The 461,373-nt window shown below is 33.2% G+C and carries 445 protein-coding genes, 34 tRNA genes, 3 rRNA genes, 2 other RNA genes and 2 pseudogenes (1 of these 486 only partly in view); 302 read left to right on the forward strand and 184 right to left on the reverse strand.

Annotated features, from left to right (window positions below; all coding sequences use genetic code 11):
• Positions 1 to 55: 55 nt before the first annotated feature.
• The 14 genes from IB617_00005 to IB617_00070 form a co-directional block, all read right to left on the reverse strand.
• On the reverse strand, positions 56 to 529 hold the full coding sequence (locus IB617_00005) for a hypothetical protein (protein UZE93225.1): 474 nt from the start codon (positions 527 to 529) through the stop codon (positions 56 to 58).
• A 54-nt stretch (positions 530 to 583) separates the two neighbouring features.
• A complete protein-coding gene (locus IB617_00010) occupies positions 584 to 1,132 on the reverse strand; it encodes a hypothetical protein (GenBank protein ID UZE93226.1) in 549 nt (182 codons plus the stop codon).
• 331 nt (positions 1,133 to 1,463) lie between these two features.
• A complete protein-coding gene (locus IB617_00015; protein ID UZE93227.1) occupies positions 1,464 to 1,712 on the reverse strand; it encodes a hypothetical protein in 249 nt (82 codons plus the stop codon).
• Positions 1,713 to 1,953: 241 nt separating this feature from the next.
• Positions 1,954 to 2,673 carry a hypothetical protein gene (locus IB617_00020; protein ID UZE93228.1) on the reverse strand — a complete coding sequence of 240 codons (720 nt, stop codon included), beginning with the start codon at positions 2,671 to 2,673 and terminating at the stop codon, positions 1,954 to 1,956.
• Between the two features lie 271 nt (positions 2,674 to 2,944).
• Positions 2,945 to 3,667, reverse strand: a complete 723-nt coding sequence (locus tag IB617_00025) for a VIT1/CCC1 transporter family protein (protein ID UZE93229.1) — start codon at positions 3,665 to 3,667, stop codon at positions 2,945 to 2,947.
• 256 nt (positions 3,668 to 3,923) lie between these two features.
• Positions 3,924 to 4,391, reverse strand: a complete 468-nt coding sequence (locus tag IB617_00030; protein ID UZE93230.1) for a hypothetical protein — start codon at positions 4,389 to 4,391, stop codon at positions 3,924 to 3,926.
• Positions 4,392 to 4,394: 3 nt separating this feature from the next.
• The gene (locus tag IB617_00035; protein UZE93231.1) at positions 4,395 to 4,736 is read right to left on the reverse strand and encodes a hypothetical protein; all 342 of its coding nucleotides are present in this window, start codon (positions 4,734 to 4,736) and stop codon (positions 4,395 to 4,397) included.
• 172 nt (positions 4,737 to 4,908) lie between these two features.
• Positions 4,909 to 5,523 carry a DUF333 domain-containing protein gene (locus IB617_00040; protein UZE93232.1) on the reverse strand — a complete coding sequence of 205 codons (615 nt, stop codon included), beginning with the start codon at positions 5,521 to 5,523 and terminating at the stop codon, positions 4,909 to 4,911.
• Positions 5,516 to 6,058 (reverse strand): RNA polymerase sigma factor, encoded by a 543-nt coding sequence (locus IB617_00045; protein UZE93233.1) that lies wholly within the window; start codon positions 6,056 to 6,058, stop codon positions 5,516 to 5,518. The genes IB617_00040 and IB617_00045 overlap by 8 nt, the downstream gene beginning before the upstream one ends.
• Positions 6,059 to 6,119: 61 nt before the next feature.
• Positions 6,120 to 6,701 carry a protease inhibitor I42 family protein gene (locus IB617_00050; protein ID UZE93234.1) on the reverse strand — a complete coding sequence of 194 codons (582 nt, stop codon included), beginning with the start codon at positions 6,699 to 6,701 and terminating at the stop codon, positions 6,120 to 6,122.
• Positions 6,702 to 7,293: 592 nt separating this feature from the next.
• Entirely contained in the window at positions 7,294 to 7,929 is a 636-nt protein-coding gene (locus tag IB617_00055) for a class I SAM-dependent methyltransferase (GenBank protein UZE93235.1), read from the reverse strand.
• A gap of 463 nt (positions 7,930 to 8,392) precedes the next feature.
• Complete coding sequence (locus IB617_00060; GenBank protein ID UZE93236.1) at positions 8,393 to 9,064, reverse strand: hypothetical protein; 672 nt, start codon at positions 9,062 to 9,064, stop codon at positions 8,393 to 8,395.
• 161 nt (positions 9,065 to 9,225) lie between these two features.
• The gene (locus tag IB617_00065) at positions 9,226 to 10,455 is read right to left on the reverse strand and encodes a sigma-70 family RNA polymerase sigma factor (GenBank protein UZE93237.1); all 1,230 of its coding nucleotides are present in this window, start codon (positions 10,453 to 10,455) and stop codon (positions 9,226 to 9,228) included.
• A gap of 9 nt (positions 10,456 to 10,464) precedes the next feature.
• Positions 10,465 to 12,201: a DNA primase gene (locus tag IB617_00070; GenBank protein UZE93238.1), complete on the reverse strand. Its 1,737-nt coding sequence runs from the start codon at positions 12,199 to 12,201 to the stop codon at positions 10,465 to 10,467.
• Positions 12,202 to 12,441: 240 nt separating this feature from the next.
• Here IB617_00070 and IB617_00075 point away from each other — a divergent pair, with 240 nt between their 5' ends.
• From IB617_00075 to IB617_00090, 4 genes are read left to right on the forward strand one after another with little or no spacing between them, the layout of a single operon-like run.
• Positions 12,442 to 13,950, forward strand: a complete 1,509-nt coding sequence (locus IB617_00075; GenBank protein ID UZE93239.1) for a glycogen synthase — start codon at positions 12,442 to 12,444, stop codon at positions 13,948 to 13,950.
• A gap of 3 nt (positions 13,951 to 13,953) precedes the next feature.
• A complete protein-coding gene (locus tag IB617_00080; protein ID UZE93240.1) occupies positions 13,954 to 15,438 on the forward strand; it encodes a UvrB/UvrC motif-containing protein in 1,485 nt (494 codons plus the stop codon).
• Between the two features lie 17 nt (positions 15,439 to 15,455).
• Positions 15,456 to 16,481 carry an aminoglycoside phosphotransferase family protein gene (locus IB617_00085; GenBank protein UZE93241.1) on the forward strand — a complete coding sequence of 342 codons (1,026 nt, stop codon included), beginning with the start codon at positions 15,456 to 15,458 and terminating at the stop codon, positions 16,479 to 16,481.
• 5 nt (positions 16,482 to 16,486) lie between these two features.
• Entirely contained in the window at positions 16,487 to 17,902 is a 1,416-nt protein-coding gene (locus IB617_00090) for a glycogen synthase (GenBank protein ID UZE93242.1), read from the forward strand.
• Between the two features lie 74 nt (positions 17,903 to 17,976).
• Here the strand turns inward: IB617_00090 and IB617_00095 are convergent.
• The 7 genes from IB617_00095 to IB617_00125 form a co-directional block, all read right to left on the reverse strand.
• Positions 17,977 to 18,065: transfer RNA gene (locus IB617_00095), tRNA-Ser, on the reverse strand.
• Positions 18,066 to 18,097: 32 nt separating this feature from the next.
• The gene (locus tag IB617_00100; protein ID UZE93243.1) at positions 18,098 to 18,994 is read right to left on the reverse strand and encodes a M48 family metallopeptidase; all 897 of its coding nucleotides are present in this window, start codon (positions 18,992 to 18,994) and stop codon (positions 18,098 to 18,100) included.
• Positions 18,995 to 19,040: 46 nt separating this feature from the next.
• Positions 19,041 to 19,592 carry a LemA family protein gene (locus IB617_00105; protein UZE93244.1) on the reverse strand — a complete coding sequence of 184 codons (552 nt, stop codon included), beginning with the start codon at positions 19,590 to 19,592 and terminating at the stop codon, positions 19,041 to 19,043.
• Positions 19,593 to 19,772: 180 nt separating this feature from the next.
• The gene (groL, locus tag IB617_00110; GenBank protein ID UZE93245.1) at positions 19,773 to 21,446 is read right to left on the reverse strand and encodes a chaperonin GroEL; all 1,674 of its coding nucleotides are present in this window, start codon (positions 21,444 to 21,446) and stop codon (positions 19,773 to 19,775) included.
• Positions 21,447 to 21,469: 23 nt separating this feature from the next.
• The gene (locus IB617_00115; GenBank protein ID UZE93246.1) at positions 21,470 to 21,760 is read right to left on the reverse strand and encodes a co-chaperone GroES; all 291 of its coding nucleotides are present in this window, start codon (positions 21,758 to 21,760) and stop codon (positions 21,470 to 21,472) included.
• 272 nt (positions 21,761 to 22,032) lie between these two features.
• The gene (locus IB617_00120) at positions 22,033 to 23,196 is read right to left on the reverse strand and encodes a zinc ribbon domain-containing protein (GenBank protein UZE93247.1); all 1,164 of its coding nucleotides are present in this window, start codon (positions 23,194 to 23,196) and stop codon (positions 22,033 to 22,035) included.
• A gap of 182 nt (positions 23,197 to 23,378) precedes the next feature.
• Positions 23,379 to 24,671 carry a right-handed parallel beta-helix repeat-containing protein gene (locus IB617_00125; protein UZE93248.1) on the reverse strand — a complete coding sequence of 431 codons (1,293 nt, stop codon included), beginning with the start codon at positions 24,669 to 24,671 and terminating at the stop codon, positions 23,379 to 23,381.
• Positions 24,672 to 24,677: 6 nt separating this feature from the next.
• Here IB617_00125 and IB617_00130 point away from each other — a divergent pair, with 6 nt between their 5' ends.
• Both IB617_00130 and IB617_00135 read left to right on the forward strand, forming a co-directional pair.
• Positions 24,678 to 25,421, forward strand: coding sequence for a hypothetical protein (locus IB617_00130; GenBank protein ID UZE93249.1), 744 nt, complete (start codon positions 24,678 to 24,680; stop codon positions 25,419 to 25,421).
• A 21-nt stretch (positions 25,422 to 25,442) separates the two neighbouring features.
• Entirely contained in the window at positions 25,443 to 25,616 is a 174-nt protein-coding gene (locus tag IB617_00135) for a hypothetical protein (GenBank protein ID UZE93250.1), read from the forward strand.
• A gap of 492 nt (positions 25,617 to 26,108) precedes the next feature.
• On the opposite strand, the gene IB617_00140 is transcribed toward IB617_00135, so the two are convergent.
• A complete protein-coding gene (locus tag IB617_00140; GenBank protein UZE93251.1) occupies positions 26,109 to 26,438 on the reverse strand; it encodes a hypothetical protein in 330 nt (109 codons plus the stop codon).
• 161 nt (positions 26,439 to 26,599) lie between these two features.
• Here IB617_00140 and IB617_00145 point away from each other — a divergent pair, with 161 nt between their 5' ends.
• The 9 genes from IB617_00145 to trpS all read left to right on the forward strand — a co-directional run bounded on the left by IB617_00145 (position 26,600) and on the right by trpS (position 34,182).
• Positions 26,600 to 26,980 (forward strand): phage holin family protein, encoded by a 381-nt coding sequence (locus IB617_00145; protein UZE93252.1) that lies wholly within the window; start codon positions 26,600 to 26,602, stop codon positions 26,978 to 26,980.
• Positions 26,977 to 27,192, forward strand: coding sequence for a preprotein translocase subunit SecG (gene secG / locus IB617_00150; protein ID UZE93253.1), 216 nt, complete (start codon positions 26,977 to 26,979; stop codon positions 27,190 to 27,192). The genes IB617_00145 and secG overlap by 4 nt, the downstream gene beginning before the upstream one ends.
• Positions 27,193 to 27,198: 6 nt before the next feature.
• The gene (locus IB617_00155) at positions 27,199 to 29,196 is read left to right on the forward strand and encodes a hypothetical protein (protein ID UZE93254.1); all 1,998 of its coding nucleotides are present in this window, start codon (positions 27,199 to 27,201) and stop codon (positions 29,194 to 29,196) included.
• Between the two features lie 18 nt (positions 29,197 to 29,214).
• Positions 29,215 to 29,817 carry a glucose-6-phosphate isomerase gene (locus IB617_00160; GenBank protein UZE93255.1) on the forward strand — a complete coding sequence of 201 codons (603 nt, stop codon included), beginning with the start codon at positions 29,215 to 29,217 and terminating at the stop codon, positions 29,815 to 29,817.
• Between the two features lie 2 nt (positions 29,818 to 29,819).
• Positions 29,820 to 30,650, forward strand: a complete 831-nt coding sequence (locus IB617_00165; protein ID UZE93256.1) for a UTP--glucose-1-phosphate uridylyltransferase — start codon at positions 29,820 to 29,822, stop codon at positions 30,648 to 30,650.
• Positions 30,647 to 31,345, forward strand: a complete 699-nt coding sequence (locus IB617_00170) for a nucleotidyltransferase family protein (protein UZE93257.1) — start codon at positions 30,647 to 30,649, stop codon at positions 31,343 to 31,345. The genes IB617_00165 and IB617_00170 overlap by 4 nt, the downstream gene beginning before the upstream one ends.
• Positions 31,346 to 31,354: 9 nt before the next feature.
• Positions 31,355 to 31,438, forward strand: a tRNA-Leu gene (locus IB617_00175).
• A 65-nt stretch (positions 31,439 to 31,503) separates the two neighbouring features.
• Positions 31,504 to 33,192, forward strand: coding sequence for a ribonuclease J (locus tag IB617_00180; protein UZE93258.1), 1,689 nt, complete (start codon positions 31,504 to 31,506; stop codon positions 33,190 to 33,192).
• A gap of 12 nt (positions 33,193 to 33,204) precedes the next feature.
• A complete protein-coding gene (gene trpS, locus IB617_00185) occupies positions 33,205 to 34,182 on the forward strand; it encodes a tryptophan--tRNA ligase (protein UZE93259.1) in 978 nt (325 codons plus the stop codon).
• A gap of 30 nt (positions 34,183 to 34,212) precedes the next feature.
• On the opposite strand, the gene IB617_00190 is transcribed toward trpS, so the two are convergent.
• The gene (locus tag IB617_00190; GenBank protein ID UZE93260.1) at positions 34,213 to 35,643 is read right to left on the reverse strand and encodes a phosphomannomutase/phosphoglucomutase; all 1,431 of its coding nucleotides are present in this window, start codon (positions 35,641 to 35,643) and stop codon (positions 34,213 to 34,215) included.
• A 24-nt stretch (positions 35,644 to 35,667) separates the two neighbouring features.
• On the opposite strand from IB617_00190, the gene ychF reads away from it, so the two are divergent.
• From ychF to IB617_00210, 4 genes are all read left to right on the forward strand, one after another.
• On the forward strand, positions 35,668 to 36,684 hold the full coding sequence (ychF, locus tag IB617_00195; protein ID UZE93261.1) for a redox-regulated ATPase YchF: 1,017 nt from the start codon (positions 35,668 to 35,670) through the stop codon (positions 36,682 to 36,684).
• Between the two features lie 131 nt (positions 36,685 to 36,815).
• The gene (gene rpsF, locus IB617_00200; protein UZE93262.1) at positions 36,816 to 37,217 is read left to right on the forward strand and encodes a 30S ribosomal protein S6; all 402 of its coding nucleotides are present in this window, start codon (positions 36,816 to 36,818) and stop codon (positions 37,215 to 37,217) included.
• A 26-nt stretch (positions 37,218 to 37,243) separates the two neighbouring features.
• Entirely contained in the window at positions 37,244 to 37,678 is a 435-nt protein-coding gene (locus tag IB617_00205; protein ID UZE93263.1) for a single-stranded DNA-binding protein, read from the forward strand.
• 7 nt (positions 37,679 to 37,685) lie between these two features.
• Positions 37,686 to 37,883, forward strand: a complete 198-nt coding sequence (locus IB617_00210; GenBank protein ID UZE93264.1) for a 30S ribosomal protein S18 — start codon at positions 37,686 to 37,688, stop codon at positions 37,881 to 37,883.
• Between the two features lie 43 nt (positions 37,884 to 37,926).
• On the opposite strand, the gene recA is transcribed toward IB617_00210, so the two are convergent.
• From recA to pilM, 44 genes are all read right to left on the reverse strand, one after another.
• Positions 37,927 to 38,934, reverse strand: a complete 1,008-nt coding sequence (gene recA, locus IB617_00215; protein UZE93265.1) for a recombinase RecA — start codon at positions 38,932 to 38,934, stop codon at positions 37,927 to 37,929.
• 31 nt (positions 38,935 to 38,965) lie between these two features.
• On the reverse strand, positions 38,966 to 41,128 hold the full coding sequence (locus IB617_00220) for a DUF87 domain-containing protein (protein ID UZE93266.1): 2,163 nt from the start codon (positions 41,126 to 41,128) through the stop codon (positions 38,966 to 38,968).
• A 25-nt stretch (positions 41,129 to 41,153) separates the two neighbouring features.
• Positions 41,154 to 44,819: a DNA-directed RNA polymerase subunit beta' gene (rpoC, locus tag IB617_00225; protein ID UZE93267.1), complete on the reverse strand. Its 3,666-nt coding sequence runs from the start codon at positions 44,817 to 44,819 to the stop codon at positions 41,154 to 41,156.
• A gap of 43 nt (positions 44,820 to 44,862) precedes the next feature.
• Positions 44,863 to 48,087 carry a DNA-directed RNA polymerase subunit beta gene (locus IB617_00230; GenBank protein UZE93268.1) on the reverse strand — a complete coding sequence of 1,075 codons (3,225 nt, stop codon included), beginning with the start codon at positions 48,085 to 48,087 and terminating at the stop codon, positions 44,863 to 44,865.
• Positions 48,088 to 48,268: 181 nt separating this feature from the next.
• Positions 48,269 to 49,357, reverse strand: a complete 1,089-nt coding sequence (rodA, locus tag IB617_00235; protein ID UZE93527.1) for a rod shape-determining protein RodA — start codon at positions 49,355 to 49,357, stop codon at positions 48,269 to 48,271.
• 5 nt (positions 49,358 to 49,362) lie between these two features.
• A complete protein-coding gene (gene ligA, locus IB617_00240) occupies positions 49,363 to 51,411 on the reverse strand; it encodes an NAD-dependent DNA ligase LigA (protein UZE93269.1) in 2,049 nt (682 codons plus the stop codon).
• A gap of 42 nt (positions 51,412 to 51,453) precedes the next feature.
• A complete protein-coding gene (locus IB617_00245; protein ID UZE93270.1) occupies positions 51,454 to 51,819 on the reverse strand; it encodes a hypothetical protein in 366 nt (121 codons plus the stop codon).
• Between the two features lie 24 nt (positions 51,820 to 51,843).
• On the reverse strand, positions 51,844 to 52,410 hold the full coding sequence (locus tag IB617_00250; GenBank protein ID UZE93271.1) for a type II secretion system protein: 567 nt from the start codon (positions 52,408 to 52,410) through the stop codon (positions 51,844 to 51,846).
• On the reverse strand, positions 52,400 to 52,930 hold the full coding sequence (locus tag IB617_00255; GenBank protein ID UZE93272.1) for a hypothetical protein: 531 nt from the start codon (positions 52,928 to 52,930) through the stop codon (positions 52,400 to 52,402). The genes IB617_00250 and IB617_00255 overlap by 11 nt, the downstream gene beginning before the upstream one ends.
• A 57-nt stretch (positions 52,931 to 52,987) precedes the next feature.
• Positions 52,988 to 53,539 carry a hypothetical protein gene (locus IB617_00260; protein UZE93273.1) on the reverse strand — a complete coding sequence of 184 codons (552 nt, stop codon included), beginning with the start codon at positions 53,537 to 53,539 and terminating at the stop codon, positions 52,988 to 52,990.
• Positions 53,540 to 53,572: 33 nt separating this feature from the next.
• Positions 53,573 to 54,985: a chitobiase/beta-hexosaminidase C-terminal domain-containing protein gene (locus IB617_00265; protein UZE93274.1), complete on the reverse strand. Its 1,413-nt coding sequence runs from the start codon at positions 54,983 to 54,985 to the stop codon at positions 53,573 to 53,575.
• Between the two features lie 80 nt (positions 54,986 to 55,065).
• Complete coding sequence (locus tag IB617_00270; GenBank protein UZE93275.1) at positions 55,066 to 56,877, reverse strand: hypothetical protein; 1,812 nt, start codon at positions 56,875 to 56,877, stop codon at positions 55,066 to 55,068.
• Between the two features lie 140 nt (positions 56,878 to 57,017).
• Positions 57,018 to 57,497 carry a hypothetical protein gene (locus IB617_00275; protein UZE93276.1) on the reverse strand — a complete coding sequence of 160 codons (480 nt, stop codon included), beginning with the start codon at positions 57,495 to 57,497 and terminating at the stop codon, positions 57,018 to 57,020.
• Positions 57,498 to 57,549: 52 nt separating this feature from the next.
• On the reverse strand, positions 57,550 to 58,707 hold the full coding sequence (locus tag IB617_00280) for a prepilin peptidase (GenBank protein ID UZE93277.1): 1,158 nt from the start codon (positions 58,705 to 58,707) through the stop codon (positions 57,550 to 57,552).
• A 2-nt stretch (positions 58,708 to 58,709) separates the two neighbouring features.
• Entirely contained in the window at positions 58,710 to 59,588 is an 879-nt protein-coding gene (locus IB617_00285; protein UZE93278.1) for a radical SAM protein, read from the reverse strand.
• A gap of 48 nt (positions 59,589 to 59,636) precedes the next feature.
• Positions 59,637 to 59,840 carry a hypothetical protein gene (locus IB617_00290; GenBank protein ID UZE93279.1) on the reverse strand — a complete coding sequence of 68 codons (204 nt, stop codon included), beginning with the start codon at positions 59,838 to 59,840 and terminating at the stop codon, positions 59,637 to 59,639.
• Between the two features lie 121 nt (positions 59,841 to 59,961).
• A complete protein-coding gene (locus tag IB617_00295; protein ID UZE93280.1) occupies positions 59,962 to 61,362 on the reverse strand; it encodes a radical SAM protein in 1,401 nt (466 codons plus the stop codon).
• A complete protein-coding gene (locus tag IB617_00300; protein UZE93281.1) occupies positions 61,359 to 62,027 on the reverse strand; it encodes a glycosyltransferase family 2 protein in 669 nt (222 codons plus the stop codon). The genes IB617_00295 and IB617_00300 overlap by 4 nt, the downstream gene beginning before the upstream one ends.
• A gap of 58 nt (positions 62,028 to 62,085) precedes the next feature.
• Entirely contained in the window at positions 62,086 to 62,973 is an 888-nt protein-coding gene (locus IB617_00305) for a radical SAM protein (protein ID UZE93282.1), read from the reverse strand.
• Between the two features lie 16 nt (positions 62,974 to 62,989).
• Positions 62,990 to 63,910: a radical SAM protein gene (locus tag IB617_00310; GenBank protein ID UZE93283.1), complete on the reverse strand. Its 921-nt coding sequence runs from the start codon at positions 63,908 to 63,910 to the stop codon at positions 62,990 to 62,992.
• 21 nt (positions 63,911 to 63,931) lie between these two features.
• Positions 63,932 to 64,909 carry a radical SAM protein gene (locus tag IB617_00315; protein UZE93284.1) on the reverse strand — a complete coding sequence of 326 codons (978 nt, stop codon included), beginning with the start codon at positions 64,907 to 64,909 and terminating at the stop codon, positions 63,932 to 63,934.
• Positions 64,910 to 64,963: 54 nt separating this feature from the next.
• Positions 64,964 to 65,926 (reverse strand): radical SAM protein, encoded by a 963-nt coding sequence (locus IB617_00320; protein UZE93285.1) that lies wholly within the window; start codon positions 65,924 to 65,926, stop codon positions 64,964 to 64,966.
• Positions 65,927 to 65,935: 9 nt separating this feature from the next.
• Positions 65,936 to 67,594 (reverse strand): glycosyltransferase family 39 protein, encoded by a 1,659-nt coding sequence (locus IB617_00325; GenBank protein UZE93286.1) that lies wholly within the window; start codon positions 67,592 to 67,594, stop codon positions 65,936 to 65,938.
• A 24-nt stretch (positions 67,595 to 67,618) separates the two neighbouring features.
• The gene (locus IB617_00330) at positions 67,619 to 68,518 is read right to left on the reverse strand and encodes a radical SAM protein (protein ID UZE93287.1); all 900 of its coding nucleotides are present in this window, start codon (positions 68,516 to 68,518) and stop codon (positions 67,619 to 67,621) included.
• Between the two features lie 222 nt (positions 68,519 to 68,740).
• Complete coding sequence (locus tag IB617_00335) at positions 68,741 to 69,367, reverse strand: hypothetical protein (GenBank protein UZE93288.1); 627 nt, start codon at positions 69,365 to 69,367, stop codon at positions 68,741 to 68,743.
• Between the two features lie 296 nt (positions 69,368 to 69,663).
• A complete protein-coding gene (locus IB617_00340) occupies positions 69,664 to 70,296 on the reverse strand; it encodes a hypothetical protein (GenBank protein UZE93289.1) in 633 nt (210 codons plus the stop codon).
• A 124-nt stretch (positions 70,297 to 70,420) separates the two neighbouring features.
• Positions 70,421 to 71,944, reverse strand: a complete 1,524-nt coding sequence (locus IB617_00345) for a fused MFS/spermidine synthase (protein ID UZE93290.1) — start codon at positions 71,942 to 71,944, stop codon at positions 70,421 to 70,423.
• 17 nt (positions 71,945 to 71,961) lie between these two features.
• A complete protein-coding gene (locus tag IB617_00350; GenBank protein UZE93291.1) occupies positions 71,962 to 72,912 on the reverse strand; it encodes a radical SAM protein in 951 nt (316 codons plus the stop codon).
• Between the two features lie 97 nt (positions 72,913 to 73,009).
• Complete coding sequence (locus IB617_00355; protein UZE93292.1) at positions 73,010 to 74,641, reverse strand: hypothetical protein; 1,632 nt, start codon at positions 74,639 to 74,641, stop codon at positions 73,010 to 73,012.
• Positions 74,642 to 74,732: 91 nt separating this feature from the next.
• Positions 74,733 to 75,872: a radical SAM protein gene (locus IB617_00360; GenBank protein ID UZE93293.1), complete on the reverse strand. Its 1,140-nt coding sequence runs from the start codon at positions 75,870 to 75,872 to the stop codon at positions 74,733 to 74,735.
• Complete coding sequence (gene hxsB / locus IB617_00365) at positions 75,848 to 77,302, reverse strand: His-Xaa-Ser system radical SAM maturase HxsB (protein UZE93294.1); 1,455 nt, start codon at positions 77,300 to 77,302, stop codon at positions 75,848 to 75,850. Before hxsB ends, IB617_00360 begins: the two co-directional genes overlap by 25 nt.
• Positions 77,303 to 77,330: 28 nt before the next feature.
• Positions 77,331 to 77,537, reverse strand: coding sequence for a hypothetical protein (locus IB617_00370; GenBank protein ID UZE93295.1), 207 nt, complete (start codon positions 77,535 to 77,537; stop codon positions 77,331 to 77,333).
• Positions 77,534 to 77,956: a His-Xaa-Ser system protein HxsD gene (gene hxsD / locus IB617_00375; protein ID UZE93296.1), complete on the reverse strand. Its 423-nt coding sequence runs from the start codon at positions 77,954 to 77,956 to the stop codon at positions 77,534 to 77,536. The genes IB617_00370 and hxsD overlap by 4 nt, the downstream gene beginning before the upstream one ends.
• A 167-nt stretch (positions 77,957 to 78,123) precedes the next feature.
• Positions 78,124 to 78,984, reverse strand: a complete 861-nt coding sequence (locus tag IB617_00380) for a DUF483 domain-containing protein (protein ID UZE93297.1) — start codon at positions 78,982 to 78,984, stop codon at positions 78,124 to 78,126.
• A gap of 71 nt (positions 78,985 to 79,055) precedes the next feature.
• Positions 79,056 to 79,910: a prepilin peptidase gene (locus IB617_00385; protein ID UZE93298.1), complete on the reverse strand. Its 855-nt coding sequence runs from the start codon at positions 79,908 to 79,910 to the stop codon at positions 79,056 to 79,058.
• Between the two features lie 82 nt (positions 79,911 to 79,992).
• Complete coding sequence (locus IB617_00390; GenBank protein ID UZE93299.1) at positions 79,993 to 80,448, reverse strand: type II secretion system protein; 456 nt, start codon at positions 80,446 to 80,448, stop codon at positions 79,993 to 79,995.
• Positions 80,449 to 80,470: 22 nt separating this feature from the next.
• Entirely contained in the window at positions 80,471 to 80,938 is a 468-nt protein-coding gene (locus IB617_00395; GenBank protein UZE93300.1) for a prepilin-type N-terminal cleavage/methylation domain-containing protein, read from the reverse strand.
• 168 nt (positions 80,939 to 81,106) lie between these two features.
• Positions 81,107 to 82,309, reverse strand: a complete 1,203-nt coding sequence (locus IB617_00400) for a type II secretion system F family protein (GenBank protein UZE93301.1) — start codon at positions 82,307 to 82,309, stop codon at positions 81,107 to 81,109.
• 19 nt (positions 82,310 to 82,328) lie between these two features.
• Entirely contained in the window at positions 82,329 to 83,393 is a 1,065-nt protein-coding gene (locus IB617_00405; protein ID UZE93302.1) for a type IV pilus twitching motility protein PilT, read from the reverse strand.
• 2 nt (positions 83,394 to 83,395) lie between these two features.
• Entirely contained in the window at positions 83,396 to 85,108 is a 1,713-nt protein-coding gene (locus IB617_00410) for a type II/IV secretion system protein (protein UZE93303.1), read from the reverse strand.
• Positions 85,109 to 85,122: 14 nt separating this feature from the next.
• Entirely contained in the window at positions 85,123 to 85,395 is a 273-nt protein-coding gene (locus IB617_00415) for a hypothetical protein (protein UZE93304.1), read from the reverse strand.
• A gap of 73 nt (positions 85,396 to 85,468) precedes the next feature.
• Positions 85,469 to 85,987: a type 4a pilus biogenesis protein PilO gene (pilO, locus tag IB617_00420; GenBank protein UZE93305.1), complete on the reverse strand. Its 519-nt coding sequence runs from the start codon at positions 85,985 to 85,987 to the stop codon at positions 85,469 to 85,471.
• Position 85,988: 1 nt separating this feature from the next.
• Positions 85,989 to 86,543 (reverse strand): hypothetical protein, encoded by a 555-nt coding sequence (locus tag IB617_00425; protein ID UZE93306.1) that lies wholly within the window; start codon positions 86,541 to 86,543, stop codon positions 85,989 to 85,991.
• 52 nt (positions 86,544 to 86,595) lie between these two features.
• Entirely contained in the window at positions 86,596 to 87,681 is a 1,086-nt protein-coding gene (gene pilM, locus IB617_00430; GenBank protein ID UZE93307.1) for a type IV pilus assembly protein PilM, read from the reverse strand.
• Positions 87,682 to 87,699: 18 nt separating this feature from the next.
• Between pilM and IB617_00435 the strand changes: the two genes are divergently transcribed.
• The gene (locus tag IB617_00435; protein UZE93308.1) at positions 87,700 to 88,389 is read left to right on the forward strand and encodes a ComF family protein; all 690 of its coding nucleotides are present in this window, start codon (positions 87,700 to 87,702) and stop codon (positions 88,387 to 88,389) included.
• A gap of 86 nt (positions 88,390 to 88,475) precedes the next feature.
• Here the strand turns inward: IB617_00435 and IB617_00440 are convergent.
• Positions 88,476 to 88,561: transfer RNA gene (locus tag IB617_00440), tRNA-Ser, on the reverse strand.
• Between the two features lie 11 nt (positions 88,562 to 88,572).
• Positions 88,573 to 88,660: transfer RNA gene (locus IB617_00445), tRNA-Ser, on the reverse strand.
• Positions 88,661 to 88,748: 88 nt separating this feature from the next.
• On the opposite strand from IB617_00445, the gene IB617_00450 reads away from it, so the two are divergent.
• A tRNA-Arg gene (locus IB617_00450) sits at positions 88,749 to 88,821 on the forward strand.
• A gap of 28 nt (positions 88,822 to 88,849) precedes the next feature.
• A complete protein-coding gene (recG, locus tag IB617_00455; protein ID UZE93309.1) occupies positions 88,850 to 90,952 on the forward strand; it encodes an ATP-dependent DNA helicase RecG in 2,103 nt (700 codons plus the stop codon).
• On the opposite strand, the gene valS is transcribed toward recG, so the two are convergent.
• Together valS and tsaD are read right to left on the reverse strand one after the other, a co-directional pair.
• Complete coding sequence (valS, locus tag IB617_00460; GenBank protein ID UZE93310.1) at positions 90,940 to 93,066, reverse strand: valine--tRNA ligase; 2,127 nt, start codon at positions 93,064 to 93,066, stop codon at positions 90,940 to 90,942. The two genes, recG and valS, sit on opposite strands and share 13 nt — an antisense overlap.
• Positions 93,056 to 94,183, reverse strand: coding sequence for a tRNA (adenosine(37)-N6)-threonylcarbamoyltransferase complex transferase subunit TsaD (tsaD, locus tag IB617_00465; GenBank protein ID UZE93311.1), 1,128 nt, complete (start codon positions 94,181 to 94,183; stop codon positions 93,056 to 93,058). The genes valS and tsaD overlap by 11 nt, the downstream gene beginning before the upstream one ends.
• 86 nt (positions 94,184 to 94,269) lie before the next feature.
• Between tsaD and IB617_00470 the strand changes: the two genes are divergently transcribed.
• The 4 genes from IB617_00470 (at position 94,270) to IB617_00485 (ending at position 97,225) form a co-directional block, all read left to right on the forward strand.
• Positions 94,270 to 94,341, forward strand: a tRNA-Glu gene (locus IB617_00470).
• Between the two features lies 1 nt (position 94,342).
• On the forward strand, positions 94,343 to 95,869 hold the full coding sequence (locus tag IB617_00475) for a glycosyltransferase family 2 protein (protein UZE93312.1): 1,527 nt from the start codon (positions 94,343 to 94,345) through the stop codon (positions 95,867 to 95,869).
• On the forward strand, positions 95,866 to 96,639 hold the full coding sequence (locus IB617_00480) for a PrsW family intramembrane metalloprotease (GenBank protein ID UZE93313.1): 774 nt from the start codon (positions 95,866 to 95,868) through the stop codon (positions 96,637 to 96,639). Before IB617_00475 ends, IB617_00480 begins: the two co-directional genes overlap by 4 nt.
• A gap of 19 nt (positions 96,640 to 96,658) precedes the next feature.
• Positions 96,659 to 97,225 carry an Hsp20/alpha crystallin family protein gene (locus IB617_00485; protein ID UZE93314.1) on the forward strand — a complete coding sequence of 189 codons (567 nt, stop codon included), beginning with the start codon at positions 96,659 to 96,661 and terminating at the stop codon, positions 97,223 to 97,225.
• A gap of 14 nt (positions 97,226 to 97,239) precedes the next feature.
• On the opposite strand, the gene IB617_00490 is transcribed toward IB617_00485, so the two are convergent.
• The 11 genes from IB617_00490 to IB617_00540 form a co-directional block, all read right to left on the reverse strand.
• Positions 97,240 to 97,323, reverse strand: a tRNA-Leu gene (locus tag IB617_00490).
• Between the two features lie 131 nt (positions 97,324 to 97,454).
• On the reverse strand, positions 97,455 to 97,880 hold the full coding sequence (locus IB617_00495) for a hypothetical protein (GenBank protein ID UZE93315.1): 426 nt from the start codon (positions 97,878 to 97,880) through the stop codon (positions 97,455 to 97,457).
• A 59-nt stretch (positions 97,881 to 97,939) separates the two neighbouring features.
• On the reverse strand, positions 97,940 to 98,278 hold the full coding sequence (locus IB617_00500) for a hypothetical protein (protein ID UZE93316.1): 339 nt from the start codon (positions 98,276 to 98,278) through the stop codon (positions 97,940 to 97,942).
• Between the two features lie 55 nt (positions 98,279 to 98,333).
• Entirely contained in the window at positions 98,334 to 98,936 is a 603-nt protein-coding gene (locus IB617_00505; GenBank protein UZE93317.1) for a hypothetical protein, read from the reverse strand.
• Between the two features lie 39 nt (positions 98,937 to 98,975).
• Complete coding sequence (locus tag IB617_00510) at positions 98,976 to 99,488, reverse strand: class I SAM-dependent methyltransferase (GenBank protein ID UZE93528.1); 513 nt, start codon at positions 99,486 to 99,488, stop codon at positions 98,976 to 98,978.
• Between the two features lie 62 nt (positions 99,489 to 99,550).
• The gene (locus IB617_00515) at positions 99,551 to 103,438 is read right to left on the reverse strand and encodes a hypothetical protein (protein ID UZE93318.1); all 3,888 of its coding nucleotides are present in this window, start codon (positions 103,436 to 103,438) and stop codon (positions 99,551 to 99,553) included.
• 17 nt (positions 103,439 to 103,455) lie between these two features.
• A complete protein-coding gene (locus IB617_00520) occupies positions 103,456 to 104,193 on the reverse strand; it encodes an RluA family pseudouridine synthase (GenBank protein ID UZE93319.1) in 738 nt (245 codons plus the stop codon).
• A 15-nt stretch (positions 104,194 to 104,208) separates the two neighbouring features.
• Positions 104,209 to 104,282: transfer RNA gene (locus IB617_00525), tRNA-Val, on the reverse strand.
• 22 nt (positions 104,283 to 104,304) lie between these two features.
• A tRNA-Ile gene (locus IB617_00530) sits at positions 104,305 to 104,376 on the reverse strand.
• 31 nt (positions 104,377 to 104,407) lie between these two features.
• Positions 104,408 to 106,303 (reverse strand): ATP-dependent zinc metalloprotease FtsH, encoded by a 1,896-nt coding sequence (gene ftsH, locus IB617_00535; GenBank protein UZE93320.1) that lies wholly within the window; start codon positions 106,301 to 106,303, stop codon positions 104,408 to 104,410.
• A 24-nt stretch (positions 106,304 to 106,327) separates the two neighbouring features.
• On the reverse strand, positions 106,328 to 107,425 hold the full coding sequence (locus tag IB617_00540) for a S1 RNA-binding domain-containing protein (GenBank protein UZE93321.1): 1,098 nt from the start codon (positions 107,423 to 107,425) through the stop codon (positions 106,328 to 106,330).
• 127 nt (positions 107,426 to 107,552) lie between these two features.
• On the opposite strand from IB617_00540, the gene IB617_00545 reads away from it, so the two are divergent.
• The 5 genes from IB617_00545 (at position 107,553) to IB617_00565 (ending at position 109,548) form a co-directional block, all read left to right on the forward strand.
• Complete coding sequence (locus IB617_00545; GenBank protein UZE93322.1) at positions 107,553 to 108,206, forward strand: MBL fold metallo-hydrolase; 654 nt, start codon at positions 107,553 to 107,555, stop codon at positions 108,204 to 108,206.
• Positions 108,203 to 108,691 (forward strand): 50S ribosomal protein L19, encoded by a 489-nt coding sequence (gene rplS / locus IB617_00550; protein ID UZE93323.1) that lies wholly within the window; start codon positions 108,203 to 108,205, stop codon positions 108,689 to 108,691. Before IB617_00545 ends, rplS begins: the two co-directional genes overlap by 4 nt.
• The gene (locus tag IB617_00555; GenBank protein UZE93324.1) at positions 108,663 to 109,322 is read left to right on the forward strand and encodes a hypothetical protein; all 660 of its coding nucleotides are present in this window, start codon (positions 108,663 to 108,665) and stop codon (positions 109,320 to 109,322) included. The genes rplS and IB617_00555 overlap by 29 nt, the downstream gene beginning before the upstream one ends.
• Positions 109,287 to 109,370, forward strand: a tRNA-Leu gene (locus IB617_00560). Before IB617_00555 ends, IB617_00560 begins: the two co-directional genes overlap by 36 nt.
• 106 nt (positions 109,371 to 109,476) lie before the next feature.
• Positions 109,477 to 109,548 (forward strand) — tRNA-Val (locus IB617_00565).
• A 13-nt stretch (positions 109,549 to 109,561) separates the two neighbouring features.
• On the opposite strand, the gene IB617_00570 is transcribed toward IB617_00565, so the two are convergent.
• Positions 109,562 to 110,551, reverse strand: coding sequence for a hypothetical protein (locus tag IB617_00570; GenBank protein ID UZE93325.1), 990 nt, complete (start codon positions 110,549 to 110,551; stop codon positions 109,562 to 109,564).
• Between the two features lie 147 nt (positions 110,552 to 110,698).
• On the opposite strand from IB617_00570, the gene IB617_00575 reads away from it, so the two are divergent.
• The 7 genes from IB617_00575 (at position 110,699) to IB617_00605 (ending at position 115,335) form a co-directional block, all read left to right on the forward strand.
• Positions 110,699 to 110,784: transfer RNA gene (locus IB617_00575), tRNA-Ser, on the forward strand.
• A 238-nt stretch (positions 110,785 to 111,022) separates the two neighbouring features.
• Entirely contained in the window at positions 111,023 to 112,255 is a 1,233-nt protein-coding gene (locus tag IB617_00580; GenBank protein UZE93326.1) for a hypothetical protein, read from the forward strand.
• A gap of 163 nt (positions 112,256 to 112,418) precedes the next feature.
• Positions 112,419 to 112,790 carry a DUF4446 family protein gene (locus tag IB617_00585; protein ID UZE93327.1) on the forward strand — a complete coding sequence of 124 codons (372 nt, stop codon included), beginning with the start codon at positions 112,419 to 112,421 and terminating at the stop codon, positions 112,788 to 112,790.
• Positions 112,774 to 114,273, forward strand: a complete 1,500-nt coding sequence (infB, locus tag IB617_00590; GenBank protein UZE93328.1) for a translation initiation factor IF-2 — start codon at positions 112,774 to 112,776, stop codon at positions 114,271 to 114,273. The genes IB617_00585 and infB overlap by 17 nt, the downstream gene beginning before the upstream one ends.
• Before the next feature lie 174 nt (positions 114,274 to 114,447).
• A tRNA-Cys gene (locus IB617_00595) sits at positions 114,448 to 114,520 on the forward strand.
• Between the two features lie 71 nt (positions 114,521 to 114,591).
• Complete coding sequence (locus tag IB617_00600; protein UZE93329.1) at positions 114,592 to 115,236, forward strand: hypothetical protein; 645 nt, start codon at positions 114,592 to 114,594, stop codon at positions 115,234 to 115,236.
• Between the two features lie 13 nt (positions 115,237 to 115,249).
• Positions 115,250 to 115,335 (forward strand) — tRNA-Leu (locus IB617_00605).
• 80 nt (positions 115,336 to 115,415) lie between these two features.
• Here IB617_00605 and IB617_00610 read toward each other — a convergent pair.
• From IB617_00610 to IB617_00630, 5 genes are all read right to left on the reverse strand, one after another.
• Positions 115,416 to 115,970, reverse strand: a complete 555-nt coding sequence (locus IB617_00610; GenBank protein ID UZE93330.1) for a 3D domain-containing protein — start codon at positions 115,968 to 115,970, stop codon at positions 115,416 to 115,418.
• Positions 115,971 to 116,090: 120 nt separating this feature from the next.
• Positions 116,091 to 116,162, reverse strand: a tRNA-Gly gene (locus IB617_00615).
• A 15-nt stretch (positions 116,163 to 116,177) separates the two neighbouring features.
• Positions 116,178 to 116,249: transfer RNA gene (locus IB617_00620), tRNA-Phe, on the reverse strand.
• Positions 116,250 to 116,264: 15 nt separating this feature from the next.
• Positions 116,265 to 116,338 (reverse strand) — tRNA-Ala (locus tag IB617_00625).
• A gap of 9 nt (positions 116,339 to 116,347) precedes the next feature.
• A tRNA-Arg gene (locus IB617_00630) sits at positions 116,348 to 116,421 on the reverse strand.
• Positions 116,422 to 116,525: 104 nt separating this feature from the next.
• Here IB617_00630 and IB617_00635 point away from each other — a divergent pair.
• Positions 116,526 to 117,551 (forward strand): trypsin-like peptidase domain-containing protein, encoded by a 1,026-nt coding sequence (locus tag IB617_00635; protein ID UZE93331.1) that lies wholly within the window; start codon positions 116,526 to 116,528, stop codon positions 117,549 to 117,551.
• 91 nt (positions 117,552 to 117,642) lie between these two features.
• Positions 117,643 to 118,209: a hypothetical protein gene (locus IB617_00640; GenBank protein ID UZE93332.1), complete on the forward strand. Its 567-nt coding sequence runs from the start codon at positions 117,643 to 117,645 to the stop codon at positions 118,207 to 118,209.
• 145 nt (positions 118,210 to 118,354) lie between these two features.
• Here IB617_00640 and IB617_00645 read toward each other — a convergent pair whose 3' ends face one another.
• From IB617_00645 to IB617_00670, 6 genes are all read right to left on the reverse strand, one after another.
• The gene (locus IB617_00645) at positions 118,355 to 118,849 is read right to left on the reverse strand and encodes a hypothetical protein (protein UZE93333.1); all 495 of its coding nucleotides are present in this window, start codon (positions 118,847 to 118,849) and stop codon (positions 118,355 to 118,357) included.
• Entirely contained in the window at positions 118,821 to 119,036 is a 216-nt protein-coding gene (locus tag IB617_00650; protein UZE93334.1) for a hypothetical protein, read from the reverse strand. Before IB617_00650 ends, IB617_00645 begins: the two co-directional genes overlap by 29 nt.
• Before the next feature lie 544 nt (positions 119,037 to 119,580).
• Positions 119,581 to 119,653: transfer RNA gene (locus IB617_00655), tRNA-Lys, on the reverse strand.
• A gap of 14 nt (positions 119,654 to 119,667) precedes the next feature.
• Entirely contained in the window at positions 119,668 to 120,114 is a 447-nt protein-coding gene (locus IB617_00660; protein UZE93335.1) for a hypothetical protein, read from the reverse strand.
• A gap of 68 nt (positions 120,115 to 120,182) precedes the next feature.
• A complete protein-coding gene (locus IB617_00665; protein ID UZE93336.1) occupies positions 120,183 to 122,024 on the reverse strand; it encodes a TrbC/VirB2 family protein in 1,842 nt (613 codons plus the stop codon).
• 29 nt (positions 122,025 to 122,053) lie between these two features.
• Positions 122,054 to 122,125: transfer RNA gene (locus IB617_00670), tRNA-Arg, on the reverse strand.
• Positions 122,126 to 122,182: 57 nt separating this feature from the next.
• Here IB617_00670 and IB617_00675 point away from each other — a divergent pair.
• Together IB617_00675 and IB617_00680 are read left to right on the forward strand one after the other, a co-directional pair.
• On the forward strand, positions 122,183 to 123,667 hold the full coding sequence (locus IB617_00675) for an HD domain-containing protein (protein UZE93337.1): 1,485 nt from the start codon (positions 122,183 to 122,185) through the stop codon (positions 123,665 to 123,667).
• A 12-nt stretch (positions 123,668 to 123,679) separates the two neighbouring features.
• Positions 123,680 to 123,750, forward strand: a tRNA-Pro gene (locus IB617_00680).
• 11 nt (positions 123,751 to 123,761) lie between these two features.
• Here IB617_00680 and IB617_00685 read toward each other — a convergent pair.
• Positions 123,762 to 124,676: a hypothetical protein gene (locus IB617_00685; protein UZE93338.1), complete on the reverse strand. Its 915-nt coding sequence runs from the start codon at positions 124,674 to 124,676 to the stop codon at positions 123,762 to 123,764.
• A 142-nt stretch (positions 124,677 to 124,818) separates the two neighbouring features.
• Between IB617_00685 and IB617_00690 the strand changes: the two genes are divergently transcribed.
• The 5 genes from IB617_00690 to IB617_00710 all read left to right on the forward strand — a co-directional run bounded on the left by IB617_00690 (position 124,819) and on the right by IB617_00710 (position 127,142).
• The gene (locus IB617_00690; protein ID UZE93339.1) at positions 124,819 to 125,034 is read left to right on the forward strand and encodes a helix-turn-helix transcriptional regulator; all 216 of its coding nucleotides are present in this window, start codon (positions 124,819 to 124,821) and stop codon (positions 125,032 to 125,034) included.
• 4 nt (positions 125,035 to 125,038) lie between these two features.
• Positions 125,039 to 125,716, forward strand: coding sequence for an HAD family hydrolase (locus IB617_00695; protein ID UZE93340.1), 678 nt, complete (start codon positions 125,039 to 125,041; stop codon positions 125,714 to 125,716).
• Positions 125,717 to 125,787: transfer RNA gene (locus IB617_00700), tRNA-Ala, on the forward strand.
• 1 nt (position 125,788) lies between these two features.
• Positions 125,789 to 126,169: a YraN family protein gene (locus tag IB617_00705; GenBank protein UZE93341.1), complete on the forward strand. Its 381-nt coding sequence runs from the start codon at positions 125,789 to 125,791 to the stop codon at positions 126,167 to 126,169.
• A gap of 43 nt (positions 126,170 to 126,212) precedes the next feature.
• The gene (locus IB617_00710; GenBank protein UZE93342.1) at positions 126,213 to 127,142 is read left to right on the forward strand and encodes a DegV family protein; all 930 of its coding nucleotides are present in this window, start codon (positions 126,213 to 126,215) and stop codon (positions 127,140 to 127,142) included.
• On the opposite strand, the gene IB617_00715 is transcribed toward IB617_00710, so the two are convergent.
• Complete coding sequence (locus IB617_00715) at positions 127,116 to 127,715, reverse strand: CDP-alcohol phosphatidyltransferase family protein (GenBank protein ID UZE93343.1); 600 nt, start codon at positions 127,713 to 127,715, stop codon at positions 127,116 to 127,118. The two genes, IB617_00710 and IB617_00715, sit on opposite strands and share 27 nt — an antisense overlap.
• Positions 127,687 to 128,367 carry a PHP domain-containing protein gene (locus IB617_00720; protein ID UZE93344.1) on the reverse strand — a complete coding sequence of 227 codons (681 nt, stop codon included), beginning with the start codon at positions 128,365 to 128,367 and terminating at the stop codon, positions 127,687 to 127,689. The genes IB617_00715 and IB617_00720 overlap by 29 nt, the downstream gene beginning before the upstream one ends.
• A gap of 22 nt (positions 128,368 to 128,389) precedes the next feature.
• On the opposite strand from IB617_00720, the gene IB617_00725 reads away from it, so the two are divergent.
• From IB617_00725 to IB617_00740, 4 genes are read left to right on the forward strand one after another with little or no spacing between them, the layout of a single operon-like run.
• Positions 128,390 to 128,950 (forward strand): CDP-archaeol synthase, encoded by a 561-nt coding sequence (locus tag IB617_00725; protein UZE93345.1) that lies wholly within the window; start codon positions 128,390 to 128,392, stop codon positions 128,948 to 128,950.
• A gap of 11 nt (positions 128,951 to 128,961) precedes the next feature.
• Positions 128,962 to 129,615 carry a hypothetical protein gene (locus IB617_00730; protein UZE93346.1) on the forward strand — a complete coding sequence of 218 codons (654 nt, stop codon included), beginning with the start codon at positions 128,962 to 128,964 and terminating at the stop codon, positions 129,613 to 129,615.
• A gap of 3 nt (positions 129,616 to 129,618) precedes the next feature.
• Positions 129,619 to 131,418, forward strand: coding sequence for a DegV family EDD domain-containing protein (locus IB617_00735; GenBank protein UZE93347.1), 1,800 nt, complete (start codon positions 129,619 to 129,621; stop codon positions 131,416 to 131,418).
• Positions 131,419 to 131,429: 11 nt separating this feature from the next.
• Positions 131,430 to 132,554 (forward strand): thiolase family protein, encoded by a 1,125-nt coding sequence (locus IB617_00740; protein UZE93348.1) that lies wholly within the window; start codon positions 131,430 to 131,432, stop codon positions 132,552 to 132,554.
• Here IB617_00740 and IB617_00745 read toward each other — a convergent pair.
• On the reverse strand, positions 132,538 to 133,029 hold the full coding sequence (locus IB617_00745) for a GTP-dependent dephospho-CoA kinase family protein (GenBank protein ID UZE93349.1): 492 nt from the start codon (positions 133,027 to 133,029) through the stop codon (positions 132,538 to 132,540). The genes IB617_00740 and IB617_00745 overlap by 17 nt on opposite strands.
• A 51-nt stretch (positions 133,030 to 133,080) precedes the next feature.
• On the opposite strand from IB617_00745, the gene IB617_00750 reads away from it, so the two are divergent.
• From IB617_00750 to rny, 15 genes are all read left to right on the forward strand, one after another.
• Positions 133,081 to 134,139, forward strand: a complete 1,059-nt coding sequence (locus tag IB617_00750) for a DUF362 domain-containing protein (GenBank protein UZE93350.1) — start codon at positions 133,081 to 133,083, stop codon at positions 134,137 to 134,139.
• Positions 134,117 to 134,725 carry a biotin transporter BioY gene (locus IB617_00755; protein ID UZE93351.1) on the forward strand — a complete coding sequence of 203 codons (609 nt, stop codon included), beginning with the start codon at positions 134,117 to 134,119 and terminating at the stop codon, positions 134,723 to 134,725. The genes IB617_00750 and IB617_00755 overlap by 23 nt, the downstream gene beginning before the upstream one ends.
• A 36-nt stretch (positions 134,726 to 134,761) precedes the next feature.
• Positions 134,762 to 135,502: a beta-ketoacyl-ACP reductase gene (locus tag IB617_00760; GenBank protein ID UZE93352.1), complete on the forward strand. Its 741-nt coding sequence runs from the start codon at positions 134,762 to 134,764 to the stop codon at positions 135,500 to 135,502.
• The gene (locus tag IB617_00765; protein UZE93353.1) at positions 135,499 to 136,992 is read left to right on the forward strand and encodes a nitronate monooxygenase; all 1,494 of its coding nucleotides are present in this window, start codon (positions 135,499 to 135,501) and stop codon (positions 136,990 to 136,992) included. The genes IB617_00760 and IB617_00765 overlap by 4 nt, the downstream gene beginning before the upstream one ends.
• A 23-nt stretch (positions 136,993 to 137,015) precedes the next feature.
• Complete coding sequence (locus tag IB617_00770) at positions 137,016 to 137,951, forward strand: nitronate monooxygenase (GenBank protein UZE93529.1); 936 nt, start codon at positions 137,016 to 137,018, stop codon at positions 137,949 to 137,951.
• Positions 137,952 to 137,961: 10 nt separating this feature from the next.
• A complete protein-coding gene (locus tag IB617_00775) occupies positions 137,962 to 138,624 on the forward strand; it encodes a 1-acyl-sn-glycerol-3-phosphate acyltransferase (protein ID UZE93354.1) in 663 nt (220 codons plus the stop codon).
• A 1-nt stretch (position 138,625) separates the two neighbouring features.
• A complete protein-coding gene (locus IB617_00780) occupies positions 138,626 to 140,167 on the forward strand; it encodes an ATP-grasp domain-containing protein (protein UZE93355.1) in 1,542 nt (513 codons plus the stop codon).
• 6 nt (positions 140,168 to 140,173) lie between these two features.
• Entirely contained in the window at positions 140,174 to 140,560 is a 387-nt protein-coding gene (locus IB617_00785; GenBank protein ID UZE93356.1) for an acetyl-CoA carboxylase biotin carboxyl carrier protein subunit, read from the forward strand.
• Positions 140,561 to 140,573: 13 nt separating this feature from the next.
• Positions 140,574 to 141,092, forward strand: coding sequence for a biotin--[acetyl-CoA-carboxylase] ligase (locus IB617_00790; protein ID UZE93357.1), 519 nt, complete (start codon positions 140,574 to 140,576; stop codon positions 141,090 to 141,092).
• A gap of 12 nt (positions 141,093 to 141,104) precedes the next feature.
• The gene (locus IB617_00795) at positions 141,105 to 142,655 is read left to right on the forward strand and encodes an acyl-CoA carboxylase subunit beta (protein ID UZE93358.1); all 1,551 of its coding nucleotides are present in this window, start codon (positions 141,105 to 141,107) and stop codon (positions 142,653 to 142,655) included.
• A gap of 23 nt (positions 142,656 to 142,678) precedes the next feature.
• A complete protein-coding gene (locus IB617_00800) occupies positions 142,679 to 143,272 on the forward strand; it encodes a glycerol-3-phosphate acyltransferase (protein ID UZE93359.1) in 594 nt (197 codons plus the stop codon).
• Between the two features lie 10 nt (positions 143,273 to 143,282).
• Positions 143,283 to 143,951, forward strand: coding sequence for a glycerol-3-phosphate acyltransferase (locus IB617_00805; protein UZE93360.1), 669 nt, complete (start codon positions 143,283 to 143,285; stop codon positions 143,949 to 143,951).
• A 90-nt stretch (positions 143,952 to 144,041) separates the two neighbouring features.
• Positions 144,042 to 145,271: a transcription termination/antitermination protein NusA gene (gene nusA, locus IB617_00810; protein ID UZE93361.1), complete on the forward strand. Its 1,230-nt coding sequence runs from the start codon at positions 144,042 to 144,044 to the stop codon at positions 145,269 to 145,271.
• 49 nt (positions 145,272 to 145,320) lie between these two features.
• Complete coding sequence (locus tag IB617_00815) at positions 145,321 to 145,914, forward strand: ATP-dependent Clp protease proteolytic subunit (GenBank protein UZE93362.1); 594 nt, start codon at positions 145,321 to 145,323, stop codon at positions 145,912 to 145,914.
• Between the two features lie 55 nt (positions 145,915 to 145,969).
• Positions 145,970 to 147,499, forward strand: coding sequence for a ribonuclease Y (gene rny, locus IB617_00820; protein ID UZE93363.1), 1,530 nt, complete (start codon positions 145,970 to 145,972; stop codon positions 147,497 to 147,499).
• Between the two features lie 55 nt (positions 147,500 to 147,554).
• Here the strand turns inward: rny and IB617_00825 are convergent.
• A tRNA-Gly gene (locus IB617_00825) sits at positions 147,555 to 147,626 on the reverse strand.
• A gap of 41 nt (positions 147,627 to 147,667) precedes the next feature.
• A tRNA-Pro gene (locus IB617_00830) sits at positions 147,668 to 147,738 on the reverse strand.
• Between the two features lie 172 nt (positions 147,739 to 147,910).
• On the opposite strand from IB617_00830, the gene IB617_00835 reads away from it, so the two are divergent.
• The 6 genes from IB617_00835 (at position 147,911) to IB617_00860 (ending at position 153,356) form a co-directional block, all read left to right on the forward strand.
• A tRNA-Arg gene (locus IB617_00835) sits at positions 147,911 to 147,984 on the forward strand.
• 56 nt (positions 147,985 to 148,040) lie between these two features.
• The gene (gene rpsO / locus IB617_00840; GenBank protein UZE93364.1) at positions 148,041 to 148,307 is read left to right on the forward strand and encodes a 30S ribosomal protein S15; all 267 of its coding nucleotides are present in this window, start codon (positions 148,041 to 148,043) and stop codon (positions 148,305 to 148,307) included.
• 1 nt (position 148,308) lies between these two features.
• Positions 148,309 to 148,812: an NYN domain-containing protein gene (locus tag IB617_00845; GenBank protein ID UZE93530.1), complete on the forward strand. Its 504-nt coding sequence runs from the start codon at positions 148,309 to 148,311 to the stop codon at positions 148,810 to 148,812.
• A gap of 17 nt (positions 148,813 to 148,829) precedes the next feature.
• The gene (locus IB617_00850; protein ID UZE93531.1) at positions 148,830 to 150,953 is read left to right on the forward strand and encodes a polyribonucleotide nucleotidyltransferase; all 2,124 of its coding nucleotides are present in this window, start codon (positions 148,830 to 148,832) and stop codon (positions 150,951 to 150,953) included.
• On the forward strand, positions 150,937 to 152,985 hold the full coding sequence (locus IB617_00855; protein ID UZE93365.1) for a hypothetical protein: 2,049 nt from the start codon (positions 150,937 to 150,939) through the stop codon (positions 152,983 to 152,985). Before IB617_00850 ends, IB617_00855 begins: the two co-directional genes overlap by 17 nt.
• 5 nt (positions 152,986 to 152,990) lie before the next feature.
• Complete coding sequence (locus IB617_00860) at positions 152,991 to 153,356, forward strand: TraR/DksA family transcriptional regulator (GenBank protein ID UZE93366.1); 366 nt, start codon at positions 152,991 to 152,993, stop codon at positions 153,354 to 153,356.
• Positions 153,357 to 153,585: 229 nt separating this feature from the next.
• On the opposite strand, the gene IB617_00865 is transcribed toward IB617_00860, so the two are convergent.
• The gene (locus tag IB617_00865; protein ID UZE93367.1) at positions 153,586 to 154,326 is read right to left on the reverse strand and encodes a hypothetical protein; all 741 of its coding nucleotides are present in this window, start codon (positions 154,324 to 154,326) and stop codon (positions 153,586 to 153,588) included.
• 311 nt (positions 154,327 to 154,637) lie between these two features.
• Between IB617_00865 and IB617_00870 the strand changes: the two genes are divergently transcribed.
• From IB617_00870 to IB617_00890, 5 genes are all read left to right on the forward strand, one after another.
• Positions 154,638 to 155,030 carry a hypothetical protein gene (locus IB617_00870; GenBank protein UZE93368.1) on the forward strand — a complete coding sequence of 131 codons (393 nt, stop codon included), beginning with the start codon at positions 154,638 to 154,640 and terminating at the stop codon, positions 155,028 to 155,030.
• Between the two features lie 3 nt (positions 155,031 to 155,033).
• Positions 155,034 to 157,487 carry a type IV secretion system DNA-binding domain-containing protein gene (locus IB617_00875; protein ID UZE93369.1) on the forward strand — a complete coding sequence of 818 codons (2,454 nt, stop codon included), beginning with the start codon at positions 155,034 to 155,036 and terminating at the stop codon, positions 157,485 to 157,487.
• A gap of 104 nt (positions 157,488 to 157,591) precedes the next feature.
• Positions 157,592 to 157,861, forward strand: coding sequence for a hypothetical protein (locus IB617_00880; GenBank protein ID UZE93370.1), 270 nt, complete (start codon positions 157,592 to 157,594; stop codon positions 157,859 to 157,861).
• A 105-nt stretch (positions 157,862 to 157,966) separates the two neighbouring features.
• Positions 157,967 to 159,487, forward strand: coding sequence for a YifB family Mg chelatase-like AAA ATPase (locus IB617_00885; protein ID UZE93371.1), 1,521 nt, complete (start codon positions 157,967 to 157,969; stop codon positions 159,485 to 159,487).
• Positions 159,488 to 159,724: 237 nt separating this feature from the next.
• Positions 159,725 to 159,913, forward strand: a complete 189-nt coding sequence (locus IB617_00890; GenBank protein ID UZE93372.1) for a DUF4177 domain-containing protein — start codon at positions 159,725 to 159,727, stop codon at positions 159,911 to 159,913.
• Positions 159,914 to 160,022: 109 nt separating this feature from the next.
• Here the strand turns inward: IB617_00890 and IB617_00895 are convergent, their stop codons facing one another.
• Entirely contained in the window at positions 160,023 to 161,069 is a 1,047-nt protein-coding gene (locus IB617_00895) for a M23 family metallopeptidase (protein ID UZE93373.1), read from the reverse strand.
• Between the two features lie 61 nt (positions 161,070 to 161,130).
• Between IB617_00895 and rsmA the strand changes: the two genes are divergently transcribed.
• Genes rsmA through IB617_00915 form a run of 4 tightly spaced genes read left to right on the forward strand, consistent with a single transcriptional unit; the run spans position 161,131 to position 166,532 of the window.
• The gene (gene rsmA, locus IB617_00900; protein ID UZE93374.1) at positions 161,131 to 161,961 is read left to right on the forward strand and encodes a ribosomal RNA small subunit methyltransferase A; all 831 of its coding nucleotides are present in this window, start codon (positions 161,131 to 161,133) and stop codon (positions 161,959 to 161,961) included.
• A gap of 36 nt (positions 161,962 to 161,997) precedes the next feature.
• The gene (locus tag IB617_00905) at positions 161,998 to 162,645 is read left to right on the forward strand and encodes a hypothetical protein (GenBank protein ID UZE93375.1); all 648 of its coding nucleotides are present in this window, start codon (positions 161,998 to 162,000) and stop codon (positions 162,643 to 162,645) included.
• A gap of 39 nt (positions 162,646 to 162,684) precedes the next feature.
• Positions 162,685 to 163,947, forward strand: coding sequence for a hypothetical protein (locus tag IB617_00910; GenBank protein ID UZE93376.1), 1,263 nt, complete (start codon positions 162,685 to 162,687; stop codon positions 163,945 to 163,947).
• 59 nt (positions 163,948 to 164,006) lie between these two features.
• A complete protein-coding gene (locus IB617_00915; GenBank protein UZE93377.1) occupies positions 164,007 to 166,532 on the forward strand; it encodes a hypothetical protein in 2,526 nt (841 codons plus the stop codon).
• Positions 166,533 to 166,673: 141 nt separating this feature from the next.
• On the opposite strand, the gene IB617_00920 is transcribed toward IB617_00915, so the two are convergent.
• Entirely contained in the window at positions 166,674 to 167,207 is a 534-nt protein-coding gene (locus IB617_00920) for a hypothetical protein (GenBank protein UZE93378.1), read from the reverse strand.
• A 121-nt stretch (positions 167,208 to 167,328) separates the two neighbouring features.
• Between IB617_00920 and IB617_00925 the strand changes: the two genes are divergently transcribed.
• The 4 genes from IB617_00925 to IB617_00940 are packed head-to-tail and all read left to right on the forward strand — an operon-like array spanning position 167,329 to position 172,656.
• Entirely contained in the window at positions 167,329 to 167,754 is a 426-nt protein-coding gene (locus IB617_00925; GenBank protein ID UZE93379.1) for a hypothetical protein, read from the forward strand.
• Between the two features lie 15 nt (positions 167,755 to 167,769).
• The gene (locus tag IB617_00930) at positions 167,770 to 168,183 is read left to right on the forward strand and encodes a PrgI family protein (protein UZE93380.1); all 414 of its coding nucleotides are present in this window, start codon (positions 167,770 to 167,772) and stop codon (positions 168,181 to 168,183) included.
• A 50-nt stretch (positions 168,184 to 168,233) separates the two neighbouring features.
• Positions 168,234 to 168,872, forward strand: coding sequence for a hypothetical protein (locus IB617_00935; GenBank protein ID UZE93381.1), 639 nt, complete (start codon positions 168,234 to 168,236; stop codon positions 168,870 to 168,872).
• 1 nt (position 168,873) lies between these two features.
• A complete protein-coding gene (locus IB617_00940; protein UZE93382.1) occupies positions 168,874 to 172,656 on the forward strand; it encodes a hypothetical protein in 3,783 nt (1,260 codons plus the stop codon).
• A gap of 68 nt (positions 172,657 to 172,724) precedes the next feature.
• Here IB617_00940 and IB617_00945 read toward each other — a convergent pair whose 3' ends face one another.
• From IB617_00945 to rpmH, 5 genes are all read right to left on the reverse strand, one after another.
• Positions 172,725 to 173,915 (reverse strand): PD40 domain-containing protein, encoded by a 1,191-nt coding sequence (locus IB617_00945; protein ID UZE93383.1) that lies wholly within the window; start codon positions 173,913 to 173,915, stop codon positions 172,725 to 172,727.
• A gap of 76 nt (positions 173,916 to 173,991) precedes the next feature.
• Positions 173,992 to 174,453: a KH domain-containing protein gene (locus IB617_00950; GenBank protein UZE93384.1), complete on the reverse strand. Its 462-nt coding sequence runs from the start codon at positions 174,451 to 174,453 to the stop codon at positions 173,992 to 173,994.
• The gene (locus tag IB617_00955) at positions 174,437 to 175,165 is read right to left on the reverse strand and encodes a membrane protein insertase YidC (GenBank protein UZE93385.1); all 729 of its coding nucleotides are present in this window, start codon (positions 175,163 to 175,165) and stop codon (positions 174,437 to 174,439) included. The genes IB617_00950 and IB617_00955 overlap by 17 nt, the downstream gene beginning before the upstream one ends.
• 22 nt (positions 175,166 to 175,187) lie before the next feature.
• A complete protein-coding gene (gene rnpA, locus IB617_00960) occupies positions 175,188 to 175,532 on the reverse strand; it encodes a ribonuclease P protein component (protein ID UZE93386.1) in 345 nt (114 codons plus the stop codon).
• Positions 175,533 to 175,536: 4 nt separating this feature from the next.
• Entirely contained in the window at positions 175,537 to 175,671 is a 135-nt protein-coding gene (rpmH, locus tag IB617_00965) for a 50S ribosomal protein L34 (GenBank protein UZE93387.1), read from the reverse strand.
• 308 nt (positions 175,672 to 175,979) lie between these two features.
• Here rpmH and dnaA point away from each other — a divergent pair, with 308 nt between their 5' ends.
• Both dnaA and dnaN read left to right on the forward strand, forming a co-directional pair.
• Positions 175,980 to 177,326, forward strand: coding sequence for a chromosomal replication initiator protein DnaA (dnaA, locus tag IB617_00970; GenBank protein UZE93388.1), 1,347 nt, complete (start codon positions 175,980 to 175,982; stop codon positions 177,324 to 177,326).
• A 153-nt stretch (positions 177,327 to 177,479) separates the two neighbouring features.
• Positions 177,480 to 178,604 (forward strand): DNA polymerase III subunit beta, encoded by a 1,125-nt coding sequence (dnaN, locus tag IB617_00975; protein ID UZE93389.1) that lies wholly within the window; start codon positions 177,480 to 177,482, stop codon positions 178,602 to 178,604.
• Between the two features lie 96 nt (positions 178,605 to 178,700).
• Here dnaN and IB617_00980 read toward each other — a convergent pair whose 3' ends face one another.
• Positions 178,701 to 180,671, reverse strand: coding sequence for a PBP1A family penicillin-binding protein (locus IB617_00980; protein ID UZE93390.1), 1,971 nt, complete (start codon positions 180,669 to 180,671; stop codon positions 178,701 to 178,703).
• A gap of 81 nt (positions 180,672 to 180,752) precedes the next feature.
• Between IB617_00980 and IB617_00985 the strand changes: the two genes are divergently transcribed.
• Positions 180,753 to 181,946, forward strand: coding sequence for a tyrosine--tRNA ligase (locus IB617_00985; GenBank protein UZE93391.1), 1,194 nt, complete (start codon positions 180,753 to 180,755; stop codon positions 181,944 to 181,946).
• Positions 181,947 to 181,961: 15 nt separating this feature from the next.
• Here the strand turns inward: IB617_00985 and ruvC are convergent, their stop codons facing one another.
• The 4 genes from ruvC to IB617_01005 all read right to left on the reverse strand — a co-directional run bounded on the left by ruvC (position 181,962) and on the right by IB617_01005 (position 185,510).
• Positions 181,962 to 182,429: a crossover junction endodeoxyribonuclease RuvC gene (ruvC, locus tag IB617_00990; protein UZE93392.1), complete on the reverse strand. Its 468-nt coding sequence runs from the start codon at positions 182,427 to 182,429 to the stop codon at positions 181,962 to 181,964.
• On the reverse strand, positions 182,426 to 183,160 hold the full coding sequence (locus IB617_00995) for a YebC/PmpR family DNA-binding transcriptional regulator (protein UZE93393.1): 735 nt from the start codon (positions 183,158 to 183,160) through the stop codon (positions 182,426 to 182,428). The genes ruvC and IB617_00995 overlap by 4 nt, the downstream gene beginning before the upstream one ends.
• A gap of 59 nt (positions 183,161 to 183,219) precedes the next feature.
• Positions 183,220 to 184,020 carry a lamin tail domain-containing protein gene (locus IB617_01000; protein UZE93394.1) on the reverse strand — a complete coding sequence of 267 codons (801 nt, stop codon included), beginning with the start codon at positions 184,018 to 184,020 and terminating at the stop codon, positions 183,220 to 183,222.
• A 152-nt stretch (positions 184,021 to 184,172) separates the two neighbouring features.
• On the reverse strand, positions 184,173 to 185,510 hold the full coding sequence (locus IB617_01005) for a type II/IV secretion system protein (protein ID UZE93395.1): 1,338 nt from the start codon (positions 185,508 to 185,510) through the stop codon (positions 184,173 to 184,175).
• Between the two features lie 116 nt (positions 185,511 to 185,626).
• On the opposite strand from IB617_01005, the gene tsaE reads away from it, so the two are divergent.
• The 6 genes from tsaE to holA all read left to right on the forward strand — a co-directional run bounded on the left by tsaE (position 185,627) and on the right by holA (position 189,866).
• Entirely contained in the window at positions 185,627 to 186,178 is a 552-nt protein-coding gene (tsaE, locus tag IB617_01010) for a tRNA (adenosine(37)-N6)-threonylcarbamoyltransferase complex ATPase subunit type 1 TsaE (GenBank protein UZE93396.1), read from the forward strand.
• 16 nt (positions 186,179 to 186,194) lie between these two features.
• Complete coding sequence (locus IB617_01015) at positions 186,195 to 187,145, forward strand: hypothetical protein (protein ID UZE93397.1); 951 nt, start codon at positions 186,195 to 186,197, stop codon at positions 187,143 to 187,145.
• A gap of 229 nt (positions 187,146 to 187,374) precedes the next feature.
• Positions 187,375 to 187,590 (forward strand): hypothetical protein, encoded by a 216-nt coding sequence (locus IB617_01020; GenBank protein ID UZE93398.1) that lies wholly within the window; start codon positions 187,375 to 187,377, stop codon positions 187,588 to 187,590.
• A 62-nt stretch (positions 187,591 to 187,652) separates the two neighbouring features.
• Positions 187,653 to 188,288 (forward strand): endonuclease III, encoded by a 636-nt coding sequence (gene nth, locus IB617_01025; GenBank protein ID UZE93399.1) that lies wholly within the window; start codon positions 187,653 to 187,655, stop codon positions 188,286 to 188,288.
• 31 nt (positions 188,289 to 188,319) lie between these two features.
• The gene (locus tag IB617_01030) at positions 188,320 to 188,922 is read left to right on the forward strand and encodes an HNH endonuclease (protein ID UZE93400.1); all 603 of its coding nucleotides are present in this window, start codon (positions 188,320 to 188,322) and stop codon (positions 188,920 to 188,922) included.
• Between the two features lie 17 nt (positions 188,923 to 188,939).
• A complete protein-coding gene (gene holA / locus IB617_01035) occupies positions 188,940 to 189,866 on the forward strand; it encodes a DNA polymerase III subunit delta (GenBank protein UZE93401.1) in 927 nt (308 codons plus the stop codon).
• A gap of 37 nt (positions 189,867 to 189,903) precedes the next feature.
• Here the strand turns inward: holA and rpsT are convergent, their stop codons facing one another.
• The gene (gene rpsT / locus IB617_01040; protein UZE93402.1) at positions 189,904 to 190,185 is read right to left on the reverse strand and encodes a 30S ribosomal protein S20; all 282 of its coding nucleotides are present in this window, start codon (positions 190,183 to 190,185) and stop codon (positions 189,904 to 189,906) included.
• Positions 190,186 to 190,330: 145 nt separating this feature from the next.
• Between rpsT and IB617_01045 the strand changes: the two genes are divergently transcribed.
• The 8 genes from IB617_01045 to IB617_01080 all read left to right on the forward strand — a co-directional run bounded on the left by IB617_01045 (position 190,331) and on the right by IB617_01080 (position 197,146).
• Entirely contained in the window at positions 190,331 to 191,626 is a 1,296-nt protein-coding gene (locus tag IB617_01045) for a UDP-N-acetylmuramoyl-L-alanyl-D-glutamate--2,6-diaminopimelate ligase (GenBank protein ID UZE93403.1), read from the forward strand.
• Positions 191,627 to 191,868: 242 nt separating this feature from the next.
• Complete coding sequence (locus tag IB617_01050; GenBank protein UZE93404.1) at positions 191,869 to 192,375, forward strand: hypothetical protein; 507 nt, start codon at positions 191,869 to 191,871, stop codon at positions 192,373 to 192,375.
• Between the two features lie 72 nt (positions 192,376 to 192,447).
• Complete coding sequence (locus IB617_01055) at positions 192,448 to 193,887, forward strand: RtcB family protein (GenBank protein UZE93405.1); 1,440 nt, start codon at positions 192,448 to 192,450, stop codon at positions 193,885 to 193,887.
• Between the two features lie 79 nt (positions 193,888 to 193,966).
• Positions 193,967 to 194,122 carry a hypothetical protein gene (locus IB617_01060; protein ID UZE93406.1) on the forward strand — a complete coding sequence of 52 codons (156 nt, stop codon included), beginning with the start codon at positions 193,967 to 193,969 and terminating at the stop codon, positions 194,120 to 194,122.
• Entirely contained in the window at positions 194,112 to 195,062 is a 951-nt protein-coding gene (locus tag IB617_01065) for an NGG1p interacting factor NIF3 (protein UZE93407.1), read from the forward strand. Before IB617_01060 ends, IB617_01065 begins: the two co-directional genes overlap by 11 nt.
• A gap of 155 nt (positions 195,063 to 195,217) precedes the next feature.
• Complete coding sequence (locus tag IB617_01070) at positions 195,218 to 195,415, forward strand: hypothetical protein (GenBank protein UZE93408.1); 198 nt, start codon at positions 195,218 to 195,220, stop codon at positions 195,413 to 195,415.
• On the forward strand, positions 195,412 to 196,269 hold the full coding sequence (locus IB617_01075; GenBank protein UZE93409.1) for a hypothetical protein: 858 nt from the start codon (positions 195,412 to 195,414) through the stop codon (positions 196,267 to 196,269). Before IB617_01070 ends, IB617_01075 begins: the two co-directional genes overlap by 4 nt.
• Before the next feature lie 178 nt (positions 196,270 to 196,447).
• Complete coding sequence (locus IB617_01080; GenBank protein ID UZE93410.1) at positions 196,448 to 197,146, forward strand: hypothetical protein; 699 nt, start codon at positions 196,448 to 196,450, stop codon at positions 197,144 to 197,146.
• 158 nt (positions 197,147 to 197,304) lie between these two features.
• On the opposite strand, the gene IB617_01085 is transcribed toward IB617_01080, so the two are convergent.
• Positions 197,305 to 198,870, reverse strand: a complete 1,566-nt coding sequence (locus IB617_01085; protein ID UZE93411.1) for a tRNA uridine(34) 5-carboxymethylaminomethyl modification radical SAM/GNAT enzyme Elp3 — start codon at positions 198,868 to 198,870, stop codon at positions 197,305 to 197,307.
• A gap of 42 nt (positions 198,871 to 198,912) precedes the next feature.
• Here IB617_01085 and IB617_01090 point away from each other — a divergent pair, with 42 nt between their 5' ends.
• The 10 genes from IB617_01090 to IB617_01135 all read left to right on the forward strand — a co-directional run bounded on the left by IB617_01090 (position 198,913) and on the right by IB617_01135 (position 207,386).
• Positions 198,913 to 199,617, forward strand: a complete 705-nt coding sequence (locus tag IB617_01090; GenBank protein UZE93412.1) for a class I SAM-dependent methyltransferase — start codon at positions 198,913 to 198,915, stop codon at positions 199,615 to 199,617.
• Between the two features lie 17 nt (positions 199,618 to 199,634).
• Positions 199,635 to 199,707, forward strand: a tRNA-Arg gene (locus tag IB617_01095).
• Between the two features lie 328 nt (positions 199,708 to 200,035).
• Positions 200,036 to 200,590, forward strand: a complete 555-nt coding sequence (locus tag IB617_01100) for an LOG family protein (GenBank protein ID UZE93413.1) — start codon at positions 200,036 to 200,038, stop codon at positions 200,588 to 200,590.
• 16 nt (positions 200,591 to 200,606) lie between these two features.
• Complete coding sequence (locus IB617_01105; GenBank protein ID UZE93414.1) at positions 200,607 to 200,879, forward strand: hypothetical protein; 273 nt, start codon at positions 200,607 to 200,609, stop codon at positions 200,877 to 200,879.
• A 116-nt stretch (positions 200,880 to 200,995) separates the two neighbouring features.
• On the forward strand, positions 200,996 to 202,288 hold the full coding sequence (locus IB617_01110) for a DNA helicase UvrD (protein ID UZE93415.1): 1,293 nt from the start codon (positions 200,996 to 200,998) through the stop codon (positions 202,286 to 202,288).
• A gap of 1 nt (position 202,289) precedes the next feature.
• Entirely contained in the window at positions 202,290 to 203,207 is a 918-nt protein-coding gene (locus IB617_01115) for a hypothetical protein (GenBank protein UZE93416.1), read from the forward strand.
• 61 nt (positions 203,208 to 203,268) lie between these two features.
• Positions 203,269 to 204,348 carry a hypothetical protein gene (locus IB617_01120; protein ID UZE93417.1) on the forward strand — a complete coding sequence of 360 codons (1,080 nt, stop codon included), beginning with the start codon at positions 203,269 to 203,271 and terminating at the stop codon, positions 204,346 to 204,348.
• Positions 204,345 to 205,316 carry a 2-hydroxyglutaryl-CoA dehydratase gene (locus tag IB617_01125; GenBank protein ID UZE93418.1) on the forward strand — a complete coding sequence of 324 codons (972 nt, stop codon included), beginning with the start codon at positions 204,345 to 204,347 and terminating at the stop codon, positions 205,314 to 205,316. Before IB617_01120 ends, IB617_01125 begins: the two co-directional genes overlap by 4 nt.
• Positions 205,317 to 205,408: 92 nt before the next feature.
• Positions 205,409 to 206,338, forward strand: coding sequence for a radical SAM protein (locus IB617_01130; GenBank protein UZE93419.1), 930 nt, complete (start codon positions 205,409 to 205,411; stop codon positions 206,336 to 206,338).
• 1 nt (position 206,339) lies between these two features.
• Entirely contained in the window at positions 206,340 to 207,386 is a 1,047-nt protein-coding gene (locus IB617_01135) for a CapA family protein (GenBank protein UZE93420.1), read from the forward strand.
• Positions 207,387 to 207,400: 14 nt separating this feature from the next.
• On the opposite strand, the gene IB617_01140 is transcribed toward IB617_01135, so the two are convergent.
• On the reverse strand, positions 207,401 to 208,447 hold the full coding sequence (locus tag IB617_01140; GenBank protein UZE93421.1) for an RNA 3'-terminal phosphate cyclase: 1,047 nt from the start codon (positions 208,445 to 208,447) through the stop codon (positions 207,401 to 207,403).
• Positions 208,448 to 208,977: 530 nt separating this feature from the next.
• Here IB617_01140 and IB617_01145 point away from each other — a divergent pair.
• The 5 genes from IB617_01145 (at position 208,978) to IB617_01165 (ending at position 212,767) form a co-directional block, all read left to right on the forward strand.
• A complete protein-coding gene (locus tag IB617_01145) occupies positions 208,978 to 209,451 on the forward strand; it encodes a GreA/GreB family elongation factor (GenBank protein UZE93422.1) in 474 nt (157 codons plus the stop codon).
• Between the two features lie 16 nt (positions 209,452 to 209,467).
• On the forward strand, positions 209,468 to 210,229 hold the full coding sequence (locus IB617_01150) for a hypothetical protein (protein ID UZE93423.1): 762 nt from the start codon (positions 209,468 to 209,470) through the stop codon (positions 210,227 to 210,229).
• Between the two features lie 8 nt (positions 210,230 to 210,237).
• Positions 210,238 to 211,251, forward strand: a complete 1,014-nt coding sequence (mvk, locus tag IB617_01155) for a mevalonate kinase (protein UZE93424.1) — start codon at positions 210,238 to 210,240, stop codon at positions 211,249 to 211,251.
• Positions 211,252 to 211,343: 92 nt separating this feature from the next.
• The gene (locus IB617_01160) at positions 211,344 to 212,360 is read left to right on the forward strand and encodes a flippase-like domain-containing protein (protein UZE93425.1); all 1,017 of its coding nucleotides are present in this window, start codon (positions 211,344 to 211,346) and stop codon (positions 212,358 to 212,360) included.
• A 2-nt stretch (positions 212,361 to 212,362) separates the two neighbouring features.
• Positions 212,363 to 212,767 carry a YjbQ family protein gene (locus IB617_01165; GenBank protein ID UZE93426.1) on the forward strand — a complete coding sequence of 135 codons (405 nt, stop codon included), beginning with the start codon at positions 212,363 to 212,365 and terminating at the stop codon, positions 212,765 to 212,767.
• On the opposite strand, the gene IB617_01170 is transcribed toward IB617_01165, so the two are convergent.
• On the reverse strand, positions 212,754 to 213,896 hold the full coding sequence (locus IB617_01170) for a hypothetical protein (GenBank protein ID UZE93427.1): 1,143 nt from the start codon (positions 213,894 to 213,896) through the stop codon (positions 212,754 to 212,756). The two genes, IB617_01165 and IB617_01170, sit on opposite strands and share 14 nt — an antisense overlap.
• 86 nt (positions 213,897 to 213,982) lie before the next feature.
• Here IB617_01170 and IB617_01175 point away from each other — a divergent pair, with 86 nt between their 5' ends.
• Positions 213,983 to 214,612 carry an MFS transporter gene (locus IB617_01175; GenBank protein UZE93428.1) on the forward strand — a complete coding sequence of 210 codons (630 nt, stop codon included), beginning with the start codon at positions 213,983 to 213,985 and terminating at the stop codon, positions 214,610 to 214,612.
• Positions 214,613 to 214,615: 3 nt separating this feature from the next.
• Positions 214,616 to 216,397, forward strand: a complete 1,782-nt coding sequence (polX, locus tag IB617_01180) for a DNA polymerase/3'-5' exonuclease PolX (GenBank protein ID UZE93429.1) — start codon at positions 214,616 to 214,618, stop codon at positions 216,395 to 216,397.
• Positions 216,398 to 216,506: 109 nt separating this feature from the next.
• Here the strand turns inward: polX and rplT are convergent, their stop codons facing one another.
• The 5 genes from rplT to smpB form a co-directional block, all read right to left on the reverse strand.
• Positions 216,507 to 216,854 (reverse strand): 50S ribosomal protein L20, encoded by a 348-nt coding sequence (gene rplT, locus IB617_01185; GenBank protein ID UZE93430.1) that lies wholly within the window; start codon positions 216,852 to 216,854, stop codon positions 216,507 to 216,509.
• A 16-nt stretch (positions 216,855 to 216,870) separates the two neighbouring features.
• The gene (gene rpmI / locus IB617_01190; protein ID UZE93431.1) at positions 216,871 to 217,056 is read right to left on the reverse strand and encodes a 50S ribosomal protein L35; all 186 of its coding nucleotides are present in this window, start codon (positions 217,054 to 217,056) and stop codon (positions 216,871 to 216,873) included.
• Positions 217,057 to 217,064: 8 nt separating this feature from the next.
• Complete coding sequence (gene infC / locus IB617_01195) at positions 217,065 to 217,583, reverse strand: translation initiation factor IF-3 (GenBank protein UZE93432.1); 519 nt, start codon at positions 217,581 to 217,583, stop codon at positions 217,065 to 217,067.
• Between the two features lie 4 nt (positions 217,584 to 217,587).
• Positions 217,588 to 217,928: a transfer-messenger RNA gene (ssrA, locus tag IB617_01200) on the reverse strand.
• Positions 217,921 to 218,364 carry an SsrA-binding protein SmpB gene (smpB, locus tag IB617_01205; GenBank protein ID UZE93433.1) on the reverse strand — a complete coding sequence of 148 codons (444 nt, stop codon included), beginning with the start codon at positions 218,362 to 218,364 and terminating at the stop codon, positions 217,921 to 217,923. Before smpB ends, ssrA begins: the two co-directional genes overlap by 8 nt.
• Positions 218,365 to 218,403: 39 nt before the next feature.
• On the opposite strand from smpB, the gene IB617_01210 reads away from it, so the two are divergent.
• From IB617_01210 to IB617_01260, 11 genes are all read left to right on the forward strand, one after another.
• Positions 218,404 to 219,684 carry a hydroxymethylglutaryl-CoA reductase, degradative gene (locus tag IB617_01210; protein ID UZE93434.1) on the forward strand — a complete coding sequence of 427 codons (1,281 nt, stop codon included), beginning with the start codon at positions 218,404 to 218,406 and terminating at the stop codon, positions 219,682 to 219,684.
• A gap of 4 nt (positions 219,685 to 219,688) precedes the next feature.
• Entirely contained in the window at positions 219,689 to 221,290 is a 1,602-nt protein-coding gene (locus IB617_01215; protein ID UZE93435.1) for an arginine--tRNA ligase, read from the forward strand.
• Positions 221,291 to 221,412: 122 nt separating this feature from the next.
• The gene (locus tag IB617_01220; protein UZE93436.1) at positions 221,413 to 224,922 is read left to right on the forward strand and encodes a class I tRNA ligase family protein; all 3,510 of its coding nucleotides are present in this window, start codon (positions 221,413 to 221,415) and stop codon (positions 224,920 to 224,922) included.
• Positions 224,923 to 225,016: 94 nt separating this feature from the next.
• Complete coding sequence (recO, locus tag IB617_01225; protein ID UZE93437.1) at positions 225,017 to 225,733, forward strand: DNA repair protein RecO; 717 nt, start codon at positions 225,017 to 225,019, stop codon at positions 225,731 to 225,733.
• Between the two features lie 17 nt (positions 225,734 to 225,750).
• Complete coding sequence (locus IB617_01230) at positions 225,751 to 227,418, forward strand: hypothetical protein (protein UZE93438.1); 1,668 nt, start codon at positions 225,751 to 225,753, stop codon at positions 227,416 to 227,418.
• 5 nt (positions 227,419 to 227,423) lie between these two features.
• Positions 227,424 to 228,788 carry a glycine--tRNA ligase gene (locus IB617_01235; protein UZE93439.1) on the forward strand — a complete coding sequence of 455 codons (1,365 nt, stop codon included), beginning with the start codon at positions 227,424 to 227,426 and terminating at the stop codon, positions 228,786 to 228,788.
• Positions 228,788 to 230,053, forward strand: coding sequence for an insulinase family protein (locus IB617_01240; GenBank protein ID UZE93440.1), 1,266 nt, complete (start codon positions 228,788 to 228,790; stop codon positions 230,051 to 230,053). Before IB617_01235 ends, IB617_01240 begins: the two co-directional genes overlap by 1 nt.
• Positions 230,054 to 230,063: 10 nt before the next feature.
• Positions 230,064 to 231,092, forward strand: a complete 1,029-nt coding sequence (locus tag IB617_01245; protein UZE93441.1) for an AI-2E family transporter — start codon at positions 230,064 to 230,066, stop codon at positions 231,090 to 231,092.
• Positions 231,093 to 231,095: 3 nt separating this feature from the next.
• The gene (locus IB617_01250) at positions 231,096 to 232,580 is read left to right on the forward strand and encodes a methionine--tRNA ligase (protein ID UZE93442.1); all 1,485 of its coding nucleotides are present in this window, start codon (positions 231,096 to 231,098) and stop codon (positions 232,578 to 232,580) included.
• A gap of 147 nt (positions 232,581 to 232,727) precedes the next feature.
• A complete protein-coding gene (locus tag IB617_01255) occupies positions 232,728 to 233,306 on the forward strand; it encodes a hypothetical protein (GenBank protein UZE93443.1) in 579 nt (192 codons plus the stop codon).
• Between the two features lie 92 nt (positions 233,307 to 233,398).
• Positions 233,399 to 234,235 carry a TatD family hydrolase gene (locus IB617_01260; GenBank protein UZE93444.1) on the forward strand — a complete coding sequence of 279 codons (837 nt, stop codon included), beginning with the start codon at positions 233,399 to 233,401 and terminating at the stop codon, positions 234,233 to 234,235.
• Here IB617_01260 and IB617_01265 read toward each other — a convergent pair whose 3' ends face one another.
• Positions 234,236 to 235,333 (reverse strand): hypothetical protein, encoded by a 1,098-nt coding sequence (locus IB617_01265; GenBank protein ID UZE93445.1) that lies wholly within the window; start codon positions 235,331 to 235,333, stop codon positions 234,236 to 234,238. It lies immediately after the preceding gene.
• A 91-nt stretch (positions 235,334 to 235,424) separates the two neighbouring features.
• Here IB617_01265 and IB617_01270 point away from each other — a divergent pair, with 91 nt between their 5' ends.
• From IB617_01270 to IB617_01285, 4 genes are read left to right on the forward strand one after another with little or no spacing between them, the layout of a single operon-like run.
• Positions 235,425 to 237,821, forward strand: a complete 2,397-nt coding sequence (locus IB617_01270) for a leucine--tRNA ligase (protein ID UZE93446.1) — start codon at positions 235,425 to 235,427, stop codon at positions 237,819 to 237,821.
• 22 nt (positions 237,822 to 237,843) lie between these two features.
• Complete coding sequence (gene glmS / locus IB617_01275) at positions 237,844 to 239,652, forward strand: glutamine--fructose-6-phosphate transaminase (isomerizing) (GenBank protein ID UZE93447.1); 1,809 nt, start codon at positions 237,844 to 237,846, stop codon at positions 239,650 to 239,652.
• A 12-nt stretch (positions 239,653 to 239,664) separates the two neighbouring features.
• Positions 239,665 to 241,308 (forward strand): 2-oxoacid:acceptor oxidoreductase subunit alpha, encoded by a 1,644-nt coding sequence (locus IB617_01280; protein UZE93448.1) that lies wholly within the window; start codon positions 239,665 to 239,667, stop codon positions 241,306 to 241,308.
• Positions 241,309 to 241,312: 4 nt separating this feature from the next.
• Positions 241,313 to 242,182, forward strand: a complete 870-nt coding sequence (locus tag IB617_01285; GenBank protein UZE93449.1) for a 2-oxoacid:ferredoxin oxidoreductase subunit beta — start codon at positions 241,313 to 241,315, stop codon at positions 242,180 to 242,182.
• 2 nt (positions 242,183 to 242,184) lie between these two features.
• On the opposite strand, the gene murA is transcribed toward IB617_01285, so the two are convergent.
• From murA to IB617_01300, 3 genes are all read right to left on the reverse strand, one after another.
• Positions 242,185 to 243,447 (reverse strand): UDP-N-acetylglucosamine 1-carboxyvinyltransferase, encoded by a 1,263-nt coding sequence (gene murA / locus IB617_01290; protein ID UZE93450.1) that lies wholly within the window; start codon positions 243,445 to 243,447, stop codon positions 242,185 to 242,187.
• 125 nt (positions 243,448 to 243,572) lie between these two features.
• The gene (locus IB617_01295) at positions 243,573 to 244,238 is read right to left on the reverse strand and encodes a tetratricopeptide repeat protein (protein UZE93451.1); all 666 of its coding nucleotides are present in this window, start codon (positions 244,236 to 244,238) and stop codon (positions 243,573 to 243,575) included.
• 140 nt (positions 244,239 to 244,378) lie between these two features.
• The gene (locus tag IB617_01300) at positions 244,379 to 244,891 is read right to left on the reverse strand and encodes a hypothetical protein (GenBank protein ID UZE93452.1); all 513 of its coding nucleotides are present in this window, start codon (positions 244,889 to 244,891) and stop codon (positions 244,379 to 244,381) included.
• 155 nt (positions 244,892 to 245,046) lie between these two features.
• On the opposite strand from IB617_01300, the gene IB617_01305 reads away from it, so the two are divergent.
• From IB617_01305 to IB617_01320, 4 genes are read left to right on the forward strand one after another with little or no spacing between them, the layout of a single operon-like run.
• Complete coding sequence (locus IB617_01305) at positions 245,047 to 245,676, forward strand: threonylcarbamoyl-AMP synthase (GenBank protein ID UZE93453.1); 630 nt, start codon at positions 245,047 to 245,049, stop codon at positions 245,674 to 245,676.
• Between the two features lie 10 nt (positions 245,677 to 245,686).
• Entirely contained in the window at positions 245,687 to 246,682 is a 996-nt protein-coding gene (locus tag IB617_01310) for a YvcK family protein (GenBank protein UZE93454.1), read from the forward strand.
• A 1-nt stretch (position 246,683) separates the two neighbouring features.
• Positions 246,684 to 247,925 (forward strand): NTP transferase domain-containing protein, encoded by a 1,242-nt coding sequence (locus tag IB617_01315; protein UZE93455.1) that lies wholly within the window; start codon positions 246,684 to 246,686, stop codon positions 247,923 to 247,925.
• Positions 247,922 to 248,917, forward strand: a complete 996-nt coding sequence (locus IB617_01320; GenBank protein ID UZE93456.1) for a hypothetical protein — start codon at positions 247,922 to 247,924, stop codon at positions 248,915 to 248,917. Before IB617_01315 ends, IB617_01320 begins: the two co-directional genes overlap by 4 nt.
• 86 nt (positions 248,918 to 249,003) lie before the next feature.
• Here IB617_01320 and IB617_01325 read toward each other — a convergent pair.
• The 3 genes from IB617_01325 to dprA form a co-directional block, all read right to left on the reverse strand.
• Positions 249,004 to 249,087 (reverse strand) — tRNA-Leu (locus IB617_01325).
• Positions 249,088 to 249,132: 45 nt separating this feature from the next.
• Positions 249,133 to 251,202 carry a type I DNA topoisomerase gene (gene topA, locus IB617_01330; GenBank protein ID UZE93457.1) on the reverse strand — a complete coding sequence of 690 codons (2,070 nt, stop codon included), beginning with the start codon at positions 251,200 to 251,202 and terminating at the stop codon, positions 249,133 to 249,135.
• A gap of 45 nt (positions 251,203 to 251,247) precedes the next feature.
• The gene (gene dprA, locus IB617_01335) at positions 251,248 to 252,114 is read right to left on the reverse strand and encodes a DNA-protecting protein DprA (GenBank protein ID UZE93458.1); all 867 of its coding nucleotides are present in this window, start codon (positions 252,112 to 252,114) and stop codon (positions 251,248 to 251,250) included.
• 137 nt (positions 252,115 to 252,251) lie between these two features.
• On the opposite strand from dprA, the gene IB617_01340 reads away from it, so the two are divergent.
• Positions 252,252 to 252,422, forward strand: coding sequence for a hypothetical protein (locus IB617_01340; GenBank protein ID UZE93459.1), 171 nt, complete (start codon positions 252,252 to 252,254; stop codon positions 252,420 to 252,422).
• A 161-nt stretch (positions 252,423 to 252,583) separates the two neighbouring features.
• On the opposite strand, the gene IB617_01345 is transcribed toward IB617_01340, so the two are convergent.
• On the reverse strand, positions 252,584 to 253,165 hold the full coding sequence (locus IB617_01345) for an aminoacyl-tRNA hydrolase (protein ID UZE93460.1): 582 nt from the start codon (positions 253,163 to 253,165) through the stop codon (positions 252,584 to 252,586).
• A 168-nt stretch (positions 253,166 to 253,333) separates the two neighbouring features.
• Here IB617_01345 and lepB point away from each other — a divergent pair, with 168 nt between their 5' ends.
• The 11 genes from lepB (at position 253,334) to IB617_01400 (ending at position 264,778) form a co-directional block, all read left to right on the forward strand.
• A complete protein-coding gene (gene lepB / locus IB617_01350; protein ID UZE93461.1) occupies positions 253,334 to 253,918 on the forward strand; it encodes a signal peptidase I in 585 nt (194 codons plus the stop codon).
• Positions 253,919 to 253,929: 11 nt separating this feature from the next.
• Entirely contained in the window at positions 253,930 to 255,258 is a 1,329-nt protein-coding gene (locus IB617_01355) for a histidine--tRNA ligase (GenBank protein UZE93462.1), read from the forward strand.
• A gap of 1 nt (position 255,259) precedes the next feature.
• Positions 255,260 to 255,619, forward strand: a complete 360-nt coding sequence (locus tag IB617_01360; GenBank protein ID UZE93463.1) for a histidine triad nucleotide-binding protein — start codon at positions 255,260 to 255,262, stop codon at positions 255,617 to 255,619.
• 32 nt (positions 255,620 to 255,651) lie between these two features.
• Positions 255,652 to 255,885, forward strand: a complete 234-nt coding sequence (locus IB617_01365; GenBank protein ID UZE93464.1) for a hypothetical protein — start codon at positions 255,652 to 255,654, stop codon at positions 255,883 to 255,885.
• Positions 255,886 to 255,905: 20 nt separating this feature from the next.
• Positions 255,906 to 256,400, forward strand: a complete 495-nt coding sequence (locus IB617_01370; protein UZE93465.1) for a GatB/YqeY domain-containing protein — start codon at positions 255,906 to 255,908, stop codon at positions 256,398 to 256,400.
• A 1-nt stretch (position 256,401) separates the two neighbouring features.
• Positions 256,402 to 256,821: an rRNA maturation RNase YbeY gene (gene ybeY / locus IB617_01375; GenBank protein UZE93466.1), complete on the forward strand. Its 420-nt coding sequence runs from the start codon at positions 256,402 to 256,404 to the stop codon at positions 256,819 to 256,821.
• Between the two features lie 51 nt (positions 256,822 to 256,872).
• A complete protein-coding gene (gene ftsA / locus IB617_01380) occupies positions 256,873 to 258,081 on the forward strand; it encodes a cell division protein FtsA (protein ID UZE93467.1) in 1,209 nt (402 codons plus the stop codon).
• 22 nt (positions 258,082 to 258,103) lie between these two features.
• Positions 258,104 to 259,030, forward strand: a complete 927-nt coding sequence (ftsZ, locus tag IB617_01385; GenBank protein UZE93468.1) for a cell division protein FtsZ — start codon at positions 258,104 to 258,106, stop codon at positions 259,028 to 259,030.
• Between the two features lie 88 nt (positions 259,031 to 259,118).
• Positions 259,119 to 262,556 carry a ribonucleoside triphosphate reductase gene (locus tag IB617_01390; GenBank protein UZE93469.1) on the forward strand — a complete coding sequence of 1,146 codons (3,438 nt, stop codon included), beginning with the start codon at positions 259,119 to 259,121 and terminating at the stop codon, positions 262,554 to 262,556.
• Between the two features lie 32 nt (positions 262,557 to 262,588).
• The gene (locus IB617_01395) at positions 262,589 to 263,299 is read left to right on the forward strand and encodes an anaerobic ribonucleoside-triphosphate reductase activating protein (GenBank protein UZE93470.1); all 711 of its coding nucleotides are present in this window, start codon (positions 262,589 to 262,591) and stop codon (positions 263,297 to 263,299) included.
• 9 nt (positions 263,300 to 263,308) lie between these two features.
• Positions 263,309 to 264,778 (forward strand): ComEC family competence protein, encoded by a 1,470-nt coding sequence (locus tag IB617_01400; GenBank protein UZE93471.1) that lies wholly within the window; start codon positions 263,309 to 263,311, stop codon positions 264,776 to 264,778.
• A gap of 174 nt (positions 264,779 to 264,952) precedes the next feature.
• Here IB617_01400 and IB617_01405 read toward each other — a convergent pair whose 3' ends face one another.
• Positions 264,953 to 265,102, reverse strand: coding sequence for a hypothetical protein (locus IB617_01405; GenBank protein UZE93472.1), 150 nt, complete (start codon positions 265,100 to 265,102; stop codon positions 264,953 to 264,955).
• Between the two features lie 169 nt (positions 265,103 to 265,271).
• On the opposite strand from IB617_01405, the gene IB617_01410 reads away from it, so the two are divergent.
• The 8 genes from IB617_01410 to IB617_01445 all read left to right on the forward strand — a co-directional run bounded on the left by IB617_01410 (position 265,272) and on the right by IB617_01445 (position 274,831).
• Positions 265,272 to 266,552, forward strand: a complete 1,281-nt coding sequence (locus IB617_01410; GenBank protein ID UZE93532.1) for a hypothetical protein — start codon at positions 265,272 to 265,274, stop codon at positions 266,550 to 266,552.
• 17 nt (positions 266,553 to 266,569) lie between these two features.
• A complete protein-coding gene (locus IB617_01415) occupies positions 266,570 to 267,562 on the forward strand; it encodes a hypothetical protein (GenBank protein UZE93473.1) in 993 nt (330 codons plus the stop codon).
• A gap of 2 nt (positions 267,563 to 267,564) precedes the next feature.
• Positions 267,565 to 268,137, forward strand: a complete 573-nt coding sequence (locus IB617_01420) for a methyltransferase domain-containing protein (GenBank protein ID UZE93474.1) — start codon at positions 267,565 to 267,567, stop codon at positions 268,135 to 268,137.
• 75 nt (positions 268,138 to 268,212) lie between these two features.
• A complete protein-coding gene (locus IB617_01425) occupies positions 268,213 to 268,920 on the forward strand; it encodes a glycosyltransferase (protein ID UZE93475.1) in 708 nt (235 codons plus the stop codon).
• 10 nt (positions 268,921 to 268,930) lie between these two features.
• Positions 268,931 to 270,154 carry a trypsin-like peptidase domain-containing protein gene (locus IB617_01430; GenBank protein ID UZE93476.1) on the forward strand — a complete coding sequence of 408 codons (1,224 nt, stop codon included), beginning with the start codon at positions 268,931 to 268,933 and terminating at the stop codon, positions 270,152 to 270,154.
• 94 nt (positions 270,155 to 270,248) lie between these two features.
• Complete coding sequence (locus tag IB617_01435) at positions 270,249 to 272,960, forward strand: AAA family ATPase (protein UZE93477.1); 2,712 nt, start codon at positions 270,249 to 270,251, stop codon at positions 272,958 to 272,960.
• Between the two features lie 13 nt (positions 272,961 to 272,973).
• Positions 272,974 to 273,654 carry a trypsin-like peptidase domain-containing protein gene (locus tag IB617_01440; protein UZE93478.1) on the forward strand — a complete coding sequence of 227 codons (681 nt, stop codon included), beginning with the start codon at positions 272,974 to 272,976 and terminating at the stop codon, positions 273,652 to 273,654.
• 454 nt (positions 273,655 to 274,108) lie between these two features.
• Complete coding sequence (locus IB617_01445; protein ID UZE93479.1) at positions 274,109 to 274,831, forward strand: NYN domain-containing protein; 723 nt, start codon at positions 274,109 to 274,111, stop codon at positions 274,829 to 274,831.
• A 285-nt stretch (positions 274,832 to 275,116) separates the two neighbouring features.
• On the opposite strand, the gene IB617_01450 is transcribed toward IB617_01445, so the two are convergent.
• The 5 genes from IB617_01450 to IB617_01470 form a co-directional block, all read right to left on the reverse strand.
• Positions 275,117 to 278,890 carry a lamin tail domain-containing protein gene (locus IB617_01450; protein UZE93480.1) on the reverse strand — a complete coding sequence of 1,258 codons (3,774 nt, stop codon included), beginning with the start codon at positions 278,888 to 278,890 and terminating at the stop codon, positions 275,117 to 275,119.
• Positions 278,884 to 279,450: a hypothetical protein gene (locus IB617_01455; GenBank protein UZE93481.1), complete on the reverse strand. Its 567-nt coding sequence runs from the start codon at positions 279,448 to 279,450 to the stop codon at positions 278,884 to 278,886. The genes IB617_01450 and IB617_01455 overlap by 7 nt, the downstream gene beginning before the upstream one ends.
• A 154-nt stretch (positions 279,451 to 279,604) precedes the next feature.
• Entirely contained in the window at positions 279,605 to 279,835 is a 231-nt protein-coding gene (locus IB617_01460) for a type II toxin-antitoxin system HicA family toxin (protein ID UZE93482.1), read from the reverse strand.
• A 3-nt stretch (positions 279,836 to 279,838) separates the two neighbouring features.
• A complete protein-coding gene (locus IB617_01465) occupies positions 279,839 to 280,114 on the reverse strand; it encodes a hypothetical protein (protein UZE93483.1) in 276 nt (91 codons plus the stop codon).
• Positions 280,115 to 280,285: 171 nt separating this feature from the next.
• A complete protein-coding gene (locus tag IB617_01470) occupies positions 280,286 to 280,858 on the reverse strand; it encodes an NYN domain-containing protein (GenBank protein ID UZE93484.1) in 573 nt (190 codons plus the stop codon).
• A 507-nt stretch (positions 280,859 to 281,365) separates the two neighbouring features.
• Here IB617_01470 and IB617_01475 point away from each other — a divergent pair.
• The 6 genes from IB617_01475 (at position 281,366) to IB617_01500 (ending at position 289,930) form a co-directional block, all read left to right on the forward strand.
• Positions 281,366 to 282,292, forward strand: coding sequence for an ABC transporter ATP-binding protein (locus IB617_01475; protein UZE93485.1), 927 nt, complete (start codon positions 281,366 to 281,368; stop codon positions 282,290 to 282,292).
• A 54-nt stretch (positions 282,293 to 282,346) separates the two neighbouring features.
• Positions 282,347 to 282,982, forward strand: a complete 636-nt coding sequence (locus IB617_01480) for a DeoR family transcriptional regulator (protein UZE93486.1) — start codon at positions 282,347 to 282,349, stop codon at positions 282,980 to 282,982.
• A gap of 95 nt (positions 282,983 to 283,077) precedes the next feature.
• Positions 283,078 to 283,593, forward strand: a complete 516-nt coding sequence (locus IB617_01485; protein ID UZE93487.1) for a sigma-70 family RNA polymerase sigma factor — start codon at positions 283,078 to 283,080, stop codon at positions 283,591 to 283,593.
• Between the two features lie 108 nt (positions 283,594 to 283,701).
• On the forward strand, positions 283,702 to 284,385 hold the full coding sequence (locus IB617_01490; GenBank protein ID UZE93488.1) for a hypothetical protein: 684 nt from the start codon (positions 283,702 to 283,704) through the stop codon (positions 284,383 to 284,385).
• Positions 284,386 to 284,624: 239 nt separating this feature from the next.
• Complete coding sequence (locus IB617_01495; protein UZE93489.1) at positions 284,625 to 288,041, forward strand: peptidoglycan-binding protein; 3,417 nt, start codon at positions 284,625 to 284,627, stop codon at positions 288,039 to 288,041.
• A 131-nt stretch (positions 288,042 to 288,172) separates the two neighbouring features.
• Positions 288,173 to 289,930 (forward strand): hypothetical protein, encoded by a 1,758-nt coding sequence (locus IB617_01500; GenBank protein UZE93490.1) that lies wholly within the window; start codon positions 288,173 to 288,175, stop codon positions 289,928 to 289,930.
• On the opposite strand, the gene IB617_01505 is transcribed toward IB617_01500, so the two are convergent.
• The gene (locus IB617_01505) at positions 289,908 to 291,086 is read right to left on the reverse strand and encodes a DegT/DnrJ/EryC1/StrS family aminotransferase (GenBank protein UZE93491.1); all 1,179 of its coding nucleotides are present in this window, start codon (positions 291,084 to 291,086) and stop codon (positions 289,908 to 289,910) included. The two genes, IB617_01500 and IB617_01505, sit on opposite strands and share 23 nt — an antisense overlap.
• 20 nt (positions 291,087 to 291,106) lie before the next feature.
• Between IB617_01505 and IB617_01510 the strand changes: the two genes are divergently transcribed.
• The 17 genes from IB617_01510 to IB617_01590 all read left to right on the forward strand — a co-directional run bounded on the left by IB617_01510 (position 291,107) and on the right by IB617_01590 (position 306,415).
• Positions 291,107 to 292,036, forward strand: a complete 930-nt coding sequence (locus tag IB617_01510) for an NAD-dependent epimerase/dehydratase family protein (GenBank protein UZE93492.1) — start codon at positions 291,107 to 291,109, stop codon at positions 292,034 to 292,036.
• Positions 292,037 to 292,038: 2 nt separating this feature from the next.
• On the forward strand, positions 292,039 to 293,502 hold the full coding sequence (locus IB617_01515) for a flippase (protein ID UZE93493.1): 1,464 nt from the start codon (positions 292,039 to 292,041) through the stop codon (positions 293,500 to 293,502).
• Positions 293,503 to 293,527: 25 nt separating this feature from the next.
• On the forward strand, positions 293,528 to 294,289 hold the full coding sequence (locus tag IB617_01520; protein ID UZE93494.1) for a hypothetical protein: 762 nt from the start codon (positions 293,528 to 293,530) through the stop codon (positions 294,287 to 294,289).
• 78 nt (positions 294,290 to 294,367) lie between these two features.
• Positions 294,368 to 295,369 (forward strand): DUF288 domain-containing protein, encoded by a 1,002-nt coding sequence (locus IB617_01525; GenBank protein UZE93495.1) that lies wholly within the window; start codon positions 294,368 to 294,370, stop codon positions 295,367 to 295,369.
• Positions 295,370 to 296,410, forward strand: a complete 1,041-nt coding sequence (locus tag IB617_01530; GenBank protein UZE93496.1) for a glycosyltransferase family 2 protein — start codon at positions 295,370 to 295,372, stop codon at positions 296,408 to 296,410.
• 59 nt (positions 296,411 to 296,469) lie between these two features.
• A complete protein-coding gene (locus tag IB617_01535; protein UZE93497.1) occupies positions 296,470 to 296,844 on the forward strand; it encodes a hypothetical protein in 375 nt (124 codons plus the stop codon).
• On the forward strand, positions 296,837 to 297,388 hold the full coding sequence (locus IB617_01540) for an FkbM family methyltransferase (protein UZE93533.1): 552 nt from the start codon (positions 296,837 to 296,839) through the stop codon (positions 297,386 to 297,388). Before IB617_01535 ends, IB617_01540 begins: the two co-directional genes overlap by 8 nt.
• A gap of 47 nt (positions 297,389 to 297,435) precedes the next feature.
• Positions 297,436 to 297,837, forward strand: coding sequence for a hypothetical protein (locus tag IB617_01545; GenBank protein ID UZE93498.1), 402 nt, complete (start codon positions 297,436 to 297,438; stop codon positions 297,835 to 297,837).
• A 490-nt stretch (positions 297,838 to 298,327) separates the two neighbouring features.
• Positions 298,328 to 299,434 carry a UDP-N-acetylglucosamine 2-epimerase (non-hydrolyzing) gene (wecB, locus tag IB617_01550; protein ID UZE93499.1) on the forward strand — a complete coding sequence of 369 codons (1,107 nt, stop codon included), beginning with the start codon at positions 298,328 to 298,330 and terminating at the stop codon, positions 299,432 to 299,434.
• 17 nt (positions 299,435 to 299,451) lie between these two features.
• Positions 299,452 to 300,636 carry a glycosyltransferase family 4 protein gene (locus tag IB617_01555; protein ID UZE93500.1) on the forward strand — a complete coding sequence of 395 codons (1,185 nt, stop codon included), beginning with the start codon at positions 299,452 to 299,454 and terminating at the stop codon, positions 300,634 to 300,636.
• 15 nt (positions 300,637 to 300,651) lie between these two features.
• On the forward strand, positions 300,652 to 301,371 hold the full coding sequence (locus IB617_01560) for a methyltransferase domain-containing protein (GenBank protein UZE93501.1): 720 nt from the start codon (positions 300,652 to 300,654) through the stop codon (positions 301,369 to 301,371).
• A gap of 131 nt (positions 301,372 to 301,502) precedes the next feature.
• Positions 301,503 to 302,183, forward strand: coding sequence for a class I SAM-dependent methyltransferase (locus IB617_01565; GenBank protein ID UZE93502.1), 681 nt, complete (start codon positions 301,503 to 301,505; stop codon positions 302,181 to 302,183).
• Entirely contained in the window at positions 302,180 to 302,359 is a 180-nt protein-coding gene (locus tag IB617_01570) for a hypothetical protein (protein ID UZE93503.1), read from the forward strand. Before IB617_01565 ends, IB617_01570 begins: the two co-directional genes overlap by 4 nt.
• Positions 302,360 to 302,369: 10 nt before the next feature.
• A complete protein-coding gene (locus IB617_01575; protein ID UZE93504.1) occupies positions 302,370 to 303,596 on the forward strand; it encodes a glycosyltransferase in 1,227 nt (408 codons plus the stop codon).
• Between the two features lie 7 nt (positions 303,597 to 303,603).
• Positions 303,604 to 304,365 carry a glycosyltransferase gene (locus IB617_01580; GenBank protein UZE93505.1) on the forward strand — a complete coding sequence of 254 codons (762 nt, stop codon included), beginning with the start codon at positions 303,604 to 303,606 and terminating at the stop codon, positions 304,363 to 304,365.
• Positions 304,362 to 305,330, forward strand: a complete 969-nt coding sequence (locus tag IB617_01585; GenBank protein UZE93506.1) for an NAD-dependent epimerase/dehydratase family protein — start codon at positions 304,362 to 304,364, stop codon at positions 305,328 to 305,330. Before IB617_01580 ends, IB617_01585 begins: the two co-directional genes overlap by 4 nt.
• A gap of 11 nt (positions 305,331 to 305,341) precedes the next feature.
• Positions 305,342 to 306,415: a mannose-1-phosphate guanylyltransferase gene (locus tag IB617_01590; GenBank protein ID UZE93507.1), complete on the forward strand. Its 1,074-nt coding sequence runs from the start codon at positions 305,342 to 305,344 to the stop codon at positions 306,413 to 306,415.
• On the opposite strand, the gene IB617_01595 is transcribed toward IB617_01590, so the two are convergent.
• Positions 306,412 to 307,728 carry a sugar transferase gene (locus tag IB617_01595; GenBank protein UZE93508.1) on the reverse strand — a complete coding sequence of 439 codons (1,317 nt, stop codon included), beginning with the start codon at positions 307,726 to 307,728 and terminating at the stop codon, positions 306,412 to 306,414. The genes IB617_01590 and IB617_01595 overlap by 4 nt on opposite strands.
• A gap of 124 nt (positions 307,729 to 307,852) precedes the next feature.
• On the opposite strand from IB617_01595, the gene IB617_01600 reads away from it, so the two are divergent.
• From IB617_01600 to secA, 8 genes are all read left to right on the forward strand, one after another.
• Positions 307,853 to 310,081: a tetratricopeptide repeat protein gene (locus IB617_01600; protein ID UZE93509.1), complete on the forward strand. Its 2,229-nt coding sequence runs from the start codon at positions 307,853 to 307,855 to the stop codon at positions 310,079 to 310,081.
• Positions 310,082 to 310,367: 286 nt separating this feature from the next.
• Positions 310,368 to 311,294 carry a UDP-N-acetylmuramate dehydrogenase gene (gene murB / locus IB617_01605; protein UZE93510.1) on the forward strand — a complete coding sequence of 309 codons (927 nt, stop codon included), beginning with the start codon at positions 310,368 to 310,370 and terminating at the stop codon, positions 311,292 to 311,294.
• Between the two features lie 304 nt (positions 311,295 to 311,598).
• Positions 311,599 to 312,045 carry a ribosome-associated translation inhibitor RaiA gene (gene raiA, locus IB617_01610; protein UZE93511.1) on the forward strand — a complete coding sequence of 149 codons (447 nt, stop codon included), beginning with the start codon at positions 311,599 to 311,601 and terminating at the stop codon, positions 312,043 to 312,045.
• 112 nt (positions 312,046 to 312,157) lie between these two features.
• Positions 312,158 to 312,559 (forward strand): adenosylmethionine decarboxylase, encoded by a 402-nt coding sequence (gene speD / locus IB617_01615; protein ID UZE93534.1) that lies wholly within the window; start codon positions 312,158 to 312,160, stop codon positions 312,557 to 312,559.
• The gene (locus IB617_01620; protein ID UZE93512.1) at positions 312,556 to 312,918 is read left to right on the forward strand and encodes an S-adenosylmethionine decarboxylase; all 363 of its coding nucleotides are present in this window, start codon (positions 312,556 to 312,558) and stop codon (positions 312,916 to 312,918) included. Before speD ends, IB617_01620 begins: the two co-directional genes overlap by 4 nt.
• Positions 312,919 to 312,922: 4 nt before the next feature.
• Positions 312,923 to 313,780, forward strand: coding sequence for a polyamine aminopropyltransferase (gene speE, locus IB617_01625; protein ID UZE93513.1), 858 nt, complete (start codon positions 312,923 to 312,925; stop codon positions 313,778 to 313,780).
• A 1-nt stretch (position 313,781) separates the two neighbouring features.
• On the forward strand, positions 313,782 to 314,906 hold the full coding sequence (locus IB617_01630) for a bis-aminopropyl spermidine synthase family protein (protein ID UZE93514.1): 1,125 nt from the start codon (positions 313,782 to 313,784) through the stop codon (positions 314,904 to 314,906).
• A gap of 12 nt (positions 314,907 to 314,918) precedes the next feature.
• Complete coding sequence (gene secA / locus IB617_01635; protein ID UZE93515.1) at positions 314,919 to 317,387, forward strand: preprotein translocase subunit SecA; 2,469 nt, start codon at positions 314,919 to 314,921, stop codon at positions 317,385 to 317,387.
• Here the strand turns inward: secA and IB617_01640 are convergent.
• Positions 317,369 to 317,953 (reverse strand): HNH endonuclease, encoded by a 585-nt coding sequence (locus tag IB617_01640; GenBank protein ID UZE93516.1) that lies wholly within the window; start codon positions 317,951 to 317,953, stop codon positions 317,369 to 317,371. The two genes, secA and IB617_01640, sit on opposite strands and share 19 nt — an antisense overlap.
• Before the next feature lie 121 nt (positions 317,954 to 318,074).
• On the opposite strand from IB617_01640, the gene IB617_01645 reads away from it, so the two are divergent.
• Genes IB617_01645 through IB617_01675 form a run of 7 tightly spaced genes read left to right on the forward strand, consistent with a single transcriptional unit; the run spans position 318,075 to position 325,556 of the window.
• Entirely contained in the window at positions 318,075 to 318,737 is a 663-nt protein-coding gene (locus IB617_01645) for a DUF1614 domain-containing protein (protein ID UZE93517.1), read from the forward strand.
• A 54-nt stretch (positions 318,738 to 318,791) separates the two neighbouring features.
• Positions 318,792 to 319,766: a hypothetical protein gene (locus IB617_01650; GenBank protein ID UZE93518.1), complete on the forward strand. Its 975-nt coding sequence runs from the start codon at positions 318,792 to 318,794 to the stop codon at positions 319,764 to 319,766.
• A gap of 1 nt (position 319,767) precedes the next feature.
• Entirely contained in the window at positions 319,768 to 321,105 is a 1,338-nt protein-coding gene (locus IB617_01655) for a hypothetical protein (protein ID UZE93519.1), read from the forward strand.
• 3 nt (positions 321,106 to 321,108) lie between these two features.
• Positions 321,109 to 322,758 carry a type IV secretion system DNA-binding domain-containing protein gene (locus IB617_01660; protein ID UZE93520.1) on the forward strand — a complete coding sequence of 550 codons (1,650 nt, stop codon included), beginning with the start codon at positions 321,109 to 321,111 and terminating at the stop codon, positions 322,756 to 322,758.
• Positions 322,755 to 323,915 (forward strand): phosphoglycerate kinase, encoded by a 1,161-nt coding sequence (locus IB617_01665; GenBank protein ID UZE93521.1) that lies wholly within the window; start codon positions 322,755 to 322,757, stop codon positions 323,913 to 323,915. The genes IB617_01660 and IB617_01665 overlap by 4 nt, the downstream gene beginning before the upstream one ends.
• A gap of 11 nt (positions 323,916 to 323,926) precedes the next feature.
• On the forward strand, positions 323,927 to 325,063 hold the full coding sequence (locus tag IB617_01670) for a DHH family phosphoesterase (protein ID UZE93522.1): 1,137 nt from the start codon (positions 323,927 to 323,929) through the stop codon (positions 325,061 to 325,063).
• Positions 325,064 to 325,112: 49 nt separating this feature from the next.
• Positions 325,113 to 325,556, forward strand: coding sequence for a ribonuclease HI family protein (locus IB617_01675; protein ID UZE93523.1), 444 nt, complete (start codon positions 325,113 to 325,115; stop codon positions 325,554 to 325,556).
• A gap of 57 nt (positions 325,557 to 325,613) precedes the next feature.
• Here IB617_01675 and rnpB read toward each other — a convergent pair.
• Positions 325,614 to 326,024, reverse strand: an RNA gene (rnpB, locus tag IB617_01680) — RNase P RNA component class A.
• A gap of 68 nt (positions 326,025 to 326,092) precedes the next feature.
• Here rnpB and murJ point away from each other — a divergent pair.
• The 37 genes and pseudogenes from murJ (at position 326,093) to IB617_01865 (ending at position 363,009) form a co-directional block, all read left to right on the forward strand.
• Positions 326,093 to 327,754, forward strand: a complete 1,662-nt coding sequence (gene murJ, locus IB617_01685) for a murein biosynthesis integral membrane protein MurJ (GenBank protein UZE93524.1) — start codon at positions 326,093 to 326,095, stop codon at positions 327,752 to 327,754.
• A 2-nt stretch (positions 327,755 to 327,756) separates the two neighbouring features.
• On the forward strand, positions 327,757 to 329,580 hold the full coding sequence (gene lepA, locus IB617_01690; protein UZE93525.1) for an elongation factor 4: 1,824 nt from the start codon (positions 327,757 to 327,759) through the stop codon (positions 329,578 to 329,580).
• 223 nt (positions 329,581 to 329,803) lie between these two features.
• Positions 329,804 to 330,214, forward strand: a complete 411-nt coding sequence (locus IB617_01695; protein ID UZE93526.1) for a septum formation initiator family protein — start codon at positions 329,804 to 329,806, stop codon at positions 330,212 to 330,214.
• Positions 330,194 to 330,265: transfer RNA gene (locus IB617_01700), tRNA-Gly, on the forward strand. The genes IB617_01695 and IB617_01700 overlap by 21 nt, the downstream gene beginning before the upstream one ends.
• A 17-nt stretch (positions 330,266 to 330,282) precedes the next feature.
• A tRNA-Thr gene (locus IB617_01705) sits at positions 330,283 to 330,354 on the forward strand.
• Positions 330,355 to 330,416: 62 nt separating this feature from the next.
• A pseudogene (gene prfB, locus IB617_01710) lies at positions 330,417 to 331,508 on the forward strand (peptide chain release factor 2).
• Positions 331,509 to 331,517: 9 nt separating this feature from the next.
• Positions 331,518 to 332,216: a cell division ATP-binding protein FtsE gene (gene ftsE, locus IB617_01715; GenBank protein ID UZE92859.1), complete on the forward strand. Its 699-nt coding sequence runs from the start codon at positions 331,518 to 331,520 to the stop codon at positions 332,214 to 332,216.
• 14 nt (positions 332,217 to 332,230) lie between these two features.
• Positions 332,231 to 333,136: an FtsX-like permease family protein gene (locus IB617_01720; protein UZE92860.1), complete on the forward strand. Its 906-nt coding sequence runs from the start codon at positions 332,231 to 332,233 to the stop codon at positions 333,134 to 333,136.
• 44 nt (positions 333,137 to 333,180) lie between these two features.
• Positions 333,181 to 333,251: transfer RNA gene (locus tag IB617_01725), tRNA-Gln, on the forward strand.
• Positions 333,252 to 333,522: 271 nt separating this feature from the next.
• Positions 333,523 to 334,563, forward strand: coding sequence for a hypothetical protein (locus tag IB617_01730; protein UZE92861.1), 1,041 nt, complete (start codon positions 333,523 to 333,525; stop codon positions 334,561 to 334,563).
• A 208-nt stretch (positions 334,564 to 334,771) separates the two neighbouring features.
• Positions 334,772 to 335,002: a hypothetical protein gene (locus tag IB617_01735; GenBank protein ID UZE92862.1), complete on the forward strand. Its 231-nt coding sequence runs from the start codon at positions 334,772 to 334,774 to the stop codon at positions 335,000 to 335,002.
• Positions 335,003 to 335,545: 543 nt separating this feature from the next.
• The gene (locus IB617_01740) at positions 335,546 to 335,830 is read left to right on the forward strand and encodes a hypothetical protein (GenBank protein ID UZE92863.1); all 285 of its coding nucleotides are present in this window, start codon (positions 335,546 to 335,548) and stop codon (positions 335,828 to 335,830) included.
• Positions 335,831 to 335,967: 137 nt separating this feature from the next.
• Positions 335,968 to 336,555, forward strand: coding sequence for an HAD-IA family hydrolase (locus tag IB617_01745; protein UZE92864.1), 588 nt, complete (start codon positions 335,968 to 335,970; stop codon positions 336,553 to 336,555).
• A gap of 564 nt (positions 336,556 to 337,119) precedes the next feature.
• Positions 337,120 to 338,295 (forward strand): glycosyltransferase family 4 protein, encoded by a 1,176-nt coding sequence (locus tag IB617_01750; GenBank protein UZE92865.1) that lies wholly within the window; start codon positions 337,120 to 337,122, stop codon positions 338,293 to 338,295.
• Between the two features lie 5 nt (positions 338,296 to 338,300).
• Complete coding sequence (locus IB617_01755) at positions 338,301 to 339,395, forward strand: glycosyltransferase family 4 protein (GenBank protein ID UZE92866.1); 1,095 nt, start codon at positions 338,301 to 338,303, stop codon at positions 339,393 to 339,395.
• 310 nt (positions 339,396 to 339,705) lie between these two features.
• Complete coding sequence (gene ftsZ, locus IB617_01760; GenBank protein ID UZE92867.1) at positions 339,706 to 341,076, forward strand: cell division protein FtsZ; 1,371 nt, start codon at positions 339,706 to 339,708, stop codon at positions 341,074 to 341,076.
• A gap of 35 nt (positions 341,077 to 341,111) precedes the next feature.
• Entirely contained in the window at positions 341,112 to 341,981 is an 870-nt protein-coding gene (locus tag IB617_01765; protein UZE92868.1) for an NAD(P)H-hydrate dehydratase, read from the forward strand.
• A gap of 19 nt (positions 341,982 to 342,000) precedes the next feature.
• A complete protein-coding gene (locus tag IB617_01770; protein UZE92869.1) occupies positions 342,001 to 344,100 on the forward strand; it encodes an FAD-dependent oxidoreductase in 2,100 nt (699 codons plus the stop codon).
• Positions 344,097 to 345,350 (forward strand): phosphopyruvate hydratase, encoded by a 1,254-nt coding sequence (gene eno / locus IB617_01775; protein ID UZE92870.1) that lies wholly within the window; start codon positions 344,097 to 344,099, stop codon positions 345,348 to 345,350. Before IB617_01770 ends, eno begins: the two co-directional genes overlap by 4 nt.
• Positions 345,347 to 346,546 carry a 2,3-bisphosphoglycerate-independent phosphoglycerate mutase gene (gene apgM, locus IB617_01780; GenBank protein ID UZE92871.1) on the forward strand — a complete coding sequence of 400 codons (1,200 nt, stop codon included), beginning with the start codon at positions 345,347 to 345,349 and terminating at the stop codon, positions 346,544 to 346,546. Before eno ends, apgM begins: the two co-directional genes overlap by 4 nt.
• Positions 346,547 to 346,644: 98 nt before the next feature.
• Complete coding sequence (locus IB617_01785; GenBank protein ID UZE92872.1) at positions 346,645 to 346,836, forward strand: 4Fe-4S binding protein; 192 nt, start codon at positions 346,645 to 346,647, stop codon at positions 346,834 to 346,836.
• 65 nt (positions 346,837 to 346,901) lie between these two features.
• Positions 346,902 to 347,318, forward strand: a complete 417-nt coding sequence (locus IB617_01790; protein UZE92873.1) for an Rrf2 family transcriptional regulator — start codon at positions 346,902 to 346,904, stop codon at positions 347,316 to 347,318.
• A gap of 4 nt (positions 347,319 to 347,322) precedes the next feature.
• Positions 347,323 to 348,036 carry an ATP-binding cassette domain-containing protein gene (locus IB617_01795; GenBank protein ID UZE92874.1) on the forward strand — a complete coding sequence of 238 codons (714 nt, stop codon included), beginning with the start codon at positions 347,323 to 347,325 and terminating at the stop codon, positions 348,034 to 348,036.
• Entirely contained in the window at positions 347,999 to 348,904 is a 906-nt protein-coding gene (locus tag IB617_01800) for a SufD family Fe-S cluster assembly protein (protein UZE92875.1), read from the forward strand. Before IB617_01795 ends, IB617_01800 begins: the two co-directional genes overlap by 38 nt.
• Positions 348,901 to 349,959 carry a tRNA 2-thiouridine(34) synthase MnmA gene (gene mnmA, locus IB617_01805; protein UZE92876.1) on the forward strand — a complete coding sequence of 353 codons (1,059 nt, stop codon included), beginning with the start codon at positions 348,901 to 348,903 and terminating at the stop codon, positions 349,957 to 349,959. Before IB617_01800 ends, mnmA begins: the two co-directional genes overlap by 4 nt.
• Positions 349,956 to 350,873, forward strand: coding sequence for a 7-cyano-7-deazaguanine synthase (locus IB617_01810; protein UZE92877.1), 918 nt, complete (start codon positions 349,956 to 349,958; stop codon positions 350,871 to 350,873). The genes mnmA and IB617_01810 overlap by 4 nt, the downstream gene beginning before the upstream one ends.
• Before the next feature lie 82 nt (positions 350,874 to 350,955).
• Complete coding sequence (locus IB617_01815) at positions 350,956 to 351,714, forward strand: SDR family oxidoreductase (GenBank protein UZE92878.1); 759 nt, start codon at positions 350,956 to 350,958, stop codon at positions 351,712 to 351,714.
• A gap of 64 nt (positions 351,715 to 351,778) precedes the next feature.
• Positions 351,779 to 351,991: a DUF1858 domain-containing protein gene (locus IB617_01820; protein ID UZE92879.1), complete on the forward strand. Its 213-nt coding sequence runs from the start codon at positions 351,779 to 351,781 to the stop codon at positions 351,989 to 351,991.
• 21 nt (positions 351,992 to 352,012) lie between these two features.
• Positions 352,013 to 353,080: a hypothetical protein gene (locus tag IB617_01825; protein ID UZE92880.1), complete on the forward strand. Its 1,068-nt coding sequence runs from the start codon at positions 352,013 to 352,015 to the stop codon at positions 353,078 to 353,080.
• A 48-nt stretch (positions 353,081 to 353,128) separates the two neighbouring features.
• The gene (locus tag IB617_01830; protein ID UZE92881.1) at positions 353,129 to 353,368 is read left to right on the forward strand and encodes a glutathione S-transferase N-terminal domain-containing protein; all 240 of its coding nucleotides are present in this window, start codon (positions 353,129 to 353,131) and stop codon (positions 353,366 to 353,368) included.
• Positions 353,369 to 353,418: 50 nt separating this feature from the next.
• A complete protein-coding gene (gene gap / locus IB617_01835) occupies positions 353,419 to 354,444 on the forward strand; it encodes a type I glyceraldehyde-3-phosphate dehydrogenase (protein UZE92882.1) in 1,026 nt (341 codons plus the stop codon).
• A 129-nt stretch (positions 354,445 to 354,573) separates the two neighbouring features.
• Entirely contained in the window at positions 354,574 to 356,505 is a 1,932-nt protein-coding gene (gene acs, locus IB617_01840; GenBank protein ID UZE92883.1) for an acetate--CoA ligase, read from the forward strand.
• Positions 356,489 to 358,879, forward strand: a complete 2,391-nt coding sequence (ppsA, locus tag IB617_01845) for a phosphoenolpyruvate synthase (GenBank protein ID UZE92884.1) — start codon at positions 356,489 to 356,491, stop codon at positions 358,877 to 358,879. The genes acs and ppsA overlap by 17 nt, the downstream gene beginning before the upstream one ends.
• Before the next feature lie 59 nt (positions 358,880 to 358,938).
• Complete coding sequence (locus IB617_01850; GenBank protein ID UZE92885.1) at positions 358,939 to 359,820, forward strand: fructose-1,6-bisphosphatase; 882 nt, start codon at positions 358,939 to 358,941, stop codon at positions 359,818 to 359,820.
• 18 nt (positions 359,821 to 359,838) lie between these two features.
• Positions 359,839 to 360,792, forward strand: coding sequence for an aldolase (locus tag IB617_01855; GenBank protein UZE92886.1), 954 nt, complete (start codon positions 359,839 to 359,841; stop codon positions 360,790 to 360,792).
• Positions 360,793 to 360,796: 4 nt separating this feature from the next.
• Positions 360,797 to 361,510, forward strand: a complete 714-nt coding sequence (locus IB617_01860; protein UZE92887.1) for a 50S ribosomal protein L25 — start codon at positions 360,797 to 360,799, stop codon at positions 361,508 to 361,510.
• An 8-nt stretch (positions 361,511 to 361,518) separates the two neighbouring features.
• A complete protein-coding gene (locus IB617_01865; GenBank protein UZE92888.1) occupies positions 361,519 to 363,009 on the forward strand; it encodes a lytic murein transglycosylase in 1,491 nt (496 codons plus the stop codon).
• 20 nt (positions 363,010 to 363,029) lie between these two features.
• Here IB617_01865 and IB617_01870 read toward each other — a convergent pair whose 3' ends face one another.
• Positions 363,030 to 363,785, reverse strand: coding sequence for a PCRF domain-containing protein (locus tag IB617_01870; protein UZE92889.1), 756 nt, complete (start codon positions 363,783 to 363,785; stop codon positions 363,030 to 363,032).
• Complete coding sequence (gene rpmE, locus IB617_01875; protein UZE92890.1) at positions 363,763 to 363,990, reverse strand: 50S ribosomal protein L31; 228 nt, start codon at positions 363,988 to 363,990, stop codon at positions 363,763 to 363,765. Before rpmE ends, IB617_01870 begins: the two co-directional genes overlap by 23 nt.
• Before the next feature lie 114 nt (positions 363,991 to 364,104).
• On the opposite strand from rpmE, the gene rpsB reads away from it, so the two are divergent.
• From rpsB to IB617_02005, 26 genes are all read left to right on the forward strand, one after another.
• Positions 364,105 to 364,833: a 30S ribosomal protein S2 gene (gene rpsB / locus IB617_01880; GenBank protein UZE92891.1), complete on the forward strand. Its 729-nt coding sequence runs from the start codon at positions 364,105 to 364,107 to the stop codon at positions 364,831 to 364,833.
• A complete protein-coding gene (tsf, locus tag IB617_01885) occupies positions 364,830 to 365,279 on the forward strand; it encodes a translation elongation factor Ts (GenBank protein ID UZE92892.1) in 450 nt (149 codons plus the stop codon). The genes rpsB and tsf overlap by 4 nt, the downstream gene beginning before the upstream one ends.
• Positions 365,269 to 365,616 carry a hypothetical protein gene (locus IB617_01890; protein ID UZE92893.1) on the forward strand — a complete coding sequence of 116 codons (348 nt, stop codon included), beginning with the start codon at positions 365,269 to 365,271 and terminating at the stop codon, positions 365,614 to 365,616. The genes tsf and IB617_01890 overlap by 11 nt, the downstream gene beginning before the upstream one ends.
• A gap of 21 nt (positions 365,617 to 365,637) precedes the next feature.
• Positions 365,638 to 365,710: transfer RNA gene (locus IB617_01895), tRNA-Thr, on the forward strand.
• A gap of 204 nt (positions 365,711 to 365,914) precedes the next feature.
• Positions 365,915 to 367,428 (forward strand): 16S ribosomal RNA (locus IB617_01900).
• Between the two features lie 263 nt (positions 367,429 to 367,691).
• Complete coding sequence (locus tag IB617_01905; protein ID UZE92894.1) at positions 367,692 to 369,035, forward strand: hypothetical protein; 1,344 nt, start codon at positions 367,692 to 367,694, stop codon at positions 369,033 to 369,035.
• Between the two features lie 140 nt (positions 369,036 to 369,175).
• On the forward strand, positions 369,176 to 369,688 hold the full coding sequence (locus IB617_01910; protein UZE92895.1) for a hypothetical protein: 513 nt from the start codon (positions 369,176 to 369,178) through the stop codon (positions 369,686 to 369,688).
• A gap of 37 nt (positions 369,689 to 369,725) precedes the next feature.
• Positions 369,726 to 370,316, forward strand: a complete 591-nt coding sequence (locus IB617_01915) for a fimbria/pilus periplasmic chaperone (protein UZE92896.1) — start codon at positions 369,726 to 369,728, stop codon at positions 370,314 to 370,316.
• Between the two features lie 27 nt (positions 370,317 to 370,343).
• Entirely contained in the window at positions 370,344 to 371,705 is a 1,362-nt protein-coding gene (locus IB617_01920) for a hypothetical protein (protein UZE92897.1), read from the forward strand.
• A 23-nt stretch (positions 371,706 to 371,728) separates the two neighbouring features.
• On the forward strand, positions 371,729 to 372,715 hold the full coding sequence (locus IB617_01925) for a hypothetical protein (GenBank protein UZE92898.1): 987 nt from the start codon (positions 371,729 to 371,731) through the stop codon (positions 372,713 to 372,715).
• Positions 372,716 to 372,776: 61 nt separating this feature from the next.
• Positions 372,777 to 374,480, forward strand: coding sequence for a hypothetical protein (locus IB617_01930; GenBank protein ID UZE92899.1), 1,704 nt, complete (start codon positions 372,777 to 372,779; stop codon positions 374,478 to 374,480).
• 191 nt (positions 374,481 to 374,671) lie between these two features.
• The gene (locus IB617_01935; GenBank protein ID UZE92900.1) at positions 374,672 to 375,238 is read left to right on the forward strand and encodes a class I SAM-dependent methyltransferase; all 567 of its coding nucleotides are present in this window, start codon (positions 374,672 to 374,674) and stop codon (positions 375,236 to 375,238) included.
• Positions 375,238 to 375,309: transfer RNA gene (locus IB617_01940), tRNA-Ile, on the forward strand. The genes IB617_01935 and IB617_01940 overlap by 1 nt, the downstream gene beginning before the upstream one ends.
• Before the next feature lie 20 nt (positions 375,310 to 375,329).
• Positions 375,330 to 375,406, forward strand: a tRNA-Ala gene (locus tag IB617_01945).
• Between the two features lie 109 nt (positions 375,407 to 375,515).
• Complete coding sequence (locus tag IB617_01950; protein ID UZE92901.1) at positions 375,516 to 376,193, forward strand: hypothetical protein; 678 nt, start codon at positions 375,516 to 375,518, stop codon at positions 376,191 to 376,193.
• Positions 376,194 to 376,566: 373 nt separating this feature from the next.
• A 23S ribosomal RNA gene (locus tag IB617_01955) occupies positions 376,567 to 379,559 on the forward strand.
• Positions 379,560 to 379,638: 79 nt separating this feature from the next.
• Positions 379,639 to 379,748: ribosomal RNA gene (rrf, locus tag IB617_01960) — 5S ribosomal RNA — on the forward strand.
• 99 nt (positions 379,749 to 379,847) lie between these two features.
• Positions 379,848 to 380,714, forward strand: a complete 867-nt coding sequence (mreC, locus tag IB617_01965) for a rod shape-determining protein MreC (GenBank protein ID UZE92902.1) — start codon at positions 379,848 to 379,850, stop codon at positions 380,712 to 380,714.
• Between the two features lie 77 nt (positions 380,715 to 380,791).
• Positions 380,792 to 381,082 carry a rod shape-determining protein MreD gene (gene mreD, locus IB617_01970; GenBank protein UZE92903.1) on the forward strand — a complete coding sequence of 97 codons (291 nt, stop codon included), beginning with the start codon at positions 380,792 to 380,794 and terminating at the stop codon, positions 381,080 to 381,082.
• 35 nt (positions 381,083 to 381,117) lie between these two features.
• Positions 381,118 to 383,040: a hypothetical protein gene (locus IB617_01975; protein UZE92904.1), complete on the forward strand. Its 1,923-nt coding sequence runs from the start codon at positions 381,118 to 381,120 to the stop codon at positions 383,038 to 383,040.
• A gap of 70 nt (positions 383,041 to 383,110) precedes the next feature.
• Entirely contained in the window at positions 383,111 to 384,577 is a 1,467-nt protein-coding gene (gene lysS / locus IB617_01980) for a lysine--tRNA ligase (protein UZE92905.1), read from the forward strand.
• Positions 384,578 to 384,579: 2 nt separating this feature from the next.
• A complete protein-coding gene (serS, locus tag IB617_01985) occupies positions 384,580 to 385,803 on the forward strand; it encodes a serine--tRNA ligase (protein UZE92906.1) in 1,224 nt (407 codons plus the stop codon).
• 14 nt (positions 385,804 to 385,817) lie between these two features.
• On the forward strand, positions 385,818 to 386,594 hold the full coding sequence (locus tag IB617_01990; GenBank protein UZE92907.1) for an alpha/beta hydrolase: 777 nt from the start codon (positions 385,818 to 385,820) through the stop codon (positions 386,592 to 386,594).
• A 34-nt stretch (positions 386,595 to 386,628) separates the two neighbouring features.
• A complete protein-coding gene (locus IB617_01995; GenBank protein UZE92908.1) occupies positions 386,629 to 388,239 on the forward strand; it encodes a UDP-N-acetylmuramoyl-tripeptide--D-alanyl-D-alanine ligase in 1,611 nt (536 codons plus the stop codon).
• Positions 388,240 to 388,242: 3 nt separating this feature from the next.
• Positions 388,243 to 389,319 carry a peptidoglycan bridge formation glycyltransferase FemA/FemB family protein gene (locus IB617_02000; protein ID UZE92909.1) on the forward strand — a complete coding sequence of 359 codons (1,077 nt, stop codon included), beginning with the start codon at positions 388,243 to 388,245 and terminating at the stop codon, positions 389,317 to 389,319.
• A complete protein-coding gene (locus IB617_02005) occupies positions 389,316 to 390,158 on the forward strand; it encodes an FtsQ-type POTRA domain-containing protein (GenBank protein UZE92910.1) in 843 nt (280 codons plus the stop codon). The genes IB617_02000 and IB617_02005 overlap by 4 nt, the downstream gene beginning before the upstream one ends.
• 5 nt (positions 390,159 to 390,163) lie before the next feature.
• On the opposite strand, the gene IB617_02010 is transcribed toward IB617_02005, so the two are convergent.
• Positions 390,164 to 391,906: a glycosyltransferase family 39 protein gene (locus IB617_02010; protein ID UZE92911.1), complete on the reverse strand. Its 1,743-nt coding sequence runs from the start codon at positions 391,904 to 391,906 to the stop codon at positions 390,164 to 390,166.
• A gap of 63 nt (positions 391,907 to 391,969) precedes the next feature.
• Positions 391,970 to 392,887 (reverse strand): magnesium transporter CorA family protein, encoded by a 918-nt coding sequence (locus IB617_02015; protein ID UZE92912.1) that lies wholly within the window; start codon positions 392,885 to 392,887, stop codon positions 391,970 to 391,972.
• A gap of 123 nt (positions 392,888 to 393,010) precedes the next feature.
• On the opposite strand from IB617_02015, the gene IB617_02020 reads away from it, so the two are divergent.
• The 17 genes from IB617_02020 (at position 393,011) to IB617_02100 (ending at position 407,749) form a co-directional block, all read left to right on the forward strand.
• Complete coding sequence (locus tag IB617_02020) at positions 393,011 to 393,679, forward strand: hypothetical protein (GenBank protein ID UZE92913.1); 669 nt, start codon at positions 393,011 to 393,013, stop codon at positions 393,677 to 393,679.
• 153 nt (positions 393,680 to 393,832) lie between these two features.
• Positions 393,833 to 394,540: a hypothetical protein gene (locus IB617_02025; protein UZE92914.1), complete on the forward strand. Its 708-nt coding sequence runs from the start codon at positions 393,833 to 393,835 to the stop codon at positions 394,538 to 394,540.
• 10 nt (positions 394,541 to 394,550) lie between these two features.
• Positions 394,551 to 395,084, forward strand: a complete 534-nt coding sequence (locus IB617_02030) for a nucleotide exchange factor GrpE (protein UZE92915.1) — start codon at positions 394,551 to 394,553, stop codon at positions 395,082 to 395,084.
• A gap of 30 nt (positions 395,085 to 395,114) precedes the next feature.
• A complete protein-coding gene (locus tag IB617_02035; protein ID UZE92916.1) occupies positions 395,115 to 395,405 on the forward strand; it encodes a DUF3467 domain-containing protein in 291 nt (96 codons plus the stop codon).
• Between the two features lie 17 nt (positions 395,406 to 395,422).
• Entirely contained in the window at positions 395,423 to 397,333 is a 1,911-nt protein-coding gene (gene dnaK, locus IB617_02040) for a molecular chaperone DnaK (GenBank protein ID UZE92917.1), read from the forward strand.
• Between the two features lie 22 nt (positions 397,334 to 397,355).
• Positions 397,356 to 398,441 (forward strand): molecular chaperone DnaJ, encoded by a 1,086-nt coding sequence (dnaJ, locus tag IB617_02045; GenBank protein UZE92918.1) that lies wholly within the window; start codon positions 397,356 to 397,358, stop codon positions 398,439 to 398,441.
• Between the two features lie 84 nt (positions 398,442 to 398,525).
• A tRNA-Lys gene (locus IB617_02050) sits at positions 398,526 to 398,598 on the forward strand.
• Positions 398,599 to 398,695: 97 nt separating this feature from the next.
• The gene (locus IB617_02055) at positions 398,696 to 399,904 is read left to right on the forward strand and encodes a S41 family peptidase (protein UZE92919.1); all 1,209 of its coding nucleotides are present in this window, start codon (positions 398,696 to 398,698) and stop codon (positions 399,902 to 399,904) included.
• A gap of 43 nt (positions 399,905 to 399,947) precedes the next feature.
• Positions 399,948 to 400,394 carry a 50S ribosomal protein L9 gene (gene rplI / locus IB617_02060; GenBank protein UZE92920.1) on the forward strand — a complete coding sequence of 149 codons (447 nt, stop codon included), beginning with the start codon at positions 399,948 to 399,950 and terminating at the stop codon, positions 400,392 to 400,394.
• A 2-nt stretch (positions 400,395 to 400,396) separates the two neighbouring features.
• On the forward strand, positions 400,397 to 402,028 hold the full coding sequence (locus IB617_02065; GenBank protein ID UZE92921.1) for a CTP synthase: 1,632 nt from the start codon (positions 400,397 to 400,399) through the stop codon (positions 402,026 to 402,028).
• Positions 402,029 to 402,268 (forward strand): hypothetical protein, encoded by a 240-nt coding sequence (locus IB617_02070; protein UZE92922.1) that lies wholly within the window; start codon positions 402,029 to 402,031, stop codon positions 402,266 to 402,268. It begins immediately after the preceding gene.
• The gene (locus IB617_02075; protein UZE92923.1) at positions 402,198 to 403,133 is read left to right on the forward strand and encodes an NAD(P)/FAD-dependent oxidoreductase; all 936 of its coding nucleotides are present in this window, start codon (positions 402,198 to 402,200) and stop codon (positions 403,131 to 403,133) included. The genes IB617_02070 and IB617_02075 overlap by 71 nt, the downstream gene beginning before the upstream one ends.
• Positions 403,134 to 403,136: 3 nt before the next feature.
• On the forward strand, positions 403,137 to 403,814 hold the full coding sequence (uppS, locus tag IB617_02080; GenBank protein UZE92924.1) for a di-trans,poly-cis-decaprenylcistransferase: 678 nt from the start codon (positions 403,137 to 403,139) through the stop codon (positions 403,812 to 403,814).
• 639 nt (positions 403,815 to 404,453) lie between these two features.
• A complete protein-coding gene (locus tag IB617_02085) occupies positions 404,454 to 404,729 on the forward strand; it encodes a hypothetical protein (GenBank protein ID UZE92925.1) in 276 nt (91 codons plus the stop codon).
• A 41-nt stretch (positions 404,730 to 404,770) separates the two neighbouring features.
• Positions 404,771 to 405,508, forward strand: coding sequence for an undecaprenyl-diphosphate phosphatase (locus IB617_02090; GenBank protein ID UZE92926.1), 738 nt, complete (start codon positions 404,771 to 404,773; stop codon positions 405,506 to 405,508).
• 25 nt (positions 405,509 to 405,533) lie between these two features.
• Entirely contained in the window at positions 405,534 to 406,850 is a 1,317-nt protein-coding gene (locus IB617_02095; protein UZE92927.1) for an adenylosuccinate synthase, read from the forward strand.
• A gap of 26 nt (positions 406,851 to 406,876) precedes the next feature.
• Positions 406,877 to 407,749 (forward strand): hypothetical protein, encoded by an 873-nt coding sequence (locus IB617_02100; protein ID UZE92928.1) that lies wholly within the window; start codon positions 406,877 to 406,879, stop codon positions 407,747 to 407,749.
• Positions 407,750 to 408,148: 399 nt separating this feature from the next.
• Here IB617_02100 and IB617_02105 read toward each other — a convergent pair whose 3' ends face one another.
• On the reverse strand, positions 408,149 to 409,903 hold the full coding sequence (locus tag IB617_02105; GenBank protein UZE92929.1) for an ABC transporter ATP-binding protein: 1,755 nt from the start codon (positions 409,901 to 409,903) through the stop codon (positions 408,149 to 408,151).
• A gap of 167 nt (positions 409,904 to 410,070) precedes the next feature.
• Here IB617_02105 and IB617_02110 point away from each other — a divergent pair, with 167 nt between their 5' ends.
• Positions 410,071 to 410,643: a DNA-3-methyladenine glycosylase gene (locus tag IB617_02110; GenBank protein ID UZE92930.1), complete on the forward strand. Its 573-nt coding sequence runs from the start codon at positions 410,071 to 410,073 to the stop codon at positions 410,641 to 410,643.
• Between the two features lie 66 nt (positions 410,644 to 410,709).
• Here IB617_02110 and IB617_02115 read toward each other — a convergent pair whose 3' ends face one another.
• Positions 410,710 to 410,901, reverse strand: coding sequence for a hypothetical protein (locus tag IB617_02115; protein UZE92931.1), 192 nt, complete (start codon positions 410,899 to 410,901; stop codon positions 410,710 to 410,712).
• Between the two features lie 428 nt (positions 410,902 to 411,329).
• Here IB617_02115 and lexA point away from each other — a divergent pair, with 428 nt between their 5' ends.
• The 15 genes and pseudogenes from lexA to IB617_02190 all read left to right on the forward strand — a co-directional run bounded on the left by lexA (position 411,330) and on the right by IB617_02190 (position 421,171).
• Positions 411,330 to 411,944, forward strand: a complete 615-nt coding sequence (gene lexA, locus IB617_02120) for a repressor LexA (GenBank protein ID UZE92932.1) — start codon at positions 411,330 to 411,332, stop codon at positions 411,942 to 411,944.
• Between the two features lie 2 nt (positions 411,945 to 411,946).
• Positions 411,947 to 412,726, forward strand: coding sequence for a hypothetical protein (locus IB617_02125; protein ID UZE92933.1), 780 nt, complete (start codon positions 411,947 to 411,949; stop codon positions 412,724 to 412,726).
• A 115-nt stretch (positions 412,727 to 412,841) separates the two neighbouring features.
• Positions 412,842 to 414,026 (forward strand): hypothetical protein, encoded by a 1,185-nt coding sequence (locus IB617_02130; protein ID UZE92934.1) that lies wholly within the window; start codon positions 412,842 to 412,844, stop codon positions 414,024 to 414,026.
• Positions 414,023 to 414,799: a restriction endonuclease gene (locus tag IB617_02135; GenBank protein ID UZE92935.1), complete on the forward strand. Its 777-nt coding sequence runs from the start codon at positions 414,023 to 414,025 to the stop codon at positions 414,797 to 414,799. Before IB617_02130 ends, IB617_02135 begins: the two co-directional genes overlap by 4 nt.
• 69 nt (positions 414,800 to 414,868) lie before the next feature.
• Entirely contained in the window at positions 414,869 to 415,192 is a 324-nt protein-coding gene (locus IB617_02140; protein ID UZE92936.1) for a hypothetical protein, read from the forward strand.
• A 118-nt stretch (positions 415,193 to 415,310) separates the two neighbouring features.
• Positions 415,311 to 415,787 (forward strand): HEPN domain-containing protein, encoded by a 477-nt coding sequence (locus IB617_02145; protein UZE92937.1) that lies wholly within the window; start codon positions 415,311 to 415,313, stop codon positions 415,785 to 415,787.
• A 66-nt stretch (positions 415,788 to 415,853) separates the two neighbouring features.
• Positions 415,854 to 416,240 (forward strand): hypothetical protein, encoded by a 387-nt coding sequence (locus IB617_02150; protein ID UZE92938.1) that lies wholly within the window; start codon positions 415,854 to 415,856, stop codon positions 416,238 to 416,240.
• Positions 416,241 to 416,370: 130 nt separating this feature from the next.
• On the forward strand, positions 416,371 to 416,523 hold the full coding sequence (locus IB617_02155) for a hypothetical protein (GenBank protein ID UZE92939.1): 153 nt from the start codon (positions 416,371 to 416,373) through the stop codon (positions 416,521 to 416,523).
• A 120-nt stretch (positions 416,524 to 416,643) separates the two neighbouring features.
• On the forward strand, positions 416,644 to 416,895 hold the full coding sequence (locus tag IB617_02160; GenBank protein UZE92940.1) for a hypothetical protein: 252 nt from the start codon (positions 416,644 to 416,646) through the stop codon (positions 416,893 to 416,895).
• A pseudogene (locus IB617_02165) lies at positions 416,892 to 417,356 on the forward strand (excalibur calcium-binding domain-containing protein). Before IB617_02160 ends, IB617_02165 begins: the two are co-directional and overlap by 4 nt.
• 317 nt (positions 417,357 to 417,673) lie before the next feature.
• Positions 417,674 to 417,859, forward strand: a complete 186-nt coding sequence (locus IB617_02170) for a hypothetical protein (GenBank protein UZE92941.1) — start codon at positions 417,674 to 417,676, stop codon at positions 417,857 to 417,859.
• 274 nt (positions 417,860 to 418,133) lie between these two features.
• On the forward strand, positions 418,134 to 419,774 hold the full coding sequence (locus IB617_02175; GenBank protein UZE92942.1) for a DUF262 domain-containing protein: 1,641 nt from the start codon (positions 418,134 to 418,136) through the stop codon (positions 419,772 to 419,774).
• Positions 419,775 to 419,890: 116 nt separating this feature from the next.
• Positions 419,891 to 420,040 carry a DUF167 domain-containing protein gene (locus IB617_02180; GenBank protein UZE92943.1) on the forward strand — a complete coding sequence of 50 codons (150 nt, stop codon included), beginning with the start codon at positions 419,891 to 419,893 and terminating at the stop codon, positions 420,038 to 420,040.
• A 259-nt stretch (positions 420,041 to 420,299) separates the two neighbouring features.
• Positions 420,300 to 420,800, forward strand: coding sequence for a SocA family protein (locus IB617_02185; GenBank protein UZE92944.1), 501 nt, complete (start codon positions 420,300 to 420,302; stop codon positions 420,798 to 420,800).
• Positions 420,801 to 420,805: 5 nt separating this feature from the next.
• Positions 420,806 to 421,171, forward strand: coding sequence for a hypothetical protein (locus tag IB617_02190; GenBank protein ID UZE92945.1), 366 nt, complete (start codon positions 420,806 to 420,808; stop codon positions 421,169 to 421,171).
• A 70-nt stretch (positions 421,172 to 421,241) separates the two neighbouring features.
• On the opposite strand, the gene IB617_02195 is transcribed toward IB617_02190, so the two are convergent.
• The 33 genes from IB617_02195 to thpR all read right to left on the reverse strand — a co-directional run bounded on the left by IB617_02195 (position 421,242) and on the right by thpR (position 450,034).
• On the reverse strand, positions 421,242 to 422,198 hold the full coding sequence (locus IB617_02195; protein UZE92946.1) for a tyrosine-type recombinase/integrase: 957 nt from the start codon (positions 422,196 to 422,198) through the stop codon (positions 421,242 to 421,244).
• A gap of 225 nt (positions 422,199 to 422,423) precedes the next feature.
• On the reverse strand, positions 422,424 to 423,290 hold the full coding sequence (locus IB617_02200) for a hypothetical protein (GenBank protein UZE92947.1): 867 nt from the start codon (positions 423,288 to 423,290) through the stop codon (positions 422,424 to 422,426).
• 166 nt (positions 423,291 to 423,456) lie between these two features.
• The gene (locus IB617_02205; protein UZE92948.1) at positions 423,457 to 425,058 is read right to left on the reverse strand and encodes an RNA-directed DNA polymerase; all 1,602 of its coding nucleotides are present in this window, start codon (positions 425,056 to 425,058) and stop codon (positions 423,457 to 423,459) included.
• A gap of 142 nt (positions 425,059 to 425,200) precedes the next feature.
• Positions 425,201 to 425,614 (reverse strand): hypothetical protein, encoded by a 414-nt coding sequence (locus IB617_02210; GenBank protein UZE92949.1) that lies wholly within the window; start codon positions 425,612 to 425,614, stop codon positions 425,201 to 425,203.
• Positions 425,611 to 427,224 carry a glutamate--tRNA ligase gene (locus IB617_02215; GenBank protein UZE92950.1) on the reverse strand — a complete coding sequence of 538 codons (1,614 nt, stop codon included), beginning with the start codon at positions 427,222 to 427,224 and terminating at the stop codon, positions 425,611 to 425,613. Before IB617_02215 ends, IB617_02210 begins: the two co-directional genes overlap by 4 nt.
• Positions 427,225 to 427,251: 27 nt before the next feature.
• Complete coding sequence (locus tag IB617_02220; GenBank protein UZE92951.1) at positions 427,252 to 428,379, reverse strand: UDP-N-acetylglucosamine--N-acetylmuramyl-(pentapeptide) pyrophosphoryl-undecaprenol N-acetylglucosamine transferase; 1,128 nt, start codon at positions 428,377 to 428,379, stop codon at positions 427,252 to 427,254.
• Between the two features lies 1 nt (position 428,380).
• Complete coding sequence (ftsW, locus tag IB617_02225) at positions 428,381 to 429,499, reverse strand: putative lipid II flippase FtsW (GenBank protein ID UZE92952.1); 1,119 nt, start codon at positions 429,497 to 429,499, stop codon at positions 428,381 to 428,383.
• Positions 429,471 to 430,823 carry a UDP-N-acetylmuramoyl-L-alanine--D-glutamate ligase gene (murD, locus tag IB617_02230; GenBank protein UZE92953.1) on the reverse strand — a complete coding sequence of 451 codons (1,353 nt, stop codon included), beginning with the start codon at positions 430,821 to 430,823 and terminating at the stop codon, positions 429,471 to 429,473. The genes ftsW and murD overlap by 29 nt, the downstream gene beginning before the upstream one ends.
• Before the next feature lie 158 nt (positions 430,824 to 430,981).
• Positions 430,982 to 431,293 (reverse strand): hypothetical protein, encoded by a 312-nt coding sequence (locus IB617_02235; protein UZE92954.1) that lies wholly within the window; start codon positions 431,291 to 431,293, stop codon positions 430,982 to 430,984.
• A 119-nt stretch (positions 431,294 to 431,412) separates the two neighbouring features.
• A complete protein-coding gene (locus IB617_02240; GenBank protein ID UZE92955.1) occupies positions 431,413 to 432,846 on the reverse strand; it encodes a hypothetical protein in 1,434 nt (477 codons plus the stop codon).
• Between the two features lie 38 nt (positions 432,847 to 432,884).
• Positions 432,885 to 433,967, reverse strand: a complete 1,083-nt coding sequence (locus IB617_02245) for a hypothetical protein (GenBank protein UZE92956.1) — start codon at positions 433,965 to 433,967, stop codon at positions 432,885 to 432,887.
• A 166-nt stretch (positions 433,968 to 434,133) separates the two neighbouring features.
• Positions 434,134 to 434,835, reverse strand: coding sequence for a nucleotidyltransferase domain-containing protein (locus tag IB617_02250; GenBank protein ID UZE92957.1), 702 nt, complete (start codon positions 434,833 to 434,835; stop codon positions 434,134 to 434,136).
• A 133-nt stretch (positions 434,836 to 434,968) separates the two neighbouring features.
• Entirely contained in the window at positions 434,969 to 435,886 is a 918-nt protein-coding gene (locus IB617_02255) for a D-alanyl-D-alanine carboxypeptidase (protein UZE92958.1), read from the reverse strand.
• Positions 435,883 to 437,256, reverse strand: coding sequence for an aspartate--tRNA(Asn) ligase (aspS, locus tag IB617_02260; protein ID UZE92959.1), 1,374 nt, complete (start codon positions 437,254 to 437,256; stop codon positions 435,883 to 435,885). Before aspS ends, IB617_02255 begins: the two co-directional genes overlap by 4 nt.
• A 656-nt stretch (positions 437,257 to 437,912) precedes the next feature.
• Positions 437,913 to 438,191 (reverse strand): helix-turn-helix transcriptional regulator, encoded by a 279-nt coding sequence (locus IB617_02265; protein UZE92960.1) that lies wholly within the window; start codon positions 438,189 to 438,191, stop codon positions 437,913 to 437,915.
• Positions 438,192 to 438,467: 276 nt separating this feature from the next.
• Complete coding sequence (locus IB617_02270; GenBank protein ID UZE92961.1) at positions 438,468 to 439,511, reverse strand: NUDIX domain-containing protein; 1,044 nt, start codon at positions 439,509 to 439,511, stop codon at positions 438,468 to 438,470.
• Positions 439,508 to 440,302 (reverse strand): hypothetical protein, encoded by a 795-nt coding sequence (locus IB617_02275; protein ID UZE92962.1) that lies wholly within the window; start codon positions 440,300 to 440,302, stop codon positions 439,508 to 439,510. Before IB617_02275 ends, IB617_02270 begins: the two co-directional genes overlap by 4 nt.
• Before the next feature lie 42 nt (positions 440,303 to 440,344).
• Positions 440,345 to 440,737: a nucleoside-diphosphate kinase gene (locus tag IB617_02280; protein ID UZE92963.1), complete on the reverse strand. Its 393-nt coding sequence runs from the start codon at positions 440,735 to 440,737 to the stop codon at positions 440,345 to 440,347.
• A gap of 396 nt (positions 440,738 to 441,133) precedes the next feature.
• On the reverse strand, positions 441,134 to 441,385 hold the full coding sequence (locus tag IB617_02285; protein ID UZE92964.1) for a hypothetical protein: 252 nt from the start codon (positions 441,383 to 441,385) through the stop codon (positions 441,134 to 441,136).
• A 42-nt stretch (positions 441,386 to 441,427) separates the two neighbouring features.
• Positions 441,428 to 441,604, reverse strand: coding sequence for a hypothetical protein (locus tag IB617_02290; protein UZE92965.1), 177 nt, complete (start codon positions 441,602 to 441,604; stop codon positions 441,428 to 441,430).
• Between the two features lie 4 nt (positions 441,605 to 441,608).
• On the reverse strand, positions 441,609 to 441,914 hold the full coding sequence (locus tag IB617_02295) for a MazG-like family protein (GenBank protein UZE92966.1): 306 nt from the start codon (positions 441,912 to 441,914) through the stop codon (positions 441,609 to 441,611).
• Between the two features lie 105 nt (positions 441,915 to 442,019).
• Positions 442,020 to 442,361, reverse strand: coding sequence for a hypothetical protein (locus IB617_02300; protein ID UZE92967.1), 342 nt, complete (start codon positions 442,359 to 442,361; stop codon positions 442,020 to 442,022).
• Between the two features lie 3 nt (positions 442,362 to 442,364).
• Positions 442,365 to 442,637 (reverse strand): hypothetical protein, encoded by a 273-nt coding sequence (locus tag IB617_02305; GenBank protein ID UZE92968.1) that lies wholly within the window; start codon positions 442,635 to 442,637, stop codon positions 442,365 to 442,367.
• Entirely contained in the window at positions 442,634 to 442,987 is a 354-nt protein-coding gene (locus tag IB617_02310; protein UZE92969.1) for a hypothetical protein, read from the reverse strand. The genes IB617_02305 and IB617_02310 overlap by 4 nt, the downstream gene beginning before the upstream one ends.
• 142 nt (positions 442,988 to 443,129) lie before the next feature.
• Positions 443,130 to 443,855: a class I SAM-dependent methyltransferase gene (locus IB617_02315; GenBank protein UZE92970.1), complete on the reverse strand. Its 726-nt coding sequence runs from the start codon at positions 443,853 to 443,855 to the stop codon at positions 443,130 to 443,132.
• A 54-nt stretch (positions 443,856 to 443,909) separates the two neighbouring features.
• Entirely contained in the window at positions 443,910 to 444,461 is a 552-nt protein-coding gene (locus IB617_02320; GenBank protein UZE92971.1) for a hypothetical protein, read from the reverse strand.
• Between the two features lie 101 nt (positions 444,462 to 444,562).
• Positions 444,563 to 445,108 (reverse strand): GNAT family N-acetyltransferase, encoded by a 546-nt coding sequence (locus IB617_02325; protein UZE92972.1) that lies wholly within the window; start codon positions 445,106 to 445,108, stop codon positions 444,563 to 444,565.
• 156 nt (positions 445,109 to 445,264) lie between these two features.
• The gene (locus IB617_02330; GenBank protein ID UZE92973.1) at positions 445,265 to 445,492 is read right to left on the reverse strand and encodes a type II toxin-antitoxin system HicA family toxin; all 228 of its coding nucleotides are present in this window, start codon (positions 445,490 to 445,492) and stop codon (positions 445,265 to 445,267) included.
• On the reverse strand, positions 445,493 to 445,762 hold the full coding sequence (locus IB617_02335; protein ID UZE92974.1) for a type II toxin-antitoxin system HicB family antitoxin: 270 nt from the start codon (positions 445,760 to 445,762) through the stop codon (positions 445,493 to 445,495). It lies immediately after the preceding gene.
• Positions 445,763 to 445,913: 151 nt separating this feature from the next.
• Positions 445,914 to 446,540, reverse strand: a complete 627-nt coding sequence (locus tag IB617_02340) for an HD domain-containing protein (protein ID UZE92975.1) — start codon at positions 446,538 to 446,540, stop codon at positions 445,914 to 445,916.
• Positions 446,541 to 446,561: 21 nt separating this feature from the next.
• Complete coding sequence (locus IB617_02345) at positions 446,562 to 448,124, reverse strand: hypothetical protein (protein ID UZE92976.1); 1,563 nt, start codon at positions 448,122 to 448,124, stop codon at positions 446,562 to 446,564.
• A gap of 9 nt (positions 448,125 to 448,133) precedes the next feature.
• Complete coding sequence (murC, locus tag IB617_02350) at positions 448,134 to 449,450, reverse strand: UDP-N-acetylmuramate--L-alanine ligase (GenBank protein ID UZE92977.1); 1,317 nt, start codon at positions 449,448 to 449,450, stop codon at positions 448,134 to 448,136.
• Complete coding sequence (thpR, locus tag IB617_02355; GenBank protein ID UZE92978.1) at positions 449,447 to 450,034, reverse strand: RNA 2',3'-cyclic phosphodiesterase; 588 nt, start codon at positions 450,032 to 450,034, stop codon at positions 449,447 to 449,449. Before thpR ends, murC begins: the two co-directional genes overlap by 4 nt.
• 73 nt (positions 450,035 to 450,107) lie before the next feature.
• Here thpR and IB617_02360 point away from each other — a divergent pair, with 73 nt between their 5' ends.
• Genes IB617_02360 through amrA form a run of 7 tightly spaced genes read left to right on the forward strand, consistent with a single transcriptional unit; the run spans position 450,108 to position 455,883 of the window.
• A complete protein-coding gene (locus IB617_02360; GenBank protein ID UZE92979.1) occupies positions 450,108 to 451,301 on the forward strand; it encodes a hydroxymethylglutaryl-CoA synthase family protein in 1,194 nt (397 codons plus the stop codon).
• A gap of 8 nt (positions 451,302 to 451,309) precedes the next feature.
• The gene (amrS, locus tag IB617_02365; GenBank protein ID UZE92980.1) at positions 451,310 to 452,326 is read left to right on the forward strand and encodes an AmmeMemoRadiSam system radical SAM enzyme; all 1,017 of its coding nucleotides are present in this window, start codon (positions 451,310 to 451,312) and stop codon (positions 452,324 to 452,326) included.
• A 1-nt stretch (position 452,327) separates the two neighbouring features.
• Positions 452,328 to 452,942 carry a hypothetical protein gene (locus IB617_02370; GenBank protein UZE92981.1) on the forward strand — a complete coding sequence of 205 codons (615 nt, stop codon included), beginning with the start codon at positions 452,328 to 452,330 and terminating at the stop codon, positions 452,940 to 452,942.
• Complete coding sequence (locus tag IB617_02375) at positions 452,939 to 454,306, forward strand: glutamine synthetase (protein ID UZE92982.1); 1,368 nt, start codon at positions 452,939 to 452,941, stop codon at positions 454,304 to 454,306. The genes IB617_02370 and IB617_02375 overlap by 4 nt, the downstream gene beginning before the upstream one ends.
• 10 nt (positions 454,307 to 454,316) lie before the next feature.
• Positions 454,317 to 454,625, forward strand: a complete 309-nt coding sequence (locus IB617_02380) for a hypothetical protein (GenBank protein ID UZE92983.1) — start codon at positions 454,317 to 454,319, stop codon at positions 454,623 to 454,625.
• 20 nt (positions 454,626 to 454,645) lie between these two features.
• On the forward strand, positions 454,646 to 455,323 hold the full coding sequence (locus tag IB617_02385; protein UZE92984.1) for a class I SAM-dependent methyltransferase: 678 nt from the start codon (positions 454,646 to 454,648) through the stop codon (positions 455,321 to 455,323).
• Positions 455,320 to 455,883 (forward strand): AmmeMemoRadiSam system protein A, encoded by a 564-nt coding sequence (gene amrA, locus IB617_02390; GenBank protein ID UZE92985.1) that lies wholly within the window; start codon positions 455,320 to 455,322, stop codon positions 455,881 to 455,883. The genes IB617_02385 and amrA overlap by 4 nt, the downstream gene beginning before the upstream one ends.
• Before the next feature lie 66 nt (positions 455,884 to 455,949).
• Here the strand turns inward: amrA and IB617_02395 are convergent, their stop codons facing one another.
• Together IB617_02395 and IB617_02400 are read right to left on the reverse strand one after the other, a co-directional pair.
• Positions 455,950 to 456,249: a PadR family transcriptional regulator gene (locus IB617_02395; GenBank protein UZE92986.1), complete on the reverse strand. Its 300-nt coding sequence runs from the start codon at positions 456,247 to 456,249 to the stop codon at positions 455,950 to 455,952.
• Between the two features lie 6 nt (positions 456,250 to 456,255).
• The gene (locus tag IB617_02400; GenBank protein ID UZE92987.1) at positions 456,256 to 457,359 is read right to left on the reverse strand and encodes an inositol-3-phosphate synthase; all 1,104 of its coding nucleotides are present in this window, start codon (positions 457,357 to 457,359) and stop codon (positions 456,256 to 456,258) included.
• Positions 457,360 to 457,414: 55 nt separating this feature from the next.
• On the opposite strand from IB617_02400, the gene IB617_02405 reads away from it, so the two are divergent.
• From IB617_02405 to IB617_02415, 3 genes are read left to right on the forward strand one after another with little or no spacing between them, the layout of a single operon-like run.
• A complete protein-coding gene (locus IB617_02405; protein ID UZE92988.1) occupies positions 457,415 to 457,717 on the forward strand; it encodes a helix-turn-helix transcriptional regulator in 303 nt (100 codons plus the stop codon).
• The gene (locus IB617_02410; GenBank protein UZE92989.1) at positions 457,714 to 458,382 is read left to right on the forward strand and encodes a hypothetical protein; all 669 of its coding nucleotides are present in this window, start codon (positions 457,714 to 457,716) and stop codon (positions 458,380 to 458,382) included. The genes IB617_02405 and IB617_02410 overlap by 4 nt, the downstream gene beginning before the upstream one ends.
• Positions 458,383 to 458,414: 32 nt before the next feature.
• Positions 458,415 to 458,978, forward strand: a complete 564-nt coding sequence (locus tag IB617_02415; GenBank protein ID UZE92990.1) for an elongation factor P — start codon at positions 458,415 to 458,417, stop codon at positions 458,976 to 458,978.
• Positions 458,979 to 458,988: 10 nt separating this feature from the next.
• Here IB617_02415 and IB617_02420 read toward each other — a convergent pair whose 3' ends face one another.
• The 3 genes from IB617_02420 to IB617_02430 form a co-directional block, all read right to left on the reverse strand.
• Positions 458,989 to 459,342, reverse strand: a complete 354-nt coding sequence (locus tag IB617_02420; protein UZE92991.1) for an adenylyltransferase/cytidyltransferase family protein — start codon at positions 459,340 to 459,342, stop codon at positions 458,989 to 458,991.
• A gap of 71 nt (positions 459,343 to 459,413) precedes the next feature.
• Positions 459,414 to 460,097 carry a phosphopantothenoylcysteine decarboxylase gene (locus tag IB617_02425; GenBank protein UZE92992.1) on the reverse strand — a complete coding sequence of 228 codons (684 nt, stop codon included), beginning with the start codon at positions 460,095 to 460,097 and terminating at the stop codon, positions 459,414 to 459,416.
• A gap of 64 nt (positions 460,098 to 460,161) precedes the next feature.
• Positions 460,162 to 461,373, reverse strand: partial view of a DUF2330 domain-containing protein gene (locus tag IB617_02430; GenBank protein UZE92993.1) — the 3' portion only. The gene runs 237 nt beyond the window's last position; the window shows 1,212 of its 1,449 coding nt (coding positions 238–1,449); its start codon lies off the right edge, out of view; it ends in the stop codon at positions 460,162 to 460,164.

Raw genomic sequence — 461,373 nt, forward strand, 5'->3', positions numbered from 1 at the left:
ACTTTGTCCTGAGCGGTGTTGAGTGAATTTACCTACTATTAATGGGTTACGGTTCCTAATTGACGGAATTGGTGGTTTCACTAACTTTTTTCTCACTAATCATAAATTCATTGGAGTAGAATCTTTTAATTTCTTTAAATTCTTCTCCCGGTTCACAACCCACACAAACAGGCAAGGCAAGTCGGTGAAGTCTTTCTTCTACAAAAGATAAATTAATTTCAAAAGTTTTAATTTGACCGGGTTCAATACAAGTTTTATTGATATCTGGTTTTTCACATACTCTATAAGGATAACTTTCCCATTGACCATTCTTTTTCTCTAAAAAATAGGGATAACAAGAGGAAAAGCAGATATTTTTTCTGAAATCATTCTTAATGCTCACTCTTAAGTTCTCTCCTTCTTCATCCTCCATCTTATCAGTAGAGCTTAATACAACCATCAAATAATCCTGCCATTTCCAAATTAACCAACCAGCAGTAATTACAAAAACTATTAAAATCACAATTAATATTTTTGTTTTTGTGCTCATATTCTTTTATTTATTATAAAGCAATTGTTTAAAAAACAAAAGCCTAAGCCATTATTAATTTTGCCTTGTTTGTTTTTCTTCTTTCTCTATAAAAGCTCGTCCTCCCTGCCATTGTCCTTTGTATGATGTCGTTTTCCCGGAAACTTCAAGAAAAATCATATTAGCGATTCTCGAACCCATTTCTATTTCAAAATCGCTTCCCGCAAGATTAATTAAGTGAAACCTAAAATTTCCCTTATATCCCGGGTCTACCCTGAAACCCAAAACTAAAATCCCATTAGCGAAAAAAGTGCCACGGGGTATAAAAATTCCATAGAGATTTTTAGGAGTATTTATTATCTCGACTGTTTTTGCAATATAAAATTTTCCTGGCTTTAATTTTAGCTTTTTATTCTCTTTCTCTTTAAATTTGGCAATGAGTTTGTAAAGTGGAGTTTTTCTGGTATCGCGAAAGATAAAACCTTTTCCTTCTCCCATTTCATATACTTCCCCTATTCTAAGGTCAATACCGCATCCTTCGATATTAATATCTTTTTCATCTAAACCTTGAATAAGGTTTTGATTACGTATTAATTCTAACAGTTTATCTGTACCCAAAATCATAAATTACCACTTGAATAAGAATTTATGGTATTTACCTCCTCTATAAATGTATTATTATTCCATTATACCAAAAACCCAAAAAAAATGGCTAAAGTTATTAACAATAGCCAGTTTAAAAATATAAAATAAAAAAGACTAATCATCAGAAGAAGTCTCTAAGGCTTTCTTTACTTCTTTAAGCTCTTCTTTTACTTCTTTTTCCTCTTCATCTTCTTTATGATTTACTTTTTCATCTATCTTTTTAAATAGCATCATAGTATCATACTACATTATTTAATCAATTTATCAACTAAAACATAATCTCCCCTGACAATCTGGTTTAGTTTTTATTTTAATATTCTAATTTAATGCCGAGCTTATCTGCAACTTGATGAAGCCATTTCTCATGGCGACTAACTTGGTTAGTTATTGCTACATATTCTGTTTTCAAATCATCTACAGCTTTAACTAATTTATCTACAGATACAACTAAAGATTGGACTATCTCTCGTAAGCCATCAATGCCTCGTTTAATATCTTTAATATCTTCTTTAGTAGCAACAACCTCTAAAAGTTTTTTAATGTCTTCCTCTGAAAGCATATTTCTAATTGCATTATATCTCCTTAAAAAGCACTGTCAACATTTTGCTCCCCTTATTGGACGCGTTCAGCCGTCTTCTCTCGAAGACGAGTCTCGTTCATTTTATGAATGGGAACCGTGGATTGGGGTAAAATTAGGGAAAATCTTAGAGACTTGGAGACTCTTTTAGCAAAAGTTCAAATAAAAAAAATCCATAAAATAAAAAATAAATGGATTATGGATTTTATTAGTTTTATTAACCCTATTTCTTTCCAGTTAATTCTTTCCAGTGACTCTTTGGCCTGTACCGTGGCGAACCAGCTTTACACAGTGAACACTCTGAAGGATCAACTGCCCACATTCCTTTCTCGATTAAAGATATAACCTTGATTTTTTCATCGTCAATTTCGTAATCTATTGGTAATTTGGGTGGGCGGTGAACTAAAACGCCAACAATTGGTAGAAAATTAACCTGTTCAGAGTTTCCCTCTCTTACTGCTCGTCGGACTTCTTTAAAGGTACCGCTGGTGGTGATAAGTTCCTCGACTTGTAAAACCTTAGCTTTAGCTGGGATAGTCATTCTTTTCCAGAGCATTCGTTTTTTCTCTGGATTGATAGGATCTTTTTCTGTAAATCCGTGGATTGCCCCAAGAGCTTTCGCCACTTCGTAAGAAAAGGTTATATCAGCGTATGCTGACCCAATCACCCAATCTACTTTTCCTATTCCCTTTTCTCGTAATAAGCGAACTAGTTGTAGAGCCAGAATCTCGTTAAGGTTAGGGTATTTCAGAACCTCGGGACAATTGACATAACCATTGCTGCACATTCCAGAAGTCAGTTCAGCATGGGGTTTTTTAGGATCGCCATCGTGAAGCCAGAAAGCATCGCAGAGATCAAACCAATGAAGAATTTCTTCTTCTGTTAGGACTTTCGTATCGAAAGCCCTCGGATTAAGCCCAATTATTTCCTTTATATTTTCCATTTTTTCCACCTCCTTACATTAAACAATTTAATTATTAAGGAGCTATCTTTTCTGATTTTAAAGTTTAACAGAGTTTTTACAAAAGTCAAACCCGAGAGAAAAACTCTCGGATTTTTTAAAAATCGGGACTCCCGTAGTCGGTCTCGAACCAAAATTTGAAGGAAAAATTGGGCGATTTTGAGGGTTCTAAATAACGCCCCTCTGTCCGCCTCAGTTTTAAACTTCGGCGAGATAAATCGGGGCTATTTTTAGCTAAAATAAGACAACAGGTTTATTTCATAATAAAAGAGTTAACAAAAACACCAATAACATAACCTGCTAACGTTGCTATACTTGCTAAGATAAACATTTCAAACCCTGATTTCCACCACCGGCGCTTCGTAAACTTTGTAGTTATGGATCCAAGCACAAATAGGCCAATAAGTGTAATTGTTATAGAGATTATCATGGCTAATGAAACTGGCAAAAAAAGATACGGCAAAACGGGTAAACTTCCACCAATTATATAAGAAAAAAACATAAAGATTCCACTATGTATCGGCTTTTCTGGAACGCCGAGATTAGTGAAAAGTTCTCTATGCATCATTTCTTTCAAAAACAAGGATTTATTTTTGGAAGCTACTAATGCCATTTCTTTTGCAAGAGTTAATGGCCAGCCATCTCTCGTATACATCTTAATTAATTCTTTCCTTTCTTCTTCAGGACCCTCTTCAATCTCTATTTTTTCTTCTTCCAATTTCCGTTCATTGACTTCTTTTACAGATTTAGTTGAAAGATATGAACCAATTCCCATAGATATTGCTTCAACTATGACAATTACGAAACCAGACAAGATAATGAAAAAGTGATTGTTACTACCGGCCGCGATACCAGTTAATGCCCCAAGAGTCGAAAGCATACCATCCTCTATACCAAATACTATTTCACGAATGTTATATAAAAATTTAGATTTCTTATAGTGAATAAAGTTTGCTCTTATTTTTATTCTTTGCATAATTTTTATATTCTTAACAATTTCATTCTACCAAAAAATCGCTCATTTAGCGATTTTTTACTTATATCCATTTCGGGTCGTCCTATCGCCATAGGCCTCTCGGTCGCTTGCTACCGTAGTCGGTCTCAAACCTGACTTTCAGGAACAAATTTAGGGACTTTTAGGGGTATCTCATAATGCTTCTCGGTCCGCCTCCGTTTTAAACTTCGGCGAGATAAATCGAGGCTGTTTTGAACGATAAGACAAATAAAAATTCTTATCTTCCCCACCTAAACAAATTTCTAATCCAGCCGAACACTCCTTTGGTGCTTTTCTCTCTACTTGCTAATTGTTGAAGTCTTACCTGCTCTTGTTCTACATTTTGAACCTGCTCTTGTATCATTGCTTTAACCTCTTCGCCACAAGAGCATTCTTCTCTCAACCGTTTAAGTTCTTGAATTCTCTGTTGATTTTGGTTTAGCTCTCGCTCCATGTCTTCAGCAGCATTCTTATCTCCACCCATAAAAAATCTGACAAAAACATTCCTTTTCTGTATTTTTTCCTCAGCTATTATCGTCGCTTGAACAGAATTGTTGAATTCGCGAGCAATCTGGGAAACTTGAGGACCGATGCCCGTGGCTAAATCCTCGATGGCAAGTAAAGCATGTACTGCTTCTCTGGCTTGATTTTGATTCTGGTATACTTTTTTCTGAATATTGCTTAACCCCTGCATCTCTTGGTTCATTTCCTACTTCCTTTGCTGCACCATTTCTCTTGCTTCATTCATAGTGCGAGCCCTTTGTGGACTTTCCAAGATAAAGGTCTGCCCGCCCGGTCCTTGTCCTGTTTCCTCTCTTTCCTGAACTCGTTCTTCCTCTCTTGTTTGTGTTTGCTGTTCTTCACCGCGATTTTGAGTTTCCTGCTCTGTTTGTATCTGCTGACTCTGACCTGTTTCTTGACCTTTTTCAGAATCTTCTACCCTTGCACCAGTATCCTGAGCTCCTTTTGGAGCAGCGTCTTTTGGTCCAGTAGCAATTACCACTGAGCCAAATAGAGCAAAAATTAAAAATGAAATAATTATTTTTTTCATATATAAAAATTTAGAAATTATGGGTCTCGACCTTTTGTGTTTTATTATACCATAAAAACCGCATTGGGGTAGTTTTTATTTATACCCCCTCGGTCGCCCTAACGGGATAGGCCCCTCGATGAAAATGGTGGAAAATGGTCTTCGTTCACTACCAAAAAACTGCAGATATTAGTTATTTGCAGTCTTCCGGACAAGTTTCTTTTGTCTCAAAACAAGGACAGCCAAGAGCCATGCAGACAAACTCCTGGCATATGCCGTCACCGCACATGTCCTTGCAGAATCTTTCTCCTTTCTGGCATTCTCCCCGGAAAAAGTCCCACTGGCCGCACTCTGAGCCGTCTTCAAATATGCAAAATCCCTTCTGCCCCGCCTCAACCATTCTGTGTTCTAAAACGCCTCCCTGCTCTTCGCAAAAAACCGAAGCTCGATTGGCAAACATGGGTATCTCTTCAAAAACAGGCGGCTCTTCTGTTGGCGCCTGTCTGTTCAAATAATAAACAGCAGGGACAATCAAAAGAGCGCAAAGAAGGAATAAGCTTAAGGCATGGACGTAAGAAAACTTTTGGAAATTAAAGAAATTCCAAAATAAGGCTTTTTTGGCTTTTAACTCAGCTACCCTGTCTAATAATTTAGCTCTTAGTTTTGCTTTGAAGGCTTCGTCAATCTCAACATCGGGCTTTGCCATTAAAAGCTTTTCAATTAGCTTCTCCATCTCATTTTGGTGCTTTCTCAAGCTCCTATCTATGAGATAGAGATCTTCTAAGATTTCTTTAACTCTTTTATCCATAGATGCTTAATAGGATTAATAATAAAACTATTTCTTCTTTGAGTTTTCCTATGGTCCTGGAGAAAATCATCTTGCAGTTTGCCTCGCTCTTTCCCGTAATTTCAGCAATCTCTTTGTAAGACAAGCCGTCCCAAACCCTCATCAAGACAATCTCTCTCTGGTCTTTTTTAATCTTTTTCAGATAATTCTCCGCTTCCCTTAACCTGTCTCTGTACTCAATATCCAGGCTGGGATCTTTGCCCAAGCCCCAAACTTCAGAAATATCAAGCTCGCTTTTTCTGGTTCGATAATGATCAATTACTTTATTTCGGGCAATGCAGTAAATCCAGGCAGAAAAGGTTCCTCTGCCGAGGTCAAAGCCTTGAATCTTCTCCAGGGCCTTAATAAAAGTCTGGCTGGTAATATCTTCTGCTGTTTCTTTGTGCCCGGTCCTGTAGTAAATGAACCTGTATATTTTCTTAAAATAACTATCGTAGAGTTTTTCAAACTCCTTCAGGTTTCCTTTTTTGCATTGCTCAATGATTTCCTGTTCCATTAGTGTATTCTACACGATCTCAGAGTAAAAAGCAGGGCCAAGAACCCTGCTTTTTACAATCCTACTTAATTACCACTTTGTAAATTAGGGTTTTAATCGGTTCCTCCTCCCAGGATCTCCCGTAAGAAAACTTTATTTCTGTCTCTCCCTTCTTCAGGGCAAGGAATTCGAAAGATTCCTGTCCTCCGGCACCAACCGGAACCTCCATTTCTGACTCTTCCGGGTTCTCAATTCCTATAACTCCTCCATCGATTTGATCCTGCGCCCATTGTTCTCTAACCTGATTGCTATCAATAATGTCTCTTGCACCATCGGGAAGATCCTCGGTCTGAATTTCTCCATCTCTGGAAGCCATAACAGATTCAACCATTGCATTTCTTGAAAAGGTTGGCTCCTGAACAATATAGTTTCTGTCAACCAATTCAATAAACCCTTCATCAAACTCCACTGTCCACTGATAGCCGGTAGTGGGATTGGCCTCCAAGACTATTCCAAAGTCCTCGCCAACCTCCTTTTCTATTGTTTGAATGCCGGCGTCTTTTGTGTTTTCTGCTGCTGGAGCAACGATATAATGGCTTGCTCCGTAGCTTACACCGACAACAATAAGCAATGAAATAAAGACGGTAATGATTAACTTTAACATGTTTTTTTAATAATTAATTATATATCTTAACGACCTTTCTACTTAATATAACGATGGGGAGAAAGAAAGGTAACAAAAAAACCGCCTGCTTGAGGAGACGGCGGCTGAAATTTGCTTCGGGGACTGAACAATATTAGAACCTGTTTTATGACTTTTTCTCAGGTATGAAATAAATAAACCATACAAACCAAACCAACCAAATGGCTTCTGAAAAATTTCCACTTAAAAGTCCTTGGATACCCCTTATCCCCATAAATCCGAGAAATCCTAACATCCAATTTTCTCTCATCATAAAAATTTTAATTTTAAATTTAATTAAAATATTTCAGACCTTTCGTTTTCATTCTACCAAAAAATCGCCTTCTTGGCGATTTCTAAATGTGGCTCGGTCTCTCGAAAACCTCACAGTTTGGCTCCGGGGATAGTACAATATACAAACCACTACGCTGTAATTCCTTCGGAATTAAGAGAACTTGGTTTTGGGAGAGATTTCCAGTGATTGAACCAATTAAATGCTTTTCTGTTTAGCTCCAGAGGACGATGTTAGAACCTGTTTTACACAAACCCATCACTATACATAAGACTCAGTTCATTACTTTTTTTGCCTTAAGCTAAAAATCAAATGAGAAAAGAATGATTTTATAGTGCAGAAACCCTTAAAATAGTGCCAGACTCTTTTGTCTTCTCCAATCTTTCGGACAAGGATAAAGTTTTTTATTGGAGTTTTGATAATTTTGTAGTTTTTCTTATTGTTCTTTATCCAAGAAATTACATATTGAGTAGACCTCATCCATGCATCATGAAAAAGGACATAACCTTTGTTATTTAGCAATAAATCAATGTAATAAAAATCAACAAATATAACATCAAATTTATGTCCCCCATCAATAAAGGCAAAATCTACTTTTACACCCCCCTTTAGTAATTTTGGTAAAACATTGTGTGATGAATCATTTTCAAATATGAGGAATTTCTTTAATTTCAACTTTTCTATATTTTTTATCCCAATATTGGAATAAGTTCCTTGAAACGCATCGATCACATAATGCTGACTTTTTGTCGCAGAAATTATATACGCTGTTGAACATCCATACGCAAAACCAACTTCAAGTGTTTTCTTAATTTTATTCTTTTTAAGAAAATTATAAATATATTTACCCTCTTTCTCAGTAATTGAAACTGCTTTCTTCTCTTCTGGTATTCCTAATTGTTGATAAATTTTATCCACAAATACTTTAATTAAAAGTTAGTTTATCAAATTTTTGTTTATATGCTCTAATTTTATCACTAATAAATTCTAGTGTCTAATTCGATATCAAAAAATGGCTTAACAAAGCCATTTCTGGACCCTAGCTCCGGCGGCAGGATTCGAACCTGCAACCTAGTGCTTACACATTATCCTAGTGTTTCCACTAGGGGTGGACTATCTCATCTCCAAGACATAGAAGTCTTACGGAGCGGGGCGCTTCCCCATCCAGAAATAAAATATTCTGGACTAGTACTCCCTTCCGGGATAGTCTCTGAACCTTCCATGAACCCTACGGTTCAGGGCTTGGCTGCGGATTACCATATTTTAACTTTTCTTAAAACTTAGGCTTCCCGCAATTCACCCCGTTTTTCAACCTCGATTTCTCGAAGAAGCTGCGATATTTCACAGGCACCCGCGCTACCATTGCGCCACGCCGGAATGTTTATTTTTTGAAAACCCCTGAAATCCAACCCATTATTCTTCGATGTAAATTTACATCACTTATTTTTATTCTAAACACCCCATAACGATGTTTCACTTTCCTTAATCTATGAGGATTATTCTTAGCAATATAGGTTTTTGTAAATTGTTTAAGAGGAATCTTGGTTATTTTCGACCAATATTTTTTTGCTTCTATTCTATTGAGATTATCATGAATATATAAACTTCCCCTTAATCTCTTTTCAGAAACCTTACAGAATTCCCGAAGCCAGTTAGCCATAAATTTAATAGCTTTTGGGTCAGAATTGGTGATGGAAACATCTCCATCTGTTTTACCTCCCTCTCCATAATATAAGGATATCCCCGCTATAAATCTATCGTGCTTTGAAATATTCCCTACTTCTTTTTTACCTTTTGCTATTAATTTACGAGTTAACTCCTCCCTCTCTCTTTGTTTTTTCTTGGCTCCAATAATACTTCCTTTAAGAGCACCTGTCCTTTTGTTCAAATATAGTCTTTCCAATTGTTTTCTACTTAACTGAATATCGCGCACCCATAAACTCACAGAAGATCTTGAAACACCCAATCTCTTCTGAATTGTTTTAACTGATAAGCCTTTCTTTCGTAGTTCTCTAGCTTTCAATTTTAACTTCAGTTTTCCTGCGTAACCCATTATTTAATTCTTTCATTCTGAACCCTGAATGTCAAGCTATATAACCTTTGTTCTACTATTAGATTATTGTGTAATATATAACTTCTAGTTTAATATAATCTAAATTTTAAAATTTGTGAAGTCTTCTGTATAAAATGTTATTTTCTCCCTCAAATACCAACTTAATATCCTTTTAATTTCTTCAAAGAACGATGTTGACGGATTTTTTCAAGGGCTTTTGCTTCAATTTGACGAATTCTTTCACGTGTTACCCCGAATACCTGACCCACCTCTTCCAAAGTATGAGTAATCCCATCTTCTAAACCAAACCTCATTGATAGAATCTTCTGCTCTCTTGGGGTTAAATCAACTAAAATCTCTTTTAATCTCTCCCTAAGTAAAACTCGAGCTGCATCCAAAGAGGGAGAAATGGTTTTTTCGTCTTTAATGAATTCAGCTAATATTGAATCATCTTCATCATCTCCCACAGGTGTTTCTAACGATATTGTTCGCTGAGAAATTTTCATTAAGTGATGAACTTTACTAACCTCAATTCCCATTTCAGCTGCAATCTCTTCCGGTAAAGGGTCTCTGCCTAAACTTTTTAAAATCCTTTTCTTTGCCTTGTTAAATTTTGAAAGGGTTTCAACCATATGAACAGGTATTCTGATTGTCCTTGCCTGGTCAGCCAAAGCTCGGCTGATTGCTTGCCTTATCCACCAGGTAGCATAGGTGGAAAATTTATAACCTCTCCGCCAATCAAATTTCACAACGGCCCGGAAGAGACCAAGGTTTCCTTCCTGGATCAGGTCAAGGATGGTTAAGTTAGGCGACCTGCCAATGTATCTTTTAGCGATTGAAACCACTAATCTAAGATTAGCTCTGGCTAATTTCTTTTTTGCCTCTTCATCTCCTTTTTCAATTCTTTTTGAAAGTTCTTTCTCTTGGTCTGCAGTTAAAAAGGAAACCCTACCAATCTCTTTTAAATACATTTGAACAGGATCAATTTTTCTTGCTCTACTACCAGTTTTCGTTTTCTTTTCCGGCACTAAGAACTCTTTAACATCTTTTACTTCAATTCCTCTTTTCTCTAATTCTTCATAAAATCTTTCTAAACCTTTGATGTCTTTTTCTGCTTCGGGGAAAAAGTATAAAATCTCAGAAACAGTAATAAAACCTCTTTCCTGACCTTTATTAATCAGTTTTTCAACTTTCTCCTCAAGAAAAACACCCTTTGAACGAGTTCTTGTAAGTCTTTTTCTCTTTTTTCCCACCAACTGGCGGGTTTTCTTTGTTCTTTTCTTTTTACCTTTTCTTACCTTTGTCTTTTTCTTTGGTTTTACTTTTGGTTTTTTCTTCTTTTTTCCCGCCAACCAGCGGTCCTCCAACCGGCGGGTTTTCTTTTTTAACATAGAGTCTAATTAATTAGTAATTATTTTTTTTACCCATTGATTAAATTTTTCAGTCAACTCTTTGATTTTTTTGGAGTCTTTTTCTTCTTCGGCTCTTTTGATTTCAAGAGAAATTTTATTTAATCTATCTTTAACTTTAAGAAATTTTATCTCTTTTAAACAAAATTTAATTTCAGGTATTATTTTCTCTTCTTCTATTTCTTCAATATCTGCTTTTAAGCTGAGATAAGAAAGAAAATTCACTAATTCTTGAGAAAGATTTTTTTGGTTTTCAAAATTATTTAAAATACTAATAACTTCTTGGTTTTTTGATGATAAACAGGAAATAACTTCTTTATTAATAAGGTCAAAGCTTTGAGGTTCTTTTAAAATTAGACTCATTAATCTTTCTTCTAAAAGTTCTTTTCTTGTCTTTTGAAAAATCGGATTTGGAGACTCTAAAATCGATATCTCAACATCTGAAACTCTTTCCGTTTTTATTCTTCGCAATTCTTCTACAACATCCTTCTCTGAAACATTAAGTCTTCTTGCTAATTGTTGAATCCAATGAGACTGCTCAATTTTATTGGGAATCCTTTTTATGACAGGCAGCAGAACTTTTGATATTTCTCTTTTACCTTCCGGTTTTTTTTCGTCGAATTGACCGAATGCATTTTGGAAATAAAAATCTAAAATTGAAAGAGAGTTATCAACTAACTTTTTAAATCTTTTAGGTGCTTTTGATAAAACATCTGCAGGGTCGTTATCTTCGGGAAGCTTTACTACTTTTAGATTAAAACCTTTTGACTGAGCTAAATCTATTCCTCTTTTCGTAGCTTTATCTCCTGCAAAATCCATATCAAAAGCTAAAAATAAATTATCAGAATATCTTTTGAGAATACTTAATTGATAGTTGCTTAAAGCAGTACCTGAAGTAGCGACCGTATTTATCAACTCTGATTGATGAGCCATAACTACATCTACATAACCTTCAACTAAAATACAAAAATCTTTCTTTCTTATTTCTACTTTTGCTTTATCTAAGCCATATAAAATTTTACTTTTGTCGTACAAAATGGTATTAGGGGTATTGACATATTTAGCAATCTTTTCTGATTTTTGTAATACTCTACCTCCAAAGCCAATTACCTGAGAGTTAAAATCAAAGACCGGAAACATAATCCTTGCCCTGAAACGGTCGTAATACTTGCCTCTTTCATTTCTTATTACCAACCCAGTTTTCTCAACTTCTTCTTTTTTGTAGTTTTCTGAAACCAAAAAATTAGTTAATCCCTGCCAGCTATCTGGAGCCCAACCTAATCTCCATTTTTTAACTGATTCCTCGCTTATCCCCCTCTTTAAAAGATAGTCTTTTGCCTTTTTTCCTTTTGAACTATTCCCTAATTGTTTTTCAAAAAATTTAGTTGACAATTCACAAATTTCATACAGTCTTTGTCTTTTAGTCCGCAATTCTGGTCTTATTGGTTTTAATTCAACGCCAGCTTTTTGAGCTAACATCCTTAGAGCATCACCAAATTCTACACCTTCTATTTTCATTACAAAATCAAAGATACTATGCCCTTCGTTACACCCAAAACAATGCCATATTTGTCTGGCAGGAGAAACAAAAAAAGAAGGAGTTTTCTCAGAATGAAAAGGACATAAAGCTCTATAACTTGCTCCTGCTTTTTTTAGTTGGATATAAGAACCAATAACCTCAACTATATCAAGTTTTGATTTTATTTCCTCAATTGGAGAATTAAACATAATAATGTTCTTGCTCGATAAATTAGCTTTCCCGTGCTATAGTAAATCTATTGTCAGAACCTTGTAATGTTTCGCATTAAGGCAAACCAGTCGTTTCACTCCTCATTCATTGCGAAGCAATGACAAGGAGGGGCATAGCCCCGACTGGTTCCGTAATGCTTCGCATTTTAGACATTAGCAAAATTTTAACTAAAAAACAAGGAAATTACGTTTTGAGTTCAATAAACTTGTATTTAAAATATGGAAATTAACCAATTGAAAAAATTTCTTCCATCAAAAAAACTAAAAATCTTATTTGTCGCCTCTGAGGCAGCTCCCTTTGCTAAAGCAGGAGGGTTAGGAGATGTTTTGTATTCTCTTCCTTTAGCTTTGAGAAAGTTAGGTCACGATGCAAGAATAATGATTCCTCGTTATGGGACAATAGACCCTAAAAAGTATAACTTAAAAATAGAAATAAAGGGATTAAAAGTGCCTACTGACCAACCAAAATATTGTCCAACTCTAATTTGTAATGTCAAAAAATATATTGGCAAAAATGCTGTTCCTGCTTATTTTTTGGAAAATATGGAATATTATGAAAAAAGAGCTAATGTCTATGGATATTCTGACGACCAGATAAGATGGGCTCTTTTATCTCGAGGAGCAATAGAGTTTTTAAAACATTCTTCCTGGGTGCCTGACGTAATTGTTGCTTCTGATTGGCAAACAGGCCTTATTCCTAATTATATAAAGACTGTTTATAAAAAAGATTCTGTTGTTTCAAAAATCCCGGTTGTGTTTGCTATTCATAATCTTCGCTATCAAGGAATGTGTGATTTTCGCTTTGTCCAAGAAACTGAACGTGATTCAGGCAGAGAGCCAATTCCTGATTTTTTCAATCCTCGCCTGGCAAAATTAAATTGGACGTTAAGGGGAATTATGTATAGTAATTCTATTATTGTTGTTTCCCCTACTTACGCTAAAGAAATATTGACCCCGGAATACGGAGAAGGTCTGGAGAAAATACTCTCTGAAAAACAACATAAAATTTATGGAATTTTAAATGGAATTAATTATAAAAAATATAATCCAGAAACATCTCCTCATATCCCCGTACATTACAATATAAGGACTATTACGAGAAAAAAAAAGAATAAAATTCACCTTCAAAAAAGATTAGGACTACCCCAAAATCCAGAGGTTTTTGTGATAGGAATTGTCTCTCGCCTCACTGACCAAAAAGGATTTGATTTGTTAGGAAACATTATAAAACCCTTATTCAAAAATTTATCTTTTCAGCTTGTGATTTTAGGAGACGGAGACCCGCGATATAAAGAAATGATTCAGAAAGGAAAAGAGCGATTTCCTGAAAAAATTGGTTATTTTTTTGGCTTTGATGTCTCTCTACCACATTTGGTTTTTGCAGGAGCTGACGCTATCTTAATTCCGTCCAAGTTTGAACCCTGCGGAATAGTTCAAATGCAGGCAATGAGATTTGGCTGTATTCCTATTGTCAGAAAAACGGGGGGGTTAGCCGATACAGTAGAAGATTTTAATCCTAAAAAAAGAAAGGGTGATGGCTTTGTCTTTGAAGAGTATGATTCTTGGTCATTATTTACAACTATTGTCAGGGCTAAAACTTCCTTTGAGTTTAAAAATATATGGGAAAAATTAATAAGAAAGGTGATGAAAAAAGATTTTTCCTGGGAAAAATCAGCTAAAAAGTATCTGAAAGTTCTTTCTCAGTTGGTTGAAAAAAATCGCAAATAAACTATGTACTGGGTTAATTTTCTACATATCTATCAGCCAATATATCAATCAAAAGAAATTCTCGATAGGGTGGTCAATGAATCCTACAGGCCTTTATTCAAAGGTCTTTTAAAAATTCCCGGAATAAAAATCAACCTCAATATTAACGCTTCCTTAACTGAAATTTTAATAAAAGAAGGATATGGAGACGTTATAAAAAATATTAAAAGATTAGCCAGAGCAAAAAAATTAGAATTCACTGAAAGCGCTAAATATCATCCCTTATTGCCTTTTTTAAAAAAGAAAGAAATAATCCGCCAAATCCAAAAAAATAATAAGGATAACAAAAAATACTTTGGTAATGTTTATAACCCGGTTTGTTTCTTTCCGCCAGAAATGGCTTATAGTTCTCTTGTCGGAAAAACCGTCTCTCGCTTAGGTTATAAAATGATTATTTTAGATGACATCTCTTATAATGGTGGAAAAAATTATTCTCCGAAAGATAAATTATTTACCGTAAAAGGAACAGGTGGTTTAATTGCTGTTTTCCGAGAAAGAAGGGTTTCTAATTGCATTATGAGTGCTGTTATAAGGAATAAAAAAGAATTTATTGATTTAGTAAAAGAAGAATTAAAAGAAAATAAATATCTCTGTACGGCAGTGGATGGAGAAACCTTTGGACATCACAGACCCGGCTTAGAAAAATTCCTTTTCAAAATTGTTGAATGTAAAAAACCAAAGCAAATCTTTTTTTCCGAACTTCCAAAATATTTTAAGCTAAAAGGAGAAATCAGTCCCGTTAAAGCAACCTGGGCTTCCGCACAAGAAGATATAATAAAAGGTGTCCAATTTTATTCCTGGAAGGACCCAAAAAATAAAGTACATCAGCTTCAATGGAGATTTTTAAATTATCTCATTAAACTTTCAAAAACAAAGAAGTGCAGTCCAAAAATCCAAGACAAATTAGATAGAACCATGGCTTCTGATCAGTTTTTTTGGGCTTCGGGTGAGCCTTGGTGGAGTATTGAAATGATTGAAAAGGAGGCTTTGTCAATGCTAAAGACTCTAAAGTCATTACCTTCTGTTACGAGAAACCAAATTCAAAAAGGCAAAGATTATTATAAAGAGATTCTTTCTACTGCTTTCTGGTGGCAAAGAAGTGGAAAAATTGAAGCTTTAGCGAAAAAATATAAAGAGGCGGTAAAAATTCCTTTCAAAGAAAGAACATTAGGACAGGGGAAACCCGAAGTTTATTATGCTTTTCTTGAGCTAATGAGAAGAAAAATGCAAACAGCAGCAAAAAAGAAGAATTTTGAAAGAGCAATTCTTTGGAGAGATGCTATTTGGAAGTTAGAAACAAAAAACGATATATACGATGCTCTTCATGCCGTTGACCTTTTAAGATTAGAAGTGCCGGATCCTCAATTAAAAAAAATAATGGACAGATATAAGGAAAAGTATAAAAAAATTAAACCGGGACAGCCGGAATCAAGAAGAGCAATACATTAATTGAATTTAGAATATAAATGCAAATTTTAAATTTATTAGACAGAAAATGGGTTGAAAAATTCCTTCAAAACCGTTTTCACAAATATTTTCCCAAAGCAGAAAAGTTGATAGATTTTAAGATTAAGACTTTAAAAATATTTTTAGATCACCAACGAATAAGTACCAGATACAATCTGGTTTTGTCTTATAGAAATAAAAATTTAAAAAAATCAATAATTGTTAAGGCGGAAAAAAAACCGAATTTTGATGAAGGGATTTCTAGAATAAAAACAGATTATTTAGCCAATCTCATTTTAACGAATCAAGGACTGAACTACCTTATTCCCCGTGCCTTAGAATATTATCAACCCTTGGGGGCTTTTTTTTATGAACCAATTGAAGGTACTTGTCTTAAACAACTAAGTATTGAACACCGCGGAGAGGAATTCCTAAAATTTATCCCAGAAGTTGCTACGTCTCTTAAAAAAATACATCTGGTTAAAAACCACCAACAAATAATCTTACGGAACCAAGCTTGGGAAAAAAGACAGTATAAAAACTATTTATGTTTAATGGAAAAATATTATCCTTTCGGTCTCGATCGTTTTAAGAAATTAATCCAATACTGTAAAAACTTTAGAATAAAAAATAAAAATGATTTCTCCGTCAAAAACTATTGTCTGACTCACGGAGATCTTCACAGCGGTAATATTTTTATAAGTAAGCGGCAAATAAGATTTTTAGATTTTTCCGAGGCTAGACTTTACGATCCCCTTAGTGACTTAGGTTGCTTTTTTATGCATACTGAATTGATGCTTGAATATGACTTCCACGCAAACTACCAAGAAATGATTAATAAAGTCAAAAATTTATTCTATCAAAATTATTTTACGCGCCCCCCAACCAACCCAGAGAAAAATAGGGTCTATTATTACTCGCTTCATACTCTATTCAAAATTATCGGTTATGCTGCTCTAAATGAAAACAGTGATAGGAAATTAATAGAATCGAACAAATTACTAGAAAAATTAATTAAAATTGGAGAAGAAAAAATAAATCTTTAAAAAATATGAAAATCTTATTAGTTGGTTCAGAATGCGCCCCAGTGGCGAAAGTAGGAGGATTAGCAGATGTGGTAGGATCCCTACCAAAAGCTCTTAAATCACTAAGGGTAGATGTTTCTGTGATTCTCCCTTTTTATAAGGTAGTTAAGATTAAAAAAAGCAAATTAAGACTAGTAAAAAGGAGAATTCCTGTCTTTTTTAACCAAAAAGAAGAAAGTTTTAATCTGTGGAAAACATTTTTACCTAAAAGTCGGGTCCCTCTTTTATTGGTAGAGAATAATAAGTACTTTTTCGGTAAAGGGGTTTATGTAGAGAGCGATGCTTCTTCAGGGGGAAGCGAAAAGGAAGCGGCCCGTTTTCTTTTTCTCTCTACAGCAAGTATTGAAATTGCCAAGATGATGAAAGCTGACATTCTTCATTGTCAGGACTGGCATACAGCTTTAATTCCTTATTTAATTAAAAAAGAGAGTTATAAGATAAAAACCCTTTTAACCATTCATAATTTAGGATATCAGGGGATATATAAAAGCAAGGCGGTAAATAAACTCTTGGGAACAAGATTCCCTGGAAAACAAGTGAATTGTCTTAAGCTTGGAATCTTAACTGCAGATTTTATAAACACGGTCAGTCCCAGTTATGCAAAAGAAATTTTAACCAGAAAATACGGAGCTGGACTTCAAAAATACCTCAAAAGAAGAAAAAAACACTTAATAGGAATAGTAAATGGTTTAGATTTGGAGGTTTTTAATCCTAAAACTGATCCCTTTTTAAAGAAAAGATATTCTTGGAAAAATATAAAAGACAAAAGTTATAATAAGATTTATTTACAGAAAAAATGCTTTAAAAAAGCAAATCTTAAAATACCAATCTTAGGGATTGTTTCCAGATTAGCAGACCAAAAGGGATTCGATTTAATAAAAGGCATCTTCAGATACCTAATAAAAGAAGAACTTCAATTTATTCTTCTTGGAAAAGGTTCAAAAAAATACGAAAAGTTTTTTCAACAGTCTGTTAAGCGCTTTCCAGAAAAATGTTGCGTTAAAATCGGTTTTGATGAAAAATTAGCCCATCAAATTTATGGAGGAGCAGATATGTTTTTAATGCCATCTTTTTTTGAACCCTGTGGCTTGGGTCAACAAATAGCAATGAAATACGGGACCGTCCCTGTTGCAAGAGCAGTCGGAGGAATAAAGAATACGGTTTTTCCTGTAAAAATTAAGCGAAACAGAATAAAAGGAAATGGTTTTTTGTTTAATAGATATAGTCAAAAAGACCTTTTTGAATCAATTAAAAAAGCTTTAGGTTTTTATGAAAAAAAAGATATCTGGAAACAAATACAAATCAATGGAATGAAACAAGACTTTTCCTGGAAAAAATCAGCAAAAAAATATAAATCTTTATACAAAAAAATATTAGATTAAGATAGATTTTTATTTAAAATCCCTGACCGAAAGCAGGGATTTTTTAATCTGACAGAAATAATTAACAACTGTGATGGCGGAGAGGACAGGACTCGAACCTGCAAACCCCGTAAGGGGTCCTGGTTCTCCAAACCAGTGCCTTAGCCATTCGGCGCACCTCTCCAGAATTTGGATATTTAGCCTTAGAAATTTATTTTAAACCTCCATACCCCTTAAGGCCTTTATTCTTTCTTCCACCGGAGGATGAGTAGAAAACAGTTTTGTCAGCCAGTTTTTTTGTTTAAAAGGATTAACAATATATAAATGAGCAGTAGAATTATCTATCTTTTTGAAGGGGGCTGGGTCTTGAGAAATCTTTTCTAAAGCCCTTGCTAATCCCTCAGGGTATCTTGTTAAGAGAGATCCTGTAGCATCAGCTAAAAACTCCCTCTTTCTCGAAATTGCCAATCTGATTAAAGAAGCTATAACTGGAGCTAAGACAGCTCCAATAATACCCAAAAATATAAAGATTACACCCAAACCTCTTGATTCTCTTTCTCTCCTCCCGCCCCTGTTCAAATAACTAAATCTCAAAAACATTCTCGAGAGTAAAGCTACAACCCCCACTAAAACTACCAACACGGTACCTAAAAGCATATCTTTATTTCCAATATGAGCTAATTCATGAGCAATAACGCCTTCTAATTCTGTTCTTTCCAATTTCTCTAAAAGCCCTCTGGTAACAGCAATGACTGCGTGTTTTTCATCCCTGCCCGTGGCAAAAGCATTAGGTTGTGCTTCATTGATTATATAAATTTTAGGCAGAGATAAGCCAGCTGTAATAGAAACATTTTCAACCAGTCGGTAGAGTTCTGGATTATCTCTCTTTTTAATTTCACGAGCACCAACCATTGCCAGCACAATTTTATCTGAATACCAATAACCAACAAAACTTTGAATAGTACTCAAAAATATTGCTAAAATTAAAAAGGTGTTATCGTTCAACAGATAACTGAAAAACCAGCCTAAAAAAATAATAAATACCAAAAACGATATCAGTAAAATCCATGTTTTGCGGATATTGAAATCTGCTTGGGTATATAAAGTTGCCATAACTTTCAAAATTCCAAATCTCAAATTCCAAGTTCAGTTTTAAACTTTAAAACTTAACCTTTGGTGCTTCTCTCTCTTCGGCTTCTGTTAATTCAAAGAGTTCCATCTTTTTAAATCCCAAAAGCGAAGCTATAAGATTTGCCGGGAAGCTCTCAATCTTGATACTCAAATCTCTAACGTTGCTGTTGTAAAATCTCCTGGCAGCTTGAACCTTATCTTCTGTATCTCTAAGTTCTCTCTGGAGCTCTAAAAAGTTCTGAGAAGCTTTTAAATCAGGATAACTTTCAGAAACTGCAAAAAGAGTTTTTAAGGTCTGGGAAAGAGCATTTTCTGCCTCTTGTTTTTCTTTCACACCCGCAGCACCCATTGCTCTTGCTCTGGCTGTAGTAACCTTTTCAAAGACTTCTTTTTCATGGGTTGCATATCCTTTTACTGTTTCTACTAAATTTGGAATTAAATTATATCTTCTTTTTAACTGAACATCTATATCAGCCCAAGCCTCTTTTGCTCTATTTTTGAGTCTTACCAAACCATTGTAAATAAGAACAATCCAAAAGAAAACTAAAACTAATATTGCTAAAATAACTCTATAAAACATTTTGATGATTAGTGTTTAAGGTCCTTAATAAGTATAATCGACCTTTTATAGTTCATATTATACCTTAGTTTTACCTTTAAGCAAACCGGTCGCTTCGCTCCCTGTAATTACTGCGCAATTAAGAATTAAAGCCCCCACAAAAAATAGTGGAGGCTAAAATGTCTAATCTGACAAAACAGACTAATATGCTCTGGGAATTTCAGGAGTTTTCTTTTCTTCCGGTAATTCTGCGACTATAACTTCAGTTGTCAAAATCATAGAAGCTGCGGAAGCTGCGTTTTCCAGAGCTATTCTTACTACTTTGGTAGGGTCAAGAATCCCTTCCTGAACCATATTTACAAGCTTGCCTGTAACAGCATTATAACCCAAAGCCCAATCAATTTTATCGATTTGCTCTGTTCCTTTCTTCCTCGTGTCTACTATTTTTTTTAAGATTTGATACAAAATGACCTCGTCAGCTCCTGAGTTTTTTATTATTTGTTTTAACGGAGCCTGACAGGCATTTTTTATTATATTATGTCCTGAAAAATAACCTTTTTCTTCTAAATTCGATAAATGCTTTTCTTTTCCGGAGTCATCTGTTAATAAAGCTGCTGCAGCTAAAGCTACCCCACCTCCTGGCACAACCCCTTCTTCAACAGCTGCTTTGGAAGCAGCTAAAGCATCCTCAATTTTGTGCTGTTTACCTTTTTGTTCAACTTCTGTTGCAGCTCCAACCTTAATGACAGCTACCCCTCCTGCTAACTTTGCCAGTCTTTCCTGCAACTTTTCTTTATCAAACTCTGATTCAATAGTTTTAAGTTCCTGTTTTATCTGGTTGATTCTTGAATCAATCTCTTCTTTTTTCCCTTTTCCTTCTATAACAGTAGTCTTTTCTTTAGTGGATACAACCCTTCTGGCAGAGCCCAATTTGTCTAAACCGATGTTTTCTAACTTTAACCCAAGCTCCTCTGAAATTACTTGAGCTCCAGTAATACAGGCTATATCCTGAAGCATTTCTTTTTTCCTATCGCCAAAACCGGGAGCTTTCAAAGCTAAAGTTTTGAAGATGCCACGGAGCTTATTAACCACTAAAGTAGCTAATGCATCTCCCTCTACGTCATCTGCAATAATAACTAATTCTTTTTTGCCCGTTTGACTTACTTTCTCTAAAATTGGCAAAATCTCTTGAAGACTGGAAATTTTTCTGTCGGTAACTAAAATATAAGGATTCTCATAAACAGCCTCCATCCTTTCAGCATCAGTAATCATGTAAGGAGAAATATATCCTCTATCAAACTGAAGTCCTTTTACAATTTCCTTTTGAAGTCCGAAAGTTTTTGATTCTTCAACAGTAATGACTCCGTCCTTACCAACTTCTTCCATTATATCACCAATTAAATTTCCGATTTCTTTGCTTTCAGCAGAAATTGTGGCTACTTTTACTATATCTCCTCTGTTTCCTATTTTTATGGAACGTTTTTTCAAAAAATCAATTATTTTATTAACCCTGTCTTTAATTCCTTTGTTAATATCAGCTGGAGTAAAACCTGCTTCAACCAGTTTTAAACCTTCTTTAATGATGGCTTGAACTAAAATCACTGCTGTAGTGGTTCCATCTCCAACAGTATCGTTGGTCTTCTCAGCAACCTCTTTCGCAATCTCAGCTCCTAAATTCTCTACTTTTTCTTCTAATTCAATTTCTTTTGCAATGGTTACTCCATCATTGGTAATGGTAGGAACCCCAAAGCCTTTATCTAAAACAACGTTGTGTCCTCCGGGACCTAAGGTGACCTTAACGGCATTTGCTAATTTATCTACTCCCTCTTTTAAATTTTTTCGAGCCAATTCTTGGTAAATAATTTTTTTTGCCATAGTGGTAATAAAAATATGTGATGTTATTCTATTATCGCTAAGATATCTTCTTGTTTAGCAATAAGATATTCCTTTCCGTCGACTTTTATTTCATTTGGGCCGTATTTTGTAAACAAAACCTCTTGGCCTACTTTTATCTCCATAGGAATAATATTACCTGAATCATTTCTTTTTCCAGGTCCCACGGCAATAACTTTTCCCTGTTCCGGTTTTTCTTTATCAGCTGTCTCTGGCAATAAAATTCCAGATTTTGTTCTTTCTTCTTCCTTTATTGGTTCTATTAAAACATGGTCTGATAAAGGTTTTATATTCATTGTTCTTTGTTTTTTTTATTTTAGCAAGCGCGACCTTTGAGTGCTAATTGATATTCTTAATATATAAAGAAAGGGTATATAATGTCAAGCCCCAACGGTAATGTATACATACTTTTTACACTTTACTATTAAGATAGAGATATATAAATTAAAAATGGTCAAGAACAATTCTTGATCAATTTTTTTTAAGTCAATAGGTTTAATGTCGGAAGTTAAACAATTAAGTTAATTTAAAGAAAAAAATAGGGTAACGAAGATATTCTTCATCCCCTTTATTTATTAAATTTAGTTTGCTCTACGGCTTGTAAACCACATATAGAACAAAATTGTTGTCCTATTAATAGCTCTTCTCCACAGTATTGACAATAGCGACTTTGAGAACCACAAGAACAAGATTCCTCCAGTCCTCCACAGTATTGGCATTCACCTGTTTGCTGTTGGGAGGTTGATGAAGATGGTAGTGCCGACTGTTTTACAGTTTTGATTTTTTTAAGCTCATCAGCTCTCAGCTCATCAGTTCTCAGTTGGACTATATCCTCAAACGCCACAGCAAAGGGAATTTCTTCAGGAATTTCTTCTTTCTTAGCTTTTTTCTTAGCTTTCTTAACTTTCGTCTTGAATCTTAGCTTAACCTTCCTTAGTTTGGTTACGACTACATATAGTACAATAAATAAGGAAATTCCACCTACTAATAGAATACTTATAAGAAATAAATTCGGCTGTTCTTGATTTTGATTTTCAGTTTGAAAAGTATAACCTTCTCTCATTAAATCTCGCACAGTAGGAGGCGCACCGGTAGACGCAGCAAGCCCCCTAGTGACAAACTTTCCCTTAAAAATTTCTTCTGGCACTTCTGTTAGTTCTTGTTCATCTCCATTATTGATATTCACAATATAAGTATAACCGTGTGATAAAATATCGGGATTAAAATCGGAGTATGAATAAACACTACGCCAAAAGATAATTTCTTCATTGGAAAACCATGTAAAAACAAGAGAAGAAGGATAATCCCTAATCATTTTGCTTAAACTATAAGCTCCAGTTCCGTTGGGATTCATTACACATATAGTGCATGGTTGGTCATTGCGTGTTGCTATAAATACTACTTTCTGTTCATCAGGAGACACTAATGGCGCTACATGATGTAAATAATCAATGTCTTCGAAATAACCTTCGGATGCATTAGTTATCTCTGTCCCGTCGGTTCCGCTCGCGTTCGCTATGAACAATCTGTATTTAATTCCCCAATATCCAACATTTGTTTCATTACTAAATATAATTTTAGATCTGTCCGAAAGCCAATCGCCATCTTGGATAAAAGTGGGAAGTGTCTTTCTCGTCGGATTTTCAACATTAACAGCACTAACATTTATATCTATAATACTTATAAATAAAGATAATATTACAATTACTACAAATAGTTTTACGTTTTTCATTACTTACACCTCTTCAATTGTAAAAGTTTCTTTTATAATTAAATCAATAAAATCTTAATTTGTCAACAAACATTCTCAAAAAACTTCAAATTCTTAATTTCTGTTCCAAAGCTCCAAGAGAATAAAAAAAAGGTTAAATTTAAGATTTAACCTTACCCTAAAAAAGGGGATTTTTAGATTTTTTAATGTTTTTGTCTTCTTTTCAGAAAAATGATAATAGCTGCCACGCCTGCTGCTCCAATCAGAGAAATCAATAGAATTATTATGCCTATACCTACTTCACCTACTTCAACCGTAACCCATACTATGTCAGAAACCATGTTACCAAAGGCATCTGTAACTACAATTGTGTAGTTGTAAGAACCTACGGCTAATCCATCTACATTGATTGTTACGGCCATACCTGATTCCCAGGTACCTGATTCAATTTCTGAACCATTTTTGTATATCTTGTAGGTACCAGGATTTAAGTCTGTAGCTATCCAGGAGATGTTATATCCTGTTGCTCCCTCTTCGTAAGTAACATCATCAGGACTGGTAAGGACAGGAGAAACTGTGTCTTCAACCGTAACCCATACTGTATCAGAAGCTGCGTTATCAAAGGCATCTGTAACTACAATTGTGTAGTTGTAAGAACCTACGGCTAATCCATCTACATTGATTGTTACGGCCATACCTGATTCCCAGGTACCTGATTCAATTTCTGAACCATTTTTGTATATCTTGTAGGTACCAGGATTTAAGTCTGTAGCTATCCAGGAGATGTTATATCCTGTTGCTCCCTCTTCGTAGATAACGTCTTGAGGGCTATCTAAGATTGGGTTCGTGACATCATCTTGGACACTGATTTCTTTAGAGTAAACAGACATATCTCCGTCAGCATCTGTTACCGTCAGTACCACCAGGTGTATTCCAACTGAATTATACTTATGGATAGGATTTTGAATAGTAGAATTTTCTGAACCGTCTCCAAAGTTCCACTGATAGGTTAAGGGAATGCTTCCGCCTGTGGTGCTATCTGTAAATTGCACAGTCTGACCCACTGTAATAACCGTACTATTAATATCAAATGATGCTACCGGAAAAAAAATGTAAATATTATCGTGTATGTTATTATTATCTCCTTGGTCCTCTATCCCAACAGTATTTTTTATCAAAAAATTGTTGGAAACCTCATTGTTATCGGAGTAATCAAGATAAATACCATACCTATTTCTCGTACAAGTGTTCCCCGTAATAGTACCGTAGTAGGAATAGTAGAGATAGATACCATAATCATAGATACCATAATCATTGTTTATGCAGTTGTTCCTAGTTATGGTGTTGTTGTTGGAGTAGCAGAGATAGATGCCGCTATCATCATTGTCTGTACAGTTATTCTCTATTATAGTGTTGCTGTCGGAGTAGTGGCCGAGACAAATACCATATTCATTTCTCGTGCAGTTGTTTCCGGTTATAGTGTTGTAGTTGGACAAATGGATATGGATACCATCGTAATAATTATCTGTACAGTTGTTCCCAATTATGGTGTTGTTGTGGGAGGAAGAGGAGAGATGGATACCATATTCATTTCTCGTACAGTTATTTCCGGTTATAGTGTTGCTATAGGAGGAGTAATTGTAGAGATAGATACCGTATCTATTTCCCGTGCAGTTGTTCCTAATTATGGTGTTGTGGTTGGAGGAGTCGAGATAGATACCATTGTAATCGTTGCCCGTGCAGTTATTCCCAATTATGGTGTTGCTGTTGGAGGAGGAGAGACGGATACCATTGTGATTATTATCTGTACAGTTGTTCCCGATTATGGTGTTGTGGTTGGAAAAATAGAAGAGATAGATACCCCGTTCATTTCTCGTGCAGTTATTTCCGGTTATGGTGTTGCTGTTGGAGGAGGAGAGACGGATACCGTGGTAATAATTGTCTGTACAGTTGTTCCCGGTTATGGTATTGCTGTCGGAGAAGTCGAGACGGATACCCCGTTTATTTCTCGTACAAGTGTTCCCAGTTATAGTATTGTTGGAGCAGAAGTCGAAATAGATACCATTGTAATCATTGCCCGTGCAGTTGTTTCCAGTAATAGTGTTGTAGTTGGAGAAGTCGAGCCAGATGCCACCTTCATTTCTCGTGCAGTTGTTCCCGGTTATGTTATTGTTGTCGGAGTCGTAGAAACAGATACCATACCCATTTCTCGTGCAGTTGTTCCCGGTTATGGTATTGTTGTTTGAGGAGAGGAAATAGATACCCCAGTGATAATTGTCTGTGCAGTTATTCCCGGTTATGGTGTTGCTATTGGAGTAGTAGAGCCAGATACCATCGTAATAATTATCTGTGCAGTCATTATTGATTATCTTTCCATTTGTCACATAGCTCAGTTGAATTCCCGTTCCACTAGAGTTATAAACTGTACAGTTTTCAATTAGGAAATATTCTTCTGTGTTTTCAATGAAAATGCAGCTATCTGATTGGTTTGCGTCTATAATTAAATTTTTAATTACATATGGGTCCTCGTAGGTGCCCGAGCCTGTACACCAGTCATAAGTAGCGGCTGTCTCTGTCCAGTTGTCGTCTACGTGAACCTTAAAGTCAGTATCAATAGCAGCAGCAATAATTTCCACCTTCAAATTTCCTCTCTGAGATTCTCCGTTTTGTCCCAGGAAAAGAACGTTTGTTAGACCAAATAAGAAAAGAAGAGTAAAGATTCCAATCGTCTTTGTTATTGTTTTCAATCTTATCAACTCTTATTTATTTTTAAAAGAGATATTTTATTTTAAAATATCTACTTACCTGATACCACAACAAGAGAGCCTTGTCAAATTTATGGGACTGTCCCTCTCCTGATTTCAAAAAAAATAAGCCAACTCTGAATTACCAAATATGGCAATTTGAGTCGGCTTTAGATAGATAAAAAATTATTAATAGATATACTCTTCGGCGAAAACAACGATTATTTCTATGGGCAACTCCCTTATGCGGCTAGTGAGAATACTTGTTTCGGTTTCATTGAAGGAAAATTCTTTTTTTTCTCCCTTCGTTCTTTTCACTACTCTGTAAAACTTCAGTACAATCTTCTTATAAAAAAAAGTTAAGTCTTTAGTTAAGTCCTTATTAGTTAAGTCTTTAGTTAAGTCCTTATTAGTTAAGTCCTTAAGTATTTCTTCAATCTCTTTTGATATTTCTATCAGTTTCTTATCGTCCGGATTCTGAGGTATAAGATACTTTACCCGAAAAAAATCTTCTTCCAAGTTTGAAATGTTCTATCACCTCCTAATCTATTCTCTCCAATTTTTGAAATTTGTCAAGCCAAATGAGACAAAGAGACTTGCTCTTAATTACGAAGTAATTACAATGAGCGAAGCGACTGGTTTGCTAAGTTAATTATTTTCTGGTATTATTCTTAAATAATATGAAACGGCTATTCTGGCATATTGCTGCTGGAATCCTGGCAATATTCCTGGCAACAAAATTTATTTCCGGGGTGAGTTTAGAAGTTATTTCCGATAGAAGTATTTACTTTGGAATAGAATTTAACCAGGGATGGAAATTATTGCTTTTGGTAGGAGGCATCTTAGGGCTCATTAATTTTTTTATTAAACCAATTTTAGATAAAATTACCTTACCATTAAAGATTTTAACCCTGGGTTTGTTTTCCTTAATACTTAACATGGCATTTATTTGGCTTTTGGATATTCTCTTTGAAGAATTTGAGATTTTAGGTATTACTCCTTTGTTTCTTACAACGGTAATTGTCTGGATAGTAAACTTTTTTTTGGGACTTAAAAGATGAAAGAATATTTATTCATCGCACAAATCGTAGTAAGTATAATCTTGGCTATATTAATTCTCTTACAACAAAGAGGAAGTTCTTTGGGTTCTGCTTTTGGAGGAATGGGTGAATTTTATGCCGCAAGACGTGGTATGGAGAAAAAGATATTTTGGGCAACGGTTGTATTCGGAGCCCTTTTTATAGCTTTAGCCCTACTCAACCTTCTCATCTAATTTCTTATGTATTATCGGTGGCCTTCAAAAAAACAATGGCGACAATTTTTAAAAGTTCTAAGTAAAAAAGAAAGGTTTTCTTTTTTTATCCTCCTTATCTTATTTGTCGGTTCTCTTTCTTTCCTTTTAATTGATTTTTACCTTGAAAGAACAAAAATAATACCCGCTGAAAGCGGAGTATATATTGAAGGAGTAATAGGTTCTCCAAGATTTATCAATCCCCTTTATGCTGCAGCTTCAGATGTTGACAGAGATTTAACAGAGCTTATTTTTTCCGGTTTAATGAAATATGACTCTGAGGGCAACATACAGACAGATTTGGCAAAAGAGTATAAGATTCTTGAAAATGGAAGGATTTATGAATTTAATCTTAAAGAAAATGTAGTCTGGCAGGACTCGGAACCTCTAACGGCAGATGATATAATCTTTACTATTGAAGCAATCCAAAATTCAGAAGTTAAAAGCCCGTTAAGAGCTATGTGGCTGGGGGTAACAGTGGAGAAGATATCTGCTCTTAGTTTGCGTTTTGAATTAAAAAATAAATCCTCTGTTTTTTTAGAAAATTGCACTTTAAAAATAATGCCAAAACATATTTGGGAAAAAATTCTTCCTAAAAACTTTCTACTATCTCAAGCCAACCTTACGCCTATAGGTACAGGACCATATAGATTAGAAAGTTTATCAAAAGACATTGGTGGAAGAATAATTTCTCTGGATTTAGTTAAAAACCCTTTCTACTTTTCCAAACTTCCCTATCTTTCTAAAATCTCTTTTCGATTTTTTGAATCAAAGGAAAGCGAAGAAGCAGAAAGACAATTAATAGCCTCTTATCAAAAAGGGGAAATTGATGGTTTTTCTCTAAATTCACTTAAAAGTCTTCCAGAGAAGGGTAATGTTTATAATTTTACTATTCCAAGATATTTCACTGTCTTTTTTAATCCAGAAGAATCTAAAGCTCTCTCAGATAAAAAAGTAAGATTAGCCTTAAATCATGGAACAAATAAAGAAGAGATTCTAAACAATGTGCTTTCCGGCCAAGGAAAGATTGTTCACTCTCCAATTATACCTGATGTTTATGGTTTAAAGGAGCCATCTAATATTTATGAATATGACATAGAAAAAGCAAACGATATATTAGAAAAAGCTGGATATCTAAAAAAAGAAAATGGTCTTAGAGAAAAGATTATAAAGAAAAGCCCAGCTTTCACTTTCAAAAGTAATCTTTCTGTAGGCTCAAGAGGAACAGAAGTAACGGAGCTACAAAAATGTTTAGCTAATCCGCCAGCTGGCGGAGCTGACATTTATCCTGAGGGAAAGATTACCGGATATTTTGGGTCAAAAACAAAAGCTGCCGTAATTAGGTTTCAGGAAAAATATAGTAAAGATATTTTAGAACCTTTTGGTTTAACAAAAGGAACAGGTGAAGTTAAAGGAAAAACAAGAGAAAAGCTAAACGCGGTTTGCTTTGAAAGAGGTGAAGAAATAATCCCTTTAAGATTTAAGCTCTTTACGGTTGATGAACCCCTTCTTAAAGAAACAGCTAAAGTTCTTAAAAATCAATGGAGTCAGTTAGGGGTTGAGGTTGAAATTGAGACATTTAATATTACTACGGTAGAAGGAGATACAATTATCAGAAAAAGAGAATATGAAATTCTTTTGTTCGGTGAGGCATTGGGTTCAATTCCAGACCCTTTTCCCTTCTGGCACTCTTCTCAAATAGGAGAACTCGGCTTGAATCTTGCTAATTACAAGAATAAGGACTCTGACAAATTATTAGAAGATAATCGAGAATCCTTAGATGAGATTGAAAGAAAAGAAAAATTAGAAGAATTTCAAGATATTCTTATTGAAGATTGTGCGGTAATATTTCTATACAATCCTGACTATCGTTATTTTGTTTCAGAAAAAATCAAGGGAATAAACGCAAAAATAATTATTGACCCCTCAAAAAGATTTGCTGAAGTAGGAGAGTGGTATGTTAAAACAAAAAGAGTATGGGAATAGCCATATAAAACTTAAAATATGAAGTGTGGAAGAAAAAAAAAGAAAATAAAGGATGTAAAACCGGATGTTCGACGTTTATACGACATGAAAAAAGTTATCTATGACAAAGAGTGGTTAAAAACAGCCCCTAATTTTAAGCTTTATTATATGTATCGAGGAGTAAAAGAAAAAGATGGTCTTAAACACAATATCACAATAATACCCCCGAGAATGCTGGGGAAAGAATTTGTAAAAACCAAAGGGCACTATCATATAGGAAAATACGGAGAACTATATATTGTTCTCAAAGGAAAAGCTATTTATTTATTGCAGAAAGAAAAAAATGGAAAGATTGAAAACGTTTATTATGTAAAAGCTAAAAAAGGAGACTACATTATAGTTCCCCCTGATTACGGGCATATAACAATTAATCCTTCTTTAGAAGAACTGAAAATGGCAGATTGGTCTTCAAAAAAGTGTAAATCTGATTATAAGCCAATTGAGAGAAAAAAAGGGGGATGTTATTATTATACAAAGTCAGGTTGGGTTAAAAATAAAAATTATAAAAAGGTTCCCAAATTGAAATTCAAAAAACCAAAAAAAACATTTCCTAAAAATTTAAGTTTTCTCTGTGGGGTATGACTATGAAAATTAGAAAAGCAGTAATCCCAATAGCGGGTTTGGGAACAAGATTTTTACCTCTATCAAAAATTATTCCAAAAGAATTTTTCCCTTTAGGAACAAAACCCGTCGTTCAATATGTTGTTGAAGAAGCTTTAAAAGCAGGTGTTAGAGAAATTATTTTTGTTATCTCTCCTAAAAAAGAAGATATTTTCAAAAATTACATCCTGAAATATTTTAAACAAGAAAAAAACCTCTTGAAAATCCTAAGAAGGAGAAGAAAGAAAAAAGCAATAAAAGCTTTAGGAGAAATTCCAAAAATAAAATATAAATATATATTTCAGAAAAAACCATTAGGAGATGGCGATGCAATTTTAAGAACGGAAAGATTGGTTGGAAAGGAGCCCTTTCTGGTTCTTTTTGGAGACGATATTTCCTGGGGAGAAGAAGGAATGCCAAGTCAACTTGTAAAAACGTTTGAAAAAATCAAAAAACCACTTCTTTGTCTTTACAAAATGCCAAGAGAAAAATTATCTTCTTATGGAGTACCAAAAGTTCAAAAAATTAAAGGAAGATTATATAAAATCAAGGATTTAATTGAAAAACCCAAAGAAAATCCTCCTTCAAACTTTGCTTTAGTTGGAAATTATGTTCTAACGCCGGATATATTTTCTTATCTCAAAAAAACAACTCCCCAAAACGAAGAAATTATTTTAGCTAATGCCTTAAAACAAATGATTAAAGAAGGAAAAGAAATATTCGGACTTTGGGTTAAAGGAAAGTGGCTGGAATGTGGAGATAAAGAAAAATGGATAAAAAGCTTTATATTCCTAACAAAATCAAGTAAAAAATGAAAGGTTTCATCCTGGCAGGCGGAGAAGGAACAAGGCTTTATCCTTTAACCTTAGAGATACCAAAACCTTTATTGCCTGTAGGAAAAATACCGGTAATTACCTATCTGGTTGATTTGTATTTAAAATACGGAATTGATGATATAAAAATCAATGTTCAAAAAAAACATCTTGAAGATTTTTACAAATGGAAAGCTACTTATTTCCCGCGAGAGAAAATTGAATTTATAGTTGAATTAAAACCTTCTGGCACCTTTACTCCAATTGCTAAAAAATTAAGCCCTAAGTGGTTCTCAAGAGCAATAGTTGTCTCAAATGGAGACGAATTAAAAGAACTAAACCTTAAAAAAATGATAAGTTTTCACAAAAAAAAGAAAGCTTTGGTAACAATTGGTTTGGTTAAAGTAAAGAACCCTGAAGCTTATGGCTCTGTTAGAATGAAAGGAGAAAAAATTATAGAATTTGGCGAAAAATCAAAAAAACCTCTCTCTTTTTACATTAATTCCGGTCTTTATATAATGAATCCTAAGATTAAAAAATATTTTCCAAAGAAAGCAAAATTTGCAATGTTAGAAACAGATCTTTTTCCGAGATTAGCTAAAGAAAAAAAACTCTTTGGATATAAATGGAAAGGGAAATGGATGGACGTGGGAACCTGGAAGAGATGGGAGGAGGCAATCCGGAATTGGAATTGCTAATATAATTCTGCCCAGGTGGTGAAACTGGAAAACACGTTAGCTTCAGGTGCTAATGCTCGCAAGAGCTTGGGAGTTCAAATCTCCCCCTGGGCACAAACAAAACAAAACTTAAATCTTTTTTACTTAATAACTTTAATTTAAGCTTTATCTTTTAAATTATGAAAAAATCAAAAGATGCTAAAAATCTAAAAATTATTCCTTTAGGTGGTCTCGGTGAAGTGGGCCGCAATATGACTTTGTTGGAATATGAGAAAAAAATTCTCATTATTGATATGGGCTTTCGAATGCCGGAAGAGGATATGCCGGGAATTGATTTTATTATTCCAAACATTGAATATCTTAGAAAAAGAAAGAAAAATATCTTAGGAATTGTATTTACTCATGGACACTACGACCACATCGGAGCTATTCCTTATTTAATTAAAAAAATTTACACGAAGAATTTAAAACTTTTTGCCAGCCCATTAACTAAAGGAATAATTCTAAAAAGACAGGAAGACTTTAAAGACCAACCCAAATTAAAAATTGAGGAAGTGAAAAACGGTTCAAGAATAAGATTGGAACAGTTTAAAATTGAATTTTTTAAACAAAACCATAATATTCCAGATAACTTAGGATTATTTATTGAAACACCTGTTGGGAATATATTACATACTTCAGATTTCAAATTTGACCCAAATCCGGTAAACGATTTACCAACTGATTTTAAAAAGTTGAGAGAACTCGGAAGGAGAAAAATTTTACTGATGATTTCAGATTCTACCGGAGCCGAAGAAGAAGGTCATTCTTTATCAGAAAAAGAAATTTCAAAAAATTTAGAAGAAATATTAAAAACAGCTCCAGGCAGGGTTATTGCAGCTACCTTTTCTTCTTTGATAAACAGAATCCAACAAATTATTACTATTTCTGAAAAATATAAAAGAAAAGTCTGTATAGAAGGATATTCAATGAAAACAAATGTCGAGATTTCAGAAAGGTTAGGATACATTAAAACAAAAAAAGACACTTTTATTACAACAAGAAAAATAAAAAATTATCCAGACCAAAAAATAACAATTTTATGTACCGGAGCTCAAGGAGAAAAATCAGCCGCTCTAATGAGAATTATTAATAAAGAACATAAATTTTTGAGAATAAAAAGAAATGATACTATCATTTTTTCTTCCTCTGTTATTCCGGGTAATGAAAGAACAGTGCAGTTTATGAAAGATGAAATTTTACGCCAGGGAGCTAAGGTTTATCATTATAAAATGATGGATATTCACGCCGGCGGACATGCCAGAAAAGAAGAGTTGAAAGAAATGTTAGAGATTATGAAACCAAAATTTTTCCTGCCAAATCACGGACAACATTCCATGTTATTTGCTCATGCTGAGTTGGCAAAGAAAATAGGTATTCCAGAAAAAAACATAATTGTTGCTGAAAACGGACAGATTATTAACCTGAGCCGAAAAAGAATCTTTATTGAAAAAGAAAAAGCGCCTTCAAATTATATAATGGTTGATGGATTGGGTATCGGCGATGTAGGTGAAATTGTTTTAAGAGACAGACAGATGTTGGCAGAAGATGGAATGTTTGTTATTATTGCTATCATTGATAAACAAACTGGAAAAGTTCGGGGTTCTCCTGATATAATATCAAGGGGATTCGTTTATTTAAGAGAATCAAAGGGATTACTTAGAGATACAAGAAAAAAGATTATTGCTATTGTCAATAAAACCGCAGGAAGAGGTGGAGCCGTTAATTGGACTTATGTTAAAAATGAAATCAGAAATAAAATAGGTCAGTTTCTTTTCTCTAAAACCCAAAGACGTCCTATGATTCTCCCTGTTCTCATAGAAGTGTAAAACAACAACACTATGCGTATTTTTAGCGGTATCCGGCCAACCGGAAATCTCCATATTGGAAACTACTCAGGAGCAATCAAACAGTGGATTGAACTTCAAGAAAAAAATGAATGCATTTTTTGTGTTGTTGATTTACATGCTATTACCACTCCATACAAAGAAGAAGAATTGCAAAAAAACATTTTGGAAACAGCAGTCACTTATTTAGCAGCTGGTTTGAATCCTGAAAAATCTATCATTTTTGTTCAATCTCAAGTAAAAGAACATGCTGAATTAGCTTGGCTCTTAAGTACTATCACTCCTGTGGGAGAATTGCAAAGAATGACTCAGTTTAAAGAAAAAAGCAAGAGGCATTCAAAACATGTTAATGCCGGTCTTTTGAATTATCCGATTTTAATGGCAGCTGACATCTTACTCTATAAAACAGAGGCAGTACCCGTTGGTAAGGATCAGAAACAACATGTTGAATTAGCCAAGACCATTGCCAAAAAATTTAACCAGAGATTCGGCAAAAGTTTCAAAGTTCCAAAAACCCTTTTGTCTAAGACAGGTTCTAAGATTATGTCTTTGGAAAACCCAAAGAAAAAAATGTCAAAAACTGACAATCCTAAAGGTTGTATTGATTTATTCGAGGAACCCAAAGAAATTCGAAAAAAAATAATGTCTGCTGTTACAGACCCGGGAAGAAAAATTACTTATGATCTAAAGAAAAAACCAGGAATATCCAATCTCTTAACTATCTATTCTTTATTTTCTGGAAAATCAATCAAAGAACTGGAAAAGAAATTTAAAGGTAAGGGTTATGCAGAATTTAAAAAATCCCTCGCAAGATTATTAATTAATTCTTTAGAACCCTTTAGACAGAAAAGAAAAGAACTTCTCGCCAGAGAAGTTTATATTAGAGAAATTTTAAAGCAAGGGCAAAAAAAAGCAGAAGTTATTGCTCAATTTACAATGCAAGAAGTCAAGCAAAAAATGGGTTTAATCTAATAGTTGAAGGAGCTTTAGAGTTGAAGGAGCTTAGCTCCTTTTTTTTATAAGAGAAATAAGTTCTTTTTTCTTTTTCTCTAATATTTTTTTTGTCTTAGCTTCAGCCACCAGTCTCAAAACAGGCTCTGTATTAGAGGGACGGAAATTAAACCACCAATTTGGAAAATTAATTTTTAAACCATCAATTTTTAATATCTCTCCTTTTTTTCCAAACTTTTTTTCTAAGATTTTTAAAATCTTTTTTTTATCTTTGACTTTAAAGTTTATTTCCCCTGAATGATAATATTTCTTGAAAGGTTTAATCAGTTGAGAAAGAGTCTTTTTAGTCTCAGACATTTCTTTTAAAATAGAAAACAAAATTAAGAAAGGACACTCACAAAAATAATGCTTTCTTGAATAATAATGACCTGAGAATTCTCCGGCAAAGAAAACATTTTCTTTTCTCATCCTTTCTTTTATGAAAGAATGTCCTATTCTGTTTTCTAAAGGAAGACCTTTGTTCTTCTCTATTGTTTCCCTAACAATATTGCTTGAACGAACATCGTATATAACTTTTTTTCCTGAGCTTCCTTTTAGAATTATATTAACTATTAAAGCAGTAACAATATCTCCCGGGACAATCTCTCCCCTCTCGGTGATAAAAACAATCCTATCTCCATCTCCGTCGAAAGCTATTCCTAAATCGCTTTTTCTTTTTAAAACCTCTTTTTTTAAAAATCTCAAATTTTCTTTTTTTAATGGGTCAGGATTATGATTAGGGAAAGAACCGTCAAGTTCTTGAAAAAGATGATAGATTTTAAGAGGAGATTTTTTAAAAACACTTGGAATTACTATACCTGAAACGCTGTTGGCAGTATCTACAACTATTTTAAAAGGATAAATCTTATTAATATAAAATTCTCTAAGATTAAATTTCACATAATCTTGAAGAACTTTCTTTTTTATTATTCTGCCTTTTTTTTTAACTGTAGTTTTTTTAGCTAAGGTTCTTGTCTCACACAAGGTTCTTAATTTCGGAGAAATCAAGGTTCTTGTGGCACACAAGGTTCTTATTCTTTTTAAACCTGTTTTTCCACTAATAGGAATTGCTTTTTCTCTAACCAATTTAAAACCATTGTACTCTGGAGGATTATGGGAGCTTGTAATTACTATTCCTCCATCAAATCTATAAAAAGCTACAGCAAAATAAAACATAGGGGTAGTAGAAAGCCCTATGTCAATAACATCAGCTCCGGCATTAGTAATTCCTTTGCTTAAGCTTTTAAATAAGGTAGGAGAGGAAAGACGATTATCTTGACCTACCACAATTTTAAGTCTTGTCTTCCTTTTAATTTTAGATTTTTTTTGTCTCAAAAATTTAACTAGGGCTTGCCCAATTTTAAAGGCAAAGTCCTCATTAAAATCATCAAGATAAATTCCCCGAATATCATATGCTCTAAAGATGTCAGGGTTGATTTTCATATGGTTTTATTATATCATAACCTTATGAGTTTTTCAGTAGGTATTGTCGGTTTACCAAATGTTGGTAAATCCACATTATTTAAAGCTTTAACTAAAAAGAAAGTTAATATTGCTCCCCGTCCTTTCACAACTATAAAACCCAATTTAGGAATAGTTTCTGTTCCGGACGAAAGATTAGATAAATTAGCTGAAATTATTAAACCTGAAAAGGTAACTCCGACTGTTATTGAATTCATTGACATTGCAGGATTAGTTAAAGGAGCTCATAAAGGAGAGGGTCTTGGAAATCAGTTCTTAGCTCAAATCAGAAATTGTGACGCTATTTTAGAAGTAATAAGGGCTTTTGAAAATCAAGAGGTAGAAAATGTTTTAAGAGAAATTAACCCAGAAAAAGAAATAGAAGTGATAAAGATTGAACTTTTAATGAAAGACCTTGAAACCTTAGAAAAAATAATCTCAAAATTAGAAAAAAAAACTTTAGAAAAAGTTAAAGTCTTTCAAAAAATTAAAGAAGGAGTTTCTCGTGGAGAATTAATCTCAGAAATAAATTTAACCGATAAAGAAAATTTAAAAATTAAAGAATATCAGTTTCTAACAACAAAACCAACTTTATTTGTATTAAATACTAACACTAAAAAAAGGTCATTACAGATGAAATCTAAATACTTGCAAATAAACTTAAAAGATGAGGAAGAAATATCAGAACTTTCAGAATCAGACAAAAAAGAGCTCGGTTTAGAACTCCATCTTGATGGTTTAGTTAGAGCTTGCTATGATATTTTAGACTTAATTACTTTTTTCACGGTCTCGGGTGGAAAAGAAACAAGAGCCTGGACAATAACTAAGGGTTCTGACGCTTTAGAGGCTGGAAAAACTGTTCATTCTGACTTCAAAGAAAAATTCATAAAAGCTGAAGTTGTTAATTGGAAAGAATTAGTTTTAAGTGGCTCTTGGTCGAAAGCCAGAGAAAAAGGATTAATAGCAATTGTTGGCAAAGATTATCTCATTCAAGATGGTGACGTTGTTGAATTTAAGATTTAAGAACCTTCTGCGAAGCAGAAGAACCTTGATTCTTCGAATTAAGAACCATTCGCTTCGCTCAGAACCTTGATTCTGCGAATTAAGAACCTTCTGCGAAGCAGAAGAACCTTGATTCTTCGAATTAATAACCTATGAAAATATACGAATTTACATATTTAATACACCCTGATATTTCTAATGAAGATATAAACTCTTTGCAGAATAAGATAGAGTCATTTATTAAAGAAGAAAAAGGTTCTATTATCAAAACCAATCCGCCGGTTAAAAAGAGATTGGCTTATTCAATTAAGAAAAATAGAGAGGCTTTTTTAACTGACTTAACTTTTAGTTTAGAACCTGAAAAATTAAATAATCTGAATAAAAAAATAAAATCAGAGAAGAAAATCCTTCGCTATCTAATCTTCAAAAAGAAAATATTAAAAAAGAAATTACTGGTTCCTTATAAACGAAAAGTTAAACCAAAAGTTAAACCAAAAGTAAAGGTCGAATTAAAAGAAATCGAAAAGAAACTTGAAGAAATTCTTGGCGAATAGCCACAAATATTAGCGATTTTAAAATAATGAATTTAAACAAAGTATTTTTAATTGGCCGTTTAACCCGCGACCCCGAAATGAAAGTACTCCCTTCTGGTCAGTCAGTTACAAACTTCGGATTAGCTACTGATAGTTTTTTTACTGACAAATCTGGTCAAAAACAACAACAAGTTGAATTTCATAACATGGTTTTGTTTGGAAGATTAGCTGAGATTGCCTCACAATATTTAAAAAAAGGTTCTTTGGCTTTTTTTGAAGGAAGAATTAGAACTAGAAGCTGGGAAGATTCTTCGGGAAATAAAAGATATAGAACCGAGATTATAGCCCAAAGACTCCAATTAGGACCTAAATCCGCGGGGAAAATAATACCTCCTGAACCTAAAAAGGAAACATTAAAAGAAGAAATTCCAATAATTGAGGAGGGAGAGGGGGAAATAAATGTTGAAAATATACCATTTTAAGTAATGTATGGCTTGTTATTTGTGTCAAAGAAATATCCAGGAGATTGACTTTAAAAATGTCAAATTTCTAATGAAATTTATTTCTGGATTAAAAAAAATCAGACCGAAAAAAAGAACTGGAGTTTGCTCCAGTCATCAAAGAAAATTAGCAAAAGCTATTAAGAGAGCTCGTTATCTGGGATTACTTCCCTATACAGCAAAATAATACGGAATTTCCATACTAATTTCCATTTTCTAACAACTATTTTTTAGGCTTGCTCTGTTATAGCTTTTTTTAATTTAGCTAATACCTCTTTGTTTTCTTTCAAAAATTTCCTGCTGGCTTCCATTCCTTGTCCTAATTTCACGTTTTCATACTGATACCAGCTACCTGCTCTTTTAACTACTTCTTTTTTTAGAGCTGTATTTAAAACATCTCCAATATAAGAAATACCTTCATTATAGTAAATATCAAATTCAGCTGTTTTAAAAGGAGGCGCAACCTTATTTTTAACAATCTTAGCTTTTATCCTACTACCGATAATTTCATCGCCATGTTTTATCTGGGCAATCCTTCTCAGATTAATTCTTACTGAAGCATAAAATTTTAAAGCTAAACCCCCGGGCGTTGTTTCCGGATTACCAAACCGCTGACCGATTTTCATTCTTGTCTGGTTAATAAAAATAACCGCTGTTCTTGTTTTAGAGATAATCCCAGAAAGCTTGCGACACGCTTGACTCATTAAACGCGCCTGAAGTCCAATCTGGAACTCTCCCATTTCACCCGCAATCTCAGCTTTGGGAACTAAAGCAGCTACTGAATCAATAACAATTACGTCAACCTCACCTGATTTAACTAAGGTTTCAACGATTTGAAGAGCTTGTTCGCCTGAATCGGGTTGAGAAATCAATAAATCATCAACGTTCACTCCGATTCTCCTGGCATAATCAACATCTAAAGCATGCTCAGCATCAATAAAGGCTCCAACTCCTCCTCTTTTTTGAGCTTCAGTTAAAATATGTAATGCTAAAGTACTTTTACCACTCATTTCAGGTCCGTAAATCTCAATTACTCTACCCTTGGGTACTCCACCTACTCCCAAAGCTAAATCTAAAGAAATAGAACCTGTTGGAATAATTTCAACGGTGGATAATTTAGCATCTTTCAATCTCATAATTGAGCCCTCTCCAAACCTTTGCTGAATCTCATCTAATGCTTCTTTTAACTGTTTCTTTTCTCCGCCGGCTGGCGGATTTCTCTTTTTTTGTTTTACCATAGTGTCTAGAACTTATATGTTTTTTTAATATTTACACCGACTGCCAACCATCATCATCGTATTTTTCATTCTGGCTAACTCCTTCAATATGGCTTTCATCAGCATCAGAGAGGTAAACCTCTCTTGGTTTTGCACCTCGACCAGGTCCTACTACTCTTCTCTCTTCAAGCATGTCTATTAATCTGGCAGCCCTGGCATAACCTATTCTTAATTTTCTTTGCAAAAAAGAAGCTGAAGCCCTCCTGTTTTGGATTATAACTCTTTTTGCCTCCTCGTATAAAGAATCTTCTTGAGAAAAAAAACTCCCCAAATCTCCACCCGATGCTCCTAAATTTCTTTCCAAAGCTTCAAACAATTTTTCTTTTAAGTTTTCTCTTTCGAATTTTGGCTGAGTTTTTGACTTTATCCAATTTACCACCCTTTTGACTTCTTTCTCAGAAACATAAGCAGCTTGTATTCTTTTTGGCTTAACGATTTCGCTTGAAATAAAAAGCATATCTCCTGCGCCTAAAAGCTTCTCTGCACCAGCCATATCTAAAACCGTTCTGGAATCAACCTGAGAAGCTACCTGAAAAGTAATTCTTGAACTAATGTTAGCTTTAATAAGTCCCGTAATTATTTCAACCGACGGTCTTTGGGTAGCCACAACTATATGAACTCCAACTGCCCGAGCCATCTGGGCTAATCTTACAATTGAGGCTTCCACATCTCTACCTTTAGCAACCATTAAATCAGCTAATTCATCAATGACCAAAACAATGTAGGATAAATGTTCATCTCCGGTATTGAAAGCTTTCTCATTATAACTGAAAATATTTCTTGCTTTTAATTTAGCTAATAGTTTAAATCTCCTCTCCATCTCTTCAATTAACCACTTTAAAGCATTAACTGCCCTTGAAGCGTCTACGATGGCCGGACATAAAAGATGAGGAAGTCCTCCATAAACCGTAAATTCAACTCTTTTTGGGTCAATTAAGATAAATTTTAAATTGTCAGAAGAATTTTTATAAATAAGAGAGAGAATTAAAGTGTTTAAAAAAATTGTCTTACCTGTGCCGGTGGAACCCGCTACTAATAAATGGGGCATCTTTCCAAGGTCGGCATAAACAGGATTGCCTGAAACATCTTTGCCTAAACAAAAGGTTAACTGAGAAGAATATTCTTGAAATTTTGAATTTTGGATTAACCCTTTTAATCGAACAAAAGCTCTTACTTTATTTGGAACCTCAATTCCAACCAAGCTTTTACCCGGTATAGGGGCCTCAATTCTAATTGGGTGAGTAGCTAAAGCTAAAGCCAAATCGTTAGATAAAGAGGTTATTCTTGATAATTTTATTCCGTTAGCAGGTTTTAAAGAATATTGAGTAACCGTAGGTCCTACATTCACTTCTGACATTTCTACGGGAATTTCAAAGCTTTCTAACGCTTTTTTAATAATTATTGAGTTTGTCTTGATGTCGCCGGCAGAAGGTTGACCTTTTGTCGAATCTAATAACTCTATTGGTGGTGTTTTATATTCTTTTTCTCTCTCCGGGTATTCAATCGCTTTTGTTTTTAATTTCAAAAAGGGTTCTTTAATAACTCTTTCTTCTTTTTTAAAGGCAGAAGCAGGTTCTACGTTTTTTACCTTAAAAGAAGGAGTAAAAATTCTTTTAATTAAAGATGGTTTTTTCTCCTCTTTTATTTCAGATTCTTCAGAAACCGGCTGTTTTAATAAACGCCAAAAAATCAATCCTCCAATTACTATTACCAAAGAGGCTATAATCTGGGTAACCCAAAAACCAAAAAGTCTTGAAAGGACTAAGGTTAAAATATAGCCTAATAACCCTCCCTGTCTAAGTCCCGGCTCCAAACTCTCTAAGATTCCACAAATTCCAAATACAGAAATAATAATTGCTAAAAGTAAAGGCTGAAAGAGCTTTTTGTAATTAGCCCTAAAAAATGCCAATCCAGAAATAGTTAAAATTAAAGGTAACAAAAAAATAGCTTTCCCTGCCAAGAAAGAAAAAGCTTTAAAAAGAGCATTTCCTGCCACTCCTGCTTTTTCAAAAAAACTTAAAGCAAAAATTATTGCCAAAAGAAAAGAGGTTATTCCAAAAATATATCTTTTTGTTTCTTCTTTCGAAAAAAAGCTGCTAATTTTTGTCGAATTTGAATTCTTACTTTTCTTTCTTTTTTTCTTATTCCTGCTCATACTTAAAGTAAGGCTTAATGTTTAATTATAACATTTCTTTACCAAAACCTGTACCTGCCGGTATTAACTTTCCAATAATCACATTTTCTTTGAGACCTAAAAGTTTATCTTCTTTCCCTTCAATTGCTGCCTTAATTAAAACCCGTGAGGTTTCCTGAAAGGAAGCGGCAGATAAGAATGACTCTGTTGTTAAAGCCACCTTTGAAATTCCCAATAAAACTGGAGAGGCCGTAGCTAATTGAGAAGTTTTCTTCTTTAAGGATGCTAATTTTACCTTACTGTTTCTTTTTTTTATCTTAAGATTTTCTTCAGTAAGTCTTGCTTTTTCAATAATTTCACCCGGAATAAAAGGACTATCGCCGGAATCTTTGACTTTCACTCTGGAAAACATCTGCCGAATAATAATCTCTAAGTGTTTATCATGGATTTGAACTCCTTGAGAAACATATATCTTTTGAATTTCCTTTATTATATAATGCCATGTTTCTTCTTTATCTGTTAATTTAAACAACTTTTTTATATCCAAACTTCCTTCAGAAAGTTGTTGTCCCTTTTTAATAATTTCTCCTAATTTTACCCAAATGGCTGATTGCGGAGGGATTTGATATTCCAGAATATCAGATTTTTTCTTGGATTTTTGACTTTTAATCTTTAACACTTTTTCTTGTGTAATTTCCACTACTTTCCCATCGGTTAAAGAAATTACTGCCTCACCTTTTGGAATTCGAACCTCAAAAAGCTCCTGAATTCTCGGTAAACCAAAAGTAATATCTATTCCTCCTGCTACTCCTCCCGTATGGAAGGTCCTCATTGTTAACTGGGTTCCCGGCTCGCCAATTGCCTGAGCAGCCACAATTCCAACCGCTTCTCCTAATTTAATTAATTTATTATTTCCCAAATCCCAACCGTAACATTTTTGACAAATCCCCCTAATACATTTACAGGATAAAGGAGAACGAATTTTTATTTTTTCAATTTTGGCCTCAATAATTTTTTTCCCTTTCTCCCAGTCAATAATTTCCCCTTTCTTGCAAATTACTTTTACACCGGCATCCTTCTTAGTCTTCACATCTCCTAAACAAACCCTTCCTACAATTTTAAGAAGGAAATCCTGACCAATCTCGTCGGCATCCTCTCTTAAAATCTCAATCCCTGTCTTATCCTTACAATCTTCCTTTGAAACTATCACTTCGTGAGAAACATCAATTAACCTTCTGGTTAAATATCCTGCGCTGGAAGTTCTTAAGGCTTTATCTGCTGTTCCTTTCCTGGCTCCGTGAGTGGAGATAAAGTACTCAAGAACTGAAAGCCCCTCTTTATAGCAACTTTTCACCGGTAACTCAATAATTTCCCCTACCGGATTTATAACCAAACCTTTCATCCCACTCATTTGAACAGCCTGGGTCCACGAGCCTTTAGATCCTGCGTCAATCATTTGAAAGACGGAACCTCTTTTTGGCAATGTTTTTGGAACTTCTCTCTCTATCTCTAATTTCACCCTGCTCCAAATACTGATTATTTTAACCGATCTTTCTTCAGGAGAAAGAAGTCCTTTTTTGAAATAATTTTCAACTTTTTCCTCTTCTTTTTGAGCTATGTCCAAAATTTTCTTTTTTTCTTCAGGTATAATTAAATCATCTACTCCCCAGGTAATACCAGCTAAAGTAGAATACTCAAATCCTAAATCTTTAATTTCATCAAGCGTAGCTTCGATAACATCTTTTGGATACTTCTCAATAATCTCTCCTAAAATCTTCTTTAAATCTTTTATTTTAATTAGTCTGTTCTGAAAAGGAAAATCTGCGGGTAGAGCTTCGTTGAATAAAATTCTACCTGCAGAGGTCTCAATTAAGTGAGAAGATTTTTCTTTTTTGAGTTTTTGAACTTTATTTTTAAAGCCTTTAATGTTTACTTTTATTTTTGCCTTAGGACTAATTTTGCCAAGATTATATGACAAAACTGCTTCGTCTGGAGTTATAAAAGTTTTTCCCTCTCCTTTTTCGTTTTCCCATATATCGGTCAACCAATAACAGCCTAAAATAATATCTTGATTAATGCTAACAACGGGCATTCCGTTAGCAGGTTTTAAAACATTTAAGCCAGACAACATTCGTTCTTTTACTTCTTTTTGTGCCATATCGGATAGAGGTACGTGAACAGCCATTTGGTCTCCATCAAAGTCAGCATTAAATGCATTACAAACCATTGGATGAATCCTAATTGCTTCTCCTTCAATTAGTATGGGGTAAAAAGCCTGAATACCTAATCTATGCAGGGTGGGCGCTCGATTTAGTAAAATTAACTTTTCTTTTACCACTTCTTCTAAAGATTCCCAAACTTCATCAGTTTCATCATCAATTAATCTTGAAGCTCCTCTGACATTATAAGCAAGTTCTTTTTCCAAAAGTTTTTTAATAACAAATGGCTTAAAGAGTTCTAAGGCCATCTTTTTTGGTAAACCCACCTGATTAAATTTTAATTCAGGCCCCACCACTATTACTGACCTTCCAGAATAATCAACTCTCTTTCCTAAAAGATTTTGCCTGAATCTACCCTGTTTACCTTTAAGTATATCAGCTAAAGACTTTAATAATCTTCTTCCTCCTGTTGTTGCCCGGGTGGTTGTTCCTCTCCTCATACCATTATCAATTAAAGAATCTACCGCTTCCTGTAACATCCTCTTTTCATTTCTAATGATTACCTCAGGAGCTCCGATTTCCAAAAGATACTTTAATCTATTATTTCGATTGATTACTCTTCTGTATAAATCGTTTAAATCAGAGGAGGCGTATCTTCCTCCATCCAATTGAACCATTGGCCGTAAACCAGAAGGTAAAACAGGTAGAACCGTCAAAAACATCCATTCGGGACGAATGTTTGTTGAATCCATTATCTGAAAAAGTTTTAATCTTCTTAGAGTTTTTTTTCTTTTCTGACCGCTAACTTGCTCTAATTCTTTTTTTAGCTTTTTGATTTCTTTTTTCAGGTCAATCTTCTCAAATATTCTTCTTAAACTCTCAGCTCCTGTTCCTGCTTCAAAAACTTCTCCATATTTCAAAGAGAAATCACGATATTTAACCTCAGATAAAATTTTTAAAGGTTCAATTGATAAAACATTTCCTTTTGCCTTGTTTCTTGCTATTCTCAATGCTTGAAGGTCAGATTTTAATAATTTAGTTCCTTTTCTTTTTTCTTTAAGCTCAGATTTTAATTTTTTTTCTTTCCTTTTGTACTCTTTATTAATACTTTCCAAAACATCTCTCTTTGCTTCCTTATTCACACTGGTCACAATATAAGAGGAAAAATAAATTACCCTTTCTAATTGCTGCATTGAAATATCCAAAAACATTCCCATTCTTGATGGAATACCTTTTAAAAACCATATATGTGAGACAGGAGCGGCTAACTTAATATGACCCATTCTTTTTCTCCGTACAGATGACTTTGTTACTTCCACTCCGCATCTATCACAAACTATACCTTTGTAGCGAATTCTTTTATACTTGCCGCAATAACACTGATAGTCTCTTTCTGGTCCAAATATTTTTTGGCAAAAAAGTCCATCCTTTTCAGCTCTTTGAGTTCGATAGTTAATAGTTTCCGGTTTAGTAACCTCACCGTAGCTCCATGATAAAATCTCCTCTGGCGAGGCTATTTTTATTCTGATTGCTTCTAAGTTTTCTACTCTCATAATTAAAGTTAGATTGTTAGAAATATTAGGTAGGCCTGCTCGCTTATTTTCTTTCTTCTTTTTCTTTCTCTTTCACTTCCACATTCAATCCTAATGCCTTTAATTCGTTAACTAAAAGGTCAAAGGAGGCTGGAATATTAGGTGCTTTTATTTCTTCTCCTTTCAAGATTGACTCATAGGTTGATGCTCTTCCTAAAACATCATCAGATTTTATAGTTAACATTTCCTGGAGTGTATGAGCTGCGCCATATCCCTCTAAAGCCCAAACCTCCATCTCACCAAATCTCTGTCCACCGAACTGGGCTTTCCCTCCCAATGGTTGCTGGGTAATTAAAGAGTAAGGACCAATAGAGCGCATATGAATTTTATCTTCAACCATGTGAATTAACTTCATCATATATATAAAACCTACGGTAATCTTTTCCGAAAAAGGAAAACCTGTTCTCCCGTCGAAAAGTTGAATTTTTCCTCCTTCGGGAAATCCTGCTTCTTTAAGTTCTTTCTTTATATCTTCTCCAGTCGCTCCAGAAAGCGCAGGAGTAATAGCATAATATCCAAGGTTTTTAGCCGCCAAACCCAAGTGGGTTTCCAGAACCTGACCTAAATTCATTCTCGAAACTACGCTTAAAGGACTAATAATAATGTCTATGGGAGTACCATCTGCTAAAAAGGGCATCTCTTCTATTGGTAATACTTTTGAAATTACACCTTTATTTCCATGTCTGCCCGCTAACTTATCTCCTGCTTGAACTTTTCTAATATGTGCTACTTCAACTTCAACTCTCTTTATAACTCCGGGTTCAAGTTTGTCTCCTAACTCCCTGGAAAAAACTTTAACTCCCACAATCCTGCCTCTCTTTCCATGTTCCATTCTTAATGAACTATCTTTTACTTCTTTTGCCTTTTCTCCAAAAATTGCTTTTAACAATCTTTCTTCCGGTGTTAGCTCTTCTTTACCTTTTGGAGAAATCTTCCCAACTAAAATATCGTTTGGTCCAACCTCTGCTCCAATTCGAATCACTCCTTCTTCATCCAAATCTTTCAGTTTTTCTTCGGAAACATTAGGAATATCACCTGTCGTTATTTCAGGTCCTAATTTAGTTTCTCTAACATCACAGCTAAAACTCTCAATATGAATTGAAGTGTAAGCATCATCTTTTACAAGTCTTTCTGAAATTAAAATAGCATCTTCAAAATTTCCTCCCCGCCAGGGCATAAAAGCCACTAAAATATTTTGACCTAAAGATAAATATCCCTTTGAAATCGCACCACCTTCGGTCAGAAGTTGCCCTTTCTTTATCTTTTGACCTTTTTTTACTATCGGCTTTTGGTGAAAACAAGTATATTGATTTGTTCTAACAAAAGTTTTCAGCTCAAAATTTAAGATTTTAGATTTTGAAGTTTTGACTTTAATATGGTCAGCATCAACCTCAATAACTTTTCCGCTCTCCTGACTAATAACTGCTTGTCCTGAATCCTCAGCAACTCTTTTTTCCAATCCCGTCATTACCAAAGGGGGTTCTGGATTAATGAGAGGAACTGATTGTCGTTGCATGTTTGAACCCATAAGAGCTCTGTTAGCATCGTCGTTTTGTAAAAAGGGAATTAGAGAAGTAGCAATAGAAATTGGTTGTTCCGGAGAAACATCGATAAAATCTAACTCCTTTTTATCAATTATGTCTGGTTTCCCTTTTACTCTAGCCTCTACGTTTTTAGATATAATATTGCCTTTTTTATCAATAGGTATTACTCCTGAGGCAATATTGTATTTTTCCTCCTCATAAGCATTAAAATATCTAACATTAGAGGTTATTTTCCCCTTTTCAACTTTAATATAGGGGGTTTCTAAAAAACCATAAGAGTTAATTCTGGCAAAACTAGCTAAGTGATTTACCAACCCAATATTTGATCCCTCTGGGCTTTGAATTGGACAAATTCTCCCATAGTGAGAAGGCTGAACATCTCTCACCTCAAAACCGGCTCTCTCTCTTGTTAAACCGCCAGGACCTGTAGCCGATAATCTCCTTTTGTGTTCTAATTCAGCTAAGGGATTTTGATTATCCATGAATTGGGACATTTGGCTTGACATAAAAAATTGCTTCACTATCACCATTACTGGTTTTGGATTAATTAACTGGCTTGGGGTTAAAACATGAACATCTAATGTTGACATTCTATCTCTAACAATCCTTTCCATTCTCATAAACCCTACTCTCAGCCTATTAACCAGCAACTCTGTGAAAGGTCTTACTCTTCTATTCCCCAAATGGTCAATCTGGTCAGGTTTTGCCTCGGGATTATTGCTCAGTCTAATAATTTCTCTCAATACTGCTATAACATCCTCCGGTTTTAAAACTCTGTCTGAAATTGTTATTTCTTCATTTAAGTTTTGAGTTTTATCTTTTTTCTTCGAACTAATCTTTGTTTTTAATTCTGGTAATCTCGACCACATCCTCCATCTTCCAACTTTTGACAAATCATATCTTTCAAAATTAAAAAACATATTTTCTATTAATTCCTTGGCAGTATCAGGAGTAACCATATCTCCAGGCCTCAACCTCTGGTAAATCTCAACTAAAGCTTCTGCCTGGTTATGAGTCAGGTCTCTTTTTAAGGTCTCTTTAATATGGTCAACTTCTCCCTTATTGACGTCTTGAAACTTCTCTTTAATTGACAGGTCATTATCAATACCAAAAGCTCTTAGAAGTGTTGTGGCAGCCACCTTTCTTTTCCTATCAATCTTTACCCCTATTGCTCCTGAAGAATCTGTTTCGAATTCTAACCAGGATCCTCTGTTGGGAATAATTTTTGCCCCAAAACAATTCCTTCCCGAAAGTCTCCTCCTGGTGAAAAATGCTCCTGGAGAACGAATTAATTGAGAAATAACTACTCTTTCAACTCCATTAACAACAAAAGTTCCCCTTTCGGTTTGTAAGGGGAAGTCACACAAAAATACTTCTTGCTCTTTTATGTCTTTAGTTTTTAGATTAACAAGTCTTGTTTTAATAATCAGGGGTGCTTCATATGAATCGTTATTCTTTTTTGCCTCAAAGTCTGATTTATATTTCGGTTCCTTCAATTTATAATCCAAAAACCAAAGCTCAAATTCTTTTTTAGTATAATCTCGAATAGGAGAAATTTCTTGAAATAATTGTTTCAATTCTTTATCGCAAAAACTTCGCCAGCTCTCTTTTTGCAGGCTTAATAAATAAGGTAATGGTAAATGGATTTTGGACTTGGCAAAGTTCTTTATTCTTGTTCTTTGCATAATATTAATTATAATTAAATAGCGAAAAATACCCCCAACGCTATTGGGGTATTTTTTGCTCCCGTAATTTATTTATCAGAAAATAAGCAAAGACTTAACAACCAAAATTAACTATATAAATTATTTTAATCTTATTTAAAAATTTGTCAACCCCTATCTGAATCTGGACAACTAAGGGAGCCTAAGGGTTAGCTTTCATACTCTGAAGCATCCCTAACCCGATAAAAGTGGCAATTAAGCTCGAACCCCCATAGCTTATTAATGGTAAAGAAATTCCAATTATAGGAAGAAGACCGATATTCATACCAATATGAATAAAGATTTGTGAAAGTAAAAGAATAGCAAAACCTGCGGCAAAAAGACGGCAAAAATTTGAGTTACTAAAAACAGCAATTTTCAAAATACGCCAGATTAAAACAACAAATAATAAAAGTAAAATTCCGACTCCAATCAGCCCCATTTCTTCTGCTATAACAGAGAAGATAAAATCAGTCTTTGGTTCGGGTAAGAATCCGTATTGAGATTGAGAACCTTTACCTATTCCTTGTCCATAGATTCCGCCAGAACCTATGGCAATCTTTGCCTGTCTCTGGCTCCACCCCACTTCAAGTGGGTCGGATATTTGAGGTCTAATAAAACTCAAAATCCTCTCTTTCTGGTAATCTTTTAAAATGGTTGACCAACTTAAAATTAAAATTAAAACTCCCAACAAAAGCAATGCTAAAAAATGGCGCAATTTAATTCCTGAAATAATCAAAATTCCCATCCATAAACTCAGTAAAATTAAAACAGAACCTAAATCAGGTTGAAAAAAAATTAAAAGAGCGGGGGAAAAAACATAGAAACCTGAAATTAAGATATGAATTACCCTGTACATTTCAACATGTCTCCTTGAAAAGTATTTTGCCAACAAAACAATTAAAACAATTTTTGTAAATTCTATCGGGTCAAAAGAAACAGGACCTATTTTATACCAGGACCTAACTCCCCTTATTTCAGGGGCAAAAAAGAATAAACCTCCTAACAAAACGAGGCATAAAAAATAAAGAATCAAAATTAAATAAGGGTCTTCTAAAAGCAAACGCCAATCAAAAAAACTAATTATGAGCATCAAAAAAAATCCTATTCCTAAAAAGACAATTTGTTTTTTAAAAGCGAAAAAATCTTTCCTGCCGATTGAAGAACTATATATTGCTAAAAGACCAATACTTATTAAAAGTAAAGCAAAAATAATTAAGGTCCAATCCAATTTTTTACTGTGAATTAAAATCCCTCTCATTGAATTAGTTTTAAAAATTCCTGTTCCCCTATTCTCTTTATGCCAAATTTTTTGACTTCTTTAAGTTTCGAGCCAGGCTTTTCGCCAACAATTACATAATCTATCTTTTCCGATACTGATTCGGAAATCTCTCCGCCAAGTTCTCTTATTCTTTTTTTCGCTTCATCCCTGGTTAAAGTTTCTAAGGCTCCGGTTAAAACAAAAGTTCTTCCTCTTAAGGGTTGGTATTTAGTTCTTTCCTTCCTTCCAATTTTCACTCCAGCTTTTTTCAGTTTTTTTAATAATTCTAAATTTCTTTTTTTGTGAAAAAAATCATAAATTGAATCAGCCACTGCAAAACCAATGTCTCTTATTCTTTCCAAATCAGAAGGAGAAGCTTTTTTTAAATTTTCTATGGAACCGAATTTCTTAGCTAAAAGATAGGCTGTTTTCTCGCCAACATTTCTAATTCCCAAAGCAAAAATAAATTTAGGAAGAGTAATTTCTTTTTTTGATTGTATGGCTGTAATTAAATTTTTGGCAGATTTTTCAGCAAATCTTTCTAAGAGTGAAATATCACCTTCTTTTAAATTAAATAAATCAGCCGGGTCAGAAACCAAACCTTCTTCAATTAGTTTATTAATAATTTTTGGTCCCAAACCTACGACATCAAAAGCTCCTTTTGAGATAAAATGATAAAAATATTTCCTTCTTCTCGCAAAGCATTTTGGATTTAGACAACGCCAAACAACTTCTTTTTCCGGTTTTACTAATTTTGTTTGGCAGGAAGGACAAAATCTCGGCATTTTAAATTTTTCCTCTTTCCCTGTTCTCAGCTTTGGTAAAACTTTAGATACAGAAGGTATTACGTCTCCTGCTCTTTCTACAATAACCGTATCTCCGATTCTAACCCCCAATTTCTTTATTTCGTCTTCGTTGTGTAAAGTAGCTCGGGAAATCACTACCCCATCAATCTCTACCGGTTTCAAGACGGCTACCGGAGTTACAGCTCCGGTTCTTCCAATTTGTAATTTTATGTCTTTAATAATAGTTGCCGCTTGTTTTGACGGGAATTTAAAAGCCCTTATACCTTTTGGACTTTTTCCAACTACGCCAAGTTTATCAAATAATTGATTGTTATCAACGCTTAGCACAACACCATCAATCTGAAAAGGGAAATTTTCTCTTTTCTCACTTGTCTCTGCATAATAATTTATAACTTCTGTTAGATTTTTACATTCTTTACCGAGGTCGGTTTTAAAACCTAACATAGATAAAATCTTGTGTTCCTGAGAATGTTTCTTTTGACCTAAGTTTGTAATTATATCATAGGCAAAAAATTTTAAAGGGCGGGAACCAGCTATTGTTGGGTCTAACTGCCGTATTGACCCCGCAGCCAGATTTCTTGGATTAGCAAAGGTTTTTTCTCCCCTTTTTTGCATTTTTTTGTTTAGTTTTTCAAAATCTCTTTTTTCCATATAAACCTCACCCCGAATTTCAATCATTCCCCAATTAATTAATCTCTCAATATTGTTCTTTGTTTCTTTTGATAAATTAAAATCAAAATCTGGTAAAGAGTGAATTCTTATTTTTAAAGGAATACTTTCAATTGTTTTAAGATTCTGAGTAACATCCTCACCAACCTTACCGTTTCCTCTCGTGGCACCACGTTCCAAAATACCATTTTTGTAAAGCAAAGTAATGGCAAAACCATCAATTTTTAACTCTGCAAACCATTCAAATTTTTGAGAAGGAATTAATCTTTTTAAGTAATCTTCCCATTCTTGCAATTCTTTTTCAGAAAAAATATCCTCTATTGAAAGCATGGGAACTTTATGTTCTACTTTTTTAAAACCCTTTAAGGGACGACCTGCCACTCTTTGAGTAGGTGAGTCAGGACTGATAAATTCCGGGAATTGCTGTTCTAATTTGTAAAGTTCGTGTTTTAAAGAATCTAAAGCAGGAGCTGAAATCTCTTGTTTATTCAAAACGTGATATAAATAACGGTGATAATTTATCACCTTTTTAAGTTTTTCTATTCTTTTTTTAACTTCCTTTTTTTTCATAAAAAAAACAGGAGGGACAGGAGAGGGACTGTCCCTTATTGTTTAATACCGAGTCTCAATAGCTCTTTTTGTATTTTCATAAGAACCAATTGACGTAATAGTAGTAATATCATTAGTATGAAATTCTACGTCATAACTTGCATCATTCACAAAAACTGTAGAAGTAGTATAGCCGTCAGATAAGCCAATGCTTCTATCTTCATATAACACCACTTCAATTCCGGCATCAGCAGCATAAAAAGCGATAACTGAATACCCGATTTCTCTCATTATCTTAACCTGCCGAATAAGAATAGTACTTATTCCCATGCTGATAGCTAAAAGAAAACTCAGTATAAAAACAGCTAACATAATTGAAACTCCCCTTTGAGAGTTGGAATATAGTTTGAATAATGCCTTAAATCCCATAATTTTTAATTTACTATCTGCTATTTATTTTTCTATATCTAAATTTCTTTGAGAAACCGTAGTCTGAATTCTTATTTTGGGAAGACCCGATGCGCCTTTCTTACCTATTTCTAAAAGCATTGTTATTCGCGGCTGAAGATTGTCTTCTTGTGTTTCTCCGGAAGGCTGGAATTTAAATTGAGTAATTTCTAAATCATCCGGGGTCAAGGGAAGACCAGCTGCTCCATCTCTTGATTCTTTAAGTTGATTATCTTCTGTATCCCAATAGAATTCCTGACAAACAGGGGGGTCTTCGTAATTCTCAAATTTTATTCCTTTTCCTACTTTAGTAATCTCGTAATTTGTCTTAGCACTTATACAGCTACCATCTATATCTTTTCTTGCCATTCTTAAAGCGCGACTAATATATTCCACAAAATAGGAAGTATTATCAATAGTCTCCCGTAAAGCTAAAGCTCTATGTTGACTTCTTAAGGAAGAAATAAAAAAACCTGTAGGAACTGAAATTACAGTAGAGAATATGGCGACAGCTACTAAAACCTCAATTAGAGTATATCCCCATTTCTTGTTTATGGTTTCTCTATTGCTCATACCAATTTGTTATATATTCTAAAGCTGTAAAAGTATGAGTTCTACCTCTTTCTTCCCAAGTAATTTCAACTATAACTTTTCTTTTATTGGTGTCTGGATTTAGCGGATCAACCTCAGCAATTGTAATTTTTCTGATAAATTTTGTTTGAACATCGGAGACTTCATAACCATAAAAGTTATCTGTTTGAATATATAAAGGAGTACCACTATAACTTGTCAACGTCTGACTATCATAATCAGCCTCCCACTCACCCACACCTAAATACACATCCCAACTGAGGGAAGGATTAGTTCTCTTTTCCAACCAAGTACTGTCTCTTATATTTCTGACTATTTCAATTCCTTCTTGAGCTAAATAAGAAGCAATTGCTTTTTGTTCAACTATGGAGGACGCGGAAAGGGTCTGACTCATCAAAGAAAAAGAAGCTCCCACTCCGATAGTTAAAATAAAGATTGCCGTAATTACTTCTAATATTGTAAATGCCGCATCACTTTTAAAAATTTCTTTTATTTTTTTCACTTTTCTATAATGTTTTAATGTTTAGATGTTTCTATGCTTTTATGTTTAAATGAATTCTCAATCAATATCAATTAAACCAACATTATTTATAGTAATGGTTTTAGTTTCTGAGGAATCAGATTCCAAAGCAAGAGTAATTATTACCGAATTTATCTCCCCTCCTAATTCTTGATATTTTATCGTTATTTTTGGGTCAGGAGGTTTATAATTCACTGAAACCAAGTAAGAGGATGTATTTATATCCTCTATAACTACTCCTTCTTCTAACTCAATAGTTTCTATAATAGTATCTGATGAAGAAGTATAGAACTCATCTCCTTCTGCAGGGTCAGTATCAGCATATATGATGTATTGATTGTTTGAACTTTTATCAAGAAAAATTCCGTAGTTAGGTGGTATTCCTCCTCCACATTCCGGACATTCTCTTGCTGACATTGCCATTTCTTGAGCCCTTCTTACGTCCTGGGCTAATTGATGAGCTGCTGTTCTGAGAGTAAATTTTTTTTGACTCTCTCTCTGGTTAACCATAACAAGTGAAGTCATGGTAACGACAATAAAAACAACAGTTAAAATTTCAAGCAATGTAAACCCCGCACTACTTTTACTCATATTGGAAATTAGTTATTAGAAATTTGAAAATGGTTAAGGAGACACCTCTTTCCACTCAGGTAGGCCAGCTTCAACTCCAAGCTGATAAGAAACAGTATTTGTTCTATTAGCAGTATCTTGAATTTGTAAGGCAACCGTGCCTGAATTTCCATCAACCGCTGTAAAAGTAGATGATGCGTTCTGAGAAGAACTGGTAGGAGGTTCACCGTCTTCAAAAGTCCAACTCCAGCTAACAATTGGGCTTCCTCCGTCAGAAGGGGAAGAGCCATCTTTAAAATAAACCATTTCTCCCTCAGAAACCCCGAAACCTTCACAAGGAATCCAGGGTCCCACATCTTTTAAAGAACACTCAAAATCAGCAATAGCATCTAGTAAGATAGTAAAGTTTTTTGTAGTTGAATCCCAGCCTCCGACACTGTCTCTGACGTAAACCTCAACCGTAGAAGAGGTTGTAGTACTAAGGCCTGAGGGAGTAAAATCACATTTATAACCACAAGAGTCGTCAGGGTCAACTCCCCAATCATAAATATCCCATTCTGTTTTAATAATATCACCGTCTCCCTCCGGGTCAGTAGATTCATTAACGAATTTAAATGGACATCCTGTATAACCTGTACATTGGCCTAAAGGAAGACCGCACCCGGTCGGGTTGCAGGAAATACCGGCGGTAGGAGGATTGTTAATTTCAATAGTATAGGTATATGAATTATCAGGGCCTTCAGAACGATTATCAGCTGAATCCCAATTAGCGACGGTTAAGACTGTAGTAATCGTAAAGGTGAAAGGAGAAGTGTATTTGGGGGAGGAGGGACTTGGAGGATTGCCGTCTGTAGTGTATCTAAGCGTTGCTCCCTCTTCTCCAGAAGAACAACTAACATCAACTGAGTTAATATAAGTGCCTGTTCCGGGAGAACAAGTAGGTTTTGGAGGTCTAATCATATCTTTAGTTACCTTAATTGGCGCGAATCCTGACTCTGTTTCTGTTATCTCATTTTCTGCATTATCAAGAACATGAAGACCATACCACCAGATGCCATCTGAAGGTGAATCATCAGCAGAGCTTGACCAGGAATCAGAACCTTCAGGAGCGGGATGGGTACTGACTAAACTCCATGTGCCGGGTACACCAGCATTATCAGGAGCGCGCCAGACTTCTACTTTCCAAAGATGAGAACCGCCCGTATCAGAAACTGTCCAGGAAATGGTAGTCTCATCCGGACCAGCAATATTAAGCAGGGTAGGAGAAACATCAAAAGCATCAATAGAGGGGAAATCGCTATCTATAAAATAAACTGTAACTTTAGTGTAATCTGTGTTTAATGCAGCCTCAACTATAACACTCCCTATTAAAACTGATGTAAGAAAAACCATCAAAGTCTGAACAATCTTCCAGCATTGTCTATGTTTATAAAAGGCTTTTTTCAATTTTCTTTTTAAGTTCTTCATTTTTAATTACGAAGTAATTACAGAGAGCGAAGCGACCGGTTTGCTTAAATTTTAGATATACGATGTCCAAAATTCCCAGCTTACCACAGGCATACACATAGACGCCAATAGAAGCCCCCGGGCCCTGCACTGCAATCCTGGTTATATGAACTTCCTCTATAGCGGCAGCGATTCGCATCTCCCAAAGCATTCGCCCACATAGGAGAGACAATACCATTACCAGGAGTACTACTAGGGTCACAGCCAGCAGATGTGTCAAAAAGGTTTTTACAAACGGTGCAGCTACTATTATCATCCCATTGTTTATCTATACATCCACCATAACTAGAGCAAACATCACCACAACCGTAGCCACCTACGTCATTTCTATCCCTATGCCAGCAAGCATTGCCTCCTTGTCCGGCGCAGCCGCTGCAGCCGTCGCTATATAGATAGCCATTACAAGTACGGCAAGTACCACTAACACATCTTTTAGCACTACCTGCACAATCGTAGTTATTAGCTCCCCAATTAGTAGTCTTATAAACATTACATAACCCAGAACCATTACATGTTTTACAAGTAAAACTACAACCCTTAGATGTAGTCTGACTGCACGAAGTTCCAACCTTGTATTCTGTTGTATTAACAACATAACCTGCTGATGCGTTCCATACACCAGCGAGTTGCATACCATAAGGTAGTGAAAGATTACCAATACAAGATGAACCACCAGAAGTACAACCCCTGTACCATTTTTCAGCTGAACAATCCCTCTCTGCGCATTGTATAGTTATATCACAATATAGGCTTGAGCTTGGATTAATTTCACCCCCACCACTACAAACCCTGCCTGCTGTTGATAGGTAAGACCAGCTATCTCCAACATCTTCAGAACAAGTATGAGCAGAACTGCACCTGTATTTATCCCTCCCTTTTTGACAAGCCCCACTACATTTATAAAAGGCAGAATATCCACATATAGTTGTTCCGGTAGTTCCACAACTTGAAGTTAAGGTATAGCTCGCACCAGCATAAACATTTTCTGAATAAGCATCTACATGGTCTGCAGCTGCCCTACAGCTTCCTGATCCATTACAGGAAGTCCACCATTTAGTAGCTGAACAATCTCCATCATCACAATCCTCATCATAATTACAATAATTGGAAGAAGAAACTGCAGTTTGTTCCCCGGAATCACTACGGACATAACCTGAAGGTATATGGGTACAGCCCGGGGGGTAATAAGTACCCCTGTCAGCCACTTTATGACAGGTAGCATCACAGGCATCACCCTGTTCAAACTTCTGAACCAGATATCTGAGATGACCGCTCCCATCAATATAATTTGAAAAATTGGCAGTAGTAGTGGTATAGGTCAGAGTGCAATCGGAAGGACCTGGACAGCTATTATTTAAGCTGGAAGCAACTAACTCCCATGCAGTAGTATTGACATTATATAAATACATTCTTAAGTCATTATCTTCGAGGCTTTCAATGTTTTGTCCGGCATAACCCTCCCAGTAAAGCTCTATTGAATTAATATCAACTGGATTTTCATTAATAGTAATTACAAAATCATGCACAACCTCTTTAAAAACCTCAGTGGTATCGCTGATGATTTCATGAACATCGTTTGCTGATTCAATGTTAGTGTAAGAAGCGAGCTCAACACCAGGCTCTGCCCAAGTGGAACGATTGACAGCCACCGGGATATCATTAGCATAACCTTTACCATAATAACCCCATTTATTTATTCCTGCCCCTGAAGAAAAATCATAAACCTCAATCAATGAAGTTGCATACACTTTCTGGGTTAATATAACCGTACTTACTCCAACCAAAACAAAAATTATTATTTCTATCAAAGAAACAACTATTTTTTTCTTATTAAATTTTATGTCTTTATACATAACTATGCTTCTCCGCAATTAAGAGGAAACCAGTCGCTTCGCTCCTTGTAATTGCTTCGCAATTAAGAAAGAGTTATTAGTCTATTTTACCATATTTAGAATTTCAAAAAAATAGAGAGGACCGAACAACTGAAGGCAAACTATTGAATATTCATTTGAATACCTAACATTCTCGTCATCTTTATACTGGTAAATGTATCCTCACTTAAAATATTACTATTAGACTCTTTAATTGCTATAACTACCGGCGCTCCTATCTCAAAATCCTCTATCGTTGCCGGAGTCTCTTTTTTGGTTTCGGGCTTGTAAAAAACAAATTCTGTTTCTTTGTCTGTCAGCACCGTTACTTCCTTAGTAAAAGAAAGCTCATCCAGAAAAATTTTATTAATATCTACTTCTATCTTGAATTTTCCTTCTGGCGGATTTATTTCTACACTTGTTATAATTCCTTCAATTAAATATCTCGGATATGTTGGGTCTAATTGGTAGCTTGTTTCTGACGGAGTTTCGGTTTGAGTCTCTGGTTTTATATAACGATAATATACAAAAAGAGCACAGCCGATTAAAACAACAATTACAATAATTGAAACTAAAACCATCCACGAGCTTTTTATTTCCATACTTTTTAAATCTTTTATCTATATTTTAGAGATGAACTTTGTCTTCTTTATTTTATAATTTGTAGGTTAAAAAATCAATAAAAGAACTCTGGGTTACAATAGAAATAACGACCGATAAAAGCATAAAAGGAGCAAAAGAGAACGTCTTGTAGGTTTTTACCTTTAATTGAGGTTTTTGAATAAATAAATCCTTGATGGTTTTAACCTGGTTTTCGTTTAATCCAGCAGCATCTATCTCTCCAAAGTTATTTTCCATTTTCTTCTCTTTAAGCATTTGTAATATTAAAGGTAATTCATTCTTAGAAATCACTGCTCCCTTTTTAAGTTCTCTAACTTTTATTTTTTTAACTTCTTTCTCTTCTATATAAAAATTTAAAAATTGACGAAATAAGGTGATTAAAACCATAAAAATCAAGGTTTGTTTCAAGATAGACTTCAATATTTCAATTTTACCAAAAAAAAGCAAATAGGAACAGTATATTAGTACCGTTCCGTTGATAAAATAACCAATCCATTTTTTCTTTTCTCTAACTTTAGAAAGATAACCCAAAATAAGAAGCAAAAAGAGAAAAAGAAAAAGAGGGTTAAATAAAAATCTCCCTCCCGGAATATTTTTTTTAAAAGAACTTATCCCTTGAAGAAAAATGAATATAAGAACATAACTTAAAAATAGTGGAAAGAACTTTTTACCCAGATTTTTTAATTTAGGGAATAATTTTTTAATATCTAATTTTCCAATATTCTTTAATCGAGCTCTATGGTTATACGTTTCCTTTATTCCTTTAAAAAAAGCAGTAGCCGTTAAAACTAAAAGTAGGGGAACAAAAAGGTTAATTAGAAGATTAAAAGAGGGAAAGTACGACAAATAACTTTTTGAATAAAACTTTAAAGGCAGCAAGAAAGAACAAAGAGCAAAAAACTTCGCGTCTCCGGCAGACCACAGTTTTAAATGCCATAGAAGATATCCTACTAAAAAAGCGAGCAGGGCGTTTATACCTACTTTTATTAAATATTGAATATTTGATATTTGGAAAAGGAAAAAGAAATTATAGAAAAAAAGAAAAATATAAAACAAAATCCCGCAAAAAAATCCTGTAGCAATCCATTTATTGAAAATCTTTCCATATCTAATATCGGTATAAGAACAAATTCCTCCAATAATAAAAAGAGGAGCTAAAAGGGCAAAATCAAAGAAAAGTGATGTAAACATAATTACAAAATATCTACAATTGGATGACAGATATTATTGCCAATCTTAAACTTTAAATCTGTCTTAACGGGCTTAAATTCTCTATTTCCAATAATTTCCAGATAATCCTTATGAATCCCACAGCAATATTTTTTATAAAGACAACTATCACAATTAGGTAAATAAGTTACCTCGTCTCTTCTCTGGGTTATCCAGGTATATTTCCATAATTCAGGCGTAAGCGTGCATAAAGGAAAATGATAAAGACGTAACTCATTAAATTTATCATTCCACTCTTTTACTATAGAACTGACTTTTTCTTTTACCTGGGTATAAGTAATGCCTATTATTTTATAGTTCTTTCCGCACACCCCTTCTGGTTCCGGGAAAATTATAATTACCCTATTCACTGAAGGAAAATCATTAAAAATTAAATTAAGAATCTCTCCTACTAATTTATAATTTTGCTTAATGAAAATTATTCGGAGCTCTAACTCTTGAAATCTTTTTCTGTATTTTAAAATATTATGAATACCCTTTATTGTTTGTTCAAAACTACCTTTAGTCCTCGTAATGGCGTCGTGGAGTTGATTATTATGGCCTAAAATAGCTATTTCAACAGCAAGGTTATCTATTTTAAGAAAACTTTTTACAAACCGTGGATAACTAAACATTCTTCCATTGGTTGCTAAAACTAGTCTATTCTTGGGGAAATTTCTTCTAAACCAATAACACAATTCTAAAAAACGCGGATGAGTAGTTGGCTCACCGCCCGTAAAATTAATGTTTTCTTGACTCTTACTCCAAAGATTGAGATTGCGTCGAGCTCTCACAGTTATTCTTTTAAAAGAATAATCTTCTGAAATCTCCTTACTCTGAAAATCAACCGGATTAGTGCACATTATGCAATTATTATTGCATCTATTCCAAATACAAATATCGGGCATATTCTAAGAAATGTCAAAATGAACATTATCACTATTTTTCCATTCTGCAATTTTAGCTTCAGCTACCCTGTAATATTTTGCTTCTTTTAATAATTCTTTCTGAGCTTTCTTTTTAGCTTCTTCCATAGAAGATGCAGACACCCAACCCAGTACCTCATAATGTTCCTGGCTCCTATAAGTTACGATATATTCTTTTTTTTGTTTCATTATAAATCTCGCTAATTTAAATTTTTACTAATCGACCTATGATTTTTTACACTATATAATACCATTAACTGCACAATCCATAAACCTGGCTACCACACTCTTTTCTTATCCTTAAGTTCTTTTATAACCCCCTCTTAAATGAGCTAATTAAATACAATAATCCTTCACGAATATCCATTTTCAGTTCATACAAACTTTTTAAACTAAAGATTCTTTTAATAATATAAGAAGGACGTAAATAAAATCTTCTTATGGCTTTATTCCTTAATTCCCACAACTTTTTTCGGGAAAGTTCTTCTGTCTCTATAGCCGGATAGGTACGAGAGGAATCACTACACTTTAAAGTATTATCAATAAGCCATCCTTTTGAAATTGCATTTTTTCGCAAATCTGTTCCTATACGAGGAGCGGCTATGTTAAAAGTGACGAAATCACAATTTAATTCTACCGCAAACTTTAAGGTATTTAAAATTGCCTCTTCGTCCTCACCTGGTAATCCAAGAATAAAATGGGCCATAGTTCTAATACCTAATTTTTGACAAAGAGAAAACATTTTTCTCACCTGATTCAATGTAAATTGCTTATTATAACAATCTAATGTTCCTTGGTTTCCACTTTCTACTCCAAGTTGAATAATATGGCAGCCACTTTTCTTCATAATTTCTAACAGCTCCTCATCTAAAACGTCTACCCGACTAGAACAAGACCAGCTAAAATTAAAATTATTAAGGAGCATCTTGCGACATATATCTAAAGCTTGATTTCTGTTAGCACCAAAAGTGTTATCTCTAAAGCGAACCTCTTTTATTCCTAAAGAATAAATATATTTTAATTCCTCAATAACATTGTCAGCATCCCGCCATTTAAATTCTAAACTATTGTAAATACAAAAGCGACAATGATAAGGACAATGTAAGCTGGCGACTACAGTGGCAAAGGGAAAATGCCGAGCAATAGGAAAATCATACTTAGCCATAGGAAATAAATCTAAACGAGGTAGAGGAAGCGAAAAGATTTTATTTTTTTTCGTTATTTTTTTCGGAATAACAATTTGCTCTCTGTCTCTATAAATTATATTTTTAAAAAGACCTTTCCCTGCTGACAAGAATTTTAATATTTCTGAATCTGTAAAATCTAAAATTAGGGCATCTAAAAATTTATTTTCTCTCAGTATTTTCTCGCCCTGAAAAAGAAATAAATCACCTGTTCCGATTAATTTAATTTGTTTTACCCGCTTAATCTTCTTTAGAAATTCCTTATCCTTTTCCCAGGAAACTGCCCCAGAAAGAAAAATAATTGTGTCTATATCCATTGAGGATATTTTTTTGCAACATTCATCAAATTTAATTCTATCAGCGATAGCATCAATTACCTTTATTTGATAATCAGAAGAAAGAATACCACTAAGTACGGTAAGGTCTACAGGATGCCAGACAAAATCTCCTTCGGAGATAAAACTACAATAATAATCTCTTAAATAAATTTCATCGCCAGGTAAATTTAAAAGCAGTATTTTTTTCATAATTTCTTCTTAAACAGAAATATCAGATTTTTAATACCGTCTAAAAACATATTCAATTTTGACTCCCCTCCTATTCTTTTACGGTAAGAGCCTAAAATTTCTTTAGCTTTAAATTTTTGAAAGGCTTCAATTTTAATTTCTTCTGAAAAAGACATCCCATCAGATACTAAGTTCAACCCATCCAAAATATTTTTCCTGAATATCCACATTCCACTTTGCGAATCTTTTAAGCGTAATTTGAATAACAGATTGGTAAAAAGGGTTAAGAATATATTACCTATTAGATTTAATTTATTTATTGCTTTTTTCCCTAAGCAACTAAACCTATTAACAGAAATAAAATCAAGATTTTCTTTTTCTAAAATCTCTAACAATTTTGGAATTTTCTCTGCAGGATAAGTTCCATCACCATCCATTGTGATAATAACTTCGCCTTTTGCTTTTTTAAATCCAGCCTTGTATTGTCTACCATAGCCTCTTTCCGCAATTATTACTTTAGCGCCGGCTTCCCGGGCTATCTTTATTGTTTTATCCTTACTCCCGCCATCAACAACAATAATTTTCACTTTATGAATCTTATCTTTTAACAAAAAGGATAGGTCTCCCAGTGTTTTTTGAATTCCTTTCTCCTCATTAAGAGTTGGTATAATTATATCAATATACATTATCAAATTACGAAAACATTAACGATATTAAAAGAAGAAGGTATTAAGAAAATCTATTTTAATAAGGTTGTTTAATAATTGGTTTTATTTCGCTAGTATCATAAATTTGACAATATTCTTTTCTAATTCCCTTACAGGTTGGATGGTAAAAACATTCTTCACAGTTAGGGAATATAAACTGAGACTTCAGAATTTCAGGAGAAGTAAACAACTTATTTCCTATAGAGAGATTCACTCTCTCGGGATTAGCAGGAGGAGCAAGAGAATCTTTAAATTCTTCTCCTAATACACATAGTGGAATTTCATTTATTCTTATATTTAGACTAGGGTTTTCTTTTATTATTTCTCGAATGGTTGGCACGGCTTCCTTATATTGAGGAACAAATTCTTTATATCTATCCATGACGTTTCTTCCATCTATAAATCTATATTGAATTTTCACTACCCCTATACCCTTTAACAGTTTGACTAATTCCTTCAAATAAGGAAGGTTCATCTTCATAACCACCGTGTTAATTGTCAAATCCTGTTTATTTCTTACTAAATTTTTAATCCCCTTCACTACTTGATAAAAACCATCTGACCTGCAATATGTTCTGTAAAGACCTGGGTTGGAAAAGTGTAAAGAAACAAGGAAAGATATGAATTGAAATTCCTTTAGCTTTTTAACCAGCGTTTCATAAGATAGCATCCTGCCGTTTGTCTGGATCTCTATTGCCTTAATTCCCTTTTGTTTGGCAAAAGCCAATAAATCAAAAAGGTGCTTTGAGATTAGAGGTTCTCCCCCAGATATAATTAATTTTTTACATCCAACATTTGCGCTGTCAACTATCTGTCTTTTTAAATCCTCTACTGGAAACTCTTTATAATAACGCTTTTCTTTGTTAAGACAAAAAATGCAGGAATTATTACAAGCATAACCAACTTTTATATCAAGCTCTTTCATACATATAAAAAGTTCATCAAAAAAGTGGCTTAAGGTCCCCCGAGCCAAACCTGTCAATATCATTAACAAAAAATCCATCACAGAAAGGAGAGGCCTTACAGTTCTCGCACATCTTAATCTTTTTCTTTAATCTATAAGAAGGCATGTCTTTTATTGAGGTTCTCTCGGATGAAGGCGGCTGACAGTATTTTCCTAAATTCGGAGGAAGACAGGTATTATTTATTGATTTACTAATAAAACCAAAAACGCAATAAGGAATCTCGGTAAATAAAACCTTGTAATTCATTCTTGAAGCTTGGTGGTAGACTTTCCTTACGTAAGGAGTCAAGTCTTTAAAAGGAAGGTAATAAGAATAATCATTATCTGTAATACAGGGCACAGAAAAAGTCATGTTCCTTATATTCAATTTACTTTCCACCAAATCCATTAAATCTAAAAGGTTATCTTTGTTCTGCTGGAGTATTAAAGAACTTATTTGGATTTTTATATCTGGTGCTTTCTTTAATACTCCTTTAATTCCCCTTAAGGTACGGGTAAAACTACCTGGTGTTTGAGTAACTGCGTCATGAATTTCTGAATTAGAGCCATACAGAGGTATCCTCAGTTTATCAATGCCCGACTTAACAAATTTCTCTAAAAACTGTTTGTCAGACAATCTTACTCCATTGGTTGCCATCTGAATAAATTCAAAACCACTTTTTTTGATATATTCTATCACTTGAATTATCTCCTCGTATTCTAATGGATCACTACCTGAAATTATAATTTTTTTAATTCCTTGTTCCTTAAAATCTACTAAATTTCTATAACAATCAATAAGTTGATGTTTAATTTCAGACTCACTTTTTTTAAAGTGACCACCGCAAAAAACACAAGAATTACTACACCCAGGATTTAAAATTATGCCTCCGTATTCTTTTTTTCTCCCATTGATCATATTTTGCTTATAAATAAGATTTTAATAAGAAGATAAAATCTTCAATTGTTTAATGCTTAAATCTTTAACCGGTCTCAATTCTTTATCTCCGTAGCGTTGAAGGTATATTTTCCAGATACCCTCACATTTATCATATAATTTACAACCTTTACATTTCTTTGTTTTCATTCTTCCAATCACCCGCCGGTTCTCCTCAACGTCAGGACTGTAGAAATCAGGTGCAACATGCTCTGTACGAAAGGTTGCAACCTCCTGCAGTTCGCTAATCTGGTCTAAATAATCTTGGAAATAACAAAGGGGAACATAACGAACATGCCAGTGTTGGAGATGAGCACGCTTCCCTATATCTAAACATTTATGGACATAGTCTGCTATCTCTGAAATTCGAGGCACCAATTCAGCAAAATAATCACAGGCTGCCCCTTCGTTGCAATCTACAAAAATAAATTCGCTATCATCAATTCCTAATCTTCTAATATATTCACCGATTCGAGGAAGAAACCTATAGTTTTGTTTAACAATGGTGGTGTTAGAACCAATATGAATATTTAACCCTAATTTTTTAGAAATCTTTTGAACATTCTTTACGCCTTGTTTGAGCTGATTAAAACTTCCCGGGACCCGAGTTAGCCAATCATGTAGTTTCGGTGTATGGCCATGAATAGAAAAGACAAGACTATTTAAGCCGGCCTTGAGTATAGACTCTGCCAGGTCAGGATAGGAATACATTCTTCCATTGGAAGACATCATAATTGTAGAAAAACCCAAGTCTTTAGCAAATTTTATCAATCTTACAATATCAGTCCTAATAGTCATTTCTCCGCCGATTAGCTCTAAGTAGTCCGACCCTCTTTTACGTGCGTCAGTCATCTCTTGTTGTACCTGCAAGGTTGTTCTAACAGGAAGGTTTCTTTTATTAGCTTCCATACAAAAGCGACAGCGATTATTGCAGCGATAGCCTGTAAAAATAACTGTTTTTTTAATCTTTTTCCAGGGCATATAAAAAGGTGGCAATTTTATCAATTTCTACTTTAAGATAAAAAATGTTTTTGTCTATTTCACCGGTTTTAATTCTCCAAGACCAAATACTTTAGCATAATTTTTCCAAACCCCATAACAGTAAGGATTATATTTACATTCCTTACACCTTTTGGACTTTACTTTCTTTTTCCTTCTGTTTTCATCTACAGAACATTCAAAATCAGGACCGCGAAGATAGGTATCAGATTGAAATATATCATTAATTGACTCCTCATAGTCGGGAAGTAAACAGGGAACCATATTATAAACATAACAAGGAACCTTCTTTAATCCAATTCTTAGTGCTTCTCTAAAATAGGGAGCAACCACACTCATTTTGGCCACAATAGCTTCTGGATTTTTAAGCACATTCCCTTCGATAGTAGCATAAATAAGTCGAAATTCTTTAACGTCTAATTTGAGTAAAAATTTTATCAATTCTGGGAGATGGAGGTAGTTTAACTTTAAAATAACTATGTTTATCTTAACTACTTGTTTTAACTCTTTTAAATTCTTTAAACCTTGAAGTGTCTGTTTGTAGGCTCCCCTAACACCCATTATTTTATCGTGAACACTCTCAAAAGGGGAATAAAAAGAAACCACAAAAATATTTACACCAGCCCGAATCAACTCCTCGCAGTAACCCTTATAATAAAACAATCTGCCATTTGACTGTATCTCAATATTGGGAATTCTTTTCTTGGCATACTTAACAAGCTTAATTAAATCTTTTCTCAGGGTCGGCTCACCGCCAGAAAAAGCAAACGTATGCGCCTTAGCATGCACCGCTATATCAATGTCTTTTTTAATCTCTTTAAAGGGTTTTAAACCTCTATTTTCATCCATGTTACTCCTCTCAATCGCATTAGCTACCGAACACATAATACAATTACAATTACATCTAAAGATGCAAAGGCTTTCTACCTTGCCATAACTTCTTTGATCCAGGGGTCTGGTATCTTTATCTTTTTTTGACTTTTTAACAAATTTTGGCATTTATATAACTTAAATCTTTAAAGTTATCTTATAAACCTTAATTCTGTTTACATCAAAAAGATGCTCTTTTTCCAAATAAGTATTTATAAATTGACAGGCATAATCAAAATGTTCCATCTGACAACGATAATCTTCAAAATAAAATATTTCGTAGTTCTTTTTAATCTCTTCTGAAATTGCGTTTAAAAACATATCTTTATTTTCTGGAGAAATAAGGTCTATGTCAATTGCTCTTCTTTGGTTGTCTTTAAAATAATCATTAGTAACAACCATAAATCTAGTAGTAATAATAATTGAATCTTTGGGGGTTTTGCTAACAGCTAAAAAATAATCTTTATTAAAACCTATCTGGCCTCTTGCATCTTTGAATAAAGCACGAGGGAAGGATAAATGTGAAGTAAAAATAAGTGCGAGAGCTAAAAAAGAAAGAATCCACTCCTTTTTTATCCTTATTCTTTTTTTTATCCTATTCCCGATCCAATCCCAGGTATAAGCTGCTATTATAGCATAAGGTAAATGAAAAAATAAACTCCTCCTTACATAATCATCACTAAAAAGATTGTCAACAGAAAATGAGGCATAAAATATCAGATACAATAAAAATAAAGATAAAATAAAAATATATTTAACTTTAGTAGATAAAATTATAAGTATGAAACCGACAAAGAAGAGAAAGGTAGCAAAGATACTATATTGGTTTACTTCCTCTATTGGAGAAAAAGGAATAATATTAAAAAACTGTTTTAAAAAAAGCTGAACATTATAAGGGATTCTTTTATAATAAAGACCAAAAATACCAGGAACGTCATAATAAATATAAGGATTGTTATGCAAAAGCCAATAAAGAGCTGGAATCTGAATAATTAAAAAAAGTAAAACCAAGGCAAAAGCATACAGGATGTATTTATAGTTTGTTTTCCCTAAGGAAAAATTTTTCGGTATGGCTCTAATCTCTTCCCATTTAAAGAGGACTAAGAAGAATAATAAAAGAGGTAAGAGTATATAATTTTCTTGTCGTACATAAATAGAATAAGATAAGCTCAAAACGGTCAAAATCCACAGACTCAATTTATTGGCTCTCAGAGCAATAAAATAAAAAAGAATTGTCAATCCTACAAAGAATAAATAAGTAGGTCTCGAGGAACCAGTTTGAGAATGAATTATATTTAAAGGAAGAAGAGAAAATATAAGAGAAGCATATAATCCAACTTTTTTATTAAAAATTAAGTAAGAGATAAGAAAAATAATTATTATCGTCAGACTGCCAAGAACGGCTGAAATTATAGGGCCGTTTAAGCTGTGAAAACCAAACAAAATGCTGACTAAAGATATAAGAAATGGATAACCTGCTAAAAAGAGCACCTGTTCATAAAGCAAACAATTCTTAATATTCCCCAAAGCGCAACATTTAACAAATTCACCCTGATTTAGCCAATAGTTAGCTGATTCCTGAAAAACAAAACCATCTGTATGGGGTCCCAGCCAGTATTGGGAGTTCCTTAAACAAAAACCAATAATAAATATCAATAATAAGATAGACCATGTTTTTTTACTTATCTTTTTAAAGGGGCTCAAAATATCTTTAAGGTTAATAACAAAAAGAAACATCAGAGCTATTAAATGAACCGACATAAAATAAAATAACCAACTGGAAAAAATTTTATACATAACCTATAGATTATTATTTATAAATTATTTAATTGGCTTAAATTCATCCCAGCCAAAAATTTCCGGATATTCCTTCCAGGGACCTTCACAAATTTTATAATATTTACAATGAGAACAAGCAGGTCCTTTGACCTTCCCCTTGGTTTTACGATAATAACCGTAGTTATCTATTTCCAAATCGTTATCAAAAACAGTAGTATCAGGAATCACTTTTTCAGCTATATATTGCTCGTATCCTTTCATAAAACAATAAGGAATGGCTTCGGTCATTACTTTAACTCCGGCTTTAATTCCAGTCTGTAATCCTTTTTTTACATAAGGTTCTACCTCTGAATGTTTTGGTACAATCTCTTTAATTAACTGAGGGTTACGAGCAATAGTCTGATTAATATGCATAAAAGCAAACTGAAACTGGTCTACCCCTAAATCCACCAGTAATTTAGCTAAATTTGGTAAATCTTTGTAATTTGGTTTAGTAATTACTGTATTGGTTAAAATATACTGCCCTAGAGATTTTAAGTTTTTAATTCCTTGAACAGTTTGCTCAAAACTACCTGAAACCCGGGTTAGATAATTATGGACTTTAGCATTGGAGGCATGAAGGGCTGGTGAGAACTCATCTGCTCCGGCTCTAATTACTTTACTGCAAAAATCCTTGTAGGCAAACATTCTTCCGTTGGTTTGGATTTGAATTGCTTCATAACCCAACTCTTTGGCATATTTCACCCATTCTGCAAGTTCTTTTCTAATAGTAGGCTCTCCTCCCGTAAAAACAACTCCCTGGTGGTCCTTTACTTCTTTTCTTAAAATTGCTCTTACTTCTTCATCAGACCTATTGGGGCATATTTCCCTCTTATTTCCTTGGACACAAAATCTACAGCGGTTATTACATTGAAAGCCTATTTTTAAATCAATTCGTCTCATTGTTATTTTAAAGATAAAATATCTTATCTATTTTATGTTTTATCTTAACATTTTTAAAGGAGGCAACAAGCCTCCTCAAATTTAACTATTTATTTTAATTTTAGCTAATTCTATTATTTTATTAAGACATTTTCCTTAAAATTGTAAACTTACTTCTACTATTGACTCGCCCCCGGAATTCCCAAAAATTGACTAGAGATAATCTGTTTCCCAAAAACTTTCTTAATAATAAATAATATTCTCGTTTAAGTCTACTATCCCTGTTACAAAATGAGTAGCTACCGTTTCTCCTAATAAATTCTTGAGAGGCTCTAAACACTTTATTCTTTGAGTTCTATCAATCCATTCTTGGGTTATTTCCTCTTCCCTAAGAGTTATAGCAAAGAAATAATAATCGGTAAGCTGAGATAGATTTCCATTTTCAGACTCTATAAAAACCCTGCAATTCTTCCCAGAAGACCTAACAGCTTCATCTATAGCCTTGGCGGTGTCAAGATTACACTCCTTTATTTGTCCCATAGAAACGCTCTGCTGAGGAAAATATTTATTCAAATTGGCTGTTTGGTAGGCAGGACCGAATCGACAGGAAAACCAGTAACCGGTAGGTTCTTTCACGATATGGACCAGGTTAACTAGATGGTCTTCCTTTAGAAAATCACCGTACATTTCTATTGCCTTCTGTCCTGTATGCTGTCTTGCTATGGCAAAAATCTTCCTGAGCTCCTCATCTGTAATAGGAGAAAGCTCTCTAGGTGAAGTCTCCGCTTGGTTAAAATACTGGAAAAAGAACAGGGTTCCTACTCCTATCACAAACAGAACGCCAGTTAATAATATCAATTTTTTATTCATGTCTCTTTTTTATGTGATATTTATTTCTCTCTTTGACCTTTAGAAAAATATAAACCTCTTTATTAAGATAACACAGTCAATAAATCTCGGCAAGCTAAAATTAACCAATGTTTACTAGTTTTAAATCTTTATTTGTTAATTTTCCAGAGTCTTTAGATTGTTATTTTAAAGATAAAATATCTTATCTATTTTATGTTTTATCTTAACATTTTTAAAGGAGGCGACAAGCTTCCCTTAAACTATTTAATCTTAAATTTTAGCTATGGTGAAAGATAATATTTTCTTTAAATAAATTCTTAGAAATAAATATAGTTTTCGTCTAAATCAACTATCGCTGTGAAGACAGTAGACGTTATTTCTCCTATAAAATTCTCTAAGAGGGGTTTGGCGCATTCTCCTTCTTTATCATAAGTATCTATTAACTCCTGGGTTATTTCTCTCTGTTCTAAAAGTAAAGTAATTAAATAATAATCGTTCTTTCTGAATCCCGACATATCAGAATCTAAAGGAACTAAACATTGAATATCGTTAGAAGTTATAGCTTGGTCTATTGCTTTTGCAGTTTCGACATCACAGTTTTTGATTTGACCTAAGGTAACTAATCCTTCAGGGAAGAACCTATGTAAATTAACAGTCTCATAGGCGGAACCGAACTGACAAGAAATTTCATAATCGGAACCTTCTTTTACAATATGAACTAAGTTAATTAAAGACTTTTCGTTTAAAAAGGGGTCGTACCTCTCCATTATATCTCTCATATATTTTCCTCGTTGTTGTACAGATATATCAAAAATCTTTCCTAATTCAAATTTTGCAACGGGCGGAAACTCTTCGGTTGAAGGAATGGTTTGTCTGGAATATTGAGAAAAGAATATAATAGTTATTCCTATCACAACTACACTTATTAAAATCATCTGTATTTTATTCATAATTTATCTTCTGGTCTACTATTTATTTTGTTTTTTGACCTTTAAAGAATATAAGCCCCTCTAATAAGAAGAATAACATATCTAATATAAGCCAGCAAGCTAAAGTTAATCTTTACTTGGAAGTTCAAAAAAATTTCGCTGTTAAATATTCAACCGGAGCAAAATCATCAGTAAGTATAAAAACAGCATCAAAGTTGAGATTTTCAGGATCAAGAAGTTTTTTGGGTAAATTGCGAATTAGTCTCTTTTCGTGCTGTAAAATCTCTTGACTTCCAAAATCAATTCTCCGAGAGTTATTTAAGCCGAGAAAAATGAAATTTTGTAAACCTTTTTTATCTGGTGAATCTACTGCAAAAAAATAACTATTTTCAAAAACCGACCTAAAGGTCTTCATCTCCGAAAGTATAAAGGAGTCAGCTCCTTTATTTAATGTTCCACCAATATTCATTAAAAAGAGGCCATCTTCTGAAAGTTTGCTTTTAGCTAAAGAAAAGAACTCTTGAGTCGTAAAGTGGGTAGGAATGAAATAAATATAATAAACATCTGCAAAAATCATGTTATAGTTTTGATTTGTCTCTTGAAGAAACCTCCGTCCATCAGTAACATGATTGAACAATCTCGGGTCTTCTTGGAACCTGAAATATTTCTTAGCTATCTGGTAAAGTTCTGGTGCGATTTCCACTACATCAATTCTTTTAACATTATTTTGATCTAAAAGTAGTTTTCTTGGGGTAGAATAGGCACCCCCTCCTAAAAATAAAGCTTTTTCAGCTTGAGGATTCACAATCTCGTAAATGACATAGTATTTTGTATATTCAAAGGGTAATTCATCTGATTCAAGAAACGCCGCTCCTTGAAGAGTACCATCAAGACGCAGAACTCTAACTTTTTCATTTCTGATTTCAATATCCTCAACGATTATCTGATTGTAAAGACCGTCTTTTTGCAAAATAATAGATTCATCCTTTGGTAAAAAAAGAGTGATAAAGCTAAAAAGCAAAACAATTATCGTGAAGAGAAATAATTCAGGCCTCTTAAAATAATTTTCATACTTCTCGTCCTTGAAAAACCAACCTCCTGAAACCCCAACAATAATAAGCGTTAATGCGGTTGAAATAATAATTTTACTTATCCCAAAATGAGGGATAAGAAAAAAACCAGCAAGAAAACTACCGATAATACTTCCAAGAGTTGACCAAAAAAACACCTTGCCTGTTACTTTGCCGATTTCTTTCAATTCAAGGGTCTTTAATTTGATAGCAAAAGGAGATATCATCCCTAAGATTAAACTAGGAATGAAAAATAAAATCAGACTAGCAATGGGAAGGCCTATCTTCATATCAAGAGTTGTTCCTAAAGTCGGCAATGCAGTTTTTGAGAAGACCTGGATTAAAAGAGAGAAAATACCAGCAACAAAAATGAGGAAGAAAAAAACTGAAAATTTAGGATATTTGTCAGCAAAAACACCCCCGAGATAATAACCCAAACTTAATCCTCCTAAAACAATACCGATTATACTCGAAATAGTAAATAAAGTATTACCAAAATAAGGAGCAAGTATTCTGATGGCAGTAACCTCAATAATAAGAATTGCTGCTCCAGTTATAAAAACTATAAAAAAGAGGATATTTCTTTTTAGGATCTCCATATGAAAAAATAATTACTTTATGAGGGCACAGATTCATTATTTTGAAGAAATTTATAAATTAAACAGCCGCCTTGACACTGTTTATTCTTTTTAAAAACACAATCTTTGCACTGAGGAAAGAAATCTATCTCCCATTTTAGTCTATTAACAACATCTTTATAATAATTTGTTATCTCTTTTTGGTTCTTAAATTTCTTTAAGGAAGGACCCTCCACAGCTAAAAGAAGACAGGGTAATATTGTCAAATCAGGAGTTACTACGCAACCTTCTCCTGTCCAACAAATGCTGTGAAAACCGCTATTTTTCATTAAGAATGCTCTCTCTTTTTCGGAAAAAAGACATCGAGGAAACGGTTGAGCAAAACAGCCTCGGATATCATGTTCTACCAGGCTTTTCGCTAACTTTAAAATATATTGAGTGAAATCCTTCAGTTTTTCCTTTTTAATATATTCGTTTTGATTGAGGGCTGAGGGTAAAACCAATGCAAAATCTACCCGGCGAATATTTAATCTCTCACAGGTATCAATAAGATAGCTATAAGAAACATCAAGGGAGATTATATTAAATCTCAAAATCACCCTTTTAACTCTTCTCATGGCTTCTAAATTAGAATAAAGAGTCTTTAGTTCTTGGGAAGAATATTCTGAAGGCGGATTAAGGGTAACCAAAAAAGAATCTATAGCCGGAGAGTCGATATTGATTCTTTTAATATCGGTAGTTCCATTAGTAGAAATTACTATCTTCAAGCCATACTTCTCAGCCAATTCTAAGGCAGAATTAATTTTACTAAATAGAGTAGGTTCTCCCCCGCCAAAACTTACCCTTTTTATCTTTTGTTTAGTAGCCCATCTAAAAACACTTTCCAGTCCCTGTAAAGAAATCTCCCGGGGCCATTTTTCTAAAAATCCCTTAGCAAAACAATAATTGCAATTTCTATTGCAAGCATAAGTGAGATTAATATGCATCATCTAATAAAAATGGCTATACTCCCAATAGCCAATATTATAGTAATATTTTCCAAATTTACAAAAGTAAACACTTCTTATTCAGAATATACTAACCCTGTTAAAGAGGAGTGTAATATCCTTTAGATTTCAGAACAAACGAAGCTCTCTGATTAAGTCCAAGAGTCTCTTTTATTATAGGAAACTCCAATTCAATGTATTGACCTGGAATCAATTCTACTCTTCCATCTTTTAAGCACTTTTTATTAACATCTTTATTTTCAGAATGCTTCAAGTTAGATAGTTTAACAACCTTCTCTCTAATATTAGAAGTACTTGAGATATTATTAACATCTGTCAAACCAACAAAACTTAGATTATGAGGTCTGGTCCACTTTGCTCTCAGAGATAAGGATTTCTGACTTTTTTTAACATATTGGGAAATATCAACCAGACCCAAAGAGAGCTTCTCTCTAGGATGGACAACCTCAACTGGCTTTTCTTTATTTTTATCAGCATATATAAATAGATGGATGCTTGGCGAAATTTTCGCCAAAGCACCTTTAGCGTCCTTTGCTTCTTTAATAATATTTGCCACTGCTATAGAAGCTACTCCTATCTTTTTCAAGGAATCAATTAATCTGTTTCCAGAAACAATCCTTTCCAGTTTCTGTTCTACCTCTTTAATTCTGGGGTAATCTCCTCTAAGGCTGGCTCTAAAAATCAGGTGACAGTTTCTCAAGTCCTCAATATTATCAAATCTAATATTTAATATCTCGCCTTTCTCGCCTTTAAAGAATGCTTTATCGTTTAAAGCAGACAGTTTCTTTGTCCAATCTTTGCCTTTTTTATCTTTAATTGAAGAGGGCAGGACAAGATTTTTGAAAGCAACTATTTTATTATTGATAATGCCAATGCTTGATTCTTTTGGATGAATAATTTTAATGAATTCAAAATTGTGGAAATAAGAGTGTTCTCTCTCAAACTCCATTACTCTTAAGAGGTATTTCTTGTTCTTTGGCTGAGGTATTATCTCCAATTTATACAGCTCTTCAATAATAGTATCTTTTCTCAATATGTTTTCAGATTCGGGCAAGATATTGTTATCAATAATAAACCTTCTGCCGTTCCAGACTGAAATAAAGGGACAACAACCACTAGTATGGCAGGAGCTATGGGAGCTATGGCAGTTAGTATGGCAGGACTGGTGATTGACGTGGCAGGAGCCGTGAGAGCCGTGGGAACTGTGGGAACCGTGGGAACCGTGAGAGCTGTGAGAGCCGTGAGAGCCGTGAGAGCCGTGGGAACCGTGGGAGCTGTGAGAACTGTGAGAGCCGTGGGAACTGTGGGAACCGTGGGAACCGTGGGAACCGTGGGAGCCGTGGGAGCTGTGAGAACTGTGGGAGCTGTGAGAGCCGTGAGAACCGTGGGAACCGTGAGAGGCGTGAGAACTGTGAGCAAGGACTCTGCGGGAGCCAAGAAAAGTATGACTTCCATCTCCTGATTCATTTGAGAAATAACTTGTATGACTGGCTGGAGGAGATACGGGCTTAGCAAGACCTGACTGAGGAATATTATGTCCAGATATGTTTTCAAAAAAGCTTTGATGGGTAGCAGAAACTGTTTGAGCTAACATTGTTCCTAACATTGCCACCCCTATCCCTAAGTCTAAAACACTTTTCTTACTTATCTTCCCCTCCTCGCTTGTAAGAAAGGCTTTGATATCCTTTTTTATTGAAGGTAGTTTCTTCATAGTTCTCTTTATGTTATTATTTTTACCGCTTTTATTATAGCCCAATTTATATTATAGCACAATGAAAATCCCAAAGAAAGCATTTCAAGGTTCAATCTTCTTCAATCCATTTCTGGTCCAGTCTCTCCTCTTTCTCTTTCTTGCCGGCTCTCCATTTTAAATTCGGGTCAGGCAATTCTTTAAATATCCTCCAACATTGGGGAGAAGGAGAAAAAGGGTCTCCAAAATGGGCATAGTTTATACACTTGGCACCCCCTTGACATTCATTAAAAAAGGGACAGTCCTGACAGACATCGTTGATATTGTTTAAGTTCCTTAATCTTTGAAGTTCCTTGGAATTATAGTAAATATTGCTGAATGACTGCTTTAATAAGTTTCCCGAAAGCAGGGGCAGCCGCCGGCAGGGATAGATATCGCCATTGGGAAGAACAGTAAAGCTTGCGTAACCAGCAGAACAGCCGATAGGTAAATAATGCATTTCTTGAGCTAATATACCGTCCTCACAACCTATTCCAATATTAATTTTAGAATCTCTCTTTATTTTTAAAATATATAAAAATAATTTTCTAACCTCTTCTGGGGTCAAAACCATCCCTTTTACTTCCTTGCTCCTTCCGAGAGGAACAAGCCGTCTAATACCCAAGAAATTAACTTTTAAATCCTTGGCAAGATTAATTACAGCTGGTACATCCTGAATGTTTATCTTACTTACCGTCATAGAAATACCTATTGATATTCTTTCTTCTCTTAACAACTTAATTGCTCTTATTATTTTTTCAAAAGTCCCTTTTCCCCTAATGTAATCGTTTGTTTTTTTAGTCCCTTCCAGACTTACCTGGATGTAGTCTACTTTTAAGTCTTTGAGTTTCTTTATAATACTTCGATTCAGCAAGGTCCCGTTGGTTAATATCCCATACTGGGTTATGTTTCGGTTCTCATAGCATTTTTCTAAAAGGTCAAAAAAATCCTTTCTTATGAATGGCTCTCCTCCGGTAAAGGATATTCGAACCGCTCGTTTGGGTAATTCCCACTTCTCAATTTGTTCTACGTATTGGTTTAAAATCCCAATCAGTTCCTGAAGAGATAACTCATTCTTTAAGAGTGCTGGGTCGCTATAACAATGTTTGCAATGGAGATTACATCTCTCTGTAATGTGCCACTGAAGATGAAAAGATTTCGGTCTGAACATGTTTTTTCTCAAATAAACTATCCCCGGCTTCGTTTTACCCATTGAAGGAAAATCTTTTTTACTTCTTCGTTTTCTATTTTTCTAAAGAGGTATTCAAACATTTCTTCATGTATCTTACACTGGTCAGTATTTCTGAATTGTGGAAAAAGGTTACCATAAAGAGCATAAGACAAAACCGGACAGACCCCGCAATAGGGTTTATAGACACAATAGTCACACGATAAATTATCTAAGGTGGAAGCTGTAATCATTGTTTTGACTTTGGGGTTGGAAACTATCTCTTCATAAGCATCTTTATTTACATCTCCCAGCATGAAAGTGTCATCTTTTACCATTCTCCCCTCGTCACAAGTATAAACCCTACCATCATAGTTATAAACCAACTGTCCAATCGCTGCTCCGCAGGGCGACCTTAAATCAAGAAACCCAGGATTTTCGTCTGTTAAAATCTTCTTCAGCATTATTGCCGCCCCTCTTTCATAAAAAAATCTCCCTCTGACATTGATTTCTATAATATAATCCATACTTTTTCTCCAAAACTCCATAAACTCCCTGGCCGAATAGCCAATCTTTTCCTTAGCTGTTCCTCCTGAAAAACCCAAAAAGCTTAATGGTCTCAAATGAATACCCCTAAAACCCCACTTGTAATATTCTTCTACAATCTCCTTTGGATACTGAAGGGAGAACTTGGATATGGTGGTAAGGGCAGATAAGTGGTAGCGTCCCCGACCGCTCTTCTCCTCCTCTTTTTCTTCTTTTTTTATTTTATCTATCCAGGAAGTGACAATCTGATAACTGTTTCCTTTTGTCCAAGGTCGATTTTTATTATGAAGCTCTTCAGGCCCATCTAAAGAAGTACAAAGACTTACCTTTTTCTCAATGAAAAACCTGTATTTCTCTTCTGTCATTAGGCTGAGATTAGTAACCAAAGAAATTAAAAGTTTCTTTTTAACCTTCTTATTCTTTTTTCTTGCATATTCAACAATAAATTTTACCACCGGCCAGTTGACCAAAGGCTCTCCTCCTTGAAACTCTATGGTAATGATATCACTCGGGCTCTCAAACATCATGTTCACCACATTCCTGGCTGTTTCTTTACTCATATCATATTGCTTTTCTTCCATCGGACGACGGCTGGCTTGACAATAAATACACTTAAAATTACATCTTAGGGTAACAACTACTATATGAAGAGAAGTTCCTTGGAATAAAAAACTGTTATAACAACGGTAGGTATCAATCATCTTGTCTATATCATAATCGTCCTTGATAAATCCTTTCTCTTTTAATTCTTGATAAGTCTCGCTTTCTTCTTTTAATTTTCCCTTTATAAAATCTTTAAATTGAGCAGGTTTTAAAAATTTATAAAATCCCACGTCATTAGTTAATAAATATTTATCATCTAATTTCTTAAAACGGCAAAAGGCTACCTTTTTAGTATTCAACTTAATTTTGTTTAAGTCTAATGGCATAATAGTTATAAAAAATATTTAAAAGCTACTACTTAAATCTTTTGGTTTCTGCCAGAACATAGTTGCAGAATTCATCCTTAATAAGAGCCTTAACGCTTTTCTCTATTCTACTTATATCAACCTTAATATTGTTCTTTTTTTCTTTAAGTTTAAAAACAGCCAGTTCGTCGTAGGCTTTAATAGCTTTTTTTATGGCTTCAAGCGAATAAAATTTTTTGTTAAAAAAAATAGTCATAATGCTTTTTTTCCGTACTTCTCTTCCCAAGGAACCGCAATCCCTAAGGGGTCTTTTTGCCAATCTTTTCTATCTGATTGTATTAATTTCTTGGTGTCCTCTCCCGATGCGCCTATTAAAGCAGCTCCCACTATGTATTCTCTGATTTTGCGGTTATCTTTTGAAATCTGACACCTCAGATTATAATTTAAAAGTTCATTTAAAAACTCATCTGCCAAAGCCCTTATTTCTTTCTTTGTAAGTTTCTTTTTCCCTTTTAGACTAACATAAACTTCTTTTTTAGGGTCGCCGTCTAAAAAAATATAAGCCCGGTCTAAAAAAACATAAGCTGCACCATATAGAGCCTGTAAAGGGTAGAGCTTTGGGTTTACAGAAACAATTATTTTATTTTCTGATTTATGAATTTTTATTCTTGGCATTGTTTTATTAATATAAATTTTTGTTGGGTTTGTTCATTACTATCCAGTATAAGACAAAAACTAACCATTGTAAATCTAACATTATTAATGTTTGAGTTTAAAAAATAATTTTATTTTTGAGTATAGCGAGAATCAATACCTCTGCGAAGATGGGTCTCGTATAGGTATTAATAAGGAACGAGAAAATAGAATTCTACGGCACTTCTATCAATTTGACTCTTTAAGATATTATTCCTAAAAACCTTTATGTTTTCCCGAGATACTACAATTGTATCTGCATTCTCAAAATTCTTATATAAATTATTACGTAATGCGTTGCTTAAGATTTTATAACTTTGCTCCTCCTTTGATTTCTCCATTAACAGAAGAAGGGGGATTTCTTCTCTCATATCATAATTAGCACTGGAATTAGGAAACACTAAAACAGGAAAATGGCAATATTGGTATATTTTTTTATAAAAGTGTGGATAATTTGACTGAATTACTTTCGATATTGCTTTTGCTAATTTTAAACTCTTCTTACAATTAAGAGAGCAAGGGAAGTGATTTATTAAGTAAGCATTAGATACTAATCTTGCAAAAGGGTTAATCAGAAAAGGAAAACTTGAATCTTTGGTAATATTCATACATCCAAATATATCTTTGTTTGCCTTCATACACTCCATATATGAATCAATACAACAAGAGGGATAACCCATTAATCTGCCTAATTTTTCTGATTCATGGGGTATTTTAAATCTCTTAGGATTAAAAATATAAATACGGAACTCTCCTTTTCTTTTATCATTAATGTCTATACGTTTAAAATTTCCTTTTTTTCTTTCTTCTAAATCAAATTTAAAATTAGATTTTACAACTGCCCAACCCAATTTTTTAACTATTTTTTGTAAATCCAAAAATCTACGTTCAGAACGTAAATCCAATTGAACAACTTTTCTAAGATTATACTTTAAACTGATAAACTCTACCGCATTAAAGGGAGTAAAGGGATAATCTTCAAATTCTGAGACATTAGATATTCTTCGCATAAATTCTTTTTTTTTATTTTAAAATTAGACTAAGACAGGAAGAGGACAGTCCCTCGTTAAGCCTCGTTAAGTTATACCACAAATAGCCGAAGAGAAAAGTCAATTATTTTTTCTCCAAAAAACATTGCCAGAAAGGTTCCCGTAACCAAAAATGGAGCAAATGGAACCTCTGATTTAAAACCTCTTTTACCACTAATAATTAACATTATTCCGATTATTGCTCCTAAAAAAAAGCTTGAAAATAAAGCAACTAAAATGTTTGGGTAGCCGAGTAATAATCCCATAAAAAAAGCTAATTTTACATCTCCTATTCCCATACCTTTTCCATTAGAAATCAGAACTATTGCCAAAAAAAATACTGCAGCTAAAACGGCAGAATACATAATGTTTAATATTTCGTATTTTAGATAATGATTAAAAAAAATACTAACTACTAAATACCAGCTGCCAGCTGTAAATATAGCAGGATAAACTACTCTATCTGGAACAACATAGTGTTTAAGGTCATAAACAAAAATAATTATCAAGAAACAAGAAACAAGAAACAAGAAAAGAATATTTAAAAAGCTAAAAATAAGAAAACCAGTCGCTCCGCTCCTTGTAATTGCTTCGCAATTAAGAAGCTCAAAAAACAGTGAGTCTATATTCTGTAATACTACTAATAAAAATAAAAAGCCGGTAGCGAGCTCCACCAAGGGATACTGCAGAGAAATGGGTTTTTTACAATATCGACACCGCCCTTTTAAAATCAGAAAACTCAAGAGCGGAATCAAATCCTGCCAATGTAAAGTATGTTTACAATAAGGACAATAAGATTTTTTAACCAAAAAACTTTCTTTTTTTGAAAGTCGATAAATTATACAATTCAAAAAAGAACCAACAATCAACCCAAATATAAAGACAAAAAGATAAATTAAGGCTTTCATTTTCTACATTGTATCATTTTCAAACTAAAATAAAAGTTGGCATAAAAATCCTGCCAACTTAGCAATTACAACAATATTATCCTTACTTACAAGTATCAAGAACAGTAGGCTCAGTGCCAAGAGTGCTTATTCCAGAATCAGAAGCAGTAAAAAAATTACCATTTTCCAGAGTAGCATAGACACAATATTCTGGACCCGCATCAGAGCTGACGGGTGCACAGTAAGCGCCTTTGCTGCTATTGCAACCATGGCTGCCTCCTCCAGGATCTAGAGGCCAAGGGTCTAAATAAGTAGGAGTCGTGCTCGTACTGTTTATTCTCTTATTAGCATCTACTGTAATAGCAGGATATTGCACGTCATCACTATATTGCAACTCTAAGGCAGCAGCAATCTGCCTGATATCAGACTGTCTTGCTACGTCCCTGGCTTTACTCCTGGCGCCACCTAAAGAAACCAAAACCAATCCGGATAAAACTCCAATAATGGCAATAACCACCAATAGCTCAATTAAAGTAAAACCTTTATTCTTTTTAAACATAGTGTTATTTATAATGCTATCCTTACTTACAAGTCTCAAGGTCAGTAGGAATAGAACTAAGAGTGCTTATTCCAGAATCAGAAGCAGTAAACCAGTCATCATTTTCTAAAGCAGCAACGACACAATAGTCTCCCCCCGCAGAGCTAGTAAATGCACAGTAAGCGCCCTGAGTGCTATTACAATCATGGCTGCCTCCTCCAGGATCCTGGGGCCAAGGCTTTAAATAAGTAGGAGTTATCGTTTCAAGGTTAGTGGTTATTCTCGCAAGAGTAGGCTCAGTACCTGCTGTAATAACAGGATATTCTCCATCATCACTGTATTGCAACTCTAAGGCAGCAGCAATCTGCCTGATATCAGACTGTCTTGCTACGTCCCTGGCTTTACTCCTGGCACCACCTAAAGAAACTAAAACCAATCCAGATAAAGTTCCAATAATGGCAATAACTACCAATAGCTCAATTAAAGTAAAACCTTTATTCTTTTTAAACATATTGTTATTTATAATTATTTATAACGATTATTTCAGATAAATTTTTTGTTTAAAAAATTTCTATGGTGTGAATAACTTTTATTCGCATTGCTTTCTTTTATTTTCTAATTATAGCATTATTTTGTCAACCCCGGTAGAGAAATTTTGACTGACCTCGCCCCGAAAAAATTAAATAGATATTGTTTGATAAAGAGGCATTAAAACAGAAAATATTAATCCTCCAACCAGACCTCCTAAAAGAATAATTAAAACGGGCTCTAAGATATTTAATATATTGGTGATTCCTCTCTCAACTTCTCCTTGATAAAAATCAGAGACCTCTTTTAAACTATTGGCTAAATTTCCTGTCTTTTCTCCAACCAAAGTCATTTGAATAAATAGAGGAGTAAAAATATCTGGAAAAAGGATTAAGACCGAAGAAGCCTGCTTTCCTTTTCTGACCTCGTCTCTAAGCAAAAAGAGAGCATTTTTATAAGTTGAGTTGCCGACGATATCAGCAGAAAGCTCAATAGCTTGAGTAATCATTAATCCTCCTGATAAAAGAATAGAAAGACTTTCTGCTAATCGAGAAAGATATAATGTTTTTAGAAAAGGACCAATAACGGGCAATTTAATTAAGATTTTATCAACAAAACTTTTTCCGCTTTCTGTTTTATAATATCTGAAGAGTAAAAAGAAAAAAATAAAAAGCCCTAAAACAAAAAAAAGACTGTAATTCCTTAAAAATTCAGAAGAACTAATTACTATCTCGGTAAGTCTTGGTATTTCAGCTCCGGTTTCTTCAATCACAATTTTTAACTGAGGGATAATTGTATAAGTCATTAATCCTATAACCGAAACCGCCATTAAAAGAACTAAAGCAGGATACATAAGAGCTCCCTTTGTTTTAGATGTTAAATTGTATTCTTTTTCCAAGTACTCGGCTAAATAATCAAGAGATTCAGACAATTTACCTACTGTTTCTCCGGCTTTAACCATGGCAATATAAAGAAAGGAAAATGTCTCGGGATAACGTGAGAGGGCTTTGGAAAAAGAACTTCCTCCTTCTATTTCTTCTGATAGGTTTAAAATTTGCTCTCGAAGCTGTATATTTTTAGTCTGACCACCTAAAATCCTTAAAGCCTCAACAAGGGAAACTGCTGAACGAAACATCATTGACAGCTGTCTGGAAAATAGAACAATATCTTTCTGAGAAATTCCCCTTAACAACTCTATTTTCCTGGCGTAAAAAGGTATTTTGGCTTCTTCAAGATAAGTAACGTAATATCCATGCTTTTGTAAAAGAGAAAGAACAGCCTCTTTGGAAGAAGCTTCAACTACTCCGCTCTGAATTTCTCCTTTTTTAGTTCTGACCTGATAATTAAACTTCATGCGCTTCGCTTAATCTTAATTATCTTATAAGCATTTTCAGTTCTTTTGGAATTAGAGAATAAATAAGAGCAGTTTCTAAGGAAACTTCTTTTCTTTTCACCAAATCAGATAAGGAGCGATTTAAAGAAATCATTCCCTGTTCCAGACTAGTCTCAATAACCGTTGGAATCTCGTGAACTTTATTTTCGCGGATTAGATTAGCAATGGCAGGATTACTAATCATTACTTCACAAGCAGGTATAATCCCTCCCTTAATTCTCGGAACTAATCTCTGGGAAATCACTCCTAAAAGAGAGCTCGAGATCTGAAACCTAATCTGGTTTTGCTGCTCGGGAGGAAAAGAATCAACAATTCGGTGAATTGTCTGAGCAGCAGAATTTGTATGAAGCGTAGTAAAAACTAAATGACCCGTTTCAGCTGCAGTAATGGCTGTGGACATTGTTTCTACATCTCTCATTTCTCCCAACATAATTACGTCAGGGTCTTGACGAAAAGTCGAACGAAGAGCTTTAGCAAAACTCAAAGTGTCCCGCCCCAACTCTCTTTGGTCAATAATAGATTTATCAGGAGTAAAAATATATTCAATAGGGTCTTCAATGGTAATGATATGGTCTGCACGAGTGTGGTTAATTTCATCAATTAAACTCGCCAAAGTGGTTGACTTTCCCTGAGAGGAAGGACCGCAAACTAAAACAAAACCTTGCTTGGCTCTGGTGAATTCATATAATACCGGAGGTAAATTAAGTTCACTAATAGTTTTGATTTTAACCGGCACTAATCTTAAGGCGCAGGAAACATATCCTTTCTGAAAAAATATATTTACTCTGAAACGAGACTTTTCTCTAAAGCCATAAGAGAAATCAATTTCTTTTTCTTTTAAAAATTCTTCTCTTTGCAGAGCATTCATAAGAGCAAAGGCAAGATTTTTTGTATCTTCAGGAGAAAGTTTTTTCTCCTTTATCAGGGGGACAAGCCGACCTGAAATTCTTATAATAGGAGGGTGACCAACAGAAAGATGCAGGTCTGAAGCCTGTTCTTTAATTATTAATTCTAAGAGTTTTGCAAGTTGAGAATTATATGCCATAATTATGTTGTTCTTAAAACCTCTTCTATGGTGGTAATTCCTTTCAAAACTTTTAATATGCCGTCCTGCCTCATTGTAGTCATTGATTGTCTTTTAGCTTCTTTCAATAAGCTTTTCTCTGAAATATCTTTTGAAATTATTTCGGCAAACTCCTCGGTCATTTCAAAAACTTCAAAAAGACCAATCCTTCCGGAAAATCCTCCATGGTTGCACCTTTCACAGCCTTTCGCCTCCCAAAGATAAAGAGGTTCTGAAAGTTTAATCTCTTCTTTTACTTTTTTTGAAAAACCTGCCACTTCCTTTAAAATTAAATTTTTAATTTCCTCTTTAGCTTTTATCTTTTTTTTACATTTGTCGCACAGCCTCTGAACTAACCTCTGAGCTACAGCTAAACTCAGAGTTGCTGGAATCAGAAAGGGCTGAACTCCTAAATCAAGTAGTCTTGGAATTACTCCTAAAGAATCATTAGTATGCAGGGTTGATAAAACAATATGGCCTGTTAGAGCAGCATGAGTAGCCAAAGAAGCAGTTTCTTCATCTCTAATCTCTCCTACCATAATAACGTCAGGGTCCTGCCTAAGAATAGACCTTAATCCATTGGCAAAACTGTAACCAATTTCCGGCCTAATTTGAGACTGATTAATCCCTTCTATAAAATACTCTACCGGGTCTTCAAGCGTGATAATATTCACGCTTTCTTTGTTTAGAATCTGTAATATTCCATATAAAGTTGTTGTTTTACCGCAGCCGGTTGGACCCGTAGCTAAAATCATCCCGAATGGTTTTTTAATTGCTCTCATGAGAATCTCTAAATTTCTTTTAGATAAGCCCAACCCTTCAAGCTTCTTCAAACCCATTGTTGGATCTAAAATTCTAATAGCCACTTTTTCTCCTAAAGTTGTTGGAAAGGTAGAAACTCTAAAGTCAATGTCCTTGTTGTCTATTATGGTTGAAAACCTACCATCTTGAGGAATTCTGGTTTCATCAAGTTTCAAATTAGATAAAACTTTAATTCTGGAAACTATAGCCTGATGGGCTCTGATTGGCAAAATAATCGAGGAATGCAAAGAGCCAAGTAATCTAAAACGTATTCTTAATTTTTCTTTTTCTGGCTCAATATGAACATCAGATGCTTTCCCTTCAACTGAATATCTCAAAATCACAGCCACCACTTTTGAAATAGGAGTTTCCTCAATTAATCTTTCTATCTCGGCAGCTGTAGGAGCGGGACCTTTCTTTACTTTTAAGTCCTCTTTTAATTTCTCTAAAGCTTCTCCTACTTCTTGCGTTAAACTTCGATGTTGCTTTAATATTTTATTAAAAGTAGTAGGAGTAATCAAATATATTTTATAATCAAACTTACCTCTTCTTGTTAAAAACTTCAATGCCTCTACGGCATCTAAATCTTCAGGATAAACCATTCCCACATCTAAAACATTATCTTTTTTCGCTAAGACAATTATTTTATAATGTTGAATGGTCTCTGACGGTATTAATCCTAAAATTTCCAAAGGGACTTTTTTTGGATCTACTTCTTTTAAAGGAATGCCTAAGTCTTGTGATTTTAGATTAAATAAAGATTCTTCGGAAACTGCCTTTTTCTCTAAAAGAACTTCTTCTTCTTTTTTACCCGAAGCTTCAATTTCTTTTTCTAAAAGAATTGCTTTTTCTTTTTCCAACAATCCTTTTTTAACTAATTTTGCTAATAATGACATATTTAAAATTAGGTTTATTTAGGTTTAGGGATAAATGGGTTTTCCCGTCCCATCTCTCCTTCAAACTCAGGTATCTTCTCTATTGGTTGAAGTTCTTTAAAAAAAGAATTTTCGAAAATTTTAAAATCTATCTTTATTTTCCTAAAGTGCATTATTGGTTCGACAAAAAGTTCTTCTTCAATATGTTGACTCCACCAAACAATGGAAATAGTAATTAAGACTAAGACTAAAAAAACTAAAATCAAATTTTTTTGTTTCTTTATTTGTTTTTTAAATACTATAGCCATATTAAGAAGGAACCAGTCGCTTCGCTCCTTGTAATTGCTTCGCAATTAAAAAAGGAAACCATTAGCTTCGCAATTAATAGGAATGAACTCCTGTTATTATATTAAAACTAAATAACTTTTTTCCTTCTGAGTAAGAAAATGAAATATTATCAACTTCAATTAATCTGGTTGACCTTTCTATAATTGAAAGAAAGTTTTTAAAATCAGAGTAATCACCCTTTAAAAAAAGATTAATCTTTCTGGTTTTAATTTTCTCTTCTTCAGTAGAAGGAGTTGAGCCTGGAGATACTCTTTCTAAAATGAGCCCTGACCGGGAAGCTGTTTTTTGAAAGAGATTCAAAAGCTCTGTCAAGGAAGAATCTTTAGGCAGGGCAGATTCAATTTTTAAAAAGGACTCTTGTTTCTCTTTAATTTCATCTAAAATTCCTTGAAGTTCTTGAAAGTGCTTTTCGTAAGAGCGAAGTTCAAAATCTTTCTTAAAAATATTTTGCTTTAAATAATTTAAAGCCCTGTATTCAGGCAATAATAAAGCAAATATAAGTAAAAGAGATAAAGAAAAAGTAATTACAATATAAAGTGGATAGTTTCTCATGTTAGTCTTTATTTATTGGTGTTGTTATTGAATATCTAAAAAGCTCCTCTTTAAATAAAATATCTAAATTAAACTCAATCCCTCCTTTTTTAGAGATGGAAACATCAGATAAAATCACGTCCTTAACTAATTCCTCTTGTTTAAAAATCGAAATTTGCTGTCCTAAAGATAAAAAACTATCAGCCAGCCCATAAAGAGAAACCCTTGAGCTTTTAGATTTTAAGTTAGTTTCAGAAAAGAAAACCTGAGGATGGGTTTTACTCTCCATAAAATCAAAAAATTTTGTGTTTAGAATGTGATTTTCAAAAAGAAAAGAAAAATCTTCAAGTTTTCTCTTGTAATCAAGAATCTCTTTTTCTAAATCAATTATTCTGAAGACTCCTTCTTGAGACAATCTTTCTTCCAAGGCATCAAGATCTTTCTCTGACTTTTCTTTAAAATTACGTAATACGAAAAAACCTACAATAATTGCTATAAGCAAAAAAATCAAAAAGTAAAGTAAATTTCTTTGCCAAGAAGGTATTTCCTCAAATGATTTTGGTATTATTTCAACCATAGTGGTAATGCATAATCAGGTCTCGACCCTCCTCCGATAGGGGATGTTTTTCTTATTCCACTCCTCTTAAAGCCATTCCTACTGCAATCGCATAAGAGGGTCCTATCTCTTTTAATGTTTTATCAAGAATTGGAGGAAAGAAAATTTTTGAAAAGGGATTAGCAATCACTACTTCTCTTTTAGTAAAATGGTCTTTAAAATATTCAAATAAACCGGGCAAAAAAGCATTTCCTCCAGCTAAAATAATCTTTTCCACCTCCTTTTTTTCTTTTAAATAAAAATTCATAAAAATTTTATCAATCTCACTAATAATTAAATCAATCAGTGGAATCAAAATATCTCTTACATGATTTTCATCTTCTTTTCCAGCTCCTCCCAAAGATAATATTCCATATTTTTTCTTAAGCTCTTCTGCTTTTTTATAGTCCACTGATAATCCTTTAGATATTCTCTCTGTCAAACTGTCTCCGGAAATATCAAAGCTGCGCGAGACCTTTAAAACTCTTTTCTCAATTATACTACAACTTGTGCTTCTAGCGCCAATATCAACTAAACCAACAATTCCTTTTTCTTCACTTTTTACCAGAGACCTGACCAGGCCAAATACTTCTGCCTCCAGAACTGAAAGTTTAAGGTTTAAATTAGTAGCAATGTTTTGATACTGATTAACAACTTCATTAGGAACCGCAACTAAAAGGATTTCTAAATTTTCAGCTTTGTTTCTTCCAGGTCTGTTTATTATCTGCCAATCTAATATCACCTCTGCTAAAGGAAGGGGAACATGTCGCCTCGCTTCTGCTCTCACTGCTTGAGAAACTTCTTCTTTACTCATTGATGGTAATTCAAAAGTGGTAAAAAAACTAGAAAAATCTGGAATGGAAAAAGCGACTTTTTGTGATTTAATATTAGCCTCTTCAATAATGGCTTTAATTGCTCTGGAAACATCTTTGGTGGAAAGTAAAAGAGTACTTTTTTCAAATGTCCTGAATGGTTTTTTATAAAGAAACTCAGCCGAAACCTCGCCATAGTTTTCCAGATTTCTCCTCCCTGCCCAACTCGAGAGTTCCACCACCTTAATAAATGAAGTACCAATATCTATTCCTAAAAATTTTTGTGGGATTAATCCTAAAAACCGCATTTTGTGTTATTATATCATATGAGAAAAAAAATAAAAAACCTTTTTCTCAATTTATTATTCCCAAAATTTTGCTTTGGCTGTCATAGAGAAGGATGTTATCTCTGCCAAGATTGCAAAAGCATCCTTGAACTTTCTGATTTTCATCAAATCTTAAAAACGGAAGAGCTCGACGATTTATACTTTTCTACGGAATACAAAAGTCCTCTACTTAAAAATCTGATCCAAAATTTCAAATATCAACCATTTATCAAAGAACTCTCTTTGTCTCTATCTTCCTTAATAATAGAACATTTTCAATTACTTGATAACCCGCCATTATTTTATAGGGAAAAATCGAACTTTACTTTAACTCCTGTCCCGCTTGAAAAAAGAAGGTTAAGGTGGCGAGGGTTCAATCAAGCAGAGGAGATTGCAAAAAAGCTTTCAGAATTTTTAGAAATACCCTTGGTCAATGACGTTTTGATAAAAAAACGAGAAACATTACCTCAGGTTAAACTCTCTAATGAGGAAAGAAAAGAAAATGTTTCAAAAGCTTTTTACTGCCAGAATCAAGAAAAGATAAAAGGAAAAAATATTCTATTGGTTGATGATATTTATACCACAGGTTCTACAATAAAGGAAGCGGCTAAAGTTTTAAAAACATCGGGAGCAAAAAAAATTATAGGAATAGTTATTGCCAGAGCCAAGCCCGGCCAAGACAGTGTATAAACTATCGCCAACTAAAAATCATGTCAATGATAACCAAAAGCCGAGGAAAACTCCCGGCTTTTATTGAATTTTTTATAAGAAAAGGGCGGTGGGTGCAGGACTTGAACCTGCAAGCCCCTTGCGGGGCGCTGGTTTTCAAAACCAGTTCCTTACCAATTCGGAGCAACCCACCCTTAAAAGGGGCGGAGGAGGTGGGACTCGAACCCACAGGCCGCTGTTTAGACGGCTACAGTTTAGCAAACTGCTGGCTTGCCATTCGCCGCACTCCTCCTGATAACTGGCTATATTCTATCTTTAAAAATCAATAAAGTCAATCTTGTTTTTAGATAAATTTTGTGATAAATTAAGTAAGAAATAATGTCCCCGTAGTTTAATGGATAGAACATCAGATTGCGGATTTGAAGGTTGTAGGTTCGAGTCCTACCGGGGACACAAGAAATGATTACATGTTTCATGTTCTATGAATCTCTCTACTTCTGTTGAAAAAATTCCAAGAATCGGTCCTCAGTATCAAAAAAAGTTAAAGAAACTGGGGATTAAAACCGTTCGTGAACTTTTGTTTCATTTTCCTCATCGCTATGAGGATTTTTCGACTTTAACACCAATATCTGAAGTAAAGATTGGAGGAACTGTTTGTATCCAGGGAAAAATTTTGGAAATCAAAAACACCATAACCTGGAAAAGGCGAATGGTTATAACCGAAGCAATAGTAGAAGATGATTCTGGAGCAATTAAGGTTATCTGGTTTAACCAACCTTATTTAATTGATACCTTAAAACCAGAAAATCTCGTCTGTCTGGCAGGAAAAGTAGCCCTGGGCAAAAAAAGTTATCCCGGAATTTATCTGTCCAGTCCTTCTTATGAAAAAATATCAGATGCTGAAAAAAAGAATCTAATTCACACAGGAGGTTTAATTCCGGTTTATCCTGAAACAGAAGGTCTTTCTTCAAGATGGCTGAGATATATTTTAAGGCCTCTTTTAGCCAAGTTTAAAAAAGAAATCAAAGATTCCCTGCCAGAGCTCATTAAAAAAGAGGAAAGTTTACTACCATTAAATCAGGCTTTATGGCAAATTCATTTTCCAGATTCAAAAGAATTAGCAAAAAAAGCCAGAAAAAGATTTTCTTTCCAGGAACTTTTTTTCATTCAGTTAAATGTTCTCAGGGAAAAAATGAGATTGAAAATGGAAAAAGCAATCTCTATTCCTTTTGATTTGAAGATTGTAAAAAGTTTTGTTGACTCTCTGCCTTTTAAACTGACCAATGCCCAAAGAAAATCTGCCTGGCAAATATTAAAGGACATAGAAAAACCAAGACCAATGAACAGGTTGTTAGAAGGTGATGTGGGTTCTGGAAAAACAATTGTTGCTACCATTGCTGCTTTAAACGTAGCTAAAGCCGAATATCAGGTAGCTTTTATGGCACCGACAGAAATTTTAGCCGAGCAGCATTTCAAAAACCTTAAAAATATCCTAAAAGATTTTAAATTAAAAATTGGGCTTCTCACAGGAAGTAATTCTAAAATCTCTGAAAAAAAAATAACTAAAAAAACATTATTACAAAAGATAAAAGAGGGAGAAATAGATATTATTATCGGAACCCATGCTTTAATCCAGGAAGAAGTAAGGTTTGGGAAATTAGCTTTAGTAATTTTAGACGAGCAACATCGATTTGGAGTAGAACAACGAGCCCGCCTCTGCCAGGGAGCAGACTCGCAAGTAAAACTTATACCTCATTTATTATCAATGACTGCAACCCCTATTCCAAGAACGTTGGCTTTAACTTTATATGGCGACTTGGACCTGTCCTTGCTTGATGAAATGCCAAAAGGAAGAAAAAAAATAATCACAAAAGTAATCCCGCCAAAAGAAAGAGAAAGAGTTTACGATTTTATTAAAGACGAAGTTAAGAAAGGGAAACAGGTTTTTGTTATCTGCCCTCGGATAGAAAGCACAGAAACAAGTAAGAATTGGTCAGACGTAAAAGCTGTTAAAAAAGAATATGAGAAATTATCAAAAAAAATTTTCCCTAAATTAAAAGTAGCCATGCTTCACGGAAAAATGAAGTCTAAAGAGAAAGAAGAAGTAATGAAAAAAATGAAGAATAAAAAAATTGATGTTTTAGTTTCTACTTCAGTAATAGAGGTAGGTATTGATATTCCTAATGCCACCTTAATGCTCATTGAAGGAGCTGATAAATTCGGCTTATCACAGCTCCACCAATTTAGGGGAAGAGTTGGAAGGAGAGAAGACCAATCTTTCTGTTTTTTATTTACTGATTCAGGAGCTAAAAAAACAAGAATGCGCTTAAGAGCACTTCTGGATTCAAAAACAGGTTTTGAACTAGCGGAAAAAGATTTGCAAATCAGGGGACCTGGTGAAGTTTTTGGCGCCAGGCAGTGGGGAATACCGGATTTAGCTATGTCTTCCCTATCAGATGTATTTTTGGTTGAAAAAACAAGGTCCTGGGCCCAAAAGATTTTACAACAAGACCCTCAATTAAAAAAATATCCGCTTTTAGCGGATGAAATAAAAGAATTTGGCAAAATAATTCACCTTGAATAAGGCCAGTCCTCAATCATTAAGCACTTCTTTTTATTTTTAATTGGTAAATTCTGGTAAATCTCTTCTGTAATAAAAGGTATAAAAGGATGTAAAAGCTTCAAAGAAGATAATAACACATATAGCAAGATTTTCTTGGTTACTTCTTGCTCTTTTTTTGATTTAGCATTTTTAACCTGCAGTTTTGATTGTTCAATGTATTTATCGCAAAAATCATGCCAGAAAAACTCATAAAGAATCCTGGCTGCTTTTCCAAACCTAAAATTCTCTAAGTGTGCGTCAACAGATTCTATTGTTTTTTCTAAAGCCTTTAATATCTTTTTATCTGCTTTGGTTAAGTTTTGAATTTTAAACCCCGCACCGGAAGCTCCGCTTCGGCACAAGGCATGTTTTGAATTTTGAATTTGAAACAATATATATCTCGTTGCATTCCAAATCTTATTGCAGAATTTCTTCCCCATAACAATACTGTCCTCACTAAATCTAATATCTTGTCCTCCTGTAAGCTGCCAGGCAAATCCAAATCTTAAAGCATCAGCTCCATATTTCTCAATTAAAATCATTGGGTCAATACCTATTCCAAGAGATTTTGACATTCTTCTTCCTTCTTTTGTCAAAACAGTAGGATGGATATAAACATCTTTAAAAGGTTTCTTTTTCATAAATTCCATCCCTGAAAATATCATTCTCAGCACCCAGAGATTAATAATGTCTCTGGCTGTTGATAAAACGTCTGTTGGATAAAATTTCTTTAAATCTTTTGTTTTCTTGGGCCAGCCGAGCGTTGCAAATGGCCAGAGAGCTGAAGAAAACCAGGTGTCTAAAACATCTTCAGAACCTTTAATAGGAATTTTATGGCCCCACCAAATTTGTCTTGAGATACACCAATCTTTTATATTTGAAATCCAATCGAAATAAATCTTTTCAAATCTTTTTGGATGAAATTTTATTCTCCCTGACCTGACTTCCTTTTCAGCCATCTTTGCTAATTTTTCCATCTCCACAAACCATTGCTTAGAAGGTAAAATCTCAATTTTTGTCTTACAGCGGTCACAAAAAGGAACCTGATGAGAAAAATCTTTAATCTTCTCTATTAATCCTAATTTTTTTAAGTCTTTAACAATTGCTTCTCTTGCTTTTAAAATTGATAGACCTTGATAATCAGCCGGTGCATTTTTTTTAATTTTACCCTCTTCATCAATAACTTGAGTAATATCCAAGTTATGAGAAATACCAATTTCGTAATCTTTTAAATCGTGGGCTGGAGTAACTTTTACAGCTCCTGTCCCAAATTCCAAATCAACAAGTCTATCAGAAATAATTGGAATTTCTCTATTAACTAAAGGTAAAATTGCTTTTTTACCAACTAATTTTTTGTACCTTTTATCTTTTGGATTTACGGCTACTGCCGCATCACCTAACATTGTTTCGGGTCTTGTCGTCGCAACTACGATATATTTTGTAGTTTGTGTTTTGTAATTTGTATTTTTAAGCGGATATCTTATGTACCATAATTTTCCTTGTTCTTCTTTATAATCTACCTCTAAATCTGATAAACTGGTCTGGCATCTTGAACACCAATTAATTGGTCGTTCTTTTTTATAAACTAAACCCTTCTTATAATAATTCAAAAAAGCTTTTTTCACGGCTGCTGAATATTCTTTGTCCATCGTAAATCTTGTTCTTGACCAATCTAAAGAAGAGCCTAATTTTTCAAATTGTTCTAAGATAGCATTTCCGTATTTTCGTTTCCATTGCCAAACCCTTTTTATGAATAGTTTTTTACCCAAATCAAAACGAGTTTTACCTTCTTTTTTCAATTCTTTTTCAACCTGAACCTGGGTAGCTATTCCAGCGTGGTCGGTTCCGGGCAGCCATAGGGTTCTATATCCTTTAAGTCTTTTCCAACGGATTAAAATATCATTAATAATTGCATTTAAAGCCTGTCCCATATGAAGTCTTCCTGTAACATTAGGAGGAGGCAGCATAATAGTAAATGGCTTTTTTCTTTTTCCCAAAAGTTTGTCGGGATTAAAAAAACCGCTCTTTAGCCAAAGCTTATAAATGCGATTTTCTACAGTTTTTGGATTGTGGACTTTTGGGATTTCAGATTTCATTTTCAATTCTAAGATTAGCATTTACGGTTATTTTTTTCCAGTCTTTTTTAATCTCTAAAACCCGGTAATAATAAGCTGTTATAGCTACCATCAATGCGTTGTCAGTACAGAAAATTTTTGACGGAACCAAAAATTTCACTTTATGGTTTAGGGTTTTTAGTTTATATTTGAATTGCTTACGCAATTCATCATTGGCAGCCACTCCTCCTCCCAAAATTATTGTTTTTGCCTTGTGGTTTTTGGCTGCCTTAATGGTTTTATAAATTAAAACATCAATAATTGCCTGTTGCGTTTCAGCCGACATTGCCCGGACATAATCTATTGATTTTCTAACATTTGATTTTTGTTTCTTATAATTATACAAAGCTGCTGTTTTTAACCCGGAAAAACTAAAATCATAATTTTTCTGATGTATCATTGGTCGAGGTAGAGTAACTTTGAACTTTAAACCTTTAACCTTTTTAGAAGCCTCAACTTCTATGGCGGGTCCTCCCGGATAACCTAACCCCAACATTCTTGCGATTTTATCAAAGCATTCACCGGCAGCATCATCCCTGGTTTCCCCAAGAATTTTGTATTTACCAAATTCTTTCATCAGTATTAATTGAGTGTGTCCTCCACTTACCACCAAGCAAACTATCGGAAACATATTATTTAAGTGTTTAAAGCCGGGTTTTAAACAACAGTCAAATTTGGAATTTGAACCGGTTGGCACAAGCAAACTGGCAAAAATATGAGATTCAATGTGATTGATAGGGATAATTGGTAACTTTAATTTTTTAGCCAAACCTTTGGCAAAATTCACCCCTACCCAAAGACAGGGTTCCAACCCCGGACCCACGGTAACAGCAATCAAATCAATCTTGCTCCGCCGGCCGGCGGATTCAGCCTCTTTTTTTGCTTTTTCAAATAGTAAGGGAAGATTTTTCTGATGTTCTCTCTTTGCTAAAAAAGGATAAACGCCACCGTATTTTTGATGAATCTCCACCTGTGAAGAAATAAGGTTTGATAATACTTTAATCTTTAACTTCTTTTTCTCGCCGCCTTTTATTAAAGCTACGCAAGTGTCATCACATGAGGTTTCAATAGCGAGAATGATTATGTTTTTATTTTTCATTATTTTTTCTCTAAAACTTAAAATGACTTGCCTTTTTCCAATTTTGAGATAAAATTAAGAATTAAACAAGCTTAAAACCAGTTTTTGGCCCCATCGTCTAATGGTTAGGACAGTAGGTTTTCAACCTACCGACAGGGGTTCGACTCCCCTTGGGGCCATATGAAAAACTATTTAGATATTTCAAAAGCTGAAAGTCTAAAAGATTCTAAAGAAAAATTCTTATATCGTTTCCTGGAAATCATCCCAGGGTTTTTATCTTGGATAACTCTAATTGGAGCTTTTTTCCTATCCTGGTTGACCCCGACAACGGTGGCCATTTTCATTATTTTATTTGACCTCTATTGGCTGTTAAAGATTGTCTATTTATCTTTTCATCAAATAGCAAGTTTTAAACAAATGAGAAAAAACCTCAAGACTGACTGGTTAGAAAAACTTGAGCAGCTTAATGAGGAATGGAATAAGATTTATCATTTGATAGTTTTGCCTATGTATAATGAAAGTAAGGAAATAGTTGAAAGTTCTTGTCAGGCAATATCTGATTGTCAATATCCAAAAGATAGAATGATTGTGGTTTTAGCAATAGAAGAGAGAGCAGGTAAAAGCGTTCAAAAAATGACAAAAGAAATAGAGAAACGATTTTCCAAAAAATTCTTAAGGTTTTTAATCACCGTTCATCCTAAAAACATTCCGGGAGAAATAAAAGGTAAAGGTTCAAATGCCGCCTGGGCAATAAAAACGGTGAAGAAAAAAATAATTGAACCTTTAAAAATTAAAAAAGAAAATATTATTGTGTCGAGCTTTGATATTGATACTAAACCTTATCCCCAATATTTTGCTTGTTTAACATTTCATTATTTAACAATAAAAAATCCCTATAGAGCTTCTTATCAGCCAATTCCTGTCTATAACAATAATATTTGGTCAGCTCCTAACTTTTCGAGGCTTGTGGCAACATCCAATACTTTCTGGCAAATGATGCAACAGGAAAGACCGGAAGCGCTGGTAACCTATTCTTCTCATTCCGTACCTTTTTGTGTTTTAGAACAAGTAGGTTATCCAAAAAATGTTGTGCCCGACGACTCAAGAATATTTTGGAAGTCCTACCTCTTTTATGACGGAGACTACCGTGTTATTCCTATCCACTATCCAGTTTCAATGGATGCTGTTTTAGCAAAAAATCTTTCAAGAACAATAATTAATCAGTATAAGCAGCAAAGGCGTTGGGCTTGGGGATGCGTTGATATCCCTTTTTTACTATTTGGTTTTTTAAAAAATAAAAAGATTTCTCTTTCAAAAAAACTATATCATTGCTGGAATATCTTAGATGGCTTTTGGTCCTGGGCAGTTGCGTCTTTATTGATTTTCTTTTTAGGATGGTTACCCTTAGTTTTAGGGGGAGAAAAATTTAATATTACTCTTTTATCATATAATTTGCCGCGGGCAACCAGAAGTATGATGACAATATCTATGATAGGAATGCTTGTTTCTTCTATCATTAGTTTCTTAATTTTACCGCCAAAACCAAAAAAGTTTGGTAAATTAAAAGATGTCTCATTGGCTCTTCAGTGGTTAATGTTACCCATTACCCTAATTTTTTTTGGAGGTATTCCAGCTTTAGATGCTCAAACAAGATTAATCTTTGGAAAACGTTTGGGTTTTTGGGTAACTGAAAAGGCAAGATTATGAATTATATTTTAAATTATTCCCTTTATATTTTTTTTGGAGTATTGCCCAGTCTTCTCTGGCTCCAATTTTATTTAAGGAGAGACGTTAAGCCAGAACCCAAATTAATGATTTTCAAAATTTTTTTTTACGGAATGCTATTAACCATTCCGGCAATTTTTCTTGAAAAAGCATTTTTTGAAATTAAGATATTCAACCTTTCCCCTTTTACCGTTTCAATTCTGAATATTTTTTTAGGAGTAGCTTTAATTGAAGAATGTTTAAAATTTTCATTAATAAAATTAAAAATTCTAAACAACCCTGAGTTTGATGAACCGGTAGATGCTATGATTTATATGATAATTGCAGCCTTAGGTTTTGCGGCAGCAGAAAATCTTTTGGTTTTGTTTTCTGTAGGAAGTCAAAGTTCTACCGGAGGCGAATTTTTACTCCCTTTATTAACTCCTGTCTTTTTTGGGAAAATTTTTGAAATTTCTATTTTAAGATTTTTAGGAGCTACTTTTTTGCACACTCTCTCTTCAGCCATAATTGGTTTTTTTATCGGTCTTTCATTTTTTGAAAAAGAAAAACGGAAAAAATTAATTTTAGCAGGTATGATATTAGCTATCTTGTTGCATGGTTTTTATAATTTTTCTATAATAGAAATGGAAAAAGGTTTAAACACTTTAATAATTCCCTTTTTTCTTTTAGTGACTGCTGCTATCTTTGTTTCTTTTGGCTTTAAAAAACTAAAGAGAATGGCAGGCTCTAATCAAGAAATTTTTAATTATTAATTATTCGTTTTTATTTACTATGGGAACTTCATTTTTCGAAAAACTTAAAAAAGGAATGGACATAGAAGAAACACCTGAAAAAAAGCTAAACAAAGAAAAAATAGAGAATGAAGAAATTAAACAAATATCGATTGAGTTAGAAGAGAAAAAGCAAGCAATCCGCCAGCCGGCGGAAAAAAAATTGAAGAAAAAAGAAAAGGTTGAAATAAAAAAATCCTCCGCAACTTTAGCTTTAAAGGACAAAGAATGGCCTAAAACAGAAGGACAGTTAGCGGTCGATATCTATCAAACAGAATCTGAATTAATTATCCAATCAGCAATTGCCGGTGTAAAACCCGAAGAATTAAATATCTCAGTAGAAGGAGACCTTATTACCATTAGAGGGGAAAGAAAAAGACCTGCTGAAGAAAGTGAGGATTATTTTTCCCAAGAATGTTATTGGGGACCATTTTCCCGGAAAATAATCCTACCTGTTGAGGTTGACCCGGGACGGATTGATGCCATATTAAAGGAAGGGATTTTAACAATTAGAATGCCAAAAATTTCAAGAGAAAAGAAAAGGAAAGTCACGGTTAAAAAGTTGTAGCGTAATTAAACTAGTGCCGGGGGTGGGACTCGAACCCACAAGCCAAAAATGGCACGAGGTCCTAAACCTCGCGTGGTTGCCAATTTCACCACCCCGGCAGTTTGACAAAATATTTAGCAATCTGCCTCAATTTTAGCTTTTTTATCAAATAAAATCAACCTCATTTATTTGAGGTTGATTTTTGGAACCAGGCGCTTTTTTAAACTCAAATGTCTTTTGTTTTTAGTTTTTATACTCCTAATACTGTTCTGACAAGTGCTGGAATGGCTTTAGCAAAAAGAGCAATCGCTAAACCAATCATAGCAAAAAGTATAAAATCCTTTCCCTGTTTCAACTTCTCTTCAGAGCCACCTGCTGTAGTTATATTAAATCCTCCCCAAATTACCAGAAAGCCTGTCACTGCTATTAAAACAAAAAACATCCAATCAGTTACAGTATAAACTGCATTCATCAGACAGCATATACCACACGGTTTGTCTTTTGAATCAAAAGGACAATTTCCATCGTCCGCCCAATTATCAGGACAACCCTCTATACCTACATCATGCGTTATGGTACAGCCAGTAGCAGGTCCTTCTTGAGCTAAAGCTGCCATAGGAACTATCGTTCCAACTAACACGCTGGCTAAAACTAAGTTTAAAAGTGTTTTTTTCATTTTAATGTTTCTTTCTATCTCTTAATTTGATTCGACCTTTTGTTTTATTGTTTTTATCCTCAAAATAAACTACTAAGTAAAGCTACAATTCCTTTTGAAAACAAAACTATTGAAAATCCAATAATGGTCCAGGTAATTATTTTTTTAGCTTGAGCTATTTTTTCAGCATCACCTGCCGCTGTAGTAAATAAAAAACCAGCTACAATTATTATTAGGGGAGCTACGATAATCGCAAGATAAAAAATAAAGTTGGTGAGACTATCTATGATATCTCCTATGGTCTTATTTCTTAAAGGACCCTCAAATATATAATCAGCTCTTAAATTAGTTGCTATTAAAAAATTTAATACCAAACAAAAAATCCCGGTTAAAAGAAATAGAAATATCTTCTTTCTCATAGACATTTTATATTTTAGCATAAAAAAGTGTTAAAACTCTATACTCTCTTAAAAATTAACCTCCTATAACACCTGTTATTAAAGCTACAATTCCTTTTGAAAACAAAACTATTGAAAATCCAATAATGGTCCAGGTAATTATTTTTTTAGCTTGAGCTACTTTTTGAACATCACCTGCCGCTGTGGTGAATAAAAAACCAGCTATAATGAGCATTAAGGGAGCTATGACAATCGCAAGATAAAAAATAAAGTTAACAAGGTCATTGATGATAATATCAAAGCTTGTAGCATTTAGAATATTTAGAATTTCAATTATTCTACCATCATTATTATCATTATCTTTATCATTATCATTATCTTTATCATTATCTCCATTACCTTGACACACTCCTCCACTGCAAATTCCAGAAGCGCATTCGCTATCACAATAGCACTTTTGACCGTTATTAATTGACCTATCTGGCTTACAACAAATACCGTACCCACCAGGAAACTCATCACAATGAAGGTTCTGGCCAGTACAACAATCTAACTCTGACTTCCGACCGCATTCCCCTCCCCAATCTGAGCATTGAGCTTTGGCAGTAGTCGGGATAAAAGAAATTAATACTAAACAAAAAATTCCAAGTAAAAGAATGAAAAAGGTTTTTTCCCTCATATATTTTATAATCGCATAGAATAAATTAAAATTAAAACATTACAACCTTTCAAAAATTAAACCCCAATGATAAACGCCAGCTGAAAATTCTTTCTCTAATTCTAAACCAGTTTCTTTTGCCATTTTTTTTATCTCCTCGGGCGAAACCTTATTCTCAGGACCTAAGGGAGAATCTTCTTTCCAGTCAACTACTAAAAGCTTACCGCCTTTTTTTAAAACTCTTTTTCCCTCTTCCATTACTTTCTTTTTATCATCTACTTCAAAAAAAAGATTGGTCATTAAAACCAAATCACAACTATTACCCAAAAGCTTGGAGGTTCTTTCTATGTCTGACTTTATTGTTTCAATATTTAAGATTTTTTCTAATCTTATCTTGCTTTTTAATGCTGAAAGAGGTTCCTCTAAAATATCTATCGCATAAACCTTTCCTTGTTTTAGTCTTTTTGCCAAGGGGATTACCCAACCGCCAGAACCTGAACCAAAGTCAGCCGCAACAAAACTTTCTTTCAAACCAAGCATATCTAAAACTCTTGAAGGATTAAGAAATGCCATGTTCTTCCATTTTACCTTTTCTTCACCAAAGATGTCAAAAGAAAAACCCACAAGAAAGGATTTTAAACACAGACCATTGAAACAACTTTATCTTTTTCTCCTAATTTCATAATTCTTACTCCCTGGGTTGCCCGGCTCAATTTTGAAATTGACCCAATCTTTATTCTAATTACGTGGGCTTGTTGGGAAACGGCTATTAAATCTTCTTCTTCCGTCAGAATTTTTGAAGCAACCAGCCTCCCTATTTTAGGGATTATTTTCGCTGTCTTAACTCCTACTCCACCTCTTTTCTGCAAACCATACTCTTTTAAATCTGTTCTTTTACCATAACCATTTTCAGTCACTACCAATAAATATTGTTTAACTTTTAATTTTTTGCCTTTTTCCGCCAACTGGCGGATTGGTTTTATTATATCCATTCCTATTACCTCGTCTCCTCCCTCAACCTGAACTCGAGATGAAGATTTTTTCAATCTGATTCCTCTTACTCCGGCGGCTGACCGCCCCATAGGTCTTATATCTTTTTCTCTAAACCTTATTGACTGACCATTTTTAGTTACTAAAATTATTTCATCTTCTCCCGTAGTTTTACAAACTTTTTTCAGTGAATCTCCCTTTTTTAAGGAAATAGCGATTAGTCCCGAACGACGAATATTTTTGAATTCCTCTAAAGCGGTTTTTTTGATTACCCCGTTTTTAGTTACCATTACTAAATATTTTGCCTCGATTTTTTCACTCTTTTTGCTTAAAGATATTAAAGATAATACTTTTTCTTGAGGGGAAATTTCTAAGAAATTAAGTAAACCCCTGCCCTTGGCAGTTCGGGTTCCCTCGGGGATTTCGTAAGCTGGAATTCTGAAAACCTTTCCTGAGTCAGTAAAGAATAAAAGACTATCATGAGTGTTGGCAATCAAAAAGTGTTCCACGATATCTTCTCCCACTGTTTTCATTCCTAAAATTCCTTTCCCTCCTCTTCTTTGAAGCTTATATGTCTTAGGGTTTATTCTCTTTATGTAACCACCCTGAGTTAGAGTAATAATCGTTTCTTCTCTGGGAATTAAATCTTCTTCTGATATTTCACCTATTTTCCTTTTAAAAACTTTTGTTCTTCTCTCATCTCCAAAGTTTTCTTTCACTTCTTTTAATTCTTTTTTAATAACGCTTTTTATCTTTTGGGGACTCTTTAAAACAGCTGTTAGTTCTTTGATTTTAGCACGCAACTCTTTCAGTTCATCTTCAATTTTTTTCCTTTCTAACCTTGCTAAAGCTGCTAGTTTTGTATCTAAAATTGCGTTAGCCTGAATTTCTGTTAGTTTAAAACGCTTCATTAAGTTTTTCTTTGCGTTTTCTCTATCTATTGATTTTTTAATCGTTGATATTACCGCGTCAATTTTTTGCAAACACTTGTGTAAACCTTCTAAAATATGGGTTCTCTCTTTTGCCTTTTCTAATTCATGCTTAATCCTCCTTAAGACAACTTCTTTCCTGTGTGAAATAAAATATTCTAAAACCTCAACAAAATTTAAAATTTTGGGTTGAATTCCATCAACCAAAGCTACCGTATTTAAATGAAAAGTTCTCTGTAAGTCGCTAAATTTAAAAAGACGATTCAAAATCCTATTAGCTATTACGTCTTTTTGGAGTTCTATGACAATTCTCATTCCTTCTTTGTCTGATTCATCTCTAATGTCTTTTATTCCTTTAATTCTTTTTTCTGAAACCAATTTAGCAAATTTGGCAAGCAAAGTTGATTTTTGAACCTGAAACGGAATTTCAGTAATTAAAATCTTTTGTTTTCCTTTTTCATCTTCAATAATTTCTGTTTTACCTCTTACTAAAATAGGTCCTTTACCTTGAGAATAAACTTCCATTATCCCTCTCTGGTCATAAATGAAACCTCCCGTTGGAAAATCCGGACCCTGAACAAATTGAAAAACATCCTCGACATCAGCTTTTGAATGTTCGACTAAATAAATTAAAGCATCACAGATTTCATTTAAATTATGGGGAGGAATATTGGTTGCCATCCCAACCGCAATTCCCAAACAACCATTTAATAAAAGTTGGGGAAGAGGAGAGGGCAAAACAACGGGTTCTTTTCTCGTACCGTCATAATTATCAATAAAATCAACTGTATCTTTTCCAATATCTTTTAACATTTCTTGACCCTCTTTCGAAAGCCGCATTTCTGTATTGTGACTAATAAATCCATTAGAAATGAAAGAATGACATATACTATCTACTCTTAAAGAATAAACTCGTTCCTCTCCTTGTTGTTTTACAGAAACAATCTGCTCAAATAAATAATGGTTTTTTAAGAAATTCTTAACAAGCTTTAAATCGAATTGGTCCAGTATTTGTTCCAAACGATTATAATATTTTCTAAGTTTTGGATATCTATCCAAATTGTGGGTTTTAAGCCAAACTTTATCTGCTCGCTTTATGTTCAATCCCTGATACTTTTCCCTTATATACTGGGCAAGATACGGAATATAATCAGTTTTAGACATTATTCTGTGATCGGAATTAAGTTTTGAAAATTCCTCTAATCTTTGTTTCTTTCGTCTTGAAATAAAACCAATTTGTTTTTTAAATAAACCAAAATTGTTATGCCCATGAATAAATAATCTTAATGTTGTTCTTGTTCTTTCGGGTCTTAAAAATGAATCTATGCCAAATCTTAAAAATATGATTTGTAACTGCTCAAGTAATTTCTTACTACAAGAAGTATAGACTATTTCTATTGATCTTTGTTTTTTATCTTTATTGCGGTGCTTACAAAGATAGATAGATCCATCTCCCTCAAAAAGTCCTTTCAGAAAAGCAGATGTTGATTTTTTGCTTGCATGAAATATAATTTCAGGGATTTGTTTTTTAGAAGCACGAGCTCTTTTTAATCCTAAACTTTCCAGAAATTCAGTAATATAATTTGAATGAACTTCTAAAGCTGTATGGTCCTGTTTTCCGTAACCTAAAGGCCCCCTCTTAAATTCATGTAATCGGCAAGTAGGAAAAACTTTTTTAAAACTATTTTTAAAAGCATTTATGAATTCTTTGTCTGTGTTTGCGAAACCAAAGCATTTTTCTTTAGATTTCTTATGGGAAACATAGCCCTCTGATAAAATTGCTCCCAGCAGAAAAGCTAAATCAGAATTCATCCGAGAGGGTAGTTTGTGAATAACAAAATGTCTGTTTTTTATTTTGGGATAATATTTCTTAAGACTTGGTTCTTTTCGCTGCCATAAAGTATTGTTGTTTCTATCAATAACTGCAAAATTGCCCTTTTTAATTTCTTTTAATAATTTCCATTTAAATATAGGTCTGCCCTCGTTATCTTTTTGAAGAGTTAAGATTGGATGATTATTCGTTCCTTTCAATTTATAACCCCTAAATGTTTTCACTTCTAAAACAGGATGAACACCTGAATCAAACCACTTTGATGCTGAATTTATTTTTTGAGCAAAGGACAAAACATTTAAAGAAATATTCTCTTTATCAGAAATTTCATCAATTCTTTCCAAACAACGATTGGTCACTATAATAGAATCACCAGTAATACAATATCTCATCGCCGCATATTCACCTGGGTCATCAATTGAGCCCATGTTTCCTTGACCCTGAATCAAAGGGTATCTCAGGGAAAAATCCTGTGCCATTCTTACTGCAGCTCCATACACTGCCTGGTCGCCGTGTGGATGATAGCGGCCCAAGGTGTTTCCTACGACAGTTGCTGATTTTCTGGATTTTGCATCATGACGCAATCCCATATCATACATGGCATACAAAATTCTTCTCTGGACAGGTTTTAAGCCGTCTCTAACATCGGGCAAAGCTCGAGAGATAATCACTGACATAGCATAATCAATATATGATTCCTTCATCTCTTTGGTAATCTCTCTTGTTTGTACTTTAGCAAGTTCCTTATTTGGTTCTTTTTTATCTTTTTTCATTTAATAATCTATAAAGGTTATTGAGAATCCTCCTCCATTTTTTCTAAAACTTTTTTTAAATCCCTTGGTATTTCGGATTTAAATTCTTTTTCTTTATCATTTAAAAGTTTTATTTTCAAAAAACCAGCGTGCAAGAATTGTCTTTTTAAACTTTCTGGATGGACTTGATTCTTAAAAGAGTATAATCTATCTCCTGCAACCGGATGACCTAAATAACTAAAATGAGTCCTAATCTGATGCTTTCTACCGGTTCTTAATGTAACTCCGACTAAAGTATAATAATTTCTTCGCCCTCCCTTACTAATACTTCGGAGGGGTAATAAAACTCTATATTTTGTAACAGCTGTTCTTTTCCCTTCAGAACCCGGCTCAAGTGGAAGATAAACTTTTTGTTTTACTCTGTTTTTTGGTGAGCGACCAATCAAGGTTTTAATCTCTCCTTGGGTTTCTTTTAATTTCCCTGAAAGTAAAGCAATGTATCTTTTAACTACTTTCCTGTTTTTGAATTGTTTTTGTAGAAAAGATAAACTTTTATTATTTTTAGCTATCAATAAGATTCCTGAAGTATCTTTATCTAACCTATGAACTATTCCATATCTTGGGGGTTCACCTACTTTTCTTAAATAAGGAAATTGTTTTAAAAGTATGTCAATTAATGTTCTTTCAGTAGTCTCTTTTTCTGGAAAAACAATAATATTAACTGGTTTATCTATTACTAAAAGATTTTTATCTTGGTAGATAATTTTCAATTTCATATATTCTATTTTTTGTGGGCGATACAGGATTTGAACCTGTGACCTCCACAATGTCAGTGTGACGCGCTAACCAACTGCGCCAATCGCCCATATTTGCCTGCGACAAATTTGTGGGCGTGCGTGGATTCGAACCACGGACCTTGTCTTTATAAGAGACATGCTCCACCACTGAGCTACACGCCCGTAATTAAATTATAAACCTCAAACTATAAACTTATAAACTTTTAACTTTTACTTTAATTGATTTTTCTTTTTTTCTGGTTGGTTTTGAAGTTTTGAATGTTTTTACCTCTTTCTTTTTAATTAATTTTTCAAACTCCTCTTTTTCAATTGTTTCTTTCTCAATTAAGGTTTTTGCAATCTTTTCTAATAATTTTTTCTTTTTCAATAAGATTTTTTTGGCTCTTTTTTCAGCATCCTTGATAAATTTTTCTACTTCTTTATCAATTAAAGCAGCGACTTTTTCAGAATAGTTCCTTTGTTCTGAAATCTCTCTTCCTAAAAAAATTAATTCTTCTTTTTCACCAAAAGAAACTGGCCCTAACTTAGACATTCCATATTTTTTAACCAATCTTCTAGCTAAACCAGAAGCTTTTTTTAAATCATCGGCAGCTCCAGTTGTGATCTGGCCGAATTTTAATTTCTCAGCAACATATCCTCCAAGCAAAGTTGCCATCTCTGCTAAAAATTCTGTTTTTGTTTTAATCCTCTTTTCCTCTTTGGGCATTTTTAAGGTATAACCAGCCGCAAATCCCCTGGCAATAATTGAAATCTTTCTAACAGGTTCTGCTTCTAAAAGAAAAGAAGAAACCAAACCATGACCTGCTTCATGAAAAGCAGCTATTTCTTTCTCCTTTTTTGATAAGATATGGCTTTTTCTCTCAGGGCCCAATAAAACTTTTTCAATAGACTCTAAAAATTCTTCTTGAAAAATTTGGGTTTTGTTCCTTCTTGCAGCTAAAATTGCTGCTTCGTTAGCAATGTTTGCTAAATCTGCTCCAGAAAATCCGGGAGTCCTTTCAGCAACTTCTCTCAAGCCCACATCTAAAGCTAATGGTTTTCCCCTACAATGAATTTTTAAAACTTCTTCCCTGTCATTAATATCTGGTAAGTCTAAAACTACCCTTCTATCAAATCTACCAGGACGTAAAAGTGCAGGGTCCAAAATATCAGGGCGATTGGTCGCACTGATAACTATGACATTGGTATCTCTTTCAAAACCATCCATTTCCACTAATAATTGATTTAGAGTTTGTTCCCTTTCATCATGTCCTCCACCAATTCCCGCTCCTCTCATACGACCTACAGCGTCAAGTTCATCCAAAAACACCAAGCAAGAAGCGCTCTTTTTTGCAGTAGCAAATAAATCCCTAACTCTAGCAGCTCCTGTTCCCACAAACAACTCTACGAAAGTGGAACCTGAAGTATGGAAAAAAGGAACATTAGCTTCCCCGGCTACTGCCCTTGCTAACAAAGTTTTTCCTACCCCGGCTGGGCCTAAGAGCAATATTCCTCTTGGAATTCTCGCTCCCATTTTCAAATATTTTTTTGGATTTTTAAGAAAATCTACTACTTCTTTTAATTCCTCTTTTGCCTCTTTTTGACCGGCAACATCTTTAAAACTAATTTTTTCTTTTGGATGACCTTCTGCTCCAAATAATCTAGCTTTTGCCTTAGTAAAATCAAAAGCCTGCATCGCTCCACTTTTAGCTTGCCGAAAAATCATCCAAAAAAAGACACCAAAAAGTAAAACAGGAAGCACTGAGAATAAAACAGGTCCAAGCCAACTCCAATTTCCACCTCTTTCTTTTATATCAACCTTAAGTTGAACTAACTTTTCTTTCTCTACTCCATAGTTTATTAATGACTCAAACAAAGAAGCTTCTGGTTCTTTCTTGGATTTAGCTATTGTTTCATCTTTATATATTGCTTCAATCTCATCTCCAGAAACAGTAATTTTTTCAACTTTATCCTGATTAATATCTTCAATCAGTTGGGTAATTGATAATTCTTTTATTTCTTTCAGCGGCTGGAAAAATAAACTAAAAAGGGCAGATATTGTTAGAAAAATGAATAAAATGAGTAAAAAATTTTTAACTAAAATTTTCATTTTTGCAATAAAAATTATTTAACTTTACTTATCCTTGATTAATTTTAAACTCATTCGATGTTCTTTCTCGTCAATTGATAAAATTTGGAATTTGTATTTTTTCTCTATCTCTAAAACATCTACCATTTTCTCGCCTTCAAACTCAGAAACGTGACAAAGTGCTTGAATCTCTTTATCTATTTGAATGAAAGCTCCAAAAGGATTAAGTTTAGTTACCTTGCCTTTAATTATTTCGCCTTTCTTATATTTTTTCTCAATGCCTTTCCAGGGGTCTTTTTTTAAGGCTTTTAGAGATAAAGAAACCTTACCGTTAGATATATCAAGAATTTTTGCTTTTACTTTATCACCTACTTTAACAGTTTCTGCTGGGTCCTCGATGATTTTCCAATCCAACTCGGAAATATGAATTAAGCCCTCAAGCTGCTCCTTTTTGGAAGAAGCTTTCTCCTTCGCCGAGGATTTGGAGGACAAGGGAAATTTAATAAATGCTCCAAAATTAGTAATACCAGTAATTTCTCCCTTCACAACGTCTCCTATTTTATAACTTTTCAATATTTCTTTTATCTTGTCTAAATCTTTTGCTTTCTCTGATAAAATAATTTGTTCTTTCTCTGGGAATAAATCAAGTATCTTTACATCAAGCTCTTGACCGATGAATTCTTGAAGCTCTTTCAAAATTTTTGCTTTATCTCCTCCCTCAACTTTTGGGTAGTGCTCACTTGCTAATTGAGAAACTGGCAAAAAAGCAGAAATGCCTGAAATCTCGCTTATTAAACCGCCTTTATTTGCTCCTAAAATTCTTATTTTTATCAATTCACCTTTCTCCTTCTTCTCTCTAAGGCTTTCAAAAGATAACTCCCTAAATGCCCCACTTACCGATAATTCAATGAATCCCTCTTCTGCATCAAGCTCGATTATCTTGCTGAAAATTTTATCACCAATTTTTAAATTTTTTAATTTTTCTTTAGCTTGATAAAACTCTCTTCCATAAATTTTTCCTGTTCCAATTGCTCCTAAATCCAAAAAAATTGAGGACCTTCCCTTACCAACAACTGTTCCTTCAATAATATCTCCGATTTTTGCCGGTTTCAAAAAATTGTTTTTTTCTAATAATTCTTTCATATTAATATTATCTATTAGATGCTATTTATCTTACAATGTTTCATTTAAATTTTCAACCCCATTAATGGTTGAATTATAAGGAGATTTATGATAAGAGTAAATTATATTCTTATTCTTATTTACCCCTATGCAAATTATTTGGTATGGTCATTCTTTATTTCAAATAACAACTAATCCTGAGAGAAACAGCCAGGTAAAGATTGTAATTGACCCCTATGATAAAAGTATTGGATTAAGAGTACCGAAACTTGAAGCTGATATTGTATTAGTTACCCATCAGCATCATGACCATAATAATGTTGCAGCTGTTGCTGGAAATCCTTTTTTAATTGAAGGACCTGGAGAGTATGAGGTAAAAAATATTTTCATTCAGGGAATCTTGAGTTCTCACGATAATTCTCAAGGAAAAGAAAGAGGCACAAATACAATATATACTATTGAAAGTGAAAATATTAAGCTTTGTCATTTGGGAGATTTTGGACAAAAAGAATTAACTGATGAGCAACTAGAAAAAATTGGTGAAGTTGATATTCTAATGGTTCCGATAGGAGGAAATTATACTCTTTCTGCAAAAGAGGCTGCTAAGATAATGTCTCAATTAGAACCGAAAATTACTATCCCAATGCACTACGCTATCCCAAAATTAAAAATTAAGTTAGATTCCTTAGATAATTTCTTAAAGGTTTTTGGGATAAAATCTTTATCCCCAATAAATAAACTTTCAATCAAGAAAAAAGATATATCAACTGACGAAGCAAAAATAATAGTTTTTAAAAAATGAAAAAAGTAGAAAATATTATAAAACCATTTTTAAAAAAGGATATTCCCGACGTTCGCCCCGGCGATACGGTAAAGGTTTTCCAGAGAATCAAAGAGGTTCCAAAGAAGGACAAATCTTCTAAGAGAGAAAAGGGTAAAGAAAAAATCCAAATCTTCGAAGGAATAATTATTGCCAGAAAACATAAAAAAGAAATTGGAGCTACAATCACGGTCAGGAAAGTAATCAGTGGTGTTGGGGTAGAAAGAATTTTTCCTCTTCACTTACCAACAATTAAAAAAATAGAAATAATAAGAAAAAGCAAGGTAAGGAGGGCAAAACTCTATTACCTAAGAAAAGCTAAAGGAAAAAGGGCAAGGCTAAAAAGAAAAGAATTTGCCAAAGCAATAGCAGAAGAGAAATCAAAAGAAGAAGAAATTAAAAAAGAATGTACTAAAGAAGAACCACAAGAGGAACAAGATGAAACCAAAAAGAACTCAAAAAATTAAATGGTCGCCAGAACTTGCTTATGCTGTTGGACTCATTAGTGCTGATGGCTGTCTATCTATTGATAGAAGACATATAAATTTTACTTCAAAAGATATTAAACTCCTAAAGACTTTTAAGAAATGTCTTGGGTTAAGGAATAAAATAGGCCGCAAGAGTAGTGGTAAATCATCTGAAAAGAAATATTATCAAGTTCAGTTCGGAGATGTTATTTTTTATCGTTGGCTTAATGAAATAGGCCTCACCCCACATAAAAGTAAAACTATTGGAAAGTTAAAAATTCCTAATAAATATTTTTTTGACTTTTTAAGAGGTAATTTTGATGGAGATGGATATTTCTATTCTTATTGGGATAAACGCTGGAAAAGTAGTTTTATGTTCTATACTATATTTAGTTCCGCTAGCCGAACTTTTATCGAGTGGTTAAGAAAAAGAATAAAAACGTCACTTGAAATAAAAGGGTATATAGTTCAAAACAGAAAGGAAAATTTTTGGCAATTAAAGTATGCGAAAAGAGAATCAAGAAAATTATTATCAAAACTTTATTACTCTAATAAAATTCCCCTCTTAGAAAGAAAATATTTAAAAATAAAAAGAGCCGAGGTGGAGGAACTGGAAGACTCTCATCCTTGAGGTGGATGTGTCAGCAATGACGTGCGGGTTCGACTCCCGCCCTCGGCACAATAAATTAGAAATTAATACGATTGCTCCGCAACCTTTAGTTAATGAGTTTATGAGAAAAGATTTTACTCATCACTCATCTACTCATCAACTAATTACCAAATACGGGCAATTAGCTCAGTGGAAGAGCGCGTCGCTTACATCGACGAGGTCGCAGGTTCAAGTCCTGCATTGCCCACACTATTAAAAATTTATTTTAATCTTTCCAAAGCCCTCTTATATATCTTTTCATTAACCGGAGTTTTAACTCCTGTTTTTTTTCCGAGGTTGACCACAGCTCCATTATAGTAATCAATCTCATCTAAATCCTTTGGTTTTCCGCCTCTTCCTTTGCTAACAATCTTAGTAATAATGCCTCGGAAAGGTAGTAAAAAAGAAGTTGGTACTAAACCAAATAAGCTAGCGAAAAGTTTTACGGGATAACGAGGGAAATTAAGAAATTCTCCTCCAGAAAGTTTTACTGTTTTAATATATTCTCTTAAAGCTTTTACTTCTTCTTTAAATATTTCTTTGTTTTTAAATCCATCTTCGACTGAAGCTCCCCTTGAAGCTGCTGCCATACCAATTAAGTTTAAAAATAATTTTGAAAATTCTAAATTCTTGGCATCTTCTGAAGGGAATTCTTTAATTTCAAAACCAGCTTTTTCAAAAATTTCAACAATATCTTTAATATCTTCATCATCCGAAGTTTTTGAAAGAGCAATTCTAATAGGTAAGGAATATTTAATATAGGTTTTATTTCCTGATTCTCTTTTATCTATTGGATTAAAAAGGGCAATTCTAATTATTCTTACTTTTTCTGCCTCTTTCCCTAAAACTTGTCTGAGGGATTCTTTTGCTTCAGAGATAGCTGCAATACCATTTTGAGAAATTAAGAGAGAGGGTGGTTTTCTTCTACATCTTGTAAAGTAATATTTTATTGGAGGAGAAACCGGATTTTTGGTTGTTAAAAAAATAGTATCTGGTTCAACTTTAGCTTTAAATTCGGTATCTTTAATAATATTTTCTTCAAAAACCTGAGGTATTTTTTTCTTCCTCTCAATAAAAAGCTTCTTCTCCTTAACCAACTTTACCTCTCTTCCTCTAGCCACCCCCAAAACATTAGCTGAATTCCTGAGTTCAAAAGCAAACATTGTCCCGGTCCTTCCTCCAACTCCGATTATGGCAATTTTCTGTTCCATATTTTATAAATATATCATTATTTAATAATTAAATGAACTCTATGAGCGAGGTGAATTGATTTAAAGTAAATTTTGTGATAAATTTAAAACGAATTTTCAAAAACTAATCCTATCCCCTAAATTATATATTCTAAATTCTGGATTTTTGGAGGGTTGGCAGAACGGCAATTGCGCTGGTTTCGAACACCAGTAGGAGTAATCCTTTGTAGGTTCAAATCCTACACCCTCCGCCAGTCAGAATTTTTCAAGGATTTATTCGCCTCGCGCCTCACTGCGGCTCGGCGCTCGGCCACCAATTTATACTCACTTTGAGGCAAAAAAGAAAATTGTTGATTAAGTAAAATATGGTTCGAGCCGATATTTTTTAGAAATGACGATTTAACAAAATAAACCCTTGCTTATTTTGCGGGGGGGGGAAATATAAGTAAAGGTCGCGTAAAAAATAATTAACTAATTTTTAAGAACAAAAATATGATTAACCAACAACTGCTTGATTACATCAAGCAACAATTACGACAGGGTGTAAGCAAAGAAGAAATTAAAAATTCTCTTTTAACTAATGGTCGGCAGGCAAAAGATATTGATGAAGCTTTTAATTCAATAGGACAGCTAGAGCAACCAGAATCGTATGGTGCACCAGGAACCACTTTTCCGCAATCGGACATTTCTTCTGTAAAGCCCCAAAAAAAGAAACTGGCTTTGATTATCTCTGTGATTTTGGGAGTCATTATTATAGGAGGCGGAGTATTCGGCTATTTTTATTATTTCCAGTCACCGGAAAGAATTGTCCAGAAAATGACTGAAAAGATGACCGAAATAAAATCTCTGGAATATACAGGACAAATCACAGTTGAAATTGAAACCAGTAATCTTCCTGCGCTTTCTCCGTTAGGAAATGGCAACCTTCAACAACCGAAAGAACCATCATCGCTCAAACAAACGGGTAAGTTTTCGATAGATTTTAGCGGTGCTTCAGATTTGCACGATTTAAATAATCCGAAGGCACTTTTCAAGTTTGATATAAACACAGATGTTTTGCCGCAAAGTTTTGGATTAGAAGTAAGAACTATTGAGAATATCACCTATTTGAGACTAAGTAATGTTCCTGATTTGGGATTTTTTGATTTATCGTTCTTAAAAAATCAATGGATAAAAGTTGATCCTGAAGCAATAAAAAAGCAATTCGGATTAGAAAAATTAGATGAACAACTTAAAGAAGTACAGAAAGAACAAGAATTATCGCCTGAGCAGATAGAACAGATAAGGGAAGTTGTTGCTTCTATAAAGATCTTCGAAATTACAGAGAAATTGCCAAGCGAAAAAATCGACGAAGCAAATACTCACCACTATAAATTCGTAATAGACAAAGAGGGACTCATAGAGTTATTTACAGAAATAAGTAAAATAATACAGAATAAATCTCTGACCGAAAAGGAATTACAAGAATTAAACGAGTCATTACAGGCAATAGAAAGGTCCGAAGGAGAAATTTGGATCGGGAAAAAAGATTTGCTGCTCTATAAAATTCTCTTAAGTTTGAATATCAAAGAAACAGAAAAGACAAAATCTGAAGGTAAAATCACTATGACAGTCCAATTTAAAAACTATAATAAAGCTGTACAAATAGATATTCCGACATCCGTAAAAACACTGGAAGAAATTCTGGGTGAATTGTTTGGTGGATTATTTGGCGATGGTTTATAGAACCTCGGACCAGGCTTTCAGTTACCGAATCAACAACCGCAACAATTACCTGAAGGAACAATGGATTTTAATAATGAATTTTTGCCCGCCTGCCTGCCCTGCGAAGCAGGACTTGGGATGGGAAGAGACTACATTATATATAATATAAGTAATCTATAAGTCTATGTTTAAGTTTTTAAAAAAGAAAAAAGAACCCAAGAACTTAAAAGAAATTTTATCTCAATTTAATGATATAAAGGGAAGTTTTAGTAGAATCTCCAAAAAGCTGAAAGATTTGGAGAACAAGAATAAATTTTCGATTCAAGGAATAGGTGTAGTCAGATTTAATCCTTTTAAAGAAAGCGGCGGAGACCAAAGTTTCTCAATTGCCCTTTTAGATGGCAATAAGGATGGAGTGGTCATCAGTAGTCTCTATGGGAGAGAGGGAAATAGAGTTTTTGCAAAGCCAATAAAAAATGGTAGGTCAGAATATTTACTGACCGAAGAAGAAAAAAGGGCAATAGAACAAGCAAAAAAAAATGGTAAAAACAAATAAAAACTTAATTAATCGTCCTCCGGTGGTGGTAGTATTAGGTCATATTGACAGCGGGAAAACAACTCTTCTTGACCAGGTCAGAAAAACAAAGGTTGCCGAAAAGGAATCCGGCGGCATTACCCAACATATCGGTGCATACCAGATTGAAAAACAAGGAAAAAAAATTACCTTTATTGATACCCCTGGTCATGAAGCTTTTTCTCAAATGAGGTCAAGAGGAGCTAAAATAGCTGATATTGCTATTCTGGTAATCGATAGCTGTAAAGGAGTGGAAAAGCAAACAGAAGAAGTTATTTCTCATATTAAAGAAGCTAAAGTTCCACCAATAGTTGCCTTTAATAAAACCGATAGACCAGAAGCTAATCCTGAAAAAGGAAAAAGAGAATTGCAAAAAGAAGGTATTTCGGTTGAATCATTAGGAGGAAAAGTGCCTTCAGTTGAAATTTCGGCAAAAACAGGACAAGGAGTCGAAGATCTTTTAGACTTAATTCTACTCATGGCAGAGATGGAAAACCTAAAAGCAGACATCTCAAAGAAAGCTACGGGAGTAATTATTGAATCTTATTTAGACAGCCAGAGAGGTCCAACAGCCACCTTAATTTTAAACGAAGGGGTATTAAGGTTAGGAGATGCTATAGCTACTCTTTCAGTATTTGGAAAAGTTAAAAGTTTAGAAGATTTTCAAGGGAAACAAATCTTTGAGGTCTTTCCGGCAGACCCTGCGGTCTTTTTGGGTTTAGAAGATGTACCAAAGGTGGGAGAAAATATTATGGTTTTCTCTAATTTAGAAGAAGCAAAAAGCTATATTCAACCTTCGCTAAAAGAAAAGGTGATACAGGAAAGATTTGAATTAAAACCTGAACAAAAAGTTCTAAACCTAATCTTAAAAACTGATGTTTTAGGGTCAATTGAAGCAGTTAATGAAGTTTTAAAAAAACTGCCTCAAGAAAAAATTGTCTTAAGGATTTTAAAATCAGATGTTGGAGATATTAATGAAAATGACGTTAAGTTAGCAAAAAGCTCGAAGGCTCTAATTTTGGGTTTTAGAGTGAAAATAAATCCTGTTGCTAAAAAACTGCTCCAGAGAGAGGAGACTAAGGTTGATGTAATGAACTTTGATATAATTTATGATTTGGTGGAAAGAGTTAGAAAATTTATGGAAAAGACCTTAGAGTATAAAACTATTAGAACCGACATTGGAAAGATGAAAGTTTTGGTAACCTTTTGGAGTAAAAAGAATCGCCAGATTGTTGGAGGAAGAATTATTGAAGGAGAAACAAAAAGGGGAACCTTAATTGAGGTTTTGAGAGATGAAGAATTGATTGACCGAGGGAAAATGATTAATCTTCAGAGAAATAAAAAAGATATTGAAAGTGTGGCGAAAGGTGAAGAGGCTGGAATATTATACGAAGGAAATAAAAAAATCGAAAAGGGAGATACCTTAATATTCTATACAAAAGAGAAAAAGAAAATGGAACTGTAAATCTCAAGACGTATCAAACGAGTTAATCAATTAATAAAACGCGAGATATCTCGAATTGAGGAAATTTTAGCAGAGTTGAAAAAGAAGGGAAAATAAGGTAAAATGAAAGGACGAATAGGGCGCGGTAGCGAAGGCGGTAGTCTGCCTGCCCGCTAGTCGGCCTGAGCTGGTCATGGCCACGTACCCAAGTAGGTAAGGGGGCAGTTTGCAAAACTGCTATACGTCGGTGCAAATCCGACCGTGGCCTCAAAGCTCTGGCAGGCGGGCAAAACTATTATACGTGGGTGCAATTCCCATCCGCTCCTCCATTTGGTTTTTATGAAATCTCATAAACACTCACTTAAACAAGATTTTTTTGATAAATGGTCCCCGGAAATGGCTTATGTTTTAGGATTTTGGTTTGCAGATGGATACATGCGAAGAAGTGGATCTTATAAAATTGTATTTTATGCAAAAGATTATGAGATGCTTACTAAAATTAGAAATGTAATGGGTTCAAGCCATCCATTTTATAGAGATAAAAGATATGAAAGTTTCCAATTTACCGTATACTCAAAACGACTGTTCCAGAAGTTATTAGAATTGGGAGGAATTCGGTGTAAAAGTAAAACAATGAAGTTTCCAAAAGTACCCTTCCAGTATTTACCAGATTTTATTAGAGGCTATTTTGACGGTGATGGAAGCGTATTTTATACAACTTATATACATAGCAAAAATAAAAAACTTCGTCGGGAATTAAGAAGTAACTTTACTTCTGGCAATAAAGAATTTCTTGAATCTCTTCAAAATATCTTTATAAATGTTCTTGGATTTACTAAAAAAAAGATATGTCCTTACGATGAAAGGGCGTCCTGGAAATTAGGGTACGGAACAAAAGATACTTTAAGCTTGCTACGATTCATGTATTATCCTAATTATCCAATAGGATTGGATAGAAAGTCTTCCTTTTTAAAAAATAGATAAAATAAATATAATTGCCGCGGTGGCGGAATTGGCATTACGCGAGTGACTTAAAATCACTTGGGATTATATCCCGTGTGGGTTCGAGTCCCACCCGCGGCACAAACTAAAAAACCACCTACGCCAGTTGGCGGGGGTGGTTTTTTTATTAAGCTCTTAATTTTTAAAGTTTAAGATAAATGTTATCTTTCTAAGATTTCAATATATGTTCTTTTTGCTCCAAAAGCAAGAGCTTGGGAATATTCAGAAAACCAAATATCAATGTGATAATTACCCTTTTTCCAACTCATTCTATCCTCAACAATAAAAACCTTATCATCATATATTTCAGGAATTCTAATCTTTGTACCAAAAGGCAAAAAATTATTTGCTATAACTCCCTCTCTCACAAAAGTCCCGGATGCAGTAATATAGGGACTATCATCGGTTTGACAGGGTGTACTTGAATAAGCAGTTATTACTACCCGTAACTTTTCGGTAGCCTTTAAAGGCGGGTTATTTGGATTGGAAAGAGAAGCTAAAGTGTTTTCTTGAAAAACAACAAAACTCTGGATACTATCCAGTTCTGATTGATTATTACTTTTTAACTCAGAAAGAGAGTAAACTTTAAACAAAACCCCAAAGAATATTAGAAAAACTAAGCTAATCAACGCCCAAACCTTTGGGCGTTTGCAATTAAACCCTTGCTTTTTACAAGAGCCTTGTTTTTTTCTTTTTTTAGGACCAGAAATTTTCATCTTAAAAACCCTTATTTTTAGGGTTGAATTATCCTAACTCATTCACCAAAGCATGTCAATACTAAAGGCTAAAAAATAAAATGGGCAGGTTCAAAAAAGCAAACTCATTAATTGAAGTTAAGCGGGAGACGGGGATTGAACCCGCGACCTTCTCGTTGGCAACGAGACGTTCTACCACTAAACTACTCCCGCAGATTCATAAAGAGGTGCCGCGGGCCAGAATCGAACTGGCGACCCTATAGTTTTCAGCTATATGCTCTACCACTGAGCTACCGCGGCTATCTGCAAATTATGTGGACCCAGAGGGAGTCGAACCCTCGACCTTCGGTATGCCATACCGACACTCTAACCAACTGAGCTATGGGCCCTTCAATTGATGCCCTCGGGGGGACTCGAACCTCCAACCTAGGCGTTAGGAGTGCCTTGCTCTATCCTGTTGAGCTACGAGGGCAATTCCTACAGAAATTGTTTTTAAGTATCAAATATTACTTTCAAAAATATAATAGCAACTTCTGGTCTTGTTGACAATAGAAGTTAATGATAAAATAAAAACATATGGAAAAATCACCAATTGTTGAAATAGCAAAAAGAGTTTGTCCTGCGGTAATAACTATTGTTATTAGCAAGGACTTACCCAAAATAGAAGGGTATTACATTTTTCCTTTCGGCGGACGGCAATTTGTTATTCCTCAAATAGAAAAGAGAGGGAAAGAAAAAACAAAAATTGGAGGAGGTTCAGGATTTGTTGTTTCTCCTGACGGTTATGTTATAACCTGCAACCATGTGGTTAAAGATTCAACAGCCGATTATACGGTAATTTTAGAACCAACAAAAAAATATCCTGCTAAGGTTTTAGCTAAAGACCCATTAATTGATGTAGCTATCTTAAAGATAGAAGGAAAAGATTTTCCCTGCTTAGAAATAGGCAATTCCTCAAAAATTGAATTAGGAGAAACTGTAGTAGCGATTGGAAATCCTCTGGGGGAATTTGAAGACACCCTTTCTTCTGGAATCGTATCCGGCTTAAGTAGAAAGATTACAGCTTACGGAGGATTATCGTTTAGAGCTACAAGTTTAAGAGGCTTAATTCAAACTGATGCAGCAATAAATCCCGGCAATAGTGGAGGACCCTTAGTAAACATGGAAGGAAAAGCTATCGGAATTAATACTGCAATGGTTATGGGAGCCCAAAATATTGGATTTGCTATACCAATTAACTACGCCAAAAGAAATCTGGAAGAAGTAATAAAATATGGAAAGATAAAAAAGCCGTTTTTAGGAGTAAGATATTTTCTTTTAAACAAAGAAATAGCCAAAGTAAATAAACTTCCCGTTGACTATGGAGCTTTAATTGTCAGAGAAAGCTTAGGGGAAAAAGCAATAGTAAAAGAATCACCTGCTGATAGAGTGGGGCTGAAAGAATATGACATTATTTTGGAATGTAATGGAAAAAAAATAAATGAAGAAAATCCTTTAGCTGACATTTTACAGAAACATAAGATTGGAGAAAAGGTTTCGTTAAAAATTCTTAGAGAAGAAAAAAAAATAAATGTAAAAGTGCAATTAGAAGAGAAAAAATAGCGGTTTTGTACTTTTTACAAACATCAACTTAGAAAATTATAAAGGTCGCTTTTTTATCGTTTTATTCAATAAAATAATATTAAAATAATATATGGTTTTCTCTCTTATCTCACGTATAGTGAATAGTGCAAAAGAGGGGATAAAAACGAGTCTAAAAGGAGTTAGTGACATTGGCAGTGCTATTGTCGGTGTTGTAAAAGATTTAACCACCACTACCTTAGGAGAGACAGGTGAACTTCTTTCAAAAGGCGTTGAAGCTACTGCTTCAATTGTAAAAGGTGCTATTTATGGAGTTTCTGATATCGGAATATCAATTGTAAGTGCAATCAGGAATATTGTTAGAGGAACGGTGGGTGGTTTTATGGAGGCTGGTGGTGAACAAAAACCTGCTATTCAAGGAGCAGTCGCCCAAGCAATCAATAGTGCAAAAGAATTAGGATTAGATATTGGAGAAGTTGCTGTAGAAGCAGTGAAAGGTTCAATCCAGGCCGTTACAACAGTAGGTGGTGATACGGTTCAGGCAACAAAAGAAGCTGTTTCAGCTGCTATAGAAGCTGCCAAAGATATTGGAGGAGAAACATTAGGCGCTGTAAAAGACGCACTTGCCAGTGGTGTTGAAGGAGCTAAAGACATTATTGAAGCGGCAAAAGAAGAGTAAAATTTCTTAAGTTTTTCAGTTTCAAAAATGAACGGCGGGTTAAATCCCGCTCGTTTTTTTGTCAAAAGACCAAAAAAAAGAGGGAAGAAGAAGTAGAAAATAATTAGTTTCTCTACTTAGTTCTTTTTCCCTATATAAAATAATTTTAGATGAATATTCCTCTTTCTTTGATTACTTCCTCGAATTTCTTAAGAATCTGATGGAATTCTATTGGAATCTTATCAGGATCCATTGCTTTTATTTGATCCCGGCAAGCATTCCATATTATCCTTATTTGATTTTCTGAATAAGGTTCTGATTTCTTTTTTACATCACCCGACCAAATATTATCCTCTTCCATTTTCGGAAAGAAGATTTTTATGGAAGTTCCCCCGGTAAATTCGTTTGTTTCTATCCTGACATTCTTAATTTCTCTAGTTTCTCTGAATTCCTCTTCCTTTTCTTCTTCTTTAATTTTCTTTTTCTTTTTCTTTCTCATTTTTTTTACCTCCACAAGTTTAGATTTTCTCTTCCTTATAAATTCAAAAGAGCTACTTGCCACTTTTATATACACTAAAACAAAAACTTTATCAAGAGGTAATAAAAAAATTTGTTTCCTATAATATTTGAAATCATTCTTTTTCTTTTTTACTTTCTTCATCCCACTCTTCGTAGGCTTTCTCTAATTCCTTCTCCATTTCTTCAACAGTTTTGCCAGAAAACTTCTTTTTTTCTTCTTCAAAATCCTTCTCAACTTTTTCTTTAAGTTCTTTTTGTTGTTTTTTAAATTCTTCCATTGCTTTTTTGTCTTCCTTTGATTCTCTCCTTAGTTTTTCTGGGTCTATCATGCTTTTTTGATTTACATTAGGTAATATTTTTGATATTCCCTAACCTTTATATTCCATTATACCACAAACCCCCCAAGCTAAATGCTTCAGTAAATTCAGCACAGGTGCTCGGGATGCCAGTGTGATGGATTGAATGGTATATCTAGAGCAGAATTTCTTGTTTTGACTTTATTTTCAACTTTTTACCTAAGTAGTTGGGAGGCCAAAGGGATTTGCACCCTCACCGAGAGTTCCACAAACTCTAATGCTGCTATTACACCATGACCTCCATAAATTTTTTAAAAATTCAGATTTTCTCTTACCCTTCCTCTGTTTATTTTACCCAAAATCAGCTGAAAGTAAAGGTAATCGTATCCTGCCACAGCGAGGCGCTTTACCAATTAAGCTACGACCACCATATTGATAGAAAACAATTATATAACTATTAAAAATTAAATACAAGATACACTTAATTACGTAGTAATTACAAGGAGTGAAGCGACTGGTTTGTAATACTAACCCCCTAGTGCCCCCATCAGGATTTTTACCTCGCACCAATTCATTATGCCCCGTGAGGGATTCGAACCCCCGACCTTAAAGTTAAGAGCTTTCTGCTCTACCAACTGAGCTAACGGGGCTTTATTATTTTTATTTATTGGCATTTAATCTCCCACCAACTTTCTTTCAATCCCGTCCATTCAGCTATTCCAATAGCACCTAAGAAAGTGTTTAAAAAGACCCAGGAGGCAAAAATGATTATAAAACCAATTACAACAGCTGTGATTGCTTTTTTCCCTTGAGATAAAAGGGCTGGTCCTCCTTTCTGTCCTCCTGCAAGCATTTCTGTCCCTCCAAAATGGGCAACAATAAACATAAATCCTGCAATAGTAATCATCAAAACTACTGTAATAGGCAACAAACAGGTAAGGAAAAACTTAAGAATATTGTTTAAAAGTTCAAAGATATGACAGAGGTTACATGCCGGTTTTCCGTAACGACCGCAAGGAACTATCGGACCTTCACAGATAGCTAAAATAGAAACAGGAGTTGATAACGAAAGCAAAAAAACTAAAAAAGTTGTTAAAAGTATTTTCTTCACCTTACTTTATTAAATTAAAAGTATCTTTTAGAAAAAAGGTGTCTTAATTTCTTCTTATATTCCATCTTTTAATAATTACATACACATATACGCCAAGAATAGCTACCAGGACTAGATTTACAAGATTGATCTATACTTGACTTGCGGCCGTAGCAGTGATTCATATCACCCCATATATTTGCCCAAAATGGAGCCCATGAGCCGCAGACTACTGCAGAATCAGGAGTACACCTAGCGCTATCTCCAAAAAATTTTCTACAGACCTTGCACTTATCATTATCATCCCAATTTGCATCTACACATCCACCATGAGTAGCACATACATCCTTACAAAGTTCACCCCTATTGTCCCATGGTGGATTAACAAGACCTCCCTTATACCAACAACCCATTCCTCCTTCCCCACCGCACTTTGGTTCGTCAGCTGGACAATTAGCACTATATAAATAGCCGCCGCCTGTTCTGCTACTACACTTTTTACACTCACCCTCAAAGCAACGCTGGTTATAAGCTGTACATCCATATGAACCTGCTCCCCAACCACTATCTGGAGAATTCTTAATACATGAACCTACACCATTACAGAGCTTGCAGCTGGAACAACCACTATCACGAAAGCCCTCTGAATGAAACTCGCAGTCTATATTATTATCATCTTTACAGGTGTAACAGATGGGGCAACCACCGTCACCTGAGCTTTGAACACCACAAGAATAATATGTACCACTGCAGTACTCAGAACTGCAGCCATCAGACGCCGTTGAACCTTGACTACACTCATGCCATTTATCCTCATTATTCTCCTGACGATTATAACCAAAACCAGAATTACACTCTGCACAAGTACGTAAATCAGTGCAAGTATGATTTGATTTTTTACAATATTTTCCAGAAGAACATTTAGAACAAGCACAACAACCTATATCAACAGAACCTCCACTACAAGTTCCCGAACTACAAGTAGTTGGAGCGTAAAAAGTATTACCTTCACAACCATAACTACCCGAGCAAGGTAATCCTTCGTTTATATTTACCCAGGGCCCATAAACGTCATTACAAGAACCTGAGTCATTACACTTACCATCTTTAGTTCTTGATTGACAAAAGCTCAAGTTCGGACCTCCACCATTTCTATACTCCGGGTCAGGCCAACATTTACCTCCGGGGTTAGTACCAGCTGTAGCATTTCCACACAAACCTGATTGGCAGGCTTGACAGGTTCCATCGCAGCCATCATCCTGGGTATTATCTGTTATAGGAACACACTCTTCTGGACCCGTATCCAGGCCTGAACATGCATGACAGATTGAACAATCACCCCAGAGGTCTTCACCATTCTCCTGACGATTATAACCAAAACCAGAATTACACTCTGCACAAGCAGGTAAATCACTGCAGGTATGAATTGATTCTTTGCAATACTCTCCAGAAGAACAATCAGAGCACTGTTCACAATATACGGGCGGGGCACATTTAATCTCCCACCAGGTTCCTAATCCTGTCCATTTAGCTATTCCAATAGCGCCTAAGAAAGCGTTTAGAAAGACCCAGGAGGAAAAAATGATTACCACACCAATAACAACAGCCGTGATTGTTTTTTTCGCCTGAGATAAAAGGACTGGTCCTCCTTTCTTTTCCCCTGCAAGCATTTCTGGTTCACTAAAATAAGCAAACATAAACATCATTCCACCAATAACCAGTATTAAACCGGCCACAATTGGAACCAAACAGGTAAGGAAAAATTTAAGAATGTTGTTTAAAAGTTCAAAGATATGACAGAGTGAACAAGCTGGTTTCCCAGGACGACCGCAAGGAACTAAAGGTCCTCCACAGATAGCTAAAACTTGATTAGCTAAAGATAAAAAAAACAAAATTGAAAGAATTGTTACTAATAATCTTTTATTTTTCATTTTGAATTTTTAATTTAGTGAAGAGCCTGTGCCCCCGGAAGGATTCGAACCCTCAATTAGGCATCCGAAGTGCCTCGTGTTATCCATTATACCACGGGGGCTTTTTCAATTCTATCAAAATAATTGAAAAAAACAAGGATTTAAGATAAGATTCAGGTATGGATATCCCAAAAGAAGTAAAATTTGTTATTGAAAAATTAAAAAACAAAAAGTTTGAAGCTTATATTGTTGGGGGATGTGTTCGTGATTTTTTGCGAAATGTAGAACCTGAAGACTGGGACATTACAACAAATGCCAAACCAAAAGAAATTCAGCAAATATTTCCAAAAAGTTTTTATAAAAACAAGTTTTTGACGGTGACCGTTCAAACTGAAAGTAAAAACCCTAAATTAAAAGAAATTGAGATTACCACCTTTCGTTTGGAAACAAGATACACTGACAAACGTCATCCAAGCGAAGTTAAGTTTGCCAAAACCGTCAAAGAAGATTTAGCCAGAAGAGATTTTACAGTCAATGCAATAGCAATAGAAGTTCCACGTTCGAAGGTCAAAGTTCAAAGTTCGGAATTAAAGATTGTTGACCCTTTTAATGGACAAAAAGATTTAGAAAACAAAATTATTCGGGCTGTGGGAAATCCAGAAAAAAGATTTTCAGAAGATGCCTTAAGAATGCTTAGAGGAGTAAGATTCGCTGTAAAATTAGGAAAAAATTGGAAGATTGAAGAAAAAACAGCCAAAGCCATTAAAAAGAACTCAATCTGGCTGCAGGCTATTTCTAAAGAAAGAATTAGAGATGAATTTATGAAAATTATTATGGCGGAAAGAGCAGCAGAAGGGATTGAACTCTTAAGAAAATTAGATTTGTTAAAATATATTATCCCTGAAATAGAAGAAGGTTATGGTATCGCTCAAAATAAACATCATATTTATAACTGCTATGAACATTTTGTGCGCTCTTTAGATTATGCGGCTAAAAGAAGTTTTAATAAATATGTAAGATTAGCAGCTTTATTTCATGATATTGGGAAACCGAGAACAAAAAGAGGTGAAGGACCAGATGCTACTTTTTACGGCCATGAAATAGTTGGGGCAAGAATGACTATTCAGATTTTAAACCGATTAAAATTTCCTAAAAAAGAAATTGAAAAAATCGCCAAACTCGTTAGATATCACCTTTTTTACTATAATCCAGGAGAAGTCGGTGAAAGTTCTGTCAGAAGACTGGTACGTCAGGTAGGACCTGAGAATATGGAAGAATTACTGCAGGTAAGAATGGCAGATAGAATTGGCTCAGGAGTTCCAAAAGCTGAGCCTTATAAACTCCGCCATTTACGATATATAATTGAAAAGGTATCTCAAGACCCTATCTCAAGCAAAATGTTAAAAGTCAATGGAAATGATATAATGAGAATCTTAGATATAAAACCAGGACCAAAAATAGGACAAATTTTAGGTGTACTGCTTAGTTATGTTTTAGAAGACCCTGAAAAAAATAAAAAAGAGTTTTTAGAAAAAGAAATTAAAAAATTAGGAAATTTAAGCGAAAAGGAGTTAAGCTCCTTAGCCCAAAAAGCAAGAAAAGAAATAAAGGAAATAGAAACAAAAAGAGACCAGATGACAAAAAAGAAATATTGGGTGACCTGACCTAAATTTTATCAGGATGTAGTATAACGGTAGTACACGGCCTTCGGGAGGCCGGAGCCTGGGTTCAACCCCCAGCATCCTGAAATTATTAAAATTAAACATCAATCAAACCTCTAAATTTATCTCTTAACCTACCGTCAAGGCATTCTTTAGGATAAACATCTTGAGGATAAATCGCAACCAAAGTAAGCTTGTGCCTACGACAGAGCTTTTTCTTTTTCATTATGGTCCGATCGTAACGAGGACTATCGTTGGCAAGACCAAAATACTCCACAAATATCTTCTGTCCTCCTATAAAAATAGCCCAATCTGCCCTGTAATTTGTTTTCGGATAGAACACCTCTCTTTTATGAAAAATGTTGTTTTTCGTAAGCCAGTTATCAATAATGGCCTCTGAAACAGAGTCACATAGATGCCCATCTAACGCCACAGTATTTGTGCGTTTATACATACGTTGACTGTGCGAGCGATTTGGCTGGAGTCCTGCAGTAATAATAGCATTATTCCAAGAACCAAAAGTTTTTCTACACATGTCAGCGATTTCTTTTAGTTCTCGCTTTGCAGGCACTCTTTTTAATGCTCGAGCGGTTCGTTCTATAATATCTATAAGTTGCTGAGGAGTATACCTTCGCCCTGCCTCTCTTCTGCACTTCATAGAACAATATTTTAAATTTCCTTTACTTCTTCTGAACCGTTTACCGCATCTAACACAGGTTTTAAACTTCGGTCTTTTTTCGGAGTCCCTCCTGTTATTTACCATAGCAGCACAAGAGTGAGAACAAAAAATAAATCCCCATTTAGATCTTCTAAATTGACCAAGTTCTCGCGAAACCTCATTATTGCAATTAGGGTTTCCACAAACCTTTTCAACTCTGGTGACCTTGGCTGTATTTTGACACTCTTTGGAGCAATACTGATTCCAGCCAAACTTTTTGGCCTCATTATATCGACCCTTTTGCCTAAAAAATTCTTTACCACAAAACGCACATTTTACTTTTATTAAAATCATAACTTTCCGAAACTTTAAAGATTATTAAAAAGTTAAATTTTCTAATTGACCTTATTCTCTATTTTTTATAATATAATTATGGTAATAAGAAATAATATATAAGCAAGTATAACTACTTTAATACTAATATTTTCATACAATAATGTCAAGAGAACTTTCCCCTATTGCCAAAAATATAAAAAGGCTTAGAAAAAAACTCGGACTATCCCAAGATAAACTTTCGAAATTGGCTAATGTTTCTCACAATACAATTATTAAAATTGAATCAGGAGGAATTCAGAGTCCGACAATTAAAACAGCTCAAAAGATTGCCAGAGCTTTAGGCGTTTCTGTTGATTATTTAATTAAGGAAAAATAAATCTGTGAAACCAAAATTAATAAATTCGAAGAATCAAGGTTCTTTATCAGGGATAAAGGTTCTTATCTTTGATTTCTGGAAAACATTGGCTTATTCGCCAAAAAAGGATCCGAAAGAATTCTATTCTTCGCTCCCAGGCTTTGGTATTGAAATTACAGGAAAAGAAGATATAAAACGTTTTTCCTCTTCATTCTCTAAGTTAATGTGTTTTTCTAAGGATTGGGAAGATTTTAGCCAACAGCTCTTACAAGAATTCAGTAAAAAACAAGGTGAAGAAAACATAACTGAACTTGCCAATTTTTTAAGAGAAAATATAGCTTACAAAATATATGATGATGTAAAAGAAGTTTTAGATTTACCTTACGCAAAAGCTATTTTAACTGATAGCGCCAGATTCCTTGTTGAAAACTCAGAATTGAAAGATTTAGGGAGAATTTTTACTCCAGCCGAAACAAAGGCCTTAAAGCCAGACTCAAGGGTTTTTTTAACAGTCATAAATGAGTTCAAAATAAAAGCAGAAGAGGCAGTAATGGTTGGTGACGACATAGAAAGGGATTTAGTTCCGGCTAAAAACTTAGGAATAAAACCTGTATTAATTGATAGAGAAAATAAATTTCAAGATTATCAAGGAATCAGAATTAATTCATTTAAAGAATTAAAAAAGCTTTTAGAAAATGATTAAGGGCCCGTAGTTTAATGGTAGAACGGCGCATTCGCATTGCGCAAACGGCAGTTCGATTCTGCCTGGGTCCATATGAATACTAAAGAACTTGGAAATTTAGGTGAAAAAATAGCCCAAGATTATTTAAAAGACAAGGGATATAAAATCCTGGATAAAAATTATTGTTTTAGAATGCAGGGCAGTCCTCAAAAAGGGGAAATAGATATTATAGCTAAAAAAGATGGTGTCATTTCTTTTATTGAAGTAAAAACATTACAAAACAAAGGGTTATCAAGAATATTCTCTCCGGAAGACAAAGTAAATTTCCTTAAGAGAAAAAGATTAAGAAAAACTGCTGAATATTGGTTAACTAAGAACAAAATTCCATTAGATTCTAAATGGCAAATAAATATTATTGCAATAACAATAAATTTACTTGAAAAAGAAGCAAAAATTAGGTATTTTAAAACTTAATTAAAGTCGAAATATAATATAACTTTAATTTTATATATTTATCATGAAAAAGATAAGAACCTTCTCTTCGAGAAGAACCTTGATTTACCCTCAAAGTAAAATAGGTTTAGTTATCGGCAAAGGCGCTGATTTACCTAAAGAAATAATTGAAAAACATCAAATAGAGATTATTTCTTACAAAGCAGACTGGCCTGAAGTCGAGGGTCTTCCAGGTGAAAATATTTTCCAAAAAATGAGAGAGGCTGAAAAAAAAGAAATCAAAACTTTTGTCAAAACATCCCAGCCCTCACCAAAGGTTTTTTTAGACGCATACAAAAAACAATTAGAAAAATTTGAAAATGTTTTTTGTATTACTCTAACCTCAAAACTCTCCGGAACCTATAATTCTGCTATTCAAGCAAAGAATTTTTTAAAACCACAGAACCAAGAAAGAGTTTTTGTTGTAGATTCCCTAAATGTCAGTGGCGGACAAGCACTTTTAGCTTTTAGATTGTTTGATTTAATAAATGAAGGAGAAAAAACAATGAAAGAAATTAAAAAAGAATTGGAAGAATTACGTTCAAAAATTAATTGCCGGGTAATATTCAAAGACCCAAAATGGGTGGAAGCTGCAGGAAGAATGTCCCCTACGATAGCTAACTGGGTGAGAAGAATGGAAAAGGTTGGAATCCGTCCCTTAATTGGAATTAAAGATGGTCTCTTAAAGCCAGTAGGAATAAAAACTGGAGCAAAAGATATTGTTATTGCTCTCTTTAAAGAGATAAAAGAAAAAACCAGAAAATTAAGGAATCAAAATAAAAAAATCAGGGTAATTATTACCCATGGAGATGATGTAAAAGCAGCCCAGAGATTAAAAGATATGATTGAAAAAGAATTAGAAGGAGGTGAGGTCTTGTTTATAAATATACTCAATGATATTATTGGAACTTTAGCCGGACCTGATGCTTTAATCCTCTCCTGGATTGAGGGCTAAATATATCCTTTGGACAGCTGTAAGGTTGGAAAGAATAGCCAAAATTATTATCGGATAGATTATCAAAGAAAATCTAAAAATTCCCAAAGCAATTGCCAAGAAAATTAAAATTACTCTTTCCGCCCTGCCAAAAAAACCTTTTTTGAGTTCTCTTACTACCAGTTCTTTTTCTTTAGCCGCTGCCTTTGAATAGGTAGTCATTAAAGAACCAAAGAAAGCAAGGAAAACCCAAATTTTAGAAGGTAAAAAAATATAAGACAAGGGTAAAAAAAGAAAACCCAATAAAATAATTCCCTCAACATAACGGTCACATATTGTATCTATATAGGCTCCTTTTTTTGTGGCCCTTTTTGTTATTCTGGCTACAGCTCCATCAACAAAATCCAAAGAAACAGCAAAGAAGAAAAAAGCTAAAGCTAAAATCAGCTTTATCTTAATTAAAAAATAAAAAGAAATGACAGCAAAGAAAATAGACAGTAAAGTATAGTGATTAGGGTTTAAACCAAATTTAGAAAAAATTTCTCCTGTTTTAACCTCAATCTTTTTAAATTTTCCTCTTTTTTGCTCTAACATAATAATTTAATTTAGCAATACTTCTTTTGGCATAAGCAATTGTCCTTTTAAAAAAATTCACTTCTTTGCCCCAAGGCTTTCCTTTTTTGTTCTTTATTGCTTCTAAAACTTGTTCAATAGAAAGATTTTCTCCTGGAATTTCTAAATAAGCTGAACCGATAATGTCCGGGGAGTGAGCATCAGAGCCTGCGGTAAAACAAAGGTTGTACTTTTTGACAAAATTCAAAGCTTTTTTATTTTCCCAGGTGAACATAGAAGCATTTAATACTTCTATTCCATCAATATCGCTCAAAAAATCTTTTAGGTTTCCTTTAAAAGGGTAAAACATAGCAAAGGGATGAGCGATAATTGCCATACCTCCCTGTTCTTTAATTCTCATTATAGTTTCTTTTGCTGATAACCCCTTTGGAATTGTCTTTTCGATATTCAATCCTAAAATATCCCCTTCTCTGCTTTTCACTTCAATTCCCGGTATAATTAAAACTGATTTATTCAAAGCATACCTTATAGTTTCAAATGCTCCCTTTATTTCCTCATGGTCGGTAATAGCTAAACAATCAATACCTTTTTGAATTGCAGCATCAACTATTTGTTTGGGCAAAGAAGTGCTATCATAAGAATAACAAGTATGAACATGTAAATCACATTTCATTCTGACATTCTAACATAGCATTATGAATTTTCAATTTATTATTTCTTGTTTCTATTTCTTTCTTCCGGCTTATCTTACCAATATGACTCCTCCTTTAGCTAAAAAAACGGGAGTCTTTAAATTTTTAGACAAGCCGGTTGATTTTAACAAAAAATTTAAAGGAGAGCCTATTTTAGGCTCTCATAAAACCTGGCGAGGAGTTATTTTAGGAATAATTATAGGGCTCTTAATAGTTTATTTTCAGTCATTGCTTTATCAATTTCCATTAATACAAAAAATCAGTTTTTTTGATTATAAAAAAGAGAATATTTTACTGCTTGGGTTTTTAATTTCAGGAGGAGCAGTTTTTGGCGATTTGCTTTTTGCTTTTTTAAAGAGAAGATTAAGGTTAAAACCAGGAGCCAAATTTTTACCCTTTGACCAAACCAATTATGTTATAGGAGCCGCCATTTTTATTTCATTGACACCATTTTTTGAAATTGATATTCTGGTCTGGTTAACTCTTTTTATTCTAACTTTCTTTTTACATATAATATTTAATCGACTTGGCTACCTCTTGAAGTTCCATCAAGCAAAATGGTAAAATAAGAAAACATGTTTCAAGAAACTATTAGCTTAGTTTGGGAAAAACTAACTCAAATCTCACCCTCAATTTTTTGGGCGAGCTTTCTTTTCCTTGTGGGCGTCATTATTTCAAAATCAATGGAAAAGCTTTCAGTGGCTTTCTTAAACAAGATTAGATTAAACAAAGTCTTAGAAAGAATGGGTTTGAAACAAGCTTTTTCCAGAATAGATGTCAATCTTGACGGTTCTAAGATATTTGGTGAAATGGTTAAATGGTTTATTATTATTCTTTTTTTGATGATATCTTCTGGAATTTTGGGATTAACCGAACTAAGCCAATTCCTACAAAATGTAATTGTTTACTTCCCCAACATTTTTATTGCTGGTTTAATTTTTGTAGTTTGTGCCTTTTTAGCTGATTTTACTCAAAAAGTTGTTGTTGGCACCTTAGAAAAAGAGAAAATAATCTATTCCAGACTTTTGGGAAGGTCTATCCGTTGGATAATCTGGTTTTTTGCAATCCTGGCTATTTTATATCAACTCAAGATTGTTCCTTCTTTAATTTTAGTTATTTTTATTGGTATGGTAGCTGCTATCTCTCTTGCTTTAGGAATTGCTTTTGGTCTGGGAGGAAAAGATTTATCAGTTAAAATCCTGAAAGAATTAGAAGAGAAATTTAAGTAGTTTATGCAATACCTCACGCAAAAAGAATTAAAGGAAATGATGCTCCTCTCTTACAAAAGAATTGAAAAAGAAAAAGAAGAAATTAATAAAATCAACATCTTCCCAGTGCCTGACCAAGACACGGGAAACAACATAGCAAAAACTTTATTGGGAATAAAAGAAGCTATTAAAGGAAAAGAATTTAAAAATTTAGAGGATATCTCAGAAGCTATTTTAGATGGAGCTTTAATTAATGCCCAGGGAAATGCCGGTGTAATATATACCGGCTTTTTGGCTGGGTTTTTACCCCAACTTGATAAAAATCCAGTTGATACTAAAAAATTAAGTTTAGCTTTTGAAAAGGGAGCAGAAAGAGCCAGAATAAGTATTCAAAACCCGCAGGAAGGTACAATCTTAGATGTAATTGATGCCGCAGCCTCAGCTATTAAAAAAGAGGCGGAAAAGGAATCAGATATTGTAAGCACTTTCAAGAAAGCAATAGAAAAAGCCGGTCAAGCTCTTCTAGCAACAAGAGAAAAAATGGAAATTTTTAAAAAAGCTAATGTGGTTGATGCCGGCGGTTTAGGTTTTTTAATTATTTTGGAAAGTTTTTTGGGAGCTTTGGAAAAGCCTTCCATAGTTTTAGCTGCAGAGGACAGGGAAGAAATACCTTCAAAAAAAATTAAAAGGTTTATTCAGGTTCTTGCTAACCGATATGAAGTTGTTTCTTTAATTGAGAATTCAAATTTTGACGAAGAGGAAGTTCAAGAAAAATTAAAAAAATTAGGGAACTGTCTGGATATCGTTAAAGTTAAAAATAAAATGAAAATCCACATTCATACTGACTATCCAGATGAAGTAAAGAAAGTTATGGGGAGTTTAGGCCAAATCCAAAAATTAAGGGTTGAAGATATGGCAAAGGAAGTAGTGGGAGAAGAATCTGTCAGAAAGATTTCCATCGGTATTATTACTGATGAAATAGCTGATTTAACCCCAAAAATTATTGAACGTTATCAAATTGAAGTTATACCTTGTAAAGTTGATTGGCCTGAATCCAAACGCCTCAAAGGTAAGAATATTTATCAAAAAATGAGGAATGTGGAAAAACAAAAAATTAAAAATTTACCAAAAACTTCTCAGCCTTCACCAAAAGAGTTTCTGGAAGCGTATAAAAGACAACTGAAAAATTTTGAAAAAGTTTTATGCATTTCCCCTTCTTCAAAACTTTCCGGTGTTTACAACTTAGCTTGTCAGACAAGAGAAATGTTACCAGAAAAACAAAGAAAAAAAGTTTTTGTTTTAGATTCTTATAATGGTAGTTGCGGCCAAGCACTTTTGATTTTAAAGGCAATTGAGTTAATTCAGAGCCAAACAGAAATAGGGGAAATTATGCTTGAATTAAAAAAGGAAATTTCAAAAATTCAATTATACGCATTTTTAGCTGATCCAAAGTGGTTAGAGTGGGGAGGAAGAATTAACCGCTCCCAGGCTAACTGGATAAGACGGCTTCAGAAAATAGGAATAAAGCCTTTGTTAGGATTAAAAAAAGGGAAGATAGAGAAAATTGGTTTTCGGGCTAGAACAAAAGAATCTTCTGAAGCAATTTTTCGGGAGATAAAATCAAAAAGTAAAAAAATAAGAAAACAAAATAAAAAAATCAGGGTAATAATAACTCACTGCGATAATTCAAAAGAAACTAAAAAATTAAAAAAGAAACTAAAAGAGATTAAAGCAGAAGTTTCCTTTATCAATTTAACGAGTTCAGTGGTTGGCGCTCATATAGGACCTGGGTCTTTACTTGCGGCCTGGATGACAATAGAATAATATCAAATACTATGTATATTAAAGGCGTAGGAATGACAAAATTTGATTATTCTCAAAAGCCGTGGTGGCAAATGGTTTTTGAGTCTGCAATGGAAGCACTCAAGGATTCCTCAATGAAAATATCTGAAATTGATGCTATTGTTTTATCAACTGTTTCCAGCGCAGCTGGCGGAGAACACCAGACTCACAAAATATCTTTGCTTTCTGATTTATTTAAAACTCATATCCCCATTATTGAAACCCCATCTGTCTGTGCTGGAGGAGGGGTAGCTATATGGACGGCGAACCGCCTTAATTTTAATAATATTTTGGTAGTTAGCGGAGAAAAATTAGTAGATAATCGTAGTGAGATAACAGTGGACTGGATATTGTCTGCAGCAGAAAGAGTAATTGAACAAACAGAAGGATTACTTTTTCCAGTACAAAATGCTTTGGTCTGGCAGCAATATATGAAAACATACAAAGCGACAATGGATGATTTAGCTCTAATTGCCTTTAAGAATCATCAAAATGCTGCCTTGAACCCAAAGGCTTATTATTATAAACGTCCAGTTTCTCTGGAAAAAATCAAAAGTTCTCCCCTCGTCACTTCTCCTTTTCGGCTTATGGATTGTTCTTTATCAGTTAATGGGGGAGCTGCTGTAATTCTTTCAAAGGAAAAAACCGACATCGAAATTGTCGGCTCCGGGTTTGCTACAGATTATCTTTTAACTTTTGGGAGAGAAGAACTTCATCATTTTAAAGCGACGAGGATTGCAGTCAAACAGGCTTTTGAACAAGCAAAACTAACACCTAAAGATATTAAAATTGCTGAAGTTCATGACGCCTTTACCTCAGTGGAATTATTTTCTTATGAAGATTTGGGTTTTGCCGAAATTGGAAAGGGAGCAGAATTAATAAGGTCAGGTAAAGTAAATTTGGACGGAGAATTACCAATTAATACTTCGGGCGGCTTAAAAGCTAAAGGTCACCCTATTTCAGCCACAGGCATAGCTCAGATATATGAAATTGTCAATCAGCTACGAGGAAAATGCGGTCAAAGACAGGTAAACCCTATCCCTAAAATTGGTCTCTGCCACAATATTGGCGGAACAGGCGGCAGCGTTACGGTTCACATTCTCAGGAAGAATGCTTGAACTTTTTTAAAAGTTCTTTAAAAGTCTTTTTCGTCTTTTCAGAAACTTCAATTAAGCAAATTCCCTTGTCAAAAAAACCATAGACCACGGCGCTGTGTTTTTCAGAAAGCAAAACAGCCGGTATTACCAAAAGGTCTTCTTCACCATCTATAAATACATTTTTATTTTCTTTTATTGCTTTTTTAATTGTCATCCAAACTTTCTCTTGAATTGTACCGGGTGGATTTGAACAATTTAAAGAAAAGGGTAAAGATTTTTTAATCTTCTTTCTATTTATTTTCCCATCAAAGATTTTAATATCAGAAGAAAGACTTAAAGAACAAGAGTCGCCAATGGTAATTATTTTCTTAAACTTCCTTTCTTTAATAAGTTTTTTATACTTTTTTGCAATTTCTTTTTTCTTTCCAAAAATCGGTATTCCCCAAACCTTTCTCAGTTTAGGCCGAAGTTCGTCTGGTAGATAAAGTGTTTTCATACAATCTTAGTTTATCAAAATTAAATCATTTAATAAATTAATTCCAAAAAGATGTTTTATCAATGTTTAAAATGTAAAAAAGTCTGGCAATATCCGATTAAAAAATGTCCAGAATGTTTTTCAGAATTAGAAAAAATTGTAAGTGAGAAAATTAAAGTAATTGGTGTTTCAAAAGTTAATATCCCTACCATCTTACACCCAAAAGTTCCTTATTTTGTCCTGCTCTTGGAAGATGAAAAGGGAAATCGCTGGACTCACAAATCAATAAAGGAATATAAAATCGGCGATAACTTTGTTTTAGAATCTATTCGAAAAAAAACAGCCGTAGCTGTCTGGCGGGTAAAATATGATATCTTAACAGCTGTTGAAAAAGCTATTGATTTGATAGGAGAGATAAAAATTAAGCAAAACTCCAAGATTTTAGTTTTACCTGCTCTTTTGTCTCCAAAACATCCCTATTTTTCTGAAAATACCAGCCCCCAATTTTTAGAAGCTATAATTGAATATTTAATCCAAAAAGGTGTTAAAGATAAAAACATTAAAATAGCTTCTCAAAGTTTTAATGATTTTCCGATTGAAGCTTCAGCCCAAAAATCTCAGCTGCTACGTGTCTGTAGGGAAAACAAGGTTACTCTTTTGGATTTATCTAAAACAAACTTTGTAAAAAAAGAAAAAGATGGATTTTTGTTTGAAATCTCAGAAGAAGTGTTTAATAACGATTTAATAATTAATCTACCAATATTAAAAATTGACCCTAAGATAAAAGTTAAAGGAGCTGCAGAAAATGTTTTAAAATTTCTTAAAAAAGAGTCGTATCTTTCTTTAAAGTATCTTCACCCATATCAAGATTTGTTAAGAAAAATAGAAGAGATTTTACCAAATTATCTAACTGTTGCAGAAGGAATCTCAATCCAAAAATCAACAAAGTATACCGCTCTCTTGGGTTTAGTTTTTGTCAGTTTTAATCCCTTTAATTTAGATAGGGTTTTTGCTGAAATTGCAATGATAAAAGATTTGCCAGAGTACCTCAAAAGTATTAAAATCGAAGATGTCCCGATTACGGGAAGACAGATTGAAGAATTGCAATATGATGTTGAAAAATTCTACTAAAGGGAAAAACATAACTTTGATTACAGCTGTTTTGCCGCGAATTGAAAATAATTCTTTAGTAATAGTAAAAAATGTTATTTTAGTTTTAAGTTTTTCAATTTTAACCGCAATCTCCTCCAAGTTAAAAATCGAAATTGGCCCGATTCCTATAACTATGCAGACATTGGTGGTTCTTTTAAGCGGAGCTTTATTAGGAAAAAAGAGAGGAACAGCGTCTCAGATTACTTATCTTTTTTTGGGTTTAATTGGTCTCCCCTGGTTTTCCAGAGGAGGAGGAATAGCTTATATCTTAAGCCCAACTTTTGGTTATATTTTAGGCTTTATATTAGCTGCTTATTTAGTCGGAGCTCTGTTCGAAAAGGGATGGGGTAAAAATATAATTTCGGCTTTTTTTGTAATGCTGATTGGAAATTATCTAATTTATATTCCCGGCCTTTTGTGGTTAGGAAACTTTATAGAACCTTCAAGAATATTAATAATTGGTCTTTACCCTTTCATTTTCGGAGACCTTTTAAAAATATTTTTGGGAGGAATTATCTTATCTTTCAGCTGGAAAACTATTAGCAAAAACAATAAAGTCGTATAAGCTGAATATAGTTAAAATTATTAATTTTAATTTATTATGTTAGAAGAAAAAGTAGTTCTTATTACGGGTTCTGCCCAAGGAATCGGCAGGGCAATTGCTTTAAAGTTTGCTTCTTTGAAAACCAGAATTGCTTTAAACGACATTCAAACCCAGGAAGAAAATTTAAAAAAACTAAAAGAAGAAATCGAAAAAAAGAACACAAAAGCTCAATATTTTTTAGCCGATGTTTCAAGATTAGAAGAGGTTGAAGAAATGATTCAAAAAATAGAAGCAGAATTTGGAAGATTAGATATTTTGGTTAACAATGCCGGAATTTGTAAAGACAAAACTTTAGCAAAAATGACAAAAGAGGAATGGCAGAAAGTAATTGATATAGACTTAACCGGTGTATTTAACTGCACCAAAGCCAGCTTACCATTAATTATCCAAAATCAAGGAAAGATTATTAATGTTTCTTCTGTGGTCGGACAAAGAGGAAATTTTGGTCAAACAAACTATGCAGCAGCTAAAGCAGGAATAATTGGCTTTACTAAATCTTTATCTAAAGAAATAGGAAGGTTCGGAGTAACCGTAAATGCTATTGCTCCAGGTTTTATTGAAACTAAACTTAGTGAAAATTTGTCAGATGAACTAAAGGTGATGATTAAAAAGTTAACTTCTTTGGGTAGATTTGGTAAACCAGAAGAAGTAGCTGAATTAGTTGCTTTTTTAGCTTCAGAAAATTCAAATTTTATAACCGGAGCTGTTATTAATATTGATGGTGGATTATCAATATGATGCTAAATAAAGACCAAATTAAAGAAATTATCCCTTATACAGAGCCTTTTTTATGGGTAGATGAAATAGAGAGCATCGAGGGTAACCTCATAATTGGTTATAAATATACCTCTCTGAAAGACTCTTATTTTAAGGGGCATTTTGTTGACTTTCCTATAATGCCTGGCGTATTGGTTATAGAAGGAATTGCCCAAACAGCAACTATTCTCTTAAGAAAAAAAATTGGTAAAATTCATAAACAAAAACATCTTTTAGCCCATCAGGTTAGAAGTGCTTTTTTTTATAAACCAATTTTTCCCGGGGATAAAATAAGGTATGAAGTTGAGCTTTTGGGATTTTATGGATATAAGATTGCTAATTTTAAAGGAGAAGCTTTTGTCGGAGATGAAAAAAAATGTGAAGTAAGATTTACAATTGCTGTTATAGAAAAAAAAGGATTTAAAGAAAAATACCAACAAAAAAAACAAGAAAAATCCCTACCTCAAACCAAATTGCCTCCTTTAAGAATTGGAGGACTTTTTGCAAAAATTCCAATTATTCAAGGTGGTATGGCAGTAAGAGTCTCATTGCATAATTTAGCCGGTAATGTGGCCAAACAGGGAGCCGTAGGCATTATTGCTGTTTCTGGAATGAATAATCCTAATGAAGTTAAATCAGAAATAAAAAAAGCCAGGAAAATTGCAGGACCTAAAGGAATTATTGGAATTAATATTATGGGAGTAGTAAGTCACTTTATTGAATTGGTAAAAGCTGCTATGGAAGAAAAAATTAATTTAGTCATCCAGGGAGCAGGATTTAGAAAAGATATCTTTGACTTGGGAGGAAAATATAATATTCCCATATTTTCAATGGCTTCTTCTGTCAGGGTTGCCAAAAAAGGAGAAGCTATGGGGGCAGAGGCAATAGTTGTTGAAGGAATGGAGGCCGGCGGTCATCTTGGTTTTCCAGAAAGTCACCCTTTTAGAAAAACAATTGATATTGTAAGAGAAGTTGTAAAAGCAGTAAAAACTCCGGTGATTGCAGCTGGAGGCATATTCAATGGAAAAGACATTGTAGAAATGTTAAGAGCGGGGGCTAAGGGAGTCCAGATGGCAACAAGGTTTGTTTCTACAAAAGAATGTGATGTTCATCAAAATTTTAAAGAGGCGCACCTGAAAGCAAAAAAAGAAGACGTTGTAATTATTCACTCTCCCGTGGGGCTTCCCGGCAGAGCAATCAAAAATACTTTGGTTGAAAAAATCTTAAAAGGGAAAGCTCCAAAACCAGACTTGAGAAAATGTCGGGGTTGTATAGGAATGATTTGCGATAAAAGCTACTGCATCTTGGAAGTTTTAGAAAAAGCCCGTAAGGGTGACGTAGAAAATGGATTAATCTTTGCAGGTTCTAATGTCTGGAGAGTTAATAAAATAGTTTCTGTGAAAGAACTAATCCAGGAGTTAGTAAGGGAGGCTAACGAGATTTTAAAACATAAACCCTTAATGGAGTATTAAAAATTATTTTTAGAATTTTTATGATAGGAACCAAACTCACCAAACTCTTAAATATTAAATATCCCATAATCCAGGGGGGGATGGCTGGAATTTCAGATTCAATTTTAGTTTCTGCTGTTTCTAATGCCGGAGGATTAGGGGTAATTGGTTCTGGTTTTCTTCCTCCAAAATGGTTAGAGGAAGAAATTAAAAAAACCAAAGAATTAACTGATAAACCTTTTGGAGTTAATCTTTTAATGAGAAACCCGAAAGTAGCAGAATTAGCAAAAATTGTAATTCGAGAAAAAATTCCTGTTATTTTTACCGGAGGAGGAAATCCCCTTCCTTTATTTCCTCATTTAAAAAAGGTTGGTATTAAAGTTATTCCTGTAGTCGCCTTATCAAGATTAGCTAAAAAAATGGAAGATAGCTATGCTGATGCTGTAGTAGTGGAAGGTTTTGAATCCGGAGGCCATATTGGCAGAGTGACAACAATAGCTTTGGTCCCTCAGACAAAAAAATTAATAGAAAAAATTCCTTTAATTGCTGCAGGCGGCATCTATGATGCAAAAACTGCTTTAGCTTGCTTTATCCTGGGAGCTGACGGCATTCAGATGGGCACAAGATTCTTAGTAAGCAAGGAATGTCAGATTCATGAGAATTATAAAAAAGCTGTTCTGGAAGCAACAGATGAAAATATCATCGTAGCAGCAAGGTTCACTGGTTATCCGGTAAGAGCGATAGAAAATGAATTAACAAAAAGGGTTCAGAAGCTGGAAGAAAAAAATCCTTTCCCGGAAGAGATAAGGGCAGATAGATTCTCCAGCTCAAAAATAGAAAGCGGAAATATAGAGCAAGCTCCTCTTCTTTGCGGGCTTTGTGCTGGAGGAATTTCAAAGATAAAAAGCTGTAAAGAAATAATAGAGGAAATTATGGAAGGTTCAAAGAAAATAATAAAAGAAGTAGATAAAGATTTATAAGCTAAAGAGTATGAACAGAGCAGTCTCTTGGTTTTGTAAAATATTTCTTGCTCCCATTGTCAAAAAACTATTAATAAAAGAAGTGGAAGGATGGAAAAACATTCCTAAAGGAAATTTTATCTTAGCTACAAATCATCAAAGTCATTTAGATGAGTTAGCTACCGGCTATGTCTGTGTTCCAAGACGGTATCACTTCATTGGTCAAACAGATAGTTACACAGGTCCTACCAAATTTTTACTCTATATTTTATATTTTATTGCCGGGGTAATTCCTTTAAACAGGAAATGTGAAGAATCAAAAAAAAGAGCAGTAAAAAAAGCAATCGAAGTTTTGAAAAAGGGAGATATTTTAATAATTTATCCTGAGGGCACAAGAACAAGAACGGGGAAAATAGGAAGGGGTAAGTGGGGAACAGCCAGGATTTTTTTAAAAACAGGTGTCCCGATATTGCCGGCAGGTATTAAGGGAACCTTTGAACTTATGCCTCCTGGAAAAAAATTTAAAATAAAAAAAATAATTAAAATTAACATTGGAAAACCTCTTTATTTTAAAGAAGAATTTGAAAAAGCAAAAAACTTAAATAAAAACTCAAAAGAGTATAGGTTCTTGCTTCAGAAAATAACTAATAAGATAATGGGAGAAATATCTAATTTGCAAAAAAGCATAAAATAATATGACAATTAAAAAAATTCTCATTGCAAACAGGGGGGAGATTGCTCTGCGAATAATTAGAACATGTCAAGAAATGGAAATTAAAACCGTTGCCCTTTGTCCTTTGCCAGGACAAGAACAAAATTTCCTTGAGACAAGACTGGCCGACGAATACTATTTCTTAAATAAAGAGGGAGCTGAAGGTTATCTGGATAAAAAAAAGATTGTTGAAATTGCCAAAAAAGCCAAAGTTGATGCTATTCATCCTGGTTATGGATTCTTATCTGAGAATTGGAGATTTGCCAGGCTTTGTCAGAAAAACAAAATTTGGTTTATTGGTCCCCATTTCAAGATGTTAAAAAAATTAGAAGATAAAATTGAAGCTAAAAGAATTGCTCAAAAAGCCGGTATCCCCACGCTTCCTGCAAGTAAGGGTCCCATTAAAACAAAAAAAGACTTGGTAAAATGGGTTGGGCAAATTAAGCCTCCTTTTGTCTTAAAAGCACAAAAAGGAGGAGGAGGAATCGGTATTCGGGTGATAAATGGAAAAATTGATTTTGGTAATCTTTTTACAATTTCCAGCGGAATTCAGAGGCAAATAGCTACGGCTTTTTCTGAAACAGATTTTTTCCTTGAAAAACATCTCCCAAATGCAAGGCATATTGAAGTTCAGATATTAGGAGATAAAAAAAAGGTACTCCATCTCGGAGAAAGAGAATGTACTATTCAAAGAAGATTTCAAAAACTGTTCGAAGAAGCGCCCTCTCCTTTTCTTGATGATAAAGAAAGAGAAAAAATAAGAAATTTAGCGGTAAAATTTGGCAAAAGATTAAGATATCGAGGAGTGGGCACGATTGAGTTTTTAGTGGATGAAAATAAAAATTTTTATTTTTTAGAAACCAATCCTCGACTCCAGGTAGAACACCCTATTACGGAAGCAATAACAGGTATCGATATGGTGGAACAGCAAATTAGAATTGCTCAAGGACAAGAGATTCCTTTTTCTCAAGACGATGTTTTCTTTAATGGCTGGGCAGTAGAAGCACGAATTAATGCCGAAGACCCAAAAAAGAACTTTCAACCTGCACCTGGCGTTATCCAGAAATATCTCCCTCCCGGAGGACAGGGAATTTTCTTGCATACCTTTTTACACGAGGGACAAGAAATTTATCCTTACTTTGATTCACTTTTAGCAAAGATTATTGCCCATGGAAAAACGAGGAAAGAAGCTATTTCTCGTTTAAAGAGGGTTTTAGATGAGATTGCTATTGAGGGAGTTCCAACCACTATTCCTTTTTTCAAGCTCCTTTTAAAAGATGAAAATTTCCTGAAAGGAAACTTTACCACTAACTTTATTGAAAAAAGCAAGATTTTACAAAAGTTATCCCCTCAAATTTGTCCCAAAAGACCCTTAAAAACCAGGGAGATAGAAGAAAAAGAATTAGCCAATATCATTTTTCAAATTTACAAAACTTTGAAAAGTTCAGAAAGTATTTCTCCTGAAAAAAAAGTTTCTGCATCAAACTGGGTAATGGCTGAAAGATCAAAAATGCTTAACGAATAAATTTTTATGAACTTAAAAATAAACATTCAAGGTAAAGAATACGATGTAGAAATTAAAAGATTAAACAAAGATAAAGTGAAGATAAAGGTAGGAAAAGAAGAGTTTATTTTTGAAGAGAAAGAAAAAGAGAAAGAGAAAATTGTAGTTGCAAAAACCGCTTTGCCTAAAAGAAAATTTAAAACAAAAGAAATTAAAGCCCCTATTGCGGGGACAGTTTCAGAAGTTTTTGTTAAAGAAAACGAATTCATTAAAAAAGGGAGGAAAGTTGTTTTGTTATCTGCAATGAAAATGGAAAATGAAATAATTTCTGAATTTGAAGGAAGGGTAAAAAAAATTTTGGCAAAAAAAGAGCAGAAGGTTAAAGAAGGGAAGGTCTTAATTATTTTAGAATAACGTTAAAGAAATTATGAAATTTAAAAAATATAAGAGAATTTCTTCGACTAACGCTCTGGCAAAAAAGGTAAAGCATGAACCATGGCTGGTCATCTGGGCAGAAGAACAAACTGCGGGATACGGAAGAAAAAAAGATTACTGGTTTTCTCCAAAAGGCGGACTTTATTTTTCGGTTGTTTTGCCAAAAAGCACCATTGATGATTTGCAAACTCTAACTATTTTAGCAGCTTTTGTAGTAGCTAAAGTGATGAAAGAAAATTTTAATGTAGAACCCATGATTAAATTACCAAATGATGTTTATCTAAACCAAAAAAAGATAGCTGGCATTTTAACAGAAACTGTTGTGGGAACTAATGTTAAATTTTCAATAATGGGATTCGGTTTAAATACAAATATTGATAAATTTCCAAAAGATTTGGAAAATATTGCTACATCCCTTAAAATAGAATTAGGTAAAAAAGTAGACAATGAAAAAATTCTAAAACAAATAATAGAAGAGATAAAAAATCAATTAAGGACAATAAGCGAATAGTTTAAATCCTATATGGCTTTTGAAAAAGAAATTAAAAAATTAAACGAAAAAATGCAAAGTCTGGAAAATCCAGATTTAATTGAAAAACAACACCAGAAAGGAAAACTAACTGCCAGAGAAAGGATTAACCTACTTTTAGACGTGGGTAGTTTTGTTGAATTAGATGCACTTGTTGAAACCAGATTTAGTAATCTTGGTCTGGATAAAAAGAAGTTCCCGGGCGATGCAGTAATTACTGGTTTTGGAAAAGTAAGTAAGAGGCAGGTTTATGTTTACAGCCAAGATTTTTCAAAAATAGGAGGTTCCTCAGGTGAAATGCACAGCAAAAAAATCATCAAGATTATTAATCTTGCCAGAAAAACAGGTTGTCCCTCAATAGGAATAATTGACTCTGGAGGAGCTAGAATCCAGGAAGGGATATCAAGTCTTGAAGGATATGCGGGTATTTTTAGTGAAATGATTAAGTCCTCGGGAGTAATTCCTCAAATATCTATAATTGTTGGGCCATCGGCCGGAGGCGCATCATACGCTCCTGGTTTATCAGACTTTGTATTCATGGTTGAGAGAATATCTCAAATGTATATCACGGGACCTAAAGTAATTAAAAAAGTTACAGGAGAAACGGTTTCTTTTGAAGATTTAGGAGGAGCTGTTGTCCACAGCTCAAAAAGCGGTTGTGCTCATTTTTCTTTTGATTCTGAAAAAGAGTGCTTTTTGGCAGTAAAAAGACTTCTTTCTTATTTACCGCAAAATAATATGGAAGACCCTCCAAGAGAAAGAAGTTTTCTTGCTGAACTCTTCGAAAAAGAACAAAGCTATAGGTTATTAGAGATATTGCCAGAAAAAGAAGAAAAGAGTTATGATATGAAAGAAATAATTGAGGAGATTTTTGATAAAAATTCTTTTTTTGAAGTTCAATCAAACTTTGCCGTAAATTCAATAGTGGGCTTTGTTAAATTAGGAGGTTTAGTGGTCGGCATTGTTGCCAACCAAACAAAATTTATGGCAGGCACCCTTGATATCGATTCTTCGGACAAAATCGCCCGTTTTGTTAGATTCTGTGATGCATTTAACATTCCCTTGATTAACTTGGTAGATACTCCCGGCTATCTTCCGGGAAAGGAACAAGAAAAAAAAGGAATAATCCGGCATGGAGCTAAAATATTGTATGCCTTCTCAGAAGCTACTGTTCCCAAAATCAGTTTAATTATAAGAAAGGCCTTTGGAGGAGCTTATATTGCTTTAGCCTCTCGCCAGCTGGGGTATGATAAGATAATTGCCTGGCCATCAGCACAGATTGCGGTAATGGGTCCTGAACAGGCAGTAAAAATTATCTATAAAAAAGAGCTGACAAAGAGTAAAGACCCAAAGAAATTAGAGAAAGATAAAGTTCAAGAATTAAAAGAACTGTTCTTAAATCCCTATCAGGCAGCTAAACTCGGTTATATTGATATGATAATTAATCCAAAAGACACCAGGGTCATCCTAATAAAGTGTATGGAATCGCTTTTGAATAAAAGAGAAAGTAAAGTTGCCAAAAAACACGGAAATATACCTTTATAAGAACGTTTGGTTAATTGGTTAATATGAGTAAATTTTTTTCACTATCAATCTTTGCCTACTTTTTAGGCTCAATTGTTTTCGGACACATTGTTGCTAAAATAAAAAAAGTTGACCTTTCCAAAATTGGCAGCAAATCTTATACCTCTACAAACGTTTCTCGGGCTTTTGGGTGGAGGTGGGGAATTTTAACAGCATTATTAGATTTTTCAAAGGGAACAATTCCCACCCTTTTAGCTCTTAATTATTTACAAAATGAATGGCAGATTGTCGTTGTAGCAATATTACCTACGCTGGGACACATCTTCCCCGTTCTCTTTAAATTTAAGGGGGGAAAAGGAGGAGCTACTTTCCTTGGAACCTGTCTGGCTTTGGTGGGTTTAAAAACTTTTATTCCTGCATTTTTAGTCTGGCTTCTTATCTTTGCTCTAACCAGAATTACAGCCTTCACAAACTTAATTTTTCCCTGGCTTTTTTCATTATTTTTATATTATTGGAATTTTCCTTTTTATTATTTTATGATTGGGGTTTTAGACTCTACACTAATAACTTTTGCTTTAAGAAGTAATATAAAAAGATTCTTTAAAGGCAAAGAGCCTAAAACTCCCTTAAAACTTTAATAATACATCTATGGAAAATATTAATCTTTTTTGGATAATTTTTTCTTACATCTTAGGTTCGATTCCTTTTGGATACATAATTACCAAATTTTCAACAAAAAAGAATATTTTAGAAATTGGCTGGAGAAAAACTTCCGGTTCGAATGTTTTTAAGAATATCGGCAAATGGCAAGGGGCATTAACTGGAGTTTTAGATTTAGGTAAAGGGTTCTTGGCTGTTAAATTGGCGCAATTTTTGGGATTGTCAACATTAACCCAGGTTTTGTCAGGAGTAGCTGCTGTAACCGGCCATAATTGGTCGTGCTTTTTAAATTTTGCAGGCGGCAGAGGAATCGGAACTTTTGTCGGGGCCGGCTTAGCTTTAATTCCAAGAACTTTAGGACTTTCTTTAATCTTTCCTATTATATTAGCTCTAATATGGAACGCTTCAATTGGTACAATTTTACTTTTAATAACAATTATATTTCTATCTTCTCACTTTAATCAGTTTGAAACAGGAGGATTATTCGGTTTAATATCTTTAATACCAATTTTTATTAAAAGGTTAAGTCCGATAAAAGAAATTAAAGCAGCTAAAGATAAAGGTGTTTTGATAAAGAATCGTTTAATTTTTGACGATGATAAAGCTTATTCGGAATTCAGAATAAAAAGAATAATCAGGAAGTTGACAAAAAAATGAATTTCAGTAAAGTTAAAATTAGTCCGCCCAAAACGGACACTATTTTTTAAAATAATTGAAACCCCATATCAGAGGGGGTCAAGTATCATCATGGATATAAAAAATTTTACATCAGCTATCACTCAAATTGGCGAAGAAAAAGGTCTTGCTAAAGAAAAGATTGTTGAAACTATTGAACAAGCTTTAGCCGCTGCCTATAAAAAGGACTACGGAGAAAAAGGGCAAATTATTAAAGCTAAAATTAACCCAGAATCAGGGGATGTTAAATTTTGGCAGGTGAAATTGGTTGTAGATGAAAATATGATTTATTCTGAGGAAGAATTAAAAAAAATAAAAGAAAAAAAAGGAGAAATCAAAGAAGAATCCCTGTCTGCTAAAGAAAAAGTTCGATTCAATCCGGAAAGGCATATTATGGTGTCAGATGCTAAAAAAATAAAATCAAAAATTAAAGCGGGAGAAGAATTAATTATTCCTTTGAAAGCTCAAAAAGATTACGGCAGAATTGCAGCCCAAACAGCAAAGCAGGTAATAATGCAGCGAATCAGAGAAGCAGAGAAAGAGGCTATTTTCCAAGAGTATAAAACAAAAGAAAACCAGATTGTTTCTGGAATCATCCAAAGAATAGAAGGTAGAAATATTCTTTTAGATATCGGCAAAACATTAGGAATATTAGCAAAAGAAGAACAGGTGCCGGGAGAGTTTTATCGCCCCGGTCAAAGATTAAAAGTTTATGTCTTAAAAGTTGAAGAAACACCTAAGGGTCCGAAAGTCTTCTTATCTAGAGCTTATCCCAGATTAGTATCCAAATTATTTGAGTTAGAAGTCCCGGAGATATCTTCTGGAGCAGTGGTAATAAAGTCTATAACTAGAGAAGCCGGCTCGAGAACAAAGATTGCGGTTGCTTCAAGTGAGGAAAGTATTGATCCGATTGGAGCAGCTGTTGGACAGAGAGGAACAAGGGTTCAGGTAGTAATAAATGAATTAGGAGGAGAAAAAATAGATATTATTGAATATTCAGAAGACCCCAAACAATATATAAGCAACTCTTTAAGTCCGGCTAAAGTATTAGAGGTAAAAATCCTACCCAAAAATAAAGCTTTAGCCATTGTTCCCGAAAACCAGTTATCTTTAGCTATTGGTAAAAATGGACAAAATGTCAGATTAGCGGCAAAGCTAACCGGTTGGAAAATAGATGTTAGAGGTCCCGAATCTCAAAAAGAGGAAAAGCAAGAAGAAACAAAAGAAGAATCCGCCTCTGTCAAGGCTTCAGCGGACAAAAAGAAAAAGAAAGAAAAAAAGAGTAAAGAACCTCTTTCTTAATTTCTAATTTTATGTTAAAATAATCTAAGAGTTTTAATTTATTCAAACTATGAATTTAATCCCCACTGTTATAGAAAAAACAAAATACGGAGCAAGAGCTTATGATATTTATTCAAGACTTTTAAAGGAAAGAATTATTTTTTTAGGAGGGCCAATTGTTGATCCTGTAGCAAATTCTGTTATTGCTCAAATGCTTTTCTTAACCTCCAAAGACCCTAAAAAAGATATCCAGTTGTACATAAATTCCCCGGGTGGAATCCTTACCTCAGCCTTAGCCATCTATGACACAATGCAGTATGTGAAGTGCCCTATTTCTACTGTGTGTGTTGGCTCTGCTGCTTCTGGGGCTGCTGTTTTATTGGCAGCTGGAGCAAAAGGAAAAAGGTTTTCTCTGCCCAATGCTCAGATTTTACTACATCAGGTAGCTGTAAGCGGAGTAGGAGGAGCTGCAGTAGAAATTGAAATAACGGCTAAACACATCATTAATCTTAAACAAAGGGTAAATGAAATTTTAGCTAAGCACACGGGACAAAAATTGAAAAGAATTGAAAAAGATACTGACCGAGATTTTTATCTTTCAGCTAAAGAAGCTAAAAACTACGGCCTCATTGATAAGGTAATAGAAACGAAAAAGCAAGTTTAAAGAAAAATTTTTTATAACCGAAAAATTATGACTAACTCTTTAACCCTTTTAAATTATGAATCAGTTAACTCCATTAATCGTGGGAATATTTTCCCTTTCCTTAGGAATAATCTTAGGTTATTATTCTCGTCAATCAATTGCCAAAAGGGACTGGAAAACAATCGAAGCAAAACTCCAAAAGAGAATTCAAAAAACAGTAAAAGATGCTGAAGGAATTTTATCTAAGGCAAAAGAAAAAGCCTCTTTAGTTTTAGAAGAAACAAAAAGAGAAAGGGAAGTTAGAAGAAGAAGGCTTTTTAAAACCGAACAACTACTCTCAAGAAGAGAAAATATCTTAGATAAAAAGATAGCTAATTTTGAATTGAAACAAAAAGAATTTCAAGAAAAAGTTGAAAAATTGAAAGAAATTAAATCGGCATTGGAAGAGTTAAAAAATAAAACCCTTAAAGATTTAGAAAGAACTTCAAGATTAAGTCAAAAAGAAGCAAAAGCAGAGCTATTTAAAAATTTGGAAGCAGAATATAAGATGGATATTTTAGAGAGAATAAAAAAAATAGAATCTGAGGGATACGAAAAATTTGAAAAAAAAGCTAAGGAAATCCTGACAACAGCCATTCAAAAATATGCTCTTTCTCAAGCCCAAGAGATTACTACCACCACTGTCTCTCTGCCAAATGAAGATATAAAGGGGAGAATAATCGGTAAGGAAGGAAGAAATATCAGGACATTGGAGAGATTAACCGGGGTAGAAATTATTATTGATGAAACCCCGGAAACAGTAGTGATTTCAGGATTTGACCCTATCAGGAGACAGATAGCTAAGATTGCTTTAGAAAAATTGATTTTAGACGGAAGAATTCAACCTGTTAGAATTGAAGAAAAAGTACAAGAGGCAACTAAAGAAATAAATACTCAAATTAAAAAAGCAGGGGAAACGGCAGTTTATGAATTAGGCCTTATTGGTTTAAACCCAAAATTAGTTCAATTATTGGGGAGATTGAAATTCAGAACAAGTTATGGTCAAAATGTTTTGCTTCACTCAATTGAAGTAGCTTATTTAGCTTCATTTTTAGCTGAAGAGATTGGGGCTAATCCTTTAATTTGCAAAAAAGCTGGTTTGTTTCACGATATTGGAAAAGCAGTTGACCATCAGATTGAAGGATCTCATGTTGATATTGGAATAAAAATCTTAGAAAAGTTTGGTGTGGAAAAAGAGGTAATTAATGCTATGAAGTCTCATCATGAAGAATATCCATATGAAACTATTGAGTCGATTATTGTCCAGGTTGCTGATCAAATCTCAGGCTCAAGACCGGGAGCAAGAAAAGATACTTTAGAAAATTACTTAAAAAGGTTATCTTCTTTAGAAGAAATTGCCACTTCCTTTCCCGGAGTAAAAAGGGCTTGGGCTTTACAGGCTGGAAAAGAAATTAGAATTTTTGTAAATCCTGAAGAAGTTGACGATTTTGAGGCGAAAAAAATAGCTAGAAAAATCGCTAAAAGAATTCAAGAAGAGTTAAGGTATCCTGGAGAAATCAAAGTAACTGTTATCAGAGAAAAAAGAGTAATAGAATACGCAAAGTAATTTAATTGCTCTCTAATTAAAAGAACAGCTCTAATAAGCTGTTCTTTTTTTAAAAAGCGGGCGAAGGGAATCGAACCCTCATCATGGCCTTGGAAGGGCCAGATAATAGCCGTTATACGACGCCCGCAAATTCAGCGAAGGTGAATAGTTTTGCAAAGCAAAACTTAATCGGGGCACCCAGATTTGAACTGGGATTAAAGCCTCCCAAAGGCCTCGTGCTACCATTACACCATGCCCCGATAAAAATTCTAATTCAATTCCGAATTTTATCACTTTGTTCTTCTTGCGTCAATGAAAGGAAAAACAGCTAATTGCCTTTATAAATTATCTTTGTTTTCTTTACACTTTATTTTTGGCTGGTTTAATGTTATATTGGGCAGAGGGCGGTAAACGTAATACAGGTGAAAGTATGCCCTCGTAGCTTAATTGGAAAAAGCAGGACCCTTCTAAGGTCAAGAGTGCAGGTTCGATTCCTGCCGAGGGCACACAAAATGAAAATAAATTAATAGATGCAAGAAAGATATCTGCTTTTACAAAAACTATGTTAAGTCAAAAAGAGAAAGAAGCAATCATCAAAAAATATAAAATACATACTTCTGATACTGGCTCTCCCGAGGTTCAAATATCTTTATTAACAGAAGAAATCAGAAGTGTTTTGTTACATTTAAAAAAACATCCCAAAGACCTCCACTCAAAGAGAGGATTGTTAAAAATGGTATCGAAAAGAAGAAATTTTTTAAAATATTTACAAGAAAAAAACTCAAAAAGATACAATGCCATTATCAAAAAAATTGGTCTTAAAAAATGATATGGAAATAAAACACTTAGGACAAAGAGTAGCAGTTTTAATTGATGTCCAAAACCTCTATCACTCTGCTAAGAATTTGTATGGAGCAAGGGTGAATTTTGGAGAGGTTTTGAAGTTAGCGGTTAGTCAAAGAGTTCTAATTAGAGCATTTGCCTATGTGGTTAAAACAAAAACCGGTGAAGAAAAAGCGTTTTTCGGAGCGCTAAAAAAAATAGGAATTGAAATCCGGGTAAGAGATTTACAAGAATTCTATGACGGTATGAAAAAAGCTGACTGGGATGTAGGAATTGCCGTTGATGCTATAAGAATCTCTCCAAGCGTCGATACAATTGTTTTAGCATCGGGAGATGGCGATTTTTTACAGTTAATTGAATATTTGAAAAACCAGGGCAAAAGAGTAGAAGTTATTGCTTTTAGTAAATCAGCTTCTTTAAAGTTAAAGAGGTCGGCCGATGAGTTTATTGAACTTGAAAAGAACTTAGAAAAATATCTCTTAAGAAAATAATATTAATTAAGTATTTTATTGTGAGCAAAAAATTCAAATTAGAAATTGGTAAAAGAGAATTGGTAGCTGATATTAAAAATCTGGCAGAACAAAGTAATGGTTCTGTTTTTCTTCAGTATGGAGATACGTTAGTCTTAGCTACTGCCGTGATGTCTGATTACGAAAAAGAAGAACTCAGTTTTTTCCCTTTAACTGTTAATTATGAGGAAAGATTCTATGCTGCAGGTAAAATCAAAGGGCCGAGATATATAAAGAGAGAAACAAGACCCTCTGACGAAGCCATTTGTAATGCCAGACTAATCGATAGGTCTATTAGGCCGCTATTTCCCAAAAATCTAAACAGGGAAGTCCAGGTAGTAATAACCGTTCTTTCCTGGGACGGTCAAAACGAACCCGATATTTTAGGTTTATTAGCGTCTTCTTTAGCTCTTGGAATCTCAGATATACCCTGGAAAGGACCTTTAGCTACCGTGAGAGTGGGACAAATTGAAGATAAGTTTATTTTAAATCCAACCTATGAAGAAAGAGAAAAAAGTAAAATTGACATTGTTTTTACCTGTATCGAAAAAGAGGATGTTTTGATTAATATGATTGAGGGAAACTTCGATGAGATAAATGAAAAATTAATCTTAAAGGCATATCAATTCTCAAAACCATATTTAAAAAAGCTCATTAATTTTGAAAAAGAAATTTTTGAAAAAATCGGCAAAGAAAAAATTCCTCTAACTATCCCTGAAACAGAGCCGGAATTAGAAAAAGACATAAAAGATTTTATAAAAGATAAATTGGAAAACGCCGTCTACCAAAAGAAAGGGGGGAAAAACGGTATGGCTCAATTAAAAGAGGAGTTAAGTGTTTTTTGCCAAGAAAATTATCCTGAGAAAATAAGCTATGCCGGGAAATTTTTTGAAAAAGAAATAGAGAAAATAATACATAAAAACATACTCTATAACGAAAAAAGGCCCGATGGGAGAAAATTAGATGAAATAAGAGAACTTCACTGTGAAGTAGGAATTATTCCAAGAACTCACGGCTCGGGTCTTTTCTGTCGAGGACAAACAAAATCTCTATCAATTTTAACTTTAGGTGCTCCCGGAGATGTTCAATTATTAGAAGGAATGGAAATTGTAGGAAAAAAACGCTTTATGCATCACTATAATTTCCCACCCTATTCGGTTGGAGAAACAAGACCAATAAGAGGACCCGGTAGAAGAGAAATCGGTCATGGAATGTTGGCAGAAAAAGCTATTTTACCCGTTATTCCTTCTTTCGACCAATTCCCCTATACAACCCGTATTGTTTCTGAAATTTTATCTTCAAATGGTTCAACCAGTATGGCTTCAATATCCAGCTCTTCTTTAGCTTTAATGGATGCGGGAGTACCAATAAAATCTCCTGTAGCCGGAATTGCTTTAGGTTTGATATCTGATAATAAAGGCAATTACAAATTATTAACCGACATCCAGGGTCCCGAAGACCACTATGGCAATATGGATTTCAAAATAGCAGGAACAAAAAAAGGTGTAACTGTAATTCAAATGGATGTTAAAATTGATGGAATTTCAGAAGAAATTTTTAAAAAGTCTTTGGAAAAAGGAAGGATAACCCGATTAGAAATTTTAGAGAATATGGCGAAAGTTTTAGAAAAACCAAGACCAAAACTCTCTCCTTTTGCTCCAAGAATTTTAATTATTCAAATTAATCCAGAAAAAATCAGAAAGGTAATCGGTCCCGGGGGAAAAATCATTAATGAAATAATTGAAGAATGTGGGGTCTCCATTGATATTGAAGAAACTGGTAGGGTTTTTATTACGGCTGAAAAAGAAGAGGCTGGTAAAAAGGCACTTGCCTGGATAAAGAATATTACCAGAGAAGTAAGGGTGGGAGAAGTTTTTCAGGGAAAGGTGAAAAGGATTTTAAATTTTGGAGCTTTTATAGAAATTGTACCGGGGCAAGAAGGTTTATTACATATTTCTCGGTTGGCTCCCCACAGAGTAAAAAGGGTAGAAGATGTTGTTAAAATTGGAGATATTGTTCCTGTCAAAGTAATCTCTATTGACGAACAAGGAAGAATAGATTTATCATTAAATAATAAAAAACACTATAGGGAAAGAAAAAAATCATATGCCAGAAGAAAATAAAAAAGAAGAACTACAGTCTCTTAAAGACAAGTTAAAAGAAGAGATGCCCGGGGAAAAAGAGGAAAGGTTAGAGTTTTTAAAAAGAGAAGAAATAAGAACAATGAAAAAAGATATTGAAAAACTTCGTGAGGTTGAAGCTGAAAAAGAAAAAGAAAGAATTACTACTTTAGAGTCTGGGAAAGAAATAAAGAAAGAAGAAGTTGAAAAAGAAGAAGTTAAGGAAGAAGAAGAAGTTAAAGGAGAAGTAAAAAAGCCGGAACCAGAATACGAACCTCAACCTCAAGGAACACTTATTCCCACCCCTCCTAAAAAAGCTTCTTCTTTAAAAAAGGTTTTGGTTAGAATTGGTTTTGTTCTAATCTTTATTTTTATTCTGGGATTTATTTATTGGTTTTTTGCTCCTGAAATAACAATCTTTAAAGATATCTTTCCCCGTAAAGAAGAACCTGTTACGGAAGAGGAAGAACCTGTTACAGAAGAAGTTGAAGAAGAAGAGGAAGAAGTTGAAATTTCTGTTCCCTCTCCTTTGCTTTCGGTTGAGAAAGTTCTCACTTTTGAAATCTCTGAAAACGAAGAAATCCCTTCAATTATAGAACAATTAATAATTGAAGAATTGCCCCAGAATAGCTTCACTCAAATTGTAATTAAAAATGAAAAAGAAAATCAGCTGGCAGATTTAGAAGATATTGCTCAAGCTTTTCAGATTGAGATGGTCCCTGAGGTGATACAAAAATTAGATGTAAAAGACTTTAACTTACTAATCTACCCCCAAGAAGAAGGCAGAAAAGAAGTTTTTATAATTAAAATTAAAGAGGAGGAAAATTTGCCGGAGGCTCTAAAAATTTGGGAGACAAAAATAACCCAAGAAGGACTATTTATCTCAAACAATAAAATTTCAACCATATCCTTTTCTTTCAAAACTTTTATATTTAAAGAAGATAAATTTTCTATTCGATATCTGACTATTTCTAAAAATGATTCAGGGGTATGTTATACTTTATTTGAAAATTACCTTATTTTATCTTCTTCATTTAAGAGCATGCAAAAAGCTGTTAGAGAACTAAGAGTCTCAATAGCTTCTAAATTGCAAGAAAAAATTGGTCAGTTGTTTATTGTTGGTTTTGAAGGAAAAACAGTAACTCCGCAATTGGAAGATTTTTTCAAAAAATACAAACCGGGAGGAGTCTTATTGCTTTCTAAAAATATTGAAAACGAACAACAGTTAAAAAGTCTAATTAAAGACCTCCAAGACCTTTCTAAAAAAGAAACTGGTCTTTCACTTTTTGTTGCCGTTGACCAAGAGGGAGGACCAATATCCCGAATCGCATTTTTAGAAGAAAAAACTGTTCAATCAGAAATTGAGGATACGTATAGTTCTTATGAAATCGGGCTGAAAAGAGGTGAAGAACTTAAAGAATTGGGAGTAAATGTCAATTTAGCGCCACTTTTAGACTATATGAAAGAAGAGGATTTTTGGTTTAATCGTTCTTTTCAAAAATCACCCCAATTATCCGGAGAGTTAGCAAAATCTTTAATTTTAGGACAGAAAGAAGCTGGAATTTTAACAGCTATTAAACACTTCCCCGGATATGTAAATATTCCTTTTAATCCGGAGGTAAAACTGGCAACGGTTTTGACTCCAGAAATATCACAATTCAAAAAAGCAATGGAGGCTAAACCTGAACTAATAATGGTTTCAAATACAGTATACACAGATATTGATTCTCTTCTGCCCTTTACGTTTTCCCAAAAAGGAATTCAATATCTAAAAACTAATTTAGATTCCGAAGCTTTAGTAGTTTCGGACGATTTAGCACAGAACTCTTTGTTGGAAAAGTTCTCTATAAAAGAAATAGTAACCAAACCAATCAAAGCCGGAGTAGATATGCTTATTTTTTCTGGTTGGGGGGCTCCGGTTAATCAAGCTTTAGATAGTTTCTTGACAGCTGTAATAAACAAAGAAATCTCTGAAATAAAAATTGATATAGCTGTTTCAAAAATTATTCAATTAAAAGAAACATTATTAAAATAACCCCTGTGAACCAAAAAGCACTTAAGAAAATAAAAGAAAAATTAAAAAGAGAAAAACTACAAATTGAAAAAGAACTTGAGAGTTTCGCTAAAAGAGATAAGAAAGTAGAAGGAGATTGGGATGCTCGTTTCCCCAAGTGGAATGGAGGAGGAAGCAGTTCTAATATGGAAATTGCTGCTGATGAGGTTGAAGAATACAGTAAACTTTTATCTTTAGAATATGTTTTGGAGATACGTCTTAAAAATATCAATTTAGCTTTAGAAAAGATTAAAAAGAAAAAGTATGGAGTTTGTGAAAAATGCGGCAAAAAAATTCCTAATAATCGTTTGGAAGTATATCCTGAAGCAAGATATTGTTTAAAATGTAAATAATATTAATAAAGCTGTTCTTTCTCCTCTCGCTCTTTTTTTTGTTTCCTCTCTTCTCGTTTTCTTACTATTTCTCGCCAATCCATTACATATCATCTTCTTTAATTTACTGCTTTACAAATAAAATATCTTTGAGCTTTTGTCAAAGTTTAAAACCTTTGACTTTTTGTTTTTGGAATAAAAAAAGATGTGTTTCTTGTACCTCTTTGATTGAAAAAATAAAGGACAATAATTATTTCTCGGCTGTCACTTCTTTTGTTTCTTCGATTCTCTCTTCTACTTTTATTCCACAGAAAGGACAAAACGAGACTATTGATGTTAATTGTACTCCACAAGAGGGACAATAGAATTCACTTGCCTTTTCCTTAACTTGTGCAACCTTCGCGAGCTTCTCTCTTAATTTCTCAATTGTTTTTTTAGCTTTCTCTTCTACCTCTCTTTTAGCTTGTTCAATTTTTACTAGTTTCTTTTTTAACTCCCTAATTGTTTTTTTTGTTTTTCTTTCCGCTTTTTCCTCAGACTTCTTTTTAGATTTCTTTTCATGCATTTCTTTAGGTTTTTCCTTCACTTCAGGCTCATTTTCATCTTTGATATTTCTTTGGACTACAGTGACTTTAATACTTTTCTGTTTAAGACTTAAGTGAGTAGGATATCTTTTAAGTGTATCTACAAAAAGAGCTTTCTTAGTTATTTTCCTTCTTTTGCCATCAAACGAAGTTTTCATAACCGTATCCAATACTGCACTTCCTTCCTTTAAATCTACCCACACATGGCTATTACATCTTTCACAGAATAATGGCAGAAATTTACTGTTGTAGTGGTAGTATCCCTTATAATCTTTAATTTCTGCTTCAGTAATTTCTTTAACTTCTATTTTACCCTGACACTCTTTATGGTATATAATATCTCCAACATTAACTTCTTTACCCTCAATTGTTTCTTCAACCGCAATAGTAAAAGTTCTTTTTGTCATTTTACATCACCTTTTAATTCTGATTTTATTTAATTATAAATTTACCATTTTTATCTTACCTCATCTTTCAATTTTTGTCAAATGGTTTTGTTTTGGGAATTGGAAAATTCTGCTATATTAAAGCAATATGCCCTCTAAAGTCTTCTCAATAGCCATTGTGGGCTTGTCAACTCAAATCATTGAAATAAAAATAAATGCCTCATACGGATTGAGGCATTTTGAAATTAAGGGGTTTCTCTCGGATTTTTGTTTTTAAGTTATTTTTGATAAAATAGTAATAAGAGGGAGGTTATAAAGAAATTCAAAAAAATATGAAAATTAATCCCAAAAAAGAAAGAAAAGAACTACCACCAGAAAAGGTTAAAGAAACACCTGAAAAATTGTATATAGAAAGAGAAACAAAAATAGAAAAAGAAAAACCTTTAACCGAAGAAGAAAGAAGAAGAATTAAAGAAAAGTATGAAGAGGAATTTAGAAAAATGAAGCTGAGTCCTGATATGGAAGAAGAAGCAAAAGAGGAAGCAAAACAGATTAAAACGCTTGAAAAAGAAGGAAAAATTAATCGATTATTAAATATTGCTAAAGAGAAAGGAGTATATTTTGCAGTAAAAGTAGCAGAAAATATGAACGACCCTTATACCTTAGACATCCTTCATGATATTTTGGCTAAAGATGCATTTTATAAAAGGTTTTTAAAACAATAAATTATGGAGATTTTATATTGGATAGTTCTCATTTTGATTTCAGTAATAGGGGGAGTGCTGATTTTTCTCTTTTTAAAGAAAAAAGAAAAGGGACAAGTTTTAGGGAGCTTAGATATGTCCCTTTTTTTAGTGAGTATGCCAAAGCACAGATTAAAAAAAGAAGAAATGACAGGAAAAGAAGAAAAAACCTTAATTGGCCAGATGGAACAGGTTTTAAGTAGTTTTCTTTATCTAAAAAAGCCAGGCTTTTTTGAAAGAATTATTTTTGGTTCTCCGAGGGTAGTCCTTGAGATTGCTTCTCAGATCGGTGGAACCGATATTTCTTTTTATGTAGCTGTACCTAAATTTTTGGAAACTGCTCTTGAAAAGTATATCCAGGGGGTTTATCCTCGAGCTTTGGTAGAAAAAATTCCCCAAGATTACACTATTTTTGAACCGGGTGGTTTTACTGCAGGCTGTTATTTAAAATTAAAAGAACCTCTTCTTTTTCCAATTAATACATACAAAAACTTAGAAAAAGACCCTTTAGCTACTATAACCAATACCTTAAGTAAAATTGCCCCAGATGAAGGAGCAGCAGTTCAAATAATTATTAAACCCTCACCATTGAATTTAAAAAAAATAGGCGACAAAGCTTTAGCGAAAATCAGAGAAGGCAAAACCGTGAAAAATGCGATTTCTGAAGCATGTAGGTCTCCTGCTCTTAGTTTTTTAATAGAGCTATTTAAGGTTTTTTCAGCCCAACCTGGCAAAAAGCCAGATGAAAGAAGAATGGAAGAATTCAGGAGGACCGGCTCTAAGATTGATGAAAGCACTATTCAATCTATTCAAACTAAAATCCAAAAACCAATTTTCGAAACCAATATTAGATTGCTAACTTCAGCTCCAACTTTAGAAAGAGCAAAAGAAATCTTGAGCCATCTTCAAGGAGCTTTCAGTCAATTTTCACTTTTTGTTTCCAATAGTTTCTATATGGTTGAATTGAAGAAAAAACGCCTTAAAAAACTTGTTTATGATTTTAGTTTTAGAAACTTTAACCCAAATCAAAGGGTTATTTTAAACATTGAAGAACTAACCAGTATTTACCATTTTCCCACTTATTATACTGAAACTCCTTATATTAAAGCTGCCAAAAGCGGGGTAGCAGCTCCTCCTGCTGAACTTCCAGAAAAGGGATTAAATTTAATTGGCAAAGTTCTTTTCCGGGGAGAAGAAAAAAGAGTTTCTTTTGCTACCAGAGAAGACAGAAGAAGGCATTTTTACATTATAGGTCAAACCGGAACCGGAAAAAGCAGCTTATTGCGAGAAATGATCCGCCAGGATATTCAAAATGGCGAAGGAGTAGCAGTTATAGATCCCCACGGCGATTTAATTGAGGACACCTTGGCTAATATCCCAAAAGAAAGAATAAAAGATGTAGTTTTATTCGAACCTTTTGATATCAGCCGACCTATAGGCTTAAACATGCTTGAATATGAAAGCCCCAGCCAAAAAGATTTTGCCGTCCAGGAAATGATAGCTATTTTCCATAAACTTTTCCCGCCAGAGATTATAGGTCCAATGTTTGAGCATTATATGAGAAATGCTATGTTAGCCATAATGGCAAACAAAGAAGACCCAGGTACTTTGGTTGAAATCCCCAGAATGTTTACTGATGAAGAGTTTATGTCTCATAAACTGAAAAGTGTTACAGACCCTATAGTTAAAAGCTTCTGGCTAAAAGAGTGGAAACAAACAACAGGTGCTACCAGGTCTGATATGTTAGGATATGTTGTTTCCAAAATTGGTCGTTTTATTGGAAATGAAATGATGAGAAATATTATTGGTCAACCTCATTGTGGTTTTGATTCAGGAAAAATAATGGAGGAAGGTAAGATTTTCTTAGCCAATCTTTCCAAAGGATTAACAGGCGAAGTAAATTCTTCTTTGTTGGGCTTAATTTTGGTTTCAAAAATGCAAATGGCAGCAATGAGAAGAGCCAAGGTTCCAGAAGAAAAAAGAAAAGATTTTTATTTATACATTGATGAGTTTCAAAATTTCACCACCAACAGTATCGCCACAATTCTTTCTGAAGCCAGAAAATACCGCTTAAATTTGATTTTAGCTCACCAATATATTCCTCAACTTGTTCCTGAAATCAGAAATGCTGTTTTGGGTAATGTGGGAACAATTGGAGCCTTCAGAATTGGAGCCGACGATGCTGAATTTTTGGAAAAACAATTTGAGCCAGAATTCTCTCGGTTTGATTTGGTTAATCTTGACAATTTCAATTTAGTGGTAAAGATGATGATTAAAAATAATATCTCAGAAGCTTTTAGAATTCAAACATTTCCTCCTAAAAAAGGAAATCTAAAAATTATTGAATTAATCAAAAAAATCTCAAAACAAAAATACGGCCGGCCAAAAGCGTTGGTTGAGACTGAAATCTTAAAAAGGTCAAGGTTAATCAGTCTTTAATTAAAATCTGCCTGAAAAAGGGGAAAACAGATATTTCCTTAAATCATCCGCTTGACAATGGTTTTATTCAAAAGCTAAAATAAGACAGATAAAGAGAATAAATTATGCCGAAGAAAAAAAGCAAACAATCGACCTCTTTGAAAGAAATAGAAAAGTTGCTATCTCAACAGACTGTTGTTATTCTTTCGGCTGTAGATGAAAGATTAAAGAAAACAGAACTTCGAATTAATAAAAAGATTGATAAACTCACAACAACCCTTGATAGATTCTTAAAAGGACTAAAAGATATTGAAGACGAATTTCAGGCAATGAAACTCGATATTAATCGAATGAAAAAAGTAATTAAAGAAAAACTTGACGTAGATTTGTTTTAGAATTAACCTTTTTCAGGTTACATTTTCACTGTAAATCTTAAGACTGCCCGGAAACGGGCTTTTTATTCTGGATTATGCTTTAAGATTTTGTTAAACTTAAACAATATGCCCTCCAAAGTCTTCTCAACAGCCATTGTGGGCTTGTCAGCTCAAATCATTGAAATAGAAACAGATGCCTCATACGGATTGAGGCATTTTGAAATTGTGGGACTCCCTGACAAAGCAGTGCAGGAATCAAGGGAGAGAGTAGGGGCTGCGATTGAAAGCTCAGGATTTAAATCTCCTCATCGTCAGCCTGTCAGGGTTCTGGTCTCTTTAGCACCGGCTGACCTTAAAAAACAAGGTTCATTGTACGATTTGCCAATCGCCTTAGGTTATCTTTTAGCTGACAAAAAAATTAATTTTAATCCCGGAGGAAAAATAATCTTGGGTGAATTAGCTTTAGACGGCAGATTAAGACCCGTAAAAGGTGTGATATCTTTTGCTATAGCTTGCAAAGAAAAAGGTTTTTCTGAACTAATCTTGCCAAAGGAAAATGCTAACGAAGCGAGCTTAATAAAAGGGGTAAAAGTAATTGGCATAGAAAATTTAAGAGAAACTGTTGATTATTTAGAAGGAAAAAAGGAAATTAAACCTCGAGAAATAGAAATTAAGGATTTTCTCCAACATCCTGAGTATTCAATTGATTTAGGATATATTAAAGGACAAGAGTTAAGTAAAAGAGCCCTGGAAATTGTAGCTGCCGGCGGCCATAATCTTTTAATGATAGGACCGCCCGGGGCTGGAAAAACTCTTTTAGCAAAAGCTATTCCTTCAATCCTGCCTCCTCTTTCTTTTAAAGAATCATTAGAAGTAACAAAGATTTACAGTGTAGCTGGATTATTAGCTAAAAACAAACCTTTGATTTCGCAGAGACAATTCCGCTCACCGCATCACAGTTCCTCTGAAACAGCTTTAATTGGCGGTGGAATCCCTCCGAGACCTGGCGAAATAACTTTGGCTCATCGGGGAGTTTTATTTTTAGACGAATTTCCAGAATTCCATCGCGATGTTTTAGAATCTTTGCGTCAACCAATCGAAGAAGGTAAAATAACAATTTCAAGAGCAAGATATTCCCTGACCCTGCCTGCGCGTTTCACCTTAGTGACTGCCTCAAACCCTTGTCCCTGCGGTTATTACAAAGACCCTGAAAGAAACTGTACCTGCACTAATTCTCAAATCCAAAAATACAAAAGAAAACTTTCAGGTCCCTTAATGGATAGAGTTGACCTTTTTATAACTGTTCCTCAATTAAAATATGATAAATTAACGGCAGCCGATGAGGAAAATTCAAGTCTAAAAATAAGAGAAAGGGTTGCCAAAACTCGTCAAATCCAACGAGAAAGATTTAAAGCAGAAAAAACCAACTCAGAAATAAAGATTCCCCAGATAAAAAAATACTGCCAGGTTGATCTTGCGAGTCAAAGTCTTTTAAGAAAATATGTTGATTCTGGAAAATTATCAGCCAGGGGTTATCATCGGGTTTTAAGGGTAGCACGCACTATTGCTGATTTGGAAAACTCAGAAAAAATCAGCTATCCGCACATTTCAGAAGCCCTAATGTATAGAATAAGAGAAGATGTTTAAGATTTAGTTGAAAAAAGAAGCTTGAAAAAAGGAGCTTAGCTCCTTTTTTCACTTCCACAACTTCCATAGACCTCATCAGTCTCTAGGTTATATTCCACCTATTAATTTTCAGACAAAATACCTAAAAGTGTTACCTATGTACCCTTCTAGTACATCTGTTTGACAAAAACTAAAAGATGAGGTAAAAATAGGTAGATTAAAATTATAATTAAAAATTACAAATTAAAGGTGATGTTTATGGTTTATGGAGAGCAATGGGAATATAAGGTTATAGAATTGGATTGGGAGCCCAAAAAACGAGAAAAGCAATTGAATCATCTTGGATTTCAAGGATGGGAATTAGCAGCTGTAACAGCATATGAAGCATATAAAGGGTGGTCAGGTACTCCAATGAGATATGCATACCTTAAACGAAAGAAAGTTTAATCTATTCAACATTTGGTGCTTAGCACCATTTTTTTTTATTTCAAAACAAAAAGTCAAAGGTTTTATACTTTGGCTTTTAAGGTTAAAATAGAGTTAGAGTGTTTAGGGATTAGTAGGCGAAAGGATTTCTGGCTCCGCTGACTCCAAAATGTACATGGCAACCTGTAGACATTCCTGCTCCCGGTGTTCCGGACTGTCCGCCCATTAAAGCTATTATTTGCCCCTGATAAACTTGATCGCCAGGATTAACAAAACTGCTCAAAATATGTCCGTACATTGTTACTACTCCATTTGGGTGTAAAATTGTTAAATGATTCCCGGCGCCTCCAAAAGCCCAGCGGGAAGTAGAATTGGTTAATTTAACTTTCAGCACCGTGCCGCCGGCAGCAGCATATATTGACTCTCCGCATTTGCCGTGACTAAAATCAATCGCATTATACCAGTGAAGACCTTGAGTAATTCGACAGGGTAAAGATATTGGACAGATAAAATAACTTTTACCTAACGGAACCCAGGTGGAAGCAGTTTGTACGGTAGGAGAAGGCATTACTCCGTTTGGAACAACTAAAATATCTCCAATAAAAATATCAGCCTCGCCTGAAAGCTGATTGAAAGAAACTATTTCTTCTGTTTTAGCTTTATAGTTTTTTGCAATAGCGCTAACAGTATCTCCTGATTTAACGTGGTGGATTATACCGGACACGGGCGGAATAATTAGTTTTTGTCCGGGTTGAATTGTTGTTTTTTGCAAATCATTAGCCCAGAGAATGCTATTTACAGAAACATCAAATTTAGCAGCGATTGACCACAAACTATCTCCTTGTTCAACAATATACTCAACAATTGTTTTTTGAACGTCTTTAAAATCAAAACCTTCAAACAAAGCCCCCAAAACTTTTGGGGTAATGGTAAAAGGTGGACAGATTGCCCGAAAGCTATTCCTTTGCTCTAAAATAAATTCTGGTAGTTCTGGTTGTGATTTTTGAGACAAGCTCGCAAAAACATTCTGGGAATTGACAACACTTGCTGAAAATAAATCTAAAACCAAAACCTTCTCAGTGTTTCTTAAAGAACAGACGTAAACAAAGGTGATTAAAATAAGCGCTCCAAAAAGCGGTTTTAAAATTTCTTTCACTTTGTTATAAGAATCAGACATTTTTTTCTATATCTTTCTATACTTCTATTTTCTAATATCATACATAAATGTCAAGTTTTATATGGACATCAAAACTGTAAAAAACTTGTTAAAAAAATACTGCATCAGACCTTTAAAAGGTTTAGGACAGAATTTTTTAATTAACAAAAGAGTTCTCAAAAAAATAATTAAAACAGCTAACCTTTCCCAAAATGACACTGTCTTAGAAATAGGACCTGGAATTGGAAATTTAACTTTGGAATTAGCAAAAAAGGCAAAAAAGGTTATTGCAATAGAAAAAGACAAAAAAATGTGTAAAGTTTTGAAAGAAGTGTTGGATTGTCAGAATATTGGAAATGTTGAAATTATAAAAGGAGATGTTTTAAAGATTAAAAATGGTTCAATGGTTAAATGGCTAAATAGCTACAAAGTAGTTGCCAACCTACCATATTACATAACCTCTCCTGTTATCAGAAAGTTTTTAGAAATAGAAAATCAGCCAAAAGAAATTGTTTTAATGGTTCAAAAAGAAGTTGCCAGAAGAATCTGTTCCCAGCCCCCGAAAATGAGTATATTAGCAGTTTCAGTCCAGTTTTATGCAAAACCTGAAATTATCTCTTTTGTCTCAAAAAAATCCTTTTGGCCCCAACCTAATGTGGACTCAGCCATCATCAAAATAACTCCAAAAAAAATCTCAACGAGAACAGTTCTCGTTGATTCGTTCTTTAAAATTGTTAAAGCTGGATTTTCTCATCCGAGAAAACAGCTAATAAATAATTTCTCTAAAGAATTAAAAATGAATAAAGAAAAAGTAAAAAATTGGCTTTTAAAAAACGGGATTCAGCCCAGCCAAAGAGCAGAAACTTTGTCTGTTAAAGATTGGTTAAAATTAGTTAAAGGTTATAACAATTAAGTTGATATATCAAAGGAGTCATTATAAAATAAATTAATGAAAGATTATAAAACTCTCATTTTAATAATTCTTTTTATTCTTCTTTTGAGCTTCATTACCTGGAAACGATTTGAAACTCTACAAGAGCCCTTTTCTTTATATGAAACTAACTTTCCTAAATTTGAAATGCCAAAATTTGAATCTTTCTTTTCCCAAGAAGACAAGGGTTCTGAAGAATTTGTAAGCCCGGATGGAAAGTTGAAATTAAAATACTCTTCTAACTGGATAAAAATGGAAGAGGAAAGCTTAGAAACATTTAATAAAGAAATAGCAAGAGAAGGAGCGAAAAATTTATTTTTTGCCCAGAAGTCTAAAATTGAAGAAAATGCTCTCGCTATTCTAATCGTTCAGGAGCTAACTTTGGAAAAAGAAATAAGTTTAGAAGAAATTATTGAAGAAATGAAAGAAAAAACAAAAGAAAAAGATGGGGAAATGGAAATTGAAAAATCGGAATTTGATGATAAAATAGCTTACCTTGAAGTAAAATATAAGCGAGATGAAACTCCTATTTTCTATTCAAAGGAAAAAATAATCCTTGAAGAAGATAAAGCTTATCTAATTATTTTCTTAAATTCCAATAATAATTGGTCGGGATTTGAAGAAGAAATAAATGAAATTTTTAATTCTATTCAAATTATTGATTAATTTGTGGTATAATTTAAATATAAGTATTATAATTAGAATATGAAGAAATTTATTAGGAATAAAAAAATTCTCCTTTTATTTGTACTTTTGGGATTTTTTTTCATTGTTTCAAAAACATTTGCTTTAGAAATAGACTGGCCAAAGTCTCCCGTAAGCGATACTCAATTAAATGATGACAGCGTGCTCGGAGATATGGTTAAGTATTTTTATGAGTGGGGAATTACTATGGGTGGATTAGTAACGTTTTTTTCTTTATTAATTGGTGGATTCAAATATTTAACTTCAATAGGAAGTCCAACAGTAATGAAGGAAGCAACTGACCAAATAACCTCAGCTTTTTTAGGTCTCATTTTACTTTTATCGTCCTGGTTGATTCTAAACACAATCAGCCCTCAATTTACAACTTTTCAAGCAAATCCTTTTAAGAAAAATCCCTATGGGGGAGAGTGGGGTGATTTTTCATTCAAACAACAACCTTCTTGTGATTACGCCATTTTATATGACAATAGTGGAAACGAAATAGAAATTGAGGGAACCACGGAAACTGAATTAACTGAAGACTTAGGGATAGTCCATTTAAAATCATCTCCTGTCTCTATTAGAGCCTTCCGCAAAGAAGAAGAGAAAGATAAAGAGTGTGGCCCAGAGGCATGTTTATGCTATGTAAAATTATATGCAGATGTCGATGAGGGAAGCTGTAATTTTATGGTAGCAGAGCATTTTGCATATCATAATGATCTTCCTAGCTTAATAGATCCAGAATACAAACCTATAAAGTGTATACAATTAAAAGCGGGAGGAGCTTGTCGTCCCTGTTATAAGCCCGATGAAAGCGGTAAATGTATTTGGGTTGGAGACACTAATTGGGGAGAAGGCTTAGCTGAATGTTATGGAGATAACAAACGCTGTTTTGATAAAAAATGTAGAACTTGCGAGGGCTGGTGGGACAATGACGGACTGGGTGGAAAGGGCTGCTGGTATAAAGAGAAAGGAGGAGAAGCTGGTCATAGTTGTAATAATGAAATTTGTAAAGACCATGGTGGATGTGTAGATGCAAATTGGAATGATGATGAGAATTGCACTATCTGCAGGCACTTTTTTGGTTCTGATGCTGGCTGTATTGACGATGCTCATCACCACGCCCCTTTTTGGGGAAACTCATGGCTCAAATATCCAACTCCCTACTGCTATTATAGGACGGGCGAGCAAGGCAGTTATGACCAGGATTGCGATTCAGGCATTCCAAAGCACTCTGCATCTTGGGAGAATTGGGAGTGGCGTATATGCGTGTGTGAGTATTAAAATTTGTATTTATATAGAAAGCATTAAAAAATCACTTATCGATTTTTATAACTAATAATATGAATGTGAGAAACAAACTCAAATATCTATTTTTAATAATTACAATAGGCAGTTTGCTTCTTCCTAAACCAACCTTAGCTTTCATTGGAACCGGAGTTTTTGACTTTTTCAGCACCGCCCTAGGAGGAATAGAAGAAATTTCAGGTCCTGTAGCTAAAATGCTCTTCATTGTTTTAATGGCTTATATTATTGGCATTGTATGTCTTTATACTTCTGCTTCTCTTTTAGAGCTTGTAATTGAAAATCCTGGATGGCTTTCTTTATCTGGAAACACGATGGTGAAAAGTGGTTGGGACATAATTTCTGGTCTATCCAATATGTTTTTCATCTTAGTCTTTATAATTATTACTTTGGCTATTATTTTAAAAATTGAAAGCTCCGAGGCAAAAAAGCTTTTACCAAAATTATTAATTGTTGCTCTTTTAGTTAATTTCAGCTTAGTTTTTATTGGAATATTGGTTGATATTTCAACTATTTTCTATAATACTATTTTAACAGAAGAAAACGAAGGTCTTCCCACCAAAGCAATTAATATCCTTGGAGTAGACGGACAAAATATCGTAGAGCAAATAATTACTCAAATTATAGCTCTTGCTGTAGCTTTTGTAGTACCTATTTTTGGTCCTTTCGCTCAACTTGGACTAGTTCTCGGAATAATAACTCTTGGTTATATTTCAAATATTATAATTTGGATAGTCCAAAGTATTTGTTTTTTTATGATGAGTGGAATATTCTTTACTTATGCTTTCTTATTTGCCGCCAGGATATATATTATTCAATTATTAGCAATGTTAGCTCCTTTGGCTTTCCTGTGTTCTGTCTTGCCTCAGACTAAGAAATATTGGGATGAATGGCTTAAAACGATTGTGGAGTGGATTTTTTTAGGAATAATCCTTTTCTTATTTTTGGTTTTAGGATTAAGGGCTGCAGATTCTTTACTTCCATCTGAAGGTATAACTTCTATTCCCCTTTTAGCCTGGGGAAATCTACCTGCCTATTTTCCTTATTATTTCTTCTTGTTTGTTTATTTAACAACTACTCTCTGGCTCAGCAAAAAATATATGCCAGAGCTTGCTGGCGCTATGATTGAGCAAGGCAAAGCCTGGGGTGGAATGGTATGGTCAAGAGGACTAAAACCACTCGGTAGAGCTGCACAACCAGCTGCAGAAAAAGTAGGGGAGGCAGTTGGAAAGAGGGTCGGAGGAAGACTTGCAGGATGGGGAGAAAAACAGAGAATAACTGGGGTTGAGAAGTCTAAAAAACTAGAGGAGAAAAAAGGTGCTAAGGCATGGTTCAGTAGAAGGGGTAGAGGTTGGCAACGAAGAATCGGAACGGGGGCAGAAATAACTGGCAGGGGAATAGCGGCTGGGATAGAAGAATCTAAGATTAGAAGAATCGAAGAACTAAAAGAGAAAACAAAAGGAAAAACAGAACAGACACAATTTTTTGAACTTCAAAAGGCACTAACTCAAAAACTCCCCGAAGAAGCACTTGGGATTACGGAAGCCATGATTGAAGACAATACTTTGGAAAAGGCTGAAAAAGCTGGTATTTTTGGGGATAAAGAACATAAAGAGTTAGTAAGGCGTAGTAAAGAATTGGGTAGAAAGACTATTTATAATTATAAACCAGACATAGCGGCTCCGATAGTAGAAAAAGAAAAGTGGGAAAGGGCAGAAAGTCTAATAAAAAAAGGAGGAATGCTTAAAGAAGAAGGTTCAGATGAAGAAGGAAATAAACTTATCAAAGAAGGAGAAGAATCCAAAAAAGAAATTTTGTCTGACATGCTTAAGGGAATTAAACCTTCACAAGTAGCTCAAATATCAGAAGAATCACTTAAAAATAACAAAATAAAAGAAGCTATAATAGATAGCTTTACTGGTAGTCAAATGGCTGAAATCGGTAGAAATTTTGAAGTAGATACCGTGGAAGGTATCCAAAGAAAAATTGATAAGATAGAAGATTTTGAAGAGTTTGCAGAGAAAAATCCTTCTCTTACTCTTTGGCTTCATGGAAATGCAGCTCAAAATTTAGGCTTTAGATCACCTACTTCTATTGTTGGTCTTCCTCGAGATGACTTAAGAAAAAGAGTTGCTGATACCCGGGTATCAGCGGAAAAAACTCGTTCCGACAAGAAAGAGAAGATTAAAATAAAATATTTTCCAGGAAAAGAAGTAATGATGTTTAAAGATTATTATCGAAAAGACACTCTAAACACGACTAAATCCTTTATTAAAGAAATTGTGGCTAAAAAAGGAAAAACTATTCCTCTGGAGACTGAAGTTAAAAGAAGAATTGGAAAGTTTGAAAAAGAATACGATAAACTAAATAAAGAATGGTGGAAAACTTGGAAAAACTTCAAAGAAATAAGGGATGAATATCAGTCGGCGGATAGCCCAACTGACGAGCAAGAGCAAGCTTTCCAAAAAGCTAAATCAGATATTGAGAAAAAGAAAACTAAAATCGATGAAACTCAAGCAAAGCTGATAGAATCCGAACAAAACGCCTTAAAAGATCTCTGGTAAAGAAAAAAGGGGAATAAGTAGATAATAAAAATAGTTCAGATTTATATTAAAGAAGTAAAAAGAGAACTTTTAAAAAGTAAAAAAAAAGCAGTTTAACGACATGCCGGTCTAATTTAGGTATTTAGGACAAAAAAGAGCTATTTAATCTCTTTGATAATTGTTTAGCTGATCTTGAAACTCTGTAATCAATGCATTTTTTTCATCTTCTGTTAATCTCTCGTCATCTCCTATTCTTTTTAATAGACGTGTCAAACTAGCTCTATGACGACTAGTAGTTCCTGGCTGAGTTTGATGAGCTTGATGTAAGGCTTGATGCAATGGTGCTTGTGATGGTTGAACTTGTGGGGATTGAGAAGTATCGGTGCTATCTTGACGATTTTCACGAACTATATCTTCCACTTGTCTCCTCACTCCTCTACTTTGATCATTTATATTTCCTGAATCGCTAACCGCTTGATTTTTCTTGGTAATTCTACTAATCACCTTGTTCCATTCCTTCATTTTTTTCCCCGACTTTTTAATTTCTTTCCGAAGTCTAATTGCCTCCTTGATTGCCCTTTTGCCCTCTTTTTTTAATTCTTTATCCGACAACTGTTGCTGATTTTGTTGCTGCTGCTGTTGCTGATTTTGTTGCCGAAGACTCTCTTCTTTATCGTCTAAATTGGACAATATCATTTTTAATTATAACCTCCAATATTTAATTTTTATTTTTCCCCTTAGTTTTATTATATGATTTATACTAAAGAGATTCTATTTAAATTATATCATATAATAAAATTTTGTCAAGGGTTAACATATGATTAAAGAATTAACACAAAAAGAATACTGGGAACTTTTTCAAAAACTTCCTGACGAATTAAAAACTCAAACCTTATCTGAAGAAACAGCTAAGAATATTTTTGATATTTGTCAAAGAAATGACGTAAATGTAGAAGAAATATCAAAAGTAGCCAGTTATGTCGGTCAAGTTCTACTTGGAATACTTCCACCAGATGAATTTCAAGAAGCGATAGAAAAAGAAGTAAAGTTAGAAAAAGAAATTGCAAAAAAGGTTGCGCAGGAAATTTATCGTTTTGTTTTTTATCCGGTAAAATCGAGTTTAGAAGAACTCTATAAAATAGAAATTGCACCTTTAGCCAAAATGAAGATTACCCCGCCTCCGCAAGAAAAACCACCCACTCCGCCCAAGAAAGAGGATGTATATAGAGAACCGGTTAAGTAATTTGTATCTACTAATATGCGTTTTACAATTCCTCAATTTATTGAACACGAAGCAAAAATAATAGGTCCCTTAACCTTCAAACAGTTTATTTTTGTGGGCATTGCAGGAGCTATTTGTTTTGTGCTTTATTTTACTGTTTCTTTCACTATATTTTTACTCTCCTGTATTGTTTTGGGAGGAATAGCTTTAGCGTTTGCTTTTTTAAAGATAAATAATATGCCTCTTCCCGGTTTTATTGCCAATTTTCTAAAATATAATCTTTCGCCAAAAATGTACCTTTGGGAGAAAAAAGGGATTAAAGAAAGGGAATTTGAAGAACAAATAATTATAAAAAAAGAAGAAATCGCGGAAGATGAACTTCCTTTAAAAATTGGAGGAAAGAGTCGTTTAAAAAAGATGAAAACACAAATTGAAACAAGAGGTAAATAATAATTCACATTACATATAAATAATAAAAAATTATAGATTCTTTATTGTCTATGCCTAAATCTGCTACCCAACAACTTTTAGAAGTAGATAAAATTAAAGAGGGAGTAGTTGTTTTGAAAAATAAGGCTTTAAGGGGAATACTAATGGTCTCTTCACTTAATTTTGCTTTAAAATCTGAAGAAGAACAAAAAGCTATTATCTATCAATTCCAGAGTTTTTTAAACTCTCTTGATTTTTCTTTAGAGATAATTATCCAATCAAGAAAATTAAATATCACCGGCTATCTGGATAAATTAAAAGAGTTGGGAATTAAAGAAAAAAACGAACTTTTAAAACTACAAATTGGAGAGTATGAAAAATTTATCGAAGAGTTAATTGCGGGCGGAGCAATTATGTCAAAGAATTTTTTTGTGGTTGTGCCCTTTATCCTTGCCGAACTTCCAAGATTAATAAAAAGCGAAGACGATGCAAAAAAGACAAAAAAAACCCTTACGGAAGAAAGGTTTCAAAGAGCTAAAATACAGCTCTGGCAAAGAATGGAATTTGTCGCTTTAGGTCTAAGGAGGTGCGGTCTTCAGGGCATACCTTTAAATACTATTGAATTAATTGAGCTTTTCTGGAGTTTATACCACCCTGAACAAGCAGAGGTCGGATATTATCCAGAAATCCCTCCTGAGTTATCACAATAAGATGAAATTTCCATTTTTTAAAAAAAGAAAAGAGCTTCCAAAACAAATCTTTGAAGCTACAACAATAGGGATAAAAGATATTATTGCTCCTTCAGCCCTCACCTCATTAAAACCAGACTATTTAAAATTGGGTAAAAGATTAGCCAAGTCTTTTTTTATCTTTTCTTATCCAAGATATATAACTACCGGATGGTTTTCTCCCATTGTTAATCTGGACACACCAATGAACATTGCTGTTCACATCAATCCTATCGACACTGGAACCATTTTAAAAGAGTTAAGAAAGAAGGTGACAGAGGTTACGGCTGAAATTATGGAAAGACAGGAAAAGGGGCTTATCAGAGACCCTGCTTTAGAAATTGCATATAGAGACCTTGAAGATTTAAGGGATAAATTACAAACTGCCCAAGAAAGGATGTTTAAACTTGGCGTTTATTTAACCGTTCTCGGAGATAACACTCAGCAATTAAAAGAGGTGGAAACAACCTTAAGGTCGATGTTGGAGTCAAGATTAATTTATATTAAACCTGCTCTTTACCAACAGCTGGAGGGTTTTAATTCTACAGCTCCTTATGGTTTAGACCAACTTCGAGTCTACACCTCAATGAACACCGCTCCCCTTTCATCAACCTTCCCCTTTGTTTCTTTTGACCTGAGTTCCAGTGAAGGAATTTTATACGGTATTAACAGACACAACAATTCTTTAATTTTATTTGACCGCTTTAGTCTGGAAAATGCTAATGAAGTTTTATTTGGTAAGGCGGGCTCAGGAAAGTCAATCCTCGGTTCTGAACCAGTTTTAATAAAAAATAAAGATAAAGTTCAATTAATAAAAATAGGGCCTTTAGTGAAAAAGTTAATTAAAAAACACGGGATAACTCAAATTGATGAAGAATTAGAAGGAGTAATTAATCCTGAAATTAGAGTTTATAGTTTTGATAAAAACTTAAAAGGAAAGTGGTCAAAGGTTACGGTAGCCGCCAGAAAAAAAGCGCCAAAAATTTTCTATAAATTCACTACTAAGAGTGGTAGAAAAATTACTACAACTGGCGATCATAATATGTTGATTCTAAAAAATGGGAAAATAGTGGCCGCTAAAAGCTCTGAAATAAGAGAGGGTGAATTTGTTCCTTTACCCCGGGAGGTCTCTGAAACTGACTCTCCTTTAAAATCTTTAAATCTTTTAGAATTACTTAGATATTCAAAAGGGATTTATGTAACAGGTGGAGAACATTTAATTAGAGAAAATTATAAGAAATTAAAGAGGGCTAATTTAGATAAAAGCTTTAATCGCTATCTTTACAATTATAAATCTGGCCGTCGTGTTCCTCTTCAATATCTCTGGAAAATATTGGATTACCTTAAAATTAAACCTAATAGCCTAAAACTTAAAAACTTAAAAGTTATTTCAAAAAACGGGAAAAAGCAATATTCTTTAGATGTTAATTTTCAAATCACGTCAGAGTTTTTAAAGCTAGCTGGTTTCATTGCAGCTGAAGGAACAATTGGAGCCGATTTCATAATGATTAGTAATAAAGATAGAGAAGTTCTTAGGGAAATAGATTGCTCTCTTTCGAAATTGAAAGTTCCTTTTTATTATGGAAACCGAGGTATAGTCATTGCTTCTCGAGTATTTATAGAAATAGTAAAAGCTTTAGGGGGGCAAGGAAAATCAAAACAAAAGAAAATTTTACCGGTTATATTTAATTTAAAAAAAGAAAAAATTGCTAAATATTTATCAGCTTATTTTGAAGGAGATGGAGGAGTAGAAAATAATGTTTATATTTCAGCAGTCTCAAAATCTAAAAGATTAATTTCAGAAATCAGCTATCTTCTATATTATTTTGGAATTATTGGGAGAATATCAAAGGCAAAAAAGAAAGCTCCTAATTGGAAGTATAAGAAGGTTTACTGGAAGATTACTATTTCAGGACAAAAAAACCTCCGGAAGTTTGCCGAGAATATTAATTTTATTTCGGAAAGAAAAAGGAAACAACTTTCTGAAACTATTAAAAAAGAGGGGAACACCAATGTCGATATCATTCCAAGATTAGAACCCATCTTTAAAGAGATTTACGAGCTCTTCTCTCCTCATCTTTATGGAATAACAGAAATATCTGAATGGAAAAGAGGGGTTCGTCATCCTTCTCCTCATCATTTACTAAAAGTAATCAATAAAATTGAAGAAAGAATTAAGCATTTTAAAGATTTAGCTTCTACTTTTAGAATCTTAAGCGAGCTCCCAGAATTAGTTACAATAGTTAATTTAGGGAAGAATAATAAAAAATTAAATAGGGCTTTATGGCAAGCTTTGGGTCAGAACTGGCGAGTAGTAAAAAATGAAGGAGTTAAACCCTTTTGCCGTAATGCTTTTAAAATAATTGAAACAGTAAATGATCAATTTTATTCTTTAAAAAATCTTAAAAAAACAATCCATTTAGGCTTTCAAGAAATGGGTCTTCCTGTGAAATATTACGATCCCTCTTTACAATCAGCTCTAGTGACAAGACCTGAAAGTAATACAAATTACGAAACAATTCAAAAAGCCGCTCAGTTTATTTGGCAAAATTATCAAGAGACTTTAGTAAATAAAATTCCTCAGGTTGAGGAAAAATTGGCTCAACTGAAAATTTTAGCCGATTCTGATCTTTTCTGGGACCCAATTGTTAAAATTAAGAGAATTAAAAACAAAAAAGAGAAATATGTTTATGACTTAACTGTTGATAATGAAGTGTTTTTGGCTGGTGCTGAAGGGATGTTTGTTCATAACTCTTACGCTGTTAAAGTAGATATTATAAGGTCTTTAATGTTAGGGGTTGATGTAATGGTCCTTGACCCCGAAAACGAGTATAAACACTTAGCTGAGGCAGTAGGAGGCTCTTTTTTCAATATTTCTTTAGCTTCACCAAATCATATCAATCCTTTTGATTTACCTACTCCAAGAGAAGATGAAAAACCAGAAGATGTTTTGAGGTCAAATATTATCAATTTAGTAGGACTCTTGAGAATTATGTTGGGAGGGCTTACACCCGAAGAAGATGCAATTATAGACCAGGCTTTAGCTGAAACCTATGCTGCAAAAGATATTACACCTGAAAGCAACCCATCCACCTGGCAGGAAAGGATACCCCTAATGAAGGATTTTGAAGCTGTTTTAGAGGGAATGGAAGGAGCTGAGTCACTGGTAAGAAGAGTAAGGAAATTTACCAAAGGAACCTTTTCTCAGTTTTTCAACCAACCAACAAACATCACTATGGATAAACCTTTTGTTTCTTTTGGAATAAGGGATATGGAAGATGAATTAAGACCGATAGCAATGTTTATCATTATGCGCTATATCTGGAATAAAGTCAGGTCAGAACTAAAAAAGAGAGTTTTAGTTGTTGATGAGGCTTGGTGGATAATGCAAAACGAAGATGGAGCTTCTTTCCTTTATGGAATCTGTAAGAGGGGTAGAAAATATTGGTTAGGGGTAACCACTATATCGCAAGACCTTAATGATTTTATGAAGTCTGCCTACGGACAACCAATTATTACCAACTCTTCCTTGCAGATTTTAATGAAACAATCACCAGCCACTATTGATGCTGTAAAAAAAGCTTTTAACTTAACCGAGGAGGAAAAATACATCTTATTGGAAGCTGAGGTAGGGGAAGGAATATTTTTTGCAGGACAAAAGCATGTGGCTATGAAAGTGGTAGCTTCTTACACCGAAGACCAAATAGTTACCACCAGCCCTGAAGAGGTTTTAAGGATAAAAAAAGCTAAAGAAGGAACTCTTTAGTAAATCTTTTATGCTCGCACTAATAAAAAAAGAGGGGTTAAATAAAACTCCCTCGTTTTAAAATTTGATTATAGAAGCCATTCAGCGTAGTAACCTTGAGTAAGTTCAGTTTTAGCCGTAGCATCAGACCTTATAGTGTAAATGTAACTGTCTTCATAAGACGGACCGACCGCATAAACAAGCCATTGTCCATCAGGCGACCAGGAAGGAGATTCTACTTCTACATATACTCTACCCAATTCTATTTTACCAGTCCCGTCAGTGTTTATAATATAATAGATATTTCCCGCAGTAAAATTACTATAGTAGAGAATCTTTGTTCCGTCGGGCGACCAAATTAAACAACTATCCCACTTGTCTACCTCAGAATCTACCTTAGTTTTACCTGTTCCATCAGGATTTATAAAACAGAGAGTTGAATTTTGTTCAATTACGTAGGCAATTTTTTCTCCATTAGGTGACCATCTAATGCGGCTGCCTCCTATTTTTTCATCATCTATCTTAGTTTTTCCCGTTCCGTCAACGTTTATGATACAAAGGTATCCAGAATCATCTCCGTAAACAATTTTTTCTCCATTAGGAGACCAAGAAGGTAGGTGTCCACCACAGCTATCAAGTTGAATTTTTCCGGTTCCGTCAACATTAATGACATATAAAGAGCCATCCCAGCCAAGGCAGAGAATCTTTGTTCCATCAGGTGACCAGAAAGCAGTGAAGGGGTTATCAAGTAGTTGAATTTTTCCGGTTCCGTCAACGTTAATGACATGTATAGACATATTCCAACGGCAGAGAAGCTTTGTTCCATCAGGTGACCATTCAGCAACACTACATCCCTCATCAAGCACAGTTTTACCTGTGCCATCAGTGTTTATAACATATAAGGTAGAGGATATAGTATAGGCAATCTTTTCCCCATCAGGTGATAAATGGGGAAAAAAGATAGAATGGGAAAAAATTCCTGTATCAATCTCTATCTTGTCTGTTCCGTCAGCATTAATAATGGATATATTGCAAAATGTCTCTCCCGTTGATGTTTTTCCTTGTGAAATAAAAAGGATTTTTCTTTCAGGTAGAATTTCTTCTGGTTCTTCGTCTGGTTCTTCGTCTATTATTTCTTCATCCTCATCTTCTCCTGGAACTCCATCTTCTATTTCATTTTCTGACATCTGCATAAGATAGCAAGCAAGTCCTATCCCTCCAGATATCATAATAGCAATCAACACCACAGCAACAATAGCTATTTTAATCTTCTTTTTCATTCTATTATCACCACTTTTTAATATATTTTTATTTAAATGTTCTATTATTTATATAATATATACTTTTAAAATTTTGTCAAGGGTAGGGTCTTATTATTACTCTTCTTTCAGGTTCTTTGCCAATACTCTCTGTAGCTATATTGCTTCTCTCTGCTAATTCCATATGAATAACTCTTCTTTCATAAGCTGGCATAGGGGGAAGATTTTTTTCTTCTTTCATTAAAGAAACTTCATCTGCAACCGACCTGGCTAATTCTTTTAAATACTCAACTTTTTTCTTTTTGTAGCCGTTAATATCTAAATCAATATAGAAGTTTTCTTGAATTTTTCTTTTTAAAATTGCTTTTAATAAGCGCTGTATATCAACTAAGGTCTGCCCTTTTTCCCCGATTAAAATCTGGGGCTCTTCTGTTTCTAAGTTTATGGGCAGGGTAATGTCTTTTTGAGGTAAAAACTCAATTTCTACATCAAAAGTAGTTTTTTTAAAAAATTCTTTTGTAATTTGTTTAATTTCTTCTAAATTACTTGGGCTTATCATGATTTCTTAAGATATATTGCTGCCCCATTGAAAACAAAGAAGTGGTTATCCAATATAGTCCGAGAGCTGCTGGTAGTTTGGTAAGAAAAACAAAAGTAAAAACAGAAAGGAAATAAGGCGTTTGTTTTTGAGTCATTTCTGAAAACCGCGAAATACTGTCTTTTTTCTTTGTTTTTTTAGATTTTATCTTTGGGCTTGCTGTTTTTAATTGAAAGAATTGAACAACAGCGGTCAAAACTGCCAATAATATGTTGGGTTCAGGGAGACTTATTAAACCCAAAAAAAGATAGTTAATTTCTCCGGGGTGGGAAATAAAACCGTAAAGATTATTCATTGACTCTGGCTGCAGGCCGCTCCTGAACACCTGAAAAAGAGCAATTAAAAGAGGTAATTGAATTAATAATGGTAAAAACACGCTAAAAGGACTTATTTTCTTTTCTTTATAAACGTTTATTATTTCTTTTGCCTGTTGTTCTTGATTATTCTTATATTTTTTTTGAATTTCCTGAATTTTGGGCTGGATTTCACTCACGGTCTGTTGATATCTTATACTCTGTGTCATTAACGGATAAAGAATTAATCTCAGTAAAAAAGTTAAAACAATTACCGCCAAACCAAAATCATTACCGGGTAAATATTTATATAATAAAATCAAGACGTTAAACAACGGTCGATACAATAAGGTGTGAAAAGTTTCTGTGAGTAAATTCATAAATTTCTTGATTACGAAGTAATCAAAAGTTCAAAATTTCTGCCCTTTTAAATAGCTTTTCTATTGTTTTTTTGATTGTCTGAAAATCTTTTGTCTCCAAACCTGGAAGGGCTATTAATACAATGTCTGCCTTTTTACTTATATTTTTTGCTATTTCTTTAATTGCTTCGCGAAGTCTTCTTTTAACTTTATTTCTGACAACAGCTTTTTTGGAAACCTTCTGAGAAACTATAAATCCAAAACGAAGTTCTTTTATTTTATTTTTTTTAATTTTCAAAATTAAAAAATCTTCCTTAAAACCCTTACCATTTTTAAAAACCTTTTCAAAGTCCTTTTTTTTTCTCAATCGATTCTTCTTTGGCAACATTGAGTTATACTGTTAGTCTTTTCCGACCTTTTCTCCTTCTTCTTTTTAAAACTCTTCTTCCTGTCTTGGTTTTTTTTCTTTTTAAAAAACCGTGTGTTTTCTTTCTTTTTCTTTTTTTAGGATGATAAGTAATAGACATATTATTTATTTTAAGCACAAAAATAAACTAAGTCAATTTTTACAAATAAAAAAGGAACTAAGTTCCTTTAACACGTTTAAGTTGGAATTTTTATTTAAAAGTTAGGAACACTAATGCACAACTTTTACCCAGTTTATCAACAAAACAGGGATCTTTACCCTAATTTTACATTCTCTTGACTTGTAGTATAATTATAGAAGAACAAAAGAATAAAAGAATTAACCCCGGACTTATTTTACAAAAAAAAGCATTCTTTCTTAAAATTAAAAATCCGCATAATTACTGCGGAATTTATCGCCTAATTCTTTATGAACCAAGAAGAGCTCTGGCAGGCAGTTTTAGCCCAAATTCAATTACAAATTTCCTCCGCAAATTTTGCAACCTGGTTTAAAAATACCCAGATTGTCTCCCAGAGAGATGGGCTTGTCTTTGTTTCCGTTCCTAACTCATTCGCTAAAGAATGGCTTGAACAAAAATATAATAAAACTATTTTTAAGGTCTTACATAATTTAGATAAACAAATTAAGGGGGTAAGGTATGAAACGGGAAAAACAGGTTTAAAAACTCTAAAAAAGATAACCTTCTTTCCGAAAACCGAGCAATTAGAGTTTCAAGAATTTGAAGTTGAAAGAGAAACAAATCTTAACCCAAGATATACTTTTAACAATTTTGTCGTGGGACCCTTCAATGAATTGGCTCACGCAGCAGGATGGGCAATAACGCAAAACCCTGGCAAGGTTTATAACCCTCTCTTTGTTTATGGAGGGGTTGGCTTGGGAAAAACTCATCTTTTACAAGCTATTGGTAATAAAATAATAAAGAATTTCCACCAAAAAAAAGTCAAGTACATCCCAACGGAAAAATTTGTCTCAGAGGTTATATCTGCAATTAGAAATCGTCAAATTGAAAAACTTAAATTAGAATATCAAAAAAATGATGTTTTAATTATAGATGATGTTCAATTCTTAGCCGGCAAGGAAAAAACGCAAGAAGAATTCTTTTATACTTTTAATAGTTTATATGAAAAAAACAAACAAATAGTTCTTTCTTCTGACCACTCGCCAAAAGCTATTCCATCCTTAACGGAAAGATTAAGGTCCCGCTTTGAGGGGGGGATGATGGCTGACATATCTCTTCCCGACCTGGAAACAAGAATAGCTATTTTAAAATCTAAATGCCAGGAAAGAAAGACTGAACTCCCCGAAGATATTTTAAACTATATCGCCTCTATTATTAAACGAAACATTAGAGAGTTAGAGGGGGCCCTAAATATATTAATCGCCTATCAAAAATTAAATGGTTCTCAGCCCGATTTAAAAACAACAAAATCTCTATTAAAAAATTTAATTTCTTCTCAAAATAAAATTGTTAATGCAAAGAGAATAATTCACACAGTAGCTAATTTTTATGATTTAAGGGAAAAAGATTTAATCTCTGTATCAAGAAAAAGAGAAATTGTCCTCCCAAGGCAGATAGCAATGTATTTATTAAGAAAGGAACTAAAAGCATCCTTTCCCTTTATCGGTAGAAAGCTTGGCGGTAAAGACCACACTACGGCTATTCATGCCTGTGAAAAAATCAATAGAGAAATAGAAAAAGATGAAGGTTTAAACCAGGAAATCGGGTTAATAAGACAGAGAATTTTATATGGATAAATATGGGGAAAAAATTAAGAAAACTAAAGGCCGAAAATATACAATTTAAAAAATAACAATTTATCCACAATAAATCCCGAAAAAATCCCCAAATATTACCCAATTCATTTCCTCTAAAAAACCAAAGAATAAACAATAACAACAACAATAACAATGAAATTAATTATATTAAAAGAAAAATTAAAAGAGGGTATAAATATAGTTGAAAAAATTTCACAAAAATCCTTAACCCTACCTATTTTACAGAATACGTTTTTAAAGGCGGAAAAAAATTTTTTAAAACTCTCAACAACTAATTTAGAGTCGGGTATAAGTTGGCAGAACTTAGCTAAGATAGAAAAAGAAGGAAAAATATGTATTCCAACCCGATTTTTATCCACCCTTCTTAATTTTTTACCCGACAAACCCATAAGCTTAGAACTAAAAGATTTTACCCTATCTTTGGAGTGTGAAAATTATACTACTAAAATAAAGGGATTGAATCCGGAAGACTTCCCAATTATTCCTCAACCAAAAGAAGGAGAGAGTGTTAGTATTTCTAATTCTAAGTTTTGCCAGGCTTTAAATCAAATTGTTAATATTCCCTCCCCATCTACAACAAGGCCCGAAATTTCAGGAATTTTTTTAATTCTTCAAAAAGATTTAATTAAAATGGTAGCAACCGATAGTTTTAGATTGGCCGAGAGAAAAATCTTCATTAAAACAAATCTTTCTAAGGAGTATTCTTTAATCCTTCCTCACTCAGCAGCAAAAGAAATTATTAGTATTTTTGGCGAAAAAGAAGGTGATTTAAAAATCTACCTTTCACCCAATCAAATTTTATTTGAATATATAACAGGTGAAATTTCTCAACCTCAAATTCAATTTACGTCACGGCTTATTGAAGGAGAATACCCAAATTATGAAGAAATAATACCTAAAAAATATGAAACCCAAATTCAGGTTCAAAAGAAAGATTTTCTAAATCAGATTAAAACGGCCAGTCTTTTCAGTGGTAAAATAAACGAAGTTAAATTAAGTATTGATTCAAAAAAAGGAAAAATTAATGTTTTTAGTCAGAGCCCTGATTTGGGGGAGTATAAAGGGTTTTCAAAAGGAAATATTAAGGGAAAAGATATTGTGATTTCTTTTAATCACCGCTTTTTAATTGATGGTATTTCAGAAGTAAAAGGAAAAGAATTGAATTTTGAACTAACAAACGAAGATGGACCGGCTGCCTTAAAACCCCTGGGCAGCCAGGACTATCTTTATATAATAATGCCCATTAAGGCTAGTTAATCCAACAAAAAAACACTTTTTTAAAGTGAAATAATTCATAGAAGGAACCAGTCGCTCCGCTCCCTGTAATTACTTCGTAATTGAGAAAGCATTATTTTATGGAGTTATATTGGGTTCTTGTTCAGGGGGTTTAAATTCTTCTTTTTGGAATTCTGGCAATACCTGTTCCATAAAATTATGGAAAATAGGTCCTGCTAAAACAACTCCTGGTTTTTCCGACATAGCTTCATTATTATTATTGCCCACCCAAACCCCAACAACTATCGAAGGGGAATATCCAATTGTCCAGGCATCTCTAGAGTTTTGAGTTGTTCCGGTCTTAGCTGCTACTTGATAATCTTTAAAATATAAATTTGATGAAGGGCCGAACATGGGAGTTCGAGCCTCATTGTCTGATAAAATATTATTTATTAAACGTGCTGTTTCATTATTTAAAACTCTCATTGGGGTTTTTTTGTTTTCTTCAATAATACTTCCAGATGAATCTTCTATTTTTAAAATAGAAACAGGGGGGATTCTTAGACCATCATTAGCAAAAACCCCATAAGCAGAAGTAATTTCTAATAGTTTTACTTCCCAGCTGCCCAGAACAATGGCGGGTCCGTAAGGAGGATTTAACGTGGTGATACCTAAATCTTTGGCTGTTTTTATACTTTCTGGTAAACCCGCCAAATTAAGGAGAACTTTTACTGAAGGAACATTAAGAGATTGAGCTAAGGCAGTTCTTAAAGTTACTTCTCCCCGGAAAATACCATCATAATTCTTGGGGATATAATCTTCTCCTCCCCAAGGTCCAAAATTAGTAAGTTTGTCTATAACAGTGTTTTTGTCATTATATCCTTTTTGAAAAGCGGTAGCATAGACAAAAGGCTTAAACGCCGAACCGGGCTGACGGCCAGGATTAGTTTCCGTTCCAACCACCACGTTAAATTGAGGATCAAATAAACAAGTTTGACCCTCAATACAGTTTTCTGGAAAAGGTTGAGCATAATAATTCCCCGTTCCCACTGTCATAGCTAAAATTTCACCGTTTTTTGGATTAATTGCTACCAAACCCGCATTATGAGCGTTGTATATTTTATTTTCCTTAACTCTTTCCCTTACTATCCCTTCAGCCATTTGTTGGATTTCCCAATTTAAAGAAGTATATATTTTTAACCCCTTTTTCCTTAAAAACTCTTCACTATATTTTTTTTCTAACTGTTGTTTTACCCATAAGGTGAAATAAGGAGCTTTAATTTGAACTGATTTTTCAATAAAGCTTATCTCTTCTTTTTTAGATTCATCAGCTTTTTCTTTAGATAAAAAACCTTCTTTCACCATTCTATCTAAAACATAATCTTTTCTAACTAAAAGATTATCCTTATTCTCTCCATAGGGAGAAAGACGGTAGGGAGCTTGAATTAAGGCAGCCAAAACAGCTGATTCAGAAACTGAAATTTCAGATACAGATTTATTAAAATAGGTTTGACTTGCTGCCTCCGCCCCATAGGCGTTTTGACCAAACGGAACCTGGTTTAAATACCATTCAAGAATTTCATTTTTAGAGTAGCGACGATCCAATTCGAGAGATAAAATAATTTCACGGAATTTTCTCTCGGGCGTTTTTTCTAACGATAGAAAGGTGGACCTAATCAACTGTTGGGGGATTGTGGAACCTCCATAAACAAGCCTTCCGATTTTTAAATCAGCTAAAACAGCTCTAATAATTCCTTTCAAATCAACTCCAAAATGATTATAAAAATTCGCATCTTCAGCTGAAATTACAGCCTGTTTTAAATAGTAGGGTATGGAGTCTAAAGAAACCCAGGTCCTCTTTTCCTCACCGTAAATCTCATATAAGAGGATTTGGCCCGTTTTATCATAAATTTTAGTAGATTGAGCAAGTTGTCTTTCGGTAAATATTTCAGGTCTTGGGAAGTCTTTGGCATAATAGATAAACAGGAAGAGAAAACAAAAAGCAGAAAACAGAAAACAGAAAAAAATAAGTTTAATGATTAAATTTATACCCCTCTTTTTCTTTTTGGTTTTTTTATAGGTTTTTCTATAATATTTTCTTTTTGGCATATTATCTAATCATTATAATTACTTTTTATTTTTTTTCAAAAAGAGAGTTGAAATTTTTAAATTTTAATTTATGATAAAAATATGATTAACAGCAACCCTAAAAAAATAGAAGAAGTTTTAAGTAAAGGAGTAAGCCAGATTTTGCCAGGCAAAAAAGGATTAAAGAGCTTGATGAGAAAACGCAAAATTAAGCTTTATCTTGGGATTGATCCGACATCTCCTAACATTCATCTTGGGAATGCTGTTTGTTTAAGAAAATTAAAAGAATTTCAAAACCTTGGGCATGAAATAATTTTTCTTATTGGAAGTTTTACTGCCCAGGTTGGTGACCCTTCAGAAAGAGATAAAAAAAGGAAACCTTTAACCTTGACTCAGATAAAAGAAAACATGACTGCTTACAAAAAACAGGTAGCAAAAATACTTGATATTTCTAAAGTTAAAGTTAAATACAACTCTAATTGGTTAACAAAACTTAAATTTAAAGATTTAATAGCCTTAGCTTCTCATTTTACCACCTCCCGTTTATTAGAAAGAGATATGTTTCAAAAAAGATTAAAACAAGGAAGAGAGGTATGGTTAAGTGAATTATTATATCCTTTAATGCAAGGTTATGATTCGGTAGCAATGAACGTTGATTTGGAGATAGGTGGCACCGATCAAACTTTTAATATGTTGGTAGGGAGGAAATTACAAAGGATTTATAATAAGAAAGAAAAGTTTATTTTAACAGTTCCTTTGCTAACCGGTTTAGATGGTAGGAAAATGAGTAAAACCTATAATAATGTTGTTAATTTAACCGATAAACCAAACGAGATGTATGGAAAAATTATGTCTTTGAAAGATAATTTAATTACTCATTATTTTGAGTTATGTGTTGGAAGTCCTTTAGCCGAGATTAAAAAAATGGAAAAAATGTTGAAATTAAAGAAAGTTAACCCAAGAGATTTAAAAGCTAAATTAGCCAAAGAAATTGTTAGAATTTATTATGGGACAAGAGCAGCAAAAAAAGCTGAACAAGACTTTAATAGAGTTTTTAAGGAAAAGAAACTGCCATTAAAAATCGAGGAAATAAAGATAAAAGAAAAAGAACTTAATATCTTGGTTCTTTTATTAAAAACAAAAAAAGTTGCTTCAAAATCTGAGGCAAAAAGATTAATTTTACAAAGAGCAATTAAAATTGATAAGGTTTTAAAGGAAAATTGGCGAGAGGTGGTTAAAATAAAAAAAGGTTCTGTAATTAAAATCGGTAAAAAAAAGTTTATAAAAATAATTTAAGAATAGAAGTTTGTTTTAAGCCTCCTTTAGAAGATAAGTGATGGCAATTGCCAGGGCGTCAGCAGCATGGCTTGGTTTTGGAACCTCTTTTAGTTTAAGCATTTTCTTTATTTTTTTCTGAACTTCTTTTTTGTCCGCCCGCCCGTTCCCGGTAATTGCTAACTTTACCTGAAGAGGGCTAAATTCATAGACCGGAACTTTTTTTTTCGCTGCCGTCAAAAGAATTGAACCTTTAGCTTGCGAGACAGGAATGGCTGTTTTTAAATTTTTAAAAAAATAAACGTTTTCTATTGCTAAAACGTCAGGTTTATACTCTTTTATTATTTTAGAGAGCTTGTTGTTTATTATTCTTAAGCGTTCCCCTGGATTTGAATTAGGAACAGTATGAATTACATTATAGTTTAAACACTTTAAAGTTTTGGCTTTCTTAACAATCCCATAACCCGTATTAGCCGTACCGGGATCAATACCTAAGACAATCATAGTTCCACATTAGAGTATATGTCTTGTACGTCATCGTTTTCATCTAAGGCTTCAAAAAGTTTTAAACAAGAAGCTTTTTCTTTTTCTTTTAAATTAATTGTTTCTTTAGGTTTCCAATCTAAGGAGCTTGATTCAATTTTAACTTCTTTTTCTTCTAATATTTTTTTTGCTTCTTCCAAACTTTCAGTACTAACATAGATGTCTAAATTACCGTTGCGCCAGCCAACATCTTCGGCCCCGGCTTCAATAGCTATTAATTCCAGGTTTTCTTTATTTTGTAACTCTTCTTTTTGTTCTTTTATATTTATAGTAATACACCCCTTCCTTTCAAACATCCATCTTACAGCTCCCTCTTTTACTAATTTTCCGTTATACTGGTTTAATGTTTTTTTAACCTCTCCGAGAGCTCTATTTTTGTTATCGGTGATTCCTTCAATAAGGAGAGCTGTTCCTGCTGGACCATAAGCCTCAAAAAGAATTTCTTCAAGTTTTTCTCCGGTAAGTTCTCCGCTGCTCCTTTTTATAGCTCTCTCTATATTGTCATTGGGCATATTATAAGAGCGAGCCGTTTCAATAGCTATTCGTAATTTAGTATTAATTTCAGGATTAGGTCCCCCTTCTTTTACTGCAACGGAAATTAATCTGGCCATTTTCGAAAAAATCTTGCCTCTTTTTTTAGCATCCAGGTCTTTTTTATGTTTTACGGTTCTGGCATGAGAATGTCCTGACATAAAAATAAGTGAATTAGTAAATAAATTAGTGAGTTAATAAGTATTTTTCTAAATTAACCTTATCTTATTTTTGGTAATAAATCAAATTTTTTTATTTTCTTTTTTAAAAATAAGATTGTTATAGCGGAGAATACAGCTAAGGCCAGGGCAATTAAAAAAACATCAGAAGAATCAGGCTTCTCTTCAAAAACCTGTTTACCGACAGCAGCTAATCCCTCTTTTTCAGCTTCTTCCTCTTTTTTATCTTTCGGCTGTTCGGTTTCTTTCACAATTTCCAGAAACCCTGCTTCTATGGATTTTAAGCTGTTTTTTGTTTTTGGTGTACCGCCAGAATTTTGGGAGATTTGCCAATTTTTAGAATTATTTCCAGTAAGCTGGGGGCTTTTTCTTTCCATTGTTTGTTTGGTAGAGTTGTCGCCCGCAAACCAGTCATTAGTACAACTTACCTCGTCAATTAGATTATTTTGTTTATCAAGAAGCTTTAGATACTCTCCTTTATTATTTAAAGCCCCGGTATATATTTGGTCAGCCACTATATCAGGAAGAGTAGTATCATCAGTTCTTTCTAATAAGTAAAAACCCTTACCGGGGATTATTCCTGTAAGGTTAATTTCTGGAGTGCCGTCAGCGGCTTTTAGCGACCATCCATCAAGATTTATTGATAAATCGGTATTATTATATAGCTCAATCCATTCGTCACTATATGAAGTTTTAGTACCCATCCATGCTATTTCGTTAACAACAATATCAAAGGGACTAGCTGCTTTAACAGGAAGTGTAATAAAAATTAAAAGCAGTATTATACCTGCTTTTAATATAGAAGATAAAAAGGTAGTGGGAGGGGTTGACAAATTTTCCATAATATATTAAAATAAAGAATATAAATAGAGCCCCAAGGCTGGGGGTTGGGAGTTTTTCTTAGTCGGATAACTTGGCTCAGGCTGAGTTACTCCTCGGAAAAATTCTAAGCTTTGCGTTCCTAATACCTAGTGACCCCCAGCCTTGGGGCTTTTTACTCTTCGCCTGTTACCCGTTCTACTTCTTCAATAGTGGTTATTTTTTCTAAAACCTTTGTCATTCCGTCTTGATACATAGTAATCATTCCTTTTTTTATCGCTTTTTCTCTTAAAGCAGCGATGGAAGGAAAAGTTAAAATAAGTTTTTCTAATTCATCATCAATTAAGAAAGCTTCATATAATCCGGTTCTTTCTCGATAACCGGTAAAATTACAATCTTTACAACCTACGGCTTTAGGAATTTTTATCTCAGGTTTTATTTTCCAACCTTTATTTATTTTTGGAATATCCTTTAAGGCTTTTTTAAGCTTTTTTAAATCAGAAGGCGAAATTTTTTCAAGTTTAAAACAGCTTTTACAGACCTTTCTGACAAGCCTTTGAGCAATAGCTATATTTATAGCCGGAGCTATATTAATCGGTTTTTCTCCTAAGGCCTGCAGTCTGGCGATTGTACCGGCTGCATCATTTGTGTGTAAAGTGGTAAAAACCAGATGTCCGGTTAAAGCAGCTTGAAGAGCGATACTGGCTGTCTCCAAATCCCTGATTTCTCCTACTAAAACAACGTCAGGGTCCTGACGCATAATAGACCTTAGACCATTAGCAAAATCATAACCTTTAGCAGGATTTACCTGGGTCTGAGAGATGCCTTTTAAGTGATACTCAATCGGGTCTTCGATAGTAATGATTTTGTTTTCTGGCTTTTGAACTTTTTTTAAAAAAGCATATAAAGTAGTAGTTTTACCAGACCCCGTAGGGCCTGTAACTATCACCATGCCGTTAGGTTTTTTTATTTCTTTATTAACGAGTTTCAATAAATCTTCTCTTAATCCTAAAGTTTCCAGGTCAATTAAACTTTTAGGGTTTAAGATTCTCAGGACTATTGTTTCTCCATACTCTGTTGGAAGGGTGGAGGTTCTAATCTCTATCATATAAGATTTTGTTATAGCTTTTGTCACATCTTCTGGTATTAAAACAGAAAATCGGCCGTCCTGAGGCCGATCATCAATATTTAACTTAAGCCCTGAAACAAGCTTAATTCTTGAAACAAGTTTTTGATATATTTTTTTGTCGATAGAAAAAACATCCTGTAAAAGACCGTCAATCCTAACTCGGATTTTTACCTCTTTTTCTTTAGGTTCAATATGAATATCAGAAGCGCCTAAATTAATCGTTCCCCCTAAAATAATCTCCAAGAGTTCAGTCAGTCTTCCCTTTAAAGAATCTTCAATTTTATCTTTAAAAGAGGGAAGGTTTTTTATTTCTTTTTGGATTTCAGTTAGAATCTCAGTAGGGATTATTACTTGCCCCGTAATCTTTTTTGAAATTTCAGGCATAAGAGTTTAAAATGAAAATAATCTAAAGGTTAATTAATTGAATTTATCTCATTCTTTTTAAAAAGTCAATCTTGAGGAGAGATTATAATCTCCCTTAAAAATTTTTAGACAAGTAAATGGTATTAAAATATATAACTAATAATTCTTCTCAGACAAAGAAAATAGGAGAGTGTTTGGCAAAAAGAATTCTTAATAAAAAAAGAAGAGGCAGAAAAGCTCAGGTTTTGGCTTTGCAGGGAGAGTTAGGGGGAGGAAAAACAACTTTTTTACAAGGGTTTGCCAGAGGGTTGGGAATCAAAGAAAAAGTTTTAAGCCCTACTTTTGTAATTCTTAAAAAGTTCAAGATTTCTAATGAGAACTTTAATTTTTTCTATCATATTGATTGTTATCGAATTAAAAAACCAAAAGAGGTTTTAAGTTTGGGTTTTAAAAAAATTACTTCTGACCCTCGAAATATTGTCGCTGTTGAGTGGGCTGACCATATACAAAAAGTTTTGCCCCCAAAAACAATTCTGATTACTTTTGAATTTTATAATGCAAAGCATTTCAAGGTTCTGAAACGCAAAGCGTTTCATGGTTCTTATAATGCAAAGCATTTCAAGGTTCTGGCAAAGCCAGGTTCTTATAATAAAAATAAAAGAAAAATCACCGTCAAAATTTCATCTTGACTAATCCTTGATTAAAATGGAGCAACAAAAAAAACGATTAATCATCATTGATAGTAATTCTATTATACATAGAGCTTTTCATGCCCTGCCGCCCTTAACTACTAAAAAAGGAGAGTTGGTTAATGCTGTTTACGGATTTTTGTTAGTTTTTTTTAAAGCAATTAAGGAGTTTCAGCCAGATTTTATTGCAGCCTGTTTTGATTTTCCCGCCCCCACTTTTCGTCATAAAAAGTTTAAAGATTATAAAGCAAAAAGACCGCCAACTCCGAAAGAGCTTTATGAGCAAATTCCCAGAATAAAAAAGATTTTACAAATTTTTAATGTTTCCATTTTTGAAAAACAAGGTTTTGAAGCAGACGATATCATAGGTACAATCAGCAAAAAATTTCCTGAGAAACAAATTTTTCCAGAAGTGGAAACAATTATTTTAAGCGGAGACTTAGATACCCTTCAATTAGTTGACAGACATACAAAGGTATACCTTTTAAAAAAGGGAGTAAAAAATACAATTTTATATGACGAGAAATTAGTCAATGAGAGGTATTCGGGATTAAATCCTAATCAACTGGTTGATTTTAGAGCATTAAAAGGAGACCCTTCAGATAATATCCCGGGTGTGATTGGTATTGGAGAAAAAACAGCAATTAATCTGCTAAAAGAATTTAGAACGCTTGAGAATATTTATAAACAATTAAAACAAAAAAATAAAAAGTTTAATAACGTAAAACCTAAAATAAAGAAAGCATTACTTCAACAAAAAGAACAAGCCTTTTTTAGCAAAGATTTAGCTGAAATTGAAAAAAATGTTCCAATTAGTTTTACTCCCAAGAAGATTCAGTGGGGTAAATACGATAAAGAAAAGATTATTCAGATACTCGAAAAACTGGAGTTTTATAGTTTAATTAAAAGATTGCCTAAAAATAAAGAAAAAACAATAGCAGACAGGAAAAATTTAAAGCTATGGTAAAATAAAAAAAGAAAGTGACAATTTTCTCTTTCACTGTTCCAATTCATGGCGGGTAACCATTTTAAAATAATGCCTGAATTACCAGAAGTAGAAACAACAGTCAGGGGTTTAACGGCAAAAGCTATCAACAAGACCTTTTTTAATATTAAACTAGTTTTATCTTTTAATGCATATTATAAATAAGTTGAAATAAAGGTCAGAAAATATCTAAAATTTAACAAAAAAGAATATGGATAAATATTATTTCAATCTTATTATAAATGAGATGAAGAAATTCAAAAAATTACAGAAACAATGGGATTATGAGAATTTAGATGATTTAATTGCTCACTATATTGAGGAAAACGTAATTTCTTCGAAAGAAGAACTGGGAAAAGTATTAAAAATTTTAGAGACGAAATTGGGAATTAAAACTAAAGTGCAAACTTTTAATAGTTGGTGGTAATCCACCACTGTGATAATAGTAATGTTCATTTTTTTAAAGATGAATTTCTAATAATTAATAATATGATTCAAAAAACTGAAATACTTATTAAATTATTAAGGAAAGAATACCCTTCTGTTAAACTTGCCTTGAATTTTAGTAATCCATTGGAACTTTTGATAGCAACCATTCTCTCTGCACAGTGTACCGATGAAAGAATAAACAGAGTAACAAAAAATCTGTTTAAGAAATATAGAAATGTAAGAGATTACGCAAAGGCTGATTTGAAGATTTTTGGAGAAGACATAAAAGCTACAGGTTTTTATAAAAATAAAGCAAAGAATATAATCGCTGCTTGCCAAAAAATAATAGAGAAATTTAAAGGAAAAGTACCACGAAAAATGGAAGAGATAACAATCCTACCAGGAGTTGGAAGAAAAACAGCAAATATCGTTCTTACTTTTGCCTTTAAGAGAATAGAAGGAATTGCTGTTGATACTCACGTTAGGAGATTATCAAAACGGTTAGGATTATCAAAAAATGATGATCCAAATAAAATTGAACAAGATTTAATAAAAATAATTCCAAAAAAAGACTGGGGAAATTTTAGTTGCCTTTTAATAGAACATGGAAGGAATGTTTGTTTAGCGAAGAAACCACTTTGTAGAGAATGTATACTTAAAAACATTTGTCCATCTTTTAACTATTTTATAAAATAATTTTTTTAGATTTTTAAGAATATTTTTATTTATGGTTAGGTATAAAAATGCTAGTGAGTATAGGAGGATTATAGGAATTAGAACAATTCGGGATATTATTTTTTATCAATATGCTAAAATTATTACAAAAAGTGCTTTCAAGGTTCAAGATGGAAGAAAAGCAAAGAAAAAACACTTCGGTTTCATAAAGAAAACATTTCTGGAGTTTAAAAATGGTAGCAAGTCCTGGTCTGACATAACTCGAGAAGATTGGCAATTTGTCGAAGCTAAGAAGGAATGTATATATTGTGGTACTAAAAATAATCTTCATAAGGAGCATATTGTACCAAAATCACTACTCATTAAGCAGGAGTGTAAAACCTGTAGCACAATACAAAGTATTCACAATCAAATATGGGCATGTAGACAATGTAACTCCGTTAAAGGTACAAAGGGTCTTTATGAGTTTTTTAAATTAAAATATTCCAACAAGAAAAAATTCTATGACTTTATTCCACTATTATTAGAGAAGAAATATTTAAAGACAATTTATAATTGTCATAAATGTGCTAAAACATTAGAGAAAGAGGATTTAGATGGCGATGGAAAAATAACTGTACTCGATATTGATTTTATAATTCATCGCTCGGTTTAATAAATTGAGATTACACTATGATTATTTTTCTTTACGGTCCTGATACATATAGGTCTCGCCAGAAATTAAGTGAGATAATTAAGCGATATAATAAGCTTCATAAAAGCGGCTTGAATTTAAAGTATTTTGATTGCAGTAAGTTAAATTTTCAAGACTTTTATGACAATACAAGACAATCCTCGATGTTTAAAGAGAAAAAAATGATAATTTTAACCAATTCTTTTTCAAGCACTGAGTTTAAAGAAAAATTTATGGAAAAAGAAAAATTTTTTGTTGACTCTAAAAACATAATAGTATTTTATGTAGAAAATCAAATTTCAAAAAAAGACCCCTTGTTTACTTTTTTAAAAAAACATGCCGAAGCTCAAGAATTTAAGTTTTTGCAAGGCATTAACTTAAAGAACTGGGCGAAAAAGGAATTTGAGAAATTGGAAGCTAAGATTGAAGATAGGGCACTGGATAAGCTTATTTTTTTTGTTGATAACAATCTTTGGCAAATGGCAAATGAGATTAAAAAACTATCCACTTTTAAAACAGGTGAAGAGATTAAAGCAGGAGATGTTGAGCTTTTGGTAAAGCCAAAGATTGAATCAGATATTTTTAAAACAATTGATGCTATAGCTTCAAAAGATAAAAAGAAAGCTTTGAATTTATTAAAAGCTCATTTAGAAAAAGGTGATAGTCCTTTTTATCTTTTTTCAATGATTAACTTTCAGTTTCGTAACCTTCTTATTATTAAAGACCTTATTATAAAAAATCTTTCCCCCTTTACTTTAACTGATTTACACCCTTTTGTTGTTAAAAAAAGTTATCTTTTAGCGAAAAAATTTGAAATTTCAGAACTAAAAAAAATCTACCAGAAAATTTTTGAAGTAGATTTAGCCGTAAAAACAGGTAAGATAGGGCCGGAGGCAGCATTGGAATTACTTATTGCAGAAATATAACAATCGCCGTGGACGTGCGATGTCTAAATTGGATTGTTTATTTGATGTTTGGTGTTTGAGATTTAGTATTTATTAATTTTGTTATTCTTGATTTTTTTCTTCTTGCAGTACCTTTTTTGATTAGTCCGATTTTAGATACTTTATCTAAAGTCTTATATACCTCGGGTAAGATTTTTTTTGCCTCTCCTATTTTCTTTTGAGCAACCAAAGTTTTAACCTTCTTTAAAAGGTTTTTTAATTTTTTCTTTTTTTTGAGATTTTCTTTTTTTCTCTTTTTGCTCTGGCGCAATGCTTTTTTGGCAGATTTAGTGATAGGCATAGTAGTGCTACAAATATTCTAAACTATTTTGATTTTTTAATCAAATCCCTGATGGTCGGGTTTCGTAATAAATAATTTCGTAAATTAAACACTGAATTTTGATAGATTCGTGATATAATTATTTTAGAGCTATTGAGGTTGTAATATGAAAATTTTTAATAAATTAAAAAATTTAATCAGGAAGATTCTACCTCCTTTTTTAATAAGCTGGTACCATTTTTTATTAGCGCTTTTGGCAGCTATTATTTATTGTTTTCCCTCTTATCAAAAAAAATTGAAGGTAATTGGAATAACAGGAACGAACGGAAAATCAACCGTGGTTAAAATGGCTTCTAAGATTTTAGAGGAAGCAGGTTTCTCGGTTGCCTATTCCTCGTCAATAAAATTTAAAATTGGAAAAAAGGAAACAGAGAATGTTTTAAGAATGACAATGCCGGGTCGTTTTAAGATGCAAAGATTTTTAAGACAAGCTTTAAACAATAATTGTCAGTATGCTGTCTTGGAGGTAACCTCAGAAGGAATAAAGCAACATAGACATAGATTTATTGATTTTGATGTAGTTTTGTTTACTAATTTGACACCAGAACATATTGAAGCTCACGGCTCTTTTGAAAAGTATCGTGAAGCTAAAGGAAAACTTTTTAAAACTACTGGAAATATCCATATTCTAAACTTAGACGACAAAAACATTGAATATTTTTTAAAGTTTCCAGCTGAAAAGAAGTATGGATATACAATAAATTCAGAGTTAAAGATTAAAGATGAAAAAATAAAAGTAGTCAAAGCAAAGAATTGCTTAATATTAGATAAAGGGATAAAATTTTCTGTTAACAATAGCGAAATTAATTTGAGATTACTGGGTAACTTTAATATTTATAATGCCTTAGCTTCAATTTGTGTTGGTTTGTCTCAAGGAATCGATTTAAGAACCTGTAAGTCAGCCTTAGAGAAAATAGAGGGAATTCCAGGCAGAATGGAAATAGTAATTTCAAAGCCATTTAAAGTTTTGGTTGATTATGCTTTTACTCCTGACGCTTTAGAAAAGGTTTACCAGACAATTAAAAACAATTTTGGTTCTCAAAAAATGATATGTGTTTTAGGTGCTGCTGGCGGAGGCAGGGATAAGTGGAAAAGACCTGTTTTAGGAAAAATCGCAGCAAAGTATTGTGATAATATTATTATTACCAATGAAGATCCTTATAATGAAGACCCAATGGAAATTATAAATCAAGTTGCAGAAGGAGCGGGATTAAAAGCAAAAAAGATATTAGATAGAAGAAAAGCAATTAGACAATCCCTAAAAGAAGCTAAGAAAGGAGACATAGTAGTCATTACAGGTAAAGGTTCTGAACCTTGTATATGTATAGCCGGAGGCAAGAAAATACCATGGGATGATAGAAAAGTAGCGAGAGAGGAATTTAAGAGATTAAAGCGATCCTAACCTACAGCATCCGAACAGCGCAACCCTCGACCTTCGGTTTCGGGGTATCCGAAAGCGCCCATCCGAAAAAAAACACATATAATCTATTCGGAGAATTCGGATCGCTTTAAGATTTTAGAATATAGAGCTGATTAACACTACTACCTTGCCGGGTATTGTGAAATATACCTTAGCTATGCCTGACAATCATCATTTCTTTGTATTACCGTTTGTGTTATAATTATAGTATAATCTATGATTATATGAAAAATTCACCGGAAACATTAAGAAAAAGAAATAAATTAAAAAGAATGTGGAAGAGAAAAATAGATATAAATTCTTTTCCACATGAAATAAGGAGAAAATGTAAAGAATGCGGAAAGATAAAATTATGCCAATGGCAGCATTCTTTTACGCAAACAGGCAAGCCAGAATATAGGGCGAGGTGTAGGAATTGTCAAAAGATTTATTTGAAGAGGATTAGGAGTCAAGAGAAATATAAAAATTATAGAAATAAAAGGAGAAAAGAAATTCAAATTGAAAGAAAAAAATATGCAGTAGATAAATTGGGTGGTAAATGCGAATTGTGTGGATATAATAAATCTTTATCAGTACTAACGTTTCATCATAGAAACCCAAAGGGAAAAGAAAAAACCGTTGGACAAATGTTAGATTATTCACTAAAGAAACTTGATAGAGAATTAAAAAAGTGCCAATTACTATGTTTCAATTGTCATATGGAACTACATGAAAAATTAAATGAAACATAGGAATACATACAAAGTTCAACTTTCAACAATTTCTCAGATAAAAAGTTGAAACAAAGATAAGTTTTTCGTTAAATGATTTCTAAGAATAACTTTAAAAAAGTAAAAAATTATTTATGGGAGATTCCTAAGAGTTTTCGAGTTGGCATGAGAGTTCCAGCGCGTATTTATATTTCTGAAAAGATATGGGAACAGGTTGAAAGCAAAGCATTGGAGCAACTGGTAAATATTGCTTTTTTGCCTGGAATTGTAAAATATTCTTTAGCTATGCCAGATATTCATACCGGCTACGGCTTTGTTATTGGTGGAGTGGCAGCCACTAAATTCCCAAATGGAGTAATTTCCCCCGGCGGAATAGGATTCGATCAGAATTGTGGGGTTAGATTGTTGAAATCAGAATATACTGAAAAAGACGTTAAATCCCATTTAGATAGATTAGCTACTGAGATACAAAAAGAAGTTCCTTCTGGTTTAGGGAGAGGCAGGAAAATAAAATTAAGCATTGAACAGATTAATAAGATTTTAGAGGGTGGAGTTTCTTATCTTGTAAAACAGGGCTATGGAGAAAAAGAAGATATTGAAAACTGTGAAGAAAGAGGAAGATTGGAACAAGCAGAGGCTTCAGTTGTTTCTGATCGAGCTAAAAACAGAGGGAGAAATCAAGTTGGGACTCTCGGATCAGGGAATCATTTTTGTGAAGTTCAAAAAGTAGACGAGATTTTTAACGAAGAAGTAGCAGAAGCATTTGGGTTATTTAAAAACCAAGTAGTGATAATGATACATACTGGTTCAAGGGGCTTGGGTCATCAAAACTGTACAGATTATTTGAGGGTAATGGCGCGAGTTATGCCCAAATACAGTATAAAATTACCAGACAGAGAACTAGCCTGTGTTCCTTTCAACTCGCCAGAAGGGCAAATATTTTTTAAAGCAATGTGCGCTGGAGCAAACTACGCCTGGGCTAATCGTCATATGATAGCTCACCATGTAAGGAAAGCTTGGAAAAAGATATTAGGAGAAAAAGAAGAACTTAGTTTGCTTTATGATGTTGCCCATAATATCGCTAAAATTGAGGAGCATGAAGTTAACGGAGAGAGAGTGAAATTAATTGTACATCGAAAGGGAGCGACAAGAGCTTTTCCTCCTCATCATCCTGAAATCCCGGAAAGATACCAAGCAGTTGGGCAGCCAGTTTTAATTCCGGGCTCAATGGGAACAGCTTCTTATATTTTGGCAGGGACAGAACAATCTAAGGAAACATGGCATTCTGTTTGCCATGGCGCAGGACGAATAATGTCCCGACGTCAGGCTACAAGGACAATTTCTGGGCAAGAAGTGGTGAAAGATTTAGAGCAAAAAGGGATTATTATTAAATGCCAGAGTTTGAGAGGAATTGCCGAGGAAGCCCCAATGGCCTATAAAGATATTGATAATATTGTCCAGATAGTCCATAATGCTGGATTGTCTAAAAGAGTGGCAAAATTAAGACCACTAGCTGTTATTAAGGGAGAATAACAAAAAATGTAAAATTCAAATTGCAAAATGCAGAACGAAAATTTAAAATTCAAAATTTCTAAGAAATTTTATTATTTAAATGAAAGAGAAAAGGATGCCAAAATCATTACGGAAACATATTCGTAGAGAAAAGGCTCGAATTCGGAGAGAGGTTTTTGATTTTAAAAAAAGAGAAAAATTAATTAAAGAACTGTATCAAAAATTTTTAAAAAAAGACAAAAACTATGAAAATTAAAGAAATTTTTAACTTAGCAATAAATAAAGCAATAGATGCTGATTTCAGGGGAAGGGAAGGAGTGAAGAATCTTTTAAAGAGAAGAAATAAAAAGTACGAAAAGTTATCAGAAGAAGAAAAAAGAAATTTCGATAGAGAAGCATTAAAGAATCCTTATTTGGATTCGAGGGTTTTAAATGTGGCTGAAGATAAAGAAATAAAAAAGGTTTTAGCGGGAATAGATATTCACCCCGCCGAAATTTTATTGGCCAAAGAGGTAGGTCTTATTGATTTGATTATCTCTCATCATCCCTTGGGAAAGGCATTAGCTAATCTGTCTGAAGTAATGGAACTTCAGTGTGATGTCCTGAATCAATACGGAGTACCGATAAATATTGCCGAGGGTTTAATGAAAGAAAGGATTTCAGAGGTGGCTAGAGGAGTAAGCAAACTAAACCATCAAAGAACCGTGGATGCTGCAAAGATTCTCAAATTTAACTTAATGTGTCTTCATACTGTTTGTGATAACTTAGCAGCAAGGTTTTTAAAAGAGGAAATTGAAAAGGAAGGGGATAATATAATGAGGATTGAAGACTTAGTAGAATTTTTAGAGAATATTCAAGAATATAAAAAAGCCAGGGAGTTTGGGTCAGGACCTAAGATTTTTGTTGGAAATAAAGAAAACCGCTGCGGTAAGATAGCTCTTACGGAAATAACAGGTGGTACAGAAGGTTCCCCAAAACTATACGAAAAAATGGCTATAGCCGGTATTGGAACTATTATCGGAATGCATATTTCAGAGGAGCATAAAAAAGAAGCTGAAGCAGCAAATATAAACGTAGTTATTGCAGGACATATGAGCTCTGATTCTTTGGGCGTTAATTTGTTCTTAGATGAGCTTGAAAAAAGAGGTATAAAAATCATTCCTTGTTCGGGATTGATTAGGGTTTCCCGCCTCTAAAAACACCACGAGAACTGTTTTCGTGGTAAGGTAAAGTCTAATTAATAAAACTGGCTATGGCTGAGAAGTTAGTTTTTGATACTTTAAAATAATGAAAAGTGGAATCCCAAAGCGAGAAAAGGTCAAAATCCAAAAAAGATTAATGAGAACAAAATATGAGTAAAATTTCTGTAAAAAGAAGACGGTTTGAGATAAAAATCAAACGAAAAAGAAAAGAAAAACTTAAAAAGCTAAAAGAGAAATATTTAAAAACTAAAAACAAAGAAGAAAAAAATAAAATTATAGAAAAAATTCAGAGAATAGCCCCTCATTATCCAATAGAAGAGATTTTAAAACAAGGAAAAGAAAAGTGAAAAAGAAAAAAACAATTTTTTTAAAAAAGTTCTGGAAAATTTTTATTGTTGAATTTTTTTTGTTTTCTCTAACCTTAGTATTAGGAATTACTACTGCTTTTAAATCTAATAAAATACTTACAATTCAAAAAATAGAGATTCCCCAGATTTCTTTCTGGCGCTTCATTTTCCAATTCTTTTTAGCCAGCATATTTATTTTTCTTATTATTCGTTTGATAAAAACTAAAAAGAAAAAAAGATTAATCTTTAAAATCCTTTTTGTTTTAACTATTTTTTTAGGGGGAGTACTAATGCTTAGCGTTTGGATTCCGGATATTATTTCTTTAATTTTAATAAGTGTTTTGATTCTTTGGTGGTGGAAGCAACCCTCGATTTTAATTCAAGACCTTTGTATTATTTTGGCAATTGCTGGAGTAGGTAGTATTTTGGGTTTAACTCTTGCACCTGAAATAGTTATGGCTCTTTTAATAATTTTTTCAGTTTATGATTTTATAGCAGTTTATAAAACAAAACATATGATTGAGATGGCAAAAGAGATGGTTAAGAGCAGGGCTGTTCTGGGGTTGATTATTCCTCCAAATCTCTCTGCTTTTTTTGAACCATTAAAAGAAATTAAACCGGGTGGAGAATTTTTAATCTTGGGTGGGGGAGATATAGTTTTTCCTTTGCTTTTCTGTTGTTCTTTGATTCCTTTTGGAGTTTTAAAATCTTTGATTGTCGGTTTTTTTTCTTTAATCGGGCTTTCAGTTAGTTTTTGGTTTTTTCTTTCACAAAAAAAAAGGCAGCCCATTCCTGCCCTACCTCCTATTGCTCTATTTTCTATTTTAGGTTATTTAATCACAAAACTTATTTAAAGTGAAAAAGGAGCTCAGCTCCTTTTTTATTTGTAATTTGACAAAGTTTGGAAAATGAGGCAGAATAGAATAGTTAAATTTAAAATTAAAAAGGTGATGTAAAATAACAGAAAAAGAACCAGAAGAATTATCTTTTGAAGAGCCAATCTGTCCCTTTTGCGGAGCGGAATTAAGATTAATGGAGTCATTCTGTGCTTATTGTGGAATAGGATTTGAAGAAATGGACGGAGAGGCGGCCATTATTGCTCGTCAAAGAAGAGTTCAAAAAATAATGGGCAAAAACTTCTTTGGCGTTGAGGAGGTGGCTAAATATTTCGGCATTCAACTTACCAAAGAAGAACTATCAAAAATAGCAGAAATTCCCTTTAGCGACAAGACGCTTCAGGAATGTAAAGACACCCATATTCTCTTTTTAGGTATTAACCGTGACAAAGAAGGAAAGCCCCTGACTATCCATCGTTTCAAAGAGATGTTCCCTGAAAATGGTCAACCGAAATTCTATTCATATCAAGGTTCTTGGTATGACAAGGAAGAATTTGCTAACAAAGAAACACCTGAGCTTCGCTGGTATCTCATGAGAAAGTCGATTCTTGAAGAAAGCAGGTCAAAGACCTACGAACAGCAAGAAAAGCTTCTCAAGGAGAACGAAGAAAGAGAGCGTGCCATTGTCTACGTCTACGAAATGCTCCTGATGTTCAAGGCTACAGGTGAACGGCTATTTAAGGACGACGACTGTGTCTGGTGTAAAGATATTGACGTTGCTGGCTTCCATGTCTATATCGGTGAGTTCGGCTTGGAGGATTTCAGCGTCGGCTACTGGTGGGGCGACGACGGCTGGGATAATATGGGTCTCGCTCCCGCTCGGAAATTTGACTGAGCCTCGACAACTTGGCTACTTGTCTCTTTTGAACCTTAAGCCTTCGGCAAAATTTTTTCACTGAAGGCTCTTTTTATTTTGGCAGCGAGGACACCCCCGCCTCGCCGGAAAATGAAAAAGGAGCTTAGATCCCTTTTCATTTAAGAATAGAGCTATTTCTATTTTAGGGATTTTACCACATAGCTATCTCTTAGCTTATATCCAAACTTGCGGTAATATTCACGGGTTCCGACTGCTGAAATTACAGCTATTTTATTTAACCCAAATTCTTTTTTAGCTATTTCTTCAGCTTTTTTAATTAATTTTTTTCCTAAACCTCTATGTTGAGGAGCCAATTTTCTTTCTGAAATTGGCACAAGCTGCCCATAAGTATGGATTTCTCTGATAATAGCAGCGTCCTGTAAAACAGGGAGAAAATGCTTCTTTTGGGTTATTCTTAACCTTAATAAACTGTAGAGTCTTTCTCTTTTTTTATTTTCAAAAGTTAAAAATGTCTCTTTCCCTTCAGAAGCTTCATAATCTTTTCTATATAAATATAATTTTTCCTCTAAATTATATTTGTCTTTAATTTCCCTACAGCGAATACATTTGCATTTCCAACCCTCCTTTTTTATCTCTTTTGCAACAACCTGCCTAAGATTTGATATTTTAGCAGGCCCTGTAATGATTCTTGGTGAAGGAATGTCTCTTATTATTCTTTCTATTCTGACATAATAAGGGATTTTCTTTTTAGCTTGTTTTATAATATCTATTAAGGTTTTTTCAGAATAAGGTTTGTATTTTCCTTTTAGATACCATTTATAGAGAGGAGCTTCCTTTAAAAGTGCACAAGGATATATTTTTAAAGAATCTGGTTTAAAATCAGGGTTTTTGAAAAGTTCCTCGAACATTCTTTTATCTTTTTGTGGGTTTGAACCCGGTAGATTAAGCATCATTTGATACGAAATTTTAAACCCCGCATCCTTTAAGAGTTTGGTTGCTTTTATAATGGCTTTTACCTTATGTCCTCTCTGGTTTAAATTCAAAACATCATCATAAATACTCTGGATTCCCATTTCCACCTTTGTAATTCCTAATCTTCTCATTCTTTTTATTTCTTTTTCATCAATAAAGTCAGGTCTTGTTTCAATGGAAAAACCTATAATTCTATGTTTTGTTGTTTCGTTTAATTTTTGAGCTTTTTTTAAATTTTTACTTAGTTTCTTATTACAGCCATCAAAACATCTTTTTACAAACCATGTTTGATATTGTTTAGGATAATAAGACCAGGTTCCTCCAATAATCCTTAAATCTATTTTGTCGGTGGGATGCCCCTGTATTTTTAACATTTCTACTCTTTTTTTTACCTGTAAATAAGGATTATAATTTAAATTTTTTGCTCTTTCTACTGCAGGTTCTCCCGACAAATAACTTTTAGGGATACCCTTTTCTTCCGGACAATAAAGACATCTGCCAGGGCAAGGATAAGGCTTTGTTAGTACTGAAACGTTGATAATTCCAGAAAGAGAACGGACAGGTCTGGTTTTGAGTAAATTTTCAAGGTTATTACTTTTTTTTATTCTTTTATCTTTTAATAATTCATGATAAGCTTTTAATAACCAGATATTAGTTGGAAAAGGGATTTTATATTTTTTAGAGATATTTCTTTTAAAAGAAGTTAAATCAGCCCGGGTCCTAATCCGATTCTTTATTATATCTTTAATAATTAATTTTTGGATTTTCATAAAAGCTTTAAATTAAAAGGAGAAAGTTTCAATCGTTGGATTATGGAAAGAAAATATGCCAAATCCTTGTTAGAAAAAACTAAACAAGATTATAACTTAATCGCTAAGGATTTTTCAAGAACCAGAAGTTATCCCTGGCAAGAAATTAAGTTTTTGTTTAATGCCTATTTAAGCCAGAACGAGAAAGTTTTGGATTTGGGTTGCGGAAACGGTAGATACTTCCCATTTTTTAGGGAAAAACAGGCGGAGTATTTTGGAGTCGATAATTCTGCAGAATTGATTAAAATTGCAAAAAATAAATATCCTGAAGCGAGATTTTCAGTGGAAGATGCCTTAAATTTGTCTTTTCCAAATAATTTTTTTGACAAAGTTTACAACATTGCTGTTTTACACCAAATACCCTCAGAGGAATTCCGAACCCGCTTATTACAAGAGATAAAAAGAACCTTGAAATTTAAAGGATTATTAATTCTGACTGTCTGGAAATTTCACAGATGGGAAGAATTATCTCTATTATTAAAATATATAATTCTAAAGATAATTGGGAAATCAAAACTGGATTGGGGAGATGTTTTTATACCCTGGGGCAGAAAAACTGAAAGATACTATCATTGTTTCTCTAAAAAAGAATTAGAGGGTTTAATAAAAAAAGTTGGATTTAAACTTGTAGACTCCGGGATAGCAAAAGACAAAAAAGGAAATAGGCAGAACATATATATAGTAGCACAAAAGTATCTGGGAGAATAATTCATCCTTTATTTTTCGTCCCCATAGCTCAACAGGATAGAGTATAGGCTTCCGGAGCCCAAGATATAGGTTCAAATCCTATTGGGGACACAAATAAATATATTTTGAGCCATTTTTTAAACAGACTTGACAATAATATCTCTTTTCACTTAAAATTAAAGCTTGAAGGGGATACGGAATTGTTTTCGTAGGACAAGCAGTTTTTTAATGAAGGAGGCTGAAAGGAATTCCCTGGTGTTTGTCCAATCGGGTTTGAGCTTAGGCTGATTTCGGAAAAAATTGTTCTCTCCTTACTAAAAACGGGACGTTTTATCTTCCCGTTTTTAGTTTATGAAAAATTATTTTTTAAAAGAATATAAATATTTATAAGATTTTGGAATTTGCTTTTTAAAGACCGGAAGTGTAAAATATATTTATTATGCGATATAAAATTGTAGTATCTGGGGCGGCTCAAATAAAGCATTGTTGTAAAGATATCGAAAATATAGCCAAAGAAGTTGGTAGAGAGATTGCCCGTCAAGGATGTATCTTGGTTACAGGAGCTACGACAGGCATTCCCTATTTAGCTGCTTTAGGATTTAAAGAAATAGATGGAATTTCAATTGGTTTTTCTCCCGCAACCTCTGAGGCTGCTCACTTAAAGACCTATAGACTTCCAATAGATGCTTTTGATGTGATAGTTTATACCGGAGCTGATTATACTGGTAGAGATGTTATAATGACAAAAGCTGCAGACGGAGTAATTGTAATTTGCGGTCGAATGGGAACCTTACACGAGTTTGTGACTGCTTTTGAAACTCAAAAACCAATAGGTGTTTTAGAAGGAACAGGTGGAACAGCAGATAAAATAAGATATATAACTAAAGGCCCTTTTAGGGGGGTGAGAAGAATTATTTATGATAGAGAGCCGAAAAAATTAGTGAGAAGATTAATTAAGCAAATAAAAAAAGAAAAATTAAAGGTCGGAAGATAATAACATCAATTTAGATATGTCAGATAAACCACCCATACATGAGGAAGGAGAATTAATAGGGAAAATCACTCATTATTTCAGCAAGATTGAAGTGGCTATTATTGAACTGTCAGATAATTTAAAAGTAGGTGATAATATTAGGATAATAGGTGGAGAAACAGATTTTGAACAAACGATTGAATCAATAGAAATTGACCACAAAAAAGTTAAAGCAGCTAAAAAGGGCGAAACCATTGGTTTAAAAGTTGAGCAAAAAGTCAGAGAAGGCTATAAAGTCTATAAAATATAGAGAGGAGTAAAGCTATAAATCAATAATTAAAGAGTAAGTATACTCCTAATAGACCAACAATATGATAGAGGTCCAATCTATCTACCAGTTGTTTTTATCTATTTTTTTAAAAAATAATGAAGTTCATTGCCGATTTCCATTTACATTCAAAATATTCAAGGGCTACTTCCCCAAAGATGGATTTGGAAAATCTTGAGGAATGGGCAAAGATAAAAGGAATTAAAGTTTTGGGAACAGGAGATTTCACCCACCCTTTTTGGTTTAAAAACTTAAAAGAGAAATTAGAACCTGCAGAAAGCGGGCTTTTTAAGATTAAGAACCACGCTTCGCGGAACCTTGATTCTCGCTCCGCTCGAATTAAAAACAGTAATACCGGGATCCGTTTTATTTTAAGCGCTGAAATTAGTTGTATTTATTCCAAAGGAGGGAAGGTCCGTAAAATTCATATTGTAGTTTTAGCTCCCTCTTTTGATATTGTTGAAAAAATTAATACCCGTTTGGAAGGAATTGGGAATTTATCTGCTGACGGAAGACCAATATTAGGATTAGATGCAAAAGAATTGTTAAAAATTGTTTTAAACATCTCAACAGATTGTTTGTTTGTTCCCGCCCATGTAATGACTCCCTGGTTTTCTATTTTCGGTTCAAAATCTGGGTTTGATTCAATTGAGGAATGTTTTGAAGATTATTCTAAATATATTTTTGTTTTAGAGACTGGGCTATCGGCTAACCCACCAATGCTCTGGCGCATACCAGATGCTCAAAAAGCAATTTTAATATCAAATTCAGATGCTCACTCACCAGCTAATATTGGTAGAGAGGCAAATGTTTTTAATACGGAGATTAGTTATCCTGCTATTGTTGAAGCTATAAAATCAAGAGATTCCGAAAAGTTTCTTTATACCATTGAGTTTTTTCCTCAGGAAGGAAAGTATCATTACGACGGTCATAGAATGTGCGGTATCAGATTAGCTCCCGAGGAATCGAAAAAATATAACAATATTTGTCCTAACTGCGGCAGACCCTTAACAATCGGAGTTTTAAATAGGATAGAACAATTATCAGTTGAGCCGAAAGGTTTTAAACTAAAAGGAGCTATTCCTTTTAAAAGCTTAGTTCCTTTGAGAGAAATAATTGCCGAAGTCTTGGGAATGGGTGTTACTACCAAAGGTGTTGAAAAAGAGTATAAGTCTTTAATTGAGAATTTTGGTAATGAGCTTGAAATTTTGCTTAATACTTCTCATGATGAGTTAGAGAAAGTTACCTTGCCTGAGACTGCAGAAGGAATAATTAGGGTTAGAGAAGGAAAAGTTTTTGTAGAACCCGGTTATGATGGGGTTTATGGAAAAGTAAGAATTTTTTCTAAAGGAGAACAAGAGTCTTTATCTAAACAAGGAGTCCTTTTTTAAAATGACCATTGGTATTCCTCGAGCTTTAATACACTGGAAAAGACCCCATTTTTGGGAAGTTTTTTTTCATAATCTCGGTTTTAAGGTTTTACTCTCTCCTTTAACCAATAAAGAAATCGTGGAGGCAGGAGTAAAAATAGCTGACCCTGAAACTTGTTTTTCTACCAAGGTTTATTGGGGACACTTAGTGTGGTTAGATAATAAATGTGATTTAATTTTTGTTCCCAGGTTAAAAACAAACGAAGAAAAACTTGAATACTGTCCTAAACTTTTTGCTTTACCTGATTTAGCAAAACTCTTAGTTAAAACTTCAATTTTAACTGAGACCTTTGACGAAAGAAAAGAAGAATTTAAAAAAAGCCTTGAGAAGTTGGGAAGAAAAATAAATAAAAAGAAAGGAGAAATAAAGAAAGCTGCGAAAATTGCTTTTTCAGAGGAGAAAAAATTAAAAGAGAAAGAAAAGCAAGATTTTTTTAAAAAAATAAAATCTAAAAAACCAAAAATTGTTTTAATTTCTCATCCCTACAATTTATATGATGAATATGTTAATTTGAGGATAAAGGAGAAATTAGAAAAATTAGGGGTAGAATCAATATTTATTGAAGAAGTTACTCTTAGTTCAAAGCTTCAGGCTACTTGTTCTCAACCTATTTTAGGAGTAAGGTTTCACTGGGAGTTTGGAAAAGAAATAATTGAAAAAATCCAAGAAATATTGAAATATGATATTACCGGAGCAATTGAACTCTCTTCTTTTGCTTGCGGCTGCGATGCGGTTTTAAAGGAATTTGTTGAAAAAGAATTTAAAGAAGCAAAAATCCCCTTTTTGTATTTAATAATTGATGAACATACCGGAGAAGCAGGCTTTCAAACAAGATTAGAAGCTTTTATAGATACCCTTCAGTTAATCATAAAAACATAAAAGAATACAAACATAAAACATAGGAGTCTTAATTTATTTATACCCATTCTTAAATGTTTATATGAAAATACAAAAACCGAAAATAACTTTTGCTAGATGGGGGAATTATACTATTGCTTTTAAAACTCTCTTTAAGCAACTTGGCTTAGAGGTTATTTCTCCCGAGAAAACAAATTCCCAGACAATTGCTGAGGGAGCAAAATTAGCTCCCGAGATGTATTGCCTTCCTTTGAAGGTGAACATTGGGAATTATTTAGAGACAATAAGAAGGGGGGCTAACACAATTTTTATGGTTACTGCTCTTGGTGGTTCTTGTCGCTTGAGATATTATGGTGCAGTTCAAGATAAGGTTTTAAAAGAAGCAGGTTATAAAGTAGATTTCGTTATTTTTGACCAGGATCCCAGAAATATTTATTCCAAAATAAAAGAAATTTCCGCAGCTTCTCCCTGGCAAATTTTTAAAGCAGCTAGATTTTTTTTCAAAAAATTGAGATTTATTGAAAAACTGGAAAAGATGGTTCAATATTCCAGACCAAGGGAGATAGAAAAGGGAATGACCGATAAGTTATTAATTGAGACTTTTATGGAACTCGACAGGATAGAAAAAGAGAAAGATTATCCAAAATTTAAGAGAGAAGCTTTAAGAAAATTTTCAGAGATTAAAATTGAAAAAAATAAAGATATCCCAAAGGTTGGTTTGATTGGGGAAATCTATACGGTTTCTGACCCAATAATTAATTTTGAAGCAGAAAGAAAATTAGGAGAAGAAGGAATAGAAGTTCATCGGGAAATGGATTTGACTTATCATTTAAAGAAAAAAATTTTTCCCTGGAAAGATTGGATAATACAAAAGAAAATAAACCCTTATTTAAAATCAACTGTTGGCGGACACGGAAGAGATGCAATTTATGAGATGTTAGATTATGTGAAAAAGGGTTTTGATGGAGTAATTCATCTACTCCCGGCATTCTGCATGCCAGAGATAACAGTAAGGCCAATTTTGGAGAAGATTCACCAAGAAAGCGGTATTCCATTTTTATCATTATCATTAGATGAACAGGTGGCTGAGGCCGGAATAAATACCCGGCTTGAGGCCTTTGTAGATGTAGTGACAAATCATCACAAAAGCAAAAAATTATGAGAACATATTTAGGCATTGATGTAGGTTCCATTTCCACTAAATTGGTTTTAATTAATGAAAAAAACCAGATTTTATATCACCTTTATATAAGAACTGAAGGAAACCCGATTTTAGCTGTTCAGAGAGGATTAAAGAACCTGAAAGAATATATTAAAGATAATAGTTTAGAAATTGAAATAGCAGGAGTAGGAACTACGGGGTCAGCCCGCTATTTAGCAGGAGTAATTACTGGTGCTGATTTAATTAAGAATGAAATTACTGCCCATGCTATGGGGACTTCTTTTTTAACTCCTGATGTTAGAACAATAATTGAAATTGGTGGTCAGGACTCAAAAATTATTATTTTAGAAAACGGTGTAGCAGTTGATTTTGCCATGAACTTAATTTGTGCGGCAGGTACCGGGTCTTTTCTTGACGCCCAGGCTTTCCGCTTAAAGATTCCTATTGAGAAATTTGGTGACTTAGCTTTGAAGTCAAAAAAGCCGACCAGCATCGGCTCGCGATGCACGGTATTTTGCGAGTCAGATATGATTCACAAACAGCAGATAGGTCATAAAATAGAAGATATTGTAGCTGGTCTTTGTCAGGGTCTGGCAAGAAACTTTTTAGCTAACGTAGCTAAGGGAAAGAATATTCAGCCCCCAATTATTTTTCTTGGGGGTGTTTCTGAAAATATGGGAATGAGAAAGGCTTTTGAAGATGCCTTACAACAAAAAATTACTGTTCCGCCATATAATACCGTAATGGGTGCTTTTGGGGTAGCTCTTTTAATAAAACAAAACCCGTCTCAAAAAACAAAATTTTTAGGTTTTGGAATTTCAAATAAAGATATTAAATGTACCTCATTTCAATGCAAGGGTTGTCCTAATCATTGTGAGGTAATTGAGGCAAGAATAGATGGAAAAATCGTTGCTCGTTGGGGAGATAGATGCGGAAAGTGGTCGAATCTAAGCGTTACAGACTTATAATGAATCATTTAACTTGTTAAGGACCAAATTCAAAATTTTTCAAACTGAAAGCCGCAAAAAAGCGGTTTTTGTTATATAATAGAAATAGAAAAATGTATCCAAGCTACTTAAATTTATCTAAAGAGGATTTAAATCAGAGGATAGAAAAACTTTTTAAAGTTTTAGAAAATTGTGAGATTTGTCCAAGGAAATGTTATGTAAATAGGATAAAAGGAGAAAAAGGATATTGTCAATTAGATTTTCTACCAGTAGTTTCTGCTTTTCACCCCCATTTTGGTGAAGAAAGTCCTTTGGTTGGAAGGTTTGGTCCCGACTCATGGGCGAGTCGAGGCGGGTCTGGAACAATTTTTTTCACTTCTTGTAATCTATCTTGTGTTTACTGCCAAAATTATGAAATTTCTCAATTAAGAAGAGGAGAAGAAGTTTCTTTTGAAAGATTAGCAAAAATGATGTTAGAACTTCAAAATCGGGGCTGCCACAATATTAATTTAGTTACCCCAACTCCTCAGGTTCCCCAGATTTTAAAATCGCTTTCAATAGCAATTAAGCACGGTCTTAAAATTCCTCTTGTTTATAATACCAATTCTTATGATTCAATTGAGGTTTTAAAATTATTGGATGGAATTGTCGATATTTATATGCCAGATGTTAAATATTCTGATGATAAGATTGCTTTGAAATATTCTAATGCTCCAAAATATTTCGAAATAATGAAAGAGGCTGTTAAAGAGATGCACCGGCAAGTTGGAGATTTGGTTTTAGACGAAGAGGGAATAGCTATACGAGGTTTATTAGTCAGGCATTTGGTTTTACCCAATGATTTGGCAGGTTCTGAAAAGATTTTCAATTTTATATCCAAAGAAATTTCAGAAAACACTTTTTTGAACATTATGGATCAATATAACCCCAATTTTAAAGCGTATCAGTATCCTGAGCTTTCTTGGAGGATTACAGATAAAGAATATCAAATGGCAATAAAATTAGCCAAAGAAGCAGGCCTTAAAAGGCTTTATAGAAATTAAAATGAAAAATTCAAAGGTTAAAAATCAGTACTCCCTCTTTTTATTATTTGTATTATTATTTTTCTTTTCTATTTATTTTTTTGATTTTAATGCTGAAATAGATAGTCTTTATTTTAGAGTTATCTCTAGCCAATTAATAATACCAAAAAAGCCCTTAAAAAAACCTATAACTTTAATTTTTGTCGGCGATATAATGTTTGACAGAGGAATAGAACATATAATTTTAAAAGAGGGAAAGGGTGATTACAAATTTCCTTTTTTGAAAATCGCTGATTATCTAAAGGAGGCAGAAATCTTATTTGGAAATTTTGAAGGACCAATCTCAGACAAAGGAAGAAAAGTGGGCAGTATTTATTCTTTTAGGTCAAATCCTGAAACTATTAATGGATTAGTTTTTGCCGGCTTTGATGTTTTATCGATGGCTAATAATCATATTTTTGATTATGGAAGAGAAGCAATGGAAGATACATTTTTAAGATTGAAGAAAGCTGGAATAGATTATGTTGGGGCTGGATTTAATGAAAAAGAGGCTTATTCCCCAATAATAAAAGAAATAAATGGTTCGACAAACTTACCACAAGATAACACTAAGATTGCTTTTTTAGCCTATACTAATTTAGGTTCAGAATATTGGAAAGCAACAGATGAGAGGTCGGGAATTTCATGGTTAGAGAAAGAAAGAATGATAGAAGAAATAAAAAAAGCTAAAAATTTAGCTGATATAGTAATTGTTTCTTTTCATTACGGTGAGGAATATTTCTTAGAACCAACTTCTTTCCAAATCTCTATTAGCCAAACAGCAATTGATGCTGGAGTTGATTTGGTAGTTGGTCATCACCCCCATGTAATTCAGCCAATAAAGAAATACAAAAGTAGATACATAGCTTACTCTTTAGGAAATTTTATTTTTGACCAGGGATTTTCTGAAAAAACAATGAAAAGTCTCTTATTGAGAGTTATAATCGAAGATAATGAAATAAAGGAGGTAACTCCAATTGAAATTAAAATTAACAAATTCTTCCAACCAGAGATTGCAAAAAAGCTTTGATAGAGAAAAAAGAATTATTTTGCTGGTAGCCAAACAATCAAATTTTCCTTTGTTTCAAACTTCCCATTAATAAATTTTTCAATTACCCAGATATTAGTTTTACAGTGACTTGTGATTTCTGAAACTGTAATCTGGGATTTTTTAGGAGATAAGGCTAAGTAGGCTAAAATTTGGTCACCTAAATGTTTATCCAGACAAGCTTTGCTTTTTTCTTCTTTTAATAATTCCAAAGCTGCTTCTTTACCAACATCTTCTGCTCTTTTTCCCAATTTCCCAAAATTATCAGTTCCAATAATCGTGTTTTCAAATTCGGCTATTAGAGAAATCTGACTGCCAGGACATTGGGGTTGATAATATTCTACTTTTTCCTCAATAGGCAATTTTAATTTCCCAAAAATTTCTCTTACCCCGGCAACTTGACGCTCTGCCACTTTTTTATTCCTTAATAATTCTGAAGCCCCGGAAATTACTGAAATTTTTTGAAGTTGACCTCTTTTAATTAAATGGAGTGGTTTTAATTTCGAAGGATAAATTTTCACCTCAACTTTTGCTCCACCTTCTGGATAGTAGCCTCTTTTTAAAATATTAATTTCTACTTTAACTCCCATTCTTTCTAATAATTTTAAAAAAACATATTGAAAATAATCAATAGTTGGTGAGAAAAAGGTATCGGTAGCACCACCATTGAAAGTAATTTTTATATATTTGGGAGTTTGCCCTGGGACTGTCGAATGGGCAAAAATAGAAGGAGGAATTAATGTTTGTAAAAGTAAAGTAATACTTCCTGCTGTTGGAATGTTAATTGAGATATGTTCTTGATAATTTGAGCCGGGATAGAATTTTATTTCAGTTGACCCTAAATAGTTGCCTTCCAATTTTCCATTACAAAAGTGGGCTAAAGCTTGAAGTCCTAAAAGATGCTGGTATCTCAAACCGGGCTTTGGTCTTTTTTTTCGAATATTAAAAACACGGCAATTTCTTTTAGTAATTGCTGCTAAAGCAGTTGCCACTCTCAATATAGCTCCACCGCCTTCATATTTTGAACCATCAAGTTCTAACATATTTCTAATATCTAATTTCCGGAGGAATCAAGGTTCTGCCGAGCGGAGCGAGGCATGGTTCTTAATTCGCAGAATCAAGGTTCTGCCGAGCAGAGCGAGGCAGGTTCTTATATACTATTAGTTAATTTTAAATTAATTTTAAAAAAATAAAAAGAGAATTTTCTTAATTGTAGAACAATTACAAGGAGCGAAGCGACTGGTTTCCTAAAAAGATAATATCTATCGTTAATTGAAAACCTTGACAAGAATTCTCCTTTGGCTATAATGGAAAAATCCAAAATAGAGAACAAAATTAAAGTATGCAGAAAAATACTAATATTATTGTAATTATAGGAATTGATTTTTTGATACTAACCGAGGACACTAAAAAGTGTTTGGATTATGGTATTTCCCCTGTTAATTCTAAGGGAGTAAATGAGAGGCTTAGTACGCTAAAGAGAAAACAAAAATAATAAATAATAAATAATAATATAGACTACTAGACCTCTCTATAAAAGAGGTTATTTTTATCTAATATTTCGATATTTAATATGACAGATAAATTCTATTTAACTAAAAAAGGTTTAGAAAAAATAAAAAAAGAATATCAGGATTTAAAAAGAATTAAGACAGCTAAAACAAAAGGAGAATCACCTAAGGTTTTACATTCCGAAGATTTAAACCCGGAATATCTTTCTTTTAGAGAAGACCTCAGTTTTTTGGAAACAAGAATAGCTGAACTTGACTATATTTTAAAAAACGTTGAGTTAATCAGACTTCCTCAGAAAAGAAAAAGAAATATTGTAAGTTTAGGAGCTACTGTTACTCTGGAAGAGGCAGGTGGTCGAATAAATGAGTTTATGATTGTCGGTACCTTAGAAGCTAATCCGAGTGAAGGAAAGATATCTTCAGAATCCCCGATAGGTAAGACTCTTTTGGGGCATAAAATAGGTGATGAAATAGTGACTGTTTCTCCAATTAAAGTAGTTTATAATATCAAAAAGATTAAATATAAATTATCTTGATAGTTACATTAAAGATGTGAATATAAAGAAATTAATTTGTATTTCTTTTTCAGTGGCATTTTTGGTTCTTCTTTTTTTCCCGGGGGACTTCCCTGATAACTCTAAATTTAGAGAGCTCTTAGATTCTGCTTCTCCTGATAAAGTTATCATCGTTTTTAACTCTGGCGGTTGGGGAAATACTCCGTTAGAGAAAGCAAAAGATTTTTATCCTATTATAGAAGGTATTGAAAAAACCCTAAATGATTTAGGTTATAAATCAATAATTGTGCCTTACAGGAGGACAGAAGATAGTTTCTTGGGTAAGGTTGAAGGCATAAGAGAATTTTTGACTTCTTTTAAAAATCAATCTACAAAATTAACTCATGAGATTGAGTATTTTCAGGAATGCAATCCCGATAGTAAAATAGTTATAGCAGGATTATCTAGTGGGGCAGCATTCGTTGATAAAGTAATGGAAAAGATATCAGAAAAAGAAATAAAAAATGTTTTTGCCATTGAGGCAGGCATTCCTTTTTGGGAAAAAGCTTTAAATTCTGAAAATGTTCTTCTATTAGATAATGAAGGTAGAGATTCGCTTTCCAAAAAAGAAATAAAGACCTTGTTTTTTTCTTTATTTGAAGCTCCTTTTAAATTAGTTTTAGCTAAAATCTCCGGCGGAAATCTTCCTTTTTCACATGCCTTTCGTGTTCCCGGTCATGACTATTTTTGGAATTCATCCTCTACCGGTTCTAAAATTGCAACTTTTCTTGAAGATAAATTTGCTCTTCAAGATTTTTAATTCTAAAGATGATAATTACATCTGCTCCAGGTAAGGTTATTTTATTTGGGGAACATGCTGTTGTCTATGATAAATTAGGGATTGTTTGCAGTATTGATAAAAGATGTAATGTTAAGATTTTATCTACTAAAGAAAACAGGATTTTTATTAGGTCTGAAAAACTTGGTTTAGCAAAAGTTTTAAATAAAAAAGAACTATTTAGCTTTTTTAATACAATTAATAATTTAAGAAGTAAAGATAAATTTGATGGGACAAAAGAGGTTTTTGAAAAAGATAAGTTAGCTCCTATCTTTTTTGTTATTGCTAATATTTTTAAAAAATACGACTTTAAGGGTTTGAGGGTAGAGATTGACTCAGAGATTCCCAAGGGCCTGGGTTCAAGTTCTGCTGTTTTTTCAGCCATTGCACTTGGGGTTCTGAAGTTTTTGGGAAAAATTCCTTCTAAAAAAGAAATCTCTGATTTTGCCTATCAAGGAGACTTAATAGCTCATGGCGGAACTCCATCAGGTATAGATAATGCAGCTGTTACTTACGGAGGTTATTTAAAATACAGAAAATCAATAGGGATTGAGCCTTTAGAAATTGATTTTGAAATTCCCCTATTAGTTGTTGAGAGCGGCGAAGAAGCAAAAACAGCAGAAACTGTTTCTTATGTAAGAAAAAATAAAAAAGAGAATCCCGAATTTGTAAACCCTATTTTAAATTCCCTAAATAGTATTTCTGAGAAAGCGTTAGAAGCTTTAATTTTTCAAAAATTAGATGATTTAGGAAGGTTGATGTTTAAATACTATCAAGAATTAAAAAGACTTAATATTTCAACTGAGAAATTAGACAAAATTATTGAAATTGCTTTACAGAATAGTGTCTTGGGAGCAAAACCCACCGGCGGCTGGGGTGGAGGTTGTTGTTTAATTTTGGCAAAAAATGAAAAAAGAATAGATAATTTAATGAAAGTTTTTAAAAAAAATGGTTTTAAATCTTTTCGAGTTAAGATTGGAGTAGAAGGAGTAAAATTAATTTAGTAAAAGTAATCTTTCTTATACTCAATCCTCACCAAAAAATCTGGTGCGGATTTTATTTTGAGAACTAAAAAAGCTATAATTAAGCTAACAATATGATAAAGAAGATTTTACTTTTTCTTTTTTCTCTTTTTTTAGGTATAGGACTTTTTATCTGGATTATTAATTTTGTTGGTTGGCAGGAAATTAAGAATGCTTTTTTAGTTTTTACCGGTTGGCAGGGGGGAGTAATTTTTATTCTGACGCTATTGATGATGATAATTGGAAATTGGAAATGGAAAGAAATCCTAAAAGGAGAAGGAACAGAAGTTTCTTTTTGGAAGCTGTTTAAGCCTTATTTGGCTGGTTTTGGTATAATGTTTTTGGCGCCAATTCTCCTTGGATTAGGAGAGATTTTCCGGAGTTATGAGATAAGAAGAAAAACTCATATTTCCTGGCCAAAAGCCACGGCTTCAGTAATAATAGATAGGATTTTAGAGTGGACTGTTAATTTAATAATCATTTTTATAGGGGTATTAATTTTTCTTTATAAAATTGGTCTCCCACCCAAAAATCTAATAATAGTTTTTGGCGGAGTATTTTTACTTTTTGTTATTGGAATTTTTATTTTTTATTTCAAAACCTTTAAAAGAGAAAGTATAGCAAAAACATTTGGAAGAATTTTTAATGGAAAATTAGATAAAGAACCTTTCGATACTGAAAAAGAAATATTTAATTTTTTTAAATTCCAAAATAAATCAATGTGGACAAGTTTTACTTTTTCTTTCCTTAGAGTGGGTGTAATGTATTTAAGAACTTGGTTTTTAATAAATTTTTTAGGAAAAGAAATTTCTGCTTTATCTACTTTATCTATTCTTGGCTTTACTTATTTAGCAGCAATAATACCTATTCCAACCTCTTTAGGTTCCCATGAAGCAATTCAAACCTTTGCTTTTAAATCTTTGGGTTTGGGGATTTCTTCAGCTACCGCTTTTACTATGATTATTAGAGCGGCTGAGCTTTTATTTGCTTTAGCGGGAGTTATAATTTTGCTTAGACTGGGAGTGATATTTTTGAAAAGCCTCCTTTTTAAAAGCATCGAGAAATTAACCAATGTTAAAAATAATTTATAATTATGAGATTTTCAATTAGTACAAAAGGGTTTACTGATATTATTGATATAACCTCAAAGGTTTCTGAGTTTGTGAAAAAATCTGGTGTAAAAGAAGGAATTTGTTTGATATCCTGTCCCGGTTCAACCTGCGGAATAACAACTATTGAGTACGAATCAGGGTTGATTGAGGATTTGAAAAGAGTTTTAGAAAAAATTGCGCCAATGTCAAAGGATTACGAACACTGTAAAAAATGGGGAGATTGCAATGGTTATGCTCATATTCGTTCAGCCTTAATGAAGCCATTTTTAGCTGTCTCTATTGAGGAAGGGAAATTAGTTTTGGGTACGTGGCAAAACCTCGTTTTTATTGACTTCGATAACAGACCTAGAGAGCGGAAGGTGATAATTAAAATTATTGCGGGATAAGTTGATATTTAAATCGCGAACCTTTCTTATACTTTTTAACTTTATTTTGTTTCATTAACATTTGTAAATGATGGTAAACTGTCCATAAATTTATATTAGCTATTTCCCGTAACTCAAAAGCAGTTTTAGATTCCGCTTTTAAAGCGTTTAATATTATTCTTTTGGTTTCAAATTTCTTCCTTTGTTTCCAACTCCTGTGTTTGAATTTTATTATATTACCAATCTCGTTTAATTTTCTTCCGATGCCTAAGTTAGGATATTTAAAAATTAATTCATTGCAGCCTTGAAAGAATTTTTCTACAGATTCATAACTTAATAATAATGAGTAATGTTCTCTTGTCATTTTACCTCTCCATTTGAAAGTAGAAATACTACATTTATATCCCAGCGATTCAACTATATTTCTCAAATCCATAATGAATTTTTTATTAGAAGATAGAAACCTTACACTCCCAGAGACATTTCCATCATCGTGCAAAAACGCTAGCAAAGTTGCAATTTTATTTTCTTTATCTCCTTTTAGTACCTTGGGAGGAATTCTACATTTAGCACTTAGATAGGTGGGAATATTGAAATAGTTTGTTACGATAACTGAAAATATAGCTGGAAAATAATGCGCTCTTTTATATTTTTTAATTCTATATTTCCCGAAAACATTAGAAGTTATTTTTTCAAATCTTTTCAAGCCACTTTCTTCTTTTTGGTAATATATAAAATTATTTCTATTAATACATCCATCGCACATCATATGAATTGCAATAGACGTGAACTCGGGTGTAATCTTTATCGGTAACTGTGGTCTGAAAATATAAAGTCTTCCATAAGTAGAAACATAACCCTGTATGTTTCTTTCAACTTCTAATAGTGTGACCTTTATCTTCTTTGAAATCTCATATATAGCCCATGCTGGGATATACTTTGCTTTTTTATGGTATTGCCATACAATTCTATAGTCAGTGGTAATATTTTTGTTATATAATTTTGATTTCCTCTGTAAAAATAAAGCTAATTTCTTCACGGATTTGAAATCTTTCTTGGTTTTTTCAAAAAACTTTTCTTTAAAATCTGAATTTAACTTAATAGACATTAAATAAAGCGGAAATTGCCACCAATGAATACTTTTCTGCATATTATATAATTATAATTTATTTGCACGATTTTGATAATAGATCAAAACCTTGCTAAAAACGAAGCTTATTCTAAAATAAAGTAACAATGTCAAAAGCTATTAATAAAGTTATTAAGACTTTGATATTTAGCGATTTTGTTTTGAACAGCGCTTGGGGTTTTCTCGCTCCCATTTTCGCTATCTTTATAGTTAAGAACATTACGTTTGGAAATTTGGCAGAAGGAGCTAAGATAGCAGGCTTTGCCACTTTAGTGTATTGGATTGTTAAATCTATACTTCAGATTCCAATAGGTAGACGTCTTGATAGAGACCATGGAGAAAAAGACGACTTCCGATTTATGGTATTAGGCATATTCTTAACCGGTCTGGTTCCTTTTGGGTTTATGATTTCCTTTTTGGCTTGGCATATTTATGTTTTTCAAATTTTACATGCCGTTGGTATGGCAATGGCAGTACCTTCCTGGTTAGCTATTTTCACCAGACATATTGATAGGGGGAAAGAGGCTTATGAGTGGAGTTTAGAAAGTACTTCTTTGGGATTTGGGGCTGGAATTGCAGGAGCTATAGGAGGATTTATGGTTGCACTCTATGGATTTAATATTATATTTATTTTAGTAGGATTTTTTACTATTGTTTCTGCTCTTTTACTTTTATTAATTCATGAAGAAATTGTTTCTAAAAATCATATTTTTCCTAAACTCCCTTATTCTTTTTAGATTATGAACAATCTCAAAATTGCCAAAATATTTTATATGATTGCAGAATATTTGGAAATGGAAGAAGACCCTTTTAGACCCCAAGCTTATAAAAAAGCAGCTTTTACTTTAGAGAACATGGAAGAAGATGTTGGAGAGATTTACAAAAGAGAGGGGACAAAGGGACTGAAAAAAATCCCCGGAGTAGGAGAAGGAATTGCTTCAAAAATTGTAGAATACTTAAAAGTTGGAAAAGTAAAATACTATGAAAAACTGAAGAAAAAAGCCCCGGTTGATGTGGAAGAACTTACTGCTGTTGAGGGAATGGGACCAAAGAGAATTAAGATATTGTATAAAGAGTTAGGAATCAGAAACATCAAAGATTTAGAGAAAGCAGTCAAATTACATAAAATTGCTCCATTATTTGGCTTTGGTGAGAAAACCGAGAGAAATATTTTAGAAGGAATTGAGTTTTTAAAAAAAAGTAAAGGTAGATTTTTATTGGGAGAGATTTTACCTGCAGCAAAAGAGATTTACGAGAAATTGAAAAATTTAAAAGAGGTTGAAAAAATTACTATTGTAGGTTCTTTAAGAAGAATGAAAGAAACTATTGGTGATATTGATTTTTTAATCACTGTTAAAGGATCTAAAAAATCCGCCTTAGCTAAAGCTTCAGCAAATAAGATAATGGATTTTTTTGTTTCTCTGCCAGATATTGTCAAGCTCTGGGGGAAAGGACCTACAAAATCATCTGTAAGAATGAGGCAAGGTTTTGATGTGGATATCAGGGTTATTCCGGCTGAAAGCTATGGAGCAGCTCTTCAGTATTTTACAGGCTCAAAAGAACATAATATTATTACAAGAAAAATTGCTATTGCTAAGGGTTTAAAATTGAATGAATATGGGTTGTTTCGGGGTTCTAAAATGCTCGCTGGAAAAAATGAAGAAAAGATATATGAAATCTTGGGTATGCAATGGATTCCACCTGAATTGAGGGAAGACCGGGGAGAAATTGAAGCAGCTCTTAAAGGAAAATTACCTGTATTAATTGAAAAAAAAGATATCAGAGGTGATTTGCATTGTCATTCAAATTGGGATGGAGGAGAACATTCAATTTTAGAAATGGCAAAAAAAGCAATGGAAATGCATTATGACTATTTAGGGATTTCAGACCATACAAAATTTTTAAGGATAGAAAATGGTTTGAATGAAAAACAGTTATCCCAGCAAAGAAAAGAAATTGATGAATTAAATTCAAAATTCAAAATCAACCCTACGGGGAGTCGTAGGCGACAACAAAATTCAAAATTTAGAATATTACAGGGAGCAGAAACAAATATTTTAAACGATGGCTCAATTGATATTAATGATACTGCTTTAAAGAAATTGGATTATGCTATTGCTGGAATTCACTCCAATTTTAAGATGACAAAAGCAAAAATGACAGAGAGAATAATTCGGGCAATGAAAAACCCAAATATTAATATTATTTCTCATCCTACGGGAAGATTGTTAAAGAGAAGAGAAGAATACCAGATTGATTTTGATAAAATCTTGAGGGCAGCTAAGGAATTTAGTGTTGTCTTAGAAATCAATTCTTTTCCTTTAAGATTAGATTTAAATGACCAGCATATTAGGCGATGCAAGGAGGCGGGAGTAAAAATGGTAATTAATACTGATTCCCATCATAAAAACCAGATGAGATATATAGAATTAGGAGTAGCTCAAGCGCGCCGGGGCTGGGCTGAGAAAAAAGATATTATTAATACTCAATCTATAGATAAATTATTAAAATATTTTAAATAGTATGTTTTTGGAAAGATCGGCAGGAGCTGTAGTTTTTAGAAAAGAAAAAAAGGTAAAAAACCCCAAAAAGCCATCTTTTAAATGGCTATTTTTTTTAAGAAAAAGTCTTTTAACTTTTTACCTTCTCGAGAATTTTTTCAAAGATTTTAGGATGTTTCCTTGCCAATTCTGACAAAACCTTTCTATCAAGCTCAATTTTATTTTTCTTTAAACTATTAATAAACCTACTATAAGAGATTCCTTTTTCCCGGCAGGCGGCATTAATCTGTATTTGCCAGAGAGCTCTAAAATTTCTTTTTTTCTTTTTTCTATCTACATAAGCGTGAGCCCAGGCATGAAACAAAGCATCTTTTGCCAAGCGATACTTTGATTTTCTTCCCCACATGAATCCTTTTGTTAGCTTCAGAATCCTTTTTCTTTTTTTATGAGAGGTTGTGCCTCGCTTTACTCTAACCATAAATTTCTATGAGTTTCTAAGAACGTAGTAACTTTTTTATTTTTTTTGCTTCAGGTTTTGATAATTCAACCAATTTTCGTTTTTTTCTTTTCGTTTTCCCTGATTTTTTTGCCAAGTAATGGTCAATACCGGTCTGTCGTCTTAAGACCTTGCCTGTCCTGGTTATTTTGAAACGTTTTTGAATAGATTTTCTTATTCCCATATTTTCCTTTATTTGTTTTCTTCTTTACTGATGGAAATAATTACTATGAATCCATTTACTTTTCTCTTTATTTCACTTTCAGTTTTTATTGAAATTCTTTTTCCTAAATCCTCAATGAACTTTTTTAATTTTTCTTTTGCAAATCCAGAGAGTCTTTTTTCTCTACCCCTTAAAATCATTTCTATTTTTACCTTATTTCCTTTCTTTAAAAATTTCTCTGCCTGAAGAATTCTTGTTTCCAAATCGTGTGGGGATATATTAAATCTTAACCTTATTCCTTTTATTTCGATAGTTTTTTTAACCCCCTTTTCCTTTTTCTGCAAGCGGTAGAGATATTTTCCATAATTCAATATTTTACAAACAGGTGGATCTATTTTTTCTGTAACCTGGATTAAATCTAAATTACGCTCCCTTGCCATCTGGAGCGCTTTTTCTAAATCAATAATCCCTATCTGCTTCCCGGCATCATCAATCAATCTGACTTTTTGAGCTCTTATTCGATTGTTGATTAATGGTTTTTTTATCAAGTTTTTGTGGAGGTGGCGAGCGCGAACTCGCGTCCAAAAATTGTTTCTAAGATAATTCTACAAGCTTATTCCAATTAAAGAATAACAGAAAATTCAAATTGGACAAAACTTTTCTGTGTTTGGTCTGTTTTTTTTCGATAGTTTCTTTAGACCTTAAAAACTATCTATCTCGATATATGACACCTACCTTATTTATCGAGAATCAGTAAAGCAGATGGCATTAAGCGTAAGCTAATGCAGGTTCTTGAAATAAGTTGGCACTTATTTTTCTCTCAAAGTTTACGAGATTTGAGAATACTCGACTTGCCTATCTTAGTTAAATTTCTGTCGAAACTTTTCACCCCCGCAGAGTTCTCCTTATTTCTCTTTCAACTTCTCTTTTTTTAATTAACTCTCTTTTATCAAACTTTTTCTTTCCTTTAGCGATAGCAATCTCCAATTTTATTTTTCCCCTTATACTATAAACCCTTAGAGGCACAATTGTCAAACCCTTTTGTTTTGTTTTTCCAATTAAATACTTAATTTCAGACTTTTTAAGTAAAAGCTTTCTTGTTCTTTCAGGATTATAATCTTTAGGCGCATTTTTTGGTTGATAAGGAGGAATATTAGCTCCAATTAAAAAAACCTCTTCATCTTTCAATACCACATAGGTCCCCTGAAGACTTATTCTTCCTGATTTTATTGATTTTACTTCCTGTCCAATCAAAGAAATGCCAGCTCTAAACCTTTCTAAGATTTCATAGTTAAAGTAAGCCTTTTTGTTTTTAGTAATCTCTTTCATTCTTTGATTTTAGCAGAAAAATTAGATAAGCTAAAACTAATGAGAAAAAATAGCAGAATTCCAGAATTTTTCAAGTTAAAGAGAAAAGGAAAAATCAAAATTGTAAAAAATTTCGCTAATTTAACTGATAAAGAAATTAAAATAATTGAGAAAGGATTTTTAGAGCCAGAAATAAGAGATAAAATAATAGAAAACGTTATTGGGACATTTCCTCTTCCATACGCTATTGCTGTAAACTTTTTAATTAACCAGAAAGATTATCTTGTGCCAATGGTTATTGAAGAACCTTCTGTAGTAGCTGCCGCTTGTTATGGAGCAAGATTAACAAGAGAAAGCGGGGGAATATTTGCCAAAAGTTTAGGAAATTTGATGATAGGTCAAATTTATATAATTGATCTAAAAAATCCTCAAAGAGCTAAAAAAAAGATATTAAAAGAAAAAAAAGAAATTTTAAAAATTGCCAATAGACAAAACCCCATTTTGACAGAATTGGGAGGAGGGGCAAAGGATTTAGAAACAAAAATATTTAAAAAAACAAAAATCGGTCCAATTCTAAGAATTCATCTATTAATTGATACTAAAGATGCCATGGGAGCTAATACGGTGGATACGATGGTTGAACAAACAGCTCCCTTTATTGAAAAAATTATAGGCGAGAAAGTTCTTTTGAAAATAGTTTCCAATTTAGCTGAAAAAAGATTGGTGGAGGTAAAGACAATAGTAACAAAAAAAGCTTTAAAAAAAGAAGGTTTTCCTCCTGAAGAAACAATTCAAAAAATTGTCAAAGCTCAAGTTTTAGCCGAAACTGATATTTACCGGGCAGTGACTAATAATAAAGGAATTTTAAACGGGATGGGAGCAGTAGCTTTGGCTACTGGAAATGACTGGCGAGCGCTTGAAGCCGGAGCTCACGGTTTTGCAGCAAAATCAGGAAAATATAAACCTCTGGCTGTCTGGAGAAAAAATAAAGAAGGAAATTTAACTGGCAAAATGACAGTTCCCATAGCAGTTGGTATAGTAGGAGGTATAACCCAGGTTCATCCAACAGCCAGAATTTCCTTAAAGATTTTAAAAGTAAAATCAGCTCAAGAATTAGCCCAGGTAATAGCTTCTGTAGGTTTGGTTCAAAATTTGGCAGCTTTAAGAGCTTTGGTTTCAGAAGGAATTCAGTCAGGCCATATGAAATTGCATGTCAGGAACATAGCCATGGCAGTGGGAGCTAAAGGGAAAACAGTTGATAAAATAGCTAAACAGATGGTTAAAGAGAAAAAAATCAACATTGAAAGAGCTAAGGAGATTTTTGAGCAATTTAAGAAATAAATTTATGGTGAGAAAAAAACTAATAAATTTAATTAAGAAATCAATAAAGAATCTTCAAAAAGAGGGAGTTTTTCCAAAATTTGATATTCTTGAAATTCAAATTGAACATCCGGAAAAGAGAATTTATGGTGATTATGCAACAAGTGTTGCTTTAAAAATTGGAAAAATTTTGAAAAAAAAGCCAATGGAAACAGCAGAAAATCTTAAATCTCAAATTCTAAATCTCAAACCTGATTTATTAAAAAAGATTGAAGCAGTTAGACCAGGATTTATTAATTTTTTTCTTTCTGATAAATATCTACAAGAACAAGTCGGTAAAATTTTAAAAGAAAAAGAAAAGTTTGGGGAATTAAAAATAGGTAGAAATAAAAAAGTTCAGGTAGAATTTATTTCTGCTAATCCAACAGGACCTTTAACTTTAGGAAATGGTCGAGGGGGATTTTGTGGAGATGTTTTAGCAAATGTTTTGACCAAAACAGGATACAAAGTAGAACGGGAATATTATATCAATGATATTGGAGAACAAATAAAAAAATTAGGACACTCAGTTATCGGCGACCCCGAAGGAGTATATAAAGGTAAATATATTGATAATTTAAGAGGAAAGATAAAAGGAAATAATCCGTATGAGGTTGGACAGAAAGCAGCGAAAATTATTTTAAAAGAGATGATAAAACCTTCGGTTAAAAAAATGGGAATAAAATTTGATGTCTGGTTTTCGGAGAAAAGTTTAGAGAAGAATAAAGAGATAGATAAAGCCTTAAAATTGCTAAAAAAGAAGAAATTCACTTATGAAAAAGATGGGGCTTTATGGTTTAAATCAAGTAAATTTGGCGATGATAAAGATAGGGTTTTAGTAAGGTCAAACAATGAAAAAACCTATTTTGCTTCTGATATATCTTATTTAAAAAATAAATTTAAGAGAAAATTTAATTATATTATTTATTTTTGGGGAGCTGACCATTATGGTTATGTTAACAGAATAAAAGCAGCAGCTGAAGCTTTAGGTTATAAAAAAGAGCAGGTGAAAATTATTATCATGCAGATGGTAAAACTTTTTAAGGGAGGCAAAGAGATTAGAATGTCTAAGAGAACAGGTACTTATGTTGTTTTAGATGAATTAATTGATGAGGTAGGATTAGATGCAGCCAGGTTTTTCTTCTTAGAGAGAAATCCAGAAAGTCATTTGAATTTTGATTTGAGTTTAGCAAAAGAACAATCAGAGAAAAACCCGGTTTATTATATTCAATATGCTCACGCCAGAATATGTAGCATTATGAGAAAGTTAAAAGTTAAAAGTTTAAAATTAAAAATTAAAAATCAGGATTTAAAACTATTAAGTCATCCAAGCGAATTAGCTTTAATTAAGCAACTCATTCGTTTTCCAGAAATTATTGAAGACACTGCAAAAGATTATCAAGTACAAAGGATACCCCAATATGCTGTTGAGTTAGCTTCAGTCTTTCATCGATTTTATCGAGATTGTAAGGTAATAGTGGAAGATGATGATTTAAAGAAAGCAAGAATTTCTTTGATTACAGCCACTAAGATTGTCTTGAAAAATACTTTAGATTTAATGGGAATTTCAGCGCCAGAAAAGATGTAACCCAGTAGAAGAATTTTGACAAAGTTTTCTGAAAGAAAACTTAATTTCCGCAAAGCGAGTCAAAATTTCTCTACTGGATTTTATTTGAAAGAACTGAATTAAAATGATATTTTAAATATATTATGAAAATTAATTTTCCAAAAACAGAAAAAAGAGTTCTGAAGTTTTGGAAAAAAAACAAAATATTTGGGAAAAGTTTAAAAAAGAGAAAAAATAGGCCAAGATTTGTTTTTTATGAAGGCCCACCTTATGCCAACGGTAGACCTGGTATTCATCATCTTTTAGCTCGTGCTTTTAAAGACATTATCTGTCGTTATAAAACCATGCAGGGATTTTTTGTTGCAAGAAAGGCTGGTTGGGATACTCATGGTTTACCTACTGAAATAGAAGCTGAGAAAAAATTAGGAATTAAGAGTAAAAAAGAAATTAAGAAATTAGGTATTGAGAAGTTTATTAAAGAATGTAAAAGAAACGTTTTTACTTATAAAAAAGAATGGGAAGAATTTACTGAAAGAATTGGATATTGGCTTGATTTAAAAAATGCCTATATTACCTGTAGTAATAATTATATTGAATCAATCTGGTGGATTTTAAAAGAAGTTTATAAAAAAGGACTTTTATACCAAGACTTTAAAGTTGTTCATTATTGTCCAAGATGTGGAACTTCTCTTTCCACTCATGAGGTAGCTCAGGGCTACAAAAAAATAAAAGAACCTTCAATTTTCATAAAACTGAGGATAAAAAATTTAGAATTTAAGGGTTCTTACCTGTTGGTCTGGACAACAACACCCTGGACATTGCCGGGTAATGTAGCTGTTGCTGTAAATCCTAATTTTACTTATGCAAAAGTAAAGATTGGTAATGAGTACTTAATATTAGCCAAAGACAGAATTTCAGCTTCTGGCATAAAAGGGGAGATTGTAGAAGAATTTAAAGGAAAGGATTTGATTGATTTAAGATATGAGGGTCTATATCCGATAGATTATGAGACTTCAAAGAATGCCTACAGAGTAATTTTAGGAGATTTCGTTTCTTTAGAAGAAGGGACAGGATTAGTTCATTTAGCTCCTGCTTTTGGAGAAGAAGACATGGAAGTGATTAGAACTCAGAATAAAAAACATAAAACTAAAAATATTCCTGAAATTCCGATTTTGTTAACAATTAACGAAGAAGGGAGATTTAATCTTAACGTTAAAAAATGGGCCGGAATGTATTTTAAGGATGCCGACCCTTTAATAATTGAAGACTTAAAACAAAAAAACCTTTTATTCAAAGAGGAATTATGTGAACATGATTATCCTTTTTGTTGGAGATGCAAAAACCCTTTACTTTATTATGCAAAAAAGAGCTGGTTCATTAAGATGAAGAGAGTTAAGCAGGATTTAATTAAAAACAATAAAAAAATTAATTGGGTTCCAGCTTATTTAAAAGAAGGCAGATTCGGAGAGTGGTTGAGAGAAGTTAAAGATTGGGCACTTTCTCGGGAAAGATATTGGGGGACTCCTTTACCTGTTTGGAAATGCAAAACCTGTCTAAATTCAGAAGTTATAGGCGGTAAACAAGACCTTTTGAAACAAAAATTTAGTACCAATAAATATCTTATTTTACGGCATGGAGAAACAATTTATGTAGAAGGACTTAAAGAAATAATTTATTCTAAATCAGATAATTCTTCGCTTGGTTTAACGAAAAAAGGAAAAAAACAAATAAACACTTTAGCTAAAAAACTCAAAAAATCCAAGATTGATTTAATTTTTTCTTCAGATTATTTAAGGACAAGAAAAACTGCAGATATTATTGCTAAAGAACTCGGTCTTAAAGTAAATTTTGATAGAAGATTGAGAGATATAAATTTAGGGATTTATAAAGGAAAAAGAAAAGAAGAACTTTATAAAGCTTTTTTAAACATAAAAGAAAGGTTTTACAAAAAACCAAAAAACGGAGAAGATTGGTTGAGTTGCAGGAGAAGGATGATTAGTTTCATAAAAGAAATTGATAGAAAATATCAAAATCAAACCATTTTAATTATTAGCCATGGAGACCCCTTATGGATTTTGGAAGGAACTCTTAGGGGATTATCTCAGGAAGAATTTGTTAAACAAAAAATTCAGAAAAAAACAATAAAACCAGGAGAGCTAAGAAGAATCAGATTTAATTTATTGCCTCTTAACAAAAAAGGAGAATTTGATTTTCACAGGCCTTATATTGATGAAGTGAAGTTTTCCTGCCAAAGATGTGGGGGTTTGATGGAAAGAGTTCCTGAACTAATTGATTGTTGGTTTGATTCAGGCTCAATGCCTTTTGCCCAATACCACTATCCTTTTGAAAATAAAAAGATTATTGACCAAAGAAAGCAGTTTCCGGCAGATTTTATTTCAGAAGGAGTGGACCAGACCAGGGGTTGGTTTTATACTCTACTTGCAATTTCTACTTTAGTTGGGAAAGGTCCAAGTTATAAAAATGTTGTTTCTTTAGGACATATTTTAGATGAAAAGGGTGAAAAAATGTCGAAATCAAAAGGAAATGTGGTTAACCCCTGGTATATTGCTGAAAAATATGGCGTAGATGCTGTCCGTTGGTACTTTTATACTGTCAATCAGCCAGGTGATTCAAAATTATTTTCAGAAAAAGATGTACAAGAGCGTCTAAAAAAATTTATTATGAATTTCTGGAATTGTTTTTGTTTTTTCACAACATATATTCCTGTAAACTATTCCCCGTTCTCTAATAGAAAAAGAAGCTTACCAAAAAGCAAAAACATTTTAGATAAGTGGATTATATCTAAGTTAAACAAACTAATTTTAGATACAACAAAATTATTAGATAAATACGATATTACAGCTGCTGCTCGTTTACTTGAAAACTTTGTCGTTAATAATCTGTCTTTATGGTACATAAGAAGGTCAAGAAAAAGATTTCAAAGACCGGAAACAAAGAGAGAGTTAAAAGAAGCTTCCCAAACTTTGGGTTTTGTGCTTTTAACTTTAACTAAATTAACAGCTCCCTTTATTCCTTTTTTGAGTGAAGCAATTTATCAAAAGGTTCAAGATTCAAGATTCAAGATTCAAGGTTTTAAAAGTGTTCATTTAGAAGACTGGCCGAAGATAGAAAAGAAAAAGATTAATAAAAAATTGAATAAAAAAATGGAAGAAGTTAGAAAGATAGTAGGTTTAGCTTTAGCTGAAAGAGTAAAGGCTGGTTTGAAAGTGAAACAACCTTTACAAGAATTAAAAATTAAGAATCAAGATTTAAGGAAAGAAAAAGAATTATTAGAACTGATTAAAGAAGAAGTTAATGTTAAGAAAATCACCTTTGGTAAAACTTTAAAATTAGATACAAAAATTAGTCCTGAGTTAAAAAAAGAAGGTATCTTAAGAGAAGTTATTAGAAATTTGCAGCAAATGAGAAAAGAAGCCAGCTGTACTCCAAAAGATATTATCCTAATTCAGTTTAAGGGAGAAGAAAAGATTACTCGATTTTTATTAAAAAATAGAGAAGAAATTATTAGAAAAACAAAAGCAAAAGATTTGATAGAAAGTAAAAAAAGAAAATTTAAAATGGAAAAAGAGCTTGATATTGAGGGAGAAAAGTTAAAGTTATCTATTAAGAAAATTAGAAGGGCAAAAGTTTAAACCTGAAATCTTAAAGAAGAAGAGGTAACTACTGGAGTTAGATTGCTAAAACATCGTAGAGTTAAAAAAGCAAAGAAGATAAATAGAAATTTAGATGTTTGTTCATTATCGAACAAAAGGAATAATTTTAAAAAAAGTTGATCGCAAAGAAGCAGATCAATTATTTACTCTTTATACAAAGGATTTTGGAAAATTAAAGATTTTAGGAAAAGCTATACGTAAGATTTCTTCAAAATTAAGGTCAGGGATGGAAATTTTTTATTTATCTGAGATTGAATTTATCCAGGGTAAAGCTTATAAAACCTTAACAGACGCAATAGTGATTGAAAAATTCGAGAATTTAAGAAAAGATTTAGGAAAACTGACCGTAGCTGTTAAAATCTCAGAAGCTTTAGATAATTTGATTCTGGGCCAAGAACCGGATAAGAGAATTTGGAATTTATTATTAAGAGTTTTTAAAGAATTAGATAGGGTTGATTTTAAAATTAAAAACTTAGAACTCATTTATTACTATTTTTTCTGGAAACTTCTTTCAATATTAGGTTATCAGCCCGAACTCTATCAATGTTCTATCTGTCAAAAAAAATTAAAACCTGAAAAACTCTATTTTAGTAAAAAAGAAGGAGGAATTATCTGCCAAAACTGTTTTTTGAAAGAAAAATCAGGCAGAGAGATTACCCCCGATGCAGTTAAGATACTAAGAATTATACTTGATAAAAACAATCAAATTATATTTAGATTAAAGGTCAAAAGGGAACAACTTAGGTTACTCGAAAACATCTCAAAAGAGTATTTCAGAGAAGAGAACTAATTTGATATACTAAATATATGAATAAGACTTTTACTTTTTTAATTATTTTAACAGTTATTGTCGGGATAGCTGGTTTTTATTGGAACTGGAGGGAAAATATTTACTCAAAAGAAATTTTGAGATTGGAGATTTTAGGACCTTCTGAGATTACCCTTGGTCAGGAAGTGGAGTACATTGTTAAATATAAAAACAATGGCAACTTTCGTTTGGATAATCCGGTGCTTGTGTTTGAACCGCCTGAACATTCTTTAAAAGATGAAGAAATTTTTACAAGACAGATTTTGGATTCAGAAAAATTAGGAGGGGCAATTTACCCCGGAGAAGAAAGAAGTTTTCCTTTTAAGATGAGATTATTAGGAAAAGAAGGAGAGGTAAAAATAGCCAGAGCTTTTTTAACTTATAAACTAAAAGATTTGAAAGCTCAATATGAATCGTCTTCAAGCTTTACTACACAAATAAAATCAGTACATTTAACTTTTGATTTTGATTTACCTTCAAGGGTTGGGGCTGATAAAGAATTTACTTTCAGACTTAATTACTTTTCTAATATAGATTACCCTTTAACCGATTTAAGATGTCAGATAGATTACCCTTTTGGTTTTGAGTTTAATAAATCTAACCCAAAATCTATTGAAAAAACAGAGTGGGAAATACCAGTTTTAAATAAATCAAAAGGAGGAAGGATTGAAATTACCGGTAAAATTTCAGGAGAGATTGGAACAGCTAAGATTTTTAAAGCCAGATTAGGGATGTGGAAAAAGGGCGAATTTATTTTATTAAAAGAGGTAACAAAGGGAGTAGAAATTATAGAGCCCTCTCTTTATCTCAGGCAGGAAATTAACAGCAACCCTCAATATGTGGCTTTGCCTGGCGATTGGTTGCATTACGAAATCTATTTTAAAAACATAGGTAATGATGATTTAAATAATCTATTTATGGTTAGTAAGCTTGATGGGGAAGCTTTTGACTTTCAAACCATAAAGTCAGATTACGGCAACTATCAAACAGGTGATAATTCTATAGTTTTTGATTGGAGAAGGGTTCCAAAACTACAATATTTAGCCCCCTTGGAAGAAGGAAGGGTTGATTTTTGGATAAAACTAAAAGATGATTTAGGAAGTATTAAAAATCCAATTCTAAAAAATAAAATCTTTATTGGTCAAGTAAAAGAAGAATTTGTTACCAAGATAAGCTCAAAGATAGAATTAGTTCAAAAAGGATATTTTCAAGACGAGGTTTTTGGCAATTCTGGCCCCCTTCCGCCAGAAGTTGGAAAAACTACTACCTATACCATAATGTGGCAGGTTAAGAATTATTATTCTGATGTTAAGAATGTAAAAGTAAAAGCTGTTTTGCCCGAGGGCGTAGAATTAACCGGAGAGATTTTTCCCGAAGAAGAACTTTCAAGATTTACCTTTGATTCTCAATCAAGAGAAATTGTTTGGTCAGTAGGAGATTTAGAAAGGGGTATTGGTGTCACAAAACAGGGATTGACTTTAGCTTTTCAGATTGCTTTTACCCCAAGCGAATCTCAGCGCTTTCAAATTCCAGAGATTATTAACCAGGCTAATATAATGGGCGAAGATAGCTGGACAGAAATGACTATACAATCTTCAGCATCTGGTATTAACACTTTTTTGCCGGATGACCCAACCGTAACAGATGAGATGGGACTTGTTAAATAATTAAGATGAAAGATTTTACTTCAAAAATTATATCTTTAGCTAAAAGGCGGGGATTTATTTTTCAGTCCTCGGAAATTTATGGTGGCTTTGCTTCAAGCTATGATTTTGGACCCCTGGGCGTTTTAATGAAAAATAATATTAAAAGGGTTTGGTGGGATGAGATGATTAAAAATCATGAAAATATTGTTGGTCTAGATACAGCAATTTTAATGAATCCCAAAGTTTGGCAGGCTTCAGGTCATTTAACTGCTGGTTTTGCTGATTCATTACTAGAATGTAAATCTTGTCATAAAAGGTTTAAAGAAGAAGAAATAAAAGAAAATCGTTGCCCAGAATGTGGAGGAGAATTAACTAATCCTAAAAAATTTAATTTAATGATGAAAACTTTTGTTGGTTCTGTAGAAGAGGAAGCTTCCACTACTTATTTGAGAGCAGAGACCTGCCAGGGGATTTATATGAATTTTGAAAACGTCTTAAAATCAATGAGGATGAAAATACCCTTTGGTATTGTCCAAATTGGGAAATCTTTCCGTAATGAAATCAATCCCAAAAATTTTATTTTTAGAACCCGGGAGTTTGAACAAATGGAAATGCAATGGTTTTGTCACCCTAAAGAAGCTAATAAATGGTTTGAATTTTGGAAAAAGGAACGCATAGATTGGTATTCTAATTTAGGAATTAAAAAAGAAAGTTTGAGAGCTAAAGAAATTCCAGCTAAAGAAAGGGCTCATTACGCAAAAAGACAAGTGGACATTGAATATCGTTTTCCTTTTGGTTGGGGGGAAATTGAGGGAGTTCATAATCGGGGGGATTGGGACCTTTCCAATCATTCAAAATATAGCGGAAAAGACTTAAGGTATTTTGATGAAGAAACCAAGGAGAAATATTTTCCCCATATCATTGAAACCTCAATTGGGGTAGAAAGATATCTTTTTGCTTTTTTATGCAATGCTTATCAAGAAATAAAAGGAGGGAGAACAAAAACCACAAAAGCTACAAAAGAAGTTGAGATTTTACTGAAACTAAACAAAAAAATTGCTCCAATTAAAGTGGCGGTTTTGCCTTTAGTAAGAAATAAACCAGATTTAGTCAAGAAGGCAAAGCAAATTTACAAATTACTGAAAAATCATTTTGTTTGTCAGTATGATGAAACAGGTTCAATTGGGAGGAGATATCGGAGGACAGACGAGATTGGAGTCGTTCTATCAGCAACGGTGGATTTCCAAACCTTAGGCGATAACACCGTAACTTTAAGAGATAGAGATACTATGATGCAAATAAGAGTTAAAACATCAGAATTAAAAGAGGTTATTAAAAAGATACTTTCAGGTGAAGAATTCTTAAAATTAGGAAAAATTATTAAAGGATAATGTATAAAAAAACTATCTTTAAAAACGGACTAAGATTAATAACCATTCCTCAGAAAAACACTCAAGCTGTAACGATTTTGATATTAGTCGGGACCGGTTCAAAATATGAGACAAAAGAGCTCAATGGGATTTCTCATTTTTTAGAACATATGTACTTTAAAGGAACAAAAAAAAGACCTTCATCTATAGAGGTTAGCGAGACCTTAGATAGAATAGGCGGAATTTATAATGCTTTTACTTCAGAAGAATATACGGGATATTTTGCCAAGGTAGCCTTTACTCATCTTGAAATTGCTTTAGACTGGGCTTCTGATATTTTTTTAAACTCTACTTTACCTGAAAAAGAGATAGAAAAAGAAAAAGGAGTAATTATTGAGGAGATTAATATGAGGTATGACCATCCTATGTCTTATATTCAGATTTTATGGCAAAAGCTTTTATACGGGGACCAACCAGCTGGTTGGGATATTGCAGGAACAAAAGAAAGCGTAAATAATATTAACAGAAAAAAGCTAATTGATTATATGAAAAGACAATATGTAGCTTCAAATACAATTGTTTGTGTGGCAGGTAGAATAAACGCTTCTTTAGTAGTTAAAAAGATAAAGAAATATTTTTCTAAAATAAAAAAATTTCAATCTTTAAAAAAATCTCCTGTAATTGAAAAACAATCGGAGCCTAATTTGCTTCTACATACAAAGGAAACCGACCAAGCTCATTTATATTTAGGAACAAGAGCATATAATCTTTTTCATCCCCAAAAATATAGCCAGAAATTATTAGCAGTAATTTTAGGAGGAATGATGAGCTCGAGATTATTCGTAAAAATAAGAGAGGAAATGGGAGCTGCTTATTATATCAGTACAGAATCTGTTTCATATCCTGATAGTGGATATTTTACTACCGGGGCTGGAGTGGATAATAAAAAAATAGAAAAGGTGATTTTAGCCATATTGAAAGAATATAAAAACATTTCTCGAAAAAAAGTTCCTCAAAAAGAATTAAAAAAAGCTAAAGATTGTATAAAAGGAAAAACAGCTCTTTTGTTAGAGTCTTCTAATGTTCAAGCTTCTTTTTATGCTAACCAGGAGCTTTTGGAAAAAAAGATTTTAACCCCGGAGCAAATATTTAAAAAAATTGACAAAGTTACCACAACAGATATTTTAAAAGTAGCGAAAGATATTTTTCAACCCCAAAAGTTAAATTTGGCTATAATTGGGCCATTTAAGAATAAAAAAAGGTTCAGGAAATTGTTAAAAATTTAATTTTCAAACTATGGATGAAGAAAGAGTTTTAGATATATCTTGGGGAACATTCCTTAAAATTGCTATTGTTTTTCTCGGTTTTTATATTCTTTACTCAATAAAAGATATTTTACTCTGGATTTTATTTGGCTTTATTATCTCAATTTTATTCAACCCGGCAATTAATTTTTTACAAAGAAGAAGAGTCCCTCGTACAATAGCTACAATTTTTGTTTATGTTACTGTTTTTGCAATTTTAACCGCTATTTTCTATTGGACCATTCCGATATTTATTTTTGAAATCCAACAATTCACCCAGCTCTTTCCTCAATATTTTGAGAAATTAGCTCCACCTTTAAGAGGTTTAAATATTGAGGAATTTGAAAGCTTTGAGACCTTTACCCAAGCACTTCAAGATTGGTTGATTAGAGCTTCTTCCAGTATCTTTGGAGCTGTTATTTCTATTTTTGGAGGAATTTTTTCTACCGTAACAATCTTTGCTATAGCCATCTTTTTTTCAATAGAAGAGAAAGAGGTAAAACGGGTAATGGAACTTTTAGCTCCTAAAAGAAACGAAGCTTTCTTTTTAGATTTATGGGAAAGGTGTCAAACTAAAACAGCTTCCTGGTTTGGAGCCAGAGCTTTAAGCAGTCTTTTTGTGGGTTTGATTACTTATATTACTCTCAGAATTTTTGGTATAGAGTATGCTTTTGTTTTAGGTTTGTTTGCTGGTATTATGGATATTATTCCGGTTTTAGGACCTATTTTTTCAGGATTGATAATTATTATTTTAGTCGCCTTAAATTATCCGCCAAAAGCATTTCTTATTTTAATTGCTCTTGTTTTAATTCAGCAGATAGAAGGAAATGTTATAACTCCTGTGTTGACAAAAAAAATGGTAGGGTTGCCGGCAATTTTGGTTTTAATAGCTTTATTGATTGGGGGTAAATTATGGGGATTTTTAGGAGCAATTTTGACTATCCCCTTAACAGGAGTAATTTACGAATTTTTAAGAGACTTTTTAAAGAAAAGGAAAGAGGAGCAGGCAACGATGCTTTAAAATATGGCAAAAAAGAAATTTTATATTACAACCAGTATAGCTTATACTAATGCTCCTCCACATATAGGTTTTGCTTTGGAAGTTATTCAGGCTGATGTTTTAGCACGTTATCACCGGTTTTTAGGTGAGGATGTTTTTTTTCTGACGGGAACTGATGAACATGGTACAAAAATTGCAAAGGCAGCTTGTGAAGCAGGAAAGAAACCAAGAGAATTTGTTGATGATATTTCAAAAAAATTTCAGAACCTAAAAACAGTTTTAAATTTATCCAATGATGATTTTATTCGAACCACTGATGAAAAGCGACATCGACCGGCAGTAGAAAAAGTTTGGCGAAAGTTAAAAGAAAATAACGATATTTATAAAAAGAAATATCGAGGATTGTATTGTGTGGGTTGTGAGTCTTTTATTTCCAAAAAAGATTTGGTAGACGGAAAATGTCCCTATCATCAAAAGAAACCCGAAGTAATTAAAGAAGAAAATTACTTTTTTAAACTTTCAAAATATTCAAAAAAGATTGGAAAGATTATAGAAAGAGATGAGATAAAGATTATTTCCAAAGCAAGAAAAAATGAAATTTTAAGCTTAATTAAACAGGGAATAGAAGATATAAGTTGCTCCAGATTAAAAGAAAGATTACTATGGGGAATACCGGTCCCCGATGATAATACCCAGACAATTTATGTCTGGGTAGAGGCTTTAATTAATTATATTTCGGCTTTAGGATATGCCAAAGAAGGTAATAAATTTAAAAAATTTTGGCCGGCTGATATTCACTGTATAGGAAAAGATATAATCAAATTTCATTCTCTATTATGGCCAGCCATATTAATTTCCCTTGATTTAGAATTACCGAAAACAATATTTATTCATGGTTTTATTACGGTTGGTGGCCAGAAAATGTCAAAAAGTTTAGGAACTTTTATTGATCCCTTTGAACTTGTCAAACAATATGGAGCAGATGCTATTAGGTATTTCCTTTTAAGAGAGATTCTTCCCACCGAAGACGGTGATTTTACTTATGAGAAACTGGAAGATAGGTATAATGCAGATTTGGCAAAAGGAATTGGGAATTTGGTGTCCAGAGTACTTACTTTGGCAGAGAAATCTGGATTTAAATTAGAAAGTCTAAAGATTAAGCAAATTCAAGATAGTGAATTCCAAACAGAAATAGATAAAACCTGGCAAAAACATAATAAAGCTTTGAATGAATTTAAATTTAATACAGCCTTAATTTCCATTTGGGAACTGATTGCTTTTTGTGACCAATACATTGAAAAAGAGAAACTCTGGGAGAAGAAAGGACAAAAAGAAGATATCTTATATTTACTGTATACCCTGGAAAATATTGCCCGGATGCTGAAACCTTTTATACCAGAGACATCAGAAAAAATATTATGTCAACTTGGAATAAAATCTAATGACAAAGAATATGTTTTTAATGTAGAAAAAAAAGAACCCCTTTTTCCAAAATTAAATTCTAAATAACTTTTTTTAAAAAAAAATGGTAAAGGATTAATATATTAAAGTAGTTTTATACTGTTCTTGACTTTTTAAAAGGATGTGATACTGTAAAAATATTATTAAATATAGTAGATTAAAAAAAACAAAAAATGGAATGAAGTGATATAGAAAATGAGAATATTGACAGGAAGGTTTCATCTCACGTTTTATAAACCCGAAAGATTTGTTAATGCATTAGGGATTTGTTACTTAGGTGATAAAGTGAAGAGGTGTCGGGCATTTATTCCCGACGAGGATAGTTTGTATGTCATCCAGCCCTCAAAATCTACCGAGAGACTCAATATTTTGGTTCTAGAAAATATCGATGAAGTAGATAAAAAGGTTAGAGAAGACATAAAAGCGATCCTAAGGCAGGAGAAGATAGAAATAATATGGTGTGCTTATATCAGGCGACCACCGCAAGCAAAGGGATTTATAGTGGGATTTCGTAAACCCGGAAGATTTGTTAATGCACTGACAATATTATATCTCGGTGAGAAAACGAAGAGATGTCGAGTAATTACTCCTGATGGAGGCGATTTGCTGATTATACAGCCGAAGCCATCAACCCCAGAACTTAATACACTGATCTTAGAAGATTTTGATAAAATAGGAGAAGAAGAAAAAGAAAAAATAGAAACGGCGATTAAAGGGCTTGAAATAATAGAATGCGCTTATGTCGGGGGAGCAGAGAAAACTAGTAATTACTAATCTCAAGGGAAAAAGATGTTCAAACCTCAACTCTATCTTTTATAGATGTTGAGGCTTTTTTTTATCTTTTTAAAAAGATAGAATGAAATATTATGTTAATTGATACCCACGCCCATTTGAATTTTAAAGCTTTTGAAAAAGACAGAAAAAAAGTAATCAAACGATGTTTAAAAAATGATGTTTGGGTGATAAATGTCGGAACTAATTTTGAAACTTCAAAAAAAGCAGTAGAAATTGCCAAAAGTTCTGAAAAAGGAATTTTTGCTGCAATTGGTCTTCATCCTATAAACTTAGATACAGGATTGGTAAAGAGAAAGATTGATAAATTAGAGGGAGAAAGCTTTGAAAAAGAGTTTGATTACGAAAGCTACAAACGGTTAGCTGGTTTTGAAAAAGTGATAGCTATTGGTGAAGTTGGCTTAGATTATTATTGGAAACCAAAAACTACCAGAAAAAAAGAATTGTTTAAGCAAAAACAAAAAGAGCTTCTTTTAAAAGAATTGAGTCTGGCAAAAGAATTAAATCTACCTGTAATCTTTCACTGCCGGATGGCTCATCAGGATTTGATTGAATTTTTATTAGAAAATCCAATGGTAAGGCCTAAAAAAGCTGTAGCTCACAGCTTTGTTGGAGGTTTAAATGAGCTTGAAAACTTTTTGAATTTCGGCTTTTATATTGGATTTACTGGGATAATCTTCAAAAAGATAGAGGGAATAAATTTTGAAAAAAATATTAAAAATACTCCTTTAGATAAGCTCTTGATTGAGACAGATTGTCCTTATTTGGTACCGGCTGGGCTGGAAGCTGAACGTAACGAACCAATTTTTGTAAAATATATTGCAAAAGCTATAGCTGATATAAAAAAAGTGAGTCTTGATAGGCTCGCTGAAATTACAACAGAAAACGCAAGAAAACTTTTTAATATATAATTACTTAAAACACTTCCAGTAGTCTTTTAGATAATTTTTAATCTCTTTTACTGTTTCTTTTATTTCTCTTGACTTAAAATCTTTAGGAAAGATTGGTTTTTGAGGTTCTTTCAATTTCATTTTTAAATCTAAAAGGCCTGAAATTAAAGAAAGCCAGGCAGAAGGCAGAATCTTTTGATTATAACCTGAGGCAATAAGGTCAATTTCTTTTCCTCCACAAATTTTTGCAGCCAACATTCTTACTTTTTCCCCGATTATTCTAAATCCATCTAAGGTTAAACCTAAATTAGTCAAGCCGTCAGCAAAATAAGGGTCAGAACCACCATTCCTGATAATTATTTCTGGTTTAAATTCTTCAGCTATTGGAAAGATAATTTTTTCAAATACATATTGATAAGATTTATCACTAGCTCCCGGAGAAAGAGGAATATTAATTGTAAAACCTTGTCCTTTTCCTGTGCCAATTTCATTTATAAAGCCTGTCCCAGGATATAAAGTCGCTGGGTTTTGATGAATGTCAATAAATAAGACCTGATTTTCGTCATAAAAAGCTTCAGATGTTCCATTTCCTGCATGGGCATCTGTGTCTAAAATCAAAATTCTTTTCAAACCTTTTTTGAGTAGTGTTTTAGCACAAATGGCAACATCATTATATATGCAAAAACCTTCTCCTTTTTCTCTTTTTGCATGATGAAGCCCGCCACCCAAAGAAATTGCCTTTTTGAATTTACCTTTAAAAACCAACTCAGCAGCTTTTAAAGAAGTACCTACAGCCATTCTTGCAGCTTTGTCAATTCCTTTTGGTAGATAACCTGTTGAAGGGTCAAAATTATCTGTCGTAGTATATCTTAATATATCAGGTAAAATAATTCCTTCAGATGCCCTTGATATTACATCAATATATTTTTGGCTATGAATTAATTTTAAATCTTTTGCTGAAGCAAGTTCAGGAATAATTTGTTCAAAAATATCTTTGAAATTTGGTAATTTCTCTTTTGCAAAATTAATAAAGTTTTCAAACCTTTCACTTGTAAAAGGATGCCCTTTTCCAAAACTATAATTTTTAATCTCTGGATTATAAACCAAAGCAGTTTTCATAGGTTAATTATGGCGCACACAGTGAGATATATCAAACATAGCTCAATATAACAGGTTTACAAATCAAAATTTAAAAGATAATATTAAAAATATGAAATATGGACCCCAAAAAATAGAGCCAAAATGGCAGAAGTTTTGGGAGGGAAATGGTTTTTATCAAGCTAAGGACTTCTCAAAAAAACCAAAAAAATATATTCTCATTGAGTTTCCCTATCCTTCAGGTCAAGGGCTTCATGTAGGTCATTGTAGAAGCTATTCTGCAATGGATGCAATAGCCAGAAAAAAAAGAATGGAAGGTTTTAATGTTTTATTCCCAATAGGTTGGGATGCTTTTGGTTTACCAACAGAAAATTATGCTATTAAAACAGGAATTCATCCTGAAATAGCTACTGAGAAAAACGTAAATAACTATAAAAGGCAATCAAAAAGCTTGGGTTTTTCTTTTGATTGGAATAGAGAAATTAATACTACTGACCCAAAATACTATAAATGGACTCAGTGGATTTTTTTAAAGCTTTTTGAAAATGGATTAGCATATCAGGCTAAAATTCCTATTAACTGGTGTCCTTCTTGTAAGATTGGACTAGCGAACGAAGAAGTAGTTGATGGAAAATGTGAAAGATGTAAGGCAAAAGTAACTCAAAAAGAACTCAAACAATGGATGTTAAAAATTACAGAATATGCTGACAGATTAATTGAGGATTTAGACAAGGTTGATTATTTAGAAAAAATAAAAGTTCAACAGATTGATTGGATTGGTAGAAGTTACGGCGTAGATATAGATTTTAGAGTAGAGAATTTAGATAAAGTGATTAAAGTTTTTACTACTAGGGCTGATACTATTTTTGGAGTAACAGCAATTGTTATAGCCCCCGAGCATTCTCTGGTTGAAAAATTGGTTGCCAAAGAGCACTTAATTGAAGTTAAAAAGTATATTAAGGAATCACGAGAGAAATCAGAGTTTGAGAGGACAAAATTAGAAAAAGAAAAAACAGGAGTATTTACAGGAGGTTTTTGTATAAACCCCGTTAATAACGAGAAGATTCCTATTTGGATTGGAGATTATGTGGTAGCAACTTATGGAGGAGGAGCTGTGATGGTTGTTCCTGCTCATGATAAAAGAGATTATGATTTTGCAAAACGTTATGGATTAGAAATTAGAGAAGTTATTAAAGGCGGAGATATTTCAAAAGAAGCCTTTATTGAATACGGAACTTTAGTTAATTCAGGTCCATTTAATGGTTTATCTTCAAAAGAAGCAATTGAGAGAATTACAGAATGGTTAGAAAAAAATAATCTTGGTAAAAAAAGAGTTCAGTATAAACTAAGAGATTGGGTCTTTTCACGCCAGCATTATTGGGGAGAACCAATACCAATTATTCACTGTAAAAAGTGCGGTGTAGTGCCAGTACCTGAGAAAGATTTGCCGGTTGAACTCCCTTATGTTGAAAGATATCAACCAACTGAGACAGGTGAATCACCTTTGGCTGCTGTTGCTGATTGGGTGAATGTAAAATGTCCTAAATGCGGGAGTAAAGCCAAAAGAGAAACAGATACCATGCCAAACTGGGCAGGCTCAAATTGGTATTATTTAAGATATTGCGACCCAAAGAATGAAAAAGAGATAGTTGATAGAAAGAAGGCAGAATACTGGATGCCGGTTGACTGGTACAATGGTGGCATGGAACACACAACCTTGCATTTATTGTATTCTCGCTTTATTTACAAATTTCTTTTTGATATTGGAATAGTTCCCCAGCCAGAGCCCTATCAAAAAAGAACCTCTCATGGGATGGTTTTGGCTGAAGATGGTCGTAAGATGTCAAAGTCTTTTGGTAATGTGATAAACCCTGATGATATTGTAGCAAATTATGGTGCTGATACTCTCAGGGTTTACGAAATGTTTATGGGTCCTTTTGACCAGACTATTAGCTGGAGCAGTAAAGGAGTAAAAGGAGTTCACAGATTTTTAAACAGGGTCTGGAAGCTGGTTTTAGAATGTTCTGAGAATAAAAAGAGTGGCAAAGAAGCTGTAAAAGAAGTTCATAAATTAAATAGAAAAGTAGAAGAGGATTTAGAAGCTACAAAATTTAATACGGCCGTTGCAGCTTTTATGGAATTTATTAACTATTGTTATAAAAACAAAAAAGATGTTGGAAAAGATGTAATACAAAGAATGTTAATTTTATTAGCTCCTTTTGCTCCTCATATTAGTGAAGAACTTTGGCAGTACTTAGGAAACAAAGGTTCAGTTCATGAGCAATCTTGGCCTAAATACGACTCAAAATTAGTCAAAGAAAAAACTATTACTCTTATTATTCAAATAAATGGCAAGGTTCGGGATAAGGTTGAGGTTAAAGCAGACATTTCTGAAGAGGAAGCTAAAGAATTGACATTAAATAGAGAGAAGATTAAAAAAAGAATATATAACAAAAAGATTAAAAAGATTATTTTTGTTCCGGGAAAATTAATTAATATAGTTATATAATTTTTAATTTGGTGAAACGCTTATGTGTAGAGTTTCAGGTTACATTGGTAAAAAAGATGCCCTCCCAATTATAATGGATGGATTAAGACGTCAAAGTTACGGCGGCTATGATTCGAGTGGTGTTTTAATAGGAAAAGAAACAGAAATATCTTTGGTAAAAGCTGTAGGAAAATTAGAGAATTTAGAAAAAAAGTTAGAGAATCAAAAGTTAGAAGGAGACTGGGGAATAGGACATATAAGGTGGGCAACTCATGGAGCAGTGACAGAAATTAATACCCACCCTCATTCTGACTGCACTAAAAATATCTGGGTAGTTCATAACGGCATCATTGAAAACTACCGGGAATTAAAAGAAGAGTTAATAAGAGAAGGTCATAAATTTACTTCTGAAACTGATACAGAAGTAATAGCTCACTTAATTGAGAAATTTTTCAAAGAGAACTTAGAAGAAGCAACAAGAAGGGCTCTAAAATTGATTAAAGGAACTTATGGTTTATTAATTATTAGTAAACAAAACCCTCAAAAGATTGTTGCTGCCCGTCTTTCTAGCCCTCTTTTAATTGGAATAAACGAAGATGAATATATTTTAGCTTCTGATCCAATCGCTATTGCTCCTTATGCCAGGAAAATCATTCAACTTGATGATTATGAAATAGCGACAGTGACTCCTAAAGACATTTTTATTATAAAAGAAAAAATTCCCCAGATTCTGGAATTAGATATTGAGGAGACAGAAAAGGGTAAATACCCCCATTTTATGCTAAAAGAGATAATAGAAGAACCAACAGCTGTTGAAAATGCAATCAGAGGGAGATTAATACCAGAAGAGGGAACAGTAAAATTAGGAGGTTTGGATAATGTATCTGAAAAGTTGAAAAAAGTAAATCAATTGGCTTTGGTTGCCTGCGGAACTGCAAATTATGCAGCCAGAGTGGGAAAATATATGTTAGAAGAGTATGCTGGTATTCCAACAGATGTAGATATAGGTTCTGAGTTCCGCTACAGGAAGCCAATAGTTGATAAAAATAATGCTGCTGTTTTTGTTTCCCAATCTGGAGAGACAGCTGATACTTTAGCCGGTCTCAGAGAAATGAAAAAGAAAGGTATTTTAACTATAGGAATTACAAACGTTGTAGGTTCTACCCAGGCAAGAGAAACAACAGCAGGTGTTTACATAAGAGCAGGACCTGAGATTGCCGTAGCTTCTACCAAAGCATTTTTGGGACAATTAGCCATATTAACGATGCTTACTGTGCATTTAGGCAGGCAAAGAAATATGTCTTTGGTAATGGGAAGGAGGATTGTTACAGAGCTTTCAAAACTTCCTCAATTAGCCAGAGAGATTTTAAAGAAAGCTCCGGAAGTAAAAAAATTGGCAGAAAAATACAAGGATTTTAAAAACTTTTGGTTTATAGGAAGAAAATATAATTTTCCTGTGGCTTTAGAGGGAGCTCTAAAATTAAAAGAGATTTCTTATTTACATGCTGAGGGAGGTGCAGGAGGAGAATTAAAACATGGTCCTTTAGCTCTGATTGATAAAAACTTTCCCACAATAGCTATTTGTCCTTCAGATTCGGTTTATAATAAAATGATTTCGAATGTGGAAGAAGTAAAAGCAAGACGCGGTCCTGTTATTGCTATTACCACAGAAGGAAATGAAAGAATAAAAGAATTGGTAGATGATATAATTTATATTCCAAAAACTCTAGAGATGTTAACTCCAATGCTTTCAATCATTCCTCTCCATCTTTTTGCCTATTATATGGCAGTTTTACTTGGGCATGATGTGGATAAACCAAGAAACCTGGCAAAATCAGTAACAGTAGAGTAAAGTTTTAAAAAAATGGAAAAAACAATTTTAATCGGAGGAAAAGCAGGTCAGGGCACAGCCGTGACTTCACATTTTATAGGAAAAGTATTTTGTGCTCTGGGCTATTATGTTTTTAACTATCGTGATTATCCTTCTCTTATAAGAGGAGGTCATAATTTTAATGTTTTGAGAATTTCTGACAAACCTGTTTATTCTCATAAAGATAAATACGATATAATTTTAGCTTTTGACCAAAAAACAATAAATTTACATCAAAAAAATTTAAAAAGAGAAGGTTTTATTTTAGGAGATAAAACTTTAAAAACAAAGAGGTTGCAAAAAATTGATATTCAGCCTATTTTAAGTAAATTAAAAGCCCCCAAAATTATAGAAAATGATATTTTAATAGGGTGGCTTTTTAAATATTTTGGAGTTGATAAAAACTTCTTATTAAAAGAGGCAGAAAAAGTTTTTAAAGGAAAAAAAACAGGATTAATAAAAAAAGCTATAGAAAAAGGATATAGTTTAGCCCCAAAAAAAGAAAGATTAAAGAGGGTAGGTTCGAAGAAATATTTCATTTCAGGAAGTCAAGGAATAGGAATTGGGGCTTTAAATTCAGGAATTGATATTTATATTGCTTATCCAATGACACCAGCTACTCCTGTTTTGCACTTTTTAGCAGGAAAACAATTAAAAGATAATATTTTAGTCTTACAATTAGAAAATGAGATTTCAGTAATAAATTCAGCTTTAGGAGCTTCTTTTGCCGGAGCTAAAACAATGGTGGGAACTTCTGGAGGAGGCTTTGCCTTAATGACAGAAGCTATGAGTTTAGCAAGTATCTCAGAACTGCCTTTGGTGGTTTATTTAGCTCAAAGAACAGGGCCTGCTACGGGTGTTCCAACTTATACAGCTCAAAGTGATTTAAAATTTGCAGTTAATGCCGGGCACGGAGAATTTCCAAGAATTGTTGTAGCTCCCGGAGATTCACAAGAAGCAATATTAAGAACCCAGGAAGCTTTTTATCTCTCTTTGAAATACCGAACCTTAGCGATAATTATAGGGGATAAACATGTAGCAGAATCAGATTATAGTTTTGATACGTTGAAAGTATCTCCTTTAACCAATCAAAAATTTATTTTAAAGAATCCTCCTAAAAATTACAAAAGCTATAAAATAACAAAAAATGGAGTTTCTCCACGAGCTGTACCCGGTCAAGAGCCCGTGATTCGAGCTACCAGTTATGGACACAACGAATACGGAAATACAATCGAAGATGCAAAATGGACAATTAAAATGAACGATAAAAGATTTAAAAAAGTAAGATATTTAGAAAAAGAAATAAGTAAACTAAATCCTGTCTCTATTTATGGTAAGGGGAAAAACCTAATAATTGCTTGGGGTTCAACCAAAGGAGCCATATTAGATTCATTACCAGAACTTAAAAGTTTTAGATTTTTGCAAGTTTCCTACATCAGTCCCTTTCCCAAAAAAGTTATAGAAAACGAAATTAAAAAATCTAAAAGAGTGGTTTTAGTTGAGAATAATGCTACAGGTTTATTAGGAGATATAATTGCTGAAAAAACAGGATTTATTATTAAAGAGAAAATTTTAAAATACGATGCCAGACCGTTTGTTTCTGACTATATAATTAATAAAGTAAAGAAAAAAAAGTGAAACTATGAAATCTCAATATTTTGGTACAAAAGAAGAAAATACATGGTGTCCTGGTTGTCCAAACTTTGGAATTTTACAGGCTTTTAAAAATGCCTTAGCTGATTTGGTTAATGAAAAGAAGATTAAAGCTAAAAATATTGTCATCGCCAGCGGTATTGGTTGTCACGCCAAGATATTTGATTATTTAAACGTAAATGGTTTTTATGGGCTTCATGGCAGGGTTTTGCCACTTTGTTTTGGAATGAAGGTTTCAAATCCAGAATTAACAGTAATTGGATTTGGCGGAGATGGTGATACTTATGCAGAGGGTATTTCCCATTTTGTTCACAATTGCCGCTATAATGCTGATATAACAATGCTCGTTCATAATAATAAGGTTTTTGCCCTGACAACCGGGCAGGCCACCCCTACATCAGAAAAAGGATTTGTGGGACGTTCTACGCCTTTGGGAGTAAAAGATAAACCATTAAATCCGATAGCTTCAGCTATTGTTAATGGAGCTACTTTTGTAGCCAGGGGTTCTGCTTTGAATACAAATCATCTTAAAGAGCTTATAAGAGAAGCAATAAAGCATAAAGGTTTTTCTTTTATCGATATTTTGCAGCCTTGTTTAACATTTAATAATTTTAGTCCCTATCTCCAAAAACATATTTATAAATTAGACAAAAATCACAAAGTTACAGATTTTAGACAAGCTTTTAGGAAGAGTATGGAGTGGGATTATTCTTTTAAAGAAAAAGATAAGATTCCAATTGGTATTTTCTATAAAATAAAAAAGCCCACTTTCGGAGAACAGTGGCCTCAATTAAAGAAATCCTGGTATAAAGTAAAAAGAAAAATTAATTTTAAGAAAACCGTTGAAGAGTTTAAATAAGGTCAAACCCTTTTAATTTCAGCTCCTAATTTTCGTAGTTTTTCATCAAGTTTTTCATAACCCCTGTCAATCTGATAAACATTCTCAATAAGACTTTGTCCTTTTGCGATTAAGCTCGCCAATATCAATGCCGCACCCGCCCTGATATCCGGGGCGTTTATTTTATTTCCAATTAGTTTTGTTTTCCCGAATACTAAAGCTCTATGAGGATCCGTAATTTCAATGTCAGCCCCCATTTTTCTTAATTCGTGAAGGTGGTTGAAACGACTCTCATATAAGGGGTCATGAATTAAAGATTTTCCTTTAGCTTGTGTTAATAATACCGAAGTTTCAGGTTGTAAATCAGTAGGAAAGCCAGGATAAGGAAGAATTTGAATTTTACTTGGTGATATTTTTTTTGATTTTTTGACCAAAATTTTGTTTTTCTTAATTTCGAGATTTACTCCAATTTCTTTCATTTTTTCTAAAAAGAAAGATAAATGCTCTGGATTTACATTTTTTATTTTTCCTTCTCCACCTGTTATTGCAAAAGCAATAACAAAAGTTCCAGCTTCTGTAGGGTCAGGAGAGATTGAAAATTCAGCTCCCTGTAATTTATTTTTCCCTTCAACTTCAATTGTATGGGTTCCAATCCCTTTAATGCCCACCCCCATTTTTTCTAAAAATTTTCCTAAGTCTTGAATCTGTGGTTCACAGGCAGCAATTTCAATCTTGGTTTTTCCCTTGGCTTTGGCAGCTAACATCAGGATATTTTCTGTAGCAGTAACTGAAAACTCTTTTAAGACGATATTCTTACCCTTTATTTCTTTTGGGGCTTTAAAATAATAAAATTCATTTCCTTGCTTAACTTTTACTCCGAAACTTTTTAAAGCTTCCAGGTGGGCAGAAATTGGTCTTAATCCAATTTTGTCTCCGCTTGGATGGGGAACCTTGAATTTTTTAAATCTTGTCAAAAGGGGACCAATTAACAAAACCGAAACTCTCATTTTCTCAAAAAGCCCAGATGGGATTTTATTTGGGTTGATATTTTTAGGATTTATTTTAACCTTTTTTGGACCCATCCATTCAACCTTAGCCCCCATTTCTTTTAAAATTTCAATTAAGTTTAGAACATCCAAACAATGTGGTAAATTGTCTATTACTGAAGCTTTTTCAGAAAGCAAAGAAGCTGCCAATACAGCACCGGCTGAATTTTTATATCCAGAAATTTTAACTTCACCTCTTAATGGCTTTCCGCCTTTAATTAAGAAGAAATTTTTAGCCATAATTAGTTATTATAGATTAAATTTTATTTTTTGGCAAATTTTTAAAGATTATTGAAATAAAAAAAATACGCTTCGATTTTGTAAAATATAAAAAAAATAAAAAATGAAGCGTTTTAATTTAGAATTTAAAGGTTGGAGATTTTTTCTTCAACCTTATCTATGTGAAATTTAGCACTTTCGCCACTTTCTTTCTCGTATTTTTTATAAAGTTTCAGAGCTTCTTGATAGTCTTTCTTTGCTTCACCTAATTTACCAAGTTCTTTCAGCGCATCGGCCCTATTGTGCTTGCCGTGACCGGCTGTTCGGAAATCTTTTTTCTTTATGGCCGTCTCATAAACTTTCTCGCAGATCTTTACACTTTCTTCGAAATCTTTTGCCCACCGATAGAGAATGGCTCTTATATTCCAGATAGAAGGTTCTTGGGGAAATTTTTCCGTAGCTTTAAGACTTTCTATTTTTGCTTCTTCTTTCTTTCCTAGAATCCACAAAGATAATGCCAGCCCGTTTTTTGCTGAGACTTCTGTATCTTTTGCTTTTTCTTTCTCTGAAAGTAACAACTTTCTCAGAAGTGACAATGCTATCTTAAAACTATTTACTGCATTTTGTATATTTATGTTTTTCTCTTCTTCTGGCCCCTTTATTCCTTTATAATAGTAACTCCATCCTTTTATTCTGTTGGCTTCTGCGATATCATTATCCTCAAAACTTACAAAAAATGTATCAATGATATTAATTACTTCATTCCATTTTCCCTTATTATATAATTCTTTTGCTGATTTCAATATTTCCATTTTTATAACCTATTTAATTTTTAAAGATCATCGAATTAGCTTTTTAGCCAACCCTCACTTTGTGCTAAAAATATAACAGAATTTTCAATTTTCGTCAAATTTTTGAATAAAAAATTCCCGAGAATTATTTTTGCTCGGGACTAAATACTTTTGAATTCTTTTATCTTAAGTTCCCCTTCCTCCGTCAGCCATATACGATATATACAAGCTGACTTTGCTTCTTGGCGTGGAACTCCAGCAGCAATCACCACAATACGTCCTCCTATTATGAGGATATTTCCTAGTTCTGATTGGCTCAAAATTTTTTTAAGCCAATTCAATGTTTCTTTCAAAGCATCTTTGTATTGAGAAAGTAGTTTAGTAAAAGGAACTTTCGTCCCGTCAGGAAAAATTATTTTTCCATCTGGTGCCATAACTTCTTTCTTTCCTGCAAAATCAGACATAATATCAGGTTTCCTACCGGCGAACTCAAGACACGCATCTAAATGCCTGTTTCCTGTTCCCGAAATCAAAAAGCATTCTTCTAAGTTAAATTGAGCAGAGAGTTGATATTTTGATTCTTTCATTTGTTGTTTTCCATTTGGGGTTAACCCGGGATCAGCTAAGTTCTTCTCGTAATCTCCATGAGTTATTACTAAATATATCCTTTCCAAACTTTTTCACCTATTCAATTTTTAAAGAGAATATTTTTAATTAAATTTTGTGTTTAAATCGTAACAGACTTTTTAATTTTTGTCAAATCCTTAGTATATTTAATATAGTATTCTGATATTGATTTAGTTTAATTTTATGATATAAAAATGAGAGTATGGAAATTCTAAAAGCCAAAACTAAAAATTTGGTTGTAGCCATAAACATTATTAAAAAAGGAGGAGTTGTGGTTTGTCCCACAGATACTGTTTATGGTTTAATAGCAGATGCTAAAAACAAAAATGCTGTTAAAAAGATTTTTAAAATTAAAAAAAGAGTTTTGAAAAAACCGCTCCCTGTTTTCGTTAAAGATTTAAAAATGGCAAGAAGTTTGGCAGATATCAATAAAACTCAAGAAAAGATTCTAAAAAAAGTTTGGCCTGGAAAAGTAACAGCGGTTTTAAAGGCAAAATCTACAAATCTTCCAATTGGCATCTTGAGTAAAGACAAAAAAATTGGGTTGAGAATGCCAAGATACAAACTATTGAATTTGTTATTAGAAAAACTAAATTATCCTCTTGCGCAAACCTCAGCTAATATTTCAAGGAAAAAGGCGTCGACAAAAATAAGAGAGATTGTGAAACAATTTAAAAAAGAAAAATATCAACCCGATTTGATTTTAGATGCAGGGAATCTTAAACCTTCTTTATCTTCAACTGTAATTGATTTGACAAACTTTAAAATCTTAAGGAAAGGACAAATTCAAAAAGAAGAAATTTCCCAGATTTTTAATAATTTGATAAAATAAGATTAATAATATGAAGAAAAATTCTCAAAAGAAAAGGATTGTTTGCTTGGGCGGAGGAACAGGAAACTTTATTGTTCTGTCTGGCTTGAAGAAATATCCGGTCAAGCTTTCAGCTGTTGTCGCGATGACTGACGACGGTGGTTCAAGTGGAATTTTAAGGGACGAGTTAGGTATTTTGCCTCCGGGCGATATCAGACAATGCCTGGTTGCTCTTTCTGGTGAAGATTTGACCTTGAGAAAACTTTTTAATTATCGCTTTGCTAACGGAACCTTTAAAGGCCACAATTTTGGCAACCTTTTTATGGTGGCTTTGGAAAAGATTACCGGTTCTTTCAACAAATCAGTAGAAAAGGCAAGTAAAGTTCTAAATGTCCATGGAAAAGTTATTCCCGTAACCTTAGATAAGGGTTGGCTGATGGCTAGACTAAAAAACAACCGTCTCTTAAAAGGCGAACATACAATTAGTGAATCTAAGATTCTCTCTAAATGCAAGGTTAAGAAGTTATTTATAAAGCCAAAAGCTAGGGCTAATCCAGAAGCAATTTCGGCTATCAAAAAAGCCGATTTAATCGTTATTGGACCGGGAGATCTTTACTGTAGTATTTTACCTGTTTTTTTGGTTGAAGGGATTTCTGAAGCAATTAGAAAAGCGAGGGCAAAAAAAGTTTATAACTGTAATTTAATGACCGAACGCGGCCATACAGATGGTTTTAAGGTAGAAGATTTTGTTGATGTAATTGAAAGTTATCTTGGTAAGGGGGTAATAGATTATGTTACCTTCAATACTAAAAAACCCTCGCCTTACTTTCTTAAGAAATATTCAGAAGAAGGAGCAAAACTGGTTAAGTTTAGTAAAAAAACTTTGAAGGAAAAAGGATACATCGGAGCCAATTTTATTAATCCTAAAATTTATAAAAAAGATCCAGCCGACATATTTTTACAAAGAACTCCTATTCGTCATCGTCCAAATAAAATTGCCAAGGTTTTAATGAGTCTTTTAAAATAATATGCAAGCCGTAATTTTAGCTGCGGGCGAGTCTTCTCGTTTTTGGCCCTTCAATTACCAACACAAATCTCTTTTCAAAATCATGGGCCGTTCTTTGATTTGGTATACTATAGAAAACCTACGAAAAAATGGGATAAAGGATGTTATTGTTGTCCAGGGGGTTAAAAGGGATGTTGAAAGAGAGCTCAAAAAATATCAGACTAAAGCCAAGATAAGATATGTTATTCAGTCAAAACCAAAAGGCACTGGTAATGCCATTTACCAGGCCAAAAAATTGATAAAAGAGAATTTTATTGTTTTGGGCCCCCATAAAATTGATTTAGACAGCTATCTTCCCCTTCTCTTAAAAAAGTTTAAAAAAAATCCTCATAAAGTAATTCTTCTGGGGGTAAAAACTACTCAACCTTGGGACTTTGGAATTTTAAAATTTAAAAAAAGGAAAGTTTTAAAAATTGAGGAAAATCCTTCAAAAGGAAGGGAGCCTTCAGATATTAAGGCTACCGAAACATATATTTTTCCTCGCATTTTTTTTGATTACTACCAAAGAGTGCAAAAGAGGGAAGAAAGTCTTATAGACGTCATAAATCTTTTAATTAAAGAAAAGGGAATAGAATTAGTTTTATTAAAAGAAGAAGCAACTTCTCTAAAATACCCCTGGGAACTTTTAAACGCTAATGAGTATTTGTTAAAAAAGATTAAAACAGAATTGAAGGGAAAAATTGAGAAAAATTGTAAGATTTCAAGGCCTTCAATAATTAGAAAAGAAAGTTTATTAAAAAGCGGAACTTATATTAAAGGCCCTGTCTATATTGGGAAAAATTGTCAGATTGGACCCAATTGTTATATAAGAGGTTTCACTAGTATTGGAGATAATTGCCAAATTGGGAATGGAGTTGAAATTAAAAATTCAATTATTGGAAATAATACAGATGTTTCCCATTTAAGCTATATTGGAGATTCAGTTATAGGCCAGAATTGTAATTTGGGAGCAGGAACCATTACAGCCAATTTTCGTTTTGATAAAAAATCAATTGCTTCTACAGTTAAGAAAAAATTAATTGACACCAAAAAAAGAAAATTTGGTTGCGTTTTAGGAAATAATACTAAAACAGGAATTAATGTTTCTTTGATGCCGGGAATATTAATTGGTTCTAATTGTATTATTGGACCCGGTTCTTTGGTAATGGAAAACGTTGAAGATAATACAATTTTTTATACGAAGTTTAAAGGAATTAAAAAATGAAGACCAAAAAACAAAAATCTAGTCCTGAGAAAGAGAAACAAATCAAAGGAGCTTGTTTTGAGCGAGTAAAGCGAGTCGAAGGATATGTAATTGGAGTCGATGGAGGAGGAACAAAAACAATTGCTGTTTTAGCTAATTTAGAGGGAAGGATTTTAAAAATTGCAAGAGCAGGTTCTTCAAGCCCGAGAAATGTGGGAATTAAAAAAGCAACAGACAACGTTGCTAAAGCAATAAATAAACTTTTAAAACAAAAAAAAGATGCAAAAATTATTTCTACTTTTATTGGATTACCTGCTGTAGCCGAGGAATTTAAATCTAAAAAGAAAGAAATAAAAAAAGAAATTTCAAAGAAAGTTCCAGAAATTTTTAAAGGAAAAGTAGAAATTGGTTCTGACCAGGAAGTAGCTTTCAGATCGGGTAGCGACCAAAAAGATGGGGTTTTGGTAATTGCAGGTACTGGTTGCGTTGCTCGAGGTTGGAGAGGAAAAAAGCAAGCCCATTCAAGCGCATGGGGATGGTTGGCAGATGAGGGTTCAGCTTTTTTTGTGGGACAGAAGACATTTCAGGTAATTTTTAAAGACCTGGATGGTAGGGGGCCTAAAACATTATTGACAAAATTAACTTTTAAAGAGTTAAAACTAAGAAAAAAAGAAGATTTAGTGGATTTTATTTATTCTAAAAACCCAACTGTGACTGTTCCCCTTTTATCCATTATTTGTGATAAAGCTAGCAAAAGAGGAGATAAAATTGCCAAAAAAATAATGGTTGAGGCAGGACAAGAACTGGTTTTAGCTGCAGAGCCGGTTATTAAAAAATTAAAATTAGAATCTTTGAAATTTCCTTTGGTTTTAGTGGGAGGAATATTTAAATCAAAGATTGTATTAAATAGAGTTAAAAAAGAAATTAAAAAAATAGCCCCTAAAGTTAAATTTATTAGGCCAAAAGAAGAACCCGTAGTGGGCGCAGTAAAATTAGCCATTGAGAGAATGTAATAAGAGACATTAAGAAAAACAAAAAATCGCTTCAAAAGGCGGTTTTTTGTCGTCTACGCGACTTGAATCTTAGCCGAAATTAAAAGTGCCGAAGGTGGGACTCGAACCCACAAGCCCTTGCGGGCAGTAGATTTTGAATCTACCGCGTATACCAGCTCCGCCACTTCGGCAATTCCTTTTTAAATTATCAACTTTTAAGCTAATCGTCAATCTGATTATTCTCTGTAATCGCAGTCTTTATTTGAGCATTTTATTTGTTTTCTTTTTGTTTCAATTAAAGGAAAATTACATTTTGGGCAAATCTTTCCTGTTGGTTTATACCATGTAGCAAAATCACAATTTGGCCAATTTGAACAACCGTAAAATATTTTCCCTTTCTTAGTTCTTTTTTCAACGATTTCTCCTTTTTTACATTTAGGGCATTTTATTCCCAAAGTATTTTTTTTCAAAGGCTCTGTATATTTACATTTTGGGAAATTGGAACAAGCATAAAACTTTCCATATCTACCAAGCTTTATAATAATAGAACCCCCGCACTTTGGACATTTTTTACTGGTTTTTTCATAAGTTAATTTTTTATCAGGGATTTCTTTTTCTTTTTTCTTTAAGTTTTCTTCAAAAGGTATGTAAAATTCTCTTATTACTGGAACCCATTTTTTTTCACCTTTGGCAATTTCGTCTAAATCTTCTTCCATCTTTGCTGTAAAATTAACATCAACAATTTTTGGAAAGTGATTTACCAAAAGGTTATTAACCACTATTCCAATTTCTGTAGGACAAAACCGTTTTTTCTCGTCTTTTTCAATATAATTTCTTTCTTGAATTGTAGATATTATTGGGGCATAAGTTGATGGACGGCCGATTCCATTTTCTTCCAACACTTTAATCAGGGTGGCTTCAGTATATCTCGGAGGAGCTTGGGTAAAATGTTGGGATGGAATTAATTTTATCAACTCCAAAATTTCATTTTTTGTTAAGAAAGGTAATTTATTTTCTTCAAACTTTATAAGGTAAACTTTTAGAAATCCGTCAAATTTTAAGGTTTGTCCGTTAGCTCTGAAAGTGTACTTTTTAGCTCCAATATTTACTTTAACTGAATCAAAAACAGCAGGAGCCATTTGACAAGCAATAAATCTTTTCCAGATTAATTCATACAGTTTTAAAACGTTACGATTTAATTTTGCTTCCTTTTCCAACTTCTCAGGCGTTTTACTTAAATACGTTGGTCTTATTGCTTCATGGGCCTCTTGGGCGGTTTTGCTTTTTGTTTTGTATTTTCTTAAAAATCCTGCCCAATAATTTTTCCCGTAATTTTCAATAATAAATCTTTTAGCACCAAATAAAGCTAAATTAGAAAGATTCAAAGAATCACTTCTGTGATAGGTGATTAAACCCCTTTCGTAGAGATTTTGAGCTATCCGCATTGTTAGTTTTGCAGGAAAGCGGAATCTCCCCCATGACTCTTGTTGAAGAGTAGAAGTCATAAAAGGAGGTAAGGGGTTTTTTTTGGTTTCTTTTTTTTCAATATCAACAACCCTGTATTCAGTCCCTTTTAAATCCTTTATTATTTCTGTTGCTTGTTTTTTTGTTTTAATTTCTAATTTTGGAATTGTTTTTCCATCTTTTTTAACTAAAAGAGCTTTAAACTCTTTTTGTTCTTTGTTCTCTGTTTTTTGTTTATCCTGAGCGAAGCCGAAGGATTTTTTAAGTAATGCTTCAATACTCCAGTATTCTTGAGGGACAAAACTTTCGATTTCTTTTTCTCTTTCTACCACCAATCTTACCGTTACTGATTGTACTCTCCCTGCTGATAATCTTCTCACTACTTTTTTCCATAAAAAAGGGGATAACTTATAACCAACGATTCTATCTAAGATTCTCCTTGTTTGCTGGGCGTCAACCAATTGCATATCAATATCCCTCGGGTTTTTAAGAGCTTCTTTAATGGCTGATTTCGTAATTTCATGAAAAACAATTCTTTTAAGTCCTTTTTTCTTTAGTATTTCACTAAGATGCCAGGCAATAGCTTCTCCCTCTCTATCAAAATCCATGCCTAAATAAATCCTTTCAGCTTCTGCGGCCAATTTTTTGAGTTGGGTAATTGTAGCTTTTCTCTTGGGAATAACTATATATTTTGGGGTAAAATCTTTATCTATATCAATACCAAAACTTTTCTCCGGTAAATCACGAATGTGTCCCATGGTAGCGGCAACTTGATAATCTTTACCTAAAAACCTTTTAAGAGTTCTCGATTTTGTTGGACTTTCTACTACTATTAATTTCATAGAACATAGAACATGAAATTTATTTAAAAATTTCAAGTTTCAAGATTAGCGAATAAGTGCGAAGGTATTGCCTCCAAGATTTCTTACTTTATTTTTTATTTCCAATACAGAAACAGTACTGGCTGTTGAGGAAGCGGAAAGTTTTGTCTTTTCAATGATTTTATCAATGTATAGGGGTCCCTCTTTTAAAACCTCTAAAATTAAAGTTTCCTCTTCATTTTCTCCCTCAACGAGAACAGTTCTCGTTGATTTTTGGGGAAGTTTTAATTCTTTTAAGATATCATTAGCATTTTCAGTCAATTTTGCTCCTTTTTTGATTAAATAATGGCATCCCTTTGAATTTGATGAATGGACAGGACCTGGTATGGCAAAAACTTTTTTCCCTTGTTTTTTTGTCCACATAGCTGTAATTAAAGCGCCTGATTTTTGTTTAGCTTCAATGACTAAAACTCCCAAGGACATTCCGGCTATAATTCTATTCCTTTCAGGAAAAGTAAATTTTGTACCATGAGTTCCCGGAGGATATTCAGAAATTAAGCAACCCCCTATTTCTAAAATCTTTTTAATTAATTTTAGGTTTGATTGAGGATAAGTTGATTTTTCATCAAGTCCTGTTCCTAAAACAGCGATTGTTCTTCTTCCTCTTTCCACAGCTGCTAAATGAGAAAAGGTATCTATACCTGTAGCTAAGCCAGAAACAATGGTTAAACCAGCTGTTGCTAAATCTCCTCCGATTTCTAAAGCTATCTGCTTTCCATAATTAGAGCAAAGCCTTGTTCCAACAATAGCAAAACAATTTTCCTTTGGCAAAAGTTTTCCCTTAAAATAAAGTTTTTCTGGCGGTTCTGAAATTTTCTTTAAGAGTTCTGGATATTCTTTATCTTGTATAGTAATTTTTTCAATTCTGTACATAATAGATAATTATTAAACTATAACAACAATCTTAAAAATTTTAAAATATTTGACTTTTTTTACAAGGTGTTTTATTCTATAAAAGTGAGTTAATTTTAAAATTAAATAAAATAGAAATGAAAAAATAGTTGGTTGAAATGTTAGGAAAATTGCTTACAGGTATTTTAATGACAGGTTTTGTTTTATTTACAGCAGGGGTTTATACAGCTGTTGAAACTGTAAAGACTATCAGTGGGCCAGCCATAGTAATTGGAACTTATGGATTGATAGAATTTCTAGACGCTTGGGACGCTATTCACGATCCTTAAATATTTTATATTAATCCCTAATAAGGTCCTTTGCGGCCTTTTTTTTATTTTTTCAAACCAAAAATTACCCCTTTTTAGGAAATAGGGGGTGATGCCTGCAATAACAATTCTGTTTAAACCTATTTTTCGTTCCATTTTAAACCATAATCTATAAAAATTATTTAATTAAATTCATTCATTGCTTTTTCTATTCCTTGTTTTAAACTAATTTCAATTGCTTTAAGGCAGTTTTTAATAACTTTATTTATAAGCTTTTTTTCTGTTTTTGTAAATTTCTGAAGAACAAAAGCTTCCATAGATAAATGGCTAAATGGTTTTATTGATTTATAGTCAGGATTTATTCCGATGCGAAAACGAATAAAGTTTTTTGTCCTTATTCCATCAATTATAGACTGAACTCCTTTATGTCCCGCTGCTCTTTTATTTTTTACAATTTTGATTTTTCCCAACTCAAGATCAATATCGTCATGAATTACCCAAAGACTTGCAGCTGGTATTTTGTAGTTTGTAACCAGTATTCTGGCTGCTTTCCCGGAATTATTCATAAAAGTTTGAGGTTTTGCCAAAATAACCCTTTTTCTATTCAAAGAGCCCTTTGAGATTAAAGATTTGAATTTTTTTGAAGACTTAAATTCAGGGAAGTAATTCTTCTCAGAAAATCTATCTAAAACCCTGAAACCAAGGTTGTGTCGCGTAAATTTATATTTTTTATCCGGGTTTCCTAAACCAATAATTAATATCATACTTTTTTAATTGAGAAACAATTACGGAACCAGTCGGGGCTATGCCCCTCCTTGTCATTGCTTCGCAATGAATGAGGAGCGAAGCGACTGGTTCCTTTATTATATCATTAAACATTCTGAGAGAAGAAGGGCTTGCCAAAAAGAAAAAAACTGGTAAAATAAGAAGATATGAAAAAGTTTTTTTCTTTTAATTCTATAACTAAATTTCTTGCTGAAGGTAAAAGTCTTTTGTTTGAAGTGATAAAGATAGCGATATTGGTTGCTGTAATTGTACTTCCTGTTCGTTATTTTCTTTTTCAGCCTTTTTTTGTTCAAGGCATTTCAATGGAGCCCAATTTTGAAAATGGAGATTATTTAATTATTGATGAAATTTCTTACAGATTTACAGAGCCGGAGAGAGGAGAGATAATTGTTTTTAAATATCCTAAAAACCCTTCTCAACGTTATATCAAAAGAATCATTGGACTTCCAGGGGAAACAGTAGAGATTAAAGATGGTAAAATTATAATTATCAATGGAAAAGAGAGTCAAATATTAAATGAATCAAAATATTTACCTCAAAACATAGAAACTTCAGGAAATATAAGAGTTTCTCTTTCAGAAAATGAATATTTTGTTTTAGGAGACAATAGAGATTTTTCTTTGGACTCAAGACGCTGGGGAGTTTTGCCAAAACAATATATTATTGGGAAGGTATATTTTAGAGCCTGGCCATTTACAACTTTAGCTAAATTTGAAGCTCCGGCTTATTAGCAACAATTATTATGAAGCTTAAATTTCAATCGCCAACCGGAATGCATGATATTTTGGAGGAAGACCAGAAATATTTTAAAAAGATTTACGATGTAGTTAATGAAATTGTCAGTTTTTATAATTTTCAAAAAATAGAAACCCCGATTTTAGAAGAAACAGAACTTTTTTCAAAAGGGATTGGCTTGGCTACAGAGGTGGTTCAAAAGCAAATGTTTTCTTTCAGAACGAGAGGAGGTGACCACTTATCCTTAAGACCTGAAGGAACAGCCTCTATAGTAAGGGCATATATTCAAAATGGGATGCAGAGTTTTCCAAAGCCAGTAAAACTTTGGTATTTCGGACCTTTCTTTCGATATGAAAAACCTCAGCTGGGAAGATTTCGTCAGTTTTGGCAATTTGGTGCAGAAACTATAGGAGAGGAAAGTCCGATAAGAGATGCGGAAATTGTTCAGATTTTTTACAACATTTTAAAGAAGCTTAGACTAAAAAATTTACTTGTAGAAGTAAATAGTATTGGGGCTAAATGTTGTCGGCCTTATTATAAGAAACTCTTAACGAGCTATTTTAAATCAAGAGTTAATAGTTTATGTATCAATTGTAGGCGGAGATTGAAAGCAAGTCCCTTAGGAATCTTGGATTGCAAAGAAGAAAAGTGCCAAAGAATAATTTCTCAAGCCCCACAGGCAATAGACCATCTTTGTCAGAAATGTCATCAGCATTTCAAAGGGTTCCTTGAATTCTTAGATGAGCTTGAAGTGCCTTATCATTTAAACCCTTATTTGGTAAGAGGATTAGATTATTACACAAGGACTGTTTTTGAAATTTTTCCTACTGGAGAGCAGCAAAAACAGAACAAAGAAGAAAAGGAAGCAAAGAAAGAAAAAGATTCTGCAGAAATGCCAAAGAGCGCTTTAGCAGGTGGAGGTAGATATGATAATTTAGTTAAGATTTTAGGAGGGAAGGATACTCCGGCCGTAGGAGCAGCAGCAGGTATTGATAGAATTGTGTGGCTGATGAAAAAAGAATCAGTAAAGCTCCCGCAAGAAGCAGAAACTCAAATTTTTTTAGCTCAGTTGGGTAATTTAGCAAAGAGGAAGTCCTTAAAATTAATAGAAGAATTTAGAAAAGCGAAAATTCCAATTTTAGAATCTCTTGGTCGAGATTCTTTAAGAGCTCAGTTAGCAATAGCAGATAAAGAAGGTGTAAAATATACTTTGATTTTAGGTCAAAAAGAAGCTTTACAGGAAACGATAATAATTAGACGTATGACAAGCGGAGAACAAAAGGAGGTAAAATTAGAAAAGCTGATAAAAGAGGTGAAAAAAATTTTAAAGAGATAGAATGAAACAATGTATATTTTGTAAAATTATAAAAGGAGAGATTCCAGCTGAAGTGATTTATAGCGATAGGAATTTTATTGTTTTTAAAGACATTAAACCTAAAGCCCCCATTCACATTTTAATTGTTCCCAAAAAACATATAATTTCAATTAACCATTTAGAAGATGGAGACAAAGAACTAATTGGAGAATTATTTTTGATGGCAGGAAAAATGGCAGAAGAGGTAGGATTAAAAGAAAAAGGTTATAAATTGGTATTTAATGTTGGTAAAGGAGGAGGTCAAATAATAGACCATTTGCATTTACACCTTTTAGGAGGATGGAAAAGTGGAGAAAAAAGAGACATCCCGGGAATGCCATAAAATAAATAAATACCTGATTAGGTATTACCACTATGGTTTTAGAAGTAAAAAAGAAAGAAAAAGAGACTTCACAGAGTTTAGTTCGTCGCTTTAACAAAAGACTTAAACAAAGCGGGCTTTTGCTTAGGGCAAGGAAAAGATCCTTTAAAAAAAGAAAAAAATCAAGACAATTAAAAAAGAGAGCTGCTTTAAGAAGAGAAGAAAAAAGAAAAGAATATAAAAGAAGGGAAAAACTCAGTCAAGTTATTAAGCGATATAGGCGATAACCTTAATTCTTCTACGTGATATGTTAAAAAAGAAAATTGAAACAGATTTTAAGCAAGCTTTAAAAAAAAAGAGAGAAATTGAGCTTTCTGTTTTAAGGATGTTGAAAGCTGAAATTTTAAATAGAGAAAAAGAAAAAAGATATAGTTTAAGTAAAGAAAAACCAGACTTAAGCTGTGAAGAATTAGAGAAACAAAGCGTTTTAGCTGACGAGGAGATTTTAAAAGTTATCCTTTCAAAGATCAAAAAGAGTAGAGAAGCAATTTCTGAGTTTGAAAAAGGCGAGAGGGAAGATTTAGTGAAAAAAGAGAAAGAGGAAATTAAAATTTTTAAAAATTATCTCCCCGGCCAGCTTTCTGAAAAAGAGCTAAAGAGGATGGGAAAAAAGATTATTGAAAAAACTGGAGCAAAAGATATCAAAGACATGGGAAGAGTGATGTCTGAATTAATGCCGAAAATAAAAGGAAGAGCAGAAGGAGTTTTAGTTTCAAGAATTATTAAGGAGTTATTAAGTTGATATGATTGAAGTTAAGAATTTAACTTTTACTCCGGTTGATGAAATTTTTTTAAAAAAAGCAGCCGAGAATGTTTTAAAAGGAGAGAGAAAGAAGAAATTTTATTTATCTATTGCGTTAATTGGGCGTTCGAGAATGAAAGAATTAAATAAAAAGTATTTGAAGAGAAATTATGCAACAGATGTCCTGGCTTTTCCAGAGACAGAAAAACACCCTAAAATTAATATCTTAGGAGAGGTTATAATTTGCCCCCAAGTAATTAAGAATAATGCTAAAAAATTTAATTTTGTTTTTAAAAAAGAACTGTGCAAAGTTTTGATTCATGGGATTTTACATCTTTTAGGATATGGCCATAAAAAATCAGCCAAAGAGGCTGAAAAAATGGAAAGAAAAGAAAATTATTATTTAAAAAAGATGTTTTGATATTTTTGATTTCTGACTTAAAATAAAACAAATCTTCGAAAAGCATATAAAATGGCAAAAGAAAGATTCATAACAGGTTTAGATATTGGAACATCGAATATAAGAACTCTAACAGTTAAACAAAAGCCAAAAGAGGAAAATTTAGAGTTAGTTTTAAAAACTTCAGAAACTTCAGAAGGAATCAGAAAAGGGATAGTAGTTAATGTCGAAAAGGTTTCTTCCATTTTCAAAGACATTTTTTTGAAAAATTCACAGGATTCAGGCCAAAATATTAATTCAGTATACATTAACCTTAGTGGAAGCCATCTTTTTTCTATTCCCTCTCGCGGTTTAATTTCTGTTTCTCGAGCAGACCAAAAAATTTCTGAAGAAGATATCCAAAGGGTCTTACAGGAAGCTCGGACGATAAATCTTTCTTCTAATAAAGAAATATTTGATGTTTTTGCCAGAGAATATATTGTTGATGGTGTAAAGGGAATAAAAGAGCCCCTTGGACTTCAAGGGGTGAAGTTAGAGGTAGAAGTCTTGGCTTTGGGAGGTTTTTCTCCCTATTTGCAGAACATTAAACAGGCAGTTTTAAATTCAGATTTGGAAATTTTAGATATGATTCCTTCTCCAATAGCGGCAGCCCGTGCAGTTCTGACAGAAAAACAAAAAGAGTTAGGAGTTGGTCTTTTAGATATAGGGGCTGGCATTACAAGTTTAGCTGTTTTTGAAGAAGGAAGCTTAATACATTTGGTAATCTTACCTATGGGGTCTGCTAATATCACCAATGATATTGCTATTGGTTTAAAAATAGACATCGATATAGCAGAGAGAATAAAGATTGAATATGGCTCTTGCTTTTTAAGAGGAAGGGATGTCAAAAGAAAAATAAATATTGGTGGAGATGAACCCTTAGTTTTTTCCCAGAAATTTTTAGTAAAAATTATTTCAGATAGAATTTCAGAAATTTTCGAAGAAGTTAATAAGGAGTTAAAAAAGATTTCCAAAGAAAAACTTTTACCAGCCGGTATAATTTTAACTGGTGGCGGAGCAAAAATGCACAAAATCGTAGAATTAGCCAAGAATAAACTTCATTTACCCGTTCGTTTAGGAATACCTGAAGGGATTTTGGGAATAGATGGAGATTTAAGTATGGCTACTGCTTGCGGTTTAGTTTTAATGGGTGCTGATGCAGAGAGTAAAGAAAGAGGTCATGAAATGTTAGAGAAAATAACTTCTAAAATGAAGAGGCTCTTCAAAAATTTTATTCCATAAAATAATAAAATAACAATTCAAAATGATAAGTTCAACAAAAATTAAAGTAGTAGGAGTTGGAGGTTCAGGCGGGAACGCTATTTTAAGAATGAGAAAATTTGGGATTAAAGGTGTAGAGTTAATTGCTATAAACACAGATTATCAAGATTTAAGGAAGGTTAAAGCTGATGTAAAGTTAAAGATTGGAGGAGAAATAACCCATGGGTTAGGAACCGGGATGAATCCTGAAATTGGGGAAGCAGCCGCTAAACAAAGCAGAGGAGAAATTAAAGAAGTTTTAAAAGGGGCAGATATGGTTTTTATTACAGGAGGTTTAGGTGGAGGCACGGGCAGCGGTGCTGCTCCTGTTGTAGCTAAAATAGCTAAGAATTTAGGAGCTTTAACCGTTGCTATAGTCACTTTACCTTTTTCTTTTGAAGGCGCTTATAGAAAAAAAATTGCCGAGAATAGCAGAGATTTGTTAAAAAGAAAAGTAGATGCCTTATTGGTAATTAAAAACGATAGACTACTTGAAATACTCGATCCTAAAATGCCCATCCTTAATGCTTTTTGGGTTTGTGATGATATTTTAAGAGAGGCGGTAAAAGGAATTTCAGACTTAATTTTACTTCCGGGAATAGTAAATGTTGGTTTTGCTGATGTAAAATCCATTCTTGAAAATTCAGGGACAGTTCTTTTTGGAATAGGTAAGAGCAGGACAGAAAAAAGAGCAGAAGAAGCAGTGAGATTTGCCCTTAGTTCTCCCTTACTAGACCTTACCCCAAAAGGAGCAAAAGGAGTTTTATTTAATGTTTCCGGTGAAGATATTGCCCTTTCTGAGATTGAAGAAATTGGTAAGATTATTACGGAAGAAATTAATCCAAAAGCTAGAGTAATTTTTGGTGCCGTCCAGGATGAAAAACTAAATAAAGGAGAGATAAAAGTTACTGTTATTATCACCGGATTTTAGTTTCTGCTGCCTTGTGGATAATTTCAATTTTCAACCGAATTTAATTGGGATTTGACCCAATTTTTTTGTCGGAGTAAAATAAAATATTATGTCCAGAAACAAAATTACAAAAGTTCGAAAAAGGGATAAAACAATTGTAGAGTTTGACCAGAATAAAATTTCAGACGCTATTTTTAAAGCCCTAACTGCTACCGGTCAGGGCGATGGTAAAAAATCAAAAAGATTATCCAATAAGGTAGTTCAAATTTTAAACCGAAGATTTAAAGGAGAAGAACTTCCTCATGTAGAACAGATACAAGACATCATTGAGGAAGTTTTAATTTTAGAGGGATTAGTTGATACTGCCAAAGCATTTATCTTGTATAGGGAACAGAGGAGAAGAATAAGAGAAACAATGGTGGTAAGCGAGGAAGCAGTAGAAAGAATAGACCAATATTTAGGAAAATTGGACTGGGAGGTTCAGGAGAATGCCAATATGTCATTTTCCCTGCAGGGACTAAATCACTATGGCGTTTCTTATATTATTAAGAGATATTGGTTAAATAAAATTTATCCCAAAGAGATTAGGGAAGCTAATGAATCCGGAGATTTTCATATTCACAATTTAGATACTTTGGGCTGCTATACTTTTTTTGGTAGGGAAGTGGTTATCGCGAAGCTAAATAACCAAATTAAATTAGTTTCATTTAAGGACCTTTATGATGAGCTTGGGCAAACAGAAGTCCTTTTAAATGAAAAAGATGAAGCCCTTGCAAAATATCCTGAAAATCTTTATGTTTTAGATAAAGATGGATGGACAAAAGTTAAAAGATTAGTCAGGAAAAAGAAAGAAAGAGAGATGCTCTTTATTAAATCAGAACAGGGGAGAAGTATTATTGTTACTGATAATCACCCCTTTATTATTAGAAGAAATGGAAAAGAAACGGAGATTGAATCTAAGGATGTTAAAGAAAAAGAAGATTTTGTTTTTTCAGCTCATATCCCTTCTTTGGTTTCAAAAGAGAATCTTTTCTCAAAAAGATATCTATTTTTGGCTGAAGAACTTTTGAAAAACAATTATCAAAAATTCTTTTTAGAAGGTTTTGAATGGCAAGATTTTCTAAAAAACTGGAGAGGTTCCTCGAAAGTTGAAGGAACATTGAGCACCTCGAATAGTGCCAATAGTTTAGATAATAAATTAGAACTTACAGAAGATTTAGGATATTTGGTTGGAATTTTCATTACTGAGGGACATTATGATGCTTGGAGATTGGTGATTTCTAACGATGATGAGGAAATAATTAAAAGAATTCGAGGAATATGTGCCAGTTTGGGTGTAAGGAGTTACATGAGAGAAAATGAAGAAAGAACAAAACAGATCGCTATTTCTTCCAGCACTTTAAAACTTGTTTTCGAAAAAATCTTCAAGATAAAAGCCCTTAGTAGAAATAAAAATCTTCCTCTAGATGTTTTAAACTATAATATTGATTTTATTAAAGGATTAATTGCTGGAATTATTGATGGAGACGGAACAGTAGATCCTAAAGACAAATCTCATGCCTCTTCTCAAATTTTAATTAGGGTTGTTTCTCGGACAATGCTTGAGCAGTTAGCAATCTTGCTTCAATTCCTTGGAATTATTGGTAGGAGTGGGGCGAGTACTGAAGATATCGGGAAGAAAAACATCTTTAAAGGAAAGGAAATTATTCAAAATTACCCTCTTTATAGGTTAAGCTTTTCAAAAAAATCAGGAGTTGATTTTCCTTCTTTTAAATATCAAAAAGCAAAGACGGCCAAGAAGCATTGGCGAGCAGAAAAATATGATTGGAATAAGGTCTTAAATAATAAATTCACCACAATTGCAGATGATACAATTTTCGATATTACTACTGAATCTTCTACCTTTTTAGCTAATGGTCTTTTAGTTCACAATTGTATGGGGTGGGATCTTTATGACCTTTTACTGAGAGGTTTTGGCGGAGTTTCAGGTAAAGTAGAATCAAGACCGCCAAAACATTTAAGACCGGCTTTAGGTCAAGCAGTAAATTTTTTGTACACGCTTCAAGGTGAGGTAGCAGGTGCTGTTGCCTTTTCTAATTTTGATACTCTTTTGGCTCCATTTATTCGTTATGATAACTTAAACTACAAGCAGGTAAAGCAATCCCTTCAAGAATTCCTATATAATATGGCTGTTCCCACCAGGGTAGGATTTCAATGTCCTTTTTCCAATATTACTTTGGATTTAAAACCTTCCTCTGCTTTTGCCAAGCAACCTGTAATTATTGGAGGCAAACCTCAAAAAGAAACCTATGGAGAATTTGAAGAAGAGATGAGAGTTTTTAATAAAGCCTTTTATGAAGTAATGCTTGAAGGAGATAAAAGCGGAAGACCTTTTCATTTTCCCATTCCTACCATAAATATTACTAAAGATTTTCCTTGGGATGACCCAGTCTTTGATTCGGTTTTTGAAGCTTCAGCAAAGTATGGAACTAATTATTTTGCAAACTATATTAATTCTGAAATGAAGCCGGAAGATGTTAGAAGCATGTGTTGTCGGCTTAGATTGAACTTAAAAGAGCTTCACAATCGAGGTGGCGGAGGATTGTTTGGCGCTGGGGCATTAACTGGTTCAATCGGCGTAGTAACGATTAATCTTTCCAGAATAGGTTATTTATCAAAAACAAAAAGGGAATTCTTTAAAAGATTAGGAAAACTAATGGATTTCGCAAAAGAAAGCTTAGAAATGAAAAGAAAGATTTTGGAGAATTTTATAGAAAAGGGTCTATATCCTTATTCAAAGTATTATTTGGGAAGCGTCAAGAAAATGAGAGATAACTATTATGGGAGTCACTTTTCAACCATAGGTTTAATTGGAATGAATGAAGCTCTTCTAAATTTCATTGGCGAGAATATTGCTTCAAGAAGAGGAAAAAGATTTGCTTTGGAAATAATGGATTTTATGAGGGAAAGATTGGTGAAATATCAAAAAGAAACTGACAATATTTATAACCTAGAACAAACTCCAGCTGAATCAACAGCTTACCGTCTGGCCTTGAAAGATAGAGAAAAATATCCAGATATAATTACGGCTGGAACAAAAAAAGTGCCTTATTACACTAATTCAAGCCAACTGCCTGTTAATTACACTACAGATGCTTTTGAGGCTTTGAAACTTCAAGACAAATTACAATGTAAATATACAGGAGGTAGTGTTCTCCACCTGTTTTTAGGAGAACGTATCTCTGATATTCAAACTGTTAAAAATTTAATTAAGAAAGTTTTTGAGAAATTCCATTTACCATATATTACCTTAACACCTACTTTTTCTATCTGTCCGGTCCATGGTTATTTATCTGGAGAACACTTTGAGTGTCCAAAATGCACAATTAAGCAGCCCTGTGAGGTTTACTCAAGGATAGTTGGATATCTTAGGCCCGTTTCACAATGGAATGAGGGCAAAGCACAAGAATTTAAAGAAAGAAAGGAATTCAAGATTAAGGAATTGGAGCCTAAGATTAAAACAAATAATCTAAAACTAAAAATTTAGGTTTCGAATTTAGTATTTAGTATTTAGGATTTATGCAAATTGGTGGTCTCCAAAAATTGACTCTTATTGACTTTCCTGGCTGCTTAGCGGCCACTGTTTTTCTTACAGGATGTGATTTTCGATGTCCATTTTGTTATTCAGCAGAGCTTGTTTTACCTCAAAAAATCAAAAGTCAACCCAAGATTTTACAAAAAGAACTTTTTAATTTTTTAAAAGATAGAAAAGGACTATTAGAGGGAGTTGTAATTTGTGGGGGAGAACCGACTATAAACAGAAATTTAGCTCAATTTATAAAAAAAATTAAAGACTTAGGATACTTAGTAAAACTTGATACTAATGGTTCAAATCCGGTAATGTTAAAAACTTTAATTGGTAAAAAACTGATAGATTACGTAGCAATGGATGTTAAAGCTCCAAAGGAAAAATATAAAGAAGTTGTTGGATTGTTGGGGTGTTGGACCGATAAAATATTAAGAAATATTGAAAAAAGCATTAATATTTTAAAAGAGTCAAAGATTGATTTTGAGTTCAGGACCACCGTGATTCCCAATCTATTAAAAAAAGAAGATATTCTTAAAATCGCTCATTGGATAAAACCGGCTCCAAAATATTTTTTGCAAAACTTCAAACCGGAAAAAACAATTGACCCAAAATTTGAAAAAATAAAACCATATCCTCAGGAATATCTTTTAGAAATTCAAAAAGCAATTTCTCCGTTTTTTGACATTTGCCAGATAAGATAATTTCTTAAAATGACAAAGTCTAAAATTCTTCTTTTTTTCTGTCTTTCCTTTATTGGAGGGATTTTTTTGAATTCGTTTATTTTTATTTCCCAGATTTACTTTCTGGGACTTTTGATTTTGGGACTTTTTTTGATTCCTTTTTTATTATTTTTTAAAAAAAAAGGACTGATGCTAATTGTTCTTTGCTTATTGTTTTTTATTTTAGGAGCTTGGCGTCATCAAGCATTTAGCTTAAAAGCCAAGAATAATGAATTTAAAAATTATATTGAAAAAAAAGAAATTCTTACTTTAACAGGTATTATTGATAGCCAGCCATCTTTGGGAGAAAAGACTACAAAACTAAGATTTCAGCCCCAAAACGTTACGGGTAAAGTTTTAATAACAAAATGGAGATACCCAAAATATAAATATGGAGACAAAGTAAAAATCACAGGAATATTAGAAGAGCCGCAGGTTTTTGAGACTTTTAATTACAAAGAATATTTAGCAAAAGATGGAATCTATGCTGTGATGTATTTTCCAAAGATAGAATTGATTGGGGAAGATTTTGGTAATCCAGTAATGAAAACAATCTTTTCTTTGAAAGATAAACTAAAAGAAAGTGTGAATAAAACAATACCTTCACCTCAAGCTGGACTTTTGGAAGCCTTACTTTTTGGTGATGAAGAAAATATCCCAGAGCATTGGAAAGAAAAATTTAATCTTACCGGCACCAGACATATTGCAGCTGTTTCAGGTATGAATATTACTATTATCTCTTCTTTGATTTTAGGATTTTTATTGTTCTTAGGACTTTGGCGGAATCAGGCATTTTATCTTTCAATAGTTTTAATTTTACTTTATGTTTTATCCATTGGAGCCCCAGCTTCAGCAATTAGAGCAGCTATTATGGGTATTCTTTTTCTAACAGCCCAGCATTTTGGCAGAGTTTCCAGCGGTCAAAGAATAATTGTTTTTTCAGCAGCTGTAATGTTGTTTTTCAATCCTTTGCTTTTAAAATCAGATATTGGGTTCCAGTTATCATTTTTAGCAATATTGGGATTAATTTATTTGCAATCCGTATTTTTAGGTTTTTTTAAAAAAATTCCCAACTTTTTTCAGTTGAGATATTCTTTAGCTTCTACTTTTTCTGCCCAATTCTTTACCCTTCCTGTTTTAATTTATAATTTTGGTCAGATTCCATTAATAGGTCCCTTATCCAATATTTTTATTATTCCTCTTTTACCTTTAATTACTATTTTAGGATTTATCATTGCTTTTTTAGGAGGATTCTTTACTCTCCTAGCCAAAGCTATTTCTTTTTTAGTTTGGCCTCTTTTAACTTATATATTAAAGGTAGTTGAATTTTCTTCAAAGATTCCTTATGCTAGCTTAACTTTTAAAAATGTTTCTTTTATCTGGCTTTTGGTTTCCTATTTAATTTTAGGTTTTATAACTTGGCGATTACAAGAAAGAAGAAAATTGAAGTTTTTGCAATAGGTGTTTGACTTATTACCATTATCCTTTAGCAACTGAATTGAAGCAAAAAAAAACAGAATTTGGACAAAAATAAAGAGCCTGAATTAAAAAAGGCTCCTAAACTTGTCATCAAGACTATTATTAAGTTTTTAACGAGCTAAAGTATTAATTTAAAAAAATAAAAAAAAGATGTTATTAATTCTTTTTTATTGAGATATTATTCTCAATCCTTTCTTTTCCGTTTCTTCTTCCTTTCTTCTTCTTTTTCAGGTTGCCCCTTTCTAATTTCAAAAAAGTCTTTAATATATTTTTCTTTACGCCAATTTGACAACTTTTATCTTTCACCTTTTTAATTTAATAATATTCTTTGTATTATAAGACGGAGAATCTGTCAATACCATTACACATTCAAAGTGAATTTGAAAACCGTAAATTAATTTTTGAAAACTGACTAAATAAAAATTAAGTGATAAATTTATGGAATTTTGGTAAAATGGTTTATATGAAGGAATCTATCGGTCAGAAAACATGGGTTATATCTGTTAATATGGGCTATGGTCATCAGAGAACAGCTTATCCCTTAAAGAAATTAGCTTTTAAAGGAAAAATTATCCATGCTAATAGTTATCAGGGAATTCCAAAAAGAGACAGGGTGCTTTGGGAACAATCAAGGAAATTCTATGAATTTATTTCAAATTTTAAAAGGGTTCCCTTAATTGGTGAGTTTTCTTTTTCTGTTTATGACAGATTTCAAAAGATTCTTAGTTTTTATCCAAAAAGAGATTTATCTAAACCAAATTTTTCTTTAAAGAGATTTTATTCTCTATTTAAAAAGGGTTGGGGCAAAGACTTAATTGAGAAATTAAAGAAAGAATCTATACCTTTGATTTCTACCTTTTTTATCCCTGCTTTTATGGCAGAGTTTTTTAATTATCCAGGAGAAATTTTTTGCGTTGTCTGCGATGCAGATATTGCCAGACCCTGGGCGCCTCTGGAACCCTTTTCGAGCAAAATTAAATATTTTGCTCCTACAGAAAGAGTAGTAGAAAGATTAAAACTGTATGGTGTAAAAAAAGAAAACATTTTTCTGACAGGTTATCCTTTACCTTTAGAAAATATCGGTTCTGAAAATTTAGAGATATTAAAACACGACTTAGCTGAACGCCTTTTGATTCTTGACCCTCAAAGAAAGTATTTCCAAAGATACCAGCCATTGATTAAGAGATATTTGGGTAAGCTACCAAAAAAGCCAGGTCGTCTCTTAACAATCATGTTTGCTATAGGAGGTGCAGGAGCTCAAAAAGAAATTGGATTTAAAATCCTAAAGAGCTTGCGAGAAAAAATAAGAACTAAAAAAGTTAAAATAATTTTAGTAGCCGGAATTAGGAAATGGATAAAAAATTATTTTCTAAAACATATAAAAGATTTAGATTTAGAAGGTGTTTTTGGTGATAATATTGAGATAATTTTTAACAAAAACATAGAAGGCTATTTTAAAGACTTTAACTTAGCACTGAGAAAAACAGATATTTTATGGACAAAGCCAAGTGAATTGTCTTTTTATACTGCTTTAGGTTTACCGATTATTATCGCCCCTTCAATTGGTTCTCAAGAAGATTTTAATCGTGAATGGCTTTTAAGATTAGGTTCTGCCATTTTAGAGCGAAATCCAAACTATACTGACGAATGGCTTTTTGATTTGTTAAAAAGTGGGTGGTTTGCAGAAGCTGCAATGCAAGGATTTATTGAAGGAGAGAAAAGAGGAGTTTTTAATATTAAGAAAATAATTTCTTGACATTAAACTGTTCAAAAATGAAGCGCAAGACGATTTTATTTTACATATTAATTGTTTTTTTAATCATTATTATTGGTTACTTTTTTATTGGCACAGCACCAAAAGCAAAAAATATTACCTTTGGAGTAAATTTTTCACAAAAACATGCTCAAGATTTGGGATTAGAATGGAAGGAAAATTACTTAGCTTTATTAGATAATTTAAAAGTCAGAGACATAAAACTGATTAGCCATTGGGATTTGATTGAAAGAGAAAAAGACAAATTTTATTTTGATGATTTGGATTGGCAGATTAAAGAAGCAGAAAAAAGGGATGCCAATATTATCTTGGTTATTGGTATGAAAACAGGCCGTTGGCCGGAATGCCATATTCCAGAATGGGCAAAAAAATTAAACAAAAAAGAACAGCAAGAAAGAATATTAAAATTAATTAAAGAAATTATTTTAAGATATCAAGACTCTACGGCTATTTGGGCTTGGCAGGTAGAAAACGAGCCTCTTTTTCCTTTTGGTGAATGTCCCTGGACAGATAGAGAATTTTTAGAAAGAGAAATAAGATTAGTAAAATCTATCAATTTTCAAAAAAAACTGCTAATTTTAACCGATAGTGGAGAAGGCTCTTTTTGGATTACATCTGCCAGGCTTGGAGATATAATGGGAATAACAATGTATAAGAAAGTCTGGGTTAGTCAATTAAAAATTTATGTCTATTACCCATTACCGCCTGTTTTTTATTGGAGGAAAGCTGTTTTAATTAAAAAAATATTCAATAAAAAGGTTATAGTAACAGAACTTCAGGCTGAACCCTGGGGACCAAAATTGCTTTATGATACCTCGCCAGAGGAGCAAGAAAAAACAATGAATTTAGATAGATTTAAATACAATATTAATTTTGCTAAAGAAACTGGTTTTGATAAGTTTTATCTCTGGGGCGCTGAATGGTGGTATTGGTTAAAAGAAAAACAAGATAAACCTGAGATTTGGTTAGAGGCTAAAGGATTGTTCAAGTAATTATGCAAAAATTAGTTGAGAATATTATTAAAAAAAGGACAGAAAAAATAGTTGATTATTTTGAGAATTTCATTAATCAAGGAGAAAAAGTTTTAGATATTGGAGCAGGTGGCGGTTGGATTGCAAAAGAAATCAAAAAAAGAAAAAACGTTAATATTACTCTTTTAGATATAACTGATTTTAATCGGACCTCCTTAAAACTTGTTCTTTATGATGGGAAAAAAATACCCTTTCCAGATAACAATTTCGATATTTCGCTTTTAATTTTTACCCTTCATCATTGTTCTGAGCCATTAAAGATTTTAGAAGAAGCAAAAAGAGTTACCAGACAGAAGCTATTTGTTATTGAGGATATTCCTACCTCTTGGCTTAATAAGGTTTTTCTCTATATCTGGGATATTATTACTAATTTACCGAGTTTAGTGAAACCGCCCGGGGAAAATATTTTTTTTAATTTTAAGACAATTCCTGAGTGGCAGAAGATATTCAAAGATTTTCAATTAAAACTAATTTCTCAGAAGATGTTTCAATCAAATAAATTAATTCACCACGGATTATTTGTAGTTCGGAAATAATTAAATCTTTGTCCTTAATATTTTCAGATATAGTTCTCCTTTTATTTTTTTAGAAAAAATGATTAAATTAAAAATATGCTCAGTGTCATTATTCCTACCTTAAATGAAGAAAGGTATCTTCCTCTTTTGCTGAAGAGAATTAAAGAGCAAAATTTTAAAGATTACGAAATAATTGTTGCAGATGCAGACTCTGATGATAAAACAGTAAAGATAGCTGAAGAATTTGGCTGTAAAATTGTAAAAGGTGGTTCGCCAGCTAAAGGAAGGAATGAGGGAGCAAAGATTGCCAAAGGGGATTTGTTTTTGTTTATTGATGCAGACAATAAAATCTTATCTAATAATTTTTTAGAGAAACTTGTCAAAGAATTTGAAGGGAGAAATTTAGGAGTGGCTTCTTTTCCAATTTATCCCAATGGGGGCAAGTTTGATAAATTTATCTATTGGTTTTATAACTTATGGGTGAAGCTAACTCAATTTTTTTTAGCCCATGCTACCAGTGCTGTTTTAGTCAAAAGAGTAATTCACCAAAAAATTGGCGGCTTTGATGAAGAAATAAAAATGGGTGAAGACCATGAATATGCCAGAAGAGCAGGGAAATGTGGAAGATTCGGCTTTCTCGAAATAGAACCCATTTTAACCTCTTCTCGGAGATTGGAGAACGAAGGAAGAATAAAGATATATTTAAAATATGTTTTAGCCGGGATTTATATGATATTTTTTGGACCGATAAAATCAGATATTTTTAAATACCGGTTTGTCAATTCATTAAAAAATAATAGATAATAAATTTATTATGGTTAACTATCAATTACCCAAATTTAAACTGCCAAAATTGAAAGCGCCAAAAATTAAATCTTCAGGGTTGAGAAAAACAAAACTCTCTCAGATTTTAATTTTAGTTATTTTAATTTCCTCTTTTTCTGGTTTTTTGGCGGGAATAGTCTCTGGCACCTATTTTTATCAAGAAATGGTAAATCTTTTGAATAAATTAAATACCGAAATTAATAATATCAAGATAGTTCCCCAAAATAATTATCTTCCCCAGGTTTCCCAAGAACAAATAATAGTTGAGGTTGTTGAGAAAGTTTCTCCTGCCGTTGTCAGTATTATTATCACTAAAGACCAACCAGTGTTTGAAAAAAGACAGGTTGGGGGAGGAACAGGATTTATTATTTCTGAAGATGGAATGGTTTTAACCAATAAACATGTGGTTTTAGATGAAACAGCTGAATATACCGTTTTAACATTAGATAATAAAAAATTTCCGGCTGAAGTTTTAGCAAGAGATCCTATTCAAGATATAGCAATATTGAGGATTGGACAGGAAGAATCTGCTCCAGAAGAAATAAAACCTTTTCCAAAAATAAACCTGGGAGATTCAGATGAAATAAAGATTGGTCAGACGGCAATTGCCATAGGTTATGTTTTAGGGAAATATCAAAATGCAGTTTCAGTTGGTGTTGTTTCTGGTTTAGGCAGAACAATTATAGCTTCAGGCGGAGGGTTTTATGAGACCCTTGAAGATATAATTCAGACAGATGCTGCTATTAACATGGGAAATTCAGGAGGTCCTCTCTTAAATTTAAAAGGCGAAGTAATAGGCATTAATACAGCCATTGATATCGAAGGGCAAAATATTGGCTTTGCTATTCCCATTAATAAAGCAAAGAGAGATATTGAACAGGTTAAAGCTTTAGGTAAAATCGTTTATCCCTTTTTAGGAGTAAGGTACATCTTAATTAATGAAGATGTTCAAAGAGAAAATAATCTTGGGGTTGATTACGGAGCCTGGGTAGTATCATATCAAGGTAAGCCTGCTATTTTTCCAGACTCAGCTGCAGAAAAGGCGGGTTTAAAAGAAAGAGATATAATTTTGGAGTTTAACGGAGAGAAAATTACTATGGAGAATAGTTTAGCAAAAATCATTATAAACTATAATCCGGGGGATAAAGTTTCTTTGAAAATCTTAAGAGACAATACAGAAAAGCTTATTAATGCGACTCTGGGAGAAATGTAAGCAACCCGTTTTCTTATTAGTTTGGACAAATAAAGGTAATTTTGTTTGTTTTTTAAACTTGATTTTTTAAATTTTTAGGGTAAAATTAAATACGATGAACGGAGGTCAATTTACTCATAAAGCTCAAGAAGCAATAATTACTGCCCAGGAATTAAGCAGAAAAAGGGATCAGCAGCAAATAGATGCCTTACATTTACTTTATGCTTTGTTAAATCAAGAGGAAAGCATTGTTTTAAGTTTGCTCGATAGAATAGGTGTAAATGTCGATAGCTTAAAAAGAAAAACAGAATTAACCTTAGACAAAATTACAACCATTATTACTCCTCATACCTTTGGGCAGTTTTATTTAACGCAAGATATGGCAAAGATTTTAGATAAGGCAAAGAAAGAATCTATAAGGATGGGAGATGACTATATTTCAGTTGAACATTTATTTTTAGCCCTTTTATCTACCGACACAAAAGCAAAAGGAATTTTAGATAAAGCTACTTTTTTAAAACCAGAGAGCAAAAGTAGCTCACTTGAGTTTGGAAAATTAGATTATGATGCTGTCTTGAAAGAATTAGCTAAAATCAGGGGTGGACAGAGAATTACCGACCCAAAACCTGAGACAAAATATCAGGTAATTGAAAAATATGCCAGGAATTTAACGTCCTTAGCCAAAAAGGGAAAATTAGATCCTGTTATTGGCAGGGAGAATGAAATAAAAAGACTGATGCAAATTCTTTCTCGGAGAACAAAAAACAATCCTGTTTTGATTGGGGAAGCTGGAGTGGGTAAAACAGCTATTGTTGAAGGTTTGGCTCAAAGGATTGTTTCGGGACAGGTTCCGGAAAGCTTAAAAGACAAAGAAATAATAGCTTTGGATTTAGGAGCTTTGGTCGCAGGAACAAGATACAGGGGAGAATTTGAAGATAGGGTAAAAGCTCTCTTGAGAGAAATTAATAGGGCAAAGGGTAGATATTTGTTATTTATTGATGAACTTCATACCTTGGTGGGGGCTGGAGCTGCTGAAGGTGCAATTGATGCTTCAAATTTATTAAAGCCTGCTTTATCAAGAGGAGAGTTAAAAGCGATAGGAGCTACCACTTTAAGAGAATATCAAAAATACATCGAAAGAGACCAGGCTTTAGAAAGAAGATTCCAGCCAATTTATGTTGCAGAACCTTCCATTGAAGATACTATTGAAATTTTAAGAGGCATTAAAGAAAAATATGAATTGCATCACGGAGTAAAAATAGGAGATTCTGTTTTAGTCACCTGCGCTCAGTTAGCAGCAAGGTATATCACTGATAGATTTTTACCCGACAAAGCTGTTGATTTAATGGATGAATCAATGAGTGCTTTAAGGTTGGAAATTGAATCAGAACCTCCTGAATTAGAGAATTTAAGAAAAGAAATCAAAAAATTAAAAATTGAAAAAGAGGGAATTAAAAAAGAAAAAGGAGTTGAAAGAAGATTAAAAGTAATTTCAAGACAACTTTCTGATTTAAAAGAAAAAGAAAAGGTAATTCAAACTAAATGGCAGACAGAAAAAGAGTTAATCGCGAAAATAAAAAATCTAAAAAAAGATATTGAACGGGCTCGATTTGAAGCTGAAAAAGGTATTGCCGGAGCTGATTTGCAGAAAGTAGCTGAAATAAAATATGAAAAAATCCCAAATCTTCTGAAAGAATTGAAAACATTTGAAAGAAAATTAGCCAGAGCTCAGAAAAAACATTCTATTTTAAAAGAAGAAGTTTCTGAAGAAGATGTAGCAGGAGTAGTTTCTCGCTGGACAGGTATTCCTGTTACAAGATTATTAGAAGAAGAAATTAAGAAGCTGGAAAAGATGGAAAGCATTATTGCCAAAAGAATAATAGGCCAAAGAGAAGCTATTGCAGCCATCTCCAATGCTGTTCGTAGGGCAAGAGCAGGCATTTCTGAGGAGAACAGACCGATGGGCTCTTTTATGTTTTTAGGACCAACCGGTGTAGGAAAAACCGAGACCGCCAAGGCACTGGCTAAATTCTTATTCAATGATGAGAATGCTATGATTCGTCTTGATATGTCAGAGTATATGGAAAAACATACTGTTTCCAAGATGATTGGTTCTCCTCCAGGTTATGTAGGTTACGATGAGGGAGGCCAATTAACCGAAAAGATACGGAGAAGGCCATATAGCGTGGTTTTATTAGACGAGATTGAAAAAGCCAATTCAGAAGTCTTTAATATTTTACTTCAGATTTTAGAAGATGGTAGATTAACCGATGCCAAAGGCAGGGTAGCTTCTTTTAAAAATACAATTTTGATTATGACTTCAAATGTTGGTTCAGAGATTATTGCAAGAGAAGCTTCTTTAGGTTTTGTCGGTGGTGATAAAGAAAAGAGTCAAAGAGAAAATTTAAGAGAGAAGCTATTAACAGCTTTAAAAGAAAGTTTCAGACCAGAATTTCTAAACAGAGTAGATGAAATTATTATTTTTGACTATTTAACAAGAGCTGAAATTAAACAAATTACCGATTTAGAACTTCAGAAAGTTGCTGAAAGATTGATGGAAAAAAAGATTACAATTAAGGTTACAGAAAAAGTGAAGGACCTTATTGCAGAAAAAGGTTTTGACTCTAACCTCGGAGCCAGACCTTTAAAACGGGTAATACAAAAAAAACTACTGGACCCTCTTTCTCTTGAGATTGTTTCCGGGGAAGTAAAAGAAGGAGACAGGATTATGATTGACCTAAAAGACAAAAAAATAATTTTTGAAAATTTGAGAAGTTTAGCTAAAACCAAAAGAGTTAAAAAACAAAAAGTAGCTGTTTCGAGCTAATCTTAAATATGAAATGAAAAAAACTATTTTTAAGATTTTAGCGATTTTTTTAATAGGTATTGGTGGCGGAATTTTTGCTAACCATGTCCTGTGGCCCTATTTTGCAGAAAGACCCGTTTATATAACTGAAAAAAAAGAAATAACTATTCAAGAAAATACTGCTTTAAAAAATGCTATTGAAAAAGTAGAAAGGACGGTCGTTGGAATTGAAACAAAGACAAAAGAAGAAATCCTGTACGGTTCAGGTTTAATTTTGACCTCAGATGGTTTAGTGGTAACCCTGGCAGAATTAGTTCCCAAAGGTGCTAATGTTAGTCTTTTTCTTGATGGAAAATCAATCCCTTTTCAAATTTTGAAGAGAGATTTAAATAATAATTTAGCTTTAATAAAGGTTGAGAAAGATAATTTACCGACAGTGGGTTTTGCCGCATTTGAGAAAATAAAATTAGGAGAAAGAGTTTTTTTAGTTGGTGCAACTTTTGAGGAGACAGAAGTTAAAAAAGAAACTAATGAAGGAATTGTAAAATACTTTGACAAAGATTCCATTCGAACAAATATCTTTGAGAAAGCTTCTTTATCAGGTAGTCCTCTCTTTAATATAGAGGGTGAGGTTCTGGGATTGAATACGGTTGATTCTTTGGGAAGGGTCATTGCTATTCCCGTTACCGAAATAAGAACCTTCGCGGGATTTTAACCGCGAAGAACCTTGCTTTCGCTTCGCTCAAGTAAAAACCTTTGCCGGTTTCTAAAGATTAAAATTATAGAATTATGAAATTAATTAATCACCAAAAAGGAAATCACTTTTTTCTAATCGATTTAATGTTTAGTTTAATCTTACTTGTAGTAATGTTTTATTTTGCAATCAGGTAGTTTCAAGCAAAAAGAATAATTAACACTTTCCTTTTTAATTTACAACAACAATTAAGGACACACAGGATAGGTGAGCTTTTTTGGTTGTGGTGTCTTAGAAAGACCGTGGACAATGGTCGAATAATTATCTTAAATTTGAGTTAGAAGTGAAAATTTAAGGAATTGGACTTCTCTTCGGAGCAATATCAAAAAAGAATTTATATGTGAGTTTTTAACTAGTATGAACTAATATTCGCACTGACACTTGACAAGATTCCCGATACCGGTAAAATTAAGGTATGGCAGAAAATCTTCTAACTATAACTGAAACTTCCCAATTGACCGGTATTAACCCTGAAACTCTTAAAAAACGTTGCCAGAGTGGTTCAATTCCTGGGGCAATTAAAAAGGGTAAAACTTGGTTGATACCTGAAAGCTCTTCGTTGGGCTTCAATAGACCAAAAGTAGGTGTTTATATTGATGGTCCAAATCTATTACATGGAGGGCTAGAGACTGGATGGCTTATAGATTATAAAAAACTCAATAAGTTTATTAAAAAAGATTACAATCCCGTAGTTCTTTCTTATTATGATTCTGTGGGTCATGAAAGAGATAAGAAAGGCTCATTCATAAAAAATAGCGATGGTAAATTTATACCCAGAAAAGGTCAATTAAAATTTCTAAATCTATTAAAAGGACTAGGTTATAGGATAGTTTCTCCTTCTTTGAAATACATTTGTGGGGATATGCAAAGGCCCAAAAATACTACAGATAACCATATCAATTGGGACGTGGCAAAAGAAAAAGAACTATGGGAACAGCTTTTTCTCTTTTCTGGAGATTCAGACTTTGAAAGGCTTGTTGATGAGGTTGTAGCATTAAATAAAACAGTTAAGATTTTCAGCTTCTCAAACCGCTTGTCTTACGAACTTAAAATTAAAGCATTTAATTCACCCCTTGTAGCGTTCACGGAACTAGAAAAACTTAAAGATATATTAGCTCTTCCCCAGAAAAAAAAGTAGAGGGGAGGGTCTTGACAAGCTCTCTTGGTTTGCTAAAGTAAAATATAAAGAACTTCACCCGGCTTCGGCCGGGGTTTTTTAAATAAACGTAAAATAGTGTCAACTGTATTTTTTCTAAGATTTTCTCTAATTTTTCTCCAATTAATAGTTTTGAATATGTCCAATAGGGGGGAGCTTTTTTCCACAGATTAAACTTGACATTTTTCTATAATAAGATAATATATAATTACTAACACTCCCGCCCCTAGCTTCGGCTAATGGCGGGTTTTTCGTTTTTATCCTCACTTAAGGGCAAACAGGATAGGTGAGCTTTTCGTCCTCATCATTGAAAACGAAAACAGTCTTTTGGGCTTCAAATTGAGTAATTGTTTCATAAATTTTTTGACAATCAATGTTTCCTAAAAAAGAAACGGCGTAAATATTTTTTTCAATTAATGAATCTTTTATTGAAATATTAACATTTTCGCCGAGAGTAATAGCTCCAGCAGGCGGATGCTTTGTTCCTCCGTATCTAATAATTACATTTTCCAGAATAGAATCAGTAGTAGAAGAATGAAAGTAAAGATTAGCCCAATTCCCGGAAGCTGGTTGAGTGCCAGTACCGTCGTTATTTGTATCTCCTTCAACGTCATCTTTAAGAGAAGTAAAAATGATTGGTTGAGCAGGAGTTCCCCGAGCTAAAAGTTTCCCCCAAATGGTTATTCTTTTTTGATTTATTAGCTTTATTATAACCCCGGGTTCAAGAGTAAGAGTTCCTTCTCCTGAACCATTATTATTAAAAATATAGGGTAGGTCGGCATACAAGGTTGTAGTAGAAATTTCTGTTCCAATTAAAACTCCATTATAGTTATTATTTTCCGCTGAATTTCCTCTGAAAAATGGATGGGCGGCATTAAAATAAATTGGTTTTTCATTGTTTCTGAAAATATTTTCTTCAATCTTTGAATTGGCTTCATTCGTTATATAAATTCCATAATAATTTCCTGAGAAAGAGCAATTTTTTACCCCAAGAGTTCCTCCTTCAATAATGACAGCTTTCCCATATTTTTCATTAAGTACAGTATTAAAGTCAGAAAAAGAAACTTTATCGATAGTTGAAGAAGAGTTATTTAACCAAATTCCTATCGTGGCATTACTACTGTTTTCGAAGACAGAATCCTTAAAGCTAATTGAATTTTCATAAACACTTATAATAATAGTTTCTGTACAATTGGAGTCCCAGCATCTTTTAGCTTTTTCAATTTTAAGGAATTCTAATTGAGAGACTTTTTGATTTTCTGGTGCATTGCTTTTAAACATAATTCCTGCCCAATTTTCATTGCTGTTTGAGGTGAAAATAATTTCTTTTCCCTCTTTGCCTACAGCTTTTAAACATCCTTCAACGAAAACCAATTTAGTAGGGGCAAATTTTAATATTACCTCAGGTTCAACATTTAAAATTTTATCTTCTGGAATATGTAATCGAGTATTAATAATATAAGGACTGCCAAGATAAGTAAGAGTGATTTCTTCAAATTCGCTAAAAGGTAATATATTAGATGAAGAAATCTCAGTCTCAGACTTAGAAACACTATTTTCTGCTTTTGGGGTACCATTGATTCTATTTCCTTTTGCGTCGAGTCCATTTCTGGTAATTAAATTATTACTGGCCCAATTAGTAGAGTCTATCCCTGAAATATCTGCTTTGATTCTTTCCATTGAAATATAGGCGGGAGTGGTTGTGCCGGCAAACCAGCCTGAAGAACAATCAACAACATCAATTAGTTCACCCTTAGCATTTCTTAATTCAATTTTTTCTCCTTTATTATTTAAAGCCCCGGTATATATTTGGTCAGCCGCTATATCAGGAAGAGTAGTATTATCATCAGTCCTTTCTAATAAGTAAAAGCCATTACCAGATATAGTGGTAGTGGTAGCTGTAGAGGTAGAAAAAATAATAGAATGAATAGTTGTTCCATGACTCCAGGAAAGAGTCCAATTATTTAAATCAATATCAGTAGAACTGGTATTATAAAGTTCAATCCACTCATCATTAGGAGAGGCTCCTGTTCCCATCCAGGCAATTTCATTAATTAAAATTTTTAGTGGAGGTAAAGAAGGTGGGGGCGGAGGGGTTGGAGTTGTACCTCCGCCGCCTCCACCTTCGCCACCATAATATACATAATAGCCGCTGCTATTTTCCATTTTTGGTGTACCCCCGATATTGCTACTTGTTTGCCATTCTAAATTATGTTTTCGTTCCATCGTTTTTTTTGAAGAATTATCTCCAGCTTGCCAATTTGAGATAGCTAAAGCTTCATCTTGGAGATGACAATTTTCATCAAAAAGATATAATGCTTCATTTGTGTTACCAATGGCTCCAGTATAAATTAAGTCAGCTGATAGTCCGGGTACAGAGTCGTCATTTGTTCTCTCTAAAAGCAAAAATCCACCTGGCTGAATGGTATGTTGATTATTGAAAATAATTTTTATCTTTTTATCTTTATCTAAAAGTTGCCATCCACTTAAATTAATTTCATTTCCGGAAATATTTTTTAACTCAATCCACTCATTATTCGCTGAATTAACAGTTCCCATCCAGGCTATTTCGTTTATAATTACTTTATCTTTTACGGGAGAGCTACTGGGAATTTTTTGACACAATATTTGTTCGGTTTCTTGCTCTTGCTCGCCCTCTTTTTGTTCTGCTTTTTCTTGAGTAATTTCCTCTTGCTTCTCCTTTTCTGGTTCTTTAATTTCATTTTCTAATTTTTTAATTTTCTCTAAAAATTTTTCAACAATGCTACTTAATTTTTCAATATCTTGTTTAATACTATTTTCTTTTTGAGAAAAGATATCAATTCTTTCAGAAATATCACCTAATAGTTTTTGTATTTTTTCTAAACTTAGGGTTGTTTTTTGTTCTGATTCTATTCTCTGTTCCTTCAATTCTTTTAAAGAATCAGTTTCTTTAATATATTCATCTAAATTATCAGTATCTAATCTGGTTAGTTTTTCTGTTGTTTCTTCTAACTGGGCCGTTGTTCCTGAACGAAAACTAATTATAAAATGACTTAATTTTTGAGTTGCTAAATTAATTCTGGTAAATCCTTTTTTAATTGCACTTTGAGACTTCTTACCGACATCAGAAATAAAACTACCCACATTTTTTGCTCCTTCTAATAAATTCGCTAAAGACAGCTTTGTTTTATCAAACAAGGAAGGTCCAGCTTCTTTTTCAACTAATTCATATTTTTTAATTGCATAAACAAGATTCTCTCTGAGCTCTACTTGAGCTTGTTGTTTGAATTCCTCACTAATTCCATGATTAGTAATATGAGGACCCCATTTGTCAAAAAGAGTAGCAAATTGAGATTCTATGTAGGACTCATTTTTTTCTTTTTTCTCATTAAAAAAGCGAAGAGTAAGTAATGGTTTAGCTGCCCAACCCATAACAATTTTTGCATCTTCCCAAGCTGTTTCGTGAGATTCATTATTTCTTCTCATATCAAAATAAAACCATAAGCTATCATACAATTTTACTGTTCTTATATTTTCAAAGACAGTAAAGATATTAATAACTTTATTAGTAATTGAGAATGTATTTAAGGTAAGGGCTGCTGTTGGTCCCGTAATTGCCCCTGATATTACGCGTGGAATGTCGTAACCTATATTTGTGTAAAAATTAATAAGATTTAAGCGTTCGTTTAAAACGCTGTTAAAGTAATTTCTTGCTTCTGTTTTGTATCTTTGAGAGACCACTAAATCTATTAATTCCATTTCATTTAAGGCGCTTAAAATAAGCAAGCCGTAGGTGACATTTGTCGATACTTCTCCAATGCCAATTGTTGTATTTAAAATGCTTTTTAGCTTATCTTCAGTAATGGTAAAATTCGTTAATGTTTTCATTAAATCTAAACCTGTTTTGATTTTTTCTACCTGCTTATCAGTAATTTTTATTCTTTTAGCAAAAACAAGACCTCCAAATACAAAATTAGCGATTATTGATAGCGTAATCGCTAAAACAAAGCTTTTTTTTAGATAAGATTTAATTTCTTTAATATTGTTCTTTTTTACCACTTTCCATTGTCAATAATATTTTCAATAAATTCTTCCGAACCACCTATTATTGCATAAATTACAGAATCTTTTTTGAAAAAATATGCAGACATACCAAGCAAAGGTACGTTCTCGTAACTTTTAATTACATCCAATTTTCCAACTTTGTCTTTACGGAAATCACCTATGAGACCAAAAGTCTCAAAGTTATTTTTTGTCCATATTTCTAAATCTAAATTCTTTAAATTTTCTGTTTTAAATCTGTCGATAGCCATAATTCTAGACTCTCCCTTTTTTCCTTCAAAACCAATACTTGATGCTGTGTACCCTTTTTCTGTAGCTTCCGGCATGTATTTAATTTCTTCTATTCCTTCCCATTCCTTCGGTATTTCAAACTCATATCCATCTATTTTGTTCACCACTTTATAATTACCGGTTAAGGTTTTTATTACTTTTATCCCCTCGGGTAAATTTTTATTTAAATCTTTTACATCCTTTTGGTTTTGCCAATAAAAAACCCCTCCAATAATGAGGAGTAAAATAACAACAACCGGGATAATAAGTTTTTTAAACCTACCCATATTTTCTTAATTTTACAAACCTTAAACAAAAAAACAACTCTAAAGCTGTGGAAAACTCAATTCGTTACTGTATCATCTTCGACTATATGTATATGCTTTAAGGGGAAAATTGGGGTCTTTTGAGAGCGTCCCGGAACGCCTCTTAGTCGGAACCTCAGATTCTTTTTAAAATCTCAAGGTATTTCTTAGAACTAATACCTAGAATTCTTAAGTTATTCCGAATAACAAAAACCGGTAGTTCTTTCTCTCGAGGAATAACTACCGGCCGTTTTAAGTCCTCCCTCCAATAAATTCGGTGGTCCCCCTTTGCTCTTTCAAAACGACAACCAATAAATAGAAGAAACTTTTCAAATTTTTTCCAATGAATGGGAGTCAAACGAGCCATATGTTATCTAGCCGGGACCCGAACAGTTTGAGATTCTTGCGAAACGACTACTGGCGGAGTCCATTTTCTTTGAACTTTTCTCCATCCCAAGTCTCGCAAAACATCGTCTAATGTGCCTTTTTTGATAAGCTCTTCAAAAAAAATATTAACGATTTCATTAAATCGTTCTCTTACTTTCTCAAAAGAATTAGCTGAAGTAGATAAATCTAGTGCTGGAGTATGGGCAACAAATTTTTTGCCTTCTCGAAGTATAGAAACTGGAAGGCTAATCTCTAACATAACCTTTCTCATACAATTTAATATTATCGAAATAAGAAAATGGTGTCAACTCTGATTTTCTCGTTCTACCAAAAAACCGTCCGAGAGGCGATTTTTTATGCCTCTCGGTCCTTGAACCGAGTACAGGGTTGCTCCGCTGGCTGGACGCTATTAGAACCTGTTTGCTTGAAATTATAATAAAGTCTTCTCTTTAAATTTTTCTATATCTTCTGGCAACAAAAGTCTTGATAGATTAGCGTATTTTTGTATTCCTAGAGACGGAGAGTGAGCAAAGCCGACATATTCAATCTTTTTACCTTTGTATTTTACATATCTTATGGCTGGAATTAAATCGGTATCAGAACTTACTAAAATAGCTGTATCATATAAATCATCAACAGCACCAACAATTAAATCTACTGCGATTTTAACATCCGTACCTTTTTCTTTATAGGTTTTATCAATTGGCATTATTCTACCGCGTTTAATAATAAAACCATCATTTTTAAGATTTGAAAAGAATTTTTGCTGCCCTCTTACAAGGTTTTTACTCTTATCAGTTCCATCAAGATTTCTAAAAACTCCAGTATAATATCTTTTTGAAACAAGTTTTCTTTTGTCACCAACTAAAAAATTTACGAACTTTTTAAAGTCAAATTTCGTTCCCCTTGGGAAAGCTATCTCTTTATCTTTTAGATAGCCATAAAAATTACTGCCATCTATATAAACAGCAACTTTTTCTTTTTTATTTTTAAAAATATCCATATGAGGCTATTATAAGAACCATGCCTTCGGCAGAACCTTGATTCTCGCTTCGCTCGAATTAAGAACCATACCTTCGGCAGAACCTTGAAATTAAACTTCTATTTACGCAAAAAATTAATGTAGTTTAATTATAAAACGATTTGAAATAAAAAACTACCCTTGCCGAAGCAGGGGTAGTGTGCATAGTAGTTGTATTATAGTTCTTCTGTATTTGTTGTCAAGCTTTTCTTGTGGAAAAAATTAACTTTTCAAAGTCAGATTAACAACTAAGAGTTCGAATGTCTTGTTCGGGGTATTTGAATTTGAACACCGCTCGGGGGATAGGATTCGAACTGATATGAAATATCTTACAAACCTTAAACAAAAAAACAACTCTAAAGCTGTGGAAAACTCAATTCGTTACTGTATCATCTTCGACTATATTTAGAAGCTTTTTTTATTTTATGTTAGAATTAACAAATTAAAACAAAACTTTTGTTATTGAACAAAAGGATGTATTTTTTAGTTATGGAGCAGTTTTTTAAAGATTTTTTTCAAGGACATAAAAAGAAAATAATTGGTTTTTCTTTTTTAAGAATTTTTGCTTTTGTGCAGGTGCTTTTCTGGCCTTATGCTTTTTCTAAGATTGTAAACATAATGAGTAGAAATCCGGAGGATTGGAGAAAAGCTCTTATCTGGGCTGGGGCTATGATTTTTAATAAGGTATTGGAAGATTTTATAAGACTAAAAGCAAAATTTGAATTGGAAAAAATTGGGACAAGATTACAAATTTCCTTAGCTACTTTCTTCTCTGAAAAAACAGAAATTCGTGAGTACAAAAAAACAGGAGAATCAGTGCAGGCAATTAAAAAAGCTTCAGAAGACATTTCTTCTTTAATAGAGTTTTATAAAGACAACTTGTTAAAATTACCGGTAAACTTTATTATAATTCCATTTATACTTTATAAGGCAAGCATAGATTACTTAATTTTATTATTAATATATGGGATTTTATACCTGGGAATTGAGTATTTTGCAGTTAATCTTTATCGCAAAAAGTTAAAAAAATACTTTAAAGCATCTGAGATTTTTTGGGGGACCACTTATCGAAAAGTACCCGAAGTCTGGAGACGAAGGGAAGACGGTGGTATTTTCGCAAGAAGAGTTAATAAAGAAGGAAAAAACCTTTATCAGACAACAGTTTCTGCTGATAGTATGAATAGGTGGCGATGGTCTGCTTTGCAATCCCTGTCCAGTGCCAGCATAGGTGCAGTTATTTTATTCGTTATTTATAGAATAATAAACAATAGTGCTCCGGTTGGAGACTTGATTTTGGTAGCTGGTTATTTTAAAGAAACACAGACTACTCTTAACATTATTACCACTGCTTTTAGCCAAATCATCTACGCAAGAATATCTTTAAAAAGACTTGACAAAGCAGTAAAGATTAGATAAATAAAGATTTTGACCTGTCTTTTTATTTTTGTTATAGTTTTTAAATCGCTTATTATGGAAGAAAATAAAGAAAATAATTTTGGTAAAAATTATCTGGTTCAAATTACAAATGAGCTTTATCGTTTAACTTTGCTTTTTCCCAAAAAAGAACCTTTAAGATATAAGATGAGGGAGTTATCTGATGATGTCCTGGCTAATTTTGTTTCTCTTCCTCAGGAAGATAATAATCCAACTAAGATTAAGATTGTAAAGGATTCAAAAAAAATGATTGAGGTCCTTGATAGTTTTTTTGATATTGTGAAAACTCAAGATTGGGTTAGAGCTTCTGATATATTGAACCTCCAGGAGGAATATAGTAAAATAGGGGAAGAATTGCTGAAATTTCAGGAAGAAGAGAAGATAAAAAAAGCCCGGAAACAAGAGGAGAAAATAGATGATGAAGTTAGAGAGATTTCTATTTTGAAAAAGGAAGAAGAAAAACCAATATCTGAACGACAGAAAAAGCTTTTAAAAGTTCTGGAGGAGAAAGGAAAAATGCAGGTTTGGGAAATAAAGGACATTTTTTCAGAAGTGAGTAAAAGAACGCTAAGGAGAGATTTTAGGAGTTTATTGAAAAATGGTTTGGTAGAAAGAATAGGAGAGAGAAACAATACTTTTTACCAGATTAAAGGTAGGACAGAATCAATATAGGTAGGACAGAGATAGGACAAATTGGTTTTTCTTAGTTGTCCATATCTTATGTCCTATCATTATTAATTATTTTAAATCAAATTTTTTGACTTTTTATGAGTAATCCACGAGAGAAATTCAGTAAAATCTATGATAAGTATATAGATAAAATCTATAGGTTTGTCTTTTTAAAAGTAAGTTCTCAAGAAATAGCTGAAGATTTAACTTCCGAAGCTTTTTCAAAAACCTGGACAGTTTTTAAGAAAAAAAGTCAGGAAATTGAGAATATTCAGGCATTTTTATATAAAACTGCCAGAAATTTAGTTACTGACCATTATAGACAGAAAGGCAGAATTCGTATTGTTTCTGCTGATAATCCCTTTATAATTGATCCGGGGCAGAACTTAGAAGAAGAATCCAAATTAAACTCAGATATTGAGAGTATTAAAAAAGACATATCTGATTTAAAAGATGACTATCAGAATGTCCTTATTTGGCATTACGTAGATGACCTATCTATTGATGAGATGTCTGCACTTTTAGGTAGGACAAACGGGGCTACTCGTGTTTTACTTCATAGAGCTTTAAAATCTTTAAAAAAAGCCTTAAAAACTAAGATAAGAGAGGTGTAACAAAATCTATCCTATTTCGTCATAATATAGATAATCCTGAAACAGGATTTTTTTAAGGGTTTTGGATAACCAGTCGCTTCGCTCCTTGTAATTGTTTCGCAATTAAGTATGACTGAGAACCAACTAATTAAAAAAATAAAAAGACTAAAAGCTATCAAGCCCAGAAGAAACTGGGTTTTATTGAATAAAAAGCAGATTTTGGGAGAAGAAAGAAGAATTGAAATATTTCCATTTTTTAGACCAGTTTATGCTGGTTTGTTTTGTTTATTGTTTTTAGCTGGTCTTTTTGAATTTTCCCAGAATGCGTTGCCTGGTGAATTTCTATACTATTTAAAAAAGATTACAGAAAGAAGCCAGCTCATCTTGTCTTCTGAGGAAGAAAGGCCCGGATTGAACTTAGAGTTGGTCAACAAGAGATTAGAGGAATTAAACCAGATTGCCCAGAATAATGAAGTGAGGAAATTAGCGCCAGCTTTAAAGGAATATCAGGCAAGCGTTTTTGAAGCAGTTAAAAGCTTGACAAAGATAACAGCTACTACCTCTGATTCGTTGGTAATAAAGGGGATAGCTGAAAAAACCCAAAAATTAGAAGAAAACAAGGAAATATTAGGGACGTTATTGGAAATTGATGAAAAATTAAATCCTGTTAAAGTAGTGGCGGAATTGCTGATTAAAGACATGGAAAAAACCTTTTTAACTGAAGAAGATGAGGAGATTTTAGAACAAGCAAAACAAGATTTTGAAAATGGAAATTATTCTGAGGCTCTGGAGAGGATTTTGTTAAATCAATAAATATGGAGAGAATTGATACTTTTCCAACAGGTATTTTCTTTACAATTTGCTAAAATTTAAAATTAGAAAATTAAAAGTCGCACTCGTGGCTAATACGTAAGGTCGCGAGCAACCTTGGTTAGATAGAGCTCAATTATTTGAGCTTGTGATATTTCTACTATCTAATGTCTAACAGGGTAAATTGGTCGACGCGATGGAAATAAATAAAAAATTAACAAACAAAAGACTTAAAGAAAAAAATGAATTTAATAACAAAGAAAAAGATTATAGCGATTATTACTGTTTTGACTGTTTGGGGTTCGATTGCAACACCTGCTTTTGCTATAACAGTAGAAGAGCTTCAAACACAGATAGCTACTCTATTGGCCACAATAAATGCCTTACAGACTCAACTAGCTGCACTTCAGGGAACAGCCGTTACTGGTTGTACTATCACTTCCTTTGACCAAAACCTAAAACAAGGAATGTCAGGTGATGATGTAAAATGCTTGCAAATCGTCTTGAATTCATCTGCCGACACCCAATTAGCTGCAAGCGGTGTAGGTTCTCCTGGTAATGAAACCAGCTACTTTGGTCCTATAACCAAAGCTGCGGTAATTAAATTCCAGGAGAAATATGCTTCTGAAATATTGACATCATGGGGTTTAACCGTTGGAACTGGTTTTGTTGGTTCAACCACTAGAGCAAAATTAAATACAATTCTCTCTTCTGGTGTAGTTCCTGGTCCCGTAATTCCCGCAGCAGGCCTTTCTGTTTCTTTAGCTACTGACACTCCAGCTTCTACCGGTGTTCCCTATGGTTCTTCAGTGGAATTTCTTAAGTTTACATTGGTTTCTGGTGAAGATGTAAACATTAATTCTATTGAGATAACTGCCGGGGGAATAGGCATCTATACTAATATAGATTCGGTGGCGATTTTTGATGAGGACGGGATAAGGATTAGTTCTACCAAGAATATTAGTTCTGATGGAAGCGCTATCTTTAATTTTCCGACCCCGCTGGTTGTTGAGGCAGGAGTTCTCCAAATTTTAACGGTAAAGGCTACCGCAGCTTTCGCTGGAGCAGGCCATGTCTTTTATTTAGGGATTTCAGATAGTTCAGATATTCTCTCTAATGCTTCGGCGGTTAATGGCACTTTCCCAATTAATGGTAATCCAATGAATGTTTTGAGTGCCACCGTTGGGACAGCTACAATAGCTGCGGCAACTGACTTGGAGCCAAGCGTTCCCTTTGGCGAAGATGATGTCCTGCTGGCTGATTTTGATATTGATGTTGGAGCAGCTGAAGATTTACTATTTTCAGCCATTAGATTCAGAAACGGTGGAACAAATGATGATTCTTTGGCCTCAAACTTGAGACTAATCTGCGATGGAGAGGAAATTGCCACCACCGAATTAGAGGATAGATATGCTGCCTTTAGTATCTCCAATATTTTGATTGAGAAAAGCGACACAGTTACTTGTGAGGTTAGGGGAGACATAGGCACCGGCTCAGCTGGAGACACCATTAAATTGTACATAAAAGACGAGACAGACGTTACGATGATTTGTAAGAATACTGGTTTTAGAGCCGCTGTTGATACCACAGATCTAGATACTACTGGTGAAGCCCAGAATGTTACTTTAGCTGTCGGTGATTTCACCATTGATTTTGACAAGTCGTCAATCACTGGTACTCCAAATCAGGATGTCAGGCCCGATACTAAGAACGTAGTCATAGCCACCTTAAAAATGACCTCCAATGCTGAGAATGCAACCATTGAATCTATTACTACTGGTACCGGAGATGATAAGTTTGAAATTCAAGGTACAGGAATAGCGTCATCAACTGATATTACGACTGGTAGTATAGAAATGAGGGATGTTGAGACCGGCGCTATTTACGACCTTGCCGAAACTTGGGTGAGCGGCACGAAAGGTTACTTGTCTATGACAGAAGAAATTAGTTTGGTAAAGGGTGTGACTAAAACCTTTGAGATTAGGTTAGACTTAACTTCTTCAATTGGTAATGGCGACACTCTAAAAGTTGTTCTTGAGGATGGGGCGTTCACCATAACCGGTGATGTTTCTGGTGAATCAATTACCGACATTCTCCCAAATTCAATCACCTCTGGTATATCAACTGTTGAGTTTTCTTCTCTCGATGTTACTACTGTAACATTGACCGATGTCTCAGTTGTCGGGGGAGCTGTAGATAAAATAATCTACCAGGCTTCATTAGAGGCTGGGGATTCTTCTCCGGTTACCCTAAAAACAGTTGCCATTTCCGAGGTTTCCGAAGATAGTAATGATAATGCAATCTTGTTTTCTGACACTAATATCACTAAATTAGATCTCTATCTTGATGGGGATTTAATGAAAACAAGATCTAACAAGATTGCAGAAGCAGCCGCTGATTCCGGGATGGGTTCAATTGCCTTCTCTTCCTTAGATACCAACAATGTCATTTCAGCTGGTAAAGCAGCTATCTTAGTTTTGAAGGCTACTTTTGCTTCTTCCTTAAATGCATCTGGTACTTTTGCTTTAGGTATCACTAATGATACTGCCGTAATCTCTAGAGATATTGATAACGAGCTTATTGATGCAAACATTACCAGTACATCTACAGAATCAAGAACGGTAACCCTAGCGACAGTAGGTGATTTGAAGGTTGAGTTAAAGATCACCGATGTAAAAGCCAATAAAGATATGTATATCGTTGCTGGTAGTTCTGGTCCAACTGGTAGATATCTTGGAGAATTAGTCTTCACTACTAAGGATGAACCTGTTAAAGTCACGACATTAAGATTAGATAATAAGAATGGTAATGCAACCAATACCACCATTGCCTCTGTCTCCTTGGTTGAGGCAAATGGAACAGTTGTTGAAACCAAAGGAGTATTGTCAGACGGAGATGTTAATTTCACCAATCTTGACTTAGAGTTTGCTGCCGATGAAGCCACTTCCTTGTTTGTTGTAGCTGATGTAAACGGTATTAATGTTGCCGGTGATCCTACCGCTACTGCGATAAGTGGTAAGACAATTCAGTATAATTTCCCAAGTACGCTAGGTGTGGTAGCTGAAGGTGTAAATTCTGGAAAAGACATTACCATGGCAGTAGATGTCGACGGTACCTTAGCTTTTGGTGAGTGGTCTACTTCTACTGTTGTAAGTAAAACAGGTACAGTGTTAGGTGCTGCTATCACTCACATTGAGAATGCCATGGCAAATGGTACTTTAACTGGTGGTGCTGGTAAAATCATTGGCAAATATACTCTGACGATTGATAGCGGTGCCAATAGAGATACTGATGATAATACTGATACGAAAGCTGTTTTGGCTACAACAACAATAACGGTGACTACGGGTGGTGCTACTAGTACCAATATCCAGGCTTACATTGCAGGTGATTCATCTAACAAAACTACTGAAGTTGATCTTTCCGAGGGTGTTGCTATTATTGATATGACCACATTAACTGGTGAGGCTAATGAAGTTGACGGCACGGTGACCATAGTTATCATTGCTACTGTTGAAACTGACGGTGAAGGTGATTACCTCCAGACTGAAATTGATGATTTGAGTACCGACCTTTACTACAGCGATGGCACAACTTCTAATGACGGTAATTGTCAGCTAACTATCAGTGAAGTATTTGGTGGTACTTTGTCTAACTAATTCTCTGAAACGGACCCTCACGTTTTGTGAGGTAGTAAAATCCTAAATGCCTTTCCTTGTGGGCACCAAAGGGCCTCGTTCTCCGGAACGGGGTCTTTTGTTTTGGAAAGAAATTTGATAAAATATTATTGATGACAAAAAGTTTTAAGATAATTTTTCTTGGGATAATTTTTCTTTCTTTACCGGTTTTTGTTTCGGCTGTTTCTTTAGGGCAGAGAATCGATTTTTATGTTGATCCAACTTATGATTTATCTGAAAGAGAAGAAATCTCGGCTATTCTCCAGAGAATTAGCCCAAAAGCCTATTTTTATATTGACAATGATTGGTGGAAGTCATTAAATTATCAAGAAAAACAAAAGATTGAACAAGCTCTTTATTCTTTAGGCAACGAATTTTATTCCAAAATTTATCCAACTTTAACTTCTAATTTTGGCTCAGAATGGAAACCAGGAATTGATAAAGAGAGCCGGATTACAATTTTAATTCATCCGATGAAAAAGACAGCGGGTGGATATTTTAATAATGGCGATGAATATCCCCGAGTCCAAAATCCCAAATCAAATCAAAGAGAAATGATTTATTTAAATGCTGATTATATTACCAGTCCTTTAGCCAAAAGTTTTTTAGCTCATGAATTTACTCACTTGATTACTTTTAACCAAAAAGAAAAAAAATATGGAGTAGAAGAGGAAATTTGGCTGAATGAAGCACGAGCTGAATATGCTCCAACTTTACTTAATTATGATTCAGAATATGAGGGAAGCAATCTTCAAAAAAGAGTTCAATCTTTTATTTCCAATCCTTCTGATTCTATCACTGAATGGCAGAACAAGCCCGCAGATTACGGAGCGCTAAATCTTTTTATTCAGTATTTAGTTGAGCAGTATGGAGTAGAAGTTTTAGTTGATTCTTTAAAATCAAAAACAGTGGGCATTAAGAGTTTAAATGAAGCTTTAGAGAAAAATGGTTTTGAAGAAGATTTTTCTCAGATTTTCACTGATTGGACTATTGCAGTTTTGGCTAATGACTGCTCTTTAGGAGAAAAATATTGTTATAAAAATGAAAGCTTAAAAAAATTAAGGGTTATTCCCTCAATTAATTTTTTGCCCCTCAAGGGCAACAGTGCTTTAGGAGTTAGTCAAACTACTAAAAATTGGATGGGTAACTGGTTTAAATTTATTGGTGGCAAAGGGACTTTAAAGCTTGAGTTTATTGGTAATCCGGAAAATTTATTTAAAGTTCCTTATATTATTCAAGATTTTTTAGGTAAATATTCTCTTGATTTTTTCCAACTTGATGAATATCAGAGAGGGGAAATCTTAGTTCCAGAATTTGGAGCAGAAGTTAGTTCTGTAACCATTATTCCTTCAATTCAAAGTAAAATATCAGGATTTTTAACTCCTGAACTAGCTTTTCCATTTTTCTGGGAAGCTTCGACTATAACCGAAATAGAAAATGAAAATGGGAATTCGAATTCAGAATGTTTACAAAAACCAATTTCAGAAATGACCGGAGAGGAAATTTTAGCTAAAATTTCTGAAATTGAGAATTTACTTAATCAACTCAAAGCTCAACTCGTCAAAATTAAAGAAATGGAAGAAAAGGAGCCAGTTTCTGTCACTTGTCAGAGGTTTGAACAGAATCTTTTTTATGGTTTAAGAAACGATGATAGGGTTTACTGCCTTCAGCAGTTTTTAAAATCTCAAGGTCTAGAAATTTATCCCGAGGGCTTAGTAACTGGAAATTTTCTTTCTTTGACCAGAACTGCAGTTATTCGTTTTCAAGAAAAATATGCTGATGAAATTTTGGCTCCTTTGGGATTAGAAAGGGGAACAGGTTTTGTTGGTTTGATGACAAGAACCAAAATCAACCAGCTTTCAGCTCAATAAGAACCTTTTTCACGCTTAAAATTATCTTTTTGATATTCTTTTTTGAGTACCAGGTTTGAAGAGGAAAATTAATTATTCTTTTAGCTACCTCAACCGTATTTGGAAATTTGTCTAAATTTAGATTGTATTCTTCTTGGACTTCTGGATTGAGAACTATAGGGGTGTGCCAGATTCGAGTACAAAAGACCCTTTTCTTTTTTAATTCCCTTACCAGTTTATCTCTTTTATCCCCAAGCTCTTTAGGAGTTAAAGCTGATAAATAACAAAAAACATTATTTTCAGATTCTTGGACCTGGAAGCCTAATTTTTTAAGCTCTTTTTGGAAAAACAAACCGAGTTCTTTTCTTTTTTTTAAGGTAAGGTCATAGTCTGTTGAATATTGAGAAAAAAAGTTCAAGGAAACAGGATTTAAGGAAGCGGGTTTTGGTATTTTTTCTCCCTTAATAAATTTAGGGGCAATTTTTTGACCAAAGGTTTTAAAGAGAAAAGCAAAAAAAGAAAAACAGTTCAAAAAGGAAATAAAATCCCTGAAACTGAAATTTGTTTTTGGCAGGTTGATTTCCCAACTCCGAGGGCAAACCAACAAACCTCCCCTGAACATAGGGAATTGTTTATAGAGGCTAAAAAAAGAAACATCTCCTAAATTGCCTACAAAAGTGTTAGTTTGTAGTGAGTCTGTCGAACCATAGGTGGCTCCAAAGGAATGAGCACAGTCCTCAATTAATAACAGGTTCTTGATTTGCTCTATTCTTTCTTTTTTAATGGGCAGCCCATAGGTGTGGGAAACAAGAATTGCTTTTGCTTTAGTCTTAATTTTTTGTAAATCTTCTCCTATTTTGATGTGAAAAGTGTCTAATTCAATATCTAAAAAAATGGGTTCTATATTATATTCTTTCAAAATCGGATAGAAAATATCACAAATATAGGCTGGCAAAACAATCTTGGAATCTCTTAAATTCAATTTTTCAATAGCGATTTTAAAAGCAGACCTTGCCATGTCGGTAAACACCAGTTGCTTTCCGGGGAAATTAAAAGAGAACTCTTTTTTGATAAGAGTTAAGTCAGGCGCTTTAATGAAGTTTCCAAGAAACGACTTCAGGGCCTGCTTTGTTAATTTAATTTGAGGATGGACAAAATACATTTGATTATTATACACTTTTAATTTATCATAATTTTATGAAATCAAAAAGAATTTTAGTCACTGGAGGGGCTGGTTTTATCGGCTCTCATTTGGTAGATGAATTGATTCAAAGAAGCTATGAAGTGGTTGTGATTGATAATTTATCTACGGGCAAAAAGAAAAACCTGAATAAGAAAGCAAAGTTTTTCAAGTTCAATATCTGCAATCCCAAGCTTTCGCAAATCTTTAAAAAAGAAAAGATAGGCGTGGTTTTCCATTATGCAGCTCAGATTGACGTGCGAAAGTCGGTAGAAGACCCAGTAGGCGACGCTAATCTCAATATTTTAGGAACGTTAAACATTTTGGAGAACTGTAAGAAATATAAGGTTAAAAAAATTATTTTAGCTTCCACAGGCGGAGCTATCTATGGAGACGCCAAAATTATTCCTACGCCGGAAGATTATCCTGAATGGCCTCTCTCTCCTTACGGAATTGAAAAATTAGCTCTTGAGAAATATTTAAACTATTATCAAAAAGTATTTAATTTGCCTTTTGTTGCTTTAAGGTTGGCCAATGTCTATGGCCCCCGGCAGAACTCAAAGGGAGAAGCGGGGGTAGTTGCTATTTTTTGCGATAAGATGCTGGGGAAAAAGAAAGCGGTCATAAACGGTAGCGGAAGACAAACCCGCGATTTCGTTTTCGTTGATGATGTGATTGAAGCTAATATATTAGCTTTGAAAAAAAATAAGACCGGTATTTTCAATATTGGGACGGCAAAAGAGACAAACATAAACACTATCTTTAGAAAGCTCAAGAAATTGACGGGTTCGGTATGTAAAGAAATTCACGGTCCGGCTCAGCCTGGCGAGCAGAAAAGAAGCTGTTTGGATTATTCTAAAGCTAAAAAAGAGCTTGGCTGGAAACCAAGATATAATTTAGATAAAGGGTTAAAATTAACTGTAGACTGGTTTAAAGTTAATTTCTAAAAATGATTGGCAAATCTATTAATATTAAATCACTACTATTTGACAATAAGGGTTTAAAGCAGACAATCTTTAAAAATACCTTTTGGCTGGCATTAGCTGAGGCCATAACAAACTTTTCCAAGCTCTTTTTAATAGTTTATGTTGCTCGAATTTTTGGAGCAACTGAGTACGGAAAATTTACCTTTGCTTTATCTTTTGTTTCTTTGTTTGCTATTTTTTCTGATTTTGGTCTAGGATCTTTAACTATTCGTGAATTTTCCAAAGAGAAAAAAGATACAAAAGAATTTTCATCAATTCTTTCTTTGAAGTTAGTTTTAAGCTTGATTGCATTAATTGTAATTTTGTTTAGCTCTTTTTTTGTTACCAAAGATGTTGAAATCCAAAAGGTAATTTGGATTTTAGCAGTTTATATTTTAAGCAATAGTTTTCTGGGTATTACCTATGCTTTCTTCCGGGCTCGTCAGCAAATGGAATATGAGGCTTTTGTTAAGATATTACAAGCTGTTGCGGTAACAGGAATAGGGTTCTTTATTATTTTTAAGATTCCATCTGTAGAAAATTTAAGCTTCGGTTATTTATTTGCCAGTTTGATTGCTTTAATCTTTACAATCTTTTTATTTTATTCAAAGATTTATCCTTTAAAATTAAATTTTGATAAAGCAACTTGGCGAAAATTTTTAACTATGTCTTGGCCATTAGGGCTGTCTGCTATATTAAGCATGGTTTATGTTAATATAGACTCAATTATGATGGGAAATTTTAATCAAATTACTCAGGTTGGCTGGTATAATGCTGCCTATAAAATTGTAGGAATTACTCTGATTCCAGCTAATTTTATTTCCGGAAGCTTTTTCCCTTATTTAAGCAAATCTTTCGAGCAGTCTAAAGAGAAGTTTAAAAAAGCTTTTGATTACTATCTGGAAATAATAATATTTCTTTCTGTTCCAATAGTAATAGGTGGTATAGTTTTAGCTCCTAAAATCATAGACCTTGTTTACGACCCCAGCTATTTCCCCTCTATTTTTGCCTTTAAACTTTTAATAGCCATAACATTTTTAAGCTTTTTGTCCGGTCCCTTTAATCAAACTCTATTTATCTTGAACAAACAAAAGAAGCTCCTTTTAATTATTTTTTTATCAGCCACGACAAATGTTATTTTAAATCTTATTTTAATTCCTAAATATTCTTTATATGGAGCCGCCATTGCAAGGGTATCAACATTTCTTTTAATCTTAATTTTAACCATTTGGTTTGCCTTAAAAATTAGCTCAGTGAAACTTATTAGTTCGAAAATGTGGTTTAATTTTATTGGTGCCTTGGCTTCCTCCTCTTTAATGTATTTTGTTATTTCTTTTCCCAATATATATAAATTACACGTTGCTTTTTCTATATTAATTGGAGCCGGTGTTTACTTAATCTGCTTTTTTGTATATAAAAGATTAGCAGATAGAGTTCTTACGTATTAAAAATTCATTAGAAATTAAGGAATTTATGTCCTCAAAAAATAAATTTAGTTCAGTTGGTATATTGGGTTATGGCGAAGCGGGCCGAGCCATAGCTAAATTCTATAAGAATCCTAAGATCAAAGACTTGAATAGAGATGACGGATTAGAGGGGGTGGAGATATTACATATCTGCATTCCTTACAGCAATAATTTTATAAAAATAGCAAGGAAAGAAATTAAAAAAATAGAACCCAAATTAACTATTATCCATTCTACGGTTGCGCCGTTTACTACAAAAAAGATTATTCAAGGGTTGCCAAAAGAAATAGGGAAGATGGTTGTTCATAGTCCAATAAGGGGGATTCATTCCCATCTTTATAAAGGGATTAAAACCTTTGTAAAATATATCGGCGCTGATTACAAGAAAGCAGGGCAATTAGCTAAAAAACATTTAGGAGGTTTGGGGATAAAAACAAAACTATTTCAGTCTTCAGTGATTACCGAAATGGGAAAGCTTCTTAGTACATCTTATTATGGCCTATGTATTGCTTGGCACGGAGAGATGAAAAGATTTTGTGATAAAGCCGGAGTAGATTTTGAAGAGGCAGTTACAGACTTTAACAAAACTTATAACGAGGGATATAAAAAATTGAGAAGGTCTAATGTTCTTCGTCCCGTGCTTTATCCTCCCCAAAAAGGTATTAATGGTCATTGCATTATTCCTAATGCCGAGATTCTTAAAAAATATTATAAAAGTAAGGTATTTGATTTAATTTTAGGATATAAACCTAAAAAATCTAAAAAGTGAACCAATTAAACAACTTTTATTTTCCAAAAATTGGGATTAAAAATGAGAAAGATAAACATTAAAGATATAAATTAGAGCATGTATAAGAAAAAAAAGAATAAAATAAATAAGTTTATAGTTATAACTACTATCAATCCGGCGACTAAGGCAATTAAAAAATTCGCTTCTTTTAAAGATTGGAAACTAGTATTAGTAGGAGATAAAAAAAGCAAGGCTATCAAGTCGGAGGATAACACCTACTTTCTTTCCATAGAAGATCAAAAGAATTTTGATTTCAATATTGTAAACTTCTCTCCATATAATCATTACAGTCGTAAAAATATTGGCTATCTCTATGCTATGAAAAATGGGGCTGATATCATTTATGAGACCGATGATGACAATTTTCCTACTTCATCTTGGAGTTTTCCAGATTTTCACTCCAGCAATATTTTAATGACTGACGGTAAATATTTTAATATATATAGATATTTTACATCTAAATTTGTTTGGCCAAGAGGATTCCCGCTAGACGAAATTAGGAAATCTAGTAATTTTTTAATTGATAACACAAGATCCTGTGATGTGGGAGTATGGTCTGGAATGGCCAATAATGATCCTGATGTGGATGCAATATTTAGATTACTATTTAACAAAGAAATTAAGTTTCGGAAAAAGGATTCGGTGGCCTTAGATAAACATATATATTCTCCATTTAATTCACAAAACACTCTTTGGAATAAGAATAGCTTTGCGTGGATGTATCTTCCAGTTACTGTAAATCCTCGTTTTACTGATATTTTGCGTGGCTATATAGCTCAAAGATTATTTTGGCACCATAATTTACGATTAGGATTTATTGGTCCCACGGTATATCAAGAGAGAAATAGCCACAATTTGATGAAGGATTTTTCAGATGAGCTGGAGTGTTATTCAAATATTAAAGAAATAGTATCAATTCTTGAATCAACTAAGTTGGGAAATAATATCTATTCTAATATTAGAAAGATTTATAAAAATCTAGCGAAGAAAAAATACGTTAGAAATAAAGAATTAGAAACCTTAGGGGCTTGGTTGAAAGATATTAAAAATCTTTTTTAGATGGAGATAAAACATTCAATAGTTACTTGGGATTCTACTTATAGAAACTTTTTTCATTTAATAGATGGGTTAATAGCTCAGAATTATTCAAGGGAAAACTTCGAGCTTATTTATGTTGAGCAACGGACTCGAAAAATAGCAGATGCATATAATCATAACCTAGGGTTGAAATCTTTATGGGATAGATACCAAGAGGTAAAGAGTAAAATTAATATTAAAATTATTTATTTAGGGTTGCCATTCAAAATCCCATATCATAATGGACGTTGTAACAATGCTGGCTTAAATGTTACAAAAGGAGAGATAATCTCGATTATGGATGGAGATCAATTATTACCGCCAGATTTTTTAAGAAAGTTAACTGCATACCATTTAAATCATCCAAAAGCAGTAATAAACCTTGATCGTAGATGTGCTATGTATCCAGTAGGAGTAAATTCTTACAAGGAATGGAGAAAAGGAAGCAAAGACTTTAAAAAGTGTTTAGATGCCTGTATTTCTAAATATAGTCCAGTGCCTGAAATTGCACGTAATAAACCACCTATGATTTCTTCTCGAAATAAATTTTGGAAACTAATAGAAGGATGTGATCCTCACTTAATTTGGAGTACGGTTTCATCAAGATTTGGTATAGATGTTACTAGAAGATTAGAGATAGCTAGCGGAACGAGGGCTATTGCTCTCGCAGATTGTTTCTCAGTACATCCTTGGCACCCCATAGGAGCAGGAGTATTACGTTCTACCGATGAGGATTCAAAAAAGTTATTTGCTCTTCAAGATAAATTAATTAAGTGGTCTCTTAAACATAAGGATCCAAGGTATAGTAGCAGAACTAATTATATTAATAATTTTTGTGAAAGCAATAAATTATTAATAAATAAAATTGTATATTCTTCAGAAAGACGAGGAGAGTCAATGAAATTTAAAATTAAAAACAACAATCTTTTAATTGATAAAATAAAATGCAGATGTGGTCAATTACTAAGAAAGTATTTTTATAAAATTATTGAAGCTCAGAAAGTATCTAGCGAAAAGTTTTGAGCTAATGAAAAAGTTAAGTTTATAAATATTATTGATTAGAATTTAAAAGCAGTATAGAAATGTTTAACAAAAAGCTACAAGGTGAGATTTTAAAAAGAATTCCAAGAAGTTCTTTTTTAAGAAAAGTTATAAAGAAAATATTTCAAGTTAAAAACTTATTGTATTCCTTAAAGATTAAGTGTATCATTTTTCTTTTTAAAGTTAGAAACTTTATTCTTTCTCAAAAGCCGATTGAAATAGAAATAGATGATATTTCTTTTAAGGTAATTCCTAAAGGAGCAGGAGCTTTAGATTACTGGAGTGGCTTAAGGTTTGAGAAAGACGAACTTAACTTTGTGTTCGATCAGATTCAGCCTAAAATGACCTTCTTAGATTTAGGAGCTAATATAGGCTTTTTTTCTTTGGCAGTAGCTTCAAAATGTAAAGATATATAGTTTTGAGCCCTACAAAGAAACTTTTCAAATTCTTCAAGAAAATATCCGTCTTAATAATTTAAATAATATAGTTCCTTGCTGTATTGCTTTAGGTAATTATGTTGGAAAAGCAAGAGTTAAAGTAAACTTGGCTTGGAAAGATGGCTTGAATACAATAGGAAAGCCTAGTCACCCTGACTGTGAAATAGTAAAGGAAGAAGAGGTATCGATTACTACTTTGGATAATTTTATTAAAGATAACGGTATTACAAAAGTAGATTTAATAAAAATAGATATTGAGGGAGCAGAGCTTTTAGCTTTGCAAGGGGCAAGAAAATTACTTGAAAATAAAAATGCTCCTCTTATTATTTACGAAAGTCAATACGCGACCACAAAAGGCTTTGGTTATCATCCTATTAAAATTATCAATTATTTAAAAAGGTTAGGATATTTTTTGTTTGAACTAAAAGAGAAAGATGGAAAAGTTGTTCCCTTTGCCTCAAATGGTGAGGTCTATACAATAATTATTGCTACAAAATCAAAATCTTTTTTAAAACGACATTAAGATTAAAGAAAATAGTTAATGAAAAGACATATTGATTTAGAAAACTTATGTTAACCATATTTGCTATTCCAAAGCCATTTGAAAAGGAATTTAATATTATCCAAAGAAACGCTATTAAGAGCTGGATTTTATTGGAGCCAAGGCCCGAGATTATTTTATTTGGTGACGAAAAAGGAACAGCAGACATAGCTAAAGAATTTAATGTTAAACATTTTCCTAAAATTGCAAGAAATGAGTTTGGTACACCCATAGTTAGTGATATTTTTAAAAAAGCCCAAAAGATAGCAAGAAATAACATTTTAGTCTATGTAAACGCTGATATAATCTTAATGAAGGATTTTATTAGAGCTGTTGAGAAAATTAAGGATGAAGAAAAGTTTTTAATGGTCGGTCAGAGATGGGATGTTGATATTAAGGAAAAAATAAATTTTAAGAATTTAAATTGGTAAACCGATCTTCAGAAAAAAGTATCGCAAGATGGCAAACTTCATGCTAAGATAGGTATAGACTATTTTGTTTTTCCTAAGAGTATATTTAAAGATGTTTTTCCGTTTGCGATTGGAAGGGGGATATATGATAATTGGTTACTATACCGAGCATGGTTATCAAGGGCACTAATTATAGATGCCACCCAAGTTATAATAGCTATTCACCAGAATCATTCTTATGGAAACAAAACCGAGAAAGATGTTCGAAAGTGGGAAGAGAGAAAAAGAAACTTAAAGTTATCAGGAGGATATAGTCATTGTTTTACTATAAAAGACGCTAGCCATTTTTTGACACCCAAAGGATTAAAATTAGCTCCGGAAATGAGCTTAATGAGAAAGCTAGAAATTGTGCCATATCTCGGATTTTTTATCCGACAATGTAAAAAACTACTTAAGTTGTTTAAATGTGGTATCAAAAAATAAGAGATTAATTAAATCCATAAATTGAAAAATGAAAAAAAAGATTAAACTTCTTCTTCTTGTCGGGGCTCGCCCAAATTTTATAAAGGCTGCTCCGTTAATTAGAGAGGTAAAAAAACATCGGCAGATAGAGTTAGTGATGGTACACAGTGGGCAACATTATGATTTTGAAATGTCAAAGATTTTTTTTGACGAACTTAAAATCTCAAAACCAAATTATAATTTAAAAGTGGGTTCAGGAAGTCATGCCTATCAAACAGCAGAAACAATGAAAAGGTTGGAGCCAATTTTATTAAAAGAAAAACCAAATCTAGTAATTGTTGTCGGTGATGTTAATTCTACTTTGGCAGCTGCTTTAACGGCTACTAAAACCAATATTCCAGTTACTCACATTGAAGCAGGTCTCCGATCTTTTGATATGGCTATGCCAGAAGAAGTAAATAGGCGTCTCACAGATCATATGTCAAGCTTTTTGTTTGTGACCGAACCAAGTGGAATTAAAAATTTAGTAAAAGAAGGGATTTCAAAAAATAAAATTTTTTTTGTTGGTAACATTATGATAGATACATTACTTGATATGAAAAGTAAGGCACAAAAAATAAAAATCTTAGAAGCACTGAAATTAAAGAAAAAGGCTTATGGAGTTTTAACTCTTCATCGTCCAGAAAATGTTGCTGACGAAAAAGTTTTTAAAGACTTGCTTGCTGTAATCGAAGAAATTCAAAGAAAAATAAAAATCATTTGGCCAATTCATCCAAGGGTGAAGAGGCACCTCAAAGAATTTAATTTTTTAAAAAAGATAAAGAAAATGAAAAACTTATTATTAATTAAACCTTTAGGATATCTTGAGATGCTTACTTTAAACAAAGAAGCTAAATTTGTTCTGACTGATAGTGGGGGAATCCAGGAAGAGACAACAGTATTAAATATTCCCTGTCTGACCTTAAGAAAAAATACAGAAAGACCTGTCACGGTCCAAAAAGGGACTAATGTTATTGTGGGGAATGATAGAAATAAAATTATTAAAGAATTATCGATAATTTTAAAAGGAAAATATAAAAAAAGAAAAGTAATAAAGTTTTGGGATGGACACACCGCAGAAAGAATTGTTAAGATTTTGATTTCAAAATTATCTTAATGTTAAAGATATAAGTTATGAAAATATTACATATAGTAAACTATTTTCAACCAAAATTGGGCTACCAAGAAACATTTTTAGCTAAAAAACATAGGGATTTTGGGCACGAAGTTCACGTAATTACATCTAATCGTTATTTTCCATTTCCAAATTACGACAACCTTATTAAGCCAGTTCTTGGTAGTAGATATTTAAAAGCTGGTAATTTTGTGGAGGAAAATATAGTCACTTATCGACTAGAAGTTTTATTTGAAATAAAAAAAAGAGTTTGGCTAATTGGTCTTGAGAAAAAAATAAGGGAACTGAAGCCAGATATTATTTTTCTCCACGGGGTTTCTAATATCAATGCTATAAGGGTTGGATTTTTAAAAAAGAGAAATTCTAAACAATTCAAGTTAATTTATGATGACCACATGCTTTATGTGGTTAGTAAACACAAGTTAAGAAAACTATTTTACCTTATTTTCAAGCTGTTTTTTTCTAAATTATTAATTCAATCAGCAGATGGATTTATCGCTTGCAATAATGGGACAAAAAAGTTTATGAATGACTGTTATGGTATACCGCTTGATTTAATAGTGACAATACCACTGGGTGCAGACAAGGATTTATTTAGATTTAACGAGAAATCCAGGGATCTGATTAGAAATAAACTGGGAGTCGAAAAACAGTCAGTTATTTTTATTTATGCCGGCAAGATTACTCCTAAAAAGGGCCCAGACTTACTTGTTAAGGCCGGGCTGGAGTTAACTAGGAAATACAAGAATTTTAAAATCCTTCTCTTGGGCGATAGTTCTTCAGAGTATATTAAATTTTTGAAGAAATTAATAAGAGAAAAGAAAGGCGAAGAATTTTTTATTTGGTTACCAACTATTTATAATAAAGAGCTTCCTAAGTATTATTCTTCTGCAGATATTGGCGTATGGCCTCGAGAATCTTCTTTGACTATGCTTGAAGCCCAAGCCTGTAATTTACCTATTATTGTAAGCGATTCAGTGATAGCCGGAGCTAGCGATAGAATCCTTAACAATAATGGTCTAACGTTTAAAGATGGTGACTACTTAGATTTAGCAAAAAAAATGGAATCATTAATTTTAGATAAAGAATTACGAATAAAAATGGGAAAACGGGGCAGAAAACTAGTTGAAGAAAAATTTAATTGGGGTATAATAGCCAAGCAATTTATTGATTTAGCTTCTTAATTTTAGTTAAACAATATGGACCATAAAGAACTTTATGAGAGACAATACGGTGAAAAAAAACTAATAAGTGTTTCCTCTTTTTCTTTTTTGAGAAAAATCTTTGAGAAGCTTGATTTTGATCGAGAGGATTTAACTTTGAGTTTATTAAAAAATACTAGAGGGAAATTGCTTGATGTCGGTTGTGGAAGTGGCTCTTTGATATTCAAAGCCAGAGATAAATTTGACGAGCTTTATGGAATAGATATTTCTTCAAGCCGTATTAAAAAGGCTCAGGAAATATCTAAGCAGAAATTTTTTGGAGATGCGAATTTACGTTTCTTCGTCCGCGATATTGGTAAGGGACTAACTTTTGCCGACAAAAGCTTTGATGTGGTTACTTGTGTTGCGGTCCTAGAGCATCTTTTCGACCCTTATTTTGTTGTAGGTGAGATTAATAGAGTCTTAAAACCCGGTGGAATTTTTATTGTTGAGGTCCCCAATATAGCTTATTTAAAATACAGAGTTCAATTGCTTTTTGGAAGGTTGCCAGTAACTTCCTCTCCCCTTAATTGGAAAGAGATGGGATGGGATGGTGGTCACTTACATTATTTTACCGAAAAGACTCTTTGTAAATTATTAGAAGAGTCTGGTTTTAAAATTTTAAAAGTATCAGGTTGTGGCCTGTTTGCTAATTTTCGAAATTTTTGGCCATCTCTTTTGACAGGAGATTTAATTATTAAAGCTCAAAAAATTTGATGAAAAAAGTCATTTTGATCACTAATATTATTTCTTCTTTTCGTACGCCCCTTTATAATTATGTTGCCAAGGAGGGGAGGTTTGATTTCAAGGTAATGGCTTTATTTTAAAATATTTAAACAAATATAAATATGTTTAGAAGAGATTTAAAATATGAAAAAAATTTTTGGGGAAAAAAGTTTATTCCAATTAAAAATAAAAGCTTACAGCGAAGGCAGAAATTTATCCAAGCTTGGATAGAGAGATTTTGGAATATTCCTAAAAATGCAAGAATATTAGAAATAGGGGGAGCAGGGAAACCGCTTATTAATTTTTTTCAGGGTGGAGAAAAATATGTCCTTGATCCTTTAATAGATTTTTATGAGAAAAAGTTTCCCGAATTTTATACTGATTCTGATTTATGTAAGCTAAAAACCGAAGCAGAAAATATGCATTTTAAAAACAATACTTTTGACCTTATTATTATGCTAAATGTTTTGGATCATACAGAAAGTCCCCAGAAAGTAATAAAAGAGTGTTACCGTGTGCTTAAAAAAGAAGGAGTAATAATTTTATCAGTAGACACCTTTAATCTTTTTTGGAAAATTTTTCGTAGATTTCTACCATTTTTTGGTTTTAAGCATTATCGTTTACATCCTCAGGTATTGAGAATAAGGGATGTTAAACAAATATTACAGAAAAATGATTTTCGAATACTTAACCTTTTTATAACAGAAAAAATAAAAACAAATCCTCTTTTTTCACTTAAAGAAAAACTAAAGTTTTACCTAGAATATAATCTTTATTGTACGTATGTATTAGCCAAAAAATGAAAAAAGTTATTGATTCAAACAATGTTTTAGAAATAATAGAACAAATAAAATTTTGTAAGGAAAATTTAGACCAGATTAAAATGAGTCGAGTAAAAATAGGTGATTGGGTAAGAAAAAATTTAAGTATAGCAAAAAGCGGAGATGATTATACCTCGGCCATAAAGTCTTTAATATGAGAATAGTAATATGGTAAAGAAGATTTTAACGATAAATACAGTATTTTCTCAGGGGGGAGCAGCAAAGATAGCTAGAACATTACATGACGTTTTAAATAAGACGCCAGGGTTTTCTAGTCGTTTTGCTTATGGAAGGGGAAAAAAGATAAAAAGCAAAGAAGTTTTTAGTTTTGGTGTACGATCCGAAGCTTATCTACGTGCTTTTTTGACTCGACTGATGGGTCTTCAGGGGTGCGGAAGCTGGTTTTCAACTAAACGGCTAGAAGGTTTTATTTTAAAAGAAAAATTTGACCTGATTCATCTTCATAATTTACATGGCTATTATTTAGATTTAAGCTTCGTCAGGTTTTTGAATAAATTAAATATTCCTATTGTTTGGACTTTGCATGATGCTTGGCCTATAACCGGAAGATGCTCCTATTTCTTGGATTGTAACCGTTGGAAGACAGGTTGTGGAAGCTGCCCTTCTTTGTCTATGTATCCAAAAACCTATCTTGATTCTTCGGCCTTGATGTGGAAAAAAAAGAAAGAATGTTTTACTAAAGGGTGGAGCCCAGTTGTTGTTTGTCCATCTTGGTGGTTAGCAGATAGAGTAAAAGAGTCTTATTTAAACAAATATAGGGTGGAGGTTATTCCAAACGGTGTTGACACAGGAATTTTTAAACCAAAAGACAGAGTTAAAATTCAGGAGAGATTAAAGATATCACCCTCAAAAAAGATTATTCTTTTTGTGGCAGCTGACTTAAGGGAGGAAAGAAAGGGAACAGAATATTTTTTTGAAGCACTGAAATATGTTAAAACTAAAGATTGTCTTGTGTTGACCGTGGGAAAGAAAATAAATCTTAATCAAAAGACAAAAGAGAATATAGAGATTAAACAATTAGGGTATATGTCTGATAATAATTTAATTTCTGATATTTATAATACGTCTGACATTTTTTGTACCACTTCTTTGCAAGATAATTTTCCTACAACTATTTTAGAGGCTATGGCCTGCGGGATACCTATAATTGGTTTCAAGACAGGAGGGATTCCAGAACAGGTTTCCGAAGATTGCGGGATTTTAATTGAATCAAGGAACGTTGAGGAATTAGCTGAAGGAATTGACGAGCTCCTAAGTAATAATGAGAAGCGGAATAAGTTCAGTTTAAATTGTAGAAGGCGAGTTCTAGAAAATTATTCAATTGAAAAGTTCAAAGAGCAATATATTAATTTATACAAAAACCTTTTGAAATAAATTTTTTATGACAAATTTCCCATTGATTTCAATAATTACGGTAGTCTTGAACGGAAAAAAAACCATTGAAAAAACATTAAAGAGTGTTTTAGAGCAGGGCTACGAGAACATAGAGTATATTATTATCGACGGTGGCTCAACAGACGGAACCTTAGATATCATTAATAGATATAAAGACAAAATCAAAAAGATTGTTTCCGAACCCGATAAGGGAATTTATGATGCTATGAATAAGGGAATAGCAATGGCTTCGGGTGATATTATCGGAATTTTAAATGGAGACGACTTATATGCTGACGGGAATGTAATTAAAAAGGTGGTTGAAAAGATGGAAGAGGATAAAGCAGATGTTTGCTGGGGAGATTTGATTTATGTAAATGCAAATAATTCAGATAAAATAGTCAGATATTGGAAGTCTTCAGAATACAAAGAAGGGAAGTTTCAAAAAGGATGGATGCCTCCACATTCAACGTTTTTTGTTAAAAAACAGATTTATAAAAAATACGGTGTTTTTAATTTAGATTTTCCCATTTCAGCTGATTATGAATTAATGTTGAGGTTTTTAGAAAAGTATAAATTAAAATCTTGTTATATGTCTCAGGTTTTGGTAAAAATGAGGATAGGAGGTCAAAGTAATAAAAACCTTCTTAATATTGTTAAGGGAAATGTCGAATGTTATAAGGCTTATAAAATAAATGGGTTGAAGATAAGTTTTTTAAGAATTTTCTTAAAACCTTTATCTAAAATCTCTCAATATTTTAAAAAATGAACAATAAAGAAAAAATCTTAGTCACAGGAGCAGGTGGATTTATTGGCCACCATTTAGTCAGATTTTTACAAAAGAAAGGTTACTGGGTAAGAGGTGTAGATATTAAATACCCAGAATTTTCTCCAAAAAATGAAGCTGATGAATTCTTGCTTTTAGATTTAAGAAACTTCCAAAATTGCCTAAAAGCAACTGAGGGAATAGACAAGGTTTATACCTTAGCTGCTAATATGGGAGGAATAGGATTTATCACTTTTCATAGAGCTGATGTAATGAGAGATAATGTTTTGATTAATATTAATATGGCAGAAGCTTCAAAAAGAAATAATATAAAACGATTGTTTTATTCTTCTTCTGCATGTATTTATCCTATAGCTAAACAGAAAGATCCTTCGATAACTGCCTTAAAAGAGTCAGATGCTTATCCTGGCGATCCTGATAATGAATATGGTTGGGAAAAGCTATTTTCCGAAAGAGTTTATCAAAATTATCATCAAGATTATGGTTTAGATGTTAGGATTACAAGATATCATAATATTTATGGTGAAGAGGGAACTTATGAAGGAGGAAGAGAAAAAGCTCCAGCAGCTTTATGCAGGAAAATAGCCTTAGCTAAAGATGGAGATAAAATTGATATTTGGGGAGACGGTAAACAGACTCGTTCTTTTTGCTATATCGATGATTGTTTAGAGGGAACTTATGCTTTGATGGAGTCTGATTATAGAGAGCCTTTGAATATTGGTTCTGATAGATTAGTAACGATTAATGGATTAGTAGACATAATCTCTAATATTGCAGGAAAGCGTTTAGAAAAAGTTCATCAATTAGATAAACCCCAAGGAGTAAGAGGAAGAAATGCTGATTTAACATTAGTTAAAGAAACGCTTAATTGGAAGCCCATAGTTTCTTTAGAGGAAGGGCTAAAAAAGACTTATCAATGGATACAAGAAGAATTAAGAAAAACATAAAATAAATCTTTATGAAGGCTTTAATTTTAGCTGGAGGAAAGGGATCAAGATTGTGGCCTCTTTCTAGAGAATATAAGCCAAAACAGTTCCAAAAACTGATTTCTCAGAAAACAATGTTTCAAGAAACGTTTGAAAGGATTTTACCTTTGTTTTCGATTAATGATATTTATGTGTCTACAAATAAACACTATTTGAAAGAAATAAAACTAGAAATACCTAAACTTCTTTCTAGGAACATTATTTCAGAGCCTGCAAGTAGAGAAAGGGTAGCGGCTTTCTTGCTTTTTTTTGCACATCTAAAACAAAAAGATTTTTCAGAACCCGTGGTAATTTTACCTTCTGATCATTTAATAAAAGATGAAAAAAAGTTTCAAGAAGCGTTATTAGTTGGAGAAAGTTTTATAAAAGAGAATCCAGATTATATATTGCTTTTAGGGGAAAAACCCAACTTTCCTGATACTGGGCTTGGGTATATAAAACAAGGTAAGCTTTTAACTAAATATAATAAATTTAAAATTTATAAAGTTCCTTTTTTCAAAGAGAAGCCAAACCTAAAGAGAGCAAGAAGCTTTTTAAAAACGGAAAAGTATTTATGGAATGCAGGGATATTTATTTTTACTCCGGCTTTAATTGAAAACTTAATAAAAAAGTTTGTACCAGATAATTATCAAAGGTATGAGAAAATAAAAAAAGCTATAAGAAAATCTGGTTTTAAGAAAGTGCTGGAAAAAGAATATTTAGCAATGGATAATGTATCTTTTGATTATTCAATAGTTGAAAACTATAAAAAGAATGCTGTTTTACCTATATCTATGGGTTGGTCAGATATCGGTAGTTGGTCGGTTTTAAAAGATTGTTTGTCTTTGCCGAACAAGAATTTTGTAAAAGGAAATTATATTGAGGTTGGTTCTGAAAATATTATGGTTTATGGAAGATCTGATAAACTAGTAACAACAGTAGGGGTTAAAGATTTAATAATTGCAGTTACCGATGATATTATTTTAGTTTGCAACAAGAAAGACTCTCAAAGGGTTAAAGAGCTGGTAAAGAAATTAAAAAAGAACAAAAAACTTAATTATCTTTAGTCTTCTTTTGGAAAGAATAATTGAAAAGTTTTTAACAGAACTCCTATATCAAGCAGGAGATTTCTATTTTTTAAATAATATAAGTCATACTCGAATTTTTCTTTACTGTCCATAACAGACCTTCCATACCTGAATTTAATTTGAGCCCACCCGGTAAAGCCGGGTTTTATAATATGTCTTAAATGGTAATAGGGGATTTCTTCCCCTAATTTTTTGACAAACTCAGGTCTCTCCGGTCTGGGACCTACTAAAGAAATATCTCCCTTTATTATGTTGAGCATTTGAGGAATCTCGTCAAAGTGTACTCTTCTTAAAAATTTACCAACTTTGGTTCTTCTTTTATCTTCTTTTTTTGCCCAAACAGCTTCTTCTTTTTCTGCTCCTACCTTCATTGACCTAAATTTAATTAATAAAAAATTTTTTCTATCCTTTCCAACCCTTTCTTGTCTATAAAAAACAGGTCCTCTATCTTCCAATTTAATAGATAGAGCAATTAATGGCCAAAAAGGTAAAGTTAAGATTAGTAAAAGACTGGACAGAACTACATCAAACAAGCTTTTTATTTTATCATAAAAATCCCTTCCTCCTTCCTTTAAATTTTCTAAAAACCAGGCGTGAGAAATCATTGAAACCGGAATTTTTTCATAAATCATTTCATAAGCACTTGCAAAATCTAAAAAATTTACGCGGGCGGGCAAACAGAGATAAAGAGCTTTAAGAACTTTTGGGTCAGACTCATATTCTTCGGTAAATATGACGGTATTAATGTTTTCTTTTTGGATTTGAGAAAGAAGGTCTTTTTTAAAATCAATTGGAACTATTCTATAACCTAAATAGGGTCTTTCTGATATTCCTTTTTTTAAATCCTCAACCTGAGGTCCTTTACCAACTATTGCCGTTTTGTTTAAAAAATGAACAGAGAATAAAGAGTAAAAAAAATTGCGCCAGAGTACTAATAAAATACCAAAAATTAAACTATTTAATATTAAATTAGTTTTGGGAGTGATTCCGAAAAAAGGAATAGTATAGAAAAAAAGCATTCCCAAAATTAAACCACTTAAAATTGCTCCAAAAATGTGGCTGTAAAAAGAGATTTTGCTTTTAATTAGAGGAAGATCATAAAGCCCGGAGATATAAAAAATTATGAGCCAAAAAAAATAAACTATTGAAAAAGGAAGCAAATGTAAAATAAAGACTTGAGAATTGAATTCTTCAAAAAATCCTAAAAATAACGTTATTAAAAGCGAAACATAGAGCAAAAAAATATCTCCTAAGAAAAGAAGAAATTTTTTGAAACTTAGCGTATTTAACATAGATTAACTTAGAGATGATAATGCAATTATTAAGTTTAAAAGAAAAATGATTAAAAATCAACCCAAGTAGAGAAATTTTGACTGATAATGATTTATTGCTTAAAATAAAAAGATAAATAATAAAATGGGTAAAGAAAACAGAAAAAGTGAAAATCGAGGTTTAGAGAATTTTTGCCTTTCAATAATCAGATGGGGGACATATTTAATTTTATTCACTCCCTTAGTTATAAGCAGGAGTTCTTTTTTTCCCTTTGTTACCCCAAAGACCATTTATTTTAGGATTTTGGCTGAAATTATTTTTGCGGCTTTCTTAATTCTGGCTATATATTTTCCTCGCTATCGTCCAAAAATTAATATTCTGTCTATTTCAATCTTTATCTTTGTCGGAGTATTGATTCTGACGTCTTTTTTGGGAATTAACTTTGAAAGAAGTTTTTGGAGCACTTTTGAAAGAATGACGGGTCTCTTTACCTTTTTTCATCTTTTAGTTTTTTTCATTATTTTGACCAGCTGTTTCAAAAAAAGAGAAGATTGGGAAAAGATTCTTTCTGTTTCCATATTAGTTGGTATTTTGCTTTGTTTCTATGTTTTGCTTCCAGGAGAAATAGAAGTCTCTACCAGGGGAGGAGGGACAATTGGAAATACTTCTTTTATGGCAGCTTACTTACTGTTTGACATTTTTTTTGCCTTGATTTTGTTTTTGGAAAAAAAGACTTCTGGCTGGAGAATTTTCTCAGGATTATCTTTATTTTTGTTAATTTCAGTACTGCTCACTTCTACAGCCAGGGGTGCGATTATCTCTTTTTTGGGAGGGATGGTTCTATTTTTGTTGGGTTATTTAATTTTTTCAGGGAAAAAAAACCTGAAAAAGATGGGGGTATTTCTAGTTTTGTTTTTAATAGTTTTAGGAATAATTCTTGCAATTTATCAACCTACTTTTATTAAAAATACAATTGAGATAACTTTACAAAAGATGAAACCCAGATTTGTTGTTTGGGAAAAGGCCTGGAAAGGATTTTTACAAAAGCCGATATTTGGCTGGGGTCCTGAAAACTTCAATGTGGTTTTTACAAAATTTTTTAATCCCTGTATGTTTCTGTCAGAATGCGGAGGAGAGATTTGGTTTGACAGAGCACACAATATTGTTTTAGATAGCCTGGTTACCACCGGGGTAGTTGGTCTTTTAAGTTATTTGTTAATTTTTGCTGTTTCAATCTTTGGTCTTTTAAGAGTTTATCTTAAAGAAAAGAGGAATATTTTTTCTTTTTTGGGAATGGCGGTTTTGTTGATTGTTTATTTTTTTCAAAACCTGTTAGTTTTTGATATGATATCAAGCTACACCGTCTTTTTTTTGAGCCTGGGATTTGTCACTTTTTTGATAACAGAGAAAGAAGATTTATTTTTTCAACCAGCTGAAGAATCATCCAATTCCCCTTTAGGGGTACTTGAAGAGGGTTTTGGCAGATATCTCATTTCTGGTGTGATTGGGGTTCTAACTGTTTTTTTACTTTACTTTGGAAATATTCAACCTGCCAATAGCGCCGTAAACACAGTTCACATGATTGTTTCTTCTGTTAACCTGGAAAAGAGATTGGATTTTTACAAAAAAGCCCTAAATACCTTAATGGAAAAATACGAAATAAGGGAGCAGTTTGCCCAAAGGGTTTATGAAGCTGGTTTTGATTCAAAAGAAAACAGGCAGGTTTTGGAATCTGCCTTTCTTATGGCTGAAGAGCAGATGCAAGAGAGCATTAGAAAAAACCCCCTGGATTTCCGCCCTCATCTTTTTTTTGGCAAGCTTTATTTTAGCGATTATTATTTTAGTCATAACAAAGAAAAGTTGATTTTAGCTGAAAAAATTCTTGAGAAAGCCATAGAATTAAGCCCAACAAATCAGCAGGGCTACTGGTATTTAGGTGAAGTTAAGAGAGCAGAAGACGAAGAAGAGGCAGCTTTAGATTTATTTGAAAAAGCAATTGATTTAGAACCAAGACTGGGTGTATCTTATTGGTATTTGGCTATGACCCATAAGATGACAGGTCAGTATGAAGAAGCCTTACAAAAGGTAAAAGATGCAGAAAAAGCAGGTTATAATTGGAAAAAGAACGTGAACAATCTAAGACAGGCAGCTGAAATTTATCAGGTTTTAAGAGATGATTTGAGCTTGTTATATCTTTACCAAGAGGCAATAGAAATTCATCCTGAAAATGCCGAGGTCTGGGCAGGTTTAGCCAACAGTTATGCCAACCTGGGCCAATTTGAAAAAGCAAAACAAGCAGCTCAGAAAGTAATAGAGATTAATCCAGATTTAGCTCCCGAGGTTGAGCAGTTTTTAAAAGAATTACCCCAATAATACTAGATTAGAGGAACTGGTTTTGTAGGTTCAATGAAAAGAGCTAAAATTAATCAACTTTTACTTCAGTAATTCTTCTACGGGGTTGACAGAATATTTTAAATTTGCTAATATTTAAAATGTGAGTGTTCCTTCGGGACTCTTTCTAAGTCGACAATAGACCCCACTCGAGCGGGGCCTATTGTTTTTTTGACTCGCTTTTAGAGAATGTTAAAATAAAATTGGGCCGGGAGCAGCACTCACAAAAGACTTAGTATAAGGGTAAACTCTCCCGGTCCTTTAAAGAATGAAAACTAAAACTAAAGAACTAAAAAATATTCTTCCTGAAATACAATTTAATGTACCGCTTAAAGGTCACACCAGTTTTAGGATTGGAGGTCCGGCTAAATATTTTTTTGAAGCTAAAACAAAAAAAGATTTAATTTTAGCGCTAAAAACAAGCAAAAAATTAAAATTATCTTTTTATATTTTAGGTGGCGGAAGCAAGCTCTTGGTTTCCGATAAAGGATTTAGGGGTTTTATAATAAAAGTTCAAAATTCAAAGTTTAAAGTTCAAAATTGCACTATTTTTGCAGAAGCTGGTTTATCATTAGAAAAATTAACTAAAATTGCAGCAAAAAAAAGTTTGACAGGGCTTGAGTGGTCAGCCGGAATTCCCGGAACAGTAGGAGGAGCTGTACGGGGAAATGCCGGTGCCTGGGAAAAATCAATGGGAGATATTATTAAGGAAGTTGAAGTTTTTGACGTTGAAAAACAAAAAATAATAAATTTGAATAACAAAAAATGTAAATTCAGTTATCGGAACAGTATTTTTAAAAAAAATCCAAACTTGGTTATTTTGTCTTGCCAAATTAAGCTTAGAAAAGGAAATAGAAAAAAAAGCGAGGAAGAAATGAAAAGCTATTTAGATTATCGTAGAGAACATCATCCCTTAGAATTCCCAACAGCTGGAAGTATTTTTGAAAACATTCCTTATGATAAAAAATCAAAAAGGAAAAAACCTGAAGCTATTCCTTCAGGTCGTATAATTGAAGATTGCGGTTTAGCTGGAAAAAAAATTGGAAATGTAAGAATTTCAAAAAAACATTCAAACTTTATTATTAATTTAGGGAACGGAAAAGCAAAAGATGTTAAAAAATTAATAAAGTTGGTAAAATTAAAAGTAAAAAAGAAATTTGGAATCAGTTTAAAGGAAGAACTTCAATATCTTTGATTAATTTCGATAAATTTTTTTTTGCACAGTTGACATTAATTTTTCATAATGAGAAAATTAAATAAAGAAATAATTTTTATGGCGATAGCGGTCGACTATTTGCCCAAATATTTTTAAAATATTAAATCATGGTAAAAAGAAAAAAGAAAAAGGCAAAAAAGAAAAAGGCAAAAAAAAGAAAAGCAAAAAAGAAAAAGACAAAGAAAAGAAAGAAGAGAAAGAAGAGATAAATGCCTTCCCCGCCTTAGTTTAAATATTTGCAAAAATTTTTAAAAATGTTATACTATAGAGGCGGGGTTTTATTATGAAGATAAACATTGAAACCAAAAACATAACACTGAATCGGGCTATAGAAGATTTTATTAAAGAAAAAATAAATTCCCTTGAAAAATTTATAAAAGTGTTATATAACGGAAAATATAAAAGTCCTTCCTCTGGTAAGGCAAAACCAGCACTTGTAGCATGGGTAGAGATTGGAAAAGAAACACTGCATCATAAGAGAGGACCATTTTTTCGAGCCGAATGCCAAATAAGATTTTCAGGAAAGAGTATAAGAGCAGAAGCTATTTCAAAAGATTTAAGATTAGCAATTACGGAAGTAAAAGATGAACTGCAGATAGGACTTAAAAAGCAAAAAGAAAAAATGATTTCAAAGGAAAAAAGAAAAAGTAGAGTTCTTAAAAAAAGAATGAAAATATCTCCCCAGGCAAGATTTGATCAGAAGGGGAGAACATTAGAAGAAGGTATTTAACCCTCAATCGCTTTTTTGTTTCACTCTTTGTTTTTCTCAACAAAAATTGTTGAGACAGTTTTTCAGCATTTCCTATTAGAAAATGCTGAAAGATAAAGCGGTTGATAGAAAAATGATTAAAAAAACAAAGAGATCCATACAATGGGTCAATCAATGGGTCAATGGAAAAAAACAAAAATATGCCGGTATTCACATAGTTGCCGAATTTTGGGGAAGCAAAATCATAGAAGACTCAAAAGAAATTGAGAAGATTTTAATTACAGCTGCTGAAAAAGGGGGAAATACTCCTTTAGAAGTAACCACTCATAAATTTTTACCCCAGGGTATAACCGGGGTTGTTTTATTAGCTGAAAGCCATATTGCTCTTCATGCTTGGCCCGAATATAATTATTTAGCAATAGATATTTTTACCTGCGGGGAGAAGGCTTTTCCAGATAAATCACTAAACTATTTAAGAAAAAAATTTAATCCCAAAAAAGTTGAAATAAAAAAAATAAAAAGAGGAACAATATGAAAGAAAATCAATCGAAAATTTATGGACAGGAATTGATTATGGACCTTTATGACTGTGACCCAAAGATTTTAAGGTCAAAGAAGAAAATCTTAGAATATTCAAATAGGATTTGTAAACTGATTAAAGTTAAAAAATACGGCAGAGCAATCATCAAAAGATTTGGAACAGGTTCTATAGCTGGCTTTTCTTTGGTTCAGTTAATAGAAACCAGTTTAGTCTCTGGTCATTTTTCCGAACTGTGGGATAGGGCGTTTATCAATATTTTTTCTTGTAAGTTATTTAACGATAAAAAAACTAAGGACTTTACTAAAAAATTCTTTAAAGCAAAAAAAATTAAAAGTAGAACAATTATTCGTTGAAGACATGAAAAAATGGTTTTTTGAAAAAGGGCTTCCCAATATCGTTCAAGATTCTAAAATTGGTTGGAAACTGAAAAAAAGAATTTATTCTGGAAAAAGTAAATATCAGAAAATTGAAATTTTAGATACCTTCGCTTTAGGAAGGATTTTTGTTTTAGATGGTATTGTTCAATTGTCAGAAAAATATGAATTTATTTATCATGAAATGATTTCCCATCTGCCTTTATTTTATCACCCAAATCCTGAAAGAATTTTAATTATAGGAGGAGGAGATGGTGGCGTTCTGCGTGAAGTTTTAAAACATTCTTTAAAAGAAATTTTTTGGGTGGAGTTGGATTCAGAAGTAGTGGAAATCTCAAAAAAACATCTTTCATTTTTAGGTATAAAGAATTCTTTGAAACAAAAGAAAGTAAAACTATTTTTTGGAGATGGAGTGAGTTTTGTTAAAAAATTCAAAGACTTTTTTGATGTAATAATTGTTGACTCTACAGATCCGGCAGGTCCTTCTCTTCCTTTATTTCAAAAAAGATTTTATCAGAATAGCTTTTTGGCTTTAAAAAAAGAAGGAATTCTTATTACCCAAAGTGGAAATTTTTTAGACCAACTTTCAGAAATCAAGACCGTGATTAAAAATCTAACCCCTTCTTTTCCTTATGTAAAAGTGCATAGAATATTTACTCCTGATTATCAGGGTTCGGATTTTAGTTTCACTTTAGCTTCTAAAAAGATAAACCTGGAAGGTTTTAATATTAAAAAGATAGAAAAGAGATATAAAAAAATTAAGGGTTTAAAATATTACTCTCCTAAAATACATTTAGCTTCAGGAATTCTACCTAAATTTTATAAAGAAAAACTGGAATGATATGGAAAAATTTTTGAGAAAGCTTTACAAAAAATTTTTAATTTTTGACCAAAATTATTATTTTCGGGATGTTAAAACCTGGTTTGGGGTAGGGGAACTTAAATTAACTAAAAAAATTCTTAAAAAATTTTATGAAAATTATCAAAAAGTTTCCTTTTTGGAATTTTTAAGTGATGTTAAAGACATAATTTATTCTAAAAATGTTTTTGACTTCATTATTAAAAATGCAGAGGATGATTGGGACCTTTGGTGTTATTTGAAATTTTTAGAGAAAGAAAAGATAGTTAAGGTTAAAAAAAATGGTAAAGTTTCAGTTTTTAAAAAAGATATCTTTAAGATAATACCTCGGCCCCAAAGCGAAAAGGAAATAAAAAGAAAAATTGAAAGAAAATTAAAAACAAAGATTAAAGAAAAAAAACCGGTCACCTCTTTATTTAAAAAATTTCAATTCTTTAAGATAAAAGCTGAATGGGACCAGATGCCAATTTCTCAATCCTCAGCCATTTTCCTTGTTAAAAAAATATTAGAGAGACTACCCTTAAAAGGTAAGTTTTTATTTGTTGGAGACGATGATTTTATTTCAATACTTTTAAGTTTAGCTGAGCCTAAAATAGAATCTCTTGTTATTGATGCAGACAAAGAGCTGCTTTCCTGTATTGATGAGCTTTCTTTAAAATTTAATTTGAAAATTGAAACCAAGAAGTTTGACGTAAGGAAACAAGAACTTTTAGGAGAAAAGTTTATTGGGTTTTTAACAAATCCTATTTATACTGAAGCTGGAGTAAAAGCCTTTGTGAAATTTGGAAAAAACCAATTAAATAAAGATGGTGGAATAGGATTTTTGGAGTTAGGGGGTGGAGATATTGGAAATAGATTTTTGTTTTTGCAAGATTTCTTTACTAAAAATAACTTGATTATAGAAGAGTTGATTGTGAATAAAATTTATTATCCTTACGTTATGCTTCACAAAGAAGACAAGGAAATCACAAAAAGACTTTCTTTAATGATTGATAAAAAAATTATTAAAAAATCTCCTAAGTTAGGAGCTGCTTTGTATATTTTTGAGTATCTGCCCTTCAAGCCAAAAAGAGTGAAGTTTAAAAAACCAATATATGCATATATTTAAAACGATAAGAGTGTGGCAATTTTAAATAAAATTTTTGGAAATGCTAATGAGAAATATTTAAAGAAACTGCAGCCTTTGGTTGATAAAATAAATGGCCTCGAAAAAGAATTCGAGGGTTTTTCTAATGAGAAGTTAAAAGAAAAGACAAAAGAATTTAAAGAGAGACTGAGAAAAGGAGAAGCCTTAGATGATTTATTACCTGAAGCCTTCGCTTTAGTAAGAGAAGCTTCAAAAAGAACTTTAAATCAGAGACATTATGACTGCCAATTAATTGGAGGAATTGTTTTGCATCAAGGAAAAATTGCTGAAATGAAAACAGGGGAGGGAAAGACATTAGCTGCTACTTTGCCATTGTATTTAAATACCTTAGAAGAAAAGGGATGTCATTTGGTTACCGTTAACGATTATTTAGCCAGAAGAGATACTGTTTGGATGGGTCAGATTTATCATGCTTTGGGATTAACTGTTGGTTGTCTAAATCATCAGCAATCTTTTTTGTATGACCCTGATTACAAAAAACCTGCCGAAGATAAAGAGAAAACAAGAGATGAGCTGGGCGGTTTTTATGTTGTTGAGGATTTCTTAAGACCCTGTCAAAGAAAAGAAGCTTATTTGGCTGACATCACTTATGGCACAAATAATGAGTTTGGTTTTGATTATTTAAGAGATAATATGGTTTATGAACTGAACCAGATGGTTCAGAGAGAGTTTCATTATGCCATTATTGATGAAGTTGATTCAATTTTAATTGATGAAGCAAGAACTCCTTTAATTATTTCAGCTCCTGATATTGAAAGTTCAAAGTGGTATTTAGAATTTGCCAGAACTATTCCAAAACTTGATAAAGATAAAGATTACAAAATTGATGAAAAAATAAGAGTAGTTACCCTGACAGAAGAGGGAATTAATAAAATTGAAAAGATATTAGGATTGAAAAATATTTATCAAGAAAAAGGAGTAAAATATTTGCATTATTTAGAACAGGCTTTAAGAGCTGAAGCTCTTTTTAGAAAAGACAGAGATTATGTGGTTAAAGATGGAAAAGTTATTATTATTGATGAATTTACCGGCAGATTGATGCCCGGTCGCCGATGGTCAGGAGGTTTGCATCAGGCAATTGAGGCAAAAGAGAAAGTAAACGTAAATCCAGAGTCTCTTACTTTAGCTTCCATTACTTTCCAGAACTTATTTAGAACGTATAAAAAGTTGGCCGGTATGACGGGAACTGCCATTACTTCAGCTGAAGAGTTTGATAAGGTTTATAAATTGGGTGTAGTAATTGTTCCCACCAACAAACCATTAATAAGAAAAAAATTACCGGACAGGATATACAAGACAAAGACCGGAAAATTAAAAGCATTAATTGAAGAAATAAAAAAAAGATACTTAAAAGGCCAGCCGGCTTTAGTGGGAACGAGGTCTGTTGAGAAAAACGAATATTTATCAAAGTTATTGGAAAGAGAGGGGATTCCTCATCAGGTCTTAAATGCAAAAAACCATCAAAAAGAGGGAGAGATTATTGCCCAGGCCGGAAAATTAAAAACTGTGACAATAGCTACCAATATGGCAGGTAGGGGAGTTGATATAATTTTAGGAGGCAATCCTCAAAATCCGGAAGAGGCAGAGAATATCAAAAAACTGGGAGGCCTCCATGTTATTGGAACTGAAAGACATGACGCAAGAAGGATTGATAATCAGCTTCGGGGAAGGTCAGGGAGACAGGGCGACCCTGGTTCCAGCCAGTTTTTTCTCTCTTTAGAAGATGACTTAATCAGAGTCTTTGGAGGAGAGAAAATAAAATCTGTAGCTGAAATGTTAAAACTTCCAGAAGACCAACCGATTGAAGCAGGTTTGGTTTCTAAAGCAATTGAAGAGGCACAGTCAAGGATTGAAGGAATAAATTTTGATATAAGAAAACATGTTTTAGAATATGACGATGTGATGAATAAACACAGAGAGGTTGTTTATAAAAAAAGGAAAGAGACTTTAGAGAAAGCCCAAGAAGGAGAATTAGACCCTTTGATTTTAGAAATGTTTAACAAAACAGGATATTCCAGGAAAGATTATGAGAAAAAAAAGAAAGAAATTGGAGAAAAAAATATAAATCTGGTTGAAAAAATTATCTCTTTGAGAATTTTAGATATGTCTTGGATAAACCATTTAGAAAATATGAAGTATTTGAGAGATTCTGTAAGATTAAGGGCATATGGTAGAAAAGACCCTTTGCTTGAGTATAAAAAGGAGGGTTATAAGATGTTTAAAAAATTATTGTCAGGAATAGAAACAGCTATTGTCAATACTTTAATGAAAGCAAGTCTTTCTCCTGTTCAAGGTCAAAAGGTTAATACTCAAGCCAGACATAATGTTGAAGCCGGAAAGAAGAAACCTGGAAGAAATGACCCCTGTCCCTGTGGAAAGGTTAATCCTGAAACTGGCAAACCAATAAAATATAAAAAATGCTGTTATCCTAAATATGGATAAGTTAATTTAAGTAGCTTTTTTACTTTTCTGCTAAGCTTTGTAATATCCTTTCTGTTGCTTAACGTAAGTTTTTTATTTGTAACTAATGTGTGACAATTAGGGCAAAGCACTATGAGGTTATCTATAGTATGAATCCCTCCTTGGTGTTTTGGCGTGATATGATGAGTTTCAACATGGATATTATATCCGCATAACTCGCAAGCATTGCCATATTTTTTTATCGCTTGTTGCCTAATCCACGCTTTATGTTTTTTAACTTCGCCATATAAGTATTTTTTAATCCCTAATTTTCTTCGGCGGTACTTAACAGTCCACTGAGTAGCTCCTTGGAATCCCATTTTCTTTAATTCTTTTACAATTTCTTTATCAATCATTTTTTGACAACTTTTGCGAATGAAGTCGTCAACAAGTGAATGTGGTAATTTCTCCAGTGATTGATAAGCATCCTTTTTCAATTCTGGATACCCATGACGTTTAATTCTCGCTAGATGCATTAGGCAGTAAATTTCTTTAGTATTTTTATATCTGGTAAATTTCTTACATCCTCTTATTTTACACTTTGGCATGTTATCTTATTATATAATTTTAAACTCAAAATAGCAACAAACCTTTTATTTATAGAAATACAAAAGGTGTTGTTAGCTAAAATATGGATAAAAAAATATTTAATATTCAATATTGAATATTATGTTTTTCATTCCAATTACCATTTTCATTTTTATTCTTTTTATTTTATCTCTCCCTCTTTTGTTTGTCCTGGGTTATTTTCATATAGTGATGATTGGTTTTGAAAAACTGGGTATTTCGCCTGAAGCTACTTTATTTATTCTTTTTCTTATTTTGTTTGGTTCTTTAATTAATATTCCTTTGACAAAGAAAAAGATGATTTTGGTAAGAGAACCCCGTTTTTTCGGTCTTTTTAGTAGACCGAAAATAGAAGCTCATTATGTTGCCATTAATTTTGGGGGAGCTGTAATTCCCCTTTTACTTTCTTTTTATTTTTTACTGCAAGCTAAAGTTCAAGGATTTGAATTAAGACCTATCTTTATAGCTATTTTCCTGATGACCATTATCTCTAAAATTTTTGCTAAAGTTATTCCAGGAAAAGGAATTGTTATGCCTACTTTTATCCCTCCTATTTTTTCAGCCCTTTTTGCTTTAATTTTAGTTCCTGAATTTGCAGCTCCTGTAGCTTTTATTTCCGGAGTGTTAGGAACTTTAATTGGAGCTGATATTCTAAACTTAAGGAAAATAAAAAGATATGGAGGATATATTTCTATTGGAGGAGCAGGAGTTTTTGATGGAATATTCTTGGTGGGAATTGTTTCTGCTTTAATATCTGGTTTTTAAACGAAGGAGGAAACTTGACGAGATTTTTTAGAAATGGTTAAATAAAATAATAATATGGAAAAATTTGATTATCAAAAAATCTGTATAGATTTAATCTCTGGTTTAAAGGAAAGGGAAAAAGAAATTATTTCCCGTCGTTTTGGTCTAAAGGGAAAAGAAAGAGAAACTTTAGAGTCAGTCGGTAAAAACTTTGGTATTTGCCGGGAGAGGGTTCGCCAAATACAAAAAGTTAGTTTTGGAAAAATAAAACCAAAAACAGAAAAGTATCAAAAAGTTTTTCGTTATTTTCTTAACCATCTTAAAAATTGGGGAGGCCTAAGAAAAGAAAATGTTTTATTAGAAGAGCTTGGTGGAAAAATAGAAAATAATGAGGTTTATTTTTTATTAACCCTGCAAGAACCTTTTCAAAGATTTAATAAGAACGACGACTTTTATTCTTTATGGACAATAGATGAAAACCTCTATCTTTTAGCTAAAAAAGCTATTAATTCTGTTTTTACCCAGCTCAAAAAAATAAACAAACCTTTGCTTTTGGAAAAGTTAAATAAATCTTCTTTAAAAGAAAAAGCTTTGCTCTCTTATCTTGAGGTATCCAAAAAGATTCAGAAAAATGAGGAAGATTTATACGGCCTTTCAGATTGGCCGGAAATCAATCCCCGGGGAATAAAGGACAAAGCTTATTTAGTTTTTAAAAAAGCCTGCAAACCTCTTCATTTTAGTGAAGTTTCTAATTTAGTTAAAGATAGCCACGTTCAAACCGTTCATAATGAATTGATAAAAGACGATAGATTTATTTTAGTGGGCAGGGGAATTTATGCTTTGGCTGAGTGGGGATACTATCCAGGTCAGGTAAAAGATGTAATTGTAAAAATTTTACAGGAAGCTGAGGAATCTTTAACAAGAGAAGAGATTTTAGAAAAAGTTTTAAAACAAAGACTAATCAAGAAAAATACCATTTTATTAAACTTAAGCAATAAACAATATTTTTTAAAAGATTCAGAAGGTAGATATAAAATAAACGAAGCTTAAAATGTTCTTTGAGTTTTTGAGTGTGTATAATACGGTGATAGAGGGAGTAAAGGGAATATTTTTCGGACCCTTTTTGGAAATTATTAAAAATTGGTGGTGGTTGGTTTTACTTTTTATTTTGGTAAAGCCTTTTTTATTTTTCTGGCATTGGTGGAGATTTGAGATTTTTTTAAAAAATGTTTTTAAACCAATTTTACTGGAGATTAAGATTCCAAAGGAGATTTCCAAACCAATAAGAGCAATGGAGGATGTAATGAACAGTCTTCATAGGGTTGTTTATCATCCTCCCAATTGGTGGGAGGAATGGGTTGAGGGTCAATTTCAAACCTCTATCGGACTTGAGATTGTTTCAATTGAAGGGAAAATACGTTTTTTTATCAGGGTTCACGAAGGTTATTTAGACGGCGTAAAGGCTGCTATTTATTCTCAATATCCCGATGTTGAAATTACTGAAGTTGATGATTACGCCAAGCTTATTCCTCAAGACATTCCTAATAAGGATTGGGACCTTTGGGGAAGCGACTATAAATTAACGAAAGCGGATTGCTACCCAATCTTAACCTATAAGAGTTTTGAGAAGGAGCAGGAGCCGGTTGAAGAAAGAATAGTAGACCCCGTAGCCAGTCTCTTAGAAGCATTGTCCAGGATAGGACCGGGAGAACAATTTTGGATTCAAATGTCAGCCAAGCCGATGGATCAAGAGAAAGCAGAGGCATGGGTTGAGAAATCAAAGCTGATAAGAGATAAATTAGCCAAGAGACCTGTGAAAACAGGAGGGCATAAGCCAATGGTGCTTGAGGCAGCTGAGATATTAATTACTGGTAAAGTTCCAGGAGAGCCAAAAAAGCCAGAGATAGAAATGTTTATACCACCTGAAATGAGAATGACGCCCGGTGAAAGAGAAATAGTAGCTTCAATAGAAGAAAAGATGTCCAAAGCTTTTTTTTCGACCACGATTAGATTTATTTATCTTGGCAAGAGAGACGTGTTCGTTAAACCAAAACTCAGACTTGCTTTTACCTTTTTTGGTAGTTTTTATACCCAGAGCCTTAATGGTTTAGTACCCGACGCCAGGACATTAACCAAGATTAAAAAATCCTGGTTTTTACCTCTGAATCTTATCCGTCCCCGGAGAATGTATTTGAGACAAAGAAAGCTGTTCAGGAATTATGTTAGTAGATTGTCTCCTTTCTTTCCCAGGTCCGGAGGAGATTTTATGCTCAACATTGAAGAGTTAGCGTCTCTTTTCCATTTCCCATCCTGGCGGGTAGCACCGGTACCCGGGGTTTCCAGGATTGAAGCAAAGAAAAAACCACCGCCAGAATTACCCAAAGAATAATCTATGAAAAAAAAAGATATAATTTTTTTTGCTGAAACGACTTTCAGAAGACAGCGCAATAAAGTGGGGATAAAAACAGACGATAGATATCGGCATATTTATGTTATTGGAAAAACCGGAATGGGAAAAACGGTGATGTTAGAAAACATGATGATTCAGGATATTCGAGCAGGGAGAGGGGTGGGTATTATTGATCCCCATGGAGAAGCTGCAGAGGATATTTTAGATTTTATTCCCAAAAACAGAATTAATGATGTTGTCTACTTTAATCCAGCTGATTTAAATTATCCCATTGCGTTTAATGTGATGGAAAAAGTGGAGCCAGAATATAGACATCTGGTAGCTTCAGGTTTAATGGAGGTATTTAAGAAGATTTGGCCTGACGTTTGGTCAGCGAGAATGGAGTATATTTTAGGAAATTCTATCTTAGCTCTTTTAGAATATCCCAATTCAACTCTTTTAGGCGTTAATAGGATGTTGGCTGACCCGGATTTTCGAGGAAAAATAGTATCAAAAATTAGAGACCCTGTTGTAAAATCCTTCTGGGTAAATGAATTTGCCCGCTATACCCAAAGGTATGAAGTAGAGGCAACGGCTGCCATTCAAAACAAAATCGGTCAACTTATTTCAAACCCCTTAATTAGAAATATTATAGGTCAGGTAAAATCAAAGATTGATATGAGAAAATTAATGGATAAAGGAAAGATTTTGATTGCTAACTTATCAAAGGGGAAAATAGGTGAAGATAACTCAAAACTGTTAGGCGCTCTTTTAGTAACCAAACTGCAATTAGCTGCAATGTCAAGGGTAGATGTGCCGGAAGAGAAAAGAAAAGAGTTTTTCTTATATGTTGATGAGTTTCAAAATTTTGCTACAGGAGCTTTTGTTAGTATTTTATCTGAAGCTCGAAAGTATAAGTTATCTTTAACTCTGGCTAATCAATATATGGCCCAATTGGAAGAAGTAACACCGGCAGGAAAAAGCAGCAGAGTGAGAGATGCTGTTTTTGGAAATATCGGCACTTTAATTGTATTTAGGGTAGGAGCTGAAGATGCTGAATATTTAGAAAAAGAATTCGTTCCCGAAGTAACAACAGAGGATTTAGTTAATTTGAGTAAATATAATATTTATCTGAAATTAATGATAGAGGGAATAGCAGGAAGACCCTTTTCGGCAGAAACTCTTCCCTCTTTTGAAAAACCAAAAAAATCTTACCGAAAAACAATAATTAATATTTCTAGAGAAAGATATGGTATAGAACGAAAAATTATTGAAAGTAAAATTAGCCGTTGGACTGGGTTAATGGATGAGGCTTTAATTGACGCTAAAACCAGAACTCAACGCTTTAAAAAACTTGTTTTATATGATGCTCAATGTTCTGTGTGCGGTAAAAAAACAAAGGTGGTGTTTCCTCCAGACGGAGTGAGGCCTGTTTATTGTAAATCTTGTCTGAGAAAAATAGAAAAACCCTCAGTATATAGAGGAACAGAAGAAAAAACCAAAACTATTTCTTTAGAAAATACAAAAAAATTAGAACCTGTTTCTTTCTCATCTTCTAAAAAACCTGACAGAAAACAAAGGAGGCCAAAGAAAAAAGTTGATATAAAAGAATTAAAGAAAGCCTTGGAAAAAGCTCTCAAAAAAGAGAAGTGAAAAAACTTCAAGATTTTAATTTTAAAGGGAAAAATGTATTAGTAAGATGTGATTTTAATGTTCCTCTCTCTAAAGAAGGTAAAATTTTAGATGATTTTCGGATTAAGAGGTCTCTTCCTACTCTAAAATATTTAATAAAAGAAAAGACAAGGGTAATTTTGATAAGCCATCTGGAAACGAAAAAAGGAAAATTTAGTTTAAAACATTTAGTTTCGAGACTGGAAAAGTTATTGGGTCAGAAGGTAAAATTTTTACCCAATTATTTAAAAGAAAATAGTAGAAAAGAAATAGAAAAAATAATAAAGCCGGGCCAGGTTGTTCTCTTAGAAAATATAAGGTTTCATAAAGAGGAAAAAGAAAATGATGTGAGTTTTGCAAAAAAAATCTCCAAATTAGGAGATATTTTTGTTAATGAAGCTTTTTCTGTATGTCATAGAGAACATACCTCTATTGTCGCTATTCCAAACTATTTACCAAAAGCTGCCGGGTTTTTATTAGAAAAAGAGCTCAATGTTTTTTCTGAGCTTTTAAAGAGACCCAAACATCCATTTGTGGCTATAATTGCAGGGATTAAAATAGAAACAAAAATTAAAACAATTTTAAATATTTTAAAGATAGTTGACCATTTGATTTTAGGAAGTAAAATAGGGGAAGCAATTTTTGCCCAAAAAGGAATAATAACAGGGAGAGATTTTGCCGAGGTAAAGTTAATGGAAAAAATTGATTTAACAAATCCTAAAATTCATTTGCCGTTAGATGGAATAATAGCTTTAAATAATCTAAAAGAAGGATATTTGAGAAAAGGAGGGCTGAGAACTTTAAGAAAAGAAGAAGAGGTTTTTGATATCGGACCCGAAAGCATAAAAGTTTTTAAAAAAATAATTAAGCCGGCTAAAACTATTTTATGGAATGGACCTTTAGGAATGTATGAAGATAAAAGGTTTGAAAAAGGAACAAAAGAGATTGCAGATACAATTGTTAGAAATTACTCTGCTTTTAAAGTTGCCGGAGGAGGAGAGACAGTTTCAGCAATAAATACGTTTGGTTTGGCGGGTAAATTTGATTTTCTTTCTACTGGCGGAGGAGCAATGTTAGAGTTTTTAGCCGGTGAGAAACTGCCGGGCATTGAAGCATTAAACTCACAAATTACTTCGTAATTAAGAGGCATATGGCGATTAAGAATCTAAAAAAGGTAGCAGGGCGAATTTTTAAAGCAATAAAGAATAAAGAAAGGATAATTCTTTACGGAGATGCTGATTTAGATGGTGCAACCTCAGTTATTATCTTGGAAGAAACAATTAAAAACTTAGGCGGTAATATTTCCGCTATTTATTTTCCAGACAGAGAAAAAGAAGGTTATGGAATAACAAAAAACGGCTTGGATTATTTAAAGAAATTTCAACCTGCTCTTTTAATTGCTTTAGACTGTGGGATTGGAAACTTTAAAGAAATAAAATTGGCAAAAAAAATGAAGTTTAGAGTAATAGTTATTGACCATCACAAGATTTTAGATAAATTACCCGAAGCTGATATTATTGTCGACCCAAAACAAAAAGGAGATAAATATCCTTTTAAAGAATTAGCTACGGCAGGTATTGTCTTTAAACTTTCAGAATTGTTATTGAAAGAGAAAATGAGCCAAAGTTTAAGAAAAAATTTTTTAGAATTGGTGGCTTTAGCTACCATGGCTGATATGATGCCTAAAGTTAATGATAATAAACTTTTTATTGAAGAAGGATTAGGATATATGGAAAGTTCATGGCGGCCGGGAATAAAAACATTATTTGAAGCTGATTTTTTAAAAAACTTTAATTTATACGAGAAAGTTTCAAAGATTATTTCTATGTTGAACGTTCGTGATGTAGAAAATAAAATACCTACTTCATTTTTAATTTTGACGACTTCTTCATCTCAAAAATTAGCAGAAATGATTCAAAGATTAAGAGAAAAGAATAAGCTCAGAAAAGAGAGAGTTAAAGAAATTATTCAAGAGCTTGAAGAAAGAATTTTTAAAAGTAAAGAACTTATTATTTTTGAAGGAGACTCTCTATGGGAATACCCTTTAATTTCTTCCGTAGCTTCAATTGTCTGTAGAGATTTTGGAAAGCCAACTTTCATCTTTAAAAAATTGAAAGAAGAAAGTCAGGGTACGGTCAGAGTTCCTTCTAATATTGACAGTGTTTCTTTAATGGGAAAATGTAAAAAATATCTGATAACTTACGGCGGTCATGCTAAAGCTTCTGGTTTTAGAATAAAAAATGAAAATCTGGAGAAATTTAAAAGTTGCTTAATTAAAAATCTATGAAGAAGATAAGAACCTTGCTTCGCAAGAACCTTGTTTCCTTCATTTCGTTATGAAGAAAATAATAATTTATACTGACGGTGGCTCAAGGGGTAATCCGGGACCATCTGCTGCTGGAATTGTTTTTTATAATGAAAAAGGTCAACCTTTTAAAAAATATTCGCAATATTTAGGGGAAGACCTTACTAATAATGAGGCTGAATATTTAGCTGTAATTTTTGCCTTAAAAAAGTTTAAACAGCTTTTTGGAAAAAAAATTGCAAAAGTTAGCGAAGTTCAAATAAAGTCTGATTCAGAGTTGTTGGTTAAACAATTAAACGGAAAGTATAAAATTTTAGAGCAAAAAATTCAATCATTATTTATTACAGTTTGGAATCAAAAATTGGATTTTAAAAAGGTTAAATTCACTCTTGTTCCTCGCAGTAAAAATAAAGAAGCAGATTTTTTGGTTAATGAAGCTTTAGATAATAAAGATAAGATTAAAAAATTACTGTAATATTTCGTTTTCTTTTTCTTAATCAAAAAATCCACATATGGTATGTGGGTTTTTTGATGTCTTAGTAAGCCTATAAGCCGAATTTTGTTCACCCTCATCAGAAAAAAGCTATCTCTTAAGAGGTTAGGTGATCATTTGTCTTGGCTTTGAGTTACCCCAAGGCTCATGCGAACTACTTTTCCCAAAACTCTAGATAAACCAGGTTTTTGGTTCGTTCTTGCACCCAATAAGGATTTAGCCGTTTCACTTCAGCCTTCTTTTTATAGCTGAACTCGCCCTCCTTCGCTTTAAGCTATGGAGGGCGCTTCTCGTTTTTCAACTCGAAGCGTCTCTGCTCGCACCTCTAGCTTTACAGCCGGGGGGTATTACCCCCTATCTTTTTATCCCCGCCGTTTGGCGGGAGAGAGTGTTCGGACTTTCCTCCCCCACGATAATATCTACCGAGAAGGTAATCACCCAGCTTACTAAGACAATTTATTCTATCAATTACTAAGTATTTTGTCAAATCCTTATACCTGAGGTAAAATACAGAATACATGAATTTAAATCACCTTTTTAATCATCAAACAAGAACAGTAAATATAGCAGCCGGAATATTAGCAGTTTCTGCTTTAATCAGCAGGTTGTTAGGAGTGATGAGAGATTGGTTGCTGGCTAAAAGTTTTGGAGCTGGGACTGACCTGGATATTTATTTTGCTGCTTTTAAAATCCCTGATTTTGTCTATAACATTTTAATCTTAGGTGGAGTTTTAGTAGCTTTTTTACCATTATTTTCTGATTATTTCTCAAAAAATAAAGAAGAAGCTTGGAAATTCTCATCAAACTGTTTAAATATTTTTTTATTTTTGCTAATTTTAGTTAGCTTTTTTCTTTTTCTCTTTACTCCTTCTTTGGTAAAATTGATTGTCCCCGGTTTTAGTCAAGAAAAAATAGAAAAAACCATACTTTTAACAAGGATAATGCTTTTAAGTCCGATTTTCCTTGGTCTGAGTTCTGTTTTTTCTGGAATTTTACAATATTTTAATCGATTTTTAATTTATGCTCTCTGTCCAATTTTATATAATCTGGGAATAATTTTTGGTATTTTGTTCTTTTCTCCTCAGCTCGGAATTCCAGGTGTGGCTATAGGAGTGGTTTTAGGAGCTTTTTTGCACTTTGCAATTCAAATTCCCTCTGCTTTAAGTTGCGGTTTTTCCTACAAAATGACTCTTGATTTTAAAGACCCAAAGATTAAAAGAGTTTTTACTTTAATGATTCCTCGAACCCTTGGAATTTCTGCTTCTCAGATAAATTTGGTTGTAATTAATGCTATTGCTTCGACTTTAACTGAGGGCTCTATTTCTATTTTCAATTTTGCCAATAACATCCAATACTTTCCAATTGGAATTATCGGAGCCTCTTTTGCTATGGCTGTTTTTCCTACTTTGTCTAAAAATTGGACTGAAAATGAAAAAGGAAAATTTGTTAATAATTTCTCTTTGGTTTTTCGTCAGATTCTTTATTTAATACTTCCGATTAGTGTATTAGTTTTTATTTTAAGAAATGAGATTGTTGGGATTATTTTAAAACATGGTCAATTCTCGATGACAGCAGCTAATTTAACCTCCTCGGCCTTAGCTTTATTTTGTATCGGCCTTTTTGCATCTTCTTTAATCCCTTTGTTTTTCCGGGCATTTTTTTCTTTAAAAGATACGAAAACCCCTACTTTAATTGCCATTGTTTCTATGCTCATTAATGTTGCTTTGAGTTTTTTTCTGACTAAAATTTTAATCTCCCCTCAGTCTTCTTTACAAGAAAGAATTAAGACGCTTTTCATAAAAGCTTTTTCTCTTGAAGGAATAAAAGATATTTCTGTATTAGGTTTGCCTTTAGCAGTTTCTATAGGTGTTATTTTTCAATTTATTTTAATGATGTTTTTTCTTAGAAAAAGAATTGGTGATTTTAAATCGAGAGAAATTTTTGATTCTTTTTTAAAAATTTTAGCAGCTGGTATTTTGATGATTATTTCGATTTGCTTCACTCTTTCTATAATTGAACCCATTTTTAGCAGTAAAACTTTAGGAAACGAAGTTTCAAAAATAGTAATAGTTAGTTTAATTGGCTGTTTGGTTTATCTGTTGGCCACCTTTAGCTTAAACTCACCTGAGATTAAAAAATTCAAAAATTTGTTTTTAAAAAAGTTTTCCAATGAAAATTAATTATGCAAAATATTGTAAACTTTATAATTTTTAGCCACATAGACCACGGAAAATCTACCTTAGCCGATAGATTTTTGGAACTAACAAATACTATTCCTAAAGAGAAGATGCGTTCTCAGTTTTTAGATATGATGGATTTGGAAAGAGAAAAAGGTATTACCATTAAAATGCAGCCTGTCCGCATGCACTATACCCTGGACGCTAAACCCTTTAATGCGAAGCATTACAGCGAGCGAAGCGACCGGTTTGTAACCCTAAATTTGATAGATACTCCCGGACACGTAGATTTCAATTATGAAGTTTCAAGGAGTTTAACTGCCGTAGAAGGTGGAATTTTACTGGTTGATGCTACAAAAGGAATTCAGGCTCAAACTTTAGCTAATCTGGAATTAGCCAAAAAAGAAAATTTAGTTATTATTTCAGCCGTAAATAAGATTGATTTACCTCACGCTAAGGTTGAGGAAACAAAAACAGAGATAGCAGAGCTGTTAAATATCCCCAAAGATGAAGTTTTTGCCATTTCAGCCAAAAAAGGTACAAACGTTAAAATTATTTTGGAGCAAGTTATTAAAAAAATCCCTCCACCAAAAGGGGATATTGAAAAACCATTCAAAGCTCTAATTTTTGATTCAAAATATGATTCTTATAAAGGAGTAATAACTTATGTTAGGGTTTTTGACGGCAGGATTAGAGCAGGTGATAAGATATATTTAATCCAAGCTGGCGTAGAATCTCAAATAAAAGAGGTGGGATATTTTAGTCCTGCTCTTAAACCCTGTCAGGAGTTAAAAGCTGGTGAAATAGGTTATATAGCTACTGGTATTAAAGAATCCACAAAAATAGTTATGGGAGAAACAATTACCAAATTAGAAACTAAAGATATTAATCCTTTGCCCGGATATGAAAAGCCAAAACCAATGGTTTTTGCATCCATTTATCCTGAAAACCCTGATAATTTTGAAACCCTGAAAGAAGCATTGAATAAACTAAAATTAAATGATGCCTCTTTATTCTTTGAGGCAGAGACAAAAGAATTTTTGGGGCGAGGTTTTAAATGTGGGTTTTTAGGTTCTTTACACGCTGAGATAATCTGTGAAAGGTTAAAAAGAGAGTATAAGTTGGACTTAATAATTTCCACTCCTTCTGTAATTTATAAAATTATTGATAAAAAAGACAGAGAGAGACTTATTTTTTTAGCCAGTGACTGGATAGATAGAAGTGAAATTAAAGAAATAAAAGAACCCTGGACAAAATTAGAGGTAATAACTCCCATTGATTATCTTGGACGGATTCTGGAGAGTTTAGAGAACTTGAAAGGGAAATACATTGAGACTAAATATCTGAGCCAGCAAAGACTAATTTTGACTTACGAGGTTCCTTTAAGAAAAATAATTGTTGGATTTTTTGACCGGCTTAAAGGAGTTAGCCAGGGTTTTGCTTCAATGAATTACGAGGTTTTAGGTTATAAGACAGGAGACTTAGTTAAACTTGATATATTAATTGGAGGTAAAAAAGAAGATGTTTTTTCAAAGATTGTAGATAGAGAAAATGCTTTTAAGGAAGGAAAAAAAATAGTTTTAAAATTAAAAGAAATTTTACCTGCTCAGCTTTTTGCTTTACCCATTCAAGCAGCAGTTTCAGGTAAAATTATTGCCAGGACAACAATAAAAGCTAAAAGAAGAGACGTTACGGCTCCCCTTTATGGGGGTGATGTCACCAGAAAGAGAAAGTTATTAGAAAGACAAAAGAAGGGAAAGAAAAAACTGAAAGAAAGAGGACAGATTCATATTCCTTCTAATGTTTTTTTAAAGATGTTTAGGGGTTGAAAATCATTGAGAATTTTATTACTATCAAAACAGAGGGAGTAATAAAAAGAAAATCATACTCAAAATCACTAAAACTACTAAAATAAGCCAGAAGAATTTGAATATTTTTTGAGGTTTTACCTTTTTCATTTAATTACGAAGTAATTACAGGGAGCGAAGCGACCGGTTCCTTCTTAATTACGAAGTAATTACAGGGAGCGAAGCGACCGGTTCCTTCATTATTATGATAACAAAAAATAAGATTCAGAAAAAGAAAAAATCTAAAAAAGATATAGTTTTTCAGACTTTCTTTTTAATTTTGACATTATCTTTTATTGGATTTTTAGCTTTTTCCAGTTTTAAGATAAATAAAAAAAGAGCAGAGTTGACAGAGAAAATCGAATCTCTGAAAGAAGAAATTGAATTTTTAGAAAAAGAAAAAGAGCAATTTGAAGCTGGAATTTCTCAAACAGAAAAGGAAAGTTATTGGGAAGAAAGAGTCAGAGAAGAAGGATATGTGAAAGAAGGAGAAAATCCTGTTGTGATTATTCCTTTAACAGGAGCTCAAGAAGAAGAATTAGAGAAGACACAAGGTTTTTCACAGAGACTATTAGAGAAAATTAAATCTTTACTTGCGAGAGTAATTCAGTGGTAGAATGCGTCCTTCCCAAGGACGACGTCGCGGGTTCAAATCCCGTCTCTCGCTCCCAATTATTAAAATTTGCCGCCTTAGCTCAATGGTAGAGCAATCGCCCCGTAAGCGGTAGGTTCTCGGTTCAATCCCGAGAGGCGGCTTATGCAAAACCTCTTTAATTTTTGATAGTTTTAGTATATAATGTGTAATATTGCTATGAAAAATATTTCTGAGAGAATTGAAGATTTAAAAACTAAACTCCTCAATCTTGAGGACTGTCTTTGACATTAAAAAAAAGAGAAAAAAACTTAAGGAATTAGAAAAAGAAATTCAGAACACCAAGTTTTGGCAGAATCAGGAAAGAGCAGTAAAGATTTCTCGAGAATTTAACCAGTTGAAAGAAGAGATAGTTGGTTTCGAAAATCTAAAAAAAGAGTTAAATAAAATAAATAGCAAAGAACAGATTCATCGATTAGAGAAAAAGTTAAAAGAGAAAGAAAAGAAAATTTTCTTTTCAAAAAAATATGATAGACGGGGAGCTGTTCTATCTATTTATGCAGGGGCTGGAGGACAAGATGCTCAAGATTGGACGACAATGCTTTTGAGAATGTATGAAAGGTATTGCCAGAGAAAAGGATTTAAAACTAATATTTTACACCAATCTTTTGGAGAGGGTGGAGGACCTGAAGGAAGAATTGGAACAAAATCAGTTACTTTAGAAATTAAAGGATTATTTGCTTACGGATTTTTTAAGAACGAGAGCGGAGTCCACAGATTAGTAAGAATTTCTCCTTTTTCAGTAAAAAATCTTCGTCATACATCTTTTGCTTTAGTTGAAGTAATTCCTAAAATTGAAGATTTATCTCAGGAAGGAATCGTTATTAATCCTGACGATTTAAAGACCGGGTTTTATCGAGCTTCGGGTCCCGGAGGTCAATATGTAAATAAAAGAGAGACAGCGGTGAGAATTAAACATTTGCCGACGGGTATTGTAGCTTCTTGTCAATCAGAGAGATCCCAGGCCCAAAATAGAAAAAAGGCAATGGAGTTAGTTTATTCAAGACTTTATGATTTTTATCAAAAAAATCGCAGAAGGGAAATATCTAAAGTAAAACAAAAAAGAGTTTCAGCCAGTTGGGGAAACCAAATCAGGAGTTATGTTTTGCATCCCTATAAGTTAGTAAAAGACCTTAGAACACAAGTAGAGACTACTAAAGTTGAAAGAGTTTTGGATGGTCAAATTGACCAATTCATTGAAGCCGAGGTAAGAACCATGCCTCGCTCTGCTCGGCAGAACCTTGATTCTGCGAATTAAAACAAAAAAATGATTAAATTTCAAAATATTACCAAAATTTATCCTTTTAATCTTCCTCAATCAAGACCTACCGTAGCATTGGAAAATATATCTTTTGAAATTAAACCAAAAGAATTTGTTTCGATTGTTGGTAAATCTGGCGCCGGAAAGACAACCTTATTAAAGCTACTTTTAGTTGAAGAAAAACCTACCTCCGGTAAAGTTTTTTTTGAAGGACAGAATGTTCATAAGATAAATTCGGAAGAATTACCAGAACTTCGTAAAAAGATAGGAGCTATCTTTCAAGACTACAAACTTCTTCCCTCTAAAACCGCTTATGAAAATGTTGCCTATGCGATGGAAGTGATTGGAGCTTCAGATAAAGAGATTGCCAGGGATGTACCAAAGGTTTTAGAAATTGTTGGCTTAAGTGAAAGAAAGAATAATTTTCCCGCCGAGCTTTCGCAGGGAGAAAGACAAAGAGTAGCTGTTGCCAGAGCTTTAATTCATCGACCAGATGTAATTTTGGCAGATGAACCGACAGGAAATCTTGACCCTTACCACACTTTAGAGATAATTCAACTTTTACTTAAAATTCATGAAATAGGTACAACTGTTATTTTAGCCACTCATAACAAAGAAATAATTAACAAATTAGGAAAAAGGGTAATTACCTTAAAAAGAGGAAAATTAATAAGAGACAGAGAAAAAGGAAGATTCATATTATAAATTAAATCTTTTTTATGTTTGAATTAATTAAAAGAATATTTCGCTCAGGTTGGTATAGTTTTTCTCGCGATGGAGAGCTTGCAATAGCTACAGTTTTTATTTTATTTTTAGCCGTTACATTGGTAAGTTCACTTTTGATTTTTAGAGATATAAGTCAATTTTTAATTGTAAGTATTCAAGAGAAAGTCGACGTTTCAGTCTATTTTAAAAAAGAGACATCTGAGGAAGAAATCTTTGATATAAAAGGAGAAATATCTGAATTTCCCGAGATTAAAAACATTAAATATGTTTCCCAAGAACAGGCTTTAGAGGATTTTATGAAAAGACACGAAAGAGAACCTCTCTTAATAGAATCAATTGAAGAATTGGGAAGAAATCCCTTTTTAGCTTCTTTAAACATCACAACCTGGGACCCAAGTCAGTACGGAAAAGTTTCCCGGTTTTTTGAGGGAATAGAATTTGAAAATATTATTGAAAAAATTGATTATTACCAACGAAAATCAATTATTGAAAGAATTCATTCTATAAACTCTATTATTGCCAAATTCGGTATTTCTTTTTCTATAATTTTGGTAATAGTAGCAATTGCAGTTACCTTTAATACCATCAGGTTGTCAATTTATAACTCAAGGAAAGAAATTAAAGTACAAAGACTTGTTGGGGCTTCAAATTGGTTTATTCGCGGTCCATTTTTAATACAGGGACTAATTTGCGGGGTTTTAGCTACATTAATTTCTCTTTTAGTTTTCAGTATAACCTGTTGGTTTCTAAGCCCTAAGGTGTTGAGTTTCTTTAATCTTGATCTTTTTGGATTATTTACCCAAAGGTTTTGGTTGCTGCTTTTTATTCAGTTTGCTACGGGGATTGGATTAGGAGTTATTTCCAGCATGGTAGCTGTTAAAAAATATCTGAAGGTTTAGTTGTTTAATCACTTGACTACTTATCTACTTAATTACTTATTTATTGGAGGGTCTGCTAATGGTAGGCAGCTGGTCTCTGGAACCAGTAATGTAGGTTCGAATCCTATCCCTCCAGCATCGCTGTGCGTAGTTCGAGTGACCGAGACGCTTATGGCGTTAGGGCGACCGAGAGGGGTTCGAATCCTAACGCCGGAGCAGGCTAGTGAGACCTTTCGAGCGACCGAAAGGCCTCATATTTTTGAAAGGTTCGAGAAAAAATATCCCCGTACCCCGCTAGTAAATCGAACCATATTCGGGGCTGAGCCTCTGCAACTAATCGCCATTTTGGCGATTAGTTGGTAGAATAAGAACGAAAGGTCATAATAAAACTTTAATAACAAAATCATATGTCTAAAACAATAATTGCAATCATTGTTATAATCATTGTCGCGGGATTAGGTTATTGGATTTATCAATCAACTTTAGCACCCGAAGAACTAACTGAAAAAGAACAGGCGTGTATAAATTCTGGAGGAGAGGTATTAACATCATTGTGTTGTAAAGCAACTGGTGATTTCCCAAACCTGTGTCTTATCGGTCCCTGTGGTTGTTCCCCAGAAAACAGCCATGAAATAAAAGTTTGTGACTGCGGACCTGATAAATGTTTTGATGGAAGTGAGTGCGTATCTTTAGATGAAGTTTCAAATCTTCTTGAAGACCTTGAACAAGAAACTGGGATAGATTTTTCAGAGATACAACCAGTTGAATTTAAATGGGTGGTTAAGGTAGATCCAAAAGTGGAAGAGGTGGATATATCAGGAAAAGGATTTGAAGCTACACGCATATCAAGCGAGCAGTATGACAGCGTTGAGTCTTTTTTGATAGATAGAGGTTTTGAAAAGGACCTTTACAATATGGCTGATGGCACTTTTGTTGGATTGAAAGGATATAAAAAAGACCAGATTGTTTGTACGGTTTCCGGAGGGTCTACCCCGCAAGAACCTGATATCAATGATGTAACAGTGAAGTGCGGGAAGTTAGAAATAACTATTGATGTGGAAGAACTCTCTCAGTGTGCAAAAGATGGAGAGACATTCTCAAGAGTATCTGATCAATACCTTGACAGTTGTTGCGAAGGTCTAAAAGAATGGTTTCCCATCCCCGATACACGTTTTTCAATCGCAGATGTATGTTATGAAGTTGGGTTACCATCGGAATCTAATATAGGACTCTGTATAAAGTGCGGAGACGGGATTTGTGAAAACCATTTGAACTATAATGAAAATCCATGCAATTGCCCAGAGGACTGCGCTGGAAAAAACAAATCCATGTTTCAAAGCATAGAAGAATTTTGCCAGAGCAATGACTGGAAAATGTCTCTTTCCAAAGCCTGCGAAGAACAAGAACCTATTAAGGGTTCTCCAATATGTGAATTATGCGTTTTTTAAAGAAATAGTGAGTAACGAGGTGTGGAGTACCTGCTCTAGAGATTGAACTATTTCCGAGACCGAGCCGCCCATAGCCCCAGGGCGACCGAGAGGGGTTCGAATCCTACCCCTGGAGTTAGTTAGCCCCGCCAAGGCGGGGTTTTTGATTGACGAAAGTTAAGGATATGGTAAAAAGAATTCAGCAAATTTAAATAGAGAGGACCTCAAAATGGGTAAAAGAAAAGACTTAAGGATTAGGAAGAAATTGGGAAGGATATGCGGTAAATGTTGGTGGTTTAAACCAAAAGAAGAAATAAAAACAAAGAAAAAAGAGGAACAGAAGGGGATATGTAGCCATCCTGCTTATGATGGAACCGAAGTAACAGAAAATGATTATTGTGATGGTTGTCGCGAAGGTTTCTGGGATGCAATGTATAGAAGGGATTGGTTAAGCGTTTAAAAAGGTTTGGATACTAATTAAATTATGGTGCATTAATCACCATATTTTTTTATTACAGAACTGCCAAACAGGTTCTAACCTCGTCCAGCCCCCGGAGCAGGCTAGTGCTCGGTTCGAGCGACCGAGAAGCATTTAACCCAATCAATTGACTGATTGGGTTTTCGTTTGAGTTTTATAATAATAGTGCTATCTTAAAAAAAGATAATCTTTACTTACTTTGTTTTACTTATGGATGCATCTCAAGAAAAAGAGGTATTTATTACACACTATAATTATGCTGACTGCTTAGCAGATTTAGTTAATAATTCTTCACTTAGTTATAATTTAAAACTGAATCGCAGAAAACTAGCGGATCTAGAAGAAAAAGAGAATTTAATAAAACTTACGAGCGACCTAGAGGTATAAAAAAAGAGTAATTAATAATTACTCTTTTTATTTTATTTACGTTCAAAAATTTGACATTTTCCTTTAAGATATTTATATTAATTTAGGAAGAACCTTTAAAATTAAGAATAAAAATTATGAAAGAGGCGATATAAAAAAATGCCAAGTGAAAAAGAAAAAGAAATTAATAAGGTTGTAAATGAAGTTATGGATGAAAATGCTAAAACACATAAACCGTTTTATGCTTCGGATGTCAAGCCCGAAATGGAAAGATCTACTGGGAGAAAGTGTAAAGTTTGTGGAGGAGATATTTTTGAAACATTTAAGATGGAATATGATCCAAGTACTGGCCCACCAGTAATTGGTCCGGGCTCTCGGCAACAATTTCATCGTGTAAGCAAGGGTTTTTACTGCAAAAAATGCGGTATTAAATATGCCTTTTAGTCCGAAGAAGAGAAGAAGACATCATAATCTATAGCGAACATTTGTAAAATTAAGCGTTCGCTTTTTTATTCCATGAAATCGTCCAGGAAAAAAATCGCCCAAGATATAAATTTTTGGTATAATTTATTAACTAAAATATGAAAATAAAAATAGCCAACAATAGTATTAAAGCAATTATTTTTGACATGGTGGGGGTTCTTTTATTTAAAAAAATAAATTATATTCCTAGAAGCCAGAGAGAAATTAATGCGGAAAAAATTGAAAAGTTTTACAACCATTTAGATGATAAGAAACTTTTATCAGATTTAAAAGAAAAAGCAGGTTTGACTACTAAAGAAATTAGCGAAGCTTTACCATATATTCCTCGAAAGTATGAGAAATTTAAAGAGTTGTGGGATTTGTTACCCATTTTAAAAAAGAATTACAAGCTGGCTGTAATTAATAATGGAAATAATTTAGCAGAAAAATACTGGAAGAAAAAATTTGGTTTTAATATTTTTGATGCTTTTGTTAATTCTGCTAAAGAAAAAGTAAAAAAACCAAATCCAAAAATTTACCTCATTACCTGTAAAAAACTAAATGTAAAACCAAAAAATTGTTTATTTATGGATGATACTGAGGAAAACATTATTGCAGCTAAAAGGCTAAAGATGAAAACTATTCTGTGGAAAAAAGGTAAGAAAAAAGAACATCTCAGAAAGTTTATTTCTATCATTCAATCGTAGTTAAAACCAATCTATCCTGTTTAATAGCTATCATTTTTATACTATCTCACTCGTCTCATTTTAGCTTAAAATAGCCCCGATTTATCCGTCCGAAGCCCTCCTACGCCTCCGCCAGCTGGTGGATTAGCTCGGGTTTTTTAAATATATAGTGAGTAGCAGGGTAGGGTAAAATATGATATTTTATAGCAATTAGCTTTCTGGACTTAAATCTGGGATGTAAATATACTCATCTGAACGTTGAAATACGGTTCTAACGTTGTCCACGATGCCCAGCACTTTAGGATATTCTATATGTCTCGCTTTAATTTTTGGTGCGTCCCTTTGGGGCAAGAGAGCAAAATCGGGCAAATTTGAGATTATTTTCCACGCGGGGCGCGGAATAAATTTTATATCTTGATTCAATGAAACACGGTTCGAGCCGACTTTCGCAAGAAAGTCGAGTTTTCTTTCCAGGGGTCCTCTCGCAACGAGTTGACATGATATCTTGACAGAATATAATGAAAACTATACAAAACATTCTGTTATAAAATTCCACTAATAACGGGATTTTAAAACAGCTTTATTGTGAAAATTCTATTCCTCTATGATTTCCCTTTATGGGGGTCAGGAAGTGGTACATATCTCAGAAATCTCATTATTCAATTAGTTAAATTGAACTATAAAATAGGCGTTGTTTGTCCAGAAGAACGCCGGTTTTTAGGAGAGAAGATTAAACAATACCGGGTTAGTCTTCCTCAAATTCCAGTCTTCATCGGTCATCCAGAATTAAAAGGAGCTAAAAGATATTCAGAATTGAGCGAGAGAGAAATTACCAGCATTTATAAATCTTATTTGGATATAACCTTGGAGGCAATAGCAAACTTTGAGCCAGACATAATTCATGTTCAGCATCTTTCTTTAATTAGCTGGGTGGCAAGATATGCCAATGCCTTAAAAAATATCAAATATATCATCACTTCCCACGGAAGTTGTCTATATAATATTCTTTCTAATAAGAGATATCTACCTCTATGTAAGGATGCAGTGAGATTTGCTAAAGCAATCACTACTGTAAGTGGAAATACTCGAAGTAGATTTTTGAAAGTATTTGGCAGGCAGTATCTCAAGAATACTTACATAATCCCTGGAGGAGTAGATATGAAGCTTTTTCCTCTTCAATTAGATACTTCTTCTATAGATAAAAAATACAAACTTAAAGGTAAAAAATTAGTTCTTTTTTCCGGCCGGCTTAGTTCAGAAAAGGGAGTGAAATATTTAGCAAATGCAGCCAAGGAAATTAAGGGAGAAGTTTTTATAGTTGGAGAAGGGCCTGAGAGACCGTATCTTTCTGACCTCATTGCCAGAAAGAAGCTTAAGAACGTCCACCTTATAGGATATTTAATGCATGAAAGCTTAATTGATTTTTATTACAGGGCTGATGTCTTTGTTGCCCCTTCAGTAGTTGAAGAGGCTTTAGGTCTTTCTATTCTGGAAGCAATGGCTGCTAAAACTCCCGTAATAGCTACTAGAAAAGGAGGAATTCCTCTTTTGGTAAAAAGTGGCTATAATGGACTCTTTGTTAGAGTAAGGAACTCATTGAAAATCGCAGAGGCCTGTAATAAACTATTAGAAAATGATGAGCTAAGAAAAAAAATGGGAGAAAATGCACGAAAAACAGTTGAAAAAAAGTTTACCTGGCAAAAAACTGCTAAGAAATTCAATAGCCTTTATAAAAGAGCTTGTGGGAACAATAGAAAATAAAGTTTATGAAAATTCTCATTATCGCCCCTCTCACAAGAAAAATTTCTCCAAAAATTACTGCTGCAAGGCCAAGAGTTATTTTTGATTTAGCTACTGGTCTTCAAAAAAGAAAACATAAAGTTTCTGTTTTAGGAACAAAAGATAGTTATATTCCAAGAGTAAAAATTATTCCAGTAATTAAGAAGGGTTTTTATGAGTTGTCTTCTTCTCTTGAGAATCCTTTTTATACCCATATTTCTTTTTTGGCTAAAATGGCAAAAGTTCTTGAGAAGATTGGGAATGATTTCGATATTATTCATAATCATTGTTATCCAGAATTCATAAATTTACTCGTTGAAAAGAATATTAAAATTCCGATTGTGACAACTATTCATGCCCAAATGATGCCTGAATTAGATAATATTTTATCTCTATTCCCTGATTCTTATTTTATTTGTGTTTCAAAAGCAGCTAAAGACCTAGCCAAAAAAACAAAAATTTATAGAGTAATCTACAATGGTATAGATACAAATTTGTACAAATTCTCTTCTAAGAAAGAAGGTTATCTTTTATGGATTGGAAGATTGAGTAAAGCTAAAGATAAAAAGGGAAATTTTATGGATCCTAAAGGAGTGAGATGGGCAATAAGATTAGCTAAGGAAACTGGCTTAAACCTTCTTTTGGCAGGAAATGTAGAAGATCCAGAATTTTTTGAAAGAGATGTTAAGCCTTATCTATCAAAGAAAATCAAATGGATAGGGCCGGTATCCTTTGAACAACCTTTAAGCAAAAAGGAGGTAGTAAAGTTGATGCAAAAAGCAAAAGCATTTTTGATGACCGTTAATTGGGAAGAACCCTTCGGTTTGGTAATGGCCGAAGCTCAATCTTGCGGGACACCAGTCATTGGATTTAATAGAGGGTCTGTTTCTGAACTTGTAATTAATGGGAAAACTGGTTTTGTCGTTAAACCAAAAGAAGGAATTGAGGGGTTAAAAAGAGCTTTAAGGAAAATAGATAGAATAAACCCCAAAGATTGTCGAGAACATATTGAAAAAAAATTTTCTGCGAAGAAAATGGTAGAAGAATATGAGAAGATTTATTATAAAATTTTAAATAAATAACTTTTTTAAATGCTTCCATTTTAGATTTGACTAATCAACGAATAACTGACTATCTAATTGGTTCACTGCTGGAAAATTATTCCAAAACCAGGTTTGGTTAAATTTTTTAAACTGGTATAATTAAATAAGTTTTAAAAGTCGAGAGTTTCAGTTGGTGTATATAAATAAATAAATAATAACAGGTAGAACTAAAGATTAATTTAGAGAACGAGATTGTTATTTATGCCTAATAAAATAGGGGGAGATTTTAAATTATTGTTATAATTGTAGTCAATTTGACCGTTTATATTGAAAATCTTATACTAAAGCAATGAGGAAAAAGAAGAAAAAACCATCCGCCAGTTGGCGGAAAAAAAGAGTTTCTCGTAGAAAAACTTTTAAAAAGAGAAAGGAATTAAAAAAAAGCGAACCAAAAGACATTAAGAAAATAAAGGTTCGAGTAATTGGAATTGGAGGGGGAGGAGGTTCTATAGTTTCAGAGATAGCCCAGAGGGTGAAAGGGGCTTCTTTTTTTGCTGCCAATACCGACTTAAAAGCTTTGGGAAGATTTTCAAGAAAAGTTAAAAAATTTTATTTTGGAGAAAATTTAACTCATGGGCTGGGAACCGGTATGAACCCCGAAATTGGGGAAGAAGCTGCTAAGAACGAAAAAGAGCGAATAAAAAAAATAATGGAAGGTCAAGATTTCGTTATTTTGGTTGCTTGTCTGGGAGGGGGATTGGGTTCTGGGGCAGCGCCGGTTTTTGCTAACATCTCAAAGAATTTAGGTAATTTAACATATGGTATTTTCACCTTTCCTTTTAAATTTGAGGGTGAAAAAAAAATGGGAATTGCCAAAGATTCTTTGGAAATACTTAAAACAAAACTGGATGCCTTATCTATTATTCCTAATGAGAGAATTTTTCAAATTATAGAAAGGACAGCTCCTCTCAAAAAAGCTCTTTCTACTATCAATAAAAGTTTATCAGATTCCCTGCAAAGCTTAATTGAAATAATATATAAACCAGGTTTAATTAATATTGATTTTGCTGATTTAAGGACTATTTTTAAAGAAAAGGGAACGTTAGCTTATTTAAATTCCATTGAGATAGGAAAAGAAAAAGAGAAAGAAGCGATTGATAAAGTAATAAATTCTCCTTTGTATCCATACAGCATTGATGGAGCTAAAGGAGTTTTGTTTAATATCTCAGGTCAAAAAGACCTTTCTTTAGCTCAGGTTAATCAGATTTCAAAAACTATTGCAAAGAAGGTTTACAGAACAGCTAAGATAATTTTTGGAATTTCTGGTACTAAAAAAAGTTCAAAGATTAGAATAAGTTTATTAGCAACAGGATGTAGTTCTAAAATCTTTTTTAGAAAACCTACAAAAAAGCCAAAAAAAATTCAAGCTGACAAATCAAAAAAGAGAAAATTAAAGCCTAAAAAAAAGAAAATTGAAGAGATTGTATCTGAACCACCAAAACCACCCAAACAGCCCGTTTCTTTAAAAAAGAAACCAATCCGCCGATTGGCGGAAAAAAAGCCAAAGAAAAAAAAGAAGAAAGAAAAAAAAAGGGTGAAGGTTAGGAGAAATGCTCTTGAAGTAAGAAAAGGTATTGAGCAGGAAGAAGCTGAAATAATATCTAAAGAAAAAGTTTGGGAAACCCCAACTTTTCTCAGAAAAAAAATGACCCAAGGATAATAAACCTTAAACTATAAACAGTAATTTATACCACTATGATTAAAGTAACTAAAGAAATCTTAAATGATATTTATAAAGAAAGAAAAAAAGATGTATATTACCGAAAATATGATTTCGGGCTTCTATTAGTAATTGGTGGTTCAGACTATTATTCTGGTTCACCGGCACTCTCTGCAATGGCCGCTTTTAGAGCCGGAGTTGATATGGTGAGAATTCTTGCTCCAGAGAGGGCAGCAGATATTATTGCTTCTTTTTCTCCCGATTTAGCAACTTATCCTTTGGAAGGGAAATGGTTAGAAAAAAAACATTTATCAACCCTAATTACAATAACAAAATCGGCAGAAGAGGTAGCGAGAGGGAAAGTAGCTGTAGTTATCGGAGGAGGAACAGGAAGAACAAAAGAAACTCAAGAGGTAATTTTAGACTATCTTAATGAAGTTTCAGTACCTGTGGTAATTGATGCAGATGGCATCTATGCCTTAGGTGAGAATCCAGACATAGTAAGAGGGAGGAATTTTTTAATTACTCCCCACTCTTATGAGTTTTTTGTACTGACAAAAAAAAGGATTTATGAACTTCCTTATAAAGAGAAAATAAAATTAGTGAGAGAGGAGGCTGAAAGACTGCAGACTACAATTTTACTTAAAGAAAAACCAGATATTATTTCCAATGGTAAAGAAATAGCCTTAAATGAAACGGGAAGCCCCTATATGTCAGTAGGGGGAACAGGTGATGCATTAGCTGGAATTTGCGGAGCTTTACTTTCCAGAAATATCGATTCATTTACTGCAGCTAAAGCAGCCGCTTATATTAGTGGAAAAGCAGGAGAACTGGCAGCTAAAAAACTGAAAGAAGGACTATTGGCTACAGATGTAATAGAAGCTATTTCCGAAGTTTTACACTAAATAAATTCAAAAAAGTTGTATGCCTTATGAGTTAATTATAATTGGAGGTGGGCCAGCTGGAATTACAGCTGGTATTTATGCAGCAAGACAAAAAATAAATACACTTTTAATCACAAAAGATTTTGGAGGTCAAATAGCTAAAAAAGCCGTAGCGATAGAGAATTATCCGGGATTTGAAGCAATTTCAGGAATAGAACTGGTTGAAAAATTTAAAAAGCAGTTAAGTAAATATAAAATTGATATTGAAAGAGACGAGGTAATAAAAGTAAAGAAAGTTAATAAATCTTTTTTTATTTCAACTCGGAGTAAAAAAGAATTTGAGGCAAAAGCAGTAATTGTTGCTTCCGGAGCTGACCCCCGACCTTTAGAAGTACCCGGAGAAAAAGAATTTATTGGAAAAGGAGTAAGTTATTGCGCCGTATGTCTTCCTTCGGGAGAAGAAATAGTAGCTAATAATTCTTTAGAAAAGATTGAAGAAATAGGAATATCTCACCAGGTTTTAACAGGTGATAGAAATTTTAAGAATATAAGTCAGATAATAGGACGTGATTACAGAGGGAAAATAATAAAAGTAAAAATTAGATTTTTTACAGAACCGGTTCGATTAACTTCAAACCACCCCGTATTGACTTCAAAAGTTAAAAGGATTCCCCATAGAAAAGTCCAAGTAATAGATAAGCCAAAATGGAAAAAAGCTGAAGAATTGAATTCCCAAGATGTAGTTTTGTATCCCATAATCTCAAAGATTAAGGATATAGAAAAAATTAGATTTTCTAAAATTTTAGGAGTAGAGGTAAAAAATGGAAAGGCTAAGAATGATCAGGAAACTTACACTTCACATCGGATTTCCGATGTAATACCAGTGGATGAGAAATTTTTAAGACTAGGAGGATATTATCTTGCTGAAGGATCTTTAGGAAGGCAAGAAGTAATGATTTATTTTAACAAAAAGGAAAAGAAATATATAAATGATTCAGTAAATTTAATCAAGAAATTATTTTCTCTGAATCCCTATGTTAAAACTGCAGGTGGAGTGGTTAGAATATCTATATTTTCAAAGTTAGTTAGAGATTTATTTCAAACACTATTTGGGAAGAATGCTCCAAACAAAAAAATACCTCATTGGATGTTATTTTTGCCCTTGGAGAAACAAAAGGAGATAATAAAAGGATTTTATAGAGGAGACGGTTGTCTGAGGAACAAAGATTTTTGTATTGTTACAACCTCAAGGACGTTAGCTTATCAAATGCGAGACATACTTTTAAGATTTAAAATTATTCCGGGGATTGAGAGAAGGAAGAAAGAAAAACTCAATAAAGTGCCAGGAGAGATAGGAGGAAGAAAGATAAGATTTAATTACGATAAATATCATATTAGGATAGGTGGACCTTCTCTTAAAAAAATGAGTGAAATTTTATCTGTTTATCATCCCTACATGGATAAGAGAAATAGGGTCTGCAGACATGCTTGGATAAAAGGAAATTATCTTTATTTGCCCATTAGAGAGGTTGAATCTGAAGGTTATAGAGGGAGAGTCTATAATTTAAGAGTAGAAGGGAATAATACTTACATAGCAAAAAATTTTATTGTTCATAATTGCGACGGAGCAGTATTTTCTGGCAAAACCGTAGCCGTAATAGGAGGAGGAAATTCAGCTTTTGAGACAGCTTTATTTTTAACTAATTTAGCAAAGAAGATTTATATTTTAGAATATGGCTCAGAAATTAAAGCTGATAAGGAAAACCAAGAAGCAGTGGAAAAAAGCGGAAAGGTTAAGATAATAACAAACGCTGCTTTAAAAGAAATTAAAGGAGATAAATTTGTTAATTCATTAGTTTATCAGGACAGGAAAACAAAGGAAGAAAAAACATTAGATGTTGAAGGAATTTTTGTGGAAATAGGTTATCAACCTACCACATTTTTTGTTAAGGGTCTTGTTGATTTTAACGAGGAAGATGAAATAAAGATTGAGTTCGAAACTTGCCAGACAAAAACTCCGGGTCTTTTTGCTGCCGGTGATGTCAATGTGGGAAAATTCAAACAAGTTACCACTGCCTGTGGTGAAGGGACAAAAGCTGCATTAGCTGCTTTTAATTATTTAAAAGGATTAAAGGTATGAAATCTTCTTTAATCAACAGCATAAAAGCGAGAGAAATTTTGGATTCAAGGGGCAATCCTACTATTGAGGTTGATTTAAAAACAAATCTGGGAAGCTTTCTGGCATCTGTACCATCGGGAGCTTCAACCGGAAAATACGAGACAATGGAGTTAAGAGATGGAGGAAAAAGATATTTTGGTAAAGGGGTTTTAAAAGCAGTAAAGAACATAAATGAAATAATTAATCCTGAGCTTAAGGGTAAGGATTTAATCTTACAAAAAGAGATTGATGAGTTAATGATTAAATTGGATGGAACGGACAATAAATCTCGTTTGGGAGCTAATGCAATTTGCGCAGTTTCTTTGGCTGTTTGCAGGGCAGGGGCTAAAGCTAAGAAATTAGAGCTTTTCCAATATATAAAGGAGATTGCTGAAACTCTATATAAAATACCAGCTACTAAATACAAAATACCATTTCCCTCATTCAATATTATTAACGGCGGAGTTCATGCTGGAAACGATTTAGACATTCAAGAATTTATGGTTATTCCTCAAAGAGACGTTTTTTCCGAAAATTTAAAAGTAGCCTCAGAAATTTATCATCAGTTAAAAATCCTTCTTTCAAAGAAATACGGAAAGCAAGCTGTAAATTTGGGAGATGAAGGAGGATTTGCTCCCCCTCTTTTATTTGCAGAACAAGCCTTGGAAATAATTTTAGAAGCAGCCAGAACTTTAAATTATGAAAAAGAGATTAAAATTATTTTAGACATAGCTGCTTCTCAGTTTTTTGAGGAGGGGAAATACAAAATGAAAATTGGTATTTTTACAAGAGAGGGTTTAAAGAGGTATTATTTAAACCTTATTTCAAAGTATCCAATCTTAGGATTAGAAGATCCTTTTTCAGAAGATGACTGGGAAGGATTTAGGGAAATTACAAAAGGATCTGGCAAGGAATTTTTGGTGATTGGGGATGACCTTTTAGTTACCAACTCAAAAAGAATAAAAGAGGCAAGAGAAAAAGATGCTGTAAATGCTGTGATTTTGAAAATAAACCAAATTGGAACGGTTTCAGAGGCCTTTGAAGCAGCTAAGTTAGCTAAAGATTTTGGATGGAAGATAATAGTTTCTCATCGCTCGGGGGAAACTAATGATGACTTTATTGCTGATTTTGCAGTAGGAATTGGAGCCGATTTCATTAAGACTGGAGCTCCGGCTCGTGGAGAGAGAGTAGCAAAGTATAACAGATTATTAAAGATAGAAGAGGAAATATGAAAATCCTCTTTATTATTATTGATGGTCTTGGAGATAGACCCATAAAAAAACTCAATAATAAGACCCCTTTGGAGTCGGCCAGTACTCCAAATTTAGATTATTTAGCTGAAAATGGAATTTCTGGTTTAATTTTACCCTTTTTGTTTCCTTGGGAAAAAGAGCCTACTTCAGAAGGTACTCACGTTGCCTTGTTTGGTTATAAAGATTATTTTTTAGGCCGGGGAGTCTATGAAGCTGCCGGAGTTGGAATGCGGATGAGAAAAAAAGATATAGCTTTTAGGGTAAATTTTGGAACAATAGATAAAAATCTCAAGATTATTGACCGAAGAGCAGGAAGAATTGATAAAACCCAACCATTAGTAGAATCTTTAAACGGAAAAGTAATTGATGGGATTAAATTTCTACTTAAAAAATCTTCTGGCCATCGAGCAGTATTAATATTGAGAGGTAGAGATTTATCAAATAAAGTTTCAGATGGAGATCCGAATAAAGAAGGGGTAAAAGTAAAAAAGATTCTTCCTCTAAACAAATCAAAATCAGCCCAAAAAATAGCAGAAGTTTTAAATAAATTTTTAACTACAGCACATCTTATTTTAAAAAATCATCCTTTTAATAAAAAGAGAATTAAAAGAAAACTTTTACCGGCAAATTATCTTTTAGTAAGAGGAGCAGGGAAATTAAGGAAAGTACCTTCTTTCAAAAAACGATATAATTTGAAAGCAGTTTGTGTTGCAGCTGGAGCTCTTTATAAAGGTGTAGCAAAAATTATAGGGATGGATGAAATTTCTGTAAAAGGAGCGACCGGTTTTGCCAATACGAATCTTGGAGGTAAAATTTTAGCTGCAAAAAAAGCTTTGAAAAGATATAATTTTGTTTTTTTACATATAAAAGCTACCGATACTTTTGCTCATGATGGAGATTTTTTAGGCAAAAAGAAATTTATTGAAAAGATTGACAAAAATATAAAATCTTTATTAGATCTTAAAAACACTTTAATTGTAGTAACCGCTGACCATTCAACCTGTTCTTTGTTAGAAAGGCATTGTAAAGAAGCTATTCCCATTTTAATCTATGGGGCAGGAAGAAATTCTGTTTCAAAATTTTCGGAGAAAGATTGCAAAAAAGGCAAACTTGGTAAGATAAAGCAGATAGATTTAATGTCTAAAATTATGAAAGTAATAGAAAAAAGTAAATAGTTAAAGATATTAAATTTGTGTGCTGAATTAATTCTGGTATAATAAAAAATTATTTAATTGTTTTATAAAGGTTATTTAACAATCTTAAATTCATAAATATGTCTTTAAAATTTAAAGTTAATAAAGAAAAATGTATAAGCTGTGGAGTCTGTATTGCCGTTTGCCCCGAGGGTGCTGATTGGGATAAAGATAATAAATCAAAAATTATCGATTCTAAAGAGATAGAAAAATGCGGTGGAAAGACAATTTGTCCTTACGAAGCAATTGAGAAAGTGAAAGAAGAAAAATAGTTGTGTGTTGACAATCTTTTTTATTTTGATATATTAAAACCGACCGATATCGTCGGTTTTTCACTATGAGAATTTCAAAGAAATCTCAATATGGTCTGCGGGCAATGGTTTATTTAGCCGGTGTTTTTGGAAAAGAGAAAAAGATTTGTTCTTTGAGAGAAATTTCTGAAAAAGAAAACATATCTTTTGATTATTTAGAAAAGATAATGTCAAAATTAGAAAAGGCCGACCTAGTCAAGGCAAAAAAAGGCGTTCAAGGGGGATATTTTTTAAAGCGTTCTCCCCAAAAAATAAATGTGGGAGAGATAATAAGAGTTTTGGAGAGCACAATGTCTCCTGTTAAGTGCTTGGCGAAAGAAAAAAGATATAATTGTCCTCGTAAAAAGACCTGTAAAACACTGAATGTTTGGAAAAAGGTTCAGGAGGTTTTAAACTCTACTTTAGAATCTATTACTTTAGCAGATTTAATCAAGAAAAAATAGGATTATGAAAAATATATTATTAAAAGTTGAAAAATTATGGGTCAAAGGCAATGAAAAGGAGATATTAAAGGGAATAAATTTTCAAATAAAAAAAGGAGAGATTCAAGCTCTTTTAGGTCCTAATGCTTCGGGTAAATCGACCCTTGCCCAAGTAATTTTGGGCAACCCAAAATATAAAATAAGTCAAGGAAGAATTTTCTTTCATGGCCGAGAAATTAATAAAATTCTTCCGGAAAAAAGAGTAAAATTGGGAATAGCGTTAGCTTGGCAATCGCCGCCGGCAGTAAAAGGAGTGAAACTTTCTCAATTATTGGAGAAAATTTCTCAAAGGGAACTTAAAATCCCTGATGGAAGGGAATTATTAGGCAGAGAGGTAAATTTGGATTTTTCTGGTGGAGAGAAAAAAATTTCAGAATTAATCCAGATTTTGGCTTTAAATCCAAAATTGGTAATTTTTGATGAAATTGATTCCGGTTTGGATATTAAGAAATTGGAAAAAGTAGCGAAAATAATAAAAAAAGAATTAATAGATAAAAATATTTCAGTTTTATTGATTACTCATTGGGGTCAAATTTTAAATTTTTTAAAACCAGATATTACCAATGTAATACTTGATGGTAAGATTATTTGTCGGAGTAAAGATTATAAAAAAGTTATAAAAACCATTAAAAAATATGGTTATGAAAAATGTAAAAAATGTCCATTTTTTGCAAATTGACCACAAGATTAAAAATATCTTTGAGGCAAAAGAAGTAACAATTTTGCCAAGTCTCGAAGCTTGGCAGAAGTTTGTTTGGACAAGAAAATTTTTCGGAGAAAAACCAAAAGAAGGATATTTTGTTTGGGTCAAAAAGCAAATTAATTTTCCTTTGATGACTTGTATTACTATTGCTTCGCCTAAAATTTTTCAAGATTTAAACAATTTATTAATCATTGAAAAAAATATTAAGGTAAAAGCAAATGGGGTTTGCAATGCTCAAAAAAATAATCTTTGCGGGACTCATAAAGCCAAAGGGAAACTTATTTTAAAAGAGGGAGTTTTCTTGGAATATGAACATATCCATAGATGGGGCGAGAAAGATAATATCTCTCTGGATTATGAGTTTACTTTAGAGAAAAATTCCCGTTTAATTTACAATTATCAAAATTTATTTCCGCCAGAGAATCTGAAATTAAAAACAACAATTCACAATGGGAAAAATTCTTCTTCAAATTTAAATTTTGTCATTAATTCTTTTAACTCAAAAACGAAAGTAAAAGACAGCATTTTTTTAGAGGGTCAAGGTTCCCAGGGAATTATTAGGTTAAGATTGATTGGAAGAAAAAAGAGTCAAATTGAAGCCGTCAGCCAAATTTTTGCTAAAGCTCCCGGAAAAGGTCATCTGGATTGCCAGGGATTATTAGTCAGCAAAACCGCTAAAATTTCTTTAATTCCTCAATTGGTTTGTCAAAACAAGGAAGCTCAAATCACTCATGAAGCCTCTATTGGTAAAATTTCAGAGGAAGAATTAACTTATTTAAGAATGAGGGGGCTAACCGAAAAAGAGGCAATTGATTTAATAGTTAGCGGATTTTTAAAACTATGACAAAAAAACTAATCTGTGCAATGTCGGGAGGCGTTGATTCCTCGGTGGCGGCAGCTCTTTTAAAAGAGACTGATGGTTTTGAGGTAATAGGTGCTTTTATGAAAGTTTGGCCGGGAGATAAATTAAAAAAATCGGAGGAAAGAGCAAGAAGAATAGCAAAAGCTTTAAAAATTCCTTTTTATGTTTTTGATTTTGAAAAAGAGTTCAAAAAGAGAATTGTACACTGCTTTTTAAGTGGATATAAAAAGGGAAAAACCCCAAATCCCTGTGTTGAGTGTAACAAGGAAATAAAATTTGGTTTGTTGTTAAAAAAAGCTCGTCAGCTGGGGGCAAAATTTATTACTACCGGTCATTACGCCAGAATTAGAAAAGGGCAAGATAGAATTAAATTAGTAAAAGCAAAAGATAAAAACAAAGACCAGTCTTATTTTTTGTGGAAACTTAATCAAAAACAATTAAAATATATTCTTTTTCCTGTTGGGGGTTATACAAAGAACGAGGTAAAAAAAATGGCAAAAGAATTTAATCTTCCACTTTCTGGAGTTTCAGAATCTCAAGAGATTTGCTTTATTGAGAAAGATACAAATGATTTTTTAAAGTACTATCTTAAGACAAAACCAGGAAACATTATTGACACCAAAGGAAGAATAATAGGCCAGCATCAGGGATTATGGTTCTATACCATAGGGCAGAGAAAAGGAATAAAAGTTCCCCAGGGGCCATTTTATGTTGCAGGTAAAGACTTAAAGAAAAATATTTTAATTGTCACTAAAAATGAAAAAGACCTTGATAAAAGAGAGCTTATTGCAAAAAACGTTAATTGGATTTCTAGAAGAGCTCCGAAACTTCCTTTAAAGATAAAGGCAAAAATTCGCTATCGACATCAGTCAGCTTTAGCAATAATAACTAAAAAGTTAAAACCTAAAAGCTACAAATTAATCTTTGACAAATCCCAGCGAGCAATAACTCCCGGCCAGTCAGTAGTTTTTTACAAAAGAGAGGAAGTTTTGGGCGGGGGAATAATTGTTAAAGGGAATGTTTCCAAATCTCTATGAAAAAACCTAAGGCTTTAATTTTATTTTCTGGTGGTTTGGATTCAATTTTGGCAGCCAAAATTTTAATGGAGCAAGGAATAAAAATCACAGCCCTCTTTTTCAAAAGTCATTTTTTTGATTCAAAACAGGCTGAAAAAGCAGCCCAGAATCTGGGAATAAGATTGAAAGTTGTTGATATTTCAAAAGAACATCTTCAGATGGTCAAGTCTCCAAAATATGGCTATGGTTCAGCAATGAACCCCTGTTTAGATTGCCATATTTTGATGTTAAAGAAAGCCAAAGAAATTATGATGAAAGAAAAAGTTGATTTTGTGGCTACCGGTGAGGTTTTAGGGGAGAGACCGTTTTCTCAAAATAAAGTTGCTTTAGGAATAATTGAAAGAGAATCTTCTCTAAAAGATTATTTATTGAGACCCCTTTCAGCCAAGAAATTGGAGTCAACCATTCCTGAAAAAAAAGGTTTGGTCAATCGTCAAAAGCTTTTAGATATTTCTGGTCGTTCCAGAAAAAAACAACTAAAATTAGTTAAAAAATGGAAGATTAAATGGTATCCTACTCCAGCTGGAGGTTGCCTTTTAACTGATTTGGAATTTGGAAAAAGATTAAAAGAGTTATTTCAAAAATATCCCAAATGCAATGGGGTAGACGTTGAACTTTTAAAGTATGGCCGTCATTTTTGGGAAAACAAGATTAAAATAATTGTTGGAAGAGAGCATAAAGAAAATCTCAGAATAAAAAAATTAGCTAAAAAAGAAGATGTTTTAATTGAAATGAAAAATTATTCTGGGCCGACAACTTTAATTTGTGACTATGGCAAAAAAATAAAAATCCCAAAAAGAGTATTAGAAAAAGCTAAGTCTTTGACTCAATATTACTCAACCAAGGCTCGAGATAAAAAAGATGTTAATTTTTAGGTCTAAACTTTTAATGTTTACTTAAAAAAGATATAATTAATAAAGGTCATTTTTTTTAAAAAATAATTAAGTTATAGTTTAGATGGAATTAAAAAATAAAGTAGCAATTATTACAGGGGCTCGAAGGGGAATGGGAAGAACTCATGCTTTACTTTTAGCTAAAGAAGGAGCTAAAGTTGTAGTTTCAGATATTTCTCTTGAAGATTGTCAAAAGGTAGTTAAAGAGATTAAAGAACAAGGAGGAGAGGCAATAGCAGTAAAGTGTAATGTAGTAAAAAAAGAAGAGGTTGAGGATATGGTTAAAAAGACAATAAAAGCTTTTGGAAAAATAGATATTTTAGTTAACAATGCAGGAATCTTACAGTTTAAACCTTTTTTGGAATTAACAGAAGAAGATTGGGATAGAACGTTAGGAATTAATCTAAAAGGTTATTTTTTATGTGCCCAAGCTTGTGCCAAAGAAATGGTAAAGCAAAAATCAGGGGTAATTGTTAATGTAGCCTCCATAGCAATGGGGGGTATGGGAGTTGGTTTTCCGAATATTGTTCATTATTCTGCTTCAAAAGGGGGAATAGTAGCAATGACCGAAGCTTTAGCTTTGGAAATGGCTCCTTACAACATTAGAGTTAATGCTGTAGCTCCGGGAGCTATTGATACTCCAATGACAGCTTCAACAAAACAAGACCCCAAATCTATGGAAGGAACATTAGCCAGGATTCCAATGCACAGAATGGGAAGGCCGGAAGAGATTTCAAAGGCAGTTTTGTTTTTAGCTTCAGAGAACTCTTCTTATATAACAGGTTCAGTAATAATTGTTGATGGAGGCTGGCTTGCTACATAAAAACATAGAAGCATAAAAGCATACAAACAGGAATGTTTTAATATTTAGATGTTTAAATGCCTTAATGAAAGATAAAATTACCCAAAACACCACTTTAGCTGATGTTTTAAAACATCCAAAAGCTGAAAAGATTTTGGTAAAGTATAATTTACCATGTTTGGGTTGTCCTTTTGCTAAATTGGAGATGGAGAACCTAAAAATAGGAGATATCTGTAAGATGTATGGAATTGATGCTGATAGTCTAATAAAGGAATTAAATAGGGTTTACAGAAAATAAAATTTGTGGTATTATCGCTATATGGCTAAAAATCTAAAAAATTTAATAATTATAGCAATTATTATTTTTGGAATTTCAATTACAGGTTATTTTTTTTATAAAAACAATAATGAAGACAAAGTTAGTGAGGGAAATTTATTAACTCCCCAACAAGCAGCTGAAAAAGCAATAAATTATATAAACCAGTATCTATTAGAAGAAGGTGTAATAGCTTCTTTAATAGAAGTAGTTGAGGATAATGGTTTATATAAATTTAAGTTAAAAGTTCTGGAGGAGGAACATAGTTCTTATGTTACTAAAGATGGTAAGCTTTTATTTCTTGGAGGTTTTGATATGGATCAAAAGATAGAACAGCCAGAGACCTCAGTTGAACAGCCAGAAAAATTAACCTGTGAAGATATTAAAAAAACAGAGAAACCATTATTGGAAGCTTTTGTCGTAAGTGAATGCCCTTTTGGAATCCAGATGCAGAGAATTTTAAATGAAATTGTTAAAAATATTCCATCGCTAGCCAATAATATAAGAGTTGAATATATGGGTTCTATTCAAGGAGACAAAATAACTTCAATGCACGGTGATAAAGAAGCTCAAGAAAATCTAAGACAAATTTGTTTAAGAGAAGAACAGCTAGATAAATATTGGAACTATATTGACTGCTATATTAAAAAAGGAGATGTAGAAAATTGTTTAGTAGCGGTTAATGTAGATATGAATAAGTTAAATACTTGTATAAATGATAATTCAAAAGGGCTAAAGTATGCAAGAGAAGATTTTACGGTTCAAGATAAATACAATGATACTCCTGAATGTAAAAAATGTATGAAGAATCCACCACCTACAGGATGTAGTAATCAATGTCCTGTAACAGGTTCACCAGCTTTAATTTTAAATGACCAGGGTCAACCAGAAGGAGTAAGTGAGTTTAATTTCGGTGGCAGAACTGCTGAAGCAGTAAAAACTCTACTTTGTTGTGGGTTTAAGACAGAGTCAGATATTTGTTTCCAGAAATTAGCTGAAACTTCTGCAGCTACAGGGTTTTCAGAAACATACAGTCAATCCTCTATCTCTTCCGGGGGTAGTTGCGAATAAGTTGGAAGAATAAATTTATACTATATTTAATTAAAGATATTAATTAATATGACAAAAGTTCGTGTTTTTAGTACTCCAGTTTGTCCTTTTTGCATAACTTTAAAAGAATTCTTAAAACAGCATAATGTTGAGTTTGAAGAGATTGATGTTGCAAAAGACGAAAAGGGAAGAGAGGAAATGATTACAAAATCTGGACAGATGGGAGTGCCGGTAATAGAAATTGATGGTGAAATTGTGGTAGGATTCAATAAAGAAAAGATTACTGAGTTATTAAATATAGAAGAATAGAAGAATAAAAGAATAAAAGAGTAAAAGAGTAATCTTACACTTCAAGTTTCATGATTAAAATTGCCATAAATGGTTTTGGTCGGATTGGCAGAGGTGTTTTCCGTGAACTTCTGGAAAAGAAATCTGTCTTAAAGGTGGTAGCCGTTAACGATTTAACCGATACTAAGACCCTGAGCTATCTTTTAAGGTACGATTCTGTTTATGGGATTTATAAAAAACCCATTAAATATACCGAGGATGAACTTCTAATTAATGGAGTTCGTGAAGGAGATAGGATAAAGGTTTTGGCGGAAAAGGATCCGGGGAGATTGCCCTGGCGAGATTTAGAAATTGATATAGTTTTGGAGTGTACGGGCCGTTTCAGGAAATATGAAGATGCAAAAAAACACTTGATAGCTGGGGCAAAAAAAGTAATAATTTCAGCTCCCTCCAGAAATCCTGATAAAATTCCCTCTTTTATCTTAGGGGTTAATGAGGATAAATTTAATCCGAAGGACCATGACATTATTGATATGGCTTCTTGTACCACGAACTGTTTAGCCCCTGTCGTAAAGGTGCTGAACGATAACTTCAAGATTGTAAAAGGAATTATGACCACTATTCATTCTTATACCACCGACCAGAAACTTTTAGATTTGCCTCATACTAAAGATTTGAGGCGAGGCAGGGCGGCCGCCTTAAACATTGTTCCCACCACTACCGGGGCGGCAAAAGCAATAGGTAAGGTCATACCAGAAATGGAAGGAAAATTAGATGGCATAGCTTTGAGAGTACCGACTCCCACCGTGTCTGTTATTGATTTAGCTTGTGAGGTTGAAAAAAAGACAACTGTTCAAGAAGTAAACAATGTCTTTAAAAAAGCTTCTCAAGAAAAAAGATTAAAGGGAATTTTGGGAATAGAAGATGCTCCTTTGGTTTCTTCAGATTACATAGGAAATTCTTTTTCAGCCGTTGTTGACGCCCTTTCAACAAAGGTAATAGATAATTTTATAAAAATTATAGCCTGGTATGATAATGAACACGGATATTCTTGCAGATTAGCAGATTTTACCAAGTTTGTGGGGGAAAAACTTTAAAATTAAACTAAGTTCTCAAGAGCTTATTAGATTTTGCCCTATATCATCAGGTATAGGGTTTTTGATTCTCTTTTTTAATTAAGGTATACTAAATTATCATGATTTTTAAATAAATAAGTATTAAAAATTATGAAAAAGAAAAGTAATCTTTACTATCCTAATAAAAAATTTAAAAAAAGAGCCTGGGTAAGAGATAAAACTATTTATAAAGAAGCTAATAAAAATCCAATTAAATTTTGGAATAAAATAGCTAAAGAAGTTATTTGGTTTAAAAAACCTAAAAGAACTTTTATACATAAACCTCCTTGCTTTAAATGGTTTGTTGGTGGGAAGTTAAACATTACTCAAACTGCCTTAGACAGAAATTTAGAAGAGAGAAAAAATAAAGTTGCTTTAATCTGGGAGCCGGAACCAACAGAAGAGCAATCAAAAATTTTAACTTACTACGATCTGTATCGAAAAGTTAATAGATTTGCCAATGCTTTGAAAAGATTAGGAGTTAAAAAAGGTGATAGGGTAGGAATTTATTTACCAATGATTCCCGAAGTGGTAATTTCAATGTTAGCTTGTGCCAGAATTGGAGCAGTTCATTCAGTTGTATTTTCGGCTTTTAGCTCCAGGGCATTGAGAATAAGATTACAAGATACCAAAGCTAAGATTTTAATAACAGCAGATGGTTATTACCGAAGAAGCAAGATTATCGACTTAAAGAAAAATGCTGATGAGGGAATAAGAGAGACAGATGTGAAAAAAGTTGTTGTAGTTAAGAGAGCAAAAAATCCAGTAAAAATGAAAAAGGGCAGAGATATTTGGTGGCAGGATTTAGTTGAGAAGGAAAGTGATGATTGTGAAGCAGTGCCAATGGATTCAGAAGACCCTTTATTTATTTTAACTGAAAGTGGAACTGCCGGTCAGTATTTACAAATTCTTCATACTACCGGAGGTTATACAGTTCAAGCTTACATTACCGGTAAATGGGTGTTTGATTTCAAAGATGAAGATATCTTCTGGTGTATGGCTGATGTTGGTTGGGCAACAGGCCATACTTACGGGATTTACTCGCCTTTACTTAATGGAGTTACTTTTTTGATATTTGAAGGAGCGCCGGATTGGCCAGAGCCCCACAGGTGGGCTCAAATCATTGAAAAATATGGAGTAACAACTTTCTATACTGCCCCTACCGCAATTCGAATGTTTGAGAAATATAATGGTAAAATTTCTAAAAAATACAAATTTGAAAGTTTACGAATTTTAGGCTCAGTTGGTGAACCAATTAATGAAGCTACCTGGCACTGGTATTTTCAAAATGTTGGAAAAGGGAGATGTCCTTTAGTTGATACATGGTGGCAGACTGAAACAGGGGGAATTCTTATTTCTTCTTTGCCGGGTGTCGGTCCTTTCAAACCTGCTTTTACTGGTTTACCTTTTCCAGGAGTAAGATTTGATATTTTAGACGAGAAGGGTAACTCCTTGCCCCTAAATAAAGAAGGAAATTTAGTAATGCTTCCACCTTTTGCTCCTGGATTGTTAAGAGGAATTTATAAGAATCCAAAGAAATATAAAAAAACATACTGGAGTCAGTACGGAAATAAAATTTATTTTACCTCAGATGTTGCCTATAAAGATAAAAACGGCTTAATTAGAATTGTAGGAAGAGTTGATGATATTATTAAAGTAGCGGGACATAGGATATCTACCGGGGAGTTGGAAAATATACTTTCAAAACATTCAAATGTTGTTGAATGTGCAGTGGTGGGAGTGCCGCATGAGATAAAAGGAGAAGTACCCGTAGTATTTGTAGTTTTAAAGAAAAAAATGTCTTTAGAGAAAGTGAAAAAAGAATTAATAAAAAAGATTAGAGAAGAAATTGGACCTATTGTTAAACCAAAAGAGATTTATTTAGTTGAAGACCTTCCAAAGACAAGGAGCGGTAAAATTATGAGGAGGATTTTAAAAAGATTGTTTATTGCTGAGAATCTCGGAGACCTTTCTACTCTATCCAATCCTGAGTCTGTAAAACGTATTAAACAAATAATCCAAAAAAATGAGAAAAAGAGCTAAAAAATTCATCCTTTGGTTAAAAGATATTTCAGAAAAAGATACCCCTTTGGTAGGTGGTAAAAATTCTTCTTTAGGAGAGATGTTCTCTCAGCTAACTAAGAAAGGAATAGATATTCCAGATGGTTTTGTTTCAACGTCTAGGGCTTATTGGTACTTTTTAAAAAAGAACGGAATTGATAAAAAATTAAAAAATATTTTTAAGAGATTTAATCCAAAGAATTTGAATAGCTTAAAACAAACAGGAAAGGCTGCCCGCCAAGTTATTTTAAAAGGCAGGTTTCCTGAAGACTTAAGAGAACAAATCCTAAAAAATTACAAAAAATTATCCCGAAAATATGGTGAAAAAGAGACAGATGTTGCAGTAAGGTCTTCAGCAACTGCTGAAGACCTAAAGACTGCTTCTTTTGCAGGACAGATGGAAACCTTTTTAAATGTTAGGAGTGAAAAGGAGCTTCTAAAAGCCATTAAAAAATGCATGGCTTCTTTGTTTACTGACAGGGGTATTTCCTATCGAGAAGAAAAAGGGTTTGAGCATTTAAAAATTGCTTTATCTGTAGGAGTTCAAAAGATGGTAAGGTCAGATTTAGCTTCTTCAGGGGTGATATTTACTCTTGATACGGAGACGGGTTTTAAAAATGTAGTTTTAATCAACTCTATTTTTGGAATAGGGGAGATGATTGTTAAGGGAAGGATTACGCCCGATGAATTTTATGTTTTTAAACCCACTCTCAAGAAAGGATATAAATCTATAATTATCAGGAATTTAGGAAGAAAAACCAGAAAACATATCTATAATAAAAAAGGTGGATTAAAGGAAGTGACAGTTTCCAAAAAAGATCAGTTAAGGTTTTCTTTAACTGACAAGGAAATATTAACCTTGGCTCGTTGGGCTTGTCAGATTGAAGACCATTATAAGTACCCTCAAGATATTGAGTGGGCAAAAGATGGAAAATCAAATAAATTATTTATTGTTCAATCCAGACCTGAAACCGTCCATGCTCCAAAAATTGGAAAAACTTACCAGGAATATGAAATTAAGACTAAAAAAAGTCCAATTATAACTGGTATTCCTATTGGTAACAAAATTGGTCAGGGAAAGGTGAGAGTAATTCCCAATGTTTCAAAGATAGGTCAATTTCAAAAAGGAGAGGTTTTGGTAACAACAATGACTGACCCTGATTGGCTTCCTATAATGAGGATAGCTTCAGCAATTATTACTGATGAAGGAGGTAAAACCTGTCATTCGGCAATAGTAAGTCGGGAGCTTGGCATTCCATGTATTGTTGGAACAAAAAAAGCAACAGATATTCTAAAAACAAATCAAGAGGTAACCGTAGATTGTACCCGGGGAAGAATATTTTCAGGAAAGATTCTTTTTAAAATCAAAAGATATAATTTGAAAAAAATCCCAAAGTTGCCTGTAAAAATTGTATTGAATTTAGGAGCTCCAGAAATTGCATTTAAATCCTCGTTTTTGCCAGCTGACGGTGTGGGTTTAGCCAGAGAAGAATTTATAATAGCAGAGAAAATAAGGATTCACCCTTTAGCTCTTTATCATTACAAGAAGATAAAAAACAGAATAAAAAACAGAAAAATAAAAGCTGAAATTGATAGATTAACTGTTGGCTACAAAGATAAAAAAAGATACTTTATTGATAAATTAGCAGAGGGAATTTCTCAGATAGCATCAGCCTTTTATCCTAAAGAAGTAATTGTTCGGCTTTCTGATTTTAAAACAAATGAATATGCAGCCTTAATAGGCGGAGAACAATTTGAACCAAAAGAAGCTAATCCCATGTTAGGGTGGAGGGGAGCTTCAAGATATTATGACAAGGAATTTAGACCTGCTTTTGAAATGGAGTGCCAGGCCATTAAAAAGGCAAGAGAGGTCTTTGGTTTAAAGAATATCTGGATAATGGTTCCTTTCTGCCGTACAGTTAAAGAAGGCAAAAAAGTAATTGATTTAATGGCAAAAAACGGATTAAAAAGAGGAAAAGGTAATTTGAAAATCATTGTTATGTGCGAGATTCCTTCAAATGTCATCTTAGCTAAAGAATTTTTGGAAATCTTTGATGGAATGAGCATAGGTTCTAACGACTTAACTCAATTAACCCTGGGAATAGATAGGGACAGCGCTAAAATAGCTCATATTGCTGATGAAAGAAATGAAGCTGTTAAAAAAATGATAGCAAAGGTTATTAAAGAATGCAGGAAAAGAAAAAAATATATTGGGATTTGCGGTGAGGCTGCCTCTATGCCTGATTTCGCTAGATTTTTAATTAGCCACAAAATAGAAGCTCTCTCGGTGAATCCGGATTCTGTAATACCAACAATTTTAGCAGTAGCTAAAAGAAAAAGGTCAACCCTTCGATGAGTTCAGGATTGATGGTGAGCCAAGCCGAAGCATTAAAAAAATAAATACACAAAGATATTATGTTGTTAAAGGAACATTTACTAAAAAATTTAGACAAAAAATTAGCATCTTTGATTTTTGAAATAAGTAAAATGTGTGAATTGATAAGAAGAGAACTTCCTTACAGAAGAGGTAAGACAAAGATGAGGAATGTTTTTGGAGAGGTTCAGTTGGTTATTGATGATTGGGCCAATCAATTTATAATAGAAGAGCTTAGGAAAACTAATTTAGTAAAAACTCTAATTTCTGAAGAGGAAGCAGATGTTGTTCAGATGAGTAAAAATGGAATTTTCAACATAAGCATCGATCCATTAGACGGTTCTTCTAATATAGAAAGTAATAATTTAGTTGGTACTATAATAGGGGTATCCAAGAAAGAGTTTCCTACGCCAGGAAAGAATCAAATAGCTGCTATGTATATGCTGTATGGTCCGCTCGATACGTTAGTTTATGCAACTAAGAAAGGCGTTAATGAGTTTTTACTGACGAATGAAGGATTCATTTTAACAAAACAGAACATAAAACTTCCCCAAAAAGGTAAACTGTATAGTATGGGTGGACTGAGAAAGGATTGGCTTCCTGAGTTTAAAGAATTTGTTGAAGGAGTGGAAGAAAAAGGTTATAAATTAAGGTACGGTGGTTCTTTTGTTGGCGATTCAAACCAGATTCTCCATTATGGTGGAATTTTTGCTTACCCTTCTTTAGTAGGCAAACCAGATGGTAAGCTCAGATTAGTATCTGAGTCAAATCCTGTATCTTTTATTATAGAACAGGCCGGCGGTCGCTCTTCTAATGGGAAAAAATCGATATTAGATATAAAATATACTTCCTTACAACAGAGAACTCCAACTTATGTTGGAAATAAAGACCTTATTGAAAAATTAGAGAAAACATTAGAATAAATACCAATAAATAAAACTATGAAAAAAACAATCCGCCGATTGGCGGAAAAACCTAAAATAAACAAAGATGATGTCCTTATTCCATTAGATGTGCCAAAGACGATGAAAAAGGAATATATTGAAAATTATTTGAATATGACGCGGAACTCTGGTAGATTAATGCTTTTTGCTGGCGACCAGAAGATAGAACACCTTAATAATGATTTCTACGGAAAGGGAATTCATCCTGATGATGCTGACCCAGAACATCTTTTTAGAGTAGCTAACAAAGCTAAAATTGGAGTATTAGCCACTCAACGAGGTCTTATTGCTAAATATGGAGCTGATTATAAAGATGTTCAATATTTGATAAAACTCAACTCTAAAACGAACCTTGTAAAAACTGAACAAAGAGATCCCCTTAATGGGAAAATTACTGATATTAAGGAAGCTATTGAATTCAAGAAGCTCTCTGGTTTAAAAATATTAGCTGTGGGTTACACTGTTTATCTGGGTAGTGAGTATGAAGTTGAAATGTTAAGAGAAGCATCAAGAATGGTATATGAAGCTCACAAGAACGGTCTTTTAACAGTTCTTTGGATGTATCCCAGAGGGAAGGCAGTAAAGGATGAGAAGGATGCCCATTTAATTGCGGGAGCAACAGGAGTGGCAGCTTGTCTTGGCACAGATTTTGTTAAAATTAATCCTCCCAAAAAAGATGGAGAGTATGTAACAGAAGCCTTAAAGGAAGCGGTTCTGGCAGCTGGTAGAACTAAAGTTGTTTGTGCAGGGGGTTCTTCGGTAGATATTAAAGCCTTTCTTAAAAGATTATATGAACAGATTCAAATTGGTATAGCAGGTAATGCTACGGGAAGGAACATTCATCAAAAAAGTTTTAAGGAGGCAGTATCTATGTGTAATGCAATATATGCGATAACTGTGGAGGGTAAAAGTCTAGACGAAGCCCTAAAAATCTATAACATAAGTTCTTGATTTTATGCTTTTGCTTTCAGCTAAAATTCGAAAAGACACTAAAAAAGTATTAAAAAACTTGAGGGAAAAGGAGATTCTTCCTGCTGTTTTGTATGGGTCAAAGATTAAGAATTTGAACTTAGAACTTAATTTAAAAGAATTTGAGAAGGTCTACAAAGAGGCAGGAGAAAGTTCTTTAGTTTCGCTTAATGTTGAAGGTCAAAAAGAAAAATTCTTGGTCTTAATTTATGATATTCAGTTTGCTTCTCTAAGCGGAAAACCAATTCACGTTGATTTATATCAACCCGCTCTCAAAGAAGAAGTTGAAGTAACAGTACCCATAATTATTGAAGGAAAGTCTCTGGCAGTAAAAAATCTGGAAGGCACTTTAGTTAAGAATATTACAGATATTGAAATAAGGGCTTTGCCTCAAAAACTCCCAAAAGAGATTAAAGTGAACGTAGAAAGACTAAAAACCTTTGATGATTATATTCTAATTAAGGATTTACAGCTTCCAGAAGGAGTAAAAGTTTTAAGAGACCCCGAAGAGATTTTAATCTCTGTTTCTCCGCCAGAGAAAGTTGAAGAGGAAAAACCGGCAGAAGAAAAACCAAAAGAGGAAGAGAAAAAGGAAGAGGAAGAGAAGATTGAGGAAAAGAAGATTGAGGAAAAGAAGAAGGAACCTTTCTCCGCCAAAGCTACAAAGGGCGAGGGAAAAGGAAAAGGGAAAACTAATTGAAATTAACAATGAATTTCTACAAATTTCATAAATTAAATATCTACAAATTTTTCGTTGTATTTTTGGTTTTAGTTTTTATTTTGCCTGACCTGAAGATTTTTGCCCTGGAGGATTTAGAAGATTTTTGCCAGGTGGAAAATCTTGATAAACAATGTCAAATTTATCCTCAATTTGAATGTCAGAGGTTATTGGAAAAATGTAGAGATTATTATGAACAAAAAATTGCTCAGGCAGAAGGAGATATTACAGAGGCACAAAAGAAAGAAAGAAATTATAATAACCAGGTTTATATTTTAAATAGGAAGATTCAGAAACTAAAAAACCAAATTTATCAGAGTAATTTAATAATTAAAGACCTTGGTATCCAGGTTAGTGATACAGAGTCTTCCATCGAAAAAACGTCGTTAAAAATTGAAGATATTGGAGAGCATTTGGTTAGTATCTTAAGAACTATTTACGAAGAAGACCAAAAATCTCTTGTTGAGATTTTACTTTCGGAAGATAAATTTTCTGATTTTTTCAGTAATTTAATGGCTCTGGAAACATTAAATTACAAAAACCAGGAGTTTTTACAAGAAATAAAAGATTTAAAACTATATTTGGAGGGTCAAAAGCAATCTTTGGATCAGGAAAGAGAAGATTTGGGAAGGCAGGTATTAATCCAGAAGCTCCAACAACAAGAAAGTGAGGGTACTAAAGAAGAACAGGAATATCTCTTAGATAAGGTAAAAGGAGAAAAAGCTGCCTACCAAAAATATTTAGAGGAAGTTAAAGAAAAGGCCCAGGAAATCAGAAACAGAATTTTTAAATTAGCTCAGATACCAGAGTCTGAAGCTCCAACCGTGGAAGATGCTTATTCTTTAGCAAAATACGTAGAGAGTATAACCGGAGTCCGCCCTGCTTTTTTACTTGGACTTTTACAAATTGAATCACGTATCGGTCAAAATGTTGGTCAATGCAATTGTCCTTCTTGTAAATATCCCGATGTTTCCTGGACAAGGGTGATGTCAAAAAGTCAGCATGAATCCTTTTTAGAGATTACTAAAGAATTAGGACTTGATCCAGAGAGTGTTCCTGTTTCCTGTTGGGTAGGCGGGGGAAAGATTCAGATGGGAGGAGCAATGGGTCCTGCTCAGTTTATGCCTTATACCTGGCTAAATCCCAACAATCAGGAAAGGGGATATAAAAAAAGAGTTGAACAAATTACAGGAAATGTACCTGCTAATCCCTGGAGAATTCAAGATGCTTTTTTAGCGGCCGGCCTCTATCTTGCTGACTGGGGAGCTGACTCTCAAAAAGCCTATGATGAAATTGGAGCTGCTACCGCCTATTTGTGCGGTACAAATAGGATGACTTCAAGATGTATTAATGCAGGAGGGAGGGCTTATATATATGGTTGGACAGGTAAAGATGGAATACACCGCTCGGGCATTATGGATTATGCTGCCGAATTTCAAGAATACATTGATAAAGGAGTTTTTGAGAACAACAATAAATAAATGATATTCTCTTGTATATTTTATTGAAGTTTTTTTCTTAAAACTTTAATAACAGGATATAATTTTCCTCCCATAATTTTTTCAATATTGTGCCAGCTCTTTTTAATGCGGTGATCGGTTATTCTATTTTGAGGGAAATTATATGTTCTGATTTTTTCTACTCTTTTTGCCCAGCCAATTTGAGACCTTCTTTTTTTGCCAAACTTTTCTAATTCCTCCACTTCTTTTCTTTCTAAAAGCTTAGCTTTTAATATTGTCATTGCATTTTCTTTGTTTTGAAGTTGATTTCTCTCGGCCTGAGAAGTAGTAGTAATTCCGGTTGGTAAATGAGTAACTCTTACTGCGGTTTCTCTTTTGTTTACATACTGACCTCCAGGACCTGAAGCGCGGTAGACATCAATTTTTAAATCTTCAGGTTTTATATTTATTTCAGTCTTTTTGGGTTTTAATAAAACAGCTACCGTAGCTGTTGATGTATGGATTCTTCCTGATTTTTCAGTTTTAGGGATTCTTTGGACTCGATGGACGCCGCCTTCGTATTTCATCTCAGAAAGGACATCTCCGTTTTTTAACTCAAATGCAATTTGCTTTAAACCACCCAGGTCAGTAAAATGAGAGTCTAATGTCCTTTGTTTCCAACCCTGGCTTTGAGCATATCTTGAGTACATTTTAAATAAATCTGCTGCAAACAAAGCAGCCTCTTCTCCGCCTGTTCCTGCTCGAATTTCTACTATAATTGATTCCTTCTTTTTATTATTTGCTATTTCTTGCTGCATTTTTCTTTTTTGCTAATCTTTTTCTAAACTTTTGGACCTGACCTACAGTACCTAAAACCTTCTCTTTTCCAGTATAAAAAGGATGACATTTTGAGCAAATTTCTGTTTCAATAAATTCTTTAGTAGAACCTACTGTAAAAGTATTTCCGCAGGCGCACCTAACATGGGCTTTAGGATAATATTTCGGATGAATGTTTTTTTTCATAATTTTATGATATATATTATGAATATTCTATATTAGCAGATATTTATCAAAAATCAACTCCGTAGAAAAACTTGCAAAAACATACTAAAATGATATATTAAAAATTAGTTTAAAATGACAGGAAAAGAAAAAGAAAAAATTGATTTCGGTATTAATACTGAAGAAATGGCTAAGGCAGGCGTGCATTTCGGCCATAAAAGCTCAAAACTCCATCCTAAAATGGGACCTTATTTATATGGAGTTAGAAATGGTATTCACATTATCGATTTAAAGGAAACAAAAGAAAAGCTTGAGAAAGCTTTAAAGTTTATAGAAAATTTAATCTCTGAAAACAAAGCCTTATTAGTGGTGGGAACAAAAATTCAAATTAAAGATTTGGTGAAAAATTTTGCTAAAGAATGCGGTCTTCTATACGTCAGTGAAAGGTGGTTAGGCGGGACATTTACTAACTTTGAGGTAATAAAAAAAAGAATTAATCATTTTAAGGAACTGGAAGACAAAAGAGCTAAGGGGGAATTGGAAAAATATACAAAAAGAGAAAGAGCTAAAATTGATTTAGAATTAAAAAATTTTGAAAGAAAATTCGGTGGAATAAAAGATATGGAAGATTTACCTGACGCTATCCTTATTTTAAGTATGGAAAAAGACAATTTAGTTGTAAAAGAAGCAATAAAGAAAAATATAAAGATTATTGCTATTTCAGACAGTAATACAGACCCGACTTTAGCTGATTACCCAATTCCAGCTAATGATGATGCCGTAAGCTCGGTGAAATATATATTAGAAAAAGTAAAAGATGTTATATTAAAAGCAAGACAAGAAGTAAGCAAGAAAAACTTATGATTTCCATTGAACAAATCAAAAAACTTCGAAACAAAACAGGGGTTTCTATAACAGAATGTAAAAAAGCCTTAGAAGAAGCAGAGGGGGATATAGGAAAGGCTAAGGAGATTTTAAGAAAGCGAGGTCAGGATTTCGCTCAAAAGAGATTAAACAGAGAAACAAAAGAAGGAATAATCAACAGTTATATTCATTCTGGGATGAAAGTAGGTGTGCTTATTGAACTTCAATGTGAGTCAGATTTTGTTGCCCGCTCGAAAGATTTTCACGAATTAGCTCATGAACTATGTCTTCAAATTGCAGCCTCACCATCTGATGGAGAAAATCCTCTTCTTGAACAAGAATGGATAAAAGACCAAACAAAAACGGTTAATGAATTAATTGATGAGTACATTGCCAAGTTCGGTGAAAATATTATACTAAAAAGGTTTACTAGATATGAGTTATAAAACAATTTTTGAAATTATTTTATTTGGCAGCTCTATTGGATTGGGAATAATTATAGTTAGGAAAATTCCGGTCTTATCTACTCTCCCAGAAACAGCAGTAAAAAAAGAAAGCTTAACACCGATATTAATAGAGAAAATTAGAAAGCTAAATCCCTTTAAAAATTTCTCTTACGAGAAATCTTTGCAAGAGATTTTAACAAAAGTTAGAATTCTGTCTCTTAAGACAGACAAGAAAACCTCTAACTGGCTTAAGAAGTTGAGAGAGAATAGTCAGAGAAAAAAAATTAGAGAAGATGATAATTACTGGGATGAGATAAAAAAAGCCACAAAAAGATAATCTTTTTATTTATAACCTCAAGCCGGGATAGCTCAGTGGTAGAGCAATGGTTTTGTAAACCATAGGGCGACGGGTTCGAATCCCTCTCCCGGCTTATAAAATTCTTGACAGTATTGTTTTAAGGATATAAAATATAAAGGCAATTGGAAGTACTTTAAAATTAAATAATAGGTTTTTTAGAGTTGTCCCGACTATTAATTGTTTGAATTGTTGGAATGTTTGATCGCTTCGCTATGTTGGAATATTCATTCTAACAAAGACAGAAGGTCAACCTATCAAATCTAACAATTCTAACATTTTCATTGAGGATTTGATCCTGGTCCAGGATGAACGCTGGCGGCGTGGATAAGGCATGCAAGTCGAACGGACCAATGCTCTGCATTGGTTAGTGGCGAACGGGTTAGTAACACGTAGGTAACAAACCCTAGAAACGGGCATAATCCGTCGAAAGGCGGACTAATTCCCGATAGTTTCATTTTTTCAAAAGAGAGAATGAATAAACGGAAGGAGTAATCCAACCGTTCTAGGATTGGCCTGCGGCCTATCAGCTTGTTGGTAGAGTAATGGTTTACCAAGGCTATGACGGGTAGGCGGGGTGAGAGCTTGACCGCCAACAATGGCACTGAGACACGGGCCATACTCCTACGGGAGGCAGCAGTCGAGAATATTGGTCAATGGGGGAAACCTTGAACCAGCGACGCCGCGTGCAGGAAGAAGGCCTTCGGGTTGTAAACTGCTTTTATGGGGGGAGAACCACGTTTGACGTGGTGACGGTACTTCATGAATAAGGGGATGCAAATTCTGTGCCAGCAGCCGCGGTAATACAGAATCCCCGAGCGTTATCCGGATTTATTGGGCGTAAAGGGTCCGTAGGCGGTTTGATAAGTTTGACGTTAAATACCTTGAGCTCAACTTAAGGAAGGCGTTAGAAACTGTCAGACTAGAGGGCGTTAGAGGTTGATGGAACACTCGGTGTAGGGGTGAAATCCGTTGATATCGAGTGGAACACCAAAAGCGAAGGCATTCAACTGGGGCGGCCCTGACGCTGAGGGACGAAAGCCAGGGGAGAGAAAAGGATTAGATACCCTTGTATTCCTGGCCCTAAACGATGGACACTGGCTATCTGTAGTGTCGACCCTACAGGTGGCGAAGCTAACGCGTTAAGTGTCCCGCCTGGGAATTACGGTCGCAAGACTAAAACTCAAAGGAATAGACGGGGGCTCACACAAGCGGTGGATCATGTGGCTTAATTCGATAACAAACGAGGAACCTTACCAGGACTTGACAGACTAGTGAAAATCTTCCGAAAGGAGGATCTACCCACAAGGACACTAGTCCAGGTGCTGCATGGTTGTCGTCAGCAGGTGTCTTGAGATGCTCCCTTAAATGGGGAAACCTGCGCAACCCTTACCCTATGTTTTACGTGTCATAGGGGACTGCCGTAGACAATACGGAGGAAGGTGAGGATGACGCCAAATCCGCATGGCCTTTTGATGTCCTGGGCTGCACACATGATACAATGGTTAGGACAATGGGTTGCCAAGGAGAAATCCGGAGCCAATCCCAACAAACCTGATCTTAGTCCGGATTGGGGTCTGCAACTCGACCCCATGAAGCTGGAATCGCTAGTAATCGCCAATCAGCCATGTGGCGATGAATACGTCCCTGGGCCTTGTACTCACCGCCCGTCACGCCAAGCGAGCTGGGAATAGCTGAAGTCTGCGTCTGACGTGGACGAAGCTAGGTTCAGTGAGAAGGGCGAAGTCGTAACAAGGCACGGGTAGCGGAAGCTGTCCGTGGATCACCACATTTTATTTTTTAGTGTCGGCTAGAATTGAAGTCTGAAATTTGGATTTTAATTCTAAGGGAGTTGGTCGAAGTTCCCAAAAGATTGACTATTCGGGACAACTCTAAGAAACTAAAACAAAAGAGCGCAACTTTAATTTGCGCTTTTTTGTGTTTGAGGATTTTTTATTTTTGCTAAAATATTGTAGAATAATAAGACGGAAAAAATAAAAATGTATTTTTAATTTTCTATATTTTTTCTTTGCTGAAATCTGATAAAATAAAAAAAGATGGCAAAATTTATTCAAAACAATTTGAGGAATTTCTTGGTAATACTTATTATTTTTTCATTGGCGATTAGTTGGATTTTTTTAACCCCGGATATAAATGTACAAGCTAATCCAGCTGAGTATTTAAACAATCCTAGCTTTGACGGTGGAACAACGGGTTGGACATTAACAACAACAGCCTACGACGATACATATTATCAGGATACTGCTGGTTCTATTGAAACATCCTGTGTTGAAAGAAACTGTAAAAGTACTGGTGATGCTGAGCAGACTATTGGCACAGATATTAATTCTACGGATACGGTCCTTTTAAGTCTTTATTGGAGTAAACGAAGCGTTGTCTTGGACTGTAAAGCAAATAATATCCGAGTAGAGATTGAAAAGCCAACAACTCCGGGTGTTTGGGATGTGATTTGGTCAGATATAACTATACCCGCTTTTAACGGCGCTACAGAGTGGACACCTGTTAGTAGTGAAGATGTTTCCTCATATTTTACTGATACGGGTACATATAATATTCGGTTTTACGCCGATGTTAGAGGAGGCGTTCTTGCTTCTAATGAATGTTTGGCATGGTTTGATAATACTAGTCTTGACGTAACAGCTGCTGCCAACGAGACGCCCACTCTTACTGTTTCCCAGCCGGACGGTGTTGACGATACAGTGACAGTCGGCCAATCGTACAACATTACTTACACTTTATCTGATACTGATGACGACGTAACCGCGGCTTTTTATTACGACACCAATAACACCGGTTTAGACGGAATCGCCATTACCGGTCCCTGCGCTACAGCGGCTGAAGGCACTAATGTCACCTGCGCGTGGGATACAACAGAAATGACGCCGGGCGATTATTATGTATACGGAATAACCAACGATGGCGTTAATCCGGACGTAAGCGATTATTCACCGGGTCAGATTACAATCCAAGCAGTTTCAATTTCCATTACCATAACTACTGATGGTGACGTTGCTTACGGCATTGTGGGCGAAGGCAATAGTCAGGATACCACAGCTTCTGGTGTAGATGATACTCAAACAGTTAAAAATAATGGTAATGTTGCTGAAAAAATAAGTATTAAAACTTCTAATGCCATCGGTGGCACAGACTGGACAGTAGGCAGTACAGCTGGTACCGATATATTTGTCCACAGCTTTGCAACCACTACAGCTGAAACCTGGCAGATTCTTGACGTGGTTGGTACTTACGAAATTGCTTCATCCAGCGTGGCTGTGAATGGAACTTTAGATTTTGACTTAAAAATTACTGTTCCAACTGCCTCAACTGATGATGTAGAAAAGACTGTTACTGTAACTTTTCTGGCGGAACAAGCGCAATAAATAATATCATTGTTGTTTCTACTCCTTGACGTTATAATAAAGACGGCTAAAAAATATGTGGATAACTAATAATTTTTGGCAAAGGTCGGGTTAGAAATTAAGTCATAATAAATGATTAACGAGTTATAAAATAAAACTCTATGAAATCACTAATTGCTACTATTTGTATTTTAGGAATGATTTGTATAGTGACAGGATTAACGGTACGAGCAGCAGATACCGGAACAGTTAGTTGTACGGTTACGGCAAAAAGCATTGCTTTAACAGTATCAGATGGAGACGTTGCCTATGGCACTGTGGCTGAGAGCGGCAGTCAGGATACTACATCTACTGGCGTAGATGATACTCAGACAGTGACCAATACTGGCAATATCGCTGAGCAGATAAATATTAAAACTTCAGGCGCCAGCGGCGGCGCACCCTGGACAGTAGGCATTACGGCTGGTTCAGATGTATTTGTCCATAGCTTTGCAACTACTACAGATGAAACCTGGCAGATTCTTGATACTGTTAATGAATACGAAACTGCTTCATCCAGCGTGGCTGTAAGTGGAACCCTAGATATTGACCTAAAGATTAATGTTCCGACGAGCTCAACCGACAATGAAGAAAAGACCATTACAGTAACCATTCAAGCAGTTGAGGCATCTTAAAAGCAATTGTCTAAGCAAAAGTCGGTCAAAAATAAATATGCAAAAATTTATTATTCTTTTTTTGATAGCGGTTTTAATTTTTCCTTTGATAGTTTCTGCCAAAGCTGGTGTGGGAATAGGCACAGGCACAATTAAAATTGATGAACCCTTAAAACCGGGCGGAATTTATGAGTTTCCATCCTTGGGAGTTTCAAATACAGGAGACGAGCCTGCTGATTATGAAATGGAAATCGCTTATCATTCTCAGCAACCTCAGCAAAGACCCAGTAAAGAATGGTTTAGTTTTAGCCCCTCTTTATTTTATTTAGAACCAAAACAATCTCAGAGGGTAGTAGTGAAATTAACTTTGCCGATGAAAACTAAACCCGGGGATTATTTTGCCTATTTGGAAGTTCATCCAGTTGTTAAGGCTGGACCCGGCGCTACTGTTGGAATAGCAGTTGCCACTAAGCTTTATTTCAGCGTAATTCCGGCCAACGCTTGGCAGGCAATAACTTACAGGATTTCCTCTTTTTGGACAATATATTCTCCCTGGACTTGGATTGTTTCAGGCATAGCGCTAGTAGCCATAATCATTGCTTTCTTGAGGAAGAATTTTGCTTTTCAGATTGGGGTGAAGAAAAAATAAACAAAATAGATAATGAAAAGATAAGCGATGAGAAAAAATTCTTCAACAATTTTAATTTTTGGATTAATTCTTTTAGGAGGATTAGTTTTTGCTTTTTATAATATTTGGGTTCAAGCAGCCAGCATTACAACTACGATTAGCATAGCTTATACCAAAGAGACTCACCAGATTGACACTACCCAGCCTTTTACAGAAGATTTGTTAAATCCTAACGGTTCAAGTTTTGATATAAGCCTGCCCGCAGATTTTTTAAGTTCGGGCGAAAAAGTAGAGCTTACTATGTATTCTGCCGCTAAAGAGACAGTTACAACTGACCAACCTTTACCGAGTGGGAAATTGGGAGCTAATATTTTCTATAATATTTCATTTAAAAAAACATCTGACAACAGTACAGTTTCTTCTTTTGATAAAGCCGCTACCCTAACTTTTTCTTATATTGATTCTGACATTAGCGGGATTGATGAAAGCACTTTAACAGCTTATCGTTGGAATGGTTCAGAATGGGTTGCTTTAAGCGATAGCGCTGTTGATGTCAGTTTAAATAAAATTACAGCAACTACTCAACAATTTAGTGATTTTGCTCTTTTAGGTGATGCGCCTTCTGATAATGGCGAAAATGGCATCAACGGAGGAGTAGGAGGAGGTGGAGGAGGTGGAGGTTATGTTCCCCCCACTGTTCCAACTAAAGTTATTCTTAACGGAAGAGCTTACCCTGATTCTGATGTTCATGTTTTAAGCGACGGAAAATTAGCAAAAACAGTGAAAGCTGATTCCAAAGCAAATTTTAAAGCAGAAATTGAAGATATTACTCCTGGTGTTTGGAGTTTTAGTGTTTGGGCAATAGATAAAAATAAAATAAAATCCATCACTTATACTTTAACTTTTAGAGTTACTGCTAATACTATCACTACTGTTTCTGGTATTTTTTTACCCCCGACTATTAATATTGATAAAAATAGTTTAAATAGAGGGGAAATTTTAAACATTTTCGGTCAGACCGTGCCGAATGCGCAGGTAGATGTCCATGTTTTATCCGAAGAGACCATTGAAAAAGTTGAATCTGATGAAATTGGCGTTTGGCTTTCGGCATTTAACACTCAATTCTTGGAACAAGGTTCCCATACCAGTAAAGCTCAATCTCAAATTACTCCGGAAGAGAAGAGCGGTTTTGGTCAAGTTTTAACTTTTTACATTGGCAAAGCAGTGCCCCTTGAATTAAATCCCATTTGCCCAGGGGCTGATTTAAACAAAGATGGAAAAGTAAATTTAGTTGATTTTTCAGTTTTGCTTTATTGGTGGGGCAGGGAAAATGCTGGTGTTGACCAAAATATGAATGGGATAGTAGATTTACCGGATTTTTCAATAATGTTGTACTATTGGACAGGATAGCTCGTCATCCTAAACAATATTCAATGTTTCAAATTATAAGCTTTAAACAATTTAAAAGGTTTGAAAAATTAGAATTTAGAATCTTATTGTTTTTAGTTTTTGTTTTTATTTTTTCGTTTTTAGATTTTAATTATTCCCAGGCAACTGTGTTATATTTAGAACCAGCTAAAGGTGAATACTATCAAGACGATACTTTTATAATAGAAGCCAGAATAGATACAGAGGGTGAGTGTATTAATACTGTTGAAGCTAATTTGAGCTTTCCCCTGAATATTTTAGAGGCAGTTGATTTTAGTCTAGGCAATTCCATTTTAATCTTTTGGGTTTCTCCCCCTTCAATTTCTCAGGAAACAGGGTTAATTTCTTTTACTGGAGGAATTCCAGGAGGTTATTGCGGGAAACTGCCAGGAGATCCGGGCGAGAGCAATTTGCTTGGAAGAATCATATTCAAAGTAAAAGAAACACCTCAAGCATTAATGTCAAGCTCTGGCAAAATTGAATTTTTAGAGAATTCCCAAGTTTTACTCAATGATGGATTTGGCACACCAGCCAAGCTTGGTACCAAAGGAGCTGCTTTAACTGTTTTATCTGAGAAGCTGGAAGTTTCTAAAGACGAGTGGCAGGAAGAAATTAAAAAGGATATTACGTCCCCTGAGCTGTTTGAAATAAAAATTCACCAGGACCCTGCAGTTTTTGAAGGTAAATATTTTATCATTTTTTCTACTACTGACAAACAAACCGGCATTGACCATTATGAAATTAAAGAGGGGAAAGGAGATTGGATAATAACTCAAAGCCCTTGCTTATTGAAAGACCAGAGTCTGCAGAGTACAATAAAAGTAAAAGCAGTTGATAAAGCTGGTAATGAAAGAATTGCTGAGTATATACCTGCGAAAAAACCATTTCCTTATTGGGTAATAATTTTGGTTCTGGTGGGGATGGGAATAATAATTTGGCGGCTCCTAAGAAGGCCCGCTAGACCCGCTAATCATAATGAATATGAACACTAAATACTACAAAAGTATTAGCAGTGATTCATACCTATCAGGGAGATTAGTAATGCTTTGCTGTATGTTAGTGGTTTTTGGAATGCTTCCCGCAATGATTCAGGCAGGTTCATCGGTTTCTTTGTATTTGTCTCCTGCCAGCGGCACTTATAATGTTGACAGTGTTTTTTCTGTAAAAGTTAAAGTAGATAGCGGGGTAACAGCTATTAATGCTGCTGAGGGAATCTTGACTTTCAATCCAAATGAACTTCAAGTCATTAGTCTTTCAAAAAATGGTTCAATCTTTAGTCTCTGGACCACTGAACCTGCTTTTTCTAACTCTGCAGGAAATATAGTCTTTGGCGGAGGAACACCCAGTAATTTTACTGGAACCTCAGGAACTATAATTACCATCACTTTTAAGACTAAAGCCAGTGCTTTATCCCAAGTAACTTTCTCTTCTGGTTCGGTTCTGGCAGGGGACGGTAAAGGAACAAATATCTTGGGTAGCATGAACAATGGTGTATATGCCATAAAATCAGAAATTGTTACTCCGCCGACTGATGAAGAATATATGCCCCCGCCTACTATTGGAGTCCCGGTTGCTCCAATTGTTTCTTCTCCCACTCATTCTGACCCTAATAAGTGGTATTCAAATAATGATCCAGAATTTTTATGGAAAGTGCCTGTTGATGTTAGTGAAGTAAAATTATTAATTGACTATCAGCCTGTCTCTACTCCAACCATACTTTACACTTCTCAAATTTCAGAAAAAAAAGTCAGAGACTTAGCAGACGGAGCTTGGTATTTTCATGTCAGATTTAAAAATCAATATGGCTGGGGTGAAATTTTGCATCGAAAAGTCTTAATTGACACTAACCCCCCAAAATCTTTTGAAATAAAAATTGATGATAGTGGCGATACTACCAATCCCAGCCCTGTTTTATATTTTAAAACCACTGACTCTGTTTCAGGAGTTGAATATTACAAAATGACAATAGATGAGGATAAACCAGTAATGACAACCGCAACAATAACAAAAGCAGATTTAAAAGAACCTTATCAAATAGCGCCTCAGACTCCAGGTAGGCATTTGATTAAAATCAAGATATATGATATGGCTGGAAATTTCAGTTCGGCCTCAACAGAAATTGAAATATTGCCCATTGAAAGCCCTGTTATTACAAAGTTCCCAATGAGTCTGACTCCGGGCCAAACTTTAAATTTGGAAGGAAAAAGTTTGCCTGGAGTTATAGTTAGAATTTTTATCCAAGAGACGATAAAAGAAGCAGTGGTGAGTGAAGTAAAAGCTAATGAAAAAGGGGAATGGTCGTTTGTTTCTCTAGCTTTAGAGAAAGGAGATTATGAGGTCTGGACTGAAGTCCGGGATAAACGAGGAGCTTTAAGTCTGCCGTCCCAAAGGATTAGTTTTTGGGTGGGTTTGTATCCTTTTTTAAGATTTGGTAAAATAGCAATAGATTATTTAAGTATCATGATCACTTTAGTAATTCTCATAGCAGTTTTAATCGGGATTATCTTTTATACTTGGTACAGAATTTCTCTTTGGCGAAGACGGCTAAGAAGAGAAACTAAAGAAGTAACTAGAAGCGTTACCATGGCCTTCCGAATTTTACAAGAAAAAATCCAAGAGCAAATTGAATACCTTGATAAAAAACCCGGTTTAACTAAAAAAGAGAAGGAAGTTCGAAATAAATTACAGGAGGCCCTTAATATTTCTAAAGAATCTATTAGGAAAGAAATTAAAGACATAGAAAAAGAATTGGAGTAATCCAGTATTTGCCTTTATAGAGAAATTATAGAAAATGAGTTGTTTCACTTTTAAGTCTTAATAAGGGCTTTTTAATTTTGGCGAAAATTAACTTGTCAAAGGTTAAAATTTAGCCTAAAATTTAACTATATGGCTTTACCAAATATAATTGTAAAAACTCTCGTTTTGAGAGTGGATTAAGTAAGTTTTTAATGATGTGGTATCTGATTTTTTCTAAAATTTATGAAAAAGCCGGTCAAAGGATGTGTAAGGAGTGTAAAGATTTTATCAAAAGTGGTTCTAAAATACTTGATTTGGGTTGTGGTCCCGCGATAATAACGAAGGTTTTTCAAAATTTTTTTCAGGCAGAGATTGTGGGAGTTGATATTTTAGATAGAAGGATATTTCCCATACCTTTTAAGATAATTAATGGAAAATCGCTTCCTTTCTCCGGTAATAATTTTGATGCCGTACTAATAGCCTATGTTTTACACCACAGTCAAGATCCTATAGTTCTTTTAAAAGAAGCTAAAAGGGTTACAAAAGATAAAATTTTTATTTACGAAGATTTACCAGAAGGAATTATTTCATCGTTTTTTTGTAAACTTCACGGATTTTCATTTGATAAGTTATTTCATAATAGAGATAAAACTACTTTTAAAAGAGAAAAAGAGTGGGGGAATATTTTTAAAAATTTGAAACTAAAAGTAATTTTTCAAAAAGAAGTTTCTTCAAGATTAACTCCAATAAGAAAAAAATTATTTGTATTGGAAAAGTAGGGCACATAGTTCAGCGGTAGAACGCTTCTCTGATAAAGAAGAGGTGGAAGGTTCGACTCCTTCTGTGCCCACAAGGGGGGTTATTTAAAACGGGCCTGTAGTTCAGTTGGCTAGAACGCCGCTTTTGCATAGCGGAGGTCAGCGGTTCGAGTCCGCTCAGGTCCACCATCAGAGTTTTCCACAGGGAGTTTCGTTGCTTTTTTGCGATATGCTATAATGAGTTAATTGATAGTTTAAAGGTCGATAAATAACTATATATTATATTTTGAAGATTATTATGATTATTCGAGATTGGTCAGTGATTACGTTTAACGCTTTACAAGATACCTGGCAAGGATTCTTATTATTCTTACCGAGGTTAATTGGAGCGATAATTGTTTTTATTTTTGGTTGGTTTTTAGCAACTTTCTTGGGAAGATTTGTAGCTGAGATTCTGAAGAAATTGACTTTTAACAAATTTTTTGAAAGAAAAGGTTGGAGAGAAGCATTGGAAAAAGCAGAATTAAAAGTTAATCCGGCAGAGTTTGTGGGAGGAATTTTTAAATGGATTTTGGTTATTGTATTTTTGTTAGCTTCAGTTGATATTTTAGGTTTTAAAGAGTTCGCTGTTATTCTCTCTAGTATTGTTGCTTGGCTCCCAAATCTAATAGTAGCAATACTAATTTTTGTGGTAGCTGTAATCCTTACTGATATTTTGGAAAAAATTATTAAAGCTAGCGTGAAAAAGATGGGTGTAGGATACGTTGGATTTATAGGAACAGCAGTAAGATGGGCAATTTATATTTTTGCTTTTTTAGCGATTGTAGATCAATTAGGAGTGGCTAGAAACATCGTTAATACTTTCGTTATGGGATTTGTGGGAATGATTAGCTTGGCTTTTGGTTTAGCTTTTGGTTTGGGGGGGAAAGATGCTGCAGCTCAACTAATTGAGGATTTGAAAAGGAAAATTTCCTGAAATATTAAGTTAGCCCCGCATTATACCTTCTTAATTTGGAAAAATAAAGCGGGGTTAATTTTTTTAGAAATTTTTGTTGCTTGACAAAGGTTTTTGATTTGATAAAATGAAAAATATGAACAAAGCTGTAATGATATTAATTAAGTCAGGAAGCGGTTGATTTTGTTATCTGTTGTTTGATAGAACTAGAACCGCTTCTTGAAAGCGGTTTTTTGATTAAAGGATAAGATAGATAGAATTGGTAAGAACCTTACATTTTAATAGGGAAAAGAGATTCAACAATAGTCTTTATTGACTAGCCAATATTTTTAATTTTTTGTAAAATTTTTAAGGGCAAACTTACTTAAGTTTTGTTCTATAAAATTTTGGAAGGCAAGATAACATACGGCGAATGGTGGATGCCTTGGGAGGTTGAGGCGATGAAGGACGTGGGGTGACTGCGATAAGCCTCGGGGAGGTGTCTACCAACCTTTGATCCGGGGATTTCCGAATGGGGGAACCCAACGCGACTAAAAACCGCGTTACCCCGTACCATACGGTACAGGGAGCGTACTCGCTGAAGTGAAACATCTTAGTAAGCGGAGGAAAAGAAAAAAAAGCGAAGCAATCTTGTTTCGCAATATTCCCTTAGTAGCGGCGAGCGAAGAGGGAAAAGCCCAGAGCTATCTAATAACTATTAATTAGTTATCAAATAGCAGTTGTAAGTTAGATATATCCCAGAGCGAAAGTTTTGGGCAGAGCTAAACTAAAATGTGATTTGATTAGCCAAAGTATCCTGGAAAGGAATGCCAAAGATGGTAATAGCCCAGTAGGCGAAAATCATCACATGCTCTGAATATTTATACTTGAGTACCGCCCGGGAATGAAATCCCTGCGGGAAGCAGGCTAAACTACTAGCCAAGGCTAAATACTCAACCTCACCGATAGTGAACTAGTACGTACCGTGAGGGAAAGGTGAAAAGTAGGGAGGTAATCCCGGTGAAATAGAACCTGAAACCATTTGCTAACAAAAAATCGGAGCCGCGTCTGACGCGGTGACGGTGTACCTTTTGGAGCAGGCACCAACGAGTTCGTGCACTCTCTTAGTCTAAACCCTTATGGGGTGGAGGCATAGAGAAATCGAGTGTTAAAAGCGCGTTCACCCGCTAACATCTGCGAAGTTGTGGCGGGTAAAGAGAGTGTGCGAGACCCGAAGCCAAGCGAGCTTGCCATGGCCAGGGTGAGTCTCGCCGAAAGGCGAGAGGAGGCCCGAACCCGTGGATCGTGCAAAATCCTGGGATGAGCTGTGGTAAGAGGCGAAACGCTAATCGAGCTTGGTAATAGCTGGTTCTCCTCGAAATAGCTTTGGGGCTAGCCTGGGGAATTAGAAAGTGGAGGTAGAGCACTGGAAGGGATATTGTGGCGCAAGCTAGGTATTCCTACCAAACTCCGAATTCCATTTTTGTAATCCCTGGAGTAAGAACTTGGGCGCTAATGTCCAGGCTCAAGAGGGAAACAACCCAGACCTTCATCTAAGGTCCCGAAATCTAAGCTAAGTGAGAAAGGAGGTGAAATTCCTCAGATAGTTAGGAGGTGAGCTCAGAAGCAGCTATCCTTTAAAAAGTGCGTAACAGCTTACTAACTAAGGAGTTTTGCGCCAAAAATGTAACGGGACTCAAGCTTAGTACCGAAGATAAGGCCCTGCACCGTACGGTGCAGGGGGTAGAGGAGCGTTCTCAGGGCAGTGAAGTCAAACCGTAAGGTTTGGTGGAGCGTTGAGAAGTGAGAATGTTGGTATGAGTAACCGCAATCAGGGTGAAATCCCCTGACACCGAAAACCCAAGGTTTCCTTGGCAATGACAATCAACCAAGGGTTAGGCGGACCTAAGGGAAAGCCGAAAGGCGTACCCGATGGACAGTCGGTTAATATTCCGACCCCTCGCCAAAGTTTTTCCTTAGAATGACGAAGGTTTGTAGTCTTCGTGTATTATTGGATTTACATCTACTCTTTGAGGAAGTTTTCTTCTAATGAAGAGTGGGAAGTTCTGACTTCGGTCAGAATAACGAAGATGAGCAACCTTCCCGGAAAAGTTTTAAGGAAGGAAAACTTAGGCGGGTCCGTACCGCAAACCGACACAGGTGGGTTGGTGTAAGAGTACTAAGGTGAACGGGTGAAACCTCGTTAAGGAACTCGGCAAACAAGTGGTCGTAACTTCGGAAGATGGCCTACCCGTACCATACGGTATGGGTCGCAGCAAACGTGCCTTTGGCGACTGTTTATCTAAAACACAGGTCCCTGCTTAACTTGTAAAAGGAAGTATAGGGGCTGACGCCTGACCAGTGCCGGAACGTTAAGCTCGCGGGTCGTCCTGAGTTTATCGAAGGATGGCTGAGTGAGTTAAGCTTCCGGTGAACGTCCGCGGTAACTATAACCGTGTTAAAGTAGCGTAATCCCTTGTCGGGTAAGTTCCGACCCGCATGAAGGGCGTAACGACTGAAGGACTGTCTCAACGAGGAGCCCGGTGAAAATACAATGAGGGTGAAGATGCCTTCTACCTGCGGCTAGACGAAAAGACCCCGGGAGCTTTACTGTAGCTTGATATTGGATTTTGGTTTTGGATGCGTAGTGTAGAAGGGAGACTTTGAAGTCTGGTTTTCGGGCCAGATGGAGTCGTCAATGAAACACCTTCCTTTCAAAGTCATAGTTCTAATCCGTCTTTACGGCGGAAACAGTGTTTAGTGGGCAGTTTAAGTGGGGCACTTGCCTCCTAAAAAGTAACGGAGGCGTTTAAAGGTCGGCTAAGTACGGATGGAAATCGTACGCGTCGGGCAAAGCCATAAGCCGGCTTTACTGCGAACATAATGCTGTGAGCAGTTGGGAAACCAGAACTTAGTGAACCGACGGTTGGTCGTAGGACCGCCGAAGATCATCAGCTAAAAGTTACCCCGGGGATAACAGGCTAGTCGGGCCCGCGAGTCCATATCAACGGCCCGGTTCGGCACCTCGATGTCGGCTCACCACATCCTGGAGGTGGAGAAGCTTCCAAGGGTCGGTCTGTTCGCCCGTTAAAGTGGTTCGTGAGCTGGGTTCAGAACGCCGTGAGGCAGTTCGGTCTCTATCTACCGCAGGCGTTGAGTCTTGAGGGGAGTTGGTCTTAGTACGAGAGGACCAGACTGAACCAACCTCTAGTGTACCAGTTGTTCCGCCAGGAGCATCGCTGGGTAGCTACGTTGGGAAGGGATAAGCGCTGAAAGCATCTAAGCACGAAGCCCACCCCAAGATTAGGACTTTTAGATTCCTCAAAGATGATGAGGTTGATAGGCTGCAGGTGTAAGTAGGGTAACCTATTGAGCCGAGCAGTACTAATAAATCATAATTTCTTGCCTTTCAAAATTTTGTAGACCAAAAAGTTGTGAGGATTTGTCCTTGAGAATTTTGCAAAAAATAATAGTAAAAAGACGCTTGAGTGGCGGCTATACTGGTATTGTTCCACCTGTTCCCATCCCGAACACAGAAGTGAAATATACCGAGGCCGATGATAGTGGGTTTCCTGCAAAAGTAGGTAGCCGCCGCCCAAGCGCCTTTTTTATTACTTTTAAAAGTGAAAATAACTCATTTATTAAGTAGAGGAGATAAATCTTGTTATTTCATAGCTTGTGCGTCATAATGATTTAATGAGATTTTTGGATAAAGAACAATTCCAAATATTTAATAAAAAAAATAGAAAATTTTTCCCACAAAGTAAACTTCACTCTCAAAGATTGAAAGTGGGAATAATAATTTTTATAATTATTTCTCTTTTTCTTTTTAATTTATCTCCTTTTTCAGAAAGAATTAAAAATTTCTTTTATTCTCTATCTGAACCTGTACAAAAATGGCTTTGGGAGAAAGGAGGCGGAATTTCTGATTTTTTTGAAATGATTTTGAGAATGAAAAGACTTGAGCAAGAAAACGAAAAACTTAAATTAGAAAATCAGGAATTAATAATCAAAAACATAAAGCTTGAGCAATTAAGAGGAGAAAATGAGATTTTGCGTACAGCTTTAAATTTAAAATTACAAGAAGAGTTTAAACTAATTATCTCTCAGGTGATTGGTAAAGAGATAGCTGGAGATTATTTAATAATAGATAAAGGATCTGAAGACGGTATAGCTTTTGGTTTTCCGGTAATTACTCAACAAAAATCTTTGGTAGGTAAGGTTATTCAAGTTTATGAAAGTACTTCAAAAATTCAACTTTTAACTTCAAAGGATAACTCTTTTGATGTTGAAATTTTTGAAAAAGAAATTTACGGCTTAGCAGAAGGAAAGGGAAATTTTAATCTTTTACTTGAACTTATTCCACGAGAAAAAGAAATTAATTTGACAGATAAAATTATTACTACTACTTTGGGTGGAAATTTCCCCGAAGGACTTTTAGTGGGAGAAATTAAAAAAGTTAAAAAATCAGACGTTGCTTCTTTTCAGGAAGCTGAAATCCAACCTGCTTTTGATATTAGAGAAATAGATTACCTCTTTCTTATTACCAACTTTACCCAGTAGGAGAATTTTGACAGAGTTTTTACAGAAAACCTTTTATCTACGAAGTAAGTCAAAATTTCTCAACTGGTTTTAATCAGATGGTAAAAAAAATTATATTTTTATTTTTTTTCTTTTATTTTCTAACTTTGCTTCAGACCAGTTTTTTAGCTCGTTTTTTTATCTTTTTACCTAATCTCGTTTTAATTACCATTATCCTGATTAATCTCTTTGAAGACCAAAAAAGTAATCTGGGCATTTTTTCAGCTTTTTTTGGCGGATTTTTTTTAGACATCTTTTCTGAAAAATTCCTCGGTTATTACATTTTGATTTCTCTTTCTATTTCTCTTTTTATTAAACTAATTCTTAAGAGGTATATTGGAAGATATTAAATAATTTTCCATTGATTTAATAAAGATTTTTGTTTATGAATGATTTTTTTAAAAAAAGAAGATTTGAAGTTCGCTTTACAAAAGATATTGAGCCTCACGAGGTTATTTTAGATAACTTAGCGAAAAAGAAAGGCGAAGAGATTGGTGTTTCTGAAAGGAAAATAGAAGTTCCCCTTTTAAAAACTATTTTTAATCGTTCTTTTCTTTTTTCGGTTTTAGTGATATTGGTTCTTTTTTGGAGAGTGTTTCAACTTCAGATAGTGGAAGGGGAGGATTTTTTAGCAAAAGCTAATGAAAATAGGTATATCCTGAGCAAAATACAGGCTGAGAGGGGAGTGATATATGATAGAAATTTAAAACAGTTAGTTTTCAATATTTCCAGCTTTAATTTAATTTGTGAAAAAGATAATCTTCCTCAGTCTGAAATAGAAAAACAGAGGATTTTAAAGGAAGTTTCCCAAATTTTAAACATCAACTATGAAACTCTTCAGGAGAAGATTAGAGAAAATAAAGTAGTTTTTGAAAATTTAGACCACCAGACATTAATTGTTTTAGAAACGAAAATAGGAGAGCTCCCCGGATTTAAAATAGAACAGAACTCAATTAGGGATTATAAAGAAGGAGATAATTTTTCTCATTTAATAGGTTATGTGGGAAAGATAAGTAGTGAGGAATGGAAAAAAGAACCTGAATATTATTCGATTTCTGATTATGTAGGTATAACCGGAATTGAAAAATACCACGAAGAAGTTTTAAGAAAAAATCCGGGAAAAGTAAAAATTGAAAGGGATGCTTTAGAAAATGTAATCTCAAAAGAAATAGTGGCTTTACCCGAATCAGGAGAAAGTTTGGTTTTGTGGTTAGATTCTGACTTACAGAGAAAAACTAAAGAAGAATTAGAAAAACAACTTCAGAGCATAGGGAGTAGAAAAGCTGTGGCAGTGGCTTTAGATCCAAAAACTGGAGGAGTTTTGGCTTTGGTTTCTATTCCTTCTTTTGATAACAACTTATTTTCAAAGAAAGATAAAAAAGCCTTAGAAGAACTTTTTAAAGATGAAAATGAACCGCTTTTTAATCGAGTGATTTCAGGCATAGGATATTCAACTGGTTCTACTATTAAACCCTTGATTGCTTCAGCTGCCCTTCAGGAAAATGTGATTTCTTCCCAAAAAAGCATTAATTGTAGAGGTTTAATAGAGGTTGAACACGAATATAATCCGGAGATTATCTATACATATCATGATTGGCAGGTTCACGGTTGGACGGATATGAGAAAAGCCATTGCCGAATCCTGCAATGTCTATTTTTACAGCATAGGAGGAGGAAATAAGGATTTTGAAATTAAAGGATTAGGACCGCAAACTATAAAAGAATATCTTCAAGTTTTTGGTTGGGGAAAAAAAACGGGTATTGATTTACCAAGTGAGGGAAAAGGTATTTTACCCGATATAGATGAAGATTGGCGGCTTGGACATACTTATTATTTATCTATTGGACAGGGAGCTTTTACGACAACTCCTTTACAAGTAATTAATGCTTTTGCTGCCATTGCTAATGGCGGCAAATTGATGCAACCTCAAGTTGTACAAAAGATTGTTGGTACTGAACAGGGCTCACTGGAAGTACTGAGGGAGATAGAACCTAAAATCATCAGAGAGAATTTTATTGACTCCGAAAATCTTCAGATTGCCAGAGAAGGAATGCGACAGGCTGTCACGGGAAAAAATAGCCCTCTTGCATCAGCTACATTATTAAATTCTTTACCTGTTGCAGTTGCTGCTAAAACAGGGACAGCTGAAACTCCAATAGAAGGTATATATCACAACTGGGTAACTGTTTTTGCTCCTTATGAGGACCCGGAGATTGTCTTAACTATTATGATTGAAGATGTAAAAGACATTAAAGCTGCCGTACTTCCAGTAGCAAAGGAAATATTAAATTGGTATTTTGCCCGGTAGAAGAAATTTTCCATTCAAAATTTCTCTACGGGATTTACTAAATAGCAAAAAATTACTAAAATTAAAGTATATGTCTGCTGAAAAGGAGATTAGAAAAAATAGGATTAAAAAAATAAAAGCAATTAAAAGTGCTGGATTCTTGGCTTATCCTTTAAAAACAAAAAGAACCCAGACAATAAAAGAAACTTTAGGAAATTTCACTAAATTTTTTAGCGAGAAAAAAGAAATAGTTTTAGCAGGAAGAATCAGGCTTTTAAGAATTCATGGAGGAGCTACCTTTTTACATCTTGAAGACGGCACAGGTAAAATTCAAGCCTTCTTTAAAAGAGATAGATTGGGAGAAAAAGGATACAGGTTTTTCTTGAATAATTTTGATATTGGAGATTTTATTGAAGTAAAAGGGATATTGTTTAAGACAAAAAAAGGAGAAAAAACCATTGAAGCTTCTGACTTTAAAATGTTAGCTAAGAGTCTTTTGCCTCTACCTGAAAAGTGGCACGGCTTAAAAGAGATTGAAGAAAGATATAGGAAAAGATATTTAGATTTAATTTTTAATTCAGAAGTCAAAAAGAAATTTAAGATTCGTTCTAAAATTATAAAAGAAATAAGGCAATTTTTAGACAAGGAAGGATTTTTAGAAGTTGAAACCCCAATCTTACAACCAATTTATGGAGGAGCAAGAGCCAGGCCTTTTAAAACTCATTTAAATGCCCTAAATATTGATTTGTATTTAAGAATAGCCCTTGAACTTTATCTAAAGCGACTTTTAGTAGGAGGATTTGAAAAGGTCTATGAGATTGGAAAATGTTTTAGAAACGAAGGTGTTGATAGATATCATAACCCTGATTTTACAATGCTTGAGTTTTACTGGGCTTACGCTGATTATAAAGAGTTAATGAAATTAACAGAGAGAATGTTTGAGCATATTGTAAAGAGTGTATTTAAGAAGCCGAAAATTAAATACGAAGGAAGAGAGATTAATTTTAAAGCTCCCTGGCCGAGAATTGAATTTTCTCATCTTATTAAAAAGGAAACAAAAATAAATTTAGAAGAGATAAATGCGGAGAGATTAGCTAAAAAAGCAAAAGAATTAGGAGTAAAAGTGCAAAAAGGAGCTCCCAAGTCTGAAATTGCAGATGAAATTTTCAAAAAGGTTTGCCGAGCAAAAATCTGGCAGCCGACATTTATTATTCACCATCCTTTAGGATTTCAACCTTTAGCTAAAGCTTTAGAAAAATATAAAAATAAATTAGCAGATTTCCAATTAGTTATTGCGGGCTGGGAGATGCTTAATGCTTTTTCAGAACTCAACGACCCACTTGAACAGAGAAGAAGATTTAAAGAGCAAGAAAAGCTTTACAAGGCAGGATTCAAAGAAGCCCAAAGGATGGATGAAGATTTCTTAGAAGCGCTCGAATATGGAATGCCACCAGCCGCTGGTTTTGGTATGGGTATAGATAGATTGGTCACCCTCCTTACAAATTCCCATAGTTTAAGGGAAGCAATATTGTTCCCGACAATGAAACCCAAGAAATAAACATGTTAGACATCAAATTTATTCGCCAAAATCCGGATAAGGTAAAAGAAGGCTGTAGAAAAAAGCAGGTCAAGATTGATATTGATACACTTTTAGAACTGGACAGAAAAAGGAGAAATTATCTAAAAGACATAGAAAGTTTACGTTCGGAAAAGAAAAAACTGGAAAGAGGTGAAATTGAAAAAGCGAAAAAATTAAAGACTAAGATTAAAAAAATAGAACCAGAATTAAAAAAGATTGAGACAGAGTTTAATGATTTAATGCTTCAGGTTCCCAATTTGCCCCAGGAAGGAGTGCCCGAAGGTAAAGACGAGTCAGATAATGTAGTTTTAAGAGAATTGGGAGAAAAGCCTAAATTTAACTTCGCTTTTAAAGATTATTTGGAAATTTCCCGGAAGCTTAATTTAATTGACATTAAAAGAGCAGCTAAGGTTTCAGGTACAAGATTTGGTTATCTGAAAAATGAAGCTGTTCTTTTGGAGTTTGCATTGGTAAATTTTGCTTTTGAGGAGCTGAAAAAAGAAAATTTTATTCCTGTTATACCTCCTGTAATTGTAAAACCTGAAATAATGCAGGGAATGGGCTACATGGAAAGGGGGAGAGAAGAAATGTATTTTATTGAAAGAGATAATCTTTATTTGATTGGTACTGCAGAACAGATTATAGGTCCCATGCATTCAGGAGAAATTTTTAAAGAAAAAGAACTTCCCAGGAGATATGTAGGTTTTTCTTCTTGTTTTAGAAGGGAAGCAGGGTCTTACGGAAAAGATACCAGGGGAATTTTAAGAGTACATCAATTTGATAAAATTGAAATGTTTACCTTTTGCCGTCCGGAAGAATCAAAGAAAGAACATCAACTTTTATTATCATTGGAAGAAAAATTTATGGAGAATTTAAAAATTCCTTACAGAGTAGTTCAAATGTGTACGGGTGACTTAGGTGATCCGGCAGCTGCAAAATATGATATTGAGTCCTGGATTCCTTCCGAGAATCGATATCGAGAGACACATTCAACTTCAAATTGCACTGACTTTCAGGCGAGAAGATTGAATATCAGGTATAAAGATAAAGCAGGTCGATTGAATTTCGTTCATACCTTAAACGGAACAGCTTTTGCTATCGGAAGAACTTTAATTGCAATTATAGAGAATTATCAACAAAAAGATGGAAGTATAAAAGTGCCTCAAGTCCTGCAGAAATATACAAATTTCAAAAAGGTTGGTTAAAATTAAATTTTGTTATGGAAGAAAAAATAGTTTTAATTAACAGTTTAAAAACTAATTTTAAAGTGGCAGGTCAAGGTCCTGCTATTTTAATTCTGCACGGTTGGGGAGGTTCTTCTTTCTCGTGGTTAAAAGTTCAAAAACTTTTGTCAGCTAAAAGCTACAAAGTAATTTGTCCCGACTTTCCGGGATTTGGAAAAAGCAAAACCCCAAAAGAACCCTGGAGTATTACAGACTATGTAAGATGGACTGTTGATTTCATGAAATCTCAAAAATTAGACAGATTTTTTCTTTTAGGTCATTCTTTTGGAGGTAGGGTGGCAATAAAATTTGCAGTAGAATTTCCTGAAAAAGTAAAAGCCCTAATTTTGTGTGATACAGCCGGTATTAAACGAGAACCAAATCTGAAGACAAAGATAGTTTTTTTATTATCTAAAGTTGGTAATATGATATTTGCGCCTAAGTTTTTGGTAAGATTTAAAGACAAAGCTAGAAACCTTTTTTATATTTTTTTACGTCACAAAGATTATGTTAAAGCCAATGGAATTATGAAAGAAACAATGAAAAAAGTTTTGGATGAAGATTTATTATCTTATTTAAGTAATATCAAAATAAAAACATTGATTGTTTGGGGTAGAAAAGACAAAATAGTCCCATTAGAGGATGCTTACTTTTTTAAGGAAAAAATAAATAACTCCCAATTAGAAATTTTGCCAGAAATTGGTCATAGTCCTCATTTGGAAGTTCCAGAAAAATTAGTAAATATTATTTCAAATTTTTTAAGCCCGGTATAACAACTAGGCTGTTTTTCTGGGTAAATACTAAGTTATGGTTTATATTATTTTGAGTTTTTTCTGGTTTTTCCGACAGACAAAAGCAATTTTGTTCTGGCTTTATCTTTGGCAGCTAAAAGAATATCACATCGGTCGCTTTATCGACCATTTTAGAACGGAAAAGGGGAAAGGGATTTTGTTGAACAAATTATTAATTTTAAAGATAATTTTGACCTTCTTTATTTACTTTTATTCCTCTTTTTCTTTATTATTTTCTTTGTTAGTAATGGTTTTGTATTCTTTGGAAACAGCTAAATTCTTTTATGACTTTTTGAGGAAAAAAATAAAAAAGCCAGTATTTACAAAAAAGACAATCTTTTTGTTATTTGTGGCATTTTCATTCCAGACCTTTTATTTTTTAATTTATTTTTCACTGAGAACCTTTTTAGTTTTTCGCCTTCTAATCTTTGATATTTTAACACCTCTCACTGTTTCTGGAATTGTTTTAGTCTTTCAACCTTTAGCTGTTTTATTAAGAAATCAAGTTATTCAAAGGGCCAGGAAAAAAAGAGAAAAATTCAAAAATTTATTAACCATCGGAATTACCGGCAGCTACGGTAAAACAGCAACAAAAGAATTTTTGGCTCTTATCCTATCTCAAAAATTCAGGGTTCTAAAAACCAGAGAACATCAGAACTCAGAAATTGGAGTATCCCGTTCTATTTTGGATGATTTAGATGAAAGTCAGCAAATCTTTATTGCCGAGATGGGAGCTTACAATAGGGGAGGAATAAAATTGCTTTGCAATATCGTAAAGCCTAAAATTGGTATCTTAACAGGTATTAATGAACAGCATCTGGCAACTTTTGGTTCGCAGCAAAACATTATAAGAGCAAAGTATGAATTAATAGAAAGCTTACCGGAAGAGGGGACTGCGATATTTAATTTAAACAACGAGGTTATAAAAAACCAGAAGTCAAAGATAAAAGATTATAACCCTAAATTAAAGAAGATAAGATTTTGCTCAACCAGGGAAAAAACTGATATTTTTGCAGAAGATATAAAAGCCGATAAGGAATACCTTAGTTTTAAAATCTCTTCAAAAGATGGAGATTCAGCATTTTTTAAGGTTAATCTAATGGGAGTTCAAAATATTGAGAATATTTTATTAGCTGTGTCTTGCGCAAAGGAGTTAGGAATGAATTTGGAAGAGATTGCCAGCGCTTGTAAAAGAATAAAACCCTCACAAGGAGGGATGGAGCTTTTAAAAGGAATTAAAGGCATTAATATTATTGATTCTACTTATTCTGCTAATCCCAGAGGCGTAATTTCTCATTTAGAATATCTGAAACTTTGGAAGGGAAGAAAAATAATCATTATGCCCTGTTTGATTGAATTGGCTCAAGCCTCGAAACGGGCTCATAAAGAAATAGGTGAGAAAATTGCTAAAACATGCAATTTAGCAATAATAACGACAAAAGAATGTTTCTCAGAAATTAAAAAAACAGCAATAAAAAATGGAATGAAAAAAAATGACATTTTATTTATGGAAAAAGCAAAAGAGGTTATAGAAAAGGTGAAGAATTTTTCTGAACCAGAAGATATTATTCTTTTGGAAGGTAGGATTTCAAGAGAAATTAAAAATTCACTTCTATCCCAAAATTAAAATATGGACTTTAGAATAGAGGAAATAAGAAACAAAAGAATATGGGAGGATTTTTTAAGAAACGTAAAAGAAAAAAGTTTTTTACAGTCTTTTAACTGGGGAGAATTTAATAAAATGATGGGGGATAAGATTTGGAGAATTGGAATATATAAACAACAGGCAACAGGCAGCAGGCAACAGGAGTTAATAAGTACGGCTTTAGTAATTAAGATAACAGCTAAAAGAGGTGTTTTTTTATTCTTGCCTCATGGACCAAATATAAAGCGACAAGAAACAAACGACAGGCAACAAGTATTGATTTTGTTATTAGAAGAATTAAAAAAAATAGCAAAGACAGAAAAAGCAAGTTTTATTAGAATAGCGCCTCTTTGGGAAAGAAATATAAAAAATATTGAAATTTTTAAAGAGTTGGGCTTTAGGGAAGCCCCAATTCATATTCATCCAGAATTAACCTGGGAGTTAGATTTAAACATATCTGAAGAAGAGCTTTTAAAAAAGATGAGAAAAACAACTCGCTATCTTATAAAACGAGCTAAAAAAGAAAAGGGTATTGAAATAATAAAAAGTAAAGACATAAAAGATATTGAAGAATTTAATAAACTCTATCGGGTAACAAAAAAGCGTCACCAATTTGTGCCTTTTTCTTTGAATTATTTAAAAAATGAGTTTTTATCTTTTTTACCCGATAATGAAATATTTATATTTTTGGGAAAGTATAAGAACGAGATAGTTTCTTCAGGGATTTTTATTTTTTGGCAAGACATTGGTTTTTATCACCACGGAGCTTCTTCCTTAAAATATCCTAAAATTCCGGTTTCATATTTGCTTTTATGGGAAGCAATTAAAGAAGCTAAAAAAAGAGAATGTAAAAAATTTAATTTTTGGGGTATAGCCCCAATTTCAGATGGTGTTAATAGTCCCTCTTTTAAAAAACACCCCTGGGCAGGATTAACTTTATTTAAAATGGGTTTTGGGGGAGGTAGTAAAGAATATATGAAGACGCAAGACTTTATCCTCTCAAAAAGATATTGGATGTCATTTTTTATTGAGAAATTGAGAAGAATAAAAAGGAGTTTATGAGAAGATACAGAAAACCACATAGGATTAAAAGAAAAAAATCAATAATTAAGAACAGATTTTTTTTGTTAGGATTTCTTATTTTTGTTTTTTTGGTATTTGCCATTTATTTTTTATTTTTTTCTGATTTTTTTCAGATTGAAAAGATTACTGTTTTTGGCAACAAAAAAATTTTAAAAGAGGAAATTATAAAAATAGCTGAAAATGAGCTTAAAAAGAAAAAAATATTTTTTCCAGCTGAAAATATTTTTTTAGCTAACCTTGGTGGAATAGAAAATGATATCTTAAGTAACTTTCCTCAGATAGCAGAAGCTAAAATAAGTAGAAGTCTTCCCCGAACCTTAATCTTTACTATTTTAGAAAGAAAAGCTGTAGCAAAATTTTGTAAAGATTATAAACTTTTTACTAAAGATGAAACAGAATCTTCTTATCAAAAATGCTTTCCATTAGATAAAGAAGGAATAATTTTTGAGGAAATTGGAGGAAACAATCTATCTCTGCCCAAAATAAAAAACCCTAATTCAAAAGATGAATTAGAGTTAGGGCAAAGAATTATAGAGACAGATTTGCTTTTTGGAATTTTAGATATTTTTTCAGACTTAGAAAATCTTAATATTCAAACAAAAGAATTTTTAATTGTTTCAGAGGAAAGAACAAATGTTGAAGCTTTAGATAATTGGGAGATTTACTTTAATCCTAAAAAAGACTTAGGTTGGCAATTAACGAAATTAAAAGCTGTGTTAGAAGAGGATATTCCTTTAGAAAAAAGAAAGGATTTAGAATATATTGAGTTAAGATTTGGAAATTCGGCTCCTTTTAAATATAGACAAGCAAAAGAATAATTATTCTATTCTATGTGGTAGATAAAAATTGACTTTCCAGCCCTTGCTATAGGTTCATAATTATCTAACCATTTATAGTAAAGTGCCGGTTGATTAAAATCAGGGGTTGGATTTCCTCTACCTCCCTGGAGTAAGGTAACAGATATTGCCAACCATCCTTTTTGAGGACCTTCTAAAGGATTAAATCTCTCCCATTTATCACCGAGAGAGTAGTTTAGGTCTCCGCCTCCAAAGTAATCAACTTTTATTTTTTTGACACCTTTTTCTTCAAGCCATTGTGCTAATCTTTTTAAATCTTGCCCCCAATCATAATTTGAGTCCACAACGTATTTGTATCCATTATTAGATCCTGAAGCAATTTCATTAAAATAAGACAGATAATAAGGGTAAGAACTTAAAGAAGAAAAGATGTACCAGGAAAGTAAAAGTGCAATTGTTAAAATCCCTGTTTTTTTAAAAACAGGTCTTTTTATTTTTTTAATTACAGAGATTAAACCTAAACTGACTAAAACATAGGTAAAGGGGAAGGTAGGTAAGATATGTCTTAGCCCGATATTGAGGTTCCCGGAGATAGAAGTTGCCCAGTATATTATCAAAAAGACAGTCATGGAGAATTCAGTAAAATGATTTAAGATACAGTTTTTTAATCTATTGAAAGTATCTATCCAAAAAGGTTTGTCTATAAAAAAGATTGTTAATAATAGAGAAATTAAGGTTAAAATATGAAATGCTAAGGGCACTTTTAAAACATATACAATTGGGAAATAATACCACCATCCCGAAGCTGAAATCATATTCATAAAATAAACAGTATTTCCAAAACTAGTTCTTTGAATAGCCATTAAAAGACCTAAAAAGTAATGGCCAAGAGCTCTTATTATTGGTTTATCTGCCATCCAGATACAAAGGTTTTTTAAGGATTTCATGGGAAAAGGTTCCAGGATAGTTATTGTGTCTGAAAGCTGTCTTTCCGGGGAATAATTTAATATATGAAATTGATAAACAGGTAAAATTACAAATATTACTCCTATTACCCCAACCAAAACAGAGAGAAAAAGGTACTTTAAAAGATTTTCTCTTTTTAATAAAGAATAAATAATGGTAATTATTATAAAAAGAGGAATTACCAGAACTACTGAAAACTTAAGAAGCATTGAAATTCCAAAAACTATACCTGCTAAAATTACATTCTTTTTTGATGGATTTTTTAAAAATTTTAACCAAAAATAAGTAGCTAACAAAACCCCCAACGTAATTCCAACATCAGTTGTTACTAATCTGCCGTGGGCTAAAAAATTTGGCGAAAAGGAAAAGAAAGTTAAAGTTAAAAGAGCAACTTCTTTTCCAAACTCTTTTTTTGTCCAATTAAATAAAAACCATCCTAAAAAGAGGAGGACAAAAACCATCGGGAGGCGTGCCCAAAATGTAATCTGCTCAGGGTTATTCCCAGAATTATATAATAATTCCCAACCGAATGCCCATTGGCTATTTACATCTTTGTTCCAGGCATCTGAATCTGATGGGAAATTAAGATTTAAAAACAAAAGAGGTAAGGCAGCCAGGTCTTTAATTAAAGGGGGGTGTTCAGGGTTTATTCTGAAATCTTTTTGAGACAAATAAGAGTAACCTGCAGGAATATGGGACGATTCGTCAAATGTGGTTGAATCTCCCAAATAACTGGAGAAAGCCGAAACAAACATTATTAAAAGTAATAGAGAAGCTATGATATTCGTTGATTTTTCTGACATAGATTTAACCTGAATTGAGTTCCTATATCAACAAAAAAAGACACTTTAATGAGTGAGTCTTTTTTATAACCATTTCTTTTTACGGAAATAAAGTATCATTCCTGCCATTACAACAAGCATGATAACTGAAATTACCCAAAAACCTATAGGGTTGCGTGTAAAAGGAAGGGAGACTGGAAAATTCATACCCCAAATTGAAGAAATAAGAGTTAAAGGCAGTACAATTACAGAAAAGATAGTTAGAATTTTCATAATCTCATTAATTCTGGCAGAAAGCAGAGATTGGTTTGTATCCTCCAGTGCTAAAATAGCTTCTTTATGACTTTCCAAACCATTAAGAACCTGGTCATAAATTCCTAAAATATCAGAAAAGTAAGGAGAAAGGTTTTCTCCAAAAAAATCTACCCCTTCTTTTAAAAGAGAGTCTAAAACTTCATTTTGAGGTTTGATTATTCTCCAAAAATTAATAATATCTGTTTTAACCAGAGATATTTCTAAAACCATCTCTTTTTCTTTTCCGCTGAAAATTTCTCTTTCTATTTTATCAATTCTTTCATCTATTTTTTGTAGTTTAGAGAGACAATTTTTCCAAAAACCACTTAGGACATAATAAAGAAGATGTCCCGGTCCCTCTCCCATATAATTTTTTTTAGATTCCTCATAAGCTCTGCAGCTCTTAAAAAGTGTTTTTAAGGGAAGAATAGATTTGTAATGACTGGTAATTAAAGCGTCATTAGTAGCAATAATGTTTAATTCTCGAGGAGCTGTTATTCTTTTTTCTTTATCATAAACAGGGTAATAAAGAATCATAAAGATATAGTTTTTGTGGCGTTCTACTTTTGGTCTGTGACTTGGATTTATCAGCTCATCTAAAACCAAAGGGTGAATATTAAACCTCTTTTTAAGATAATCAAGGTCTTTTTTTGTAGGCCTTTGAATATTTATCCAGGTGACTTTTTCTCCTTTAGTAATTTTCTTCATTAGAATTATTTTACTATATTTTTTGGAAGAAAGCTAATTAAGAAAGTTTTTTAAATTGACAATCCGATAAAAAAAATATTATGATTGCATAATATAAATATAAACATGATTTAAATAATTAATATGTGCGCTATTCGAGGTGAGAAAATAATACCTGAATATAAACCAATATCCGAAAGACCAACAACAAAGAAAACAGACAGGAAGCCAACAATAGAAAAAATAAGAGGTGATATTGAAAAAAAACAACCAGAGCAACAAATAGAAGGAATTCCGGGTATGACTAAAGAGAAATTAGAAGGATTACCTAAGACACTGCAAATACTTCGGGGTAATCTCCAGAGAATTGCTGGTGCTCTTGGAAAAAGAGGAAGATTTGGAGTAGAAATAAAGTTTTCTGAAGAGGGAATTAAACTGTTAAATAGATATGCTCACCGCCTTAATTCTGAGAATAGAAAATTAGGATTAGCAATGACAGAAGAATTTTTAGATGTATACGGTGAATTTAAGGATTTAGAGGATTGTAAAGAATTTTTTGGAAATTTAAAAGAATTTACAGAGGTTCTAAAGACAGGAAAGAAAATAGAGAAGGAAATGATAGAAGGAGAAAAAGACGAAGAAAAAGAAGATTTCGAGGAATCAGTGTTAAAGCTTCTGGAAGAACTTCGGGAAGAAGGTTATTCTGATAAGTCTATAAAATCTCTAAAAATATCCCTTATGAGATTAACTCCTGAAGAATTAGAAAGGTTTAAGGAGTCTATGGAGGAACTAAAAAAGGAATTGGGAGAATAGTGAATTCTTGTATCTATTCTAAAGAGGCCCTTTATTTTATTATTGGACTTTTTTTATTTTCTATAAATTAGCACTTGAGAGTCTTGACTGCCAATTTTGGTTTGGTATAATCAACTCAGGTAAATATGTAATGAAATTACAATAATTGGTATTATGACAACCGAAAGACAAGAATCAATATTAGGAACGATAGTTAATGAATACATTAACTCTGCTTTTCCTGTTAGTTCTCAGCTTATAGAAAAAAAATATAATTTTGGTATTTGTTCTGCAACTATAAGAAATGAGATGCAAAAATTAACTGAATCTGGTTTTCTTTACCAACCCTATACTTCAGCAGGAAGAGTACCAACTGATAAAGCTTATAGGTTTTTTGTTGACAATTTATTTAGAAAAGGACTCTCAAAATTTGAAAATATTTTTCAAATAGAAGAGATTCTTGAGAAGGAAAAAAAAGATTTTCTCAAGTTTACTGTTTGTCTTTCGAAATTTTTAGTCACAACCTGTTCGGGTTTGGCAGCTATTCATCTTTTTGAAAAGGATTTTTTCTGGAAAGAAGGATGGGAGGAAGTATTAAGAGAACCTGAGTTTGAGGAAAAAGATTTTATTTCAAATTTTGCAGAGCTTTTAAAAAAATTTGAAGTAGATATAAAAAGAATTGATATCAATTCAGAAATTAAAGTTTATATTGGAAAAGAGAATCCTTTTACAAAATCTAAAGATTTTAGTATTATCTTAAGCAAATGTCATTTTCCGGATAAGGAAGAAGGAATTGTTTCTTTATTAGGTCCTAAAAGGATGACATATGAAAAAAATATTAGTTTGATTAATTCTTTGACAGAAATGTTAGAAAGGATTTAATTAAATTTTTATGGAAAAAAAAGATAAAAAACCCTCCTCCGCCAAGGCCTTAGAGGGCAAGGAAGAAAAAAGACTTGTAGAGGAAATTAAACAAAAGTTAAAAGAAACCGAAAAATTAAAAGCTGAATATTTAGCCAGTTGGCAGAGAGAAAGGGCAGACTTTTTGAATTATAAAAAAGGGGATTTAGAAAGAATTGGAGAAATTATAAAATATGCAGATACAGGATTGATTTTTAAATTTTTACCGGTTTTAGACAATCTTGAATTAGCTGAAAGAAAATTACCTAAAGACCTAAAAGATAATAAGAATATAAAAGGATTATTACAAATTAAAACTCAAATTAAAGATATTTTAAAAAGCCAGGGTGTTGAAGAAATAGAGTCTTTAGGTAAGAAATTTAACCCTAACTTCCATGAGGTAGTTGAGGAGGTTGAGCAATCTGATGTGGAATCGGGAATAGTTGTGGAAGAAATACAGAAAGGGTATAAGATTCACGGAAAGATTTTAAGGCCTGCTAAAGTCAAGGTGAAGGTTTCAAAATAAAGGTCAGAGAATTAAAAAGAAATTAAAGCTATGAAAGAAAAAAAACAAATTAAAATTAGAGCAAGAAACGAAGACTTAAAAGGAGTTTATTCAAACTTAATGCAAGTTTTTCATCTTAAAGAGGAATTTATTTTAGATTTTTTCTTAAATGCGCCTCCGGGAGGAATGTTAGCTTCCAGAGTGATTGTGAGTCCTGAACACTTAAAGCGGATGATTAAAGCGCTTCAAGATAATATACAAAGATATGAAGAAAAGTTTGGAAAGATAGAAGAAGTTGAAGTCACTAAAGAAAAAATAGGATTCAACGTAGAAGAGAATTAATAAATAAAATTTTTAATATGAGTAAAGTATTAGGTATCGATTTAGGTACAGCCATTTCAAAAATGGCTTCCATATTAGAGGGTGAGCCAAAATGCGTAGAAAACAGAGAAGGTTCAGTTTTAACACCTTCTGTTGTAGCATTGGCAAAAAACGGAGAAAGACTTGTCGGTATTTTAGCTAAAAGACAAGCAATTACCAATCCCAAAAATACAATTCATTCGGTAAAAAGATTCATCGGTAGAAGACACTCTGACCCCGAGGTTCAAAAAGAACTTAAGAGATTACCCTATGAGACCAGGGCAAGAAAAGATGGAGGAGTTGAAGTAAAGATGGGAGATTCGCCAGCTGGCGGATGGTATACCCCAATTGAGATTTCTTCAATGATTTTACAAAAATTAAAGTTAGATGCAGAAGAAAAATTAGGTCAAAAAATAACATCTGCTGTTATTACCTGTCCTGCAAATTTCGATGATTCTCAGAGAAAAACAACTAAGACAGCTGGAGAAATTGCAGGTTTTAAGGTTCTGAGAATTATTAATGAACCTACGGCAGCTGCGTTAGCTTATGGATTTGGAAAAAAGAAAGAAGAAATGATTGTTGTTTATGATTTTGGCGGTGGAACTTTTGACGTTTCTATCTTGAATGTTTCTCCAGATACAGTTGAGGTTGTAGCCACTGGTGGAGAGGCGCATTTGGGTGGAGATGATTTTGACCAGATAATAATTAATTGGATTGTAGATAAGTTTAAAAAAGAACAGGGAATAGATTTATCAAAAGATTCACTGGCTTTGCAGAGGTTAAGGGAAGCTTCAGAGAATGCCAAAATAGAATTATCTTCTACAATGGAAACAGAAATTAACCTTCCTTTTATTTCTTCCGATTCTTCAGGGCCTAAACACTTATATTACAAATTAACAAGAGCCCAGTTTAATAACATGAGTAGAGATTTGGTTGAGAGGTCAATTGAGAGAGTGAAAAAAACATTAAAAGAGTCAAAATTAAAAAAAGAGGAAATTGATGAGATTGTTCTGGTTGGGGGTACAACTTTAGTTCCGGCTGTTAGAGATGCAGTTAAAAATTATTTTGAAAAAGAGCCAAATAAAGCCATCAATCCTGAAGAAGTGGTGGCAATAGGGGCTGCAATTGAAGCTGAAATCTTAAGAGCAAAAGAAGAAGGAAGAGCTCCTGAAGGAGACATAAAGAGTGTTTTGCTGTTGGACGTTTTACCTCTATCTTTAGGGTTAGAAACTTTAGGTGGAGTAAGTACTGCTATGATTTCTAAAAACACCACCATTCCAACTTCAAAAACTCAAATATTTTCAACTGCAGCCGATAATCAAACATCGGTTGAAATAAATGTTTTACAGGGAGAAAGACCAATGGCAACAGATAACAGGTCTTTGGGAAAATTTATTTTGACTGGAATTCCACCAACTCCAAGAGGACTTCCTCAAATAGAAGTTATTTTTGATATTGATGCTAATGGGATTTTATCTGTAACTGCAAAAGACAAAGCTACCAGCCGTTCACAATCAATTAGAATTGAAGGTTCCATAGGTTTATCAAAAGAAGAGATAGAAAAAATGAAAAAAGAAGCTGAATTACATGCTGAAGAAGACAAGAAAAAAAGAGAACTAATTGAGGCTAAGAACTTAGCCGATAATCTTATTTATACTTCAGAAAAGACCTTAAGAGACTTAGGAGATAAAGTTTCTCCAGAGACTAAAAAGGAGATTGAAGAGAAAATAGAGGGTTTGAAAAAGGTAAAAGAAAGTGATAATATAGAGGATATAAAAAATAAAACCTCTGAGTTGTCTCAGGTGATTCAGAAAATTGGGGCTGAAATGTACAAAGCAGCAAAAGAGAAGAAAGAAACTGGAGAAAAAAAAGAATCTCAGGCAGAAGAGGGGGAGTACAAAGAAAAATAAATATTAGAACGCTTCGCTTATAATGAAAGACTATTATAAAATCTTAGGTGTTCCCAAAAAAGCTTCTTCTAAAGAAATAAAGAAGGCTTATTATAAGTTGGCTCATAAACACCACCCGGATAAAGGAGGAAATGAGAAAAAATTTAAAGAGATAAACGAAGCTTATCAGGTGCTTTCTGATAAGAAAAAAAGAAATCAATATGACAGGTTTGGAAGGGTTTTTGAAGGGATGAGAGGGGGTCAGCCGGGCTTTGATTTTCAGTGGGGTTGGGGTAGACCGGATATAGATTTTAATTTTGAATCAGGATTCGGCGGTCTGGAGGAGATGTTAGAAGAAATCTTTGGTTCAGGTTTTTCAGGCAGAAAAAGAGATCTTAAAAAAGGCAAAGACATCAGAGTTGAGATGGATATCTCATTGGAAGATACTTTAAAAGGAAAAGAAAAGGTAATAATTTTAGAAAAAGTGGTTGTTTGTCCCCGATGTCAAGGAAGGGGAGCTGAACCCGGCACTAAAGTTAAAGAATGTTTTTCCTGCCGGGGAACAGGTCAAGTCCAGCAAATTAGAAAGACATTTTTTGGCACATTTACTAAATACATTATTTGTCCTGAATGCGGAGGCGAGGGTTATAGGCCTGAAAAACCCTGTAATGTTTGTCGGGGAGAAGGAAGGATTAAAGGTAAAGAAGATATTAAAGTTTTTATACCCGCTGGCGTAGATACGAACCAGATAATAAAAATTGAAGGAAAAGGAAATGCTGGTAAAAGAGGTGGAGCGTCAGGAGATTTGTACGTCAGGGTTTCGGTTAAAAAACACCCAATTTTTCAAAGAAGGGGAGACGATTTATATGCTTTGGTATCTATTTCTTTTTCCCAGGCAGCTTTGGGCGATGAAATAGAGATTCTGACAATAGAGGGCAAGAAAATTTTGTTGAGAATCCCGGCCGGAACAGAATCTGGAAAGATATTACGAATTTCCAAAAAAGGAATTCCACATTTTTCAGGATATGGGAGAGGAAACCTATATGTTGAATTTGTTATTGAAACCCCAAAGAAACTTACAAAAAAACAAAAAGAATTATTAAGAAGCTTGCGAGAAAACGGATTGTAAAATTTCGCTACATTAGTTCGGATTAAAATCAACTGTTTCACCAGTTGATTTTCGTCTTTTAAGATGATAAAATTTAATTATAAAGCCCCCATAGCTCAACTGGTAGAGCAATTCCCTTTTAAGGAAAAGGTTCTCCGTTCGACTCGGAGTGGGGGCACTTCTTTATGTATAAAATGGTCTGTAGAGAACAATTCTCTTTAGTAAGTAAAGTGGACTTTTGGTTTAATTTTTGGTAAAAAGAAATATTGTTAACTATGATTCGTTTAAATAAAAGAAAACTGAATTTATTTTTTTTGGTTATTGTAATTTTCGCTGTTTTTGGGCTTGGATTTTGGACAGGAGAAAATCAGGTAGTTTGTGATGTTTGTCCTCCAGAAGACATTAATTTTTCTCTTTTTTGGGAAGCTTATCATAAATTGCAAGAGAAATTTGTAGATAAAGAAAAGATTGATATCCAGAAAATCATTTACGGGGCTATTTCCGGTATGGTGAAATCTTTAGAAGACCCTTACACTGTCTTTCTTCCTCCAGAAGATACAAAAAAATTTAAAGAAGATGTTGAAGGAGTTTTTGAAGGAGTTGGGATGGAAATAGGTATTAGAAAAGGCCAAGTACAGGTAATAGCTCCTTTAGAGGGAACTCCTGCCCAGAAAGCAGGATTAAGAGCAGGCGACAAGATTATAAAGGTTAATGATATTCTAACTATGGATTTAACTATTGATGAAGTGGTTAGTTTAATTAGAGGGCCCAGAGGAACCGAAGTCCTTTTAACAATTTATCGGGAAGATTGGGGCGAAACCCAAGAAGTTGGAATAGTAAGGGGAGTAATTGAAGTTCCTTCTTTAAAATGGGAACTGCTTACCTCGCAAGGCGAAGCCGGCGGGAAAGATGTTGATATTGCTTATATAAAACTTTATCAATTTAGCAGAAAGGCAGCTCTTGACTTTAGAAAAGCTAGTTTCGAAATATTAGATAGTCCGGCAAAAAAAATAATTTTGGATTTAAGAAATAATCCTGGCGGCTTGTTGGTAATAGCCCAAGATATTGCAGGTTGGTTTTTAGAAAGTGGAGAGCTTGTTGTTATTGAAGATTTTAGAAATGGAAACAGGATAGAATATAAAAGCTATGGAAATGGAACATTTTTGGATTATAAGATTGTGATTTTGATAAACGAGGGTTCAGCTTCTGGTTCTGAGATTTTAGCTGGAGCTTTAAGAGATAATCGTGATATATTATTAATCGGAAAGAAGTCTTTTGGTAAAGGGTCGGTTCAAGAATTGGAGGATTTAAGAGGAGGTTCAAGTTTGAAAATTACAATTGCAAAATGGCTTACTCCCAAAGGACAACTTATTACAGGGAGCGGCTTGGAACCTGATATTAGAGTAGAAATGAGTAGTGAAGATTATGATGAAGGAAGAGATCCTCAATTAGATAAGGCTGTTGAAGTAATTAAAAATTTATAGTAAATTAATTTAAATGGAATTAGGAAAGAAATTTTAGAAAATTATGCGGGTTATATTTCTTAAAGATGTTGAGAATGTAGGAAAAAAATATGAAGTAAAAGAGGTAAAAAATGGCTATGCCAGGAATTTTTTGATTCCTCAAGGGTTGGTGGAACCGGCCACGGAAGATGCTTTAAAAAAATTAGAACTTCAAAAAGAAATAGAAGAAAAAAAAGCAGAAGAAGAGTTAAAAAAGGTTCAAGGATTAGCAAACAGTATTGATGGTCAAGAAATTACAATTCCTGTTAAAGTCGGTGAAGAAGGTCAGCTTTTTGAATCAATTACTTCCCAAAAAATTTACGAAAAACTAAAAAAGATAGGTTTTGATATTAAAAAGAAACAAATTGAGCTTGAAAAACCAATTGAAACCTTAGGAGAGTTTCCGGTTAAAATTAAATTTGAGCATAATTTAGAAGCAGAAATAACTTTAATTGTTATAGAAGAGACATAATTATGGCACGATATATTTTTGTAGTCGGCGGTGTAATGTCCGGCGTCGGCAAAGGAGTAGCTACTGCCTCCATAGGAAGAATCTTGAAGTCCAGGGGTTTTAAAATCACTGCTATCAAAATAGACCCTTATATTAATGTCGATGCCGGAACAATGAACCCCATAGAACATGGGGAAGTTTTTGTTATGGATGATGGCACGGAATGCGACCAAGATGTTGGAAATTACGAAAGATTTTTAGATGAAATCTTAACAACAGATAATTATATAACAACGGGAAGGGTTTACCAAACCGTAATTAGACGGGAAAGAAATTTAGAATACGGAGGTCGATGTGTTGAGGTAGTTCCTGATATTCCAAATGAGGTTATTTCGAGAATTAAGAGAGCAGGCAGAAAAAATAGAGCTGATTTCACTTTAATTGAGATTGGGGGGACAGTAGGTGAATATCAGAATATGTTATTTTTGGAGGCTGGCAGAATGATGAAATTAAAAAATCCTGAAGATGTAATTTTTATTTTGGTTTCTTATTTACCAATTCCCAGCACTATTGGAGAAATGAAAACTAAACCTACTCAAACAGCAGCCAAAATTTTAAATGAAGCGGGAATCCAGCCAGACATCATTTTAGGTAGAGCTGAAGTTCCTTTAGATGAGCCGAGGAAAAGGAAAATCTCAATTTTCTGTAACATACAGAAAGAAGATGTTATTTCAGCCCCTGATACTGAATCAATCTATGAAGTTCCACTTAGTTATGAGGTAGAAAATTTAGGAAATAAAATTTTAAAAAAATTTGGTTTAAGACCAAGAAAACGACGCTTAAAAGAATGGAGAAAATTAGTAAACGTTATCAAGACTGCCAAAAAAAAGATTAAAATCGGCATAGTTGGGAAATATTTTAAAACAGGAGATTTTACTTTAATGGATTCTTACATTTCAGTAATTGAAGCGATAAAACACGCAGCTTATTTCTTTGGCAGGAAACCTGAAATTTTTTGGTTGTCAGCAGAAAAATATAAGAGAACTTCTGGCTCCGTAAAAGAACTTAAAAATTACGACGGTATAATTGTTCCCGGCGGTTTTGGAAATAGAGGAACGGAAGGAAAAATAAAAGCAATTGAGTTTGTTAGAAAAAATAAAATTCCCTTTTTAGGGCTTTGTTTGGGAATGCAATTGGCGGTAGTTGAATTTGCCAGAAATGTTTGCGGTTTTAAAAATGCGAACTCCACTGAGTTTTCAAAAACAACTAAATATCCTGTAATAGATGTGATACCAGAGCAAAAAGCACTTTTGAGGGAAAAAAGCTATGGTGGAACAATGAGATTGGGTGCTTATAAATGTAAACTTAAAAAAGACACCAAAAGTTTCAAGGCATATGGAGGACAAAGATATATTTTTGAGCGTCACCGTCATCGCCATGAATTAAATAATACTTTCCGAAAAACCTTAGAGAAAAAAGGTTTGGTTATTGCAGGTGTCAATCCAGAAAGAGATTTGGTTGAGATAATTGAGGTTAAAGAGCATCCTTTCTTTGTAGCTACTCAATTTCATCCAGAGTTTAAATCAACTCCGTTAAGACCCCATCCCTTATTTAGAGATTTTATTAGGGCTTCTATTAGCAAAAGAAGAAGGTAGATGTTATTAAAATTAACTCAGTTTTTAAAAAAACATCAAGAAGATATAGTTTTATTAATTGGTGTTATCTTAATTTCTTTATTTTCTTTTGCCATAGGTTTTATTGTAGCTAAGCAACAAGAGAAAACACCTTTAAGAATTGAGCGCCCTCAGAGTTTTTTTTATGCAAATGAAAAATCAAAAAGTAGCAATTATTGGAGCTGGAATATGCGGGCTTTATTTGGCTCAAAAACTATCTGAAAGAGGTTTTGAAGTAACTGTATTTGAAAAGAATAAAAAGATTGGAAAGGAGACCTGTTCTGGACTTTTTTCTGAAAGAATTTTAGATTATGTACCGGATAGCAAAAACTTAATTGAAAACCAGATAGAATATGCTCTTTTACGTTTTCCTAAAAAAACAATAAGAATTAATTTTTCAAAAAAATTTTTTGTGATGAAGCACGCTGAGTTGGATAAATTAGTTTCATCCTTAGCTGAAAAAAGTGGAGCTAAAATTATTTTTAATAAAAAAATTGATTCTTTTCCCAAAGGATTTGATAAAATAATAGGTTGTGACGGAGCTACTTCCCAGACTCGAAAACTTTTAAAATTAAAAAATCCTCAATTTCGTTTGGGAATTCAAGGATTTATTTTTAAAAAAGACTTTTCAAGCTTTGTTGAAACCTGGCCAACAGAATACGGCTTTTTATGGAAGATTCCGCGCGGAGAAGAAATAGAGTACGGTATAATCGAGAAAAGAGATAGGGCAAAAAAGATTTTTAACGAGTTTTTAGAAGAAAAAAAGATTGATTTAAAAAACATAAATTCAGCCCTTATTCCCCAAGGATTAATAATTCCCTCTAATCTTAAAATTACTCTCTGTGGCGATTCAACAGGTTTAACCAAACCTTGGTCAGGGGGCGGGGTAATTTGGGGACTGAAAGCAGCTGATATTTTGTTGAAAAATTTCCCAGATTTTTTAAAATATAAAAAAGAACTTAAAAAGGACTTTTTACCAAAAATTATTTTTTCAAAAACAGCCATCGCATTAACTTATTTCTTTGGTTTCAAAACTTATTATCTTTTACCTAAAAGCATTAAAATAGAAAGCGATTTTTTACTCTAAAACATGAAAAAAACACCAAAACATTTAGGTATTATTCTTGATGGCAATCGAAGATGGGCAAAAGAGAAAGGTTTGCCTGTTTTTGAAGGACACAAAAAAGGATTGGAAAAGATAAAAAAAGTAGTTGAGTGGTGCAAGGAAAAAGGGATAAAGATTTTGACATTATTTGTTTTCTCAACCGAGAACTGGAAGAGGTCAAAAAAAGAAATTGATTATTTAATGGGGCTTGTGAAAAAAGCTATGAATGTTGATTTAAAAGAAGCTTCTAAACAAGGAATTAAAGTAAGAGTAATTGGAGAAAGAGAGAGGTTGCCAAAAATCGTTCAAAAAGCAATTGAGAAAATTGAGAGGACGACAAAAAAGAACAAAAAAATAACTCTGAATTTAGCTTTAAGTTACGGGGGTAGGGGAGAGATTGTTCAAGCCGTAAAAAACATAGTAAAAAAGAAAGTTTCTGTTAATAAAATTACAGAAGATTTAATCTCGAAAAATCTTTGGGCATCTGATTTAGATATGATTATAAGAACGGGTAAAGAACAGCGTATTTCTAATTTTTTAATATGGCAGGCAGCTTATGCCGAACTTTATTTTTTTACAAAATACTGGCCGGATTTTAGTAAAAGGGATTTAAATATAGCTCTTTTAGATTATTCTCGAAGGCAAAGAAGATTTGGGAGATAAATTAGTTTGATGTTAGCTTGATAAAAACACGCTAATAAAAGTAAGAATTGAATTCTTAATTATTATATTTACCAACAGACAGGATAACCGTATGAATATTTATCTATTAGGAGACCATTTTGGTCACGAAGATAGATTATATCACAATCGTTAGTGGCAATAATATTTTTACCATTGAGGTAGATATGCTACTCATTTTCCCTCAAGCGACCAATTTGTGATATTTATTTTTTCTTCCTTTGTAAAAATAGTGCTTAAAGTTATTAAAGAAAGACCGTAAGACGTTTTGTTTTTGACACTGTAAATTTTTACTTTTTCAAAATAAGGAGAAATATTTATTCAAAAATTCCTTTTAGCCGGGCTTAGGTCAAAGGAATTTTTTGTTCTTGCTTTAACTAAAAAAGTATATTCTTTAGATAGAGCAGGAAAGGTTATTGTTCTTTTTTTGTAATAAGTTCTCACCCAATTATCGTCAAATCCTTCAATTTTTGTTTCAAAATATATTTGTTCTTTAAAGCAAAGAGTCAAGTTTTAATCATCAATTGTACTTGACAGTTTCTAAGAATAATATCATTTTTAAAGAAGGGAAAACTTTTTTTGAAAGCGTTAGTTTAGTATTAACTATTTATTGCCAGAACTATGAAGGAGAAAAAACTGTCATATTTAAAAAAAGAAAATAGAAATTGGCAAAAGGAAGAGCAAAAAGAGATAAAGAGAATAATTAAAGAAATCAAAAAAGAAGTGAGAGAAGAGAAAAGGGGGAAGGAGAGAAAAGAATTAATAAAAAAAATAAAAGAGAGGTGGGAAAGATTTATTGTAGGAAGAAAACTTGAAAGAGAGATAAAAAAGAAAGAAAAAGAACGAAAAAGGAAGAGGGAAAAAAGAATATTGCCAGACGAGGGTTTTGGAGATTGAATATTTGTGACACGGAATTTAAAAATAATCACAAATAAAATATGTGGACTTACGTTTTTTTGGGAATAATTCAGGGAATATTTGAGTGGTTTCCAATTTCAAGTGAAGGAATTGTAGCTTTGAGCAGTCAATTTTTAGTTAAAAATATTAATCCCATTGATATAGCTTTGTTTTTACATTTAGGAACTGTTTTTGCAGTTCTAATTTATTTTAGAAAAGATTGGAAAGAGGTTTTTATGTTAAGGAATTATAAGCTGTTGCGTTTTTTAATAATATCCACCCTTGTTTCTTTAGTAATAGGATATCCGCTTTATAATGTAGTTAAAAATGTGATTATTGGAAACAGTCTTTTGTTGATTATGGGTTTTGGTTTATTATTAACAGCTTATTTCCATAAAACAAAGAGAGGTTTTAAAACAGATTTTAACAAATTAGCAATAATTACAGGATTTTTGCAAGGTTTGGCAGTAGTTCCGGGATTATCGAGGTCAGGTTCTACTATTTTTGGTTTATCTCTGGGAGAATCCAAACCCTCAGAGGTATTAAAGGTTTCTTATATAATGTCAGTACCCGTGATTTTAGTTTCAAGCGTTTATTTATTTTTGAAAAATCCTGTTTTTCTTGTTGAAGGATGGCCAGCTTTAATCTCCAGCTTTTTAATAGGTATTTTTAGTTTACATTTTTTGATAAAACTTGCTCAAAAGATAAATTTTTTCAAATTTGCCCTAATTTTCAGTTTCCTTTGCTTTTTGGGAGCTGTGATAGGATTTATAGTTTAGTGCAAACTTATGAATAAAAAAGAATATGAAAAAAGTCGTTCCCTCCACAATTATTGTTGGTGCTCAGTGGGGTGATGAAGGTAAGGGAAAAATAGTTGATTTTCTCGCCGAAAGAATAGATATAGTTGTGAGATACAATGGTGGATGTAATGCAGGACATACCGTAAAAGTTGGTAATAAAGTATTCAAACTTCATCTTATACCTTCAGGCGTAGTCCAAAGAAAAATAGCAGTAATAGGTAATGGTGTAGTGATAGACCCAAAGGTTTTAGTAGAGGAGGTAGAATCATTAAAAAATGAAGGAATTAAGTTAAATTTATTGATAAGTTATAAGGCGCATGTAACTATGCCATACCATAAAATTTTTGATAAGAGAAAAGAAGCAAAGAGAAAAGAGGTAAAAATAGGGACTACGGGAAGGGGGATAGGTCCTACTTACGCTGACAAAATGAAGAGAACTGAAGCAATAAGAATTTTAGATTTAGTCTCTGAACAGTTCAGTGAAAAACTATTAAGGATACTCGAGTTAAAAGTCTTGGAATTGCTCGAGTTTGGATTAATAAAAAACAAAGATGAGTTGGAAGATTACAGACAAAAAATAATCAAAGAATACTCATTATACATAGAAAAAATAAAAGAATTTGTTTTTGATACATCTTTATTTCTTAATAAATCCTTAGACGAAGGTAGAACTATTTTATTTGAAGGAGCTCAGGGCTCTTTATTAGACGTTGACCATGGAACATATCCTTTTGTTACATCTTCCAACACAACAGCAGGTGCTGCTTGCACAGGTACTGGAGTGGGACCAAAAAGAATAGATAAAGTAATAGGAATTGCTAAAGCTTATACCACTCGAGTAGGTTTTGGACCTTTTCCTACGGAGTTAAGTAATGATATTGGAGAGTTTTTAAGAGAAAAAGGGAAAGAATATGGAACAACAACCGGGAGGCCAAGAAGATGCGGCTGGTTAGATACAGTAATTTTAAAGTACGCAAAGAGAATAAATAGTTTAGACGAATTAGTATTAACTAAGTTAGATGTACTGAGCGGAATAAAAAAATTAAAGATATGTACGGCCTATGAGCTGAAGGGAAAAGTTATAAAAGAATTTCCAACATCCATCAGTGCATTAGAAAAATGTAAACCTTTATACATTGAGTTAGATGGATGGAAAGAGCTTGATGGGAATGAGTTGAAAGAAATTTTGAGAAAAGGTTTTAAAGCCCTGCCTAAAAATGCAAAAACCTATGTGAACAAAATAAAAGAACTCGTCGGCATACCAATAACGATAATTTCTGTTGGTCCAGAGAGGGAGGAAACAATAGTATTAAAAGATTAAAATTGTTAATAGCTTTTAATAAAATTATGAGATTTAATAAATTACTCATAATCTTTGCAATCTTTCTGGGAATTTTTTTATTTTTGGGGGATGATTTATTGGATATATATTCAGAATTATCTCTGCAATTACCCCAGTTTGAAAAAGAAATTGGAGATTTTTTGATAAAAGAAACTGAAAAACAGATTTTAACACCCCAACCTCTCCGGTCTCAAAGAGAAAATCCGGAAGCACTTTTAACTCAAAAAGGAATAATTAAGTGGACAAATATTCAAAGAGAAAAGTATGGCTTTTCTCCTCTTATAGAAAATGAAAAATTAAATGCCTCAGCAGAACTAAAAGTAGAAGATATGTTTGAAAAACAATATTTTGCTCATTCTTCTCCTTTGGGTGTTGGGGTGGGGGATTTATTAGTAAATGTTGGCTATGAATTTATTATCATTGGGGAGAATTTAGCTCTTGGAGATTTTCAAACTGATGAAATACTTGTTCAGGCATGGATGGATAGTTTAGGTCATAGAGAGAACATTTTGAATACTCGCTATCAAGAAATTGGTGTAGCTGCGGTAAAAGGTATGTTTGAAGGAAAGTCTACATGGCTTGCAATACAGCATTTTGGGGTACCTCTTTCAACCTGTTCTCAGCCAGATGAAATACTTGAGGTAGAAATTAAATTAAAACAAAATCAAATTGAGGAACTTCATAAAACTTTAATTGCTTTACAGGGAAAGATTAAAAACACGAAACCTAAGCGTGGAAGTTCCTATAAGGAAATGGTTGATAAATACAATACTTTAATTTCCCAATATAATATTCTGATTAATGAAACAGAAGTTTTAATTAATCAATACAACAACCAGGTTATATTATTTAATGAATGCGTTGTCGGAGTGGAATGAAAACCTTGAAAAATTTTGGATAGTGTTGTATATTAAAAATTGCAATAGAACTTTTATATTAGAAGACGTTGACAAAGTTTTAAACTTTTTTTATTTTGAATAAGGATAGACTTTTTATATAGTTCTTTATAAAAAACAATATTGGAGGTGGAAAAATGTACTTTTGTAAAGGATGCGGTATTTGGTTGCGAAGGCAATCAGGAAAATTGGTTGAGATAAATGGAGAAATTTTCTTTAAATGCAACTGTGGATACTTGCATCCGAAAAAGGAAGTTTCAAAAGCTCCAAAAGAGCCGCATCCAAAAAATATGAAACCGTTAGTTAATTCTAACGGTTCAAAAATTTATTTTTACTTCCAAACAATTTGAAACAGGAAAGATTAATAAAGGAAAGAAAAGGTTATTCTAACAATTCTATATCTCGCTCTGTTTCATATTTAAATTGAAGATGCCAGAGATAAGAATAAAGACCTTTCTTTTTCATTAATTCATCATGTGAGCCTGTTTCAGCAATTTGACTTTCCTCTAAGACAATAATTTTGTCAGCTTTCCTGAGTGTTGAAAAACGATGGGCAATAATTAAAACAGTTCTGTTTTTAGCAATTTTCCATAAAGCATTTTGAATTAGAACCTCTGATTCAGAATCCAAATTACTGGTGGCTTCGTCAAAAATAATAATTTTTGGGTTAGTTAAAATCATTCTGGCAATAGCCAAGCGTTGCTTTTGGCCTCCGGAAAGTTTAATTCCTCTTTCACCTACCTGGGTTTTATATTTTAAAGGCAAACTCTCAATAAAGTTATAAAGGTTTGCCATTTTGGTAGCTTTTATAATATCTGTTTTTTTTGCCCGAGGATTACCGTAAGAAATATTAAAACCGATTGTGTTGTTAAAAAGTATTGGTTCTTGAGGGACAATTCCAATAAAAGAACGAAGTTGACTTTTAGTAAAATTACGAATATTAATTCCATCAATTAATATTTTCCCTTTAGTAACGTCATAAAATCGTAATAAAAGACGGATAATGGTTGTTTTTCCGACTCCGGAACGACCTACAAAGGCAATAGAGTTACCAGGTTTAATATATAGATTAATGTTTTTTAAAACACCTTTTTTCCCATCAGGATAATCAAAAGTTACTTCTTCAAGCCTGATTTCTCCCTTAACTTCTTTTATTTTAACTGGCTTTTTAGGGTCTTTAATTAAGATTTCGTTGTCAAGAATTGAAAAATAACGTTGGATATCAGCATAATCTTTGGCAATTTCTCTTAAACTAAACAATAGGTCAAAAAAACGGAGATAAAAACCGGTGGTAAAACTAAAGACCATTACCAGGTCTCCTGTGCTGATTTCACCCATCATCAGTTTCTGCACAACAATCCAAAGAATAGCTAACATGCCCAGGTTGGATAAGATACCAATTGTAATATCCATTAAGCGAAAACTATTTGCATATCCCCAAAGTTTATCTAACCAGTCTTTGAATTCTTTTTTTAAACGTTTTTCTTCTTTTTTCTCTTGAGCGAAAAATTTAACAGTCTCATAGTTTATTAAATTATCAGTAATAATCGCGGAGATTCTGTCTTCAACTTTATTGAATATCTCCCTTTTTCTTATATTAAATTTAATCAAACGCCAACTAATAAAAGTATTACCAACAAAAACTAAAAGCATTAACAAAGCAATAGAAGGTGTGATTTGGATGAAGAAAAACAAAACAACCAGGGAACTGATTACGATTTTAGATACGTGAATGTTTAAGTTATGAAAAAGACTAAAAAAGGCATTATCACCTCTTTTAAAAGCACTAATCAAAGAACCTGTACTTTTATTGACGTGAAAAGCAAAATCTAAATCCTGAACGCGTCTAAAGATTTTAATTCTTGCATCTCTGCCAGCCGGAATAAGAGCTTTATCTCCCAGGTAGAAACTTAAAGTATTTAAAAGATTAGCTCCGATTCTGATACAGGCAAATAAAATGATAAGTTTTAAAAGGAATTGATAGTTTCCCGATGGGATGGCGTCTACCAAAAGTTTGTAAATGTAGGGTGTAAGATTTTGTAATATTGTCGCAATAGTCAACACAAAAACGAAGGCAATAAAGGCCTTTTTGTAATTAAATAAAAACTGATAAAATCTTTTAAATACTTTGAGCATAATTTATATTATACAGTAAAAACCAAATTTGTAAAACTTTAACACTCATGAAAAATTATTTATTCTCTTTTTTTCTTTATATTAACTCATTAAGTGATGTTTTTTTTGATAGAATAAAGTATTACTTTAGCAGTTTCTTTAATAATTAAAGAAACTATCTTAATAGAATGAAAAAGAAAAACAAAAAATTAACCAGAAGTTTTTACACTAAATCGACTTTAGAGGTGGCGAAAAAGCTTTTAGGTAAATACATTGTTAGAAAGGTTGGAAGGAAAAAGCTATCTGGTAAAATTATAGAAATAGAAGCTTATATTGGACCTCAAGATAAAGCCTCCCATGCTTACGGAGGCAAAGTTACTCCTCGCAATAAAGCAGAATATTTAATTGGTGGCCACATTTATATTTATTTGGTTTATGGAATGTATTGGCAGTTAAATATTTCAACATATAAAGCAGGAAAACCAGAATGTGTTTTAATTAGAGCATTAGATTCAAATCTAAAAACTTTAGCCTCAGGTCCCGGAAAACTTTGTCAATATTTAAAATTGGATAAATCATTTTACGGTGAAGACCTAATTAAAAGCAAAAGGATTTGGCTGGAAAATAGGGGAGTAAATATTAAACCATCTCAGATTGTAGCTGCAAAAAGAGTGGGTATTGATTATGCTGGTTCTTATTGGGCAAATAAAAAATGGCGATTTTTACTAAAAGACGATGAATTCCCTAAGTTGAAAAATTAGTGAGGATAGCACTATAACTAAAGCCCCGCAAAATTCTTGCGGGGCTTTATTATTCTGAGTTATCGCCTAATATCTTTGAGGTCCTCGTTGAGTTCTTCGCTTGGCATGACATTCTCTGCAATAAATTGGTCTGTCTGCTGACGGCTCAAATGGAAGTTCGGTTATCTCTTTTCCGCAATCAGCACATTTCCAATTTCCCTGGTACATCTTTCGGTCAGAAAAATCTCTTTTTGGGCGATCTCTAAAGTCGTTGAACATACTAAATTAAGATCGTAAATCCAAGCTTTAAGTTTCAGAACTTAAAGCTTATTTGAACGCTTAGTTAGAATTAAATTAAAAGCGACCTTTTGATTACTAAGCCGTTCTATTTTCCGATCTTTATTTTTAGAAAAGATTGTTTAAATGTTTCGACTTATAATCTGAGTAGAATAATAGCATGTTATTCTAAGCAAGTCAACTTATATTGTACTTTGGCAAATAATGTGTGTAGATGTCAGACTTAATATTGTGCAACATTTATTATTTAATTTTAGATATCCGAGAGTTTTTCTCAGATTTTTTACATTATATTTATAACAGCGGACAATCTATGTTGTGCGACATTAAAACTAGTATTGCCAGAAAATGAGTTATCCACAGATATATTCTTGACACCCGACCAAATGGTCGGTATTATAAGAAGGAATATGAAGAAAAAAAATATTACTAAAAGACAAAAAGAGGTATTACAGATAATTTACGATAATATAAAAGATTTCGGTTTTCCTCCTTCCTTTAGTGAATTAAAAGAAGGGTTGGGTATATCCTCGAATCAATCACTTTTAGATTTTTTTACAGTATTGGAAAGAAAAGACCTGATTATTAGAGAAGAAGGTTCAGCCCGGGGTATTAGAATTCTCAAAAAGGGATACAAAGCAATCAGTGCCAGGCCCTTGGCTCCGATAGTTGGTAGTACTTCAGCAGGTGAGTTTATTGAAGCTATAGAAGAAATTGATGCTTGGATACCTTTATCAAAAGATACAGAAATCATTTCTGATAATGTAATCGTCACAAGAATTATTGGAAACTCAATGATAGGGGCCGGTATCGAAGATGGGGATTTGGTTTTATTCAAAAAAACAAATGAGTTTTCCTCTGGAGATATTGTTTTGGCCCAGACTCCTGATGGCACTACTGTTAAACGATTTATTTCTCAAGACAAACCCCCGTATCAGTTTTTAAAGCCGGAAAATCCTAAATATAAAATTATTCTTTTTACTGATGAAATGGAAATGATTGGTAAAATGATTAAAAAATTATAAATATGTCTAAGAAAATCTGGGAAAATTTTGAAGAGACAAAGTTATATAAAAATTGGGCCAGTTTTCTTCAGGCATTTTTTAGTCCTTATCCTTTAATATTTTTAGTTTTATCAATTCTTTCTATTTGGCTTTCTTTTAAATATAAAGAAAACATGCCATTTTCGGTATTAGTCACCATAATTGCAGCGTTTTTTTCTGGATTGGCTGGTGGTTTTATTAAGGATGAATTCAGTAGCTTAATGTTGGAAAAAAAAGGAAGATCTGCAGTAAGGAATTTAGAATCTATAAATCAGCAAATTTATAAAATACGGGGCTGGATTAAAGAATTTGTAAAAGGTAAAAGAGCTAAAGAAAGCTTAAAAGAAACAGATCGTCATCTAAGTATGGCAGAATTTAACATTCAAGCTGGCATAGAGGACTGGATTGATGTAGTGCCCGAACTGGGTATTTTTTCTAAAATTATAAGAAATCAAGAAACCGCTTTGTTTATAGGAAAGGAAAAGATAGCCTCAATAGAAAGAGAATTATTAAAAGTTAGAGATAATAGAGAGGTAAAAAAGAAACTAGCAGAGCAAAAAAAGCAAATCAGAAATTTAGAAAACACCATCTATAAGTTTAAAAAAGAACGTAGTTCAATAATAAGTAGTTTTTCATTAGTCGCCCCCTATCATTTTAAAAATTTAAATGTAAATGACTTAGAGGAGCAGATAAAATATTTATTAGAACAACTTGCCGAATTACAAAATGAACTGAGGAGACTGGAAGACAAAGAGAAAAAATAAATATTGTGCGGTATCTAAGGATAAACATATAGATAGGTATTTATTCTACTTTGAATTTTTGAAGAAAATAGAGTTATTATAAAAGTAGAATCAATTAGTTTTCGTTTTATGTAATATGGGAGTAAAACAAGCAATTAGACAAAAAAAGCAACTTGGGCAATTTTTGACCAGGAACTCAGACTACATTTTGAGAGATTTAGATAAGTACATTAAAGGTAAAGAAGTTGTTGACCCTTTTGCTGGAGAAGGAGATTTAATGGATTGGGCGAAACGTAATAAAGCAAAAAAAGTAATAGGTTATGATGTTGATGATAAATATGTAAACGGAAAAGATATTTTTTCAAACGATAGTCTTTTAAATCCGTTAGAATATAAGTTTGTTTTAACTAATCCTCCGTATTTAAATATTAACAAAGCGAACAAGAAAACAAAGGATAAATATTTTAGTAAGTCCAAATTTGAAGATTTATATCAGATTTCCCTTTTTTCTATCCTTAATAGTGAAGAAGGAATTGTTATCGTTCCGATAAATTTTTTATCGGCTAGAAATTCAAAAAAAATTAAAAATATATTTTTTGATAAGTTTGAGATAGTAGAAATGAATTATTTTAAACATCAGGTTTTTCCCGATACGACTAATAATGTAATAGCTTTTTATTATAAAAAGAAAAAAAATCCCTTAAGTGATAGATTTTCTATTAAAACTCATATTTACCCAGGGAATAAAATATTTGACATTGAATTAAAAAGGAATTCTTTTTGGAACATACACGGAGATTTTTTGGACATTATTAAAAAGCAAAAAAATAATTTAGGAATTTCTAGATTAGTCGAGAGAGATGTTTGCAGAAAAAGAGGTCAAGTAGAAATACCGGCTGCATACAACCACATAGAAAGCATTAAGAGAGTAAAAGTTTCTGAAGACCTTTATAATGCAATAAAATCAAATATAATTTTATTAAAAGCAATTGATAGCGGAACAGATAGTGGCAAGATTTCTCTTGAAGATATAAGAAAGTACGGCGTTAAATGCTTAGTAAGTAAAGAATCATCACGGCATATGATTTATCTCATTTTTAAAGAGAAAATTTCTATTACAGAACAAAAAAGAATTATAAATATTTTTAATCAAGAACTGAATAGAATGAGAGACAAATATTTATCACTTTTTCTGACTAATTATCGAGACAATGATCGAAAAAGAATATCTTTCGATTTTGTTTACAAATTTATAAATTATATATATTTTAATAAAGTTAATCCTGAAAATAATCAAAAATTGTTATTTCAGACAAAATGAATAAATGGGTTAAAAAAAGCATAAATTTAGCTAATTCTCGGGGATATCTCGATAGACTTTTTGAGGTCTATCCTATTGAAATGGGAGCAATTAGAGGCTTACCTAAAGGAACAAAAGCAAAGGTTAAGAATGTGCTTAAGACTAAAAATAAATTACATTTAATAGAAACTCTTTTAAAATTATCTAAATTTCCAATAGACGATCCCTATATTGCTTCTTTGAGAAGACACCCCCACTTATTAAAGAAAAACCCTAAAACAATCAAAAGAATTGGCAAAAGATTATTGTCGATGGGTTTGGGTACTATATTAAAGTTAGTCGCTAAACCAAAATCACCATCAAGGCAGCTTGGTCATAGTTTTAAAAATTGGTTGTTAACAAAAAAATATCCATTTCTAAAAGAGAATGAATTTAAAGAAACCAATAAAGTAGCATTTTTAGAGGGAAGTGATAAAAAATTAAAAGAGTTCGTCATTAATGAGTTAAAAATTAGAAGTTTAAAAAGAAGACCAGACTTTATATTGAAAACAAAGAATAAATTTATCCTTGGAGAAGCTAAATTTTTAACTGATTATGGTGGAACACAAAATAACCAGTTTGATGGAGCTTTAACAATGACAAAAATCAAAAGAGATAAAATTATAGGCATTGCTGTATTAGATGGTATTGCGTGGTTTAAAAGTAATTCTTATATGTATAAAACGCTAAACAAGTTGAATAGAATAGCAATAAGTGCGTTATTGTTGGAAGAATTTATTAAAAAGGGACCATGAGAATATTTATTTTGACTAAAGCAAAAAACCCCTCGTTGGGTATTTTTTTAACGCTTGACAAACATCATTATGATGCAGCATATGAATGAAAATAATATAACATCCGGCTATAATGCAGTAAAAAGATTAGCGAGAGAACATTCAGGCTGGCTTCCAATAGTTGAAGCTTGTTTAGAAGAGGCGAAAATTACAAGGGGTGAATTTGCTGGAGCTTGGGTATTGAAGCAAGCCAAGAAAAAGGGAATAAATTGGTTTCCAAATTTGAGGTTACTTGTTGGTTATGGGATTTTAAAGCATGAAGATACTACGCGAGGTGGTAGAAGGGCATATTATATAATTCCCGATCCAGAAGGAGTAGCAAGAGCATTACAAGAAATAAGAAAAAAGATTTAATCTTTTAAAAGTTGAAAGATTATTAATTCAGTTGTAGTGAAATTGCCGAGACATTCGTGAAACTTACCAAAGAACAAAGTTTTAGTTTTTGGGAGTAAAAAGTTAAAACAAGTTTTTTATGACCAAGGAAGATTTTGAGAAAATTAAAGAATTAGAAGATAAAGCTCGCAAAATAGAGAGCGAGGCTAAAAGATTAAAAGGCAGTGGAGAATATGATTTGAGTGTAAGGCGCTCGCAAGAAGCTTTTGAACTTTATTTAAAATTTATTTTTACAGTTTTAGACAAAGAAGTACGTGAAATTTGGGGTCATGAATTAAGCAGTTTAATTGATAAAGAAACGGAGGCTATCAAGAAAATTTTAAAAGAATATCTCAATTTTTCGGAAAGCTATATTGATGAAATAATGGCCCGTATCAAATTAGGAAGCCTCACTTTAAACTTATGGCGAAATTTAGCTTTTTACGGTGATGAAAAACTTAAAAAGTATAAGTTTTTTAAACAGAAAGAGGCCGAGCTTGCGTTAGAATATGTCTCTGAATTATCTACATTGAGTGCATGGATAAAAAATTATTTCAATAATAAATTTTATTCATGATCACCTGTTTCATTATCCAAAAATCGCAACTTGATTGCGTGCATCGGCTGAATTTTACTTAAATATATGACTACAAAATTTTGTACAGGCTGTAATAAAGAAAAGGAGATTATTAAAACTGTCAAAGAAAAAAATACAACCACTCATTTTTTGTCTTGTGGCCATAAATTTGTTGAAGTTGTTTTGCAAGATTCTGTGAATGTTAAATCATCTATTCAAATGAGAATGAAGAGAGGAGAAAAAAGCTGGAATTATATTTATTATACCTTCAGTGTTTTATTAGCAGTTTTTTCTTTCATAATTGGTATTGGTAATATTTGGTGGGTTTATAAAGTCTTTATCTTTATAATAGGAGCATTCTTTTTATATTGGTTATGTTTTTGCAGCGCTTGGTTTCAAAACAAAATTATTGGTTTTAAGATAAAATTAGAAAATACATGGAGAAAATTATAAAATTTAACTTAGCTCACAAAAATTGCTAATTTAGTCTACCAATCTCACGAAGCCTGCAAAAAAGCAAAGGAATTATTGGATGAAGCTAAACAAAAGGTCGATTGAGTATATTAAATAATTAAAAAATAAAATGCCATTTACAAAAGCCAACCTTTATAAAGATGCAGTAGCTTTGGCAAAAGAGCTTTTTAGGAATGGGGAGGCCTCGAAGTTTGGATCTCTCGAAAGCATTATCAAAGAAATTTTCGAGACATTAAAAGAAATAAACGAAGAAATAGAGTAATTAATACTGTGCAACATTTAATTTTTAATAGAAACCGTTAGGGTAGACAACTAACGTTTTTTTATTTTTATTGACCTTTTTTAGAAATAGAGCTATTTTGAAGGTGGATAAATTTAATCTATGAAAGAAAAAATTAAGAAAATTTTAAAATTGGGGTTTATTTCTACTTTGATGTGTTTAGGCTTAGTCTTTCTTATCGCTATTATTTCGCCAGACTCTTCTCTGCTTGAAGAAAAACTTCCTGCTTCAATTCACGAAGGCATAGAGAAGGAACAACCTCCCCTCAATCACAAAAGGAATCTCAAAAGGAAAAATCTGAATCTCAACCCCAACCCGAACCTGAGCTCGAACCAGAACCTTGTGCTAATATAACTTGTCTTTCTTGTAAGTATTGTGATTCTGGAATTTGCGTTAATTATTGTAAGGGCGATGACACTAGTTGTGGTTGCAATTCTTGTATTAACTGCAATAGCTCGGATGGTTGGGTAACTAGAGGTTCTTCGTATTCTTGCTGTGAGGGAAACAAGAAATGTGTCTGTCAAAACCAAGAATACCGTGATTACTACTGTTTGGGAAATTCTTGCACCTATTTAATAACAAATAACAGAACTAACAAAACTAACTGTTATGAGTGTGCTTCTTATCAGTATTGTTCAGGAGGAACCTGTTATACCGAATCTCAGGAAGAGATAATATGTTCTTACGATGCCTATAACTGTTCTAATTTCTCTACTCACGCAGAAGCTCAGAATATATTCGAATATTGTGGCGGAGTTAGTAATGATATCCACTATCTTGACGGAGATAACGATGGAATAGCCTGTGAAAGTCTAATTTCCAGCCCCACATCTCCTCCCGAATCTTCTTCTCCTAACTCATCCATAATTTGTTCCTATAATGCATATAATTGCTCACAGTTTTCTACTCACGAAGAAGCTCAATCAGTTTTTGAATACTGTGGAGGAGTAAGTAATGACATTCATCGGCTTGATGGAGATAATGATGGAATAGCTTGTGAAAGTTTACCTTAAAATGGAAAGTTTCTAATTTTTAATTAAAAAACCCATCGTTGAGCAATTAATGTCGGACGAGGCATAAAAAGAGAAACAAGACTGAAGAATATTGAAAATCATAAAATTAAATAACTATTATGGCTACTCTTTTTAAAGTTGATACTTGGGAATTTATAAAAGAACTCGTTAAGAGCACGTGGTTTGCCTTGTGGTATTTTTTTATTAAGCCATTCTGGTGGCTTTTTTTGATTATAATTTTGGTGGGAGTTCTAAAAAGATGGCTTCCAGACATTATTAATAAACTAAAAAGTAAAGTAAAATAAACCAATGTCGAACAAGGTATCTTGTCCGAATATAGAAAAAGTCGAAGAATTAATTTAGTAGAAGATATTGGTGGAGTTCAGATTTTAAACGTGAAGGTTTGATTAAAGTCGGATTACGTTCTAGATTAAGAAAATAACGTCTAAAGATAAATAGAAAAAGCTCATCGTTGGACGATTTTTTATTCCTTGAGTTTTTCAAAAAATCAGTCTATTCTGAAAGTAGAAAGATATTTTTTAGAAAAAATAGTAAAAAAAATAATGAGTTTCTTAAAACATGGCTATTATCGCTCCAAAACCCAAATCTCTTAAGGAATTAATTCGAGATAAGTACTATCGGGTACCACTATATCAAAGATCCTATGATTGGGAAATCGATAAGGTATCTGTACTTTGGGATGATGTATATAAAAACGCTCCCGGTTATTTTTTAGGTATAGTTCTTTTTAAACCTGGGTCAGAATCCGACCTACACCCTGTTAAATTTGAGATTGTGGATGGTCAACAACGATTGGCTACTCTTCTATTGCTTCTACGTGCTGCTGTTGAGACACTTGAACAAGCGGGGTCTAAAGATATAGCACATGAATTTCAGAGGGATTACATTAACCAAAAGTCAGCTGGGGAGAAAGAATCACGAATGACATTAATTTTAAATAAACGCGATAAAGATAAATTTGAGCATCTTTTACTTGGCGAGCAATTTCGAATTAAAAAGAAATTGTCTTCGTGGAAAAATTTAGACAAAGCAATCCAATTTTTTCGCGAAAAATTCGGCAATCTTATTAAGGAGCAAGGTAAAGATGGCATAATTAATTTTATAAACAGAAGAATTTTGAAACTTTCATTTACCGAAATACTTTTGGGTACCGACAGCGATGTTTATCAATTTTTTGAGACATTGAATGATAGAGGAATGGATCTATCTATTGCTGATTTAGTAAAAAATCGTGTTTGTGCAGAGGCGTCCAAGCAGAAAGCTGATGTAGAAGAAAGTGCTCTGACGATAGATAAAATTTCAGAGGAGCTTGGTTCGGGTAAATTAAAAGGGTTTCTCCTTCATTATTGTTGGGCTAATGACGAAGGGAAAGAGCCTACACCTAGGAAGAAACTCATGGTTTGGTACGGTAATCGAGTTAGTAAGGCCGATAAAATTAACAACTTTTTAGACCATTTAGAAACATATGCTCTACAGTACTATATCAATTTTGTGAAACCAAATAAGTGTACCGATTCGAAAAAAAGAACGGCATTTACTTATTTAGATGCTTTGGGAGCAACACGTTGTTATCCTTTACTTTTGACGGGGGAAGAATCTCTAAAGAAAAAAGATTTTCTTAGCTTGTGCAATGCGATTGAGATCTTAACATTTCGCCATAGCACCATTCTGAAAAGGGACGCGAAAGTCCTTGAGGGTGTTTTCTTTAACATGATAAGAAATCTTAGAAAACGAAAACCCATTAAGGAAATCTTAGAAATTTTCAAAAGACAAAATGCCATGAAAGCTGACGAACAATTTAAGTTGGCTTTCGCTGAATTTATACCAGCAAATCATAAAATAGCCAGGTATACCCTTTCAAAAATTGAAGAAGTTATGATTGGTAAAAAGCAAGCACCTCTTTCTTGGGACAACCTTACGCTCGAACATATATTGGCAGAAAAACTCGATTGGGAAGGACGAGAGGAATATCTAGAACGGTTGGGTAATTTAACTTTATTGTCACCTGGGATGAACATTGATGCTGCCAATGAACCTTTTAAAGAGAAGCGTAAACGGGTTTATAAAGTGGAAAAGCGCATTAAAATCACCAAAGACTTGACTAGTTTTCCTGATTTTACGAAAGATACAGTTATTTCACGCCAAAAAGATTTCGCTAAGCTTGCAATTAAAATTTGGAATTCTAAGAGAATATCATAAAAAACCGTTTAGGCCGTCATTAGACTACAATTCTTATTAACGTCGCACAATACACCTTGTGAGACCATCTTCTCATAAGGTATAAAAACCGTCATCAGTTAATAAAAAATGATTTTATGCTGATTAAAGTTAAGGTTTTCCCGGCCTCAAAAGAAGAAAAAATAATAAAAAAGAAGGAGGATAGCTTTGAGATTAGGGTTAAAGAAAAACCCATCAGGGGAGAGGCAAATAGAGCAGTAATTGATGTTTTATCCAATTTTTTTTAATGTTCCAAAAGATAAAATTAAATTAATAAAAGGATTTAAACAAAGAAATAAAATCTTTGAAATAGCTATATAATGCTATGTTAAGAATCGTTGGAGTGGGCGACTAACGGTTTTTTATTTACATTGGCCTTTTTCAACTTCACAGTACTCAAGGAAATCGGGGATATGTTTTAAAATTGGCTTGTCAGATTTTTTTCCTTTGTTGGTTTAAACAGATATTCTTGACAAAAGTTTTTTATGTTATAGTAAAAAAAGAGGTATGAATAGAAAGAAATATAAGGTAATCTTGCATTACATCATTAAAGAATGCGGGAGTAAGCCTAATTTTGGAAAAACAGTCTTGTGGAAGCTTTTGTATTTTGCAGATTTTGACTTTTACGAGCTTTATGAGAAGCATCTTATTGGTGAGAAATATAAGAACATAAAGTATGGTCCAGCTCCTGTGCGTTTTAATAAAATAATAGGAGAACTAAAATCGGAGAAAAAGGTTAAAGAAGTAAAAGAAAAAATTGGACGCTATGATAAAAAAAGATATATTGCATTAGAGGAACCCAATTTAGAAGTCCTTTCAGGTAATGAAAAAGAGTTGCTTGACAACATGATAAAGAGATATGGGTCTTACAATGCTTCTCAAATAGAGGAAGTCTCGCATAAGGATATTCCGGTAAGAGCCACTGGAAGGGGAGAGCTAATTGAGTATGAACTTGTTTTCTATCGTGAGCCTCCGTTCAGTATTCGTTCTTATGAAAAAAAGGAGTAAGAGATATGAAGATAGAGCAAGTTGATGAATTCAATAAGGATGTTAAAAAATTAGAAAAGAAATTCCGCACGATACGAGCAGATTTAGAGAACTTCAAAAAAATTTTAATTATCAACCCAGAGAAATTAGTAGGAGCTATCCCTGTACATTATCAAGAAGTTAAAATAAATCCAAAAGTAAAGGTATATAAAGCAAAAAAATTTAGATGTAGGTATCTAAAAGGTAGAGGTTGTTTCAGCGGCATAAGAGTTATATACGGTTTCTGGTGGGCTGTTCAAAAAATTACTTTATTAGAAATTTATTATAAAAAGAAGAGGAAAAAGGATTGTGATTTAGAAAGGCTAAAATATTACTTTGGAGTACAAACATAAACTCAATTAATATTGTGCGACATTTAATAAGTGAGAGAAAACCATTAGGGTAGGCAGCTAACGGTTTTTTTTATTCCTTCAGATTTTTACCACTGTGGAATTTACGATGAATGTCTCGAAGCCGCTTGCTTGTTACGTGAGTATATATTTGGGTTGTGACAATGTTTTTGTGGCCCAAAAATTCTTGGATGGTTCTTAAATCAACGCCTTGGGTTAGGAGATCGGTTGCCATACTGTGGCGGAGAGTGTGGGGAGTAGTAAATATAGGGATACCGGCTAAGATTGCATATTTTTTAACGATTCTTTCTATAGAACGAGACGTTAAGCGGGCGTCTGCACCCCTTTTAGATCTATAGTTGATAAATAGGGCTTTTTCTTTGTCTTTTCTTGTTTCCAAATATTTTTTAAGCCAAGACAAAGCTCTTTCTGAAAAATAGACTGTTCGGGGATGACCTCCTTTACCAATAACACTGAGCTCCAACCCTTTTTTGTTTTCTATATTGGCAAATTGTTCTTTATTGAGGGCCACTAATTCAGCTATTCTTAAGCCAGTTGAGAAAAGTGCTTCCAAAATAGCCTTATTTCTTAAACCAATAGGGCTTTTGGTGCCAGGAGCTAGTAAAAGTCTCTCAACTTGCTCTAAACTGAGGAATTTGACTGTTTTTCCCTTTTTAGCGTCCTTTGGGAGCTTTATTTTATCAGCAGGCAATGAAACTATATCTTTGGCTGTGAAATAGCTTAGGAGGGCTCTCAGGGCGATTAGATAGTAGTTCTGGGTTATTTTCTTCAGGGGTTTACCCTTATAATGCTTAAATCTTGATAAATAGAGCCGGTAGTCCCAAATATCGTCTGTAGTCAGTTGGTGGGGCCTTAAATCCTCTTTTTTTGCCCTTTTTAGCCAGGAGACGAACTTCTGGAGGTAGCGCTGATAATTTTCCTGTGTTTTATTAGATAATCCTTTTTCTACTTCACAATAATCCAGAAAGTCGGGGATATGTTTTATAATTGGTGTCTTTGATTTTTTCATAAATTATTTTTTATATTTTTACCTATTCTCTAAGAGTAAAAATTGAGTATTTGGGGGAGAGGTTCTAATGGAACCCTTTTGTCATATATATTAAATGTCGCTTAACCTACATTGTGCGACATTATATCTATATATATTGTACCGTGTCAAAACACGGTGTCAAGTACTCCCCTATAAGGTATTTACATGAAAAAACTATCTCTTACTAGATAGCTTTTATTTTTACTATTTTTCTTCTTGTTTATTAAAAAGCTCTGCTTGTAACTTTTGTACCTCAAAAACATCAAGAAGTGTTACCTTTAAATTCTCATCAATATGAGCCTTACACTTCACTTTTACGGGTCCCTTATAGAGAAAATATGGATATAATTCTTCTGGATTTTCATTAGCAAAACGATAAGTAACTCTTGTTCCGTCATTTAAAATAAAGAATCCTTTATTTGTTGATTTGGTTAAAGAGTTAAAGGCTCCAACTAACCAGAGCTCTTTTGTCTTTGTTATTGAAACAGTCTCTGTGTCAAAATATATTTTTTCATCAAAGGTTATTTTTTCTTTCAACTCCTTTTTTTTATGGATTACCTTAATTTCTGCCGAATCTACCCTACCCTTCTCCAGTGGTTTAGCAATTTTTGCAAGATCGGGGTCTAAAATACGTTCTTTAAATAACTGGAACACATCCACAGGGATTTCTATTGTTACATTTTTACTGTTTTTAACCGATATTAGAGTATTATCAGCCCCTGTTATTTTTTCAGTATATGGTTGGTTTCCAGTATGTTTCTTTAATTGAATAACACCTAGAATAATAGTAACTACAGTAAAAGCACCTCCCCCCAGCATTGCGCTTATAGCTTGTATTTGGTCTGAGTGTGCGCCAATCCATTCCCATGCCTCTAATAATATATCAAATGAGCCCCCTTCTACACCAACAATTCTTAATTTATGTTCTGAAGTAAATCCTTTATTACTAACGACCTTTCCATACGCGCTCGCAAATCCCTGAAGAACCGGTATTATGTCTTCAATTGACATCGTTCCATCGTCAACATCTTTTCCGGTATATTTTAAAGTTACCCTAAGTGACTCTTTCATATTTTTATTATAGCAAATTATTTTGATTAGTTCCCTATCCTAATAGCTCTACATAGGCTATTAAACGTCGCACAATATTAAGTCTGATATCTGCACACATTATTTACCTAATAATGCCTAATATGCCTTGTACGATACTTATACAACTTAAATACCAAATTCGCTTTTATCTTACCCTGTAGAAATAAATAATTTCGAATTTTTCTTCTCCAAGAGTTTCAATTTTAATACGATCATAGGGACGGAAATACATTGCTTTTTGTAAATTCTTTATATAATTCACAAAAGACTTTGGCCATATCCTTTTTCGAACACTTCTATAAAAATCATTTCTTGATGCTAAGCCTAATTCTTGAACCGCCAAAGCGATACTCTTTCTAATTTCATTTTTTTCAGCTGAATTAAATTCATCTATTAAGAGTTCTCTATCCGTATTTCTACCATATTGCCCTACTAATAAACAATATAATGATCTAACGGCCCAATTCCGATTTTTATCTAAAAATCTTCTGGATAGCTTTTTTAACAAATTTCTATTAACAGTTATCTTCATTTTTAGTAAAGCTCTCAAAACATGAAGCTCTTGCCACTCATAAATATTGTCTTTAGAGAATAAAAACTTTATCAGAAACTCTTTTATTCTTTGACTTCGTGGAAACAAAGTAAGAAAGCTACAAAAATCTTTGGAGTGATGCGGCTTTTTGGTAAAATTATCAAGTATCAAATCAATAGCAATTTTTTCATTAAAATCAATCCCGCTAGATTTTAATATTGATAAACGAAAAATACCAAAATTTAAATGACGTCTTTGAAAAGGATTTTTATCAGAAAATCCTCCTTTAAAAATATCCTTTAGGAGAATTGATTTAATTGCCTGAATCTTAGAAAACTCCTGAGACTCGAGAGCTTCTTGAATTGAATCTAAAATCGCCTTCTTGGGATCGAATAACTCTTTCTCAATCTCAAGGTTTCGAAGTATCCTTGTTTTTTTAGCATTTATATTGAGTTTATATTTTCTTAGCGATTTCACTATTTTAATTAATGCTTTTTTAGCTTTAATTTCTGATTTACAAAAAACTCTAATATCATCCATGTAACGGAAATAACTAGGCTCTGATTCCATTTCTCTATCAAAATTATCTAAATATATATCGCCTAAAAACGAAGAGGCTGTAGGTCCCTGCGGCAATCCAAAATTTTCTACTCGTCTAGAGCTCCAAGGTAATAAAATTTTATTATGGAGAAAATCTATTACTTCTGTAGTATTTTTATCTCTTTTGTCTATATAGTTTATCAGTTTTTTTCGTAGCTCGCGAAGGTCTATATTTTCGAAATAGCCTGAGATATCTGTTATTACTACATATAAATTACCAGATTTATACAAATCACGACTTTTATCATCAAATTTCTTCCAAGCATTAACTCGTCTTCTCCTTGGATCTCTAAAATTTAACATACTATAGCTTCGTCTGCTTGTTTTCCTAATAATTTTGGGGACTAAATAATTGATAACGGCTTGATAGGCAATCCAGTCAGTAATTTCCGGCCTTGCCATAGGTCTTATCGTAAAATTGCTTTTGGGCACATCTATCATTAATAAAGGTTCAACTGAATATTTCCCATTTTTTATTTTTTCTTTAATTTCTTTAAAGATTAACTTTTTATCTAAAGTAACATATGAAAATCTTAAAGGATCAGGAGTAGGGTTATTACCCCTTCTATCGTCTCTTAATATAGATTTGAAAGCATTTTCTAAATCTAATTTCATAATTTGACACACAAGATACCTTGTTTGGCATTATTCCTATTTAACCTTACCTCGCTTTTTTCATTTTTTCAATATAGATTATACGGCAGTAACCAAAAAATCGCCCCTTCGACGATTTTTTAATTATTTTTTTAATATTTTATTACTCCCACAAGTCTTTGAGTCTTTCCCAGAGAGATTTGGTAACCTCTGGTAATTCTTCTTTCATTTCTTGTTTTTCTTTTTCAAATTCTTGTTCAATTATTGGTTTTCTTTTTTCATATTCTCCTTTAAATCGTGGTATTACTTCATTCTGGAAAAAATCTTTAATCTTTGACCAAATATTAACTTCAAACCAATCATACATTTTCTGCCAGACAGGCAAAATATCCTCTTTCCAAATTCTTTCCAAGATGTCTGGTAAATTTCTTTTACCGGTTTCAAGTGCTTTTTCCCCCATTTCTTTTGCTTCTTCCAGATTTTCTGGAACTTGAATGGTTTGTTGAGCAAAAGATAGATTTGCTAAAGCAAAAGCAAAAATTATAAGGATTATTAAAATTTTTGTTGTTTTTATCATAGTAATCTTCTAGCCTCCTTAACTCTTTTTAATGTTTTTTCTTTTCCTAAGATTTCAGCTATTTCAAAAGGACCTGCTGAATCTTTTTTACCTGTTAAAGCTACTCTGAGGGGCCATAAAAGATATCCCCTATCCCCTGCCTTCGCTAAAGCTTCGGCGGGCGGGCCTACCTTTTTTATCTTTTTTCCAAATTTTTCTGCTTCTTGTAATAGAGTCTCTGACAGATTATTTTTAGTGAAATTCTCCTCTTTTATTTTATACAATAATTTATTTAATATGTCAAGAGAGGTTTTCACTTCTCTATTTGACATTTCTTTCCACCTTAACAAATCTTTGTTATATTCGATTTTACTCTTAAAGAAAAAATCAGTTAAGATAGAGACCTCCGAGAGTTTCTTTAATCTTTCTTGATAAATTGAAACAATTTGTTGAATTTTAGCCAAACTTATTTCTTCTCCGGTTTCAGCTACTTTATATTTTTGAAGAATTTCTTTTCCGCCGTAAGCTGGCGGATATTGTTTCTCTGCAAAAAAAGGTCTGATTAGTCCTTCTTTGATAAAATATGGAAGGCAGAGCTCTGTTAATTTTTCAATTGATTTTTGTCGGATATAAAATCCGTTTAAAAAATTCAATCTTTTAGTATTAAAAACAGCTCCTGATTTCTGAACTTTTTCCAGCGAGAATTCTTTAATTAAAGAGTTTATTGAATAGATTTCCCTTTCAGTTCCAGGGTTCCATCCCAAAAGAGCCATAAAATTAACAACGGCTTCAGGTAAATAGCCCTGTTCTTTGTAATCTGAAACAGAAACTGCCCCGTGTCTCTTTGAGAGTTTGCTGCGGTCAGGTCCTAAAATTAAGGGCAAGTGAGCATATTTTGGATGAGGAAAATTCAGTGCTTCTTGTATTAAAATTTGTTTTGGAGTATTAGGAATATGGTCTTCTCCCCTGATTACATGGGAAATTTGCATTTCATAATCGTCAACAACACAAGCAAAATTATACAAAGGAGTAGAAAAGTCTTTTGCAATAATGATATCCCCTATTAAAAAAGCATCAAATTCTATTTTGCCTCTGATTAAATCTTCAAACTCAACTTTTTTTGGTGGGACTCTAAACCTTATAACAAAAGGTTTTTTTTCTGCCAAATATTTTTCAATTAATTCTTTTGGCAAATGGGCGCATTTTCCCGGATAGCGTGATGGCTCCCCTATTGATAATTGATATTCTCTATGGTTCTTTAGTTCTTCTTCAGGACAGAAACAGTAGTAAGCTTTATCTTCCTTTAATAATTTTTTTAAATATTTTGCATAAATTTTCTTTCTTTCAGATTGGCGGTAAGGTCCATAATTTCCACCGACATCAGGTCCTTCATCAGGTTGGATCCATAACCAGTTTAAGCTTTCAATCATATTTTTTTCATATTCAGGTTTTGAACGTTCTTTGTCTGTGTCTTCAATCCTTATAATGAAAACACCTTGATATTTTTTAGCAAAAAGATAGTTAAAGAGAGCGACTCTTGCTACACCAATATGCAAAAGGCCGGTAGGAGAAGGAGCTATTCTTACTCTTACTTCACCTGCTTTTATAAATTTGAATTCTTCAGGGTTCATCAATTTTATTTTTAAATAATGAGAAAATTAATACAAGTTTAAATAACTTAGTAAATAGCCTGCTATAGTTTTTGCTGCTAAAGGTTTTGAAAATTCTTTAGCAGCTTTTTTCATCTTTTTTAATTCCTCAGGTTGAGAAAAGAGATGTTTTAATTTTTCTAAGAAAAAACGAGGAGTAAAGTTTTCTTCTTCTAATACCATAGCTGCCCCATTTGCGGCATAGGTATAGGCATTTTTTAACTGATGGCCCTGGGCAGATTCGGGCAAAGGAACTAAAATAGATGGCTTTCCAAGAGCCGCTATTTCAAAAATGCTTCCTGAACCTGCTCTGGAAACTACCAAATCACAAACGGCATAAGCTTTTTTTAACTCTTCTTCTTTTAGAAAGGGAAAAAGATGGTAATACTTTTCTAAGTCTTTATTCATCATTACTTTTGCTTCAGCTTTTACTTGTTTAAAATTTTTTTCTCCACACTGGTGAATTAGCTCAAACTCTTTTAAAAAAACAGGTAGAATTTCTAAGATTTTATCGTTTATTCTTTGAGCCCCTTGAGAACCGCCCAAAACTAAAATGAGAGGTTTTTCCCCGCTTAATTTAAAGAATTCCTTTCCTTCTTTTTTTGAACCCTCCAAAAGCTCTCTCCTTATGGGATTTCCCACTAAAAGCATTCTTCTTTCGGAAAAATAAGGGGTTTTAGGGAAGGAAATAAAGAGCTCTACGGAGAGTCCAGCTAAAAATCTATTTGCAAGACCCGGTATTGCGTCAGCTTCATGTAAAAATATTGGTACTCTAAGAATCCACCCGGCGATAATGCTTGGAATTGAACCGAAACCTCCTTTTGAGAATATTAAGTCAGGAGCCAAAAAGAAAATATAGAAAAAAGATTGTAGAATTCCAACAGGGATTTTAAAGAAAATGTCAATGAGGTTCTGGAAAAAAGCTTTAAAATCAAAATACCTTCTCATTTTTCCAGCCAATACCTGTTTTACCTTTATGTCTTCTTGAGAAAGTAAAAGCTTGCTAAACTCATCTTTTGGCCCGATATAATGAAAATCTAATTTCTTTTTTGGAGAGAATTTTCTAATTTCTCTAACAACAGCAATTATTGGGAAAACATGGCCTCCGGTGCCACCGCCGGTAAAAAGTATTTTCATATTAATTCGTTTGTTTTGATATATTAAGTAGAATTCCCACTCCGGCAAGTTCTACAATTAATGCTGAGCCGCCGTAACTAATAAATGGTAAAGGGATGCCGATTAAAGGTAGAATTCCGAGCATAGAACCAATGTTAACGAATGTCTGAATTAAAATCCATGATGTTATGCCTAAGGCCATTAGCTTGGAAAACATATTTTTGCTTTCTTTTCCAATTTTATAACCTCTCCACAAAAACAGCAAAAAAAGAAAAATTAAAATTGACGACCCAACAAATCCTGTTTCTTCAGCTAAGATGGCAAAAATTGAATCTGATATTGGGTGTGGCAGTAATCCGAACTTTTGCTGAGACATTCCGAGGGCTAAACCAAAGATTTTACCTGAGCCCACAGCAATCAAAGATTGCTCTATTTGATAACCAATTCCCATTGGGTCTGTTTCAGGGTTTAAAAAAACTAAGATTCGATCTAAACGGTAAGGAGTAAGTTTAATAAAGATAAAAAAACCAAATATTCCAATTATGCCTATTAAAACAATGTGCCAGATAGGTGTTTCTGCAAAAAAATACATCAAGCCGGCGGTAGCTAAAATTACTCCTAAAGTACCAATATCTGATTGTAAATACAAGAGTAAGGTTATTACACCAAGAATTAATAAAAAAGTAATTAAGTTTTCTTTAAAATGAGATGAAGAAGCTTTTTTATTTCTGTTCTCTAACCAGCTGGCGAGATAAAGGATGAAGCTAAGCTTTAAAATCTCAGAGGGCTGGAAGGAAATATATTTTAGCGAAATCCATCTTGATGCTGTTCCTGATTTTTTTCCTATCCCGGGCAAGAAAACCATTACCATTAATACTAAGCTTATTAAAAGAAAAAGAGGAGCTTTCTTTTTTAAAAAACGAAGACTAATTTTTGTTGAAAGTAAAAAAGCTAATAAAACTCCAGGAATTAAACCAACTAATATTTGATGATTTAATAGATAGTAGATAGTATCTTTTTGTTGAGGAACAGAAGTCGAAGCACTGGCTAAAACAGCAATTCCAAAGATTATTAAAAGGCCTGTAACAAAGATTAAAATATGGTCTAAATCTTTAATTGCTTTTACCGTACTTTTTAACATATTTCTTAAAAAGATCACCTTTTTCTTTATAGTTTTTAAAAAGACTAAAACTGGAAGAAGCGGTTGAAAGCAGGCAGATTTTAGTTTTTTTAGTATGCTTGAAAGCTAATTTTACAGCATCTTTCATATTGTTTACCATAAATGCTTTATATTTTTTCTTTTTAGATTTTCGAGAGGATTTATCCTGAGCGAGCGGAGCGAGTTGAAGGATTTCTTTCCAGATTTTATCTCCCGTAGTTGGAAATAAAATTACATTTTTTATTTTACTTTTTATAATTCTTTCAGCTAAATTTTTAAAACTTATTCCCCTATCAAATCCACCTAAAAATATAGTTTCAACATCATTTCCTAAAGCATCTAAAGCAGCAATTGTTGCTTCGGGGATAGTAGATAAAGCATCATTGTAAAACTTAATACTATTATAAGTCCCAATATATTCTAATCTGTGAGCTAAAGGTTTAAATTTTTCAATAGCTTTTATAATCTTTTTATCTGATAATTCAAAGATTTTTCCCACGGCAATTGCAGCTCTAACATTTTGTAGATTGTATTCTCCCCTAAGGGGCATTTTTATTTTCTTAATCTTAACTGAGCTTATTGGAATTTTTTTAGCTTTTGATTTTTTAGCGATTTCTTTAACAATATTGTTTTCTGAATTAAAGATTAAGAAATCTTTTTTAGTTTGATATCTGGTAATATTTGCTTTTGCTTTTACGTATTCTTTAAAATTTCGGTAATAATCTAAATGCTCAGGATAAATATTTAACAAAACAGCAATTTGAGGGCTTTTTTTGAGATTAAAAAGTTGATGCGAAGAGAGTTCATAAACGTATATATCTTTTGGTTTAGCAGATTGTAACGGTGATAATGCGGGTTTTCCTATATTTCCGACCAGATGTGTTTTAAACTTATTTTCTTTTAAAATTTTATAGATTAAAACAGCTGTAGTGCTTTTTCCTTTTGTTCCCGTAACACCTATAATTGTTCCCGGGCAGTTTTTAAAGAAAATCTCGGTTTGTGAAATTACTCTTTGTTTTTTTGTTAAAAAAGGTTTTATTGTTTTTGGCGGAATTCCGGGTGACTTTACCACCACATCATAATTTTTAAGAGCTTTTAGATAATTTTTTCCCAAATGAAGTCTAACCCTTTTATCTTTTTTAATTAAATTTTTAACTTTTAAATTTAAATTTTTAGCTTCTAATCTATCCCCTATTCCTAAGGTTTTTTTTGGAAAAATTTTCCTTAAAAATTTAAAATTATCTATTCCTTCTTTCCCAAAACCTAAAATTAATATTCGTTTGTTTTCTAAATTTTTTAATTTCATTCTATATTAAAAATAACATAAAAATTAACTTTAATAAACAGCGAAAAACCGATGTTCTCGGTTTTTAACAAAATAAAAAAAAGAGCAGTTAATTGCTTTATTTAAAGAACTAATAACTGCTATAAAAAGAACTTAGAGAATTCTTACTTAATTTTTCTTTACAAATAATAATCATCAAATAGCTGAACAAAAGCGTCAATAGCATTTTGAACATTATCAGTCTCTCCAATCTCTACTAATACTTCTACTATATTAGGATGCTTAATAGATATACTTTTTACTCCCGGAAGACTTCTTAAAGTTTTAATTGTGGAAATAGATATGTTCGCTTTCCCTATTCCAAGTTTTAAAAAATCTGCTTCATCATCTCCGATATAATAGTTTGGTCTGAAAGTAACCGAGGACCCCTCTGTTAATTTGAAGGGTAATAACCTTACAATCTTTTTTACTTTTTCAATCTTCTTTGTCAAAATAACTTACCTCCTTTTTGTTATATTATAATAAGATTATGATATTTGTCAATTATTACACGCTAATAGATTGGCTTTTTGAGAACTTTAAATTAAAAAAAAGTGAGCAGTGTTGCTGCTCAAGAATCACGGAACTTTTTAAGTATTTTTACAAAATCTTTAGGTAAGTTATGTTTTTTATTCCAAGAAGTCATTATTTCTTTTGATTCTTTTTCTAATTTAGGATATCGTGATAATCCTCTTACAAAACCCTTTCTGATTTTGAGGGGTAAGATTTTGTTTTTAAAGTATTTTAAGAGAACAGGTTCTTCCCCTACTCTATTTGCTTTTTTCCAACTTAAATAAAAAGCTATTAAACTTTCATTTTTTGTCCCCACACATTCGAAGGGTTTGAATTTTTCTATTCCAATTAACTCTTTCATTAAAGACAACAATCCCTTTTTTTTAAAAAGGTTTTGTCCAAAAATTTTAATTAATTTTTCTTTATTTATAAAGGCATAGAGACAGGTAAAAATAAAAAGACATTTAGGACATTTACCGCACCATTTCCCAATCGGCTTTTTAGTACCAGATTTAGTTTTATAAGCTTCGTTACAGCTTAAAAAAGAATTAAAATACTTTGGGTATCGAGAAAATAGTTTTGCAATTTGAATTTCATGCAGAGGTCTTAAAAAACTAAAGTATTCAACATATTTTGCTAAATATTCCTTTGAATATTTTCTAAACCTTTTTTCAAAGTTAAAACTCTTTGAATACTGATGGTTGATTTGTTTACCAAGATATATTAGATTTCCTTCGTTTGAACTTCTTTCATTTGAAAAAGCAATATACTTTTGGTCAAAAGTTACAGCGAGCAGCACACTTAAGAAAGCTAAATAAGCTGAAAATGGTGTATGTCCATTTAAAAATCCCTGCCGATTTAATTCCATCAATTTGGGGTCAATTGTTCTTTTAACAATAATTGCCTTTTTACAACCAGCTACTTTCATTACTTTTTTAGCACTATTGGTTGTATTTAAGGAAAAACATCTGATTGGAAATTTTGTCTTTTTTAATATTTCCAATGTCACTATTGAATCCTTTCCTCCCCCTACCGGTGCTAAAACTCGATTTTTTAACCTGCCCGGGAAAATTGGCAGAGACCGGGTCTCTGCACTTTTTGAAATGATGTCTATAAAATTTGAACTTTGCCAGTTGATTTTATTTTCATAGAAAAATTGGCCCATTCCATTGATTATTAAATCTTTCCACCATTTAATCTGTTTTTTATTCAAGCTGTGTTTTCTGATTTCAATTTTCGGTGAGCAGGTTGCCTTCCAATAGCTTAAAAGCTCAATTAGTCCTAAATGAAAAACTAAATTGTTCAATACTTCTTTTTTTATTTTTTTAATTCTGGATTTATTAATGTTTTCTATGACTAATTTGGGTTTGAAAATAAAGTTAGGTTCAATTTTGAAATCAAAAAAAATTTCTAAACTTTTTTTAGAAATTTTATAAGAGTAATCTTTATAAATGAATTTTGGATATTTCTTCCTTAAAAATTTAGCTTTCATATCATTTTAAAGGGGTTTAAAACCCGACATTGAACATTTTAGCCCATAAGACGAATGGCCACTCCCAAAACGGCAAAAACAACACTCATAATCCAGAATCTCATTGTCACTTTATAAGGCGGCCAGCCTCGAGCCTCAAAGTGATGATGGATGGGAGTACAAAGCCAGATTTTTTTATGGAAATATTTTTTAGATAACAGTTGTAAAATTATTGTTCCAACCTCTATTACCAGTATCCCGGCAATAATAGGCAGAACCAATACAGAATCTGTAAGAAAAGAAATAACAGCCATTGTTGATGTCAGACCCAAAATTCCTGTTTCTCCCATATAAAATTTTGCAGGTGGAATATTAAACCATAAAAAAGCAAAGAGAGCCCCGCCAATTATAGCACAGAAAGTTGCTAAATCTGCTTTTCCCTGGGCAAAAGCAATGATTGAGAAAGCCCCAAAGATTGAGGCAAAAACTCCACCTGACAATCCGTCTAAACCATCAATTACTCCTCCTGCCCAGGAAGCTACCATTACCAGAACAAAAAGAGGAATATATAAAACTCCTAAAACAAGGTCAACTCCTTCTGGAAAATTACCAACGATTGGAATATGAATTGTGTTCCACTCCAGCTTATAATAAAACCACAAACCACCAATTAGTCCGATGAGCATCACAATTATTAGTCTTCTGGTAAAGCTCATTCCTCCTCCGCTATATTTTCCTTTTCCATATACGGTCAAGATATCATCAATTAGTCCAACAATAGAACCTGCGGCTAAGGTGAATAAAGGAAGCCATGTTTCGCTACGGGATAAAAAATTGAAATTTTTCAGCCACCAGGGTTCAGGAAAATAAGATAGCCCAAAGAATAAAAATATGACGATAAGAACAGATGACCAAATTAGAATTCCCCCACCCCGCGGAACAGTAATTTCTCTTTCTTTATGTAAAGAATAAAAAACTGTTGCTTCTTCATTAGTAATTGTTTTTTTTCTTGCTTCTTTTTTCCAGAACTTAATTTTTCTAAGAAACTCTATTAAAGCAGGAGCTAAAATAAAAGAAATTCCAGCAGTTAGAGCTGATAAAAATAAAACCCTGATTACATTGAAAGTGAAAAGCGTCATCATAAACCTGATTTTATTATATCAGATTTCTCTTGAAACAAAAACCGAGAGCAAAGCTCTCGGGCCACGTCGTTCGCGAACGACATGATGAGCGACAGTGGCGTGCTTGGTTTTGGGAGAATTTTCCTGAGAAGGAGACAATTAAATTCTTTTCTCTCTAATCAAATTTTTAACTTTTCAGCTCCTTTAGTATTTCTTCCGCTAAACGAATTCTATAATCAGGATCTCCTTGACTAATAACTTCTTTTATCAATTTAGCAATATCAGAATTCCTATTTTCTATATCATCCATTACTTTTTTAAATCCTGGCCACCAGATTCGGTTAAGGGCATAGTAGAACTGGAGACTAGAACGAATAAATTCAGACAGTAACAAAAATAAGGTAGCTGGGTTATTATGAAATCTTTTACATTCTCTAACCAACTCAGCAAGACGATGGCTAAAAGACAACTTTTCCTCTTTTTCTAAAGGTTCTCTGCCTTTTTTACTCATTTTTTGGTCAAATTGTTGAAGTTTTCTTAATTCTCCTGTTTTATCAATAACTATCCAACTCTTAGCAAAAGGTGGCTCTATTCTCCATTTTACCTGTTTACGTTTTTTAAGATTCAGAGAATGATTGAAGTGAATATTGAAATCAACTTCTCCCTCCCTGCTTAATAAAACTTTGTGGTCTTTTATTCCTTTATCAATAACTTTTAATTCAATATCGCTATTAGCATCATAATCTCCACGTGCTATTGAGCCGAAAATAATAATACCTTTTACATTAGGATTTTTAATTAGCTCTTTGACTTTTTTCTCTAAAGCTTGTTGCAAATGAGTATATCTGAGACGTGGGATGTTGCAGCTTTTTAATCTTTTATAAACCATATTTTAATTATATATGATTTTAATTAAGACTAAAACCCGAGACATAACATCTCGGGTTTAAATTTCGGGGACGACGAGAGTCGAACTTTTAATTGTTTTATGGACAAAACCTCTTGAGATTATACTGCTGAATTTATAGAGCTATCCAATTAATCAATTTTTGCATTTCTTGGATTCGTTCTTTTGGAGAATCAGTGCCCAAAATTATATTTATAAAATAGTTTTCTTTTTCATCTTCTAAAACCAGTAACATACAAGCACCTGCTTTTTCGGTATAGCCTGTTTTTCCTCCGACAATTTTTTGTTCATTTAATAATATATATAAATCAGAAAGACCATTTGTGGTGCTATAAGGTCCTTTCTCTAAAGAAATTTTAAATATCAAAGGATGATTATTAAGAATGTATTTAGAAAATGTTGCTAAATCTTGAGCTGTAGAATAATTTGGTATTTGTTCTTGGTCTTCTGGGTCAAGACCTGTAGAATTTGTAAAATAAGTGTTTTTAAGTCCTAAAGATTGAGCTTTTTGATTCATTTTTTCAATAAAAAGCTCTTCACCAATAACCTCAGAAAAAGCAAAAGCTGCATCATTACTTGAATAGATTAACATTAAATCTAAAAGCTCTTCTATGCTAAGAGCTTCTTCCTCTTTGAGATTGCCATAAACAGGGACATTATCTTGGTCAGCTGCCGTCTTAGATATCATCACCACTTTGGAAAAATCATAATCATTCTCTGGTGTGTTTTCCAAAACAATAAGAGCTGTCATTAATTTAGTTAAAGAAGCAATGGGCATTGTCCTTGTAGCACTTTTTCTTAATAATATTTTTTCTTTTCCTGATTTATTAATTTTGACTGAAATTGCTGATTCTGAGTGAAGCTCAGGTTTTGCTTTTTTTGGTGGTATTTTAACAAATGCCATTTCCTGGAGAGGTTCGGAAATTTGAGCATAAAAAAAATCCTCCAGATTTTTTTGAAAGAAAATCATCCCTTTCCAGAAAAGGATAACCGAAATTAAGAAAATAGCTAATGTGATTATATTTTTTTTCATCTTTTAGAATTTTTTCTTCGCCCTTTTATAGCTTTAACTACAGATTTCTTTGGTTGTAAAACAGATAACCTTCGGTCAATTCTTCCCATATCTCTGGGGAACAAAGAGGCCTCTCTAATATTTTCCAAATTTAAAGTTTGCTTTACAATTCTTTCAAGTCCTAAAGCAAAACCTCCTTCAGGTGGCAATCCGTATTTAAAGGCTTGAAGATAAAAACTAAAATCTTTCGGTTTGTTTCCCCATTTTTTAATGTTTTTTACAAGTTCTTTATAATCATTAATTCTTTGTCCTCCGGTAACTATTTCCAAACCCCTAAAGAGAAGGTCAAAACTTAAAGTGTATTTAGGATTTTCAGGGTCAGCAAAGGTATAAAAAGGCCTTTTTTCTGTTGGATAATGAGTAATAAAAACTAAATCTGATTTATGAATTTGTTTTGCCCAGCGACAGATTTCTTTTTCGTCCTCAGGTTCTAAATCAGACTTTTTTCGATTATCTCTTCCTGTTCTTTCAAAAATAATTTCTTGAGCTTGACGCATTTTTAATCTCGGAATTTTTTTATTTATTTCAGGAATATTAGCTTTAAACATCTTTAATTCTTTTTGGCATTGTTTTTTAAGGTCAAGAAAAATCTTACCAATTACTGTCTCACACGTATCCATTAATTCTTCCCAGGAATTAATAAATCCCATTTCTGCGTCCAGGCTGACGTATTCGCATATGTGTCTGGTAGTCATACTGGGTTCAGCCCGAAAAGCATGAGTAACAGTGAATACGCGTTCAAAAACCCCAACTAAAATTTGCTTATAAAACTGGGGGCTTTGGGCTAAATAGGCATTATAACTAAAATACTTAATGGGAAATAATTCAGCTCCTCCTTCGGTAGCTGTAGGAACAATTGTTGGTGCTTGAAATTCGGTAAAACCCAACTTTTTCATTATCTTTCTAAAACTTTCAATTACTTTTTCTTGTATTTTAAAAATAGTTTTAACTTTTTTATTTCTTAACGTTAAAGGTCTGTAATCTAACAAAACAGGCAAGCTCACTTTTAAATCTTTCATATCAAAGGGAAGGACGTCTGCCTTGGTTATAACTTTAAGCTTTTCAGCTTTTAGTTCTACTTTTCCCGTTTCTAATTCAGAATTTACCATTTTAGCTGGTCTTTTTCTTACTTTTCCCTCTATTTCTAAAATGTATTCTTCTTTAATATCCTTGGCTAATTTTGGAGAGCAGACTATTTGTAAGATTCCCGAGCGGTCGCGAAGGTCTAAAAAAACTATCCCTCCGTGATCTCGGCGGGAATTAACCCAACCGCAAATCTTTATCTTTTTTCCAAGATATTTTGTTGTCTCAAGTAATAAAACTCTTTTCATTTAAGATATGATTTTATTTTATCAACTATCTTTCTAAGTAAGCATCTACCGATTTTATTTTATCAGACCAATTATTATACTGTCAATTGATTTTATTGATAAAAAGCTATCCAAAAACTATATATAGGTCAAAATTTTGCCCAAATTTAAGATAAAAATTGAAAATTAAATTTGTAAAGTAATCACTGGCAAAAATAAAAAAAACTCGCTTAGGAAAGAGCTTTTAAAAGATAGATGCTGGTATTTTAAGGTTTTTTAATGACTTCTGTATTTAAGCTACTTTTTTTTAAGTTTTTCTTCTAATTCTAGGATTTTTCTCCTTGTTTTTGATTTTATTCAACCAATTAGTTTCATATTTATGTAATTATTTTGCTACATTTGCTTTATTAAATCCTCAGTTTTCATATTTTTAAGTCTAATAAATTATAACACTGTTTGTTCTAAAATAAAAATCCAGCAGAAGATTTTTACCGAACTATTGGTTTTTTTTTGGGATAGCCTTGAATAAAAACTTTTTCTTGAATAAGTTTATTTGTAGGTATTCCGCCATTAGATTTTATATTGTAGTTCCAATTCCTCCTCTATTTCTATTCTATCAAAAAATCGCTTCTTCGGCGATTTTTGTCAAGTAACCCTTTTTATGTATTCTTTCTTTATTACTTACTTTTATTTATAAACTGCAGACTAATATTTTGCTTCAGTGCAGAAGCTATTTTTTTTATATAGCTGACAGTAAGATTCTGTTTGCCAGCCTCTATTCTGGCAATAGTGCTTTGTGTAGTCCCTATCCTCTTGGATAGCTCTTTTTGAGTAATAGATTGTATTCTCCTTAACTCTGCAATCTTGTGTGCAATTTCAAAGAGAGCCTCTTTATCATCACGAGACATTTGAGATATGATTTTCTTACTGAGTTGTTTTTTAGATGATTTAATCATAGAAAATAAAGCTATAGTTCACTATAGCATATATAGTATTGGAAATCAACAGAGTGTACTGGTTCATATGATATAATACACTCTCTCATTTGACACCTGTTAATATTTACCTTAAATATTTCTTTATCAACTCCGTTAAGCTCTCTTTCTGATTGGGCCAATATTTCTCAAGGAGAAGGTAATTAAATTCCTCCTTTTTCAATGAGTTTTTTAATTTTTATTTCAATCTTACCTCTAATCTTTCTAATTTGCTCTATTTGTTTCCCCAAGAGTTTCTCAATCTTCCAATTTTCTGTCCTTGGACAACCCCAGTTCTTTACTGTAAAAACCTATTCTAAACAAAAGGTTGTCTTTACCTGCGCTCCTAGTGGTGTGTGCGGTAGCCGTAACATCAGCTGCTCCCAACAGGACTAATTCCCAGTAAATATTTTTATACTTTGTTTTAAAATTATCAATTTTTTGTTTATCTAATTTTATTCCATCTAGGACTGAATGTATTATTCCGTGGTTCGCAACGATCTCTCCCACTATTTTTTTTTCAATGTGAGCTAGATCAAGGCGTTTCAATATATCGGCAGTTATTATAGCCCCTACTGCTTCGTGGTTGGGGCACTCCGTATCTCCATTTCCGGTCGGAATTATAGTGTCCTTTTTTGCAATATCATGCAGTAACGCGCTTAATAGAAGAAGTTTCCCTTTTGGGTAACGGTCTACTTTCACTGCTAAATACTCTTTAATTTTTGGCTTAACGTTTTCTATCATTTTAGAAATAACCTCAACGACATTTATGGTATGCTCAAAAACCGATTCGTGATCGTGCCACATGCTATTCTCGTAGATGTCTATATTATCAGTTAATTCGGGTATATAGGGACATTTATTACGTATATCTTTAAAGTTGATTTGTGAAAGATAGTAGTTGTATATCTTTTTGCCATTCAAATATTTCTCCAAAATCAGCCTAAGTTTATCAGGAAATATTCTCTTGCATAGTATCTTATTATTTTGCACCCACTCATGATTGTCTTTAATAAAGTGATTTTGATCACCAACTATGCAAAGCTTTCCACTTATAATCTTACATTCAAAATAGTACTCTATATTATCTATATTTTTGAACTGGGCAAATTTTTTTACAATTTGAACTCCTACCCCTAGCTCTTCTTTGGCTTCGCGGATTACTGCATTTTCTGGTGTTTCATTGCTTTCTACACCACCGCCGGGCAGAATATAATATTTTTTTCCATGCTTTTCGCGATGAAGTAAAAGTATTTTCTTATCTCTTCTTAATAAAATTGCTACTCGCTGATTTGTTCTCATGTTTTGTCTTTGTTATTAATGTGTTTTTTAATAATATGGGCAACTACTTGATTGATATATTCAATGCCAGCAGGAAAATAATTTTCTAGACTGGTATTGTTAATTTCGTTCCACTCTTTTCTAATTTTGTAAGCCTGTTCTATTTTTTCTATATCAAACATCGTTTTATACCTTGAAACTATGTTATCCTTTATCCCTTTTTTTGTTTTTGACCAAATATTATCGTAAATTAAGCACCAATCGCTAATCTGGAAGATTCTATCAACTAATTCTCTACCATATTCTCTGACATAATTCTTTGTATTATATTTATTTTTCGATATATATTTGCGAGTGATATTAAAACGAACCCACCTTGATTTTCTAATAATTAATTCCCTAATTTCTTTTTTAGAACACCCTCGTTTTAGCAGAATATCTTTACAAATTTTTTCAAGAGTTTCACCGCTAGCTGCATAAATAGTATTTCTAAAAGAGAAATGGGTTAGGAACTCTTTATCGATATGGGTTTCAAGGTCATCGCGTGTAAATGTTAGAATGGAAAGGTTCACATCAAATTTAGCCGATACGTCATTGGCTTTATGTTTGAGTTTGTTAATGACAGACATACTGAATCTTCCGAAATTATCAGTTTTTGGCATTACTAATAAATCAATATCGCTATAATTCGGAATTGCCTCTTTATCCGCAACACTACCCAATAAAGCGATTAGTTCGATGTTTTTCATTAATTGCTTATCTTCTAAAATAAGCTTTTTTGCTTGTTCTAATGCCTTTAAAAAAACAATCATGATTTGTTTAGTTTATAATATGAAAAAATTGAGGGGTGATTTTTACCACCCCTTGTGGCAGAATCTCGCTAGATCTTCTTTGGCGAAAAAAATTCTCGCTTCGCGCCAAGCCCCTGGCGCAGAATAACTTGAATGAATAGCGTTCTTCTGGACCGACTTACCGAACTTGTGGCGGATCGTCCCTTCTGGGGCCTCTTGTGGATCAGTGCTGCCAACTAATTCGTTGAGTCGGTTTAAAGCGTCTTTACCCTCAACAATAAAAACTATCACATCACCAGATGTTAAAAAGTTTACCATTGATTGGAAGAACTTCTTGCCAACATGGCGTTTGTACAGTTCCCGGACCTGTTGCTCCGTGAGTAGTATTTTTTTCTTGAGCACAATCCTTAAACCCGCCGATTTAATTATTAAGAGTGCCTCTTTGGATCTATACACACCATCGGGCTTAAACATTCCAAACGACCAGTCTATCTTGATCACCTCTGACTTTAGAACATTTTCTAATAGAGTTGTTCATGAAACCATCCCATTAAATATATCATATATAGTATATATCATATATAGTATATTGATGTCAAGAGGGTGTACTAGAAGGGTACGTAGGTAACACTTTAAAATGTTTGTAAGTGGAATTGATAATATCTGGTTCGCATGCACTTTAGAGAAGGAAAATTATAAGGCAAAATTATCCACAACCCCAAATTTTGCCCAATTTTAAGATAAAAATTAAAAATTATATTTGTAAAGTAATCGCTGATATAATTAAATAATTATTAAAACAAAAAGGACCGGGATAAATCCCGACCTTTTTAAATTTTGCTAAATTGTTATTTATTTTAAACCTAATTTAGACTCCACTCTTTTCAGCCGGCGGTCCAATTCTTCTACTTCAAACCTATATGCTACTCTATCTAATTTAAGTTTTATCTCTTCTTGTCCGTTTTCCAAGTTAGTAATCTTTGTCTCAATTTTATCGAACCTTTTATCTGCTTTATTAAAATTCTTATCTACTCCATCAAAACCACGCTTTATCATTCTAGCTAATTGGTTAATTGTTGTATTTTTAGTATTTTTTTTCTTCATATTTTTATTTTATCAGACCAATTATTATACTGTCAACTGATTTTATTGGTATGGAATTCTACGAGGACGGGTCTTGTTAGCAAAAAAATCTCTATGGCAAGGAATATAATATTCATCAATTTGCTTTATTGATTTTACTAATTTACCAAATCCAGGCAGAATCTTTTTTACTTCCTTAAAGCTATTTATTTTAACTTTTATTTCTACTTCAACATTCATATAATTATTTCTTCTTTGCTTTATTCTTTTCGTACTTTTTTAAAAAACAAGATTCCAGATCAATATCAAGATATGAGACTAGCTTTAATGTCTGCCAAAAAATATCTGCTACTTCATCTTCTAAATTTGATGGTTCCGTAGAAACATGAAGAGAATCTCTTTTCGTTTCTTTGTACAAGATACTTCTGGCTGTCTCCCCTACTTCTTCTACCAAATGTAAAAAAGCGTGAGTTGGAGTTGTCTCAATTTTGGTATACCCTATTTCTTCTAAATGCTCTTTAACTAATTTTTGTGCTTGTTTTATTTCCATATTGTTTGTTTTTTTAAATTTATGATTATAAACCTTTAGCTCATTATATCAAAAATCCGAGACATAATCCTTCTATTATAATCAGGATGAGCTTGAGGTATTAAATTATTCCAATTCTATAGCTACCAGTCCAAATTTTGCTATTTTCTTATTGTAGTTGGGAAAACTATAATAAATTCTCTTAGCTTCCTCTATAGAAGAAACAAAGGGCATTATTTTCTTTAAGTTAAGTTTTTTTAACATTCTATCTATAGTTTTGAAATAACTTACTTTCTTGACTCTTTTCTCCAACCTTTGCTTCCCACACACAAAAACTAAAGTATCTCCTTTTTTAATATTGAGGAATTTATCTGTTGCTGCTCTGGTTTCTATTGTTTTAGAGCCTTGTCTTAAAGTGTCAAAAAAAAATTTATCTATTTTTCTAATACGTAATAAATATTTTTTCATAAATTAATTTTTTAAGGATTTCAGAAAATCCTCGATACTTCCAAACATTTTATCAAATGCCATTAAGTATCCGCTTTCTGCTTTTTCAGGATTTCCAATTAAAATACATTCTTTACCCAAACCTTTAGCATATCCTGTCTCTAAATGAGCTGAAATCCCAGCTGGTAAAAGTAAAATTATTGCATCAGCTTTCTTGATGCTCTTTCTATCCTCTTCTGCAACTTGTTTAACTCTTTCATTTACCTGCCAATTTCTCATTGCTTCCCATTCTCTCATTGCTTCTTCTGGGTCTTTTTGAGTACCTCTTTGAATTCACAGATACTGTCGGTGCCTTTGACGAGTTTAAGAATTCCTTCAACACCAATCGTTTTTAGAACAAAGTTAGTGAACATCATTGGAAAACCTTTAAGGGAATGTATAAAAAAGCCACTATCCATAGCTATTAATGGCTTTCGAAAAATTTTATATGCATATTTAGCTTTTTTGACAGCTATTTCTTCAACACTGCCACGGGATTCAGGAATTTCTAAATTCTTCTGAGTAACATCAATTCCGAATCTCTTTAAATAAGTCTTAGCGGAAAAGTCTTTTGCTTTATTTGACGTGACAAAATATATTTTCTTCATGGTTTTATTTTTTTGGTTTATCTTTTTACTTGATAAATTTTAAGTGCCTACTTACTATCTTTTTCTTTATTCTGAAAAAACAATTCTTGGAACAACTTTTGTCCCTTCTTTTGTAAATCTTTTGTCTTTTCATCTCCCAAAGCTAGAGTTTTTTAATTCCTAAATAAATTCCTCTGTTTTTCATTAATCCTCTTTTTAAAAACTTTGCTTGAAGACCAACTTCTTTCATAATTTCTAAAGTTTTATCAACTTCGAAAAGCCTCAATTCGTGCCTATCTATAAAATGTTTGACATCTTTATTTTTCTCTGCAATTAAATAATGCATATCCATAACCGAGATGTTTCCTTTGATTTTTGAAATGTTTAATCTAGCAATTTTTATATTTTCTCCATTATAAATTGTTATATGGGGTAATCCTACTCTGTAAGTAGATTTTGTAAACCACGGTTCAATTATCAAAATACCACCTGCTTTTAGGTGTTTAGCGAAGTTCTGTATAGCTTTTCTTAAATTTGAATAAGTTTTTATATAACCAATTGAACTAAACAAACAAGTAATTACATCAAATTTTTTATTGAGGCTTAACGTTACCATATCTGCTTTTTTAAAAACAACCCCTTTTACATTTTTTCTTGCGACGCTAAGCACCTCTTTACTGATATCAACACCTGTGCAAGAAAAATTATCTTTTAGATAACTAAGGTGCTTTCCTGTACCGCAAGCAACATCAAGAAGTTCATTTCCATCTGATTTTTTATATTTTAAAATTAATTTCTTTATCGTATTTGATTCTTTCTTATAATCTTTCCATAAGTAAATCAGGTCGTAATATTTCGCAAGCTTATGGTAAATCATTTTTTTCTTCATATTTATATTTATGCTAATCTTTTAACTCTTCTCCAACAGAGTTTATTTTCTCTTTCAGGTTATATTAAAAGTTTTATCAATCTTTTTCTTACAAAACATTAAAAAATCATAAACTTCTTTTTCAGACCATATTTTAAGATTAAGAGATTTTAACACTTTCATTATGTATTCTTCTGGTTTTCTGATTAATTTATTATTAATAAATTCTGCTTCATAAAAATAGTAATTATTAGGACACTTAACAAGGGCAAATTCAATACTTTTATATTCAAAAATATAACTTTCTCTAATAGCAATTCCTCCTTTTTTATATCCAAGAGCAGCCAAAAGTTTCTGAGCTTTCTTAACGAACCTTGTTTCAATTGGTAATATTATCTCTTGTCTTCTTCTTGCTCCCCAAAAACCTTTTTTTACAACAATCTCTGAATCGCCATCTGTACTTCTTATCTTAAGATCAAGATTTTTGTTAGGGAAATAGAATACAAATGTTTTTCTTTTCATCTTTTTAACGAATCTTGCTTCTTTTTTTAGAAATTTAAATAGCTTCTGAAATCCAGTTATTGTTAATGGTCCACGAAACTCAATTTCTGTTGCCATATATTTCATTGTTTTTGGCTTTGTGGGGGTTGGTTTGATAATACAAAAGAGACTAAAATAGCAATTAAAAGCTTCACCTTTCAAAAAGTGGAGCTTTTTTTCTTTTACAATTAAGATAAATCCAAAAACATTATTATCTCATCAACTAATTTTCCCTTAAATTGATTATGTTTTGGAATTTTAGCCACTTTTTTAAAACCATATTTTCTATAAAACCTGATAGCTATTTTGTTTGTGGAGAAAACACCTAATTTGATAATTTTTGGCTTCGGTTTCAATTCTCTTTTAGCTAACTTTATTATTTCATTTGTTAAATAGGTACCCAAACCTATTCCTCGATAACCCTTTCTAATAGTAATTCCAAAATTTCCAAGGTGGTTTTGCCGTTCTTTACGCAAATCAATTTGGGTAGTGCCGACAACAATATCATTATGCTCTGCTATTAAGAAAACCGTCTTTCGATTCTTAATTCTTCTTAATTGTTCCTCTAACCACTTTTTTTCTTGTTTCAATGATAATTCTTTATTGAGGAGGATTTGTGCATTCTCTTTAATTAAAGAGTTTATGAAATTCTGGAGTTTCTTAACGTTTTTTAAATCTCCTCTTGAAAGTTTCTTTATTTTTATTTTCTTTTTACCAAAAATTTTAGTTTTCACGTTTCTTTAAAGATTTTTTAATTAATTTAATTTTATGTTTCCCATTATAATTTTATATTACAACTTTTTAATTCGAAAACAAACCCCCGTGCCAACGGCGCAGGGAGTTAACTTTAGACTGAAGCTATTTATATCTTCTAATAAGATTTACTTCCTTTACAGATATTTAAGAAACTCTTTTTTAGAAAGTTCTGCTTGTTTAACGATTCGAAAAAGAGTTGTTCGAGGGATATCCCTTGAATGAATAGGAATAGTAACTCGCAAATGAGATTTTGTTTTATGAAATAGTCTAACATGACTGCCAGTTTGATGATGGATATGAAAACCGGCTCTTCGAAGAGCACGGAGCACTTGTTTTGGCTTTAACGCTGGTAAAGCAACCATTTATTTTAGAGAAAAAGAAATTTTAACCTTTTCTTTTATTGGTTTTCTAAATGGTTGGAATTTTTTAGGAATTATTTCTCTGCTTTTTAATGCACTTTCCAGATAGCAACGAAGTGCATCTTTAGCCATTTCTTTTGCCTCCTTTAAGGTGCGGCCAAAGGTACAAATTTCTGGGATAGCGGGAAAAATAACATCAAACCCACCCTCTTTTAGGGGTTCATAGATAACTGTAAAAGAACATTCATTTGTTCTTGAGATTTTCTTTCTCATACACTTTTATCTTAATCTATTTTGATTTTTTGTCAAACTTGCTTGATAAAGCTATTTTCTTTCGTTCCAAAGAACAAGAAGGTATCTTAATTGAAAATCCGCTAGTAGTTAATTTATTAAAATTCTTTTTCTTGACTTTGTGGAAGTTGGTTTAGAGAAACTTTGTTTCTAAAACATATTTATTAACTAATTCTAACCACCACTCGTCACTGTCAGTTTTAATAAGCTGTTCTCCGAATTGTCGGGCTTTTTTTGTTTTTAGCCTGTTTAAAGAAACTGTCAGCCATTTTTTGGCTTTTTGATTCCCCAAATTAAAACCTTCTTTTTCTAAAAGCATGCCAGCTAAAATATCAGCATCTTTAACGAGTTTAGCTTCCAAAGTTTTTTCTGCATAGAATTCCTTGAAGAGTTTTTCAAGAGAAAATTCTTCTAACTGGTAGTTCTTGGAAATTTCTTCAATTATCTTTGGGTCATTTAAGGGCTGACTATAGAATTTATTTATTAGATTTCGTTCTCCTCCCCGAGCTTTAACTAAATTACGAATGAGGCACATCTTTAATATTTTGTTTTCGTTTGCTGTTTCTAATTTAGCTAATATCCAACCAATTATAGCAGTATAAAAGCTATGTTCTGCTACATTTTCTTTCAAGGGACCTTTAAGATATGAAAGAGAGGCACGAGGAAGATGTTTTAAAATCCGAAACTCCAATAAAAAATTAACAAGTTTTTCAATTTTTTCTAAGGAAAATTTTTGTTTTACATTTTTTTTCTTTTTCATTTTATTTTTAAATATTTAATACTATTTTAGACCTTTTTTAGTTGTTTTTTTAAGCTTTTTCTCTAATTCCAAAACCTTCTTCTCTAGCTTTAAAATCTTTATTCCCTTCTCAACAGTTAATCTATAAAATCTTTCTAGATCTTCTTTTCGTTTTTTAACTTCGCTGTACAAAAGGGTGTTTCTTAAAGCAACTGAAGCTTCAAGGGAGAAGGTTGCTAAAAGCTCTATATCTTCTTCTGAAAAGGCTTCTGAAGAAAATCTTTCGCCCAAAAATATTATTCCAATTACTTTTCTTTCGAACAAAAGAGGTATCACAACCTCGATTTTTAATTCTTTAAGTTTGTTATTGAGGCTTTTTAGTTTTTCTTTTTCTTCCTTAGCTTTTACTTTCTTTAAAGGGATTAAAATTTCTTGAGTTCCAAAGGGCTTTTTATTTTTTTTAACCAGAGCCAAAAAAGATTCATCTTTGGAAAACTTTAGAATTTCTTTTTTTTTAAAACCAAGAACTTTCTGTAAGTGAAAACCTTCTTTTCTTGGTTTCTTTGTCAAAATAGCTATTTTATTTAAGTCAAAAGTCTTTTTTAATGTCTCTGTGAGTAAATAAGAGAGTTTTTTCATTTCTAAAAGACAATAGAGTTCTTTTTCTAAATCTGAAACAATAATTTTACGTTTGAAAAATCCAGGATAGAAATATATTCTGGTGAGATTCTCATAAAATTTATTTAACTGCAACAAACCAAAACTGAAAAGTAAAATTAGAGGTAAGAGTTGAAAAAAGCTAACAGAGACTGGAAGTTGATACTGAATAAAAATTATTAAAAAAATTCCCCAAAAAACAGTAAAAAGGGAAAATAAAAAAGCCACTGTTTTTCCAGGAGCTACCCCGATATCCATTAGTCGGTAACGGATAATGGTATAAGAAGTTAATCCTACCCAGACAGAAGAAAGTAAAGCACTGATATCAGTATAAGGACCAGTTTTCCCTTTTAAAAGGGGTAGAATTCCTGTAAACAATATACCACCAATACTATAGATTACAAGACCAAGAACTAAATATTTTATCTGCAACCTTCTAAGACCTCTGCTTTGAAAATAATCTCTTAAAATATAAATTAAACCTGTTGTAATTGCAAAGATAATATAGAACCTTCCTAAAGGGTTTAATATTCCTGGTTTTATAAGGATTTCTGATGATTCTGTGTTGATAGATTCAATAAAATAAGGAGTGGTCAAAGATAAAAAAGCAATTATTCCAGCTGTTAAATACCAAAGAAAAGCTTTTAGCCGAATATGTTTTGTTTTTCTTGTAAAATAATAGAGAAAAGTAAAGTAAGCTGGTAAGATAAGGATTCCAAGCCAAGTAGCTCTTGTCCAAAAAAGTTTAATTGAATAAGAAAACGGGCCTTTCGCAGAAAGATCAGATAAGGCACACGTGAAACAGTAAAGCGCAGAAAATAAGGCAACAAAACCTAAATGAAAAGAAACTTTATTTTCCTTTCTTTTTCCAAAAAGCAAAAAAGCTAATACCAAATTAAAAAAAGTACAAAAAAAGAGTAAAATTCCTCTCAAAAGTAAAATCTCCATATTTTTAGATTAACTTTTAATTTTCAATTTTAAACTTAAATTATATATATCCCCTGCCCCCATAATTATTACTACTTGGCCTTTTTTTATATTTTGCTTTAAGAATTTTTCTAATTTTTCTTTAGTTAGATAAATTACAGAGGATTTGTTAACTGCCTTTACCAATTTTTTACTGTTTACTTTTCTTTTGATTTCTTTTGTTTCTCTGCCAACTACACTATAAATATCAGTAATGATTAATTTATTTACAGGAGCTTTCTTGAATGCTTTAACAAATTCATTAAACAAATAATGGGTTCTTTGATATTGATGGGGTTGATAAATACACCAGATTTCTTTTTTGGGAAACTTTTCCCGAGCTGCTTTTAAAGTCACCCTAACTTGAGTTGGATGGTGTCCATAATCATCTATTAGGGTATAGGGTTTAGGGTATAGGATTTTAGTGATGTCAAAGCGACGCCAAGATGATTTATATTGAGATAAAGACTTAAAAGATGTTTTATTCGGGATTTTTAGGGCTCGAGCTACGTTTAAAGCAGCTAATGCATTTAAAACATTAAAGTCACCGGGAACTTTTAAAATCTTTTTTATTTTCTTTGCTTCTTTATCTTTTAAGGAATAATAAATAATTTTATATTTTAATTCTTTATTTTTTAATATTTTAGAAATATTTTTGTCATCCTTAATTGCAATTAAGATTCCGTTTTCTGGTAAATGAGAAATGAATTTTTTAAAGCTTTTTAAAAGATTGTCTAAGTTTTTATAAAAATCTAAGTGGTCAGATTCAAGGATTGTCAAAACAATTATCTTTGGCCAGTAATTCAAAAAAGAAGCAAAATGTTCGTCAGCTTCAATAATTAAGTATTTTGACTTTCCTACCCTGCAGTTTGAGTCACCGAATTCTTTAAGCTTTGTTCCAACAATCACTGTTGGATCTAAACCTGCTCTTGTTAATAAAAGGCTGAGCATTGCAGCTGTTGTGCTTTTTCCATGACTACCTGCTACTGCAATTGTAAAATATTTTTTTGTTAGTTCTCCTAAAGCTTGGGGATAGCTTTGGACTTTTATACCTAATTTTTTAGCTTTTTTTTGTTCTGGATTATCTTGTTTTACAGCAGGGCTATAAACCACCAAATCAATATCTTTTGATATATTTTTAGCTTTGTGTTTTCCAATGCAAATCTTAACCCCTTTTTTCTTAAAGGCTTCGGTGAGCTCTGAAGAAACCAAATCAGAACCTGTTATTTTGTGGCCTTTTGATAAATAATATCTGGCTAAAGCTGAAACTCCTATTCCGCCTATACCGATGAAATGGATATGCTTCATTGCTTCATTGATTCATTGCTTAATGGGATTGATTCAAGAATGTTATATTCAGCTCCTGTTCTTTTTAGTTGACTTTCCATTACTTCAATTGAATTTACCCCAAAACTCAAAGAAGTATCCTCATTTACACTGGGTCTTTCTTCAGGTTCAATTTGTCTGAATTCCCAAGCTTTTATTCTTCCCAAAGTTATATGGGGAGAATATGCTCTTTTTTCTGGTTTGATAAATTTTTTGGCAGTGGAAGCTAAAAGAGAATTTTCTAACCCTTGTTGTAGTTTTCCAAGTTCTTCTGATTTTTCACCGCTTGCCCAGACCATTCTGGGGGGCATTTTTTTAGGCGGACCGTAGCAAATTTTCTTTAAATTTATTGTAAAGACTCTATTTTTTTCAGCTATTTCTTTGGTAATTTTGCAAATTTCTGGAATTTCTTCATCTCTTGCATAACCAATAAAAACCAAAGTGATATGTAAATTCTCTTTTTTTGTCCACCTCACCGGCAATTCAGGCCAATTTGTCTGATAATCAGCAAGTTTCTTTTTTATTTTTTCCGGTAAATTAATTGCAATAAAAATTCGATGCGGCATAATATTTTACTATAGCATGGCTTAAAATTTAGTAAAAATTGATGATTTTGCTTAAATGTTTTAAGATTAAAGAGTGATATTAAATTTTTCAAAAAAAGAACCAAGAGAATCTTTGGTGGGAATAAGTGAGATGGGAGTTGTAATTCCCGAATTTTTTATTGGAGCTGAAAAAATGGCTGAAGAACAACAGCTTTCTTTAGAATATGTAAATGGAGGATTAGGATTAATGCAAGCCAGAATACCCTATAATGTTTCCCTTCAAGACCTCATAATTAAAGCTGTTCAGAAAATAAAGTATCAAGACGCAGAGAGGTTTATTATTGCCACTGAGTCAGATTACGATTTATCAAAAGCCGTAATGGCAATAAAATCAATTAATAAGGGTTTAAAACTTACAATACTTCCCTTTCAATTAAAATTTGCCTGTTTAGCTGGAGTTCAAGCTCTACTGCTGGCTTCAGAGTATGCCATATCTCATAATAAACCTGCTATTGTCATAGTGGCAGACCGTTCCATTTACGGAGATAGGAAAGCAGAAGTAACTCAGGGAACTGGAGTAATAGCATTAAGAATAGAAAAAAATCCTGAGTTATTAGCTTTGGATTTTAGAAATTATGGTCAATACGTAGAAGATATAGATGATTTTAAAATTCCGGTAAATACAGCACCCTTCCCTGAAGTTGACGGTCCCTTAACAAAACCAGCTTATATAAAATGCGTCATTAAGGCATATGAGGATTACAAAAAAAAGAATCTTCAATTTAAAACACCATTAGAAAAAATTAATTATATTGTAATGCATACTCCTTTTCCCAAAATGGTTGTTTGGACTTCAGCTGTCCTTTGGCGTTATGAAAAATACAGAGAAAAAGAATTTATCAAGTTATTGGAAGAATCTGTAGCTAATCCGAGTTTATTTAAAAAGTTTAAAAAACTACTTGATGAAATAAGAACTCTTCCAGAATTTCAAAAATTCTTTCAGCAAAAGGTTAAGCCCGGTTTAAAATACAATTCTTATATTGGAAATTGCTACAATGCTTCTATTTTTATTTCCTTACTACCAGTCTTGGAACAAATCAAGGAGAACCAACAGGTCTTTATTATGGGTTATGGTTCAGGTTCGGGTTCTCTTACAATAATGGCAAAGGCAATAAAACAGGGATTTCAAAGCGACTTAAAAGAGCAAATAAAAAAAGGTAAAGAGCTTACCGTTGCTCAATACCGAGAGTGGAGAAATAATGTAATAAGAGAAATTAGAAGCCCTTAATTTAAGCTATGAAAGAAGCTTATCTTTACAAAAAATTAGATAACAAAAGAGTGCAATGTAAGAATTGCGCCCATTATTGTGTTATTGAACCCGGAAAAAGAGGAATTTGCGGTGTCAGAGAAAATATTGATGGAAAATTATATGCCTTAAATTATAAAAAAGCAATAGCAGTAAATATTGATCCGATTGAGAAAAAACCTTTTTTCCATTTTTTGCCAGGCAGTCATTCCTTATCCATTGCAACGGTTGGATGCAATTTGAGGTGTTTGAGTTGTCAGAATTGGGATATTTCCCAGGGTTTTAAAGAAAAAAAAGAAATTCCGGGTCAAAATTTAACTCCAAAAGATATTGTTAAATTGGCAATCAAAAATAATTTACCAAACATCTCTTATACTTATACTGAACCCACCATATTTTTAGAATATGCTTTAGACACTATGAAATTGGCAAAAAAAGAGGGAATAAAAAATACCTGGGTGAGCAATGGGTTTATGACAGAAGAATCAGCAAAATTAGTTATCCCCCATCTTGATGCCAACAATATTGATATTAAAAGTTTTTCTGATGAATTTTATAAGAAATACTGCGGAGCTAAACTCAAACCTGTTTTAGAAACAGCAAAACTAATGAAAAAATCTGGAGTTTGGGTAGAAATTACAACATTGGTTATTCCTACCTTGAGCGACTCTGAGCAAATGTTTAAAGAAATTGCCAAATTCATTAAAACCGAGTTAGGACCTGAAACACCCTGGCATATAACTCAATTCTCAGGAGCTATTTCCTGGAAACTTCAACATCTGCCCGAAACCCCTGTTAAAACCTTAGAGAAAGCTTATAATATCGGTAAAGAAGCAGGTTTAAGATACGTTTATACCGGAAATATCCCGGGTTTGCCGTCTGAAGATACAATTTGTCCCAAATGCAAAGCTTTAGCTATTGATAGAAGAGGTTATATTATTAAACGATACGATAAAAATGGTAAATGCCCTGAGTGCGGAGAAGATTTAAATTTAATTTTAAAATAAAATGTCTAAAATAGTTTTTGCAACTTTTGCTCCTCATCCTCCAATACTTCTTCCTTCTGTTGGTTCTGAACAAGACCGCCTTAAGCTTAAAAAAACTATTCAAAGTTTGGAAACCTTAGGAGAAAAGCTGAAAGAAAAGGCGCCTGATGTAATTTTAATTTCTTCTCCTCATCCTGATTGGGGATTTAACGTTCCTTTGTTTTTTTTAGCTAAAAATTTCAGGGGTAAAATAAAAACCTATTTAATGGGAGTAAGAGAACCTGAGTTTTATTTTAAAGAAGGGAAAAAAGTCTACCAAAGTCTTGAAAAAGGTAAAAAATATGCTTTAATTGCTTCAGGTGACCTCTCCCATTGTTTAAAAGAAGAAGGACCTTACGGTTTTAATCCACAAGGTCCCAAATTTGATAAAGCCTTAATTGAATATTTGAAAAAAAAGGATATTGATAATTTTTTAAAACTAAATGAATATTTTCCCGAAGCCGGAGAGTGCGGTCTTCGTTCTTTTTGTTTCTTGTTGGGAATTTTAGAGGCTTCAAGCATCAATTGGAAACCAGAAATCTTATCCTATGAAGGACCTTTTGGTGTAGGTTATTTAGTAGCCAATTTTAATCTATGAAAAACTTAAATTTTAAAACAGAAACTGATGTTTTAAGTTTTCTTAAAAAGAATGAAAATAATATTCGATTTGTTAGGATAATCTTCCCTGATGTTTTAGGAAGAGAAATGAGCTTTTGCATTCCCTCAGAAAAAATGAAATCTGCTTTTTTGCAAGGAGTAGGATTTGATGGAAGTTCAGTAGAAGGCTTTGCCAGGGTTGAAGAGTCAGATTTGATTATTGTACCTGCCCCTGAAACCTTCAGGGTTTTGCCCTGGGGTTATGAGTTTCAAGATGTGGGGTGGAAGGAGGCTGTTGTTTTTGGTGATATTTTTACATCAAAAGGAAATCGCTTTCAAGGAGATTCTAGGTATGTTTTAAAGAAAAGCTTAGAAAAAACAAAAAAATTTGGCAACCTTTACGTAGGTCCTGAACTTGAATTTTTTATTTTTGAAAATGAAAAACAACCAAAATTATTAGACCATGGAGGTTATTTTTATGGGGGGAAATTGGGAGAAATTAGAAAAATTGTTCAAATTTATCTTCAAGAAATGGGAATTAAAGCTGAGTGCGACCATCATGAAGTAGCTCCAAGTCAGCACGAAATAAATTTAAGATATAGTGATGCTCTAAGTGTGGCTGACTCAATAGTTTTAGCCAAATATGTAATAAAAAGAGTGGCTCGAAATTTTGGCTTTTTCGCCTCTTTTATGCCAAAACCAATCGCCAGAATTAATGGTTCCGGGATGCATCTCCATTTATCTTTGTGGGAAAAAGACAAAAATTTATTCTTTAAAGACAAAAAAGAACCCTTATCTAATTTAGCTAAAAAATATCTAACAGGATTAATCAAGTATGGCAGAGAAACTCAATTAGTTTTGAATCAATGGGTTAATTCTTACAAAAGATTAATTCCAGGTTATGAAGCTCCTGTATATTTGGCTTGGGGAAGAAAAAATAGGTCAGCCTATATTAGAGTTCCTGAGACTCACCTGGCAAAAGCAAACACTTCCACCAGAATTGAAGTTAGGTCTCCTGACCCTGCCTGTAATATCTATTTAGCTTTAGCTATTATCCAGGCAGCGGGGGTTCAAGGAGTTAAAGAAGATTTGAAGCTTTTACCTCCCCAAGAAAAGGACATTTTTGAAATGAAAGAAAGCGAGATGAAGAAAAGAAAGATTAAAATTTTAGCTAAAAATTTAAACGAAGCTTTAAGGCATTTTAAGAATAGTAAATTAGTTAGAGAGACCCTTGGCGAGCATTTATTTAAGAAAATAATCCAAAACAAGAAAATCGAATGGGAAAGATACAAAAAAGCAGCTGGTAAAAAATTTGAAAAGTCAGTTAGTCCGTATGAAATAAAAGAGTATTTACCGGTACTTTAATTAATTCTTTATGAAGTTTACGGTAAAAAATAAGAAAAAACATAATATTACAACTTTAATCAGAGCGATTGGTTATCGTTATTTAGGTGAAGATGAAGATAGAAAAGAAATAAAACTTGTCAGACCTTTAGAAATAGGCGGCTATCCAAGATTTCATCTTTTTTTGAAGACAGAACCTAAAAATCAAGAGTTTCTTTTTAATCTGCACTTAGATCAAAGGAAGCCGGTTTATAAAGGCGCTCCGGCTCATGCGGCTGACTATGAAGGAGAAGCTGTAGAAAGAGAGGCAGAAAGAATTAAACAAATTTTAGAAAAGTAATGTGCTAAAAATTAAAATAAATGTTTAAAGATTATAAGTGGCTTTCACCAAAATTTAAAAGAACGCAGGCAATAATAAAACCAATGCTGAAAATGCTTCAGGAAGAAGGAAACAATCTGAAGGTTCTAGATATAGGATGTGGGAATGGCGTGGTTTCAGAATTGATAGTTAAAATGGGAAATGAAGTTTGGGGAATTGATGAAAATGAAGAAGCACTTAAAGAAGCTAAAAAGAGAGAAGTGAGAGTTTTTAAAGGAAACTTGGAGAAAAATCTTCCTTTTGAGAATAAATCTTTTGATGTGCTTTGGTGTTTGCGGGTCTTAGAACATATTTTTCACACAGAGCACTTTCTAAAAGAATGCCACCGTATTTTAAAACCTAAAGGCGTATTGGTTATTACCGCTGACAACATAGTTTCTCTACCTAATCGAATAAGGGTATTTTTCGGCCTTTATCCCCTTAGGGTTGCTCCCAGTGAAAATTATCCACGGTTTACCGACCACGTAAGATGTTTTACAAAATCCACTTTTAAAAACATTTTAAAAAATTCAGGTTTTAAATTAGAAAAAATCACATCAGACTTTGTTTGTTTTAATTTTGGTCAATATAGTTTTCCCCCTCGTTCAGAATTTTTGGGGAAAATACTTCCATCATTAGGCTCGACATTAATTGCCAAAGCGAGAAAAACTGAGATATGAATGATTACATTTCACTTGCAAAAACAGCAGTTGAAAACTATATAAAAGAGAAAAAAGTAATTTCACCCCCCGAAGATTTACCAAGGGAATTTTTTGAGATAAAATCTGGCGTTTTTGTAACTATTGAGAAAGACGGAAAATTAAGGGGTTGTATTGGAACTTATTTAGCGACCAAAGAGAATATTGCCAGAGAGATTATTTCAAATGCTATTGCTGCTGCCATCGAGGATTATAGGTTTGGTTCCACTCGGGAAGAAGAACTTCCCTATCTTTCTTACACTGTTTATATTCTAAACGAACCTGAACAAGTTAAAGATATTAAAGAATTAGATACTAAAAAATATGGTATAATTGTAAAAACCATTCCTATTGTAGATGTAGATAAAACAGATGTAGTCTTTAATGGCCATTTACCTCATAAAACAGGACTTTTACTTCCTGATTTGGAAGGAGTAAACACCATAGAAAAACAAATTTCAATTGCCTGCCAAAAAGCAGGAATTAATCCTCAAAAAGAAAAAATAATCATCTACCGATTTATTGTAAAAAAGTATCAATAGTTTGGAATTAAAAAAAGCGGCTTCAGACCTCTCAAAAAAGCCGCTTTTTTCTCAATTTTCTTTACTTTACAATTTTTCCAATAATTCTTGAGAAAAACTTTTCATCTTTTCAAGTTCTCTTATTCCTTTTTTTGTTGTGCTAAAAGCAGGTTTTCCCTTAAACCTTTCTTTTTTAATGTATCCCTGAGTTCTGAGAAGATATAATACTCTTTTTGTTAATAACTTGCCAGGCAAAAAGCCAAATTTTTCAAAAATCAAACTTCTAATTTCTTCATTTGTAATTTCTTTTTCTTTTCCCAGGGTTAGAATATAAATCCAGAGATTATTTTCAGTATTTGATTTTTTAAATCTCTCAAATGGTAACATAAATTTCTATTTTTCTCTTTTTCCTAAAATGAAATCTTCAACCATTTCTCTTGCTTTTTCGTCTGTAAATTGAATCGGTGGTGATTTCATAAAATAAGCTGAAGCTGAAATTAAAGAACCTCCTATATTTCTATCTAAGGCAATCCTTAATAATCTAATAGCATCAATCACGCACCCTCCAGAGTTTGGAGAATCTTCAACAGAAAGTCTTAATTCAACTTCAACCGGCATATTACCGAACTTTCTTCCTTCAATTCTGATAAAACAAACTTTATTATCTTTTAACCAGGGAACATAATCTGAAGGACCCACATGTAAGTTGTCATAACTTAATCTTTTTGAAAGCTGAGATTCAACACTTTCTGTTTTTGAGATTTTTTTTGATTTAAGGCGTGAGCGAGAAAGCATATTTAAAAAGTCAGTATTTCCTCCTACGTTTAGCTGATAAGATTTATCTATTTTGACTCCCCTTTCGGAAAAAAGATGGCTCAATATCCGATGAATAATAGTAGCTCCTACCTGAGACTTAATATCATCTCCGATACAAGGTAGATTTTTCTTTTTGAACTTTTCTGCCCAACTTTTATTTGAAACTATGAAAACCGGCATACAGTTTAAGAAAGCGCACCCGGTTTTTAAAGCTGCTTTGGCATAAAATTCTGTTGCTTTTTGAGAGCCAACAGGACAATAATTTATTAAGATTTCAGCTCCTGACTTTTTTAATTCTTTTACAACGTCTACAGGTTTTTCTTTTGATACGGCAAACCTTTTTTCTTCAGGATAATTTTTTAAGTGTTTAGCTACTCCGTCTAAAACAGGACCCATTTTTACTTTTGCCTTCAAATTTGGTATCTTAGAATTAAAGACTTTTGTACAATTAGGTTTGGCAAAGATTGCTTTTGAAATATCTTTTCCAACCTTTCTCTTATCAATATCAAAAGCAATTACAGGTTTTATATCAGACACTCTGTATTTGTTAATAAGATTGTGCATTAAACCGGGTATTAATTCATCGTCAGTTTTTACGTTTTTATAGTAAAAAATACCCTGGATTAGAGATGAGGCACAATTCCCCAGTCCTACAATAGCAATTTTGATTCCTTTTTTCATTTTATTATATTATTAATACTATTTTACGCTGGTAAAATAGTCTGTCAAGAGCAAGATGTTGCCAATGGAACGACTTCAAAAATCAAATACCAAGGAGAATTTATGGCTCTATATTCTTTCTCTGCTTAAAAAGAGGAAGATTTACGGTTGGGAAATCCCCACTCTCATTAAAAAAAACTTTAATTTTAAACCAGGTAGAATTACTCCCTACAGAGTACTCTATAGATTAGAAAAAGAAGGTTTGGTTAAAAGCAAAATGGAAGAAAGAAGAAGAATTTATCAAATTACAAAAAAGGGGGAAGAAGAATTGAAACGAGCTAAAGGATTTTACAAAGAAGTTTTGAAAAAATTAAAATGATTAATAAAAAAGTAGCTCAAATATTATACGAGATAGGAGAATTATTAGATATTCAGGGAATAGCTTATAAACCTAAAGCCTATCGAAAAGCTGCCAAGGCTTTAGAGAACCTGAAAGAAAATATTTCTCAAATTTATAAGAAAGAAGGAATTAAAGGGATTAAAGAGGTTCCGGGTATTGGGAAAAGTATTGCCGAAAAAATTGAAGAATATTCAAAAAATAAAAAAATTAAATATTATGAAGAGCTAAAGGAGAAATCAGTCATTCGACAAATTATTACTCATTATTTTAAAACGAAGGGATTGAGTTTAGTAGAACTTAAAAAAGACGCTAAAAAAAGAAAAATAGTTTACTCCCGCTTCACTAAACCAGCTAAGCAACTTTTAGTATTAGCGGGATCTGTAGAAAAGGCAAAAAAAGCCATTGACAAAGTAGCTAAATGGGCGAAGTCAAGAGATTTAGATTATGCCATTGAAACAGTTTTTAAGAAATGGTTAGAATTAGACAGGTTAAAGCCAAAAGAAATTATAAAAAAACCCTATTATAGAGGAGATCCAATGATTTGGTCAGAAACAAAAAGAAAATGGTATGTTATAGATGAAACAGGCAGGTGGTTAGAATTTGTCGGCAAAGAATCAGAAATGGAATGGAGAATTATAAAATAAGCATTAATAATTGAATATTGAATACTAATACTATGGTTTCTTATTCTGAACTAAAAAAAGGCGTAAAAATTATTTTAGAAAAAGAACCCTATGAAATAATTGACTCAGCTCCCATGTTTAAAGCAAGGGGGCATTCTGTTTTGCAAACGAGGTTAAGGAACTTAAAAACAGGAAATGTTATTTCCCGTACTTTACATCCTTCTGATTCCTTTGAAGAAGCAGATATTTTAAAAAAGAAAGCTAAATTCCTCTATTTCCATAGAGAAAAGTATGTCTTCTGTGATAAAGACAATCCTTCAAATAGATTTGAATTAAAAGCTGAACAAATTGAAGGAAAAAAAGGATTTTTAAAACCAAATCAGATTGTAGAAGCTTTAATTTTTGGGGATGAAATAATTAATATTTCTTTGCCCATTAAGATTAATTTGAAAGTAACAGAGGCTCCGCCCGGTCTCAAAGGTGAAAGGGCTCAATCAGGAACAAAAACAGTTAGTTTGGAAACAGGAGTTAAAATAAATGTTCCCCTCTTTGTTAAGAGAGGAGACATAATTGAGGTTAATACTGAAACAGGAGAATATGTAAGAAGGATTGAATAATAATTAATCCCTATTTTTTTCCTGGGTGGTTACTGGAATTTGTAGAATAACCGCCAAACCTTTTAATTCGAACATGCTTAAAATTTTCTAAACCGTCAGGCAATTCCTGGTCATATCCTAACGCAATTATATCAGGCTTTATCATTTCTACAATTTTTGTTTTATTTTTAGGGTCCCCTATTAAAATTCTATCAGCTATATTTAAAGACTTTAATATTTTTTTTCTTTCTTTAGCTGAAATAGCATAAGGTTTTTTATTATTTTTATCATTGGTTAAAACGACGATTAACTCACCACCGAGCTTCTTCGCCTCTTTTAAAAAGTATATATGTCCTGGATGGATTAGGTTGAAGCATCCACCCACTAATATTTTTTTCTTGGATTTTGTTTTGATATTAAAATTTTCCTTTAAAAATTTTCTAAATCACTATTGGATTATCTTTCTTCTTTAATTTTACTGTAAATTACATCCCAAACTCCTGCCGCTATTTTTTGCTTCGTATTAATAGCAAAGTGAACAATCTTTTTAGTTGAGTTGATAATATAAACTTCATTGGTATCGACTCCGAAACCACAGCCTTCTTTTCCTATATCATTAGAAACCATCAAATCTAATTCTACTTCTTTGAGTCTGTTGTATGCCTTTTCAATTAACATCTTTTTAGATACATTAACTTCTGCCTTAAAAGCACAAATAAAGACACGGGGAGCCACTTTTCTTGCCCGTTCAATTACTTTTGGTGTTGGTTTTAAAGGAATAACGAGGCCTTTTTGTTTGGATGGAATTTTACTTCCTTTTTTTTTAACAGGAGTGTAGTCAGCCGCTGCTGCAGTTGCAACAAAAACATCATAATTTTCCTCTTTTAATTCTTTGACCACGGCTCTGCACATTTCTTTCGTTGTTTCAACATTAATTACTTTAGCATTCTTGGGCAGTTTTGCTGTTCCCTTTCCCCAGACAATGGTTACCTTAGCTTTTCTATCTAAGGCTTCTTGGGCCATTGCTACCCCCATCTTTCCGGAAGAGGCATTGCTTATAAAGCGAATGGGGTCAATATATTCCCTGGTGGCACCGGCTGTTATTAATACTTTTAAATTTCTCAAAGCTGAACTTTTCATCAGATGTTTTATTTCTTATTGACTTAAGATAACAGGTCTGTTTGATGGCTAATTAAACCCGTTTTTATTCCCCACTTAACTTCTTCTCTAAATGTGCCCGGGTTGAAGATCCGACAAAACCAGTGCCTTTTATCAATCTTATGGGTGCTAAAATTTCTGAAGCGTATTTTTCTTGATATCTAATCACTGCTGCCTTAGTAATCAGCCCGAAATATCCCGTAGCTCCAATACCTGGTCTTTCCCATACTCCTTCTTCTATTAATATCCTTTGTAAAGCTTTAACATCATCACCCTTCATTCCTAAAGTTAAATTTAGATTAAAAGTTAATTCTTTTTGTTCAACCGATAAAGATAATTTTTTTAAATAGTCTTTAGTTTTTGAGCCGAAATATCCTGTTCCAGATTTCAGATTAAGTGGTTCTAAAATATCTTGACTGTATTTCTCTTGAAATTTTGCCAGAGTGGTTTTGGTAATTGGTCCAAAATAACCAGTAGCCCCGACCTCAGCATCCCATAAACCTTCATTTATCAATATTTGCTGTATAGTTCTTACTTCTTCTCCCTTACTTCCTAATGTTAAACTTTTATCCCAAAGAGAAGAGGGAAATAGCATTAAATCTCTTTTTAAATCATTTAGTTTGGCATAAATAGAGGCTTTCCTTACTTGAACTTCTTCTTCAAACAAATCTGCTACTTCTTGGGAAATTTCTTCTAATTCTTTTTTAGTTAATTCCACAGGATATCCATAATTACTAAACCAATAACGTCCGTAGTAACTATAAGGGACATTGGTGAATTTAACTTCTTTTTTGGTAATAAGAAATAGATTAATCTCAGCTCTACTTTCACTAATTTCCGAAATTCCGCTGATGAGAATTGGATAATAAAGAAAGTCATTTTCAAAACTATAAATTAAGGGTTTTATACTTTCTTTTTCCTGACCCGCTTCAATAACATCAAAAACAAAGTATTTTATATCTTTCTTCAAATAATTAGCTACCCCATCTTTGAATTCAGAAGAAATTTCTTTTTGCTGAAATCCTTTATTTTTAGCAAAATCTCTCACCCAATCTAAGAAATAATCTAAATCATTTACTTTAACCACCGTTATGTCATGGGCTCCAATTCTTTTTTGAAAAGTAATTTCTATCCCAATAGCTGGCACCTGAGCTTCTTTGTCCCCTAATCCCGGATATTGCTTTCTGGCTGCTTCTATTTTCTCGTTCATAATCTCTATTAGCCTTTCAAAAGATTCAAAAGTTCCTTCTTTGATTTC

It is taken from the genome of Candidatus Nealsonbacteria bacterium, from assembly GCA_026016225.1.
In the GTDB taxonomy this organism is placed as follows: Bacteria; Patescibacteriota; Minisyncoccia; order Minisyncoccales; family JANBVM01; genus Nealson33H.

Excerpts from the sequence above, each read along its gene's own strand:
- ybeY (UZE93466.1), top strand. The coding sequence starts at position 256,402 with ATGATTGAAGTTAAGAATTTAACTTTTACTCCGGTTGATGAAATTTTT.
- IB617_00350 (UZE93291.1), bottom strand. The coding sequence starts at position 72,912 with ATGATGCATATTAATCTCACTTATGCTTGCAATAGAAATTGCAATTAT.
- IB617_01640 (UZE93516.1), bottom strand. The coding sequence starts at position 317,953 with ATGCCAAAGTGTAAAATAAGAGGATGTAAGAAATTTACCAGATATAAA.
- IB617_02145 (UZE92937.1), top strand. The coding sequence starts at position 415,311 with ATGACCAAGGAAGATTTTGAGAAAATTAAAGAATTAGAAGATAAAGCT.
- IB617_01320 (UZE93456.1), top strand. The coding sequence starts at position 247,922 with ATGAAGACCAAAAAACAAAAATCTAGTCCTGAGAAAGAGAAACAAATC.
- IB617_00230 (UZE93268.1), bottom strand. The coding sequence starts at position 48,087 with ATGCAAAGAACAAGAATAAAGAACTTTGCCAAGTCCAAAATCCATTTA.
- murJ (UZE93524.1), top strand. The coding sequence starts at position 326,093 with ATGAATTTAAATCACCTTTTTAATCATCAAACAAGAACAGTAAATATA.
- valS (UZE93310.1), bottom strand. The coding sequence starts at position 93,066 with ATGAAATCTGAAATCCCAAAAGTCCACAATCCAAAAACTGTAGAAAAT.
- IB617_00740 (UZE93348.1), top strand. The coding sequence starts at position 131,430 with ATGTATATTAAAGGCGTAGGAATGACAAAATTTGATTATTCTCAAAAG.
- IB617_00725 (UZE93345.1), top strand. The coding sequence starts at position 128,390 with ATGAATTTTCAATTTATTATTTCTTGTTTCTATTTCTTTCTTCCGGCT.
- IB617_01675 (UZE93523.1), top strand. The coding sequence starts at position 325,113 with ATGAAGAAAATAATAATTTATACTGACGGTGGCTCAAGGGGTAATCCG.
- mvk (UZE93424.1), top strand. The coding sequence starts at position 210,238 with ATGATAATTACATCTGCTCCAGGTAAGGTTATTTTATTTGGGGAACAT.
- IB617_00745 (UZE93349.1), bottom strand. The coding sequence starts at position 133,029 with ATGAAAACACTTTATCTACCAGACGAACTTCGGCCTAAACTGAGAAAG.
- IB617_01795 (UZE92874.1), top strand. The coding sequence starts at position 347,323 with ATGAAAAATATATTATTAAAAGTTGAAAAATTATGGGTCAAAGGCAAT.
- IB617_00540 (UZE93321.1), bottom strand. The coding sequence starts at position 107,425 with ATGAAAGAATTATTAGAAAAAAACAATTTTTTGAAACCGGCAAAAATC.
- IB617_00710 (UZE93342.1), top strand. The coding sequence starts at position 126,213 with ATGAAAAAGATAAGAACCTTCTCTTCGAGAAGAACCTTGATTTACCCT.
- IB617_00845 (UZE93530.1), top strand. The coding sequence starts at position 148,309 with ATGGAAATAAAACACTTAGGACAAAGAGTAGCAGTTTTAATTGATGTC.
- IB617_01820 (UZE92879.1), top strand. The coding sequence starts at position 351,779 with ATGAAAGATAAAATTACCCAAAACACCACTTTAGCTGATGTTTTAAAA.
- IB617_02405 (UZE92988.1), top strand. The coding sequence starts at position 457,415 with ATGTTGCCAATGGAACGACTTCAAAAATCAAATACCAAGGAGAATTTA.
- lepA (UZE93525.1), top strand. The coding sequence starts at position 327,757 with ATGCAAAATATTGTAAACTTTATAATTTTTAGCCACATAGACCACGGA.
- IB617_00010 (UZE93226.1), bottom strand. The coding sequence starts at position 1,132 with ATGATTTTGGGTACAGATAAACTGTTAGAATTAATACGTAATCAAAAC.
- IB617_01465 (UZE93483.1), bottom strand. The coding sequence starts at position 280,114 with ATGTTAGAGATTAGCCTTCCAGTTTCTATACTTCGAGAAGGCAAAAAA.
- rplI (UZE92920.1), top strand. The coding sequence starts at position 399,948 with ATGCGGGTTATATTTCTTAAAGATGTTGAGAATGTAGGAAAAAAATAT.
- lepB (UZE93461.1), top strand. The coding sequence starts at position 253,334 with ATGAAAAAGTTTTTTTCTTTTAATTCTATAACTAAATTTCTTGCTGAA.
- IB617_00985 (UZE93391.1), top strand. The coding sequence starts at position 180,753 with ATGATTAACAGCAACCCTAAAAAAATAGAAGAAGTTTTAAGTAAAGGA.
- IB617_00600 (UZE93329.1), top strand. The coding sequence starts at position 114,592 with ATGAAATCTCATAAACACTCACTTAAACAAGATTTTTTTGATAAATGG.
- IB617_02330 (UZE92973.1), bottom strand. The coding sequence starts at position 445,492 with ATGGTTGCTTTACCAGCGTTAAAGCCAAAACAAGTGCTCCGTGCTCTT.
- IB617_01260 (UZE93444.1), top strand. The coding sequence starts at position 233,399 with ATGTTAATTGATACCCACGCCCATTTGAATTTTAAAGCTTTTGAAAAA.
- IB617_00480 (UZE93313.1), top strand. The coding sequence starts at position 95,866 with ATGAATTATATTTTAAATTATTCCCTTTATATTTTTTTTGGAGTATTG.
- IB617_01655 (UZE93519.1), top strand. The coding sequence starts at position 319,768 with ATGTTCTTTGAGTTTTTGAGTGTGTATAATACGGTGATAGAGGGAGTA.
- IB617_01535 (UZE93497.1), top strand. The coding sequence starts at position 296,470 with ATGTTTAACAAAAAGCTACAAGGTGAGATTTTAAAAAGAATTCCAAGA.
- IB617_01520 (UZE93494.1), top strand. The coding sequence starts at position 293,528 with ATGTCCTCAAAAAATAAATTTAGTTCAGTTGGTATATTGGGTTATGGC.
- ftsW (UZE92952.1), bottom strand. The coding sequence starts at position 429,499 with ATGTTAAAAAGTACGGTAAAAGCAATTAAAGATTTAGACCATATTTTA.
- dnaJ (UZE92918.1), top strand. The coding sequence starts at position 397,356 with ATGAAAGACTATTATAAAATCTTAGGTGTTCCCAAAAAAGCTTCTTCT.
- IB617_02160 (UZE92940.1), top strand. The coding sequence starts at position 416,644 with ATGAAAGAAAAAATTAAGAAAATTTTAAAATTGGGGTTTATTTCTACT.
- IB617_00730 (UZE93346.1), top strand. The coding sequence starts at position 128,962 with ATGTTTCAAGAAACTATTAGCTTAGTTTGGGAAAAACTAACTCAAATC.
- IB617_02285 (UZE92964.1), bottom strand. The coding sequence starts at position 441,385 with ATGAAGAAAAAAAATACTAAAAATACAACAATTAACCAATTAGCTAGA.
- IB617_01790 (UZE92873.1), top strand. The coding sequence starts at position 346,902 with ATGAGAATTTCAAAGAAATCTCAATATGGTCTGCGGGCAATGGTTTAT.
- IB617_01250 (UZE93442.1), top strand. The coding sequence starts at position 231,096 with ATGGCAAAAAAGAAATTTTATATTACAACCAGTATAGCTTATACTAAT.
- IB617_02055 (UZE92919.1), top strand. The coding sequence starts at position 398,696 with ATGATTCGTTTAAATAAAAGAAAACTGAATTTATTTTTTTTGGTTATT.
- IB617_02210 (UZE92949.1), bottom strand. The coding sequence starts at position 425,614 with ATGATAAAAACAACAAAAATTTTAATAATCCTTATAATTTTTGCTTTT.
- IB617_00390 (UZE93299.1), bottom strand. The coding sequence starts at position 80,448 with ATGTTTAAAAAGAATAAAGGTTTTACTTTAATTGAGCTATTGGTGGTT.
- IB617_00295 (UZE93280.1), bottom strand. The coding sequence starts at position 61,362 with ATGAAAAAAATACTGCTTTTAAATTTACCTGGCGATGAAATTTATTTA.
- IB617_00090 (UZE93242.1), top strand. The coding sequence starts at position 16,487 with ATGAAAATCTTATTAGTTGGTTCAGAATGCGCCCCAGTGGCGAAAGTA.
- rsmA (UZE93374.1), top strand. The coding sequence starts at position 161,131 with ATGGACATCAAAACTGTAAAAAACTTGTTAAAAAAATACTGCATCAGA.
- IB617_00885 (UZE93371.1), top strand. The coding sequence starts at position 157,967 with ATGCCCTCCAAAGTCTTCTCAACAGCCATTGTGGGCTTGTCAGCTCAA.
- IB617_01595 (UZE93508.1), bottom strand. The coding sequence starts at position 307,728 with ATGTTAAATACGCTAAGTTTCAAAAAATTTCTTCTTTTCTTAGGAGAT.
- IB617_01570 (UZE93503.1), top strand. The coding sequence starts at position 302,180 with ATGAAAAAAGTTATTGATTCAAACAATGTTTTAGAAATAATAGAACAA.
- IB617_02425 (UZE92992.1), bottom strand. The coding sequence starts at position 460,097 with ATGAAAAGTTCAGCTTTGAGAAATTTAAAAGTATTAATAACAGCCGGT.
- glmS (UZE93447.1), top strand. The coding sequence starts at position 237,844 with ATGTGTAGAGTTTCAGGTTACATTGGTAAAAAAGATGCCCTCCCAATT.
- IB617_01890 (UZE92893.1), top strand. The coding sequence starts at position 365,269 with ATGAGTTATAAAACAATTTTTGAAATTATTTTATTTGGCAGCTCTATT.
- rpsT (UZE93402.1), bottom strand. The coding sequence starts at position 190,185 with ATGCCTATCACTAAATCTGCCAAAAAAGCATTGCGCCAGAGCAAAAAG.
- IB617_02015 (UZE92912.1), bottom strand. The coding sequence starts at position 392,887 with ATGAAGAAAATTACTAAAGGAGAAAAAGTCACCTGGATAAATATTCAA.
- IB617_02110 (UZE92930.1), top strand. The coding sequence starts at position 410,071 with ATGAAAAAGAAAAACAAAAAATTAACCAGAAGTTTTTACACTAAATCG.
- IB617_01545 (UZE93498.1), top strand. The coding sequence starts at position 297,436 with ATGTTAACCATATTTGCTATTCCAAAGCCATTTGAAAAGGAATTTAAT.
- infB (UZE93328.1), top strand. The coding sequence starts at position 112,774 with ATGGTAAAAACAAATAAAAACTTAATTAATCGTCCTCCGGTGGTGGTA.
- IB617_00170 (UZE93257.1), top strand. The coding sequence starts at position 30,647 with ATGAAAGGTTTCATCCTGGCAGGCGGAGAAGGAACAAGGCTTTATCCT.
- IB617_02375 (UZE92982.1), top strand. The coding sequence starts at position 452,939 with ATGAAAAACTTAAATTTTAAAACAGAAACTGATGTTTTAAGTTTTCTT.
- IB617_00100 (UZE93243.1), bottom strand. The coding sequence starts at position 18,994 with ATGGCAACTTTATATACCCAAGCAGATTTCAATATCCGCAAAACATGG.
- IB617_00685 (UZE93338.1), bottom strand. The coding sequence starts at position 124,676 with ATGATTTTAATAAAAGTAAAATGTGCGTTTTGTGGTAAAGAATTTTTT.
- IB617_00570 (UZE93325.1), bottom strand. The coding sequence starts at position 110,551 with ATGGAACAGAAAATTGCCATAATCGGAGTTGGAGGAAGGACCGGGACA.
- IB617_01975 (UZE92904.1), top strand. The coding sequence starts at position 381,118 with ATGAATGATTTTTTTAAAAAAAGAAGATTTGAAGTTCGCTTTACAAAA.
- IB617_01355 (UZE93462.1), top strand. The coding sequence starts at position 253,930 with ATGAAGCTTAAATTTCAATCGCCAACCGGAATGCATGATATTTTGGAG.
- IB617_00040 (UZE93232.1), bottom strand. The coding sequence starts at position 5,523 with ATGGATAAAAGAGTTAAAGAAATCTTAGAAGATCTCTATCTCATAGAT.
- IB617_00995 (UZE93393.1), bottom strand. The coding sequence starts at position 183,160 with ATGTCAGGACATTCTCATGCCAGAACCGTAAAACATAAAAAAGACCTG.
- IB617_00645 (UZE93333.1), bottom strand. The coding sequence starts at position 118,849 with ATGAAGAAAGTAAAAAAGAAAAAGAATGATTTCAAATATTATAGGAAA.
- IB617_01230 (UZE93438.1), top strand. The coding sequence starts at position 225,751 with ATGAATAAGACTTTTACTTTTTTAATTATTTTAACAGTTATTGTCGGG.
- IB617_00025 (UZE93229.1), bottom strand. The coding sequence starts at position 3,667 with ATGCAAAGAATAAAAATAAGAGCAAACTTTATTCACTATAAGAAATCT.
- IB617_01140 (UZE93421.1), bottom strand. The coding sequence starts at position 208,447 with ATGTTAGAACTTGATGGTTCAAAATATGAAGGCGGTGGAGCTATATTG.
- IB617_01365 (UZE93464.1), top strand. The coding sequence starts at position 255,652 with ATGGTTTTAGAAGTAAAAAAGAAAGAAAAAGAGACTTCACAGAGTTTA.
- topA (UZE93457.1), bottom strand. The coding sequence starts at position 251,202 with ATGAAATTAATAGTAGTAGAAAGTCCAACAAAATCGAGAACTCTTAAA.
- IB617_01460 (UZE93482.1), bottom strand. The coding sequence starts at position 279,835 with ATGGCTCGTTTGACTCCCATTCATTGGAAAAAATTTGAAAAGTTTCTT.
- IB617_00370 (UZE93295.1), bottom strand. The coding sequence starts at position 77,537 with ATGACTATTTTTTTTAACAAAAAATTTTATTCGCTTGAAGCCATAAAA.
- IB617_01285 (UZE93449.1), top strand. The coding sequence starts at position 241,313 with ATGAAATCTCAATATTTTGGTACAAAAGAAGAAAATACATGGTGTCCT.
- trpS (UZE93259.1), top strand. The coding sequence starts at position 33,205 with ATGCGTATTTTTAGCGGTATCCGGCCAACCGGAAATCTCCATATTGGA.
- IB617_01480 (UZE93486.1), top strand. The coding sequence starts at position 282,347 with ATGGAAGAAAATAAAGAAAATAATTTTGGTAAAAATTATCTGGTTCAA.
- rnpA (UZE93386.1), bottom strand. The coding sequence starts at position 175,532 with ATGTTGCCAAAGAAGAATCGATTGAGAAAAAAAAAGGACTTTGAAAAG.
- mnmA (UZE92876.1), top strand. The coding sequence starts at position 348,901 with ATGACAAAAAAACTAATCTGTGCAATGTCGGGAGGCGTTGATTCCTCG.
- IB617_01870 (UZE92889.1), bottom strand. The coding sequence starts at position 363,785 with ATGCAGCAAGAAATAGCAAATAATAAAAAGAAGGAATCAATTATAGTA.
- wecB (UZE93499.1), top strand. The coding sequence starts at position 298,328 with ATGAAAAAAAAGATTAAACTTCTTCTTCTTGTCGGGGCTCGCCCAAAT.
- IB617_01090 (UZE93412.1), top strand. The coding sequence starts at position 198,913 with ATGGAAAGAAAATATGCCAAATCCTTGTTAGAAAAAACTAAACAAGAT.
- IB617_00075 (UZE93239.1), top strand. The coding sequence starts at position 12,442 with ATGGAAATTAACCAATTGAAAAAATTTCTTCCATCAAAAAAACTAAAA.
- murD (UZE92953.1), bottom strand. The coding sequence starts at position 430,823 with ATGAAATTAAAAAATTTAGAAAACAAACGAATATTAATTTTAGGTTTT.
- IB617_00160 (UZE93255.1), top strand. The coding sequence starts at position 29,215 with ATGAAGTGTGGAAGAAAAAAAAAGAAAATAAAGGATGTAAAACCGGAT.
- IB617_02290 (UZE92965.1), bottom strand. The coding sequence starts at position 441,604 with ATGAATGTTGAAGTAGAAATAAAAGTTAAAATAAATAGCTTTAAGGAA.
- hxsD (UZE93296.1), bottom strand. The coding sequence starts at position 77,956 with ATGCCAAGAATAAAAATTCATAAATCAGAAAATAAAATAATTGTTTCT.
- IB617_01600 (UZE93509.1), top strand. The coding sequence starts at position 307,853 with ATGGGTAAAGAAAACAGAAAAAGTGAAAATCGAGGTTTAGAGAATTTT.
- murA (UZE93450.1), bottom strand. The coding sequence starts at position 243,447 with ATGGCTAAAAATTTCTTCTTAATTAAAGGCGGAAAGCCATTAAGAGGT.
- IB617_00310 (UZE93283.1), bottom strand. The coding sequence starts at position 63,910 with ATGATCAATGGGAGAAAAAAAGAATACGGAGGCATAATTTTAAATCCT.
- IB617_02315 (UZE92970.1), bottom strand. The coding sequence starts at position 443,855 with ATGAAGAAAAAAATGATTTACCATAAGCTTGCGAAATATTACGACCTG.
- IB617_00395 (UZE93300.1), bottom strand. The coding sequence starts at position 80,938 with ATGTTTAAAAAGAATAAAGGTTTTACTTTAATTGAGCTATTGGTAGTT.
- IB617_01850 (UZE92885.1), top strand. The coding sequence starts at position 358,939 with ATGTTGTTAAAGGAACATTTACTAAAAAATTTAGACAAAAAATTAGCA.
- IB617_00940 (UZE93382.1), top strand. The coding sequence starts at position 168,874 with ATGAAATTTCCATTTTTTAAAAAAAGAAAAGAGCTTCCAAAACAAATC.
- IB617_02085 (UZE92925.1), top strand. The coding sequence starts at position 404,454 with ATGAAGGAGAAAAAACTGTCATATTTAAAAAAAGAAAATAGAAATTGG.
- IB617_00290 (UZE93279.1), bottom strand. The coding sequence starts at position 59,840 with ATGAAACAAAAAAAAGAATATATCGTAACTTATAGGAGCCAGGAACAT.
- eno (UZE92870.1), top strand. The coding sequence starts at position 344,097 with ATGAAATCTTCTTTAATCAACAGCATAAAAGCGAGAGAAATTTTGGAT.
- IB617_01175 (UZE93428.1), top strand. The coding sequence starts at position 213,983 with ATGTCAAAAGCTATTAATAAAGTTATTAAGACTTTGATATTTAGCGAT.
- pilM (UZE93307.1), bottom strand. The coding sequence starts at position 87,681 with ATGCGGTTTTTAGGATTAATCCCACAAAAATTTTTAGGAATAGATATT.
- tsaD (UZE93311.1), bottom strand. The coding sequence starts at position 94,183 with ATGAAAAATAAAAACATAATCATTCTCGCTATTGAAACCTCATGTGAT.
- IB617_00190 (UZE93260.1), bottom strand. The coding sequence starts at position 35,643 with ATGAAAATCAACCCTGACATCTTTAGAGCATATGATATTCGGGGAATT.
- IB617_01865 (UZE92888.1), top strand. The coding sequence starts at position 361,519 with ATGAATTTCTACAAATTTCATAAATTAAATATCTACAAATTTTTCGTT.
- mreD (UZE92903.1), top strand. The coding sequence starts at position 380,792 with ATGGTAAAAAAAATTATATTTTTATTTTTTTTCTTTTATTTTCTAACT.
- IB617_01020 (UZE93398.1), top strand. The coding sequence starts at position 187,375 with ATGGATAAATATTATTTCAATCTTATTATAAATGAGATGAAGAAATTC.
- IB617_01270 (UZE93446.1), top strand. The coding sequence starts at position 235,425 with ATGAAATATGGACCCCAAAAAATAGAGCCAAAATGGCAGAAGTTTTGG.
- rpmH (UZE93387.1), bottom strand. The coding sequence starts at position 175,671 with ATGTCTATTACTTATCATCCTAAAAAAAGAAAAAGAAAGAAAACACAC.
- ftsZ (UZE93468.1), top strand. The coding sequence starts at position 258,104 with ATGATAAGTTCAACAAAAATTAAAGTAGTAGGAGTTGGAGGTTCAGGC.
- IB617_01065 (UZE93407.1), top strand. The coding sequence starts at position 194,112 with ATGAAAATTAAAGAAATTTTTAACTTAGCAATAAATAAAGCAATAGAT.
- IB617_02185 (UZE92944.1), top strand. The coding sequence starts at position 420,300 with ATGAATAGAAAGAAATATAAGGTAATCTTGCATTACATCATTAAAGAA.
- IB617_00855 (UZE93365.1), top strand. The coding sequence starts at position 150,937 with ATGCCAGAAGAAAATAAAAAAGAAGAACTACAGTCTCTTAAAGACAAG.
- ruvC (UZE93392.1), bottom strand. The coding sequence starts at position 182,429 with ATGATTGTCTTAGGTATTGATCCCGGTACGGCTAATACGGGTTATGGG.
- rpoC (UZE93267.1), bottom strand. The coding sequence starts at position 44,819 with ATGAGAGTAGAAAACTTAGAAGCAATCAGAATAAAAATAGCCTCGCCA.
- IB617_00115 (UZE93246.1), bottom strand. The coding sequence starts at position 21,760 with ATGAATATAAAACCTTTATCAGACCATGTTTTAATAGAACCAATAAAG.
- IB617_01785 (UZE92872.1), top strand. The coding sequence starts at position 346,645 with ATGTCTTTAAAATTTAAAGTTAATAAAGAAAAATGTATAAGCTGTGGA.
- IB617_00750 (UZE93350.1), top strand. The coding sequence starts at position 133,081 with ATGTTTTATCAATGTTTAAAATGTAAAAAAGTCTGGCAATATCCGATT.
- IB617_00405 (UZE93302.1), bottom strand. The coding sequence starts at position 83,393 with ATGGCATATAATTCTCAACTTGCAAAACTCTTAGAATTAATAATTAAA.
- IB617_00910 (UZE93376.1), top strand. The coding sequence starts at position 162,685 with ATGAAGAAATTTATTAGGAATAAAAAAATTCTCCTTTTATTTGTACTT.
- IB617_02020 (UZE92913.1), top strand. The coding sequence starts at position 393,011 with ATGTGCGCTATTCGAGGTGAGAAAATAATACCTGAATATAAACCAATA.
- IB617_02380 (UZE92983.1), top strand. The coding sequence starts at position 454,317 with ATGAAGTTTACGGTAAAAAATAAGAAAAAACATAATATTACAACTTTA.
- IB617_02345 (UZE92976.1), bottom strand. The coding sequence starts at position 448,124 with ATGGAGATTTTACTTTTGAGAGGAATTTTACTCTTTTTTTGTACTTTT.
- IB617_02150 (UZE92938.1), top strand. The coding sequence starts at position 415,854 with ATGACTACAAAATTTTGTACAGGCTGTAATAAAGAAAAGGAGATTATT.
- IB617_01210 (UZE93434.1), top strand. The coding sequence starts at position 218,404 with ATGAGAAAAAATAGCAGAATTCCAGAATTTTTCAAGTTAAAGAGAAAA.
- IB617_02275 (UZE92962.1), bottom strand. The coding sequence starts at position 440,302 with ATGATTGTTTTTTTAAAGGCATTAGAACAAGCAAAAAAGCTTATTTTA.
- rplT (UZE93430.1), bottom strand. The coding sequence starts at position 216,854 with ATGGTTAGAGTAAAGCGAGGCACAACCTCTCATAAAAAAAGAAAAAGG.
- IB617_02335 (UZE92974.1), bottom strand. The coding sequence starts at position 445,762 with ATGAGAAAGAAAATCTCAAGAACAAATGAATGTTCTTTTACAGTTATC.
- IB617_00265 (UZE93274.1), bottom strand. The coding sequence starts at position 54,985 with ATGAAGAACTTAAAAAGAAAATTGAAAAAAGCCTTTTATAAACATAGA.
- IB617_01500 (UZE93490.1), top strand. The coding sequence starts at position 288,173 with ATGACAAAAAGTTTTAAGATAATTTTTCTTGGGATAATTTTTCTTTCT.
- IB617_02000 (UZE92909.1), top strand. The coding sequence starts at position 388,243 with ATGGACTTTAGAATAGAGGAAATAAGAAACAAAAGAATATGGGAGGAT.
- IB617_01130 (UZE93419.1), top strand. The coding sequence starts at position 205,409 with ATGTATCCAAGCTACTTAAATTTATCTAAAGAGGATTTAAATCAGAGG.
- IB617_00875 (UZE93369.1), top strand. The coding sequence starts at position 155,034 with ATGGAGATTTTATATTGGATAGTTCTCATTTTGATTTCAGTAATAGGG.
- IB617_01490 (UZE93488.1), top strand. The coding sequence starts at position 283,702 with ATGACTGAGAACCAACTAATTAAAAAAATAAAAAGACTAAAAGCTATC.
- IB617_01525 (UZE93495.1), top strand. The coding sequence starts at position 294,368 with ATGTATAAGAAAAAAAAGAATAAAATAAATAAGTTTATAGTTATAACT.
- IB617_00545 (UZE93322.1), top strand. The coding sequence starts at position 107,553 with ATGCAAATTATTTGGTATGGTCATTCTTTATTTCAAATAACAACTAAT.
- IB617_02075 (UZE92923.1), top strand. The coding sequence starts at position 402,198 with ATGAAAAATCAAAAAGTAGCAATTATTGGAGCTGGAATATGCGGGCTT.
- IB617_01495 (UZE93489.1), top strand. The coding sequence starts at position 284,625 with ATGAATTTAATAACAAAGAAAAAGATTATAGCGATTATTACTGTTTTG.
- amrS (UZE92980.1), top strand. The coding sequence starts at position 451,310 with ATGAAAGAAGCTTATCTTTACAAAAAATTAGATAACAAAAGAGTGCAA.
- IB617_00785 (UZE93356.1), top strand. The coding sequence starts at position 140,174 with ATGAACTTAAAAATAAACATTCAAGGTAAAGAATACGATGTAGAAATT.
- IB617_01720 (UZE92860.1), top strand. The coding sequence starts at position 332,231 with ATGTTTGAATTAATTAAAAGAATATTTCGCTCAGGTTGGTATAGTTTT.
- IB617_00895 (UZE93373.1), bottom strand. The coding sequence starts at position 161,069 with ATGTCTGATTCTTATAACAAAGTGAAAGAAATTTTAAAACCGCTTTTT.
- IB617_00705 (UZE93341.1), top strand. The coding sequence starts at position 125,789 with ATGAATACTAAAGAACTTGGAAATTTAGGTGAAAAAATAGCCCAAGAT.
- IB617_02245 (UZE92956.1), bottom strand. The coding sequence starts at position 433,967 with ATGATGACGCTTTTCACTTTCAATGTAATCAGGGTTTTATTTTTATCA.
- mreC (UZE92902.1), top strand. The coding sequence starts at position 379,848 with ATGAGATTTTTGGATAAAGAACAATTCCAAATATTTAATAAAAAAAAT.
- IB617_02175 (UZE92942.1), top strand. The coding sequence starts at position 418,134 with ATGGCTATTATCGCTCCAAAACCCAAATCTCTTAAGGAATTAATTCGA.
- IB617_00760 (UZE93352.1), top strand. The coding sequence starts at position 134,762 with ATGTTAGAAGAAAAAGTAGTTCTTATTACGGGTTCTGCCCAAGGAATC.
- IB617_00210 (UZE93264.1), top strand. The coding sequence starts at position 37,686 with ATGGCTTGTTATTTGTGTCAAAGAAATATCCAGGAGATTGACTTTAAA.
- IB617_00980 (UZE93390.1), bottom strand. The coding sequence starts at position 180,671 with ATGCCAAAAAGAAAATATTATAGAAAAACCTATAAAAAAACCAAAAAG.
- IB617_01515 (UZE93493.1), top strand. The coding sequence starts at position 292,039 with ATGATTGGCAAATCTATTAATATTAAATCACTACTATTTGACAATAAG.
- IB617_02255 (UZE92958.1), bottom strand. The coding sequence starts at position 435,886 with ATGAAAAAAAATATAATCACATTAGCTATTTTCTTAATTTCGGTTATC.
- IB617_00640 (UZE93332.1), top strand. The coding sequence starts at position 117,643 with ATGGTTTTCTCTCTTATCTCACGTATAGTGAATAGTGCAAAAGAGGGG.
- IB617_01055 (UZE93405.1), top strand. The coding sequence starts at position 192,448 with ATGATTTCTAAGAATAACTTTAAAAAAGTAAAAAATTATTTATGGGAG.
- IB617_00865 (UZE93367.1), bottom strand. The coding sequence starts at position 154,326 with ATGACAAAAAGAACTTTTACTATTGCGGTTGAAGAAACAATTGAGGGT.
- IB617_00675 (UZE93337.1), top strand. The coding sequence starts at position 122,183 with ATGGATATCCCAAAAGAAGTAAAATTTGTTATTGAAAAATTAAAAAAC.
- IB617_01390 (UZE93469.1), top strand. The coding sequence starts at position 259,119 with ATGTCCAGAAACAAAATTACAAAAGTTCGAAAAAGGGATAAAACAATT.
- IB617_00780 (UZE93355.1), top strand. The coding sequence starts at position 138,626 with ATGACAATTAAAAAAATTCTCATTGCAAACAGGGGGGAGATTGCTCTG.
- tsf (UZE92892.1), top strand. The coding sequence starts at position 364,830 with ATGATTTCCATTGAACAAATCAAAAAACTTCGAAACAAAACAGGGGTT.
- IB617_01115 (UZE93416.1), top strand. The coding sequence starts at position 202,290 with ATGACCATTGGTATTCCTCGAGCTTTAATACACTGGAAAAGACCCCAT.
- lexA (UZE92932.1), top strand. The coding sequence starts at position 411,330 with ATGAAGAAAAAAAATATTACTAAAAGACAAAAAGAGGTATTACAGATA.
- IB617_00105 (UZE93244.1), bottom strand. The coding sequence starts at position 19,592 with ATGTTTTATAGAGTTATTTTAGCAATATTAGTTTTAGTTTTCTTTTGG.
- IB617_01030 (UZE93400.1), top strand. The coding sequence starts at position 188,320 with ATGGTTAGGTATAAAAATGCTAGTGAGTATAGGAGGATTATAGGAATT.
- IB617_02195 (UZE92946.1), bottom strand. The coding sequence starts at position 422,198 with ATGAAAAAATCAAAGACACCAATTATAAAACATATCCCCGACTTTCTG.
- IB617_00510 (UZE93528.1), bottom strand. The coding sequence starts at position 99,488 with ATGGCATTTCTTAATCCTTCAAGAGTTTTAGATATGCTTGGTTTGAAA.
- IB617_01995 (UZE92908.1), top strand. The coding sequence starts at position 386,629 with ATGGTTTATATTATTTTGAGTTTTTTCTGGTTTTTCCGACAGACAAAA.
- IB617_01265 (UZE93445.1), bottom strand. The coding sequence starts at position 235,333 with ATGAAAACTGCTTTGGTTTATAATCCAGAGATTAAAAATTATAGTTTT.
- IB617_00800 (UZE93359.1), top strand. The coding sequence starts at position 142,679 with ATGAGTAAATTTTTTTCACTATCAATCTTTGCCTACTTTTTAGGCTCA.
- IB617_01110 (UZE93415.1), top strand. The coding sequence starts at position 200,996 with ATGAAGTTCATTGCCGATTTCCATTTACATTCAAAATATTCAAGGGCT.
- IB617_02135 (UZE92935.1), top strand. The coding sequence starts at position 414,023 with ATGAATAAATGGGTTAAAAAAAGCATAAATTTAGCTAATTCTCGGGGA.
- IB617_01455 (UZE93481.1), bottom strand. The coding sequence starts at position 279,450 with ATGGGTAGGTTTAAAAAACTTATTATCCCGGTTGTTGTTATTTTACTC.
- IB617_00925 (UZE93379.1), top strand. The coding sequence starts at position 167,329 with ATGATTAAAGAATTAACACAAAAAGAATACTGGGAACTTTTTCAAAAA.
- murB (UZE93510.1), top strand. The coding sequence starts at position 310,368 with ATGAAAACTAAAACTAAAGAACTAAAAAATATTCTTCCTGAAATACAA.
- IB617_00950 (UZE93384.1), bottom strand. The coding sequence starts at position 174,453 with ATGATAAGCCCAAGTAATTTAGAAGAAATTAAACAAATTACAAAAGAA.
- IB617_00165 (UZE93256.1), top strand. The coding sequence starts at position 29,820 with ATGAAAATTAGAAAAGCAGTAATCCCAATAGCGGGTTTGGGAACAAGA.
- IB617_01395 (UZE93470.1), top strand. The coding sequence starts at position 262,589 with ATGCAAATTGGTGGTCTCCAAAAATTGACTCTTATTGACTTTCCTGGC.
- IB617_01650 (UZE93518.1), top strand. The coding sequence starts at position 318,792 with ATGGAAAAATTTGATTATCAAAAAATCTGTATAGATTTAATCTCTGGT.
- IB617_01800 (UZE92875.1), top strand. The coding sequence starts at position 347,999 with ATGAAAAATGTAAAAAATGTCCATTTTTTGCAAATTGACCACAAGATT.
- IB617_00765 (UZE93353.1), top strand. The coding sequence starts at position 135,499 with ATGATGCTAAATAAAGACCAAATTAAAGAAATTATCCCTTATACAGAG.
- pilO (UZE93305.1), bottom strand. The coding sequence starts at position 85,987 with ATGAGAAACTATCCACTTTATATTGTAATTACTTTTTCTTTATCTCTT.
- rpsB (UZE92891.1), top strand. The coding sequence starts at position 364,105 with ATGACAGGAAAAGAAAAAGAAAAAATTGATTTCGGTATTAATACTGAA.
- IB617_00340 (UZE93289.1), bottom strand. The coding sequence starts at position 70,296 with ATGAATAAAATACAGATGATTTTAATAAGTGTAGTTGTGATAGGAATA.
- IB617_01215 (UZE93435.1), top strand. The coding sequence starts at position 219,689 with ATGGTGAGAAAAAAACTAATAAATTTAATTAAGAAATCAATAAAGAAT.
- IB617_00955 (UZE93385.1), bottom strand. The coding sequence starts at position 175,165 with ATGAATTTACTCACAGAAACTTTTCACACCTTATTGTATCGACCGTTG.
- IB617_01440 (UZE93478.1), top strand. The coding sequence starts at position 272,974 with ATGAAAAAAACTATTTTTAAGATTTTAGCGATTTTTTTAATAGGTATT.
- IB617_01145 (UZE93422.1), top strand. The coding sequence starts at position 208,978 with ATGACAGATAAATTCTATTTAACTAAAAAAGGTTTAGAAAAAATAAAA.
- IB617_02305 (UZE92968.1), bottom strand. The coding sequence starts at position 442,637 with ATGAGAGAATGGGAAGCAATGAGAAATTGGCAGGTAAATGAAAGAGTT.
- IB617_00735 (UZE93347.1), top strand. The coding sequence starts at position 129,619 with ATGCAATACCTCACGCAAAAAGAATTAAAGGAAATGATGCTCCTCTCT.
- IB617_00805 (UZE93360.1), top strand. The coding sequence starts at position 143,283 with ATGGAAAATATTAATCTTTTTTGGATAATTTTTTCTTACATCTTAGGT.
- IB617_00425 (UZE93306.1), bottom strand. The coding sequence starts at position 86,543 with ATGGTTGAAATAATACCAAAATCATTTGAGGAAATACCTTCTTGGCAA.
- IB617_00790 (UZE93357.1), top strand. The coding sequence starts at position 140,574 with ATGAAATTTAAAAAATATAAGAGAATTTCTTCGACTAACGCTCTGGCA.
- smpB (UZE93433.1), bottom strand. The coding sequence starts at position 218,364 with ATGAAAGAGATTACTAAAAACAAAAAGGCTTACTTTAACTATGAAATC.
- IB617_00355 (UZE93292.1), bottom strand. The coding sequence starts at position 74,641 with ATGAAGAAACTACCTTCAATAAAAAAGGATATCAAAGCCTTTCTTACA.
- IB617_00815 (UZE93362.1), top strand. The coding sequence starts at position 145,321 with ATGAATTTAATCCCCACTGTTATAGAAAAAACAAAATACGGAGCAAGA.
- IB617_00410 (UZE93303.1), bottom strand. The coding sequence starts at position 85,108 with ATGTCATTATTAGCAAAATTAGTTAAAAAAGGATTGTTGGAAAAAGAA.
- IB617_02100 (UZE92928.1), top strand. The coding sequence starts at position 406,877 with ATGAGATTTAATAAATTACTCATAATCTTTGCAATCTTTCTGGGAATT.
- IB617_02140 (UZE92936.1), top strand. The coding sequence starts at position 414,869 with ATGATGCAGCATATGAATGAAAATAATATAACATCCGGCTATAATGCA.
- IB617_01415 (UZE93473.1), top strand. The coding sequence starts at position 266,570 with ATGAAGCGCAAGACGATTTTATTTTACATATTAATTGTTTTTTTAATC.
- murC (UZE92977.1), bottom strand. The coding sequence starts at position 449,450 with ATGAAGCATATCCATTTCATCGGTATAGGCGGAATAGGAGTTTCAGCT.
- IB617_00415 (UZE93304.1), bottom strand. The coding sequence starts at position 85,395 with ATGGCTATAGTATTTAAAAAACAAATAAAGAAACAAAAAAATTTGATT.
- IB617_01920 (UZE92897.1), top strand. The coding sequence starts at position 370,344 with ATGAGAAAAAATTCTTCAACAATTTTAATTTTTGGATTAATTCTTTTA.
- IB617_01620 (UZE93512.1), top strand. The coding sequence starts at position 312,556 with ATGAAAGAAAATCAATCGAAAATTTATGGACAGGAATTGATTATGGAC.
- aspS (UZE92959.1), bottom strand. The coding sequence starts at position 437,256 with ATGAAAAGAGTTTTATTACTTGAGACAACAAAATATCTTGGAAAAAAG.
- IB617_02265 (UZE92960.1), bottom strand. The coding sequence starts at position 438,191 with ATGATTAAATCATCTAAAAAACAACTCAGTAAGAAAATCATATCTCAA.
- IB617_02370 (UZE92981.1), top strand. The coding sequence starts at position 452,328 with ATGTCTAAAATAGTTTTTGCAACTTTTGCTCCTCATCCTCCAATACTT.
- IB617_01645 (UZE93517.1), top strand. The coding sequence starts at position 318,075 with ATGTTTTTCATTCCAATTACCATTTTCATTTTTATTCTTTTTATTTTA.
- IB617_00260 (UZE93273.1), bottom strand. The coding sequence starts at position 53,539 with ATGAGTAAAAGTAGTGCGGGGTTTACATTGCTTGAAATTTTAACTGTT.
- IB617_00505 (UZE93317.1), bottom strand. The coding sequence starts at position 98,936 with ATGAGGGAAAAAACCTTTTTCATTCTTTTACTTGGAATTTTTTGTTTA.
- IB617_02035 (UZE92916.1), top strand. The coding sequence starts at position 395,115 with ATGAAAGAAAAAAAACAAATTAAAATTAGAGCAAGAAACGAAGACTTA.
- IB617_02320 (UZE92971.1), bottom strand. The coding sequence starts at position 444,461 with ATGAAATATATGGCAACAGAAATTGAGTTTCGTGGACCATTAACAATA.
- IB617_01470 (UZE93484.1), bottom strand. The coding sequence starts at position 280,858 with ATGGATATTTTTAAAAATAAAAAAGAAAAAGTTGCTGTTTATATAGAT.
- IB617_00495 (UZE93315.1), bottom strand. The coding sequence starts at position 97,880 with ATGAAAAAAACACTTTTAAACTTAGTTTTAGCCAGCGTGTTAGTTGGA.
- IB617_02200 (UZE92947.1), bottom strand. The coding sequence starts at position 423,290 with ATGAAAGAGTCACTTAGGGTAACTTTAAAATATACCGGAAAAGATGTT.
- IB617_01585 (UZE93506.1), top strand. The coding sequence starts at position 304,362 with ATGAACAATAAAGAAAAAATCTTAGTCACAGGAGCAGGTGGATTTATT.
- IB617_01015 (UZE93397.1), top strand. The coding sequence starts at position 186,195 with ATGGAGCAACAAAAAAAACGATTAATCATCATTGATAGTAATTCTATT.
- IB617_02340 (UZE92975.1), bottom strand. The coding sequence starts at position 446,540 with ATGAAAAAGAAAAAAAATGTAAAACAAAAATTTTCCTTAGAAAAAATT.
- IB617_01950 (UZE92901.1), top strand. The coding sequence starts at position 375,516 with ATGATTATTCGAGATTGGTCAGTGATTACGTTTAACGCTTTACAAGAT.
- IB617_00795 (UZE93358.1), top strand. The coding sequence starts at position 141,105 with ATGGCTTTTGAAAAAGAAATTAAAAAATTAAACGAAAAAATGCAAAGT.
- IB617_00120 (UZE93247.1), bottom strand. The coding sequence starts at position 23,196 with ATGAAAAACGTAAAACTATTTGTAGTAATTGTAATATTATCTTTATTT.
- IB617_01830 (UZE92881.1), top strand. The coding sequence starts at position 353,129 with ATGACAAAAGTTCGTGTTTTTAGTACTCCAGTTTGTCCTTTTTGCATA.
- IB617_01765 (UZE92868.1), top strand. The coding sequence starts at position 341,112 with ATGATTAAAGTAACTAAAGAAATCTTAAATGATATTTATAAAGAAAGA.
- IB617_00930 (UZE93380.1), top strand. The coding sequence starts at position 167,770 with ATGCGTTTTACAATTCCTCAATTTATTGAACACGAAGCAAAAATAATA.
- IB617_01735 (UZE92862.1), top strand. The coding sequence starts at position 334,772 with ATGGGTAAAAGAAAAGACTTAAGGATTAGGAAGAAATTGGGAAGGATA.
- IB617_02310 (UZE92969.1), bottom strand. The coding sequence starts at position 442,987 with ATGAAGAAAATATATTTTGTCACGTCAAATAAAGCAAAAGACTTTTCC.
- IB617_00715 (UZE93343.1), bottom strand. The coding sequence starts at position 127,715 with ATGTTAGAGCAAAAAAGAGGAAAATTTAAAAAGATTGAGGTTAAAACA.
- IB617_01050 (UZE93404.1), top strand. The coding sequence starts at position 191,869 with ATGAAAAATTCACCGGAAACATTAAGAAAAAGAAATAAATTAAAAAGA.
- IB617_01080 (UZE93410.1), top strand. The coding sequence starts at position 196,448 with ATGGAGTCATTCTGTGCTTATTGTGGAATAGGATTTGAAGAAATGGAC.
- ligA (UZE93269.1), bottom strand. The coding sequence starts at position 51,411 with ATGAAAAAAAAGGAAGTTAAAAAAAGAATAGAAAAACTTAAAAAGGTG.
- IB617_01165 (UZE93426.1), top strand. The coding sequence starts at position 212,363 with ATGAGATTTTCAATTAGTACAAAAGGGTTTACTGATATTATTGATATA.
- IB617_01125 (UZE93418.1), top strand. The coding sequence starts at position 204,345 with ATGAGAACATATTTAGGCATTGATGTAGGTTCCATTTCCACTAAATTG.
- IB617_00610 (UZE93330.1), bottom strand. The coding sequence starts at position 115,970 with ATGAAAATTTCTGGTCCTAAAAAAAGAAAAAAACAAGGCTCTTGTAAA.
- IB617_00250 (UZE93271.1), bottom strand. The coding sequence starts at position 52,410 with ATGAGCAATAGAGAAACCATAAACAAGAAATGGGGATATACTCTAATT.
- IB617_00905 (UZE93375.1), top strand. The coding sequence starts at position 161,998 with ATGAAAGATTATAAAACTCTCATTTTAATAATTCTTTTTATTCTTCTT.
- IB617_00320 (UZE93285.1), bottom strand. The coding sequence starts at position 65,926 with ATGCCAAAATTTGTTAAAAAGTCAAAAAAAGATAAAGATACCAGACCC.
- IB617_00060 (UZE93236.1), bottom strand. The coding sequence starts at position 9,064 with ATGGGTTACGCAGGAAAACTGAAGTTAAAATTGAAAGCTAGAGAACTA.
- IB617_02300 (UZE92967.1), bottom strand. The coding sequence starts at position 442,361 with ATGAAAAAATATTTATTACGTATTAGAAAAATAGATAAATTTTTTTTT.
- IB617_00070 (UZE93238.1), bottom strand. The coding sequence starts at position 12,201 with ATGTTTAATTCTCCAATTGAGGAAATAAAATCAAAACTTGATATAGTT.
- apgM (UZE92871.1), top strand. The coding sequence starts at position 345,347 with ATGAAAATCCTCTTTATTATTATTGATGGTCTTGGAGATAGACCCATA.
- IB617_01590 (UZE93507.1), top strand. The coding sequence starts at position 305,342 with ATGAAGGCTTTAATTTTAGCTGGAGGAAAGGGATCAAGATTGTGGCCT.
- rny (UZE93363.1), top strand. The coding sequence starts at position 145,970 with ATGAATCAGTTAACTCCATTAATCGTGGGAATATTTTCCCTTTCCTTA.
- IB617_00035 (UZE93231.1), bottom strand. The coding sequence starts at position 4,736 with ATGAAAAAAATAATTATTTCATTTTTAATTTTTGCTCTATTTGGCTCA.
- IB617_00280 (UZE93277.1), bottom strand. The coding sequence starts at position 58,707 with ATGTTTACATCACTTTTCTTTGATTTTGCCCTTTTAGCTCCTCTTTTT.
- IB617_02395 (UZE92986.1), bottom strand. The coding sequence starts at position 456,249 with ATGTTACCATTTGAGAGATTTAAAAAATCAAATACTGAAAATAATCTC.
- IB617_00315 (UZE93284.1), bottom strand. The coding sequence starts at position 64,909 with ATGCCCTGGAAAAAGATTAAAAAAACAGTTATTTTTACAGGCTATCGC.
- IB617_00920 (UZE93378.1), bottom strand. The coding sequence starts at position 167,207 with ATGATATTGTCCAATTTAGACGATAAAGAAGAGAGTCTTCGGCAACAA.
- IB617_00435 (UZE93308.1), top strand. The coding sequence starts at position 87,700 with ATGAGAAAAAAAATAAAAAACCTTTTTCTCAATTTATTATTCCCAAAA.
- IB617_00650 (UZE93334.1), bottom strand. The coding sequence starts at position 119,036 with ATGATAGACCCAGAAAAACTAAGGAGAGAATCAAAGGAAGACAAAAAA.
- IB617_00485 (UZE93314.1), top strand. The coding sequence starts at position 96,659 with ATGGGAACTTCATTTTTCGAAAAACTTAAAAAAGGAATGGACATAGAA.
- ftsZ (UZE92867.1), top strand. The coding sequence starts at position 339,706 with ATGAGGAAAAAGAAGAAAAAACCATCCGCCAGTTGGCGGAAAAAAAGA.
- IB617_01005 (UZE93395.1), bottom strand. The coding sequence starts at position 185,510 with ATGCCTGAAATTTCAAAAAAGATTACGGGGCAAGTAATAATCCCTACT.
- IB617_00380 (UZE93297.1), bottom strand. The coding sequence starts at position 78,984 with ATGCGAAGAATATCTAATGTCTCAGAATTTGAAGATTATCCCTTTACT.
- IB617_01220 (UZE93436.1), top strand. The coding sequence starts at position 221,413 with ATGAAAATTAATTTTCCAAAAACAGAAAAAAGAGTTCTGAAGTTTTGG.
- tsaE (UZE93396.1), top strand. The coding sequence starts at position 185,627 with ATGGTATTAAAATATATAACTAATAATTCTTCTCAGACAAAGAAAATA.
- IB617_02205 (UZE92948.1), bottom strand. The coding sequence starts at position 425,058 with ATGAAATTAGATTTAGAAAATGCTTTCAAATCTATATTAAGAGACGAT.
- IB617_02155 (UZE92939.1), top strand. The coding sequence starts at position 416,371 with ATGCCATTTACAAAAGCCAACCTTTATAAAGATGCAGTAGCTTTGGCA.
- IB617_00915 (UZE93377.1), top strand. The coding sequence starts at position 164,007 with ATGAATGTGAGAAACAAACTCAAATATCTATTTTTAATAATTACAATA.
- IB617_00775 (UZE93354.1), top strand. The coding sequence starts at position 137,962 with ATGAACAGAGCAGTCTCTTGGTTTTGTAAAATATTTCTTGCTCCCATT.
- IB617_01345 (UZE93460.1), bottom strand. The coding sequence starts at position 253,165 with ATGATATTAATTATTGGTTTAGGAAACCCGGATAAAAAATATAAATTT.
- IB617_02295 (UZE92966.1), bottom strand. The coding sequence starts at position 441,914 with ATGGAAATAAAACAAGCACAAAAATTAGTTAAAGAGCATTTAGAAGAA.
- IB617_00130 (UZE93249.1), top strand. The coding sequence starts at position 24,678 with ATGGATACCATCGTAATAATTATCTGTACAGTTGTTCCCAATTATGGT.
- IB617_01740 (UZE92863.1), top strand. The coding sequence starts at position 335,546 with ATGCCAAGTGAAAAAGAAAAAGAAATTAATAAGGTTGTAAATGAAGTT.
- IB617_00335 (UZE93288.1), bottom strand. The coding sequence starts at position 69,367 with ATGAATAAAAAATTGATATTATTAACTGGCGTTCTGTTTGTGATAGGA.
- rpmE (UZE92890.1), bottom strand. The coding sequence starts at position 363,990 with ATGAAAAAAAACATTCATCCGAAATATTATCCTAAAGCCCATGTTAGG.
- gap (UZE92882.1), top strand. The coding sequence starts at position 353,419 with ATGATTAAAATTGCCATAAATGGTTTTGGTCGGATTGGCAGAGGTGTT.
- IB617_01930 (UZE92899.1), top strand. The coding sequence starts at position 372,777 with ATGTTAGTGGTTTTTGGAATGCTTCCCGCAATGATTCAGGCAGGTTCA.
- IB617_01860 (UZE92887.1), top strand. The coding sequence starts at position 360,797 with ATGCTTTTGCTTTCAGCTAAAATTCGAAAAGACACTAAAAAAGTATTA.
- IB617_01295 (UZE93451.1), bottom strand. The coding sequence starts at position 244,238 with ATGGAAATATTGAAATCAGCAAAAGAATTATATAATAAGGGAAAATGG.
- ftsH (UZE93320.1), bottom strand. The coding sequence starts at position 106,303 with ATGAAAATTTTAGTTAAAAATTTTTTACTCATTTTATTCATTTTTCTA.
- IB617_00030 (UZE93230.1), bottom strand. The coding sequence starts at position 4,391 with ATGAACCAAGAGATGCAGGGGTTAAGCAATATTCAGAAAAAAGTATAC.
- IB617_00015 (UZE93227.1), bottom strand. The coding sequence starts at position 1,712 with ATGCTTTCAGAGGAAGACATTAAAAAACTTTTAGAGGTTGTTGCTACT.
- IB617_01475 (UZE93485.1), top strand. The coding sequence starts at position 281,366 with ATGGAGCAGTTTTTTAAAGATTTTTTTCAAGGACATAAAAAGAAAATA.
- polX (UZE93429.1), top strand. The coding sequence starts at position 214,616 with ATGAACAATCTCAAAATTGCCAAAATATTTTATATGATTGCAGAATAT.
- rpsO (UZE93364.1), top strand. The coding sequence starts at position 148,041 with ATGTTAAGTCAAAAAGAGAAAGAAGCAATCATCAAAAAATATAAAATA.
- IB617_01755 (UZE92866.1), top strand. The coding sequence starts at position 338,301 with ATGAAAATTCTCATTATCGCCCCTCTCACAAGAAAAATTTCTCCAAAA.
- acs (UZE92883.1), top strand. The coding sequence starts at position 354,574 with ATGAAAAAGAAAAGTAATCTTTACTATCCTAATAAAAAATTTAAAAAA.
- IB617_02065 (UZE92921.1), top strand. The coding sequence starts at position 400,397 with ATGGCACGATATATTTTTGTAGTCGGCGGTGTAATGTCCGGCGTCGGC.
- IB617_00555 (UZE93324.1), top strand. The coding sequence starts at position 108,663 with ATGAAACCAAAAAGAACTCAAAAAATTAAATGGTCGCCAGAACTTGCT.
- IB617_01240 (UZE93440.1), top strand. The coding sequence starts at position 228,788 with ATGTATAAAAAAACTATCTTTAAAAACGGACTAAGATTAATAACCATT.
- IB617_00720 (UZE93344.1), bottom strand. The coding sequence starts at position 128,367 with ATGAAATGTGATTTACATGTTCATACTTGTTATTCTTATGATAGCACT.
- IB617_01630 (UZE93514.1), top strand. The coding sequence starts at position 313,782 with ATGGAAAAATTTTTGAGAAAGCTTTACAAAAAATTTTTAATTTTTGAC.
- IB617_01810 (UZE92877.1), top strand. The coding sequence starts at position 349,956 with ATGAAAAAACCTAAGGCTTTAATTTTATTTTCTGGTGGTTTGGATTCA.
- rpsF (UZE93262.1), top strand. The coding sequence starts at position 36,816 with ATGAAAATATACGAATTTACATATTTAATACACCCTGATATTTCTAAT.
- IB617_01580 (UZE93505.1), top strand. The coding sequence starts at position 303,604 with ATGACAAATTTCCCATTGATTTCAATAATTACGGTAGTCTTGAACGGA.
- recO (UZE93437.1), top strand. The coding sequence starts at position 225,017 with ATGTTTGTTCATTATCGAACAAAAGGAATAATTTTAAAAAAAGTTGAT.
- IB617_01235 (UZE93439.1), top strand. The coding sequence starts at position 227,424 with ATGAAAGATTTTACTTCAAAAATTATATCTTTAGCTAAAAGGCGGGGA.
- IB617_00180 (UZE93258.1), top strand. The coding sequence starts at position 31,504 with ATGAAAAAATCAAAAGATGCTAAAAATCTAAAAATTATTCCTTTAGGT.
- dnaK (UZE92917.1), top strand. The coding sequence starts at position 395,423 with ATGAGTAAAGTATTAGGTATCGATTTAGGTACAGCCATTTCAAAAATG.
- IB617_02180 (UZE92943.1), top strand. The coding sequence starts at position 419,891 with ATGCTGATTAAAGTTAAGGTTTTCCCGGCCTCAAAAGAAGAAAAAATA.
- IB617_00345 (UZE93290.1), bottom strand. The coding sequence starts at position 71,944 with ATGGAGATCCTAAAAAGAAATATCCTCTTTTTTATAGTTTTTATAACT.
- IB617_00330 (UZE93287.1), bottom strand. The coding sequence starts at position 68,518 with ATGAGACGAATTGATTTAAAAATAGGCTTTCAATGTAATAACCGCTGT.
- IB617_00145 (UZE93252.1), top strand. The coding sequence starts at position 26,600 with ATGAAACGGCTATTCTGGCATATTGCTGCTGGAATCCTGGCAATATTC.
- lysS (UZE92905.1), top strand. The coding sequence starts at position 383,111 with ATGTCTGCTGAAAAGGAGATTAGAAAAAATAGGATTAAAAAAATAAAA.
- IB617_00755 (UZE93351.1), top strand. The coding sequence starts at position 134,117 with ATGATGTTGAAAAATTCTACTAAAGGGAAAAACATAACTTTGATTACA.
- IB617_01305 (UZE93453.1), top strand. The coding sequence starts at position 245,047 with ATGGAAATTCTAAAAGCCAAAACTAAAAATTTGGTTGTAGCCATAAAC.
- IB617_01445 (UZE93479.1), top strand. The coding sequence starts at position 274,109 with ATGGCAGAAAATCTTCTAACTATAACTGAAACTTCCCAATTGACCGGT.
- IB617_02270 (UZE92961.1), bottom strand. The coding sequence starts at position 439,511 with ATGAGAACAAATCAGCGAGTAGCAATTTTATTAAGAAGAGATAAGAAA.
- IB617_00385 (UZE93298.1), bottom strand. The coding sequence starts at position 79,910 with ATGAAAGCCTTAATTTATCTTTTTGTCTTTATATTTGGGTTGATTGTT.
- IB617_01530 (UZE93496.1), top strand. The coding sequence starts at position 295,370 with ATGGAGATAAAACATTCAATAGTTACTTGGGATTCTACTTATAGAAAC.
- IB617_01905 (UZE92894.1), top strand. The coding sequence starts at position 367,692 with ATGGCAAAATTTATTCAAAACAATTTGAGGAATTTCTTGGTAATACTT.
- IB617_02130 (UZE92934.1), top strand. The coding sequence starts at position 412,842 with ATGGGAGTAAAACAAGCAATTAGACAAAAAAAGCAACTTGGGCAATTT.
- IB617_00515 (UZE93318.1), bottom strand. The coding sequence starts at position 103,438 with ATGAAAAAAGATAAAAAAGAACCAAATAAGGAACTTGCTAAAGTACAA.
- ychF (UZE93261.1), top strand. The coding sequence starts at position 35,668 with ATGAGTTTTTCAGTAGGTATTGTCGGTTTACCAAATGTTGGTAAATCC.
- IB617_00275 (UZE93276.1), bottom strand. The coding sequence starts at position 57,497 with ATGGAAATAAAAAGCTCGTGGATGGTTTTAGTTTCAATTATTGTAATT.
- IB617_00880 (UZE93370.1), top strand. The coding sequence starts at position 157,592 with ATGCCGAAGAAAAAAAGCAAACAATCGACCTCTTTGAAAGAAATAGAA.
- IB617_02095 (UZE92927.1), top strand. The coding sequence starts at position 405,534 with ATGAAAAAAGTCGTTCCCTCCACAATTATTGTTGGTGCTCAGTGGGGT.
- IB617_00400 (UZE93301.1), bottom strand. The coding sequence starts at position 82,309 with ATGAAGTTTAATTATCAGGTCAGAACTAAAAAAGGAGAAATTCAGAGC.
- ftsE (UZE92859.1), top strand. The coding sequence starts at position 331,518 with ATGATTAAATTTCAAAATATTACCAAAATTTATCCTTTTAATCTTCCT.
- IB617_01280 (UZE93448.1), top strand. The coding sequence starts at position 239,665 with ATGGAAAAAACAATTTTAATCGGAGGAAAAGCAGGTCAGGGCACAGCC.
- IB617_01825 (UZE92880.1), top strand. The coding sequence starts at position 352,013 with ATGGCTAAAAATCTAAAAAATTTAATAATTATAGCAATTATTATTTTT.
- IB617_01370 (UZE93465.1), top strand. The coding sequence starts at position 255,906 with ATGTTAAAAAAGAAAATTGAAACAGATTTTAAGCAAGCTTTAAAAAAA.
- IB617_02385 (UZE92984.1), top strand. The coding sequence starts at position 454,646 with ATGTTTAAAGATTATAAGTGGCTTTCACCAAAATTTAAAAGAACGCAG.
- serS (UZE92906.1), top strand. The coding sequence starts at position 384,580 with ATGTTAGACATCAAATTTATTCGCCAAAATCCGGATAAGGTAAAAGAA.
- IB617_01160 (UZE93425.1), top strand. The coding sequence starts at position 211,344 with ATGATAAAGAAGATTTTACTTTTTCTTTTTTCTCTTTTTTTAGGTATA.
- IB617_02115 (UZE92931.1), bottom strand. The coding sequence starts at position 410,901 with ATGTTCAACGACTTTAGAGATCGCCCAAAAAGAGATTTTTCTGACCGA.
- IB617_02025 (UZE92914.1), top strand. The coding sequence starts at position 393,833 with ATGACAACCGAAAGACAAGAATCAATATTAGGAACGATAGTTAATGAA.
- IB617_00305 (UZE93282.1), bottom strand. The coding sequence starts at position 62,973 with ATGAAAGAGCTTGATATAAAAGTTGGTTATGCTTGTAATAATTCCTGC.
- IB617_01730 (UZE92861.1), top strand. The coding sequence starts at position 333,523 with ATGTCTAAAACAATAATTGCAATCATTGTTATAATCATTGTCGCGGGA.
- IB617_01120 (UZE93417.1), top strand. The coding sequence starts at position 203,269 with ATGAAAATACAAAAACCGAAAATAACTTTTGCTAGATGGGGGAATTAT.
- IB617_00665 (UZE93336.1), bottom strand. The coding sequence starts at position 122,024 with ATGAAAAATAAAAGATTATTAGTAACAATTCTTTCAATTTTGTTTTTT.
- secG (UZE93253.1), top strand. The coding sequence starts at position 26,977 with ATGAAAGAATATTTATTCATCGCACAAATCGTAGTAAGTATAATCTTG.
- IB617_01400 (UZE93471.1), top strand. The coding sequence starts at position 263,309 with ATGACAAAGTCTAAAATTCTTCTTTTTTTCTGTCTTTCCTTTATTGGA.
- IB617_01360 (UZE93463.1), top strand. The coding sequence starts at position 255,260 with ATGAAACAATGTATATTTTGTAAAATTATAAAAGGAGAGATTCCAGCT.
- IB617_01935 (UZE92900.1), top strand. The coding sequence starts at position 374,672 with ATGATGTGGTATCTGATTTTTTCTAAAATTTATGAAAAAGCCGGTCAA.
- IB617_00285 (UZE93278.1), bottom strand. The coding sequence starts at position 59,588 with ATGTGCACTAATCCGGTTGATTTTCAGAGTAAGGAGATTTCAGAAGAT.
- IB617_01855 (UZE92886.1), top strand. The coding sequence starts at position 359,839 with ATGAAAAAAACAATCCGCCGATTGGCGGAAAAACCTAAAATAAACAAA.
- recG (UZE93309.1), top strand. The coding sequence starts at position 88,850 with ATGAATCTCTCTACTTCTGTTGAAAAAATTCCAAGAATCGGTCCTCAG.
- IB617_01315 (UZE93455.1), top strand. The coding sequence starts at position 246,684 with ATGCAAGCCGTAATTTTAGCTGCGGGCGAGTCTTCTCGTTTTTGGCCC.
- IB617_01745 (UZE92864.1), top strand. The coding sequence starts at position 335,968 with ATGAAAATAAAAATAGCCAACAATAGTATTAAAGCAATTATTTTTGAC.
- speE (UZE93513.1), top strand. The coding sequence starts at position 312,923 with ATGAAAAAATGGTTTTTTGAAAAAGGGCTTCCCAATATCGTTCAAGAT.
- IB617_00475 (UZE93312.1), top strand. The coding sequence starts at position 94,343 with ATGAAAAACTATTTAGATATTTCAAAAGCTGAAAGTCTAAAAGATTCT.
- nusA (UZE93361.1), top strand. The coding sequence starts at position 144,042 with ATGGATATAAAAAATTTTACATCAGCTATCACTCAAATTGGCGAAGAA.
- dnaN (UZE93389.1), top strand. The coding sequence starts at position 177,480 with ATGAAATTAATTATATTAAAAGAAAAATTAAAAGAGGGTATAAATATA.
- IB617_01310 (UZE93454.1), top strand. The coding sequence starts at position 245,687 with ATGAAGAAAAATTCTCAAAAGAAAAGGATTGTTTGCTTGGGCGGAGGA.
- IB617_02415 (UZE92990.1), top strand. The coding sequence starts at position 458,415 with ATGGTTTCTTATTCTGAACTAAAAAAAGGCGTAAAAATTATTTTAGAA.
- IB617_00205 (UZE93263.1), top strand. The coding sequence starts at position 37,244 with ATGAATTTAAACAAAGTATTTTTAATTGGCCGTTTAACCCGCGACCCC.
- nth (UZE93399.1), top strand. The coding sequence starts at position 187,653 with ATGATTCAAAAAACTGAAATACTTATTAAATTATTAAGGAAAGAATAC.
- ftsA (UZE93467.1), top strand. The coding sequence starts at position 256,873 with ATGGCAAAAGAAAGATTCATAACAGGTTTAGATATTGGAACATCGAAT.
- IB617_00065 (UZE93237.1), bottom strand. The coding sequence starts at position 10,455 with ATGTTAAAAAAGAAAACCCGCCGGTTGGAGGACCGCTGGTTGGCGGGA.
- IB617_01695 (UZE93526.1), top strand. The coding sequence starts at position 329,804 with ATGATAACAAAAAATAAGATTCAGAAAAAGAAAAAATCTAAAAAAGAT.
- IB617_01435 (UZE93477.1), top strand. The coding sequence starts at position 270,249 with ATGAACGGAGGTCAATTTACTCATAAAGCTCAAGAAGCAATAATTACT.
- IB617_01245 (UZE93441.1), top strand. The coding sequence starts at position 230,064 with ATGGATGAAGAAAGAGTTTTAGATATATCTTGGGGAACATTCCTTAAA.
- IB617_01770 (UZE92869.1), top strand. The coding sequence starts at position 342,001 with ATGCCTTATGAGTTAATTATAATTGGAGGTGGGCCAGCTGGAATTACA.
- IB617_00020 (UZE93228.1), bottom strand. The coding sequence starts at position 2,673 with ATGGAAAATATAAAGGAAATAATTGGGCTTAATCCGAGGGCTTTCGAT.
- IB617_00585 (UZE93327.1), top strand. The coding sequence starts at position 112,419 with ATGTTTAAGTTTTTAAAAAAGAAAAAAGAACCCAAGAACTTAAAAGAA.
- IB617_01105 (UZE93414.1), top strand. The coding sequence starts at position 200,607 with ATGTCAGATAAACCACCCATACATGAGGAAGGAGAATTAATAGGGAAA.
- IB617_02070 (UZE92922.1), top strand. The coding sequence starts at position 402,029 with ATGTTATTAAAATTAACTCAGTTTTTAAAAAAACATCAAGAAGATATA.
- IB617_02240 (UZE92955.1), bottom strand. The coding sequence starts at position 432,846 with ATGAAAGCTAAATTTTTAAGGAAGAAATATCCAAAATTCATTTATAAA.
- hxsB (UZE93294.1), bottom strand. The coding sequence starts at position 77,302 with ATGCCATTAGACTTAAACAAAATTAAGTTGAATACTAAAAAGGTAGCC.
- amrA (UZE92985.1), top strand. The coding sequence starts at position 455,320 with ATGAATGATTACATTTCACTTGCAAAAACAGCAGTTGAAAACTATATA.
- IB617_02105 (UZE92929.1), bottom strand. The coding sequence starts at position 409,903 with ATGCTCAAAGTATTTAAAAGATTTTATCAGTTTTTATTTAATTACAAA.
- IB617_02125 (UZE92933.1), top strand. The coding sequence starts at position 411,947 with ATGTCTAAGAAAATCTGGGAAAATTTTGAAGAGACAAAGTTATATAAA.
- IB617_01510 (UZE93492.1), top strand. The coding sequence starts at position 291,107 with ATGAAATCAAAAAGAATTTTAGTCACTGGAGGGGCTGGTTTTATCGGC.
- IB617_00270 (UZE93275.1), bottom strand. The coding sequence starts at position 56,877 with ATGTATAAAGACATAAAATTTAATAAGAAAAAAATAGTTGTTTCTTTG.
- IB617_02005 (UZE92910.1), top strand. The coding sequence starts at position 389,316 with ATGAGAAGATACAGAAAACCACATAGGATTAAAAGAAAAAAATCAATA.
- groL (UZE93245.1), bottom strand. The coding sequence starts at position 21,446 with ATGGCAAAAAAAATTATTTACCAAGAATTGGCTCGAAAAAATTTAAAA.
- IB617_00890 (UZE93372.1), top strand. The coding sequence starts at position 159,725 with ATGGTTTATGGAGAGCAATGGGAATATAAGGTTATAGAATTGGATTGG.
- IB617_01340 (UZE93459.1), top strand. The coding sequence starts at position 252,252 with ATGTTAGGAAAATTGCTTACAGGTATTTTAATGACAGGTTTTGTTTTA.
- IB617_01815 (UZE92878.1), top strand. The coding sequence starts at position 350,956 with ATGGAATTAAAAAATAAAGTAGCAATTATTACAGGGGCTCGAAGGGGA.
- IB617_02215 (UZE92950.1), bottom strand. The coding sequence starts at position 427,224 with ATGAACCCTGAAGAATTCAAATTTATAAAAGCAGGTGAAGTAAGAGTA.
- IB617_00005 (UZE93225.1), bottom strand. The coding sequence starts at position 529 with ATGAGCACAAAAACAAAAATATTAATTGTGATTTTAATAGTTTTTGTA.
- IB617_00220 (UZE93266.1), bottom strand. The coding sequence starts at position 41,128 with ATGAGCAGGAATAAGAAAAAAAGAAAGAAAAGTAAGAATTCAAATTCG.
- IB617_02030 (UZE92915.1), top strand. The coding sequence starts at position 394,551 with ATGGAAAAAAAAGATAAAAAACCCTCCTCCGCCAAGGCCTTAGAGGGC.
- IB617_02170 (UZE92941.1), top strand. The coding sequence starts at position 417,674 with ATGGCTACTCTTTTTAAAGTTGATACTTGGGAATTTATAAAAGAACTC.
- IB617_01135 (UZE93420.1), top strand. The coding sequence starts at position 206,340 with ATGAAAAATTCAAAGGTTAAAAATCAGTACTCCCTCTTTTTATTATTT.
- IB617_00870 (UZE93368.1), top strand. The coding sequence starts at position 154,638 with ATGAAAATTAATCCCAAAAAAGAAAGAAAAGAACTACCACCAGAAAAG.
- IB617_02400 (UZE92987.1), bottom strand. The coding sequence starts at position 457,359 with ATGAAAAAAGGAATCAAAATTGCTATTGTAGGACTGGGGAATTGTGCC.
- IB617_00080 (UZE93240.1), top strand. The coding sequence starts at position 13,954 with ATGTACTGGGTTAATTTTCTACATATCTATCAGCCAATATATCAATCA.
- IB617_01045 (UZE93403.1), top strand. The coding sequence starts at position 190,331 with ATGAAAATTTTTAATAAATTAAAAAATTTAATCAGGAAGATTCTACCT.
- thpR (UZE92978.1), bottom strand. The coding sequence starts at position 450,034 with ATGCCGCATCGAATTTTTATTGCAATTAATTTACCGGAAAAAATAAAA.
- rplS (UZE93323.1), top strand. The coding sequence starts at position 108,203 with ATGAAAAAAGTAGAAAATATTATAAAACCATTTTTAAAAAAGGATATT.
- IB617_01430 (UZE93476.1), top strand. The coding sequence starts at position 268,931 with ATGGTTAACTATCAATTACCCAAATTTAAACTGCCAAAATTGAAAGCG.
- IB617_00690 (UZE93339.1), top strand. The coding sequence starts at position 124,819 with ATGTCAAGAGAACTTTCCCCTATTGCCAAAAATATAAAAAGGCTTAGA.
- IB617_01060 (UZE93406.1), top strand. The coding sequence starts at position 193,967 with ATGAAAGAGAAAAGGATGCCAAAATCATTACGGAAACATATTCGTAGA.
- IB617_01910 (UZE92895.1), top strand. The coding sequence starts at position 369,176 with ATGAAATCACTAATTGCTACTATTTGTATTTTAGGAATGATTTGTATA.
- IB617_00155 (UZE93254.1), top strand. The coding sequence starts at position 27,199 with ATGTATTATCGGTGGCCTTCAAAAAAACAATGGCGACAATTTTTAAAA.
- ppsA (UZE92884.1), top strand. The coding sequence starts at position 356,489 with ATGAGAAAAAGAGCTAAAAAATTCATCCTTTGGTTAAAAGATATTTCA.
- dnaA (UZE93388.1), top strand. The coding sequence starts at position 175,980 with ATGAACCAAGAAGAGCTCTGGCAGGCAGTTTTAGCCCAAATTCAATTA.
- IB617_00635 (UZE93331.1), top strand. The coding sequence starts at position 116,526 with ATGGAAAAATCACCAATTGTTGAAATAGCAAAAAGAGTTTGTCCTGCG.
- IB617_01425 (UZE93475.1), top strand. The coding sequence starts at position 268,213 with ATGCTCAGTGTCATTATTCCTACCTTAAATGAAGAAAGGTATCTTCCT.
- IB617_00050 (UZE93234.1), bottom strand. The coding sequence starts at position 6,701 with ATGTTAAAGTTAATCATTACCGTCTTTATTTCATTGCTTATTGTTGTC.
- IB617_00500 (UZE93316.1), bottom strand. The coding sequence starts at position 98,278 with ATGAGAAAGAAGATATTTCTATTTCTTTTAACCGGGATTTTTTGTTTG.
- speD (UZE93534.1), top strand. The coding sequence starts at position 312,158 with ATGATTAAAAAAACAAAGAGATCCATACAATGGGTCAATCAATGGGTC.
- IB617_00935 (UZE93381.1), top strand. The coding sequence starts at position 168,234 with ATGCCTAAATCTGCTACCCAACAACTTTTAGAAGTAGATAAAATTAAA.
- IB617_01670 (UZE93522.1), top strand. The coding sequence starts at position 323,927 with ATGGCGATTAAGAATCTAAAAAAGGTAGCAGGGCGAATTTTTAAAGCA.
- IB617_02010 (UZE92911.1), bottom strand. The coding sequence starts at position 391,906 with ATGTCAGAAAAATCAACGAATATCATAGCTTCTCTATTACTTTTAATA.
- IB617_01925 (UZE92898.1), top strand. The coding sequence starts at position 371,729 with ATGTTTCAAATTATAAGCTTTAAACAATTTAAAAGGTTTGAAAAATTA.
- IB617_01255 (UZE93443.1), top strand. The coding sequence starts at position 232,728 with ATGAGAATATTGACAGGAAGGTTTCATCTCACGTTTTATAAACCCGAA.
- IB617_01085 (UZE93411.1), bottom strand. The coding sequence starts at position 198,870 with ATGAAAATCCAAAAATTAATTATTAAAGATATAATAAAGAATCGGATT.
- IB617_00580 (UZE93326.1), top strand. The coding sequence starts at position 111,023 with ATGATTAACCAACAACTGCTTGATTACATCAAGCAACAATTACGACAG.
- IB617_00325 (UZE93286.1), bottom strand. The coding sequence starts at position 67,594 with ATGTATAAAATTTTTTCCAGTTGGTTATTTTATTTTATGTCGGTTCAT.
- IB617_01420 (UZE93474.1), top strand. The coding sequence starts at position 267,565 with ATGCAAAAATTAGTTGAGAATATTATTAAAAAAAGGACAGAAAAAATA.
- raiA (UZE93511.1), top strand. The coding sequence starts at position 311,599 with ATGAAGATAAACATTGAAACCAAAAACATAACACTGAATCGGGCTATA.
- IB617_00085 (UZE93241.1), top strand. The coding sequence starts at position 15,456 with ATGCAAATTTTAAATTTATTAGACAGAAAATGGGTTGAAAAATTCCTT.
- IB617_02410 (UZE92989.1), top strand. The coding sequence starts at position 457,714 with ATGATTAATAAAAAAGTAGCTCAAATATTATACGAGATAGGAGAATTA.
- holA (UZE93401.1), top strand. The coding sequence starts at position 188,940 with ATGATTATTTTTCTTTACGGTCCTGATACATATAGGTCTCGCCAGAAA.
- rpmI (UZE93431.1), bottom strand. The coding sequence starts at position 217,056 with ATGGGAATAAGAAAATCTATTCAAAAACGTTTCAAAATAACCAGGACA.
- dprA (UZE93458.1), bottom strand. The coding sequence starts at position 252,114 with ATGTACAGAATTGAAAAAATTACTATACAAGATAAAGAATATCCAGAA.
- IB617_01485 (UZE93487.1), top strand. The coding sequence starts at position 283,078 with ATGAGTAATCCACGAGAGAAATTCAGTAAAATCTATGATAAGTATATA.
- IB617_02220 (UZE92951.1), bottom strand. The coding sequence starts at position 428,379 with ATGAAAATACTTTTTACCGGCGGTGGCACCGGAGGCCATGTTTTCCCA.
- IB617_01575 (UZE93504.1), top strand. The coding sequence starts at position 302,370 with ATGGTAAAGAAGATTTTAACGATAAATACAGTATTTTCTCAGGGGGGA.
- IB617_01660 (UZE93520.1), top strand. The coding sequence starts at position 321,109 with ATGAAAAAAAAAGATATAATTTTTTTTGCTGAAACGACTTTCAGAAGA.
- uppS (UZE92924.1), top strand. The coding sequence starts at position 403,137 with ATGAAAAAAACACCAAAACATTTAGGTATTATTCTTGATGGCAATCGA.
- IB617_02090 (UZE92926.1), top strand. The coding sequence starts at position 404,771 with ATGTGGACTTACGTTTTTTTGGGAATAATTCAGGGAATATTTGAGTGG.
- IB617_01000 (UZE93394.1), bottom strand. The coding sequence starts at position 184,020 with ATGGAAAATTTGTCAACCCCTCCCACTACCTTTTTATCTTCTATATTA.
- IB617_01100 (UZE93413.1), top strand. The coding sequence starts at position 200,036 with ATGCGATATAAAATTGTAGTATCTGGGGCGGCTCAAATAAAGCATTGT.
- IB617_01070 (UZE93408.1), top strand. The coding sequence starts at position 195,218 with ATGAGTAAAATTTCTGTAAAAAGAAGACGGTTTGAGATAAAAATCAAA.
- IB617_00520 (UZE93319.1), bottom strand. The coding sequence starts at position 104,193 with ATGAAATTGAAAATTATCTACCAAGATAAAAATCTTTTAGTAATAGAT.
- IB617_01560 (UZE93501.1), top strand. The coding sequence starts at position 300,652 with ATGGACCATAAAGAACTTTATGAGAGACAATACGGTGAAAAAAAACTA.
- IB617_00360 (UZE93293.1), bottom strand. The coding sequence starts at position 75,872 with ATGGGTAAAACGAAGCCGGGGATAGTTTATTTGAGAAAAAACATGTTC.
- IB617_01915 (UZE92896.1), top strand. The coding sequence starts at position 369,726 with ATGCAAAAATTTATTATTCTTTTTTTGATAGCGGTTTTAATTTTTCCT.
- IB617_02250 (UZE92957.1), bottom strand. The coding sequence starts at position 434,835 with ATGGTTTATAAAAGATTAAAAAGCTGCAACATCCCACGTCTCAGATAT.
- IB617_00300 (UZE93281.1), bottom strand. The coding sequence starts at position 62,027 with ATGTATATTGATATAATTATACCAACTCTTAATGAGGAGAAAGGAATT.
- IB617_00045 (UZE93233.1), bottom strand. The coding sequence starts at position 6,058 with ATGGAACAGGAAATCATTGAGCAATGCAAAAAAGGAAACCTGAAGGAG.
- IB617_01170 (UZE93427.1), bottom strand. The coding sequence starts at position 213,896 with ATGCAGAAAAGTATTCATTGGTGGCAATTTCCGCTTTATTTAATGTCT.
- IB617_01990 (UZE92907.1), top strand. The coding sequence starts at position 385,818 with ATGGAAGAAAAAATAGTTTTAATTAACAGTTTAAAAACTAATTTTAAA.
- IB617_01555 (UZE93500.1), top strand. The coding sequence starts at position 299,452 with ATGAAAATATTACATATAGTAAACTATTTTCAACCAAAATTGGGCTAC.
- IB617_00245 (UZE93270.1), bottom strand. The coding sequence starts at position 51,819 with ATGGGATTTAAGGCATTATTCAAACTATATTCCAACTCTCAAAGGGGA.
- IB617_02190 (UZE92945.1), top strand. The coding sequence starts at position 420,806 with ATGAAGATAGAGCAAGTTGATGAATTCAATAAGGATGTTAAAAAATTA.
- recA (UZE93265.1), bottom strand. The coding sequence starts at position 38,934 with ATGGTAAAACAAAAAAAGAGAAATCCGCCAGCCGGCGGAGAAAAGAAA.
- IB617_01565 (UZE93502.1), top strand. The coding sequence starts at position 301,503 with ATGTTTAGAAGAGATTTAAAATATGAAAAAAATTTTTGGGGAAAAAAG.
- IB617_00945 (UZE93383.1), bottom strand. The coding sequence starts at position 173,915 with ATGAAAAAGAAGATTAAAATAGCTATTGTTGCTGTGGTGTTGATTGCT.